General features: G+C 66.2%; 421 protein-coding genes and 2 tRNA genes (1 of these 423 only partly in view). 209 read left to right on the top strand and 214 right to left on the bottom strand.

The genetic code is table 11. From position 1 onward, the window contains the following. The 6 genes from EJE94_RS02095 to rpsU all read right to left on the bottom strand — a co-directional run. Positions 1-349, bottom strand: partial view of an Hpt domain-containing protein gene (locus tag EJE94_RS02095; protein WP_121239835.1) — the 5' portion only. It extends 29 nt beyond the left edge of the window; only the first 349 of its 378 coding nucleotides appear in the window; its start codon is at positions 347-349; its stop codon lies off the left edge, out of view. A 22-nt stretch (positions 350-371) separates the two neighbouring features. Beyond that, positions 372-448, bottom strand: a tRNA-Ile gene (locus EJE94_RS02090). Between the two features lie 138 nt (positions 449-586). Beyond that, positions 587-2461, bottom strand: a complete 1875-nt coding sequence (rpoD, locus tag EJE94_RS02085) for an RNA polymerase sigma factor RpoD (RefSeq protein ID WP_121240536.1) — start codon at positions 2459-2461, stop codon at positions 587-589. A gap of 428 nt (positions 2462-2889) precedes the next feature. Then, a complete protein-coding gene (gene dnaG / locus EJE94_RS02075) occupies positions 2890-4662 on the bottom strand; it encodes a DNA primase (RefSeq protein ID WP_121239834.1) in 1773 nt (590 codons plus the stop codon). Positions 4663-4669: 7 nt separating this feature from the next. Further along, positions 4670-5119 (bottom strand): GatB/YqeY domain-containing protein, encoded by a 450-nt coding sequence (locus EJE94_RS02070; RefSeq protein WP_121239833.1) that lies wholly within the window; start codon positions 5117-5119, stop codon positions 4670-4672. Positions 5120-5198: 79 nt separating this feature from the next. Next, positions 5199-5411 carry a 30S ribosomal protein S21 gene (gene rpsU / locus EJE94_RS02065; RefSeq protein ID WP_121239832.1) on the bottom strand — a complete coding sequence of 71 codons (213 nt, stop codon included), beginning with the start codon at positions 5409-5411 and terminating at the stop codon, positions 5199-5201. A gap of 84 nt (positions 5412-5495) precedes the next feature. Here rpsU and tsaD point away from each other — a divergent pair, with 84 nt between their 5' ends. Next, positions 5496-6512: a tRNA (adenosine(37)-N6)-threonylcarbamoyltransferase complex transferase subunit TsaD gene (gene tsaD, locus EJE94_RS02060; protein WP_121239831.1), complete on the top strand. Its 1017-nt coding sequence runs from the start codon at positions 5496-5498 to the stop codon at positions 6510-6512. Here the strand turns inward: tsaD and plsY are convergent. After that, entirely contained in the window at positions 6502-7101 is a 600-nt protein-coding gene (gene plsY / locus EJE94_RS02055; protein ID WP_121239830.1) for a glycerol-3-phosphate 1-O-acyltransferase PlsY, read from the bottom strand. The two genes, tsaD and plsY, sit on opposite strands and share 11 nt — an antisense overlap. Before the next feature lie 44 nt (positions 7102-7145). Here plsY and EJE94_RS02050 point away from each other — a divergent pair, with 44 nt between their 5' ends. Beyond that, a complete protein-coding gene (locus tag EJE94_RS02050; protein ID WP_121239829.1) occupies positions 7146-7496 on the top strand; it encodes a dihydroneopterin aldolase in 351 nt (116 codons plus the stop codon). An 18-nt stretch (positions 7497-7514) separates the two neighbouring features. Here the strand turns inward: EJE94_RS02050 and EJE94_RS02045 are convergent, their stop codons facing one another. The 12 genes from EJE94_RS02045 to EJE94_RS01990 form a co-directional block, all read right to left on the bottom strand. Continuing rightward, positions 7515-8156: a hypothetical protein gene (locus EJE94_RS02045; protein ID WP_121239828.1), complete on the bottom strand. Its 642-nt coding sequence runs from the start codon at positions 8154-8156 to the stop codon at positions 7515-7517. Positions 8157-8159: 3 nt separating this feature from the next. Beyond that, positions 8160-8657, bottom strand: a complete 498-nt coding sequence (gene ybaK, locus EJE94_RS02040) for a Cys-tRNA(Pro) deacylase (RefSeq protein ID WP_121239827.1) — start codon at positions 8655-8657, stop codon at positions 8160-8162. 9 nt (positions 8658-8666) lie between these two features. Beyond that, a complete protein-coding gene (gene xerD / locus EJE94_RS02035; RefSeq protein ID WP_121239826.1) occupies positions 8667-9572 on the bottom strand; it encodes a site-specific tyrosine recombinase XerD in 906 nt (301 codons plus the stop codon). After that, on the bottom strand, positions 9556-10026 hold the full coding sequence (locus EJE94_RS02030) for a methylated-DNA--[protein]-cysteine S-methyltransferase (protein ID WP_121239825.1): 471 nt from the start codon (positions 10024-10026) through the stop codon (positions 9556-9558). The genes xerD and EJE94_RS02030 overlap by 17 nt, the downstream gene beginning before the upstream one ends. After that, the gene (locus tag EJE94_RS02025; RefSeq protein WP_121239824.1) at positions 10023-10397 is read right to left on the bottom strand and encodes a DUF1850 domain-containing protein; all 375 of its coding nucleotides are present in this window, start codon (positions 10395-10397) and stop codon (positions 10023-10025) included. The genes EJE94_RS02030 and EJE94_RS02025 overlap by 4 nt, the downstream gene beginning before the upstream one ends. Before the next feature lie 6 nt (positions 10398-10403). After that, a complete protein-coding gene (locus tag EJE94_RS02020) occupies positions 10404-12488 on the bottom strand; it encodes a TRAP transporter permease (RefSeq protein ID WP_121239823.1) in 2085 nt (694 codons plus the stop codon). Between the two features lie 7 nt (positions 12489-12495). Beyond that, positions 12496-13440, bottom strand: a complete 945-nt coding sequence (locus tag EJE94_RS02015; RefSeq protein ID WP_121239822.1) for a TAXI family TRAP transporter solute-binding subunit — start codon at positions 13438-13440, stop codon at positions 12496-12498. Between the two features lie 47 nt (positions 13441-13487). After that, entirely contained in the window at positions 13488-14744 is a 1257-nt protein-coding gene (locus tag EJE94_RS02010; RefSeq protein ID WP_121239821.1) for a glutamate-5-semialdehyde dehydrogenase, read from the bottom strand. Continuing rightward, positions 14744-15658, bottom strand: a complete 915-nt coding sequence (holA, locus tag EJE94_RS02005) for a DNA polymerase III subunit delta (protein WP_121239820.1) — start codon at positions 15656-15658, stop codon at positions 14744-14746. The genes EJE94_RS02010 and holA overlap by 1 nt, the downstream gene beginning before the upstream one ends. A 5-nt stretch (positions 15659-15663) precedes the next feature. Continuing rightward, entirely contained in the window at positions 15664-16197 is a 534-nt protein-coding gene (locus tag EJE94_RS02000; RefSeq protein ID WP_121239819.1) for an LPS-assembly lipoprotein LptE, read from the bottom strand. Next, positions 16194-18791: a leucine--tRNA ligase gene (leuS, locus tag EJE94_RS01995; protein ID WP_121239818.1), complete on the bottom strand. Its 2598-nt coding sequence runs from the start codon at positions 18789-18791 to the stop codon at positions 16194-16196. Before leuS ends, EJE94_RS02000 begins: the two co-directional genes overlap by 4 nt. A gap of 100 nt (positions 18792-18891) precedes the next feature. Next, entirely contained in the window at positions 18892-19224 is a 333-nt protein-coding gene (locus tag EJE94_RS01990; protein WP_121239817.1) for a hypothetical protein, read from the bottom strand. 219 nt (positions 19225-19443) lie between these two features. Here EJE94_RS01990 and EJE94_RS01985 point away from each other — a divergent pair, with 219 nt between their 5' ends. After that, positions 19444-21762 carry a UvrD-helicase domain-containing protein gene (locus tag EJE94_RS01985; RefSeq protein ID WP_121239816.1) on the top strand — a complete coding sequence of 773 codons (2319 nt, stop codon included), beginning with the start codon at positions 19444-19446 and terminating at the stop codon, positions 21760-21762. Next, complete coding sequence (gene pcaD, locus EJE94_RS01980) at positions 21759-22535, top strand: 3-oxoadipate enol-lactonase (RefSeq protein WP_121239815.1); 777 nt, start codon at positions 21759-21761, stop codon at positions 22533-22535. Before EJE94_RS01985 ends, pcaD begins: the two co-directional genes overlap by 4 nt. Here pcaD and EJE94_RS01975 read toward each other — a convergent pair. Further along, positions 22532-23197, bottom strand: coding sequence for a glycine-rich domain-containing protein (locus EJE94_RS01975; protein ID WP_121239814.1), 666 nt, complete (start codon positions 23195-23197; stop codon positions 22532-22534). The genes pcaD and EJE94_RS01975 overlap by 4 nt on opposite strands. 41 nt (positions 23198-23238) lie before the next feature. Between EJE94_RS01975 and EJE94_RS01970 the strand changes: the two genes are divergently transcribed. The 5 genes from EJE94_RS01970 (at position 23239) to EJE94_RS01950 (ending at position 30486) form a co-directional block, all read left to right on the top strand. Next, on the top strand, positions 23239-24024 hold the full coding sequence (locus tag EJE94_RS01970) for an SDR family oxidoreductase (protein WP_121239813.1): 786 nt from the start codon (positions 23239-23241) through the stop codon (positions 24022-24024). Between the two features lie 14 nt (positions 24025-24038). After that, a complete protein-coding gene (locus tag EJE94_RS01965; protein ID WP_121239812.1) occupies positions 24039-26291 on the top strand; it encodes a putative bifunctional diguanylate cyclase/phosphodiesterase in 2253 nt (750 codons plus the stop codon). A 98-nt stretch (positions 26292-26389) separates the two neighbouring features. Beyond that, a complete protein-coding gene (locus EJE94_RS01960; protein ID WP_121239811.1) occupies positions 26390-28690 on the top strand; it encodes an NADP-dependent malic enzyme in 2301 nt (766 codons plus the stop codon). Positions 28691-28863: 173 nt separating this feature from the next. After that, entirely contained in the window at positions 28864-29448 is a 585-nt protein-coding gene (locus EJE94_RS01955; RefSeq protein ID WP_121239810.1) for a DUF3617 domain-containing protein, read from the top strand. Between the two features lie 63 nt (positions 29449-29511). After that, complete coding sequence (locus tag EJE94_RS01950; protein ID WP_121239809.1) at positions 29512-30486, top strand: quinone oxidoreductase family protein; 975 nt, start codon at positions 29512-29514, stop codon at positions 30484-30486. Between the two features lie 13 nt (positions 30487-30499). On the opposite strand, the gene EJE94_RS01945 is transcribed toward EJE94_RS01950, so the two are convergent. Continuing rightward, positions 30500-31042, bottom strand: coding sequence for a hemerythrin domain-containing protein (locus EJE94_RS01945; RefSeq protein ID WP_121239808.1), 543 nt, complete (start codon positions 31040-31042; stop codon positions 30500-30502). 263 nt (positions 31043-31305) lie between these two features. On the opposite strand from EJE94_RS01945, the gene EJE94_RS01940 reads away from it, so the two are divergent. Continuing rightward, positions 31306-31932 carry a ParA family protein gene (locus tag EJE94_RS01940; protein ID WP_121239807.1) on the top strand — a complete coding sequence of 209 codons (627 nt, stop codon included), beginning with the start codon at positions 31306-31308 and terminating at the stop codon, positions 31930-31932. Between the two features lie 18 nt (positions 31933-31950). On the opposite strand, the gene EJE94_RS01935 is transcribed toward EJE94_RS01940, so the two are convergent. Further along, positions 31951-32208: a hypothetical protein gene (locus EJE94_RS01935; RefSeq protein ID WP_121239806.1), complete on the bottom strand. Its 258-nt coding sequence runs from the start codon at positions 32206-32208 to the stop codon at positions 31951-31953. A 178-nt stretch (positions 32209-32386) separates the two neighbouring features. Here EJE94_RS01935 and dnaE point away from each other — a divergent pair, with 178 nt between their 5' ends. The 6 genes from dnaE to EJE94_RS01905 all read left to right on the top strand — a co-directional run bounded on the left by dnaE (position 32387) and on the right by EJE94_RS01905 (position 45243). Next, the gene (dnaE, locus tag EJE94_RS01930) at positions 32387-35827 is read left to right on the top strand and encodes a DNA polymerase III subunit alpha (protein WP_121239805.1); all 3441 of its coding nucleotides are present in this window, start codon (positions 32387-32389) and stop codon (positions 35825-35827) included. Further along, positions 35824-36321, top strand: a complete 498-nt coding sequence (locus EJE94_RS01925) for a WbuC family cupin fold metalloprotein (protein WP_243642495.1) — start codon at positions 35824-35826, stop codon at positions 36319-36321. Before dnaE ends, EJE94_RS01925 begins: the two co-directional genes overlap by 4 nt. Before the next feature lie 13 nt (positions 36322-36334). Continuing rightward, entirely contained in the window at positions 36335-38857 is a 2523-nt protein-coding gene (locus EJE94_RS01920; RefSeq protein WP_121239804.1) for a glycogen/starch/alpha-glucan phosphorylase, read from the top strand. A gap of 389 nt (positions 38858-39246) precedes the next feature. Beyond that, complete coding sequence (locus tag EJE94_RS01915; protein WP_121239803.1) at positions 39247-40854, top strand: arylsulfatase; 1608 nt, start codon at positions 39247-39249, stop codon at positions 40852-40854. Positions 40855-41010: 156 nt separating this feature from the next. Beyond that, positions 41011-42918: a bifunctional metallophosphatase/5'-nucleotidase gene (locus EJE94_RS01910; RefSeq protein WP_165904733.1), complete on the top strand. Its 1908-nt coding sequence runs from the start codon at positions 41011-41013 to the stop codon at positions 42916-42918. Beyond that, entirely contained in the window at positions 42919-45243 is a 2325-nt protein-coding gene (locus EJE94_RS01905; RefSeq protein ID WP_207855647.1) for a tetratricopeptide repeat protein, read from the top strand. Between the two features lie 256 nt (positions 45244-45499). Here EJE94_RS01905 and EJE94_RS01900 read toward each other — a convergent pair whose 3' ends face one another. The 4 genes from EJE94_RS01900 to metG all read right to left on the bottom strand — a co-directional run bounded on the left by EJE94_RS01900 (position 45500) and on the right by metG (position 48774). After that, complete coding sequence (locus EJE94_RS01900; RefSeq protein WP_121239801.1) at positions 45500-45898, bottom strand: type II toxin-antitoxin system MqsA family antitoxin; 399 nt, start codon at positions 45896-45898, stop codon at positions 45500-45502. Position 45899: 1 nt separating this feature from the next. Beyond that, on the bottom strand, positions 45900-46205 hold the full coding sequence (locus EJE94_RS01895) for a type II toxin-antitoxin system MqsR family toxin (RefSeq protein ID WP_121239800.1): 306 nt from the start codon (positions 46203-46205) through the stop codon (positions 45900-45902). 176 nt (positions 46206-46381) lie between these two features. Then, entirely contained in the window at positions 46382-46657 is a 276-nt protein-coding gene (locus EJE94_RS01890) for an acylphosphatase (RefSeq protein WP_121239799.1), read from the bottom strand. Continuing rightward, positions 46654-48774, bottom strand: coding sequence for a methionine--tRNA ligase (gene metG / locus EJE94_RS01885; protein WP_121239798.1), 2121 nt, complete (start codon positions 48772-48774; stop codon positions 46654-46656). The genes EJE94_RS01890 and metG overlap by 4 nt, the downstream gene beginning before the upstream one ends. A 108-nt stretch (positions 48775-48882) precedes the next feature. Here metG and apbC point away from each other — a divergent pair, with 108 nt between their 5' ends. The 4 genes from apbC (at position 48883) to EJE94_RS01865 (ending at position 53945) form a co-directional block, all read left to right on the top strand. Further along, positions 48883-49971, top strand: a complete 1089-nt coding sequence (apbC, locus tag EJE94_RS01880; RefSeq protein ID WP_121239797.1) for an iron-sulfur cluster carrier protein ApbC — start codon at positions 48883-48885, stop codon at positions 49969-49971. A gap of 138 nt (positions 49972-50109) precedes the next feature. Further along, complete coding sequence (gene dcd, locus EJE94_RS01875; protein WP_121239796.1) at positions 50110-50676, top strand: dCTP deaminase; 567 nt, start codon at positions 50110-50112, stop codon at positions 50674-50676. A gap of 176 nt (positions 50677-50852) precedes the next feature. Beyond that, entirely contained in the window at positions 50853-53093 is a 2241-nt protein-coding gene (locus EJE94_RS01870; RefSeq protein WP_121240530.1) for an arginine/lysine/ornithine decarboxylase, read from the top strand. A gap of 63 nt (positions 53094-53156) precedes the next feature. Next, the gene (locus EJE94_RS01865; protein ID WP_147435830.1) at positions 53157-53945 is read left to right on the top strand and encodes a hypothetical protein; all 789 of its coding nucleotides are present in this window, start codon (positions 53157-53159) and stop codon (positions 53943-53945) included. Positions 53946-53981: 36 nt separating this feature from the next. On the opposite strand, the gene EJE94_RS01860 is transcribed toward EJE94_RS01865, so the two are convergent. The 7 genes from EJE94_RS01860 to glgC are packed head-to-tail and all read right to left on the bottom strand — an operon-like array spanning position 53982 to position 65168. After that, the gene (locus EJE94_RS01860) at positions 53982-54470 is read right to left on the bottom strand and encodes a dihydrofolate reductase (RefSeq protein WP_121239794.1); all 489 of its coding nucleotides are present in this window, start codon (positions 54468-54470) and stop codon (positions 53982-53984) included. Then, positions 54467-55903 (bottom strand): glycogen synthase GlgA, encoded by a 1437-nt coding sequence (gene glgA, locus EJE94_RS01855; protein ID WP_243642494.1) that lies wholly within the window; start codon positions 55901-55903, stop codon positions 54467-54469. Before glgA ends, EJE94_RS01860 begins: the two co-directional genes overlap by 4 nt. Further along, a complete protein-coding gene (pgi, locus tag EJE94_RS01850; protein ID WP_121239792.1) occupies positions 55900-57516 on the bottom strand; it encodes a glucose-6-phosphate isomerase in 1617 nt (538 codons plus the stop codon). The genes glgA and pgi overlap by 4 nt, the downstream gene beginning before the upstream one ends. Before the next feature lie 13 nt (positions 57517-57529). Then, positions 57530-60085 (bottom strand): alpha-glucan family phosphorylase, encoded by a 2556-nt coding sequence (gene glgP, locus EJE94_RS01845; protein ID WP_306307949.1) that lies wholly within the window; start codon positions 60083-60085, stop codon positions 57530-57532. Positions 60086-60114: 29 nt separating this feature from the next. Continuing rightward, a complete protein-coding gene (locus tag EJE94_RS01840; RefSeq protein WP_121239791.1) occupies positions 60115-62136 on the bottom strand; it encodes an alpha-amylase/4-alpha-glucanotransferase domain-containing protein in 2022 nt (673 codons plus the stop codon). Between the two features lie 33 nt (positions 62137-62169). Then, positions 62170-63858: a glycoside hydrolase family 57 protein gene (locus EJE94_RS01835; RefSeq protein ID WP_121239790.1), complete on the bottom strand. Its 1689-nt coding sequence runs from the start codon at positions 63856-63858 to the stop codon at positions 62170-62172. 5 nt (positions 63859-63863) lie between these two features. Further along, positions 63864-65168, bottom strand: a complete 1305-nt coding sequence (gene glgC / locus EJE94_RS01830) for a glucose-1-phosphate adenylyltransferase (RefSeq protein WP_121239789.1) — start codon at positions 65166-65168, stop codon at positions 63864-63866. Between the two features lie 50 nt (positions 65169-65218). On the opposite strand from glgC, the gene glgB reads away from it, so the two are divergent. Beyond that, positions 65219-67390 (top strand): 1,4-alpha-glucan branching protein GlgB, encoded by a 2172-nt coding sequence (gene glgB / locus EJE94_RS01825; RefSeq protein WP_121239788.1) that lies wholly within the window; start codon positions 65219-65221, stop codon positions 67388-67390. Here glgB and EJE94_RS01820 read toward each other — a convergent pair. The 3 genes from EJE94_RS01820 to EJE94_RS01810 all read right to left on the bottom strand — a co-directional run bounded on the left by EJE94_RS01820 (position 67380) and on the right by EJE94_RS01810 (position 69591). Further along, on the bottom strand, positions 67380-67781 hold the full coding sequence (locus EJE94_RS01820) for a DUF2934 domain-containing protein (RefSeq protein WP_121239787.1): 402 nt from the start codon (positions 67779-67781) through the stop codon (positions 67380-67382). The genes glgB and EJE94_RS01820 overlap by 11 nt on opposite strands. Positions 67782-67873: 92 nt before the next feature. Next, positions 67874-68800, bottom strand: a complete 927-nt coding sequence (glk, locus tag EJE94_RS01815; RefSeq protein ID WP_121239786.1) for a glucokinase — start codon at positions 68798-68800, stop codon at positions 67874-67876. Beyond that, complete coding sequence (locus EJE94_RS01810) at positions 68797-69591, bottom strand: thymidylate synthase (protein WP_121239785.1); 795 nt, start codon at positions 69589-69591, stop codon at positions 68797-68799. The genes glk and EJE94_RS01810 overlap by 4 nt, the downstream gene beginning before the upstream one ends. 45 nt (positions 69592-69636) lie before the next feature. Between EJE94_RS01810 and EJE94_RS01805 the strand changes: the two genes are divergently transcribed. Together EJE94_RS01805 and EJE94_RS01800 are read left to right on the top strand one after the other, a co-directional pair. Continuing rightward, positions 69637-71100, top strand: a complete 1464-nt coding sequence (locus EJE94_RS01805) for a M17 family metallopeptidase (protein ID WP_121239784.1) — start codon at positions 69637-69639, stop codon at positions 71098-71100. 64 nt (positions 71101-71164) lie between these two features. Then, positions 71165-72661, top strand: coding sequence for a cyclic-di-GMP receptor FimW-related protein (locus tag EJE94_RS01800; protein WP_121239783.1), 1497 nt, complete (start codon positions 71165-71167; stop codon positions 72659-72661). A gap of 171 nt (positions 72662-72832) precedes the next feature. On the opposite strand, the gene mog is transcribed toward EJE94_RS01800, so the two are convergent. Continuing rightward, positions 72833-73414 carry a molybdopterin adenylyltransferase gene (mog, locus tag EJE94_RS01795; RefSeq protein ID WP_243642493.1) on the bottom strand — a complete coding sequence of 194 codons (582 nt, stop codon included), beginning with the start codon at positions 73412-73414 and terminating at the stop codon, positions 72833-72835. Further along, positions 73380-73967, bottom strand: coding sequence for a ribosome biogenesis factor YjgA (gene yjgA / locus EJE94_RS01790; protein WP_121239781.1), 588 nt, complete (start codon positions 73965-73967; stop codon positions 73380-73382). The genes mog and yjgA overlap by 35 nt, the downstream gene beginning before the upstream one ends. 41 nt (positions 73968-74008) lie before the next feature. Between yjgA and pmbA the strand changes: the two genes are divergently transcribed. Beyond that, positions 74009-75361 (top strand): metalloprotease PmbA, encoded by a 1353-nt coding sequence (gene pmbA, locus EJE94_RS01785; RefSeq protein ID WP_121239780.1) that lies wholly within the window; start codon positions 74009-74011, stop codon positions 75359-75361. A 99-nt stretch (positions 75362-75460) separates the two neighbouring features. Beyond that, positions 75461-76543 carry a TRAP transporter substrate-binding protein gene (locus tag EJE94_RS01780; protein ID WP_121239779.1) on the top strand — a complete coding sequence of 361 codons (1083 nt, stop codon included), beginning with the start codon at positions 75461-75463 and terminating at the stop codon, positions 76541-76543. A gap of 85 nt (positions 76544-76628) precedes the next feature. On the opposite strand, the gene EJE94_RS01775 is transcribed toward EJE94_RS01780, so the two are convergent. Both EJE94_RS01775 and EJE94_RS01770 read right to left on the bottom strand, forming a co-directional pair. After that, entirely contained in the window at positions 76629-78368 is a 1740-nt protein-coding gene (locus EJE94_RS01775) for a TRAP transporter large permease (protein WP_121239778.1), read from the bottom strand. Further along, the gene (locus tag EJE94_RS01770) at positions 78365-79048 is read right to left on the bottom strand and encodes a TRAP transporter small permease subunit (protein WP_243642492.1); all 684 of its coding nucleotides are present in this window, start codon (positions 79046-79048) and stop codon (positions 78365-78367) included. The genes EJE94_RS01775 and EJE94_RS01770 overlap by 4 nt, the downstream gene beginning before the upstream one ends. 116 nt (positions 79049-79164) lie before the next feature. Here EJE94_RS01770 and EJE94_RS01765 point away from each other — a divergent pair, with 116 nt between their 5' ends. From EJE94_RS01765 to EJE94_RS01740, 6 genes are all read left to right on the top strand, one after another. Then, on the top strand, positions 79165-79797 hold the full coding sequence (locus tag EJE94_RS01765; protein ID WP_121239777.1) for a histidine phosphatase family protein: 633 nt from the start codon (positions 79165-79167) through the stop codon (positions 79795-79797). 38 nt (positions 79798-79835) lie between these two features. Next, on the top strand, positions 79836-81083 hold the full coding sequence (gene glyA / locus EJE94_RS01760; protein ID WP_121239776.1) for a serine hydroxymethyltransferase: 1248 nt from the start codon (positions 79836-79838) through the stop codon (positions 81081-81083). Between the two features lie 132 nt (positions 81084-81215). Continuing rightward, positions 81216-81689, top strand: a complete 474-nt coding sequence (gene nrdR, locus EJE94_RS01755) for a transcriptional regulator NrdR (protein ID WP_121239775.1) — start codon at positions 81216-81218, stop codon at positions 81687-81689. 66 nt (positions 81690-81755) lie between these two features. Continuing rightward, entirely contained in the window at positions 81756-82901 is a 1146-nt protein-coding gene (gene ribD, locus EJE94_RS01750; RefSeq protein ID WP_121239774.1) for a bifunctional diaminohydroxyphosphoribosylaminopyrimidine deaminase/5-amino-6-(5-phosphoribosylamino)uracil reductase RibD, read from the top strand. A gap of 74 nt (positions 82902-82975) precedes the next feature. Continuing rightward, positions 82976-83452 (top strand): type IV pilin protein, encoded by a 477-nt coding sequence (locus EJE94_RS01745; protein WP_165904732.1) that lies wholly within the window; start codon positions 82976-82978, stop codon positions 83450-83452. 46 nt (positions 83453-83498) lie between these two features. Continuing rightward, positions 83499-86279, top strand: a complete 2781-nt coding sequence (locus EJE94_RS01740) for a putative bifunctional diguanylate cyclase/phosphodiesterase (RefSeq protein WP_121239772.1) — start codon at positions 83499-83501, stop codon at positions 86277-86279. 12 nt (positions 86280-86291) lie between these two features. Here the strand turns inward: EJE94_RS01740 and EJE94_RS01735 are convergent, their stop codons facing one another. The 5 genes from EJE94_RS01735 to gpmA all read right to left on the bottom strand — a co-directional run bounded on the left by EJE94_RS01735 (position 86292) and on the right by gpmA (position 91018). After that, positions 86292-87041, bottom strand: coding sequence for a HesA/MoeB/ThiF family protein (locus tag EJE94_RS01735; RefSeq protein ID WP_121239771.1), 750 nt, complete (start codon positions 87039-87041; stop codon positions 86292-86294). A gap of 7 nt (positions 87042-87048) precedes the next feature. Continuing rightward, positions 87049-87513 carry a hypothetical protein gene (locus EJE94_RS01730; protein WP_207855643.1) on the bottom strand — a complete coding sequence of 155 codons (465 nt, stop codon included), beginning with the start codon at positions 87511-87513 and terminating at the stop codon, positions 87049-87051. A gap of 33 nt (positions 87514-87546) precedes the next feature. Next, entirely contained in the window at positions 87547-88980 is a 1434-nt protein-coding gene (locus EJE94_RS01725; protein WP_121239770.1) for a S41 family peptidase, read from the bottom strand. A gap of 42 nt (positions 88981-89022) precedes the next feature. Further along, positions 89023-90081 carry a murein hydrolase activator EnvC family protein gene (locus tag EJE94_RS01720; protein ID WP_121239769.1) on the bottom strand — a complete coding sequence of 353 codons (1059 nt, stop codon included), beginning with the start codon at positions 90079-90081 and terminating at the stop codon, positions 89023-89025. Between the two features lie 190 nt (positions 90082-90271). Beyond that, a complete protein-coding gene (gene gpmA / locus EJE94_RS01715) occupies positions 90272-91018 on the bottom strand; it encodes a 2,3-diphosphoglycerate-dependent phosphoglycerate mutase (protein ID WP_121239768.1) in 747 nt (248 codons plus the stop codon). A gap of 112 nt (positions 91019-91130) precedes the next feature. Between gpmA and EJE94_RS01710 the strand changes: the two genes are divergently transcribed. Genes EJE94_RS01710 through EJE94_RS01685 form a run of 6 tightly spaced genes read left to right on the top strand, consistent with a single transcriptional unit; the run spans position 91131 to position 94062 of the window. After that, positions 91131-91460 (top strand): ArsR/SmtB family transcription factor, encoded by a 330-nt coding sequence (locus EJE94_RS01710; RefSeq protein ID WP_121239767.1) that lies wholly within the window; start codon positions 91131-91133, stop codon positions 91458-91460. A gap of 6 nt (positions 91461-91466) precedes the next feature. Continuing rightward, positions 91467-91874 (top strand): rhodanese-like domain-containing protein, encoded by a 408-nt coding sequence (locus EJE94_RS01705; RefSeq protein ID WP_121239766.1) that lies wholly within the window; start codon positions 91467-91469, stop codon positions 91872-91874. A gap of 13 nt (positions 91875-91887) precedes the next feature. Beyond that, positions 91888-92148 carry a glutaredoxin 3 gene (gene grxC / locus EJE94_RS01700; protein ID WP_121239765.1) on the top strand — a complete coding sequence of 87 codons (261 nt, stop codon included), beginning with the start codon at positions 91888-91890 and terminating at the stop codon, positions 92146-92148. Between the two features lie 46 nt (positions 92149-92194). Further along, entirely contained in the window at positions 92195-92653 is a 459-nt protein-coding gene (secB, locus tag EJE94_RS01695) for a protein-export chaperone SecB (protein ID WP_121239764.1), read from the top strand. A 4-nt stretch (positions 92654-92657) separates the two neighbouring features. Then, a complete protein-coding gene (locus tag EJE94_RS01690) occupies positions 92658-93092 on the top strand; it encodes an SH3 domain-containing protein (RefSeq protein ID WP_121239763.1) in 435 nt (144 codons plus the stop codon). Between the two features lies 1 nt (position 93093). After that, a complete protein-coding gene (locus EJE94_RS01685; RefSeq protein ID WP_121239762.1) occupies positions 93094-94062 on the top strand; it encodes an NAD(P)H-dependent glycerol-3-phosphate dehydrogenase in 969 nt (322 codons plus the stop codon). Here the strand turns inward: EJE94_RS01685 and EJE94_RS01680 are convergent, their stop codons facing one another. Both EJE94_RS01680 and EJE94_RS01675 read right to left on the bottom strand, forming a co-directional pair. Continuing rightward, positions 94063-94527 (bottom strand): tRNA (cytidine(34)-2'-O)-methyltransferase, encoded by a 465-nt coding sequence (locus EJE94_RS01680; RefSeq protein ID WP_121239761.1) that lies wholly within the window; start codon positions 94525-94527, stop codon positions 94063-94065. Between the two features lie 27 nt (positions 94528-94554). Further along, positions 94555-95271, bottom strand: coding sequence for a ComF family protein (locus EJE94_RS01675; protein ID WP_207855641.1), 717 nt, complete (start codon positions 95269-95271; stop codon positions 94555-94557). 131 nt (positions 95272-95402) lie between these two features. Between EJE94_RS01675 and bioB the strand changes: the two genes are divergently transcribed. Together bioB and EJE94_RS01665 are read left to right on the top strand one after the other, a co-directional pair. Further along, entirely contained in the window at positions 95403-96392 is a 990-nt protein-coding gene (gene bioB / locus EJE94_RS01670; protein ID WP_121239759.1) for a biotin synthase BioB, read from the top strand. Further along, the gene (locus tag EJE94_RS01665; protein WP_121239758.1) at positions 96392-97207 is read left to right on the top strand and encodes a methyltransferase domain-containing protein; all 816 of its coding nucleotides are present in this window, start codon (positions 96392-96394) and stop codon (positions 97205-97207) included. The genes bioB and EJE94_RS01665 overlap by 1 nt, the downstream gene beginning before the upstream one ends. Before the next feature lie 24 nt (positions 97208-97231). On the opposite strand, the gene EJE94_RS01660 is transcribed toward EJE94_RS01665, so the two are convergent. The 4 genes from EJE94_RS01660 to msrP are packed head-to-tail and all read right to left on the bottom strand — an operon-like array spanning position 97232 to position 100877. Next, positions 97232-98593, bottom strand: a complete 1362-nt coding sequence (locus EJE94_RS01660; RefSeq protein ID WP_121239757.1) for a sensor histidine kinase N-terminal domain-containing protein — start codon at positions 98591-98593, stop codon at positions 97232-97234. Next, positions 98593-99279 (bottom strand): response regulator, encoded by a 687-nt coding sequence (locus EJE94_RS01655; RefSeq protein WP_121239756.1) that lies wholly within the window; start codon positions 99277-99279, stop codon positions 98593-98595. Before EJE94_RS01655 ends, EJE94_RS01660 begins: the two co-directional genes overlap by 1 nt. A 3-nt stretch (positions 99280-99282) precedes the next feature. After that, the gene (msrQ, locus tag EJE94_RS01650) at positions 99283-99963 is read right to left on the bottom strand and encodes a protein-methionine-sulfoxide reductase heme-binding subunit MsrQ (protein WP_121239755.1); all 681 of its coding nucleotides are present in this window, start codon (positions 99961-99963) and stop codon (positions 99283-99285) included. Then, positions 99963-100877: a protein-methionine-sulfoxide reductase catalytic subunit MsrP gene (msrP, locus tag EJE94_RS01645; RefSeq protein ID WP_121239754.1), complete on the bottom strand. Its 915-nt coding sequence runs from the start codon at positions 100875-100877 to the stop codon at positions 99963-99965. The genes msrQ and msrP overlap by 1 nt, the downstream gene beginning before the upstream one ends. A gap of 165 nt (positions 100878-101042) precedes the next feature. Between msrP and EJE94_RS01640 the strand changes: the two genes are divergently transcribed. Then, positions 101043-101351 (top strand): hypothetical protein, encoded by a 309-nt coding sequence (locus EJE94_RS01640; RefSeq protein ID WP_121239753.1) that lies wholly within the window; start codon positions 101043-101045, stop codon positions 101349-101351. 78 nt (positions 101352-101429) lie between these two features. Here the strand turns inward: EJE94_RS01640 and EJE94_RS01635 are convergent, their stop codons facing one another. Then, positions 101430-102077 (bottom strand): c-type cytochrome, encoded by a 648-nt coding sequence (locus EJE94_RS01635; protein WP_121239752.1) that lies wholly within the window; start codon positions 102075-102077, stop codon positions 101430-101432. A gap of 121 nt (positions 102078-102198) precedes the next feature. On the opposite strand from EJE94_RS01635, the gene yihA reads away from it, so the two are divergent. Then, the gene (gene yihA / locus EJE94_RS01630) at positions 102199-102828 is read left to right on the top strand and encodes a ribosome biogenesis GTP-binding protein YihA/YsxC (RefSeq protein ID WP_121239751.1); all 630 of its coding nucleotides are present in this window, start codon (positions 102199-102201) and stop codon (positions 102826-102828) included. Positions 102829-103085: 257 nt separating this feature from the next. Further along, positions 103086-104099, top strand: coding sequence for a porphobilinogen synthase (gene hemB / locus EJE94_RS01625; protein WP_121239750.1), 1014 nt, complete (start codon positions 103086-103088; stop codon positions 104097-104099). Here hemB and slmA read toward each other — a convergent pair. The 3 genes from slmA to argB are packed head-to-tail and all read right to left on the bottom strand — an operon-like array spanning position 104085 to position 106197. After that, on the bottom strand, positions 104085-104672 hold the full coding sequence (gene slmA / locus EJE94_RS01620) for a nucleoid occlusion factor SlmA (protein ID WP_121239749.1): 588 nt from the start codon (positions 104670-104672) through the stop codon (positions 104085-104087). The two genes, hemB and slmA, sit on opposite strands and share 15 nt — an antisense overlap. Then, positions 104672-105316 carry a pyrimidine 5'-nucleotidase gene (locus EJE94_RS14700; RefSeq protein WP_207855639.1) on the bottom strand — a complete coding sequence of 215 codons (645 nt, stop codon included), beginning with the start codon at positions 105314-105316 and terminating at the stop codon, positions 104672-104674. The genes slmA and EJE94_RS14700 overlap by 1 nt, the downstream gene beginning before the upstream one ends. After that, the gene (argB, locus tag EJE94_RS14695; protein WP_243642491.1) at positions 105313-106197 is read right to left on the bottom strand and encodes an acetylglutamate kinase; all 885 of its coding nucleotides are present in this window, start codon (positions 106195-106197) and stop codon (positions 105313-105315) included. Before argB ends, EJE94_RS14700 begins: the two co-directional genes overlap by 4 nt. A gap of 65 nt (positions 106198-106262) precedes the next feature. Here argB and EJE94_RS01610 point away from each other — a divergent pair, with 65 nt between their 5' ends. Continuing rightward, on the top strand, positions 106263-107012 hold the full coding sequence (locus EJE94_RS01610) for a YdcF family protein (RefSeq protein WP_121239748.1): 750 nt from the start codon (positions 106263-106265) through the stop codon (positions 107010-107012). A gap of 48 nt (positions 107013-107060) precedes the next feature. Here the strand turns inward: EJE94_RS01610 and EJE94_RS01605 are convergent, their stop codons facing one another. The 11 genes from EJE94_RS01605 to EJE94_RS01555 all read right to left on the bottom strand — a co-directional run bounded on the left by EJE94_RS01605 (position 107061) and on the right by EJE94_RS01555 (position 116072). Beyond that, positions 107061-107483: an Hsp20/alpha crystallin family protein gene (locus tag EJE94_RS01605; protein ID WP_207855637.1), complete on the bottom strand. Its 423-nt coding sequence runs from the start codon at positions 107481-107483 to the stop codon at positions 107061-107063. 62 nt (positions 107484-107545) lie between these two features. Next, positions 107546-108025, bottom strand: coding sequence for a dihydroneopterin triphosphate diphosphatase (gene nudB / locus EJE94_RS01600; protein ID WP_121239747.1), 480 nt, complete (start codon positions 108023-108025; stop codon positions 107546-107548). A gap of 4 nt (positions 108026-108029) precedes the next feature. After that, on the bottom strand, positions 108030-108470 hold the full coding sequence (locus EJE94_RS01595) for a barstar family protein (protein WP_121239746.1): 441 nt from the start codon (positions 108468-108470) through the stop codon (positions 108030-108032). Further along, positions 108467-108808 (bottom strand): guanyl-specific ribonuclease, encoded by a 342-nt coding sequence (locus EJE94_RS01590; protein WP_121239745.1) that lies wholly within the window; start codon positions 108806-108808, stop codon positions 108467-108469. Before EJE94_RS01590 ends, EJE94_RS01595 begins: the two co-directional genes overlap by 4 nt. Before the next feature lies 1 nt (position 108809). Continuing rightward, the gene (gene aspS, locus EJE94_RS01585) at positions 108810-110609 is read right to left on the bottom strand and encodes an aspartate--tRNA ligase (protein ID WP_121239744.1); all 1800 of its coding nucleotides are present in this window, start codon (positions 110607-110609) and stop codon (positions 108810-108812) included. Between the two features lie 62 nt (positions 110610-110671). Beyond that, on the bottom strand, positions 110672-111307 hold the full coding sequence (locus EJE94_RS01580) for a DUF502 domain-containing protein (RefSeq protein ID WP_121240524.1): 636 nt from the start codon (positions 111305-111307) through the stop codon (positions 110672-110674). A 23-nt stretch (positions 111308-111330) separates the two neighbouring features. Continuing rightward, positions 111331-111591, bottom strand: coding sequence for an FmdB family zinc ribbon protein (locus tag EJE94_RS01575; protein ID WP_121239743.1), 261 nt, complete (start codon positions 111589-111591; stop codon positions 111331-111333). A 122-nt stretch (positions 111592-111713) separates the two neighbouring features. Then, positions 111714-112556 (bottom strand): prepilin peptidase, encoded by an 843-nt coding sequence (locus EJE94_RS01570; RefSeq protein ID WP_121239742.1) that lies wholly within the window; start codon positions 112554-112556, stop codon positions 111714-111716. 16 nt (positions 112557-112572) lie between these two features. Then, entirely contained in the window at positions 112573-113805 is a 1233-nt protein-coding gene (locus tag EJE94_RS01565; protein WP_121239741.1) for a type II secretion system F family protein, read from the bottom strand. A 158-nt stretch (positions 113806-113963) separates the two neighbouring features. Then, the gene (locus EJE94_RS01560) at positions 113964-115241 is read right to left on the bottom strand and encodes an HlyC/CorC family transporter (protein WP_121239740.1); all 1278 of its coding nucleotides are present in this window, start codon (positions 115239-115241) and stop codon (positions 113964-113966) included. Then, positions 115242-116072, bottom strand: a complete 831-nt coding sequence (locus EJE94_RS01555; protein ID WP_121239739.1) for a cytochrome C assembly family protein — start codon at positions 116070-116072, stop codon at positions 115242-115244. A 45-nt stretch (positions 116073-116117) separates the two neighbouring features. On the opposite strand from EJE94_RS01555, the gene ffh reads away from it, so the two are divergent. The 19 genes from ffh to EJE94_RS01460 all read left to right on the top strand — a co-directional run bounded on the left by ffh (position 116118) and on the right by EJE94_RS01460 (position 136634). Next, positions 116118-117476 (top strand): signal recognition particle protein, encoded by a 1359-nt coding sequence (gene ffh, locus EJE94_RS01550; RefSeq protein ID WP_121239738.1) that lies wholly within the window; start codon positions 116118-116120, stop codon positions 117474-117476. 307 nt (positions 117477-117783) lie between these two features. Continuing rightward, on the top strand, positions 117784-118230 hold the full coding sequence (gene mraZ / locus EJE94_RS01545; protein WP_121239737.1) for a division/cell wall cluster transcriptional repressor MraZ: 447 nt from the start codon (positions 117784-117786) through the stop codon (positions 118228-118230). Next, complete coding sequence (gene rsmH / locus EJE94_RS01540) at positions 118227-119147, top strand: 16S rRNA (cytosine(1402)-N(4))-methyltransferase RsmH (protein ID WP_121239736.1); 921 nt, start codon at positions 118227-118229, stop codon at positions 119145-119147. The genes mraZ and rsmH overlap by 4 nt, the downstream gene beginning before the upstream one ends. A gap of 3 nt (positions 119148-119150) precedes the next feature. Next, positions 119151-119414, top strand: a complete 264-nt coding sequence (gene ftsL / locus EJE94_RS01535) for a cell division protein FtsL (RefSeq protein WP_121239735.1) — start codon at positions 119151-119153, stop codon at positions 119412-119414. After that, complete coding sequence (locus EJE94_RS01530; RefSeq protein ID WP_121239734.1) at positions 119411-121123, top strand: peptidoglycan D,D-transpeptidase FtsI family protein; 1713 nt, start codon at positions 119411-119413, stop codon at positions 121121-121123. The genes ftsL and EJE94_RS01530 overlap by 4 nt, the downstream gene beginning before the upstream one ends. After that, a complete protein-coding gene (locus EJE94_RS01525; protein WP_121239733.1) occupies positions 121120-122646 on the top strand; it encodes a UDP-N-acetylmuramoyl-L-alanyl-D-glutamate--2,6-diaminopimelate ligase in 1527 nt (508 codons plus the stop codon). The genes EJE94_RS01530 and EJE94_RS01525 overlap by 4 nt, the downstream gene beginning before the upstream one ends. Then, on the top strand, positions 122643-124007 hold the full coding sequence (locus tag EJE94_RS01520; RefSeq protein ID WP_121239732.1) for a UDP-N-acetylmuramoyl-tripeptide--D-alanyl-D-alanine ligase: 1365 nt from the start codon (positions 122643-122645) through the stop codon (positions 124005-124007). The genes EJE94_RS01525 and EJE94_RS01520 overlap by 4 nt, the downstream gene beginning before the upstream one ends. Continuing rightward, on the top strand, positions 123997-125166 hold the full coding sequence (mraY, locus tag EJE94_RS01515) for a phospho-N-acetylmuramoyl-pentapeptide-transferase (RefSeq protein ID WP_121239731.1): 1170 nt from the start codon (positions 123997-123999) through the stop codon (positions 125164-125166). The genes EJE94_RS01520 and mraY overlap by 11 nt, the downstream gene beginning before the upstream one ends. After that, positions 125166-126554, top strand: coding sequence for a UDP-N-acetylmuramoyl-L-alanine--D-glutamate ligase (gene murD, locus EJE94_RS01510; RefSeq protein ID WP_121239730.1), 1389 nt, complete (start codon positions 125166-125168; stop codon positions 126552-126554). Before mraY ends, murD begins: the two co-directional genes overlap by 1 nt. Positions 126555-126583: 29 nt before the next feature. Further along, a complete protein-coding gene (gene ftsW / locus EJE94_RS01505; protein WP_243642516.1) occupies positions 126584-127729 on the top strand; it encodes a putative lipid II flippase FtsW in 1146 nt (381 codons plus the stop codon). Between the two features lie 99 nt (positions 127730-127828). Continuing rightward, positions 127829-128893: an undecaprenyldiphospho-muramoylpentapeptide beta-N-acetylglucosaminyltransferase gene (gene murG, locus EJE94_RS01500; protein WP_121239728.1), complete on the top strand. Its 1065-nt coding sequence runs from the start codon at positions 127829-127831 to the stop codon at positions 128891-128893. Next, positions 128890-130278: a UDP-N-acetylmuramate--L-alanine ligase gene (murC, locus tag EJE94_RS01495; protein WP_121239727.1), complete on the top strand. Its 1389-nt coding sequence runs from the start codon at positions 128890-128892 to the stop codon at positions 130276-130278. Before murG ends, murC begins: the two co-directional genes overlap by 4 nt. After that, on the top strand, positions 130271-131251 hold the full coding sequence (gene murB / locus EJE94_RS01490; RefSeq protein ID WP_121239726.1) for a UDP-N-acetylmuramate dehydrogenase: 981 nt from the start codon (positions 130271-130273) through the stop codon (positions 131249-131251). The genes murC and murB overlap by 8 nt, the downstream gene beginning before the upstream one ends. Beyond that, positions 131248-132171, top strand: coding sequence for a D-alanine--D-alanine ligase (locus EJE94_RS01485; protein ID WP_121239725.1), 924 nt, complete (start codon positions 131248-131250; stop codon positions 132169-132171). Before murB ends, EJE94_RS01485 begins: the two co-directional genes overlap by 4 nt. Continuing rightward, positions 132164-132949 (top strand): cell division protein FtsQ/DivIB, encoded by a 786-nt coding sequence (locus tag EJE94_RS01480; protein WP_121239724.1) that lies wholly within the window; start codon positions 132164-132166, stop codon positions 132947-132949. Before EJE94_RS01485 ends, EJE94_RS01480 begins: the two co-directional genes overlap by 8 nt. Before the next feature lie 10 nt (positions 132950-132959). Beyond that, positions 132960-134192, top strand: a complete 1233-nt coding sequence (gene ftsA, locus EJE94_RS01475; protein WP_121239723.1) for a cell division protein FtsA — start codon at positions 132960-132962, stop codon at positions 134190-134192. Positions 134193-134222: 30 nt separating this feature from the next. Continuing rightward, complete coding sequence (gene ftsZ, locus EJE94_RS01470; protein WP_121239722.1) at positions 134223-135386, top strand: cell division protein FtsZ; 1164 nt, start codon at positions 134223-134225, stop codon at positions 135384-135386. Positions 135387-135506: 120 nt separating this feature from the next. Beyond that, a complete protein-coding gene (gene lpxC / locus EJE94_RS01465) occupies positions 135507-136427 on the top strand; it encodes a UDP-3-O-acyl-N-acetylglucosamine deacetylase (protein WP_121239721.1) in 921 nt (306 codons plus the stop codon). 24 nt (positions 136428-136451) lie between these two features. Further along, the gene (locus EJE94_RS01460) at positions 136452-136634 is read left to right on the top strand and encodes a hypothetical protein (RefSeq protein WP_121239720.1); all 183 of its coding nucleotides are present in this window, start codon (positions 136452-136454) and stop codon (positions 136632-136634) included. 18 nt (positions 136635-136652) lie between these two features. Here the strand turns inward: EJE94_RS01460 and EJE94_RS01455 are convergent, their stop codons facing one another. Further along, a complete protein-coding gene (locus tag EJE94_RS01455; RefSeq protein WP_121239719.1) occupies positions 136653-137096 on the bottom strand; it encodes a DciA family protein in 444 nt (147 codons plus the stop codon). Between the two features lie 27 nt (positions 137097-137123). Here EJE94_RS01455 and EJE94_RS01450 point away from each other — a divergent pair, with 27 nt between their 5' ends. From EJE94_RS01450 to EJE94_RS01435, 6 genes are all read left to right on the top strand, one after another. Beyond that, the gene (locus EJE94_RS01450; protein ID WP_121239718.1) at positions 137124-138062 is read left to right on the top strand and encodes a M23 family metallopeptidase; all 939 of its coding nucleotides are present in this window, start codon (positions 137124-137126) and stop codon (positions 138060-138062) included. A gap of 104 nt (positions 138063-138166) precedes the next feature. Further along, positions 138167-140899 (top strand): preprotein translocase subunit SecA, encoded by a 2733-nt coding sequence (secA, locus tag EJE94_RS01445; RefSeq protein ID WP_121239717.1) that lies wholly within the window; start codon positions 138167-138169, stop codon positions 140897-140899. A 10-nt stretch (positions 140900-140909) separates the two neighbouring features. Next, entirely contained in the window at positions 140910-141914 is a 1005-nt protein-coding gene (gene mtnA / locus EJE94_RS01440) for an S-methyl-5-thioribose-1-phosphate isomerase (RefSeq protein ID WP_121239716.1), read from the top strand. Positions 141915-142001: 87 nt separating this feature from the next. Then, the gene (locus tag EJE94_RS14550) at positions 142002-142148 is read left to right on the top strand and encodes a hypothetical protein (RefSeq protein ID WP_165904731.1); all 147 of its coding nucleotides are present in this window, start codon (positions 142002-142004) and stop codon (positions 142146-142148) included. Between the two features lie 72 nt (positions 142149-142220). After that, positions 142221-142388, top strand: coding sequence for a hypothetical protein (locus EJE94_RS14545; protein WP_165904730.1), 168 nt, complete (start codon positions 142221-142223; stop codon positions 142386-142388). Then, a complete protein-coding gene (locus EJE94_RS01435) occupies positions 142381-143028 on the top strand; it encodes a class II aldolase/adducin family protein (protein WP_121239714.1) in 648 nt (215 codons plus the stop codon). Before EJE94_RS14545 ends, EJE94_RS01435 begins: the two co-directional genes overlap by 8 nt. Positions 143029-143034: 6 nt before the next feature. On the opposite strand, the gene EJE94_RS01430 is transcribed toward EJE94_RS01435, so the two are convergent. From EJE94_RS01430 to rpe, 9 genes are all read right to left on the bottom strand, one after another. Next, positions 143035-143244 (bottom strand): nucleotidyltransferase substrate binding protein, encoded by a 210-nt coding sequence (locus EJE94_RS01430; RefSeq protein WP_207855636.1) that lies wholly within the window; start codon positions 143242-143244, stop codon positions 143035-143037. A 39-nt stretch (positions 143245-143283) separates the two neighbouring features. After that, a complete protein-coding gene (locus EJE94_RS01425) occupies positions 143284-143580 on the bottom strand; it encodes a nucleotidyltransferase family protein (RefSeq protein ID WP_165904729.1) in 297 nt (98 codons plus the stop codon). A 122-nt stretch (positions 143581-143702) separates the two neighbouring features. Continuing rightward, on the bottom strand, positions 143703-145082 hold the full coding sequence (locus tag EJE94_RS01420; RefSeq protein ID WP_121239711.1) for a porin: 1380 nt from the start codon (positions 145080-145082) through the stop codon (positions 143703-143705). Positions 145083-145294: 212 nt separating this feature from the next. Beyond that, a complete protein-coding gene (trpC, locus tag EJE94_RS01415) occupies positions 145295-146083 on the bottom strand; it encodes an indole-3-glycerol phosphate synthase TrpC (RefSeq protein ID WP_121239710.1) in 789 nt (262 codons plus the stop codon). Further along, on the bottom strand, positions 146080-147105 hold the full coding sequence (gene trpD, locus EJE94_RS01410; protein WP_121239709.1) for an anthranilate phosphoribosyltransferase: 1026 nt from the start codon (positions 147103-147105) through the stop codon (positions 146080-146082). Before trpD ends, trpC begins: the two co-directional genes overlap by 4 nt. 1 nt (position 147106) lies before the next feature. After that, a complete protein-coding gene (locus tag EJE94_RS01405; RefSeq protein ID WP_121239708.1) occupies positions 147107-147673 on the bottom strand; it encodes an aminodeoxychorismate/anthranilate synthase component II in 567 nt (188 codons plus the stop codon). A 10-nt stretch (positions 147674-147683) separates the two neighbouring features. Further along, positions 147684-149171 (bottom strand): anthranilate synthase component I, encoded by a 1488-nt coding sequence (gene trpE, locus EJE94_RS01400; RefSeq protein ID WP_121239707.1) that lies wholly within the window; start codon positions 149169-149171, stop codon positions 147684-147686. Between the two features lie 142 nt (positions 149172-149313). Further along, positions 149314-149988 (bottom strand): phosphoglycolate phosphatase, encoded by a 675-nt coding sequence (gph, locus tag EJE94_RS01395; RefSeq protein WP_121239706.1) that lies wholly within the window; start codon positions 149986-149988, stop codon positions 149314-149316. Beyond that, positions 149988-150680 carry a ribulose-phosphate 3-epimerase gene (rpe, locus tag EJE94_RS01390; RefSeq protein ID WP_121239705.1) on the bottom strand — a complete coding sequence of 231 codons (693 nt, stop codon included), beginning with the start codon at positions 150678-150680 and terminating at the stop codon, positions 149988-149990. Before rpe ends, gph begins: the two co-directional genes overlap by 1 nt. Before the next feature lie 136 nt (positions 150681-150816). Between rpe and apaG the strand changes: the two genes are divergently transcribed. Further along, positions 150817-151197: a Co2+/Mg2+ efflux facilitator ApaG/CorD gene (apaG, locus tag EJE94_RS01385; RefSeq protein WP_121239704.1), complete on the top strand. Its 381-nt coding sequence runs from the start codon at positions 150817-150819 to the stop codon at positions 151195-151197. On the opposite strand, the gene EJE94_RS01380 is transcribed toward apaG, so the two are convergent. From EJE94_RS01380 to glnE, 3 genes are all read right to left on the bottom strand, one after another. Next, complete coding sequence (locus EJE94_RS01380) at positions 151194-151817, bottom strand: methyltransferase family protein (protein WP_121239703.1); 624 nt, start codon at positions 151815-151817, stop codon at positions 151194-151196. The genes apaG and EJE94_RS01380 overlap by 4 nt on opposite strands. Positions 151818-152167: 350 nt before the next feature. Beyond that, a complete protein-coding gene (gene argJ / locus EJE94_RS01375; RefSeq protein ID WP_121239702.1) occupies positions 152168-153409 on the bottom strand; it encodes a bifunctional glutamate N-acetyltransferase/amino-acid acetyltransferase ArgJ in 1242 nt (413 codons plus the stop codon). Positions 153410-153415: 6 nt separating this feature from the next. Continuing rightward, positions 153416-156070, bottom strand: coding sequence for a bifunctional [glutamate--ammonia ligase]-adenylyl-L-tyrosine phosphorylase/[glutamate--ammonia-ligase] adenylyltransferase (gene glnE, locus EJE94_RS01370; protein ID WP_121239701.1), 2655 nt, complete (start codon positions 156068-156070; stop codon positions 153416-153418). Between the two features lie 109 nt (positions 156071-156179). Between glnE and EJE94_RS01365 the strand changes: the two genes are divergently transcribed. From EJE94_RS01365 to tldD, 3 genes are read left to right on the top strand one after another with little or no spacing between them, the layout of a single operon-like run. Beyond that, positions 156180-160076, top strand: a complete 3897-nt coding sequence (locus tag EJE94_RS01365; RefSeq protein ID WP_165904728.1) for a YhdP family protein — start codon at positions 156180-156182, stop codon at positions 160074-160076. After that, positions 160073-160882 carry a carbon-nitrogen hydrolase family protein gene (locus EJE94_RS01360; RefSeq protein ID WP_275540511.1) on the top strand — a complete coding sequence of 270 codons (810 nt, stop codon included), beginning with the start codon at positions 160073-160075 and terminating at the stop codon, positions 160880-160882. The genes EJE94_RS01365 and EJE94_RS01360 overlap by 4 nt, the downstream gene beginning before the upstream one ends. Position 160883: 1 nt before the next feature. After that, positions 160884-162332 (top strand): metalloprotease TldD, encoded by a 1449-nt coding sequence (gene tldD, locus EJE94_RS01355; RefSeq protein ID WP_121239699.1) that lies wholly within the window; start codon positions 160884-160886, stop codon positions 162330-162332. Between the two features lie 32 nt (positions 162333-162364). On the opposite strand, the gene EJE94_RS01350 is transcribed toward tldD, so the two are convergent. Genes EJE94_RS01350 through EJE94_RS01335 form a run of 4 tightly spaced genes read right to left on the bottom strand, consistent with a single transcriptional unit; the run spans position 162365 to position 166474 of the window. Next, positions 162365-163471, bottom strand: a complete 1107-nt coding sequence (locus EJE94_RS01350; protein WP_121239698.1) for an FAD-dependent monooxygenase — start codon at positions 163469-163471, stop codon at positions 162365-162367. Further along, positions 163464-164789 carry an aminopeptidase P N-terminal domain-containing protein gene (locus EJE94_RS01345; RefSeq protein ID WP_121239697.1) on the bottom strand — a complete coding sequence of 442 codons (1326 nt, stop codon included), beginning with the start codon at positions 164787-164789 and terminating at the stop codon, positions 163464-163466. Before EJE94_RS01345 ends, EJE94_RS01350 begins: the two co-directional genes overlap by 8 nt. A 9-nt stretch (positions 164790-164798) precedes the next feature. Then, a complete protein-coding gene (gene murU / locus EJE94_RS01340) occupies positions 164799-165464 on the bottom strand; it encodes an N-acetylmuramate alpha-1-phosphate uridylyltransferase MurU (protein ID WP_207855635.1) in 666 nt (221 codons plus the stop codon). A 5-nt stretch (positions 165465-165469) separates the two neighbouring features. Continuing rightward, a complete protein-coding gene (locus EJE94_RS01335) occupies positions 165470-166474 on the bottom strand; it encodes an aminoglycoside phosphotransferase family protein (RefSeq protein WP_243642490.1) in 1005 nt (334 codons plus the stop codon). Between the two features lie 134 nt (positions 166475-166608). Between EJE94_RS01335 and EJE94_RS01330 the strand changes: the two genes are divergently transcribed. Genes EJE94_RS01330 through rsmA form a run of 4 tightly spaced genes read left to right on the top strand, consistent with a single transcriptional unit; the run spans position 166609 to position 172013 of the window. Next, positions 166609-168933 carry an LPS-assembly protein LptD gene (locus EJE94_RS01330; protein WP_165904727.1) on the top strand — a complete coding sequence of 775 codons (2325 nt, stop codon included), beginning with the start codon at positions 166609-166611 and terminating at the stop codon, positions 168931-168933. A gap of 46 nt (positions 168934-168979) precedes the next feature. Continuing rightward, positions 168980-170308, top strand: a complete 1329-nt coding sequence (locus EJE94_RS01325; RefSeq protein ID WP_121239694.1) for a peptidylprolyl isomerase — start codon at positions 168980-168982, stop codon at positions 170306-170308. Continuing rightward, positions 170305-171237 carry a 4-hydroxythreonine-4-phosphate dehydrogenase PdxA gene (gene pdxA / locus EJE94_RS01320; protein ID WP_121239693.1) on the top strand — a complete coding sequence of 311 codons (933 nt, stop codon included), beginning with the start codon at positions 170305-170307 and terminating at the stop codon, positions 171235-171237. Before EJE94_RS01325 ends, pdxA begins: the two co-directional genes overlap by 4 nt. Then, positions 171234-172013: a 16S rRNA (adenine(1518)-N(6)/adenine(1519)-N(6))-dimethyltransferase RsmA gene (gene rsmA, locus EJE94_RS01315; protein ID WP_121239692.1), complete on the top strand. Its 780-nt coding sequence runs from the start codon at positions 171234-171236 to the stop codon at positions 172011-172013. Before pdxA ends, rsmA begins: the two co-directional genes overlap by 4 nt. A gap of 50 nt (positions 172014-172063) precedes the next feature. On the opposite strand, the gene EJE94_RS01310 is transcribed toward rsmA, so the two are convergent. The 3 genes from EJE94_RS01310 to xth all read right to left on the bottom strand — a co-directional run bounded on the left by EJE94_RS01310 (position 172064) and on the right by xth (position 173750). Next, a complete protein-coding gene (locus EJE94_RS01310) occupies positions 172064-172261 on the bottom strand; it encodes a YgaP family membrane protein (RefSeq protein ID WP_121239691.1) in 198 nt (65 codons plus the stop codon). 77 nt (positions 172262-172338) lie between these two features. Next, complete coding sequence (locus EJE94_RS01305) at positions 172339-172989, bottom strand: Crp/Fnr family transcriptional regulator (RefSeq protein ID WP_121239690.1); 651 nt, start codon at positions 172987-172989, stop codon at positions 172339-172341. Next, positions 172986-173750: an exodeoxyribonuclease III gene (gene xth / locus EJE94_RS01300; protein ID WP_121239689.1), complete on the bottom strand. Its 765-nt coding sequence runs from the start codon at positions 173748-173750 to the stop codon at positions 172986-172988. Before xth ends, EJE94_RS01305 begins: the two co-directional genes overlap by 4 nt. 55 nt (positions 173751-173805) lie before the next feature. Between xth and EJE94_RS01295 the strand changes: the two genes are divergently transcribed. Further along, positions 173806-174027 (top strand): hypothetical protein, encoded by a 222-nt coding sequence (locus tag EJE94_RS01295; protein WP_121239688.1) that lies wholly within the window; start codon positions 173806-173808, stop codon positions 174025-174027. Between the two features lie 12 nt (positions 174028-174039). Here the strand turns inward: EJE94_RS01295 and EJE94_RS01290 are convergent, their stop codons facing one another. The 18 genes from EJE94_RS01290 to EJE94_RS01210 form a co-directional block, all read right to left on the bottom strand. Next, positions 174040-176070: a M3 family metallopeptidase gene (locus tag EJE94_RS01290; RefSeq protein WP_121239687.1), complete on the bottom strand. Its 2031-nt coding sequence runs from the start codon at positions 176068-176070 to the stop codon at positions 174040-174042. 78 nt (positions 176071-176148) lie between these two features. Then, positions 176149-176898: a DUF2189 domain-containing protein gene (locus EJE94_RS01285; RefSeq protein WP_121239686.1), complete on the bottom strand. Its 750-nt coding sequence runs from the start codon at positions 176896-176898 to the stop codon at positions 176149-176151. A gap of 4 nt (positions 176899-176902) precedes the next feature. Further along, complete coding sequence (locus tag EJE94_RS01280) at positions 176903-177784, bottom strand: phosphoribosylaminoimidazolesuccinocarboxamide synthase (RefSeq protein WP_121239685.1); 882 nt, start codon at positions 177782-177784, stop codon at positions 176903-176905. Positions 177785-177790: 6 nt separating this feature from the next. Then, complete coding sequence (locus tag EJE94_RS01275) at positions 177791-178240, bottom strand: phosphate-starvation-inducible protein PsiE (RefSeq protein ID WP_121239684.1); 450 nt, start codon at positions 178238-178240, stop codon at positions 177791-177793. A 64-nt stretch (positions 178241-178304) separates the two neighbouring features. After that, complete coding sequence (fba, locus tag EJE94_RS01270; protein ID WP_121239683.1) at positions 178305-179369, bottom strand: class II fructose-bisphosphate aldolase; 1065 nt, start codon at positions 179367-179369, stop codon at positions 178305-178307. A 24-nt stretch (positions 179370-179393) separates the two neighbouring features. Further along, a complete protein-coding gene (gene pyk / locus EJE94_RS01265) occupies positions 179394-180839 on the bottom strand; it encodes a pyruvate kinase (RefSeq protein ID WP_121239682.1) in 1446 nt (481 codons plus the stop codon). 50 nt (positions 180840-180889) lie between these two features. Then, entirely contained in the window at positions 180890-182074 is a 1185-nt protein-coding gene (locus EJE94_RS01260; protein ID WP_121239681.1) for a phosphoglycerate kinase, read from the bottom strand. Positions 182075-182161: 87 nt separating this feature from the next. Continuing rightward, positions 182162-183160, bottom strand: coding sequence for a type I glyceraldehyde-3-phosphate dehydrogenase (gene gap, locus EJE94_RS01255; RefSeq protein WP_121239680.1), 999 nt, complete (start codon positions 183158-183160; stop codon positions 182162-182164). A 22-nt stretch (positions 183161-183182) separates the two neighbouring features. Further along, entirely contained in the window at positions 183183-185195 is a 2013-nt protein-coding gene (gene tkt / locus EJE94_RS01250) for a transketolase (RefSeq protein ID WP_121239679.1), read from the bottom strand. 120 nt (positions 185196-185315) lie between these two features. Then, complete coding sequence (locus EJE94_RS01245; protein WP_121239678.1) at positions 185316-186203, bottom strand: phosphoribulokinase; 888 nt, start codon at positions 186201-186203, stop codon at positions 185316-185318. 37 nt (positions 186204-186240) lie between these two features. After that, positions 186241-187263 (bottom strand): class 1 fructose-bisphosphatase, encoded by a 1023-nt coding sequence (locus EJE94_RS01240; protein ID WP_121239677.1) that lies wholly within the window; start codon positions 187261-187263, stop codon positions 186241-186243. 663 nt (positions 187264-187926) lie between these two features. Further along, a complete protein-coding gene (locus tag EJE94_RS01235; RefSeq protein ID WP_124962381.1) occupies positions 187927-188916 on the bottom strand; it encodes a hypothetical protein in 990 nt (329 codons plus the stop codon). Positions 188917-189027: 111 nt separating this feature from the next. After that, positions 189028-189240 (bottom strand): hypothetical protein, encoded by a 213-nt coding sequence (locus EJE94_RS01230; protein WP_124962380.1) that lies wholly within the window; start codon positions 189238-189240, stop codon positions 189028-189030. Positions 189241-189392: 152 nt separating this feature from the next. Further along, the gene (locus tag EJE94_RS14540; protein WP_147435829.1) at positions 189393-189869 is read right to left on the bottom strand and encodes a hypothetical protein; all 477 of its coding nucleotides are present in this window, start codon (positions 189867-189869) and stop codon (positions 189393-189395) included. 527 nt (positions 189870-190396) lie between these two features. Continuing rightward, positions 190397-192667 (bottom strand): nitric oxide reductase activation protein NorD, encoded by a 2271-nt coding sequence (locus EJE94_RS01225; protein ID WP_306307947.1) that lies wholly within the window; start codon positions 192665-192667, stop codon positions 190397-190399. A gap of 70 nt (positions 192668-192737) precedes the next feature. Next, positions 192738-193544, bottom strand: coding sequence for a CbbQ/NirQ/NorQ/GpvN family protein (locus EJE94_RS01220; protein WP_121239674.1), 807 nt, complete (start codon positions 193542-193544; stop codon positions 192738-192740). A 78-nt stretch (positions 193545-193622) separates the two neighbouring features. Beyond that, on the bottom strand, positions 193623-195002 hold the full coding sequence (locus EJE94_RS01215) for a ribulose-bisphosphate carboxylase (protein ID WP_121239673.1): 1380 nt from the start codon (positions 195000-195002) through the stop codon (positions 193623-193625). A 134-nt stretch (positions 195003-195136) separates the two neighbouring features. Beyond that, positions 195137-195922 (bottom strand): HAD family hydrolase, encoded by a 786-nt coding sequence (locus EJE94_RS01210; RefSeq protein WP_207855631.1) that lies wholly within the window; start codon positions 195920-195922, stop codon positions 195137-195139. A gap of 150 nt (positions 195923-196072) precedes the next feature. On the opposite strand from EJE94_RS01210, the gene EJE94_RS01205 reads away from it, so the two are divergent. Beyond that, on the top strand, positions 196073-197035 hold the full coding sequence (locus EJE94_RS01205) for a LysR family transcriptional regulator (protein WP_121239671.1): 963 nt from the start codon (positions 196073-196075) through the stop codon (positions 197033-197035). Positions 197036-197105: 70 nt separating this feature from the next. On the opposite strand, the gene EJE94_RS01200 is transcribed toward EJE94_RS01205, so the two are convergent. From EJE94_RS01200 to EJE94_RS01175, 6 genes are all read right to left on the bottom strand, one after another. Continuing rightward, on the bottom strand, positions 197106-197477 hold the full coding sequence (locus tag EJE94_RS01200) for a hypothetical protein (RefSeq protein ID WP_121239670.1): 372 nt from the start codon (positions 197475-197477) through the stop codon (positions 197106-197108). 34 nt (positions 197478-197511) lie between these two features. Further along, on the bottom strand, positions 197512-197808 hold the full coding sequence (locus EJE94_RS01195; RefSeq protein ID WP_121239669.1) for a hypothetical protein: 297 nt from the start codon (positions 197806-197808) through the stop codon (positions 197512-197514). 9 nt (positions 197809-197817) lie between these two features. Continuing rightward, positions 197818-200181 carry a nitric oxide reductase activation protein NorD gene (locus EJE94_RS01190; RefSeq protein ID WP_121239668.1) on the bottom strand — a complete coding sequence of 788 codons (2364 nt, stop codon included), beginning with the start codon at positions 200179-200181 and terminating at the stop codon, positions 197818-197820. Between the two features lie 47 nt (positions 200182-200228). Continuing rightward, positions 200229-201032 carry a CbbQ/NirQ/NorQ/GpvN family protein gene (locus tag EJE94_RS01185; protein WP_121239667.1) on the bottom strand — a complete coding sequence of 268 codons (804 nt, stop codon included), beginning with the start codon at positions 201030-201032 and terminating at the stop codon, positions 200229-200231. Positions 201033-201182: 150 nt separating this feature from the next. Next, positions 201183-201539 carry a ribulose bisphosphate carboxylase small subunit gene (locus tag EJE94_RS01180; RefSeq protein ID WP_121239666.1) on the bottom strand — a complete coding sequence of 119 codons (357 nt, stop codon included), beginning with the start codon at positions 201537-201539 and terminating at the stop codon, positions 201183-201185. A gap of 37 nt (positions 201540-201576) precedes the next feature. Beyond that, entirely contained in the window at positions 201577-202998 is a 1422-nt protein-coding gene (locus EJE94_RS01175; RefSeq protein ID WP_121239665.1) for a form I ribulose bisphosphate carboxylase large subunit, read from the bottom strand. Between the two features lie 155 nt (positions 202999-203153). Here EJE94_RS01175 and EJE94_RS01170 point away from each other — a divergent pair, with 155 nt between their 5' ends. The 10 genes from EJE94_RS01170 (at position 203154) to EJE94_RS01125 (ending at position 216149) form a co-directional block, all read left to right on the top strand. After that, on the top strand, positions 203154-204089 hold the full coding sequence (locus tag EJE94_RS01170; protein WP_121239664.1) for a LysR family transcriptional regulator: 936 nt from the start codon (positions 203154-203156) through the stop codon (positions 204087-204089). A 202-nt stretch (positions 204090-204291) separates the two neighbouring features. Then, positions 204292-204966, top strand: coding sequence for a hypothetical protein (locus EJE94_RS01165; RefSeq protein WP_121239663.1), 675 nt, complete (start codon positions 204292-204294; stop codon positions 204964-204966). 111 nt (positions 204967-205077) lie between these two features. After that, positions 205078-206166 (top strand): NYN domain-containing protein, encoded by a 1089-nt coding sequence (locus EJE94_RS01160; protein ID WP_207855630.1) that lies wholly within the window; start codon positions 205078-205080, stop codon positions 206164-206166. Between the two features lie 51 nt (positions 206167-206217). Then, complete coding sequence (gene aroG, locus EJE94_RS01155) at positions 206218-207285, top strand: 3-deoxy-7-phosphoheptulonate synthase AroG (protein ID WP_121239662.1); 1068 nt, start codon at positions 206218-206220, stop codon at positions 207283-207285. Between the two features lie 94 nt (positions 207286-207379). After that, entirely contained in the window at positions 207380-208879 is a 1500-nt protein-coding gene (locus EJE94_RS01150; RefSeq protein ID WP_165904726.1) for an ArnT family glycosyltransferase, read from the top strand. Then, complete coding sequence (locus EJE94_RS01145) at positions 208867-209733, top strand: decaprenyl-phosphate phosphoribosyltransferase (protein WP_121239660.1); 867 nt, start codon at positions 208867-208869, stop codon at positions 209731-209733. The genes EJE94_RS01150 and EJE94_RS01145 overlap by 13 nt, the downstream gene beginning before the upstream one ends. A gap of 47 nt (positions 209734-209780) precedes the next feature. After that, positions 209781-210317: a cyclic nucleotide-binding domain-containing protein gene (locus tag EJE94_RS01140; protein ID WP_165904725.1), complete on the top strand. Its 537-nt coding sequence runs from the start codon at positions 209781-209783 to the stop codon at positions 210315-210317. Between the two features lie 199 nt (positions 210318-210516). Next, a complete protein-coding gene (locus EJE94_RS01135) occupies positions 210517-212658 on the top strand; it encodes a molybdopterin-containing oxidoreductase family protein (RefSeq protein WP_121239658.1) in 2142 nt (713 codons plus the stop codon). Further along, the gene (locus EJE94_RS01130; protein WP_121239657.1) at positions 212655-213161 is read left to right on the top strand and encodes a 4Fe-4S dicluster domain-containing protein; all 507 of its coding nucleotides are present in this window, start codon (positions 212655-212657) and stop codon (positions 213159-213161) included. Before EJE94_RS01135 ends, EJE94_RS01130 begins: the two co-directional genes overlap by 4 nt. A 9-nt stretch (positions 213162-213170) precedes the next feature. Beyond that, entirely contained in the window at positions 213171-216149 is a 2979-nt protein-coding gene (locus EJE94_RS01125) for an FAD-dependent oxidoreductase (RefSeq protein WP_121239656.1), read from the top strand. Positions 216150-216155: 6 nt separating this feature from the next. On the opposite strand, the gene EJE94_RS01120 is transcribed toward EJE94_RS01125, so the two are convergent. Beyond that, positions 216156-216707, bottom strand: a complete 552-nt coding sequence (locus tag EJE94_RS01120; protein WP_121239655.1) for a cob(I)yrinic acid a,c-diamide adenosyltransferase — start codon at positions 216705-216707, stop codon at positions 216156-216158. A 100-nt stretch (positions 216708-216807) separates the two neighbouring features. Continuing rightward, a complete protein-coding gene (gene sulP / locus EJE94_RS01115) occupies positions 216808-219372 on the bottom strand; it encodes a sulfate permease (protein ID WP_121239654.1) in 2565 nt (854 codons plus the stop codon). A 229-nt stretch (positions 219373-219601) separates the two neighbouring features. Here sulP and EJE94_RS01110 point away from each other — a divergent pair, with 229 nt between their 5' ends. The 10 genes from EJE94_RS01110 (at position 219602) to EJE94_RS01065 (ending at position 230898) form a co-directional block, all read left to right on the top strand. Then, entirely contained in the window at positions 219602-221722 is a 2121-nt protein-coding gene (locus EJE94_RS01110; protein WP_121239653.1) for a SulP family inorganic anion transporter, read from the top strand. Positions 221723-221826: 104 nt separating this feature from the next. Next, positions 221827-223836 (top strand): hydrogenase 4 subunit B, encoded by a 2010-nt coding sequence (hyfB, locus tag EJE94_RS01105; RefSeq protein ID WP_121239652.1) that lies wholly within the window; start codon positions 221827-221829, stop codon positions 223834-223836. Continuing rightward, entirely contained in the window at positions 223833-224789 is a 957-nt protein-coding gene (locus EJE94_RS01100) for a respiratory chain complex I subunit 1 family protein (protein ID WP_121239651.1), read from the top strand. The genes hyfB and EJE94_RS01100 overlap by 4 nt, the downstream gene beginning before the upstream one ends. Next, the gene (locus EJE94_RS01095; protein WP_121239650.1) at positions 224786-225454 is read left to right on the top strand and encodes a formate hydrogenlyase; all 669 of its coding nucleotides are present in this window, start codon (positions 224786-224788) and stop codon (positions 225452-225454) included. The genes EJE94_RS01100 and EJE94_RS01095 overlap by 4 nt, the downstream gene beginning before the upstream one ends. 173 nt (positions 225455-225627) lie before the next feature. Further along, positions 225628-227079, top strand: a complete 1452-nt coding sequence (locus EJE94_RS01090) for a hydrogenase 4 subunit F (protein WP_121239649.1) — start codon at positions 225628-225630, stop codon at positions 227077-227079. A gap of 2 nt (positions 227080-227081) precedes the next feature. Continuing rightward, positions 227082-228656: a hydrogenase large subunit gene (locus EJE94_RS01085; protein WP_121239648.1), complete on the top strand. Its 1575-nt coding sequence runs from the start codon at positions 227082-227084 to the stop codon at positions 228654-228656. Next, positions 228653-229168: an NADH-quinone oxidoreductase subunit B family protein gene (locus tag EJE94_RS01080; protein ID WP_121239647.1), complete on the top strand. Its 516-nt coding sequence runs from the start codon at positions 228653-228655 to the stop codon at positions 229166-229168. The genes EJE94_RS01085 and EJE94_RS01080 overlap by 4 nt, the downstream gene beginning before the upstream one ends. 76 nt (positions 229169-229244) lie before the next feature. Next, positions 229245-229856: an OmpA family protein gene (locus EJE94_RS01075; RefSeq protein ID WP_121239646.1), complete on the top strand. Its 612-nt coding sequence runs from the start codon at positions 229245-229247 to the stop codon at positions 229854-229856. 134 nt (positions 229857-229990) lie between these two features. Further along, positions 229991-230500 (top strand): peptidoglycan-associated lipoprotein Pal, encoded by a 510-nt coding sequence (gene pal / locus EJE94_RS01070; RefSeq protein WP_243642488.1) that lies wholly within the window; start codon positions 229991-229993, stop codon positions 230498-230500. After that, complete coding sequence (locus EJE94_RS01065) at positions 230497-230898, top strand: OmpA family protein (protein WP_124962379.1); 402 nt, start codon at positions 230497-230499, stop codon at positions 230896-230898. The genes pal and EJE94_RS01065 overlap by 4 nt, the downstream gene beginning before the upstream one ends. Here EJE94_RS01065 and EJE94_RS01060 read toward each other — a convergent pair. From EJE94_RS01060 to EJE94_RS01015, 10 genes are all read right to left on the bottom strand, one after another. Next, positions 230892-231566: a DUF599 domain-containing protein gene (locus tag EJE94_RS01060; RefSeq protein WP_121240520.1), complete on the bottom strand. Its 675-nt coding sequence runs from the start codon at positions 231564-231566 to the stop codon at positions 230892-230894. The two genes, EJE94_RS01065 and EJE94_RS01060, sit on opposite strands and share 7 nt — an antisense overlap. Before the next feature lie 31 nt (positions 231567-231597). Continuing rightward, positions 231598-232431: a tetratricopeptide repeat protein gene (locus EJE94_RS01055; protein WP_121239643.1), complete on the bottom strand. Its 834-nt coding sequence runs from the start codon at positions 232429-232431 to the stop codon at positions 231598-231600. 11 nt (positions 232432-232442) lie between these two features. Beyond that, a complete protein-coding gene (locus EJE94_RS01050; RefSeq protein WP_121239642.1) occupies positions 232443-232778 on the bottom strand; it encodes a hypothetical protein in 336 nt (111 codons plus the stop codon). An 11-nt stretch (positions 232779-232789) separates the two neighbouring features. Next, positions 232790-234223, bottom strand: a complete 1434-nt coding sequence (locus EJE94_RS01045) for a DegQ family serine endoprotease (RefSeq protein WP_121239641.1) — start codon at positions 234221-234223, stop codon at positions 232790-232792. An 85-nt stretch (positions 234224-234308) separates the two neighbouring features. Next, a complete protein-coding gene (locus EJE94_RS01040) occupies positions 234309-235640 on the bottom strand; it encodes an ATP-binding protein (protein WP_121239640.1) in 1332 nt (443 codons plus the stop codon). Beyond that, a complete protein-coding gene (locus EJE94_RS01035; protein WP_121239639.1) occupies positions 235637-236299 on the bottom strand; it encodes a response regulator in 663 nt (220 codons plus the stop codon). The genes EJE94_RS01040 and EJE94_RS01035 overlap by 4 nt, the downstream gene beginning before the upstream one ends. Before the next feature lie 39 nt (positions 236300-236338). Beyond that, positions 236339-237415, bottom strand: a complete 1077-nt coding sequence (locus EJE94_RS01030) for a carboxysome shell carbonic anhydrase domain-containg protein (protein ID WP_207855628.1) — start codon at positions 237413-237415, stop codon at positions 236339-236341. Between the two features lie 2 nt (positions 237416-237417). Next, the gene (locus EJE94_RS01025; protein ID WP_121239638.1) at positions 237418-238623 is read right to left on the bottom strand and encodes an iron-containing alcohol dehydrogenase; all 1206 of its coding nucleotides are present in this window, start codon (positions 238621-238623) and stop codon (positions 237418-237420) included. 9 nt (positions 238624-238632) lie between these two features. Continuing rightward, a complete protein-coding gene (locus EJE94_RS01020) occupies positions 238633-240666 on the bottom strand; it encodes a ferrous iron transporter B (protein WP_243642486.1) in 2034 nt (677 codons plus the stop codon). A gap of 8 nt (positions 240667-240674) precedes the next feature. Further along, the gene (locus tag EJE94_RS01015; protein WP_121239637.1) at positions 240675-240968 is read right to left on the bottom strand and encodes an antibiotic biosynthesis monooxygenase; all 294 of its coding nucleotides are present in this window, start codon (positions 240966-240968) and stop codon (positions 240675-240677) included. An 86-nt stretch (positions 240969-241054) separates the two neighbouring features. Between EJE94_RS01015 and egtD the strand changes: the two genes are divergently transcribed. Beyond that, positions 241055-242002: an L-histidine N(alpha)-methyltransferase gene (gene egtD, locus EJE94_RS01010; RefSeq protein WP_121239636.1), complete on the top strand. Its 948-nt coding sequence runs from the start codon at positions 241055-241057 to the stop codon at positions 242000-242002. Here egtD and senA read toward each other — a convergent pair. After that, on the bottom strand, positions 241999-243171 hold the full coding sequence (senA, locus tag EJE94_RS01005) for a selenoneine synthase SenA (protein ID WP_121239635.1): 1173 nt from the start codon (positions 243169-243171) through the stop codon (positions 241999-242001). The two genes, egtD and senA, sit on opposite strands and share 4 nt — an antisense overlap. 70 nt (positions 243172-243241) lie before the next feature. On the opposite strand from senA, the gene EJE94_RS01000 reads away from it, so the two are divergent. The 4 genes from EJE94_RS01000 (at position 243242) to EJE94_RS00985 (ending at position 247178) form a co-directional block, all read left to right on the top strand. Continuing rightward, a complete protein-coding gene (locus EJE94_RS01000) occupies positions 243242-246112 on the top strand; it encodes a class I SAM-dependent DNA methyltransferase (RefSeq protein WP_121239634.1) in 2871 nt (956 codons plus the stop codon). Between the two features lie 135 nt (positions 246113-246247). After that, complete coding sequence (locus EJE94_RS00995) at positions 246248-246508, top strand: type II toxin-antitoxin system HigB family toxin (RefSeq protein WP_207855626.1); 261 nt, start codon at positions 246248-246250, stop codon at positions 246506-246508. Beyond that, entirely contained in the window at positions 246505-246915 is a 411-nt protein-coding gene (locus EJE94_RS00990; RefSeq protein WP_121239632.1) for a helix-turn-helix domain-containing protein, read from the top strand. Before EJE94_RS00995 ends, EJE94_RS00990 begins: the two co-directional genes overlap by 4 nt. Before the next feature lie 47 nt (positions 246916-246962). Then, positions 246963-247178 carry a GDCCVxC domain-containing (seleno)protein gene (locus EJE94_RS00985; protein WP_121239631.1) on the top strand — a complete coding sequence of 72 codons (216 nt, stop codon included), beginning with the start codon at positions 246963-246965 and terminating at the stop codon, positions 247176-247178. Between the two features lie 39 nt (positions 247179-247217). Here the strand turns inward: EJE94_RS00985 and EJE94_RS00980 are convergent, their stop codons facing one another. The 5 genes from EJE94_RS00980 to EJE94_RS00960 all read right to left on the bottom strand — a co-directional run bounded on the left by EJE94_RS00980 (position 247218) and on the right by EJE94_RS00960 (position 251774). Continuing rightward, complete coding sequence (locus tag EJE94_RS00980; protein ID WP_121239630.1) at positions 247218-248504, bottom strand: hypothetical protein; 1287 nt, start codon at positions 248502-248504, stop codon at positions 247218-247220. 7 nt (positions 248505-248511) lie between these two features. Further along, positions 248512-249240, bottom strand: coding sequence for an outer membrane lipoprotein-sorting protein (locus tag EJE94_RS00975; protein WP_121240517.1), 729 nt, complete (start codon positions 249238-249240; stop codon positions 248512-248514). Between the two features lie 16 nt (positions 249241-249256). Continuing rightward, positions 249257-250504 carry an ABC transporter permease gene (locus EJE94_RS00970; RefSeq protein WP_121240516.1) on the bottom strand — a complete coding sequence of 416 codons (1248 nt, stop codon included), beginning with the start codon at positions 250502-250504 and terminating at the stop codon, positions 249257-249259. Further along, the gene (locus tag EJE94_RS00965; protein ID WP_121240515.1) at positions 250497-251186 is read right to left on the bottom strand and encodes an ABC transporter ATP-binding protein; all 690 of its coding nucleotides are present in this window, start codon (positions 251184-251186) and stop codon (positions 250497-250499) included. The genes EJE94_RS00970 and EJE94_RS00965 overlap by 8 nt, the downstream gene beginning before the upstream one ends. Before the next feature lie 78 nt (positions 251187-251264). After that, positions 251265-251774: a Spy/CpxP family protein refolding chaperone gene (locus EJE94_RS00960; RefSeq protein ID WP_121239629.1), complete on the bottom strand. Its 510-nt coding sequence runs from the start codon at positions 251772-251774 to the stop codon at positions 251265-251267. Positions 251775-252013: 239 nt separating this feature from the next. On the opposite strand from EJE94_RS00960, the gene EJE94_RS00955 reads away from it, so the two are divergent. Genes EJE94_RS00955 through EJE94_RS00945 form a run of 3 tightly spaced genes read left to right on the top strand, consistent with a single transcriptional unit; the run spans position 252014 to position 254551 of the window. Further along, positions 252014-252745 carry a response regulator gene (locus EJE94_RS00955; RefSeq protein WP_121239628.1) on the top strand — a complete coding sequence of 244 codons (732 nt, stop codon included), beginning with the start codon at positions 252014-252016 and terminating at the stop codon, positions 252743-252745. Beyond that, the gene (locus EJE94_RS00950) at positions 252745-253743 is read left to right on the top strand and encodes an ATP-binding protein (RefSeq protein ID WP_121239627.1); all 999 of its coding nucleotides are present in this window, start codon (positions 252745-252747) and stop codon (positions 253741-253743) included. Before EJE94_RS00955 ends, EJE94_RS00950 begins: the two co-directional genes overlap by 1 nt. Further along, positions 253733-254551 (top strand): sulfite exporter TauE/SafE family protein, encoded by an 819-nt coding sequence (locus tag EJE94_RS00945; RefSeq protein ID WP_121239626.1) that lies wholly within the window; start codon positions 253733-253735, stop codon positions 254549-254551. Before EJE94_RS00950 ends, EJE94_RS00945 begins: the two co-directional genes overlap by 11 nt. Here the strand turns inward: EJE94_RS00945 and EJE94_RS00940 are convergent, their stop codons facing one another. The 11 genes from EJE94_RS00940 to EJE94_RS00895 all read right to left on the bottom strand — a co-directional run bounded on the left by EJE94_RS00940 (position 254552) and on the right by EJE94_RS00895 (position 265850). Then, positions 254552-255232, bottom strand: a complete 681-nt coding sequence (locus tag EJE94_RS00940) for a single stranded DNA-binding domain-containing protein (protein ID WP_121239625.1) — start codon at positions 255230-255232, stop codon at positions 254552-254554. An 85-nt stretch (positions 255233-255317) separates the two neighbouring features. Next, positions 255318-255473 carry a hypothetical protein gene (locus tag EJE94_RS14535; RefSeq protein WP_165904724.1) on the bottom strand — a complete coding sequence of 52 codons (156 nt, stop codon included), beginning with the start codon at positions 255471-255473 and terminating at the stop codon, positions 255318-255320. Positions 255474-255576: 103 nt separating this feature from the next. Further along, a complete protein-coding gene (locus EJE94_RS00935) occupies positions 255577-257535 on the bottom strand; it encodes a cytochrome b/b6 domain-containing protein (RefSeq protein WP_121239624.1) in 1959 nt (652 codons plus the stop codon). Positions 257536-257614: 79 nt separating this feature from the next. Next, positions 257615-257962 carry a c-type cytochrome gene (locus EJE94_RS00930; protein ID WP_121239623.1) on the bottom strand — a complete coding sequence of 116 codons (348 nt, stop codon included), beginning with the start codon at positions 257960-257962 and terminating at the stop codon, positions 257615-257617. 117 nt (positions 257963-258079) lie between these two features. Next, positions 258080-259396, bottom strand: a complete 1317-nt coding sequence (locus EJE94_RS00925; protein WP_121239622.1) for an ethylbenzene dehydrogenase-related protein — start codon at positions 259394-259396, stop codon at positions 258080-258082. Between the two features lie 129 nt (positions 259397-259525). Next, entirely contained in the window at positions 259526-260905 is a 1380-nt protein-coding gene (locus EJE94_RS00920; protein WP_121240514.1) for a sigma-54-dependent transcriptional regulator, read from the bottom strand. 8 nt (positions 260906-260913) lie between these two features. After that, positions 260914-262680, bottom strand: coding sequence for an ATP-binding protein (locus EJE94_RS00915; RefSeq protein ID WP_121239621.1), 1767 nt, complete (start codon positions 262678-262680; stop codon positions 260914-260916). Positions 262681-262721: 41 nt separating this feature from the next. Then, positions 262722-263177, bottom strand: coding sequence for a chromate resistance protein ChrB domain-containing protein (locus EJE94_RS00910; RefSeq protein WP_121240513.1), 456 nt, complete (start codon positions 263175-263177; stop codon positions 262722-262724). An 85-nt stretch (positions 263178-263262) separates the two neighbouring features. After that, positions 263263-263577 carry a rhodanese-like domain-containing protein gene (locus tag EJE94_RS00905; protein WP_121239620.1) on the bottom strand — a complete coding sequence of 105 codons (315 nt, stop codon included), beginning with the start codon at positions 263575-263577 and terminating at the stop codon, positions 263263-263265. A 10-nt stretch (positions 263578-263587) separates the two neighbouring features. After that, positions 263588-264931 (bottom strand): chromate efflux transporter, encoded by a 1344-nt coding sequence (gene chrA, locus EJE94_RS00900; RefSeq protein WP_121239619.1) that lies wholly within the window; start codon positions 264929-264931, stop codon positions 263588-263590. Next, a complete protein-coding gene (locus tag EJE94_RS00895; RefSeq protein WP_121239618.1) occupies positions 264924-265850 on the bottom strand; it encodes a chromate resistance protein ChrB domain-containing protein in 927 nt (308 codons plus the stop codon). The genes chrA and EJE94_RS00895 overlap by 8 nt, the downstream gene beginning before the upstream one ends. 23 nt (positions 265851-265873) lie before the next feature. Between EJE94_RS00895 and EJE94_RS00890 the strand changes: the two genes are divergently transcribed. Next, the gene (locus EJE94_RS00890; RefSeq protein WP_121239617.1) at positions 265874-267091 is read left to right on the top strand and encodes an MFS transporter; all 1218 of its coding nucleotides are present in this window, start codon (positions 265874-265876) and stop codon (positions 267089-267091) included. A gap of 10 nt (positions 267092-267101) precedes the next feature. Here the strand turns inward: EJE94_RS00890 and EJE94_RS00885 are convergent, their stop codons facing one another. Continuing rightward, the gene (locus EJE94_RS00885) at positions 267102-267776 is read right to left on the bottom strand and encodes a hypothetical protein (protein WP_124962377.1); all 675 of its coding nucleotides are present in this window, start codon (positions 267774-267776) and stop codon (positions 267102-267104) included. A 42-nt stretch (positions 267777-267818) separates the two neighbouring features. Here EJE94_RS00885 and EJE94_RS00880 point away from each other — a divergent pair, with 42 nt between their 5' ends. The 12 genes from EJE94_RS00880 to glcF all read left to right on the top strand — a co-directional run bounded on the left by EJE94_RS00880 (position 267819) and on the right by glcF (position 279008). Continuing rightward, positions 267819-269285 (top strand): 2Fe-2S iron-sulfur cluster-binding protein, encoded by a 1467-nt coding sequence (locus EJE94_RS00880; protein ID WP_121239615.1) that lies wholly within the window; start codon positions 267819-267821, stop codon positions 269283-269285. Continuing rightward, a complete protein-coding gene (locus EJE94_RS00875) occupies positions 269285-270337 on the top strand; it encodes an AAA family ATPase (RefSeq protein ID WP_121239614.1) in 1053 nt (350 codons plus the stop codon). Before EJE94_RS00880 ends, EJE94_RS00875 begins: the two co-directional genes overlap by 1 nt. Before the next feature lie 22 nt (positions 270338-270359). Then, positions 270360-271616, top strand: coding sequence for a vWA domain-containing protein (locus EJE94_RS00870; protein WP_243642484.1), 1257 nt, complete (start codon positions 270360-270362; stop codon positions 271614-271616). Next, positions 271616-272638 (top strand): sulfur reduction protein DsrS, encoded by a 1023-nt coding sequence (locus tag EJE94_RS00865; protein ID WP_121239612.1) that lies wholly within the window; start codon positions 271616-271618, stop codon positions 272636-272638. Before EJE94_RS00870 ends, EJE94_RS00865 begins: the two co-directional genes overlap by 1 nt. Positions 272639-272741: 103 nt before the next feature. After that, positions 272742-272990 carry a hypothetical protein gene (locus tag EJE94_RS00860; RefSeq protein ID WP_121239611.1) on the top strand — a complete coding sequence of 83 codons (249 nt, stop codon included), beginning with the start codon at positions 272742-272744 and terminating at the stop codon, positions 272988-272990. 1 nt (position 272991) lies between these two features. Further along, the gene (locus EJE94_RS00855; RefSeq protein ID WP_121239610.1) at positions 272992-273360 is read left to right on the top strand and encodes a S24 family peptidase; all 369 of its coding nucleotides are present in this window, start codon (positions 272992-272994) and stop codon (positions 273358-273360) included. Positions 273361-273385: 25 nt separating this feature from the next. After that, the gene (locus tag EJE94_RS00850; protein ID WP_121239609.1) at positions 273386-273613 is read left to right on the top strand and encodes a hypothetical protein; all 228 of its coding nucleotides are present in this window, start codon (positions 273386-273388) and stop codon (positions 273611-273613) included. A gap of 15 nt (positions 273614-273628) precedes the next feature. Beyond that, on the top strand, positions 273629-274081 hold the full coding sequence (locus EJE94_RS00845) for a hypothetical protein (RefSeq protein WP_121239608.1): 453 nt from the start codon (positions 273629-273631) through the stop codon (positions 274079-274081). Beyond that, the gene (locus tag EJE94_RS00840) at positions 274081-275163 is read left to right on the top strand and encodes an Sfum_1244 family protein (protein WP_121239607.1); all 1083 of its coding nucleotides are present in this window, start codon (positions 274081-274083) and stop codon (positions 275161-275163) included. The genes EJE94_RS00845 and EJE94_RS00840 overlap by 1 nt, the downstream gene beginning before the upstream one ends. Positions 275164-275272: 109 nt before the next feature. Next, complete coding sequence (locus EJE94_RS00835; RefSeq protein ID WP_207855688.1) at positions 275273-276724, top strand: FAD-linked oxidase C-terminal domain-containing protein; 1452 nt, start codon at positions 275273-275275, stop codon at positions 276722-276724. Further along, a complete protein-coding gene (gene glcE / locus EJE94_RS00830; RefSeq protein ID WP_121239605.1) occupies positions 276724-277764 on the top strand; it encodes a glycolate oxidase subunit GlcE in 1041 nt (346 codons plus the stop codon). Before EJE94_RS00835 ends, glcE begins: the two co-directional genes overlap by 1 nt. Beyond that, positions 277764-279008 (top strand): glycolate oxidase subunit GlcF, encoded by a 1245-nt coding sequence (glcF, locus tag EJE94_RS00825; protein ID WP_121239604.1) that lies wholly within the window; start codon positions 277764-277766, stop codon positions 279006-279008. Before glcE ends, glcF begins: the two co-directional genes overlap by 1 nt. 9 nt (positions 279009-279017) lie before the next feature. Here the strand turns inward: glcF and EJE94_RS00820 are convergent, their stop codons facing one another. Continuing rightward, positions 279018-279455 carry a MaoC family dehydratase gene (locus EJE94_RS00820; RefSeq protein WP_121239603.1) on the bottom strand — a complete coding sequence of 146 codons (438 nt, stop codon included), beginning with the start codon at positions 279453-279455 and terminating at the stop codon, positions 279018-279020. A 49-nt stretch (positions 279456-279504) separates the two neighbouring features. On the opposite strand from EJE94_RS00820, the gene EJE94_RS00815 reads away from it, so the two are divergent. Continuing rightward, positions 279505-280317 (top strand): PP2C family protein-serine/threonine phosphatase, encoded by an 813-nt coding sequence (locus EJE94_RS00815; RefSeq protein ID WP_121239602.1) that lies wholly within the window; start codon positions 279505-279507, stop codon positions 280315-280317. A gap of 31 nt (positions 280318-280348) precedes the next feature. On the opposite strand, the gene EJE94_RS00810 is transcribed toward EJE94_RS00815, so the two are convergent. Next, on the bottom strand, positions 280349-281110 hold the full coding sequence (locus EJE94_RS00810) for a sulfotransferase family protein (RefSeq protein WP_121239601.1): 762 nt from the start codon (positions 281108-281110) through the stop codon (positions 280349-280351). 23 nt (positions 281111-281133) lie between these two features. Then, positions 281134-282303, bottom strand: coding sequence for a glycosyltransferase (locus EJE94_RS00805; RefSeq protein WP_147435828.1), 1170 nt, complete (start codon positions 282301-282303; stop codon positions 281134-281136). On the opposite strand from EJE94_RS00805, the gene EJE94_RS14530 reads away from it, so the two are divergent. Together EJE94_RS14530 and EJE94_RS00800 are read left to right on the top strand one after the other, a co-directional pair. Continuing rightward, on the top strand, positions 282283-282447 hold the full coding sequence (locus EJE94_RS14530; RefSeq protein WP_165904722.1) for a hypothetical protein: 165 nt from the start codon (positions 282283-282285) through the stop codon (positions 282445-282447). The two genes, EJE94_RS00805 and EJE94_RS14530, sit on opposite strands and share 21 nt — an antisense overlap. Before the next feature lie 225 nt (positions 282448-282672). After that, positions 282673-289425 carry a beta strand repeat-containing protein gene (locus tag EJE94_RS00800; RefSeq protein WP_124962375.1) on the top strand — a complete coding sequence of 2251 codons (6753 nt, stop codon included), beginning with the start codon at positions 282673-282675 and terminating at the stop codon, positions 289423-289425. 95 nt (positions 289426-289520) lie between these two features. Here EJE94_RS00800 and EJE94_RS00795 read toward each other — a convergent pair whose 3' ends face one another. Continuing rightward, positions 289521-290846, bottom strand: a complete 1326-nt coding sequence (locus tag EJE94_RS00795) for an HlyD family type I secretion periplasmic adaptor subunit (protein ID WP_165904721.1) — start codon at positions 290844-290846, stop codon at positions 289521-289523. A gap of 26 nt (positions 290847-290872) precedes the next feature. Further along, positions 290873-292552: a type I secretion system permease/ATPase gene (locus tag EJE94_RS00790; protein ID WP_121239598.1), complete on the bottom strand. Its 1680-nt coding sequence runs from the start codon at positions 292550-292552 to the stop codon at positions 290873-290875. Between the two features lie 288 nt (positions 292553-292840). Here EJE94_RS00790 and EJE94_RS00785 point away from each other — a divergent pair, with 288 nt between their 5' ends. From EJE94_RS00785 to EJE94_RS00770, 4 genes are all read left to right on the top strand, one after another. After that, on the top strand, positions 292841-293437 hold the full coding sequence (locus EJE94_RS00785) for a calcium-binding protein (RefSeq protein ID WP_121239597.1): 597 nt from the start codon (positions 292841-292843) through the stop codon (positions 293435-293437). Positions 293438-293774: 337 nt separating this feature from the next. After that, on the top strand, positions 293775-297101 hold the full coding sequence (locus EJE94_RS00780; RefSeq protein ID WP_121239596.1) for a glycosyltransferase: 3327 nt from the start codon (positions 293775-293777) through the stop codon (positions 297099-297101). Continuing rightward, positions 297101-299134 carry a type I secretion system permease/ATPase gene (locus tag EJE94_RS00775; RefSeq protein WP_121239595.1) on the top strand — a complete coding sequence of 678 codons (2034 nt, stop codon included), beginning with the start codon at positions 297101-297103 and terminating at the stop codon, positions 299132-299134. Before EJE94_RS00780 ends, EJE94_RS00775 begins: the two co-directional genes overlap by 1 nt. A 32-nt stretch (positions 299135-299166) precedes the next feature. Continuing rightward, entirely contained in the window at positions 299167-300564 is a 1398-nt protein-coding gene (locus EJE94_RS00770; RefSeq protein WP_121239594.1) for an HlyD family type I secretion periplasmic adaptor subunit, read from the top strand. Between the two features lie 31 nt (positions 300565-300595). Here the strand turns inward: EJE94_RS00770 and cysQ are convergent, their stop codons facing one another. Both cysQ and cysC read right to left on the bottom strand, forming a co-directional pair. Further along, a complete protein-coding gene (gene cysQ, locus EJE94_RS00765; RefSeq protein ID WP_243642483.1) occupies positions 300596-301393 on the bottom strand; it encodes a 3'(2'),5'-bisphosphate nucleotidase CysQ in 798 nt (265 codons plus the stop codon). Next, positions 301390-302007: an adenylyl-sulfate kinase gene (gene cysC, locus EJE94_RS00760; protein WP_121239592.1), complete on the bottom strand. Its 618-nt coding sequence runs from the start codon at positions 302005-302007 to the stop codon at positions 301390-301392. Before cysC ends, cysQ begins: the two co-directional genes overlap by 4 nt. Before the next feature lie 223 nt (positions 302008-302230). On the opposite strand from cysC, the gene EJE94_RS00755 reads away from it, so the two are divergent. The 16 genes from EJE94_RS00755 (at position 302231) to rfbC (ending at position 323076) form a co-directional block, all read left to right on the top strand. After that, the gene (locus EJE94_RS00755) at positions 302231-306358 is read left to right on the top strand and encodes a glycosyltransferase family protein (RefSeq protein WP_170155450.1); all 4128 of its coding nucleotides are present in this window, start codon (positions 302231-302233) and stop codon (positions 306356-306358) included. Beyond that, positions 306358-307011 carry a class I SAM-dependent methyltransferase gene (locus tag EJE94_RS00750; RefSeq protein ID WP_121239590.1) on the top strand — a complete coding sequence of 218 codons (654 nt, stop codon included), beginning with the start codon at positions 306358-306360 and terminating at the stop codon, positions 307009-307011. Before EJE94_RS00755 ends, EJE94_RS00750 begins: the two co-directional genes overlap by 1 nt. A gap of 6 nt (positions 307012-307017) precedes the next feature. After that, positions 307018-308169, top strand: coding sequence for a sulfotransferase family 2 domain-containing protein (locus EJE94_RS00745; protein ID WP_121239589.1), 1152 nt, complete (start codon positions 307018-307020; stop codon positions 308167-308169). 20 nt (positions 308170-308189) lie between these two features. Continuing rightward, the gene (locus EJE94_RS00740) at positions 308190-309269 is read left to right on the top strand and encodes a sulfotransferase (protein ID WP_165904719.1); all 1080 of its coding nucleotides are present in this window, start codon (positions 308190-308192) and stop codon (positions 309267-309269) included. Between the two features lie 106 nt (positions 309270-309375). After that, a complete protein-coding gene (locus EJE94_RS00735; RefSeq protein ID WP_121239587.1) occupies positions 309376-310215 on the top strand; it encodes a glycosyl hydrolase in 840 nt (279 codons plus the stop codon). A gap of 6 nt (positions 310216-310221) precedes the next feature. Next, positions 310222-311232: a UDP-glucose 4-epimerase GalE gene (gene galE / locus EJE94_RS00730; RefSeq protein WP_121239586.1), complete on the top strand. Its 1011-nt coding sequence runs from the start codon at positions 310222-310224 to the stop codon at positions 311230-311232. 77 nt (positions 311233-311309) lie between these two features. Continuing rightward, positions 311310-313292, top strand: a complete 1983-nt coding sequence (locus EJE94_RS00725) for a tetratricopeptide repeat protein (protein WP_121239585.1) — start codon at positions 311310-311312, stop codon at positions 313290-313292. Positions 313293-313295: 3 nt separating this feature from the next. Beyond that, entirely contained in the window at positions 313296-314324 is a 1029-nt protein-coding gene (locus EJE94_RS00720) for a glycosyltransferase (RefSeq protein WP_121239584.1), read from the top strand. A 12-nt stretch (positions 314325-314336) separates the two neighbouring features. Continuing rightward, positions 314337-316274, top strand: a complete 1938-nt coding sequence (locus tag EJE94_RS00715) for a glycosyltransferase family protein (RefSeq protein ID WP_121239583.1) — start codon at positions 314337-314339, stop codon at positions 316272-316274. Positions 316275-316478: 204 nt separating this feature from the next. Then, positions 316479-317063, top strand: a complete 585-nt coding sequence (locus EJE94_RS00710; protein ID WP_124962374.1) for a class I SAM-dependent methyltransferase — start codon at positions 316479-316481, stop codon at positions 317061-317063. Positions 317064-317340: 277 nt separating this feature from the next. Then, positions 317341-318264: a hypothetical protein gene (locus EJE94_RS00705; protein ID WP_124962373.1), complete on the top strand. Its 924-nt coding sequence runs from the start codon at positions 317341-317343 to the stop codon at positions 318262-318264. Positions 318265-318343: 79 nt separating this feature from the next. Then, positions 318344-318793, top strand: a complete 450-nt coding sequence (locus tag EJE94_RS00700) for a class I SAM-dependent methyltransferase (RefSeq protein ID WP_124962372.1) — start codon at positions 318344-318346, stop codon at positions 318791-318793. An 897-nt stretch (positions 318794-319690) separates the two neighbouring features. Next, on the top strand, positions 319691-320752 hold the full coding sequence (gene rfbB, locus EJE94_RS00695; RefSeq protein WP_121239580.1) for a dTDP-glucose 4,6-dehydratase: 1062 nt from the start codon (positions 319691-319693) through the stop codon (positions 320750-320752). Further along, entirely contained in the window at positions 320749-321642 is an 894-nt protein-coding gene (rfbD, locus tag EJE94_RS00690; protein ID WP_121239579.1) for a dTDP-4-dehydrorhamnose reductase, read from the top strand. The genes rfbB and rfbD overlap by 4 nt, the downstream gene beginning before the upstream one ends. Beyond that, positions 321639-322523: a glucose-1-phosphate thymidylyltransferase RfbA gene (gene rfbA / locus EJE94_RS00685; RefSeq protein ID WP_121239578.1), complete on the top strand. Its 885-nt coding sequence runs from the start codon at positions 321639-321641 to the stop codon at positions 322521-322523. Before rfbD ends, rfbA begins: the two co-directional genes overlap by 4 nt. A 7-nt stretch (positions 322524-322530) precedes the next feature. Next, the gene (gene rfbC / locus EJE94_RS00680; RefSeq protein WP_121239577.1) at positions 322531-323076 is read left to right on the top strand and encodes a dTDP-4-dehydrorhamnose 3,5-epimerase; all 546 of its coding nucleotides are present in this window, start codon (positions 322531-322533) and stop codon (positions 323074-323076) included. Positions 323077-323085: 9 nt separating this feature from the next. Here the strand turns inward: rfbC and EJE94_RS00675 are convergent, their stop codons facing one another. Next, on the bottom strand, positions 323086-323499 hold the full coding sequence (locus EJE94_RS00675; RefSeq protein ID WP_121239576.1) for a Rap1a/Tai family immunity protein: 414 nt from the start codon (positions 323497-323499) through the stop codon (positions 323086-323088). 5 nt (positions 323500-323504) lie between these two features. Next, a complete protein-coding gene (gene corA / locus EJE94_RS00670) occupies positions 323505-324605 on the bottom strand; it encodes a magnesium/cobalt transporter CorA (protein WP_121239575.1) in 1101 nt (366 codons plus the stop codon). Between the two features lie 104 nt (positions 324606-324709). Between corA and EJE94_RS00665 the strand changes: the two genes are divergently transcribed. The 3 genes from EJE94_RS00665 (at position 324710) to EJE94_RS00655 (ending at position 328562) form a co-directional block, all read left to right on the top strand. Next, the gene (locus EJE94_RS00665; protein ID WP_121239574.1) at positions 324710-326296 is read left to right on the top strand and encodes a Re/Si-specific NAD(P)(+) transhydrogenase subunit alpha; all 1587 of its coding nucleotides are present in this window, start codon (positions 324710-324712) and stop codon (positions 326294-326296) included. Positions 326297-326300: 4 nt separating this feature from the next. Then, complete coding sequence (pntB, locus tag EJE94_RS00660; protein WP_121239573.1) at positions 326301-327710, top strand: Re/Si-specific NAD(P)(+) transhydrogenase subunit beta; 1410 nt, start codon at positions 326301-326303, stop codon at positions 327708-327710. A gap of 111 nt (positions 327711-327821) precedes the next feature. Further along, on the top strand, positions 327822-328562 hold the full coding sequence (locus EJE94_RS00655; protein WP_121239572.1) for a class I SAM-dependent methyltransferase: 741 nt from the start codon (positions 327822-327824) through the stop codon (positions 328560-328562). Positions 328563-328655: 93 nt separating this feature from the next. Here the strand turns inward: EJE94_RS00655 and EJE94_RS00650 are convergent, their stop codons facing one another. The 8 genes from EJE94_RS00650 to EJE94_RS00615 all read right to left on the bottom strand — a co-directional run bounded on the left by EJE94_RS00650 (position 328656) and on the right by EJE94_RS00615 (position 336660). Beyond that, entirely contained in the window at positions 328656-329135 is a 480-nt protein-coding gene (locus tag EJE94_RS00650; protein ID WP_121239571.1) for a bacteriohemerythrin, read from the bottom strand. 382 nt (positions 329136-329517) lie between these two features. Continuing rightward, entirely contained in the window at positions 329518-330726 is a 1209-nt protein-coding gene (locus EJE94_RS00645; protein WP_121239570.1) for an exo-beta-N-acetylmuramidase NamZ family protein, read from the bottom strand. Beyond that, positions 330723-331259, bottom strand: coding sequence for a DOMON-like domain-containing protein (locus EJE94_RS00640; protein WP_124962371.1), 537 nt, complete (start codon positions 331257-331259; stop codon positions 330723-330725). The genes EJE94_RS00645 and EJE94_RS00640 overlap by 4 nt, the downstream gene beginning before the upstream one ends. Positions 331260-331262: 3 nt before the next feature. Next, on the bottom strand, positions 331263-332105 hold the full coding sequence (locus EJE94_RS00635; RefSeq protein WP_121239568.1) for a fumarylacetoacetate hydrolase family protein: 843 nt from the start codon (positions 332103-332105) through the stop codon (positions 331263-331265). 11 nt (positions 332106-332116) lie between these two features. Then, positions 332117-333109, bottom strand: a complete 993-nt coding sequence (locus EJE94_RS00630; RefSeq protein WP_121239567.1) for an MlaD family protein — start codon at positions 333107-333109, stop codon at positions 332117-332119. Beyond that, positions 333106-333864, bottom strand: coding sequence for an ABC transporter ATP-binding protein (locus EJE94_RS00625; protein WP_121239566.1), 759 nt, complete (start codon positions 333862-333864; stop codon positions 333106-333108). Before EJE94_RS00625 ends, EJE94_RS00630 begins: the two co-directional genes overlap by 4 nt. A gap of 186 nt (positions 333865-334050) precedes the next feature. Continuing rightward, positions 334051-335178: an MlaE family ABC transporter permease gene (locus EJE94_RS00620; RefSeq protein ID WP_121239565.1), complete on the bottom strand. Its 1128-nt coding sequence runs from the start codon at positions 335176-335178 to the stop codon at positions 334051-334053. Positions 335179-335196: 18 nt separating this feature from the next. Then, positions 335197-336660 (bottom strand): DEAD/DEAH box helicase, encoded by a 1464-nt coding sequence (locus EJE94_RS00615; protein ID WP_121239564.1) that lies wholly within the window; start codon positions 336658-336660, stop codon positions 335197-335199. Positions 336661-336919: 259 nt separating this feature from the next. Between EJE94_RS00615 and EJE94_RS00610 the strand changes: the two genes are divergently transcribed. Beyond that, complete coding sequence (locus tag EJE94_RS00610; protein WP_165904718.1) at positions 336920-337582, top strand: bacteriohemerythrin; 663 nt, start codon at positions 336920-336922, stop codon at positions 337580-337582. A gap of 18 nt (positions 337583-337600) precedes the next feature. Here the strand turns inward: EJE94_RS00610 and EJE94_RS00605 are convergent, their stop codons facing one another. Continuing rightward, a complete protein-coding gene (locus EJE94_RS00605; protein WP_124962370.1) occupies positions 337601-337801 on the bottom strand; it encodes a hypothetical protein in 201 nt (66 codons plus the stop codon). Here EJE94_RS00605 and EJE94_RS00600 point away from each other — a divergent pair. The 4 genes from EJE94_RS00600 (at position 337791) to EJE94_RS00585 (ending at position 345527) form a co-directional block, all read left to right on the top strand. Continuing rightward, the gene (locus EJE94_RS00600) at positions 337791-342401 is read left to right on the top strand and encodes a beta strand repeat-containing protein (protein ID WP_165904717.1); all 4611 of its coding nucleotides are present in this window, start codon (positions 337791-337793) and stop codon (positions 342399-342401) included. The two genes, EJE94_RS00605 and EJE94_RS00600, sit on opposite strands and share 11 nt — an antisense overlap. 153 nt (positions 342402-342554) lie before the next feature. Beyond that, positions 342555-344201, top strand: a complete 1647-nt coding sequence (gene ade, locus EJE94_RS00595; RefSeq protein ID WP_207855620.1) for an adenine deaminase — start codon at positions 342555-342557, stop codon at positions 344199-344201. Positions 344202-344230: 29 nt separating this feature from the next. Then, a complete protein-coding gene (locus tag EJE94_RS00590; protein WP_121239561.1) occupies positions 344231-344980 on the top strand; it encodes an SAM hydrolase/SAM-dependent halogenase family protein in 750 nt (249 codons plus the stop codon). Positions 344981-345062: 82 nt separating this feature from the next. Beyond that, a complete protein-coding gene (locus EJE94_RS00585; RefSeq protein ID WP_121239560.1) occupies positions 345063-345527 on the top strand; it encodes a hypothetical protein in 465 nt (154 codons plus the stop codon). 81 nt (positions 345528-345608) lie between these two features. Here the strand turns inward: EJE94_RS00585 and EJE94_RS00580 are convergent, their stop codons facing one another. The 14 genes from EJE94_RS00580 to EJE94_RS00515 form a co-directional block, all read right to left on the bottom strand. Further along, complete coding sequence (locus tag EJE94_RS00580; protein WP_121239559.1) at positions 345609-346169, bottom strand: hypothetical protein; 561 nt, start codon at positions 346167-346169, stop codon at positions 345609-345611. After that, positions 346166-346783, bottom strand: a complete 618-nt coding sequence (locus EJE94_RS00575; protein WP_121239558.1) for an adenylate/guanylate cyclase domain-containing protein — start codon at positions 346781-346783, stop codon at positions 346166-346168. The genes EJE94_RS00580 and EJE94_RS00575 overlap by 4 nt, the downstream gene beginning before the upstream one ends. Next, positions 346780-347406, bottom strand: coding sequence for a TorD/DmsD family molecular chaperone (locus EJE94_RS00570; protein ID WP_121239557.1), 627 nt, complete (start codon positions 347404-347406; stop codon positions 346780-346782). Before EJE94_RS00570 ends, EJE94_RS00575 begins: the two co-directional genes overlap by 4 nt. Beyond that, positions 347403-348065 (bottom strand): 4Fe-4S dicluster domain-containing protein, encoded by a 663-nt coding sequence (locus tag EJE94_RS00565; protein ID WP_121239556.1) that lies wholly within the window; start codon positions 348063-348065, stop codon positions 347403-347405. Before EJE94_RS00565 ends, EJE94_RS00570 begins: the two co-directional genes overlap by 4 nt. A 355-nt stretch (positions 348066-348420) precedes the next feature. After that, a complete protein-coding gene (locus tag EJE94_RS00560) occupies positions 348421-350994 on the bottom strand; it encodes a molybdopterin-dependent oxidoreductase (RefSeq protein WP_121239555.1) in 2574 nt (857 codons plus the stop codon). 3 nt (positions 350995-350997) lie between these two features. Continuing rightward, the gene (locus EJE94_RS00555; RefSeq protein ID WP_121239554.1) at positions 350998-351846 is read right to left on the bottom strand and encodes a cytochrome c3 family protein; all 849 of its coding nucleotides are present in this window, start codon (positions 351844-351846) and stop codon (positions 350998-351000) included. Between the two features lie 39 nt (positions 351847-351885). Next, positions 351886-352215 (bottom strand): hypothetical protein, encoded by a 330-nt coding sequence (locus tag EJE94_RS00550; protein ID WP_207855617.1) that lies wholly within the window; start codon positions 352213-352215, stop codon positions 351886-351888. A gap of 103 nt (positions 352216-352318) precedes the next feature. Next, positions 352319-352750 (bottom strand): hypothetical protein, encoded by a 432-nt coding sequence (locus EJE94_RS00545; protein ID WP_124962369.1) that lies wholly within the window; start codon positions 352748-352750, stop codon positions 352319-352321. Positions 352751-352995: 245 nt separating this feature from the next. Then, positions 352996-354324 (bottom strand): sigma-54-dependent transcriptional regulator, encoded by a 1329-nt coding sequence (locus EJE94_RS00540; protein ID WP_121239552.1) that lies wholly within the window; start codon positions 354322-354324, stop codon positions 352996-352998. Continuing rightward, the gene (locus EJE94_RS00535) at positions 354321-356174 is read right to left on the bottom strand and encodes a sensor histidine kinase (protein WP_121239551.1); all 1854 of its coding nucleotides are present in this window, start codon (positions 356172-356174) and stop codon (positions 354321-354323) included. The genes EJE94_RS00540 and EJE94_RS00535 overlap by 4 nt, the downstream gene beginning before the upstream one ends. Positions 356175-356228: 54 nt before the next feature. After that, the gene (locus EJE94_RS00530) at positions 356229-357857 is read right to left on the bottom strand and encodes a benzoate-CoA ligase family protein (RefSeq protein WP_121239550.1); all 1629 of its coding nucleotides are present in this window, start codon (positions 357855-357857) and stop codon (positions 356229-356231) included. After that, a complete protein-coding gene (locus EJE94_RS00525; protein ID WP_121239549.1) occupies positions 357854-358345 on the bottom strand; it encodes a MarR family winged helix-turn-helix transcriptional regulator in 492 nt (163 codons plus the stop codon). Before EJE94_RS00525 ends, EJE94_RS00530 begins: the two co-directional genes overlap by 4 nt. 36 nt (positions 358346-358381) lie before the next feature. Beyond that, entirely contained in the window at positions 358382-359527 is a 1146-nt protein-coding gene (locus EJE94_RS00520) for an FAD-dependent monooxygenase (protein WP_121239548.1), read from the bottom strand. Position 359528: 1 nt separating this feature from the next. Continuing rightward, complete coding sequence (locus tag EJE94_RS00515) at positions 359529-360101, bottom strand: hypothetical protein (protein ID WP_121239547.1); 573 nt, start codon at positions 360099-360101, stop codon at positions 359529-359531. A gap of 92 nt (positions 360102-360193) precedes the next feature. Here EJE94_RS00515 and EJE94_RS00510 point away from each other — a divergent pair, with 92 nt between their 5' ends. From EJE94_RS00510 to EJE94_RS00485, 6 genes are all read left to right on the top strand, one after another. After that, positions 360194-361471, top strand: a complete 1278-nt coding sequence (locus EJE94_RS00510; protein WP_121239546.1) for an extracellular solute-binding protein — start codon at positions 360194-360196, stop codon at positions 361469-361471. Between the two features lie 117 nt (positions 361472-361588). Then, positions 361589-361954: a hypothetical protein gene (locus EJE94_RS00505; RefSeq protein ID WP_121239545.1), complete on the top strand. Its 366-nt coding sequence runs from the start codon at positions 361589-361591 to the stop codon at positions 361952-361954. Between the two features lie 106 nt (positions 361955-362060). Next, on the top strand, positions 362061-364682 hold the full coding sequence (gene alaS / locus EJE94_RS00500; protein WP_121239544.1) for an alanine--tRNA ligase: 2622 nt from the start codon (positions 362061-362063) through the stop codon (positions 364680-364682). A 528-nt stretch (positions 364683-365210) separates the two neighbouring features. Continuing rightward, complete coding sequence (locus EJE94_RS00495) at positions 365211-365705, top strand: hypothetical protein (RefSeq protein WP_124962368.1); 495 nt, start codon at positions 365211-365213, stop codon at positions 365703-365705. 428 nt (positions 365706-366133) lie between these two features. Then, a complete protein-coding gene (locus EJE94_RS00490; protein WP_121239543.1) occupies positions 366134-366415 on the top strand; it encodes a type II toxin-antitoxin system RelE/ParE family toxin in 282 nt (93 codons plus the stop codon). Between the two features lie 12 nt (positions 366416-366427). After that, positions 366428-366724: a HigA family addiction module antitoxin gene (locus EJE94_RS00485; protein WP_121239542.1), complete on the top strand. Its 297-nt coding sequence runs from the start codon at positions 366428-366430 to the stop codon at positions 366722-366724. 39 nt (positions 366725-366763) lie between these two features. On the opposite strand, the gene EJE94_RS00480 is transcribed toward EJE94_RS00485, so the two are convergent. From EJE94_RS00480 to EJE94_RS00460, 5 genes are all read right to left on the bottom strand, one after another. Then, a complete protein-coding gene (locus EJE94_RS00480; RefSeq protein WP_121239541.1) occupies positions 366764-368155 on the bottom strand; it encodes a phosphomannomutase/phosphoglucomutase in 1392 nt (463 codons plus the stop codon). A 78-nt stretch (positions 368156-368233) separates the two neighbouring features. Next, entirely contained in the window at positions 368234-368662 is a 429-nt protein-coding gene (locus EJE94_RS00475) for a YybH family protein (protein WP_121239540.1), read from the bottom strand. Position 368663: 1 nt separating this feature from the next. Further along, complete coding sequence (gene waaF, locus EJE94_RS00470) at positions 368664-369665, bottom strand: lipopolysaccharide heptosyltransferase II (RefSeq protein WP_207855613.1); 1002 nt, start codon at positions 369663-369665, stop codon at positions 368664-368666. Between the two features lie 13 nt (positions 369666-369678). After that, positions 369679-369885, bottom strand: a complete 207-nt coding sequence (locus tag EJE94_RS00465) for a zinc-finger domain-containing protein (protein WP_121239538.1) — start codon at positions 369883-369885, stop codon at positions 369679-369681. Positions 369886-369895: 10 nt separating this feature from the next. After that, the gene (locus EJE94_RS00460; protein ID WP_121239537.1) at positions 369896-370816 is read right to left on the bottom strand and encodes a branched-chain amino acid transaminase; all 921 of its coding nucleotides are present in this window, start codon (positions 370814-370816) and stop codon (positions 369896-369898) included. Positions 370817-370894: 78 nt separating this feature from the next. On the opposite strand from EJE94_RS00460, the gene EJE94_RS00455 reads away from it, so the two are divergent. The 16 genes from EJE94_RS00455 (at position 370895) to EJE94_RS00380 (ending at position 385412) form a co-directional block, all read left to right on the top strand. Next, positions 370895-371350, top strand: coding sequence for an NUDIX hydrolase (locus EJE94_RS00455; protein WP_121239536.1), 456 nt, complete (start codon positions 370895-370897; stop codon positions 371348-371350). 3 nt (positions 371351-371353) lie between these two features. Continuing rightward, a complete protein-coding gene (locus EJE94_RS00450; protein ID WP_121239535.1) occupies positions 371354-371923 on the top strand; it encodes a hypothetical protein in 570 nt (189 codons plus the stop codon). Further along, positions 371907-372989 carry a tRNA 2-thiouridine(34) synthase MnmA gene (gene mnmA, locus EJE94_RS00445; RefSeq protein WP_121239534.1) on the top strand — a complete coding sequence of 361 codons (1083 nt, stop codon included), beginning with the start codon at positions 371907-371909 and terminating at the stop codon, positions 372987-372989. The genes EJE94_RS00450 and mnmA overlap by 17 nt, the downstream gene beginning before the upstream one ends. Continuing rightward, entirely contained in the window at positions 372982-373998 is a 1017-nt protein-coding gene (locus EJE94_RS00440) for a lysylphosphatidylglycerol synthase transmembrane domain-containing protein (protein ID WP_243642481.1), read from the top strand. The genes mnmA and EJE94_RS00440 overlap by 8 nt, the downstream gene beginning before the upstream one ends. Before the next feature lie 2 nt (positions 373999-374000). Continuing rightward, positions 374001-375272: an FAD-binding oxidoreductase gene (locus EJE94_RS00435; protein ID WP_121239533.1), complete on the top strand. Its 1272-nt coding sequence runs from the start codon at positions 374001-374003 to the stop codon at positions 375270-375272. A 305-nt stretch (positions 375273-375577) separates the two neighbouring features. Further along, entirely contained in the window at positions 375578-376078 is a 501-nt protein-coding gene (locus EJE94_RS00430) for a hypothetical protein (RefSeq protein WP_121239532.1), read from the top strand. Positions 376079-376834: 756 nt separating this feature from the next. Further along, entirely contained in the window at positions 376835-377575 is a 741-nt protein-coding gene (locus tag EJE94_RS00425; protein ID WP_121239531.1) for an SDR family oxidoreductase, read from the top strand. 40 nt (positions 377576-377615) lie between these two features. Beyond that, on the top strand, positions 377616-378983 hold the full coding sequence (gene purB, locus EJE94_RS00420) for an adenylosuccinate lyase (protein WP_121239530.1): 1368 nt from the start codon (positions 377616-377618) through the stop codon (positions 378981-378983). A gap of 14 nt (positions 378984-378997) precedes the next feature. After that, positions 378998-379324, top strand: coding sequence for a DUF2322 family protein (locus tag EJE94_RS00415; protein ID WP_121239529.1), 327 nt, complete (start codon positions 378998-379000; stop codon positions 379322-379324). Between the two features lie 64 nt (positions 379325-379388). Continuing rightward, positions 379389-379859, top strand: a complete 471-nt coding sequence (locus EJE94_RS00410; RefSeq protein WP_121239528.1) for a c-type cytochrome — start codon at positions 379389-379391, stop codon at positions 379857-379859. Positions 379860-379982: 123 nt separating this feature from the next. Continuing rightward, complete coding sequence (locus tag EJE94_RS00405; protein WP_121239527.1) at positions 379983-380363, top strand: rhodanese-like domain-containing protein; 381 nt, start codon at positions 379983-379985, stop codon at positions 380361-380363. 3 nt (positions 380364-380366) lie between these two features. Beyond that, positions 380367-382562: a heavy metal translocating P-type ATPase gene (locus EJE94_RS00400; protein ID WP_121239526.1), complete on the top strand. Its 2196-nt coding sequence runs from the start codon at positions 380367-380369 to the stop codon at positions 382560-382562. Between the two features lie 2 nt (positions 382563-382564). Further along, on the top strand, positions 382565-382771 hold the full coding sequence (locus EJE94_RS00395; protein WP_121240509.1) for a heavy-metal-associated domain-containing protein: 207 nt from the start codon (positions 382565-382567) through the stop codon (positions 382769-382771). A gap of 65 nt (positions 382772-382836) precedes the next feature. Next, complete coding sequence (ppa, locus tag EJE94_RS00390) at positions 382837-383385, top strand: inorganic diphosphatase (RefSeq protein ID WP_121239525.1); 549 nt, start codon at positions 382837-382839, stop codon at positions 383383-383385. A 45-nt stretch (positions 383386-383430) separates the two neighbouring features. Further along, a complete protein-coding gene (locus EJE94_RS00385) occupies positions 383431-385056 on the top strand; it encodes an NAD+ synthase (protein WP_207855612.1) in 1626 nt (541 codons plus the stop codon). A 17-nt stretch (positions 385057-385073) separates the two neighbouring features. Next, on the top strand, positions 385074-385412 hold the full coding sequence (locus EJE94_RS00380) for a P-II family nitrogen regulator (protein ID WP_121239523.1): 339 nt from the start codon (positions 385074-385076) through the stop codon (positions 385410-385412). Here the strand turns inward: EJE94_RS00380 and EJE94_RS00375 are convergent. Next, positions 385405-385962: a Smr/MutS family protein gene (locus EJE94_RS00375; protein WP_243642479.1), complete on the bottom strand. Its 558-nt coding sequence runs from the start codon at positions 385960-385962 to the stop codon at positions 385405-385407. The genes EJE94_RS00380 and EJE94_RS00375 overlap by 8 nt on opposite strands. 4 nt (positions 385963-385966) lie before the next feature. Continuing rightward, complete coding sequence (trxB, locus tag EJE94_RS00370) at positions 385967-386929, bottom strand: thioredoxin-disulfide reductase (RefSeq protein ID WP_121239521.1); 963 nt, start codon at positions 386927-386929, stop codon at positions 385967-385969. A 93-nt stretch (positions 386930-387022) separates the two neighbouring features. Between trxB and EJE94_RS00365 the strand changes: the two genes are divergently transcribed. The 5 genes from EJE94_RS00365 to serS all read left to right on the top strand — a co-directional run bounded on the left by EJE94_RS00365 (position 387023) and on the right by serS (position 393488). Further along, complete coding sequence (locus tag EJE94_RS00365) at positions 387023-387730, top strand: Crp/Fnr family transcriptional regulator (RefSeq protein WP_243642477.1); 708 nt, start codon at positions 387023-387025, stop codon at positions 387728-387730. Between the two features lie 114 nt (positions 387731-387844). Next, the gene (locus EJE94_RS00360; protein WP_121239520.1) at positions 387845-390160 is read left to right on the top strand and encodes a DNA translocase FtsK; all 2316 of its coding nucleotides are present in this window, start codon (positions 387845-387847) and stop codon (positions 390158-390160) included. A gap of 40 nt (positions 390161-390200) precedes the next feature. Further along, entirely contained in the window at positions 390201-390833 is a 633-nt protein-coding gene (gene lolA, locus EJE94_RS00355; RefSeq protein ID WP_121239519.1) for an outer membrane lipoprotein periplasmic chaperone LolA, read from the top strand. 41 nt (positions 390834-390874) lie between these two features. After that, entirely contained in the window at positions 390875-392185 is a 1311-nt protein-coding gene (locus EJE94_RS00350; protein ID WP_121239518.1) for a replication-associated recombination protein A, read from the top strand. 22 nt (positions 392186-392207) lie between these two features. Then, positions 392208-393488 (top strand): serine--tRNA ligase, encoded by a 1281-nt coding sequence (gene serS / locus EJE94_RS00345; RefSeq protein ID WP_121239517.1) that lies wholly within the window; start codon positions 392208-392210, stop codon positions 393486-393488. On the opposite strand, the gene mltF is transcribed toward serS, so the two are convergent. Continuing rightward, complete coding sequence (gene mltF, locus EJE94_RS00340) at positions 393475-394875, bottom strand: membrane-bound lytic murein transglycosylase MltF (protein ID WP_165904716.1); 1401 nt, start codon at positions 394873-394875, stop codon at positions 393475-393477. The genes serS and mltF overlap by 14 nt on opposite strands. A 132-nt stretch (positions 394876-395007) precedes the next feature. Between mltF and EJE94_RS00335 the strand changes: the two genes are divergently transcribed. The 4 genes from EJE94_RS00335 (at position 395008) to EJE94_RS00320 (ending at position 396978) form a co-directional block, all read left to right on the top strand. Further along, positions 395008-395095 (top strand) — tRNA-Ser (locus tag EJE94_RS00335). Between the two features lie 174 nt (positions 395096-395269). Then, positions 395270-395728, top strand: coding sequence for a hypothetical protein (locus tag EJE94_RS00330; protein WP_207855610.1), 459 nt, complete (start codon positions 395270-395272; stop codon positions 395726-395728). Between the two features lie 198 nt (positions 395729-395926). After that, positions 395927-396535: a hypothetical protein gene (locus tag EJE94_RS00325; protein WP_124962367.1), complete on the top strand. Its 609-nt coding sequence runs from the start codon at positions 395927-395929 to the stop codon at positions 396533-396535. 113 nt (positions 396536-396648) lie between these two features. Continuing rightward, positions 396649-396978 (top strand): TusE/DsrC/DsvC family sulfur relay protein, encoded by a 330-nt coding sequence (locus tag EJE94_RS00320; RefSeq protein ID WP_121239513.1) that lies wholly within the window; start codon positions 396649-396651, stop codon positions 396976-396978. A gap of 51 nt (positions 396979-397029) precedes the next feature. Here EJE94_RS00320 and EJE94_RS00315 read toward each other — a convergent pair whose 3' ends face one another. Genes EJE94_RS00315 through EJE94_RS00285 form a run of 7 tightly spaced genes read right to left on the bottom strand, consistent with a single transcriptional unit; the run spans position 397030 to position 403277 of the window. After that, the gene (locus EJE94_RS00315) at positions 397030-399075 is read right to left on the bottom strand and encodes a YgiQ family radical SAM protein (RefSeq protein WP_121239512.1); all 2046 of its coding nucleotides are present in this window, start codon (positions 399073-399075) and stop codon (positions 397030-397032) included. Between the two features lie 9 nt (positions 399076-399084). Further along, positions 399085-400416: an ATP-binding protein gene (locus EJE94_RS00310; protein WP_121239511.1), complete on the bottom strand. Its 1332-nt coding sequence runs from the start codon at positions 400414-400416 to the stop codon at positions 399085-399087. After that, positions 400413-401081: a response regulator gene (locus tag EJE94_RS00305; protein ID WP_121239510.1), complete on the bottom strand. Its 669-nt coding sequence runs from the start codon at positions 401079-401081 to the stop codon at positions 400413-400415. Before EJE94_RS00305 ends, EJE94_RS00310 begins: the two co-directional genes overlap by 4 nt. 9 nt (positions 401082-401090) lie before the next feature. Beyond that, positions 401091-401771, bottom strand: coding sequence for a cytochrome b/b6 domain-containing protein (locus tag EJE94_RS00300; protein WP_121239509.1), 681 nt, complete (start codon positions 401769-401771; stop codon positions 401091-401093). A gap of 1 nt (position 401772) precedes the next feature. Further along, on the bottom strand, positions 401773-402237 hold the full coding sequence (locus tag EJE94_RS00295; RefSeq protein WP_121239508.1) for a cytochrome C: 465 nt from the start codon (positions 402235-402237) through the stop codon (positions 401773-401775). Positions 402238-402247: 10 nt separating this feature from the next. Beyond that, positions 402248-402646, bottom strand: a complete 399-nt coding sequence (locus tag EJE94_RS00290; RefSeq protein WP_243642475.1) for a DUF1924 domain-containing protein — start codon at positions 402644-402646, stop codon at positions 402248-402250. A gap of 58 nt (positions 402647-402704) precedes the next feature. Then, entirely contained in the window at positions 402705-403277 is a 573-nt protein-coding gene (locus tag EJE94_RS00285) for an HNH endonuclease (protein ID WP_121239506.1), read from the bottom strand. Between the two features lie 82 nt (positions 403278-403359). Between EJE94_RS00285 and EJE94_RS00280 the strand changes: the two genes are divergently transcribed. Then, positions 403360-404043 carry a TonB family protein gene (locus EJE94_RS00280; protein ID WP_121239505.1) on the top strand — a complete coding sequence of 228 codons (684 nt, stop codon included), beginning with the start codon at positions 403360-403362 and terminating at the stop codon, positions 404041-404043. Here EJE94_RS00280 and EJE94_RS00275 read toward each other — a convergent pair. Further along, positions 404030-404593, bottom strand: coding sequence for an NUDIX hydrolase (locus EJE94_RS00275; protein ID WP_121239504.1), 564 nt, complete (start codon positions 404591-404593; stop codon positions 404030-404032). The genes EJE94_RS00280 and EJE94_RS00275 overlap by 14 nt on opposite strands. Before the next feature lie 319 nt (positions 404594-404912). Here EJE94_RS00275 and flhD point away from each other — a divergent pair, with 319 nt between their 5' ends. From flhD to EJE94_RS00240, 7 genes are all read left to right on the top strand, one after another. Next, positions 404913-405230, top strand: coding sequence for a flagellar transcriptional regulator FlhD (gene flhD / locus EJE94_RS00270; RefSeq protein WP_121240507.1), 318 nt, complete (start codon positions 404913-404915; stop codon positions 405228-405230). Between the two features lie 14 nt (positions 405231-405244). Continuing rightward, positions 405245-405784, top strand: a complete 540-nt coding sequence (gene flhC, locus EJE94_RS00265; protein WP_121240506.1) for a flagellar transcriptional regulator FlhC — start codon at positions 405245-405247, stop codon at positions 405782-405784. Positions 405785-405969: 185 nt separating this feature from the next. Beyond that, a complete protein-coding gene (locus EJE94_RS00260) occupies positions 405970-406275 on the top strand; it encodes an STAS domain-containing protein (protein WP_121239503.1) in 306 nt (101 codons plus the stop codon). A gap of 43 nt (positions 406276-406318) precedes the next feature. Next, complete coding sequence (locus tag EJE94_RS00255) at positions 406319-408013, top strand: ATP-binding SpoIIE family protein phosphatase (protein ID WP_121239502.1); 1695 nt, start codon at positions 406319-406321, stop codon at positions 408011-408013. Between the two features lie 58 nt (positions 408014-408071). Then, positions 408072-408455, top strand: coding sequence for a chemotaxis response regulator CheY (cheY, locus tag EJE94_RS00250; protein ID WP_207855684.1), 384 nt, complete (start codon positions 408072-408074; stop codon positions 408453-408455). Between the two features lie 2 nt (positions 408456-408457). Beyond that, positions 408458-408916, top strand: a complete 459-nt coding sequence (locus EJE94_RS00245; protein ID WP_121239501.1) for a hypothetical protein — start codon at positions 408458-408460, stop codon at positions 408914-408916. Positions 408917-408982: 66 nt separating this feature from the next. Then, on the top strand, positions 408983-409831 hold the full coding sequence (locus EJE94_RS00240) for a M48 family metallopeptidase (protein ID WP_121240504.1): 849 nt from the start codon (positions 408983-408985) through the stop codon (positions 409829-409831). Between the two features lie 6 nt (positions 409832-409837). Here EJE94_RS00240 and EJE94_RS00235 read toward each other — a convergent pair whose 3' ends face one another. The 9 genes from EJE94_RS00235 to hda form a co-directional block, all read right to left on the bottom strand. Beyond that, the gene (locus EJE94_RS00235; protein WP_243642473.1) at positions 409838-410167 is read right to left on the bottom strand and encodes a flagellar protein FliT; all 330 of its coding nucleotides are present in this window, start codon (positions 410165-410167) and stop codon (positions 409838-409840) included. Positions 410168-410306: 139 nt separating this feature from the next. Beyond that, positions 410307-410690, bottom strand: coding sequence for an aspartate 1-decarboxylase (gene panD / locus EJE94_RS00230; RefSeq protein WP_121239500.1), 384 nt, complete (start codon positions 410688-410690; stop codon positions 410307-410309). 109 nt (positions 410691-410799) lie between these two features. After that, a complete protein-coding gene (gene panC / locus EJE94_RS00225) occupies positions 410800-411627 on the bottom strand; it encodes a pantoate--beta-alanine ligase (protein WP_121239499.1) in 828 nt (275 codons plus the stop codon). 4 nt (positions 411628-411631) lie between these two features. Continuing rightward, positions 411632-412447 carry a 3-methyl-2-oxobutanoate hydroxymethyltransferase gene (panB, locus tag EJE94_RS00220; RefSeq protein ID WP_121239498.1) on the bottom strand — a complete coding sequence of 272 codons (816 nt, stop codon included), beginning with the start codon at positions 412445-412447 and terminating at the stop codon, positions 411632-411634. A 112-nt stretch (positions 412448-412559) separates the two neighbouring features. Next, on the bottom strand, positions 412560-412925 hold the full coding sequence (locus EJE94_RS00215) for a DMT family protein (RefSeq protein ID WP_207855609.1): 366 nt from the start codon (positions 412923-412925) through the stop codon (positions 412560-412562). Beyond that, positions 412922-413428, bottom strand: a complete 507-nt coding sequence (gene folK, locus EJE94_RS00210) for a 2-amino-4-hydroxy-6-hydroxymethyldihydropteridine diphosphokinase (RefSeq protein ID WP_121239497.1) — start codon at positions 413426-413428, stop codon at positions 412922-412924. Before folK ends, EJE94_RS00215 begins: the two co-directional genes overlap by 4 nt. A 36-nt stretch (positions 413429-413464) precedes the next feature. After that, positions 413465-414802 (bottom strand): polynucleotide adenylyltransferase PcnB, encoded by a 1338-nt coding sequence (gene pcnB / locus EJE94_RS00205; protein ID WP_121239496.1) that lies wholly within the window; start codon positions 414800-414802, stop codon positions 413465-413467. Positions 414803-414860: 58 nt separating this feature from the next. Continuing rightward, a complete protein-coding gene (locus EJE94_RS00200; RefSeq protein ID WP_121239495.1) occupies positions 414861-415526 on the bottom strand; it encodes a histidinol-phosphatase in 666 nt (221 codons plus the stop codon). Continuing rightward, a complete protein-coding gene (gene hda, locus EJE94_RS00195) occupies positions 415507-416205 on the bottom strand; it encodes a DnaA regulatory inactivator Hda (protein ID WP_121239494.1) in 699 nt (232 codons plus the stop codon). Before hda ends, EJE94_RS00200 begins: the two co-directional genes overlap by 20 nt. 186 nt (positions 416206-416391) lie before the next feature. Between hda and purM the strand changes: the two genes are divergently transcribed. Then, a complete protein-coding gene (purM, locus tag EJE94_RS00190; protein WP_243642472.1) occupies positions 416392-417435 on the top strand; it encodes a phosphoribosylformylglycinamidine cyclo-ligase in 1044 nt (347 codons plus the stop codon). Between the two features lie 17 nt (positions 417436-417452). Here the strand turns inward: purM and miaA are convergent, their stop codons facing one another. After that, a complete protein-coding gene (gene miaA / locus EJE94_RS00185; RefSeq protein WP_121239492.1) occupies positions 417453-418391 on the bottom strand; it encodes a tRNA (adenosine(37)-N6)-dimethylallyltransferase MiaA in 939 nt (312 codons plus the stop codon). Beyond that, entirely contained in the window at positions 418388-420142 is a 1755-nt protein-coding gene (gene mutL / locus EJE94_RS00180; protein WP_121239491.1) for a DNA mismatch repair endonuclease MutL, read from the bottom strand. The genes miaA and mutL overlap by 4 nt, the downstream gene beginning before the upstream one ends. 116 nt (positions 420143-420258) lie before the next feature. On the opposite strand from mutL, the gene EJE94_RS00175 reads away from it, so the two are divergent. The 8 genes from EJE94_RS00175 to EJE94_RS00140 all read left to right on the top strand — a co-directional run bounded on the left by EJE94_RS00175 (position 420259) and on the right by EJE94_RS00140 (position 427432). Continuing rightward, the gene (locus EJE94_RS00175; RefSeq protein ID WP_121239490.1) at positions 420259-420912 is read left to right on the top strand and encodes a DedA family protein; all 654 of its coding nucleotides are present in this window, start codon (positions 420259-420261) and stop codon (positions 420910-420912) included. 48 nt (positions 420913-420960) lie between these two features. Next, a complete protein-coding gene (locus tag EJE94_RS00170) occupies positions 420961-421656 on the top strand; it encodes a hypothetical protein (protein WP_243642470.1) in 696 nt (231 codons plus the stop codon). Beyond that, positions 421653-422300: a phosphoribosylglycinamide formyltransferase gene (purN, locus tag EJE94_RS00165; protein WP_121239489.1), complete on the top strand. Its 648-nt coding sequence runs from the start codon at positions 421653-421655 to the stop codon at positions 422298-422300. Before EJE94_RS00170 ends, purN begins: the two co-directional genes overlap by 4 nt. Further along, entirely contained in the window at positions 422285-423331 is a 1047-nt protein-coding gene (locus EJE94_RS00160) for a DUF3108 domain-containing protein (protein ID WP_121239488.1), read from the top strand. Before purN ends, EJE94_RS00160 begins: the two co-directional genes overlap by 16 nt. Continuing rightward, the gene (locus EJE94_RS00155; protein WP_121239487.1) at positions 423328-424602 is read left to right on the top strand and encodes an RsmB/NOP family class I SAM-dependent RNA methyltransferase; all 1275 of its coding nucleotides are present in this window, start codon (positions 423328-423330) and stop codon (positions 424600-424602) included. The genes EJE94_RS00160 and EJE94_RS00155 overlap by 4 nt, the downstream gene beginning before the upstream one ends. Then, positions 424599-425147, top strand: coding sequence for a phospholipase D family nuclease (locus EJE94_RS00150; protein WP_207855608.1), 549 nt, complete (start codon positions 424599-424601; stop codon positions 425145-425147). The genes EJE94_RS00155 and EJE94_RS00150 overlap by 4 nt, the downstream gene beginning before the upstream one ends. Continuing rightward, positions 425147-426409 carry a mechanosensitive ion channel family protein gene (locus EJE94_RS00145; protein ID WP_121239485.1) on the top strand — a complete coding sequence of 421 codons (1263 nt, stop codon included), beginning with the start codon at positions 425147-425149 and terminating at the stop codon, positions 426407-426409. Before EJE94_RS00150 ends, EJE94_RS00145 begins: the two co-directional genes overlap by 1 nt. Positions 426410-426532: 123 nt before the next feature. Continuing rightward, the gene (locus EJE94_RS00140) at positions 426533-427432 is read left to right on the top strand and encodes a hypothetical protein (protein ID WP_124962366.1); all 900 of its coding nucleotides are present in this window, start codon (positions 426533-426535) and stop codon (positions 427430-427432) included. Between the two features lie 66 nt (positions 427433-427498). Here the strand turns inward: EJE94_RS00140 and rpmG are convergent, their stop codons facing one another. The 3 genes from rpmG to radC form a co-directional block, all read right to left on the bottom strand. Further along, a complete protein-coding gene (rpmG, locus tag EJE94_RS00135) occupies positions 427499-427666 on the bottom strand; it encodes a 50S ribosomal protein L33 (RefSeq protein WP_121239483.1) in 168 nt (55 codons plus the stop codon). A 15-nt stretch (positions 427667-427681) separates the two neighbouring features. Next, positions 427682-427915, bottom strand: coding sequence for a 50S ribosomal protein L28 (gene rpmB / locus EJE94_RS00130; protein WP_121239482.1), 234 nt, complete (start codon positions 427913-427915; stop codon positions 427682-427684). A 70-nt stretch (positions 427916-427985) separates the two neighbouring features. Further along, positions 427986-428663, bottom strand: a complete 678-nt coding sequence (gene radC / locus EJE94_RS00125) for a RadC family protein (protein ID WP_121239481.1) — start codon at positions 428661-428663, stop codon at positions 427986-427988. Between the two features lie 45 nt (positions 428664-428708). Between radC and coaBC the strand changes: the two genes are divergently transcribed. The 4 genes from coaBC to EJE94_RS00105 all read left to right on the top strand — a co-directional run bounded on the left by coaBC (position 428709) and on the right by EJE94_RS00105 (position 431658). Further along, positions 428709-429902, top strand: coding sequence for a bifunctional phosphopantothenoylcysteine decarboxylase/phosphopantothenate--cysteine ligase CoaBC (gene coaBC, locus EJE94_RS00120; RefSeq protein WP_121239480.1), 1194 nt, complete (start codon positions 428709-428711; stop codon positions 429900-429902). After that, the gene (gene dut / locus EJE94_RS00115; RefSeq protein ID WP_121239479.1) at positions 429889-430338 is read left to right on the top strand and encodes a dUTP diphosphatase; all 450 of its coding nucleotides are present in this window, start codon (positions 429889-429891) and stop codon (positions 430336-430338) included. The genes coaBC and dut overlap by 14 nt, the downstream gene beginning before the upstream one ends. A gap of 4 nt (positions 430339-430342) precedes the next feature. Further along, positions 430343-430945: a c-type cytochrome gene (locus EJE94_RS00110; protein ID WP_121239478.1), complete on the top strand. Its 603-nt coding sequence runs from the start codon at positions 430343-430345 to the stop codon at positions 430943-430945. A gap of 95 nt (positions 430946-431040) precedes the next feature. Beyond that, positions 431041-431658, top strand: a complete 618-nt coding sequence (locus tag EJE94_RS00105; protein WP_207855607.1) for a c-type cytochrome — start codon at positions 431041-431043, stop codon at positions 431656-431658. A 65-nt stretch (positions 431659-431723) separates the two neighbouring features. On the opposite strand, the gene EJE94_RS00100 is transcribed toward EJE94_RS00105, so the two are convergent. The 7 genes from EJE94_RS00100 to gcl all read right to left on the bottom strand — a co-directional run bounded on the left by EJE94_RS00100 (position 431724) and on the right by gcl (position 440156). Beyond that, positions 431724-433010, bottom strand: coding sequence for an NAD(P)/FAD-dependent oxidoreductase (locus EJE94_RS00100; RefSeq protein ID WP_121239476.1), 1287 nt, complete (start codon positions 433008-433010; stop codon positions 431724-431726). A 13-nt stretch (positions 433011-433023) separates the two neighbouring features. Continuing rightward, positions 433024-433323: a c-type cytochrome gene (locus tag EJE94_RS00095; protein ID WP_121239475.1), complete on the bottom strand. Its 300-nt coding sequence runs from the start codon at positions 433321-433323 to the stop codon at positions 433024-433026. A gap of 244 nt (positions 433324-433567) precedes the next feature. Further along, entirely contained in the window at positions 433568-435163 is a 1596-nt protein-coding gene (gene aceB / locus EJE94_RS00090) for a malate synthase A (protein WP_121239474.1), read from the bottom strand. Between the two features lie 125 nt (positions 435164-435288). Further along, a complete protein-coding gene (locus tag EJE94_RS00085; RefSeq protein WP_121239473.1) occupies positions 435289-436563 on the bottom strand; it encodes a glycerate kinase type-2 family protein in 1275 nt (424 codons plus the stop codon). A gap of 15 nt (positions 436564-436578) precedes the next feature. Then, complete coding sequence (locus EJE94_RS00080) at positions 436579-437466, bottom strand: 2-hydroxy-3-oxopropionate reductase (protein WP_121239472.1); 888 nt, start codon at positions 437464-437466, stop codon at positions 436579-436581. 28 nt (positions 437467-437494) lie between these two features. Further along, positions 437495-438277, bottom strand: a complete 783-nt coding sequence (hyi, locus tag EJE94_RS00075; RefSeq protein WP_121240500.1) for a hydroxypyruvate isomerase — start codon at positions 438275-438277, stop codon at positions 437495-437497. Between the two features lie 82 nt (positions 438278-438359). Further along, the gene (gene gcl, locus EJE94_RS00070) at positions 438360-440156 is read right to left on the bottom strand and encodes a glyoxylate carboligase (protein WP_121239471.1); all 1797 of its coding nucleotides are present in this window, start codon (positions 440154-440156) and stop codon (positions 438360-438362) included. A gap of 131 nt (positions 440157-440287) precedes the next feature. Here gcl and EJE94_RS00065 point away from each other — a divergent pair, with 131 nt between their 5' ends. Next, positions 440288-441193, top strand: coding sequence for a LysR family transcriptional regulator (locus EJE94_RS00065; protein ID WP_121239470.1), 906 nt, complete (start codon positions 440288-440290; stop codon positions 441191-441193). Between the two features lie 87 nt (positions 441194-441280). Here EJE94_RS00065 and aceA read toward each other — a convergent pair whose 3' ends face one another. Continuing rightward, positions 441281-442591, bottom strand: a complete 1311-nt coding sequence (gene aceA / locus EJE94_RS00060) for an isocitrate lyase (protein WP_121239469.1) — start codon at positions 442589-442591, stop codon at positions 441281-441283. A 299-nt stretch (positions 442592-442890) separates the two neighbouring features. On the opposite strand from aceA, the gene EJE94_RS00055 reads away from it, so the two are divergent. Beyond that, positions 442891-444198: a DEAD/DEAH box helicase gene (locus tag EJE94_RS00055; protein WP_121239468.1), complete on the top strand. Its 1308-nt coding sequence runs from the start codon at positions 442891-442893 to the stop codon at positions 444196-444198. Here the strand turns inward: EJE94_RS00055 and rraA are convergent. The 3 genes from rraA to clpS form a co-directional block, all read right to left on the bottom strand. Then, a complete protein-coding gene (rraA, locus tag EJE94_RS00050) occupies positions 444192-444689 on the bottom strand; it encodes a ribonuclease E activity regulator RraA (protein ID WP_121239467.1) in 498 nt (165 codons plus the stop codon). The genes EJE94_RS00055 and rraA overlap by 7 nt on opposite strands. A 79-nt stretch (positions 444690-444768) precedes the next feature. Further along, positions 444769-447036 (bottom strand): ATP-dependent Clp protease ATP-binding subunit ClpA, encoded by a 2268-nt coding sequence (clpA, locus tag EJE94_RS00045; protein WP_121239466.1) that lies wholly within the window; start codon positions 447034-447036, stop codon positions 444769-444771. After that, the gene (gene clpS, locus EJE94_RS00040; protein WP_121239465.1) at positions 447036-447377 is read right to left on the bottom strand and encodes an ATP-dependent Clp protease adapter ClpS; all 342 of its coding nucleotides are present in this window, start codon (positions 447375-447377) and stop codon (positions 447036-447038) included. Before clpS ends, clpA begins: the two co-directional genes overlap by 1 nt. Positions 447378-447721: 344 nt before the next feature. Here clpS and EJE94_RS00030 point away from each other — a divergent pair, with 344 nt between their 5' ends. Further along, the gene (locus tag EJE94_RS00030) at positions 447722-447925 is read left to right on the top strand and encodes a cold-shock protein (protein WP_121239464.1); all 204 of its coding nucleotides are present in this window, start codon (positions 447722-447724) and stop codon (positions 447923-447925) included. Between the two features lie 99 nt (positions 447926-448024). Here the strand turns inward: EJE94_RS00030 and icd are convergent, their stop codons facing one another. Further along, on the bottom strand, positions 448025-449269 hold the full coding sequence (gene icd / locus EJE94_RS00025) for an NADP-dependent isocitrate dehydrogenase (protein ID WP_121239463.1): 1245 nt from the start codon (positions 449267-449269) through the stop codon (positions 448025-448027). Between the two features lie 217 nt (positions 449270-449486). On the opposite strand from icd, the gene aceK reads away from it, so the two are divergent. From aceK to EJE94_RS00005, 4 genes are all read left to right on the top strand, one after another. Next, positions 449487-451253, top strand: a complete 1767-nt coding sequence (aceK, locus tag EJE94_RS00020) for a bifunctional isocitrate dehydrogenase kinase/phosphatase (protein WP_121239462.1) — start codon at positions 449487-449489, stop codon at positions 451251-451253. A gap of 10 nt (positions 451254-451263) precedes the next feature. Further along, the gene (locus EJE94_RS00015; protein WP_121239461.1) at positions 451264-451854 is read left to right on the top strand and encodes a pseudouridine synthase; all 591 of its coding nucleotides are present in this window, start codon (positions 451264-451266) and stop codon (positions 451852-451854) included. 54 nt (positions 451855-451908) lie between these two features. Then, a complete protein-coding gene (locus tag EJE94_RS00010; protein ID WP_121239460.1) occupies positions 451909-452187 on the top strand; it encodes a hypothetical protein in 279 nt (92 codons plus the stop codon). A gap of 157 nt (positions 452188-452344) precedes the next feature. Continuing rightward, positions 452345-452719 (top strand): hypothetical protein, encoded by a 375-nt coding sequence (locus tag EJE94_RS00005; RefSeq protein ID WP_121239459.1) that lies wholly within the window; start codon positions 452345-452347, stop codon positions 452717-452719. The last annotated feature ends 257 nt before the right edge of the window (positions 452720-452976 follow it).

The following is a 452976-nucleotide window of genomic DNA, read 5'->3' as shown; positions in this document are numbered from 1 at the left end:
CCGTCAGCCGCGCGGTTTCGGTCTGCACGGCGGCGGCGAGGGCCGGCACCCGGCCGGCGTCGGCGTCCTTGCACGCCTGCTCCAGCGCCTTGGCCGCGGTCAGGGCTGCCCTGGCGGCGAAGGTGGCGACCGAGCCCTTGAGCTTGTGCGCGGCGGCACGCAGCGTCTCGAGGTTGCCCGAGTCCTGCGCCGCCTGCATTGCGGCGAGCTGCAGTGGCACGTCGTCGATGAAGATCTCCGCGATCTGCACGAACAGCTCGGCGTCTCCGGCGAAGTTTTCCATCATTTCCGCGCGGTCGAAAACGCCCCGCAGGAAGTCCCCTTGGGGGACGGCCGTCTGATCATTCATGCAGCAGGTCTTCCGTTGAAAATGGTGGGCCCGGTGGGACTCGAACCCACGACCAAAGGATTATGAGTCCTCTGCTCTAACCGACTGAGCTACAGGCCCTCAAATCCGCTGTGGCTTTGTCGACTTCGCCTTGCCGTGCTGTTCGCACTGTCTGCGGCTCGTCTTCGCGCCACAGCGGATTTGGAACTCCTGAACATGGCCGGTAGTGATCGCCGCCATGTCCGAATTACTCCTGGCTTATTCCGCGCCGTCGAGGAAGTGGCGCAGTTTCTCCGAGCGCGAGGGGTGGCGCAGCTTGCGTAGGGCCTTGGCCTCGATCTGGCGGATGCGCTCGCGCGTCACGTCGAACTGCTTGCCGACTTCCTCCAGCGTGTGGTCGGTGTTCATCTCGATGCCGAAGCGCATGCGCAGCACCTTGGCTTCGCGCGGGGTCAGCGAGTCGAGGATCTCCTTGACCACGTCGCGGCGGCTGGCGTCGATCGCGGCCTCGACCGGGGCGAGCGTGCTCTGATCCTCGATGAAATCGCCGAGGTGCGAGTCGTCGTCGTCGCCGATCGGCGTCTCCATCGAAATCGGTTCCTTGGAGATCTTGAGGATCTTGCGGATCTTGTCCTCGGGGATCTCCATGCGCAGCGCCAGCGTCGCCGGATCGGGTTCGGCCCCGGTCTCCTGCAGGATCTGGCGGCTGATGCGGTTCATCTTGTTGATGGTCTCGATCATGTGCACCGGGATGCGGATGGTGCGCGCCTGGTCGGCGATCGAGCGGGTGATGGCCTGGCGGATCCACCACGTCGCGTAGGTCGAGAACTTGTAGCCGCGGCGATATTCGAACTTGTCCACCGCCTTCATCAGGCCGATGTTGCCTTCCTGAATCAGGTCGAGGAACTGCAGGCCGCGGTTGGTGTATTTCTTGGCGATGGAGATCACCAGGCGCAGGTTGGCCTCGGTCATCTCGCGCTTGGCGCGGCGCGCCTTGGCCTCGCCCGTCGACATCTGCTTGTTGATGTCCTTGAGTTCCTTCAGCGGAATGCCCATGCGGTCCTGCAGGCCGATGAGCTTCTGCTGTTCCTCGATGATGGCCGGCGCGGCGCGCATCAGCTGCGCGGCATAGGGCTTGCCCGACTGGACCTCGTGCTTGAGCCACTCGAGGTCGATTTCGTTGCCGGGGAAGACCTTGATGAAATGCTGACGCGGCATGTGCGCCTTGTCCACGCAGAGATGCAGGATCTTGCGTTCGTGGCTGCGCACCTGCTCGACCGAGTGGCGCACCGAGTCGCACAGGCGCTCGATGGTGCGGGCGGTGAAGCGGATGCACATCAACTCGTCGGAGATCTGCTTCTGCACGCGCAGGTAGCCCTTGTCCTGCGAGCCCTTGCGGGTCAGTGCCGTCAGCAGCTTGGCGTAGAGGTGATGGATGTTGGAGAAGCGCCCGAGCGCGTCCTGCTTGAGCTGCAGCAGCGAGGCCGAGACGGCGCCACCGCCTTCGTCGTCCTCGTCCTCCTCGCCCTCGTCGACCTCGAGTTCCTCGGCCTCGGCCATGGCCTCGATGTCCTCCTCGCTGGCATTGGGGTCGATGACGCCGTCGACGAGTTCGTCGATGCGCATTTCTTCGCGGGCGACCTTGCCGGCCAGATCGAGCATCTCGGCGATGGTGGTGGGGCAGGCGGAAATCGCCATCACCATGTGCTTGAGGCCGTCTTCGATGCGCTTGGCGATCTCGATTTCGCCCTCGCGCGTCAGCAGCTCGACCGAGCCCATCTCGCGCATGTACATGCGCACCGGGTCGGTGGTGCGGCCGAACTCGGATTCGACCGTCGACAGTGCCTGTTCGGCCTCCTCCTCGACTTCCTGTGCGTCGACCGCAGCCGGCGCGGCCTCGGTCAGCAGCATCTCCTCGGCGGCCGGCGCCTCGTCGAAGACCTGGATGCCCATGTCGTTGAAGGTGGTGATGATCGACTCGATCTGCTCGGCGTCGACGAGGTCGTCCGGCAGGTGGTCGTTGATTTCGGCGTAGGTGAGGTAGCCACGCTCCTTGCCCAGCGCGATGAGGTTCTTCAGTCGCGTGCGCTTGGTTTCGAGGTCGAGGGGCTGAGCCGCTGCGGGCAGGATCATCGGCGCGGACTTGCCCTTGCCCTTGCGCGGCTTGACCTCGGCCGCCGGTTTGGCCGGGACGACCGGCGCGGCGGGAGCGACCGGCGCCGGTGCCGGGGCCGCTTTTGCGGCCACCTTGGCCGGCGCGGACTGCTTGGCCGCGGGCTTGACGGGCACCGCCTTTGCCGCTGCCGCGACCTTTGCCACCGCTTTGGGCGCGGTTTTCGGCGCGGCCTTGGCCGTCGCCTTCGGAGCGGACTTCTTCACGGGCTCCTTGGTGCGGGGGGCTGCCTTCGGGGTGGCCTTGGCCGGCTTTTTGGTGTTGGGCATGTCGTTCCTCAGCGTAGAGCGGCTTTCGCGTGTCTCCGGGGCGGCCTCCTGCCGACCGCCACCGATCCCCATCAGTTCCATGAGGAATCTGGGGGAAAACATTAAATTATACAGCAAAATCAGTCCCCTTTCCCTGGCCCTGCGCGTTCGCCCGCCTGGGACTTGCGCGTAAGCAGTTCCCTCAATCGATCGCGCTCGGCGCCGTTCAGTTCGCTGCTGCGGGCCTTGGCGCTCAGCGCGGCAATCTCCTGCGCCAGGCCGCTTTGCCGCAGCCGGTCGAGCGTGTCGCGAAAGACCTCCTCGAGCGCACCTTCGTCGACATCCTCCGCCAGCGTTGCCGCCAGCGTTCCGATGATGGCTTCATGGGGGCTGCCGCGGAAATGTTCAAGCAGCGCTCCGACGCCGCCGGCCGCGATCTCGCCGTGTTCGAAGGCCGTCGCGATGGCGTGCAGCGCATGGCCTTCCGCCGTGTCGGCGGCAATCTGCCCCAGGGGCAGGTGGGCCGAGCGTTCAGGCCGGCGAATGACCAGTTCGAGCAGCTGATGCTCGAGCTGGCGGGCCGGGGCGCGTCCGCGCGGCTTGGGCGGGGCTTGGCGGCCGCCGAAGCCCCGCGCCAGCGGTTTGATGCCGCATTGGGCCTCGACCTCGGCCTGGGTCAGTGCCGCGGCTTCGGCCAGTGCCTTGGTCAATTGCACGCGCAGGATGGGCGCCGCCAGCCGCTGCAGCAGCGGCTTGGCCTCATGTACGAGGTGGGCACGTCCCTCGGCGGTCGCGAGGTCGGCATGCGAGGCCAGTTCGCGCAGCAGGAATTCGGTCAGCGTGGTCGGGTGGGCCGCCAGGCGGCGGAATTCCTCGGCGCCACGTTCCCGCACGAAGCTGTCGGGATCGTGTTCCGGCGGCAGGAAGAGGAAGCCGACCATCTTGTCGTCGGCGAGCTGTTCGAGGCTGGCCTCGAGCGCGCGCCAGGCCGCCTTGCGCCCCGCGCGATCGCCATCGAAGCAGAACACCACCTTCGAGGCCTGGCGCAGCAGCTTGTGCACATGGTTCGGCGTGGTCGCGGTGCCGAGCGTGGCCACCGCATTGCCGATGCCATGCTGCGCCAGCGCGACGACGTCCATGTAGCCCTCGACCACGATCACGGTGTCGCTGTCGCGGATCGCCTGGCGCGCCTGCGGCAGGCCATAGAGCTCGCGGCCCTTCTCGAACAGCGGCGTTTCGGGCGAGTTGAGGTATTTCGGTTCGCCGTCGCCGATGACACGGCCGCCGAAGCCGATGACGTTGCCGCGCTGGTCGAGGATGGGGAACATCACGCGGTCGCGGAAGCGGTCGTAGCGCCGGCCCTGGTCATTCTCGATCAGCAGGCCGCACTCGATCAGCGCCGGGTCCTTGTAGTCGGGAAACACCTGCTCTAGACCCTGCCACTCGTCGGGGGCGTAGCCGAGGCCGAAGCGGGCGGCGATCTCGCCGGTGAGGCCGCGCTTCTTGAGGTAGTCGATGGCCTTCGGGGATGCCTTGAGCTGCTCGCGGTAGAACTTCATCGCGCGCGCCATGAGCTCGGTCAGCGGCGCCTTCTTCTTCTGCACCTGCTGGTTCTGGGCGACGACCTGCGGCACCTGCATGCCGGTCGAATGGGCGAGTTCCTCGACGGCGTCGATGAAGCCGACCCCTGCGTACTGCATGACGAAGCCGATGGCGCTGCCGTGGGCGCCGCAGCCGAAGCAATGGTAGAACTGCTTGCTCGGGCTGACGCTGAAGGAGGGCGTCTTCTCCGAGTGGAAGGGGCAGCAGGCCTGGTAGTTGGCGCCGGCCTTCTTCAGCGGCAGGTAGCGCTCGATGACGTCGACGATGTCGACGCGGGACAGCAGCTCCTGGATGAAGGACTCGGGGATCACCCCGGGATTATGCCGAAGCCAGCCTGGCCTTGACGAGTTTCGACACTTCGCCCATGTCGGCGCGGCCGGCGATCTGCGGCTTGACCAGGGCCATCACCTTGCCCATGTCGGCCGGTCCCTTGGCGCCGGAGTCGGCGAGTGCCCTGGCGACGATGGCCTCCACCTCGGCAGCGCCCAGCGCCTGCGGCATGTAGGCCGTCAGCACCTCGACCTCGAACTTCTCGACATCGGCCAGGTCCTGGCGCTTGGCGGCCTCGTACTGGGTGATCGAATCCTTGCGCTGCTTGAGCATCTTCTCGATGATGCCGATCACGCCGGCGTCGTCGAGTTCGATGCGCTCATCCACTTCCTTCTGTTTCATCGCAGCCATCAGCAGGCGGATCGCCGCCAGGCGCGTCGTCTCCCTGGCCTTCATGGCGACCTTCATGTCCTCGTTGATGCGGATTTTCAGCGACATGGTTCAATCCTCGTGTGTGGCAGAAACGACAAAACCGCCCGAAGGCGGTCGCGTCAATATTCGGTGGCGAAACGGAAGCTTAGTAGAGCTTCTGCGGCAGCTGCTGGCTGCGGATGCGCTTGTGATGGCGCTTCACGGCGGCGGCCAGCTTGCGCTTGCGCTCGGAGGTGGGCTTTTCGTAGAACTCGCGCGAGCGCAGTTCGGGCAACGTGCCAGCTTTCTCGATGGTGCGCTTGAAGCGGCGGATGGCAACTTCGAAGGGCTCGTTTTCCTTGAGGCGAATACCGGGCATTGCGTGCTTCCCTAGGTGGTTGAGGCGAGAAAGGGGCGCATTTTAGCGGTTTTCGCAGGTTTGTCAAAGTAGAATTGCTGCCCCATGCTTACCCTCGGCATCGAGTCCTCCTGCGACGAGACCGGCATCGCGCTCTACGATTCCGAGCGAGGCCTGCTCGCCCATGCCGTCCATTCCCAGGTGGCGATGCACGAGGCGTACGGTGGTGTGGTGCCCGAACTCGCGTCGCGCGACCACATCCGGCGGCTGATCCCCCTGTTGCGCACGGTTCTCGCCGAGTCCGGCGCCAGCAAGGATGACATCGACGCCATCGCCTACACGGCCGGACCGGGCTTGGCCGGCGCGCTGCTGGTCGGCGCGAGCTTCGCCGAGTCGCTGGCGCTGGCGCTGGGAATTCCCGCCCTGCCGGTACACCACCTCGAGGGCCACCTGCTCTCGCCGCTGCTGGCGAAAGCCCCGCCGGCATTCCCCTTCGTCGCCCTGCTGGTTTCAGGCGGCCATACCCAGCTGATGCACGTCACCCGCGTCGGCGCCTACGAACTGCTCGGCGAGTCGCTCGACGACGCCGCCGGCGAGGCCTTCGACAAGACCGCCAAGCTGCTCGGTCTCGGCTACCCCGGCGGGCCGGCGCTGGCGCAGCTGGCCGAGTCCGGCATGCCGGCTCGCTTCAAGCTGCCGCGGCCGATGCTCCACAGCGGCGATCTGACGTTCAGCTTCTCGGGGCTCAAGACCGCCGTGCTGACCGCGGCGCGCGAGCGCGAGCTGTCGGAACAGGACCGTGCCGACCTCGCTGCCGAATTCCAGGAGGCGGTGACCGAGGTGCTGGCGGCGAAGGCCGTCGCGGCGTGCCGCCAGAGCCGACTTTCCACGCTGGTGGTCGCCGGCGGCGTTGGCGCCAACCGCCGGCTGCGGACGCGTCTCGATGAGGCGGCGGCACGTCACGGCATTGCCGTTTTCTACCCCGAGCTCGAACTGTGCACCGACAACGGCGCGATGATCGCGTTTTGCGGCGCGCAGCGCCTGCTCACCGGCGAACGGCCACAAGGTGGCGGCGCCTTCGCCGTGCGGCCGCGCTGGCCCTTGAACGAAGTTACCGGCTAGTTTTCTTGCGACCGATGCCGCCCTCGGTTCCGGCGGCCAGGTTGGCGATGTTGGAGCGGTGGCGCCAGAGCAGCAGCAGGCACATGAACAAGACCGCGGAGCTGATCGCGCCGATGCCGAACTTCTGCAGTGCCAGCGTCGGCGCGACGCAGGCGGCGGCGATGGCGGCGAGTGAGGAATAGCGGCCGACGAAGGCGACGGTCAGCCAGGTGGCGGCGACCAGCGCCGCCATGGTGCCGTCGATGCCGATCAGCACGCCGAGCGCCGTGGCCACGCCCTTGCCGCCCTTGAACCTGAGGAATATCGGAAAGACGTGGCCGAGGAAGGCGGCGACGCCGGCGATGGCCGCGCCGATGGCGTCGGCGCCCAGCGCGCCGGCCAGCAGCATGGCGAGCCAGCCCTTGGCGGCGTCGCCGAGCAATGTCAGCAGGGCGGCAAGCTTGTTGCCGGTGCGCAGCACATTGGTGGCGCCGGGGTTGCCCGAGCCGAAGGTGCGCGGGTCGGCCAGACCGAAGGCCCTGGACACGATCACGGCGAAGGGCAGCGAGCCGAGGAGGTAGCCGAGGGCAGCGAAAACGAGCGGGTTCATGCGGTATTCCCTAGAATGCGCGGGATTCTAATCGAGTGGTCACCATGGACTTCATCTTCATCGACGACATGCGCGTCGAGGCGCACGTCGGCATCTACCCGCGCGAGCGCGCCGCGCCGCAGACGCTGGAAATCTCGCTGACCTTCGGCGTGCCGGACGAGGCCGCGCGCGATGACGACATCGCCAAGACCATCGACTACGCCGTGGTCATTACCCGCGTTCGCACGGAACTGGCGGCGCGCCATTTCAATCTGCTCGAGACGCTGGGCGAATACGTGATCGGGCTGATGCTCGACGAGTTTCGTGCACCCTGGATCAAGATCTCCATCGCCAAGGTGGGCATCGCCAAGGGCGTGCGTCGCGTCGGCGTGCAGATCGAGCGCTCGCGCGCCTGACCGGGAAGGCGAATCGGCTCAGGGCGCGGGCTTGCTCCGCACCTCGCGGCAGACCGCGATTTCCTCGTCGCTCATCGCCGGCTTGATGACGCAGCGCGCCTCCCAGGCCGCCTGCTTCTGCCTGCGCTGTTCCGCCTTCTTCTTCGCGGCTTCGCGCTGCGCCTCCTTCTGCTCCTCGAGCTTGCGCTTCTGCTCCTCGGCGTCGGCGATGTCGAGCAACTTCTGTTTCTCGGCCTCGGCCTTCGCGGCGGCCTCCTTGCGTTCGGCGTCGGCCTGCGCGGCCGCCTTCTCATCGGCTTCCTGCTTCTTGCGCCTCCTTTCCTCTTCGGCGGTCGCAGGCTTGGCGGTCGCCGGCTGCTGTTTCATGGCGGCTGCCGCCGCGCTGCCCGCGACCGCGCCCGCGGCGCCGGCTGCCGCCGCCGTCGCCGCGGTACTTGCACCCGAGCCACCACCACCGCTGGTGACGTTGACCTCGACCGCCGGCTTCTTGTCTTGCGTGGTGTCCTTGGTCGTCTTGGCGGGCGTGCTGGATGATTTCGACGAGGACGACGATCCGCCCGATTTGCTGGCGGCCTTGGCCCAGGCAACGTCGGCCACTGCCATCGAACCGGCGATCGCGGCGATCGCGACGATCGACGCCAGGGATGTGATCTTCTTCATGCTTCAGTCCTCCAGTCCGACGGTGACGAGTTTCGGGTTGAGCACGCGCAGCAGGTCGTGCGGATGCACGCCGACCAGGAAGCCGCGCCTGCCCCCGTTAATATAGACGAGGGGCAGGTCGAGGATGGTCTTTTCCATGTAGATCGGCAGCGGCTTCTTCGTGCCGAAGGGCGAGGTGCCGCCGACCATGTAGCCGGTATGGCGCTGCGCCACTTCGGGCTTGCAGGGGGCGATCCTCTTGGCGCCGGCCTGTCGCGCCAGTTCCTTGGTGCTGACCTTGCGGTCGCCGTGCATGAGCACGATCAGCGGTTTCGCCGCCTCGTCCTCCATCACCAGCGTCTTCACGACATGATGCTCTGGTACGTTGAGTTCGCGCGACGACACCTTGGTGCCGCCGTGCTCCTCGTAGCCGTAAAGGTGGGTGGAGTGGGCGACGCGGTGCTGCTGCAGGAACCTGGTCGCGGGCGTCTCGGGCGCCGCGTGTCTGGCGTCATGTGTCATGCCGGCATTTTAGCCACGCGGGTGATGCTTCTGGTGCAACTGCTTGAGACGTTCGCGGGCGACGTGGGTATAGACCTGCGTCGTCGAGATGTCGGCGTGGCCGAGCAGCATCTGCACCGCGCGCAGGTCGGCGCCGTGGTTGAGCAGATGGGTGGCGAAGGCGTGGCGCAGCACATGGGGCGAGATGCGCTCGCGGGCGATGCCGGCGGCCAGCGCGTGCTTCTTGATCAGCGTCCATGCCATCTGCCGCGTCATGCCGGCGCCGCGGCCGGTGACGAAGACGGCGTCGCAGCCGCGGCCCTTGAGGATGTCGCCGCGCGCTTCCGTCAGGTAGCGCTGCAGCCATTCCGCGGCGATCTCGCCCAGCGGCACCAGACGCTCCTTGGCACCCTTGCCGAGCGTGCGCACCACGTTGTCCTGCAGGCTGAGCTCGAACAGTTTGAGGCCGACCAGTTCCGACACGCGCAGCCCCGTCGCATAGATGAGTTCCAGCAGGGCGCGGTCGCGCAGTCCGAGCGACCGGGTCAGGTCGGGCGCCGCCAGCAGCGCCTCGACCTGCGCTTCGCTCAATGTCTTGGGGAAGCGCTCTGCCCGCAGTGGCCGCTCGATGTTGAGCAGCGGGTCGGCCTGGATGCGGCCGAGCTCGATCAGCCAGCGGTAAAGCCGTTTCAGCGCCGAATGCAGCCGGCGCTGGCTGGCGGGCTTGATGCGCTCGGGGCGGGTGTGCAGATGGGCGAGGTAGTCGTTGATGTCGATCTCGCCGGCTTCGGCCAGCGTCTTGCCGCGCGGCGCGAGCCAGGCGGCGAACAGGGCGAGATCGGAACGGTAGGCGGCCAGCGTGTTCTTCGCCAGCCCGTCGGCGAGCCACAGCGCGTCGACGAATTCGTCGAGCAGGGCGTTAGCCGCCGCGTTCATGGTCGAGCAGCCAGCGCTTGACCTCGAGCAGGAAGCCGCCGCGCGCGCGGGCGAAACCACCTAGGCCGCCCCCCGCGGCGACCACGCGGTGGCAGGGGATGACCACGGGGTAGGGGTTGGCGCCGCAGGCCCCGCCGACGGGACGCGGCGCACTGTGCAGGGTGGCCGCCAGTTCGCCGTAGCTGCGGGTTTCGCCGCGCGGGATGGCGGCGATCTGCTGCCAGACGCGGCGCTGGAAGGCCGTGCCGGCAGGCTGGAGCGGCAGGCTGAACTCGAAGGAGGCATCCTGCAGCCAGGCCCGCAACTGGCGTGCGGCTTCCATCGCCAGCGGCGTATCGGGCTTCACCTCGGTGCGCGGCTCGAGATAGACGATCTCGGTGATTTCGTCATTGCTGCAGCGGATACCGAGGGAAAAAGTCGGCCCCGGCAACACGGCGTCGTAGGGTGCGTTCATGGCGAGCAGTTCCTGATCTCGATCACCGCCGTATTGTCGATTCCCGGCAAGCGCTCGGCAAGCGGTCCGCAGCGGCCGGCCACGCAGAGCTCGTAGCCGGCAGTGTGCGGCGAGTGGGTCAGGCGGATCGTTTCCTGCGGTGGCAGGCGGGGCCGGTAGCGCCAGGCGCCGTTTTCGAATACGGCATCCGGCGGCGGTTCCATGCCCGCCCCGGTGCCGCGCACGCGGGCTTGTTGGAGGACCAGTGCGCGACCTGCGACGCGCCAGTCTTCCTCCCAGCGGATTTTCTCGATGGAGTGGGTCCACGCCAGGGTGAAGGCATCGACAGCCAGCGTCGCTGCGATGGCGCCGGCGACGAGGCACAGAGCCATCGCCGATCAGGAAAAGTCGGCGCTGGCGGCACGCCGCGAGCGCCACCAATGCTGCGCCGCGAGCACGGTGGCGAGCAGCAGACCGGCCTCGTTGGTGCCCGGCAGATAGGCGACCAGCAGCCCGGCGGCCAGCACCGTGGCGATACGCTCCCAGATTGCAAGCTTGAGTCGCCAGTAGCCGACCATGGCCACCGCCCACAACATGATGGCGAGCACCGCCTTCGACACGGCTGCGACGACGCCCAGCAGCGTGAAGTCGCCCTGCAGCATCAGCGCCGGTTCGTAGACCGCCATGTAGGGCACGACGAAGCCGACGATGGCGATCTGCGTTGCCTTCCAGCCGATGGCGTCGTGATTGGCCTTGGCGATGCTTGATGCGGCCAGCGCGGCCAGCGCCACCGGCGGCGTCAGGTCGGCCATGATGCCGAAGTAGAAGGCGAACATGTGGCTGATGATCAGCGGCACGCCGAGCTTGGCCAGCGCAGGCGCGGCGATGGCGGCGGTGATGATGTAATTGGGTATGGTGGGGATGCCGGTGCCGAGCACGATGCAGATCACCATGGTGAGCAGCAGCGAAAGGAACAGGTTCTTCTCGCCGGCGGCCATGATCCAGGTGGCCAGGGTCGAGGCGGCGCCGGTCAGCGACAGCACGCCGACGATGATGCCGACGATGGCGCAGGCCAGTCCTACCGGCAACGCCTGCTTGGCGCCGTCGACCAGGCTCATTTTCAAGGTGTGCAGCACGTGGCGGCTGCCCCTGACCGAGAAGCTGATCGCGACCAGCGCAACGATGACGGCGAGCACCGGCACGATGCCCCACTGCGCGAAGGTCGATGCGCCAAGGCCCACGGCGAGCCAGAAGACGTAGCGGAATGCGGTCGAGGAGATGTGCGCGGCGATCGCCGCGCCGAGGATCAGGATGGTCGTCAGCGCGAGGCCGATCATGCCGGCGAACATCGGCGTGAAGCCGTGGAACAGCATTCCGACCAGCGCCGCCAGCGGCAGCGCCAGATGCCAGTCGGCCTTGAGCGCGCGCCAGGGGTTGGGCAGTTCGCTCTTCGGAATGCTGAACAGCCCCTTGGACCCCGCTTCCAGGTGCACCATCCAGAAGGCGGTGAAGTAGTAGAGCACGGCCGGGATGATGGCGGCCTTGACGATGTCCGAGTAGGGAACGTTGAGCGTCTCGGCCATGATGAAGGCGACCGCACCCATCACCGGCGGCATGATCTGACCGCCCATGCTGGCGGTGGCCTCGACCGCGCCGGCGAATACCGGCGTGTAGCCGTAGCGCGTCATCAGCGGTATGGTGAACTGGCCGACGGTGAGCACGTTGGCCACGCCGGAGCCGGAGATGGTGCCCATCAGTCCGGAGGAAATCACCGCCACCTTGGCGGGCCCGCCTTGGGTGTGGCCGACCAGGCCCAGCGCCAGTGCGTTGAACAGCCGGATCATGCCGGCGTGCTCGAGGAAGGCGCCGAACAGGATGAAGAGAAAGATGTAGGTGGCCGAGACCCAGGTCGGCACCCCGAAGATGCCCTCGGTGGACAGGAACAGCGTGCCGATGATCTGATCGAAACCGTAGCCGCGATGGGCGATGAATTCCGGCAGGTACTGGCCCCACAGGCCGTAGGCGAGGAATACCGCGCACATGATGGGCAGGGCCAGGCCCATCAGCCGCCGCGTGGCCTCGAAGACGAGTACCACAAAGATCGCGCCGACCACCAGATCGGCATTCGATGGGTCACCCGAGCGCTGGATCAACTCGGCCTCGAATACCCAGTGATAGAGCGAGAGCACGAATGCCAGGATGGCGAGAAGCCAGTCATGCCATGGCACGCGCGAGAGTTTCGCGCCGTGACGGAAACTCGGGTAGAGCACGAAAGCGATCAGCAGCAGGAAGCCTACATGCAGGCTGCGCGTCACCTGGCTGGAGAGCGGCGAGAAAGCTGCGACGACCAGTTGGAAAGTCGAGAAGGCCAGCGCCAGCGCGGTCAGGATGTGCAGCGACCAGCCGCCGAGGCGACGCGGGATGCCATGCTCCGAGATTTCCTCCGCGCCCTGGTCGGGCGCCGTGACGTGATCGTACTGCACGCCGGGACTATTTCAGCAGCCCGGCTTCCTTGTAGTACTTCTCCGCGCCAGGGTGCAGCGGCACCGGCGAACCCTTGGCGGCCGTCTCCTTCTTGATCGCCTTGGCGGCGGCATGGGACGCGGCCATGACGTCGAGATTCTCGAACATCGACTTGGTCATCAGATAGACGGTATCGGTCGGCACGCCCTCGTGGGTGACGAGGAAGTTCTGCACGGCCACGGTGGGCACGTCGGCGGTCTGGCCGTTGTAGGTATTGGCCGGGATGGTGCCGGTCTGGTAGGCGGCTTCGCCGATCTTGGTCACGATGTCGGCGGGAATCGGCAGCACGACGATCTTCACTGACGTCGCCAGGTCGCGTACCGCGGCGACGCCGAGGCCGGAGGACAGCAGCGTCGCGTCCAGCTGGCGGTTCTTGATCAGTTCCACCGATTCGGCGTAACCCAGGTACTCGACCTTGCCCAGGTCCTTGTAGCTCAGGCCGGCGCCCTTGAGGATGTCGCGGCTGTTCAGTTCGGTGCCGCTCTTCGGTGCGCCCACCGATATCCGCTTGCCCTTGAGGTCGGCCAGCGTCTTGATGCCCGAGTCGGCGCTGGCGATGAAATGGATGTAGTTCGGATAGATCGCGGCGATGGTGCGCAGCTTCTTCAATGGCGTCTTGAAGCCGGCCTCCTCGTTGCCCTTCCAGGCCTCGTTGAGGGTGTCGCCGAGGGTGAAGGCGACTTCGCCGCGCCCGGCCTGCAGCAGGTTGAGGTTTTCGGCGCTGGCCTTGGTCGCCTGCACCGAGGTCTTGGCGGCGGGCATGGCCTTGCCGTAGATCTGGGTCAGCGCCACGCCGAGCGGGTAGTAGACGCCGCTGGTGCCGCCGGTGAGCACGCCGATGAAGTCGGCGGCATGGGCCGAGAACGAGACGAGTGTGCTGGCGCACAGGCCGAGCAGAATGCGTTTGTTCATGGGGAAGGCCTCCTTGTCGTGATGCCGGGGTGCGGCGATTATGTCAGTTAAGACCGCACCTCGCCATTTCCGAGCACGATCCATTTCTGCGAGGTCAGGCCTTCGAGGCCGACGGGGCCGCGGGCGTGGAACTTGTCGGTGGAGATGCCGATCTCGGCGCCGAGGCCGTACTCGAAGCCGTCGGCGAAGCGCGTCGAGGCATTGACCATCACCGAGCTCGAATCGACCTCGCGCAGGAAGCGTATGGCGTTCGTGTAGTCCTCGGTGACGATGGCTTCGGTGTGGGCCGACGAGTACCTGTTGATGTGTTCGATCGCCTCGCCTACGTCGGCGACGACCTTGACCGAGATGATCGCCGCGAGGTACTCGGTGTAGTAGTCCTCTTCGCTCGCCGGCTTGGCGCCGGGAACGAGCTGCTGCGTCTCGGCACAGCCGCGGATCTCGATGCCCTTGCCGGCGAGCATGGCGGCGAGCTTCGGCAGCAGCGCCGCCGCGACCGGGCGGGCGATCAGCAGCGATTCCGCGGTGTTGCAGGTGCCCAGCCGCTGGGTTTTGGCGTTCTCGACGATGCGCATGGCCTTGTCGGCGTCGGCGGCGGCGTCGACATAGACGTGGCAGTTGCCGTCCAGGTGCTTGATCACCGGCACCCGCGCCTCCTTCGAGATGCGCTCGATCAGGCCCTTGCCGCCGCGCGGCACGATGACGTCGACGTACTGCGGCATCGCCACCAGCTCGCCGACCGCCGCGCGGTCGGTGGTCGCTATCACCTGCACCGCGGCCTCGGGCAGGCCGGCGGCCTTGAGCCCGGACCGGACGCAGGCGGCGATTGCCTGGTTGGAACGGATCGCCTCCTTGCCGCCGCGCAGGATCGCGGCGTTGCCCGACTTGAGGCAGAGCGCCGCGGCGTCGGCGGTGACGTTGGGCCGCGCCTCGTAGATGATGCCGACGACGCCGAGCGGCACGCGCATCTTGCCGACCTGGATTCCGCTCGGGCGGCGCTTCATGTCGCTGATCTCGCCGACCGGGTCGGGCAGGGCGGCGACCTGCTCGAGGCCCTGCGCCATGCTCTCGACGCCCTGGGCGGTCAGCATCAGGCGGTCGATCATCGCGGCGTCGAGCCCGTTGGCCTTCGCTTCCGCGACGTCCTCGGCGTTGGCGGCGAGCAGGGCCCCGCGGCCGTCGCGGATGGCCCGGGCCATCGCCAGCAGCGCGGCGTTCTTGGCGGCGGTCGAGGCCCGGGCTGTCTCGCGCGAAGCGGCGCGCGCGGCCTGGCCGACGTTTTCCATGGTTTGTTTGATATCCATCATGCTGTCCTCGTCATGCGCAGCGACAATTGAAGGAACTCGTCCCACAGGTCCCCTCGCGCCACGCCCTTGATCATACGATCGATGCGCGCCGCGTGCAGCAGGGCGGCGCGGGCGGCGCGGCGGCGGCCCGGCACCTTCTGGAACAGGTTGCGCGCTTCGGTGGCGATGGCCCACAGCACCAGCGGCGGTGCCGCGCCCTCTGCCTTGAGACCCTCGATGACTCGGGCGCAGCGTGCCGCGTCGGTGCCGGTCAGCGCCTGGCGCAGCTTGCCGATGTCGTAGCGGGCGACGTTGAGCACCGCGTTCTCGATCTGTTCGCGCGAAATTTCGCCCTCGGGATGGAGCAGGCCGAGCTTCTGGATTTCCTGGTGGGCTGCCAGCAGATTGCCTTCGACATGGGCGGCGATGAATTCGAGCGCCTCGCGCGGTGCGCTCTGCTTCTGCCGCTGCAGGCGGCCTGCGATCCATTCCGGCAGACGCGTCAGCGCCGGCGCATTGAGTTCGAGCGTCACGCCGGTGCCGACGAGGGCGTTGAACCACGCCGCCTTTTTCGCCTGCCAGTCCATCTGCGGCAGCGTCACCAGCGTCACCACGCCCTGCGGCAGCCGATCGCAGTAGCGTTGCAGGGCCTCGCCGCCGTCGCGCCCGGGCTTGCCCGTCGGAATGCGCAGATCGATCAGCTTGTCGCCGCCGAACAGGGAGAGATTGCCGGCGGCAAGGAAGAGGTCATCCCAGCGGAAACCGGCGCCCGCGACCAGTACCTCGCGCTCGGCGAAGCCCTGGGCGCGTGCCGTGGCGCGGATGGCGTCCGCGGCTTCGAGAATCAGCAGCGGCTCGTCGCCGTGCACTACATAGAGTGCACCGAGCGGCTTGGCGAGGTGGGCGGAGAGTTGTTCCGGCCGGAGTTGCATCGCGATCAATCGACAGGAACTGCGGCCTCGGCCGGCGGCCGCGAGGCGGCGAGGCGGCGCATCATCTGGTAGGCGAGGTCGCCTTGCATGTCGCGCCAGAGCTGCGCTTCCTCGGCCTCCTTCGCCAGTATCTGCTGGTCGCTGAAGTACATGTCGCGGCGTACCACGATCTGCGCCGGCGGCAACCAGTCGCGGCCGGCCGCGTCATGCACGCGGAAGGCGAGGGTCCTCACCAGCTGGAACTCGCGCACCTTGCCCGAGGTGTCGAGCGAGAGCACGTTCTTGGCCTGGCTGTCGCCGATGATGGTCAGCGTCACCTGAGCCGACTTGGCGTCCCCGACCACGCGCGTCTTGTCGGTGGCCTCGATGCTGCGCTTGAGCTGGGCGTGCAGTGCGCTGGTCGTAGGCAGGGCGATGAAAATCGTGCCGAAGGGCAGGTCGACCGGTGCCCGGACGCCGCGCAACTGGAAACCGCAGCCTGTTCCGACGAGCGCGGTGATCAGGGCGAGGGCGGCGAGAAGGGGGCGCATGGCGCTCATGCGACGATATTCACAAGGCGCCCGGGCACGACGACGACCTTCTTCGCCGGACGCCCCTCCATGAACTTTTGCGCCATCTCTGAAGCCAGCGCGGCGGCCTCGATCGCCGTCCTGTCGGTGCCGACTTTCACGCGCAGGTTGCCGCGGTGCTTGCCATTGACCTGCAGCACCAGCTCGATCTCGTCCTGCGCCAGCGCGGCCTCGAGCGGCTCGGGCCACGGTGCCGCGAGGATGTCCGCACCGAAGCCGAGTTCGACCCACAGCGCATGGGTGACGTGCGGGGCGATCGGCGAGAGCAGTCGCAGCAGGATGGAGATGCATTCGGCGGCGACGGCATTGCTGCCATCGGCATCGCGCGGCATCTTCTCCAGCGCGTTGAGCATTTTCATCGTCGCCGAGGCGACGGTGTTGAACTGCAGCTTGGCCAGGTCGTAGTTGGCCTGCTTGAGCACGGTGTGGATCTCGCGCCGCGTCGCGGCCGGCGCCTCGTGCAGCTTTTCCGGCATGGCGGGCTTGCCGGCCACGGCGTCGCGCACCGCGTGGCCGTAGGCCCAGACGCGCTTCATGAAGCGGTAGGCACCCTCGACGCCGCTGTCCGACCATTCCAGCGTCTGTTCCGGGGGTGAGGCGAACATCATGAAGAAGCGCGCGGTGTCGGCGCCGTACTGCTCGATCAGCGATTGCGGATCGACGCCGTTGCGCTTGGACTTCGACATCGTGCCGACGCCGCCGTAATCCACGGGCCGGCCGTCGGCCTTGCTGGTGGCGCCGGTGACATGGCCGGACTCGTTGCGGATCAGTTCGACTTCCTCGGGGGAGAAATATTCGAGGCCGCCTTTGTCGGTACGGCGGCTGAAGATGTGGTTCAGCACCATGCCCTGGGTCAGCAGGTTGGCGAAGGGTTCGTCGTAATCGACCAGCCCCACGTCGCGCATCGCCTTGGTCCAGAAGCGCGAATAGAGCAGGTGCAGGATGGCGTGCTCGATGCCGCCGATGTACTGGTCGGCGGGCATCCAGTATTTGGCCCGCTCGTCCACCATCGCCTTGTCGTTGCCGGCCGAGCAGTAGCGCGCGTAGTACCAGGACGAGTCCACGAAGGTGTCCATGGTGTCGGTTTCGCGCTTGGCCGGCTTGCCGCATCTCGGGCAGGCGCAATTCAGGAAGTCGGCGCGCTTGTGCAGCGGATTGCCGGAACCGTCGGGCACGCAGTCCTCGGGCAGCACCACGGGCAGCTGGTCGTCGGGCACCGGCACGGTGCCGCAGGACTCGCAGTGGATCAGCGGGATCGGGCAGCCCCAGTAGCGCTGGCGCGAGATGCCCCAGTCGCGCAGCCGGTACTGCACCTGCTTGTCGCCGAGGTCCTTCGCCTTGAGGTCGGCGGCGATGGCGTCGATCGCCGCGTCGTAGCCGAGCCCGTCGTACTTGCCGGAGTTGATGCAGATGCCACCCTGCTTGTCCGCGTACCACTCCTGCCATGCATCGAGCGAGTAGGACTTGCCGGGAACGTCGATCACCTGTTTGATCGGCAGGCCGTACTTCCTGGCGAAGGCGAAGTCGCGCTCGTCGTGCGCCGGCACGGCCATTACCGCGCCCTCGCCGTAGCCCATCAGCACGTAGTTGCCGACCCAGACCTCGACCTTCTCGCCGGTGAGCGGATGCGCGACGAAAATGCCCGTCGGCATGCCCTTCTTCTCCATGGTGGCGATGTCGGCTTCCATGACCGAGCCGTGCTTGCATTCGGTTATGAAGGCGGCGAGCGCCGCATTGCCTTGGGCGGCAAGGGTCGCCAGCGGATGTTCGGCGGCGACGGCGCAGAAGGTGACGCCCATCAGGGTATCGGCCCGGGTGGTATAGACCCAGAGCTTCTCGGCCTTGCCGTCGAGCTCGTAAGGGAAGGCGAAGCGCACGCCGAAGCTCTTGCCGATCCAGTTGGCCTGCATCGTTTTCACGCGCTCGGGCCAGCCGGGCAGCGTGTCGAGCGCGTCCAGCAGTTCGTCGGCGTACCGGGTGATGGCGAGGTAGTAGCCGGGGATCTCGCGCTTCTCCACCGGCGCGCCGGTGCGCCAGCCGCGGCCCTCGATCACCTGCTCGTTGGCCAGCACGGTCTGGTCCACCGGGTCCCAGTTCACCACTTGGGTCTTCTTGTAGGCGATGCCCTTCTCCAGCATGCGCAGGAACAGCCACTGGTTCCACCGGTAGTAGTCGGGCTTGCAGGTCGCCAGCTCGCGCTCCCAGTCGAGGCCGAAGCCCAGCGACTTGAGCTGCTGCTTCATGTAGGCGATGTTGTCCCAGGTCCACTTCGCCGGCGGCACCCTGTTCTGGATCGCGGCGTTCTCGGCCGGCAGGCCGAAGGCGTCCCAGCCCATCGGCTGCAGCACGTTGTAGCCGCGCATCTTGTGCCAGCGCGCGAGCATGTCGCCGATGGTGTAGTTGCGCACGTGGCCCATGTGGAGTTTCCCCGACGGATAGGGAAACATCGACAGGCAGTAGTACTTGGGCTTGGCGGAGTCTTCGGCGGCGCGGAAGGCGCCGGTCGAATCCCAGTGCGCCTGCGCGGATCGCTCGATCTCGCCGGGGTGGTATTTTTCCTGCATGGCCGGGGGCGGTGGGGATGTCGCGCAATGCCGCGACGTCGCGTTTAGGGAACGCGGATTATAGCCGCCCCCGCCGGCCGGCCCGGCGGGCCGGCGCCGGTCAGGCGACGCGCTGGCGGCTGTGCGAGGCGACGGTCAGGGCCAGCGTGGTGCGCTCGCAGGCCTCCGCCGTCAGCAGCCAGACACGGGCGGGCAGCAGCCAGAGCGAACCCATGCCGGCGGCGCGCGCCCGCTGCGCCGATTCCGCCTTCAGGCTGGTGAGCAGGTGGTCGATGGCGAGTTTCGACCAGACAGGCGTGCGGCGGCGGGCGATGCCGTCGGCGAAACGCTCGGCGCGGCGCCACAGCGCTTCGGCGCGGGGCAGCGTCACGCCGGCCTTGCGGGCCAGCCAGGGGAGGATTTTGGGGTAATCGGCGGTCGGGGTGCATTTCATGGTGTTCTCCTTCGTGCCGCGCCGGGGATGGGCCCGCGCGGAATGGCCGGGAGCCCGGGTAGGGCCCCCTTGCTGCATGGCAGCCGGGTAATGCTGCAATGCAGCAACGCAATAATAGACCAAATCACACAGGTTTGGTTCATTTGAGCCGGGGATGATTGATGCGGTGCGGCAATGTGGTCTCGGCGCCACAGTCCCCGCCGTTATAATCGGCCCACCATGTCCGACCTCCTGCGCGGCCTCAATCCGGAACAGCTGGCCGCCGTCACGCTACCCCCGCAGCACGCCCTGATCCTCGCCGGCGCCGGTTCGGGCAAGACGCGCGTGCTGACCACCCGCATCGCCTGGCTGATTTCCACCGGCCAGGCCAGCCCGCAGAGCGTGCTCGCCGTGACCTTCACGAACAAGGCGGCCAAGGAAATGCTGACGCGGCTGTCGTCGATGCTGCCGATCAACACGCGCGGCATGTGGATCGGCACCTTCCACGGCCTCTGCAACCGCCTGCTGCGTGCGCACCACCGCGACGCGGCGCTGCCGCAGCTGTTCCAGATCCTCGACTCGGCCGACCAGCTGTCGGCCGTCAAGCGCCTGCTCAAATCGCTCAACGTCGACGACGAGAAGTTTCCGCCGCGCGAGCTCTGCCACTTCATCAACGCCCAGAAGGAAGCCGGCCTGCGCCCGTCCGCCGTCGAGGCCTGGGACGATTACACGCGGAAGCGTGTCGAGCTCTACGAAGCCTACGAGGCCCAGTGCCAGAAGGAAGGCGTGGTCGATTTCGCCGAGCTGCTGCTGCGCTCCTACGAGCTGCTCTCGCGCAACGAGCCGCTGCGCCGCCACTACCAGGAGCGCTTCCGCCACATCCTCGTCGACGAGTTCCAGGACACCAACCGCCTGCAATACAGTTGGCTTCGCCAACTTGCAGGCGGTCAGGCCAATGGCCCCCATCCCCCCAACCCCCGTCCCACGACCGGCTTTGCACAGCCGGTCGGTTCCGGTGGCGCGGAGCAGTGCTCCGCGAATTCCCACCTTCACCCCGGGGAAGGGGGCGGCTATTCGGAGGCGCCCAGGGGCGCCTGCATATTTGCGGTAGGCGACGACGACCAGAGCATTTATGCTTTCCGCGGGGCCGACGTCGGCAACATGCGCGATTTCGAGCGCGAGTTCAAGGTGGCCAACGTGATCCGCCTCGAGCAGAACTACCGCTCCCACGGCAACATCCTCGATGCCGCCAACGCCATCATCAAGCACAACGCCAGGCGCCTCGGCAAGAACCTGTGGACCGAGGCCGGCAGCGGCGAGCCGATCCGCGTCTTCGAGGCCTGGTCCGACCTCGACGAGGCCCGCTGGATCGTCGAGGAGGTCAAGGCGCTGTCGCGCGACGGCCACGCCCGCGCCGAGATGGCGCTGCTCTACCGCAGCAACGCCCAGTCGCGGGTGCTCGAACACGCGCTGTTCGCTGCCGGCCTGCCCTACCGCGTCTATGGCGGCCTGCGCTTCTTCGAGCGGCAGGAGATCAAGCACGCGCTGGCCTATCTGCGGCTGATCGCCAATGCCGGCGACGACACCGCCTTCGCCCGCGTGGTGAATTTCCCGACGCGCGGCATCGGCGCGCGCAGCCTCGAGCTGCTGCAGGATGCGGCCAGGGCCGGCGGCGGCAGCCTGATGGCGGCGATCCCGCAGGTCGCCGGCAAGGGCGGCGCCTCGCTGGCGAAGTTCGCCGAGCTCGTCGGCAAGTTGCGCGAGGCGGCTCACCTGCCGCTGCCGGAACTGATCGAGCACGTCGTCGAACTGTCCGGCCTGCGCGCCCACTACCAGACCGAGAAGGAAGGGCAGGACCGCCTCGCCAACCTCGACGAACTCGTTAACGCCGGCGCCAACTTCATCGCCGAGGAGGGGGCGGTCGGGGAAGAGGGCGAACTGTCGGCGGATCTCGCGGCCTTCCTCGCCCATGCCTCGCTCGAGGCCGGCGAACACCAGGCCGGCGAGGGCGATGACGCGCTGCAGTTGATGACCGTCCATTCGGCCAAGGGCCTCGAGTTCAATGTCGTCTTCATCAGCGGCCTCGAGGAGGGCCTGTTTCCGCACGAGAACGCCATCCTCGAGGCCGATGGCCTCGAGGAGGAGCGGCGGCTGATGTACGTGGCGGTGACGCGGGCACGGCAGCGGCTCTACCTCTCCCACGCCCAGACGCGCATGCTGCACGGCCAGACCCGCTACAACCTGCCTTCGCGCTTCCTCGAGGAAGTTCCCGCGGGATTGCTCAAGTGGCTGACGCCCAGGGTGGCGAAAGGCGGCTTCGCCGTCTCGCCGGTGCCAGCGCTCTGCGTCCCTTCGGGAACTTTTTCCGGCATGCCGCGCCGCAGCGAAACGACGGGCAGCGGCTGGCGCATCGGCCAGAGCGTGCGCCACGCCAAGTTCGGCGAGGGCGTGGTGATCAACCTCGAAGGCTCGGGGCAGGACGCCCGCGCCCAGATCAACTTCGGCGCGGCCGGCATGAAGTGGCTGGCGCTCTCCGTCGCAAAACTGGAGGCAGCATGAAAATCAAGGCCAACGGCATCGACATCCACTACGAGATCTCCGGCAAGGGGCCGCTGGTCACGCTGTCGCATTCGCTCGCCAGCGACCTGACGATGTGGGACGGCCTCGCGGCAGCCCTGGCCGGCCGCTACACCGTGCTGCGCTACGACACGCGCGGCCATGGCGCCACCGACGCCCCCGACGGGCCGTATTCCTTCGCGCAGCTCGTCGGCGACGTCGCCGGGCTGCTCGATCAGCTTTCCATCGAGCGCACCCATTTCGTCGGCCTGTCGATGGGCGGCATGATCGCCCAGCACTTCGCCCTGGCCCACCCCGGACGCATGGACAAGCTGGTGGTCGCCAGCTCGTCGAGCCGTACGCCGCCCGAGGCGCGCGCGATCTGGGACGAGCGCATCGCGGTTGCGCGGGCGCAGGGCATGCAGGCGCATGTCGAGGCGACGCTGGGCCGCTGGTTCACCGCGTCCTGGCGGGCGTCGCACCCGGAGGTGATGGCGCGCATCGGTGCATTGATCACGGCGACGCCGGTCGCCGGCTACGCCGGCTGCGGGGCGGCGATCTGCGATCTCGACCTGACGGACAAGCTTGCCGCCGTGCGCGCGCCGACGCTGGTACTGGTCGGGGCCGACGACCCCGGCACGCCGCCTGCGTCGAGCGAGGCAATCGCCCGGGCCATTCCCGGTGCGCGGCTGGAGATCGTGCCCGCGGCTTCGCATCTGCTCAACATCGAGCAGGCCGCCACCTTCAACCGCCTCGTCGGCGACTTCCTCGGCTAGTCCCCACCGCCGCAGCCGCCACCGCAGCCGCTGCCGCCATCGCCGCTGGAATCGCTGCTGTCGCCTGAGCCGCCATCCGAGCCGTCGCCGCCGCCGAGGTCGGCGCCGCAATGCACGGTGCCGCCCTGTGCCGAGGTCAATGTCTTGCAATCGGGCGCATAGATGAAGCCGTCGGCGATGGCGAGTTTGGCGTCGAGCGCAAACAGCAAGGGCAGGCGCGAAGGATTCTTCGGGTCGATGTTCTCCTCGCGGCAGCACCAGTACCAGCAGCGGCGCAGCCCCGCGTTGTTTTGCTGTTCCTCGCCAAGGACGACGGCCGGCGTATGGTGGAGGAAGCGCCCGAAGGCCTGGCGGCAGAACGCGTCGTAGCCCCGGGTGTAGAGAATGAACTCGTGCCAGAGATCGTCCGCGACCTGCGAGGGCATCGAGACGAAGCGGCGGCCCGAGCGCAGGTGAGCGAGGAAGAACTGCTTGAGGCCGCGCGTCACCAGCACGCGGTCCTTGAGGGAGAGCTCGGGTCGGCGCTTGGCCAGGCGATCGAGCAGGCCCTTCGGCCAGGCGTAGTTGCGGATGAAGTGCTCGCGCTCGAGGCGGCGATTTCTGCGCCAGAGCATGAAAGCGATCACGGCCAGAACGGCAAGCGCGAGCAGGAGCACGAGCATGAGAGTAGACTAATGTTGCTAGAGGAGATAACCATAATACGATGGACCTTGGAATATCCGGACGGCGGGCACTCGTTTGCGCGGCCAGCAAGGGTCTGGGGCGTGCTTGTGCCGCTGCTCTGGCACGCGAGGGCGTGGCGGTGACGATCGTCGCGCGCGGCGCCGAGGCGCTGGAGGCGACGGCGGCCGAGTTGCGAAAACTCGGCGCTGGCGACACGGCGGTCGCCACGGTCGTTGCCGACATCACGACACCGGCGGGCCGCGCGGCTGCGCTGGCCGCCTGTCCCGCGCCGGACATCCTGGTCAACAACGCCGGTGGTCCGCCCCCCGGCGACTTCCGCGACTGGTCGCGCGACGACTGGCTCAAGGCGATTGACGCCAACATGCTGACGCCGATCGAACTCATCAAGGCGACCGTGGACGGCATGATCGGGCGCCGCTTCGGTCGCATCGTCAACATCACCTCGGGCGCGGTGAAGGCGCCGATCGACGTGCTCGGCCTCTCCAACGGCGCCCGCTCCGGCCTGACCGGCTTCGTCGCCGGACTCGCCCGCAAGACGGTCGGTCACAACGTCACCATCAACAACCTGTTGCCCGGCTTCTTCGCCACCGACCGCATGCAGGCGGTGATCGGCGGCCAGGCCAAGAGCAAGGGCATCAGCTACGAGGCCGCGCTGGCCGAGCGCGTCGCGACCATTCCCGCCGGCCGTGTCGGCGATCCGGCCGAGTTCGGTGCCGCCTGCGCCTGGCTCTGTTCGGCGCAGGCCGGCTACATCACGGGGCAGAACTGGCTGCTCGACGGTGGTGCCTACCCCGGGACCTTCTGACCCTTTACGTCCCCATGTCCGATCCGGCCACCTACTCCCGTCGTGTCATCACCACCCTGGCGCTGGTGATCGCTGTCGTGGTGACGGTGCTGTTGCCGACGATGGTGACGGTGCACGGCTATCGCAAGGACGTGGCCGAGCTCGAAATGCTCAGCGCCATCCTGGCGCGGGTCACGGAAGAGGTGGCCGCGCGCAGTGCCGAGACACGGACCGGCCAGGACGAGTTGCTCAAGCAACTGCTGGGCACCCGGGTCGATGCGAAAGGCGGCAGCGAGTATCGCTACATCGAGGACGGTGCCGGCAAGCGCATCGTCGCGGTGGGTACCCCGCCGAATTCTCTGCTGGTGGTGAAACGGTCGGCCAGCTTCGGCGCCGGCGCCAAGTTTTCCGGGCGGGTGGTGGTCGAGCGTTCGCAGCGCCACCTGATCGAGCTGGCGGTGATCGCGCTGCTGCTCGGCGGCACGCTGGGCATGGGCATCTATCTCGCGCTCGCCCATCTGCCGATGCGCGACATGGAACGCGCCATCGACTCCCTGACCGAGGAGCGGGCGCGGTCGCGCCAGATGTTCGCCTACGCCCGCGATGGCATGCTCAGCTTCGACGACTACCTGCGGATCAAAGACGTCAACAAGGCCGGCGAGCAGTTGTTCGGCCGCGACCGCGAGGCCCTGCTCGGCCAGCCGCTGCAGACACTGTTCGATATTGCGGGCAGCAATGCCCTGCGTGACGGCCATATCTGGCTCGAGACCGGCAGCGCCTTCGAGGTATCGGCGCGAAACGCGGACGGCAGTCTGGTGCCGGTCGAGGTCTCGATCGGCCGCGTCGGCGAGCGCAAGGACGTCTGCCGCGTCGCCGTGATTCGCAACATCACCGAGCGGCGCGATGCGGAATCGGATCTCAACCTCTTCGTCAATTACGACAGCCTTACCCGTCTGCCGAACCGCGATTACTTCCGCGAACTGCTGAGCGAGGCCTTGTTCCGTGCCCAGCGCCGCGGCGGACATGTCGGCCTGCTGTTTCTCGATCTGGCGCGTTTCAAGCTGGTTAACGATTCGCTCGGCTATGCCGTCGGCGACAAGCTGCTGTGCGCCGTGGCGCGACGACTGCAGCAGACGCTCGGCCACGCCGAATGGCCGGGGCGCGGTGTCTCGGGCCTGGCCAACAAGGAGGCGCTGGTGTCCCGTCTCGGCGGCGACGAGTTCGCGCTCATCCTCGAGGATCTCGCCGACCCCGCCGGCGCGGAGAAGGTGGCCCGCCAGGTGATCGAGGCAATCGGCGCGCCATTCGAGATCGAGGGTCACGAGATCACCGTCGGCGGCAGCATCGGCATCGCCTGCTTCCCGGATCATGCCGACTTCGTCGGCAGGCTGATCCGTGCCGCCGACCTCGCGATGTATCAGGCGCGCAATCTCGGCCAGGGCATGTTCCATGTCTATTCGCCGGCGCTGGAGATCGGGCACCAGGATCGTCTCGACCTCGAAGCCAGGCTGCGGCGCGGTCTCGCCAACGAGGCCTTCGAACTGCATTACCAGCCCGTCATCAGCATGGCGGCCGATGTGGTGGAGGGGGTCGAGGTGTTGCTGCGCTGGCAGGATGGCGAGGACAACCTGCTGCTGCCGCCCGATTTCATGGACGTGCTCGAGGATACCGGCATGATCCGCGAGGTCGGCGACTGGGTCATCCGCACGGCCTGCCGGCAGCTGCGCGGCTGGCATGACGCCGGATATGCCGGCCTGCGGCTGTCGGTGAATGTCACGCAGCACCAGTTCAACCATCCCGACCTGGTGCAGACCGTCACGGCGGCCATCGCCGAGAGCGGCATCGCCCCGGACTGCGTCGAACTCGCCCTGAGCGAAAACACCCTGAGCCAGTCGGGCGAACGCATCATGACGACGATGCAGGAACTGCGGAATCTCGGCGTGCGGCTCGCCCTCGATCGCTTCGGCACCGGCCTGTCCTGCCTCGCTTCGCTGCAGAAGTTGCCCCTGTCGGCCCTCAAGGTCGATCTTTTCTTCGTCCATGATCTGGTCGAGAGCGTCAGCAGCCGTGCCATCGCCCAGACGGTCATCAGCCTCGCCCATTCGCTCGGCCTGCAGACCGTGGCGGTTGGCGTCGAGAACGACAACCAGCGGCAGATCCTGCAGGCGATGGGCTGCGACTTCTACCAGGGCTTCCTGGCGACGCCGGCGATGTCGGCCCGTTCCTGCCTGGCCTGGATCGAGCAGCGCGGCAGCCACGGCCAGCCCAAGCTGCATCTCGTCTCCTGACGGCAGACCGTCGCCCGCGGCGCGGCGTAATGCAGGTGTCAGTACGCCGGGCCTAGAATCAGCGGCCCCCATTCTTCCAGCGGCCTACCGCAAATGCCATGACTGCCGACAGCGAACGCGACCTTTCCGCCGCCGCCCTCGAATACCACGCCCTGCCGCGCCCCGGCAAGATTTCGGTGGTGCCGACCAAGGGCCTCACCAACCAGCGCGACCTCGCCCTCGCCTACTCGCCCGGCGTCGCCGCCGCCTGCGAAGCCATCGTCGCCGATCCGCGCGAGGCCTCGCGCCTGACGGTGCGCGCCAACCTCGTCGGCGTCGTTACCAACGGCACCGCCGTGCTCGGGCTGGGCAACATCGGCCCGCTCGCCGCCAAGCCGGTGATGGAGGGCAAGGGCGTGCTGTTCAAGAAGTTCGCCGGCATCGACGTCTTCGACATCGAGCTCGACGAACCCGATCCGCAAAAGCTGATCGAGCACATCGCCGCGATGGAGCCGACCTTCGGCGGCATCAACCTCGAGGACATCAAGGCCCCCGAGTGCTTCATGATCGAGCGCGAACTGCGCAAGCGCATGAAGATTCCGGTGTTCCACGACGACCAGCACGGCACCGCCATCGTCGTCGGCGCGGCCGTATTGAACGGCCTGCACCTGATCGGCAAGAAGCTCGACGAGGTCAAACTCGTCACCTCCGGCGCCGGCGCGGCCGCGCTGGCCTGCCTCGACCTGCTGGTCAATCTCGGCGTCAAGGTCGAGAACATCTGGGTCACCGACATCAAGGGCGTGGCCTACGAGGGCCGCGTCGAGGACATGGACCCGATCAAGGCGCGCTACGCCAAGAAGACCGATGCGCGCACCCTGGCCGAAGTGATCGAGGGCGCCGACGTCTTCCTCGGCCTCTCGGCCGGCGGCGTGCTGAAGAAGGAAATGGTGGCGAAGATGGCCGCCAACCCGCTGATCCTGGCGCTGGCCAACCCGACGCCGGAGATCCTGCCCGAGGAAGTGCGCGCTGTGCGCAGTGATGCCATCATGGCCACGGGCCGCTCGGACTACCCGAACCAGGTCAACAACGTGCTGTGCTTCCCCTTCATCTTCCGCGGCGCGCTCGATGCCGGCGCTACGACGATCACCGAGGAGATGAAGCTCGCCGCCGTGCGCGCGCTGGCCGCGCTGGCGCGCGTCGAGGCCTCGGACGTGGTGGCCATGGCCTACGGCGGCGAGAGCCTGCGCTTCGGCCCCGAGTACCTGATCCCCAAGCCTTTCGATCCGCGCCTGATCCTCAAGATCGCGCCGGCCGTGGCGCAGGCCGCGGCCGACTCGGGGGTGGCCACAAGGCCGGTGGCCGACCTCGCCGCCTACACCGACCAGCTCAACGCCTTCGTCTACCACTCGGGCTTCGTTATGAAGCCGGTGTTCGCCGCCGCCAAGGAGGCCCCGCGCCGCGTGATCTACTGCGACGGCGAGGACGAGCGCACGCTGCGCGCGGTGCAGGCGGTGCTCGCCGACGGCCTCGCCCGGCCCATCGTCATCGGCCGCCCCGAGGTGATCGAGACGCGGCTGGCGCGCGCCGGCCTCGCGCTCGAGCCGGGCACCGACTTCGAACTGGTGAATCCCGAGTCCGACAGCCGCTACAAGGAACTGGCGCAGGACTATCAGCGCCTGATGGGGCGGCAGGGCGTGACGCCCGAGGTGGCCAGGCAGCGCATGCGTTCCGACACCACGCTGATCGGCGCCATGCTGCTGCGCCGCGGCGACGCCGACGCCATGCTCTGCGGTTTGGTCGGCCAGCACGACCAGCACCTCGCGCATGTGCGCGACATCATCGGACTGAAAGCCCGCGCGCACTGCTTCGCCGCCATGAACCTGCTGCTGCTGCCGCGCCACACCCTGTTCATCTGCGATACCTATGTGAACGACGACCCCGATCCGGGCCTGCTCGCCGACATCGCACTGATGGCGGCGGAGGAGGTGCGCCGCTTCGGCCTCGTGCCCAAGGTGGCGCTGCTGTCGCATTCCAACTTCGGCAGCAAGCGCTCGGAATCGGCGCAGAAGATGGCTCGCGCGCTGGAGATTATCAACGCCCGCAACCCGCAGCTCGAGGTCGATGGCGAGATGCACGGCGACGCCGCGCTCAACGAAGCCATCCGCTCCCGTCTCTATCCCGACTGCCGCTTCAAGGGCGAGGCCAACCTGTTGATCATGCCCAACGTCGATGCCGCCAACATCGCCTTCAACCTGTTGAAGGAGACGAACGGCGACGGGGTGACGGTCGGGCCGATTCTTTTGGGCGCGGCCAAGCCCGTGCATATCCTGACGCCGACGGCGACCGTGCGGCGGCTGGTGAATATGACGGCGCTGGGGGTGGTGGATGCGAATTACTTGAGGGGTGCAGCGGCCGCTTGATGTGCCGTCTTGGGAGGCAGTGCGCGCGTATCTCCGGCCGGGGTGCATGGCATGAAGCGGCCCTGAATTCGATTCTACGTTGTCATATCAAAATTCAATCATCCATCGGCGTCATGTGCTAGTCTCGCGCTCACCCTGAAGCTCACCTCAACCATCGCCACGTGGAGGTAAACATGAGGAAATCGACGCTTGTAGTTCTCGTCACCCTGAGCGGTACCGCCTTCGCGCAGAGTAGCGGCTTGAAACCCGGGCTGTGGGAAGTGAATCAGATCAGGCAGGTCATGGACGGTCGTGACATGACCGCCCAAATGGCGGCTGCGCAGGAAAAAATGCAGCAATCAATGGCCAAAATGACCCCTGAACGCCGCAAGCAAATGGAGGCCATGATGGGCGGGCAGGCCATGCCGGCGAAGGGTGCGGGTGGCGGCACGCGCATCTGCATCAGTCCGGCCATGGCAGCCAGGGACAAGCCGATGGTGGACCCCGAGGGCCGCTGCGAGCCTGCCAAGGTGAGCCGTAGCGGCAACAAGACCAGTTTCGAATTCAATTGCACCGCCAATGGGCGCACCATGGTGGGCAAGGGCGAAAGCACCGTCAGCAGCGACATGGTTACCAGCCGCATGGATATGACCACGACCGATGCCAATGGCCGCCACACCATGCAGAGCGAGTCGCAAATGAAGTACCTGGGCTCCGACTGCCAGGGCGTCAAGCCCATGGACCAGTTGGCCAAGGGAGCTCAGGGGCCCGCCCGCTAGAAATCGTATCGACTATCAGTGCAGTTTGCGTCCCTTGCCATCCGGGAAACCCGCGGAGACTCCATGACTCACGCCATCCGATTCCACCAGGCCGGCGGGCCGGAAGTGCTGCGCTGGGAAGAGGTCGAGGTGCCGGCGCCTGCACCCAACGAGGCGCGGGTCGCTCACTCCGCGGTCGGCCTCAACTTCATCGACGTCTATTACCGCACCGGCCGCTACCCGATCGGCCTGCCCTCCGGCATCGGCCTTGAGGGTGCCGGCGTGGTCGAGGCAGTGGGCAGCGCGGTGACCGAGGTCAAGGCCGGCGATCGAGTCGCCTATGCCGGCGGGCCGGTGGGCGCCTACGCCGAGGCGCGCAACATCCCGGCCGACCGGCTGGTGAAGCTGCCGGACGCCATCGACATGAAGACGGCCGCGGCGATGATGCTGCAGGGCATGACCGCGCAGTACCTGTTGCGCCGCACCTACCGCGTGCAGCCCGGCGACACCATCCTGATCCAGGCCGCCGCCGGCGGGGTCGGGCTGATCGTCTGCCAGTGGGCCAAGGCGCTGGGCGCGACCGTCATCGGCACGGTCGGTTCGGACGAAAAGGCTGCGCTGGCGAAGGCCCATGGCTGCGACCACCCGATCGTCTATAACCGCGAGAACTTCGTCGAGCGCGTCAGGGAAATCACCGCCGGCTCCGGCGTGCCGGTGGTCTACGATTCGGTCGGCGCCGACACCTTCGCCAAGTCGCTCGACTGCCTGCGCCCGCTGGGCATGATGGTCACCTTCGGCCAGTCGTCGGGGCCGGTGGCGCCGGTCGACACCCAGGATCTGTCCAAGCGCGGTTCGCTGTTCCTGACGCGGCCGACGCTATTCACCTACACGGCCAAGCGCACCGACCTGGTGCAGATGGCCGGCGAGCTGTTCGACGTCGTGACTTCGGGCAAGGTGAAGATCGAGGTCAACCAGACCTACGCCCTCAAGGATGCGGCCCGGGCGCACATCGACCTCGAGGCGCGCCGCACCACGGGATCGACCGTGTTGCTGCCCTGACCGCCGCGCCGCCTCAGGCCAGCGGCGCGTACATCGGGTAGAGGGTGTCTTCCTCGCGGCGGATGCGCGCGACCAGCGCCTGGCCGATCGCGGCGAAGTCCGTGGCGAATTCGGCCGCGAGTTCGGGATGGATGCCGATCTCCCGGTACTTGCTGAGGAAACCGACCACCACGCGGCCGATGCCATCCATCTCGTGGCGGAACTCGTGCATCAGCTCGTGGCTGACGGAATCGCCCCTCAGCACGTGCTCGAGATAGACATAGAGCCGCACGTTCTCCTTGAGCAGGTGATCCTGCAGCACCATGCGGAACTGGCCGAGCCGAGTCTGCACGCTGAGCAGGTCTTCGGTGCGCCGGGCGGCGTCGATGGCCGTGTAGATGTCGAGCAGCAGGCGGTGGTCTTCCTTGAGCGCTTCGATCAGTCGTGGATCGTGACGAATGCCGGTGCCGGGTGCGCTTGCCTGCGGCCTGGCCGAAGCGGCGCCCGGTGTCGTGGCGGGCAGGCCGGTCGTGGGAGCCGCTTCTTTCTTGCCGAACAGCTTGTCAAAGAGGAACATGGCGCTTCTCCAATGGAATGAAAATTCCGATCAAATATTACATTAGCAAATTCCGGCAGCATAGGTAAGTGATCACGATCAAGAAAATGAATTTTTGGCCGGCGGCGTCGCCATTGCCCCTGATCGGCTGGAAGCCGGCGGCAGCATGAATCTCGAAAAGGGCACTTTGGCTGCTTCATCGTGCTGTGGCGCATGCGCGCGCCGCTGATCAGGCGGATCGTCCTCGATGCCGTCTCCGCCCGCGGCCCGGTATCATAGGCCCCATGCACTCCTTCCTCATCGCGAATCCCAAGGGCGGCTGCGGCAAGAGCACGCTCGCCACGAACCTCGCCGGCTGGTTCGCGCGGCAGGGCCGCGCGGTGATGCTCGGCGACATCGACCGCCAGCAGTCTGCGCGCGAGTGGCTGAAGATCCGGCCACCCGGCCTGCCGCGCATCGCCACTTGGGAGATCGAGGCGGACCGTCCGGCGCGGCCGCCGAAGGAGACGACCCACGTCGTGCTCGACACGCCGGCGGGACTGCACGGCAAGAAGCTGGCTCAGGTACTCAAGCTGGTGAACCGCGTGATCGTGCCGCTGCAGCCCTCGATCTTCGACATCCTCGCCACCCAGCATTTCCTCGACCTGCTGCTGGAGGAAAAGGAAATCCGCAAGCAGCACGCCTTCGTCGCCGTGGTCGGCATGCGCGTCGATGCGCGCACCCGCGCGGCCGGCGAGCTCGAGCGCTTCCTCGCCGGGCGCGGCTTGCCGGTGCTGGCTTATCTGCGCGATACCCAGAACTACGTCCAGGCGGCCGCCCACGGCCTCACCATCTTCGAGATGCCGGCCTCGCGCGCCGCACAGGACTGGGAACAGTGGCAGCCGCTTACGGCCTGGGCTGAATCGGCCTGAGGCGGCGCTGCGACAGCGTCAGCGGAATTTTTCGGCGCAGCGGCGAACGCCCTTATTGTCGGGCTGCTTGAGGCACTTGCGCGCGTCGCTGCCGGTGTGGACGCGTTTCCTCGCCTGCTGCGCCGGCGCGGCTTCCGGCGCAGTGGCGAGCTTGGCTTCCGGCGCCGGCGCCGCGGCGACTGGCGCCTTGGCGTCGGTCGGAGCCGCCGCGACGGCGATCGACGACAAGAGGCAGATGGCGATGCCCACGAGCAGGCGGTTTTGCTGGTGCGTCATGAAGTCTCTCCCTTGGCGTAATGCACGTTACTCGGCGCGAGTCTAAACGCAAATGAGGAATTGGGCTCGTCTGCAGCGGGCGGGTGTTCACCGCGGAAGAACCGGGGCGCGCCGCCGCTAATCGCGTATAAGTGTTGCTGATGGCCGGCGCAAATGCCGGGGGTAAAATTCCGGCTCCATGCCTGCTCCGCGCTTCGTCCACCTCCGCCTCCACAGTGAGTACTCGATCACCGACGGCCTGACCCGCATCGATGACGCGATCCGGACGGCGGTGGCGGACGGCATGCCGGCGCTGGCGCTGACCGACCTCGGCAATCTCTTCGGCATGGTCAAGTTCTACACCGCGGCGCGCGGCGCCGGGGTCAAGCCTGTCATCGGCGCCGACGTCTGGGTTGCCGCGGGCGACGGCGCGGAGCGTGATCCGCCCTCGCGCCTGCTGCTGCTGGCGAAGAACCGCGCCGGCTATCTGCGGCTGTGCGAGCTGCTGTCGGCGGCGCAACTCACCCCGCGTCGCCATGGTCGCGCCGAGATCACGCCGGCGATGTTCGCCGGCGGCGACAACGGCGGCCTGATCGCGCTGTCGGGCGCGGCCCTCGGCGACATCGGCCAGGCCCTGCTGGCCGGCAAGAACGACCGCGCCGAGGCGCGGGCGCAGGAATGGGCCCGACTCTTCCCCGACAGCTTCTATCTCGAGGTGCAGCGCTGCGGCGGCGGCAACACGGAACCGCTGGTGCAGCAGAGCGTTCAGCTCGCCGGCCGTCTCGGCCTGCCGCTGGTGGCGACCCATCCGGTGCAGTTCCTCGCGCGCGACGACTTCACCGCCCACGAGGCGCGCGTCTGCATCGCCGAGGGTTACGTCCTGGCCGACACGCGCCGGCCCAAGGTGTTTTCCGCGGAGCAGTACTTCAAGACCCAGGCCGAGATGGCCGAAATGTTCGCCGACCTGCCCGAGGCACTGGAGAACTCGGTGGAGATCGCGCGGCGCTGCAACCTGACGGTGCAGCTCGGCAAGAACTTCCTGCCGCCGTTCCCGACGCCTGACGGCGTCACGCTCGACGAGCATCTCGCCAACGAGTCGCGCGCCGGGCTCGAAGTGCGCTTGGCGCGGCTGTTCCCCGATGCGGCGGAGCGGGAAAGTCGGCGCCCGCAGTACGCCGAGCGCCTCGAGTTCGAGATCAAGACCATCCAGCAGATGGGCTTTCCCGGCTACTTCCTGATCGTCGCCGACTTCATCAACTGGGCCAAGAACAACGGCGTGCCGGTGGGGCCCGGCCGCGGCTCCGGCGCCGGTTCGCTGGTGGCCTACAGCCTCAATATCACCGACCTCGACCCGATCCGCTACGAGCTGCTGTTCGAGCGTTTCCTCAATCCCGAGCGGGTGTCGATGCCGGACTTCGACATCGACTTCTGCCAGGAAGGGCGCGATCGCGTCATCCAGTACGTCAAGGACAAGTACGGTGGCCACGCCGTGTCGCAGATCGCCACCTTCGGCACCATGGCGGCCAAGGCGGTGATCCGCGACGTCGGCCGCGTGCTCGACCTGCCGTTCAACTTCGTCGACCAGTTCGCCAAGCTGATCCCCAACGAACTCGGCATCACGCTGGAGAAGGCGCGCGAAGCCGAGCCGCTGCTCGTCGATCGCGTCGAGCGCGAAGAGGAGTTGAAGCAGCTGTGGACCCTGGCCGTCAAGCTCGAGGGGCTGACGCGCAACGTCGGCATGCACGCCGGCGGCGTGCTGATCGCGCCGGGCAAGCTCACCGACTTCTGCCCGCTCTACTCGGCCACCGGCGGCGCCGAATCGGTGGTGTCGCAATTCGACAAGGACGATGTCGAGAAGGCGGGCCTGGTCAAGTTCGACTTCCTCGGCCTGCGCACGCTGACCATTCTCGACGAGGCGGTGAAGTCGGTGAAACGCGTGCATGGCGTGGACATCGACCTCGACGCGCTGCCGCTCGACGACAAGGAAACCTACGACAAGGTCTTCAAGACCGCCAACACCACGGCGGTGTTCCAGTTCGAATCCGGCGGCATGAAGGACACGCTGGTGCAGGCGCGGCCCGACCGCCTCGAGGACCTGATCGCCCTTAACGCCCTCTACCGGCCGGGGCCGATGGACTTCATCCCGACCTTCATCGCCCGCAAGCACGGCCGCGAGCGCGTGGTCTATCCGCATCCCAGCCTTGAGCCCGTGCTCGCCACCACCTACGGCATCATGGTGTATCAGGAGCAGGTGATGCAGACGGCGCAGGTCGCGGCGAACTATTCGCTCGGCGGTGCCGACCTGCTGCGCCGCGCCATGGGCAAGAAGAAGCCCGAGGAGATGGCGCAGCAGCGGGAGATCTTCGTCAAGGGCGCGGCCGGGAACGCCATCCTCCCGGACAAGGCCAACGAGATCTTCGACACCATGGAGAAGTTCGCCGGCTACGGCTTCAACAAGTCGCACGCCGCCGCCTACTCGCTGGTCGCCTACCAGACGGCATGGCTCAAGTGCCACTACCCGGCGGCCTTCGTCGCGGCGACGCTGTCGTCGGAAATGGCCAACACCGACAAGGTGCAGTTCTTCTTCAACGACGCCAGGGACAACGGGCTGGCCTTCCTGCCGCCCGACATCAACCACGGCGGCATCCGCTTCGAGCCGGTCGATGCGACGACCATCCGCTACGGCCTCGGCGCGATCAAGGGCACCGGCGAGTCGGCGCTTGGCGCGATCCTCAAGGCGCGCGAAGCCGGGCCGTTCGCCGACCTCTTCGACTTCTGCCGCCGCATCGACAAGCGCGTGGTCAATCGCCGCGTCGTCGAGGCGCTCGTCCGTGCCGGCGCTTTCGATGCCCTCGATGCCCACCGCGCGAAGATGCTGGCATCGGTCGGCATCGCGCTGGAGGCGGCCGAGCAGGCCGAGCGCAACGTCCTGCAGGGCGGCCTGTTCGACATGGCCGACGGCGGCGGCGCCGCCCCGGTCAGCTATGTCGAGGCCGCGCCGTGGGGCGAGCGCGAGCGCCTGTTGCAGGAAAAGACCGCGCTCGGATTCTTCCTCTCCGGCCATCCGTTCAACGCCTACCGTGCCGAGCTGGCGAGCTTCGTCAAGCGCGGCCTCGGACAGATCGAGGCGCAACGGGACCCGCAACTGCTCGCCGGCGTGGTGCTGGCCACGCGCACCCAAATGACCCGCCGCGGCAAGATGGCCATCATCACCCTCGACGACGGCGCGGCGCAGGTCGAGCTGACGGTGTTCAACGAGCTGTGGGAAGCCGAGCGCAACAAGATCAGGGAAGACGAGCTGCTGCTGGTCGAAGGCAAGGTCGGCCGCGACGACTACAGCGGCGGCTTGCGCGTCACCGCCGACCGCCTGCTCACCATGGGTGAGGCGCGCGGCCGCTACGCGCGCCTGTTGCAGCTCTCGCTCAACGGCGGCTCCCGTGCCGAAACCGCCGGCAAGCTGCAGGCGCTCCTCGCCCCCTATCGCAGCGGCGGCTGTCCGGTGCGGCTGTGCTATCGCAATACCGATGCCGCGGCCGAACTGCTGCTGCCCGAGTCCTGGCGGGTGCGCCTCGACGATGGGCTGCTCGACGGATTGGTCGAATGGCTGTCGTCCGAGAACGTGAAAGTGATCTATCCATGATCCGCTTGATCGATACCGCGCTGCTCGACGAGGTCAGTGCCGAAGCCCGCACCGCCCCGCGGGGGCGCAAGAACCGCAACTTCCATCCGCGCGACGACTATCCTGCCCACCGCCTGCTCAACGCCATCGAGCCCGGCTCCTACATCGCGCCGCATCGCCACCTCGATCCGGCCAAGGACGAGACCATGGTGGTGTTGCGCGGCACGCTGGCGCTGGTCGTTTTCGACGATGCCGGCCAGGTGACGCTGACGCAAATAGTCGGCACCCCAGGGGTACTTCCTTCGGGGCGCGCTGCCGATACGGTGCTTGGCATCGACATTCCCCATGGCACCTGGCACACGGTCTTCGCCTTCGAGCCGGGCACCGTCTTCCTCGAGGCCAAGTCCGGTCCCTACCTGCCGCTGACCGAGGCCGAGCGCGCGCCCTGGGCGCCGGCGGAGAACGCGGCCGAAGCCCCTGCCTACCTTGCCGGCCTGCGCCGGCTTTTCTCCTGACCTGCGAGCGCCCATGAAATCCGTCACCAGTCCCAGCCCCCTGAAGCCGCTGCGCGCGAGCAAACCCACGGCCGAACTTTCCGAGCTGCCGCCGCTCGGCATGGATGCCGATGCGCTCGCACTCGACATCCGCCGCTACTTCGGCACCTTCCTCGGGCGCGACAAGTATTGCCGTTCCTCGCACTACCCGTATCAGGCGCTGGTGCTGGCGCTGCGCGACCGCCTGATGGAGCGCTGGCGGCAGACGCGCTACGCCTACGAGGAAGCCGGCGCCCGCCACGCCTATTACATGTCGCTCGAGTTCCTGATGGGGCGCACGCTCGGCAATGCCCTGCTCAACCTCGGCCTCGACGCTGCCGCCGAAGCGGCGCTGCATCGCCTCGGCCTCGACCTCGAGGAGCTGATCGACGTCGAGCACGACGCCGGCCTCGGCAACGGCGGCCTCGGCCGCCTCGCCGCCTGCTTCCTCGACAGCTGCGCGACGCTGCAGCTGCCGGTGATGGGCTACGGCATCCGCTACGAATACGGCATGTTCCGCCAGTACATCGAAAGCGGCCGCCAGGTCGAGGAGCCCGACCACTGGCTGCGCGACGGCAATCCGTGGGAACTGGAGCGGCCGGAGCACACGCGGCGCATCCACTACTACGGCCGCACCGAGTTCTACAAGGACGCCAGGGGGCGCCAGCATGCGCGCTGGGTCGACAGCCACGACGTGCTGGCCGTGCCCTTCGACACGCCAATCCCGGGCTACCGCAACGGCACGGTCAACGTGCTGCGGCTGTGGTCTGCGGCGGCCACCGACGAGTTCGACCTCGGCGAGTTCAATGCCGGCTCCTACACGGAGTCGGTGGCGGCGAAGAACGCGGCCGAGAACATCACCATGGTGCTCTACCCCAACGATGCCTCGGAGAACGGCAAGGAACTGCGCCTCAAGCAGCAATACTTCCTCGCCTCGGCCAGCCTGCAGGACGTGCTCGAGCGCTGGGAACTGCGCCACGGCAACGACTTCTCCGCCTTCGCCGACAAGAACTGCTTCCAGCTCAACGACACCCACCCGACCTGCGCCGTGCCCGAGCTGATGCGGCTGCTGATCGACGAGCACAGCCTCGAATGGGACGCCGCCTGGGCCATCGTCAGCCGCACCATGGCCTACACCAACCACACGCTGCTGCCCGAGGCGCTCGAGAAATGGCCGGTGCGCCTGTTCGGGCTGCTGTTGCCGCGCCTGCTGGAGATCATCTACGAGATCAATGCGCGCTTCCTCATCGCGGTGGCGCGGCGCTGGCCCGGCGACAGCGAACGCCTGGCGCGGATGTCGCTGATCGAGGAAGGGCCGGAGCCGCAGGTGCGCATGGCCTACCTCGCGATCGTCGGCAGCTTCTCGGTCAATGGCGTGGCCGAGCTGCACTCGGACCTGCTGCAGCAGGGCCTGTTCCGCGACTTCTTCGAGCTGTGGCCGGAGAAGTTCAACAACAAGACCAACGGCGTGACGCAGCGGCGCTGGATCGCCGCCGCCAACCCGGGCATGGCCCGACTGGTCAACGCGACCATCGGCGAGCGCTGGATCACCCGCCTCGACGATCTGCGCGGCCTGGCGCGCCATGCCGACGATGCCGCCTTCCGTAGCCGCTGGCACGAGGTCAAGCGCGCCAACAAGGTGCGCCTGGCCGAGATGGTGAGGCGCGACTGCGGCGTGGACTTCGATCCCGACGCGCTGTTCGACGTGCAGGTCAAGCGCATCCACGAGTACAAGCGCCAGCTGCTCAACGTGTTGCATGTCATCCACCTCTACGCCCGGCTCAAGGACGGCGAAGAGTCCGAGTGGACGCGGCGCTGCGTGCTGATCGGCGGCAAGGCCGCGCCCGGCTACTTCATGGCCAAGCGCATCATCTCGCTGATCTGTCGGGTGGCCGAGGCGGTGAACGAAGACGAGGAAGTGCGCGACTGGCTCAAGCTCGCCTTCCTGCCCAACTATCGCGTCTCGGCGATGGAAGTGATCGCGCCGGGCACCGATCTCTCGGAGCAGATCTCCACCGCCGGCAAGGAGGCCTCGGGCACGGGCAACATGAAGTTCATGATGAACGGCGCGGCCACCATCGGCACCCTCGACGGCGCCAACATTGAGATCCGCGAGGAGGTAGGCGACGAGAATTTCTTCCTCTTCGGCCTGACCGCCGAGGAGGTCGAAGCGGCGCGTCGAGGCTACGACCCGAATGCGCTCATCGCCGCCGATCCCGACCTGGCGCGGGTGATGGCACTGCTCGAATCCGGCCACTTCAACCAGTTCGAGCCGGGCCTGTTCGACCCCATCGTCCAGGCCATCCGCAGCCCGCACGACCCCTGGCTGGTCGCGGCCGACTTCCGCTCCTATGTCGATGCGCAGGAACGCGCGGCCGTCGCCTATCGCGATCGCGAGCGGTGGACGCGCATGAGCATCCTCAACACTGCGGCGAGCGGCAAGTTCTCGACCGACCGCACCATGGCGGAATACAACGCGGAGATCTGGCAGCTGGCGCCGGTGGCACCGAAGGCATAGGGCCAAGGACTGGCAGCGGCGCGATCGTGCCCATGGGCGCCGTGTCGCCAGCGCCGACTTTATTCAATGACCGCTGAAGACGAGCTTGGCTGGCGGTTCACGCCCTAAGCCGCCGCTGGCGGTAATAGAAAGCTGACTTTCGCTGCGCTGGCCGACAATTCTGAAGCCGCCATTCAGAATTCGGAATGGGGTTTTGAGATTGTAGGTCGGCAATGCAGCGGACAACGGCCATTGATTGCGTCGGGCCGTACTCCGGCAGCCGGCCGCAACCGGGCATAGCAGCACCGAAAAATAGCGCAATACGAACTGTGCTACCTTATAAACACTCGGCACTTCCAAACAGGAAGTGCGTTTTTGCGTTCATAACTACTCAAGGAAAGACACCGAAGATGAATTTCTTCAAGCACAAGCTGGGCCGAAGCTTAGCCGTCATGGTAGTGGCTTTGGCCAGCTCGATCAGTGTGGCGCAAGCAACAGAGAAAAAACCCAATATCCTTATCCTTTGGGGTGATGACATTGGTCAATTCAACGTCAGCGCCTACAACAGGGGCATGATGGGCTACAAGACACCCAACATCGACAGCATCGCCAACCAAGGCGCCTTGTTCACGGACTGGTACGGCCAGCAAAGCTGTACCGCAGGCCGTGCAGCATTCATCACCGGGCAATCGCCCATCCGAACCGGCCTAACCAAGGTCGGCCTGCCCGGTGCCCCCGAGGGCCTGAAGAAGGACGACCCGACGCTCGCCGAATTGCTCAAGCCGATGGGTTACGCCACCGGCCAGTTCGGCAAGAACCACCTCGGCGATCGCAACGACATGCTGCCGACGGTCCACGGGTTCGACGAGTGGTTTGGCAACCTCTACCACCTGAATGCCGAGGAAGAGCCCGAGCACGTCGACTATCCGAAGGACCCTCAGTTCAAGGCGAAATTCGGCCCGCGCGGCGTGTTCCACTGCTTCGCGACGGACAAGGACGATCCGACCAACGACCCGAGGTTCGGCAAGGTCGGCAAGCAGAAGTGCAAGGACACCGGTCCGCTCACAAAGAAGCGCATGGAGACCATCGACGAGGAAGTCACCGCCGGTGCGATCAAGTTCATGAGCAAATCGGTGAAGGACGGAAAGCCATTCTTCCTCTGGTGGAATTCCTCGCGGATGCATGTTTTCACACACCTCAAGAAGGAATCGGAGGGAAAGACGGGCTACGGCATCTATGCTGACGGGATGGTTGAACACGATGGTCATGTCGGCCAGTTGTTGGCCAAGCTCAAGGAGTTGGGCGTCGACGACAACACCATCGTCATGTATTCCAGCGACAACGGTGCCGAGATGCTCTCCTGGCCCGACGGCGGGTCGACGATGTTCCGCGGCGAGAAGAACACGCCCTGGGAAGGTGGTTTCCGCGTCCCCACCGTCATCCGCTGGCCCGGTGTCATCAAGCCCGGCACGGTCATCAACGACATCGGCGCCCATGAGGACATGATGCCGACGCTGCTCGCAGCAGTGGGCGACACGACCGTCAAGGAAGACCTGATGAAGGGGCGGAAGGTGGGCGATATGACCTACAAGGTCCATCTCGACGGCTACAACCTGCTTCCTTTCTTCAAGGGCGACGTGAAGGCATCGCCGCGCGAGTCGTTCATCTACTGGACCGATGACGGCAGCGTCGCCGCACTGCGCTACCGCGACTACAAAATTCAGTTCCTGAAGCAGACCGCCGTCGGGCTTCGCGCGTGGCAGCATCCCTTCGAAGCGCAGCGCGCGCCGTTGCTGACCAACCTGCGGATGGACCCGTTCGAGCGCGCGGAAGCCGAGAACACGGAGGGCTATCAGAAATGGTACATCGAGCACATGTTTGCGTTTGCCCCTGCAGCAGCGTACGTGGGCGCCTTTCTACAGTCTTTTCGCGAGTTCCCACCCCGTATGAAACCCGGCAGCTTCAGTCTCGACCGCGTGATGGACTCAGTAACCGCACCTGCTAAAGGCAGCAACTGATCCAGCACGTTTGAAGCGCTGACCCCAATAGCGGGCCGCACTCATGAAATGGTGGGTGCGGCCCTTTTTTCTGATTGATACAACAGAATCATAGTGATGAAGACTACACGCCAAGCTCATGCTAGATCGCAGGTTGGGGATGGGACCCTGACGGCCATGCCGTGTGACGCGCTTTCGCGCCGTACTTTTATCGCTGACGTGGCAGCGGTCGGCATCACCACACTCCTGCCTGGCTTCGCCTCGGCAACACCCGTTGGCGCGAAGACCTTCACCATCCTGCACACCAACGATATGCACGCGAGTTTTATCGGCATGGGCCCGTCGGCGGATTACACGCCGTTTACGCTCAACGATGACAAGACCCGCGGCGGCTTCGCCCGGTTGGCTAGCCTGATCACGCAGCGCAAAATGGCGCGCAAGAATCAGGGCCCGGTGCTGGTGCTGGATGCCGGCGACTACAGCATGGGCACTGCGTTCAGCGCCGCGACGCGCGAGACTGGTGGCGAACTGCATCTGATGGGCAAGATGGGCTATGACGCCACCACCTTCGGCAATCATGAATTCGATCTCGGTCCGGCGGGCCTGGGCAAATCCATCGGCGCCGCCGTCAAGGCCGGCCGCATCCCGGCAGTGGTCGCCGCGAACACCAGTTTTACTGGCAGCGACGCCAGCCTGGCCGACCTGCAGGCGCTGACCCGCAAGGGCGTGATTCGCCGCTACACGGTGATCGAGCGCGGAGGCCTGCGCTTCGGCATCTTTGGCAGCCTTGGCAAGGAGGCCATGATCTACACCAATGGCGGAGCCACAAGCTTTGCCGACGCCCCCACAGCGGCCAGGGATGTAGTGAAGATCCTGCGCGAGACCGAGAAGGTCGATGTCGTCATCGCGCTGAGCCATGGCGGCGTCGAGAATGGGCCGGATGGCAGCTACCAGTCCGGCGAGGACGTGCAACTGGCCAGGGACGTGCCCGGCATCGACGTGGTGATCAGCGGCCACAGCCACACCGAGTTGAACGAGGCGATTGTCGTCAACGGCCGCACCCCGGTGGTCCAGACCGGAAAAGAGAGCAACAACCTTGGCGAACTGGTACTCGCGCTGGACGGGAACAAACTGACCGTCACGTCGTACCGGCTCCTGCCGATCGACGACAGCATTATCGGTGACCGGGCCATCGCCAATGATATTGAACACCTCAAAAAATCGGTCAGCGCAGCCGCATTCGCGTCGCGTGGCTACAGCGTTGACCAACCCCTCGCCATCGCCCCGCGCGATCTGCCCAACACATTCACCGACATCGCCGCAGGCACCCTACTGGCCAACCTGGTCACCGACTCCTTCCGCGCCGCCACCCAGGCCGATATCGGCTTCACCGCCAACGGCATGATGCGTGCCGGGCTATTGCGCGGAAAGACCGGCGTGGTCACGGTTTACGACGTGTTCGCCGTGGCTCCGCTCGGCTCCGGCGTGGTCGATCCGACCCCCGGTAGCACGCTGGTGACGGGTTACTTCACCGGCCAGGATCTCAAGAATCTGCTGGAATTCCTGCTTATCGACAACGCAGCCCATCCGGGCGAGTATTTCCCGCGTGCCTCCGGCATGCGCTTCCGTTACGACCTCACGCGGCCCAGGTTTGACGTGGTGACGGCCATCGAACTGGGCGACCTCGACCGTGGCTACAGGGTGATCGACATCAGCGGCAAGGATGCGCGTCTCTACAGCCTGACCTGCCCGCTGATGCTCGGCCCGATCATCGTCGCCATTCCCAAATACACGAAGGGCAAGCTGGTGCTGGTGCCCAAGAAGAAAGACGGCACACCGCTCACCTCGAAGGTCGATGCGCTCGATATGCCGCGCGAAAACTCGGGTTACCTTCTGCCGCCGCCCGGTACGACCGATGCAAGCAGTGCCGCCACTGGTACGGGGAAAAACGCGGGCCTTGAGATCAAGGAATGGCAGGCGATCATGGATCACCTGCGCAGGCTGCCGGTCAAGAACAAGGGCGAACTTCCCGTCATCCCGGTCGATGAGCGCGCCGCAGAGGCGCGGGCGATCAAGCTGGGCTGAATGACCAATATGCAAGGGATACGCCGTTCATATTTACCAGTGATCGCAGCAGCGCTTGTATTGCTGCTGACTTGCGGAAAGGCAGCAGCGCAATCTGCCGTAACTGAAAAACCGGCCGCGCCGGGTTACATTGGCCGGCAGGCCTGCACCGCGTGTCATGCCAAGGAAGCCGAGGCATGGCGTGGTTCCCACCACGACCTTGCCATGCAGGAACCCACCTCTGTAACTGTGTTGGGGGATTTCAGTGGGACAAGCTTCAAGTCCCATGGCATCGTTTCACGTTTCTTCAAGCGCGGCGACACCTTCTACGTCAATACCGATGGCCCCGACGGCAAGCTGGCCGACTTTCCGATCAAGTATGTTTTTGGCGTGACGCCGCTGCAGCAGTACCTGGTCGAGTTTTCCGGCGGACGTTTGCAGGCGCTGTCGATCGCTTGGGACAGCCGACCAAAGTCGGCCGGCGGACAGCGCTGGTTCCATCTGTTCGCCAAGGAAAAGATCGACCACAAGGACTCGCTGCACTGGACCGGGATTTACCAGAACTGGAACCTGCAATGCGCCGAATGCCACTCGACCGGCCTGCGCAAGGGTTATGACGCGGCGACCAACAGCTACCATACGAACTGGCGGGAACTGAATGTGTCCTGCGAGGCCTGCCATGGTCCCGGCTCCCGCCATGCCGACTGGGCGAAGACTGCGACCAAACCCTACAAGGTTGACGACAACAATGGCTTTGCCTATTCGACCGCCAGCCGCTGGAAAGACGCCTGGCGTTTTCCCGAGGCCGGCGCACGCACGGCGCGGCGTGATCGCTTGGCCGCTCCCGCCGTAAGCAACACCTGCGCCGCCTGCCATGCGCGCCGCAGCACGATCGCTGCGCGCGACCAACCCGGCGCTCCGCTCGCCGATACGCACCGTCTGGCCTTGCTGACTGCGCCGAACTACCATGCCGATGGCCAGCAGCGCGAAGAGGTTTACACCTGGGGCTCATTTCTGCAGAGCAAGATGTTCCAGCAAGGGGTGACCTGCATGGATTGCCATGAACCGCATGGCGCAAAGACTCGTGCGCCAGGTAATGCGCTGTGCTTACGCTGCCATGATGCAGCTATCTTCGACAGCCCGCAGCACCACTTCCACAAGACCGGGGAGGCCGGTGCACAGTGCGTCGCCTGCCATATGCCGACACAGAACTACATGGTGATCGATGCGCGGCATGACCACAGCTTGCGTGTGCCGCGCCCCGACCTGGCGCAAAAGTTGGGCAGTCCCGATGCATGTACGCAGTGCCATGCCGACAAGAAACCGGCTTGGGCCGCTGCGGCGCTGGATGGGTGGTTGGGCAGGCAGTGGCGCCAGCGGCCGAACAGCGGCCCGGTGCTGCATGCCGGAACAACACAAGGCGTGAAGGCCGCCCCGAGCCTGCTTGCGCTCGCGCAAAGCAGCGCGCAACCCCCGTTGGTACGCGCGACGGCCGCGCAGCTACTAGTGCCGCACATGCGTCCGTCGCTGCTGCAATCTGCCCGTGAATTGTTGAAGGACCCCGACCCCGAGGTGCGCATTGCGGTGTTGGGGATGATTGAGCCCGTAGATCCGATCAACCGCGTTCTCGCTGCAAGCCCCTTGCTCACTGATTCGGTACGTGGGGTGCGCATCGAGGCTGCACGGGTGCTGGCCGGTGTGCCGGAGACACGGCTGCCGGATAGTCGTCGTGAAGCCTATCGCCGCGCGCTGGATGAGTACATCGTGGTACAGCAGGAGGATGCCGATTGGCCGACGGCCAATTTGAACATGGGCAACCTTTATCTTCGCCTCGGGCGCTTCGATGAAGCGGTGGCCGCCTATCGGCGGGCGCTGAAGCTCGATCCGCAGTTTGCCTCCGCCTGGGTCAATCTCGCCGATGCGTGGCGCGTTCAAGGCCGCGAAATAGAAGCAGAGACGACCTTGCGTGCCGGACTGGTCAAGTTGCCGCGTTCGGCCGATCTCCTGCATGCGCTGGGGCTGACGCAGGTACGCAAAGGGGACAAGACGGCTGCGCTGGAGTCGCTTGCGCAAGCGGCGCGCCTGGCCCCGGAGCGCTCGCGCTACGCCTATGTCTGGGCGGTCGCGCTGCACTCGGCCGGGCGGTCGGATGAAGCACTCAAGGCCTTGCGTGAGGCCGACAAACGCCATCCTTATGATGTCTCACTGCTCGGCACGCTGGTTTCAATCGAGCGGGAGACGGGAGATGCGCATGCGGCCCTAGCCCATGCACGCAAGCTGGCCGAGGCCCTGCCAGACGATCCACAGGTGAAGGCGCTGGTCGCCGAACTTTCACGCGGAAAATGACGACAACTGGATGCTTGGCGGTAGCGCCTGTTTCAGTCACAGCATCAGTGACCGGCACAAAGTCAGCAATGTGGTGACAGCAGGACAGATGGCACGATTTTCCGACTCTCAACCACTTACGCTGTACAACTGACCGCCAAGCTGAAGATCTCGGCATCCACGGATCAATAACTGCTTCCGAGCGAGCGGGAAAATGAATGGCAGCAATGGAGCATAAAATTCAGCGGCGGATTATGGCTGGGAGGAGTCAACGCGATCAGTTTTGCAATTCGTTCAATAGCTCCGGGTGCCGATCAAGCAGCCGAAACAGATTTGTCACGGCAGGTAGTGGACGGGCCTTGCCTCTCTCGTATCGCGAAAAAGCATTTGGACCTCCGCCGGTGATTCGCGCGGCTTCGAGTTGGGTCAGTTTCAACTTCTTGCGGATTCTCGCCAGTTCGGCAGCCTCCTGGGCATCGATCTCAGTGGCGATGCGTTTGATGGCCTCTGCGAAGCGCTTGCCTTCTCCCGGGTCGAATTCGACCTCGTGGCAATGAGAGCAATGCCAGCCGGCAACCTTGGGAACCACTGTCGCGTGGCCTTTGTATTCATACGGCACGTCCTTGACGGCATGCCGGAGCTTTTCCTGTCCGCAGTTCAAACATTCACGGGGCATCTCATTTCTCCTTGAACTGAATCACGATCGAACCATCCGCGCGCAATGTCACCTTGACATAAGCCACCTTGCCGTTCGGCACGGTACGGTGATAAACGTCCTGCCACAACTGGCTTGCTGCGTGTGTCGTCATGCTCTTGTAAAAATCGGCTCGCGTCATTGTGCAGACTACGCCGATGGCGCTAGCGGAATCCAGGCCCATGGCCTGGGCGCCGACCAAGGCCGTAGCAGTGAAAGCGTCCGCGCCGCGCTGTCGCACGGCGAGTTTCACGGCAGCCAGATCGTAGTGTGGCTTGCGCTTTTCCATTGGGGCCACATTAACCCATAAGGTTAGTTATGGCAAGCGTGAAATTTCCGGCCCGGTGACCACGGTGGAATCTGGCGATGCCAATCAACGGTAATGAGTCGGTGCTGGCGACGCCCCGAAGGAAGTCCGACCGAAGGAAGTGCAGAGCCCCTTGGGGGACGTGGCGACAGGTCGTTTCAGGCCGTCGGCAGTTGCGTGAAGTCCGCGTAGCTGCCGTCGCCGAGCTCGACGGCGACATGCTCGACCGCCGCGCCGGCGGGGCCGACGCGGCTCCAGGCGATCATCGCCGCCACCTGTTCGCCGGTCCCGGCCACCATCGCCTCGACGCTGCCGTCGCGGCGGTTGCGCACCCAGCCGCCGACGCCGAGCGCGCGTGCCTGCGCGGCCATCGAGTAGCGGAAGCCGATGCCCTGGACGAGGCCGGTGATGACGAGGTGGCGGACTTCCGTCACTTCACTCTCATGCCCGGCTGGGCGCCGGAGTCCGGCGAGAGCAGGTACAGGCCGGCCGTCTTGCCCTCGGGGTCGGAGGCGGCCAGCACCATGCCTTCGGACATGCCGAACTTCATCTTGCGCGGCGCGAGGTTGGCGACCATGACCGTGAGTCGGCCGACCAGCGTGGCCGGGTCGTAGGCCGACTTGATGCCGGCGAAGACCTGGCGGGTTTCGGTGCCGAGGTCGAGGGTGAGCTTGATGAGCTTGTCGGCGCCCTCGACATGGGATGCCTCGGCGATGCGCGCGATGCGCAGGTCGATCTTCGAAAAATCGTCGATCGAGACATAGGGCTCCCACGGACTGGCGGCGGTCGCCTCCTTCTGGGCGGCGTGCTGCTGGTGCTCGGCGTGACGCTGCTGCGAATGCGGCTCGGGCTGGATGGCCGGAGCGGCGACCAGCGACTCGCGGTTGGCTGCGAGCAGCGCCTCGACCTGCTTGCCCTCTATGCGCGTCATCAGGTGCTCGTAGGGGTTGATCGGGTGGGCCGGTGGCAGCAGGTGGCCGGCATCGCCCCACTTGAGCGGCGCGACGCTGAGGAATTCCTCGGCGCGCCGGGCGAGCTTGGGCAGGATGGGCTTGAGGTAGAGCGTGAGCAGGCGGAAGGCGTTGATCAGCACCGTGCAGACGTAGTGCAGCAACTCCTCGTGCTCGCTGCTCTTGGCCAGCACCCAGGGCTGGTTCTTGTCGACGTACTGGTTCACCTGGTCGGCCAGTGCCATTACCTGGCGAATGGCGCGGGCGAAATCGCGCGCCTCGTAATGCGCGGCGATCTCGTCGGCCGCCTCGATCAGCCCCGGCATGTCGCGGCGGAACTGGTCTGTGGTGTGCGAGTGCAGCAGCTTGCCGCCGAAGCGCTTGGCGATGAAGCCCGCCGCGCGGCTGGCGATGTTGATGTACTTGCCGACGAGGTCGGAATTGACGCGGCTGACGAAATCCTCGAGGTTGAGGTCGATGTCCTCCATGCTGCCGTTGAGCTTGGCGGCGAAGTAGTAGCGCAGCCACTCGGGGTTGAGTCCCTCCTTGAGGTAGCTCTCGGCGGTGATGAAGGTGCCGCGTGACTTGGACATCTTGGCGCCGTCGACGGTGAGGAAGCCGTGGGCGAAGACGCTGGTCGGCACGCGGTAGCCGGCATGCTCGAGCTCGGCCGGCCAGAACAGGGCGTGGAAGTAAAGGATGTCCTTGCCGACGAAGTGATAGAGCTCGGCCTGGGAATCCTTCGCCCAGTAGTCGTCGAAGTTCAGGTTCTGGCGCTTGCAGAAATTCCGGAACGAGCCCATGTAGCCGATCGGCGCGTCGAGCCAGACGTAGAAATACTTGCCCGGTGCGTCTGGAATCTCGAAGCCGAAGTAGGGCGCGTCGCGCGAGATGTCCCAGTCGGTGAGCTTGTTGTCGCCGGGCTCGCCCAGCCATTCCTGCAGCTTGTTGACCGCCTCGGGCTGGGCCTTGCACACCTCGCGCGTGGCGCGGCGCAGGAACTCCTGGCAGCGCGGGTCGGACAGTTTGAAGAAGTAATGGTCGGAGGATTTCAGTTCCGGCCGGGCGCCGGAGACGGCCGACAGCGGGTTCTTCAGCTCGGTCGGGGCATAGGCGGCGCCGCAGGCCTCGCAGCTGTCGCCGTACTGGTCCTTCGCCCCGCATTTCGGGCACTCGCCCTTGATGTAGCGGTCGGGCAGGAACATCTGCTTGACCGGATCGTAGAACTGCTCGATGGCGCGCACCTCGATCAGGCCGGCGGCCTTGAGCTTGCCGTAGATGTCGTTGGCGTAGTGGCGCGTCTCGTCCGAATGGGTCGAGTAGTAGTTGTCGAAGGCGACGTGGAAGCCGGCGAAATCTCGCGTGTGCTCGCCATGGACGCGGCGGATCAGCGCCTCGGGCGTGATGCCCTCCTTCTCGGCGCGTAGCATGATCGGGGTGCCGTGGGTGTCGTCGGCGCAGACGTACCAGCAGTCGTGGCCGCGCATCTTCTGGAAGCGGACCCAGATGTCGGTCTGGATGTATTCGACCAGGTGACCGAGGTGGATCGCGCCATTGGCGTAGGGCAGGGCGGAGGTGACGAGGATCTTGCGCGCGGTCATGGCGGGAGTGTCTGGCTGCCGGAGAACTTGAAATTCTAGCAAAGCACCCCCATCAACACTGGACTGGGTTATACTTTACAAAATTACTCGACTATTCGGAGTTTCCTCATGAGCCTCACCGACGCGCAAGTCCAGGCCGCCCTCGCGGGTGTGACTGATCCCCATACCGGCAAGGACTACGTCAGCAACAAGGCGGTCAAGAATCTCAAGATCGACGGCGCCAATGTCGCGCTCGACATCGAACTCGGCTATCCGGCCAAGAGCCAGCATGCTGCGATCAGGCAGACGGTGACGGACAAGCTGAAGGCCGCCGGCGCGGCCAGCGTGACGGTCAATGTGACCCAGAAGATCGTCACCCACTCGGTGCAGAAGGGCGTCAAGCTGGTCGGCGGGGTCAAGAACATCATCGCCGTCGCCTCCGGCAAGGGCGGCGTCGGCAAGTCCACCACGGCGGTCAACCTGGCGCTGGCGCTGTCGGCCGAGGGCGCCAGCGTCGGCATCCTCGACGCCGACATCTACGGTCCCTCGCAGCCGCAGATGCTGGGCATCAGCGGCCAGACGCCCGAGTCGGAGGACGGCAACAAGCTCACACCGCTGCGCGCCCACGGCCTGCAGGCGATGTCCATCGGCTTCCTCGTCGATGTCGAGCAGCCCATGGTCTGGCGCGGCCCCATGGTCACCCAGGCGCTGACCCAGCTGCTCGGCGAGACCAACTGGAAGGATCTCGACTATCTGGTGATCGACATGCCGCCGGGCACCGGCGACATCCAGCTGACGCTGGCGCAGCAGGTGCCGGTGACCGGCGCGGTGATCGTCACCACGCCGCAGGACATCGCCCTGCTCGATGCGCGCAAGGGCCTCAAGATGTTCGAGAAGGTCGGCATCCCCATCCTCGGCATCGTCGAGAACATGAGCATCCACATCTGCTCGAAGTGCGGCGCGGAAGAGCATATCTTCGGCACCGGCGGTGCCGAGCGCATGAGCAAGGACTACAACATCGAGGTGCTGGGCGACCTGCCGCTCGACATCAAGATTCGCGAGCAGGTCGACGGCGGCTCGCCCACCGTGGTGGCCGATCCCGACGGGCGCGTCGCCGAGATCTACAAGGGCATCGCCCGCAAGGTGGCGGCCAAGATCGCCGAGCAGGCCAAGGACCACTCCAGCAAGTTCCCGAGCATCGTGATCCAGAACACCTGATCGCCGGATTTGTGGTGTAATTCGCACGCCCCCGCAGGACGGGGGGAGGCTGGTGCCTCCCCGCGGGGACAGGCAAGGCCCCCCACCCCCAAGCCCCCGCCCCAAGGCGGGGGTTTTGCATTCCGCGAGGCAGTCAGCATGAGCATCAAGTCCGATAAATGGATCCGCCGCATGGCGGAGCAGCACAAGATGATCGAGCCGTTCGAGCCGGGTCAGGTGCGCGATATCGATGGCCGGCGGATCGTTTCCTACGGCACGTCGAGCTACGGCTACGATATCCGCTGCTCGCGCGAATTCAAGCTGTTTACCAACATCAACAGCACCATCGTCGATCCCAAGAATTTCGATCCCAATTCCTTCGTCGAGGTGGAAGCGGATTACTGCGTCATCCCGCCCAATTCCTTCGCCCTGGCGCGCACCGTCGAGTATTTCCGCATCCCCCGCAACGTGCTGACCGTGTGCTTGGGCAAGAGCACCTACGCTCGCTGCGGCATCATCGTGAACGTGACGCCCTTCGAGCCGGAATGGGAAGGCTACGTCACGCTCGAGTTTTCCAACACCACGCCGTTGCCGGCCAAGATCTACGCCAACGAGGGCTGCGCCCAGGTGCTGTTCTTCGAGTCCGACGAGGTCTGCGAGATGTCCTACAAGGATCGCGGCGGCAAGTACCAGGGGCAGGTGGGCGTCACGCTGCCCAAGATGTAACGCCTAGCGCCGACTGTTTTTCCTACAATGTTGACCCGCTCCCGATCCCCGGGGGCGGGTCTTTGCTTTTGAGGACCACATATGGCCCCCCACGCTCACATTCGTTCGCTGCCCCCCACCCCCAGAGGGGGCAAGCCGCGCATGCCCCCTTGGGGCGGCCCTGCGGAGGCATGACCATGCGCTTCCACTTTCCGGTCATCATCATCGACGAGGACTTCCGCTCCGAGAACGCCTCCGGCCTCGGCATCCGCGCCCTGGCGGAGGCCATCGAGAAGGAAAGCATGGATGTGCTCGGCGTCACCAGCTACGGCGACCTCTCCTCCTTCGCCCAGCAGCAGAGCCGCGCCTCGGCCTTCATCCTCTCGGTGGATGACGAGGAACTGGCCAACGAGGAGGAGGAAACCATCGCCGAGCTGCGCGGCTTCGTCGAGGAGATCCGCTACAAGAACGCCGAGATCCCGATCTTCCTGCACGGCGAGACGCGCACCAGCCGCCACATCCCCAACGACATCCTGCGCGAGCTGCACGGCTTCATCCACATGTTCGAGGACACGCCGGAATTCATCGCGCGCCACGTCGTGCGCGAGGCCAGGTCCTATCTCGATTCGCTGCCGCCGCCCTTCTTCCGCGCGCTGGTGCACTACGCCGCCGACGGCTCCTACTCCTGGCACTGCCCCGGCCACTCGGGCGGCGTCGCCTTCCTGAAGTCGCCGGTCGGCCAGATGTTCCACCAGTTCTTCGGCGAGAACATGCTGCGCGCCGACGTCTGCAACGCCGTCGAGGAACTCGGCCAGCTGCTCGACCATACCGGCCCGGTGGCCGCCTCCGAGCGCAATGCCGCGCGCATCTTCAACAGCGACCACCTGTTCTTCGTCACCAACGGCACCTCGACGTCGAACAAGATCGTCTGGCATTCCACGGTGGCGCCCGGCGACATCGTGGTGGTGGACCGCAACTGCCACAAGTCCATCCTCCACGCCATCATGATGACCGGGGCGATCCCCGTCTTCCTGATGCCGACGCGCAACAACTACGGCATCATCGGCCCGATCCCGCGCGAGGAATTCCTCTGGGAGAACATCCAGAAGAAGATCGCCGCCCATCCCTTCGCCACCGACAAGAACGCCAAGCCGCGCGTGCTCACCATCACCCAGAGCACCTACGACGGCATCCTCTACAACGTCGAGGACATCAAGCAGATGCTCGACGGGCACATCGACACCCTGCATTTCGACGAGGCCTGGCTGCCGCACGCCGCCTTCCACGATTTCTACGGCGACTACCACGCCATCGGCGCCGACCGCCCGCGCTGCAAGGAGTCGATGATTTTTTCCACCCAGTCCACCCACAAGCTGCTGGCCGGCCTGAGCCAGGCCTCGCAGATCCTGGTGCAGGACGCCGAGAACAACAAGCTCGATCGCGACGTCTTCAACGAGGCCTACCTGATGCACACCTCGACCTCGCCGCAGTACGCGATCATCGCCTCGTGCGACGTGGCGGCGGCGATGATGGAGGAGCCGGGCGGCACGGCGCTGGTCGAGGAATCGATCGCCGAGGCGCTCGACTTCCGCCGCGCCATGCGCAAGGTGGACGAGGAATGGGGCGCCGACTGGTGGTTCAAGGTGTGGGGGCCGGACGACCTCTCGGAAGAGGGCATCGAGGAGCGGGACGCCTGGATGCTCAAGGCCGGCGAGCGCTGGCACGGCTTCGGCGAGCTGGCCGAGGGCTTCAACCTGCTCGACCCGATCAAGGCCACGGTGATCACCCCGGGCCTCGACGTCGATGGCGACTTCGCCGACGACATCGGCATTCCCGCCGCCATCGTCACCAAGTACCTCGCCGAGCATGGCGTGATCGTCGAGAAGTGCGGCCTCTATTCCTTCTTCATCATGTTCACCATCGGCATCACCAAGGGCCGCTGGAACACGCTGGTGACGGCGCTGCAGCAGTTCAAGGACGACTACGACAAGAACCAGCCGCTGTGGAAGGTGCTGCCCGAGTTCGTCGCCAAGAACCCGCGCTACGAGCGCATCGGGCTGCGCGATCTCTGCATCCAGATCCACGAGGTATACAAGGCCAACGACGTCGCGCGCCTGACCACCGAGATGTACCTGTCCGCCATGGTGCCGGCGATGCGCCCGGCCGACGCCTTCGCCAAGATGGCGCATCGCGAGATCGACCGCGTGCCCATCGACGAGCTCGAAGGCCGCATCACCAGCGTGCTGCTGACGCCCTATCCGCCGGGCATCCCGCTGCTGATCCCGGGCGAGCGCTTCAACGCCACCATCGTCCGCTACCTCAAATTCGCCCGCGACTTCAACGAGCGCTTCCCCGGCTTCGAGACCGACATCCATGGCTTGGTCAAGGACGCCAGCAACGGCAGCGTCCGCTATTACATCGACTGCGTGCGCCAGTAGGACGTGCGGCATTCGGCGTTCCCTGACCCACGCCGCGCGGCGGTGCATCGCGGCGTAGGCGCCATGCCGTCACCGGCATGGTGGCGCGCTGCAGTCATTGCGGTGTGCATGGTGCTCAGCCACCTGGCCGATGCCCAGCCGCCCGGGGCGGAAGCGACCGTGCGCAGCGGCGAGACGACGCGGGCCATGCGGGAGAGGGCGCAGGCCATGAAGAGCCAGGCCGAGGCGCAATACGCGAAGGATACGGCCGAGTGCTACCGCCAGAACGTCTTTCCCTACGGCTGCCTCGATGCGGCAAAGAGCCGCCGCAAGGACGCTCTGAGCCGGGCAAGCGCGCTGGAGAAGGAGAGCCGGAGCCAGGAACGGGCGGAGAACCGGGCAAGGCAGGCGGAGAAGGAAGAAAGGCGCTCCGCCGAAAACCGGCGCATCGAAGCCGAGGCGGCAGTGCAGGGGGCGCGCGAACGCCAGAAGCCGGCGACCCAAGGCCAACGCGATGAGCGATTCGCCAAGGAGGCCGGCGACGCCGAGAAGCGCCGCGCCAAGCTCCAAGCCGAGCAGGCCGCCCACAGCAAGAAGCAGCAGGAACAGATGCTGCGCGATGCCGAGGCCGAGCGGCTGCGACCTGCGCGCATCAAGGCGGAGGCGGAGCGCCGGCGCGAACTCGAGAAGCACGGCGCCGACGTCGCCGAGCGCGCCAAGCGCAATGAAGAAGCCCGGCGCAAGCGGGAGGCTGAGGAAGCGGCGGCCAAGCAGCGACAAGCCGAGGCCGACGCGAAGCGTGTCGACGACGGCAGTTTTCTTTGCTGGCTTTGGCCGGCGCGCTTCTGCCAGCCCAGGAGCGCCGGGAAATGACCGCGCCGGTTTTCCGTTTTCTCTGCAGAAGTCGCTTCAGCGACGCTCGTAGCTGACGAAGGCGTAGTCGAAGCCGGCGGCAGCCTTGCCGGCCGTGCGCGCGACCTCGCGCCAGGCGCCGCGATCGAACTGCGGGAAATGCGCGTCGCCGGCGAAGTCGGCGTCGACCTCGGTGAGCTCGAGACGGTCGCATGAAGGCAGCGCCTGGCGATAGAGTTCGGCGCCGCCGATGACGAAGGCGGCAGTGTCGCCGGCCGCGGTGACCGCTTCCTCCAGCGAATGCACGACCGTCGCGCCGGCGGCGATGTAGGCCGCATCGCGCGTCACCACGATGTTGTGTCGCCCCGGCAGCGGGCGGAACCTCGCCGGCAGCGATTCCCAGGTCTTGCGCCCCATGATCACCGCCTGGCCCATGGTGAGCGCCCTGAAGTGCTGCAGGTCCTCGGGCAGGTGCCAGGGCAGCCTGTTGTCGATGCCGATGATGCCGTTCTTCGCCAGCGCGGCGATCAGGGTCAGCGGCTTCACTCGAGCAGGTGCCGATAGACCTCGGCGTACTGCCGCGCCGGACCTTCCCAGCCGAAGTCGCACGCCATGCCGCTCTTTTGGATGCGCAGCCAGCGCGGCGGGTCGCGCCAGGCGGCGACGGCGCGCTCGATTGCCGCACGCAGTTCGGCGGCGGTGGCCTCGGCGAAGACGAAGCCGTTGCCGCGCTTGTCGGCGTCGGCATCGAGAACCGTGTCGGCGAGGCCGCCGGTGGCGCGGACGACGGGTGGGGTACCGTAGCGCAGGCTGTACATCTGGTTGAGGCCGCAGGGTTCGAAACGCGAGGGCATGAGGAAGATGTCGCTGCCGGCCTCGATGCGGTGCGCCAGCGCTTCGTTGAAAGCGAGCGTCACGGCGAAGCGTCCGCGGTGGCGCTCGGCGAGCTTGTGGAAGGCCTGCTGCAGGCTCTTCTCGCCGCTGCCCAGGACCGCGAACTGCGCCGGCAGCGCCAGCAGCGCCTCGGCGATGGGCGGGATCAGGTCCAGCCCCTTCTGGTGGGTGAGGCGGCTGACGATGCCGAGCAGCGGCAGGTCGGCGCGCTGCTCCAGGCCGAGCTCGCGCTGCAGCGCGCTCTTGTTCGCGGGCTTGCGATCGAGGTGGGCGGCGTCGTAGTCGCGCTCGAGATGCGGGTCGCGCGACGGGTCCCAGGCGGCGGTGTCGATGCCGTTGATGATGCCGGTGATGGCATCGGCGCGCGAGCGCAGCAGACCGGCCAAGCCCATGCCCTCGGCATCGGTCTGGATCTCGCGGGCGTAGCTCGGGCTGACGGTGGTGATCCAGTCGGCGTGGCGCAGGCCGCCCTTGAGGAAGGACAGGTAGTTGTGGTACTCGACGCCGTCGATGTGCCAGGCGTGATCGGGCAGGCCGAGCTCTTGCAGCGTCGAATGGCCGAACAGGCCCTGGAAGGCGAGGTTATGCACGGTGAGCACGCTCTTGGCGCGACCGCCGGGGAGATAGCGCAGATAGACCGGGGCGAAGCCCGTCTGCCAGTCGTTGCAATGGACGATGTCCGGGTGCCAGGGCAGGGTGCTCGCGTGGGAGCCGATCCAGGCGGCGATGCGCGAGAGCAGGCCGAAACGCAGATGGTTGTCGAGCCAGTCGTGACCCTCGGGGCCGAGATAGGGATTGCCCTGGCGACTGTAATAAGGCGGGTAGTCGATCAGCCACAGGGTCGTGCCGTCCGCCGCAAGCGCCTCGCGCAACACGGCGTGCGGCAGCAGCCCGCCGAGCCAATGCGGCCGGGCGATCTCCTTTGCCTGCGGGAAGGCCTGGGCCAGGGCCGGATAGCACGGCACCAGCACACGCACGTCGACGCCCTGCGCACGCAAGGCCGCGGGCAGCGCGCCGGCGACATCGCCGAGACCGCCCGTCTTGACCCAGGGGGCGATCTCGGACGTTGCGAATAGAACCTTCACGGCTTGCAGGCGGCTATCAAACCCGCCGTCGAACTATCGAGCCCTGTGGTGGGCGCTTTGCCCTCGATGATAGGCAGCAGGCGGCTGGCGAGCTGCTTGCCGTATTCGACGCCCCACTGGTCGAAGGAATTCAGGTTCCACAGCGCGCCGAGCGCGAAGGTCTTGTGCTCGTAGAGTGCGACGAGCTGGCCCAGGGTATAGGGCTCGATCGCCGGCAGCAGCAGCGTGGTCGAAGGTTGGTTGCCGGGAAAGACCTTGTAGGGCGCGAGCGCGGGCTGGGCGGCGCCGACCTCGGCCTGGGCCTCGACCGGTGTCTTGCCGCGCATCAGCGCTTCCGACTGGGCGAAGCAGTTGGCGAGCAGCTTTTCGTGGTGGCCGGGCAGGGCGAAGTCGGCGCGTCGCGCGGCGATGAAGTCGCAGGGGATGAGGCGCCCGCCCTGGTGGATCAGCTGGTAGAAGGCGTGCTGGCCGTTGGTGCCCGGCTCGCCCCAGACCACGGGGCAGGTGGCATGGCCGACGGGCGTGCCGTCGCGGCCGACCTGCTTGCCGTTCGATTCCATCTCGAGCTGCTGCAGGTAGCGCGAGAGCAGGCCCAGCGACTGACTGTAGGGCAGCACGGCGCGGCTCTCGGCGCCGAGGAAATTCGTGTTCCAGAGTTCGAGCAGTGCCAGCGTCGCCGGCAGGTTCTCGTCAACCGGCGCCTCGCGGAAATGGCGGTCCATCGCCGCCGCGCCTTCGAGCAGGCGGGTGAAATTGGCGAAGCCGACGGCCAGCGCCAGCGGCAGGCCGATGGCCGACCACAGCGAGAAGCGGCCACCGACCCAGTCCCAGAATTCGAAGGCGTTGACGGGGTCGATGCCGAAGGCCGCCACCGCCTCGAGGTTGGTCGATACGGCGACGAAGTGGCGCTCGACCGCGGCTTCGCCCAGGGAGGCCGTGAGCCAGGCGCGTGCCGAGTGCGCGTTCTGCATCGTCTCCTGCGTGGTGAAGGTCTTGCTGGCGACGACGAACAGCGTGGTGCGCGGCTGCAATCCGTCCAACGTCGTGGCGAGGTCGGCGCCGTCGAGGTTGGCGACGTAATGCACCCTGACGTCGCGATGGCGGTGCGCGGCCAGCGCCTGCGTCGCCATGCGCGGGCCGAGGTCGGAGCCGCCGATGCCGATGTTGACGATGTCGCTGATCGGTTCGCCGGTGGCGCCGCGCCAGTGGCGGCCGTGGATGGCGTCGCAGAACGACTTCATGTGCGCGAGCACGCGGTGCACGTCGGGCATGACGTCGCGGCCCTCGAACAGGACCGGCGTGCAGTGCTGGTGGCGCAGCGCGTGGTGCAGCACGGCGCGCTGCTCGGTGTGGTTGATCGCCTCGCCGGCCGCCAGCCGCGCCTGCCAGCCGGCGACATCGGCCGCGCGCCACAACTCGCGCAGCAGGCGCAGGGTTTCGGTGGTGACGCGCTGTTTGGAGTAGTCGAGCAGCAGCCCCTCGGCCTCGAGCGAAAGGGAAGCGAAGCGCCGCGGGTCGCTTGCGAACAGGTCGCGCAGATGGCTGCCGCGCATCGCCGCGGCATGTTCGGTCAGCGCCGCCCAGGCGGCGGTTTGTGTGAGCGGATTGGTCATGGTGAAAGCGGGATCAGAGCCAGGCCATCATCCCCATCTCGAGCGGGTGGGTGAATAGCGGATGCGTCGGATGAGCGCGGACGCGGTACTCGAGCTTGCCGCATTGCTCGGGCGTGAGGTCGCGCACGTACAGGTGCTCGCCGTTGGCCAGCGCCTGGTGCTGCTGCAGGCGGAAGCGGTTGGCGCGGATCGGGTTGCGTTCGTTGGGGCGGTTGAAGACGAGCTCGACGGTGAGGTCGTCCGGGCGCAGGCCGTTGAGCTGCACGGCGATTTCGATGCGCACGGTTTCGCCGTAGCGTACGCGGGCCACTGGCGAGTCCACGCGACGCAACTTGATGCCGGACCAAGCGGCCCGCACCTTGCCCTTCCAGTCGGCGAGCTGGCGCATGCCGGCGAAGTCGTCGGCCGCGACCTTGCGCCAGTGGGTCGAGGCCGGTGCGTAGAACTTCTCCACGTATTCCTTCAGCATGCGCTCCATGTTGAAGCGCGGCATGATGGTGGCGATCGAGCGCTTGGCCATCGCCACCCAGTCGGGCGAGTAGCCGAGGGAGGTGTTGCGGTAGTAGAGCGGCACCACGCTGTCCTGCAGCAGTTCATAGAGCGTGCGCGACTCCTCGGCATCGCGCTGGCCGGGGTCGAGCGCGTCGGCCACCGGCTTGATGCCCCAGCCGTTGGCGCCGTCGTAGGCCTCGCCCCACCAGCCGTCGAGCACGGATAGATTGAGGGCGCCGTTGATCGCCGCCTTCATGCCCGAGGTGCCCGAGGCCTCGAGCGGGTAGATCGGGTTGTTGAGCCAGACGTCGACGCCCGAAACGAGCCGGCGCGACAGGTGCAGGTCGTAGCCCTCGAGCAGCAGGATGCGGCCCTCGAACTCGGGGCGGCTGGCGACGGCCTGGATCTCGCGCATCATCGCCTGGCCCGGCTCGTCGGCCGGGTGGGCCTTGCCGGCGAAGATGAACAGCACCGGCCGCTCGTTGTCGCCGAGGATCTGGCGCAGCCATTCGAGATTCTTGAACAGCAGCGTGGCGCGCTTGTAGGTGGCGAAGCGGCGGGCGAAGCCGATGGTCAGTACGGTCGGGCTGGCCGGATCGGCGAAACGCAGCAGGCGGTCGAGGTGGGCCTCGGAGCCGTGGTTGCGCGTGTGCTGCTCGCGCACCCGCGCGCGCACCAGATGCAGCATCTGCGCCTTGAGCGACTGGCGGATGCTCCAGAACACCTGGTCGGGGATGCGGTGGATGCCCTGCCAGCAGCCGTGGTCGGTGAGGCGGTGCATCCAGCCCAGGCCGAGATGGCGATCGAAGGTCTCGTACCAGTCGGTGGCGAGGAAGCTCGGCACATGGACGCCGTTGGTGACGTAATCCATGGGATTTTCCGCCGGCTCCACCTGCGGCCACAGTTCGGCGCAGATGCGCGCCGACACGTCGCCGTGGATGCGCGAGACGCCGTTGTGGTAGCGCGAGCCGCGCAGCGCCAGCGCGGTCATGTTGAAGTCGCGCTGGTTGTCGATGCGGCCAAGGGCGAGCAGGCCGTCGACGTCGCAGCCCATCTCGGCGCAACACTCCTCGAAGTAGCGCCGCACCGTGCCTTCGTCGAAGTGGTCGTGGCCCGCCGGCACCGGCGTGTGCGTGGTGAACACCGTGTTGCAGGCGACGATTTCGAGCGCCGCGGTGAAGGGCATGCCGGACGTGACGAAGCCGCGGATGCGCTCGAGGATGAGGAAGGCGGCATGGCCCTCGTTGATGTGCCAGACGCTGGGCTGGATGCCCATTTCCGCCAGCGCCTTGACGCCGCCCATGCCGAGCACGATCTCCTGCTCGATGCGCGTGGTGCGGTCGCCGCCGTAGAGGCGGTGGGCGATGTTGCGGTCGTGTTCCGTGTTCTCGGGCAGGTCGGTGTCGAGCAGGTAGAGTGTGGCGTGGCCGACCTGCGCCTGCCAGACCTTGATCCACACCGGGCGTCCCGGCAGGTGGGTGCTGACCCTTAGGTCGCTGCCGTCGGCGCGCAGCACCGGCGCGATCGGCATGTCGTCGAAGTCGTTGTCGGCGTAATGCGCGTCCTGGCGGCCGTCGCGGTCGATGGTCTGGGTGAAGTAGCCCTGGCGATAGAGCAGGCCGACGGCGATGAAGGGCAGGCGCAGGTCGGAGGCGGCCTTGCAGTGGTCGCCGGCGAGGATGCCGAGGCCGCCCGAGTAGATCGGCAGGCTTTCGTGGAAGCCGAACTCGGCGCAGAAGTAGGCGATCTGGTCGGTATGCACCAGCGGCTGCTTGCCGGGCAGCGTGATCTGCGTGTGCATCTGGGCGTAGGTGTCGTACGCCGATAGCACCTTGTTCATGGTGCCGAGGAAGATCGGGTCCTCGGCCGCCTCCTTCAGGCGTTTCTGGTCGATGCGCTTGAGGAAGGCCTTGGGGCTGTGATTGACGGCGCGCCACAGCGCCGGGTGCAGGCGCGAGAACAGCGCGCGGGTGGGACGGTCCCAGCTGTACCAGAGGTTGTTGGCGAGTTCCTCGAGGCGGGCCAGCCGCGGCGGAATTTCCGGATTGACTTCGAGCAGGTAACGGGTGCCGGCCATGATGCGAGTTCCCTTGTTTGAATCCGATTCTACGCGAGGGTGGCGAACTCCAGCGTCAGCACTTGCTCGGTGCCGGCGACCAGCGGCCACGACAGCGTGAGCTCGACGGCTTGCATCACCTTCTCGAAGCCGGCCTCGGACTGCGACACCGTGCGGTGCGCCCGCGCGGCGATGTGCGCCGGCAACGATGCGGTCAGGCGCAGGCGGCCGCCGAGCACGCCGTCCTCCAGCGTCAGCTGCGTCGCGTGCTCGAGGTCGAGCGCATCGCCGAAGCCGCCGGGGATCTCGCCGGAGGCGAGGATGTAGCGGCCGAGGAAGCCGTCGCAGCTCGGCATGGCGAGGTTGATCTGGGTGCTCAGGGTGCCGGCGATGTTCTCCGCCTTCAGGCGCACCGAGAGGTGCGGCCCGGAAACCTCGACGTGCTTGCTGAGGTAGCCGCGGTCGACTTCGGCGACGAAACGCGCCGTGCCATCGCCCGGCGAGATCTCGGCGACTTCATAGCGGGCGACGGGCACGGCGGCGGCGCCGTCGGGGGCGATCCACTGCTCGGTGAACAGGTTGCGCGGCCGGGTATCGGGGTCGGCGTCGCCGGGCAGGATCTCGTGGAGGAAGGCGATGCGGTCATGCGCCGAAGCGATGCCGCCATGCTCGGCGGCCGCCTGTTGCACCTGGTCGAGCTTGTCGTGGTAGGCCTCGTCGTAGCGGCGCAGGGTGTCGCCGAAATTGTGGGCGCGCTCGAAGGCGTCGAACTCGACGATGCCGGCATTGCCGTCGGCGCGGATCACCGCCTGCAGCAGGTGGCCGTGGAGCACGATCTCGTCGCAGCCGTCGTGGTCGATGTCGCGCTGCTCGAGCGCCGGCCGCGGCGCCAGGGTGTCGAGTTCGGCCTCGAGCGCCAGCAGGTTGTTCCAGATCGCGCGGCGCAGGTGCGGCAGGTAGAGGCCGCCGAAGAGGCCGTGCCAGTAGGCGTCGTTGGCCTGGCAGCGGTGCAGCAACTCGCGGCGCTCGGCGGTCTGCTGCTTCTGCGGCAGCGCGTTGTAGCGGTTCGAGACCTCCAGCATGCGCTTGTGCATCCAGTTCGACTCGGGATAGCGCGAGAAGAAGTTGCGCCAGATGCCGCCGCGCAGGTAGGGCTTGCGCCGTTCGAAGCGGCCGGCCGCTTTCTCGTCCTCGAGCAGGGCGTGGTACTCGCGCGCCGCCGGGCCGGGCAGCGTCCATTCGTTCATCTCGATGTAGGAAGCCGTCGGCAGATAGACGACGCCGCGCGTGCGGTTGGCGGCGTGGAACTCGTCGAAGGTGGCGGTGCGGATCAGCTTCGAGGCGAGCACGCCCTCGATGAACTGGACCAGCCACCCCTTCTCGTACACCCACGCGTAGGTCTCGGGCCAGATGCCGAACTTCTCGATGTCGTCGAAATAGATCGCGGCTCGCTGGCCGGCCCGCGCCTGATCCTCGAGCCAGCCCACCACCTCGTTGGCCGGCGAGAACGGAAAGCGGTAGCGCGCGGCCTCGGAGATGGGGAAGAGGTCGAGGGCGAGGCCGGATTCCTCGGTGGTATGGAAGCTGTCGAGCGTGGCCGGATCGGCGCCGGCGCAGAGGAAGTGGTAGTCGTCCACCGCGACGTATTCGATGCCCGATTCGACGAGCGAGGCGACCACCGCCGACTCCCAGACGCGCTCGGTCAGCCAGGCGCCCTTGGGCCGCGCGCCGAAGCGCTTCTCGAGCTTGTCGGACAGCGTCGTGATCTGCGTCACGCGGTCGCGGTGCGGGATGCTCGCGAGAACCGGCTCGCAGTCGCCCGAGCCGAACCACTCGACCTGGCCGCGGCGGGTCATCTTGGCCATGCGCTTCATGTCCTTCGGGTAGCGTTCGGCCAGCACGTCGAGCAGCCAGCCGGAGAAGTGGGAGGCGAAGCGAAACTCGGGGTAGTTCTCCAGGACCTCGAAGAACTTGCGGTAGCAACGCAGGTGGGCCTCGTCGATCACCTCGGTGAAGTTGCCGACGGGTTGATGGGCGTGCACGCCGAACAGCAGGGTAATGGGGGCGATCATCGTGGGGGAGGGGGAAGTGGATGCGGTACGTCTTCAGTGCTCGGCCGCGCGGCGCATGGTGCCGCCGGAGGCATCGGCCGATCCGGCGGAGATCGGCTGCTCGAGATGCGCCGGCGGTGGCAGCTTGAGGCAACGATAGAGGTTGGCGAGGTTGCGGCGGTAGAGGCGGTCGAAGCTCGCGACCGCCTGCGACGGGTTGTAGTCGCCGAACCACCAGAACCAGTCGGAGCTTTCGCAGATCGCCAGCTGCCGTTCCGCCGCCGCCGACTCTTCGGGTCCGAGGCGCCCGCTCGCCACTGTCAGGTCATAGCTCTGCTTGGCGGCGCAGAGCATGTCCCAGGCGCGGTTCTTGTCCTTGTCGCCGATCCAGGTCGACAGCGTGCCATAGACCCAGCTGCCGGCGACGAGATGCGGCAGCACCTCGGCGCGCGGGGGCGCCTTGCGTGCCAGCAACTCGGCGAAGGTCGTGCTGCGGATGGCCGGATGCGCCTCGAGCAGGGCGTAGAGATCGTCGAAGAAGTAGTAGCCGTTGTAGGGGTAGTGTTCCCAGGCGTTCTCGCCGTCCATGACGACGCAGACCACGGGGTTTTCACCCGCGGGGCTCGCTTTGATGATGTCCTCGAGCTGGCCGACGAAATGGCGCGCGGCGTCGCGGCCGTGCCACTTCGCGTATTCGAAGCCGATGAGATCGGAGAGCCGTTCGTCGCGGAAGAACAGCGACAGGCCGGGCGCGTCGGCCAGCCGCCACGGATGGTAGGCGGCGCGCGGCTGCACGATGCCGGAACGGTGCAGGCTGTTCTTCAGCACGCCTTCGCCGCTGGCGATCCAGCCGCAGCCGGCGGCGGCGAGCTGGCGCACGAAGGCCGTCGAGATCGCGCCCTCGGCCGGCCACAAGCCTGCCGGCCTGGCGCCGAAGCGCTCGCGGTGGGACTCGTAGGCCGAGGCGATCTGCGCCTCGACGCGCGAACGGCCGCCCGGATAGGCCGTCGCCTGCGGCAGCGGTGCCGCCGGCTGGGTGTCGCGGGCGGCGGCGAATTCGAGCAGCAGCGGCGACAGCGGATGGGTATGCGGCGTCGCCGAGATTTCGACCTGGCCCGACTCCGCCAGCGCGCGGTAGCGCGGGATCAGGCCGGCGATCATGCCGCCGATGAGGTCGAGCAGCGCCCGGCGCTCGGCGAGGGTGTAGCCCTCGCCCTTGCTCATCAGCTCGGCCAGCAGCGGGTGGCGACGGCGTTCGGTTTCACCGGTCCACGCCAGGTGGTACCAGGTGACGAGGTCGCCGAAATAGGCGCCGGAGAGGTAGGACAGCGCAGCCTCGCCGTCGCCTTCGAGCGACTTGTAGATGTCGTGCAGCCCCTGGTAGCGCGGGAACGGCGCCAGCATGGTGTGATGGTTGCTGCGGAAACAGGCCTCGAGCAGCAACTCGCGGTCGGCCGCGGCGATGTGGTCGAGGTCGGGCTCGGCCAGCAGGCGCAGCAGCGGGTCGCGGAATTCGCCGCTGGCGAACTGTTCGGCGTAATCCTCGATCTGGTCGAGCAGCACCGGCACGAAGTTCACCACCGAGCGCATCTGCGGATGGCGTTCGAGGTGCGCCGCCATGTCGGTGTAGTCCTTGATCGCATGCAGATAGACCCACGGCAGCACGAACTCCCCGCCGGTGTGGTCGCGGTAGTCCGGCTGGTGCATGTGCCAGAGGAAGACGAGGTCGAGTTGCTTGGCCATCTGGATCAGCGATGACGGTGGACGTGCTGGTTGAGCATGTCGGGCGTGACCAGGGTGACCCCGCCCTCGGAGACATAAAAGCGCTTGCCGTCCTCCGCGGGGTCGTAGCCGATTATCATGCCGGCCGGGATCTTGCAGTTCTTGTCGATCACCGCCTTGCGGATGCGGGCGCCCTGGCCAATGTCGACCTTGGGCAGGATCACCGAGTCCTCGACCGTGGCGTAGCTATGCACATGGACGTTGGAGAACAGCAGCGAACGGTGCACCGTGGCGCCGCTGATGATGTCGCCGCCCGACACCAGCGAGTCGATGGCCATGCCGCGGCGGCCTTCGCTGTCGAATACGAACTTGGCCGGCGGCTGCTGTTCCTGGTAGGTCCAGATCGGCCAGTCCTGGTCGTAGAGGTCGAGCTCGGGCGTCACCTTGGTCAGTTCCATGTTGGCTTCCCAGTAGGCATCGATGGTACCGACGTCGCGCCAGTAGGGTCGCTCGCCCGGGTTGCAGGCGACGCAGCTGCCGACGAAATTGTGGGCGAAGATCTGGTAGCGCTTGACGCAGTGGGGAATGATGTCCTTGCCGAAATCGTGGCTCGAGCCCGGCGTGTCGGCGTCGCGGATCAGTTGCTCGTAGAGGAACTCGGCATTGAAGACGTAGATGCCCATGCTGGCCAGGGCGCGGTCCGGCTGGCCGGGAATGCAGGGCGGATTGGCGGGCTTCTCAACGAAGTCGACGACGCGGCTGTGGTCGTCGACGTGCATGACGCCGAAGCCCGTCGCCTCCTTCAGCGGCACGTCGATGCAGGCGATCGACATGTCGGCGCCGCGCTGCACGTGCTGCGCCAGCATCTTGCCGTAGTCCATCTTGTAGATGTGGTCGCCGGAAAGGATGATGACGTACTTCGGTGCGTTGCGCCGCATCAGGTCCATGTTCTGGAACACCGCGTTGGCGGTGCCGAGGTACCAGTCCTCGTTGATCTGCTGCTGCGCCGGCAGCAGGTCGATGGCTTCGCGGAAGCGGCCGTCGAGGAAGCTCCAGCCGCGCTGCAGGTGGCGGATCAGGCTCTGCGCCTTGTACTGCGTCGCCACGCCGATGCGGCGAATGCCGGAGTTGACGCAATTCGACAGCGTGAAGTCGAGAATGCGGAACTTGCCGCCGAAGGGCACGGCCGGCTTGCTGCGCCAGTCGGTAAGCTGCATCAGCCGGCTGCCGCGGCCTCCGGCGAGGACGAAGGCTATCGTGTCACGCGTAATCTGGCTGACGAAACGGCCTTGGCCGGCGCTGGCTTCGTTGAGGATTTGTTCGTGTGGCATGGCCTGTCTCCTCAGGGGTATAGAATAACTGCAGTGTTTATATGGATTCTATGATGATTGACGCTGCCCTGCGACCGCTAATCGAAGCGCGCGAACACGATCCCTTCCACATCCTGGGCTGGCACCGCGACGGCAAGGCGTGGCGCTTGCGGGTGTTTCGTCCCCATGCGACGGCGGTAGCGGCGCAGATCGACGGCGAATGGCGGCCGCTGAGCCGTATCGCCAAAACCGACTTTTTCGAGTGGTCGGGCGATGTCGCCAATGCCGTGCCGGCGCGGCTGAAGATCGACGAAGGCGGCCACGCCTTTGAAATCATCGACCCCTACGGCTTCCCGCCGCGCCCGCTCGAGCAGGCGCTTTACTTCTTCGCCGAGGGCACCAACTACCAGAGTTACCGCCTGCTCGGCGCCCAGCCCGAGACGCGCGACGGCGTCGCCGGCGTCACCTTCCGCATCTGGGCACCAAACGCCGGGCGCGTCTCCCTGGTCGGCGAATTCAACCGCTGGGACGGCCGCACCCATCCGATGTGCTCGCTGGGCGCATCGGGCGCCTGGGAACTGTTCATGCCGGGCCTGGTGGACGGCGCGCTCTACAAGTTCGAGATCCGCAATCGCAACAGCGGCGCCGTGCTGACCAAGACCGACCCCTACGCCCGCTGCTACGAGCGGCGGCCGGCGACGGCGGCCCGCGTCATGGCCGACTCGGCCTACGCCTGGAACGACGCCGAGTGGCTGGCGCGCCGCGCGCAATGGGACTGGCAGCATGCGCCGATGTCCATCTACGAAATGCATCCCGGTTCGTGGATGCGCCACCCCGACGGCGGCTTCTACGGCTACCGCGAGATGGCCGAGCGCCTGGTGCCTTATCTCAAGGATCTCGCCTACACCCATGTCGAGTTCATGCCGGTCATGGAGCATCCGCTCGACGAATCCTGGGGCTACCAATGCACCGGCTACTTCGCGCCGAGTTCGCGCTTCGGCACGCCCGACGACCTGCGCTACCTGATCGACCAATGTCACCAGGCCGGCATCGGGGTGCTGCTCGACTGGGTGCCGGGCCACTTCCCGATGGACGACTGGGCGCTGGCCCACTTCGACGGCACCGCGCTCTACGAGCACGAGGACCCGCGCCTCGGTGTGCACCAGGACTGGGGCACCCACATTTTCAACTACGGCCGCAACGAGGTGAAGAGCTTCCTGCTCTCCTCCGCCGACTACTGGCTGCGCGAGTTCCATGCCGACGGCCTGCGCGTCGATGCCGTGGCCTCGATGCTCTACCTCGACTACTCGCGCAAGGCGGACGAGTGGCTGCCCAACAAGTACGGCGGCCGCGAGAACCTCGAAGCCATCGCCTTCCTGCGCGAGATGAACGAGATGGTGCATCGCGAGTTTCCCGGCGCGCTGACCATCGCCGAGGAATCGACGGCCTGGCCGATGGTGTCGAGTCCCGTCTATCTGGGCGGGCTCGGCTTCTCGATGAAGTGGAACATGGGCTGGATGAACGACACGCTCGACTACATGAGCCAGGATCCCGTCCACCGCCGCTATCACCATGAGCGCCTGACCTTCGGCCAGCTCTACGCCTACTCGGAGAACTTCGTGCTGCCCTTCTCCCACGACGAGGTGGTGCACGGCAAGGGCTCGCTGCTGGGCAAGATGCCCGGCGACGAGTGGCAGCGCTTCGCCAACCAGCGCCTGCTGCTGACCTACCAGGCGGCGGCCTCCGGCAAGAAGCTGACCTTCATGGGCGTCGAACTCGGCCAGCCCTGGGAGTGGAGCGAGAAGGCCGAACTGCCGTGGAATCTGCTGGCGTACGAACCGCACGCCGGCATGCTGCGCCTGGTCGGCGACCTCAACCGTCTCTACGCCGCGACGCCGGCGCTGCATGACCTGGACTTCGAGCACTCGGGTTTTTCCTGGATCGATTGCCACGATGTCGAGCAGTCGGTGGTGAGCTGGTTGCGCCAGGCGCGCGACGGCAGCTATGTCGTGGTCGTGCTCAACTTCACGCCGGTGCCGCGCAAGGGTTACCGCCTCGGCGTGCCGGAAGCCTGTGCCTACCGCGAAGTCTTCAACAGCGATTCACACCATTACGGCGGCGGTGATGTCGGCAACGCCGGCCAGATCAAAGCGCAGCCGCAGAGCTGGATGGGCCGCCCGGCGTCGATCGAACTCACGCTGCCCCCGCTCGGAGGCATCGTGTTGGCTCCGGTCAGAGGTTGATGCGTCCCGCAGCCAGCAACTGCTCGATTTCCTTCTCGGCCTGAGCCCAGTCGGCGAGTTGGCTGCCGCCGTGGAAGCCGCGGCGTTCGGCAATGTAGTAGGCCGCGATCTCGACGTAGTAGCGACGCTGTTCCGGCGTGACCGTCGCCCCGTTGCCCTTGTTCGCCGTGGCGGCTTTTTTCGCGGCGGGCTTGGCGGCCTTGGGCGCGGCGGCCTTGCTTGCCACCTTGGCCGGGGCCTTGGTGGGAGCGGCCTTGGTCGTTTTGGCCGGAGCCGTGGCGGCGGCGGCCTTGGTCGGCTTCGCCGCGACCTTGGTGGTGGCGGGCTTGCTTGCGGTGGTGGATTTGGCCGGCGCTTTCGCGGTCTTGGCCTTGGTCGTGCTGGTTGCCATGCTGTTCTCTCCTGTTTTTCGGGTAATCGACTTGATTTTTCTTGTAATTATTTCAGGGCGGGATTCTACGCTAGCAGCAGGGGTTTTCCGCGTTATTGCAGAGCCAATTGCGCCGCGCCGCGCAGGCCCAGCCGTGGGTCGGTCACGACATGCACGGCCATGCGCTCTACCAGCGCCGCATGCTCGGCCTTGGCGTTGAAGGCGGCGAGGAAGTTTCCCGACTGCAGCAGGGGCAGGATCCTGGCGGCGATGCCGCCGGCGAGATAGACGCCGCCGCGTGCCATCACCGCCATCGCCATGTCGCCGGCGAAGGCGCCATAGGCGGCGAGGAATACGTCGACAGATTGCCGCGCCGCCGCGTCGCCGGCCAGCGCGCGTTCGCTGATGCCCGCCGGCTCGAGCTGCTCGCCGGCGAGCACCTGGTGGATCGCGGCCAGGCCCGGCCCGGAGATGACCCGCTCGCAGGTGACGCGGCCATGTTGTTCCGTCAATGCCGACCAGATCCTGGCCTGTGTCGCGTCGGCCGGCGCGAAGCCGACATGGCCACCTTCGCTCGGCAGCACGCGCCAGCCGTTGTTCGATCGGAGCAGCACCGCCATGCCCAGGCCGGTGCCGGCGCCGACGACCAGCTTGACGCCGGCGGGGTCCGGCTCCCCGGCCTGAATTGTCACGAGGTCATCCGGCCCGACGACCGCGACGCCCATCGCGGCGCCGGCGAAGTCGTTGACCAGGCGCAGGCTTCCCGCCGCGATGGCGAACTCGCGCTCGAGCGCGGCGGCGTCGATGATCCAGGGCAGGTTGGTGATCGTGGCCGAGCGTCCGTCGTCGGCGACCGGCCCGGCCACGGCGAGGCAGCCGCCGTCGAGCGCGGCCGCGTTACCGCGCCGGAACTCGCCGAGCAGCGCATCGAAGGTGGAAAAGTCGGCGCTGGCGAGACGGCGCTCGGCGACGATGGTGCCGCTGTCATCGACCAGCGCGAGCAGCACCTTGGTGCCGCCGATGTCCCCGGCCAGCTTCATACGGCGACGGGCGCCGCGATATGCGGATGCGGGTCGTAGCCTTCGAGGCTGAAGTCCTCGAACTTGAAGGCGAACAGGTCCGTTACCTCCGCATTGAGGCGCAACGTCGGCAGCGCGCGCGGCTCGCGCGACAGCTGCAGCTGCGCCTGCTCGAGGTGGTTCGAGTAGAGATGGGCATCGCCCAGGGTATGGACGAAATCGCCGGGTTTGAGGCCGAGTACCTGCGCGACCATCATCGTCAGCAGCGCATAGGAGGCGATGTTGAAGGGCACGCCGAGGAAGATGTCGGCGCTGCGCTGATAGAGCTGGCAACTCAACTTGCCGTCGGCGACGTAGAACTGGAACAGCGCGTGGCAGGGCGGCAGCGCCATGCGGTCGACGTCGGCCGGGTTCCAGGCGGTGACGAGATGGCGGCGCGAATCCGGATTCTTCTTCAGGCCCGCGACCAGATGCGCGATCTGGTCGATCTCGCCCCCGTCGCGTGCCGGCCAGTGCCGCCACTGGTAGCCATAGACCGGGCCCAGATCGCCGTTTTCATCGGCCCACTCGTCCCAGATGCGGACGCCGTTGTCCTTGAGGTAGCCGATGTTGGTGTCGCCCTTGAGGAACCAAAGCAGCTCGTGGATGATCGAGCGCAGGTGCAGTTTCTTGGTGGTCAGCATCGGAAAGCCGGCGGCGAGATCGAAGCGCATCTGCCAGCCGAAGACCGAGCGGGTGCCGGTGCCGGTGCGATCGGCTTTGACGTGGCCGTGCTCGAGCACGTGGCGCATCAGGTCGAGGTACTGTCGCATGGGGTCGGGTGTCTATAATCGACCGGCCATTTTAGAGGAATAACGATGACGCTCCCCCAACTGATCGTCGGTTCCGCCGGCGATGCCACGCATACCCTGTTCCTGCTGTCCGCGGCCAAGGCGCTGCCCGCCGCGCTGCCGCAGCGCGCGCTGTGGGATGCCGTGCTCAAGCGCCGCGACGCGAAGGTCGCCGACCTCGCCAAGAGCCCGCAGGCCGCCGACCTTGCCGACGGCCGCCGCGCCGCCTGCGTGATGGTCGACGACAAGCTGCCGCGCTTCGAGCGCCTCACCGCGCTGAGGAAGGCCGTGATGCTGCTGCTCGACGAGTCGCCCGCCGAACTGACCATCGTGCCGGTCGACGTGAGCGAAGACGCCGTACGCGATGCCGCCTATGTGGCGCTGCTGAATGCCGCGCCGTTGCCGGCGCGCAAGAAGAAGCCGGCCAAGCCCACCAAGAGCGTGCGCATCGCCGACGGCAGTCTTGGCAGGAACGTCCCAGGGGATACCGCTGCGCATAACTTTTCGGCGGTACGCGCACTCGCAGCCGCCAACACCCTGGCGCGCGAACTGACCGCGCTGCCGCCCAACGAACTGCCGCCCGCGGCTTATCGCAAGCGCGTGCGCGCCCTGGCGAAGGCGCGTGGCTGGAAGATCGAGGAATACGACTTCAAGCGCCTGAAGAAAATGGGTGCCGGCGCGTTCTGCGCCGTCGCGCAGGGTTCGGGCCACGAGGATGCCGCGATCGTTCACCTGTCGCACCGGCCCAAGGGGGCGAAGCGGCGCATCGCGCTCGTCGGCAAGGGCATCTGCTTCGACACCGGCGGCCACAACCTCAAGCCGGCGAAGTACATGGCCGGCATGCACGAGGACATGAACGGTTCCGCCGTCGCCCTCGGCCTGCTGCAGGCGGCCTGCGACCTCGAGTTGCCCGTCGCCGTCGACTGCTGGCTGGCCATCGCCGAGAACCACCTCTCGCCCGAGGCCTACATTCAGGGCGACATCGTGACCGCGCTCGACGGCACCACCATCGAGATCGTGCACACCGATGCCGAGGGCCGGCTGGTGCTGGCCGACACCCTGGCGCTGGCGGCAAAGCAGAAGCCCGAACTCATCGTCGACTTCGCCACCCTCACCGGCAGCATGCACTACGCGCTGGGCAGCCGCTATTCGGGCATCTTCGCGGGCAGCGACGAGCTTGCGGCGACGGCCGTGGCCGCGGGGCGTGCCGCGGGCGAGCGCGTCTGCGCCTTCCCGCTCGACGCGGACTACGAGCCCGCGCTCGATTCCAAGGTGGCCGACATCAAGCAATGCACGCTCGAGGGCGAGGCCGACCACATCCTGGCCGCCCGCTTCCTCAAGCGCTTCACCCAGGACCTGCCGTGGCTGCACATGGATCTCTCGGCTTCGAGTTGCAGCGGCGGCCTCGGCGCGACCGCCTCGGATCTCACCGGCTTCGGCGTGGCCTGGGGCGCAAGCTTCCTCGCCGACTGGCTGCGCCAGAAACCCTGACATGGGACGGGCTTTCGTTTAAGCTGCGGCGTTTCTTTCGACTTGCTGACGCGAGCGCGCCCCGATGCTTGGATCCTTCTTTTCCGCCAAACCCGATCACCCGCTCGCCGATCCCAAGGAAGCGAAGCGCGTCTGCGACGCCCTCACCGGACGTGATCCGGCCGCGGCGATCGATGAAGCCACCGCCCTGCTCGAGTCGCTGGCCGGCGTCGAAGGCTTCAAGCCGGAGCATCGCCTCGCGCTGGTCTTCCAGCTCGACGAGGCGGCGATCGTGCCGGCGCGCCGCCTCGGCCGCGAGTACGTCTCGGCGCGGCTGACCAAGACGCAGGAACAGCGACTGTGGCTGGCCAACCGCGACTACTGGTCGGGCCTGATCGCCGCGCTGGCCGACAACCTGCGCCGCTTCGACGCCAACGAGAAGGGCGCCGAGGCGATGAAGCCCGCGCTCGGACTGCTCTATGCCCGCCTGCTGCACGCCTGCCGCCAGCGGCTCAAGTGGGACCAGTTTCACTACGGCCCGATGGATCCCGTCTTGTGGCAGTTGTTCGGCCGCGTCTATCTGGCGGCGGCGGGGAAGCGGCTGGCGGGAGGAGGTGTCGTGCTCTATCCCGGCAGCGGCAATACCACGGCCGAGGCCGAATACCTCAAGGCGCTGGTGTTTCATGCCTCGTCCATGGACAACCTGCTGCCGGTCGAGATCGAGGTCGCCGAGTATCTGATCACGCATTTCCTGCCGCGCTTCGTGTTCACCCCCGAGGTCAGGCCCGACAACGTCTATTGGGTCGATGCCGCCAAGCCCCTGCCGCCGGCACGCCTGGCCCGGCCACCCGAGATGTCGCCGACGCTGCGCTTCTTCAACTCGAGCCCGGCCGTCGATGCCATCGATGAGCTGCGCTTGCGCATCGGCCGCGATGGCCGCGTACCGGGCGACGTCAATCTCGGCGGCCAGTATCCGGTCGAGACGGTACTGCCGGTGCTCGACCATCTCGCGATGTGCTGGTCGCCCAAGCCGCCGATGCGCAGCCACACCCGCCATCGCGTCAAGTCGCGGCTGACCGTCGTCCATGGCGTGGCCGAACTGCACCACCAACTGCAGGGCCACAGCGAATTCGGCGACAGCGAATCCTGGGTGGTGGACGACGTCAGCATCGGCGGTATGGGCGCCAAGGTTCCTCTCGGCGGCGGACAGGGTGGCGACTGGGTGCGCATCGGCAGCGTCGTCGGCATGAAGCCGGAGGGCGCGGACAACTGGCTGGTCGGCATCGTGCGCCGCTTCGGCCGCGACAGCGAATCGGTCGGTTCGGTCGGCATCGAGACCGTGTCGAAGACGCCGCGCGCCATCTTTGCCGACGCCGGCGGCCTGCAGACCGAGGGCGTGCTGCTCGACGCGCCGCAGCAGGGGGAGTCGGTGCGGGTCGTCCTGCCGGCGGAAAAGTGGGAAGACGGCGTCAGCCTGCTGTTCTCGCTCGACGGCGCGCGCGTGCGGCTCTTTCCCGAAGCGGAACTCGAAACCAGTCCCGACGCGGTGGTCGCACGCTACTTCGTGCAGGTGGTGGATTGAGGTTTTGCCCGATCAACCTGGAAAACTCGGCGCTGATGAAGCAACTGCGCTACAAGGCGGTCGAGCAAGAAACGCTCTGATGAAGCCCCTGCGCAGCAGGGCGGTCGATCAAAGTACGCTCTCCGCGCCGCTGCGGATCCTCGCCGTAGCGGATGGCGTGACGCCGATGGCTCAGCCCTTGGCGGGCTTGATCGCCGACTTCGGCCGGAAGGCCTTGACGACCTCCTCGCGCGTCTCGATGTAGACCCCGCCGATGAGGTCGAGACAGTAGGGCACGGCGGCGAAGATGCCGTCGAGCGTCTCCTTGATGGCCTTGGGCTGGCCGGGGAGGTTGAGGATCAGCGCCTTGCCGCGGATGACGCCGACCTGGCGCGAGAGGATCGCGGTGGGCACGTACTTGAGGCTCACCGCGCGCATCTGCTCGCCGAAGCCGGGCATCACCTTGTGCGCGACGGCGAGCGTGGCCTCGGGCGTGACGTCGCGCGGCGCGGGGCCGGTGCCGCCGGTGGTGAGCACGAGATGGCAGCCGATGCTGTCGCAGAGATCGATCAGGGTCTGCTCGATCAGCGGCTGCTCGTCGGGGATCAGCCGCGTTTCCATGCGCCAGGGCGAGGCCAGCGCGGCGCCAAACCATTCCTGCAGCGCCGGGATGCCCTTGTCTTCGTAGGCGCCGCTGGAGGCGCGGTCCGAGATCGACACCAGGCCGATCAGCAGCGGGTCATTCGCCGGCAGCGCCAGCGTCATCTGCGTCATGGGCTTCCTTTGTGTTTTCGGTCAAGTCGCGCAGGACGCGAAAGATCTCGCGGAAGGCGCGCGGCGGCTTGTTGTGTTCCTGCTCCTTCAGCGCGTTGCGGCGCAGCTGGCGCAGCTGGGTGATGTCGGTGCCCGGGTAGTCGCGGGCGATCTCGCCGAGAACGGCCTCGTCTTCGAGCAGGCGCGTGCGCAGGCGCTCGAGCGCGTGCTGGCGCGCGTTGGCGGCGGCGGAAACGCCCTTGATTTCGTCGAGCGCGGCCTGGATCGGCGCCGGGTCGATGCTGCGCATGAGTTTGCCGATGTACTGCATCTGGCGGCTGATCGCGCCGTGGCTGGTGAAGCGCTGGCAGTCGCGCACGGCGGTGCGCAGGTTGTCCGGCAGGTCGATTTTCTTCAGCTGGTCGCGCGACAGGGCGACGAGTTCCGCCCCCATGTCCTGCAGGGCCGTTGACTCGCGCTTCCGCTGCGACTTGCTCGGGGGCAGGTCTTCGCTGCCGTCGCTGTCGCTCTGGTCGGGGTCTTGGCTGGTGTTGGGGAAGTGGTGATGGCGCATCGCGGTTATGATTATAGCTTTCGCACCCCGGTCGATCCGCCATGCCCTCCAGGTCTTCCAACGATTTCAGCCACACCCCCGAACAACTGCGCCAGCTCGCCGCCGATATTCTCGCTCACGCCGCGAAGCTCGGCGCCAGCGGTTGCGAGACCGACGTCTCGGAGGGCCAGGGCCAGTCGGTGACGGTACGCAAGGGCGAGGTCGAGACCATCGAGTACAACCGCGACAAGGGCATCGGCGTCACCGTCTATCTCGGCACCCGCCGCGGCCACGCCAGCACCTCGGACTTCTCGCCGGCGGCCTTGCGCGCCACGGTGGAGAAGGCCGCGACCATCGCCCGCTTCACCGCCGAGGATCCCTGCGCCGGACTGCCCGACGCCGTGCTGCTGGCCGGGGATGGCGGCCCCGAACTGGATCTCTTCCACCCATGGACATTGCCGATCGAGGAGTCGATCGCGCTGGCGCGCCGCTGCGAGGAGGCCGCCTTCGCCGTCAGCCCGCTGATCGACAATACCGAAGGGGCGAGCGTTTCGGCGCAGCAGTCGCACTTCGTCTCGGCCAACAGCCTCGGCTTCATGGGTGGCTACGCGTCGACGCGCCATTACATTTCCTGCGCGCCCATCGCCGGAAAGGGCGACGCCATGCAGCGCGACGACTGGTATTCGAGCAAGCGCGATCCGGCCGACTTTCCCGCGGCAGAGGCCATCGGCGATTACGCCGCGCGGCGTGCCCTGTCGCGGCTGAAGGCACGCAAGGTCAAGACCTGCCAGGTGCCGGTACTGTTGGAGGCGCCGCTGGCGGCAGGGCTGATCGGCAGTTTCGTCCATGCGGTCAGCGGCGGTTCGCTCTACCGCAAGTCGTCGTTCCTGCTCGACTCGCTCGGCAGCCAGGTCTTTCCCAGGTTCGTGCAGATCGCCGAGGATCCCTTCGTGCCCAAGGGCCTGGCCTCGGGCTGGTTCGACGACGACGGCGTCGCCGTGAAGGCGCGCGACGTGGTGAAGAACGGCGTGCTGCAGGGCTACTTCCTGTCGACCTATTCGGCGCGCAAGCTCGGCATGCAGACCACCGGCAACGCCGGCGGCAGCCACAACCTGATCGTCAAGCCCGGATGCCACGACTTCAAGGGCCTGCTGAAGGAAATGGGCCGTGGCCTGCTGGTGACCGAGCTTCTCGGCCACGGCATCAACTACGTCACCGGCGACTATTCGCGCGGCGCCGCCGGCTACTGGGTCGAGGACGGCGAGATCCGGTATCCGGTGGAGGAGATCACCATCGCCGGCAACCTGCGTGAAATGCTTAAGGGCATCGCGGCGATCGGCAACGATGTCGTGGTACGCGGCTCGAAGCAGGTCGGCTCGATCCTGATCGACCGCATGACGGTCGCCGGCAACTGATTGCGGTTAACCGCAAGTCCGCGGTTTTGGCTTTGGGAGTAGTATCCGCGCACGATCCCGCAGTGCGGGATCTCCAAAAAATCGAATAGGAGACGTGGCATGGAACGACGCAAGTTTCTGCAGCACGCCGGTCTGACCGGCATTCTGGCCGCGGGCGCTGCCCCGGCGATCGCCCAGAGCGCGCCCACCATCAAGTGGCGCCTGACCTCCAGCTTCCCCAAGAGCCTCGACACCATCTACGGGGGTGCCGAGGTGCTGTCGAAGCGCCTGGCCGCAATGACCGGCGGCAAGTTCACTGTGCAGGTCTTCGCCGCCGGTGAAATCGCCCCCGGACTGCAGGCGCTGGACGTCACCCAGAACGGTACCGTCGAGTGCTGCCATACCTGTTCCTACTACTACGTCGGCAAGGACAAGACCTTCGGCTTCGGCACCTCGGTGCCCTTCGGCATGAACGCGCGCCAGCTCAACGCCTGGGTCTACTTCGGCGGCGGCGACAAGCTGCTCAACGAGTTCTACTCGAACTACAACGTCGTGCATTTCCTCGGCGGCAACACCGGCGTGCAGATGGGCGGCTGGTTCCGCAAGGAGATCAACACGCTGGCCGACGTCAAGGGCGTCAAGATGCGCATCGCCGGCCTCGGCGGCACGGTGTTCTCGGCCCTGGGCATGGTGACGCAGCAGATCGCCGGCTCCGATATCTACCCGGCGCTGGAGAAGGGCACCATCGACGCCGCCGAGTGGGTCGGCCCCTACGACGACGAAAAGCTCGGTTTCCACAAGGTCGCCAAGAACTACTACTTCCCGGGCTGGTGGGAACCGGGTCCCGGCATCAACTTCTTCATCAACAAGGACGCCTGGGCCAAGCTGCCCAAGGAGTACCAGGAGGCGTTCCAGGCCGCCGCCTACGAGGCCAACGTCACCATGATGGCCGAATACGATTACAAGAACCCGCTCGCGCTGCGCCGCCTGATCGGGCAGGGCGTCAAGCTCAAGAAGTACTCGAACGAGATCGTCGAGGCCGCCTACAAGGCTGCCGTCCAACTCTATAGCGACGAATCGGCCAAGAACCCGGCCTTCAAGAAGATCTACACGGATTACTTGAAGAACCAGAAGGACATGAACCAGTGGTTCGGCGTCGCCGAACTCGGCATGGATCAGTTCCTGCAGCAGCACGTCAAGTAAGCGGCTGTCACGCCAAGCAAAAAGCCCTGCGGATTTCCGCAGGGCTTTTTTTTGTCCGGGCTCCGAGCCCCGGCGTGCGGCGATGCTACTTGCCTGATTTGTCGGCGTCGCGGATGGCCTTGGTCAGCGCATCGCCGTCGTTGGCGCTGCCGCCCCCATCGGCTTTCTTGGCCTCCCGTGCCGCATCCTTGGCCGCATCGTCCTGCAGCATCTTCTGGATGTCGATGGCCTGCCCCTGCTGTTCCATCTGGGCATCGGTCAGTTGCGCGTCGCGGCCGACGAGTTGCGGGAAGGCGATGACCAGGCCGACCATGATGATCTGGATGACGACGAAGGGAATGGCGCCCCAGTAGATCTGGCCGGTGGTCACCGGCTCGGTGAGTTTGCCGGTCTGGTGGTCCTTGTAGCGCGAGGTGGGTGCCACCGAGCGCAGGTAGAACAGTGCGAAGCCGAAGGGCGGATGCATGAACGAGGTCTGCATGTTGATGGCGAGCAACACGCCGAACCAGATCAGGTCGATGCCCAGCTTGTCGGCGACCGGGCCGAGTAGCGGCACCACGATGAAGCAGAGTTCGAAGAAGTCGAGGAAGAAGGCGAGGAAGAAGACCAGCGCATTCACCACGATCAGGAAGCCGATCTGCCCCCCCGGCAGGTCGGAGAGCAGGTGCTCGACCCACTTGTGGCCGTCGACGCCGTAGAAGGTCAGCGAGAAGACGCGGGCGCCGACGAGGATGAAGACGACGAAGGTGGTGAGCTTGGCCGTCGAGTCCATCGCCTGCTTGAGTAGCGACCAGTTGAGCCGCTTCCGCGCCAGCGCCATGATCAGGGCGCCGGTGGCGCCCATGGCGCCGCCCTCGGTCGGGGTGGCGATGCCGATGAAAATGGTGCCGAGCACGAGGAAGATCAGCGCCAGCGGCGGGATCAGCACGAAGGTGACCTTCTCGGCCATCTTCGACAGCAGCCCGAGCTTGGACAGGCGGTTGGCGATCGCGAGGGTGAAGGCGACGGCCATGCCCAGGCACATCGCGACCACGATCAGTTCGTCGGTCGGCTTGTCGGCCGGCTGCCGCATCGCCCAGAAAATGGCCGCTCCGACCGAAACGATGGTCAGCAGAATCAGCGAAATGCCTCCCGTCTTGCCGCTGGGCTCGCGGAAGACGCGCGCCTCGGGCGGCAGCGCCGGCGCTGCCTTGGGGAAGAAGATCGTCACGCCGAGCACATAGGCGAGATAGAGACCGGTCAGCACGAAGCCGGGAACGAAGGCGCCCTTGTACATGTCGCCAACGGACTTGCCGAGCTGGTCGGCGATGATGATCAGCACCAGCGAGGGCGGAATGATCTGCGCCAGCGTGCCCGAGGCGGCGATGACGCCTGAAGCCAGCCGCCGGTCGTAGCCGTAGCGCAGCATGATGGGCAGCGAGATCAGGCCCATCGAGATCACCGAGGCCGCGACCACGCCGGTGGTGGCGGCGAGCATGGCACCGACCAGGACAACGGCATAGGCGAGGCCGCCGCGGATCGGGCCGAAGAGCTGGCCGATGGTTTCGAGCAGGTCCTCGGCCATGCCCGAACGCTCGAGGATCAGCCCCATGAAGGTGAAGAAGGGGATGGCCATCAGCGTGTCGTTGTTCATGATGCCGCCGAAGATGCGTTCGGGCAGCGCCTGGAAGAAGGTCGGCTGGAACAGGCCAAGCTCCATGCCGATGAAGCCGAAGACGATGCCGTTGGCGGCCAGTGCGAAGGCGACCGGGAAGCCGAGCAGCAGGAAGAAGATCAGCGAGGCGAAGATGATCGGCGCCATGTTGGCGATGAGGAACGCGCTCATTTCGGCTCCCCTTCCTTGCCGTTCACCATTTCCCTGTTCATGCCGACGATATCGGCGACCTCGGGCGCGACCTGGTGCTTCTTGATGGCTTCGGCGAGTTCCTCCTCGGCGCTGGGGCCGGCCTCCTTGGCCAGCGGATTGGGGCCGGCACCGGTGAGGAAGGCCACGCGCTTGATCAGTTCGGACAAGGCCTGGAGGATCAGCAGCACGAAGCCGGCCGGCAGCATCAGGCGCACCGGCCAACGGATCAGGCCGCCGGGGTTGGATGACATCTCGCCGGAGTTCCAGGCGTTCATGAAGACCGACCACGAAGTCCAGGTGATCAGGGCAGCCATCGGCAGCAGGAAGACGATGATGCCGAAGACGTCGATCCAGTTCTGCCCGCGTTCGGAGAGGCGGCCGGCGATGACGTCGATGCGGATGTGCTCGTTCTTCTTGAGGACATAGGCGGCGCAGAACAGGAAGACCGCCGAGAACAGGTACCACTGGACCTCGAGCATCGCGTTAGAGCTGAGGTTGAGGGAGAAGCGCGAGACGGCGTTGCCGGCGCTGATGATCACGACGATCAGGATCAGCCAGATTGCGGCGCGGCCGACGCGTTCGCTCAGTCCGTCGATCAGGCCGGAAAATTTCAGCAGGGCATTCATGCCGGGGTACTCCTCCATAGTAGTGGTTGCCATGGTTACAATGGCTGCCACGCCCGGGTCCGGGGCGGCGCTGTTATGGGCGCGTAGCTTAATCCGTTCTCCCCGCTTTGTGGCACCGCCTGTGGAAACCCGCAGGTCGCCTTTTGACCATGACCACCCGTCTTTGCATCGTTCGTCACGGCGAAACCGACTGGAACGTCGAAAAGCGCATCCAGGGCCATATCGATGTGCCGCTCAACGAGACCGGCCGCGCCCAGGCGCTGGCCACGGCCTTCGGCGTCGCCCACCACCAGTTCGCTGCGATCTACAGCAGCGACCTGGCCCGCGCCTGGAGCACGGCCAGCGCGGCGGCCGTGCGCCTCGGCCTCGATGTGCGCCCGGCGCCGGGCCTGCGCGAGCGCCACTACGGCATATTCCAGGGACTGACCGCGGCGGAGGGGGCGCGCCTTCACCCGGCGCACCACGCCTGCTATGCGGTACGCGATCTCGATCACCCCTTCGGCGACGGCGAGAGCCTGCGTGTTTTCGCCGCGCGGGTGGTGACGGCCGTGGACGGTCTGGTGCGCCACCATGCCGGCCAGACCATCCTTGCGGTGTCTCATGGCGGCGTGCTCGACATCATCTACCGCAAGGCCACCGGCCGTCCCCTGGAAGCGCCGCGCGACTTCAAGATCCCCAACTGCGCCTTGAACTGGTTCGAGTTCGACGCCCACGGCTGGCATTTGCGTACCTGGGCCGACCGCCACCACCTCGAGCGGGTCTTGGAGCAGGTAGTCGAGTGATAAAATGCGGGCCTCCCCGATTTGAACGGAAGCCCGCCATGTTCTCGAAGAAAAACACCCTCGCCAAGACCGATCCCGAGCTGTGGGCCGCAATCGAGGCAGAAACCAGGCGCCAGCAAGACCATATCGAGCTGATCGCCTCGGAGAACTATGTCTCCTGGGCGGTGATGGAGGCGCAGGGCTCCCAGCTCACCAACAAATACGCCGAGGGCTACCCCGGCAAGCGCTACTACGGCGGCTGCGAGCACGTGGACGTGGCCGAGCAGCTGGCCATCGATCGCGCCAAGAAGCTCTACGGTGCCGATTGCGCCAATGTCCAGCCCAATTCCGGCTCGCAGGCCAACCAGGCCGTGTTCCTCGCCTTCCTCAAGCCGGGCGATACCATCCTCGGCATGAGCTTGGCCGAAGGCGGCCACCTCACCCACGGCATGGCACTCAACATGAGCGGCAAGTGGTTCAAGGTCGTGCCCTATGGCCTGACGGCAAAAGAGGAGATCGACTACGATGCGATGGAGAAGCTGGCGCACGAGCACAAGCCCAAGCTCATCATCGCCGGTGCTTCGGCCTACGCGTTGAAGATCGACTTCGAGCGTTTCGCCAAGGTGGCCAAGGACGTCGGCGCCATCTTCATGGTGGACATGGCCCACTACGCCGGCCTCGTCGCCGCCGGCTTCTACCCCAACCCGGTGCCGCACGCCGACGTCGTGACTTCGACTACCCACAAGACCCTGCGCGGCCCGCGCGGCGGCCTGATCCTGATGAAGGCCGAGCACGAGAAGGCCATCAACTCGGCCATCTTCCCCGGCCTGCAGGGCGGCCCGCTGGAGCACGTCATCGCCGCCAAGGCCGTGGCCTTCAAGGAGGCCATGACGCCCGAGTTCCGCAACTATCAGGAGCAGGTGATCGACAACGCCCAGGTGATGTGCAAGGTGCTGAAGTCGCGCGGCCTGCGCATCGTCTCCGGCCGAACCGAGAGCCATGTCTTCCTCGTCGACCTCCAGGCCAAGAACATCACCGGCAAGGATGCCGAAGCGGCTCTGGGCAAGGCTCATCTCACGGTCAACAAGAACGCCATCCCCAACGACCCGCAGAAGCCCTTCGTCACTTCGGGCATCCGCATCGGGACGCCGGCAATGACCACGCGCGGCTTCACCGAGATCGAGGCCGAGCAGGTCGCCAACCTGATCGCCGACGTGCTCGATGCACCGAGCGACGAGGCCGTGCTGGCACGCGTGCGCGGCGAGGTCGCGGCGCTGTGCAAGAAGTTCCCGGTTTATGGCGATTGATCGCCTGCCGATCGAATTTGTTGCTCGCCCGCAGGGCGAGGTGACCAGTCGCCCCCTTCCTGGCGAAGGGGGCCGGGGGGATGGGGGCCATCAGAAAAGGGCTTTTCATTTTGAGGCCCGGAGGGCTGCGGCATGAAATGCCCGTATTGCGCCGAGCCTAACACCCAGGTCGTCGATACACGGGAGAACGAGGACGGCGACACCGTTCGCCGCCGCCGCCGCTGTCTCGCCTGCGACAAGCGCTTCACCACCTACGAGCGGGTCGAGCTGCAACTGCCGCTGGTGGTGAAGAAGAACGGCAGCCGCATCGAGTACGACCGCGACAAGCTCAAGGCCAGCATGATGCTGGCGCTGCGCAAGCGCCCGGTGACGACCGATGCCGTCGACGCCGCGCTGGACCGCATCGAGGAGCGGCTGGTGCAACTGGCCGAGCGCGAGGTGGTGTCGCAGCGCATCGGCGAGCTGGTGATGCGCGAGCTGAAGAAGCTCGACAAGATCGCCTACATCCGCTTCGCCTCCGTCTATCGCAACTTCGAGGACCTCGACGAGTTCTCCGACGCGATACGCGAGGTGAAGCCTCGCGTATCGCGTTCGCGCAAAGCATGAACGCCCCCCACCCCCGACCCCCGCCCCGGGGCGGGGGAGCCCGCAAGCTCGCTGCGCTCGAGCGTCATGAGCTTCTCGGCGGCCGACCGCGAGTTCATGGCGCGCGCGCTGGAACTGGCGCGGCGCGGCCTCTATACCGCCACGCCGAATCCCCGTGTCGGCTGCGTCATCGTCAGGGATGGCACGGTGATCGGCGAGGGCTGGCACGAGATGGCCGGGCGGCCGCACGCCGAGATCAATGCGCTGGCCGACGTCGTGCGAAAGGTCGGCACCCCAAGGGCACTTCCTTCTGGGCGCGTTGGCGGTACGGTGCGCGGGGCGACCGTGTATGTCACCCTAGAGCCCTGCTCGCATCACGGCCGCACACCACCCTGCGCCGACGCACTGATCGACGCTGGCGTCACGCGCGTGGTCGCGGCGATGCGCGACCCCAATCCGCTGGTCGCGGGCGAGGGGCTGGCGCGTCTCGAGCTCGCCGGCATCCGCGTCGACAGCGGCCTGATGGAGGACGAGGCGCGCGAACTCAACATCGGCTTCGTCTCGCGCATGACCCGCGGCCGCCCCTGGCTGCGGCTCAAGGTCGCCGCCAGCCTCGACGGCAAGACGGCCCTCAACAACGGCAGATCGCAATGGATCACCGGCCCCGAGGCGCGCCGCGATGCCCATGCCTGGCGGGCGCGAAGCTGCGCGATGTTCACCGGCATCGGTACCGTGCGCGACGACGATCCGCGCCTCACCGTGCGAGACGTGGATGGAATCGACACGCCGCGCCAGCCGCTGCGTGTCGTTGTGGACAGCCGGCTCGAGATTTCGCTCGATGCGGCGATCCTGGCGGATGGTCATGCGCTGGTGGCCTGCGCCGTCGAGCAGCCCGAAAAGGCCGCGCAGTTGCGAGCCCGCGGCGTCGACGTTCTGGCGCTGCCCAACGCCGTCGGCAAGGTCGATCTGCCGGCCCTGCTGACCGAACTCGGCCGCCGTGGCATCAACGAAGTCATGGCCGAGGCCGGCTTCAGGCTCAACGGTTCGCTGCTGCGCGAGGGCCTCGTCGATGAACTGCTGATCTACCAGGCGCCGCTGCTGCTCGGCGACAAGGCGCGCGGCATGTTCGACCTGCCCGAACTCGAGGATCTCGCTGGCGCGCGGCGGCTCGAAGTGCTCGAGCGCCATGCCTTCGGCGCAGACCTCTTTCTCCGGGCGAGGTTGCCAGAATAGAGGGATGTTGGCACGGCCGCGGTGCTATATTTGTTCGCACTATTCCCACTATTGGCGTAATGGGCAGGCTCTCCATGTTCGAAAGGCAAACGAGGCGATGCCGCCAGGCGGCGATGACGCTGATCGAGGTGCTGATCGGCATGGTGATCGTCGGGACGCTCGCCAGCATCGCCCTCAACAGCTATCGTGGCTATACGGAGAAGATGCGCGTCACCCAGGCCACCGCCGACATCGCCGGCATCGCCCTCGCGCTGAACCGGTACCATGCGGACAACAGGACCTTTCCTCCTAGCCTCGGTGTGCTGGGCATCCCGATACCGACCGACCCATGGGGCAGGGCCTACCAGTATCTGCCGATCGACATCGACCCGCCGCCGAACCAAGGGCAGATCCGCAAGGACAAGAACCTCAATCCGCTCAACAGCGATTTCGACCTCTACAGCATGGGGCCGGACGGCCAGACGGCGAAGCAACTCACGGCTTCCAAGGCTCGCGACGACATCGTCCGCGCCAACAACGGCGCCTTCATCGGCGTGGCGGCGAATCATTGACGCTACATGACCGACATGGCGAATCCAATGAGCCGATCCTGATGCCATGAAGAAGATACCGGTATCCGGACTGCAAAGCCGCGTCGCGCGACGGCTGTTCGTGCTCTTCCTCCTCGCCGCGATGATTCCGCTGGGCGGGCTGGCGTTCTTTGCCTACCTGCATGTAAGTGACATGCTGGTCGAGCTCAACTACCGCCGCCTGCAGCAGGATTCGAAAGCTGTCGGCATGAGCCTGGTGCAGCGGCTGAGGTGGCGGGAGCAGGCGCTGGTGCATCTTGCCGCGGAGTATTCCGCGAAGAATAGTCCGGGTGCCGGAGGGCAGCTACCTGCCCGGGTCGAAGGCTTCCGTTCCCTGGAGATCGTCGAACGGGCCGCGGTCGAACCGCTGGCAGCTTTTGAGGAATCGCATTTGCGGCGGTTTCGCGGCGTTCTACAGCTCTCGGACAAGGACGGGCCGTCGATGCTGGTGCTACTGGAGGGCTCGTCGCGCCTGATCAGGGGCCGGCTGGAAACGGACTCCCTTTGGTGGGACGAGGAGGCCGCCGAGCCCTATTGCATCCTCACGGCGTCCGGCAGCCTGTTGTACTGCACGCCGGGCCTCGCCGTGTCACCGGGTTTCCAGTGGCCGCAGCAGCTGACGAACCTGAACACGGGCGTATTCGCCTGGCAGGTCGGCGCCGAGGATCACCTCGCGGCTTATTGGAATGCGCAGATGCAGGCCAGCCTGGGCAGCCAGGGCTTCATCATGATCGTCACCGAATCCAAGAAGGAGGTCCTGGCCATCCTGACGCGTTTCCGCCAGATATTTCCGCCCATCATGCTCCTCGCCCTCGCCTTGGCGGCCTGGCTCGCGATCAGCCAGATTCGCCGCCAGATGCAGCCGCTGGAGTTGCTCGAGAAGCACACCCGGCAGTTGGCGCGTGGCGATTTCTCCAGCCGCGTCGAGATCACCGGAAACGACGAGTTCACCAGCCTGGCGGAATCGTTCAACCGGATGTCGGCAAGCCTGAACTGCAAGTTCCATCTGCTGCAGATCCTGGGCGAACTCGATCGCGCCATCCTCGCGAATGCCGAGATGGAAGTGGTGATCGAGATGCTGCTTCAACATGTGCGGCTGGCCGTCCCGTGCGACGGCGCGGCCGTCGTGCGCTTCGATCAGGAGGATGGCGTGCGCCTCTGGCAAGTGGAAGCCGGAGCTGACAATCGGTTGGCGGTGACGAAGCGCTATCTCGGCGGGGTGCCCAAGCCGGCGTGGAGCAAGGACCAGCCTTGGTTCCAGGTGGAGCTGGCGGCGGCGGGCACCGAGTACCTGCGACCGTTCGCCGACGAGGGCGCGAAACTGGTGCTGGTCTTCCCCGCCCGCATCGGCGAGCGCTTCGACGCAGCGCTGCTGCTCGCCTACCGGCAGCTGCCGCAGGAAACCGGCGAGATCGTGCAGGGCGGGCGCAGCCTCGCCGACCGGCTGATCGCCGCCGCCTCCAACATCGCCTGGGAAGAGAAACTCTACCGGCAGGCGCATTACGATCCGCTCACCGACCTTCCCAACCGCGTCCTGCTGCGCGATCGCCTCGAGCAGGCGCTGCTGCGGGCGCAGCGGGAGGGTCAGGTCGTGGCGGTGATGCTCGTCGATCTGGACGACTTCAAGCAGATTAACGACAGCCTCGGCCATTCGGCCGGGGACATGCTGCTGGTCTCGCTGGCGGCGCGACTCAAGCGGCTGGCGCGTGGTTCCGACACCGTAGCGCGCCTCGGCGGGGACGAGTTCATCGTGCTGATTCCCGATCTGCCGCCGGAAGAGGCCATCGATATCGTCGACCGCATCGCGCGCAAGCTCAGCTCGGAATTTTCCCGCGCCATCGACATCGGCGGGCGCCGCGTCAGCTCCTCGGCGAGCATCGGCATTTCACTGTTCCCGGAAAACGGTGCGGATATCGAGAACCTGCTGAAGAATGCGGACGCCGCGATGTACGAATCCAAGCGTGCCAGGCGCGGCGGCTATCACTTCTATTCGAGTCGGATGAATGCCGCGATCGGCGCGCGCTTCGAGCTGGCGCAGGAATTGCGCGAAGCAATGGATCGCCAGGAGTTCCACCTCCTCTACCAGCCCAAGGTCGCGGTTAGCAGCGGCCGCATCATCGGCGCTGAAGCGCTGATCCGCTGGGCGTCGCCCGGCCGCGGCGTCGTCTCGCCGGGGAGATTCATCCCGATCATCGACGAGATCGGCCTCGGCGTGAGGCTGGGGGCTTGGGTCATCGACGCCGCGTGCGCGCAGATGGCGGCCTGGGACGCGCAGGGTCAGGCGCCAATCCCCGTCTCGGTCAACGTTTCCGCGGCACAGTTCCACTCGGGTGAGATCGTGACTCAGGTACGCCAGGCCCTCGCCAAGTATTCGCTGGACGCGCATCGGCTCGAACTGGAAATCCTCGAGTCGATGGCGGTCGGCGATTCGGCCAACGCCAACGCGACCCTGAGTGCGCTGCGGGCCATCGGCGTTGGCATCGCCCTCGACGACTTCGGCACCGGCTATTCTTCGTTGGTCTATCTGACCCAGGTTCCCGCCAACGTGCTGAAGATCGATCGCGGCTTCATCGTCAATCTGCTGCCCGACGCGCGGCAGCAGGCGATCGTCGAGCGCATCATCTCTCTGGCGAAGGTCCTGCATTACACCGTGGTGGCGGAGGGCGTCGAGGAGCGCGGCCAAAGTACCCTGCTGGCGGCGATGGGCTGTGACGTGTTTCAGGGCAACCTTTTCAGCAAGCCCGTCCGCGCCGAGGAGTTCGTCGCCTTGCTACAGGCGCCACCGTTCGTGACGAGCATCGACGGTTGAGCTGCGCCGGCGTCACTGCCCGCCGCAGACGCGGCAGGCCGGATCGCGCGGCACCGCGATCTGTCGCCATTCCATCGCCAGGCCGTCGAGCAGCAGCAGGCGCCCGGCCAGCGAGGTGCCGCAGCCGATCAGCAGCTTGAGCGCCTCCGCCGCCTGCACCGTGCCGACGATGCCGGTGAGCGGCGCGAATACACCCATCACCGCGCAGCGAACTTCCTCGACGTCCTCCGCCTCGGGGAAGAGGCAGTGATAGCAGGGTGCGTCATGCCGGCGCGAATCGAAGACGGCGATCTGGCCGTCGAAGCGGATCGCCGCGCCGGAGACCAGCGGCTTGCCGAATTTGACGCAGGCGCGATTGATGGCATGACGGGTGGCGAAATTGTCCGAGCAGTCGAGCACGACGTCGGCATGGGCGATCTCTTCGTCGAGGCGCTCGCCGGCGAGGCGCTCGGTGATGGCGTCGACGCGGCATTCGGGATTGATGCCGGCCAGCGTGTCGCGGCCCGACTCGGCCTTGAGCCGGCCGACCGAATCGACGCGGTGCAGGATCTGCCGTTGCAGGTTGGTGAGATCGACGCTGTCGCCGTCGGCCAACGCCAGGGTGCCGACGCCGGCCGAGGCGAGGTAGTAGGCGGCAGGGGAACCGAGGCCGCCGGCGCCAACGACCAGTGCGCGCGCGGCCAGCAGCCTTTCCTGCCCTTCGACGCCGATCTGCGGCAGCAGGATGTGGCGGCTGTAGCGGAGCAGTTGACCGTCGTCCACGCCCGGCTTACTTTTGTTCGCGCAGATCTGCCGGCGTGTCGTCGTGATCGCCGTGCGGATGATGATCCCAGGCCTTGGAATAGACCTCGTGCGACTTCTTGAGCAGTCGCTCGGGCTGGCGCATGTTGCGCAACTGTGTTTCCTCGACGAAATACACCAGGGCCCGCACCAGCTTGCTGTAGAGCGTGTTCTCGAGGTGGAAGCCCTGGTCGATCAGCGCGGCCTCGAGCCCTTCCATGGTGTAGTCGGTGATTTCATACCAGACCGAGATGCCGTGGGGCACGATGCCCGGCGACACCGTCAGGCCATCGAGGCCCGAGAGCAGCACGAAGGCCTGCTCGACCTGATCCAGCTTCAGCCTGGAGAAGCGGATCTCGCGGTGCTTGCGCGTGCCCGGCTGCCGCGCAAAGGCATGCGGCCGGTGCAGTCCGCGCTCCTTGTCGCGCAGGTGGCGTGCGCGTTCGACATCCATGCTCATGGCCGATCGCTTGTCCTGGTCTGACCGCTATTTCTTCATGATCTGCCAGGCTTTCAGCAGATTCATGGCTTGGCTCAGCTGGTAGTCGTTCTTCGATGCGATCTCGAAGACGGGGGCCTTGGCTTCGTCCTCCTCGGCCTTGCTGCCCTTGTCCTTGCCGTCCTTGCCGTTCTTGCCCTGCTGCGGCTTGGCTGGTTTGGCGGGATCCTTCTCCGTACCCTTATCGGCCTCGGTGCCGGCGAGATGGCGCTCGAGATCGGCTTCGCGCAGGCGGTCGCGCGAGCCGCCGTTGGGCGTCTCTTCAACGGCGACGTCGGGCGTGATGCCCTTGGCCTGGATCGAGCGGCCGCTCGGCGTGTAATAGCGCGCCGTGGTCAGCTTGATCGCCGCGTTGTTGGAGAGCGGCAGCACGGTTTGCACCGAGCCCTTGCCGAAGGTCTGGGTACCGAGCACGACGGCGCGCTTGTGATCCTGCAGGGCACCGGCGACGATCTCGGAGGCCGAGGCCGAGCCGCCATTCACCAGCACCACCATCGGGATGGACTTGGCCGAACCGTGCAGGTTCTTGAGCACGTCCTCGCGGGGGCTGCGCGCGTAGTCCTCGGCGGCCGCGATGTACTTGCGCTTGGCATCTTCGGTGCGACCATCGGTCGACACGACCAGGCTTTTCGGCGGCAGGAACGCTGCGGAAACGCCGATGGCCGAGTGCAGCAGGCCGCCCGGGTCGTTACGCAGGTCGAGTACGAGGCCGCGCAGTTCCTTGGTGTCGCCCTTGTTCTCGGCCGCCTGCTTGACCAGCTTGTCGAACTGCCTGACCACGTCGGCGGTGGTCTCCTCCTGGAACTGGGTGATGCGCAGGTAGCCGTAGCCGTCCTCGATCATTTTCGACTTGACGCTCTGCACCTTGATCTTGTCGCGGACGATGGTGATCTCGAGTGGCTTGGTTTCGCCCTTGCGGATGATGGTGAGCTTGATCGAGGTCTTGGGCTTGCCGCGCATCTTCTTCACGGCATCGTTGAGCGTCATGCCCTTGACCGGGGCTTCGTCGAGCTTGATGACGATGTCGCCGGCCTTGACGCCGGCTTTCCAGGCGGGGGTGTCTTCGATCGGCGCGACGACCTTGACGAAGCCGTCCTCCATGCCGACTTCGATGCCCAGCCCGCCGAACTCGCCCTGGGTCGAGACCTGCAGGTCCTTGTAGGCGTCGGCGTCGAGATAGGCCGAGTGCGGATCGAGGTTGGAGAGCATGCCGGAGATGGCATGGGTGATCAGCTTCTTGTCCTCGATGGGTTCGACGTAGCCCTGCTTCACTGCGTTGAAGACGTCGGCGAAGGAGCGCAACTCTTCGATCGGCAGCGCTTCGCCACCTTTCTGGGCGATGGCCGAGATATTGACGCTGACGAGAATTCCGGCGATGGCTCCGAGGAGGACCAGGCCGGCTTGCTGCAATCGGCTGCGCATGCGTGACTCCGGGTAGGCGGGAATGGCTAGCGGGGCATCGCCTTAGCGGGCTACCCACTTCATGGGGTCGAAGACCTGCCCGCGGTGGCGAAGTTCAAAGTATAAGCCCGATTCCGGGTTGCCACCGCTGTTGCCGACCGTGGCCACGACCTCCCCTCTGCGGGTCTCGTCGCCGGGCTGGCGCAGCAATGACTGGTTGTTGCCATAGACGGAGAGAAAGCCGTCGTCATGGTCGATGATGAGCAGATTGCCGAAGCCGCGCAACCAGTCGGCGAAGACCACGCGGCCGGCGGCCACCGCCCGCACCTCGTCGCCCTCGCCGGCGCGGATGAACAGGCCCTTCCAGGTACCGCCCTCGGGCCGCGGGGCGCCAAAGCGGCCGGCCAGCGTGCCCTTGAGCGGCAGGCTCAGCCTGCCGCGCAGGCTGGCGAAGGTGCCGGTCGTGCCGCTGGTGTCGGCTTCGCGCACTGGCTGCGCCGGAGGCACCGTCGGCGTGCGTGGCTGGGGCGCGGCGGCGGCCGGCTTACGTTTTGGCATCCGGGCCGCGAGCTTGGCCAGCGCGTCGATCAGTTTGCCGAGGCGCTGTTCGTCGCGCTGCAGGGTGTCGATCTGCCGGCGCTGGGTGCGGATCTGGCCGGAGATCCTGGCGAGGACGACCTGACGCTCGCGGCTCTTCGCCACCAGCGTCGCGCGTTCCTCCTGTTGGCCGGCTTCGATGCGGGCGATCTCGGCCGCCTTCTCGCGGGTCGCGTCGGCGAGCTTCTGCTTCTCCGCCGCCGCCGCAGCGAGGTCACGAATCAGGGTGGCCCGGGCCTGCGACAGCAGGGCGAGGAAATGCCAGTCGCGTGCCGCCTGATTGGGGTCGCGTCCGGCAAGCAGGGTCTGCAGCGCATCGCCGCCGCCGGCGCCACCGCCGAGATCGGCACGGTGCTGCCGGCGCAGCAGGCGCGCGAGCTGGGCCTGTTGTGCGGCGGTCTGCTGCGTGAGGCGCTGCTGCTGGGACTCGAGTTCGGCCAGTTCCGCCTGTATTCCGGCGCGGCTCTCCCCGAGTTCCTTGAGGCGGCGGTTGGCGGTGGATATCGCCGACTCGGTCTCGCGCAACTGGTCGGCGACGGAACTGCGCGAGCCCTCGCTCTTCGCCAGTTCCTGGCGCAGGGCATCGATGCGGCCGCGGACTTCCTTCAGCTCGGCCTGCTTCGCCTCGCGCTGTTCCTTGGTGGCTGCCGGCGTCGTCGCCGCGGCCAGTGGCGGGGAAAACCAAGCCGCTGCCAGGATGGCGGCGATCGCGGCCTTACTTGGCTTTGCCCTGATTGGCGACGGCCTCCATGGCCGCCTTGATCGCTTCCTGGTCGCCGAGGTAGTAGCTCTTGATCGGTCTCAGGTCCGCATCGAGTTCATAGACCAGCGGCTGGCCGGTCGGCACATTGAGGTTCACGATGTCGGCGTCGGAGATGTTGTCGAGATACTTGATCAGCGCGCGCAGGCTGTTGCCGTGGGCGGCGACGATAACGCTCTTGCCGGTCCTGACCATCGGCGCGATGGTGCCGTGCCAGTAAGGGAGGAAGCGGGCGACGGTGTCCTTGAGGCATTCGGTGTGCGGGAAATCGGTGGCGGAGAGCCCGGCATAGCGGGGGTTGCCGACCTCGAGGCGCGGGTCGCCGTTCTCGAGCGCGGGCGGCGGCGTGTCGTAGGCGCGGCGCCATATCTTGACCTGATCCTCGCCGAACTTGGCGGCTGTTTCGGACTTGTTGAGGCCTTGCAGCGCGCCGTAGTGACGCTCGTTGAGGCGCCAGGAATGCTCGATTGGCAGCCACATGCGGTCCATTTCGTCGAGAACGATCCACAGGGTGCGGATCGCGCGCTTGAGCATCGAGGTGTAGGCGACGTCGAAGGCGTAACCTTCCTTCTTCAGCAACTGGCCTGCGGCGTGGGCTTCGGACACGCCCTTTTCGGTGAGGTCGACGTCGGTCCAGCCGGTGAAGCGATTTTCCTTGTTCCAGGTGGATTCGCCGTGGCGCAGCAATACGAGCTTGTACATGGGGAAACTTTCGATAAAGCCTTATCCAGCAATAATAAGGCGAATGGATGATCGTCTTTGAAAAACAGTATTCTATAATATTCGAATTCGAAGCCAAGACCATGGAGAGGGAATGGATACCGCCATCCTGGAAATGAGGGACCAGCAGGCCGACGTCGAGACGGCGGCGCGGGCGCTGAAAGCCATTTCGCATCCCTTGCGCCTGAAGATCCTTTGCGTCGTCGGCGACCAGGAAGTCTGCGTCCAGGACATCGTCGAGGCCGTCGGCACCTCGCAGAGCAATATTTCACAGCATCTCGCCATCCTGCGCGACAAGGGCGTGCTGCAGACGCGCAAGGATGCCAACCGGGTCTTCTATCGCGTGGCCGACCAGCGCACGCTGCAGCTGATCGGTCTGATGCGCGAAGTTTTTTGCGGGATTTCCCCGCCCAAGAAAGGCTGAAGCACGATGGATTTTGTCCAACAGAACATGATGTGGGTCATGCTTGCGGCGATCAGCGGCGGCATGCTGTTGTTGCAGACGCTGCGCGGCGGCGGCGACAACATCAGCGTCGCCGATGCCACGCTCAAGCTCAACCGCGAGGATGCCCTGATCATCGACGTGCGCGAGACTCACGAGTGGGATCGCGGCCACATCCCCAATGCCCGCCACATCGCACTCGGCCAGATCGGCAAGCGCATCCAGGAGATCGAGAAGTTCAAGAGCCGGCCGGTCATCGTCGTCTGTGCCAGCGGCAATCGCTCCTCCTCGGCCTGCGGCACGCTGAAGCGCGCCGGCTTCGAACAGGTCTTCAACCTCGCCGGCGGCATCGGCGCCTGGTCCGAGGCCAACCTGCCGGTCACGACCAAGCACTGAAAGCGCAGCCGCCATGCCCAAGATCGTCATGTACGCGACCGCCGTCTGCCCCTACTGCGTGCGCGCCGAGCAGCTGCTGCGCAGGAAGGGCGTCACCGACATCGAGAAGGTCCGCGTCGACCTCGAGCCCGAGCGCCGCGACGAGATGATGGCGAAGACCAACGGCCGCCGCACGGTGCCGCAGATATTCATCGGCGATTTCCATGTCGGCGGCTGCGACGATCTGCACGACTTGGACCGCCAGGGCAAACTCGATCCGCTCCTCGCGGCGTAGCGCCGCGGTAGAATCCCGGCTTTATCGATCCGGCCGGAATTCCACCATGAGCGAACAGCAGCAACCCGTCTTCAGCATCGAGAAGATCTACGTCAAGGACCTCTCCGTCGAGAGTCCGAATTCCCCGCATTGCTTCCTCGAGCGCGACCCGGCGCAGATCGAGATCCAGCTCGGCACGTCCGGCACCGCCATCGGCGAAGGCACCTTCGAGGTCGTGCTCAAGGTCACCGTGACCGCCAAGATCGGCGACAAGACCCAGTTTCTCGCCGAGGTCGACCAGGCCGGCATCTTCGTCATCCAGGGTGTGCCCGACGAAGAGGTCGAGCCCATCGTCGCGGTGGCCTGCCCCAACATCCTCTTCCCCTTCGCCCGCGAGACGATCTCCGACGCGGTCAGCCGCGCCGGCTTCCCGCCCGTATTGCTCGCCCCGGTGAATTTCGAGAACCTCTATCGCCAGCGGCTCGAGGCCGAGCAAAAAGGGCCGCACGAAGTTCCGATCCAGTGAACGCATGATGCGTTTCCTCGCTCCTCTGCTCGCCCTGCTGCTCGCCGGCCCCGCGCTGGCGCTCGACTTTCATTCGGTCGCCGAAGCGACCGTGCTCTACGACGCGCCGTCGCAGAAGGCCAAGCCGCTCTTCGCCATCGCCCGCGGCACCCCGCTCGAGCTCGTCGTCACCGTCGAAGGCTGGGTCAAGGTGCGCGACCAGAAGGGCGACCTCGCCTGGATCGAGAAGCGCCTTCTGGCCGAGAAGCGCACGGTGATCGTGCGTGCCGACCGCGCCCAGGTGCGCGCCCAGGCCGACGACAAGGCGCCTCTCGTGTTCGACGCCGAGAAGGATGTCGTGCTCGATCTCGTCGATTCCGCCGCCGCCGGCTGGGCCAAGGTCAGGCACCGCGACGGCCAGCTGGGCTTCGTCAAGGCCGCACAGGTCTGGGGCCTCTGATTTGAAAATAGCCATCCTCGGGGCCGGTGCCTGGGGAACCGCCTTGGCGCTGGCTTTCGCGCCGCGCCACGCGCTCGCGCTGTGGACCTTCGAGGCCGAGCATGCGGCCGCGCTGCGCAAGGATGGCGAGAACGTGCGCTTCCTGCCCGGCTATGCCCTGCCCGCGGGCCTGGCCATCGGATCCGACATCGCCGTCGCGCTGAAAGGTGCGGACCTTGCCGTCATCGCCACACCGGTCGCCGGCCTGCGTGCCACGCTCGGGGCCTGCATCGGCTTGCCCGTGCTCTGGGTATGCAAGGGACTCGAAGCGGGCACCGGTTTGTTGCCGCATCAGGTCGCTGCAGATGTCGTGCCCGCAGTACGCTGCGGAGCGCTGACCGGCCCGAGCTTCGCCGAGGAAGTCGCCAAGGGATTGCCGACCGCGATCACGCTGGCCTCGCGCGACGCGGCCTTCGCCCGCGACATGGCGCAGCAACTGCACGGGCCGCGGCTGCGGCTTTACGCCAACGACGACATCGTCGGCGCCGAGGTCGGCGGCGCGGTCAAGAACGTCTTGGCCATCGCCACCGGCATCTGCGACGGTCTCGGCCTTGGCCTCAACGCGCGCGCCGCGCTGATGACGCGGGGCCTGGCCGAGATCACCCGCTTCGGCGTCGCGCTGGGAGCGAAGCAGGAGACCTTCATGGGGCTGGCCGGCATGGGCGACCTCATCCTCACCTGCACCGGCGACCTCTCGCGCAACCGCCGCGTCGGCCTGTCGCTGGCGGCGGGACGGCCGCTCGAGGCGATCACCCGCGAACTCGGCCACGTCGCCGAGGGTGTGATGACGGCGCGCGAAGTCGCCCTTCGCGCCGGCAAGCTCGGCATCGACATGCCGATCACCCAGGCCGTCTGCGCCGTGCTCGATGGCCGCCTGAATGCACGCGAAGCCGTCGACGCGCTGATGAACCGTGACCCGAAAGCCGAGTGATCAGACACCGCCAGCGTAATCGAGCTGGCGCCAGGCTTCGTAGACCACCACCGCGACCGCGTTCGAGAGATTGACGCTGCGGCTGCCCGGCACCATCGGCAGTCGCAGGCGGCGCTCGTCGGGGAACTCCGCGAGGACCGCGGCCGGCAGGCCGCGCGATTCGGGGCCGAAGACGAGAACGTCGCCGGGGTGAAACTCGGTGCCGGCGGGACGGCGGTTGCCCTTGGTCGTCAACGCGAACCAGCGCGTGCCCGGCAGCGCCGCGCGACAGGCAGCCCAGTTGGCGTGGATCCTGACGTCGGCGAACTCCGCATAGTCCATGCCGGCGCGGCGCAGGTGTTTCTCGGACAGGTCGAAGCCGAGCGGCCCGATCAGGTGCAGGCGGCAGCCGGTGTTGGCCGAGAGCCGCACGACATTGCCCGTGTTCGGCGGGATCTCGGGCTGGTAGAGGACGATATCGAACACGATTCGCGGGCTTTCGGCTTGCGCCGCTCAATGACTGCCCTTCACGGCACGGGCGGCGACGCAGGCGATCACCTGCGCGGCGCCGTGGTCCTTGAGCACCCGCGCGAACTCGCCCAGGGTGGCACCGGTGGTCATCACGTCGTCGACCACGAGAATGACCTTGCCGGAGAGCACGTCACCACATTCGAACGCCCCGCGGACGTTCTTCTGTCGTTCCTTCCATGGCAGCGTGCTTTGCGGTGGCGCATCGAGTGTCCGACGGCCGACCTCGAGTCCGAGCGCAATGCCCCTTTCCCGCGCCAACACCTTGGCGATTTCCGCCGCCTGGTTGAACCCGCGTTTACCCAGGCGCCTGGCCGACAGCGGCACCGGCACGATCAGGTCGACGTCCGGCAGGCCGCGTTCGAGCAGCGCCCGGGCGAAAAAGTCGGCGATGGCGAGACGGTGGGCGAACTTGAGCTGCTGTACCAGGTGGTCGACGGGAAAGGCGTAGACGAAGCAGGCCAGCGCCGCGTCGAAATGCGGCGCTCGCTTGAGGCAGGCGCCGCAGACCTCGCCGCCGTGAGTTGGCAGGGCGCAGACCGGGCAGAGCGAATCCGGCAGCCTGGGCAACGATGCGGTGCATTCGGCGCAGAGGAGGGCATCGCCGGAGCTCGCGCCGCACAGCAGGCAATCCTGCGGCAGCAGCGCCGACATGGCGCGCCGCCAGCCCTGCCGCGCCAGCACCGAAATTGACAAGCCCATGCGCATCCCCGATCATTCGCCCCTCGATTCTACCCAGTCCGCAGGAACGCCATGGCCCCCACGCTCACAATGTTCGCTGCCCCCACGGGGGGCGCTGCCTCCCTCGGGGCGGCCCTTCGGAAGGCATTCCCATGACCGTCGCCGCCGTCCGCCAGGACGCCCCGTCTTCGTCCGTCCCGTCCTCAATTCCGGCGCCCCGTGTGACCGCCGCCGAGATCGACGCGCTTTTCGCACTGCCATTCGCCGACCTGATGTTCCGTGCCCAGCAGGTGCATCGTCAGCATTTCGACGCCAACGCCATCCAGCGCTCGACGCTGCTCTCGGTCAAGACCGGCGGCTGCTCGGAGGACTGCGGCTACTGTTCGCAGTCGGCGCACCACGGCGAAGCCGAGCGCGAAAAGCTGCTCGACGTGGCCGAGGTGGTCGTGGCCGCGCAGGCCGCCAAGGACAAGGGGGCGACCCGCTTCTGCATGGGCGCGGCGTGGAAAGGCCCGAAGGACAAGGACCTCGACCAGGTCACCGAGATGGTCAAGGCGGTGAAGAGTCTGGGCCTGGAGACCTGCGTGACGCTGGGCATGCTCAAGGAAGGCCAGGCCGAGAAGCTGCGCGATGCTGGCCTCGACTACTACAACCACAACCTCGACACCGCGCCCGAGTTCTATGGCCAGGTGATCTCCACCCACAGCCAGGCCGACCGCTTCGACACCCTCGACAAGGTTCGCCACGCCGGCCTCAAGGTCTGCTGCGGCGGCATCGTCGGCATGGGCGAGACGCGCCGCGCGCGGGCCTCGCTGCTTGCCGAGCTGGCCAGCATGCAGCCGCCGCCCGATTCGGTGCCGATCAACGAGCTCGTGCCCATGCCCGGCACGCCGCTGGAGAACGCGCCGCCGCTCGACCCCTTCGAGTTCGTGCGCACCATCGCCGCCGCCCGCATCGCCATGCCGTCCTCCTTCGTCCGCCTCTCGGCCGGTCGCCAGGAAATGTCCGATGAACTGCAGGCGCTCTGCTTCCTCGCCGGCGCCAACTCGATCTTCTACGGCGAGAAGCTGCTCACTTCCGGCAACCCCGAAGCGGCTGGCGACGACGCGCTGTTCGAGCGGCTGGGGCTGACGGCCATCTGATGCGCGCAGACTTCGCCGGGGCCGCCGCTCTATACGACGATGCGGCGGTGCTGGCGCGCGAGACCGGCCGGCGCATGGCCGAGCGGCTCGACCTGGTGAAGATCGCGCCGCGATGCGTCGCCGACGTCGGCTGCGCGACCGGTGACGGCATCCGCGAGCTGCGGCGACGTTACCCGCAGGCGCTGCCGCTCGCCATCGATTCCGCCCTGCCCATGCTCGCAGCCGTGCGCGGCCGCAGCGGCTGGCTCGAGCACCTGCGCGGCCGCGCGCCACGCACCATCAACGCCGACGTCCGCGCCCTGCCGCTGGCCGGAGGAAGTCTCGGTCTCGCCTGGTCCAACCTGATGCTGCACTGGCTCGACGACCCGCGCCCCGCCCTTGCGGAGCTGTATCGTGCGCTGGAGGTCGGCGGCCTGCTGATGTTCGCCATGCTCGGTCCGGACACGCTGAAGGAGTTGCGCGCCGCCGCGCAGGAAGTTCCCTTGGGGCACGCGGTGAGAACCTTTCTCGACATGCACGACATCGGCGACATGCTCGTCGCCGCCGGCTTCGCCGATCCGGTGATGGACATGGAGATGGTGACGCTGACCTACGCCACCCCGAGGGGCCTGCTCTCCGATCAGCGCCGCCTTGGCGTGCGCGATGTTCTGTTCGAACGCATGGGCTGGCGCGATTGGCGCAAGGTCTTCGCTGCCTGGGAGCGAGTCGACCAACGCCTGCCGGCCAGCTTCGAAATCGTCTATGGCCATGCCTGGAAGGCGGCCCCGCGCGCAAGTCCGGATGGCCGCGCCATCGTCCGCCTGCATCGGCGATGAAGAAGGCCAGGCAGCGTCCGCGCTTCAAGCCGCGGTGGCGGCGGGAACAGGGAAGCTGACCGTGAAGCGCACCCCCTGACCGTCGCCGCCTTCACGGACTTCTACCGTGGCGCCATGGCCGGCGGCGATGTCGCGAACGATGGCCAGCCCCAGTCCGCAACCGCCGGTGGCGCTCTCGGGCATGCGGTAGAAGCGCTCGAAGACCCGATTGCGCTCTGTGGAGGGTATGCCCGGGCCGTCATCCTCGACTTCGAGGAAGGGGCGTTGGCCGCGGCGACCGCAGCGCACGGTGACATGGCTGCCCGTGGGAACGTAGGCGAGCGCGTTGTCGACGAGGTTGGCGAGCAACTCGTTCAGCAGCCAAGGCACACCTTCGACCGTCGCCTCCTCGAGTTCGAAACCGAGGTCGATGCCGCGGTCGATGGCGCGGTCGAGATGGGACTGGGCCATGCGCTCGGCGACAGCGGGCAGGTGCACTGCCTGACGTTGCGCCTGCAGGCCGGCCGAGGGTTCGGCGCGCGCCAGCGCCAGCAATTGGTGGGCGAGGTGGGTGACGCGGTGCAGCGCTTCCTGCATTTCAAAAAGTCGGTGCTGGCGGGACGCCGGGTCGGCGTCGCCGATAGCGAGTTCGAGCTGCGACTGCAGTGCCGCCAGCGGTGTCTTGAGTTGATGGGCGGCATCGGCGAGGAAGCGCTCCTGGCTCGACAGCGCTTCGGCCAGTAAAGCGAACTGACGGTTGAGCGCTTCGATTAGCGGCTGCAGTTCTTCCGGCACCGACTCGTGGGGCAGGGGGGTGAGGTCCTTCGCCGAACGCGCGGCGACATGCTGGCGCAGGCGCTCCAATGGCTTGAGGCCGACCTCGATGCCCCAGCCGACCAGTACCAGGGTGATGAGGATCAATGCCAGGTTGGGCCCCGCCAGCGCAGCGGTGACGCGGCGGCTGAGTTCGTCGCGCTTGTGGGTGGTCTCGGCGACCTCGATCAGCAGGGCTTCGTCGCCAAGACGATGGGGCAGGACGGCGACGCGCATCGGCTGGCCGGCCAGGGTGATGTCGTCGAAACGGTTGCGGTCCGCCGGGCCGAAATAGGGCAGGTCGCTGTCGCCGCCGATACGCCGGCCGGCGGCATCGAAAACCGCGAATGCGATGCGGTCGAGACGATCGGCACGCAGCATGGCGTCGGCACGCTCGGTCAGCTTCAGTACGGCCTGGCCGTTTTCGCGCTGGAGGTAAAAGCTCAAGGCAAGTGCCGTATTGGAGAGGGCCTCGTCGTAGGCGTCGTTTGCCGGCCGCATGGCGACGTCGTAATCGACGACCAGGCTGCCCGCGGTCAGGGCAACCAAGGGCAGCAGCAGCCAGCGCAGCAGGCGGTGGCGCAGGCCCTCCATCAGCCGGCTGGCGTCGTGCCGCGGGCTTCCTCGAGGCGGTAGCCGATGCCGCGCACGGTGCGGATGCCGAGGCCGAGCGGATCGAGCTTCTGCCGCAGGCGCGAGATGTAGACCTCGATGGCGTTCGGCGTGAGGTCGGCCTGCCAGCCGACCAGTGCCTGGATCAGGCGGTCCTTCCTCACCACGTCGGGCACGGCCATCATCAGGCATTCGAGCACCACGCGCTCGCGCGGCGGCAGGTCGAACTGGTCGTCGTCGAGGCGCAGTTCGTGGGTGGCGAGATTGACCTGCAGCCGGCCGATCTTGAGCAGCGAGGTGGCGTGGGCGTGGTTGCGGCGGATCAGGGCGCCGATCCGCGCGACCAGCTCGGGCAGGCGGAAGGGCTTGGTCAGGTAGTCGTCGGCGCCGAGCTCGAGCCCGGTGACGCAGTCGTCGAGCGTGTCGCGGGCGGTGAGGATGAGCATCGGCACCTTGACCCCCTGCGCGCGCATGCGACGGATGAAGGAAAGGCCGTCTTCCTGCGGCAGGCCGAGGTCGATGATGGCGGCGTCGAAGGCCTCGCGCGTCAGGGCCTGGTCGGCGGCCGAGGGCAGGACGACATGGTCGACCATGAAACCGGCCCGCGTCAGCCCTTCCTGGAGGCCGCGCGCGACCTGCGGGTCATCCTCGAGCACGAGCAAGCGCATGGCCTATTTCCGTTGCGACACGATGGGGATGATTCTGCCACGGACGCGCGGTGGCTGTTGCGGCGCATATTTGCCCGCGAGCTGCTCCCGGCGTTCCCTGTCGCGCCAGAGGGCGCGCAGGCCGAGCAGCGCGAGCACGGCGATGGCATAGAGCGCCGGCGTGGCGACGTCGCGCTTCACCAGCCACCAGTAGTGGATCACGGCGAGAATGGCGATGGGGTAGATCGAGCGGTGCAGCGCCTGCCAGCGTCTTCCGCCGAGCCGGCGCAAGGCGTGGCGGTTGGAGGTGGCGGCAAGCGGGAGCAGCAGCACGAAGGCGGCGAAGCCGACGGTGATGAAGGGACGCTTGAGGATGTCGCGGCCGATTTCGTTCCAGTCGAAGAACTGGTCGAGCCAGAGATAGTTGGCGAAGTGCAGGGCGGCGTAGAAGAAGGCGTAGAGGCCGAGCATGCGCCGCAGCCGCACGAGCCATGCCCAGCCGGAGAGCCGGCGCAGCGGCGTGACGCAGAGGGTGATGACGAGGAGGTTCAGCGTCCACAGGCCGAGGCCGCGCTGGATCGCCTCGATCGGATTGGGACCGAGCGCGTTGCGCCACGCATCCCAGCCGAGCCGCGCCAGCGGCACGAGGCAGAGCAGGAAGAGCGCGGCCTTGACGGCGGCGAGCTGGCGGTCCGAGATCGGCATCAGAAGGATTTTCGCAGATCCATGCCGGCGTAAAGCTGCGCGACCTGGTCGGCGTAGCCGTTGAAGGGCAGGGTGTCGCGCTTGAAGAATTCACCGATGCGACGTTCGCGCTTCTGGCTCCAGCGCGGGTGATCGACCGCGGGATTGACGTTGGCGTAGAAGCCGTATTCCTCCGGAACGCCTTTCATCCAGATGGTGCGCGGCTCGCGCTCGACCAGGCGTATCGCCACCACCGACTTCGCGCTCTTGTAGCCGTATTTCCACGGCACGACGAGGCGCAGCGGCGCGCCGTTGGACTTGGGCAGCACTTCGCCGTAGAGGCCGACGGCGAGCAGCGTCAGCGGGTGCAGCGCCTCGTCCAGCCGCAGGCCCTCGAGGTAGGGCCAGTCGAGCAGCTGGCGCCGGACGTTGGGCATGATGGCCGGGTCGGCATGGGAGACGAATTCGACGTATTTCGCGCTGCCCAGCGGCTCGACCTGCTTGAGAAGGCTGGCTAGCGGAAAGCCGACCCAGGGCACGACCATCGACCAGCCCTCGACGCAGCGGTGGCGGTAGATGCGTTCCTCCAGCGGCAGCCTGAGCAGATCCTCGATGGCGAAGCGGCGCGGCTTCGCCACCAGGCCATCCACCGTGACGGTCCAGGGCCGCACCGCCATTGCCTGGGAGCGCTCGACGTGGCCGAACTTGTCGGAGGCGAATTCGAGGAAGTTGCCGTAGTTGACGATGTCGTCGCGCGGCGTCGGCGGCTCCAGGGTCGACAGCGCACTCTTGCGCCCGGGCAGTCCCTGGGCGGAAGCCGCCGCGGGCAGCAGGCCGGACAGGGCGAGTGCGCCTGCGGCGCCGATGAAGCGGCGGCGTTCGCGATAGATCTGCAGCGGGGTGATCTCGGAGGGAGGAATTCGCTTGTCGGCCATCTCGAACTTAAGGCATGCGTTTCGCGCTTTGGTTCCCATGATAGCCTGCGCACCATGCTGGAGACCGTGTTTGAACGCCGTGGCCGCGCTGGCCAAGGGACGTGGTGCGGAGTAATATCCCGGCCACATTGTCAGCCATTCTTCTTTAGGCGATCAGGGGATAGCATGAAGTGGACGCTTGCAGACGTTTGGGGGCTTCTCGCCTTCTTCCTGATGATGGCCGGCATCGCCGGCCTGTCGTGGGAAGTCTTCCGCGAAGGCGGTTGGGGTGGGCAACTGATGGGCGCCACCTGGCAAGCGACCATCTCGAAACCGATGGTGATGCTGCCGCTGCTGATCGGGGGCTACGGCATGTACCTGATGTCGACCCGCGGCCGGCTGACGGTGGGGAAGGGGCATCCCTTCTCCGACGCCATTGTCTATGTGCTGATGGCGCTCGGCGTCTATTTCATCTATCGCTGGCTGTCGCACTGAAAAGCGTCGGCAGGGGCAGGTAAACGCAAAAGGGCGGCAGGGTTTCCCTGCCGCCCTTTTGCCTGAGCGAAGCGAGGATCAGCGCAGGCCGGCGATGTAGTCGGCTACCGCCTTGATCTCGGGGTCGGTCATCTTGATCGCGATCATGCGCATCATCTTGGCCGGGTCGTTGGCGCGGGTGCCGTCGCGGAAGGCCTTGAGCTGCGCCTCGATGTACTCGGCGTACTGCCCCTGGATGCGCGGATACTGCGCCGGGATGCCGGCGCCGGCCGGGCCGTGGCAGGCGGCGCAGGCGGCCATGCCCTTGCTCTTGTCGCCGGCACGGTAGAGCTTCTGGCCCTTTTCGATGGTCTCGCGATTCTTGGCCTGCTCGCCCTTCTGCTGCTGCATCGAGAAGTAGGCGGCGAGGTCGCGCATCTGTGCCTCGTCGTAGGGGGCGATCATGCCGTTCATCACGGCGTTCACGCGCTCGGGCTGCTTGCCGTCGGCGCCCTTGAAGTTCTTCATCTGCTTGAGCAGATACTCGGCATGTTGGCCTGCGAGCTTGGGATTGGCGGGGCCGGTGCTGTTGCCGTCGGCGGCATGACAGGCGACGCAGACGGTGGTGGCGATGGCCTGGCCCTTGGCGGGGTCGCCCTTGGGCGCGGCGGCTTTGGCGGCTTCATTGGCGTTGGCGGCATTGGCGACGGCAGCGGCCACGATCAGCGGCAGCAGAAAGCGGGTCATTTCAGGGCTCCTAACATCGTTCCAGACTGCGGACGGGATTCACAAACATGCTATTCTAACCTAGCCCCAGCGGTTTCCGCATCCCCCACCCCGATTCCCCGGTTTGCACCCCTACGCCGCCATGGCGCCGCCCGTTTCGCTCTTCCGCCACGCCGCTTTCGAGATTTCGGTCGCCCAGCCGGACGGATTGCTGCCGTCCCACGCCCCGGAAATTGCTTTCGCCGGCCGCTCCAACGCGGGCAAGTCCTCGGCCATCAACACCCTGGTGGGCCATACGCGGCTCGCCTACGTTTCCAAGACGCCGGGGCGCACCCAGCTCATCAACGTCTTCCGCATGAAGAACGGCGCGGCGCTGATCGACCTGCCGGGCTACGGCTACGCCCAGGTGCCCGAAGCCGTGCGGCGGCAGTGGCGTGGCCTGCTCGAGCGCTATCTGACGGAGCGGGAAAACCTGGTCGGCCTGGTGCTGATCATGGATTCGCGCCGTCCCTTCACCGAACTCGACCGGCAGATGGTGGCCTGGTTCGCCGTCAGCGGCCGGCCGATCCATTGCCTGCTGACCAAATCGGACAAGCTGACGCGGCAGGAACAGGCCAAGGTCCTGCGCGACACGAAGAAGATCGCCGCCGAATACGCCTGTCCCATCACCGTGCAACTCTTCTCCAGCCTTAAAAAGACCGGCATGGACGAAGCCGAAGCCGTGATCGCCCCGTGGCTAAAAATCGAGCCAGGCGAAGCCGAGGCGAGCTGACTAGTCGCCCCCTCCGCGAGGAGGGGGATGGGGGGAGGCGGGCCCAAGTTTCCCCGCGGGGGTTTCTTATTTTGGCGGAGCCAAAATAAGAAACCCCCGGCCAAAAGGGGGAGGCCGGGGGCGAAGACGCCTTAAGGGGATTAAGGCACCCGCTCAGGGAGGTTAAGCGGGGGACGGCTCAACACCATCCGCTAACTATGATAGAAAATGGCGGGCAAAGTTCCAGTAAATTTCCAACGATTTTTCGGGGTAAGACCATGAATCCAAAGGGTGTATTTCCTTCGACGCGGATGCGCCGCATGCGTCGCGACGACTTTTCCCGCCGCCTGATGCGCGAGAACGTGCTGACCCCGGCCGATTTCATCTATCCGGTCTTCGTCCTCGAGGGCAAGAAGAAGGTCGAAAAGGTGGCCTCGATGCCGGGCGTCGAGCGCATGACCCTCGATCGCTTGCTGCCCGTGGCGGAGAAGGCGCTGAAGCTCGGCATCCCGGCATTGGCGCTGTTTCCCGTGATCGATGCGGCGAAGAAAAGCGAGGGTGCCGAGGAGGCGTGGAACCCCAAGGGGCTGGTGCCGACGGTGGTGGCGAAGCTGAAGAGGGAATTCCCGGAACTCGGCCTGATCACCGACGTCGCGCTCGACCCCTACACCTGCCACGGCCAGGACGGGCTGATCGACCCGCGTGACCCGACCGGCTACGTCCTCAACGACGAGACGCTGGCCGCGCTGGAAAAGCAGGCGCTCTGCCATGCCCGTGCCGGTGCCGATGTCGTCGCGCCCTCGGACATGATGGACGGCCGCATCGGTCGCATCCGCACCGCGCTCGATGGCGAGAAGCTGATCCACACCCGCATCCTCGCCTACTCGGCCAAGTATGCCTCGAGCTTCTACGGCCCGTTCCGCGATGCGGTCGGCTCGGCCGGCAACCTCGGCAAGGGCAACAAGTACACCTACCAGATGGACCCGGCGAACACGGACGAGGCCTTGCGCGAAGTGGCGCTCGACATCGACGAGGGGGCCGACATGATCATGGTCAAGCCCGGCATGCCCTATCTCGACATCGTGCGCCGGGTGAAGGACGAGTTCGGCGTGCCGACCTATGCCTACCAGGTCAGCGGCGAGTACGCGATGCTCAAGGCCGCGGCCGCCAACGGCTGGCTTTCCCACGACGCCTGCATGCTCGAGGCGCTGCTCTGCTTCAAGCGCGCCGGCGCCGACGGCATCCTCACCTACTTCGCCATCGAAGCGGCCGAGGCGCTACGCGACGAGTAGCGGCCACTGGCTGGGCCAGGCGGCGAGCGGATCCTCGCGGAAGCCGCCCTTGACGAAGCGGTGCCAGCGGCCCACCGTGTAGCAGACCAGGGTGTCGGCATGCGCACCGGCATCGTGCGCCGCCGGCAGCGTGCCCTGGCTCATCGCCACCTTGAGGCTCTGTCGCAGGGTGGCGTCGACGCGCTCGAGCAGCTGGTTGATGCGCGCTTGCAGCCGGGGGTTCTCGTGGACCAGCGCATCGCCGATGAGCACGCGGGTCAGGCCCTTGTTCTTCTGGGCGAAGCGCAGCAGTGTCAGCACGATCATCTCCGCCTGCTTGAGGCCGGACTCCTCGTCGGCGGCGATCTGGTTGATCACCGAGAACAGGCTGGATTCGATGAACTCGATCAGGCCCTCGTACATTTGCGCCTTGCTGGCGAAGTGCCGGTAGAGCGCGGCCTCGGAGACCTCGAGGCGCGCGGCCAGCGCGGCCGTCGTCACCTTCTCGCCCGCCGGGTCTTCGAGCATGGTCGCGATGGTCTGCAGGATCTGCAGCTTTCTTTCGCTCAGCTTGGGATCGGTATTTGCGCGCATCAGAGTTTTCCGAGGTGGCGGGGCAGGTCGAGCACGGATTGTAGCCTCAGGTCGACCCAGGCCGGAACGCGCGGCTCGCGTGCGATCAGAACGGTCTTCATACCGAGTCGTCGTGCCGACTTGAGGTTGGCCGCGCTGTCCTCGACCATCACACACTGCGCCGGCCGCAATCTCTCGCGCGACAGCAGACGGCGGAAGCCGGCGAGGCTCGGCTTCTGCTCGAAGCGCAGCCGCTCGATGGTCCAGACGCCGTCGAAGCGATGCCGCATGCCCATGATGTCGAGCACGGCCGTGGCGTAGCGGGTCGGCGCGTTGGAAAAGACGAACTTGCGGCCGGGCAGTCGCGCCAGCATGGTGCCGAGCGCGCGGTCGAAGACCACCATGCGCGGCAAGTCCTCGAAACGGTGGGTTTCGGCGAGGAAATGGTGCGGGTCGACGCCGTGGTGCCTCATCAGCCCGGCCAGCGTGGTGCCGTAGCGGGTCCAGTATCGTTCCCGGATGCGCGCCGCCTCGGCTGCATCGACGCCGAGCAGCCGCTCGATGTACTCGCGCATCGAGCGGTGGATGTGGGGAAAGATGTGCGGGCTGGCGTCGTGGAGCGTGTTGTCCAGATCGAACAGCCAGACGCGCGCGGCCGCAGTCACTTGGACTTGATCAGCGTGCCGACGCCCTCGTCGGTCAGGATCTCCAGCAGCAACGCATGCTCCACCCGGCCGTCGATGATGTGCACGCTCTTCACGCCGCTGCGTGCCGCGTCGAGCGCCGAACCGATCTTCGGCAGCATGCCGCCCGAGAGCGTGCCGTCCTCGACCATGGCGTCGATGTCTCTGGGCGTGATGCCGGTCAGCAGATCGCCGGCCTTGTTGAGGACACCCGGGGTGTTGGTCAGCAGCACCAGCTTCTCGGCGTTGAGCACCTCGGCGATCTTGCCGGCGACGACGTCGGCGTTGATGTTGTAGGTCTCGCCCCTGGGGCCGACGCCGATCGGCGCGATCACCGGGATGAAGTCGCCGGTGTCGAGGAAGGAAATCAGGGACGGGTCGATGGAGGTGATCTCGCCGACCTGGCCGATGTCGATCATTTCCTCGGGCTTGTCCTTGTTCGGCAGCAGCAGCTTCTTGGCACGGATGAAGTTGCCGTCCTGGCCGGTGAGGCCCACGGCCTTGCCGCCATGCTGGTTGATGAGGTTGACGATGTCCTTGTTGACCTGGCCGCCGAGCACCATTTCGACGATGTCCATGGTCTCCTCGTCGGTGACGCGCATGCCCTGGATGAAGGTGCCCTGCTTGCCTACGCGCTTGAGCAGATCCTCGATCTGCGGCCCGCCGCCATGCACCACCACGGGGTTCATGCCGACGAGCTTGAGCAGCACCACGTCGCGGGCGAAGCCGTCCTGCAGCTTCGGGTCGGTCATGGCGTTGCCGCCGTACTTTATGACGATGGTCTTGTCGTAGAAGCGCTTTATGTAGGGCAGCGCTTCGCCGAGGATCTTGGCCTTGGTGGTGGGGGAGAGATTCTCGCTCATGGGGTTCGCCGCGGACATGTGAAAATGGCCATTCTAGCGGCCTCGCCTTCATCCGGAAACCGAGCATGTCGAGCACCTGGCTCATCACCAATCTCGTTGCGGCCTTTCTGCTGCCGCCGCTCGACGCGCTGTTGCTGGTCGGGCTGGGCTGGGCGCTATGGCGGCGCCGGCCGCGGCTGGCGCGGGGCCTCGTCGGCGCCGGTGCGCTGCTGCTGTTCGTGTTGTCGCTGCCGGTGGTGGGCGATGCGCTGCTGCGCACGCTCGAAGGCGAACCGGTGAACGCGGAGGCAATGCGGCAGGCCCAGGCCATCGTCGTGCTCGGCGGCGGCCGCTATCGCGAGGCCCCGGAGTATGGCGGCGACACTGCCGGCAAGGAAACGCTGCTGCGCCTGCGCTATGCCGCAAGGCTGCAGCGGGAAACGGGCCTGCCGCTGCTGGTGAGCGGCGGCAAGCCGGACGGCGGCGACCTGAGCGAGGCCGAAACCATGCGCGCGGCTCTGATCCACGACTTCGGCGTTCCCGTGCGCTGGGTCGAGGGAGCATCGGACGACACGCGGCAGAACGCGCGCTTCTCGGCCGAGCTGCTCAGGCGCGACGGGGTGTCCCGCGTGCTGCTGGTGACCCACGCCTGGCACATGCCCCGCGCCATGCGCAGCTTCGCCGCGGCCGGCATCGCCGTGACGCCGGCGCCGACTTTCTTCCACCGCGCGCCGCTGACGCCGCTCGACTTCCTGCCGCGGCCCGAAGGCTTGCTGGCCTCGCGCCACGCCATGCACGAATGGATCGGTTTGGTCTGGACCGCATGGCGCGGCTGAAATGGAAAGCGGGGCCGCAGCCCCGTTTCGAATCGCCCGTTCCAGGCCTCAGTCGATGACCAGCCGCTTGGTGCGTGCCGCGGCCTTCTTCGGCAGCGTCAACTCGAGCACGCCGTCGGTGAACTTCGCCGCGGCCTTGGCGTCGTCGATGTCCTGGCCAAGCTGGAAGGTGCGCGAAACCTTGCCGAAATAGCGCTCGGTGCGCAACACCCGGGTCGGGTCCTTCTCGTCCTTGACTTCCTTTTCCTGCTTGCGCTCGGCGGAAATCGATATCGTCGCGCCGTCGATGTTGATGTGAATGTCTTCCTTTTTGATGCCGGGGAGCTCGGCGTGGACGACAAACGCCTTCTCCTGTTCCTTGACGTCGATCTTGACCGTGGGCGCCTCGGGAGCCTGCCCGAAATCTACGGGGCGGACGAAGAAGCCACGGAAGAGGTCGTCAAGCGGATCGTAACGGGTGAGATTGCTCATGATGCCCTCCTTGGCTGGTTTGCGGGAACGACAGATCACAATCCAGAATATGTACGAAGGTCTTAAATTTCAAGGGACAATCGGCCGCCACGGGCAATTTGCGGTGCGCCGGCGCCGAGCATGAGGATGGCATCGCGGTTGGTCCAGGAAAAGCAGGCGGCGGCGGCCTCGCGCCAGGGCAGCCAGCGGCTGGCCGCGTGCTCGTCGGGGGCGAGCGTCGCCGCGGTGTTCGCAGGAACGCAGAGGCTGAAGACATGCTCCATGTTGTGGGTGACGCCCGTCGGGTAGCGGTCGCGCCATTGCGCGAATATCTCGAAGCGGTTGGAAAGATGCCAGTCGTCGAGGTCGGCGGGACGGCAGGCGATCCCCGTTTCTTCGGCCACCTCGCGGACTGCTGTAATGCGGAGGGGCTCGTCGCCCTCCTGGCTGCCGGTGACCGACTGCCAGTAGCCGGGGAAGCGGGCGCGCTCGAGCAGCAACACCCCCAGTTGCGGGGTGTGAATGACGACGAGGACGGAGACCGGTTTCTTGCTGCCGGCCATCGGCTCAGGAAATGTCGGTGAGCCAGTTGATGCCGTCGGCCTGCATGTCGACGAAGCACCAGAAGGCGATGCCCTGCTCGCGCCACTCGTTGGCGGCGGCTTCGAACACCTGCAGGGTCTGGACGAAGTCGGCCTCGGCGCGGCCGTGGATGCCGTCGCAATGCTCGAGCATCACCATGTAGCCCTCGGCCGGGCGCCAGCCGAGGTCGGCGAGGCAGTCGAGCAGGGCATCCCAGTTGTGACCGAACCATTCGGGAAAGGCCATGCTGCGACCGATGATCTCAAGCAGTCCATCCTTGTCGCGGGCCTTGCCGAGGTCGACGCGGAAGACGAAGTAGCCGCTGTGCTCGGCGGCGGCGATCAGTGCGTCCTCTGCGCCGGCCGGCATGTGATAGACGCCGGCATCTTCGACCCGGGCGAGAATGGATTGGAAACGCTCATTCATGGGCGGATCGTCCTGAAGCTGCGGTAGTGGTCGGCAGTGTAGTAGCAGGTCGCCGCCGGCCACGGCTGCGCGCCGCCGCAGACGATGCGGCGGGCGCCGCGGTTGCGGGCGCCGGGCGTTGCCACGGTGTATTCGCGATAGTGGCCGCGCGGCATGATCGGCAGCCGCTTTTCGTAGTTGCCGAAGACGACGCCGTCGCGCTTGTGGGGAAATGGGCCGTTCTGGGCGATCAGCCGCAGGGTGTCCTGCGCCTCGCGCGGCAGCTCGGCGAGCGTGACGTCGCCTGCGTGGGCGGTCCCGAGCAGGACCGCCAGCAGCAGCGCGAGAACGGCGCGCATGCTAGCCCTTGCCGACTTCGACCTGGGTCTCGACCTTTTGCCGCAGGCGGATGTGCAGTTCGCGCAGCTGCTTCTCGTCGACGCCCGACGGCGCGTCGGTCAGCAGGCACTGGGCGCGCTGGGTCTTGGGGAAGGCGATGACGTCGCGGATCGACTCGGCGCCGGTCATCATGGTGACGATGCGGTCGAGGCCGAAGGCCAGGCCGCCGTGCGGCGGCGCGCCGTAGCGCAGCGCGTCGAGCAGGAAGCCGAACTTGAGCCGCTGCTCCTCCTCGCCGATGCCCAGCGCCTCGAACACCTTGGCCTGGACGTCGGCCTTGTGGATACGCACCGAACCGCCGCCGATTTCCCAGCCGTTGAGCGCCAGGTCGTAGGCCTTGGCCAGGCATTCCCCCGGATTGGTCGCCATCAGTTCCTCGTGACCGTCCTTGGGCGAGGTGAACGGATGGTGGCAGGCGGTCCAGCGCTTGTCTTCCTCGCTGTATTCGAACATGGGGAAATCGACCACCCACAGCGGCTCCCAGGCCTTGCCGTTGAGGTAGCCCTTCTCGTGGCCGATCTTGCTGCGCAGTGCGCCGAGGGCGTCGTTGACCACTTTGGTCTTGTCGGCGCCGAAGAAGATCAGGTCGCCCGACTGGGCGCCGGTGCGCTCGACGATGGTCTTGAGCGCGGCCTCGTGGATGTTCTTGACGATGGGCGACTGCAGGCCTTCTTCGTTCAGTTTCGAGGCGTCGTTGACCTTGATGTAGGCCAGACCCTTGGCGCCGTAGATCTTGACGAACTCGGTGTAGCCGTCGATCTCGCCGCGCGTAAGCGTGGCGCCGCCGGGGATGCGCAGCGCCGCGACGCGGCCGCCGCTGGTGGCGGGGCCGGAGAAGACCTTGAAGGCGACGTCCTGCACCGCGTCGGTGACCTCGGTGAGTTCCAGCGTCACGCGCAGATCCGGCTTGTCGGAGCCGAAGCGGCGCATGGCCTCGGCATAGCTCATGCGCGGGAAGGGATCGGGCAGATCGACGGCTATGGCGTCCTTGAAGACGTAGCGGATGAGTTTTTCGATGATGGCGGTGATCTGGGCCTCGTCCATGAACGAGGTCTCGATATCGACCTGGGTGAATTCGGGCTGGCGGTCGGCACGCAGGTCCTCGTCGCGGAAGCATTTGACGATCTGGTAGTAGCGGTCGAAGCCGGCGACCATCAGCAGCTGCTTGAACAGCTGGGGCGATTGCGGCAGGGCGAAGAACTGGCCCGGGTGGACGCGCGAGGGCACGAGGTAGTCGCGGGCGCCTTCCGGCGTGCTCTTGGTCAGCATCGGCGTTTCGATGTCGATGAAGCCGTTGTCGTCGAGGAAGCGGCGGAAGGCCCGGGCCGTCTTGTAGCGCAGCATCATGTTCTTCTGCATCTGCGGCCGGCGCAGGTCGATGACGCGGTTGACCAGGCGCACGTTCTCGGAGAGGTTGTCGTCGTCGAGCTGGAACGGCGGCGTCACCGCGGCGTTGAGGACTTCGAGCTCATGGCAGAGGATCTCGACTTCGCCCGAAGGCATGTTGGGATTCTCGGTGCCGGCGGGACGGCGGCGCACCTTGCCGGTGATCTTGAGCACGTACTCGCCGCGCACGGACTCGGCCAGCGCGAACATCTCGGGACGGTCGGGATCGCAGACGACCTGGGCGAGACCTTCGCGGTCGCGCAGGTCGATGAAGATCACGCCGCCGTGATCGCGCCGCCGGTGGTTCCAGCCGCAGAGGGTGACGATCTGGTCGATGTGGCTGGCGTTGAGCTGGCCGCAGTAGTGGGTACGCATGGAGTTCTCGATTCAAAAAGTCGGCGCCGGCAACACGGTGCTTCGGCGGCGCCGCGGTTGATTCATTCGTTCTGGGCGCGGCCGATCAGGTTCGGATTGCCGTTGCCACGCAGGGGGGGCGCGACGACGCCCATCGAGACGATGTATTTGAGGGCATCGTCGACGCTCATGTCGAGCTCGACGGTGTCGCGGCGGCGCACGAAGAAGAAGAAGCCGTTGACCGGGCTGGGCGCGGTCGGGATGAAGACGCTGACCACCTCGTCGTCGCAGTGCTGGGAAACGTCGGTCGTCGGCGTGCCGGTCTGGAAGGCGACTGCCCACGCCTCGGGGTGCGGGTAGCGCACCAGCAACACCTTGCGGAATGCTTCGCCGCTGCCCGAGAACAGGGTGTCGCTGACCTGCTTGACGCTGTAATAGATCGACTTCACCACCGGGATGCGTGCCAGCACGCCCTCCCAGAAGCGCACCATCTTCTGACCGATGATGTTGGCGGTGACGACCCCGGTCAGCAGCACGACGGCGAGCGTCAGCACTGCGCCGATGCCCGGGATGTAGACGCCGAGCAGTTGCTCGGGCTGGATCGCATGCGGCAACAGCAGCAGCGACTGGTCCATGGTGCGGACGATCAGCGAAAGCACCCAGGCGGTAATCGCCAGGGGAACCCAGATCAGCAGGCCGGTGACGAAGTACTTGCGCAAGGGCTTCTTCACGAAGGGTGTTGTCAGTTGCAACCGCAGGAACCGCTTCCACCCTGGCAGGGCGGCGGGTTGTCGCTCTTCGGCTTGGCCGAGGCCGAGGATCCGCCCTTGAAGTCGGTGGCGTACCAGCCACTTCCCTTGAGCTGGAAACCGGGCGCGGTCAATTGCTTGGTGAAGGCCTCGGCCTTGCACTCGGGACAGGTGGTGAGCGGTGCGTCGGCCATTTTCTGCATGACGTCCTGCTCGAAATTGCAGCTGCTGCAACGATAGGCGTAGATGGGCATGGTCGCCTCCGTAAAAAGGGGTCGATTATAGCGTAAGGGCTTCAGGCAAAAGGACTTCGTGTTCGCCCGTCGTCACCTGGAAAGACCACTGGACAAATGGGGCTTGCGCCCGGCCTTTCAAGCTAGAGCAGCAGCTGCAGGTAGGTCTGGGTCAGCGGCTTGCCCCAGAACAGCGCAATGACGCCGGCGGCGGCTAGGTAGGGGCCGAAAGGGATGGGGACGTCGCGGCCGTGCCTGGCCACCACCATCAGCGCGATGCCGACGACGGCGCCGACGAATGACGAGAGCAGGATGGTCAGCGGCAGCATGGCCCAGCCGGTCCAGGCGCCGATGGCGGCGAGCAGCTTGAAGTCGCCGAAACCCATGCCTTCCTTGCCGGTGGCGAGCTTGAACAGCCAGTAGACCGACCACAGCAGCAGGTAACCGGCGGCTGCGCCGAGTACCGCGCTTCTCAGGTCGGTGAACACGCCGAAGGCATTGAAAAGCAGCCCGGCCCAGAGCAGCGGCAGGGTGATGTCGTCGGGCAGCAGCTGCTTGTCGACGTCGATGAAGGTCAGGGCGATCATCGCCGCGACGAACAGCATGGCGCCGGTGGCGGCGGCGCTCGGCCCGAATTTCCAGGCGGCGAGGGCGAAGGCGATGCCGGTAAACGCCTCGACCAGCGGATAGCGCGGACTGATGCGGACGCGGCAACCGCGGCAGCGCCCGCCGAGCGCGAGGTAACTGAGGATCGGGATGTTCTCGAGGGCGGTGATCGCATGGCCGCAGGCGGGACAGCGCGAACGGGGCATGGCCAGCGACAGCGGCTCCTGCGCGGGCGCCTCCTCGCCGCGCAGTTCGGCGCATTGAGCCAGCCAGTCCCGTTCCATCATGATCGGCAGGCGGTGAATGACGACGTTCAGGAAGCTGCCGACGACCAGCCCAAAGAAAAGCGCCAACGCCAGCAAGCCGGGATCCACCGCCATGAAGACCGGCGGCTACTTAGCCGACGACGGCGCCAAGCTTGAAGATCGGCAGGTACATGGCGACGACGAGGCCGCCGATGAGGCCGCCGAGGAAGACCATGATGATCGGTTCCATCAGGCTCGACAGCGAGGCGACGGCGTCATCGACTTCCTGTTCATAGAAATCCGCCACCTTGGACAGCATGCTGTCGAGCTGGCCGGATTCCTCGCCGATCGACACCATCTGGATCGTCATGTTCGGGAAGACGTTGGCGTTCTGCATCGCCACCGTCAGGCTCGTGCCGCTGCTGACCTCGGCCTGGATCTGGCGGGTCGCGCTTTCGTAGACGTAGTTGCCCGAGGCGCCGCCGACCGAGTCCAGGGCCTCGACCAGCGGCACGCCGGCGGCGAACATCGTCGAACAGGTTCTCGTCCAGCGCGCGACCGTGCCCTTGAGGATCACGTCGCCGAAGACCGGCAGTTTGAGCGCCAGGCGATCCATGAAGATCTGCATGGCCTTGGAGCGCTTCCAGGTGTAGAAGAAGGTGTAGATGGCGCCGCCGACCGCGCCGAAGATGACGTACCAGTTGGCGACGAAGTAATCCGATATGGCGATGACGACGAGGGTCGGGCCCGGCAGGTCGCCGCCGAAGCTCTTGAACACTTCCTTGAAGGCCGGGACCACGAAAATCATGATGACCGCCGTGACGAGGAAGGCGACGACCATGATGGCCACCGGGTAGAACAGTGCGCCCTTGATCTTGGCCTTGATGGCCTGGGTTTTCTCTTTGTAGGTGGCGAGGCGGTCGAGCAGTTGTTCCAGAATGCCGGCCTGTTCACCGGCGGCGACCAGGTTGCAGAACAGCTTGTCGAAATAGAGCGGATACTTGCGGAAGGCGGCGGCCAGAGAGGAGCCTGTCTCGACGTCCGTCTTGACGCTCAGCAGCAGCTTCCCCACCGCAGGATTGCTGTGACCCTTGCCGACGATGTCGAAAGATTGCAGCAGGGGCACGCCGGCCTTCATCATCGTCGCCAGCTGGCGGGTGAACAGCGTGATGTCCTTGTCGGTAACCTTGCCGCCGCCCTTGATTCGCTGCTTCCTGACCTTGACCGGCAGGAGGCCCTGGCGCCGCAACATGCTGTTGACGACCGTTTCCGTCGTGGCGTGCATTTCGCCGCGTACGATCTTTCCGCCCTTGTCCTTGGCTTCCCAAGCGAAGGTGAATTCCTTGACTGCGGTTAGCGCCGGTTTCTTTGCTGCGGTTGCCATGGGCTCGCCTCGTTCTTGAATCGCGCGGTCGGATCGCTGTTGCGGCAGATTCTAGCGGAAGTTTCCTCGCCAACGCCATGAAATGTCAGCGGTATTGGTCGATGATGCCCCGCTTGTTGGGGTTTGTAAAGCCAATCCTCTGCCGGAGTGTGACGTGGTCAACCGTCTGCAGCGTAAGGGCGCTTGATGCGGACTATCTTTACCCGGCGGTCCTGGGTCTGCACGATTTCCATGCCGACGTCGCCGATGCGCAGGCCGACCCCGACCTCGGGGATGTCCTGCAGGTGTTCCACGATCAGTCCGTTGAGCGTCTTGGGGCCGTCGGTCGGCAGCGTGAGGCCGAGCGCGCGATTGACTTCGCGCAGGTTCTGGCTGCCGTCGACAAGGGCGGATCCGTCGTCGAGCCATGCGATGGAACTCGGTCCGCCGGGCATGCCGGTGGTGAATTTGCCGACGATTTCCTCGATGATGTCCTCGAGCGTCACCAGCCCGAGCAGTTCGCCGTATTCGTCGACCACCAGGCCGGTGCGCTGGCGGTTGTCTCGAAAGAACTGCAACTGGGCGTAGATGGGGGTCGAGGCGGGGATGAAATAGGGTTCGCTCAACTGCTCGCGCAGCGCCGCGAGGTCGATTTCGCCCTCCAGCGCACCGCCGATCAGCCTCCGCACCTGCAGCATGCCGACGATGTTGCCGGGTTCACCTTCGTAAACCGGCAGCCGGCTATGGAAACTGGTGGCGAGGCGCGAGCGTATGTCCTCGGCCGCATCTTCCAGGTCGATGCCCTCGATTTCCCCACGCGGAGTCATGATGTCCGCGACGGTGACATGCTCGAGATCGAACAGGTTGACCAGGATGTGCCGGTGCGGCGCCGGGATGAAATGGCCCGATTCGAGCACCATGGCGCGTAATTCCTCGGGCGACATTCGATTCGTGTCGTGCCCGGATTTGGGCTGCAGGCGAAAAAGTTTCAGCAGTGCGACGACAAAGAGGTTGACGAACCAGGTAACCGGGTGCGCGACCCGCAACATGAACGCCAGAACATGGCCGATGCGCGGCGCGAGCCAGTCCGGATAGGTGGCGCCGACGACCTTGGGGGTGATTTCGGAGAAAACCAGCAGGCAGAAGGTGACGAACAGGGTGCCCGCCTCCAGTGCCCATTTTTCGTGGCCGAAGACGGCCAGGGCGATATGGCCCGTCAACATCGCCGCCGCCGCGTTGATCAGGGTATTGCACAGCAAGATCATGCTGATGAGCTTGTCGATCCTGCCCAGCAGCGCTACGGCAACCTGCGCCCCCTTGCCTCCCTGGCTGGCCGCGTGCCGCAGCCGGTGGCGATTGACCGCCATCATCGCGGTTTCGGCCATGGCGAAAAAGCCGGAAACCACCAGCAGTACGGCGAGCAGGCCGAACTGCGTGGAAATCGGGATTTCGTCCATTCAGCCGGCGCGTCCGAGGACGACTTCCAGCACGAAGCGGCTGCCGACGTAGGCCAGCAGCAGGGCGCCGAAGCCGGCCAGCGTCCAGCGCAGGGCCACGCGGCCGCGCCAGCCGCGCAGGTGGCGGCCGGCGAGCAGCGCGGCGAAGATCACCCAGGAGAGGATGGCGAAGACAGTCTTGTGATTGAATGGCAGGGCCTTGCCGAACAGGGTCTCGGAGAACAGGATGCCCGAGGCCAGCGTCAGCGTCAGCAGCACGAAGGCGACGTGGATCAGGCGGAACAGCAGCGCCTCCATCGTCAGCAGCGGCGGCAGCCCGGCGAACAGGGGTGTCAGTCGGCCGCGGTGCAGGCGCTTTTCGGCGACGGCCATCAGCACGGCGTGCAGCGCCGCCAGGGTAAACAGGCTGTAGGCCAGCATGGCCATGAGGAAGTGGGCGCGGAAGGCCGGCGAGTCGGCATTGGCGAGCAGGTGCTGGCCAGGCAGGGCCGCCGGCAGCAGCACGCACACGGCCGCCAGCGGCAGGCCGAGCATCTGCAGGCCTTCCATGCGGGCGTAGAAGCTTTCGATCCAGTACAAGGCGAGTGCCAGCCAGAGGATCAGCGACAGCGCAACGGCGAAGCCGAAGCGCATCGCATTGCCCGGGAAGATTTCCTGCGCCAGAGTCACCCCGTGCATGGCCAGTGCCGCCAGCAGCCAGGCGCGCTCCCAGCCTGCCAGACCGGCCACCGGCTGGTCGAGCGCGGGGCCACGCCAGCGGCTGCGCCAGAAGTGCAGGGCGAGCCCGGCGTAAAGGGCCGCGGCGAGGACATGCAGTAAAATCGCAGGCATATCCGAAGTCTATCGCATCTCCCTCCTCACCCACTTCCGCCCATCATGCTCGACAACCTGACCCAGCGGCTCGGCCGCGTCGTCAAGACTCTGCGCGGCCAGGCGCGCCTGACCGAGGACAACATCGCCGACATGTTGCGCGAGGTGCGCATGGCGCTGCTCGAAGCCGATGTCGCGTTGCCGGTGGTCAAGGACTTCATCGCCCGCGTCAAGGAAAAGGCGCTCGGCCAGGATGTGATCGGCTCGCTGACGCCCGGCCAGGCCCTGGTCGGCGTGGTGCACCGGGAACTCACCGAGCTCATGGGCGGGCAGGCGACAGGGCTCAATCTCGCCACCCAGCCGCCGGCCATCATCCTCATGTCGGGCCTGCAGGGCGCCGGCAAGACCACGACGACCGCCAAGCTCGGCAAGTGGCTCAAGGAGCGGCAGAAGAAGAAGGTGCTGGCGGTGAGCTGCGACGTCTACCGCCCGGCGGCCATCGAGCAGCTCAAAGCCGTGTCGGCGCAGGCCGGCATCGAGTTCTTCCCCTCGCACGCCGGCGAGAAGCCGGCCGCGATCGCCGCCGCCGCGCTGGACTACGCGAAGAAGCATTACTTCGACGTGCTGTTCGTCGATACCGCCGGCCGCCTGGCGATCGACTCCGCCATGATGGCCGAGATCAAGGAGCTGCACGCGCTGCTGAACCCGGTCGAAAGCCTGTTCGTGGTCGATGCCATGCTCGGCCAGGATGCGGTCAATACGGCGCGCGCCTTCAATGAGGCGCTGCCGCTGACCGGCGTGGTGCTGACCAAGCTCGACGGCGATGCCCGCGGCGGCGCGGCGCTGTCGGTACGCCACGTCACCGGCAAGCCGCTCAAATTCGCCGGCGTCGGCGAGAAGCTGAACGGCATCGAGGAATTCCACCCCGAGCGCATGGCCAGCCGCATCCTCGGCATGGGCGACATCCTCGGCTTGGTCGAGGAAGCGCAGCGCGGCGTCGATCAGGACAAGGCGCAGGAATTCGTCAAGAAGATGAAGTCCGGCAAGGGCTTCGACCTCAACGACTTCAAGGACCAGATCGGACAGATGCGCAAGATGGGCGGCATGTCGTCGCTGCTCGACAAGATGCCGGCGCAGTTCGCGCAGATGGCGCAGCAGGCCGGCGGTGCGGTCGAGGACAAGGCGGTCGGCCGCATCGAGGGCATCATCAACTCGATGACCCCGGGCGAGCGCTCCAAGCCGGAACTCATCAAGGCCAGCCGCAAGCGCCGCATCGCTGCCGGCGCCGGCGTTCAGGTGCAGGAAGTTAATCGGCTGCTCAACCAGTTCGAGCAGACGCAGAAAGTGATGAAGCAGTTCTCCAAGGGCGGCATGGCCAAGATGATGCGCGGCATGAAGGGCATGCTGCCGGGCATGCCGCGCTGATCCGGCTTCCGCCCCCTAATCCATTCCGGACATTCGGCAGTTCTTTGCTTGGCGCCTTGCTGGCGGCCAAGCTGTAGTCGCACGTCCGCAAGTCGGCAATCAGCCCCCGGCGGAGCCGGACTCAAGTTAATGCTTCACTTTCAGATTCGTTCCCATCCATACTGTTTTTAAAAGATTTTATTTTAACAATCTTTCACAGGAAGTCAGTGTAAGTCTTTGTTGCGGCAGAAAAATTCCGCAATTCCCCCTTGACCCCTCAAAAAAACCTCCGTAGAGTGGGAAGAAGTGGGGAAAAGTGGGGAATTTGATGTTCCAGGGCGCGGCTGCACTCAATCTCGATGTGAAAGGGCGGATGGCAATTCCGGCCCGGCATCGCGACGCGCTGGCCAAGGCAGGCGAGGGCCGCCTGGTCCTGACCGCCCATCCCCATCGCTGCCTGCTGCTCTATCCGGAACCGGCCTGGCAGCCGATCCGCGCCAAGATCCTGGCGGCGCCCAGCCTCGAAGTCCAGAGCGCGATGCTGCGTCGCCTGCTGGTCGGTTTCGCCATCGATACGGAAATGGATGCCGCCGGCCGCCTGCTGCTGCCGCCTGAACTGCGGCAGTACGCCGGGCTGGAGAAGGGCGTCTGGCTGGTGGGCCAGGGCAACGGCTTCGAGATCTGGTCCGAGGCCGGCTGGAAGACCCAGCAGGAAGCGATCTTCGCCCAGGGCGACAAGCTCCTGCCGCCAGGTCTGGCGGACCTGGCGCTGTGACGGCATGTCACGTCAGCGTCCTCCTCAAGGAAGCGGTGGAGGCGCTGGCGGTGAAACCCGGCGGCAGTTACGTCGATGCGACCTTCGGCCGCGGCGGGCACAGCCGCGAGATTCTGCGTTGCCTGGGACCGCAGGGGAGGCTGCTGGCGCTGGATCGCGATCCGGCCGCGGTCGCCGCGGCCGGGGAAATAGCGGATTCGCGCTTCGCCATCGCCCATGCGTCCTTCAGCGAACTTGCCGGCGCACTCGATGGCTGCGGCATGACGCGACTGGATGGCGTGCTGCTGGACCTCGGCGTGTCGTCGCCGCAGCTGGACGACGCTGCCCGGGGCATGAGTTTTCGTTTCGATGCGCCGCTGGACATGCGCATGGATACGACGAGGGGGGAGACCGCGGCGGACTTTCTGGCGCGGGCCGATGAGCGGGAAATCGAGGAGGTAATAAGGGACTATGGCGAAGAACGGTTTGCTCATGCGATTGCAAAGGCGCTTGTTGCTGCTCGGCGCGAACACCGTATTTCAGGGACACGACAGCTTGCCGCGCTCGTGGAGAAAGCCGTCCGGACGCGCGAGCCGGGCCAGCACCCGGCGACGCGCAGCTTTCAGGCTCTACGGATTTTCGTCAATCGGGAGCTTGAGGAGCTGTCGCTAGTCCTGCCGCAGGCGGTCGCCCGCCTGGCGCCCGGAGGCCGATTGGTCGTGATCAGCTTTCATTCGCTCGAAGACCGCATCGTCAAGCGCTTCATGCGCGACGAGGCGACGCCGCGCCAGCCGCCCAAGGGCGTGCCGGTGCGTGCCGCCGACCTGCCGCCGGTGCGCATGCGCCTCGTCGGCAGGGCGCAGCGGCCGTCGCCGGCCGAGGTGGCGGCCAATCCGCGCGCGCGCAGCGCGGTGATGCGCGTGGCCGAGCGAGTCTAGGTCATGGCGAGAGTCAACCTCGTACTGCTTGTCGTCGCGGTGATCTGCGCCCTCGCCGCCGTGACGTCGAGCCATCGCGCACGCAAACTCTTCATCGGCCTCGAGAACGAGCAGAAGCGCATGCGCGAACTCGACGTCGAGTGGAGCCAGCTCCAGCTAGAGCAGAGTACCTGGGCCAACCATGCGCGGGTCGAGAAGATCGCGCGCGACAGGCTGGCCATGCATCGGCCGGCCGCCGGCCGGGTGCTGTCGGTGGAAGCGCGATGAGGCTCAAGTTCGTCCACAGCCCGCTGTTGTCGCAGCCGCTGCCGGCGTGGCGCGCACGCGTCGTACTGGCCCTGCTGCTCTCCGCCTTCGCCGCCCTCGTGGTTCGTTCCCTCTTTCTGCAGGGGATCCAAAACGACTTTCTGCAGAAGAAGGGCGAGTCGCGCTACGAGCGCGTCATCGAGATTTCCGCGACGCGCGGCCGCATCCTCGATCGCCACGGCGACGTGCTGGCCGTATCCGTCCCGGTGAAATCGATCTGGGCCATCCCCGAGGACGCCAGCCTGTCCCCGGCTCAGTCGCGGCAGCTGGCCGCACTGCTCGAGATGGACGTGCGCGAGCTCAATCGCAAGCTGGGTGCGGAGAAGGACTTCGTCTTTCTCAAGCGGCAGATTCCCCCGGACCAGGCCGATCGCATCGCCGCGCTGCAACTTCCCGGCATTCATGCCCAGCGCGAATATCGCCGCTACTATCCGGTCGGCGACGTCACGGCGCACGTCGTCGGCTTCACTGGCGTCGAGGATGCCGGGCAGGAAGGCGTGGAGCTTGCGCTGAACGCACAGCTCAGCGGCCAGCCGGGCTCACGCCGGGTCATCAAGGACCGCCGCGGGCAGATCGTCGAAGACGTCGAGAGCATCAAGGCACCGGTCGAGGGGCGCGATGTCACTCTCGCGCTCGATGGCAAGATCCAGTACCTGGCCTTCTCGTACCTCAAGCAGGCCATCGAAGACAACAGGGCCAAGGCGGGCGGCATCGTCGTGCTCGACGCCAAGAGCGGCGAGGTGCTGGCGCTGGCCAATCTGCCCACCTACAACCCCAACAACCGGGTCAAGCTCGCCGGGGCGCAGCTCAGGAACCGCGCCTTCACCGACACCTTCGAGCCCGGCTCGACCATGAAGCCCTTCACCGCCGCGCTGGCGCTGGAGAAGGGCAAGTTTCGCTCCGACACGCCCGTGCAGACCGCGCCGGGCCGACTCACCATCGGCACGGCGACGATCTCCGACGCCCACCCGCACGGAGTGCTCACCGTCGCCGAGGTGATCCAGAAGTCCTCCAACGTCGGCATCTCCAAAATAGCGCTGACGTTTCCTCCCGGCGAGATGTGGTCGATGTTCGATGCGGTCGGATTCGGCCACCCCCTCAAGCTCGGCTTCCCCGGAGAGGTCGGCGGCAGGTTGCGGCCGGCGAAGTCGTGGCGTCCGATCGAGCAGGCGACGATGTCCTACGGCCACGGCATTGCGGTGACCTTGATCCAGCTGGCGCGTGCCTACCTCGCCTTCGCCCGCGACGGCGATCTGCTGCCGCTGTCACTGACTCGCACCGCGGGCGCGGCCGGCAGCGGGCAGAACGTCTTTTCCGCGAAGACCGCCCGCGAGGTGCGCGCCATGCTCGAACTCGCCGTGCAAGCGGGCGGCACGGCGCCGAAGGCGCAGATCGCCGGCTACCGCGTCGCCGGCAAGACCGGCACGGCGCACAAGGTCGATGGCGGCGTCTATGCGAACAAGTATGTTTCGTCCTTCGTCGGCTTCGCCCCGGCATCGGATCCGCGCCTGATCGTCGCGGTGATGATCGACGAGCCGGGCGGCAAGGCGTATTACGGCGGCGACGTCGCGGCACCGGTGTTCGCCCAGGTGATGGCCGGCGGCCTGCGCACCCTGGGCGTCGCGCCGGATGCGCCGCTGAAGCCGCTGCAGGTGGCGGCGGCGAGATGAGCGGCGAGGCCATGGGCGTGATCGCCGAACTCGAGCGTCGCGGCATCAGGGTGAAGAATCTCTGCGCCGACTCGCGCGCGGTGGGCCGCGGCGACGTCTTCGTCGCCATGCCCGGCCATCGCGTCGACGGACGCGACTACATCGACGCCGCGATCGCCAACGGCGCGGCGGCGGTGCTGTACGAGCCCGGCGGAAAAGTCGGTACCCCAAGGGCGCTTTCCCGCAAGGGGATTTGCTTCGCGGCACCTTCGGGGCGCGCCAGCGGCACGGTGATGCTGGAGGTCGCCGAACTCGCGCGGTTCTCGGGCGACATCGCCCATATCGTCTATGGCCGCCCGTCCGAGCGGCTGTGGCTGGCCGGCGTCACCGGCACGAACGGGAAGACGTCGGTGTCGCAGTGGATCGCCCAGGCCATGAACGCATGGGACTGCAAGTGCGCGGTGATCGGCACCCTCGGCAACGGCTTTCCCCCGGCACTGGCCGAGAGCGCCAACACCACGCCCGACGCGATTTCCCTGCACCGCGCGCTGGCCGGCTATCTCGAGCAGGGCGCCGTCGCCTGCGCCATGGAGGTGTCCTCGATCGGACTCGACCAGGGTCGGGTCAATGGCGTGAATTTCGACGTCGCGGTGTTCACCAACCTTACCCGCGACCATCTCGAATACCACGGCAGCATGGAGGCCTATGGCGCGGCCAAGGCGAAGCTGTTCGAAACGGCAGGCCTCGGCGCGGCAGTGATCAATCTCGACGACTCCTTCGGCCGCGAGCTGGCAGCGCGGCTGCGCGGTCGCGTGCGCACCATCGGCTACACCCTCGAAGACCGCAGCGGCGCCGACGAGGTGCTGGCGGCCCGCAATTTCGCGATGACCGCGACGGGCATCGCCTTCGACCTCGACGGTGCGCACTGCGCCGCGCCGCTGGTCGGGCGCTTCAATGCCGCCAACCTGCTGGCCGTGATCGGCGCGCTGCTCGCGGGCGACGAGAAGCTCGCCGATATCGCCGCGGTCCTGCCCCGGCTGCGGCCGCCGCCAGGGCGCATGCAGGCCGTCGGCGGGGTACATGAACCTCTGGTGGTGGTCGATTACGCCCACTCGCCCGACGCCCTGGAAAAGGCGCTGGCGACGCTGCGCGAGACGGCCCAGGCCCGCGGCGGTCGCCTCGCCTGCGTCTTCGGCTGCGGCGGCGACCGCGATGCCGGCAAGCGTCCGCAGATGGGGGCCATCGCGGAGCGGCTGGCCGACCGCGCCATCGTCACCAGCGACAACCCGCGCAGCGAGGAGCCGCAGGCGATCATCGCCGCGATCATCGCCGGCATGAAGGTATTGCCGGAGATCGAAGCCGACCGCGCCGCAGCCATCGCGAGTGTGGTGCGGGAAGCCGACCCGCGCGACGTGATCCTCCTTGCCGGCAAGGGGCACGAACCGTACCAGGAGATCGCCGGCGTGCGCCATCCTTTCTCCGATCTCGCCACGGCGCAGTCGGCGCTGGCGGCACGGCATGCCGGCGCGGGAGAGCGGCCATGATGCGACTGTCCGCAGCGGCAGCCTCGATCGGCGTGCCCCATCAGGGGGACGACGCGGAAATCCTCGCGGTCGGCACCGATTCGCGCGAGGTGACGCCCGGCATGCTCTTCGTCGCACTCAAAGGCGAGCGATTCGACGGCCACGATCATGTGGTCGAAGCCATCGCCAAGGGTGCGGCCGGCGCGCTGGTGAGCCGCGAGTTCGCCAAAGCGAATGCCGACCTGCCGCTGATTCCGGTCCTCGACACCCGCGAGGCGCTGGGCCAGCTCGCGGCGGGATGGCGCGCGCGGTTCCCGATTCCGCTGCTCGGCATCACCGGCAGCAACGGCAAGACCACGGTCAAGGAAATGTGCGCGGCGATCCTGCGCCGCAAGTTTGGCGATGGCGCCGTTCTGGCGACCCGGGGCAACCTCAACAACGACATCGGCCTGCCGCTGACCCTGCTGCGGCTGCGTCCCGAGCACCGCGCGGCGGTGATCGAAATGGGCATGAATCACCCGGGCGAGATCCGTTACCTGGCGCACCTGGCGCGGCCCACGGTGGCGCTGGTCAACAATGCCCAGCGCGCCCATCTCGAGGGGCTCGGCACCTTGACCGCGGTCGCTCGCGCCAAGGGCGAGATCTTCGAAGGGCTCGGGGCGGACGGCGTCGCCGTGATCAACGCCGACGACCCGCATGCGCCGCTGTGGCGGGAGCTCTGCAGCGGGCGGACCGTCAGCACCTTCGGCCTGACGGCGGCGGCCGACGTCCGCGGCATCTGGCGGCAACGCGGCTTCGGTGGGGGGCTCGAACTGACGACGGCGGCAGGCACGGTGCAGGTCGAGCTTGCGGTTCCGGGCGAACACAATGCGCGCAATGCCGTCGCCGCCGCCGCGGCCTGTCTCGCCGCCGGCGTGCCGCTCGATGTCGTCGCCGCGGGGGTGGCCGGCTACGCCGGCGTCAAGGGGCGCCTGCAGCGCCGCGCCGGGCTCAATGGCGCGACGGTGATCGACGACAGCTACAACGCCAATCCAGACTCGATGCGCGCCGCGATCGACGTGCTGGCGGGCGTGCCGGGCAGGCGCATCCTGGTGATGGGCGACATGGGCGAGGTCGGCGAGGCGGCGGCGCAGTTCCACGACGAGATCGGCGGCCATGCCAAGAGCCGCGGCATCGAGCGGTTGTTCGCCCTCGGCACGCTCGCGGCCGACGCCGCGCACAACTTCGGCGACGGCGCGCGCCATTTCGGCGGCGTCGAGGCGTTGGTCGATGCCCTCAAGCCCGAGCTGGCCGCCGACGTGACCGTACTGGTGAAGGGTTCGCGCTTCATGCGCATGGAGCGCGTGGTCGAGGCCATCGAGGAGAAACAGCATGCTGCTTGAGTTGTTCCAGTGGCTCGCCCAGGACATCCGCGCCTTCAACGTCTTCAGCTACATCACGCTGCGCGCCGTGCTGGCGACGATGACGGCGCTGACCATCTCCTTCGTCGCCGGCCCGGCGGTGATCCGCTGGCTCACGGCGAAGAAAATTGGACAATCGGTGCGCGACGACGGTCCGCAGACCCACCTGGTCAAGGCCGGCACGCCAACCATGGGCGGCGCGCTGATCCTGATCTCGCTCGGCGTCGCCACGCTGCTGTGGGCCGACCTTTCCAACCGCTTCGTCTGGATCGTGCTGATCGTCACCCTGGGTTATGGCGCGGTCGGCTGGGTCGATGACTGGCGCAAGGTGGTCTATCGGAATCCGAAGGGGCTGTCGGCGAGGGCGAAGTTCTTCTGGCAGTCGCTGATCGGCGTCGTCGCCGCCATCTACATCGCCTTCTCGATCTCGGCGCCGAACAACGAGAAGGTGGTCGAACTGTTCATCCAGTGGGTGGCCAGCGGCTTCACCCTCGAGCTGCCGGCGAAGGCGGACCTCATCCTGCCCTTCTTCAAGAGCGTCACCTATCCGCTCGGCGTCTTCGGTTTCATCGTGCTGACCTACCTCGTCATCGTCGGCAGCAGCAACGCGGTCAACCTCACCGACGGTCTCGACGGCCTGGCCATCATGCCGACGGTGATGGTGGGCGCGGCGCTGGGCATCTTCGCCTACGTCGCCGGCCACGCCGGATTTTCCAAGTACCTGCTGCTGCCCTACATCCCGGGCGCCGGCGAGCTCACGGTGTTCTGCGGTGCGCTGGCCGGCGCCGGACTGGGCTTTCTCTGGTTCAACGCCTATCCGGCCGAGGTCTTCATGGGCGACGTCGGCGCGCTGGCGCTGGGCGCGGCGCTCGGCACCGTGGCGGTGATCGCGCGCCAGGAAATCGTCTTCTTCATCATGGGCGGCGTCTTCGTCGCCGAAACGGTGTCGGTGATGCTGCAGGTCGGCTGGTTCAAATACACCAAGAGGCGCTACGGCGTCGGCCAGCGCATCCTGCTGATGGCGCCGCTGCACCATCACTTCGAGCAGACCGGCTGGAAGGAAACGCAGGTCGTGGTGCGTTTCTGGATCATCACCATCCTGCTGGTGCTGTTCGGTTTGTCCACCCTGAAGATCCGCTGATGCTGACCGGCAAGCACGTTCTCGTTCTGGGCCTCGGCGAATCGGGGCTGGCGATGGCGCAGTGGTGCGCCAGGAACGGCGCGAGCGTGCGCGTAGCCGATACCCGCGCTGCGCCGCCCTACCTCGACGAACTAAAACGCCGTCTCGCCAACGCCGACTTTTGCCCGGGCGAGTTCGACAGGAGGCTGCTCGACGGCATCGATCTCGTCGCGCTGTCGCCCGGACTCTCGCCCGGCCTGCCGCTGCTGACCCACGCGCGGGCGCAGGGTGTGCCGGTGATCGGAGAAATCGGGCTGTTCGCCCAGGGTCTGCGCCTCCTCGGCGTGCGCGAAAGGACAAGGGTGATCGCCATCACCGGCACCAATGGCAAGACCACCACCACCGCGCTTACTGGTCATCTCTGCCGTGGCGCCGGCAAGGTCACGGGCGTGGCCGGCAACATCTCGCCCGCGGCGCTGACCGCGCTGATGGCCTGTCAGGACGCGGGCACGCTGCCGGAGGTCTGGGTGCTCGAACTGTCGAGCTTCCAGCTCGAGACGCTGGAGACGCTCGATGCCGAAGCTGCGACGGTGCTCAACATTTCCGACGACCATCTGGACCGCTACGTCGATCTCGACGACTACGCCGCGGCCAAGGCACGCATCTTCGAGGGTCGCGGCGTGCAGGTGCTCAACCGGCAGGACGAGCGAGTCAAGCGCATGGCGATTCCGGGCCGGCGGTTGATCACCTTCGGCCTCGACGCGCCCGGCGATGCCGCCGACTTCGGCCTGCGCGACAACAGGGGCGAGCCGTGGATAGTGCAGGGCGACACGTTCCTGCTGCCGGTGTCGCAGCTGCCGCTCAGCGGCCTGCACAATGCCGCCAATGCCATGGCCGCGCTGGCGCTGTGCGCGGCCATCGATGCCCATGACAGTCTCGACGCGGAGGCGCTGTTGCCGGGGCTGCGCGAGTTTCGCGGCCTGCCGCACCGCGTCGAGCGCGTTGCCGAACTCTGCGGCGTGACCTGGTTCGACGATTCCAAAGGCACCAACGTCGGCGCCACCGTCGCCGCGCTCGAAGGACTGCAGCGCAAGGTCGTGGTGATACTCGGCGGCGACGGCAAGGGCCAGGATTTTTCGCCGCTCAAGCCGGCCATCGCCCGCCACGGCCGCGCCGTCGTGCTGATCGGCCGCGACGGACCGGCGATCGCCGCGGCGATCGCCGGCTGCGGCGTGCCGGTGCAGACCGCGGCGGACATGGCGGACGCCGTGCGCGTCGCCGCGCGAGCCGCGTGGGCCGGCGACGCCGTGCTGCTGTCGCCGGCCTGCGCCAGCTTCGACATGTTCCGCAACTACGAGCACCGCGCCCAGGTGTTCGTCGCGGCGGTTCAGGGACTCGCGCAGCAATGAGTGCCGTCTTCACCTCCAACCGCCGACCGATGCTTGCGCAGGGCGCGCCGGCCGAGCTCGATCCGCTGCTGCTGTGGCCGGCGCTGGGCCTGCTGCTGCTCGGCCTGGTGATGGTCTATTCGGCCTCGATCGCCACCGCCGAAGGCAGCCGCTTCACCGGCAACCAGGCGACCTACTTCCTGACCCGCCACGCCGTCTTCCTGGCCGTCGGTCTTTTCGCCGGCGCGGTCGCCTTCCAGGTTCCGTTGCGTACCTGGCAGCGGGCCGCCCCCTGGCTGTTCGCGGTCTGGGTGGTACTGCTGGTCATCGTGCTGATTCCCCACGTCGGACGCTCGGTCAACGGTGCGCAGCGCTGGTTGCCGCTGGGCCCGATCAATCTGCAGCCGTCCGAAGGGATGAAACTCTGCGCCGTCCTCTATGCCGCCGACTACACGACGCGCAAGCTGGCCGAAATGGGCTCTTTCCGCCGCGGCTTCGTGCCGATGTTCCTGGTCATGGTGCTGGTCGGCGCGCTGCTGTTGCGCGAACCGGATTTCGGCGCGTTCGTCGTCATCGTCTCCATCGCCTTCGGCATACTCTTTCTGGGCGGCATCAACGCGCGGCTGTTCGCGGTTCTGATCGTCGGCATGGCCGTCGCCTTCGTCGTGCTGATCCTGACCTCGCCCTACCGGCTGGAGCGCATCACCAGCTACATGGATCCGTGGAAGGACGCCTACGGCAAGGGCTACCAGCTCTCCCATGCCTTGATTGCTTTCGGTCGCGGCGAGTGGTTCGGCGTCGGCCTTGGCGCCAGCGTCGAGAAGCTGTTCTATCTGCCGGAGGCGCACACCGACTTCCTGCTTGCGGTGATCGCCGAGGAACTCGGCTTCGTCGGCGTGCTGGCCGTCATCGCCATGTTCTCGCTGCTGGTGCAGCGCGCCTTCGTCATCGGTCGCCAGTCGCTGATGCTCGATCGTGTCTTCGCCGGTCTCGCCGCGCAGGGCGTCGGCATCTGGTTCGGGGTGCAGTCCTTCATCAACATGGGTGTGAACACGGGCCTGCTGCCGACCAAGGGCCTGACGCTGCCGCTGATGAGTTTTGGCGGCTCGGGCATCGTCGCCAACTGCGTGGCGCTGGCGGTGTTGCTCCGCGTCGATTATGAAAACAGGCAACTCATGCGGGGGGGCTCCGCATGAGTTGCCTGTTTCGGCGGAGGCTAACGTGAGCGAAGCGAACGTTAAGGCGCTTAGCGCCGGCCGTAGCCAAAATCGCCGGCTCATGCGGGGTGGCGCGGTATGAAGACGCTCCTCGTCATGGCTGGCGGTACCGGCGGGCACATATTTCCGGGATTGGCGGTCGCCGATGCGCTGCGTGGCGAAGGCTGGCGCGTGGTCTGGATGGGCAACCCCGACGGCATGGAGGCGCGGCTGGTGCCGGGACGCGGCTACGAGATGGCCTGGGTGCGCTTCGCCGCGCTGCGCGGCAAGGGCATCCTGCGCAAGCTGCTGCTGCCGTTCAACCTGCTGCGCGGCTTCGCCCGGGCGCTGGCGGAGCTCAAGCGCATCCGTCCCGACGTCGTGCTCGGCATGGGCGGCTTCGTCACCTTTCCCGGCGGCATGATGGCGGCGCTGAAAGGCACACCGCTGGTGCTGCACGAGCAGAACTCGGTGGCGGGGCTCGCCAACCGGGTGCTGGCGGGCGTGGCCGACCGCATCCTCAGTGGATTCCCCGCCGTGCTGCGGAAGGGTGAGTGGGTAGGCAATCCCGTGCGGCTGGAAATCGCCGTGCTGCCGGCGCCGACTTTGCGTTATCGCGAGCGCGCGGCGCGCGGCGAGCCGCTGCACCTGCTGGTGGTCGGCGGCAGCCTCGGTGCGGCGGCGCTCAATGAAACCGTGCCGCTGGCGCTGGCCCTGCTGCCGGAAAACGAGCGGCCCGAGGTGATGCATCAGGCGGGTGAAAGGCATGTCGAAGCGCTGCGCGAAATCTATGCGCGGGCGGGCGTCACGGCGAGCCTGGTGCCTTTCATCGAGGACATGGCCGCGGCCTACGCCTGGGCCGACCTCGTGATCTGCCGCGCCGGCGCGCTGACCGTCGCCGAGCTGGCGGCCGCGGGCGTGGCCAGCATCCTTGTGCCCTTTCCGCACGCGGTAGACGATCACCAGACCGGCAATGCGCGCTTTCTCGCCAATGCCGGCGCGGCGATCCTGCTGCCGCAGGCGGAGCTGACGCCGGAGACCCTGGCGCTGATCCGCAACATGAACCGCGACCAGCTGCAGCAGATGGCCGAGAAGGCGCGGGAACTGGCCAAGCCGGATGCGACCACTGCCGTAGCGAATGCCTGCAAGGAGGTAGCGAAATGAAACACAAGGTCAGGCGGATTCACTTCATCGGCGTCGGCGGTTCCGGCATGAGCGGCATCGCCGAGGTGCTGGCCAACCAGGGCTTCGAGGTCTCGGGATCGGACTTGGCCGAGAGTGCCACGACCCGGCGTCTCGCGGCGCAGGGGGTGCGCGTGGTGATCGGCCATGCGGCCGCGAACGTGGCGGGTGCGGATGCGGTGGTGACGTCGACCGCGGTCAAGGACGACAACCCGGAAGTCATGGCCGCGCGCTCCCGCCGCCTGCCCATCGTGCCGCGGGCGCAGATGCTGGCCGAGCTGATGCGCTTCAAGCAGGGCATCGCCATCGCCGGCACCCACGGCAAGACCACGACCACCAGCCTCGCCGCCAGTTGTCTGGCGGAAGGCGGGCTCGATCCGACCTTCGTCATCGGCGGGCGGCTGAATTCGGCGGGAGCGAACGCCAAGCTCGGCGCCGGCGAATTCCTCGTCGCCGAGGCCGACGAGTCCGATGCCTCCTTCCTCTTCCTGTCGCCGGTCGTGTCGGTCGTCACCAACATCGACGCCGACCACATGGAGACCTATGGCCACGACTTCGGCCGTCTCAAGCAGGCCTTCGTCGACTTCCTCCATCGCCTGCCCTTCTACGGTGTCGCCGTGCTCTGCGCCGACGACGCCAACGTGCGCGAGATCCTGCCGCGCGTGGCCAAGCAGGTCGTGACCTACGGCATCGACGAACCGGCCAACTTCCGTGCCGAGAACGTCGTGGCCGACGGTGGCACCATGAAGTTCGACTGCGTGCGCACCAACGGCGCGGTATCGCGCCTGGCCATCACGCTCAACCTGCCGGGTCGCCACAACGTGCTGAACGCGCTGGCGGCGATCGCCGTGGCGACGGAAGTCGGCGTCGGCGACACGGCGATCGTCAAGGCGCTGGCGGATTTCAAGGGTGTCGGCCGCCGCTTCCAGCGCTACGGCGAGATCCGTTGCCCCGCCGGCGGCAGCTTCACGCTGATCGACGACTACGGCCACCACCCGGCCGAAATGGCGGCCACCATCGCCGCCGCCCGCGGCGCCTTTCCGGGCCGGCGACTGGTGCTGGCCTTCCAGCCGCACCGCTACACGCGCACGCGCGACTGCTTCGAGGACTTCGTCAAGGTCCTGGCCGGCGTCGATGCGCTGTTGCTGGCCGAGGTCTACTCCGCCGGCGAGGCGCCGATCGTCGCCGCCGACGGCCGCACCCTGGCGCGCGCGATTCGCGTCGCCGGAAAGACCGAGCCGGTGTTCGTCGAGGACATCGCCGCGATGCCGCAGGCCATACTCGCTGCGACGCGCGACGGCGACGTCGTCATCACCATGGGTGCCGGTTCCATCGGCGGCGTCCCGGGAAAGCTGGCCAATGGCTGAGTGGCATGGCGACCTGCGTGAGAACGTGCCGATGGCCGGCCACGTCTCCTGGCGCGCAGGCGGGGCCGCCGCGCGGGCCTATGCGCCGACGGATCTCGCCGACCTCGCGGCCTTCCTCACGGCGCTGCGCCATGACGAGCCGCTGATGATCGTCGGCCTCGGCTCCAACCTGCTGGTACGCGACGGCGGCTTCGACGGCACGGTGATCTTCACCCACGGCGCATTGAAAGCGTTGCGTCGCGAAGCCGACGGCACCGTCTACGCCGAGGCCGGCGTGGCGAGCCCCAAGGTCGCGCGCTTCGCCGCCAATCACGGCCTGGTCGGTGCCGAGTTCCTCGCGGGCATCCCGGGCACCATGGGCGGGGCGCTGGCGATGAATGCCGGCTGCTACGGCGGGGAGACATGGGCTTTCGTCGAGCGCGTGCTGATGCTCGATCGCCGCGGCGAGCTAATCGAGCGCACCCGTGACGATTTCGCCATCGGCTACCGCCATGTCGGCCTGAAGAGCGCCACGGACGAGGTCTTTGCGGCGGTCTGGATGCGCTTCCCCGCAGGCGACGGCAAGGCCTCCCGCAACCGCATCACCGAGCTGCTCGAAAAGCGCATCGCCACCCAGCCGCTGCAACTGCCCAACGCCGGCTCGGTGTTCCGCAATCCGCCCGGCGATCACGCCGCGCGGCTGATCGAAGCGGCCGGCCTCAAGGGATGCGCGATCGGCGGCGCGCGGGTGTCCGAAAAGCATGCGAATTTCGTCGTTAATCCGGACGGCGCGGCCAGTGCCGGCGCGATAGAAACGCTTATTGGCCAGGTTCAAGCGCGCGTGAAGGAAATGTTCGGGATCGAATTGGTTCGCGAGGTTCGCATCGTGGGGGAGGCCGCGCCTCCCTCGGGGGGGAATTGTTGCCCGCTCCCCTCGTTCCCCCCTCGCGGGGGGAAGCGCGATTGCTCGCTTCGCTCGGGTGATGCGTCATGAGTGGCGGGGGGGCCAACTTTGGCAAGGTGGCGGTGATGCTCGGCGGCGAGTCCGCCGAGCGCCCCGTCTCGCTCAAGAGCGGCGCCGCGGTGCTGGCGGCGCTCAAGCGCGCCGGCGTCGACGCCCATGCCTTCGATCCGGCGACGATGCCGCTGGCCGCGCTCAAGGACGAGAAATTCGACCGCGTCTTCATCGCCCTGCATGGTCGCGGCGGCGAGGACGGCTGCCTGCAGGGTGCGCTGGAATTGATGAAAATTCCCTACACGGGCAGCGGCGTCCTCGCCTCGGCGCTGGCGATGGACAAGTGGCGCAGCAAGCTGGCCTGGCGCGCGGCCGGCATCCCGGTGCCCGAATTCGTGGTCGTCGATGCCGCGTCGGATTTCGCCGCTATCGAGCGGCAGCTCGGCCTGCCGCTGTTCGTCAAGCCGGCCTGCGAGGGTTCGAGCATCGGCATCAGCAAGGTCAAGGAGGCCGGCGGCCTGCGCGCGGCCTCGGAACTGGCGGCGAAGTACGACAAGTTGGTGCTGGCCGAACGTTTCGTCGATGCCGGCGAATACACCGTGGGCATTCTGGCCGGCCAGGCCCTGCCCGTGATCCGCATCGTGCCGGCGACCGAGTTCTACGACTACGAGGCCAAGTACGATCGCGACGACACGCAGTACCAGATTCCCAGCGGACTGACGGCGGAGCGGGAAAGCGCGATGCAGGCGCTGGCGCTTCGCGCCTTCGACGTCCTCGGCGGCCGCGGCTGGGGTCGCGTGGACATCATGCTCGATCATGAAGGCAAGCCGTGGTGCCTCGAGGTCAACAGCGCGCCCGGCATGACCGACCATTCGCTGGTACCGATGGCAGCGCGCGCGGCCGGCATCGGCTTCGAGGATCTGGTGGTGCGCATCCTGGCGGAGGCGCGCTGTGGCTAGGGTCGAGCGCAATCGCCGGACGCAGGGCGGTGAGGGCTTCTGGAATCAGCCGCAGTGGCTGGATCTTGCCGCCGACCTGCTGATCGCCGTCGCCGTCGCCGGGCTGGCCTGGGCGGCGATGTCCGCCGTCAAGCGCCTGCCGATTTATCCGCTGCGCGAACTGGTGGTGGTCGGTACCGTGGAACGGGTCAGCCGTGCCCAGATCGAGCATGCCGCACGGACCGCGTTGTCGGGAAATCTTTTCGCCGTCAATCTCGACGACGCACGGCTGACCTTCGAGAAGTTGCCCTGGGTCCGCTCCGCCTCCCTGCGGCGGCAGTGGCCGGATGCGCTGGAGCTGGCACTGGAGGAGCACGTCGCCGTCGCCCGCTGGTCGCCTGCCGACGGCGAGCAGCGACTTGTCAATACGCATGGCGAGGTCTTCGCTGCCAGTGCCGGCGACGAGCTGCCGGCATTCAGCGGGCCCGAAGGCTCGTCCGCGGCGATGCTCGCGCGCTACCACGAGTTCGACTCGCACCTGGCGAAGATCCAGCGCAAGACCGTGGCACTGACGCTGACCGCGCGCGAAGCCTGGCAGGTCCGGCTCGACGACGGTGTGCTGGTCGACCTTGGCCGCGACCAGCCGAAGCAACCGCTGGTGGAACGCCTGACCCGACTCACCGATCACTATGTCGCCGCCCGCGAGAAGGTCCACGCCCCGATCGCCGCCGTCGACGTGCGCTACCCCAACGGCTTCGCCCTGCGCCTGGGTCAGCCGGACAGAAAGAGCGCCTCATGAGAAAGCAACAATGAGCAAGGAAGCCAAGCGCGACCTCATCGTCGGCCTCGACATCGGCACGTCGAAGATCGTCGCCATCGTCGCCGAAGTCAATGCCGAGGGCCAACTGGTCATCCTCGGTCTCGGCAGCCAGCAGTCGCGCGGCCTGCGCCGAGGCGTGGTGGTGAACATCGAGGAGACGGTCAACGCCATCTCGCGTGCCGTCGAAGAAGTCGAACTGATGGCCGGCTGCAAGGTCAGGGAGGTCTATACCGGAATCGCCGGCAGCCACATAAAGAGCAAGGACTCGAGCGGCATGGCCGTGGTGCGCGACAAGGAGGTTACGCAGTTCGACGTCGAGCGCGCCATCGAGGCCGCCAACGCCACGCCGATTTCGGCCGACGACCAGATCCTCCACACCCTGGTGCAGGAGTTCATCGTCGATGGCCAGGACGGCGTGCGGGAGCCGATCGGCATGGACGCCAAGCGCCTCGATGTCAAGGTGCACATCGTCACCGGTGCCGTCACCGCCGTGCAGAACATCGTCAAGTGCGTGCATCGCTGCGGCCTCGAAGTCGTCGACCTGGTGCTGCAGCCGCTGGCCTCCGGCCACGCCGTGCTGACCGAGGACGAGCGCGATGTCGGCGTCTGCCTGGTCGACATCGGCGGCGGCACCACCGACATCGCCATCTTCTCCCAGGGGGCCATTCGCCACACGGCGGTGATTCCGATCGCCGGCGATCAGATCACGGCCGACATCGGCATCGCCCTGCGCACCTCGACGCCGGACGCCGAGGAGATCAAGGAAAAGTGGGGCGTGGCGCTGCAGCAGATCGCCGACCCGGACCAGATGATCGAGGTGCCCGGCGTCGGCGACCGTCCGGCAACCCACCTCTCGCGCCAGGCACTGGCCGGCTTCATCCAGCCGCGCATCGAGGAAATCTTTGTCAAGGTGCAGGAGGAACTGGCGCGCAGCGGCCTCGAGCGGTTGTTGCGCGCGGGCGTCGTCCTCACCGGCGGCTCGGCGCAGATGCCCGGGATGATCGAGCTTGGCGAGGAGATGTTCCACAACACGGTGAAGCTCGGCGTACCGCACTACGACGGCAACCTGCGCGACTTCGTCAAGGGGCCGCGCTACGCCACGGCGATGGGGCTGTTGCTGGAGGGTCTGACGCAGAAGCAGCGGGGCCTCAAGGTGCAGAGCCCGAAGAATTTCAAGCAGGTGCTGGAACGCATGCGTTCCTGGTTTGTGAAGAATTTTTGATCTTGCAGCAGCAACAACAAGGAGGCGAGCATGTTTGAATTTGTTGAACCGGAACCTACGACCATCATCAAGGTCATCGGAGTCGGCGGCGCGGGTGGCAATGCCGTCGAGCACATGATCCGCGAAGGCGTGCAGGGCGTGGAGTTCATCTGCGCCAATACCGACGCCCAGGCGCTCAAGCACATGAGCGCCGGGGTCAAGCTCCAGCTCGGACCGGGCCTCGGCGCCGGCGGCAAGCCGGAGGTCGGCCGCGAGCACGCACTGGGGGTGCGCGAGCAGATCGCCGAGGCGCTCGCCGGCGCGCACATGGCCTTCATCACCGCCGGCATGGGCGGTGGTACTGGCACCGGCGCCGCGCCGATCGTTGCCGAGGTCGCGCGTGAGCTCGGCATCCTCACCGTCGCCGTGGTGACCAAGCCCTTCGAATACGAGGGCAGGCGCATGAGCCTCGCCGATGCCGGCCTCAAGGAGCTCGAGGCCTCGGTCGACTCGCTGATCGTGGTGCTCAACGAGAAGCTGATGGAGGTGCTGGGCGAGGACGTCTCGATGTCCGACGCCTTCAGGGCAGCCGACAACGTGCTGAAGAACGCGGTCGGCGGCATCGCCGAGATCATCAACGTCAATGGCCACATCAACGTCGATTTCCAGGACGTGCGCACGGTGATGGGCGAGATGGGCAAGGCGATGATGGGCTCGGGCGAGGCCGTCGGCGTCGATCGCGCCCGCATCGCCGCCGAGAACGCGGCCGCCAGCCCGCTGCTCGAGGGCATCGAGCTGTCCGGCGCCCGCGGCGTGCTGGTCAACGTCACCGCCAGCCGCCAGGTGACCATGAAGGAGTACAAGGAGGTGATGAGCACCATCCGCCAATACACCTCGCCCGAGGCGACCGTGATCTGCGGTCTGGCCTACGACGACGGGATGGAGGACCGGGTACGCGTCACCGTCGTCGCCACCGGCCTCGGCACCGCCAGGGCCAAGGCGGCGCGCCCGACCCTGGTCCCGGCCGAAATCCTGCGCACGGGCACGGACAACATGCCGCTGCTCACCGAAACGGCGGTCGCGCCCGGTGCGCTCGATTTCAGCGGTGTCTTCAGTTCCGGTCGCGCCGGCCGCAGCGCCATGGTCGATTCGATGACGGCCAGCGGTGTGGACAAGTACGACATCCCGGCCTTCCTGCGCAAACAGGCCGATTAGGTCTGTTTGGCCGCGCGCAGGAGGAAGGCTCCGGCACCTCGCCTCGCCGGAGCCTTCCTGCCGCCGTGATAAACTTGCGGCCCTGCAACATTCGCTTGCCATAAACCTAGCCCCAGAGACATGCTGCGCCAGCGCACCCTCAAATCCGTCATCAACGCCACCGGCGTCGGGCTGCATTCCGGCATCAAGGTGCGCCTGACGCTGCGCCCGGCCCAGCCGAACACCGGCATCGTCTTTCGCCGCGTCGATCTCGATCCGCCCGTCGACCTGCGCGCCGACCCCTACGGCGTCGGCGATACGCGCATGGCCTCCGTGCTCGAGAAGGACGGCGTCCGGCTCGGCACCGTCGAGCACCTGATGTCGGCGCTGGCCGGCTTGGGCGTCGACAATGTCTACATTGATGTCGATGCGCCGGAACTGCCGATAATGGACGGCTCGGCGGGACCTTTCGTTTTCCTGCTGCAGTCCGCCGGGATCGAGGAACAGAACGCGCCCAAGCGCTTCCTCCGCGTCAAGAAGGCCGTCGAGGTGAAGGATGGCGACAAATGGGCGCGGCTCGAACCCTACGACGGTTTCAAACTCGCCTTCTCGATCGTCTTCAACCACCCGGCGGTCGACCAGACCGGTACTCGCGTCGAGGTCGATTTCGCCGACGATTCCTACGTCCGCGACATCGCCCGCGCCCGTACCTTCGGCTTCACCCAGGACGTCGAGGCGCTGCGCGCCCAGGGCCTCGCGCTCGGCGGCAGCCTCGACAACGCCATCGTGATGGACGAGTACCGCGTCCTCAACGCCGAGGGCCTGCGGCTGCCCGACGAGTTCGTGCGCCACAAGGTACTCGACGCGATCGGCGACCTCTATCTGGCGGGCCACCCCCTGCTGGCCGCGTTCTCCGCCCACAAATCCGGCCACGCGCTCAACAACCAGTTGCTGCGCGCCCTGCTGGCCGATGCCGCCGCCTGGGAACTGGTGAGCTTCGAGGATGCCGACAGGGCACCTCCTGGCATCGCCCATCTCTACCCTGTGCTGCAGGCCGCCTGAGGCTCGAGGCCCGGCGAGTCCCTGATGCTTCTACTGCGCATTGTCGGCGTGCTGGTGGCTATCGCCATCGGCGCCGGCATCGTCAGCTACCTGATCAGCGGGGACAAGCGCTATCTGCGTCTAGCCGGGCGGCTGGCCAAGTACGCCCTGATCTTCGCCCTGATCGTCTTGGCCCTGATGTTCCTCGAGCGGGTGATCGTTCTCTAGAAAGGAAAGGGGTTGCGCCTAGCCGCGCTCGACCAGCTTGGTCAGGGCGAGCCTCAGGCGAGACCCTTCAGGCAAGCGCTTCTCCAGAGATGTAAGTCCACGCTTCGCTGTATCTCCAATTCCAGCGGGGCTTTGCCGGCGGGGCAGGGCCGGATTTCCGCCGCGGCCTTGCACGCGGATTTCTATTCCATTAACCTCCGCCGCTTCGAAACGAACAAGGTCGGCGAGCCGGGGCGCCATCTGCCTCAGCTTAGCCGCCACCGCGCCGTTATCGGCGTGGATAACGAGCTTCCCCGATTTGAGATTCGCCACGCGGGCACTGCGGGCGAGATTGGCTGGCAGATTGGCCGCAAGGATCGCCTGCAGCCGCGCCAGTCGGGAAGCATGCGAGGACAGTCGCGCCATGCCGGCATCGGCAAGCAGGCAGTCTTCAAGAGAACGGACGTTGCGGCGCGGCCGCATGAATCAGGACCTCTAAGGGAGCAGAGCGTGCATATTATTCTCGTCTCCAATCGAATGGCAACGGCCAAGACGCTGACCCTGACCTGGCGTCACGTCGTCTTCGGCGGTGGACTGCTCGCCGCGTCGGTGATCGCCTTGTCGTCGATCTTCTCCTATCTAACCGTGCGTCACGCCGCCGAGTTGCGGCTGCCCTTCCTGCAGGACGCGTTCCGCGTCGTCTCGGCCGAGGAAACGCAGAAGAGCCGCGACTACGTGCGCGAAAACCTCAACGCCATGGCCGTCAAGCTCGGCCAGATGCAGGCCCAGATGTTGCGGCTGGATTCCCTCGGCGAGCGCCTGGCCAACGTTTCAGGGGTCAAGCTGCAGGACGCGCGCAATGCACCGGCCGACCGCGACGCCCGCGGCGGCCCGCTGGTCGAGGCCTCGAACCTTTCCGCCAACGAGTTGCAGCAGGCGCTGGAAAACCTGTCCCGCCAACTCGAGGCCAGGACCGACACACTGACCCTGCTCGAAGCCCGGCTGTTCGAGGAGCGCGTGCGCAAGGCGCGCCTGCCGACGACCCTGCCCGTCGACGGCACCTGGAACGCCTCGGCCTATGGTTGGCGCCTCGACCCCTTCACCGGCCAGCGCGCCCTGCATGAAGGCGTCGATTTTCCGGCGGAGGTCGGCACGCCCATCGCTGCTGCCGCCGCCGGGGTGGTGATTGCCGCCGAGCGCCACCCGGAATATGGCCTCGTCGTCGATATCGACCATGGCGGCGACCTGATCACCCGCTACGCCCATGCCTCCAAGCTGCATGTCCAGGCTGGCGCCTTCGTCAAGCGCGGTCAGCATATCGCCGACGTCGGCAATACCGGCCGCTCGACCGGCCCGCACCTGCATTTCGAGGTGCGCATCAAGGGTGCGGCGCAGAACCCCAACCGCTTCCTGCAGATGGCGGCGGATAGTCACGGCCACCGTCACTGACCGCCGGGCCCCGCTCCCGGCTTGGCCGGGATCAAGGCCGGCCGGGGCCTGCATGCTAGAATCAGCCCTTTCGCCGACCTCGGCGCTGGACGACTTTCAAGCACATGATTTCGGGCCTCCTCAAGAAGATTTTCGGCAGCCGCAATGAGCGGCTGGTCAAGCAGTATTCCCAGACCGTAGGCAAGATCAACGCCCTCGAGGGTGCCATGCAGGCGCTTTCCGACGAGGCTTTGCGCGCCAAGACCGACGAGTTCAAGGGGCGAGTCGCGAACGGCGAACCTCTTGACGCCCTGTTGCCCGAGGCCTTCGCCGTCGTGCGCGAGGCCGGCAAGCGCGTACTCGGCATGCGCCATTTCGACGTGCAGATGATCGGCGGCATGGTGCTGCACCACGGCAAGATCGCCGAAATGCGCACGGGCGAGGGCAAGACCCTGGTCGCCACGCTGCCGTCCTACCTCAATGCACTGACGGGGAATGGCGTGCACGTCATCACGGTGAACGACTACCTCGCCAGCCGCGACGCCGAATGGATGGGGCGGCTGCACCGCTTCCTCGGCCTGACCGTCGGTGTCAATCTGTCGCAGATGCCGCACGACGAGAAGCAGGTCGCCTACGCCGCCGACATCACCTACGGCACCAACAACGAGTTCGGCTTCGACTACCTGCGCGACAACATGGTCTATGCGGCCAACGAGCGGGTACAGCGTGGCCTCAATTACGCGATCGTCGACGAAGTCGATTCCATCCTCATCGACGAGGCGCGCACGCCGCTGATCATCTCCGGCCAGGCCGAGGACCACACCGAGCTCTACATCAAGATGAACGCCGTGCCGCCGCTGCTCACCGAAGGTGTGGCGGCGCAAACGCAGCACGATCAGGACACCGGCGACTACACGGTGGATCTGAAGGCCCACTCCGTGCTGCTGACCGAGGAAGGTCACGAGAAGGCCGAGGAGATCCTGACGCGGCTGGGCATGTTGCCCGAAGGCTCCAGCCTCTACGAGCCGGCCAACATCCTCCTGATGCACCACCTCTACGCCGCGCTGCGTGCCCACAAGCTGTTCCACAAGGACCAGCAATACGTGGTGCAGAACGGCGAGGTCGTGATCGTCGACGAGTTCACCGGCCGCCTGATGGCCGGCCGCCGCTGGTCCGATGGCCTGCATCAGGCGGTGGAGGCCAAGGAAGGCGTCGCCATCCAGAACGAGAACCAGACGCTGGCCTCGATCACCTTCCAGAACTACTTCCGCATGTACGGCAAGCTTGCCGGCATGACCGGTACGGCCGACACCGAGGCCTACGAGTTTCACCAGATCTACGCTCTGGAAACCGTGGTCATCCCGACCAACCGGCCGATGGTGCGGAAAGACGCCAACGACCAGATCTTCCGCACCGCGCCGGAGAAATACGCGGCGATCGTCGCCGATATCCGTGACTGCCACCAGCGCGGCCAGCCGGTGCTGGTCGGCACGACCTCGATCGAGAACTCCGAGCTGCTGTCCGACATCCTGAGCAAGGAGAAGATCGACCACCAGGTGCTCAACGCCAAGCAGCACGCGCGCGAAGCCGAGATCGTCGTGCAGGCCGGCCGCCCGGGGATGGTCACCATCGCCACCAACATGGCCGGTCGCGGCACCGACATCGTGCTCGGCGGCAACATCGAGAAGCAGATCGGCGCCATCCGCGACGACGAGAGCCTCGCGCCCGCCGACAAGGAGGCGAAAACGGCCGTCCTGCGTGCCGACTGGCAAAAGGTTCACGACCAGGTCCTCGCCGCCGGCGGCCTGCACATCATCGGCTCCGAGCGCCACGAGTCGCGCCGCATCGACAACCAGCTGCGAGGCCGCGCCGGCCGCCAGGGCGATGCCGGCTCCTCCCGCTTCTACCTCGCACTCGACGATCAGTTGCTCAAGATTTTCGCCGGCGAGCGCCTCAACACCATCATGGTCCGGCTCAAGATGCCCGAGGGCGAGGCCATCGAGCACCCCCTGGTGACGCGCTCGCTCGAATCGGCGCAGCGCAAGGTCGAGCAGCGCAACTTCGATATCCGCAAGCAGCTGCTGGAATACGACGACGTCGCCAACGACCAGCGCAAGGTGATTTATCAGCAGCGCAACGAGCTGCTCGAGACCGAGGACATCACCGACACCATCACCGCGATGCGCCAGGGCGTCATCCACGACACCTTCCGCATCCACGTGCCGGCGGAGAGCGTCGAGGAGCAGTGGGACATCGCCGGCCTCGAGGCCGCGCTGGCCGCGGAGTTGCAGCTGAGGCTGCCGGTCGCCGAATGGATCAAGGCCGAGCCCAACCTCACCGATGACGACGTCCTGCGCCGCATTCTCGATGCCGCCGATCAGGGCTACGCAGACAAGAAGGCCACCGTCGACGCGGCGGCCTGGGCCGGTTTCGAGCGCAATGTCATGCTGCAGAGCCTCGACACCCACTGGCGCGAGCACCTCGCCGCGCTCGACCACCTGCGCCAGGGCATCCACCTGCGTGGCTACGCGCAGAAGAACCCGAAGCAGGAATACAAGCGCGAGGCCTTCGAACTGTTCGAGAGCCTGCTCGGCACGGTGCGCACCGAAGTGACCAAGCTGCTGATGACCGTCGAGATCCGCTCGCCCGAGCAGATCGAGGAAGCCGAGGTCAGCCAGCCGCAGGTCGAAAACGTGCAGTATCACCACGCCGATTACGATGAAGCCCTGGGTTCCGTGGGCGACGACGAGAAGAAGGCGCAACCGGTCGAGCGTGCCCTGCCCAAGGTCGGCCGCAACGATTCCTGCCCCTGCGGCAGCGGCAAGAAGTACAAGCACTGCCACGGCAAGCTGAACTGAACCGGGCGATATGACCTACCCGCTGCGCACCATTCAGGAGGATGGCGATGCGGTGGTCATTCTCGACCAGACCCGGCTGCCGCGCGAGACGGCCTTCGTCGTCCTGCGCGGCCTCGCCGACGCCGCCCACGCCATCCGTTCCATGCAGGTCCGCGGCGCGCCGTTGATCGGCGCCACGGCCGCCTACGGCGTCGCCCTCGCAATCGGGGGCAGGCCAGGTTTTTCCGACGCCGATCTGGACCAGGCCCTGTCCGTGCTCGCCGCCACGCGCCCCACCGCCATCAACCTGCACTGGGCGCTCTCGCGCATGCGGCGCGTTCTGCAAAAGTCGGCGCCAGCGACACGGCGCGATGCCGCCTGGAACGAAGCCCGCACCATAGCCCGCGAGGACGAGGCGGCCAATGCCGCCATCGGTCGCCACGGCCTGCCGCTGCTGCAGGCGATTGCCGCGCGCAAGGGACAAGTCAATGTGATGACCCACTGCAACGCCGGCTGGCTCGCGACCGTGGCCCATGGCACGGCGCTGGCGCCGATCTATGCCGCGCAGGATGCCGGCCTCGACGTGCATGTCTGGGTCTCCGAGACCCGCCCGCGCAACCAGGGCCTGCTCACCGCCTGGGAACTGTTCCAGGCCGGCGTGCCCCACACGCTCGTCGCCGACAACGCCGCCGGCCTGCTGCTGATGCAGGGCAAGGTCGATTGCGTCATCGTCGGCGCCGACCGCATCGCCGCCGACGGCGACGTGGCCAACAAGGTCGGCACCTACCTCAAGGCGCTGGCGGCAAGGGCGCATGGCGTCCCCTTCTACGTCGCCGCGCCAGTCTCGACCATCGATTTCGCCTGCCTCGATGGCGCGCATATCCCGATCGAGGAGCGCGCTGCCGCGGAACTCGGCGCCGGCGACACCGTGGTGGCCAATCCTGCCTTCGACATCACGCCGGCAAGCCTCGTTTCCGGAATAATCACCGAGCACGGTATCATTGCCCCGTCGAATCTTGGATCGATCAAGCCATGAGAACCGTCGGCAGTCGTGTGCAGGATGACATCAGCTTCGATGCATCGGCCGAGAAGCTGATAAGCGGCGCACGCTGGAACGATGCCCATGCAGCAAGCCTTTGGCGCGGGCCGGCCCGGCATATTCCCGAAGGGCGTCTTCTTCTACCGTTTCCACGAGGAAGCCGATGAGGCTCTGCTCGATGCCCTGGCCAAGCGCATGGCGAAGATCGCCCTGGCGCGGCGACATGCCTGAAGCCATAACCTCCCGCGCCGGTTCGTCGTCGATGTGATGTTCAATGCCTGCGGCGAACGCTACGAAAGTTTGTTGCGACATGCACAGACCGTCGTTCCGGACGATGGCACGCCGGTGAAGACCGTCGATCTCGAGGGCTTGCTCAAGACCAAACGCACGGTGCCCGGCAAAGACGTCGGCGACAGGTTTGCGCTCGAACGCGCCCTGGCCGAAATGAAGCGCCAAAACTCGCATGGCTGACCCCGATCCGCGCGCGGCAGTCCTCGCCACGGCCCGCGCCATGAACGGGGCGGGCCTCAACCGCGGCACGGCCGGCAATGTCAGCGTGCGCCACGGTCAGGGGTTCCTCGTCACGCCCACCGGCATGGACTACGATGAATCCGTGCCCGAGGACATCGCCTTCGTCGGCCCGGATTACGATGGCGGCCGCGCCGAGGGCCGGCGCAAGCCCTCCAGCGAATGGCGCTTCCACCGCGACATCTACGCCGCGCGACCCGAGGCCGGCGCGATCATCCACACCCATGCGCCGTTTGCCACCGCGCTGGCCTGCAGGGGCGAGGCGATTCCACCCTTCCACTACATGATCGCGCGCTTCGGCGGCGCGGACATCCGCTGCGCCGATTACGCCACATTCGGTACGCAGGAGCTGTCCGATGCGGTGGTGAAGGCGCTCGAAGGCCGCTCGGCCTGCCTGATGGCGCATCACGGCATGGTGGTGTTCGGCAGGGACTTGAAGCAGTCTCTGGCGCTGGCCGTCGAGTTCGAAGCGCTGTGCGAGCAGTACTGGCGCGTGCTGGCGCTCGGCCAGGCGAGAACGCTTCTGGACGACGAAATGCAGCGGGTGATCGGGAAATTCGGGGACTACGGCAGGCAGGACTGACCTGGTTCAGCTGCGCGCCAGCGCGTCGAGCCAGGCATGCATCAATTGGCGGTAGCCCGGCAAGTCCGCGAAGATTTCGTCCGCCAGCGCTTCGTTGTAGGTATGCGAGGTCAGATTGCGATGATCGACCATGGCCAAGGCAAAACGCGTTTCGGCCTCGGTCAGCAGGCCATTTTCAAAGCACGCCCGGATTGCCGGCTTGGGCGAGTTCGTCACGGGTCGAAAGCGCACGGCTTGCGATTTCGATTCTCTGCGTTAAACGGGCCATGCGATGCCTTCGCGGTCAATTGCCTGTTTCAACTCGTCGGAAAGCGTTGCGTAGTCGAGAAGATCGACATTGAACGGCACATTGGAATCTTCCAGAGACTGGCGGGCAGCTGCCAGCAGATCTGGCGGGAGCGGTTGTGCCGCACGTACGGCGATGTCGACATCCGAGGCAAGGCGGGCATCGCCGCCGGCCCCGGAGCCGAAGAGGATGAGTTCGGCCGACGCCTGCCGCAAAAGCGGTCTGAGTAGCGAAGCAATCGACCTTTGGTCCGTGACCGGCAGCATGGGGGCGGCGGGGCGCGCTTGCATCGCAGAAGCATCTCACATTGACAAAATGATTTTCGTCGCACCAAAGAAAAACGGCCACCCGAAGGTGGCCGTTTCAACTTCAGATCGAGGTGAGTCGATTAGAAGGAGTGCTTGATACCGATCTGAACGGTCGTCGGATCCGAGCCACGGGTGTTGGCCAGGGTCGTCGGCGCCGTGTTGGCAACGTTCATCTGGCCGTTGGTCCAGAAGTCGTAGTTGGCGCGGCTGTCGTTGTCCATACGGGCGTAGGTGGCGGAGACGTTGGTACGCTTGGAGAAGGCGTACTGGTAACCGAGCATCCAGTAGGTCGCGCCGGTCTGGCTGACGTCGGCCAGGCCGGCGTTCATCGCAGCGGTCGACAGCGTGCCACCCGCATCGAGGTTGCCGGCACGGGCGTAGGTGCCGCCGACGGTGTGGGGACCGCTCACGAAGCTGACGGGAACGGCCCAGACGGTGCGCTTCAGGTTCAGGTCGTCGTCTTGCGAGTTGGCGTTGCCCGAATCATCGCGCCACAGGGTCTTGGTGTTGTCATAGATCAGGCCGACCTTGAAGCCGTTGCCGAAGGTGTAGGCAGCACCGGTGCGGAAGCCGCGGACTTCGCGCGAGTAGGCGGTCGAGCCGCCGGCGCCGACGATGGCGGCAGCGGTCATGCTGGTCAGCGCGGTGTTGGCGGTGTTCTGCCAAACGACGTTCGCGGCGGCCGTCACGTCGCTGTGGGCCAGGTAGGAAGCGAAGGCGGTGATCGGGCCGTTGTCGAAGTTGGCCTTGACGGTCCAGCCGGATTCCTTGCGAGCGGTGGTGCTGCCGGCGGCGGTGGGCTGCTCGGTGACGCCGTCGGGAGTAGCGCCGGAGACGTTCGGGCGGGCGTAGCCGACGGTGGCGTTGAAGCCGCTGAAGGTCGGGGTCACGTAGGCAACGGTGCTGCCCAAGCGGCCGCCGGCGCCGATGCCGTAACCCTGGGTGTTGGTGCCGGTAGCGCCACCGACACCACCGAGGATGCCCATGGTGGAAGCGGCAACGCCAGTGCCTTCGTGGAAGTTGTCAACCTTGCCAGCGGAGTTGTAATGCACCGACAGGCGGCCGGCGACGACGGTACCGAAGTTGCCGGAGAGGCCGAGGTAGGTGTCACGACCGCCGAGGCCGCCGCGCGAACCCGTGCCACCACCGACGGCGGTGCCGGCGGTGCTGATGGTCTCGGTCGGCTGAACGCCGGAGGCGATCACGGCCATGGCCTTGAGGCCGTTGCCCAGATCTTCGGTCACGGAGAACTTGAGCTCGGAAGCGTTCTCATTGACGCGGTTGCGGCCTTCGCGGGCAGCCTGGTTGGCGAAGCCGGCCAGGTTGGCCATCGTGGGGTTCGAACCGGAGATGTTCTCCCACTGATAGTTCAGGTTGCCGGAAATGGTGACGTTGGACTGGGCGAAAGCGGCGCCAGAGGCGACAGCGGCCACAGCCAGGGCGATGATCTTCTTCTGCATATGTGTATCTCCAAAAGTGTTGAGACTACTCGAGACTTGCGGCAATCAATGACTCCACGTGGTTGGTCACTGGCTGCCACATCCCTCCCAATCGGGAAGTTGGTGCAATTTTGCCGGCGGGGCCGGGGTCGGGCAAGGGGAAAAGGGGTTTGGGGCGAGGGGCGGGGCGGTGTTGTGGGATTTTTGCAACAGCCCCCCGCCCAGCGGCGGCATCAGGCGAAAAGCCTTGCCAGCTCAGCGCCCGGGGAGGGGGCGCGCATGAAGGCCTCGCCGACGAGAAAGGCGCTAACGTTGTTTTGGCGCATCAGGGCGACGTCGATCGGCCCGAGGATGCCGGACTCGGTCACCACGGTCCGGTCGGCCGGGATGCGGGCGAGCTGGTCGAGGGTGGTTCGCAGGGAAACCTCGAAAGTCCGGAGGTTGCGGTTGTTGATGCCGAGCAGCGGGGTCTCGAGCTGCAGGGCGGCGTCGACCTCGGCGCCGTCGTGGGCCTCGACCAGCACGGCCATGCCCAAGCTCTTGGCGACGGCCTCGAGTTCCTGCATCTGAGCCACCGACAGCGCGGCGACGATGAGCAGGATGGCATCGGCTCCCATGGCGCGTGCTTCGTATACCTGGTAGGGGTCGATCATGAAATCCTTGCGCAGCACCGGCAGGGCGCAGGCGGCGCGGGCGGCCTGCAGGTATTCGGGCGCGCCCTGGAAGAACTGGCGGTCGGTGAGCACCGAAAGGCAGGCGGCACCGTGCCTTTCGTAGTCGGCGGCGATCTCCGCCGGGCGGAAATTCTCGCGCAGCACACCCTTGGACGGGCTGGCCTTCTTGATTTCGGCGATGACGGCGGAACGGCCTGCAGCGATCCTGGCGCGGATGGCACCGACGAAGTCGCGGGCGGGGGGCAGGGCTTCGGCTTCGGCGCGGACCGCGGCGAGCGGCCGCGCGGCCCGTGCCGCCGCGACTTCCTCGCGTTTGACGGCAATGATTTTCTGCAGGATGTCGCTCACGAAAATTTCCTGGTGAACTGGACGAACGCGTCGACCTTGCGGCGCGCGGCGCCGCTGGCGATGGTCTCGCGCGCCAGCGCGATGCCGTCGCCGATCGATGCGGCCTTGTTGGCGGCGTATAGCGCGGCGCCGGCATTGAAGGCGACGATCTCCAGCGCGGGGCCGGGCTTGTTTTCGAGGGCCCCGAGCAGCATGGCCTTCGATTCGGCCGCGTCGGCCACCTTGAGGCCGCGGTTGGAGACCATCTGCATCCCGAAGTCCTCGGGATGGATCTCGTATTCGCGGATCTCGCCGTCCTTGAGCTCGCCGACCATGGTGGCGGCGCCGAGCGAGATTTCATCCAGGCCGTCCTTGCCATAGACCACCAGCACGTGGTCGGCGCCGAGGCGCTGCATCACGCGCACCTGGATGCCGACGAGGTCGGGGTGGAACACGCCCATCAGCGTGTTGGGCGCGCCGGCCGGGTTGGTCAGGGGCCCCAGGATGTTGAAGATGGTGCGCACGCCCATTTCCTTCCTCACCGGCGCGACGTTCTTCATCGCCGGGTGGTGGTTGGGCGCGAACATGAAGCCCATGCCGACCGCCTCGATGCACTCCGCCACCTGCGCCGCGCCGAGGTCGATCTTCGCGCCGAGCGCCTCGAACACGTCGGCGCTGCCGGACTTCGACGAGACGCTGCGGCCGCCGTGCTTGGCCACGGTGGCGCCGGCCGCCGCGGCGACGAAGGCGGCGGCGGTGGAGATGTTGAAGGTGTGGGCGGCATCGCCGCCGGTGCCGACGATGTCGACGAAGTTCCTGTTGTTCGGCACCACGACCTTGGTGCACAGCTCGCGCATCACCGTCGCGGCGGCGGCGATCTCGCCTATGGTTTCCTTCTTGGTGCGCAGGCCGGCGAGTATGGCCGCGGTCATCACCGGCGAGACCTCGCCCTTCATGATCAGCCGCATCAGGTGCAGCATCTCGTCGTGGAAGATCTCGCGGTGCTCGATGGTGCGCTGGAGCGCTTCCTGCGGAGTAATCATCTCAGGCGCCTTTCAGGAAATTGGCCAGCAGGTCGTGGCCGTGCTCGGTCATGATCGATTCGGGATGGAACTGCACGCCTTCCACCGCCAGCGTCTTGTGGCGCACGCCCATGATTTCGCCGTCGTCGGTCCAGGCGGTGATCTCGAGACAGTCGGGCAGCCTGTCGCGGCGGATCGCCAGCGAGTGGTAGCGCGTGGCGGTAAGCGGGTTGGGCAGGCCGCGGAACACGCCCTTGTCGGCGTGGTGGATCGGCGAGGTCTTGCCGTGCATCATCTGCCTGGCATGGACGATTTCGCCGCCGAAGGCATAGCCGATGCTCTGGTGGCCGAGGCAGACGCCGAGGATGGGGATCTTGCCGGCGAATTCCTGGATCGCCGCGACCGAGATACCGGCCTCCTTCGGCGAGCAGGGGCCGGGCGAGATCACCAGCCGCGCCGGATTCATCGCGGCGATTTCCTTGAGGCTGATGGCGTCGTTGCGAAACACGCGCACGTCCTCGCCAAGCTCGCCGAAATACTGCACCAGGTTGTAGGTGAAGGAGTCGTAGTTGTCGATCATCAGCAACATGGCGGCCTCCTTAGTCCAGGCGAGTGTCGAGGCCGGATTCGGCCATCTCGGCGGCACGCAGCTGGGCGCGGGCCTTGTTGCGCGTCTCTTCCCACTCGGCGTCCGGGTTGGAATCGGCGACGATGCCGGCGCCGGCCTGGACGTAGATGCGGCCGTCCTTGATGACGGCGGTGCGGATGGCGATCGCCAGGTCCATGTCGCCGTTGAAGCCGAGATAGCCAACGGCGCCGGCGTAGATGCCGCGCTTGGTGGGCTCGAGTTCGTCGATGATCTCCATCGCCCGCACCTTGGGCGCGCCGGAAACTGTGCCGGCGGGGAAGGTGGCCTTGAGCACCGACAGCGGGCCCTCGTCGTCCTTCAGCGTGCCCTCGACATTGGAGACGATGTGCATGACGTGGGAATAGCGCTCGATGGCGTACTGCTCGGTGACTTTCACGCTGCCGGTCTTGGCGACGCGGCCGACGTCGTTGCGGCCGAGGTCGAGCAGCTGCAGGTGCTCGGCGCGCTCCTTTTCGTCGGCGAGCAGCTCGGCGGCGAGCGCGGCGTCTTCCTCGGGCGTGGCGCCGCGCTTCCTCGTTCCCGCGATCGGGCGCAGGGTGATGCGGCGTTCCTTCCCCTCGTCGTCGAGGCGCACCAGGATCTCCGGCGAGGCGCCGACGACGTGGAAGTCCTCGAAGTCGAAATAGAACATGTAGGGTGAGGGGTTGAGCGTGCGCAATGCCCGGTAGAGCGCCAGCGGGCTGGCCTTGTAGGGCTTGCTCATGCGCTGCGAGAGCACCACCTGCATCACGTCGCCGTCGGTGATGTACTGCTTGGCCTTGAGCACGGCGGCCTTGAAGGCTTCTTCGCCGAACTCGGACTCGGCCGGCTCGCTCGGGACCACCGTGTCCTGTGGAATCGTCACCGGCTCGCGCAGCTTGGCCAGCAGTTCCTTCAGCCGCACCTGCGCCTGCTTCCAGGCGCCGGGGAAACCGGGCTCGGCGAAGACTACCAGCGAAAGTTTGCCCGAGAGATTGTCGACGATGGCGATCTCTTCGGAGAGCATCAGCAGGATGTCCGGCACGCCCAGCGGATCGGGCTTGCTCACGCCGTCGAGTTTCGGCTCGATGAAGCGCACCGTGTCGTAGCCGAAGGCGCCGACCAGGCCGCCGCAGAAGCGCGGCAGGCCCTTCAGGTCCGGCACCTTGAAGCGCGCCATGAACTCCGAGATGTAGGACATCGGGTTGGTGTGCTCGCGGCGTTCGGCGACGCGGTTGCCGGTGAGCAGCAGGATGGTCGAGCCGCTGACGGAGATGCGGGTGCCGCTGGCGAGGCCGATGAAGGAATAGCGGCCGAAGCGTTCGCCGCCCTGCACCGATTCGAGCAGGTAGGAATAGGGTCCGCCGGCCAGCTTGAGATAGATCGACAGCGGCGTGTCGAGGTCGGCGAAGGTATCGAGGGTGACGGGGATGCGGTTGTAGCCTTCGGCGGCCAACCGGTTGAATTCGGACTCGGTCATGATGACTCCACTACAGGAACACTAACGAAAAGTCGGCGCTGGCGGTACGGCGATGTCAGCGCGGGAGCGGCAAAAAATCAGCGCCAGGGGCGCCAGGGCCAAGCCTCCGCCCAATGGGCTTTTTTCGTCGTGTGGAGTACGTTCATGCGCGGGTGACAAGCTGTGCGGCGTCGAAGAGAGTTTCGACTATAGCATCGGCGTCGAGGCCGCGCACGTCCTGGCCCTCGTTGTAGCCGTAGGGCACGAGGAACACCTTGCAACCGCCGCTGCGCCCGGCCTTGAAGTCATGCACCGAGTCGCCGATCAGCAGCGTGTCGGCGGGCGAGACGCCGAGGCGGCCGCAGGCCCAGATCACCGGCATCGGATCGGGCTTCGGTTTGGGCAGGATGTCGCCGCTGACGACGACGTCCATGAACGGTGCGAGCCCGGTGCGCTCCAGCAGCGGCAGCGTGAAGGCCTGCGCCTTGTTGGTGATGACGCCGAGCGGCAGGCCCATCGCCTTGAGCGCCCTGACGCCCTCCATCACGCCGGGGAAGGGTTTGGCTGCGCGGCCGTTGAAATGCTCGTAGTGCTTCTTGAAGCTCGCGAGTGCGTCGGCCGGCGGCGGCGTCGGATCGTCGGCGGCCTCGAGCACGCCGGCGAGCACGCGCTTGACCAGGTTGGGAATGCCGCGGCCAACATAGGCGCGGATATCCTCGATGGCGACCTCGGCATTGCCGAGGTCGCGCTGCATGCCGTTGGCCGCCGCGTGGAGGTCGAGGACGGTGTCGAGCAGCGTGCCGTCTAGGTCGAGAAGGACGGCTTTGACGGCAACCATTACGCCTTCGCCAGTTCGGCGCGCATGGCGGCGATGATGCTGTTGTAGCGCTGCGGGTCGCTGTCCTTGCCGGCGCCGAAGACGGCAGAACCGGCGACGAAGGTGTCGACGCCGGCCCTGGCCACTTCGAGGATGTTGGCCGGGCCGACGCCGCCGTCGATCTCGAGGCTGACGTTGAGGCCGCGCTCGTCGATCATCTTGCGCACCTTCCTGGCCTTGTCGAGCACGTAGGGAATGAATTTCTGCCCGCCGAAGCCGGGGTTCACCGACATCAGCAGCACCATGTCGAGCTTGTCGAGGGTGTACTCGAGGACGTCGAGCGGCGTGGCGGGATTGAACACCAGGCCGGCCTTGCAGCCGTTTTCCTTGATCAGGCCGATGGTGCGGTCGACGTGCTCGGAGGCTTCCGGGTGGAAGGTGATGTAGCTGGCGCCAGCCTTGGCGAAATCGGGGATGATGCGATCGACCGGCTTGACCATCAGGTGCACGTCGATGGGCGCGGTGACGCCGTGCTTCTTCAGCGCCTCGCACACCAGCGGGCCGATGGTGAGGTTGGGCACGTAGTGGTTGTCCATGACGTCGAAGTGGACGATGTCGGCGCCGGAGGCGAGGACGTTGTCGACTTCCTCGCCGAGTTTGGCGAAGTTGGCCGAGAGGATGCTCGGGGCGATGCGGAAGGCGGGTTTGGCCATGGCTGTCTCCTGGGTATTCTTGGTGGGATGCTTGGATGGATTGCGGAAATTTTGAGCAGACGATTTTAGCCTATCGGCGCGGTTGCGGCTGCCGGGCTTTTCGTGTGAAATGACAGCCCCAGCGAGAGCCGATGCCATGGCAGAGAAACTACACGAAATTCATGTCGAGGTCGCGACCGAGTACCTCCCCGACCAGTCCGAGCCGGCGGCCGCGCGTTACGTCTTCGCCTACACCATCACCATCACCAATACCGGCGGCGTTCCGGCGCAGCTGATTTCGCGCCACTGGATCATCACCGATGCCGACGGCAAGGTGCAGGAAGTGCGCGGCCTCGGCGTCGTCGGCCACCAGCCGCTACTGAAGCCGGGCGAGCACTTCGAGTACACCAGCGGCAGCGCGCTGGCGACGCCGGTGGGGACGATGAAGGGCAGCTACCAGATGGTGGCCGAGGACGGCACCCAGTTCGAGGCGCCGATTCCCGAATTCGTGCTGTCCATGCCCCGCACGCTGCACTAGCGCCAGTTTCTCGCTGCCTCGGCCGTCAGGAATTTCCACGGCAGCGGCAGCAGCGCCGGCACTTTTTCGCGATAGCGACGATAGGCATCGCCGTGGATCGCGATCAGCTTGCGTTCCTCGAACCAGGAGCCGATCGCGAAATAGAGCGTGACGGCGACGGCCGAGACGAGCCAGGCGGCGTTCATGTCGCGCGTCCATACGATCACCAGACCGAAGCAGTACCAGGGGTGGCGGACGAAGCGGTGGAAGAAGGACAGGGTGAAGCCCTCGCGGTCGGCGGTCGCGCGATCGTGCTCGCGGATCTGCCGCAGGCCGAGGAACTCGTCCATGTCGTAGGCACGGGTCGAGACGAGGAAGCCGGCGATCGCCGCGAGGGCGAGGCCGTTGGCGAGCCACCACCAGCCGCCGCTCCAGCGCCATAGCCATTCGCCGGGCGTCGCGTAGATCAGCCAGGCCAGCGGCAGCGCGGTGACCGTCGCGACGACGTTGAAGCCGAGTCGATACCAGGGCGCGGCCGCAGGCCAGCGACGCGCGAACCAGGCCTTGACGGAGAAACTCGCCAAGATCGAATGGAGCAAAGCGTAGGCCAGCCAGCCCAGCGCGAGCCACACCGGTTCCATTTCAGTTGCCCCATGGCGCTTCGCGCCACCGGCGATGCATGAAACGCCCTGTCCGTCGCGGGGTGGGGCGCGCCAAGGGTGGGGGATGGTCGACGCTGCTCATGTCCCCCGGGCCAGGCTGCGCCTGACCCTCCTCCTTGACTTCGCTGCGTCGACCATCCCCCACCCTTGGCGGGACGCGCCGGTGTATAGCGGCGGCCAAACACCCACGATGTTTCTGGATCGGGCCGGTGGGGTGCCCTGCGCAGCGAAGTAAAGAAGGAGGCGACGGCCGCAGGCCGGCGCCGGGTGACATGAGCAGCGCAGGGCACCCCACCGGCCCGATGACGCACCAACGGTCGAGTTCCATCCTAGGAGCGATAGTCCGCGTTGATCTTCACGTAGTCGTAGGAGAAGTCGCAGGTCCACACCTTGCCTTGTGCCGGGCCGCGGCCGAGGTCGACGCGGATCGTGATCTCCGCCGGCTCCATCACGCGCGCGCCGTCCTCCTCCTTGTAGCTCGCGGCACGGCCGCCGTTTTCCGAGACGAGGACATCGCCGAGCCAGAGTTTCACCGCGGTCACGTCGAGGTCGCGCAGCGCCGGGTCGTTGCCCCAGGCGTTGCCGATGGCGCCGAGGATGCGGCCGAGGTTGGGGTCGGAGGCGAAGAAGGCGGTCTTGACCAACGGCGAGTGGGCGATGGCATAGCCGACCGCCTTGCACTCCGCCTTCGTCGCGCCGCCGGCGACGGCGATCTCGATGAATTTGGTGGCGCCTTCGCCGTCACGGACGATGGCCTGGGCGAGCCGCTGCGCCACGGCGGTGACCGCCGCGCGCAACTCGGCATAGGCGGGCGAGCCCGCGTCGGCGATCTCGACGTTGCCGGCCCGGCCGGTGGCGATCAGCACGAAGGAATCGTTGGTCGAGGTGTCGCCGTCGACGGTGATGCAGTTGAACGATTCGTCGGCGACTTCCTCGACGAGGCGCTCGAGCAGGGCCTGGGAGATCGCGGCGTCGGTGGCGACGAAGCCGAGCATGGTCGCCATGTTGGGCTTGATCATGCCGGCGCCCTTGCTGATGCCGGTGACGGTGATCGCCGTGCCTCCGCCGCCGATTTTTCGCGAGGCGCCCTTGGCCAGCGTGTCGGTGGTCATGATGGCGTGGGCGGCCTCGAACCAGCCGTCGGCCTTGAGCGCGGCCTGGCAGGCGGGTAGGCCGGCCTCGATGCGCTCGACCGGCAGCGGTTCCATGATGACGCCAGTGGAGAAGGGCAGCACCTGCGCCGCATCGCAGCCGAGCAGCTTGGCGACGGCCGCGCAGCTGGTATTGGATGCGGCCAGGCCCGGCTCGCCGGTGCCGGCATTGGCGACGCCGGTGTTGATCACGAGCGCGCGGATGCTGCCCGAGGCGAGATGCTTCTTGCACACCTGCACCGGCGCTGCACAGAAGCGGTTCTGGGTGAATACGCCGGCGACGCGGCTGCCCGGCGCGAGCTCGATGAGGGTGAGGTCGCGGCGGTTGGCCTTGCGGATGCCGGCCTCCGTACAGCCCAAGCGCACGCCGGGAACGGGATGAAGCGAATCGGGAGTGGGGGCGGAAAGATTCACGGGCATGGCGGGTCAGTCTCCAAAGACATGGTTCCACAGCGCGCGCACGGCCTCGATGCGATCGGCGATCGGGCCGGCTTCGACGCGGGCGGGCAGGTTGTTGAGGCGCAGCCCATGCTGCAGGCGGCGGTAGTCGCGGTAGGCGTCGCGCACCTGGTCGGCGAGGCCGCCCGGAATCAACCCGGCCTCGGCGGCAAGCTTCAGCAGCGCGATGTTGCCCTTGTTGGCGGTCAGTTCGTAATGGCCGGCCGAGTGGCCGAGGACCAGATATTGCACCATGAATTCGACGTCGATCAGGCCGCCGGGGTCGTGCTTGAGGTCGAACAGCTCGGACTTGCCGGCATGGGCCTCATACATCTTCTGCCGCATCCCCCGCACTTCCTCGCGCAGGCTGGCGAGGTCACGTCCCTTGCACAGGATCTCGCAGCGGATCTTCTCGAAATGGGCGCCGATGGCCGCGTCGCCGGCCGAGAAACGGGCGCGGGTCAGCGCCTGGTGCTCCCACACCCAGGCCGACTCGAGCTGGTACTGGCGGAAGGACTCGAGCGAGACCACCATCAGGCCGGAGTCGCCGTTGGGCCGCAGCCGCAGGTCGGTTTCGAACAGCTGGCCGGCCGCGGTCTGCGACGATAGCCAGGTGTTGAGCCGGGTGGCCAGCTTGGCGTAGGTGGCGGCGGCATCGGGGTGGTCGTCGTCGAAGAGGAAGATCAGGTCCAGGTCGGAGGCGTAGCCGAGTTCCTTGCCGCCGAGCTTGCCATAACTGACGACGGCGAAGCGCGGCTCGTCGCGGTGCCTCTTCAGCAGCTTCTTCCAGGCGTAGCGGATCGCCAGGTCGAGCATGATGTCGGCCAGCTCCGACAGATGGTCGGCAAGCCGTTCGACGGTCAGCAGCCCGGCGATGTCCTGCGCCAGCAGGCGGAAGACCTGGGCGTGGTGGGCTTCGCGCATCAGGTCCATCTGCCGCTCGGTGTCGGGTTCGGCGGCGTCGAGCTGTGCATCGAGCTGGGTGCGGAACACCGGCCAGTCGGGTGCGACCTCGAGCAGGCGGGCGTCGAGCAATTCGTCGAGCAGCACCGGGTGCAGCCGCAGGTACTCGGCCGCCCAGCTCGAGCTGCCGGCGATGCTGGCGACCTGCCGCAGTGCCTGCGGGTATTGCAGCAACAGCGCGAGGTAGGCGGCGCGGCGGCTGACCGCCTCGAGCAGGTCGAGGATGCGCGACAGCGCCGCGTCCGGCGCCGGCGTGGCGGCGGCGGCCTCGATCACGCGCGGCACCAGCGCGTCGAACTTCGAGCGCGTCGCCTCGGACATCTGCTGGTAGCGGACGCCACCGCGGATGGCGTCGAGGCGCGTGATGGCGGCGCCGGGATCACGATAGCCGAGCCGGGAGAACTCGCCGGCACGGTGGTCGTCTTCGCCGCCGTGCCAGACGACGTCGAGGGCGTGGTTGTCCTCGTTGGGGTCGGCGAACACGGCCTCGAAATGGCGCGAAACGTTCTGGCGATGGTCGTCGAGCTCGGTCGCCAGCGCTTCGAAATTGGCGAAGCCCATGGCGCGGGCGATGGTCTGCTGGTCTTCCGCCGAGTCCGGCAGGTTCTGCGTCTGGGCGTCGTCAAGGTACTGCAGGCGGTGTTCGAGCCGGCGCAAAAAGTCGTAGGCGGCGGTGAGTTCGAGCACGGTGTCGATATCGAGCTGGCCGCGTTCGGCCAGCAGGCTCAGCACCTGCAGCGTCGGCTTGATCTGCAAGGCGGGGTCACGGCCGCCGCGGATCAGCTGGAACACCTGGGCGATGAACTCGATCTCGCGGATGCCGCCGGGACCGAGCTTGATGTTGGTGGCCATGTCCTTGCGCGCGACCTCGCGGCGGATCTGCGCGTGCAGGTCGCGCATGGCGTTGATGGTGCCGAAGTCGAGATACTTGCGGAAGACGAAGGGCCGGCGGATCTTCTCCAGTTCGTCGAGGCGCCCGCCGCTCAGCGGCCGTGCCTTGATCCAGGCGTAGCGCTCCCACTCGCGGCCCTGGGTGATGAAGTAGTTCTCGAGCATGTCGAAGCTGCACACCAGCGGCCCGGAGTCGCCGTTGGGCCGCAGCCGCATGTCGACGCGAAAGACCTGGCCGTCGCCGGTGATTTCGCCGATGGCGGCGATCAGCTGCTTGCCCAGCCGCGTGAAGAACTCGAAATTGGAAATCGATTTCGCCCCATCCGTATCGCCGTCCTCGGGGTAGACGAAGATCAGGTCGATGTCGGAGGAGACGTTGAGTTCGCGCCCGCCGAGCTTGCCCATGCCGACAACGATCAGTTTCTGTTCCTCTCCCTGGCCGTTGCGCGGCACCCCGTAGCGGGCGGTCAGGGCATCGCGCAGCACCGCCAGCGCGGTTTCGATGGCGATTTCGGCGATCGAGCTCATGCACTCGGTGACTTCGGCCAGATGGGCGCGGCCGCCGAGGTCGCGGGCGGCGACGCGGGCGTAGGCGCGCTGCTTGAGGCGGCGCAAGGCCGGCTTGATGCTGTCGTCGGTCAGGGCTTCGGTCGCGAGCCAGCCGCGCATCTCCGTCGCGGTGACCGGCGCGTCGATTTTCGCCGCGATTTCGGCGGCGATTTCGGGGCGCGCGGCAAACAGTCGGCCAAGATAGCGCGAACAGGCGGCGACGTCTGTGGAACAGGGCATTGGATTAGAATTCACTCGATGCGGTTGCCATTGTATCGCCCCTTCCGTCGCCGTCTCGCGACGATGGCTGCGGGCGGCAGCCGGAGCGCCTCCTCCGACCGATCTGCCCGTGCCCGCCAACCCCTCGATCAACCGCCGCGCCTTCACCCATGCCATCGCCGCCCTGCGCGCCCGGCTCGCGCGTCCGCGCGTGCGGGCGGGCTTGCGCGTGCTCGGCTGGACCCTTGGCGTTCTCTATTTCGCCTTTGCCCTGCTGGTGCTGGCGTTGCGCTACGCCATCCTGCCGGAAATCGAGAATTACCGCCCGGACATCGAGCGCGTGCTCACGGCAAAGCTGGGCCAGCAGGTGGCGATTCGTCACATCGAGGCGGGCTGGCAGGGCCTGCGGCCGAGCCTGACGCTTTCGGGGCTGGAACTGCGCGACGCGGCCAAGCGGCCGGTGCTGGTGCTGGAGCATGTCGAGGCCGACCTCGGCTGGTCGTCGCTGCTCTACCTCGCGCCGCGCCTGCATCGGCTGGAGATCGTCGCGCCCGCGGTCGCCGTCCGCCGCGATGCTGCGGGCAAGCTGTTCGTGGCCGGGCTCGCGGTCGAAGCGTCGAGCGCCGAGGATGGCATCGGCGACTGGCTGCTGGCCCAGCGGCGCGTCATCATTCGCGACGCCACCGTCACCTGGCACGATGAGCTGCGCGGGGCGCCGTTGCTGCAGCTGTCCCGGCTCAACTTCGACCTGCGCAGCAGCGGCAACCGGCACCGCTTCGGCCTCACCATCGATCCGCCGCGCCCGCTGGCGAAACGCATCGACCTGCGCGGCGATTTCAAGGGCAAGGGCATCGACCTGCTCGATTCCTGGACGGGCGAAGCCTACGTCGCCCTCGATCAGGCGGATCTCGCCGCCCTGCGCACCTGGGTGGACTATCCGGTCGATCTGCCGCGCGGCAGCGGCAGCGTGCGGCTGTGGCTGGACATTGCCGCCAAGCGCCTGACCAGCGTGACCGCCGACGTCAAGCTCGCGGATTTGCAGCTGCGCGCGGCCAAGGATGCTCCGCTGCTCGATCTGCAGCGCTTCGAAGGTCGCCTTGTCGGCAAGCGTTTCGCCGAGGGCTACGAGGCCGAGGCGAAGCGGCTGACGCTGCAAACGCGCGACGGGGTGCGCCTCGACCCCACCGATTTCCGCCTGCGCTGGGAGGCGCCGGCGGCCAACCGCCTTGCCCGCGGCGAGTTTTCCGCCACCGGCCTCGACCTGGCGGCGCTCAGAGACCTGGCGGCGCATCTGCCGCTCGATCCCAAGGTGCGGCAGAAGCTCGCGACCTGGGCTCCGCGCGGCCGCGTGCTGGATCTCGCCGCCAGTTGGACTGGCGAGGCGGGTGCCCTGCAATCGTGGAAGGTCAAGGGCCGCTTCGAGCGACTGGGGCTCGTCGCGGTGGGCCAATCCCCGGGCTTTTCCGGCGTCAGCGGCACGGTGTCCGGCGACGAGAAGGGCGGCTCGCTCGAACTGGCCAGCCGCGAAGTGACCGTCGACATGCCATCGGTATTCGCCGAGCCCCGCGTGAAATTCGACACCTTGGGCGCCAGGACGTCGTGGCGGGTGAACGCCGGGCAGATCGTCGTCGACTTGACGAAGGTCGAGTTCCAGAATTCCGACGCTGCCGGCGAGATCTCGGGCAGCTATCGCACCCGGCCGGACGGTCCCGGCGAGATCGATGTCTCGGCCGAACTCAAGCGCGCCGCCGGTTCCGCGGTCAGCCGCTACATTCCGCTGGCCGTCGGCCAGAACGTAAGGGATTGGCTGAACGAGGCGCTGGTCGGCGGCCTCGCCTCGGAATCGACGCTGAGGCTCAAGGGCGACCTCGCCAAGTTCCCCTTCCGTGACGGCAAGGATGGCATCTTCCAGGTCAAAGGCCGCTTCCGCGGTGCCGTCCTGCGCTTCGCCGCCGGCTGGCCGGAGATCCGCGGCGTCGACGGCGAACTGCTGTTCGACGGCGTGCGCATGCTGATCAAGGCGTCGAAGGGTACGCTGCTGGGTGGCACCATCGCGTCGGTCACAGCCGAGATTCCCGACCTCGAGTCCACGGCGGAAGTGCTGAACATCGCCGGCAAGGTGAGCGGGCCGACGGCCGAGTTTCTCAAGTTCATCGAGGCCAGCCCGCTGGGCGAGCGCATCGACCACTACACGGCGCCGCTGGTGGCGGTCGGCAAGGGTGAACTCGATCTGAAGCTGGGCATGCCGCTGCGCCAGCTCGACAGGACACAGGTCGAGGGCCGTTACCGCTTCAGCGGCAATCGCCTCATGGCCGACCCCAGCCTGCCGCCGCTGACGGAGGTCAATGGCGAGTTGCGTTTCACCGCCGACCGCCTCGAGGCGAACAAGGTGCGCGCCATCCTGCTGGGCGCACCGCTGACCGTGGATGTGGCGACGGGTGGCGACGGCCTGGTGACCATCAAGGCGGCGGGCAGCGCGGGCGTGCGCGAACTGCGACAGCATTTCGGCCATCCCGTCTTCGAGTACCTCTCGGGCAGCACGCCATGGACCGGGACGGCGCTGATCCGCAAGCGCCATGTCGAGGTGCGCCTCGAGTCCTCGCTCAAGGGCATCGCCTCCAGCCTGCCCGTACCGTTCAACAAGAGCGCGACCGAAGCGCGGAATCTGGTGGTCGAACGCAAGCCGGTGCTTGCCGCAGCTGCCGCGTCGCCCGCCGCCGTCCCGCCTGCGCGTGAGCAGTGGCTGCTGAGCCTCGGCGACAACGTCAGGGCGCAGGTCCAGCGGCGTCTCGATGCCCAGGATACGGCGATCGAGCGCGGAGTCGTGGCCATCGGCCTGCCGCCGCACCTGCCGGAACGCGGCCTGCTGGTGGCGGCCGAGGTGGAGACCCTGGATGTCGATTTCTGGCGGCGCGTTTTCGGCGAGGGCGCGCGTGCTGCCGTGCCCGTAAGCCAGGTGGCTCTGCATGCCGACAAGTTCCTGATTCTCGGCCGCAGCTTCAGCAACTTCAACGTCCAGGCCTCGCACGATCGCGACACCTGGCGCGCCGATGTCAATGGCGACCTGCTCGCCGGCCACGTCGAATGGAGCGGGGAGGGTGCGGGCCGCCTCGCCGGCCGCCTGTCGCGCGTCGTCATTCCCGACGGCACGAGCCAGATCATGCCGGGCGAGGGCGAGGAGCCGACGGAACTGCCGGCGATCAATCTCGTCATCGACCGCTTCAACGCGCGTGGCCGGGATTTCGGCGAGATCAAGCTGCAGGCAGAGAACCACGAGGGACAGTGGCATGCCCGGATGGACGTGAAGAACGAGGACGGCACGCTGTCCGGCCAGGGCCGCTGGCGCCCGCACTTCAGCTCGCCGCTGACCCAGCTCGAGTTCAAGTTGAACGCGAAGAGCGTCGAGAAGCTGCTGACGCGCTTCGGTTATCCGCAGGCGATCAAGCGCGGCACGGCGACGCTCGAAGGCCTGTTGGGCTGGGCCGGTTCGCCTCTGGCGATCGACTATCCGTCGCTTTCGGGCAAGCTCAAGCTCGATGCCGCCAATGGCCAGTTCAGCAAGCTCGAGCCCGGCGTCGGTCGCCTGCTCGGGGTGCTGTCTCTGCAATCGCTGCCGCGGCGCATCACCCTCGACTTCCGCGACGTCTTCAGCGAGGGCTTCGCCTTCGACAGCATCGCCGGCGAATCCACGGTGACGCGCGGCATCCTCGAGACCAAGGACCTGCAGATCGTCGGTCCTGCGGCACGCGTCATGCTCAACGGCAGCGTCAACCTGCCCAACGAGACGCAGAATCTCAGGGTGCGCGTCAATCCGGCGCTGGGCGATACCGTCGCCCTCGGCACGGTGGCGCTGGTCAATCCGACGGTCGGTGCCGTGGCCTGGCTGGCGCAGAAGATATTCAAGGATCCGCTGGGCCAGGCCTTCTCCTTCGAATATGCGGTGACCGGCAGCTGGGCCGATCCCAAGGTGGAGAAGATCGGCGCCGAGAAGATTGCCGCACCGCCGAAGGAGGGCGGCAAGCCGTGAAGGACCTGCGCGTCGCTGCCGTGCAGATGATCTCCGGCCCCGACGTGGCGGCCAACCTGGCGACGGCCGGGCGGCTCATCGCTGATGCCGCGGCACAGGGGGCGCAATTGGCGGCGCTGCCGGAATATTTCCCGCTGATCGGGGCAGCCGATGCCGATCGCCTGGCGGCGCGCGAGCGCGTGGGCGCGGGACCGATCCAGGATTTCCTCGCCGACGCCGCGCGCAAGTACGGCATCTGGCTCGTCGGCGGCTCGATCCCGACGCATGCCGACGATGCGCACAAGCTGCGCAACACCTGCCTCGTCTTCGACGACGCGGGTCGGCAGGTGGCGCGCTACGACAAGATCCACCTCTTCGGCTTCGCCACGGGCACGGAACGCTACGACGAGGCCGCCACCATCGAGGCCGGCGCCGAGCCGGTGGCATTCGACTCGCCGTGGGGGCGCATCGGCCTCGGCATCTGCTACGACCTGCGTTTCCCGGAGCTGTTTCGCGCGCTGGGCCAGCTCGATCTGCTGGTGCTGCCGGCCGCCTTTACCGAGACCACCGGCCGTGCCCACTGGGAATTGCTGCTGCGTGCCCGTGCGGTCGAGAATCAGTGCTATGTTGTGACCTCGGCCCAGGGCGGACGGCACCCGAACGGCCGCGTCACCCACGGCAACAGCATGGTCATCGACCCGTGGGGCGACATCCTGGCGCGACTGGACAAGGGCGAGGGCGTGGCCGTCGCCGAACTTTCCGCGGCGCGGCTGGCCGAAGTACGCAGCAGCCTGCCCGCACTGCAACACCGCAAACTGAAGACCTGACATGAACACCGATCCCAGCAATCTCTATCGCACCGCCGAGCAGTGCCTGCTCGCACCCTACGACCTCAACCCGCGCCGGCTAGAGAGCGTCTTCGGCCAGGTCTTCGGCCACCGCGTCGACTACGCCGACCTCTACTTCCAGTACGGCCGCTCCGAGGCCTGGAGCCTGGAGGAGGGCATCGTCAAGTCCGGCAGCTTCAGCATCGACCAGGGCGTCGGCGTGCGCGCCATCTCCGGCGAAAAGACCGCCTTCGCCTACTCCGACGAGATCAGCCTGCCGGCGCTGGAGTCGGCCGCCAAGGCCGTGCGCGCCATCGCCGCCAGCGGCTCGCACCGGCTCACGCCCATGCTCGGCAAGCGCACGGTGCCGGCGCTCTACGTGCCGCACGATCCGATCGCTTCGCTCGACGACACCGAGAAGGTCAGGCTGCTCGAGCGGCTCGAGGGCTTTGCGCGCGCGCTCGACCCGCGCGTGGCCGAGGTCATGGCGCACATCGCCGGCTCGTGGGAGGTCGTTCTCGTCGCCCGTTCCGACGGCCACCTCGCTGCCGACGTGCGTCCGCTGGTGCGCGTGTCGATCACCGTGATCATGAAGGATGGAGCCAAGCGCGAGCAGGGTTCGAGTGGTGGCGGCGGCCGCTTCGACTACGCCTACTTCAGCGACGAGGTGCTCAAGGACTACGCCGCCAAGGCCGTGCACCAGGCCAGCGTCAATCTCGCCGCGAAGCCCGCGCCGGCCGGCACCATGACCGTGGTGCTCGGCTCCGGCTGGCCCGGCATCCTGCTGCACGAGGCCATCGGCCACGGGCTGGAGGGCGACTTCAACCGCAAGGGCAGCTCGACCTTCGCCGGCCGCATCGGCGAGCGCGTCGCGGCACCCGGCGTGACCGTGGTCGACGACGGCACCATGCCGAATCGCCGCGGTTCGCTGTCGGTCGACGACGAGGGCAATCCGACCCAGCGCACGGTGCTGATCGAGGACGGCATCCTCGTCGGCTATCTGCAGGACAGCCTCAATGCCCGGCTCATGGGCGTCGAGCCCACCGGCAACGGCCGCCGCGAATCCTTCGCCCACCTGCCGCTGCCGCGCATGACCAATACCGTGATGCTGGCCGGGGACAAGGATCCGGCCGAGATCATCGCCTCGGTGAAGAAGGGCCTCTATGCCGTGAACTTCGGCGGTGGCCAGGTCGACATCACCAGCGGCAAGTTCGTGTTCTCGACCGCCGAGGCCTACATGATCGAGAACGGCAAAATCACCTACCCGGTCAAGGGTGCGACCCTGATCGGCAACGGTCCCGACGTGCTCACGCGCGTCTCGATGATAGGCAACGACCTTGCGCTCGACCCCGGCGTCGGCACCTGCGGCAAGGAAGGGCAGAGCGTGCCCGTGGGGGTGGGCCAGCCGACGCTGCGCATCGACGGGCTGACCGTCGGCGGCACCGGGTAGTTTTGCCGGGACTCGCCCCGGCGGGCGCATCGCTACCAGCTCCGCGCGCCGAACATCATGCGCCGCGCGACAAAGGAGCGCGCCGGCGGCAGCAGGTCCAGCGCGAGCAGACCGGCGCCGCGGACGTGGGCGAGCGGCGCGAAATCGTTGGAGAAGGTGCGTACCAGCGTATCGGTGAAGCCGATGGCGCCGCGTCGGTCGAGGCGGCGGGCGGCGGCGTAGCGGGCGAGCAGGGCGGCATCGCCCGGATCGGGGCTGTCGGCGAGCGTGCGCCCCAGCTCCCAGATGTCGCGCAGCGCGAGGTTGAAGCCCTGGCCGGCCACCGGGTGCAGGGTTTGCGCGGCGTTGCCGACCCAGACCTGGCGCTCGCCGACGATGTCCCGACGATAGCGCAGGCCGAGGGCGTAGCCGACGCGCGGACCGACCGCGGTGAAGGTCAGACGCGTGCCGAACTGGGCCTGCAGGCGCGCGCGGAAGGCGTCGTCGTCGAGCGCGGCGAGCTGCGGCGCCCCGTCTGCCGCGCAGGTGAAGACGACGGCGTATTCGTTGCCGAAGGGCAGAAGCGCCAGCGGACCGTCAGGCGTGAAGCGCTCCCAGGCGACGTGGCGGTGCGGCTCACGGGTGGCGACGGTGCAGAGCACCGCGTGCTGGCCGTAGTCGCGCACCGTGGCCTCGCTTTCGGCGACTGCGCCCTCGGCCCAGGCTGTCAGCGCGAAGTTCGCCGTGTCGGCAGCGCCGTCCCCGGGGATACCGCTACGCATAACTTTCTCGTTCTCGCGATAGGCGATGCCGGCGGCGGTTATGGCGGCGTCGAGCGACGCGGCGAGGTCGGACGCGGCGAGCACGTAGCCGAGCGCCGGCACGCCCTCGTCTTCGGCGCGGATGTGGGTGCGGCCGAGCCGCCCGCGCTGCGAGACGTGGATGGTGGCGATGGCGGTGGCGGGAATGCCGTGCCAGGCGCCGAGGCGCTCGAGGATCTGCCGTGCACCGTAGGACAGGGCGAGGATGCGCTTGTCCTTCCTGGCGGCGCCGCGCTCGCGGGCGTCGAAGATTTCGGCGGCGATGCCGTGGTGGTGGAGCGCCAAGGCAAGGGCCATTCCCGCCGGCCCACCGCCGACGATGGCGACCTTGTCAGCCATGCGTGCGCTTCATCAGCTGCTCGATGCCGGCGATGGTCTTGGGCGCCTTCGAGGTCAGCACCTCGCAGCCGCCGGCGGTGACGAGCGCGTCGTCCTCGATGCGCACGCCGATGTTCCAGAAGGCCTGCGGCACGTCGTCGCCGGGGCGGATGTAGCAGCCGGGCTCGATGGTCAGCACCATGCCCGGCTTCAGGGCGACCCACTCGTCGCCGGTCTTGTACTCCCCGGCGTCATGCACGTCGAGGCCGAGCCAGTGACTCGTGCGGTGCATGTAGTAGCGCTTGTAGCTCTCGGACTCGATCACGCCGTCGACGCTGCCTTCGAGCAGCTTCATGTCGATCATGCCCTGCGCCAGCACGCGCACGGCGGCGTCGTGCGGGTCGTGGAAGGTGGCACCGGGCTTGAGAGCGGCGATGGCGGCGCTCTGGGCGTCGAGCACGAGGTCGTAGACGTCGGCCTGCGGCCCGGAGAAGCGGCCATTGACGGGGAAGGTGCGGGTGATGTCGCTGGCGTAGCCGTCGAGCTCGCAGCCGGCGTCGATCAGCAGCAGGTCGCCGTCGCGCATCTGGCGGTTGTTGTCGACGTAATGCAGCACGCAGGCGTTGGCGCCGGAGGCGACGATCGGCGGATAGGCCGGAAACTGACTGCCGCGGCGACGGAACTCATGCAGGAATTCCGCCTCGACTTCGTATTCGTACTTGCCCGGCGCGGCAAAGGCGAGGGCGCGGCGGTGCGCGGCACAGGCGATGGCGGCGGCCTGCTTCATCAGCGCGATTTCGCTGTCATCCTTGAGCAGGCGCATGCGGTCGAGCACCGCGCGCACGTCGTGGATGGCGGCCGGCGGGCGCTTGCCGTTGCGGGTCTGGACGCGCACGGCGTTGAGCGCGGCGGTGATGCGCGCGTCCCAGGCGGCGTCGTGGCCGAGCGAGTACCACAGCGCCGGCTGGTCGGTGAGCAGATCCGGCAGTTGGGCCTCGAAGTCCTTGAAGGAATGCGCCGCGTCGAAGCCGAAGGTCTCGCGTGCGCCATCGGGGCCGAAGCGGAAGCCGTCCCAGATCTCCTTGTCGAGGTCCTTGTCGCGGCAGAAGACGATGCTGCGCGGCGCATCGTCACCCCGGCCGGCAATCAGCACCAGCACCGCATCGGGTTCGGGGAAACCGCTCAGGTAATGGAAATAGCTGTCGGCGCGATAGGGGAAGGCGGTGTCGCGATTGCGCACGCGCTCGGGCGCGGTCGGGATGATGGCGATGCCACCCCCGGCCTTGGCGATGTGCTCAAGCAGGGAAAGTCGGCGCTGGCGGAACGGCGTGTAATCCATGGTTTGATGCTAGCACGCGTGCCGCAGGTCGGCGTCGAGCGCGGCCAGGCGTTCCGGGGTGCCGACATCGACCCAGCGGCCGTCGTGCAGTTCGCCGGAAACGCGCCCGGCGGCGATGGCCGCGTCGAGCAGCGGCGCCAGCTTCGCCACCTGGCCGCGCTCGATCGCCGCGAACAGTTCCGGGCGATAGACGCCGATGCCGGCGAAGGTATGCCTTTCCTTGCCGGCGTCGAGCATGTCGTCAGTCAAGGCGAAGTCGCCGCTCGGATGGTGGCCGGGGTTGGGCACCAGCACCAGATGCGCCAGCAGGCCGGCGGCGAGGACCGTCCGCGCACGGGAAACATCCCAGTCGCAGAAGATGTCGCCGTTGATGACGAGAAAGGGTGCGTCGCCGAGCAGCGGCAGCGCGTTGGCGATGCCGCCGGCGGTCTCGAGCGCTCCGGCGGGCTCTTCCGAGTAACGGATGCGGACTCCCCAGGCGTCGCCGTCGCCGAGCAGCGCCTCGATCTGGTCGCCGAGATGGGCGTGGTTGATGACGACGTCGCGAAAGCCCGCGGCGGCGAGGCGCTCGATGTGCCAGACGATCAGCGGCCGTCCCGCCACGGGCAGCAGCGGTTTCGGCGTGCGGTCGGTCAGCGGCCGCATGCGCTCGCCGCGGCCAGCAGCCAGGATCATTGCCTTCAAAATGTATACCCCACTTGTGCTTGGCGGTTCTCGAGCTGGTCGAGCAGCCGCAGCAGCGGCGTCAGTTCGCGGTAGCGGCCGCAGGCGTTGCGCAGATACTTGGCGACCAGCGGCATGTCCCTGAGATAGCCGTCCTTGCCATCGCGGTGCCAGAGGCGGGCGAAGATGCCGAGCACTTTGACGTGGCGCTGCACGCCCATCCATTCGTAGTCGCGGAAGAAGTCGCCGAAGTCGTGGCGCACCGGCAGGCCGGCCTTCTTCGCCTTCTCCCAGTAGCGCGCCAGCCAGTCGAGCAGGCGCTCCTCTTCCCATTCGACGTAGGCATCCTTGAACAGCGACACCAGGTCGTAGCTGATCGGGCCGTAGACCGCGTCCTGGAAGTCGATGACGCCCGGATTGGGGGACGCCAGCATGAGGTTGCGCGAATGGTAGTCGCGGTGGACATAGACCCTGGGCTCGCCGAGGTTCACGGCGAGGATCTGCGCGAAGACCTTGTCCAGGGCGTCGCGCTGCGCGTCGCCGAAGGGGATCGTCACATGTTTGCCGATGTACCAGTCGGGGAAGAGATCGAGCTCGCGCTTGAGCAGCGCGCGGTCGTAGTCGGGCAGCTCGGCCGCGCGGCTGGCGAGCTGGATGCGGATCAGGGTGTCGATGGCATCGCGGTAGAGGCTATCGGCATCGCGCTCGTCCAGCGCGGCGAGGTAGGTGGTCGAGCCGAGGTCGGACAGCAGCAGGAAGCCCTGTTGCGCGTCTTGCGCCGGCACCTCGGGCACGTGGGCGCCGGCGGCGTGGAACAGGCGCTGCACATGCAGCCACGGCCGCACGTCCTCGTGGCCGGGCGGCGCGTCCATGACGACCTGCGTCGCGCCATCGTTCCAGACGACGCGAAGGTAGCGGCGGAAACTGGCATCGGCGGAGGCGGGCGCCAGCGCGAAGGCCCGGTCGGGCCACAAGCCTTCGAGCCACGCGGCGATGGCGTCCTGTCGCGGGTCGTTTTGCACGGTGGAGCGGGGCGGGTAGGGGGTAGGGCGGATGCTAGAATTGCGAATTCTATCACCGGCAATATTGGCCCCCGGCAGCCGTTGGACGCGGGGCGCCCATCTCCGACCATCGCCATTCGTCAATGCGGCGTTCATTGCGTGCAATCCTCATCTGCCTGGCCGGTACCACCCTGGCGGGACCGCTGTGCGCTGCCGGGGAGGCTCCGTCGCCGGCGGACGCGATGGAGCCGCTAGTGGTCGATCCGGCACTGCTGGAGCCCCTGCCCGAGCCTTCGTTGCGGGGAACCGGCCGCATGCTGCCACGCAGCCGCGATCCGCGCGAGAACTACCCCAACTTCATCACGGCCGAGCGGCTGCACGGTACCCAGGGTGTCGAGACCATCGCCGAGGGCGCGGTCGAGTTGCGAGGCACGGGTCGTTCGGTCGACGCCGATCACCTGATCTACCGGCCGAACGAGGACGAGGTCGAGGGTACCGGCAACGTGGTCCTGCGCCGCGACGAGGACACGATGCGCGGACCGAAGATGCGCCTGCGCCTGGACGACAACGTCGGCTATTTCGAACAGCCGCAGTATTCGATCTCGCGCCTGGGAATCGGCCAGGTGCCGATTCCGGGGAAGACGCCGGTGCCGGGCTCCGGCGAGGCGGAGCGCCTCAACTTCGAGGGCGAGGGGCTCTATCGCATGCGCAAGGCGACCTACAGCACCTGCAGCGCGGAGAGCCGCGACTGGTTCGCCGAGGTGGACGAGCTCTCGCTCGACTTCAACCGCGAAGTCGGCGAAGCGAAGAACGCGCTGGTGAGGCTGGGCGGCGTGCCGATCTTCTACGCCCCGTGGATGTCCTTCTCGCTCAACAACGAACGCAAGTCGGGCATTCTGGCGCCGTCGATCGGCTCCACCAGCCAGGGCGGCCTCGACTTCACGCAGCCGGTTTACTGGAACATCGCCCCCAACATGGACGCGACATTCGCGCCGCGCTGGATCGAGCGCCGCGGCGTTCAGCTCGGTGCCGAGTTCCGCTACCTCCAGCCGAACTACAACGGCCAGATCGTCAACCAGTACCTGCCCAACGACAAGATCTATCGCGACGACCGTTACGCCTACACGGTGCAGCACAACCACAACCTCGGCGGCGGCTTCTCCGGTTTCGTGAACTACAGCGGCGTGTCGGACTCGCGCTACTTCGGCGATCTGTCGACACGGCTGGCCCTGGTGACGCAGACCTACATGCTGCAGCAGGGCGGGCTCAACTATTCCGCCGGCTGGTGGAGCGCCAATGTGACGGCGACGCGCTACGACGCGCCGCAGGATCATGGCCAGACGGTGCTGCCGGGGATATACAGCCGCTACCCCCAGGCGACGCTGATGGCGAGCCGGCCCGACCTGCCGCTCGGCACGACGTTCGCGTTCGGCGGCGAATACGTCGACTTCACGCATCCCACCGCGGTGATCGGCCAGCGCTGGATGGCCTATCCGCAGATCTCGCTGCCGTTGCAGACGACGGCCTTCAGCTTCACGCCCAAGGTCGGTGTCCATGTGTCGCGCTACCTGCTCGACCGGCAGCCGAGCGGGACGCCCGATTACATCTCGCGCAACGTGCCAATCGCCAGCCTGGACTCGATGGTGACGCTGGAGCGGGACATTGAATGGCTGGGCAGGAAGGATACGGTGCAGACGCTCGAGCCGCGGCTCTATTACGTCTATATCCCGCGGCGCGACCAGTCGCAGATCCCGGTGTTCGATACCGCGGCTACCGGCTACGGCGTCACCCAGATATTCAGCGAGAACCGCTATGCCGGCAACGACCGCATCGGCGATGCCAACCAGCTCACCGCCATGGTGAGTTCGCGCCTGATCGATTCCGCCAGCGGCCACCAGATGCTGACGGCCGGGATCGGCCAGCGTTACTACTTTACCGACCAGTACGTCACGCTGCCGGGGGAAGTGCCCCGCACCGGCCGCTCCGCCGACCTGCTGGCGCTGCTCGGCGGACAGGTCGCCGACCGCGCCGGCGTCGACGCCCTGCTCCAGTACAACCCGCGCGACCGGCGCATGGAGGCGTTCAACGTCGCCGGACGCTACCGGCCCGAGGCGGGCAAGGTGATCAATGCCGCCTACCGCTATACCCGCGACCAGGTCGACCAGTTCGACGTCTCCGCGCAATGGCCCGTCTGGGGCGGCTGGCACGGCGTCGGGCGCTACAATTACTCCATGCGCGACGGCCGCGTCGTCGAGGCCGTCGCCGGTGTCGAGTACGACGGCGGCTGCTGGGTGGCGCGCGCCGTCACGCATCGCATCGCGACCACGGACAACAATTCCAACACGGCGTTCTTCTTCCAGCTCGAACTCAACGGTTTCTCGCGCATCGGCTCGAATCCGCTCGATCTGCTGAAGCGGAACATTCCAGGCTACGGCCGGGTCAACCAGCCGGTTGCCGACCCGATTTTCGGCACTTACTGACTTTAGGAGGATGCACGCGATGCGTGTCCCAGCGTGGCTTGTCGGAATGTTTTTTGCAGTCGCCCTGCCCGCCGCGGTGGCGCAGCCGGGGTCGCCCCAGCTGCCCCAGGCGGGGCAGCAGGCCCAGCAGGCCCGGCCTGCGCAACCCATCGAAGCCGACCGCGTCGCCGCCGTCGTCAACGACGAGGTGATCACCCTGCACGAACTGCGCGCGCGCCTGGCGACGGTGGAGCGGCAACTGCGCAAGCAGGGCACGCCGTTGCCGCCGCAGGCGGTGCTGGAGCAGCAACTGCTCGAACGCATGATCATCGATCGCGTGCAGATCCAGTTCGCCAAGGAAACCGGCATGCGCATCGGCGACGGCGAGGTCGACGCGGCGCTGCGGCGCATCGCCGACGGCAACCGCATGCCGCTGCCCGACTTCAAGTCCGCCATCGAGCGCGACGGCATCGCCTGGGCCAAGTTCCGCGAGGACATTCGCGACGAAATGACCGTTGCGCGGCTGCGCGAGCGCGAGGTCGACACGCGCGTGGTGATTTCCGAGGGCGAGATAGACAACTATCTGGCCAGCGCCGAGGCGCAGGGCGGCGGCGGTGCGCAAATGCTGCACCTCGCCCACATCATCGTGCGCGTGCCGGAACAGGCGACGCAGCAGCAGCTGGCCAAGAGCGGCGCCCGCGCCGAGCAGGCCCTGCAGCAGCTGCGCGCCGGCGAGGATTTCGCCAAGGTCGCCGCCGCTTATTCCGACGCGCCGGACGCGCTGTCGGGCGGCGCGATGGGCGCCCGGCCGGCTGATCGCCTGCCCGGCCTCTACGCCGATGCGGCGAAGAATCTCAATCCGGGCGAAGTCAGCGGCGTGCTGCGCAGCCCGGCCGGCTTCCACATCATCAAGCTGCTCGCCCGCCAGGGCAGCGTCGCCGCGATGCCGGCGCTGAAGCAGACCCGCGCCCGCCATATCCTCGTCAAGGTCAATGAACTGGTCTCGGAGGCGGAGGCCCGGCGCAAGCTGGTCGGGCTCAAGGAGCGCCTCGACAACGGCGCCGACTTCGCCGAGCTGGCGCGGCTGAACTCCAACGATCTGTCGGCGGCCAAGGGCGGCGACCTCGGCTGGCTCTACCAGGGCGACACCGTGCCCGACTTCGAGAGGGCCATGGATGCGCTCAAGATCGGGGAAATCAGCCAGCCGGTGCAGTCACCCTTCGGCTTTCACCTGATCCAGGTGCTGGAACGCCGCACCGAGGAGGCCTCGCCGGAGCGCCGCCGCATGGTCGCCCGCGCCGCCCTGCGCGAACGCAAGTCCGACGAGGCCTATCAGGACTGGATCCGCCAGATGCGCGACCGCGCCTACGTCGAGTATCGCCTGGAAGACAAATGACGGTCATCGCGGTCACGTCCGGCGAGCCTGCCGGCATTGGCCCCGACATCTGTCTGGCGCTCGCCGCCAAGGCGTTTCCTGCGCGGCTCGTCGTGCTCGGCGACCGCGGCCTGCTGGCCGAGCGCGCCGCCGCGCTCGGCGTGACTCTCGACGGCCTCGACATCCGCCACGTGCCGCTGCGCGGGCCCTGCGTCGCCGGGCGGCTGGACGTCGCCAACGCGCGCTACGTGCTCGAACTGCTTGACGTCGCGCTGGCCGGCTGCCAGTCGGGCGAGTTCGCCGCGATGGTCACTGCGCCGCTGCACAAGGGCGTGATCAACGACGCCGGCATCGCCTTCACCGGCCACACCGAATACCTCGCCGGGAAGACCGACACGAGGCGCGTAGTGATGATGCTGGCGGGGGCCGGGCTGCGCGTCGCACTGGCCACCACCCACCTGCCGCTCAAGGACGTCGCCGCGGCCATCACGCCGGCGGAACTGGAGACGACCCTCCGCATCCTCCACGCCGACCTGCGCGCGAAGTTCGGCTTCGCCCGGCCGCGCATCCTCGTCGCCGGGCTCAACCCGCATGCCGGCGAGGGCGGCCACATGGGCCGCGAGGAGATCGACGTGATCGTGCCGGTGCTGGAGAAACTGCGGCGCGAAGACATGGAGCTCGTCGGACCGCTGCCGGCCGATACCCTGTTCACCAAGAACGTGCTGGCCGGCTCCCACGCGCAGCTGGCGATGTACCACGACCAAGGGCTGGCCGTGCTCAAGTACGCCGCCTTCGACGAGGGCATCAACGTCACCCTCGGGCTGCCGATCATTCGCACCTCGGTCGACCACGGTACCGCGCTCGACCTCGCCGGGAGCGGCCGAGCCTCGCCGAGCAGCCTGTTCGCCGCGGTCGAGGCGGCGATAGATATGGCGCGTCGTTCGGCATGACCCAGCATCAGGGACACCAGGCCAGAAAGAGGTTCGGGCAGAACTTCCTGGTTTCCCCCGGCATCGTGCGGCGCATCGTCGAGGCGATCGCCCCGCGTCCCGGCGACCTCGTCGTCGAGATCGGCCCCGGTCTCGGCGCGCTGACCGTGCCGCTGCTCGAGCGCGTCGAGCGCCTGCATGTGGTCGAGATCGACCGCGACCTGATCGCGCGGCTCAAGGAGGCTTGGCCGCCGGAGCGTCTGGCCATCCATGAGGGCGACGCGCTGGAATTCGACTTCGCCGCGCTCGGCGAGCGGCTGAGGATCGTCGGCAACCTGCCCTACAACATCTCGACGCCGCTGCTGTTCCACCTGGCCGGCTACGTCACGCGGGTGCGCGACATGCATTTCATGCTGCAGAAGGAGGTCGTCGACCGCATGGCCGCCGCGCCGGGCAGCGGCGACTACGGCCGCCTGTCGGTGATGCTGCAATACCGCTTCGACATCGAGCGGCTTTTCGTCGTGCCGCCCGGTGCCTTCAATCCGCCACCCAAGGTCGATTCCGCGATCGTGCGCCTCGTGCCGAAGAAAGCCGGCGAGGGCGAGAAGGCGAAGGACGAAGCCTTGTTCGCCCGCGTGGTGACGGCGGCCTTTTCGCAACGGCGCAAGATGTTGCGCAACACCCTGCGGGAAATGATTCCCGAGGAAAGGCTGGCCGCGCTCGGCATCGTGCCGACGGCACGTGCCGAGGAGCTTGGCGTCGCCGACTACGTGCGCATCGCCGATGCGCTGACGTAAACGAAGAACGGCGCGCCGAAGCGCGCCGTTCCTCGCCGGGCAGTGCCGGCTCAGCCTTCCTTCTTCATCGGGCAGGTGTTCATGCCGAGCATCGGGTAGAGCGGGCAGAAGCCGATGGCGCCCGTGGCGAGGGGGACGATGCCGATCCAGGCCCAGACCGGGCCGCCGAGCAAGGCGGCCCAGGCCACCAGGCCCAGGCCGACCAGAATGCGCAAGACGCGGTCGATGCCGCCGACGTTCAGTTTCATGGATGTTCTCCTGTGAGGATTGAGGGGACGACGAGGCAGATTACATCATGCGGGGCCGCCGCGGTCTGTAACCAAAGTCACGCAGCGATCCGGCGCAGCCCCGCGGCGTCGAGGATTTCGACCTGCTCGCGCGACAGCGCCACCAGACCCTGCTCGGCGAAGCCCTTGAGCAGGCGGCTGATCATCTCGCGCACGCTGCCGAGCTCGTCGGCGAGCTGCTGGTGGGTGGCGCGCACGACGCGGCCGCGACCGAGCAGCAGGCCGGCCAGCCGCTGGTCGAGCTTGCGGAAGGCGACCTCCTCGACCAGCTGCATCAGTTCGGCCATGCGCTCGGCGAAGAGGTGGAAGAGGAAGCCGCGGAAGCCGGCGTCGGCCAGCAGCGTGTCGAACAGCGGGCGGGGCAGCAGCGCCAGCGTGGTGTCCGCGATGGCGACGCCGCGCGCGTTGTAGTCGGCGTGGCCGAGGAGGCAGCTCGAGCTGATGATGCAGGTTTCGCCGGGCAGCACGCGGTAGAGCGGCAGCTCGCGGCCGTTGGCGGCGGGCTTGGAAACGCGGATGGCGCCGTCGAGCACGAAGGGAAAACCGAGGCAGGGCTGGTGCTCGTCGAACAGCACGGTGCCTGCCGGCACGGCGGTCGTGCGCAGTTGCGCGCGCACCTGGTCGCGCAGCGCGAGCGGCAGGGCGGCGACCGCCGGATAGAGCTGCTCGACGGTCGCGGCGGCGGTCATGCGAGCTCTGCGAGCACCGGGGCGTGGTCGGAGGGCCGTTCCAGCTTGCGCGGCGCCTTGTCGATGGCGCTGGCCGTGCAGCGCGCGGCCAGCGGCGGTGAGAGCAGGATGTGGTCGATGCGCAGGCCCATGTTGCGGCGGAAGGCCATCATGCGGTAGTCCCACCAGGAGAAGCTCTTGTCGGCCTGTTCGAACAGGCGGAAGGCGTCGGTCAGGCCCAGCGCCGTCAGTGCGCGGAAGGCGGCGCGTTCCGGCTCCGAACAGAGCACCTGGCCGGCCCAGGCGGCAGGATCGTAGACGTCGCGGTCCTCGGGGGCGATGTTGTAGTCGCCGAGCAGGGCGAGCCGCGGATGGACGGTGAGTTCGCCGCGCAGCCATTCGGTCAGCGCCGCGAGCCAGCGCAACTTGTACTCGTACTTGTCGCTGCCGACTTCCTGGCCGTTCGGAACGTAGCCGCAGACCACGCGCACGTCGTCCACGGTGGCGCAGATCACGCGCTTCTGCGGATCGTCGAAGCCGGGAATGTCGCGGCCGACATCCCTGATCTCGCCGCGGGCGAGGATGGCGACACCGTTGTAGGTCTTCTGCCCGCTGAATGCGACGCGATAGCCCGCGGCCTCGATCTCGGCGACGGGGAAGGCCTTGTCCTCGAGCTTGAGTTCCTGCAGGCAGAGCACGTCGGGCTGCACCGTCGCCAGCCAGTCGAGGACCTGCGGCAGGCGCACCTTCAGCGAATTGACGTTCCAGGTGGCAATTTTCATGTCGGGGATGATACGCGAGCCGCCTTCGCCTATATTTGGCTTATGGAGGCGCGCGATGTTCGATTCGCCCTTTGCCTATTGCCCGAAATGCGGGGAGATGGTGCTGCTGGACCAGACCCGGCGCGAGTGTGCGGCCGAACATGCTTGCGGGGAGGTTGTCTGTCCCCTCGGCGATTGTTTCATCGGCACCGATTTCGGTGCGGCGCGGGAGATTGGCGGCCGTGGCGCGGCGCTGGCGTCGCGGCCGAAGGTGTCGCGGCGGGCGCCGTCCCGCTAGCGCCGACTTTTCTCAGTTCATGCCGTTGTGGCGCAGCAAGGCGTCGACGCGCGGCTCGCGGCCGCGGAAGGCCTTGAACGATTCGAGCGCGGGGCGCGAGCCGCCGACCGCGAGCACCTCGTCGAGGAAGCGCGATCCGGTCGCGGCATCGAGTACCGCGCCGCTGCGCCGCCCGGCTTCCTCGAAGGCCTCGAAGGCGTCGGCCGACAGCACTTCCGCCCATTTGTAGCTGTAGTAGCCGGCCGCGTAGCCGCCGGCGAAGATGTGCGAGAAGCTCTGCGGGAAGCGCTGCCACGCCGGCGGGATGACCACGGCCACTTCGCGGCGCACGGTGGCGAGCAGCTGCATGAAGTCCTGGCCCGGCGGCAATTCGCCGTGCAGCAGCAGGTCGAACAGGCTGAACTCGATCTGCCGCTGCGTCTGCATGCCGCTCTGGAAGTTCTTGGCCGCGATCATCTTGTCGTAGAGGTCGCGCGGCAGCGGCCTGGCGGAATCGACGTGCGCCGTCATCTTCTGCAGCACCGCCCAGTCCCAGCAGAAGTTCTCCATGAACTGGCTGGGCAGTTCCACCGCGTCCCACTCGACGCCATGGATGCCGGAGACCGACAGCTCATCCACCCGGGTCAGCAGATGGTGCAGGCCGTGGCCGCATTCGTGGAACAGGGTGATGACGTCGTCGTGGCTGAACGTCGCCACCTTGCCGTCGACCGGGCCGGGGAAGTTGCAGTTGAGGTAGGCGACCGGCGTCTGCACGCCGGACGCGGTATGGCGCCGGCTGATCGCGTCGTCCATCCAGGCGCCGCCGCGCTTGGTCTCGCGGGCGTAGAGATCGAGGTAGAACTGGCCGACCAGCTTGCCGTCGCGCAGGATGCGGAAGAAGCGCACATCGGGATGCCAGGTCGGCGCGCTGTCGGATTCGAGGCTGACGCCGAACAGCGTCTGGATGACGTGGAACAGGCCGTCGAGCACGCGCGGCTCGGGGAAGTACTGCTTCACCTCGTCATCGGAGAAGGCGTAGCGCGCCTGCTTGAGCTTTTCCGAAACCCAGGACAGGTCCCAGCTTTCGAGCGCGGCGAGGTTCAGTTCCTTCGCCGCGAATTCGCGCAGCTCGGCCATGTCGCGTTCGGCATGGGGCCGCGCCTTGGCGGCGAGTTCGCGCAGGAAGGCGGCGACCTCGGCCGGGGTGCTGGCCATCTTCGGCACCAGCGAGACCTCGGCGTAATTGGCGTAGCCGAGAAGCCCGGCTTCCTCGGCGCGCAGCGCGAGGATTTTCCCGATCAGCGGGCCGTTGTCCCACTCGGGCCTGCCCTGCTCGGAAGCGCGCGTGGCGTAGGCGCGGTACATGCGCGCACGCAGGTCGCGATCGTCGGCGTATTGCATCACCGGGATATAGGAGGGTGCGTGCAGGGTGAATTTCCAGCCCGGCTTGCCGTCCTTCTCGGCGGCGGCGCGGGCGGCGGCGACCACGTCGGCCGGCAGGCCGGCGACGCCCTTCTCATCTTCGACCCACTCGGCGTGGGCGTTGGTGGCGTCGAGCAGGTTCTCCGAGAACTTCGCGGCCAGCGCGGCGAGTTCCTCCTGGATTGCCTGGAAGCGCGGCTTGTCGGCTTCCGGCAGCTCGGCACCGGAGAGGCGGAAGTCGCGCAGGTCGTTGTCGAGGATGCGGCGGCGCGCCGGCGACAGGATGGCGTATTCGGGGCTGGCGGCAAGGGCCTTGAATTTGGCGAACAGCGCGAGGTTCTGGCCGAGCTCGGCGTAGAAGCGGCTGACTTCGGGCAGCATGGCGTTGTAGGCCTCGCGCCACGCGGGGACGTCATTGACCGAGTGCAGGTGGCCGACGATGCCCCAGGCGCGCGACAGCCGTTCGCCGGCGTCGGTCAGCGGCTGCACGAAGCCAGTCCAGGTCGCGGGCGTTTCTTCCCGCGTCAGGGTCTGGATCAGCGCGCGGTTCTGTTCGAGCAGCTCGCGGATGGCAGGGGCGACGTGGTCGGGCGTGACGGCGTCGAAGCGGGGCAGGCCGCTGAAGTCGAGAAGTGGGTTCATGACGGGACCAGCTGAAGGAGACAGCAGTTACTTGGGGGCGATGCGGGCGCCGTCAAGCGCCGGAACCGGTGGCGTTGTTCAGGGCGCGAGCAGGTCGCGGTAGGCATGCCAGCTGGCATGTCCGAGCAGCGGCATCACGACGATGAATCCGAGCAAGCCGGTGGCGAAGCCCGCGGCAGTCAGAATCATGATCAGCGTCGCCCACAGCGCCAGCGGCAGGGGATTCTCGGCGACGGCAGCGATGCTCGCTTGCATCGCCTGCAGCAGGTCGCACTTGCGGTCGAGCAGCATCGGTACCGAGACCACGCTGAGGGCGAAGACGAAGGCGGCGAGGACGCCGCCGATGCCGAGGTAGGCGAGGAACAATCCGGTGTATTGGGGGTCGCGCAGGATCTCCACCACCAGAGCGAGCGGCTGCATGGCGCTGCCCTTGTAGAGCATGGCGACGATCACCAGCGAAAGGACTTGCCAGGCCGTGCCGGCCAGCAGCGAGAACAGGCCGAAGCCGACCAGTCCCGACGGGTTCTCGCGCCAGGCCAGCATCGAGTCGACGAGACGCGCCGGCTCCCCCTTTTCACGGCGGCGCGACAGATCGTAGAGGCCGGTGGCAAGCATCGGCCCGACAAGCAGGAAGCCGCTGATCGCCGCCGTGAACAGGTAGGGCATTTGCGCCACCGCGAGCAGGATCACGGCGCCGGCTGCAGCCATCGCGGCGCCGTAGAACAGGCTGGCGCCGGGATTGTGGGCGATGTCGCGCAGGCCGCGGGCGAGCCAGGCGAATGGCTGCAGCAGCCCGATGGAGCGGATGCCCGGTGTCGCCTCGCCCATCGCCTCAACCGGCCAGGCGCGCCAGCGCCTCGCGGTATTTTGCCGCCGTCTTCTCAAGGATATCCTGAGGGAGCTTCGGCCCGGGCGCCTGCTTGTTCCAGTCCAGCGTCTCGAGGTAGTCGCGCACGAACTGCTTGTCGAAGCTCGGCGGGCTGGTGCCGACCGCGTAGGTGTCGGCCGGCCAGAAGCGCGAGGAATCGGGCGTCAGCACCTCGTCGATCAGGTGCAGCGTGCCGGCCGCATCGAGGCCGAATTCGAACTTGGTGTCGGCGATGATGATGCCGCGCGTCAGGGCGTAGGCGGCGGCTTCGCTGTAGAGGCGCAGCGCCGCGTCGCGCACCTGGGCCGCCAGCGCGGCGCCGACGGTCTTCTCGACGGTGGCGTAGTCGATGTTCTCGTCGTGGTCGCCGAGTTCGGCCTTGGTCGAGGGCGTGAACAGCGGCTGCGGCAGCTGCTGCGCCATTTGCAGACCGGCGGGCAGCGGGATGCCGCAGACCTTGCCCGTGGCCTTGTAGTCCTTCCAGCCGGATCCGATCAGGTAGCCGCGTACAACCGCCTCGATCGGCAGCGGCTTGAGCTTCTTGACGACGATGGCGCGGCCGCGCACCTGCTCGCGCTCGTTCGCGGCGACAACCGTCTCGGGATCGACGCCGGTGAGCTGGTTGGGGATGATGTGGCTGAGCTTGCCGAACCAGAAGTTCGCCATCGCCGTCAGCACCTCGCCCTTGCCGGGAATCGGATCGGGCAGGATCACGTCGAAGGCCGACAGGCGGTCGCTGGTGATGATCAGCATCTTGTCATTGTCGATGCCGTAGATGTCGCGCACCTTGCCGCGGTTGAGTAGCGGCAGGCTGGTGATGCTGGATTCGAAGAGCGGTGAGGTCATTGGGGGCTACTCGCGGACAAAGGGTTTTTCGGTGGGGCTTGCGTCGGTGTCTTCGCGATAGGGGAAGCGCACATGACCGTATCGGATGACGAGCACGCCCAGCGTCAGCAGGAAGATGGCGGCGGCCACGGCGAGCATGCGCCATTCGTTCATGTCCTTGATGTCGAGGATCAGGTAGCGGGCCAGCGCCACCATGGCGATGTACATGGGGAAGCGCACCGGCAGCTGACCCGATTTGAAGTACTGGCCGATCATCGCCAGCACCTCGAGGTAGAGGAACATCAACAGCAGGTCGGCGAGTTGCACGCGCTGTGCCGCGAGCATGACGACGACTTCGTGGTACATCGCGATGGTTGTGGCGATGCCGATGACCAGCAGGCCGAGGTATTCGACAATGTCGAGGCCGCCGCTGAAGAAGCGGCGCAGGCGGTCGAAGGTATGGGATTGAACGTCCATGGCGCACAGGAAAAGGGGCTGCCGGGTAATCCCGGCAGCCCCTCAATTTACCGCAAAACGGCGCTTACTTGACGATCGCGTTGAGCTCGCCCTTCTTGTAGCGGATGGACATGGCCTCGAGGCTGATCGGCTTGATCTTGCTGGCCTGGCCGGCGCAGCCGAAGGCTTCGTAGCGGGCCTTGCAGATTTCCTTCATCGCCTTCCGGGCTTCGATCAGGTACTTGCGCGGATCGAAGTTCTTGCGATCCTTGTTGAGGAACTGACGGATGGCGCCGGTGGAGGCCATGCGCAGGTCGGTGTCGATGTTGACCTTGCGCACGCCGTTCTTGATGCCCTCGACGATTTCCTCGACCGGCACGCCGTAGGTCGAGCCCATCTCGCCGCCGTTCTCGTTGATGATCTTCAGCCACTCCTGCGGCACGCTGGAGGAGCCGTGCATCACCAGGTGGGTGTTGGGGATGCGGGCGTGGATTTCCTTGATGCGGTCGATGCGCAGCACCGCGCCCGTGGGCGGGCGTGTGAACTTGTAGGCGCCGTGGCTGGTGCCGATGGCGATGGCCAGCGCGTCTACCTGCGTCGCCTTGACGAACTCGGCGGCCTCGTTGGCGTCGGTCAGCAGCTGGTCGTGCGACAGCACGCCTTCGGCGCCGTGGCCGTCTTCTTTCTCGCCCATGCCGGACTCGAGCGAGCCGAGGCAGCCCAGTTCACCCTCGACGGAGACGCCGATGGCGTGGGCGATATCGACGACATGCTTGGTGGTATCGACGTTGTACTTGAAGGACGACGGCGTCTTGGCGTCTTCCATCAGCGAGCCGTCCATCATCACGCTGGAGAAGCCGGAACGCATCGACTGGATGCAGATGGCCGGGCTGGCGCCGTGGTCCTGGTGCATGACGATCGGCACGTCGGGATGGGTCTCGATGGCGGCCTCGATGAGGTGGCGCAGGTAGGCCTCGCCGGCATACTTGCGGGCGCCGGCGGAGCCCTGCATGATCACCGGGCTGTTGGTTTCCTCGGCGGCTTCCATGATGGCCTGGATCTGCTCCAGGTTGTTCACGTTGAAGGCGGGCAGGCCATAGCCGTGTTCAGCGGCGTGGTCCAGCAGTTGGCGCATGGATACGAGTGCCATTGAGTTCTCCTTGGGTAGTGTGGTTTAGTGAGCCGGTCGGTGCTCGCCGACCTTGATGATCTTGAGGGTGTTGGTGCCGCCGGGCTTGCCGATGGGCTCGCCGATGGTGAGGACGATCAGGTCGCCGGGTTCGACGGCGCCCGAGGCGATCATGGCGTCTTCCGCGTCGCGCAGCACTTGGTCGCGGTCGTGTCCGCTCTGGGTCATCATCACCGGGAACACGCCCTTGAAGACGCTGACCTTGTAGCGCGTGGCGACATCCTGCGTCAGGGCATAGATCGGCACGCCGGCGTTGAGGCGCGACATCCACAGGGCCGTGGAGCCGGACTCGGTCAGCGCGGCAATGGCCTTGACCTTGAGATGGTGGGCGGCGAACAGCGCGGCCATGGCGATCGACTGGTCGATGCGGGTGAACACGCGGTTGAGAAACTGCGTATCCAGCGCCGTGTCGGCCGACTTCTCCGCCTCGCGGCAGATGCGCGCCATGGCCGTGACGGTCTCGACCGGGTATTCGCCGGCGGCGGTCTCCGCCGAGAGCATCACCGCATCGGTGCCGTCGAGCACGGCGTTGGCGACGTCGGACACCTCGGCGCGCGTGGGCACCGGGCTGTGGATCATCGATTCCATCATCTGGGTGGCGGTGATGACGAACTTGTTGTGTTCGCGCGCCATGCGGATGATCTTCTTCTGCAGCGCCGGCACGGCGGCGTCGCCGACTTCGACGGCGAGGTCGCCGCGCGCCACCATGACGCCGTCGGTGGCGTCGAGGATGTGCTCGAGATTGTCGACGGCTTCGACGCGCTCGATCTTCGCCACCAGCAGGGCGCTGGAGCCGGCCGCCAGCAGCAGCGCGCGCGCCAGGCGCATGTCGTCGCCGGACTTGGGAAACGACACCGCGACGTAGTCGATGCCGAGGCTGGCCGCGGTATGGATGTCCTCCATGTCCTTTGGCGTCAGCGCGGGCGCGGAGAGGCCACCACCCTGGCGGTTGATGCCCTTGTTGTTGGAGAGTTCTCCTCCCTGGCGCACGATGCAGCGGATCTGCGTGCCGTCGATTTGATCGACGTCCATGACGATGCGGCCGTCGTCGAGCAGCAGCACGTCGCCGGGGTGTACGTCATCGACCAGTTCCGGATAGTCGAGGCCGACGCAGTCGGTCGTGCCCAGCTCGCATTCGGCGTCGAGGACGAAGGGCTGGCCGTTCTTCAGCAGCACCTTGCTGCCGGCGAACTTGCCGATGCGGATTTTCGGGCCCTGCAGGTCGGCCATGATGCCGACGGTGCGGCCGCTGTGCTCGATGAGGTTGCGCAGCGTGTCGACGCGGCCCTTGTGGTCGGCGGCCGTGCCGTGGGAAAAATTCAACCTGACGACGTCGATGCCGGCTTCGACGAGACGCGTCAGCACTTCGGGGCTGCTCGATGCGGGCCCCAGCGTTGCGACAATCTTGGTGGTGCGTTTTCGAGTGGACATTTTCACGAGTGAATCGGGCCGCCCTTTGCAGAGCGGCCCGAAGAGAGAGTTCAGCCCTTGGCGCGCTGTTCGAGCATGGCGACAGCGGGCAGCACCTTGCCTTCGAGATACTCGAGGAAGGCGCCGCCGGCGGTGGAGATGTAGGACACCTTGTCGAAGATGTCGTACTTCTGGATGGCGGCGATGGTGTCGCCACCGCCGGCCAGGGTAAAGGCCTTGGTGTTGGCGATGGCCATGGCGATGGCCTTGGTGCCCTCGCCGAACTGGTCGAACTCGAACACGCCGACCGGCCCGTTCCACACCACGGTGCCGGCTTTCATGATGATGTCGACGAGTTCCTGGGCCGATTTCGGGCCGATGTCGAAGATCATGTCGTCATCACTGACGGCGCCGGCATCCTTGCTCACGGCCGGCTCGGCGGCGTCGAATTTCTTGCCGCAGACCACGTCGACGGCGATGGGGATGGTGGCGCCGCGCGCCGTCATCTTCTTCATCAGCGCCTGGGCGGTCGGGATAAGGTCGGCCTCGCACAGCGACTTGCCGATGGGCTTGCCGGATGCCGCGAGGAAGGTGTTGGCGATGCCGCCGCCGACCACCAGCTGTTCGCATTTCTCGGACAGCGCTTCCAGCACGGTCAGCTTGGTGGAGACCTTGGAGCCGCCGACGATGGCGACCATCGGCCGTGCCGGGTTGGCCAGTGCCTTGTCCAGCGCTTCCAGTTCCTCCGACACCAGCTTGCCGGCGCAGGCGGCCGGTGCGTACTGGGCGATGCCGTAGGTGGAGGCTTCGGCACGGTGCGCGGTACCGAAGGCATCCATGACGAAGACGTCGCAGAGGGCGGCGTATTTGCGCGCGGTTTCCTCGACGTTCTTCTTCTCGCCCTTGTTGACGCGGCAGTTTTCCAGCAGCACGACTTCGCCCTCGGCGACATCGAAACCGCCATCGACCCAGTCCTTGATCAGGCGCACCGGCTTGCCCAGTTTGGCGGCCATGACGTCGGCGACAGGTTTGAGCGAAACCTCCGCACTCCATTCGCCCTCGGTCGGACGGCCGAGGTGGGATGTCACCATGACCTTGGCGCCGGCCTTCATGGCGTGCTCGATGGTGGGCATCGAGGCGGTGATGCGGGCGTCGGAGGTGACCTTGCCGTCCTTGACCGGCACGTTGAGGTCGGCGCGGATGAACACGCGCTTGCCCTTGAGGTCGAGGTCGGTCATGCGGATGAACTTGGGCATGTGTTGTCTCCTGAATTTGTTGAAATCGGCCACTGAAGCGCTGCCCGCTCCATGTTGCGGAGGGGCAGCGCTTGGATTGCCGATTGCTTACTTGGCGACGTGCTTGACGAAGCGCAGCATGTTGCAGGTGTAGCCGTACTCGTTGTCGTACCAGGCCACGACCTTGACGAAGGTGCCGTCGAGGGCGATGCCGGCTTCGGCGTCGAAGGTCGAAGGCGCGGTGTGGCCGACGAAGTCGGTGGAGACCACTTTCTCTTCGGTGTAGCCCAGAACGCCCTTCATGGCGCCTTCGGAAGCGGCCTTCATGGCGGCGCAGATGTCCTTGTAGGAGGCTTCCTTGTTCAGTTCGACGGTGAGGTCGACCACGGAAACGTCGGAGGTCGGGACGCGGAAGGCCATGCCGGTGAGCTTGCCCTTCAGTTCGGGCAGCACCACGCCGACGGCCTTGGCGGCGCCGGTCGAGGACGGGATGATGTTCTCGAGGATGCCGCGGCCGCCGCGCCAGTCCTTGTTGGACGGGCCATCGACGGTCTTCTGGGTGGCGGTGGCGGCATGCACGGTGGTCATCAGGCCGCGCTTGATGCCCCAGTTGTCGTTCAGCACCTTGGCCACGGGGGCCAGGCAGTTGGTGGTGCAGGAGGCGGCGGAGACGATGGTCTCGCCGGCATACTTTTCATGGTTCACGCCGTAGACGAACATCGGGGTGTCGTCCTTGGAGGGAGCCGACTGGACCACTTTCTTGGCGCCGGCGGCGATGTGCTTTTGGCAGGTCTCCTTGGTCAGGAAGAAGCCGGTGCATTCGATGACGATGTCGGCGCCGATCTCGTTCCACTTCAGGTTGGCCGGGTCCTTCTCGGCCGTCAGGCGGATCTTCTTGCCCTTGACGATCAGGTTGCTGCCCTCGACCGCGATGTCGCCATTGAAGCGGCCATGCACGGAGTCGTATTTCAGCATGTAGGCCAGGTAGTCCGGCTCGAGCAGGTCGTTGATGCCGACGACTTCGAGTTCGGGGAAGTCCTTGGCGATGGCGCGGAAAGCCATGCGGCCGATGCGGCCGAAGCCGTTGATGCCAACTTTGATAGCCATGTGAATTAGCTCCTGAGTGTGATTAGATGAATGACTCGACGGCGCTCACGACGTTCGCCACCGTGAAGCCGAATTCCTTGAACAACTGGCCGGCCGGGGCCGACTCGCCGAAGCGGTCGAGGCCGATGACCTTGCCTTCGCCGCCGACATACTTCCACCAGCCGTCGGTGACGCCGGCCTCGACGACGATGCGCGGCAGGCCCTTGGGCAGCACGCTGTCCTTGTAGGCCTGGTCCTGGCGATCGAAGACGTTGGTCGAGGGCATCGACACGACGCTGACCTGGATGTTCTTCTGGGCCAGCTCTGCCTGGGCCTTGAGCGCGAGCTCGACTTCCGAGCCGGTGGCGATGATGATCGCCTTGGCGGCGCCCTTGGCGGCGGAGAGCACGTAGCCACCCTTCTTGATGTTCTGGATGGTGGCGGCGTCGCGGGCGACGAAGGGCAGGTTCTGGCGGGACAGGGCGAGCGAGGTCGGGCCGTTGCTGCGCTCGACCGCCTGGGTCCAGGCGACCATGGTCTCGACGGTGTCGCAGGGACGCCAGAGGTCCATGTTGGGGATAAGGCGCAGCGTGGCGATCTGCTCGACCGGCTGGTGCGTCGGGCCGTCTTCGCCGAGGCCGATGGAGTCGTGCGTGAACACGTAGATCACGCGCTGCTTCATCAGCGCCGACATGCGCAGGGCGTTGCGGGCGTATTCCGAGAACATCAGGAAGGTGCCGCCGAAGGGCAGCAGGCCGCCGTGCAGCGCCATGCCGTTCATGATGTGCGACATGCCGAATTCGCGCACGCCGTAGGAGATGTAGTTGCCGCACGACTTGCCGGAGACATGCGTGCAGCCCGTCCAGTTGGTCAGGTTGGAGCCGGTCAGGTCGGCGGAGCCGCCGAGGAACTCGGGCAGGGCCGGGGCCAGGGCGTTGATGGCGATCTGCGAGGCCTTGCGGGTGGCGACGGTCTCGGCCTTGGCGTTGGAGGCCTCGATGGCCTTCCTGGCGTGCTCGGCCCACTGGGCGGGCAAATCGCCGGCCATGCGGCGCTTGAACTCGGCCGCTTCGGCCGGGAAGGCCTTGGCGTAGTGCTCGAACTTCTGGTTCCACGAACCTTCCCATTCGGCGCCCTTCTTCTTCGCGTCCCAGACCTCATAGACTTCCTTGGGAATCTCGAAGGGGCCGAAGTTCCAGCCGATGTGCGGGCGGGTCAGTGCAATCTCGATGTCGCCGAGCGGCGCGCCGTGCACGTCATGCGTGCCCTGCTTGGTCGGCGAACCGGCGCCGATCACGGTCTTGCAGCAGATCAGCGTAGGCTTGTCGGTGACGGCCTTGGCGGCCTCGATGGCGGCGTGCAGCGCTTCCGGGTCGTGGCCGTTGACGTTCGGCACGACGTGCCAGCCATAGGCCTCGAAACGCATGGGGGTGTTGTCGGTGAACCAGCCCTCGACGTGGCCGTCGATGGAGATGCCGTTGTCGTCCCAGAAGGCGGTCAGCTTGCCCAGGCCCCAAGTGCCGGCCAGCGCGCAGGCTTCGTGCGAGATGCCTTCCATCAGGCAGCCGTCGCCGAGGAACACCCAGGTGCGGTGGTCGACGATCTCGTGGCCTGGCTTGTTGAATTCGTTGGCCAGCAGCTTCTCGGCCATGGCCATGCCGACGGCGTTGGTGATGCCCTGGCCGAGCGGGCCGGTGGTGGTCTCGACGCCCGGCGTGTAACCGAGTTCGGGGTGGCCCGGGGTCTTGGAGTGCAGCTGGCGGAACTGTTTCAGGTCGTCGATGGACAGATCGTAGCCCGTCAGGTGCAGCAGGGCGTAGATCAGCATCGAGCCATGGCCGTTGGACAGCACGAAGCGGTCGCGGTTGGCCCACTTGGGGTTGCCGGGGTTGTGGCGCATGTGGTGGTTCCACAGCACCTCGGCGATCTCGGCCATGCCCATGGGGGCGCCGGGGTGGCCGGAATTGGCCTTCTGCACTGCATCCATGGCCAGGGCGCGGATGGCGCTGGTCAGGTTGTTGAAAACGGGTGGGTCGAAATCGCTGAACGTGCTCATTGCTTCCCTCGTTAATTGGGGTCGGGTGGAACCCGACATTATCTTCGAAATTTCGGTGGTATGAAAATAACCGCCCGCGCCCGGCGCGAGCCGGGCGCGGTCGTCAAGCGCAGCCCCTGGTTACTTGCTAGAGCTGCGCTTCCACTTTTTTTCCATCATGTCCAGGATGATGGGCGACAGCACCAGCTCCATGGAGAGACCCATCTTGCCGCCCGGGACGACGATGCAGTTCGGGCGCGACATGAAGGAGTCGTGGATCATGTTGAGGAGGTAGGGGAAATCGATGCCGTGGTAGTCGCGGAAGCGGATCACCACCAGCGATTCGTCCAGCGTCGGGATGTCGCGCGAGATGAACGGGTTCGAGGTGTCGACGATGGGCACGCGCTGGAAGTTGATGTGGGTGCGCGAAAACTGCGGGCAGATGTGATTCACGTAGTCGTGCATGCGGCGCAGGATGGTGTGGGTCACGGCCTCGACCGAGTAGCCGCGACCCTCGGTGTCGCGATGGATCTTCTGGATCCATTCGAGGTTGACCACCGGCACCACGCCGATGGCCAGGTCGGCATGCTGGACCACGTCGGCCTCGTCGCCAACATAGGCGCCGTGCAGGCCCTCGTAGAACAGGAGGTCGGTGTGCTCGGGGAACTCTTCCCAGGGCGTGAAGGTGCCGGGCTGCTGGCCGTAGGGCGCGGCTTCCTGCTCGTTGTGCAGGTAGAAGCGGCGCTTGCCGCGACCGGTCTCGCCATAGGCGCGGAAGATCTCGGCCAGTTCCGGCAGCAGGTTGTTCTCGGGGCCGAAGTGGGTCGGCAGATGCTCGGCGTTCTTCGCTTCCGCGTCGGTGATGACCTTCTTCATCTCGGTGCGGTCGTACTTGTGCATCGAGTCGCCCTCGATCACGGCCGGCGTGATCTTCTCACGGCGGAAGATGTGGTCGAAGGAGTTCTTGACCGTGCTGGTGCCGGCGCCCGAGGAACCGGTGACGGCGATGATGGGATGCTTGATCGACATGGGTTGTCTCCCCTCTATTTAAGAATTCTGGCGGCGGTCAGGCGGCCGAGCGCAACTCGGTATGATAGCGCTCGATGCGTTCCACTTCGTTTTTCGAGCCGAAGATCAGCGGCACGCGTTGGTGCAGCGAGGTCGGCTGGACATCGAGCATGCGCTGCAGGCCCGTGGTGCACTTGCCGCCGGCCTGCTCGATGATGAAGCCGACCGGGTTGGCTTCGTAGAGCAGGCGCAGACGGCCCGGCTTGCTCGGATCCTTGGTGTCCTTCGGATACATGAAGACGCCGCCGCGGGTAAGGATGCGGTAGGCCTCGGCGACCATCGAGGCGATCCAGCGCATGTTGAAATCCTTGCCGCGGGGGCCGATCTTGCCGGCCATGCACTCGTCGACGTAGCGCTTGACCGGCCATTCCCAGAAGCGCTCGTTCGAGGCGTTGATGGCGAACTCCTGCGTGTCCTCGGGGATGCGCATGTCCGGGTGGGTGAGGATGAACTCGCCCACTTCGCGGTCCAGCGTGAAGCCGTTCACGCCGTGGCCGGTGGTGATGATCAACAGCGTCGACGGGCCGTAGAGGGCGAAGCCGGCGCAGACCTGCTGGCTGCCGGGCTGGAGGAAATCCTCGAGCGTGGCATCGACGCCCGGATTGGGCGAGCGCAGGATGGAGAAGATGGTGCCGACGGTGATGTTGACGTCGATGTTCGACGAGCCGTCGAGCGGATCGAACACCAGCAGGTACTTGCCGCGGACATTGGTGCCGGCGATCGGGTAGATGTCCTCCATCTCCTCCGAGGCCATGCCGGCGAGATGGCCGGCCCACTCGTTGGACTTGATCATCACGTCGTTGGAGATGATGTCGAGCTTCTTCTGCACTTCGCCCTGCACGTTCTCTTCGCCGGCGCTGCCGAGCACGCCGATCAGCGCGCCCTTGGAAACGGCATTGCTGATGACCTTGCAGGCGGTCGCGACGTCGTTGAGCAGACCGGTGAAATCGCCGGTCGCCCCCGCGACATGGCGCTGCTCCTCGATGATGAACTGGGTGAGTGTGGTGCGGCCGTCCTGCATGAATGCTGTCCTTCCTTTTCGTGTTCTGTTTTTTTGCCGGTAGACCACGCCGTCGCACTCGCCCAGAAGAAAATCCCCGCCCCCGGGGTTGCACGGGGGGCGGGGTCAAACTGGCTGTTACGCCAGAGGGAGTGGAGAAGCGTGGATCGGGAAACCCCGATCCGACGGAGGGAATTTAGCGGGGCTTGACCATAAGCGCCATTCACTTTTTCTTATCGTGAGAATAAGCCTTCTATTATTGCTGTGCACCATGCCGGGCGGGTATCCGGCGTGCCGCCGGCGCCGACTTTTCATGGGCGTTGGCGGTTGCCGGGTCTCGCCCCGGCGGGCGAGGTACTTTCTTGCCGCGCGGCAAGAAAGTACCCAAAGAAACGCGCCCCGCTGCCCCGGCCCTGCGGGCTACCCTCGCTCCGGGCCGTCAGTCCGGCCGGCCGCTAAACTCGCCTTCGGCTCAGACAACGCGGCCGGACATCCCCGGCCCGACAGCCCTCCGCTCGGCGGGGCAGAGGGGACCAAGCATCGGTCATCGACCCACAGCGGAACTAGCTTGGGTGTGAAAGTAGACGTTCAACGTTTGAGTTGAGCCGCAGACCACGATACGCCGGGAACTGTCGGCTCGAACCTGGGGGGTTAGGTTGCACTGCCCTTCCACAAAAAGCCGCTCTACGGTGCTGGCAAACGGAGAGGCCCGTCGTTGGGACACTTCGAGTCAGGAAAGCCCAATCGATCATGGATTCGGTTCATACACGCAACGAAGTTTCGTTTGTCTTCTAGGCCCTGCTTTCCGGACATCGAGCAACTCTTGATAGCCTGGCCGTACTCGTCCCACCTTTGTACGAAGTCATCGCCGCAACGTCTGGCCACATCCAGACGAGCGAGGTCGGCCTTCACTGAGTTCTTGCCATTAAGGCCGAAATGATCGAGTTCGGCTTGGCTCAGCACGCGAATTTCTCTCGAGGGTATCGTCATCATCAGGTCAGCGAGCGCTGGATTCGCGCCGTACCTAGTCAGATAGTTCTTCACGGCGTTGAGGCGCGACTCAAGTTCGACTTGTAACTCTGCCGGTGTTCTCGCCCGGGACTTTGGATTCAACATCCGGTGGATTCCAACTTGCCCGCTAATGGAGCGATGAGTGCCTGCTGCGAGGAGCAAGACGCAGGCGCTGTAGCAGCGCGCTTCGCGATTGACCCACACGGCCCAGTTGCCGTTGGAGAGTTCTTCGCCAGTAGCCATGGTTGCATCTACGTCGCCTCCCGATGAGTCAATCTCGAAGATCCGAGTGCGTATTCCTTCGTCGGACAACACTTGGTGAAGTGCAAGCAAAAGTGGCTTAAGGTCACTTCCAATCGCGCCCTTATAGTAGAGATGCACCATGTTCCTACCCGCGTTGACGCAATCACGAACGAGTTTTCGAATCTCGTCACTGTTGATCGAGTTCAGAATGCGATCAGTCCGACCCTGATAGTCGTAGTCGCAACTCAGCGATGCAGCCCCCGAGACCAAGGGCTGCGACTGCGCTATTACATCTGACTCGCGGTGGTCTGAAATATTTGCTTTTGTCGATGCCGGTGGGTCGGCTGCACTTTGATGGCATGCTCCAAGCAGCATCGCACCTGCAATCGCGTAGCAAAACAGCTGGTGGGACGAGGGCATTTTGTGCAACCTAACGTAGAGCCAGCCGGCTCACGGGCGGGTTCATCGCCCGTGAGTCCAGAGAGCGAAGCGAACGGGGTCGAGCGCCGGGTTGGGGGTGTGGAGCCATGACTAATGCTGTGCGCCGGAAGTCTTCTCGACCAGATGTAGCGCCAGGACGAGTTGTGTTTGTAGCTCCTGAATACCGGGAACCGAAAACACAACATCAACAAAAGAGCCGTCATCTTTTTTCAGACGAACCCCTGGCATTCCGTTGTCGTGAGCGAAAGCTCGAAAGGAAGTGATGAAATGGGCGCCTTCAGTGGAACCAAATTCATTGGCCATGATTATCTACCGGTAGGAGTTGAGCAATGAGAAAAACCAAGACGGCCGCTGGTGTGGAAATGGAAACCCCCAACGTAGAACTACCCGGCGCTGCGCAGCTTTACCGCGCAGCGTCCAGCGACCGAAGGGAGCGAGGTTGAGCGAACTAACTGTTAGGCTCCAACCTTTGCCTTGTAAAATTCAAAGTACTCTGTCAGGGTCGCAAGCGTGTCGCGTGCGAACTCATGAACATCGCTAACAGCTGCGGCTTGAAATCTGCTTTGATCCTCGGGTTTCCGCGGGAACAGAACATAGGAACTCTCGGTACGAGTGGGCTTGAGTATCTCTGTTGATTCATACGGTACGCCCGGGCCTCCAAGTCCGACCTCTAGACCCTCCGGTTGCCGGTCAAGAGTTTGGTCAGTCATCTGCCAGTGGCCATCCACCACGAATTGCCTGCCCGGAATCCCGCCAATTTCAACGTCATCCGGAACGTCGTAGAAGTGTCGATCGTGAACTGTGATGAAGACCTGCTCACCATGCTGATCTTGATTCCGCAAGTACTTGAGTAGCTCCGTTCTAGGGTTCCAGCCAACGAACGAGGAGGCCTCCCATTTGCCCTTGCATCGCTTACTGTAGTCCTTTCTCATCGTGGCAGTGAGCCGCTGACTCAGTTCGATGTAACGCGAAAGCGCTCGGCGAATCTCCTTTGGCGATGCACGAGACTCAGACAGAGATTTCACTGCGTCCTGGAGGTCAAGGAAGACAAGATCGACGTCGGAATGCGGGGCAACGGACATAGTGCCTAACTAGAAGCGGACCGCCTAAATGACGGAAGAAATTGCGTCATGACGCAAAACATTGCGTCAATACGGAACGATTTTCTCGGGTATTGCAGCATGCGGACACGGCCCTCGAGTATGTTCGATGCATTAGAAGATGTATCCGGCATTTTCACAAGAGCGGGCATGGGCGGACGGTGGCGGGTGCTTGTGCGCTTCGCCTTCCCCTCTGCCGCGCCGAGTGGAGGGGTGGCGGGCCGGAGGGGTCCGGACGCGTTGTCTGAGCGAAGCAAGTTTAGCGGCCGGCCGGACTGCTGGCCCGGAGCGAGGGAAGCCCGCAGGGCTGGGGCGGCGGGGAAGGGGCGGCGTGCAAGCGCCCGCCGGCACCCCGCCGATTATTTCGTCAGCGCCATGTACAGCATCGGCAGCTTCTCGGGCAGCCGCTCGATGCGGTCGAGCACTTCGTAGCGGTTGCCGAAAATGTCCCGCACGTATTCGTCGGCCTTGGGGTCGAGGCTGAGGCAGAAGGTGGTGACGCCCTTGGTCGCCAGTTCCTCGACCGCCTTCTTGGCATCGGCGCGCAGGTGCTGCGGGTCGGCGACGTCGATGTCGGCCGGTTCGCCGTCGGTCAGCAGCAGCAGGATCTTCTTGTCGGCCTTGCGGGCCGACAGGTAGTGGCCGGCGTGGCGCAGGGCCGCGCCCATGCGGGTTGACCAGCCGGCCTCCATCGCCGCCAGCCGCCCCTTCACGGCGTCGTCCCAGCCTTCGGAAAAGCCCTTGATGTGGTGGTAGCGCACCTCGTGGCGGGTATCGGAATGGAAGCCGGCGATAGCGAAGGGGTCGCCCAGCGCCTCGATCGACCAGGCCAGCAGCGAGACGGCCTCCTGGCTGAGCTCGAGGATCGTCTGGCTGCCGTCGGCAATCTTCTCGTTGAGGGATTCCGACAGGTCGAGCAGCAGCATCACCGTGATGTCGCGGCCGTCGGTGCGGTGGCTCATGTTGATGCGCGGATCGGGCGTGGCGCCGCCCTTGAAGTCGATCAGCGAGCGGATGGCCACATCGAGGTCGAGCTCGGTGCCGTCTTCCTGGTAGCGGATGCGCACCTTGTCCTGTGGCTTCAGCAGGTCGAGCAGTCGCTTGAGGCGCTTGGCCAGCGCGGCGTGCTTGGCCAGCAGCCGGTCGATGACCGCGGGGTTGCCGCTCGGGTGCAGCGCCTCGTAGAGGCTGACCCAGTCCGGCCGGTAGGTCTGGCTCTGGTAGTCCCACTCGTGGTAGTGGCGCGGCGGCAGGCCCTGCGGCTCCTTGTTCTGCTCGAGCCTGCGCTCCTCGTCGAAGGCCTCCTCCTCGTCGCCCTCCTCGATGAAGCGCCACAGCTGGCGATTGTCGTCGCGGTAGTCGACCACCGTGTCGTCGAAATGCACCTTGGCCAGCTGGTCGCTCTGGCGGCGGGTCTTGGCGACGTAGGAGAGCGCGAGGGTGGCAATCTCGTCCGTGCTGGATTCGCCAGCGGCAATCAATTCATGGAAGCGGCCGGCGAACGTCAGCAGATCCGTGTCGGCATAGCCGTGGTCGGGATCGATCAGCGCGCGCGACAGCATGGCGAGGCGGTGGCGCAGGCAGGAGGTGGTCTCGGGATCGCAGGCATCCTCGACCGGCTTGGGGTGCAGCGCGAGGAAAATGCGGCGCAGGCCCGGGTATTCGCGCATCAGCAGGTTCTCGATGCGGCAGTCCTCGAAGAACTCCACCGCCATGCGCTGGAAGGGGCTCCAGTTGTCGGCGATCTGCGGCTTGCTCCAGCGGCGGTGGCCGATCATATGGGCGAGGACGGCGCGGTAGCGGTCCAGCCCCGCCACGCCCTGCGCATCGTCGAAGACGTCGGGCACGCGCAGGCCGAGCTTGTCGTAATAGGGAATCGGCTTGCGGATCTCGTCGAAGGCCGTCGAGTAGGGCACCAGCGTGTCGCTGTCGCACCACAGCGCGCGCAGGTAGAGGTCGAGCTGGCGCTCGACGTCGGCGAACAGCGTGCCGTGGCGTTCGCGCTGCAGCACGGCGCGGCTGTCGGCCGACTTGAGCTGGAAATACTCGACCTGCCGTTCCGGGTGGTTGCCGTAGTTGCGGATGCCGTATTCGACCCAGTTTTTCACGCCCGCCATGGACAGCAGCTTGGCGAGGAACGGGGCCTGGGCGAAGAACTCCGGCAGCCCCGGGCTCGGGAAGGTGGTGTGGTGGCCGTGGATGGAGCCGGTGGTGCGCACCATCAGGTCGCGCGCGATGTCGATGTAGAACTGCAACTGCTCGGCCGACTGCAGGCGGCGGGCCACGGCGGCCAGCGTCTGCAGGAAGGGGGCGATGGCCTTGCCGTTGGGCGACTTCTGCATCGCCCGCACGAAGTCCATCACCGGCGTCAGCACGTCGGCGCCGACGGCGGTGACGACGCTCGGCCATTCCTCGAGGAAGGCCAGCATCGGCTCGGGTCCGCGGCCGAGCTTGCCCAGCACGCGCGCCGCCTCGAGGTAGGCCTTCATCTGCTCGCGCGAGAAGACGGCCAGCGCCTCGTAGACGCATTCCTCGAAGACGTCGGCCACCGGCGGGAAGCCGCAATCGACTTCGTGCCAGTAGGTCTGCACCTGCGGGTGCATCATGGGACGCTTGCGGGCGTCCGTCACGGGGCGGATTCCGGTGGTCATCGCCGTGTCGCCAGAGCCGTCCTGTGGATACCGCTTCGCATAACTTTTCTTAGGCGAAGGTCGCGTCGATGGCGTGGTCGAGCGTCGCGCGGATGTCGCTGTCGTCGGTGATCGGTCGCGCCATGGCCATGCGGCAGGCGTCCTTCGGATCGACGCCGTTCTTGATCAGCGTCGCGGCATAGACGATCAGGCGCGTCGAGATGCCCTCGTCGAGGCCGTGGCCCTTGAGGTTGCGCGCGGTCTGGCCGATCTTCACCAGCTTGGCCGAGGTCGCCTCGTCCAGCCCGGTTTCCCTGGCGATGATCTGCGTTTCCAGCGTCGCTTCGGGATAGTCGAAATCGAAGGCGGTGAAGCGCTGTTTCGTGGATTGCTTCAGGTCCTTCATCAGGCTCTGGTAGCCCGGGTTGTAGGAGATCACCAGCTGGAAGTCCGGGTGCGCCTCGATCAGCTCGCCCTTCTTGTCCAGCGGCAGGGTGCGGCGGTGGTCGGTCAGCGGGTGAATCACCACCGTGGTGTCCTGGCGCGCCTCGACGATCTCGTCGAGATAGCAGATGGCGCCGATGCGCGCGGCGGTGGTCAGCGGGCCGTCGAGCCAGCGCGTGCCGTTGGCTTCGAGCAGGTAGCGGCCGACGAGGTCGCTGGCGGTCATGTCCTCGTTGCAGGCCACGGTGATGAGCGGCTTGCCCAGCTTCCACGCCATGTATTCGACGAAGCGCGACTTGCCGCAGCCGGTCGGGCCTTTCACCATCACCGGCAGGCGTGCGGCGTAGGCGGCCTCGTAAAGCACGACTTCCTTGCCCTGGGCCTGATAGAAGGGTTCCTTGTGGACCTTGTACTGCTCTTTGTCCGTCGTCATGGCGATTTCCGATCGAAAATTCAGGGTTGGCGAAGAAAAAACCCCGCCGCAGCGGGGTCTTTTCTATCAGAGTCCGGATTACTTGTGGACGCCGAGTTTCTCGCGCCAGCCCGGGTAGAGCTTGTCGGCATCCTTCGGGAACGACTCGAAGGCGCGGGCGAATTCCTTGTGGCTCTTGGCGAACTCGATCGGGTCGGCGCCCTGCTTCCAGCACTCGTAGGACTGGCGCAGGGAGATCGCGCCGGCCGCCGGGCTGTCGATGTGGCCGTAGGAACCGCCGCCGGAGGTGTTGATCACGTTGCCGTGGCCGAGGTTCTCGAAGAAGCCGGGCAGGCGCAGCGCGTTCATGCCGCCGGAGATGATCGGGGTGGTCGGCTTCATGCCATACCATTTCTGGTAGTAGACCGGGCCCTGGCACTCGTCGCGCTCGATCATGTAGGCGATGATCTTGTCGTCGGCCTCGCCTTCCATCTTGCCATAGCCCATGGTGCCGACGTGGATGCCGGAGGCACCCTGCAGGCGGGACATCTTGGCCAGGACGAAGGCGGTGTAGCCGCGCTTGGCGGACGGCGAGGTCACGGCGCCGTGGCCGGCGCGGTGGTAGTGCAGGTACTGACCGGGATACTGGCGACGGGCGGTGGTGACCATGCCGGGACCGCCGACGTAGCCGTCGACCAGGAAGGCCAGCTTGTCGGCGTCGGGGCCGAACACTTCCAGCGCGTAGTCGGCGCGGGCGATCATCTCGTAGTGGTCGTCGGCGGTGATGTTCATGGAGAACAGCTTGGCCTGGCCGGTTTCGTCCTGGGCGCGCTTGAGCGAGTCATAGACCAGCGGCAGCACTTTCTTCAGCGGGCAGAAGACCTGGTTGCCCTGGGGTTCGTCGTTCTTGATGAAGTCGCCGCCGAGCCAGAACTGGTAGGCCGCCTTGGCGAAGGGCTCGGGACGCAGGCCGAGCTTGGGCTTGATGATGGTGCCGGCGATGTAGCCGCCGTCCTTGACCGGGCGGCCGAGGATGCGCCACAGGTTGGAGATGTCGGTGGCCGGGCCGTCGAACATCTGGATGCAGCGCTGCGGCATGTAGAAGTCGATCATCTTGGCGTGCTCGATGTCGCCCATGCCCTGGTTGTTGCCGATGGCCAGCGTCAGGAAGGAGACCAGCATGAAGCGGCCGTCGATGACGTTGCGGTCGAAGAGTTCGATCGGATAGGCGATGCGCATATCCTCGGTGGCTTCGTCGATGTAATACACCAGCGCATCCACGCCCTTGGTGAATTCGTCGGTGGTCGACACTTCGACGTTGGTGCCGGTCGAGGACTCGGCGGCGAAGTGGGCGGCGGCCTCGAGGTAGCCGTAGCCGGCCTTGGGCTTCATCTTGTAGGCGACGAGAATGTGCTTCTCGCCCTTGATCAGGTCTTCTTCCTTGAGGCTCAGGTCGGCGTAACGTGCGGATTGATCCATGCGTTTTCTCCTCGATTATTGACGGCTAATGGCGTAATGCCGGGTTGTGTTTGTTGCGGTATTCGGTATTGCGTGGGGAGGCATCTTAGTGAGCATGGTCTATAAAGACTAGTCACTATTTTTTATCATGATCATCAAGTATTGCTGATAAGTTCCCGGTGCCAGATCTGCAGCAGTTCGATATCGACGAAGTGCCTGCCATGCATGTCGCCGCGGCGCACCGCGCAGGGGCGATCCGGCTCGCCGAGATCCGACAGCACGGCGAAGGCGCCGGTGAAATCGTGGTCCAGGGTGTATTCGCTCTCGGTCACCAGCGTCGGCAGGTCCGCGGCGAGGCTGGCCCTGAGGCCGTTGGCCGAATCCTCGAAGGCAAGGCAGGCCCCGGCCGGCAAATTCATCTTTTCCAGCACCCAGGTGTAGATGTCGGGCGCGGGCTTCTTCTTCGGCACCACGTCGCCGGCACCGATCACCTCGAACCACGACTCGGCATCGGGCGCGAGGCTGGCTTTGAGCAGGCTGGTGACGTTCTCCGGCGTGGTCGTCGTCGCGATCGCGAGGCGCAGGCCGGCCGCGCGCGCCTCGCGCATCAAGCGGGCCACGCCCGGCTGCAAGGGGATGCCGCCGCGGCCGACCAGCGCGAGGTAGTGTCGGGTCTTGGACGCGTGCAGTGCCTTGATCCTGTCGTCGGCATCCGCCTGTTGCAGGAAGGCGGGATCGTGTTTCTCGGCGTAGAAGCGCATGCGCTCCTTGCCGCCGGTGACGGCGAGCAGCTCGCCGTAGAGCGCCGCGTCCCAGTGCCAGGCCATGCCGGCTTCCTCGAAGGCGGCGTTGAAGGCGATGCGGTGACCGTCGCGTTCGGTGTCGGCGAGCGTGCCATCGACGTCGAAGATCAGCGCTTGAAGCGGCAATTGAGTTTTCATGGCCGCGCAGCATAGTGGGTGAAAACCATAAGATGAAGTCAGATATTCTTATCGGAATGATAAGATTGCCACCTCCCGGCGCCAGAACCGGCCCCAAAAAGGCTGATGGATGTCCCACACTCTGCACGACGTTCGTTCCGTTGCCATGCCATGAAAAATGTCACCCTGCGCCAATTGAAGGTTTTTGAGGCCGTTGCCAATAACCTCTCCTTTTCCCGGGCGGCGGAAGCGCTGCACCTGACGCAACCGGCGGTGTCGATGCAGGTACAGGCCCTTGTCGAGCAGGTTGGCGTTCCGCTGTTCGAGCAGATGGGCAAGAAGATCTTTCTCACGACCGCCGGGGACGAGTTGCTGCGCCACGCCCGACGGATCGCCCAGCAGTTGCGCGAAGCCGAGGAGGCGATGGCGGCGATTCGCGGCGTCAAGGGCGGCCGCCTCAACATCGGCGTGGTGTCGACCGCCAAGTACATCGCGCCCCGCCTGCTGGTGGCCTTTCGCGTCAACCATCCCGAGGTCGAGCTGCGCCTTGGCGTCGAGAACCGTGAGTCGGTCGTGCGCCACCTGTCCGACAACGAGATCGACCTCGCGATCATGGGCTCGCCGCCCAAGGACTTCGAGACCGTAGCCGAAGTGTTCGCCGAGCATCCCCATGTCCTCGTGGCCTCCCCGGCGCATCCGCTGGCGGCACACCGCCGCCTTGCCCCCGAGGCCCTGGCGGAAGAGTTGTTCCTGATCCGCGAACCGGGTTCGGGCACGCGTGCGGCGATGGAACGCTTCTTCGGCGAGCGCGGCGTGCAGTTGCGTCAGACAGTCGAACTGGCGAGCAACGAGGCGGTCAAGCAGGCCGTGATGGCCGGCATGGGACTGTCCTTCATCTCCGAGCACTCCATCGGCCTGGAACTGTCGGTTGGTCGCATCGCCAAGCTCGACGTCGTCGGCACGCCGGTGATCCGTCACTGGCACATCGTGCATCGGCCGGAAAAGCAGCTGCTGCCGATGGCGCTGGCGTTCCTCGAATTCATGCGGGCCGAAGCGCCGCGCCTGATCGCCGAGCAACCGCCGGGCTGGTGTCCGGTGCCCCTGACATCACAGGCGAAGGCAAAGCGCAGGTAGTCGGGCCCGACGCACGCGTCGCGGCGGGCGGCGTCGCCTCAGATTCAACGCTGCCGCGGCGTCCGATCGTTCATCGGGCTCCGGATTTCTTGCGCAGCCGTGCCTCGAGTTCCTCGGCCATGAGGACCAGCGCCTTGTCGCGGATCTTGGCGGCGCCTTGGTGATATTGGCGCACGGTGCAGGGCACGGGTTCATGCAGGGCAGCCCGGCCTTCGTCCCGGAAGTCCGACCAGCACAGGATCGGCAGGTCGTACAGGCTCGAATCCACCAGCACCCATTCGCGCTCGTCGAGCAACAGCGACATGGGCGGCAGCTCTTCCAGGCCGAAGCAGGTCTGCCGATGCCCCGTCCTCCAATAGCGCCGCCAGGCATTCCACACCGGCGCCGGTATGCGCGAGGGATACTCGGCGAGGGCCGGGACGTCGCGCAGGCGTTCGTACATGGTCAGCCGGTCAAAGACGCGAACAATCGGGATGCTATTCGTCCTCGCCCAGTTCCGGGTCCCAGCCCTTGGCGCGGGCGGCCTGGATGGCGCGATCATAGAATTCGCCATGGCGCTTGAGCAGGTCCGGCGGCAGTCGGCTGGGCAGGTTGGCGTACTTGTCCCATTCGTTCTGGACTCGCTCCATCAGATCCTGCATGCGGCCGACGCTCCAGCCGGCGCAATCCTCGGCTTCCGGGATCAGGCCGAACAGCCAGCCGTCGAGCACGATGCGGCCGAGCTGGGTGAGGCCGTGCTTGTCGTTGTTCAAACCGGGGTAGGTGTTTTCCATGGTCCGTTTCTATCGGGTGAGGCCGGCGTACAGCAGCGGCAACTTTTCAGGCAAGCGCTGCACATGGTCGACGACCATGTAGTTCTTCTGGCCGAAGATGCGCGAGACGTAATTGTCGGCGCGCGGGTCCAGGCTCATGCAGTAGGTGGTGACGCCGAGCTTCGCGACTTCCTCCACCGCCTTTTTCGTATCGTAGCGCAGGTATTGCGGGTCGCGCACGTCGACGTCGGCCGGCTCGCCGTCGGTGATGACAATCAGCAGCTTCTTCGCCGAGCGCTGCAGCTGCAGGTGGTGGCCGGCGTGGCGGATGGCCGCGCCCATGCGGGTGGACAGCTGGCCGGTCATGCCGGCGAGTTTGGCCTTGGGCACTTCGTCCCAGTGCTGGTCGAAGTCCTTGAAGCGGTAGTACTCGACGTCGTGGCGGCCGTCCGAGCAGAAGCCGTGAATCGCGAAGGGGTCGCCGACCTTGTCGATGGCGTCGGCCAGCAGCACGCAGGCCTGCTGGGTGAGTTCGCGCACCGAATATTCCTGGTCCTGCACTTTTTCGTTGGTCGATTCCGACAGGTCGAGCAGCACCAGGATCGAAAAGTCGCGGGTCTTGCGCACGCTGCGCATCATGATGCGCGGATCGGGCTGGTTGCCGAGGCGGATGTCGGTGAAGCTGGCGATCGCGGCGTTGATGTCGATCTCGTCGCCGTCCTCGAGCCGGCGGATGCGCTGCACGCCCTGCGGCTGCATGGCGTCGAGGAGGAACTTCATGCGATGGATCTCGCGCTTGTACTGCGCGGTGATGCCTTCGATGATCGTCAGGTCGCCGGCCCTGGCACGCTTTTCCAGCACCGTGGCCCAGGCCGGGCGCTCGAGCTGGATCTGGTAGTCCCATTCGGCATAGTGGAAGGGGTCGGACAGCGGCTCCTTGCCTTCGAGCGCGTTGAAGCTCTTGCCGCCGCCAGGGTATTGGTCGCCGATGTTCTCGTAGGGGAAGAGCTCGGTGCCCAGCACCCAGATTTCCCCGGCGTCGTCGCCGGCCGTCTCGACGTCGATCTCGTTGGCCATTTCCATCACGCTGACGTACTTGCGCACCTGCTTGACGGACTCGTAGCCGGCACTGGCGGCCTTGTCGAAATCGAATTCCTCGAACTCCCAGAAATAGCGGTTGTCGTCGCGGTAGACCGCGGTGAGGACGTCGGCGCGCGGGTGGAAGGGAATGCGCCGCTCGGTAAATGAATGCGCCAGCTGCACGCCGATTTCCCACGACACCCGGTTGTCCTCCAGCCGCCCGGCGGCCTGGGCGAAGAGGGCGCGCGCCTGCGCGATCCAGGGATCGTCGTCCGCATAGCCGTCGTCCAGCAGGGCGCGGGCGAGGCGGTTTATGGCATCGCCGCAGTTGTTGGCCTGGTTGGCGCCGATGACGTGAAACTTCGCCCACAGCTGCCTGAGGCCGGGGAACTTGCGGATCGCCAGCGCTTCGATGCGGGCATCCTCGATGACCGAGATGACGGCCATCTGCCAGGCGTTGAGCGCCTCGGCCGAGATCGGCTCGCGCGTGTAGGCGATGTGCGCCGCGGCGTGGGCGGCGGTGGCGCGGTAGACCTCGAGCCCGCCGATGACTTCGCCGGCCGGTGTCTTGAAGTCGTCGAAGGCGTCGGGCAGATGGATGAGGTAGTTCTCGATGTAGGGCTTGTAACCCTCGCGCGATTCGAAGTCGCCCGAGGTGGGACGCATGAAGAAATCGCGCGCCCATAGCGCACGCAGATACATGTTGATGCGCCGCTGCACGTCCACCAGCAGCGTCCCCTTGCGCTCCTTCTGCAGCATCGCCAGCGACTCTTTCGACTCGAGGCTGAAATAGCGGATCTGCTCCTCGTAGTTGGTGCGGTGGGCATGCGCGCCCCACAGCGCCCAGCGGCGCAGGCCGCCCAGCGTCAGCTGCTGGAACAGGACTTCCAGCTTGTCCAGCATCGGCCGTACGCCGCGCGGCGCCTGCGCGATCAGGGTGTTGATGAATTGCAGGTAGTTGAGGAAGAGCTGGGCGTCGCCGAGACGATTGGCGGCGGTGGCCGACGTGGCCAGCAGCAGTTCGATCACCGCGCCCGAGGTGCGCGAGGCCAGCATCAGCGAGGCGGCGGCGAGGTCGCCGATGACGTCCTCGCCCACCTCCTTGGCGACCATCGGCGCTTCCTCGATCCATGTCTCCACCAGCGAGTCGCCCTTGCCCAGGCCGTGGATGGCGGCCGTGCCCTTGAGGTAGTTGTCGAGGCCGCGCGGCGAGAACACCTTGGTCGCCTCGTGCCAGGCGGCGTGCAGCGCTTCCTGGCTGTGCGGCGACAGGTTCTCGAGCAGTTCGGCGTAGTCGGCGAGAGTGATCGACATGTTTTACCTCGATGTGCAGTCGGCGGCGGCGGAGTCCTGCCGAGGCTTCAGAAGAAGGTGGTTACCGCGGCATCCAGCGCGTCGCGCATGTCGGGATCGTCGGTGATCGGCCGCACCAGCGCGACGCGGCAGGCCGCCTGCGGATTGACGCCCTTGGCGATCAGGCTGCCGGCGTAGATCAGCATGCGGGTGGACAGGCCTTCGTCGAGGCCGTGGCCCTTGAGGTTGCGCGAGCGCTCGGCGATCGATACCAGCTTGCCGGCAGCCTCGGCGCTGGCCCCGGATTCGTGCGCCACGATCTCGGTTTCGATGGCGTGTTCGGGATAGGTGAAGTCGAGGCCGCCGAAGCGCTGCTTGGTCGACTGCTTGAGGTCCTTCATCAGCGACTGGTAGCCGGGGTTGTAGGAAATCACGATCTGGAAATCGGGATGGGCATGCACCAGCTCGCCCTTCTTCTCCAGCGGCAGCACGCGGCGGTTGTCGGTCAGCGGGTGGATCACCACGGTGGTGTCCTGGCGCGCCTCCACCACTTCGTCGAGGTAGCAGATGGCGCCGTGCCGCGCGGCGATGGCGAGCGGCCCGTCCTGCCATTCGGTGCCCTGGGCGGAGAGCAGGAAGCGGCCGACGAGGTCGGAGGCGGTCATGTCCTCGTTGCAGGCCACGGTGATCAGCGGCTTGTCCAGCCTGTGCGCCATGTATTCGACGAAGCGCGTCTTGCCGCAGCCGGTCGGCCCCTTGAGCATCATCGGCATGCGCACGGAGTAGGCGGCCTCGAACAGTTCCACCTCGTCGGCGACGGCGCGATAGTAGGGTTGCTGGGTGATGCGGTATTGATCGACGATGTTGCTCATGCGAGGCTCCTTGAAGAGAACGCGGATTTGTCCATGAATGGGGCGCGGGGCACGACGCGCCGGCGCGCCATTCGTCGAAAGACCCGGAAAAAGAGCCCCCGCGGCGCTTGCCGCGCGGCGGGGGCCGATTACCGCCAAGCGCTTCGCGATTCAGACCGTCTTGCCGCGGAAGATCACCATGGCCGCGCCTTGCGATTGCTTGAAGTTGTCGTAGCCGACCAGGCGCACGTGGTTGTTGGGGTTGGCCTTGTGGCAGGCCTCGGCTTCGGCCAGCACGCGATCCACGTCGGTCTCGCCGAACATCGGCAGCTTCCACATGTACCAGTACGAATCCATCATGTACTCGGGCTCGATGTGTTCGATGGCCGGGTTCCAGCCCTTCTTCACCAGGTACTCGACCTGCTTCTTGATGCTGGCCGCGTCCATCGCGGGCAGGTAGGAGAAGGTCTCGAATTTCCGGCTGGAGGGGTCGGAAAGGCGCGAGTTGTAATCCATCACTTCAGACATTTGATTTCCTTTCGAATTGGGTTGAGCGTGGGTCGGCTTACTTGTGGGCGACGTCCAGCTTGTCGACGGTGTCGAACTCGAACTTGATCTCCTTCCAGGTCTCCATGGCGATCTTCAGCTCGGGCGAGTGCTTGGCGGCCTCGGTCAGGATGGTCTTGCCTTCCTTCTCGACGGCGACGCCCTTGTTGCGCGCCTCGACGCAGGCTTCCAGCGCGACGCGGTTGGCGGCGGCGCCGGCGGCGTTGCCCCAGGGGTGGCCGAGGGTGCCGCCGCCGAACTGCAGCACCGAGTCGTCACCGAAGATGGTGACCAGCGCCGGCATGTGCCAGACGTGGATGCCGCCGGAGGCGACGGGCAGCACGCCGGGCATGGAGCCGAAGTCCTGGTCGAACATGATGCCGCGGCTGCGGTCTTCCTTGATGAAGTCGTCGCGCATGATGTCGATCCAGCCCAGCGTCGCTTCGCGGTCGCCTTCCAGCTTGCCGACGACGGTGCCGGAGTGCAGGTGGTCGCCGCCGGACAGGCGCAGGCACTTGGTCAGCACGCGGAAGTGGATGCCGTGGTGCGGGTTGCGGTCGAGCACGGCGTGCATGGCGCGGTGGATGTGCAGCAGCATGCCGTTGTCGCGGCACCAGTTGGCCAGGCCGGTGTTGGCGGTGAAGCCGCCGGTCAGGTAGTCGTGCATGATGATCGGGGCGCCGATGGACTTGGCGTATTCGGCGCGCTTGTACATCTCTTCCGGGGTCGGCGCGGTGACGTTGAGGTAGTGGCCCTTGCGCTCGCCGGTTTCGCGCTGCGCCTTCTCGGTCGCTTCCTGCACGAAGTCGAAGCGCTGCTTCCAGCGCATGAAGGGCTGGCTGTTGACGTTCTCGTCGTCCTTGGTGAAGTCGAGGCCGCCGCGCAGGCACTCGTAGACGGCGCGGCCGTAGTTCTTGGCGGAGAGGCCGAGCTTGGGCTTGATGGTGCAGCCCAGCAGCGGACGGCCATACTTGTTCATGATGTCGCGCTCGACCTGGATGCCGTGGGGCGGGCCGCCGCAGGTCTTGACGTAGGCGATGGGGAAGCGCACGTCCTCGAGGCGCAGGGCGCGCAGGGCCTTGAAGCCGAAGACGTTGCCGACCAGCGAGGTCAGCACGTTGACGACGGAGCCTTCCTCGAACAGGTCGATCGGGTAGGCGACGAAGGCGTAGAAGCAGGTGTCGTCGCCGGGCACGTCCTCGATCCGGTAGGCGCGGCCCTTGTAGTAGTCGAGGTCGGTCAGCAAGTCGGTCCACACCGTGGTCCAGGTGCCGGTGGACGACTCGGCGGCCACGGCGGCGGCGACTTCCTCGCGGGCGACGCCCGGCTGCGGGGTGACCTTGAAGCAGGCGAGGATATCGGTGTCCTTGGGGGTGTATTCCGGGGTCCAGTAGGTCTGGCGATATTCCTTCACGCCAGCGTTGTAGGTCTTAACAGCCATGTCTCGCTCCTTGCTAGGATGTTGGTTGGCGGGCAGGTCGGACCCTGTCCGCATGCAGATGCAGCGCATCGGTGCAGTGCATGGGGCGTGACTTTAAGGACTTGAAGTAATAAACAGAACGTAATGTTTCTAACTTCCATGATTTACTCTGGTAAATGATTCGCCACTGGACATTGCAGCAGTTCCGCCTCTTCGAGGCCGTGGCACGGCATCGCAGCTACACGCGCGCGGCGGAAGAGCTGCACCTGACCCAGCCGGCGGTCCACATCCAGGTCAAGCGGCTGGAAGAGAGCATGGGCCTGCCCTTGATCGAACTGGTCGGGAAGAAACTGCTGCTCACTCGCGCCGGCGACGAGGTCTACGCGGCGGCCCTCGAAGTGACGGCGCGCCTTCAGACGCTCGCCGGCAGACTCACGGACATGAAGGGCAAGGTGGCCGGGCCGCTGAAGGTGGCGGTGGTCACCTCGGCCAAGTTCTTCATGCCCCATTACCTGGGGCGCTTCGTGCACGAATACCCCGAGGTGCAGCCCCAGCTGACGGTGACCAATCGGGCACGGGTGCTGGAAAGGCTTTCCAACAACCTCGACGATTTCGTCGTCCTCGGCCAGATTCCCGGGAATCTGGATCTGGTCGCGCTGCCTTTCCTGGAAAACCCGCTGGTCCTGGCGGCGCACCCGGACCATCCGCTGGCCAGGGAGAAGAACATTCCGATCACGCGCCTCGCCGACGAGCGCTTCCTGCTGCGCGAACCCGGCTCGGGCACGCGCAGCAGCACCGAGCGGCTGTTCGCGGAACATGGGTTGCAACTCAAACCCTATATGGAACTGGGTTCCGGCGAAGCCATCAAGCAGGCCATCATGGCGGATCTGGGAATCTCCATCGTGCCGATGGGAAGCCTCGAGCTCGAACTCGACGCCGGGCGCATTGCGATTCTGGACGTGGAAGGCTTTCCCATGCGCAGGATGTGGCATGCGGCGCACCTTGGCGGCAAGCGCCTTGGACTCACCGCAGCGACTTTCCTCGAGTTTCTCGTACGCGAGGGGGCGAAGACGGTTCCTGCGGCACGGCGGGGGAAGGTCAAGCGGAAGTAGCGCGGACCGATGGTCGGCCATTGCCGCCGCTCTTTCGCCAGACGTGATAAATGGTTCGGAGCGCCACCTTGCCCTTGAAACCGAAGACCTTCGGTGCCGGCGACGCCCCGCAGGCAGTCTCCTTGGGGGACGCGGCGGAGTGGACGCACGTCGGCGGACATGGCTTTACAATGGAAACCATGGCTCTGACCGTTACCCCGTCATGAACGCTCCCGACCCCGTCCGGCTTCCCAGCAGCTACATGCAGCGCCTGCGCTCGGCCGGCATCGAGCCGGGCGACGGCGCCGAGGTGCAGCTCAGCAAGTCGCTGCTGATGCTCGCCACCGGCCTGGTCACGGTGGCGACCATGCTCTGGGTCGCCATCTACCAGCTGCTGGGCCTGAAGTTCTCCGCGACCCTGCCGTTCGCCTTCCAGCTGCTGCTGGTGGGCAACATGCTGCTCTATTTCCAGACGCGCCACTTCGGGTTCTTCCGCGTCACCCAGCTCGGCCTGTTCCTGTTCCTGCCCTTCGTCGCGCATTGGGCCGCAGGCAATGTCATCTCCTCGAGCGGCGTCATCCTCTGGAGCGTGCTGGCGCCCGTCGGGGCGATGCTGAGCAGCGGGGCGCGCCAGTCGCTCGCCTGGTTCGTCGCCTGGATCCTGCTGACCTCGGTCTCGGGCGCCGCTGACTACCATTACGCCGATCCACATCTGGTGCAGACCTCGCTTGTGCCGCTGCGCGTCAGCCTGGTGTTCTTCGCCCTGAATTTCATCGCGATCGTCAGCATCATCTACGCGCTGCTCTGCTTCGCGGTCGAACAGAAGCGCAGGATCCAGATCAGGCTCGAGCAGTCGCGCGAGGCCACCGACAAGCTGTTCGGCAGCCTGCTGCTCTGATCGCGCCGGACGAGGTGAAACCCGCCTCCTGGACAGGACGACAAGGGGATCGCTTGTTCTTGTCGTCGCGCGGTTCAGCGCCAACCATCCCCGAATCTGCAAGGAATCACGATGCTCCAGAATGACGATGTCAGCATGGCCCTGTTCTGCGATTTCGAGAACGTCGCGCTCGGCGTGCGCGACGCCCAGTACGAAAAGTTCGACATCAAGCCCATCCTCGAACGGCTGCTGCTCAAGGGCAGCATCGTTGTCAAGAAGGCCTATTGCGACTGGGAGCGCTACAAGAGCTTCAAGGCCGGCATGCACGAGGCCAACTTCGAGCTGATCGAGATTCCCCACGTGCGCCAGTCCGGCAAGAACTCGGCCGACATCCGCCTGGTGGTCGACGCCCTCGACCTCTGCTACACGAAATCTCACGTCAACACCTTCGTCATCATCAGCGGCGATTCCGATTTCTCGCCGCTGGTGTCCAAGCTGCGCGAGAACGCCAAGCGGGTCATCGGTGTCGGCGTCAAGCAGTCGACCTCGGACCTGCTGATCGCCAACTGCGACGAGTTCATCTATTACGACGACATCGTGCGCGAGCGCGAGTCCAAGCGCGGCGGCGTCCGTCGCGACACCCGCGAGGCGCACGCCAAACGCTCGCCCGAGGACGAAAAGGCGAAGCGCGAGGAAATGGACGCGCGCCGGGCCAAGGGCCTCGACATGGCGGCGGAGACGCTGGAAGCCCTGCTCGAGGACCGCGCCGACGACGAGCGCGTCTGGGCCTCGGTGCTGAAGGAGGCGCTGAAGCGGCGCAACCCCGGCTTCAACGAGTCTTATTTCGGCTTCAAGACCTTCGGCGCCATGCTCGAGGAGGCGCAGAAGTGCGGCCTCCTCGAGTTCGGCCGCGACGAGAAGTCCGGCGCCTACGTGAAGCGCCGCGCGGCGGGTGCGGCGATGCCCGTCGCCGTAACGCCGGAGCCGACTTTCGTGGCCGAATCCGCGGCCGCGCCGGCGACTGCAGTCGCGCCGGCAGCCGAGTCCGTGGCCGAGGCGGCGCCGGCCCCGGCACCGCGCCGCCGTGCGCGCAGCAAGAAGAGCGAAGCTGCGCCGGTGCCCGCGCCCGTCGCCGTCGCCACGGAGAAGCCTGCCCGAAAGCGCCCCGCCAAGCCGCGTACCAGTCGCGCGAAGAAACCCGTCGTCAAGGGCGAGGACTAGCCGATCCGGTAAAATTGCCGGCTCTCACACCCATCCAGGCCGCAGCGCACCATGAAGCACATCGTCGACGACGTCCGCATCAAGGAGATCAAGGAACTTTCTCCTCCCGCCCATATCCTGCGCGAGTTTCCCGCCAGCGAGCCGGCTGCGGCGGCGACCTTCGATGCGCGCGCCGCCATCCACCGCATCCTCCATGGCTCCGACGACCGCCTGCTGGTGGTGATCGGGCCCTGTTCGATCCACGACTACGATGCGGCGATGGAATACGCGCGCCGCCTCAAGGGCGAGCGCGACCGCCTCGGCGCCGACCTGCAGATCGTCATGCGGGTCTATTTCGAGAAGCCGCGCACCACCGTCGGCTGGAAGGGCCTGATCAACGACCCGCGCCTCGACGGCAGCTACAAGATCAACGAGGGCCTGCGCCTCGCCCGCAAGCTGCTGTGGGAGATCAACGAGCTCGGCCTGCCCTGCGCCACGGAGTTCCTCGACACCATCACTCCGCAATACACGGCCGACCTCATCAGCTGGGGCGCCATCGGCGCGCGCACTACCGAGTCGCAGGTGCACCGCGAACTGGCCTCGGGCCTGTCGTGCCCGGTCGGTTTCAAGAACGGCACAGACGGCAACATCAAGATCGCGGTCGATGCCATCAAGGCCGCCGCCGCCACCCACCATTTCCTCTCGGTGACCAAGGCCGGCCACTCGGCCATTGTCTCCACCAACGGCAACGAGGACTGCCACGTCATCCTGCGCGGCGGCAAGAAGCCGAACTTCGACGCGGCCAGCGTCGATGCCGCCTGCACCGACCTGGGCAAGTCCGGCCTCGCCGCGCGGGTGATGGTCGACTTTTCCCACGCCAACTGCAGCAAGCAGTTCAAGAAGCAGCTCGAGGTGGCGCGCGACGTCGCCGCGCAGCTCGCCGGCGGCGAGGACCGCATTTTCGGCGTGATGATCGAGTCCCACCTCAAGGAAGGCCGTCAGGACCTGCGTCCCGGCATCGCGCTCGACCATGGCGTCTCAATCACCGACGCCTGCCTCGGCTGGGAAGACAGCGTCATGGCGCTGGAGATCCTCGCCGAGGCCGTGCGCCAGCGGCGCCTCGCCTTGGCCGAGAAGTAACAGTATTGGCCCCCCACGCTCGCAGAACCGGCTCGCTGCCCCCCACGGGGGGGCGTATGTCCCCTTGGGGCGGCCCGGCGGGGACATAGCCGCGATGAGTTCAAGCGCGAAACGGCTCTTCCTCGCGCTTCTTCCGCTCACACTCGCCTTCCGCCTCTGGCTCGGCTGGGCGCTGCCGGTCACCGGAGACGAGGCCTATTTCGTCGACTGGGGCAGACATCCCGACTGGGGTTTCTACGACCACCCGCCGATGGTTGGCTGGTGGCTGGCGGCGCAACTCCTGCTCGGCGACGCGCCGGTCTGGCTGCGCCTGTCGTCCATCCTGCAGCCGGCGCTGCTTGCCGGGGCGGTGGCCTGGATGCTGCCCCGTCTCGCGCCGACAGCCGACCCGGCGCGCGCCTGGTGGGCGGCGCTGCTGGTGCTGCTGGCGCCGGTCAACGTCTGGAACGTCGCCGTCACCACCGACACGCCGCTGATCTACTTCTCGGTGCTGGCCGCGCTGGCCTGGCTGCGCGCGACGCGCGACGATCACCGCGGCTGGTATCTCGCCGCCGGCCTGATGCTGGCCGGCGCGGTGCTGTCGAAGTATTTCGCCGCGCTGCTCGGCTTCGCCTTCCTCGTTCACGCGTTGTCCCTGCGCCGCCGACAGGTGTTCCTCGGTCTCGCCATCGCCTATGCCTGCACCCTGCCGGCGCTGGCACTGATGGCCTGGTGGAATGCCGGCCACTGCTGGGTCAACGTGATGTTCAATTTCATCAACCGCCACGAGGGGGCCGGGCTCAATGCGGTGACGCTGCCGCTCTACCTCGTCTCGCTGCTCTACGTCGTGACCCCGCCGGCGCTGTGGCTGTGGTGGAAGACGCGCGCCGTCAAGGGTCAGATGAGCGGCCTCTGGCTGATCGCCGCGGTGCCCTTCGCCCTGTTCGCCGTCATGGCGCTGGCCAAGACCATCGGCCTGCACTGGCTGCTCGGCTTCGTGCCGCTGGTGCTGCTCTGGCTCGCGCTGCGCCTGCCCGAGACGACGCTGGCGAAGCTCGGCAGTTTCTTCATCGGCTTCGCCGCGCTGCATGTCGCCATCGTCGCCGCCATCGCCGCGCTGCCGATGGAGACCTGGAAGAGCAACAAGCTCTACGACGGCATCGTGCTGACCTTCGAAGCCGAGGCCCTGGTCGAGCGCCTGCGCCCCTTCGCCGACTACGCCTGGGCGAGCGATGGCTATTCGAACGCGGCGACGTTATCGTTCCGCTCGCCGCAGCGCTTCATGGTCTTCGGCGAGGGCAGCTACCATGCGCGACAGGACGATTTCGCCACCGACTGGCGCATGCATGACGGTGGCAACATCCTGATCCTGACCAAGCGCCGTGACGCCGCGAGCGAGTACGCGCGCTTCTTCCACGAGGTGGAACTCAAGACCATCGAGCTGCGTGGCGTGAGCTTCACCGTCGTGCTCGGCCGCGGCTTCGACTACGCCCGCTATCGCGACGAGGTGCTCGCGCGCGTCAGGAGCCGGTACTATGCGTTACCCGCATGGTTGCCGCAGCGGGCTTGCGGCTTCTGCGAGCGATATTTCCCGGACAGCGCATGCACCCGTTGATCAGGCTCCTGCGGCCGCACCAGTGGATCAAGAACGGCTTCGTCTTCGTCGGCCTGCTGTTCGGTCACGCCTGGCACGACCCGGGCAAGGCGACGATGGCACTGGCCGCGTTCGCCGCCTTCTGCCTGCTCGCCTCGGCCGTGTACGTCATGAACGACCTTGCCGACCGCGAGCAGGACCGGTTGCATCCGGACAAGCGCCACCGTCCGCTGGCCAGCGGCGCGATCGGCACGGGTACGGCCATCGCGCTCGGCCTGGCCTGCCTGGTCGGCGGCCTGGCGCTCGCCTTCACCGTCGCCGGCAATGCGCCCTGGATCTTCGTCGCCTACCTGCTGCTCAACGCGGCCTACAGCGCCGGTCTCAAGCACGTCGTCATCCTCGACGTCTTCATCATCGCCGCCGGCTTCATGCTGCGCCTGCTGGCCGGCACCGTCGGCATCGGCATCGCCCCGTCGCACTGGCTGCTGCTGTGCGGCCTCATGCTCACGCTGTTCCTCGGCTTCGCCAAGCGCCGCGCCGAACTCGGCGCGTTGATGGAAAACAGCGGAGGCCACCGCCGCGTGCTCGAGCATTACTCGGAGGCCATGCTCGACCAGTTCCTGACCATGACGGCGGTCGGCACCGTCGTCACCTACAGTCTCTACACCGTCAGTACCGAGACGGTGGTGCAGCACGGCACGACCCGCCTGATGGTGACCGTGCCCTTCGTCCTCTATGGCGTGCTGCGCTACCTCTACCTGCTGCATCGCCGCGGCGGCGGCGGCGATCCGGCGCGCGAACTGTTCCGCGACGGCCACCTGCTGGCGGCGCTGGCCGGCTGGCTGGCGACGGTGCTGGCCGTGCTCGCCCGCTGAATGCGGCGATCGCTATAATGGCCGCGAGGCGAGACAAGGCAAACGTCATGACGCAGGGCGACTCCGATCACTTTTCCAAGTTCGAGCATCTCGGCGATGCCGTCCCTTTCGTCGGGCGCATCCGCGAGATCATCCAGCACATCGCCCTCTTCGAGGATTTCGAGGAGGAGGAGCTTTCGCACCTCGCCACCTACATGGACTGCTACCGCGCGCCCGCCGGCAGCGAGATCATCCGCGAAAGCGAGCCCGGCGATTTCATGCTGCTGGTGATCGAGGGCAGCGTCGAAATCATGAAGAAGGACGCCACCGGGGTGCCGGCGCGCATCGGTTACGCCGGGCCGGGCAAGACGCTGGGCGAGATGTCGCTGATCGACGGCGAGCCGCGCTTCGCCAGCTGCATCGCCACCTCGGATCTGGTCTTCGCCGTGCTCGACCGCGCGCACCTGACCCGCCTGATCGCCGCCGAGCCCGACATCGGCGTCAAGATCCTCATGGAACTGCTGATGCTGCTCAACCAGCGCCTGCGCGTGGTGGGCAGGCAGCTCATGGCCTGCCTGGAAAAACGACTTCCCAGGATCAGCTGACCCGCCGGGCCAACCGATTCCGGGCATTTCAGGCCCCCCGGCCCCTTCTTCGCGGAGGGGGCGCTTTCCGGCTCGCTGCGACCGGAGGAAGTGCAAAGCCGCTCGAATGTCACGGCGTGCGATGTGCGAACCCTTGATCTTGCGCAACGTCGTGCCGGCCTGGTTCATTAGAATCCGCTGATCCTTTGCGAGGTTGGCGATGAGTATAAGCGGCGCTCCCAATGTGCGCGGCGTCGGCGGTCCCGGGCGTCGCACGGTTTACAGCATGTGCGGCATGTGCGCGACGCGCTGCCCGATCGAGGTCACGGTCGAGGACGGCCGCGTGTCGTGGCTGCAGGGCAACCCCAACGACAGCGTGATGGGCGCGAGCCTGTGCGCGCGCGGTGCCGCCGGCATTCCCTTCGAATACGACGACGAGCGGCCGCAGACGCCGCTGGTCCGCACCGGCCCGCGCGGTGCCGGGCAATGGCGGCGCGCCTCTTGGGACGAGGCGCTCGACTTCGTCGCCGATCGCCTGCGCGAGGTCATCGACGAGTTCGGCGGCCGCGGCATCGCGCTGTCGGATCGCGGCGGTCCCTTCACCGATCTGACGCGGACCTTCCTGCGTGCGTTCGGCTCGCCCAACTACTTCGACCACGACGCCACCTGCGGCGCCAACGCCCATCACGCCGCGCTGTCGCTCGTCGGCGCGGGGCGCTCGTCGATCGGCTTCGACTACCGCCGCGCCCGCCACATCGTGCTCTACGGCCGCAACATCGTCGAGTCGCTCAAGGTCAAGGAAGCCAAGGAATTCATGGCGGCGCTGGCCAATGGCGCACGCTGCACCTACATCGACCCGCGCGCCAGTTTCACCGCGGCCAAGGCCACGCGCTACTGGCAGGTGCGACCCAACAGCGACTATGCGCTGAACCTCGCCATCATCCACGAGGTCCTGAAGCAGGAGGCCTACGACAAGGACTTCGTCGCCCGTTTCGTCTCCGGCATGGACGTGCTGCGCGAGGCGGTGTGCGAGACCACGCCCGAGTGGCAGCAGCAGCACACCGGCATCGCGGCCGCAGAAATCCGCGACTTCGTGCGCGAGATCGCCGAAGATGCCCCGCACGTGATCTTCCATCCGGGCTGGATGGTGGCGCGCCACAAGCAGTCCTTTTACGTCAGCCGCACGACGCTGATCCTCAACGCCCTGATGGGCTCGGTCGAAACGGAAGGCGGCATCGTGCTGGCGAAGACGCCCGAGGATATCGGTCGCAAGGGCCTGCGCCGGCTCGCCGACCGTCTGCCGGGACCGGGCGAGCCGCGCGTCGACGGTGCCGGCACCGAGCATCCGCAGTGGGATCCCGCCAAGGGTCTGCTGCATGGCCTCTTCGCCGCGCTGGAGAGCGGACAGCCCTACGGCATCGGCGCCTACTTCGCCTACCGCCACGACCCGCTGACCAGCATGCCCGACCCCGAAGCGCTCAAGCGGGCGTTCGACAAGCTCAAGCTGCTGGTGGCCATCGACGTGCGCTATTCGGAGACGGCCTGGCTCGCCGACGTCATCCTGCCCGAATCGACCTATCTCGAGCGCGCCAACATCCTCGCCCAGCACAACGGCGCGCGGCCCGCTTTCGGCCTGCGCGACCAGGCCGTCGCGCCGCGCTTCGACAGCCGGCCGGCGTGGTGGATATTCCGCGAGATCCTGCGCCGGCTCGGACTCGGGGATGCGCTCGACTTCGAAAGCATCGAGGAGCTGTGGGATTACCAGCTCGAGGGGACCGGCGTTACCGTGGCGCAGCTGCGCGAGAACGGCGTCGTCGGTCTTGCCGACGCCCCGTTCATCACGCCCCGCGACCAACTCAAGTTCAGGACGCCGTCGGGCAGGATCGAGATCGACAGCGCGATCCTGCAGGCGGCCGGTTTGCCCTGCTTCGCGCCCTTCGCGTCGCACGAGGCGCCGAGCGGCGATCGCTTCCACCTGCTGTTCGGCCGGCCCCCGGTGCTGACCCATGGCCAGTCGCTCAACAACCCGCTGCTCAACGAAATCGCGCCGGAACAGACGTTGTGGATCCATCCCGCCCGCGCCGCGCCGCTGGGCATCGTCGACGGCGACGAGGTCGAGATCTCCGGCGGCCGCTATTCGGCCTTCATGAAGGCGAAGGTCACGCCGTGGATCCATCCGGACGCGGTGTTCATGCTGCACGGCTACGGCGCGACGGTGCCGCTGGCGACGCGCGCCTGCGGCCTCGGCGTGGCAGACCAGCGGCTGCAGGAAGGCAGGCTCCACGATTTCGACCCTGCGGGTGGGGGAAATGCGCTGACCGAGACCATCGTCCAGGTCCGCCGCAAGGAAACGAAGAAATGAGCAAATACATCCTGCGCCACGACGAGGCCAACTGCATCGGCTGCCAGGCCTGCGAGGTGCACTGCAAGACCAACAAGGGGCTGGAAGCCGGCCCGGCGCCGTGCAAGATCGTCACCGTCGGTCCCGTCGCGGTGGAAGGGCGCCCGCGCATCCGCTTCGTCTTCATGCCCTGCTTCCAGTGCGAGGAAGCCTGGTGCGCCAAGGCCTGCCCCACCGGCGCCATGCAGCGGCGCGAGAAGGACGGCATCGTCTTCGTCAATGCCAGCGCCTGCGTCGGCTGCAAGAGCTGCATCGCCGCCTGCCCGTGGGGCACGCCGCAGTGGGACCCGGTCACGCGCAAGGTGGTGAAGTGCGACTTCTGCATGGACCGCCTCGATGCCGGGCTGGAGCCCGCGTGCGTCACCAAGTGCGTCACCGGCTGCCTCAGCTTCGGCGTCGCCAACGAAGCGCCGGACCCGCGTCGCGAGCGCTATGCGCGGCAGATCGTCGGCGGGTCGTTCTAAGAGGCGACGATGAACGCGCCCGACAAGTTGCCGGATTGGCTGGATGCCGCCGCCGTGGCGGGCGTGCCCAACTTGCCGGGACTCGACCGTGCCCGGTCGATGAATCCGCTGCAGCGCCTGGCGCTGCTGCAGGCGTCGGGCCTGGTCGAATGCGGCTACGGCGGCGAGCCGATCTACCACGCCTGGCGCCGGTTCCTGCGCGGTCATGGCGCATCGGTGCTGGTGGTCGATGCCGCGGGGCTCGACGCCCGCGCGCGCGGCAACGCCGCCGTGCTCCAAGGTGCGCCCGCTTTGCTGGCCGAGGGGTTGATGATCGCCGCCGGCCTGCGCGATACCGGCAGGATCGAATTGCGCCTGCCGCCGGAATTGACCGGCCGCGAAGTCGGCTTGCTCAACGTCCTCGACACGATACGTTCGCGCGGCCTCGCCGCCGGCCGCCGTTTGCAGGTAGAGGTGCGCCGCGACAGTCAGCCTTCCCCTTGGGTCGAGGCCGGTGACAGTGCGCGCCTGGCCCACACGCCCGAAACCTGGTGCCGCGTGGCGCTGCTTCTCGCCGGGCAGGAAAATGCCGCGACGGCCGGTGCGCTGCTGACGCTGCGGCGTGGCTTGAAGCGGCGCGGCCTGATCGAACTCGCCCGCGCCGAAATGCTGCGCCGCCTGATCTACGACTGGGGCGGTGGCGTCGAGGTGGAGGGACGCGACGCCGTGCTGGTGTTCGACAACGGCATGGGCGGCTTCCTGCCGCTCTCGGCAGCTGACATCTCCTGCCAGCCGCTGGCGCTGGCGGCGGCCGGCATCGCGCCGGCGCCTTCCAGCGTCATGGTGATGGCCGAAGGCGTGTGCCTGGTCGAGCAGACCCGTCGGGCACTCTATCGCTACTGGCAACTGGCGGAAAGCGAAGCAGTGCCGGTCCGCGCGCTGCTGGCGCGCGCCGCTCGGCTGGTGGCCGAGATCACGGTCGGCCATGGCCGCATGGCGCATCTGGCCGAGCTCGACCAGGTCGCGCTCGAACTCGCCACCCAGGGCCTGGCCGCCGCCTGGCCGCTGGGCAGCGCGCTGCGCTATTTCCGCGGCCAATGGGAAGCCCATGCCCGCCGCGAATCCTGTCCCGAGCAACTGTGCCAATTGTCGGGGGGGCGCCGCGCCGCGCCCTGCCATGGCGCCTGTCCGGCCAACATCGACATTCCCAGCTTCATGGCGCACATCGGTCACGGCGATTACCGATCGGCCATCGCGGCCATCGCCCGCGACAATCCGCTGCCGCTCACCTGCGGTCTGGTCTGCCCGGCGCCCTGCGAGTCGGCCTGCGTCCGCGCAAGCAGCGACGGCGCCGTGTTCATCCGGCCGATGAAGGCCAAGGCCGCCGAGCATTGCCTGGCGCAGGGCGGCTACCCGAAACCCGAACTGGCGCCGCCGACGGGCAAGCGCATCGGCATCGTCGGCTCCGGCCCCGCGGGACTTTCCGTTGCCTACTACCTGCGCATCCTCGGCCATGCCGTCGAAGTCTTCGAGACGCAGCAAGAGGCCGGCGGCATGCTGCGCTACGGCATTCCCGCCTATCGCCTGCCGCCGGAACTGCTCGACACGGAACTTGCGCAGATCACCGCGCTCGGCATCCCCATCCGCACCGGCGCGCAGGTGGCCAGCCTCGATGCCTTCCGCCGGGATTACGATGCGGTGTTCCTCGGCCTCGGCACGCAGATGTCGCGCTTCATCCCGGTCGAGGGCGTGCACCAGCCCTGTGTCCTTGGCGGCATCGACTTCCTGCGCGACGTGCGGAGCGGGGTGGCCGTCGAGGTCGGCCCGCGCGTGGTGGTGATCGGCGGCGGCAACGTCGCCATCGACGTGGCGCTGACCGCCTTGCGCCAGGGGGCGAAGCAGGTCGACATGGTCTGCCTCGAGAAGCGCCGCGAGATGCCGGCCAGTCCGCACGAGATCGAGACCGCCGTCGCCGAGGGCGTGGCCCTGCACCCGGGCTGGGGGCCGGTGCGCATCGAGGAGGACGGCGAAGTCGTGTTCCAGCACTGCGACCGCGTCTTCGACGAGGGCGGCCGCTTCAACCCGAAGTTCGACGCCGAGCGCCGGCTGAGCCTCGAAGGCGACCAGGTGATCCTCGCCGTGGGTCAGGGCGCCGACCTCACCAGCATCGACGGCAGCGGGCTCGAAGTCACGCGCGGCTTCATCGTCACCGACAGCCGCACGCTGATGACGCGCGTGCCCGGCGTCTTCGCCGGCGGCGACGTGGCCCACGGCCCGCGCACGGCGGTCGAGGCCATCCGCTCGGGCAAGATCGCCGCGCATGCCATCGACGCCTGGCTGCGCGGGGTTGCCGTGGATGCGAGCGTCGGCAAGCCTCGGCGTCGCGCCGAGGTGATTCCGCTACGCGTCGCGGCGCGCGATCGCAGCTACATGCGCCGCGCCGAGATGCCCGAGAAGGAAGTCGAGGAGCGCCTCGGCAGCTACGTCAAGATCGAGCAGGGCCTGACCGACGCCATGGCGCACGACGAGGCCAGCCGCTGCCTGCGCTGCGACGTCTGCATCGGCTGCGGCCTGTGCCAGCTCGCCTGTAGCGAGATGGGCGTCGAGGCGCTGCGCATGGCCGATACCGCGGCCGGGCGCCTCGCCTACTTCGATTTCACGCGGCCGGCCGACCTGTGCATCGGCTGCGGCGCCTGCGCACAGGTTTGCCCGACCGGCGCCATCCGCGTCGAGGATGTGGATGGCGTGAGGCGCACGGTCATCACCGGCACGGTGGTGAAGGAGCAGCCACTGCTGACCTGCAGCCAGTGCGGCGCGCCGACGCAGACCGCCGCGCAGCGCAAGTTCGTGCGCCACCGTCTGCCCGATCACATGGCCGCCCACCTCGGGCGGGAACTCTGCCCCGAGTGCGCGCGGCAGCAGGGCGACCGGCCGTGGCAAGCAGGCAGCGCCGTATCGCCAGCGCGCCCCGAAGGAAGTACCCCCGGGGTGCCGACTTTTCCGGGGTAACGCCGCTTAGGCGTTCTTCGCCTTCTGCCACAGCACGTCGCCGCGGCCGGCACGCTTGTTGAGCCAGCGGCCGAGCACGAACAGCAGGTCGGAGAGACGGTTGAGGTACTGCCGGCCTGCGTCGGAAACGGCCTCGTTGTGGGCCAGCGCCACCACGCTGCGTTCGGCGCGGCGGCAGACCGTGCGCGCGAGGTGCGTCAGCGCCGCGGCGCGCGTGCCGCCGGGCAGGATGAACTCCTTGAGCGGGCCGAGCTGATCGTTCCAGCCGTCGAGCAGCTTCTCCAGCCGTGCCGGCTGGGTGTCCGCCAGCAGTTTGGCGCCGGGGATGGACATCTCGCCGCCGAGGTCGAACAGGTCGTGCTGGATGCCGGTCAGCGCGGCGCGCACGTCATCGGGCAGTTCCTCGCACAGCAGCAGGCCGATGACCGAGTTGAGCTCGTCGACGTCGCCGAGCGCGGCGACGCGCGGTGCGTCCTTGCCCACGCGCGAGCCGTCGCCCAGGCCGGTGGTGCCGGCATCGCCGGTGCGGGTGTAGATCTTGGAGAGGCGGTGTCCCATGGCTGTTCCCGGAATGAAAAGGCCGATCCGGATTATCCCAGATCGGCCTCGCTTGTCGGACGGGGGCCGGAGGCCGGCCCGCGGAGTTTCGAGGGCGATTTCAGGCCTGGTTGATCACCGCCGACGCGATCCCCGGCGCCGGGCCGCCGAAGTTCGCTACCAGAACCGGGCAACTGAGTTGAGCAATGATGTGGCCCGGAACGCTGCCGCCCAGCATGTGGTGGTTGCCGATGATGACGAGGTCGGCCTCGGTCTCGCGCAACGCGGTGATGACGGCGTGCTCCGGACCTCCCTCGACATAAAGCGCGTCGCAGTCGACGCCATCAACCTTCATGCGGCCGACCTGCAGGTCCAGGTCCTCCCGGATCTTTCCGGCATCGCGGCCCCAGGCGACCAGCGTTACCGGCGTGCCCGTAACCTTGGCGAGTTGGGTCGCCACCTCGGCCACATGCTCGCCTTCCGGCGAGCAGTCGCTGGCGACGAGAATGCGCTTCTTCCACATCTGCGACTGCCAGCCGGCGATGAGTACGTGGCACTGGGCGCGGCCGACGATGCGGGCGGCGATATCGCCGAGCAATTTTTCCTTGATGTCGCCTTTCGTCGGGCGCCGGCCGATGATCAGGATGTTGGTGTCCGCCGTGGCTGCAGCCGCGACCACCTCGGCCTCGGGATGCTTGCCGACGCGGACGATCTCCTCGGTGTCGACGCCGGCGACCAGCGCCGCACGCGTGGTGACCGAGAGGCGGGCGCGGGCGATTTCGCTTTCCTCGGCGGATGGCACCGAGGTCATGATGTCGAGGGTGACACCGAAGCGGCGTGCCAGCTCGATGGCTATTTCCTGCGGCGCGTGGCTGAATTCGCTGCCGTCGGTGGCGAACAGCAGACGCTGGCGGCGGAAGCCGTCGGGCAGCAGTCCGCTGTTGCACTCCTTGAAGATGCGCACCTTGCAATTGCGGCAGACGTCGGGATCGAGCGTCCAGTAGAGCGCGCGGGTCACGTCGGTCATCACCGGGAAGAAGGCGCCCTCGCCGATGTCGTGCGTGTAGCCGCCCTGGCGCAGGAAGTCGTAGTTGGGCCGGCTGAGGCGGTAGAAGTAGAGGCCGCCGCCCATGCGCCGGCGGCGGCGCGCCTCCTGGGCCAGGATTTCCCCGCCCGCGATGTCGATGCGGACGAGGCTCGCCGCTGCGATCAACACCGACTTCTGCTGCGGATTCTCCTCGTCGATCTGCTGCAGGACGGCCTGCACGTAGCTGGCGGAGCCGAAGTAGACGGAGCCGTTGATGCGCACGATCCTGAGTTGCGGACACTCGGGCAGGCCTTGCGCGCGGACGAAGTGGTAGGCCCCCTCCTCGACGGCGGGCACCACCGGGACGATCTCCGGCTTGGAGCTCTTGTAGAGGAAGGTCACCAGCGACAGGAAGACGCCGAGGAAGATGCCGGCCTCGAGGTTGAACAGCGTGCCGATCAGGGTCGATGCGAGGATGGCCGACTCGGTCTTGCTGGTATGCCAGATGTGGGAGATGTGGTGGAAGTCGATCAGGCCCCAGGCGACGAGGAAAAGGATGCCGGCCATGGCGGCGTTGGGCAGGTAGGCGGCGAGCGGGGCCACTGCCAGCAGCACCAGCAGCAGGAAGATCGAGGCGAAAACCGAGGCCAGCGGCGTGCGCGCGCCGGCCTCGTAGTTCACGCCGCTGCGGTTGAAGGAGCCGGAGGAGGCGTAGGCCGAGAAGAAGGCGCCGACGATGTTCGACAGGCCTTGGCCGATGAATTCCTGGTTGCCGTCGATGCGCTGCTCGGAACGCACGGCGATGGCGCGGGAGATCGAGACGGCCTCGGTCAGCGCCAGCATGGTGATGACCAGCGCCGGGCCGATGGTGTGGCGCAGCGTGTCGAGCGAGAAGTCGGGGGCGGACAGCGGCGGCAACTGTGCGGGAAGGGCACCGACGGTCTTGATGCCGGTGGCATCCTGGCCTATCCAGAGGTTGAGGATCTCGGCGACGATGCTGCCGACGATCATCGCCGCGATCATGTAGGGAATCTTCTTGATGTAGCGGCGGGCGAGGATGCCCGTGACCAGCGTGACGCCGCCGACGCCGGCGACCCAGGGATTGATGTCGCCGGCCTGTACGACCAGCTGATGCACGATCTCGTAGAACGGCGTGCCGCGCGGGATGTTGATGCCGAAGAAGTTGCGTACCTGGCTCGCGGCGATGAGGATGGCCGCGCCGGCGGTGAAGCCGATGACCACCGTGTGCGAGATGAAATTGACCAGGGCGCCCATGCGTGCCAGTCCCAGCACCAGCTGGAAGACGCCGACGAGGAAGGTCAGCGTCAGCACCAGCTGGATGTAGTGCGCCGAGCCGGGATCGGCCTGGTGGGATAGGGCGGCGAAGACCGCGATCGAGATGGCCGTGGTCGGGCCGGAGACGAGGTGCCAGCTGGAACCGAACAGCGCGCCGATCACCGCCGGCATCATCGCGGCGTAGAGGCCGTATTGCGGCGGCAGGCCGGCGATGGTGGCGAAGGCCACGCCTTGGGGCAGTACGATCAGCGCACCGGTAATGCCCGCCAGCAGGTCGTCCTTGGCTGTCCGTCGATTGACGAGCGGCCACCAGAGGAGGAAAGGAAACAACTTTCGCAACCAGGGGGCGGTGTGTGCGGTCATGGCAGGATGTGGGAAGGGCGCTAGGCAGCGATGAAAGCCGCGAATATTAGCAGATTGCCATATCCGGCCCCCTGCTCCGGGCGATGCCGCTTGTTGCGTTGCGAGATTCGTCCCCCTGATTCCGCAATAAAAAACCTGTTAGTGACGTGGGCTATCGGACTGCTAATATCGGAAGCCTCGCAAGTGACTCATCAAGCCGGGGCGCTGGGCGCAACCGGATCGACCGATCATGACCCTCTCGCCCCGACTGCAACGGTTTCTCCCCTTCCTGCGCTGGTGGCCTTACGGTGGCGCGACGCTGCGCGCCGACTTCCTCGCCGGCCTTACGGTGGCGCTGGTACTGGTGCCGCAGTCGATGGCCTATGCCCAGCTGGCCGGCCTGCCGCCCTACTACGGCCTCTACGCGGCCTTCCTGCCGGTGGCGGTGGCGGCGCTGTGGGGATCGTCAAATCAGCTCGGTACCGGGCCGGTGGCGGTCGCGTCGCTGCTGACGGCGTCCTCGCTGGCGCCGCTCGCCGCGCCGGGTTCGGAACAGTTCGTCGCCCTGGCCATCATGCTGGCGCTGCTGGTCGGCATCTTCCAGCTCACGCTGGGCGTCTTCAAGCTCGGCGTCGTAGTGAACTTCCTCTCGCACCCGGTCATCGTCGGCTTCACCAACGCCGCGGCGATGATCATCGGCCTGTCGCAGTTCAACAAGCTGATGGGCGTGCCGATGGGCCGCTCCGAGTCCTTCATCGTCGATATCTGGGGCGTGCTCAAGCTTGCCGGCGACACCCACCTGCCGACGCTGGCCATGGGCGTGGCGGCCATCGCCATCATGTGGGCGATCCGCAAGAAGGCGCCCAGGCTGCCGGGCGTGCTGATCGCCGTTGCCCTGACCACGGTGGTTTCCTGGCAGATTGGTTTCGAGCGCAACGCCACGGCGTCGCTGGAACAGATCGCCGAGCCGGAGGCGCAGACGCTGCTCGGCGAATTCGCGCGTACCGAGGCGCGCATCAAGGAGATCACCGAGCAGGTCGTAGCCAAGAGTATCGAGCTCAAGAAATTGCACAAATCGGGCGGCGAGATGGCGCACGACGCGGCGACGCTCAACTACGAGATCGAACTGCTCAAGCTGCAGCTCAAGGATCGCGAGGAAGAAAACCGCAAGCGCAACCGTGCGGTGCGCAGCTTCGTCTTCGAGCAGGTGGCCGCCGCCGATGGCCAGGCGGCCATGTTCTATGCCCAGGGCAAGGTGCCGGCGGGCAGCCAGTCGGACGGGCGGCACTGGCGCATCGCCAAGGCCGGCAGCGGCAATCTCAAGCTGACCGGCGGTGGCGAGGTGGTCGGCAAGATTCCCGAGGGCCTGCCTTCCGTCGGCCTACCCAAGTTGTCATTGGACGCTTTTGTCAGCCTGCTGTCAGCCGCCATCGTGATTTCGCTGGTCGGCTTCATGGAGGCGATCTCCATCGCCAAGGCCATCGCCGCCAGGACCAAGGACAAGATCGACCCCAACCAGGAGCTGATCGGCCAGGGACTCGCCAACCTCATCGGCAGCCTGACCCAGGCCTTCCCGGTGTCCGGCTCGTTCTCTCGCTCGGCCGTGAACGCCAATGCCGGGGCCCGGACCGGCATGTCCTCGGTCATCACCGCCGTATTCGTGCTGCTGACGCTGCTGTTCCTGACGCCGCTGCTCTACCACCTGCCCCAGGCAGTACTGGCCGCGGTCATCATCATGGCGGTGATCGGCCTCATCAATTTCGGCGCGATCAAGCATGCCTGGCACGCCAACAAGCACGACGGCATCGCCTCGGTGGTCACCTTCTTCGCGACGCTGGCGTTTGCACCCCATCTCGACAAGGGCATCATGGTCGGCGCCGGACTCGCCATCGGTCTCTATCTTTACCGCACCATGACGCCACGCGTCGCCATCCTCGGCCGTCACCCGGACGGCACCCTGCGCGACGTCAAGCACAACCAGCTGCCCGAGTCGCACGTGGTCGTCGCCGTGCGCTTCGACGGACGGCTCTACTTCGCCAACGTCTCCTACTTCGAGGATGCCATCCTCGAGGCCGTGGCCAACAATCCGGACGTCGCCTACCTGCTGGTCGTCGGCGACGGCATCAACGAACTCGACGCCTCGGGCGAGGAGGTGGTGCACCACCTGGTCGAGCGCCTGCGCGCCGGCGGCATCACGGTGATGTTCGCGGGCCTCAAGAAGCAGGTGATCGACGTCATGCGCGCTACCGGACTTTTCGACTACGTCGGACAGCCCAATATCTTTCCCAGCGCGGACCTCGCCATCGAAGCTGCCTACGCTGCAGCATCGGCCGCCGGCAAGGAGCACGCATCAACACTGCTCCGGAAATGACCCCATGATGTTGGGCATCGATCACCGCGGGCAGCCGGGTCACGTGCCGCTGTCGCCGGCACGGCGGTCGCTGCTAGAATCGCCCGTCCGCTAACGTGCCGCCCATGTCGACGCTCCTGCCCATCGATATCTTGCTGATTGCCGCCTGTGCCTGGCTGGCGATCGGCTTGGCGGGGCTGGTGGCGCCGGGCAACACGCGCTTCATCGCCAAGACCCTGTTTCCCCTCGGTGCCCTCGTCGGCATGCTGGTCGGTCTGGTGGCGCTGGGTTTCCTCGGCGAGTCGCCGGAAACCGCCGTGCTCGTCGTCGGCTTGCCCGATCTCCCCTTCCACCTGCGCCTCGATAATCTCACCGCCGTCTTTGCGATGCTGCTGGGCTTTACGTCCGTCGGCATCTCGATCTATGCCGCCGGCTACTTCCGTCAAGGCCAGGGTTCGGCGCCGGGAGTGCTCGGCCTCGAATACCACGTCTTCCTCGCCAGCATGCTGCTGGTGCTGCTGGCCGACGATGCCTACGCCTTCATGGTGGCGTGGGAAAGCATGGCGCTGTCGTCCTTCCTGCTCGTCACCACCGACCATCGCCATGAGGAAATCCGCCGCGCCGGTTTCCTCTATCTGCTGATCGCCCACGTCGGTGCCATCGCGATTCTGTTGTCCTTCGGCGTGATGACCTCGGGCAGCGGCGACTACACCTTCGCCGGCATGCGCGCCCAGCATCTGTCGCCGTTCTGGGCCTCGGCCGCCTACCTGCTCGCGTTGGTCGGCTTCGGCGCCAAGGCCGGCCTGGTGCCGATCCACGTCTGGCTGCCGGAGGCGCACCCGGCCGCGCCCTCGCCGGTGTCGGCGATGATGAGCGGCGTGATGCTGAAGACCGCGATCTACGGCTTGCTGCGCGTGAGCTTCGACCTGCTGGGCTCGGACCTGTGGTGGTGGGGCGTGGTGGCGCTGGCCGTCGGCCTTGTTACGGCCCTGTTCGGCGTGCTCTACAGCACGGTGCAGAACGACATGAAGCGGCTGTTGGCCTATTCATCGATCGAGAACATCGGCCTCATCGTCGTCGGCATCGGGTTGACGCTCATCTTCCACGCTTATCGCATGGAGGCACTGGCGGCTCTGGCCATGACGGCCGTGCTCTATCATTGCCTTGCCCACGCCGGCTTCAAGAGCCTGCTGTTCCTGTGCACCGGCTCGGTGCTGCACGCCACCAAGGAACGCAGCCTCGGCAAGCTCGGCGGGCTGATCCATCGCATGCCCTGGGTGGCGTGGCTTGCCCTGGCCGGGGTGATCGCCAGCGCCGGGCTGCCGCCGCTGTCGGGCTTCGTTTCGGAATGGCTGCTGCTGCAAAGCTTCCTGTTCTCTCCCGGCCTGCCGCATCCCTGGCTCAATATGGTGGTGCCGGTGGCGGCGGCGCTGGTCGCTCTCGTCGCCGCTCTGGCCGGCTTCGCCATGGTCAAGTTCTTCGGCATCATCTTCCTTGGTCAGATGCGCGAACCGGCCCTCAAGGATGCACACGATGCCGGCACCTGGGAGAAAGTCGGCTTGAGCTGGCTGGCGCTCCTTACCCTGCTGCTGGGCATTCTGCCGTCGACGGTGATTTCGCGCATCGACGCCGCCACGCACCAGCTTCTGGGCGTGGGCCTCGCCGACAAGCTGAACGAACAGGGCTGGTGGATGCTGGCGCCGATTTCGCCCGAGCGGGCCAGCTACGAGCCGCTGATCTTCCTCGTCACCATCGCCGCCACGCTGCTGCTGGGTCGCTGGCTGGTACGCCGCCTCTACCACGGCCGCGTGCGCCGCACCGCGGCCTGGGACTGCGGTTACTGGTTCCAGGGGCCGCGCGCGCAGGACACGGCCGAGGGCTTCAGCCAGCCGATCCGCCGCATCTTCGATGTCATGTTCCGCCTGGAGATGCATTTGCCGACCGCCCGCGACAGCAAGCCCTATTACAGCGTCAAGGTCGAGGACCATTTCTGGTACTGGCTCTACCTGCCGCTGGCGCGGCTGGTCAGTGCCGTCTCCGGCCTGGTCACCGCCGTACAAGGCGGCCGCATTGCCGTCTACCTGCTCTACAGCTTCCTGACGCTATTGGGACTGCTGTTGGTGGCGCGTCCATGATCAGCATTTCCGGCCTGATCGGTCAGATTTTCGCGATCGCGCTGGCACTGCTGCTGGCGCCGGTGCTCAGCGGCTGGGTGGGGCAGTGTCGCGCCTGGTTCCAGAACCGTACGGCGCCGCCCTTGCTGCAGCCCTACTACATGCTGCACAAGCTGTTCCACAAGGACGTGGTGCTGGCGCATGGCGCCTCTTCGCTGTTCCGCAGCGCACCCTTCGTCGTCTTCGGCTGCATGGTGCTGGCCTGCGCCATCATTCCCGCCCTGTCGACCGACCTGCCGCTCGCCCCGGCCGCCGATGCCCTGGCGCTGGTCGGCGTCTTCGGCCTGGCGCGCGTATTCATTTCGCTGGCCGCGATGGACGTCGGCACTTCGTTCGGCACGCTCGGCGGACGGCGCGAAATGCTGGTCGGTTTCCTCGCCGAGCCGGCGCTGCTGATGGTGATCTTCACTCTCGCAATGATCGCCCAGTCCACCTCCGTGACGACCATCGTCGAGACGCTGGCGCACCGCGAATTCCTGGTCTTCCCCAGCCTCGCCTTCGCCGGCATCGCCTTCACCATGGTATCGCTGGCCGAGAACGCCCGCGTGCCGGTGGACAACCCGGCCACCCATCTCGAGCTGACCATGATCCACGAGGCGATGATCCTCGAATACTCGGGGCGCCACCTGGCGCTGATCGAGTGGGCCGCCAGCCTCAAGCTCTACGCCTATTCCTGCCTCGGCCTGGCGCTGTTCTTCCCCTGGGGCATCGCCGAGGGTGAGCGCTTTTCCGGCCTGTTGCTGGCGATCCCGATGCTGGTGCTCAAACTCGCCATCGGCGGCTTCCTGCTCGCGGGCATCGAAACCATCAACGCCAAGCTGCGCATCTTCCGCGCCCCTGAATTCCTCGGTACTGCCTTCATGCTGGCGGTGCTCGGGCTGCTGGTGCGCCTGATGCTGGAAGGCAGCGCATGAGTGCCACGATTTCCTTCTCGGCCCAGCTCATCAATCTTTTCGCGGCGCTGATCCTGCTGCTGGCTTTCGCCATGCTGGCGCAGCGGCGCGTCATGCAGCTCATCAATCTGTTCGCATACCAGGGTCTGGCGCTGTGCCTGTCGACGCTGGTGGTGGCCGTCAGCACGGGACAGACCCACCTCTACTGGTCTGCCGGGCTCACGCTGCTGCTGAAGGCGCTGCTACTGCCCTGGATCCTGCATCGGCTGGTGCGTCGCCTGCAGGTCAAGTGGGACGTCGAATCGCTGATCAACATTCCGACCACCATGCTGGTGGGCATCGGCCTCGTCATCGTCGCCTTCAATGTCGCGCACCCGATCTCCGAACTTTCGAGCACCATCACCCGGGGTACCCTGGCCATTGCGCTCGCCGTCGTTATGCTGGCCTTCCTGATGATGATCACGCGCACCAAGGCGATTCCGCAGGTGGTCGGCTTCCTCGCCATGGAGAACGGACTCTTCCTCGCCGCTACCAGCGCCACCTACGGCATGCCCATGGTGGTCGAACTGGGCATCGCGCTCGACGTGCTGGTCGGCGCCATCATCCTCGGCGTGTTCTTCTTCCAGATCCGCGAACAGTTCGACAGCCTCGACATCCGTCACATGGAACGGCTGAAGGACAACTAACGCTCATGGCTTCGATAAACCAGCCTAAATCATGAAATATCGTAACTTCGATAGGCTCCAAGCTGGCAAATCGGCCCGCCCCTCCCATCCTCCCCTCACGGGGCGGCTATTGACTGGCTCGCTGCGCTCGAAAATTGCAAAGCGCGCTGAAAAGCGGATTTCACGTTAAATCCATGGATTTCTTCGTCTTGATGCTCGCCATTCCCCTCGTCAGCGGTGCGCTGCTGACGGTGTTCGGCGAGCGCGCCTGGGCGCCCAACCTCAACATCATCGCCAGCCTCGGCACCTTCCTCGCCGCCGCCGGCCTGACGGCGGAGATCGTCGCCAACGGCCCGCGCTTCGCCTTCGGCGAGCAGTTCTTCATCGATTCGCTCAACGTCTTCTTCGTCGCCCTGACCGCCTTCGTCGGGTTGACGACCAGCATCTTCTCCGGCCCCTACATGAAGAACGAGGCCGCCCACGGCCGCCTCACCATTCCGCGCCTGCGCCTCTACAAGAGCATGTACCAGCTCTTCATGTTCACCATGCTGATGGCGCTGACCACCAACAACCTCGGCATCCTCTGGGTGGCGATGGAGGCGGCGACGCTGACCACCGTGCTGCTGGTGTCGCTCTACCGCACTTCGGCCAGCCTCGAGGCGGCGTGGAAATACTTCATCCTCTGCGGCGTCGGCATCGCCCAGGCCCTGTTCGGCACCATCCTGCTCTACTTCGCCGCCGAGCGCGTGCTGGGCGAGACCGGCAACGCCCTGCTGTGGACCCACCTGGTCGAGGTCAAGGGCGAACTCGAGCCGACCGTCATGGCGCTGTCCTTCATCTTCCTGCTGGTCGGCTACGGCACCAAGGTCGGCCTGGCGCCGCTGCACAACTGGCTGCCCGACGCCCACGCCGAAGGCCCGACGCCGGTCTCGGCGGTGCTCTCCGGCCTGCTGCTCAACGTCGCCCTCTACGCCATCCTGCGCTGCAAGGTGCTCGCCGATGGCGCCATCCACGGCGATTACGCCGGCAACCTGATGATGGGCTTCGGCCTTGCCACGCTGCTGATGGCCGCCTTCTTCCTGTCGCGGCAGAAGGACGTCAAGCGCATGTTCGCCTACTCGTCCATCGAGCACATGGGCCTCATCACCTTCGCCTTCGGCATGGGCGGCGCCGTGGCCAACTTCGCCGGCCTGCTGCACATGACCATGCACTCGCTGACCAAGTCGGCCATCTTCTTCGCCGTCGGCCACGCCACGCAGAAGACCGGCACGCAACTGATGGAGAACATCCGCGGCCTCATCCGCATCAACCCGCTGATCGGCTGGGGGCTGATGCTCGGCACGCTGGCCATCCTCGGCATGCCGCCCTTCGGCGTCTTCGCCAGCGAGTTCATGATACTCACCCACGCCATGAAGCATCACCCGTGGGCGACGCCCGTGCTGCTGACGGCGCTGGGCGTGGCCTTCGCCGCCATCTTCGGCAAGGTGCAGCCCATGGTGTTCGGCGAGACCGAAGCCAAGCGCCTGCCCCACGCGCCCGCCATCACGCCGGTGTTCCTGCATCTGGGCATCGTGCTGATGCTCGGCGTCTACATTCCGCCTTACCTTACGCGCTGGTTCCATGAGGCCGCGCGGATGCTGGGCTAGCCATGTTCCTCGCCGACGACTTCCCCATCGACTTCACGCTGCAGCCCGGCGTCGGCGCGCCGGTCTGGCGCGGCAACGCGCCGAGCGGCGAGGATCTCAAGGACTTCGCCGCCGCCACGCACCTGGCCGCCGGGCGCCTGTGCGCGATGTGGGGCAGCGACGAACGACAGCGCGGCGGTGGCTATCGCCTGCACTGCGTCTTCGGCCTGAACCGGGGCCATGCCTGGCTGAGCCTCGATCTTTCGGCGGACGATCCGGTCTACCCCGACCTTGCCGGCATCTTTCCGGCGGCCAACCGCATGCAACGCGCCACCCGCGACATGGTCGGCATCGCCTCCGATGGCGGCGACCAGCGCCCCTGGCTGCGCCACGGCGCCTGGCCGGCCGACTGGTATCCGCTGCGCCACGATGCCGTGCATGAGGTCGGGATGGGCGTCGGCTTCCCGAATCTTCCCAGCGACTACGACTTCGTCCAGGTCGGCGGCGAGGGTGCCCACGAGATCCCGGTCGGCCCCATTCATGCCGGCATCATCGAGCCCGGCCATTTTCGCTTCTCGGTCGTCGGCGAGCGCGTGCTGCGACTCGAGCAGCGGCTCGGCTATCAGCACAAGGGTGTCGAAAAGCTGTTCATCGGCGCAGACATCGAACGCGGCGCGCGACTGGTCGGCCGCATTTCCGGCGATTCCACCTGCGCCTACGCTTGGGCCTATGCCGACGCGGTCGAGGCGGCCTGCGGCATCGAAGCGTCTTCCCGCGCCCTGCTGCTGCGCGCGCTGATGCTGGAACGCGAGCGCGTCGCCAACCACCTCGGCGACCTCGGTGCGCTCGGCAACGACGCGGCCTTCGCCTTCGGCCTCACCCAGTTCCTGCGCCTCAAGGAAGACTGGCTGCGCCTGAACGCCGAGGTGTTCGGCCACCGCTTCATGATGGATCGCATCGTGCCCGGCGGCGTCGCCGTCAATGTCGAGCCGGCCGCGCTCGCCGCGATCGTCGAGCAGTGCGCCGTCATCGGCAGCGAGGTGAAGAAGCTGCGTACGCTCTACGACGAGCACGCCGGCCTGCAGGATCGCTTCGTCACCACCGGCACCATCGATGCCGCGCTGGCGCGTGAGCTCTCGCTGACCGGCATAGGCGCCCGCGCCACCGGCATGATCCTCGACGGCCGCGCCCATCGCCACGACTACACGCCGCCGCCGCCCTGGGCCGCGCTCGGCGTGCGCCCGGTCACCGACGAGCGCGGCGACGTCGCCGCCCGCGTGGCCGTGCGCTTCGGCGAAATCTCCGAGTCGTTGCGCCTGCTGCGCGAAATCGCCGTCGGCATGCCGTCGGGCGAGCTGCGCGTCGCCATCGCGCCCCGCGCCGGGGGCAGCGGGCTCGGCGTGGTCGAAGGCTGGCGCGGCGAGGTACTGGTCGCCGTCCGGTTCGGCGACGACGGCAAGCTGGCCCGCGTGCATCCGCACGATCCCTCGTGGCAGGCCTGGCCGGCGCTGGAGCATGCGGTGATGAAGGACATCGTTCCCGATTTCCCGCTGATCAACAAGTCCTTCAACCTGTCCTACAGTGGGGCCGATCTGTGATTCCGCTGCTCAAGCACATCTTCCGCACCGGCATCCTCACCGAGACGGTAGCGCTCGCCGAGGGCGGCCCGCAGCGCGAGATCGACCGGCTGCACGACGAGATCCTGCGCATCCTCGGCCGCGCACTGACCATCCGCGAGGTCGATGCCGGCTCGTGCAACGGCTGCGAGCTGGAAATCCACGCCCTCAACAATCCCTACTACAACCTCGAGGGCCGCGGCATCAAGTTCGTCGCCAGCCCGCGCCACGCCGACATGCTGCTGGTCACCGGTCCGGTGACCAAGAACATGGAGAACGCGCTGCGCATCGCCTACGATTGCACGCCCGATCCCAAGCTGGTGGTCGCGGTCGGCGACTGCGGCTGCGACGGCGGCGTCTTCGGGGAAAACTACGCCAGCTGCGGCGCGATCGCGAACGTCGTCGGCGTCGATCTGCGCATTCCCGGCTGCCCGCCGACGCCGCTGGCGTTGATGCAGGGCATCCTCGCCGCCGTCAGCAAGCGCTCGCCGTGACCCCGCGTGGCGCGGCATGTGCAATAATCCTTGACGCAAATCAAGCTTTTTTCACGTTCTCAGGGAGCCCAGAAGAATGCAAAAGAAACCCGTCACCACTTCGTTGATCGTTCTCGCCCTCGCCGGCGCCGCGATCGGAACCGCCGTTGCGCAACAGAACACCGGCTATGTCATCGACACCCGCGGCGCCGTGGTCAAGAGCGGCTTCGGCGAGTGCTGGCGCACCGGCTACTGGACACCGGCCATGGCCATCGCCGAGTGCGATCCGGGCCTGGTCAAGAGCGCGCCCGCCGCCGCCGCGGCGCCGGCCGTCGAGACGATGGTCGTGCACGGCGACGGCCTGTTCGACTTCGACAAGGCCACCATCAAGCCCGAAGGCAAGGCCCGTCTCGACGAGGCCGTCGCCCGCCTCAAGGACAAGAAGCTCGACAAGATCGTCATCACCGGTCACACCGATCGCCTCGGCTCGGCCAAGTACAACGAGAAGCTGTCGCAGAAGCGTGCCGACGCGGTGAAGGACTACCTTGTCGCCAAGGGCGTCGACAAGGCCAAGATCAGCGCTGTCGGCAAGGGCAGCACCATGCCGCGGACCAAGGCCGACGAGTGCAAGGGCAAGAAGACCAAGAAGGTCGTCGCCTGCCTGGCGCCGGACCGTCGCGTCGAGATCGAGGCCACGTTCTCGAAGTAAGCTTGTTTCTCCCGCAGCGAAAAGGGCGCCACGGCGCCCTTTTCGCTGCGCGCTTGCCGGGCCCTTAAGCGCGGCTTAAGAATTCTCCGTCGATGATGGCAGGGCGTTGTCGCACCCCGTCGAGAGGAGAACCCGTGACCCCCAAGCCGTATCACCTCGGCCCGCTGCTGGCCATCACCCTCCTTGCGGCCTGCAGTTCCGTGCCGCCCGCAGCCACGTCGGCGAGCGCCGATTCCGCCGTCAAGCCCGCGCCGGCCGCGGCGGCAGGGGAAGCCGCCACGGCGCGGAGCGCGAATCCGCCGGCACGACTGAGCATCTACTTCCCCTTCGACGGACAGGTTGTCGCCGAGCGGTACCAGCAGGAGCTGGCGGCCCATGCCGACTACCTGATGCATGCGCCTCGGCAACGGGCGACCATCGAAGGCAATGCGGACGAGCGCGGCAGCCGCGAATACAACCTGGCGCTGGGGCAGAAGCGCGCCGAGGCGGTCCGCCGGGCGCTGAGCCTGCGCGGCGTTGCCGATCGCCAGATCGAGGCGATCAGCTATGGCGAGGAACGGCCGCAGGCGGCCTGCCACGAAGAGCGATGCTGGGAACTCAATCGCCGCGCCGACCTCCAGGTCGACGCTGCGGCGAGGCCGTGATGCGCCGGCTGGTCATCGCGGCCTGCCTTTGCTGCCTGGCCGGGAGCGGCCTCGCCGCGCCGGCGGCGCGGCCGGCCCCGGCCGCGGTGTTGACGTTCGAGCGCGATAGCGAAGTTCCGCGCGAGGATCCGCAGCCGCTCATCGAGCCGCTTGTCGCCAGGACGCTGGCGGCATCGGGCAACTGGGTCAGCCTCGAGGCCCATACCGACGATCACGGCAGCCGCGAGCTCAATCTCGCGCTCGGGCAGCGCCGCCTCGACGCGCTCGAGCGCGAGCTGGCCCTGAAGGGCGTGCCCATCCAGCACATCCGCTGCATCAACCACGGCGAGGAAGCGGCCGAACGCGGCATCCGGCCCGACCCGCGCATCGAAATCCGGATCGAGAAGATCGGCTACTGAGCCTGCTCCGCCGGCAGGCTGCGGTCGAGGTGGTAGAGCGTCACGACCAGTCCGGCCGTGGCCACGATGAGGAAGGCCGGCCCGAACAGCCAGAACACCAGCGGTACGGCGAAGAAGAAGGCGCGCATGCCGATGGCGAACAGGTTGCCGGCGCGATTCAGGCGCCGCGCGACGTTGTGCGGCGACAGGCTGTGGTGCGCATCGTGCTGCGGCACGTTGAGCATGAAGACGACGTGGTTCACCAGCCGCACCGCCATGGCGAAGGCGAAGAAGGCGATGATGAAATCCAGCAGCAGCGCCAGCACCTTGATGATCCACAGCTCGGCGGCATGGGAGCCGACGACGTTGAGCGCGTGCCAGCTGCGCGCGATGTTCTCGGCCTGGCCGGAGAGCGTCAGCGTGCCGATGATGAGCAGCGTCGCCGTCGACGCCATCAGGCTCGCGCCCATGATGAAGTTGCGCAGCGTCTGCACCGCCATGACGTCCTTGGCCGGATTGTTCATGACATTGGCGACCCAGAGGCTGCGGGCGATCTCGTTGACGCCGTGGATGGTGTAGGTCGGATTGCGGCGCACCCGCAGCCAGAGAAAGGCGTAGTAGAGGCCGATCATGGCCGCGCTGGCGGCGAAGGCGGCGAGGTCCGGGGCGAATTCGCGGAACCAGGTCATGGCTTCCTCCATAGCTGCAATTCCCTTCGATTCAACGGTTGATGTTGGCGGCTTCGCTGCCGGACTTGAGGTTGATCAGCGCGTGGCGGGCCTGCTCGTTGCCCTGGTTCGCCGCGCGCTGGAACCAGGCGGCCGCCTGCGCGGCGTCCCTGCGTTCGCCGCCCGAGCCGGCCTCGTAGTGTAGTCCGAGCTGGTACTGCGCATCCGCATCGCCGTCGGCCGCGAGGTGCTTCAGGGCGTCGCCCGAAAGCGTCCTGTCGTAATGCCGGCCGAAGCTCTTGATCGCGTGCAGCAGCTTGATCGATTCCAGGTAGCCCTGTTCCGCAGAGCGCGCCAGCCAGTTGCTGGCCACCGTGCGGTCCTGCGGCCCGCCGAGGCCGTGCTTGTAGAGATGCGACAGCAGGTAGGCCGCCTCGCTGTCGCCGCCCTCGGCGGCCTGCTGCAGCCAGTTGCGCGCCCGGGCGAGATCTTGCGCGACGCCGACGCCCTGCAGGTACATGCGGCCGAGCTTCAGCTGCGCGTCGATGTTGCCGCGGCGCGCGGCGCGCTCGCGCCAGTCGGCGGCGAGCGGAAGGTTGAGCTCGACGCCCAGGCCTTCCTCGTAGAGATCGGCGAGGCGCGCCTCGGCGTAGCCGTTGCCCTGCAGCGCAGCCTGCTCGAACCAGTGGCTTGCCAGCCGCGCGTCCCGGGCCAGACCGCCGTCGCCGTTGAGGTAGGCGATCGCCAGCAGCAGCTGGGCCGAGGCGTTGCCGCGCTCGGCGACGTTGCGCGTCATGGCGAGCTCGTCGGGGCTCATGGCGTATGCCGTCGCCATGCCGAGCAGGGCGGCGGTCGCGAGCAGCAGGCGGAACGGGCGATGTTTCATGGCGTGGAATCCTAGAAGTCGATGGTGAAGGCGATGAGGATGGCGCTGAGTGTGCTGAGCACCAGGCCGAGCAGGAACAGTTCCTCGGCCCAGTCCTCGGCGCGCCGGGCCTCGTGGCGGATGCGGATGGAGAGGAAAGACAGCACCGCGCTGATCAGGAAGACGACGGCGTCGGCGGCCAGCACCTTGTCGATGAACATGCCGAGACGCCCGTCGTGGCTGAGGCGGCCCAGCGACAGCACCGTCATGCAGACGCCGACCATGGTCGCCGATGTCGGCAGAATGTGGGAGGACAGGCTGGCTGCCGTCGCGCGCGGGCGCCATCCGTCGTCTTCGGGCGTGCTCATGGTGCGGTCGCTCAGGACAGGTCGATCGGCAGGAACAGGCGGTTGTCGCCGCGCTGGACCAGCAGCGCGATGCGCTTGCCGCCGCGCTCGAGCTGCGCGCGCAGCTGGTCGACGGCCGCGACCGGCGTGCCATTGACGGCGATGATGACGTCGCCGGGCTCGATGCCGGCGCGGGCGCTGGCACCGCTGCCGGCGACGTCCTCGACCACCAGGCCGCCGGGCAGGCCGGCCTGCCGGCGTTCGTCGCGCGTCAGCGGCCGCACGGCGAGACCGAGCTTGTCGCCCCTGTCGCCGCCGGTGTCTGCCGGCGCCGCCTCGGCGACGGCGCCGACGGCGACGTCGATGCGGTGAACGCGGCCCCTGCGCCAAACCTCGACCGCGGCGGTGGTGCCGGGCTTGAGGCCGGCGATGTGCGGCGGCAGGTCGGCGGCGGCGGCGATGTCGTGGCCATCGAACTTCTGGATCACGTCGCCGGCCGCGATGCCGGCACGCTCGGCGGCGCTGCCCTTTTCGACCGAGCTGACCAGCGCGCCGGCGGGGCGGGCCAGGCCGAAGCTGTCGGCGAGGGCGGGGCTCAGTTCCTGGATGGTGACGCCGAGGCGGCCGCGGCTGACGTGGCCGTGGGCGACGATCTGGTCCTTGACCTTGAGGGCGACGTCGATCGGAATGGCGAAGGACAGGCCCTGGTAGCCGCCCGAGCGGCTGTAGATCTGCGAGTTGATGCCGATCACCTCGCCGTTGGCGTTGAACAGCGGGCCGCCGGAGTTGCCGGGGTTAACCGCGACGTCGGACTGGATGAAAGGCACGTAAGCATCGTCGGGCAGCGAACGCGACTTCGCCGAAACGATGCCGGCCGTCGCGGTGCTGTCGAAGCCGAAGGGCGAGCCGATGGCCAGCACCCATTCGCCGACGCGCGTCGCCGCGGCGTTGCCGGTGCGCACCGTCGGCAGGTCGCGGGCATCGATCTTCAGCACGGCGACGTCGGTCGCCTTGTCCAAACCGAGCAGCCGCGCGGCGAATTCGCGCTTGTCGGTGAGTCGTACCACGATCTCGCCGGCGTCGGCGACGACATGGGCGTTGGTCAGCACCAGCCCGTCGGCGCCGACGATGAAGCCGGAGCCGAGGCCGCGGCTGCGGTATTCGCCGGCGGGCGGCGCCATGCCGAAGCGGCGCAGCAACTCGGCGAAGGGATCGTCGGCTCCTTCGGCCAGGCGGGCTTTCACCGTACCGCTGGTGCTGACGTTCACCACGGCCGGGCCGTAGCGTGCGACGATGTCGCTGAAGTCGGGCAGGCCTGCGTGCGGCGCCGGCGGGGGCGAGATGCTCGCCGGCGCCGCCGTGGCGTGTGCGGACGCCAGCGGGATGTCGCCGCGGTTGAAGTAGGCGACGCCGATGGCCGCGACGGCGATCGCCGCGATCGCGATGCGCCTGAACGAGCTCGTCATGGTGGGGTCCTCCTGTCGGGAAGCGACGTCGCGAGGCCGCGATCGCCATGCCGGAGACGATAGGCGGAGGAGACTTAAACGTGACTTAAGCGGATGGCGCGGCGGGTGCGGCCGGGAAGACGACGCGCGCCGCCAGCCCGCCCAGCGCGGCCTCGCCGAGCACGATGCGGGCGCCGTGGCGCGCCGCGATGGTCTGGACGATGGCCAGGCCGAGACCGCTGCCGGGCTCGCTCGTGTCCTGGCGGCGGAAGAAGCGGTCGAAGACGCGCTCCCTGTCCTCGGCGGGAATGCCCGGGCCGCTGTCGGCGACTTCGAGCCACGGCGCACCGCCGTCGCTGCCGACGGCGAGATCGACGCGGCCGCCGCTCGGCGTGTAGCGCACGGCGTTGTCGACGAGGTTGGCGACCAGGGTGCGCAGCGCCGAGAAATCGCCGCTGACGGCGATCATGGCATCAGCTTCGCCGACGCCGAGATCGATGCCGCGATGTTCGGCCAGCGTCGCGTGGTCGGCGGCGACCTGGGCGGCGAGTTCGGCCAGCCGCACCGGACCCGGGGGGCGATCGGGCGCGGCGTCGGGATCCTGCCGCGCCAGCGTGAGCAGTTGCTGCACGACATGGGTGGCACGCTGCAGGCCGTGGCGCAGTTCCGTCAGTGCCGCCTCGCGTTCCGCCGGCGTGGCCGCGCGCTCGGCGAGCTGGGCCTGCAGCTGCAGTGCGGTGAGCGGCGTGCGCAGCTCGTGCGCGGCATCCGCGACGAACGCGCGCTGTGCCTCGAGCGCTGACTTGAGGCGGACCAGCAGGTCATTGAGTGCATCGACCAAAGGCCGTGTTTCCTCCGGCACCCTGGCCGTCGACAGCGGATCGAGCGCGGCGGGGGAGCGGCGGCGCACCGAGAGCGCGATGCGGTCAAGCGGCGCCAGACTGCGCCCGACCAGCCACCAGAGGATGGCGGCGAGCAGCGGCAGCAGCACGAGGGAAGGCAGCAGCGTGCGCGCCGCGGCGGCGGCGGCGAGCCGCTCGCGCGCGGCCAGCGGCTGGGACACCTGGACGATCTGGTCGCGCAGGGCGACGGCGAAGATGCGCCAACGGCCTTCGGCCGTGGCTATCGTGGCGAAGCCCAGCTGCGCGCGGTCGGGCAGGCTGGCATGGGGGTGCGAGAAGTAGAGGCGGGTGCCGTCCCGCGTCCACACCTGGATGACGAAGTCGAAGTCGTTGTCGAGGTCGCTCGAATCGAGCGGGTTGTGCGCGCTGGAGAAGGCCTGGTCGCGCAGCGACAGCGCCAGCTGCCGCAGGTGGTAGTCGAACAGCGCGTCCACTTCCTGGCGGGCGACGCGATAGGTGCCGATGGTGGCGAGCAGCAGCGTCAGGGCGACGGCCGCCAGCAGCGCGACGATCAGCTGGCGGCGGATCGAGCTCATAGCTGGCGCGGCACCAGGTAGCCGACGCCGCGCAGGTTGCGGATCCACTGCGGCCCGAGCTTGCGCCGCAGCGCGTGGATGTAGACCTCGACGGCGTTGCTCTCGATTTCCTCGCCCCAGCCGTAGAGCCGCTCCTCGAGTTCGGCGCGGGAGAAGGGCTTGCCCGGCTGCTCCAGCAGCGTCAGCAGCAGCGAATATTCGCGCGCCGAGAGGGCGATCGCGGCATCGTCGAGCCAGACCTCGTGCGTCACCGGGTCGAGGCGCAGGCCGCCGACGCGCAGCTCCGGCTCGGCACGGCCGGCCTGCCGCCGCAGCAGGGCGCGGACGCGGGCGAGCAGTTCGTCGAGGTCGAAGGGCTTGACCAGGTAGTCGTCGGCGCCGGCATCGAGGCCGCGCACGCGGTCGGCCACGGCGTCGCGCGCGGTGATCACCAGCACCGGCGCCGCATTGCCGCGCCGCCGCAGTTCGGCCAGGAACGTCAGCCCGTCCTTGCGCGGCAGGCCGAGGTCGAGCAGCAGCAGGGCGTAGGCCTGGGTGGCCAGCGCCAGCGTCGCCGCCTCGCCGTCGCGCGCCCAGTCGACGGCGTAGCCGGCCTGGCGGAGTCCGGTCTGGACACCCGCCCCGATCATGGGGTCGTCTTCGATGAGCAGCAGTCGCATGGCCGTCCGTACTCTGCCGCGGCGGAACTTAAGCCCGGCTTAATCGTGGCCGCCGATGTCCTCGAGCGTGCGCGAGCGCCAGTCGAGAACGGCGGTGTGCACCGCCATCTTGCCGGCGAGTTCGGGAAAGTCGGCGCTGATCACCTCGGCGGCGAACTTCGACAGGAAGCGGCTCTTGAGTTCCGCCCGGGCGCGGTCGACGCCGATCTCGTCGTAGGGCACCGATGCCAGCAGCAGGAAGCCGTCGTCGGGCACCCGGCCGGCCGCCATGTTGGCGCGGATGATGCCGGCGGCGGTGCGGATCGGTTCGTCCAGGTTCGGACTGTAGGGGCCGATGATCAGGGCGATGTTCGGCGTGTGCAGGAAGTCGAAGCCGCGGCCGAGGCAGATCATCCATTCGCGGTGTTCGATGTCGAGTGCGCGCTCGGCGCGGCGCATCTGGGCGCGGATGGTCTCGATGTGATCGAGGTTGCCCTGCAGCAGCGGCAGCAGGTCGGCGCGCATCTGTGCCGGCATGTCGGGCAGCAGGGCGGCGAGCCTGAGCTCCATCGTCGCGCGGTCGGCCGAGGTCAATGTCGCCAGATCGAGTTTCTCGCCGTTGGTGCCGTGGATGATCAGCGCATCCTCGTCGGTCTCGAAGCCGCAGACCAGCGGATAGACGGTGCCGTGGGCCGCGCCGAAGATGTGTTCGACCTGGCTGCGGATCTCGTAGGTATGGGCGATGGCGGCATCGGTGTTGTAGTTGAAGCCGGCGCAACCGCGTTGCGGGTCGCCCTTCGAGTAGTGGTAGGTGATGAAGAACAGCACGCGGCGGCCGCTGCTGACCATGCGCTGCACGTGGTGCGCCAGCACCTCGCCGAGGTGGGGCCAGCCGAGGTCGAACATGCCGCCGAGGTTGCGGAAGGGCATCAGGATGCCGGTCGGCGTGTTGGTGGCGATGGGGATGTTGATGCGGCCGTCCATGCACTTGAGCACCGCGATGGCGGTCGGGTGCTCGGCGAGGTAGCGCTCGCGCGCCAGCCAAGCCTCGGGACTGCGGAAATTGGCGCCGTGGCGGTCCGCCAGGTCGAATAGCCAGTCGATGCGCTGCTGTATCGGTTTGCCGTGGATGTCCATGATCAGAGACGAGCCTCCAGGATTTGCGTGATTTCGGTGTCCGTAAGGACGATCGGATTGGTCTTCATGCTGCTGCCGCGGGAGTTGGCGACGATGCGCGGAAAGTCGGCGGCTCCGATGCGGTAAGCCGACAGTCGCGGCAGCTTCAGCTGCTCGTCCCATTGCCGCAGCGTCGTGACGAGGTAGTCGCGCGCGTCGCGGCCGTTGAGCCCCTTCTGCATGGCGAAGCGGCGGCCGATCTCGGCGTACTTGGGCAGCGCGGGGTTGTCGGGCTCGCGCGCGTCCATCGCGGCGATGTTCACGGCCGTGGCGGTCGCCGCCAGCGTGCCGCAGACCACGCCGTGCGGAATCGGGAAGAAGGCGCCAAGCGGCGCGGCCAGGCCATGCACCGAACCGAGGCCGGCCTGGGCCAGGCAGATGCCGGACAGCAGCGAGGCATAGGCCATCCTGTCGCGCGCCGCCGCCGACTGCTCGTGGTACAGCGACAGCAGCGCATCCTTGACGGCCATGATGCCCGAGCGCGCCAGCGCGTCGGTCATCGGGTTGGCGCGGGTCGAGACGAAGGATTCGAGCAGCTGGGTGAAGGCGTCCATGCCGTCGGCGGCGATCAGTTCCGGTGGGCAGCTGGCGAGCAGGTCGGGATCGACCACCGCCCACTCGGCCACCAGCGCATCGTCGCGGAAGGACTTCTTGAAGCCGTCCACACCCTGCACCGAGAGCACGGAGTTCTTGGTCGCCTCGGAGCCGGTGCCGGCGGTGGTGGGCACGGCGATGAAGGGCGTGGCCGGGCCGCCGTAGGGCAGCTCGGGACCGACGCCCTCGAGGTGGTCCATCACCGAGTTCCCCGGGCGCAGCAGGCCGGCGATGGCCTTGGCCGCGTCGAGCGCGCTGCCGCCGCCGATGCCGACGACCACGTCGATGTTCGCACCGCGGTGGGCGGCGACGGCCGCATCGACGAATTGCGGCGAGGGCTCGCCGCCGACGCGCAGGTGCTGCCAGGTCAGGCCGCGCGCCTTGAGCGCAGCGAACAGCCGCTCGCCGGCGGGCGACTCGACGAAGGCGTGCCGGCCGGTGACCAGCAGCAGCGACTTGCCGTAGTGCGCCGCGATTTCCGGCACCCGGGCGACGGCGCCCCTGCCGAACTCGATGCGCGGCACACGCGTGATGGCAAAAGGCGCGATGGAAAACGCGGGAATCGGGGATGTCATGTGATGGCGTCAGCCGGCCAGCGTCGCCAAGGATAGCAGCAGCCGCGACGCCCCCGCCAGCAGCAGGGCGACGCCGATCGACAACGCCACCGAGAAGAAGGCCTCGCGCCGGCCGAGGACCTTCAGCATCACGGCGAAGGTCGACACGCAGGGCACGTAGAAGGTGAGGAAGACGAGGAAAGTGAAGATCTGCGTCGCGTCGAGGACGGTGCCGATCTCGGCCGTACCCAGCGCCTGCGCCACCATCAGCAGCGACAGCTCCTTGCGCAGCACGCCGAAGAGGATGGGCACGCCGAGCACGACGGGCAGGCCGAGCCACCAGCCGGTGACCGGCGTCAGCAGCATGTTGATGACGGCATCGAAGCCGAAGTGCGACAGCAGCGCCAGCACCACGCTGCCGATCACCAGCAGCGGCGTGACGATGGTGACGATGTCCGAGGTGCGCTCCCACGAGTCGCGCAGCAGTCCGTGCCAGGTCGGCCAGGCATAGGGCGGGATGTCGAGGATCATGCCGGGCGCGGCGTCCGAGTAGCGCTTGGCCAGCACGCGGCCGAGCAGCGCGATCACCAGCGGCACCAGCAGGAACAGCGCGAGCACGGCCGGCGCGCCGAGGTATTTGCCGCCGAGCGCGAGGATGATGGCCGAACGCGCCGAGCAGGGCACGAAGGCGATCAGCAGCGAGGCCAGTACGCGATCGCGACCGGAGGCGGCGGCGTTGGCGGCCGAGATCGCCGGCACGTTGCAGCCCATGCCGATGAGGAAGGGCAGGGCGGCCGCGCCATGCAGGCCGATGCGGTGGAAGCCGCGGTCCACGACGAAGGCGACGCGGTGCATGATGCCCGAGTGCTCGAGCGCCACCAGCAGCAACACCAGCGGCAGCATGTAGGGCACGACGATGCCGACCAGTCCGACCAGCCCGTCGGCGACGGCGCGGCCGACGACGCCGGTCGTGGTCTGCGGCTGCCAGGCCTGCACCCAGGCGGCGAGCCGCGCCGAGGTATGGGCGTCGAGCACGGCGGCGAGTTCGAAGACGACGAACAGCACCGCGCCGAAGATCGCCAGGCCGCCGACGAGGCCCCAGCGCGGATGCAGGAACAGCGCGTCGAGCCAGCCCTTCCAGCCTTCCTCGCCCGGCCCGGCCAGCGTGGTCACGGCCTCGAACAGCAGCGCCGCGCGGTGGTGGCGGTCGGCGTGGAGTTCGTCGGAGAGCGTGCGCGGCAAAAGCCGCGCGGCGGCTTCGCGCGCCGCCAGCACCTGCGGCGCCAGATCGGGGAAGTGCGCCTCCATTTCGCGCAGGAACCAGTCGTCGTTCTCGGCGAGCTGGGTCACCAGCAGCTCGCGCGGCACGCGGAAGGCTTCGCACACCCGGTGCTCGGCGGCGACCGCCTCGAGCCGCTCCAGCGCCGCCGCGATGTGCGGGCTCTCGGGCTGCGGCAGCGGGCAGACTTCGTCGCGCGCCGCCTCCAGCGCGGCGGCGAAGAGCTGGGCCACGCCCTTGCCCATGTGCGCCACCGTCGGCACCACCGGCACGCCGAGACGCTCGGCAAGCGCGCGGACGTTGATGAACAGGCCCTTGTCGCGCGCCTCGTCCATGCGGTTCAGCGCCACCACCAGCGGCCGGCCGAGCAGCGTGAGCGCCAGCGTCAGTTCGAGATCCTGCTCCAGCGCGGTGGCGTCGATGACCTGGATCAGCACGTCGGGCGCGTCGAACGAGGTCGTCGGCTGCTCCGGCTCGTGGCGCGCGACGGTCGGCCAGCGATCGCCCCACAGCAGGTACTTGAGCACCGCGCGGTCGCCTTCGGAGAGCCGGTGCAGCGAGTCGAGCGGCGGCAGGGCCACCAGCGAGATCTGCTCGAGGCCGAGTTCGACCACGCACTCCTCGTAGGTCGACACATCGCCGGCGAGGCGCTCCTGGCGCACGGCGACGGCGGAAGCGGCCCGGAATATGGTGCTCTTGCCGGTGCGGGCGCGGCCGACCAGCGCCACGCGCGGGCGGCGCGCGCCGCGCAGCAGCGGCTGCTTGAGGGTGACGGTCGCGTCCACGCGCGCGCTCAGGCCGGGAACAGCCCCGCCAGCGGTTCGCCGCGGCGCGGCTCGGCCATCATGGCGGCGACGGCGTCGCGCCAGGCCGCGTAGTGGGGCGTCTGCTTGTGGAGGGCGGCATCGGTGGCCGTGGCGTAGGCCTCGTAGAAGACGAAGCGGGTCGGGTCGTCGGGTGCCTGCAAAATGTCGAAGCGGCGGTTGCCCGGCTCCGTGATCGATGCCTCGTGATTCAGCCGCGTCGCGGCGACGAAGGCGGCGACGGCGTCGGGCTTGACGCGGATGTGGACCAGGGTGACGTGCATGGCGGAAATCCTCTCCCTGCGATTCTAGCGCCGCGCGCGAAGCCGATAGAATCGGACGGATCAATTTCCGGATGAATCATGCAGCCATGAAGCCGCGACTGATCCAGCTCGACCGCGCCGATCCCGGAGCGATCCGCGACGAGCTGCTGCGCGGCCTGCGGGACGATCCGGCGGCGATCCCGCCCAAGTACTTCTACGATGCGCTCGGCGCGCGGCTGTTCGCCGCGATCACCGAGCTGCCCGAGTACTATCCGACGCGCACCGAGGCCGCCATCTTCGCGCGCCATGCCGACGCGATGGCGCGGCTGCTGCCGGCTTTCGAGGCGCTGGTCGATCTCGGCGCCGGCAACTGCGAGAAGGCGGCGCGGCTGTTCGCGCCCTTCGGCGTGCGCCGCTACGTCGCCGTCGACATCGCCGTCGACTACCTGGGCGAGTCGCTCGACATCCTGCGCCGCCAGCACCCGCAGCTGGACATGCTTGGCGTCGGCCTCGATTTTTCGGCGCATTTGGCGCTGCCCGCCGAAGCCGGCGCGGGGCCGCGGCTGCTGTTCTATCCCGGCTCCAGCATCGGCAACTTCACCCCCGCGGCGGCGCTCGCCTTCCTGCGCCGGGCGCGGGCGGCGGCGCAGGGCGGCGGCCTGCTGATCGGCGTCGACCTGGTCAAGCCCGTCGCCGTGCTCGAAGCCGCTTACGCCGATCCGCTCGGCGTCACCGCGGCCTTCAACCGCAACGTACTGGCGCATGTCCGCCGTGTCGCCGGCGCCGACTTTTCCCTGGCCGACTGGGGGCACGTCGCCTTCTACAACGCCGGGGAATCGCGCATCGAGATGCACCTCGAGGCCGTGCGCGACGTCGCCGTGCGCTGGCCCGGCGGCGAGCGCCGCTTCGCCGCCGGCGAGCGCATCCACACCGAGAACTCGTACAAGTGGCGCGTCGCCGATTTCGCCGCGCTGCTGGTCGAAGCCGGCTTCCGCGACCTGCATCACTGGACCGACGACAAGGGCTGGTTCGGGGTCTTCCTGGCCCGGGCCTAGAGCGCGCAGCTGCGGAAGCCGGCGTGGATGTCGTCCCGCTCCGGCGCGAAGAAGTTGCGGTACCGCGGATGGGCCATGCGCGGCGCGGTGGCGCAGCTGGCGCCCTTGAGCACCTGGGTGTGGCTCTCGAAGCCGAAGCGCGAATAGTCGCGGTAGGGGTGGGCGACGAAGCCGGCGAAGGGCGCGAAGCGGCTGGAAGTCCACTCCCAGACATCGCCCCATGAAAAATCCGCCGCCGTGAGGGCCGCGCATTCCCACTCCGCCTCGGTCGGCAGCCGGCGCCTGGCCCAGTCGCACCAGGCCGTGGCCTCGTGCCACGTCAGATGCACGGCGGCGGCATCGGGGTCGAGCGTCTGCCACGCGCCGAAGCGCAGCGCCTGCCATGCGCCGCCGCTCTGCCGCAGATAGCGCGGCAGCGCCACCGCGCCCGCCTCGATGGCCGGCAGGACGCGGCGCCAGCTGACCGCCGCGCCGTCGATGGCGAACGGCGCCAGGTCGACGTCGTGGGCGACGAGCTCGTTGTCGAAGGCGAAGCCGGGGCCGTCGTGGCCGAGGCGCCAGCGCGTGGCGGGAATCTGGATCTCGCGCGGCGGTGGCAGCGGGCGCTCGTCGGGACGTAGGTCGGCGGGCAGCGCGATGCCGAGCGCCTGCGCCATGTAGGTCGCGGCCTCGGCATGCATGTCCTCGTGGAACAGCGACAGGCGGAAGAAGTAGAGCCCTTGCTGCGTCGCGGGCGCGCGCGCCAGCAGCTCCAGCGTCTCGGCGAGGCTCGCGTCGAGGTAGGCGCGCGTCGCGGCAAGATCGGGCAGCGCCAGGTCCCAGCGCGTCGCGTGGGCGACCTTGCTCGAATCGTAGAGCGCGTCGGCGCCGGGCAGCCGCCCGGCCGGCCGTTCGTGATCGGGGTCGCAGGCCAGGCCGAGATCGCGCTGCCGGTTGCGCGCGATCCAGAAATCCTGGAACCACGCGACATGGCCGACTTCCCACAGCGGCGGGTTGAGCTGCGTCGAATAAGGCACGCGCAGAGCAGCGCCGAGCGCGGCGACATAAGCGTCGAGCAGCCCGAGCGTACGGCGGCGTGCGTCCTGCAGCGCGGCGGCGAGAACTTCGGCGCCGCCGGTGCGGGCGAGGGTGGCGGTGGAATGATCGGTGGCCATGGCAGGGGAATTCATCAGGCGCCATTGTCACGCCGCAGCCGGCTGCTGCCAACAACGGCAAGCGACTTTGTCGGACAATGCCGCCATGACGCCGGAAAAATTCATCGCCCTGTGGCGCGACAACCCGCTCACCGAGCGCGCCGGCGCCCAGGGCCACTTCGACGACCTGTGCGACCTGCTCGGCGTCGACAAGCCGCGCGATCCGGACGACTACTGCTTCGAGCGCGGCGCCGGCAAGGCCGGCGGCGGCGATGGGTGGGCCGACGTCTGGAAGCGCGGCCATTTCGGCTGGGAGAACAAGCGGCCGGGCCGCGACCTGCGCGCCGCGCTCAAGCAGCTCACCGACTACGCGCTGGAGCTTGAGAATCCTCCCCTGCTCGTCGTCTGCGACCGCGAGCGCATCGAGATCCACACCGCCTTCACCGGCTATCCCGACGAACCGCGCACCGTTCGCATCGACGAGATCGGCACGCCGGAAAACCTGCAGCTGCTGCGCTGGGTGTTCACCGAGCCCGAGAAGCTGCGCCCGGTCAAGTCGCTCGCCGCCATCACCGAGGAGGCCGCCGGCAAGTTCGGCGCGCTGGCCGAAACGCTGCGCAGGCGCGGGCTCGATGCGCAGCCGGTCGCCCACTTCCTCATCCAGTGCCTGTTCTGCATGTTCGCCGAGGACGAGGGCCTGCTGCCGCGCGGCCTCTTCACCGGGCTGCTGACCAAGGCGGCAAGCGATCCGGCGCGCGCCGCCAATCGCCTGACCGCGCTGTTCGCCGCCATGCGCGACGGCGGCGACTACGGCGACGAGACCATCGCCTGGTTCAACGGCGGCCTCTTCGCCACCGTCGCCGTGCCGGAGCTTGCGCGCGACGACGTGGCCGCCCTGCAGCACGCCGCCGACATGGACTGGCGCAACATCGACCCTTCAATCTTCGGCACCCTGTTCGAGCGCGGGCTCAACCCCGCCAAGCGCTCCCAGCTCGGCGCGCACTACACCGACCCGGCCACGATCATGCGCCTCGTCGAGCCCGTCGTCGTGCGCCCGCTGGCCGCCGAGTGGCAGGCGGCGAAGGACCGGATCGCCGCGCTCATGGCGAAGTCGAAGAAGCAGGGCGACAAGGCGTACAAGGATGCCGCCGCGCTGTTCCAGCACCACCTCGAACGCCTGCGCAACTTCCGCGTGCTCGACCCGGCCTGCGGCAGCGGCAACTTCCTCTACCTCGCGCTCAAGGCGCTCAAGGACCTCGAGCGCCGCGCCAACGTCGAAGCCGAGGCGCTCGGCCTGCAGCGGCAGGTGGGCATCGAAGTCTCGCCCGCCAACGTGCTCGGGCTGGAACTCGACCCCTACGCCGCCGAACTCGCCCGCGTCACCGTCTGGATCGGCGAAATCCAGTGGATGCTGAGGAACGGCTACCCCTATGCGACGCGGCCCATCCTCAGGCCGCTCGACACCATCGAGAACCGCGATGCGCTGATAAATCTCGGGGGTAGCGGCACGGCGACGGAAGCCGAATGGCCCATCTGTGATGTCGTGGTCGGGAATCCTCCATTTTTAGGTGGCAGTCTCATGCGCGGTGAGCTTGGGAGCGACTACGTGCAGGTACTGCGCCGCGTTTACGATAGCCGCGTACCAGCTGGTGCGAATCTTGTTACTTACTGGTTCGAGAAATCCCGGGCCCAGATCGCAGCAAAGAAGCTGGAGGCTGCTGGCCTTGTTTCGACTAACGCCATCCGTCAAACAACTAATCGAAAAGTGCTTGAGGGAATCGTTGCTGATGGAGAAATTTTCGAGGCTTGGAGTGACGAACCTTGGGTGAATGAAGGTGCGGCAGTGCGTGTTTCGCTTATTTGCTTTGGACCATCTTCCGACGCTAATCGACCGATTCACCTAGATGGCGATGAGGTGAACGAAATCCATGCAGACCTAACAGCCGGTGCCGGCCTTGACCTAACCACCGCAGCATCTCTAACGGAAAACGCCAACGTAGCGTTCAATGGATATAAACGGAATGGTCCTTTCGACATTCCAGGTTCGCTAGCTCGACAATGGCTCTCGCAACCAAATCCGAACGGGAAGGGCAACGCTGATGTGCTCCACCCCATGATGAACGGGAATGACCTGACCAAACGAAGCCGTGATGTTTGGCTTATCGATTTCGGCGTTAGATCTACCTTCGAAGATGCATCGCTCTACGAAGCCCCCTTCGAGTACGCGTTGCGAGATATTCGTTCAGCCCGACAGAAAGCCCCAACCGAGAAACTTCGTGACGTGTGGTGGATTCATGAGGGGGTGCGAATTGGGTTCCGAGAGGCCTTAAAGAACTTACATCGCTTCGCAGCAATTTCAGAGAAATCCAAGCACTTCTATTGGGTATGGGTTGATTCGCGAATCGCGCCGGACAATCGACTAGTTGTTGTGGCGAGAGACGATGACGTGACATTCGGAATAATTCAATCGCGAATTCACGAACTTTGGGCGCTTCGAAAGGGAGCAACACTAGAAGATCGCCCCTGCTACACCCCGACCACCACTTTCGAAACCTTCCCCTTTCCCGCCGGCCTGACGCCGCGCGACACCGCGCCCGTTCCCGGCCAGCCGACGCCGCCCTGCATGGCGGCGCAGATTCCTGCAGCGAACATCGCCGCCGCTGCGCGGCGCCTCAACGAGCTGCGCGAGCACTGGCTCAACCCGCCGGAATGGACCGAGCGCATTGCCGAAGTCGTGCCCGGCTACCCCGACCGCATCGTGGCGAAGCCGGGCTTCGAGGCCGAGCTGAAGAAGCGCACGCTGACCAACCTCTACAACGCCCGCCCGGCGTGGCTGGCCAACGCCCACCAGGCGCTCGACGCGGCCGTGGCCGCCGCCTACGGCTGGACCGACTATGCGCCGGACATGCCGGACGAGGAAATCCTGCGCCGGCTGCTTGCGCTCAACCTGGAGCGCAAGGCGGCGGAAGGTGCCTGAGCGCCTTCCTCCGGACTTCCTGCGGTCGTCGCCGGCGCCGACTTTTCGACGCAGTGGGACAGGCGAATAGCGCAACTTGCCACATATAGCAGGCTGCTATAAAGTAGCCGGGTGAAGCTGATATCGAATCGGGCGTTGCGCGAATTCGCGGCGCGCCATCCCGCCGCCGAGGGGCCGTTGCAGGATTTCCGCAGGCTGGTCGAGCGGGGCGAATATCGGAACTTCGCGGCTTTGCGCGCGACCTTCGCGAGCGTCGACAAAGTGGGCAGTCGATATGTGTTCAACATCGGCGGCAACAAGTATCGGCTCGTCACGGCCATCGCCTATTCGGTGCAGGCGCTGTGGGTCAAGGCCGTTCTGACGCACGCCGAGTACGACAAGGAGGATTGGAAATGAACATGAACGATATTTCCGCCCATTGGGTCGCGTTGCACGAGCAGCTCGGGCTGGGCGCGCCTGTAGCAAACAAGGCGCAGTACCGGCGCCTGCTGGCCTGCGTCGAGGCGCTGATGGAAGACTACGATGACCGCGCCGGGAATCCGCTGGGCGGCCTGCTGCTGCTGCTGGCCGAGCGCATTCGCGAATACGAGGATCGCGTGCATCCCTGGCCTGACACCACTACGCCGGCCTCGCTGCTGGCATTCCTGATGGAGCAGCACGGTCTGCGGCAGTCCGATCTGCCGGAAGTCGGCTCGCAAAGCGTGGTGTCCGCCGTGCTCTCCGGCAAGCGCGATCTCAACCTGCGACAGATCAAGGCGCTCGCCGCGCGCTTCCATGTGCCGATGGAGGCGCTGGCGGGCTGAGGAGACACTGCGCCGTCCCGCCAGAGCCGACTTTTTGAAGTGACCCGATGACGCCCATCCTGCAATCGACCCTGACCTGCCCGCTTTGCGGCCACGTCAAGACCGAGACCATGCCGACCGATGCCTGCCAGTGGTTCTACGAGTGCGAGGGCTGCCACGCGCTGCTCAAGCCCCTGCCGGGCGACTGTTGCGTGTTCTGTTCCTACGGCGACGTGCCGTGCCCGCCGATCCAGGTTTCCGGCAAGGGCGGCTGCTGCGCGTGAAGGGGGCCGCCGTTCCCGGCGGTGTCGCGGGATTCGCGGTCAGAAGTAGTAGCGCGCCATCATCTCGAGCTTGCGCGAGTTCTGCTTCTCGCCGAACTCGCTGCCCTCCTTGCCAGCCAGCCAGGCGGCGCGCAGGCGCAGGTCCAGGTTGGTTACGCCGGTGTAGAGCAGTTCCGGCGTCAGCGACCAGCTGCGGTCGTCGAGGTTGGCGATCAACGTCAGCGACGGCGTGAAATAGACGATGTCGAACGGCTCCTTCTGGCTGGCGCGCAGGTAGAGGTAGCGCTGCATCGCGTTGGCCCTGGCGTAGCCGCTCTGGCTGGCGGCAAGCGCCTTCTTGAGCAGGGCGTCGATGTTCGTCGTCTGGAACTGCTTGAGGCCGCTCTCGACCAGTCGGTAGAAGTCCTGCGCCTGCGCCTCCGTGTAGCCCGCGCCGTTGCGGTAGTACTCGGCGATCCACGTCGTGTCGCGCTCGGTGAGATAGCGCAGGCCGAGCAGATAGCTTGTCGCATCGCCGACCTGCGTGGTGGTGATGCCGGTCGGGCCGACGCTGCGCTGCTCGACGTCGCGGATGCGCGCCCACTCGCCATGGATCTCCAGTGCGCTGCTCAGGTTGCGGGAGAAATCGACGCCGAAGCGCGGCGTGCGGCTGCCGCGTGAGAGCCAGGTGAAGTCGATGTCGGTGTCGAGATAGAGCAGGTAGAGCTTCGCGGCGAAATTGAGGTGGTCCGGCTTGCCGAAGTCGTTGTTGGTCTGTTCGGCGACCGGCAGCAGCAGCGGGGTGAAGGCCACGGTCTTGAGGTCGCCGTCGAAATTGCGGATCAGGTCGGCGGAGAGCATCGTATAGCCTTCGCGTCCCAGTTCGACATCGGTCGGGTCCTTCAGGCGCTGGACGAAGCCGACGGGATTCCAGGCGTAGCCCGTGCCCCATTTGAGCGCCATCTTGCCGGCATCCACCGTGACGCCCGGATTGGGCTTCAATGAGGCGTAGGCCTCGTCAAAGCGATTGATGGACGTGCTTCCCAGATCGTCCGTGCGGACCTCGATGCTGGCGCGTGCCTTGAAGGTGGCGATGCCCTGCGTGTACTTTCCGTCGAGCTTGAGCGTCGTGTCGGTGCGGTCGATGGTATCGGCCGGATTGCCGCGGTAGTAGTTGAGCTTGTAGAAGGCGCCGTCGCGATTCAGCCAGGAGCGATCGGGCTTGAACTCGATGTAGCCACCGAACTCGAACGGCTTCTTTTCGAATTCCGTCGCGTCGAAGCTGAATTCTTCCGCCCAGGCCGAGCCTGCCAGGAGGCAGGCGATCAGCGCCAGCGCACGTTTCACTTACGCCTCATTTGCGCAGGTCCTCGACGCGCGGCAGGTAGTTGAGCGAAAACACCTCGTCGGGGAATTCCCGCTTCCTGATCGACGAGTAAAGCATCACCGACTTGTAGTCCTTGTACAGCGGGCTGTCCGTCTCCAAGGTCGCGGGGCGCTTGATGCCGCCGCCGAAGTCCTTGGTGTCCTTGAAGCGCAGCGTCTTGATCAGCATGCCGCTGGCGGCGTAGCACTCGATGGTGACGGGCAGCAGCGCCTTCCTGTCGACCCACATCTTCAGCTTGTCGTAGGCGACCTCGGCGGTCTTGGCCTTGAGGCTCAGCAGGTATTGATCCTTCTCTTCGACCGTGGCTTCGACGTTGTATTCGGCGGCATAGTCGATGCGCAGGATGTCGGCATTGTTGAAGACGCCGCCGGTCACCGATTGCAGGCTGGTGATGCGCATCGGCTTGCCCACCTCGGGAATGAAAAGCCACATGTTGTCGCCCAGGCGCAACGTGGCGCGGCCCTTGTCGCTTTGCGGCGCGAGGAACAGGGCGACGATCTTGTCGCGGCCCTTCTTCACCGAATACAGCACGAACTCCTTCCTCTTGCCGTCCGGCTCGACGTTGACGAGCTTGCGCAGCATTTCGTAGGCCTCGGGTTCGAGGTTGCGGTCCACCTTCTTCAGGATGTCCGTGCCGTCGAGGGCAAATGCGGGAAGGGCGGCGAGCAGGAGCAGCAGGACGGACAGTTTCTTCATGATGAGCTTCCGGTAATCAGACATGGCGCAGGGCGGTGATCGGGTCCATGCGCGAGGCCTTCCAGGCCGGTTGCAGGCTGGCGATGACGGCCACCAGCACGACCAGCGCGGCGATGGTCAGCACGTCGCCCGCGGCGATGGTCGGCGCCATCACCAGGTTTTGCTGCATGCCGAAGTTGAACGTCGGCTGCCACAGGTTGATGCCGAAAATCGCGGCCAGACTCAGCACGATTCCTGCGACGGTGCCGACGATCCCCAGCATCAGGCCCTCGGAGAGGAAGAGCAGGAGGATGCGCGACGGCGACGTGCCGATGGCGGCGATGGTGCCGATCTCGCGGATGCGCTCGAAGACCGCCATGATCATCACGTTCATCACGCTCACCAGCACGATGGAGACCAGCACGATCTTGATGAACAGGGTCATCAGGTCGATCATCCGCGCCAGATTGGCGAAGGGCGAGAGGTCGGCCCAGGTGTGCACTTCGATCACCGGCTTGCCTTCCTTGTTGGCGAGGCTGCCCAGCGACTGCTTGAGCTGCGCATCCACCTGGTCGAGGCGGGAAAAGTCCTTCAGCCGCACCGCGATCTCGCTGACTTCCGCCTCGGTCATGCGCAACAACTCGCGGGCATCGTCGATATGGATGTAGCCGTCGCGCCCGCCGGGGCCGGTGACGCTTTCCAGGATGCCGCGCACGACGAAGGTCTTGCCGTTGACGGAACCATCGCGGTTGGTCGCCACGACGACGACGGTGTCGCCCACCCGGGTCTTCATGCCGCGTGCCAGCAGCATGGGGATGACGATCTGGCCCTTGCCGACCAGCGGGCCGGCCTTGTCCCCATCGAGCATGCGGCCGGGCAGCAATGGCGTCGTCGCCGCTTCGCGCGCCGGGTCGATGCCGTTCACGCGGATGCTGGTGGTCTCGGCGAAATTGCTGAACATGCCGCCGAACTTGACGCGCGGCGACCAGTTTTCGACCGCCGGACTTTGCTTGAGGCCTTCCTCCACCCTGGCGACCATGCCCGGCTTCATGTTGAGGTTGAGGGGCAGGTTGTCGATGGAGGCGACGTAGCCCTTGCGATGCACCTGCAGGTGGCCGAGCACCGAATCGGTAATCTGCCCGACCATCATCGACTTGAAGGAACCGGCCACCGCGACGAACAGCAGCACCGCGACCATGCCGATGACGATCAGCAACAGGGTCAGCAGGCTGCGGCGGCGATAACGCAGGAGGTTGCGGCTGGCGATGTCGAGGACGTCAAACATGGTGGCCCCCATCCTGCAAGCGGCCGTCTTCGAGAGTGAACGTCACCTCGGCCGCGCCCATGATCTTCGGGTCGTGGGTGGAAAAGACGAAGGTGGTCTCGAAATCGTCGCGCATCTTCTTCATCAGTTCGAGGATGCGATAGGCCGTGTCGTGGTCGAGGTTGGCGGTCGGTTCGTCGGCCAGCACCAGCTTGGGCTGGCTCACCAGGGCGCGGGCGACGGCGACGCGCTGCTTCTGGCCGCCGGAAATCTGGTCGGGGCGCTTGTTCGCCTGGTCGGCCATGCCGACCGCGTCGAGCAGACGCAGCACCTGGGCGCGACGCTTTTCCGTCGGCCATTTCTGCACCATGCGCAGGGGGTATTCGATGTTCTCGAATACCGTCAGCACGGGGATCAGGTTGAAGTCCTGGAAGACGAAGCCGATGTGCTCGCCGCGAAAGCGCGCGGCGGCGCGCCGATCCAGCGTCGCGATGTCGACATCCAGCACCCGAAGCGTGCCGCTCGTCGGATGATCGAGGCAGCCGATCATGTTGAGCAAGGTGCTCTTGCCGCTGCCCGAGGGGCCGACGAAGGCGACGAAGGAGGCGGGCTCGATGGCGAAATCGACGCCCTTGATCGCCGGCACGTCGATGTCGCCGACACGATAGGTCTTGGTGAGGTTCTCGGCGCGCAACAGGCTCATGGTCATGTCCATCCTTTGGGGCTGCGATCGGGTTGCGGCAGCCGCGCCGTCGGCGCGGCTGCCCGTCACGTCGTGCCGTCAGTCGAACTCGTGCTCGGCGGCGCTGCGGGCCGCATCGATCACCTCGCACTGCTTCGGCGTCAGCGCCTTCTTGAGCGTGACATACGGCTCGTTCATCGCTGCCAGCGACTTCTGGCGACGCTGCTGCATTTGCTCGCGCGTCGCGCCGGTGGCCTTGGTCGGGGCGCCCTCGGCCTCCAGCCTCTTCGCCTGCGCGGCGGCCTTGGCCGCGAACTCGTCCCACGCCGGCTGCTGCTCCGGCGTGATGGCGAGATCGGCCTTGAGCCGGGCCAGCTTCATCTGCTGCATCTGGGCGATGCTCCCGCCATTGCCGCCGCCCATCTTGCCGCCCATGGAGCCGCCGCCCATGGGGCCGCCACCCATGGAGCCGCCACCCATCATGCCGCCGCCGCCCATGGTGCCGGGGCCGGTAGCGGGTTGGGCCACCGCGACCAGTGCGGTCGTCAGGCCGGCGGTGACGGCAAATGCCATCGCGCCCCGGCGAAGCTTGCTGTGCAACGAGTTCATCCCGATTTCTCCTCTATGACTGGGTGTTTGCGGCCGGAGACTTCCGGCCCGTTCGCTGGAGCGTTCGCCATGCCGTTCATGCCGCGCGTCCATGGCTCGTCATTTGACCCTAAGGAGCCCGGGCGGAGTGTGTCCGGCGGCAGCATTTTTGCATCGCCGCGTTGCGAACCCGGAAACCGATACAGTGCGTTACATTCGCGCCGGTACTGCCCGGTTGAACGCGCTATACATTCATCGACATGGACACCAGGGACCGCATCCTCATCGTCGACGACGATCCGGAAATTCGCCGACTCCTCGCCGACTACCTGGCGAAGAACGGTTTCGATACCGTGGCCGCCCGCGACGGCCGCGAGATGTGGCAAGGCCTGGAGCGGCACGCCATCGACCTGGTGGTGCTCGACCTGACCTTGCCCGACGCGGACGGGCTGACGCTGTGCCGCGACCTGCGCGCGCGTTCGAACCTGCCGGTGCTGATGCTCACTGCGCGCGGCGAAGAGGCCGACCGCATCGTCGGCATCGAGATGGGCGCCGACGACTATCTGGTCAAGCCTTTCAGCCCGCGCGAGCTGCTCGCCCGCATCAAGACCATCCTGCGCCGCACCCGCGCCCTGCCGCCCAACCTGCGAGCCGAGTCGCAGCGCTGCCTGGCCTTCGCCGGCTGGCGGCTGGACACGGCGACGCGCGCGCTGACCGCGCCCGACGGCGTCGTGGTGCCGCTGTCCGGCGGCGAATATCGGCTGCTGCGCCTGCTGCTCGAACACCCGAACCGCGTGCTCAACCGCGACCAGTTGATGGAGTTGCTCCATGGCCGCGAGTCCGAGCCGTTCGACCGCGCCATCGACGTCCAGGTCAGCCGGCTGCGCCAGCGGCTGCGCGACGACAGCCGCGAGCCGCAACTGATCAAGACGGTGCGCGGCGAGGGCTACGTGCTGGCGGCGGTCGTCGAAGGACGCGCATCGTGCGACTGATGCCCGCCTCGCTCTTCGGCCGGCTGATGCTGATCCTCGTCGTCGGCCTGCTGGCGACGCAATTCGCCAGCCTGTGGCTGCACATGGACGCGCGCGCCACCCTGCTGCAAAGCGGCCATGCCCAGGCCGCCGGCCTGCCCCGTCCTTTCTGGGTGCATCTGGCGTTGACGCTGGTCGCGGTCATCGCCATCGCGCTCGTCGCCGTGCGCCTGGTCACGCGCCCGATCCAGCATCTGGCCGAGGCGGCGGACGCCTTCGGCCGCGACCTCGAATCGCCGCCGCTGGCGGAGGACGGGCCCAACGAAACCCGCCGTGCGGCCGAGGCCTTCAACCGCATGCAGGAGCGTCTCAGGCGCCTGATCGCCGAGCGCAGCCGCGCGTTGGCCGCCGTCTCCCACGACCTGCGCACCCCGCTGACCCGCATGCGGCTGCGCGCCGAACTCGTGGAGGACGAAGCGCTGCGCGGCCAACTCAATGCCGACATCGATGACATGCAGGCGATGATCGAGGCGACCCTCGATTACCTGCGCGGCCTGCGCGACAACGAGCCCCTGCAGAACATCGACATCGTGGCGCTGCTGTCCAGCCTGGTCGCGGACGCACAGGCGCTGGGGCAGCCGGTGACGCTGGTCGAGGCCGTGGCGGCGCCCTATGTCGGGCGCCTCTCGGCCCTGAAGCGCGCCATTGCCAACCTGACCGACAACGCGGTGAAATACGGCCGCGCGGCGCGCATCGCGGTCGCAGACGGCAGCGGATTATTGCGGCTCGTCGTCGAGGACGATGGCCCCGGCATTCCCGAGGCCGACCTGGCGCGCGTCGTCGAACCTTATGTGCGGCTCGAGTCCTCGCGCAGCCGCGAGACCGGCGGCGTCGGCCTGGGTCTGGCCGTCGCCCGCGACGCGGCACGACTGCATGGCGGCGAATTGCAGCTGGAGAATCGCAGTGGAGGTGGTCTGCGCGCTACGCTGGTGCTGCCAAGGGGTTCCCATGTTGTTTGAAGTTTCCGGCGTCACCGTTCCGTTCTGGCTGCCGCCGCTGGTGGCCTTCGTCATTTCCTTTTTCACCTCGATGGTCGGCATCTCCGGCGCCTTCCTGCTGCTGCCGTTCCAGATGAGCGTGCTCGGTTACGTCGCGCCCTCGGTGTCGGCGACCAACCTCGTCTTCAACCTCGTCGCGATACCGGCCGGCGTCTGGCGCTATGCGCGCGAGGGACGGATGGACTGGCGGCTGGCCTGGACCATCGCCGCCGGCACGCTGCCGGGACTGCTGGCCGGCTGGTGGCTGCGCGTGCATTGGCTGGCCGATCCGCGCGCCTTCAAGTTCTTCGCCGGGCTGGTGCTCGCGGTGCTTGCGCTCAAGCTGCTGCGCGATGCGCGCGGGCAAAGCCGCGACCCGGCCGGGACGGCGGCGGCCGCCGATTTCCGCGCCCGGCCGGTGTTCCTGCTGGCGCTGGCCATCGGCGTCATCGGCGGTGCCTATGGTGTCGGCGGCGGCGCCTTCATGGCGCCCTTCCTCGTCGCCTCGCTCGGCATGTCGCTGCACGGCATCGCCGGCGCGACGCTGTTCGGCACGCTGGTGACCTCGGTGGCCGGTGTGGCGCTCTACCAGTTCCTGCCGGCGCCGCCGGGGATCGAAACGCGGCCGGACTGGGCGCTGGGCATCCTCTTCGGCTTTGGGGGCGCTGCCGGCATGTACGTCGGGGCAATGACGCAGAAACGCGTATCGCAGCGCGCGCTCAAGCTCGGCCTGGCCTGCATCCTCGCGCTGCTGGCGCTGCTCTATGTCACACAGTTCTTCGCCCGCTGATCACGGCTGCAGCGTCGCGTCTTCGACGAGCACCTTGTAGGAATAGCCCGAGCCGAAGTCCTTGTCGGCACGGACGATGCCTTTCACCGTCACGACATCCCCGACCTTCGCCTGGCTTGCGGTCGTCACGGTAAGGTCGTTGGTATCGTTCGCGGCGGAGCCCGAGCCATCGCGAAGATGGATCCAGTTCTTCCCCATGATCGCCGCGTTGTACTTGACTATCCTGCCGCGCACCAGGACCGGCTTGTCCTTCAATTCGGCACGCTTCGTCACGATTTCCTCAACGGTGCGCGCGTTTGGGCCGCCGGCCTTGGGAACCTTGATGTCGGCGGTGTCCGCGACCCTGGCAGTGGCGGCACCCGGCTGGCCGGCTGCCGCGCCGGCCAGGCTGCCGAAGAGGATCGTCGGGAACGTCTGTTTCAGCGACCTGCTCTCGAAGTCCTTCATGACCGTCACGTTTTCAAGCGTGACCCTGGCGCCGATTTTGACCGGCGCCCTGGAGACCGCTGCCCAGGTCTCGCCGTCCTTGGTCTTGAGGCGGAGGTAGGTATAACTCTCGACGTCCTTGGCCTCGAGAACCTCACCGCTGACACCGGTGGAAACCGGCGGAGCGGCGGCCGGGGCACTTGCGGAAACGAACGGGGCGAGGGAGAAAATGCAGATCGCCAAAAGGGTTTTCATGGCCGGGATACTCCGTGGTGGGGCAAATGTTTGCCCCACCAATTGTACGGCTTGCCGACTTTCCGTCGGTCGCCTCGAGCCGGAACTAGAAGTACCCGAAAACCTTCGCCAGCGTCACGCCGATGACCGCCACGCCCAGCGCGGTCCACCCGAAGATGCAGGTACCGCAAACAAATACGCCGATCTTTTTCAGAGCCGATTCGCTCGATTTCGGAAAACCGGACATCGTGCCTTCGTTCATGATCGTCTCCTCTGGTTGGACAACTTTGCGGCCAGCCCAAGATGTTTCGTCATGGCCGCAGCTGACGAGTACGCAATATGGATGCCCGGTGGAGGAGCCGTCGTCAGCCTCCGCCGAAGAAGCCGATCGCCACCAGCACCAGCAGCGTCAGGCCGAATGCGATCAGGACCAGGCCGAGGATCTTCGAGCCCAGCGTCAGCGGTGCCGACGGCGCATCGACCAGGTAGCTGTCCAGCTCGCCCGCATCCACCAGCCGCTGATACTGGGCCGGATGCTCGCGGCGGAACTCGTCGAGCGACTGCGTGCCGGTGAACATCACGATGTCCGGCGGCGGCAGCTTCTCGGGGCGGAAGTGGTTGTTGAAGAAATGCACCGTGAACAGGAACACCGCCGCCAGGAAGGCTTCCTCGCCATGGACGACCGTGGCGACATTGAACACCCAGCCCGGCAGGTATTGCGCGGTGATGTGGGGGATGGCCAGCATCAGGCCGCTGCCGCCGATGATGGTGACACCCCAGAACACCGCCCAGTAGTCGAACTTCTCGAAATAGGTCCAGCGGTCGAAACGCGGTTTCGGCCCCTTGCCGAAGAACCACTTGAACATGCCCACGATGTCGGCGAGGTCCTTCCAGTTGGGCACCAGCGAATCGGGGCCGAACCAGCGGAAGGTCCTGTCGCGCAGCAGCTTCTGCATCACGTAGACGAAGTGGATGGCGAAGACGGCAACGAAGATGGCCGCGGCCACGCGGTGGATCAGGGCGAGGCCGCTGGCGCCGCCGAGTGCCTTGGCCGCGACCGGCGCCCAGCTCGTATGCGAGAACAGCGCGGCGGTGCCGGTCAGCACCAGCGTCATCGTGACCAGGGCGAATACCAGGTGGGCGATGCGCCAGCCGGCGGGGAAGCGCTGGAAGAACTTGCGTTCGGCCGGCGGCAGGCTGTCGGTGCGGACGTGCGGCACGGACTTGCCTTGCTTGCGATCCTGCCATTCGCGGTAGTACCAGAGGCCGGAATGCAGCCAGAAGAAGGCGAAGACGCCGATCAGCAGGGCGATCATGGATTTCGTGGCGATCCACATCTGCGGATACCTGGCGAAATCGTGGCTGTTGGCGTGGGGGCCGAAGGAAGCGAAGCCCGCGGTGGCCAGCGGCTTCTTCTTGCCGTCGTGGCATTGCCGGCAGGTCTTCAGGCGGTTGTCCGGGTGCACCTTGGACTTCGGGTCCTTCGGTCCCAGCACCTTGTGGCTGCCGTGGCAGTCGAAGCACTTGGCCGTCTCGGCATAGCCGAGCCTGGTGACCTGGCCGTGATAGGTATCGCGGTAGGACTTGAGGTTGTCCTTGTGGCAGTTGCCGCATTCCTCGTTGTTGAGCAGCTTGAACGTGACCAGCGAGGTATTGGTGATCTCGTGATTGGTATGGCAACTGGTGCAGACGGGCGCCTTGGCGTTGGCCTTGTCGATGACTTCCTTGCCATGCACCGACGAGGCGAAGGCTTCGAGCTGGTCGTCATGGCATGACTCGCCGCACAGCTTGGGAATGTCCTTGCGCCAGGCGGCGTATTGAGGGCTCTGCTTGTCGGCCGGCACGGCAAAAGCGTGGGTGTCGTGGCACTGGGTGCAGGTGGCCTTGGGCTGGCTGGGCTTGTCCTTGTCCGGGCGGGCGTGGAAGGACTGCTTGTAGGCAGCGATGTTCCTGGCCACGACTTCCATGCGCGGCTGATTCGCCGTGCTGCCGGCCTGCTTGGCCTTGTCCCACAGGGCCTGATGGCATGTTGCGCAGTCGGCTGTCTTTGCACCGGTCTTTTGGTGCGGGCTGACGTTGTCGGTGATGTCGGTGTGGCAGGCGACGCATTCCATCCTGGCGTGGACGCTCTTGCCGTATTTGTCGGTGTGGACGTCGCGCAGCTTGCGCTTCTCGCCGTCGGCGTCCGCCACTTCGAGCTTGCCCTTCTGGCCGTCGTGGCAGGTGAGGCAGGCGGCGTTGTCGAGCTTGGCGGCGGGTGCGGCCGCCACGGTGGCGGCATGCGCCAGCAGGAAGGCGAGGCAAACAAGCAGTTTGTTCAGCACGACCGGCCTTTCATTGAACGATCGGGATTTCAGGACGATCGGGGAGGCGCGGGAGCGCCCCCCTCGGTCGGCAGACAAGTCAGTGGGAAAGCATCCACTTGGCGACGCTGGTCTGCACGTTCACATCCTTGGTGTCGATGATCTTGTGGTCTTCCTCGGTGCCGTCATCGAGCTTGACCTTCTTGCCGGAGGTCATGTGCTTGATGGCCTCCTTCTCGTCCAGCTTCTTCTCCTTGTACTTGGCGGAGATCTTCTTGAGCGAAGGCCCCTTCTTGGCCTTCGTCTCGTGGTGGCACTTGTGGCAATCGTTTTCCTTGAAAATTTTCTCGGCGGCTGCGGCGTCCACCTGGGCAGTAGCGGTCAGCGGCATGGATACGGCGGCGGCGAGGATGATGACCAGGCCGGGGCTGTAGAGACGTCGAATCATGAGAACTCTCCGGGTTTTCGGTTAAGGCGGGAATGGAATTGATCGAAACCTGTCGCTGGCTTGCCCGACGCCTCCGGCGCTGTATGCGCCGGAGGCGTGGCCAAGCGAGTCGGAGGATCAGGGTAGTTTGACGGCCTTGATGTCGGCCTTGGTCCTGGCGCCGATACCCAGCGTCTTGACGTAGGACACGAAGTGGCCGCGCGTCGTGATGTTGTCGTCGTGAGTGGCGAAGCCGACGTTATAGACGCCGCCCTCTTTCAGCATCTTGTCGTCGGCATTGGTCAGGCCGAGGGGACGCACGATCACCACCGTCCACATGCCGGCATTCCAGTTGGCGATCGCGTTGTTGTCGGCGGCAGAGCCTTTCGCATCCTCGCGGCTGACGATGTAGTCGGGGATCATGTCGCCCTCTTTCCAGTCGGCGTTGGGATCGAACGGCACGGCGTTCTGCTCGCGGACCAGGAAGAGGTCGCCCTTGCGCGCCTGGCTGTCGGCGCGGATGGACTTGAACCCGACTTTCTTCTCGTCCCACATGAACTTGGGCTGATGGGTCTTGCTATCGGCATTACCGCCGAACATGTCCTTGCCGGCATCGGCCAGGCGGAATTCCAGCACATAGCCGTCGTCCGCCATGCCTACCGGATAACTGCGATGCGCGCGCCACTGGATCAGGTCGACGAATTTGCCTTCGGCCTTGAGCTTGGCGATTTCCTCGACGGACTTGCCGGTCTTCCAGTCCGACGGATCGGTGCGGCTGTCGGGCAGGTACTTGCGCACGTCGCCCTTCTTGATCGCGGTCAGCAGCGGGTTCGCGGCGACTTCTTCCTTGGTGAATTGCTTCGGCATGTCGCGCTGGCCGTCATGGCAGGTCAGCCAGCAGCCCTGCTTGGCGAAGCCCGCCACCTTGCCGTCGTCGATCATGATCGACATGCGGTCTTCGTAGATGCCAGGCTGCTTGCCTTCCTGCACTACCTTGTCGAGCTTGGGATAGCCCCAGACCTTCCATTCCTTGCCGTCGAAGCGCAGGTACTGGTGCTCGGTGCCGGCATAGGGGTTCTGCGTCTTCCACTGGAAGCGCAGGTAAGCATTCTTCTTGTCGTAGGCGGCCTGCACATGGAGATCGACATTGCCGTTCTTCTTGCCGGCGATGGCTGTCGGCTCGAGCGGATGGCCGCCCTTGAGGATCTTGCGGCCCTGCAACACTTCCTCGTCCGACGCATCGTGGCACGAGGTGCAGGAGTCGCCCCGCGCGGTTTCCTTGGCGGCACCCTTGTGGGCATCGCTTCGCAGCCATTCGTAGGAAGACTGGCCGGGATAGAACAGCTGGATCTTTTTGGCCGGAATCTTGGCCCAATTGATGGTTGCCGGATCGGCAGCCATGGCGGAACCGAATGCCAGCATGGACATGGCGAGAATCATTGTGCGCTTGGTCATTTTTTCACCTCGTTTAGGGTCATTGCCTGTGAGGCAGTCCGCAATTCCCGTGCCAAAGCGGGAACCCTGCATTTCGAAGAGAAAGGGCGCGAACGCCCGAGTCGAACCGTCGCTTATTCGCGACAGGTGTCACTGATCAGTGACAACGCCCCAGCGTTTCATGCGCACGTAGAGGTTCTGCCGCGGGATGCCGCTGAGGCGGGCCGCCTCGGAGACATTGCCGCCGGCCGCATCGAGGATGCACTTCAGGTAGTCGCGCTCGAAGAGGGCGCGCGCTTCCTCGTACGCGGCCGGCCCGGACGTGGTTTCTGACTGGGCTGCGCCGACTGCCGGCGGGACGTCGCCTGGGCACAGATGCATCGTGTCGATGGGACCGCCGGGATGCAGTGCCACCGCGCGCTCGATGCAATGTTGCAACTCGCGCACGTTGCCCGGCCATTGCGCGGCTTCGAGCATGCGCACCGCTGCGGGCGTCAGCGGCCCGCAGGACTTGCCGAACTTGGCGTTGAAATGCTCGAGAAAATGCGTGGCGAGGAGGATGACGTCGCCCGCGCGCTCGCGCAGCGGCGGCAGCCGCACCGCAACGACGTTGATGCGGTAGAACAGGTCTTCGCGGAAGCGGCCGGCCTTGACCTCGCCCGCCAGCGCGCGGTTGGTGGCGCAGATCAGGCGGAAGTCGGCCTGGCGCGGCTGGGTGCTGCCGATGCGCATGCACTGGTGGTCCTGCAGCACGCGCAAGAGGTTGCTCTGCAGCTTGGGGCTCATGTCCGCGATTTCGTCGAGGAACAGGTTGCCGCCGTTGGCCTTCTCGAAATAGCCGGCGCTGGCCACGCTGGCGCCGGTGAAGGCGCCCTTCTCGTAGCCGAACAGCAGGCTTTCCAGCAGCGATTCCGGCAGCGCGCCGCAATTGACCTCCATGAAGGGTTTCGCCGCGCGCGGGCTCCAGGCGTGGATCAGTTTCGCCACGACGTCCTTGCCGGTGCCGCTCTCGCCCTCCAGCAGCACGGTGGTGTCGAGGCCGGCCACCTGGCGTACCTGGCCGAGCATCTGTTCCATGGCCGGCGAACGACCGATGACCGCCGGCGTGCCGTCGCCGAGGCGCGCGCGCAGGTCGTCGATCTCGCGATAGGCGCGGTCGAGCTCGAGCGCCTTGCCGATCACCGCCTCGAGCGTCTCGAGGTCTTCGAAGGGCTTGTTGAGATAGTCGAACACGCCTTCGCGCACCGCGGCGACGGCCTCGCGCACGTCGGCGTAGCCGGTCATCAGGATGCTGACCAGCCGCGGCCGCCGCGCGCGGAACTCGCGCAGCAGCTCGATGCCGTTGTCCGCGGGCAAGCGCTGGTCCATCAGCACCAGGTTGAAGTCCTCCGCCGTGAAAAGCTTGCGCGCTTCGGCGCCGTCGGCGGCGAGGCGCACGTCGGCCGACTTGCCGATCAGTCGGTCGAGCAGCGTGCGCGTGTAGTGGTCGTCGTCGACGATCAGGACCTTGGACTTGGTCGAGGGGGGCATGGCGGAAGTCATTGTGGCAACCAGATCGCAAATTGCGTGCCACCGTCGGGGCGGTTGCTTGCCGTGACGTGGCCGTCGTGCAGCAAAACGACGTGGAGCACAACGGGCAGGCCGAGGCCGGTGCCATCGGCGCGGGTGGTGAAGAAGGGCACGAAGATCTTCTCCATCACCTCGGGCGCGATGCCGCGTCCGCGATCCGCGACCGCCAGCGACCAGCCGGGCGACCCGCTGACGGGATCGGGCTGTGGCTCGAGGCGGATATCGATGCCGGCGTTGCCTTCGGTCGCCTGGGCGGCATTGAGCAGCAGGTTGAACAGGGCGTGGCGGATCAGGATGGGATCGACGTTCAGCACCGGCGGCTCGGCCGGCAGCTGCACATCGACCGGCAGGTGTCGCGGCTCGGCCTGGCGGAACATCAGCACCGTGTCCTCGATTAGCGCCGCCATCGGCGTCGGCTTGCTCTCGAAGCACGATACCTTGGAAAACTCCAGCATGCGTCGCACGAAGCCGCGACAGTCCTCGCCGGCGCGGCGGATTTCGGCAAGGAGTTCGCGGGTTCGCGCCGGGCCGTCACCGGCTTCTCCGATTTCGCGCTCGGCCAGCTGCGCCATGTTGACCACGCCGACCAGCGGGTTGTTGAGCTGGTGGGCGATGCTGCCGACCATGGTGCCGAGCGCCGACAGCTTCTCCATCTGCAGTATGCGCTGGTGCTCGGTGTCGACGCGCAGCAGCCGGTGCTCGAGTTCGTGCTGGCGGCGGTAGTCCTTTTCCACGCGTTGCAGCGCGACGTAGAAGACGCCGAACACGCCGGCGGCCACGGCGAGGCTCAGCAGGACCACGGCGGCCATGTAGCCGTTGAAGGTCGACTCGAGCAAGGTAATGTCGCGGAGGATGACCAGCTTGCCGATCTGCTGGCCGCCGGCGTCGGCCAGCGGCACCGCGGCCATGTGCAGCGAGCGCCCGCCGTCCTCGATCTTGGCGCTGTCTCCGCCCAGCAGGCGGGCAAGCACACGCTCGTCCAGCGCTGCCGGCAGCCGGGTCATGGTCTGCGCCTGTACGACATGGCCGGAAAAGCGCTCCCAGTCGCCCTGGCCCTGCCGCTGCATCAGCGTCTGGCCGCGCTGCCACTGTTCCTGCGCCACGAAGCGCTTGTCGACCAGCACCAGCAGATCCACAGCGAGGTTGTCGCGCACCTCGTCGATCACGTGCTTGATCTCCTCGCCGACCTCGACGTAGCCGAGGTCGCTCTCGCCCTGTCGCCAGGGCATGACGAGGCGCAGCGTCAGGGTGCCGAGCGGGCCGAGTTCGAGGCCATGCACCGGCTGCTTGCGGCTGCTCGCCTGCACCATGGTGGCACGATCGATGCGGTCGTCGTGCTCGGTCGGAGTGTGAAGGCGATAGAGGTTGACGCGGTCGGGCCCGGTGAAATACAGGTGGGTGATGCGGTGGTCCGAGCGCAGGGCTTCGAACAGGTCGCGGGCGTTGCGTTCCAGTTCGCCGCGGTCGCCGTTGCGGAACGCATGCTCGATCGCCGCGTTGCTCATCATGGTGCGCACCACGGCGCGCATCAGGTTGGCGTCTTTCTCCAATTTGACTTCGAACAGCTTGGCCACCGCCGCCGAGCGCTCGGCCAGGTCGCGGTCGCGCACGCTGGCCTCGACCAGGTAGATGGCCGTCGCGAAGACGCTCATGATGACCACCAGGGCCACGGCGAAGGAGCCCATGAAGGCGGCCCTGACGCGACGCGGCTGCATGGCGGGGGAGACGGAGTTCATCGGGCCGAAGTGTGCACTCCTCGCCCCGGGGTGGCAACCGGCTAGCGCAATCCGAGCAGCCGCCCGAGCTTTTTCAGCGGCGTGTCGGCACACCAGGCATAGAGCGCGTCGTAGATGACCATGCCGTGCTTGAGCATCTCGTGGTCGTCTTCGAAGTTGAGCGACAGGCCCTTCGAGATCGCCAGCAGTCCTGCTGCTTCCTTGGCCAGCTGCGGTGCGCCGCAGTCTGCAGCGCGCACGATCAGGGCGAGCTTGTCGAGCGCCGCGTCGCGCAATGCGTACTTGGCGATGAAGGCGTCGAAGCTGCAGTGGTCGCCGTGGTGGCCGAGTTCGACGCCCGGCACGTCGTAAGGAATCGCGCCGGTCTCCTGCGCCACGCGCATGACGTCGCCGCCCGGCACGTAGAGGAATTCCGGGCTTTCATCGACGAAGCGCGCCACCAGCCACGGGCAGGCGATGCGGTCGATCTTCGGTCGCTCGCGCGTGATCCACTTCATGACCATGCCTCCGCCGGGTCGCCCCAAGGAGGCATGCGCCCCCCTGTGGGGGGCAGCGAGCCGCTTTTGCGAGCGTGGGGGGCTCTCATTTCTTCTTCACCTCGCCGCCGGCCGCCTTCCAGCCCTCGATGCCGCCCTCGATGAAGCAGGCGTCGAGGCCTTCGGCATGCAGCGCATCGACGACGCCGTTGGAGACCGAACCGCCGCGCACGCAGTAGAGGACGATGTGCCTGTCGCGCGGCAGATGGGCGGCCCATTCGGCGAGTTTCTCGGGGTCGTGCCAGGTCGCGCCGGGCAGGGCTTCGCTTGATGAGTCGAGATCGGCCTTGCGCCGCACGTCGATCAGGTGCTTGTCGGCCAGCGTGGCTTTCAGTGCTTCGGGCTTGATGGTGCGTTCCATGATCTTGTCCTCAGGCGATGAAGGAATAGGCGAGGCCGAACAGCGCGCAAGCGCCGATGACCTTCATGATGTCGGCCTTGTACTTCCACAAGGCGACGAAGCAGGCGATGGCGATGACGACCGGGATGGCGTCGAAGGGGCCCGAGAACGGCGCGGCCTGGGTGGCCTTGGGCCAGAAGGTGTGCCAGGCGAAGAACACGGCGAGATTGAGGATCACGCCGACCACGGCGGCCGTGATGGCGGTCAGCGGTGCGGTGAATTTGAGTTCGCCGCGCGTGGATTCGATCATGGGTCCGCCCGCGATGATGAAGAAGAAACTGGGCAGGAAGGTGAAGAAGGTCGCCACCGTCGCGCCGGCCAGTCCCGCGGCGACGGGGTTGCCGAGCACCGACTTGGTGAAGCCGCCGAGATAGCCGACCCAGGTCACCACCATGATCAGCGGCCCCGGCGTGGTCTCGCCCAGCGCCAGGCCGTCCATCATCTGCGGGCCGGTGAGCCAGCCGAAGTGCTCGACCGCGCCCTGATAGACGTAGGGCAGCACGGCATAGGCACCGCCGATGGTGAGGAAAGCGGCCTTGGTGAAGAATTCGCCCATGTTGTAAAGATCGGCGCTGCCCCGCAGCGCCAGCAGCGACGCCGCGCCGATGACGACGAAGATGGCCGTGGTGGCGACGAGCTTGCCCCAGGAGAATTTCGCATGCGCGGGCGGCGGGGTGTCGTCGTCGATGATCGCCGGGCCGTAGGCTTTGTTCGACGCGCCGTGGCCGCCGCCGGCCTTGAACTTGGAAGGCATCAGCTTGCCGCCGATGGCGCCGAGGATGGCGGCCGCCAGCACGATCCACGGGAAGTCGATGTCGAAGAAGAGGATGCCGACGAAGGCCAGGACGGCGATGGCGAACAGGGTCTCGTTCTTGATCGCGCGCGAGCCGATGCGCCAGGCCGCGAACAGCACCACGGCGACCACTGCCGGCTTGATGCCGTAGAAGATGCCCTTCACCGCCGGCACCTCGCCGAAGTTCAGGTAGATGCCGGCCAGCAGCGACAGCAGCACGAAGGCCGGCAGGAAGAACAGCACGCCAGCCGTGATCGCGCCCCTGACGCCATGCATCAGCCAGCTGATGTAGATGGCGAGCTGGATGGCCTCGGGCCCGGGCAGCAGCATGCAGTAGTTGAGCGCGTGGAGATACCTGTGCTCGGAGATCCAGCGCCTGCGCTCGACCAGTTCCTGGTGCATCATCGCGATCTGCCCGGCCGGGCCGCCGAAGCTGATGAAGCCGAGCTTGAGCCAGTACTTGAAGGCCTCGCCCAGCGTGGGCGTGGGCGGCGCTGTGGTGGGGATGGCGGCGTCAGTCATTGGGGTTCTCCTGTCGGTAGTTGTTGTAGAGGCCGTCGAAGACGCGGCCTGCTTCCTTGAGCAGCTTGTCGTCGTCGCTGGCATCGGCGCGCAGGCCGGCCAGCACGGCTTCGATGCCGGCCGCTTCGGCCACCGGTACGCCGCCGACGTCGAGGCAATGGACGATGGGGGCGATCCTTGCCAGCGCCGGGTCCGTGTCGAGACCGAAGCTCGCCATCAGCACCTCGAAGGTGACGCGCTCGGGTTTCCCGGCGACGTGGGTGAACGTCGCGCCGTCGAAGTCGAAGCCCAGCGCGTCGGCCGGGCAGTCGGCGGGCGTTGCCAGCCAGATGAACTTCGCCTTGCGGTCGATGAAGCGGCGGATCAGCCAGGCCGAGGCCATGCGATCGACCCAGAGCTTTTTGCGCGTTGCCCAGGTTCGTCCCGAAAAGTCGGCGCTGGCGAGACGGCTGATTTCTCCCGGCGCGGTGCGCGGCTCGCCCGGGGCGAGGCGCGTCGCGAGTTCGGCCAGCGCCTGCCGCGCCTGCTCCTGCGCCGGGCCGGGGAAATAGTCGATGGCGGCAAGCTGGGAGAGCTCGCGCATCAGCCGCCGCAGCGTCTTTTCGTCCGCCGCCTCGTGCGTCGCCGCGATCAGCGCTGCGTACTCCGTACCGCGCCCGAACAACTGGCGGAAGGCTTCGTCCTGCGCCGCGTCGGCCGCGATGTGCAGCACTTCGGCGCTGCCGCCGGCCGCGCGGACATCCTCGGCCAGCGCGCGCAGCGCTTCGCCCGGCGTTTCCCGCGCCGGCAGCAGATAGACTCCGTCGCGCAGCGTGGCGGCGCCCAGCGCCTTGACGGCGCGCCACAGCCGCATGCGCGCGGCGGTGTTGGCCGTGGGCAGGGTGGTGACGAGGGTGAGCCATTCGACAAGTTGCAGCATGTAGCGTATTCTACATAACTGTTATGAGCTCTACAACAGTCTTTGCAAGCCATGACCGTCGCCGCCTCTACGCCGCGGCTTTCCTGCGCGCGCTGGCCACCGGCATGGCCGGCGTGCTGCTGGGGCTCTATGTCGCCCGGCTGGGCCTGTCGGCGAGCTGGCTGGGCGTGGTGCTCAGTACCGGTTTGGCCGGTGCGACGCTGTCGGTGGCGGTGGCCACCTGGTGGGGCGACCGGCTCGGCCGCAAGCGTTCCCTCCTGTGGCTGTCGGCGCTCTCGGCCGGCGGCGGGGTGCTGCTGGCACTGGGTGCCGGCGGCGGGGTGATCGTCGCGGCGGCGCTGCTGGGCATGGTCAACGGCATGGGCCGCGACCGCGGCGCCGCGCTGGTTCTGGAGCAGGCCATCCTGCCGGCGACCACCGACGACGCAGGTCGGACGCAGGCCTACGCCCGCTACAACCTGCTGATGGACATCGGCCACGCACTGGGCGCGCTGGCCGGCGCGTTGCCCGAGCTGCTGGCGCTGGCCACCGGCATGGACGAGCTGGCGGCCTATCGCGCGGCCTTCCTCGTCTATGCGGCGCTGCTCGCCGCGGGGCTGCCGCTCTATGCCGGGTTGTCGGCGGCGGCCGAGGCGCCGGCGCGAACGCAGCGGCTGGTGGTGACGGCGGAGAGCCGCCGCGTGCTGGCGAAGATCTCGGCGCTGTTCGCCATCGACAGCATCGCCGGCGGCTTCATCGGCGCGGCGCTGGTGTCGTGGTTCTTCTTCGAGCGCTTCGGCGTCTCGGCCACGGTGATCGGCCTGCTGTTCTTCGGCGCGCGGCTGATGAACGCGGTCTCGCACCTCGGTGCGGCGTGGCTGGCGGCCCGCATCGGACTGGTCAACACCATGGTGTTCACCCACATCCCGTCGAGCCTGCTGCTGCTCACCGTGCCGCTGGCGCCGACTTTTCCCATCGCGGCGATCCTCTTCCTGCTGCGCGAGGGGCTGGTGGAAATGGACGTGCCGACACGCCAGTCCTACGTGATGGCGATGGTGAAACCGGAAGAGCGCACCTTCGCCTCGGGCGTGACGCACCTGGTGCGGCTCGGCGGCTGGGCCGTGGCGCCGGCCTTCGCCGGCTGGCTGATGCAGGCGGTGGCGCTGGGCGCGCCGCTGGCCGTCGGCGCGGTGATGAAGATCGGCTACGACCTGGCGCTGTGGGCGTCGTTTCGGAAGCTCAAGCCGCCGGAGGAACGCTGAAGGCGCAGCCTCAGTTGCGCTTCTTCAGCGGTGTCCAGAATATGGCCTTGACGCCAAGCTTGGTGGCGAAGGCCTTGGCCATGCGCTCGCCGACCATGAGGTTCCGGCCGCCGTCAGGGGTGGCACTGAGGTAGATGTCGGCAAGCTGATCGTCGGTCAGCCCGGTCGCGCCGGCGCCATGCCATGCCTTGATGGCACTGCAGGCATCGTGATCGAGGAGCAGCACCTTGTCGCGCGACGCCTGCGGAAGTTCGACGACGATGCCACCCTGGGTTTCGAACGCGCGTGCGGGGCCGAAGCGCGTGCGCAGTGGCGGGCCTCCCGCCGGCGTCGCGGTTCCTTCAAGGATCAGCAGCTCGTTTTCGCTGAGTTCGCTGTCGCCCGCTGCTTCCCATGTCCTGAACGTGCCATCGCCTGCAGGCTGTATCAGCAGGGTGCCAAGTCCGGTGCTGCCGTCGGCCGCATGCGCCGTCGCCGGCGGGATGGCGAACGCCGCGACGATCGCGGCGACGAGGAGGGCGTGCCGACGGAGTCGTGCCGTCATGGCGACAGGATCGGCGCCGTCAGTGCCGGTGCGGGATTGCGGCGGGCGCGCATGGGCATAAGCGGGAGAGAAAGTCGTGTATATTAGAAAACGATTATCGATTCGCCAGAAATTGAAATCCCGAGCGATCGTGGGGACCATAATATGCCCTCGCGATCACCCCTAGGAGACATCGTGGCCCAAATGCTGACGGTTTCGCGCGCCGCGCACCTGATCGGCGTGACCCGCGCATCGCTGCAAAAAATGATCAGTGCCGGTGAGTTGTCGTCCTTCGACGGCATGGTTTCGAGCGAGGACCTGACGCGGCTGTTCCCCGACATCCGCCTCGAGGAGTCCGGCGCCTTCGAGCGAATCACCAAGATTCGCGAGGAGGCCTTCGGCCGCCGCGTGCGCGAGCGCATCCTCCCCAACCAGGAGATCCTCGCCGAGCGCCTCGCCGCGCAGAGCGAGGAGCTCGAAGATGTCCGCCGCCACCTTGCCCACTACCATGACCTCATCGAAGCCTTGCGCGAGCGGATGGCGCTCGCCGCCAACGACTCGCCGCAGGATGCCCTCGCCGACCTCGCCAGTTTTCTCGACCAGGGGCTCGCCAGCGTGCTCGGCAGCGAAGAGCCGGCCGACGCGGTGGCGGTGATGGACGAGGTGCTGCGCGTGGTGTCCGCCCATGTCACCGTCAAGCCCTCGGGCCGCGAGTTCTTCGTCGAGGGCAACGAGAGCGTGCTCAAGGCAGCGCTGCGCGCCGGCCTCGCCCCGTCCTACGGCTGCGGCAACGGCAACTGCGGGCTGTGCAAGGCGCGCGTCGTTTCCGGCAAGCTGCACCAGGTGCAGCAGAGCGACTACCTGCTTTCCGCCAACGAGCGGGCGCAGGGTTATGCGCTGCTGTGCTCGCATACGGCAGTGTCCGACCTCGTCGTCGAGATGCTGGAGGCGCACAGCGCGGCCGACATCCCGCAACAGGAGATCGTCGCCAGGGTCAAGAGCGCGACGCCGCTCGACGGCGAGGTGATGATGCTCCACCTGCAGACGCCGCGCAGCAACCGCCTGCGCTTCCTCGCCGGGCAGAGCCTGACGCTCTCGGTCACCGGCAGCACCGCGACCTTCCGTGGCGACTACGCGATCGCATCCTGCCCTTGCGACGACCGCAATCTGCTTTTTCACATCCGCCGGGACGACGGCGACGAATTCGCCCGCCGCCTGTTCGCCGGCGCGCTGAAGGCGCAGGACGCGGTGAGCATCTTCGGCCCTTGGGGTGACTTCATTCTCGACCAGGATTCGCGGCGGCCGCTGCTGTTCATCGCCTGCGACACCGGTTTCGCGCCGATGCCGAGCCTGATCGACAACGCGCTGGCCGCCGACGAGATCGGCACCATGACCATGGTGTGGGCGGCGACGCGCCCGGGCGGCCACTACCTCGCCAATCAGTGCCGCGCCTGGGCCGACGCCCTCGATGACTTCCGCTACGTGCCGCTGACGGCGGCCGACGCCGCAGCCGCGGCCACGGCGGCGCTGCAAGCCGTGCGGCAGCAGCCCGAAGATCCCGCCGCCTGCGATGTCTATGTCGCAGGCGGGCCTTCCTTCACCCCCGCCGTCGTGGACGGCCTGCGTGCCGCCGGCGTACCGGAAGCGCAGATTCATTCCGTAATCTACTGATGCGTCCCGCCCAGCTCTCTTTCGTTCTCGAACGCGAATTCCTCAGCACCGCCGAAGGCCACCACACCCCCGTCATGCTGTGGGGCCCCCCCGGCGTCGGCAAGTCGCAGATCGTCGCCCAGATCGCCGCCCGCCACGCGGTGCCGGTCATCGACATCCGCCTGTCGCAGATGGAGCCGTCCGACCTGCGCGGCATTCCCTTCCGCGTCGGCGACCTGGTGCAGTGGGCGGTGCCGGCGCTGCTTCCCGATGCGGCGCGCCACGGCCAGCGCGGCGTGCTCTTCCTCGACGAGATCACCTCGGCGCCGCCGGCCGTCTCCGCCGCCGCCTACCAGCTGATCCTCGACCGCCGCCTCGGCGACTATCGCATCCCCGACGGCTGGGCCATCTTCGCCGCCGGCAACCGCCAGGGCGACCGCGGCGTCACCTACGCCATGCCGGCGCCGCTGGCCAACCGCTTCTCGCACTTCGAGGTCGACGTGAACCTCGACGACTGGGCCTTCTGGGCCTACGCCAACGGCATCGACGAGCGGCTGATCGGCTTCCTGCGCTTCAAGCCCGAGCTGATCTTCGACTTCGATCCGGCGAAGACGCTGGCCGGCGAGATGGCCTTTCCCAGCCCGCGCTCGTGGGAATTCGCCCACCGCGCGCTGCAGAAGTTCGGCGATCATCCCGAGATGCTGGTCGGCGCGCTGGCCGCCTGCGTCGGCCACGCCGCCGGCGTCGAGTGCGCCGCCTACATCGACAGCCTCGACCGCCTGCCCGACCTGGATGCCATCACCGAAGGTCGCGAGGCCGCGGTGCCGGCCGAGATCGACCTGCAGTACGCCGTGGCCGCCGCGCTGGCCGGCCGCGCCCTGCGCGCCAAGGGCAAGCCCGAGGCGCAGCAGGTCTGGGGCAACATCCTCGACTACGCGCAGCGCCTGCCGCTCAAGGAAATGGGCGTGATGCTGGTCTCCGACATGCACCGCGGCATCGGCGCGAACCTCTTCGCCGTTCCGCAATTCGCCGGGTGGGCCAATGCCGTCGCCGACGTTATGCTCTACGAGTGAGGCGGCGGCTGTGCCGCCCGAGGTGGCGGCGCCGTCCAGCCCGGCTGCGGACAAGCTTGCCGCGGCGCGCACCAAGCTCATCCTTGACAAGCCTTTTCTGGGGGCGTTGGTGCTGCGGTTGCCGCTGGTCGAGGCCGGCGCCTGGTGCCGCACCACCGGCACCGACGCGCGCAAGCTGTACTACAACCCGCAGTGGATCGATAGCCTGACCACGGCCGAGGTGCAGTTCGCGCTGGCGCACGAGGCACTGCATTGCGCGCTCGGCCACTTCGCCCGCCGCGGCCACCGCGTGCAGCGCAAGTGGGACCTGGCCTGCGACTTCGCCATCAACCCGCTGCTCATGGACGAGGGCCTCAAGCCGCCGCTGGGTTCCCAGGTGCTCGACCTCTATCGCGGCATGGCCGCCGAGGAAATCTATCCCTGCATCGACGACGAGCTCGACAACGAGACGCTCGACGACCACGTCTGGGACGGCGACGACGGCGGCCAGGGCGGCGGCGGGGGCGAGCAGGACGATGTGCAGGGCAAGGGCGGCAGCGATCCGCAGGAGATCGATCCGGACGCCGGCGGTGCCACGCCGCAAAAGGCCGGCGCCGGCGGCACGGCGGGCGACGGCCCCGACGGTCCGCCGCCGCCGCTGTCCGCCAAGGAAAAGGAGCAGCTGCAGAACCAGTGGCAGCGCCATCTCGCCGCCGCCGCCCAGCGCGCTCGCGAAGCCGGCAAGCTCTCCGGCAACCTGGCGCGCCTGACCGATACGGCGCTGGCGCCGCAGGTGTCGTGGCGCGCCGCGCTGGCGCAGTACCTGTCGCAGGCCGCGCGCGACGACTACACCTGGTTGCGGCCGTCGCGGCGCGAGGGCGACGTGATCTGGCCCAGCCTGCGCAGCCACTCCGGCGAAATCTTCATCGCGCTCGACACCTCGGGCTCGATCGCCGACGCCGACCTCGCCCAGTTCGTCGGCGAGCTCAATGCCATCAAGGGCACGCTGCCGGTGCGCATCACCCTGTTCGCCTGCGACTCCGACCTGCACGCCGACACGCCGTGGATCTGCGAGCCGTGGGAGGAATTCCGCCTGCCGCGCAAGTTCGAGGGCGGCGGCGGCACGGCCTTCGCGCCGGTGTTCGACTGGGTCGAGAAGAGCGGCGGTCATCCGGACGCGCTGGTGTATTTCACCGACGCCGAGGGTGAATTTCCCAAGGTCGCCCCCAATTACCCGGTCTTGTGGCTCATCAAGGGCAAGGCGCCCGTACCGTGGGGCCGCCGCATCCAACTCAACTAATGAAAGCCGAACTTTCCCCCGAGGACTCGCTGCGCCTCAATGTCCTTCTGGCCGGCGAGGTGCACGCCATCCGCATCGACGAGGGCGCGCTGACGCTCTACGCCCTGACGCCCAAGGGCGAGGCCAAGGTCAGCCTGCACCGCAACTGCCGTCCCGACCTCTACGTGACGCGGGTGCGCGAGCTGCTCGGCGGCCATGCGCTCGGCTCCCCCGGCGGCTATCCGGTGCATTTGCGCCGCTGGTCGCGCCTGGGTCGCGCCAGCCCGCAGAACCTCGAACCGCTGCTGAAGCTGGGCGAGCCCGAAGCGGTGATCGCCGTGGCGCTGGCGCCGACCCTGACCGACGAGATCGCGCGCCGCGCCTGGTGGGCGCTGCCGACCATGGAGGTGGCGCGCTACATGCTGATGCATGCGGCGGTGCGCGAGGGCGCCATGGGCAAGGTGCTGGCCGATTTCCTGATCGAGCACCTGCCGTTCGAGGAAGATCCGATCCAGGCCATGAACTCGATCCGCGCCGTGATCGGCGCCGACCTGCTCGATGCCGCCGAGGGCGAGCTGCTATGGGCCAAGGCCAAGCGCCGTCCGCACTACTTCATCGGCTTTCTCGAACACCGCCCGGACGACCTGCCGGCGGAAGGGGAGCGTTCCCTGCCCGGCGAAGTCGCGGCGCAGGCCGCCGCCGGCGATGCCTGGGCGCTGCAGCTCGCGCGCTGCTATGCGCCCAGCGGCCAGAGCTTCCTGCTCGCGGCCGAGATGGCGCTGGAAAAGCCGCCGGCGCACGAGGCCGTCTACCTGTTGCTGGACATCCTCGGCGCCTACTTCGCTGCGGTGCGCGATGCCGAGGCCATGACCGGATACGAATCCGAGGCCGCGGCCATGCGCGCGCTGTCGCGCCTCTCCAACGCCGACGCCGAACCGATCCTGACGCGAACAACCGCGGTCGGGCCGTTGATGCGGCGGCATCTGCAACCGCTGTTCGAGCCGCTGCTGCAGCACATTCGTGTCTTGAGGGGACAACCATGAGCCCCCCACGCTCACCCTCCAACTCGGCGAGGGCCCCGCATTCGTTCGCTGCCCCCCACAGGGGGGCGCAGCCTCCCTTGGGGCGGCCCGACAGGAGGCTGACATGAAAGGTGGCGTGTATCTCGACGCCGAGTCGCCGCAGCTGGTGCAGGCCCGCTACGCCGTGGTCAACGTCAAGCGCAGTTCGCGCAAGCGCTTCGCCGAGAACGTCGTGACGCCGGTGGCCGATGCCGCTGCGGCGCTGGCCGCCGCCGATCCGGCGCACGACCTGCATGCCGCCGAGGTGATGGGGCCGTCGCGCTCCTCGGAGGGTTTCAATTTGTACTATCTGGTTCGCTGGCTGGAGGACTGAAATGGTCGCAGAGAAGAAAATCATTCCCATCGTCGCCGCGGAGGACGCGGAGGAAATGTCGGCCTGTGCCGCCGCCGAGCCTTTCGCGCTGATGGTGCTCGGCGACAGCATGGAGCCGGAGTTCGTCGAGCGCGACATCATCATCATCGAACCCGAGGGCCTGGCCACCGATGGCTCCTACGTCCTGGCCTGGCTCAACGACGAGCACATCTTCCGCCAGTTGGTGAAGCACGGCGAGAAGTGGCTGTTGCACCCCCTCAATCCGTCCTATCCCGACGCCGAGATTTCCGGCCTCGAAGCTGTCCGCGGCGTCATCATCCAGAAGAGCAAGCCCGGCCGCCGCAAGGAAGCCAAGCGCTACGTCGAATAACCCCATCCCATAAAAAGAGAGAACCATGCCGTACTACATCTACCGCGTTTCCACCGGACCGGTGAAGATCCTCGAAAAGATCACCGAGTTCGACGCCTTCAAGGACGCCTCCGCCGAGGCCAAGCGCATGCGCAAGGAAGTCGATCTCGCCAAGATGAAGATCAAGGTGGTGTTCGGCGAGAACGAGATCCAGGCCGAAGAGGCGCTGATGTCGGTGCGCGAGGCCGAGCCGCTGACCGGCGACGACTGGTAACCCTGACTCGCGGCGATGGACGAAACGGCCTACAAGTCGGCGCGCGGCGAGATCAACCGGCTGCCCTGCGTCTTCGAGAAGGCGCTGCTGTCGCGCTGCGTGGTGTGCGAATTGTCGGTGCGGCACCTGCTGGCCGAGCGCGAGACCGTCGCCTGCACCGATCCGCCGGCGCATGCCGCCTGCGGCGAGCTCTCCGGCCTGTTGCGCGAGAAATCGTCCTTCGCCCTCAAGCTGACCGAGGCCGTGCGCATCCTGCCGCACGCCATGATCATGAAGATCCAGTGCGGTGGGCTCGGCGGCCTCAGGGACGTGCTCGATCCCGAGGCGCCGGCACCCGACGTGCACCGCCTGGTGCGGCGGGCGCAGGCCGAATACGGCGCGCTCGAGGCGCTGCCGTTCTCGCGGATCGTCCAGGGCGTATCGCACTGGCAGGGGCGAAAGCGTAACGCACCGAGGGATCCCGACTGATGGCGCTGGCCCGCCTCGACCGCCTGATCGACGCCGTGCAGCGCAACTGCCACGTTACCGATGCCCGCCATGCGCGCGGCATGACCTTGTGCAATTACCTGCTCGAAATGCGCGAGTTCTTCCGCTGGGAGCACGGTATTCCGCTGGGCGAGTCGCCGCCGCGCAGCGAGGTCGGGCCGTGGCTGTCGGCGCGCGAGGCGCTGTGGGAGCAACTCGAGCATGCGGATTTCGCCGCCATCCCGCTCGACGAGCGCAGCGCCGAGCCATTCGATGTCGCCGCCATCAACGCGCGGCTGCTGCCCGAGGGCCTGATCTACGGCGCCGGTATCGGCCGCTTCCACAAGCCGCACTTCTTCCTCGGTCAGCTGCGTCGCCACGTCACCGAACACGGTGCCCGCGTGCTGGTCTGCGGCTGCGAGTACGCGCGCGACCTCACGGCGATTCCCGCGGCGCTGCAGGGCGACACCATCGTCGTGCGGCAGGAGGCGCTGCGGCAGTGGCTGTGGGAAAAGGCCGAGGCCTGGGGCCTGAAACAGCAGCGCGGCGCGATGCGATCGGCGCTCGAGGCCTACGGCTATTTCGACGATGCATCCGCCAAGGGGACTTCCTCCGGGGCGCCGGCCGCGCTCGAACGCATGACCGAGGGCGAGACCGAGACCCTGATCCTGCACGAACAGGGCGAGTTCCTGGCCGGCCGCCGCCTCGGCCCGGAATGGGAGGTCATGCTGTCCGGCCTGAAGCGGCGGCGCGCCGAACTGCTGCTGCGCGCGGTGCGCGACAACTGGGCCGACTGCCTCAGCACCCTGCCGCGGCTGCTCGAGCGCGATGCGGACGCCTCGCTGCATTTCTGGTTCTCCAATTTCGACGGCATGCGTCGCGAGCTGTTTCCGCAGCTCGTCGCGGCCTACGCCGAATGGGTCGAGGGCAGGGGGCGCCAGCCGCTGGAACGCGCGGTGGCGCAGGGCGCGGCGCATTGGGGCGAGGTGGCGGCGGCGATGCTGGGGCGGTTCAACGAGCTGGGCAGCGGCGTCGATGCCGAATTCGAGCGGCGCACTCACGATCTCGCCCCCATCGTGCGCTGACGCGGCATAATTCACTGCGCCGCCCGTTTATTTTCGCCGCCTCCCCGCGATGAACCCAAGACAGCACACCGCCGAACGCGACCAGGATTTCTCCGACATCGACGCCGCGATGCGCCAGCGCCTGCTGGCCGAACTGGCGAACATCGTGCCGGCGTCGGCGCTGCTGTCCACGGCCGAGGATCTGAAGCCCTACGAATGCGATGGCCTTTCCGCCTATCGTCGCCTGCCGCTGGCCGTGGTGCTGGCCGCAAGCGAGACGCAGGTGGTGGCGGTGCTGAAGACCTGCCACGAGCTTGGCATTCCGGTCGTGGCGCGCGGCGCCGGCACCGGCCTCTCCGGCGGCGCTTTGCCGCACGAGAACGGCGTGGTGCTGAGCCTCGCCAAGATGAAGCAGATCCTGCACCTCGATCCGGTCGCGCGCCTCGCCGTGGTCCAGCCGGGCGTGCGCAACCTGGCCATCTCCGAGGCGGCCGCGCCCCACGGTCTCTACTACGCGCCCGATCCCAGCTCGCAGATCGCCTGCACCATCGGCGGCAACGTCGCCGAGAACTCGGGCGGCGTGCATTGCCTCAAGTATGGCCTGACGGTGCACAATGTGCTGCGCGTGCGCGGCGTCACCATGGACGGCGAGGTCGTCGAGTTCGGCAACCATGCGCTGGATGCCCCCGGCTACGACCTGCTCGCGCTGATGATCGGCTCCGAGGGCCTGCTCGCCGTCGTCACCGAGGTGACCGTCAAGCTCACGCCCAAACCCGAGGTGGCGCAGGTGATCATGGCCAGCTTCGACGACGTCGAGAAGGCCGGCAACGCCGTGGCGGCCATCATCGCCGCCGGCATCATCCCCGCCGGCCTCGAGATGATGGACAAGCCCGCCACGGCGGCGGTCGAGCCCTTCGTCAAGGCCGGCTACGACCTGAATGCGGAGGCCATCCTGCTCTGCGAGTCCGACGGTACCGTCGACGAGGTGGCGGAGGAGGTCGCCGCCATGCGCGCGGTACTCGAGGGCAGCGGCGCCACGGATCTGCGCGTGTCGACATCCGAGGCCGAGCGCCTGCGCTTCTGGGCCGGGCGCAAGGCCGCGTTCCCCGCGGTCGGCCGCGTCTCGCCCGACTATTACTGCATGGACGGCACCATCCCGAGGAAGCGCCTGGCCGAGATGCTCAAGGCGATCGCCGGCATGGAGAAGAAATACGGCCTGCGCTGCGCCAACGTCTTCCACGCCGGCGACGGCAACCTGCATCCGCTGATCATGTACGACTCCAATGTGCCGGGCGAGCTCGAGCGCACCGAGGCCTTCGGCGCCGAGATCCTCGAACTCTCGGTTGCCCTCGGCGGCACCATCACCGGCGAGCACGGCGTCGGCTACGAGAAGATCAACGCCATGTGCGTGCAGTTCCAGCCCGAGGAGCTCAAGGCCTTCCACCGCGTCAAGGTCGCCTTCGATCCCATGGGCCTGCTGAACCCGGGCAAGGCGGTGCCGACGCTGCACCGCTGCGCCGAGTTCGGCCGCATGCATGTCCATGGCGGCGAACTCAAGTTTCCGGAACTCGAAAGATTCTGATGATCGAACAGTTCCGCGAGCGCATCCTCGACAAGAAGCCGCTGCGCCTGCGCGGCGGCGGCAGCAAGGATTTCTACGGGCAGGAACGGCGCGGCGACATCCTCGACACCCGCGGCCATGCGGGCATCCTCGACTACGAGCCGACCGAGCTCGTGATCACCGCGAAGTGCGGCACGCCGCTCGCCGAAATAAAGTCGGCGCTGGCGGAACGGCGGCAGATGCTGGCCTTCGAGCCGCCCGCCTTCGGCGATGCCACCATCGGCGGTGTCGTTGCGGCGGGCCTCTCGGGTCCGCGCCGCGCTGCCGTCGGCGCCGTGCGCGACTTCGTCCTCGGTGTGAAGATTCTCGACGGCGAGGGCCGGCTGCTCACCTTCGGCGGACAGGTGATGAAGAACGTCGCCGGCTACGACGTCTCGCGGCTGATGTGCGGCAGCCTCGGTACGCTCGGCCTGATCACGGAGGTTTCGCTCAAGGTGCTGCCGCTGCCGGTGGCGGAGGCAACGCTGCGCTTCGATTGTCCGCAAGGTCGGGCGCTGGAACTGATGAACGGCTGGGCCGGCAAGCCGCTGCCGGTGTCGGCGACCTGCTGGCACGACGACGCGCTGACTGTGCGCCTGTCGGGCGCGCGGGCGGCGGTCGATGCAGCCGCCTCGAACCTCGGCGGCGAGAAAGTCGGCGCGGCCGAGGCGGCGAGTTTCTGGGACGATCTGCGCGAGCAGCGGCACGCCTTCTTCTCCGGCGACGCGGCGTTGTGGCGCCTATCCGTACCCTCGGTCGCGCCGGCGCTCGACCTGCCCGGCGCCACGCTGATCGAGTGGGGCGGCGCCCAGCGCTGGGTGCGCTGCGTCGAGGGGAGTTGCGATGCACGCGCGGCGGCGGCGAGCGCCGGCGGCCACGCCACGCAGTTCCGCGGCGGCGACCGATCCGTCGGCATTTTCCAGCCGCTCGACCCGGTGCTCGGCCGCATCCATCGCGACCTCAAGCGCGCCTTCGATCCGCACGGCGTGTTCAATCCCGGCCGGCTTTACCCCGACGTCTGATGGAAACCCATCTCGCCGAATTCATCCGCGATACCAGCGTCGGCCGCGAGGCCGAGGCGATCCTGCGCACCTGCGTGCACTGCGGCTTCTGCACCGCGACCTGCCCGACCTACCAGCTGTTCGGCGACGAGCTCGATGGGCCGCGCGGCCGCATCTACCTGATCAAGCAGATGCTCGAGACCGGTGAGGCGAGCGAGAAGACGCGGCTGCACCTCGACCGCTGCCTCACCTGCCGTTCCTGCGAATCGACCTGCCCGTCGGGCGTGCATTACTCGCGCCTGCTCGACATCGGCCGCGAGGTGGTGGCCAGCCGCGTGCCGCGTTCCGGCGTCGACGGCCTGACGCGCTCGGTGCTCAAGCATTTCCTGCCGCGCCCGGCGCTGTTCAACCCGGCGATGCGCCTGGGCCAGATGATGCGCCCCTTGCTGCCCGCCGCCCTCAAGGCCAAAGTGCCCGAGCGGCGCGATCCGGGCGCCGTGCCGGCGCCGCGGCGGCAGCGCAAGATGATCGTGCTGGCCGGCTGCGTGCAACCGGCGATGGAGCCGGGGATCAACGCCGCGGCGATGCGCGTACTCGACAGGTTGGGTATCTCCCTGGTCGAAGCCGGGCGCGCCGGCTGCTGCGGCGCGCTGCGCCTGCATCTCGACGACGCCGAGGGAGCGCGCGACGATGCGCGGCGCAACATCGACGCCTGGCTGCCGCTGCTCGACGCCGGCCATGAGGCCATCGTCATGACGGCGTCCGGCTGCGGCGTGCAGGTGCGCGAGTATGCCCACCTGCTGCAGGACGATACGCGCTACGCCGCCAAGGCCGCGCGCATCGCGCTGGCGACGCGCGACATCAGCGAGGTGGTGATCGCCGAGAAGGCGGCGCTGGTCGATTTGCTGGAAAAGTCGGCGCCGGCTCCACGGCGACGCGTGGCCTTCCACGCCTCCTGCAGCTTGCAGCATGGCCAGAAGATCCGCGGCGTGGCCGAGGAGCTGCTGGCCGCAGCGGGCTACGCCTTGACGCCGGTGAGCGACGCCCACCTCTGCTGCGGATCGGCCGGCACCTACTCGGTGCTGCAGCCGCAGATCTCGACGCAACTGCGCGACAACAAGCTCGGCGGGCTCGGCGTCGGTGGCGCGCAGCCACCCGAGGTCATCGCCAGCGCCAACATCGGCTGCATTACCCACCTGCAGAGTGGCACCAGGCTGCCGGTGCGGCACTGGATCGAGCTGCTCGACGAGCGTATGGGCGCCTGAACGCGCCGGCTACTTGTTGTTCTCGACCAGCAGCTTGGCGGTGGCCTCGGCAACCGTCGTGCCTTCCTGGTTCTTGCAGGCGCCCGTGAAGCTGACGAGGCCGCCGTCGAGCCTGGGTTTGTCTTCCTTCGCGCTGACGGTCCAGGTCACGGTCAGGGTGTCGCCGGCGCGCACTGGCGCCGTGAAGGTGACGTTGTGCTCGACGTAGGCGATCGCGGTGCCGTGGAGGATCATGCCCATCGGCGCAGCCATGACGTTGCTGGTCAGGTAGCCGTGGGCGATGCGGCCGCCGAAGCGGGTCTCCTTGCCGTAGGCTTCGTTGACGTGCAGCGGGTTGAAGTCGCCGAAGAGGCCGGCACCGAGCACGATATGGGTTTCGGTCAGCGTCATGGTCGATTCGAAGACGTCGCCGACCTTGAGTTCGTTGTAGCCGCGTCCGGGGTGCATAAGGCCTCCAGCGTGTTCCACGAAGTGGGGCGATCAGTATAATCAAGCGATGCCATTGACCATCGAAACCGTCGCGGCCCAGCACATCGGCGACCGCAGCGAGCAGCAGGATCGCGTCGCGATCTTCCCGCATCCGACGCACAAGGGAGCGCTGCTGGCCGTGCTCGCCGACGGCATGGGCGGCCACTCGGGCGGCTCGCTCGCTGCCGAGCAGGTGCTGTTCAAGGCCAAGCACGCCTTCGAGGCCTCGCCGCCGAACGCCGAGAACGTGCGCGCCACGCTGGCCGCCGGCATCAACGACGCCCACGACGGCATCAAGCTCGCCGCCATGACCAGCGAGCAGGACCCGCACAGCACCGCCTGCGTGCTGATCCTGCAGCCGGGCCGTGTCGACTGGGCGTACTGCGGCGATTCGCGCATCTACCATTTCCGCAAGGGCGAAAAGCGTTCGCGCACCTTCGATCACTCCTACGTGATGGACCTGGTACGCCAGGGCCTCATCAGCGAGGACGATGCCGAGAAGCATCCGAACAAGAACATCCTGCTTTCCTGCCTCGGCGACGATCCGGCGCCGCGCATCGACTACGGCGAGGCCGCACCGCTGGTGGACGGCGACTGCTTCCTGCTCTGTTCGGACGGACTCTGGGCCTACTTCGCCGACGACGTGCTGGGCAAGGTGCTCAACGAGTTCCCCGTGCGCCAGGCCGCCGAAGTCCTGATCAACACCGCGCGGAGCCGCGCCAACGGCCGCGGCGACAACTGTTCGCTGGCCATCATCCGCATCAGGGAAGTCGAACAACCCAAGGAAGAGCCGGCCTGGAAGCAGGCCATCGCCGCGCGCAAGGCGGCGGCGGGAGGCTGATTCTCAGCCCCCCCAACCCTTGCCGCCGCTATCACGGCTGTGCTAGCGGGGTTGAATAGGCATATCGGGACATGCCATTCCGGCATAGTTGGCCGATGCGTTGCCGTTGCTGCTCGGTGAGGATTCCCTCTTCGCCGTAGCGTTTTGCCTTGACCTTCGAAGTGTCGACTACGACGGCGGCTTCCCCCAGAAAAGCGAGAATGCGCGCGATCTCTTCCTGCGGCGCGGCGCAGAAGTCCTCGTAGCGAATTTCGAGCAAGCGGCCTTTCAACGCGGGCTTCATGGCCGCAACGATACTTGTCGCTTCGTTCCAGTAGCCGCATCCGGCGACGATGGACATGGCCTTCATCACCTTGCCGGCCTTCAGGCTCGAGACGACGTCGACCGGGTCGCGAACCATGTGCAGGAACCTGGCGCGAGGAAAGTTCGCGGCAAGCAGGGCCATTCCGTAAACGTTCTGCGGCGTCTTGTCGAACCACCGCGTCGCGCCGGGTTCACGCCGCGACAAGTAGAGTCGCATGTACCCGGCCAGGAGTTCCGCGCGCGAACTGCATTGTCCGTAAAGTTTCACGAACTCGTCCTCCCCTATGCCGTCAATCTCTCGATGGTGAACCAGGGTCGCGTTTTTCTTGACGAACTGCCCATACTCGTCGCTGCCGAAAGGCCAGGGATGTCGGTAGAAGTGGGTCTCCTCCGGGCACGCCAGATTCGGGTGGAGTCGCAGGAGGTTGCGCAGCATCGTCGTTCCGGAACGTGGGCATCCGACGATGAAAAACGGCGGGCTGTTTGTCATTGCAGCGATGTCTTCGCGATGTTTTAGGTTGTAAGCCGACCCAAGAGGTTCAGTAGTTCGGGCAAGGCCCGGCTCCGGGTATCCAGTTGCTCGACCACGGTGGCGCGTGCGGCATCACGCAGGGAGTCGAGTCCGCTCTCGGCATCGAGTACCGAGGCGATCCGGTTCGCGATGGCTTCGGTGTCGAAGAAGTCGACGAGGAAGCCGTTCCGCCCGTCCTCGATGAACTCCGTGACCGGGCCCGTGGCCGACCCCACGACCACGCAACCTGCTGCCATGGCTTCCAGCATCGACCACGACAAGACGAAGGGATACGTCAAGTAAACGTGGGCAGGCGATACCTGCAATAGCTTCAGGTAGTCCGGGTAAGCCAACTTGCCGAGAAAGTGTACCCGCGTCGGATCGATTTTATCGCCAAGTTCGGCCAGCAGGGCGTCCTTGTAGGAGGCGAATTGCGACGGCGGCGGGCTGTAGCGGTTGCATTCCGCGCCGGCGATCAGAACCTGGGCGTCCGGCTGCAATTCGAGCAAGCGGGGCAGGGACCGCATGAAGACATGGAAGCCGCGGTAAGGCTCGAGGCACCGTGATACGTAAGTGACTACGCGGTCAGCGCGTGTCAGGATACGGCCCCCGGGCAGGCGAAATCTCGCCGCCGGATCGGGCCGGACGGTCTCGGTATCGATGCCCTCATGGATAACCTGTAATTTCGCGTGGAACTCGGCGGGGTAATGCGACTTCTGCCATTGCGTCGGGGCGATGCCGGCATCGCAGGCGGTCAGGCTGGTCAGATTGATGGCATTTGCGGTGCGCACCAGAAAGTTGTCGACCAGGCGCGAGGGCGTTTCGGGATCGAAGCCGATGTCCGTCGCCCTGGGCTGGAAGTAGTACTCGAAATACCCGACGAGGTGGGCATCCGGGAAGACCTCCTTGATGAACATCGCCTCGCCCCACCCGGTATGTGCGAGCACGACGTCGGGCGTGAAGCCTGCCACCTTTATCCGGTTGGCCGTCCGCGCGACGACCAGTCCGCGTCGCACCGCTTCATCGAAGCGTGCCGTTAGTGCGAAGGGCCTGCTCTCCGGCAGGCTCGTTGCCCGATAGGCGTGCAGCCGGACCTTCGATGGGAGGATGAATTTCTCCAGGCTCTCGCGCTCGCCGATGCCGACGACTTCATGACCCAGTTCGGCCAGCAATGGCAGGAGATGGCGGAACTGGCCCGGAAAGTGGCGGTGAATGACGAGAAGGCGCAATGGATTGATTTGATACGCGATTACGTTTGGACAGCAGAAGTCGTGCCCCGCGGGAATGCGTCACGGGATGATGTGTCAGGCACTTGAAAGTCGTCGTGCATGATGTATCATCGCTCAGCGTCGGATTGTATGCCGCATCTCTTTCCGTGGCCGAGTACTTTGCACACGGCGCGACGTGCGGAGGAGTGAGGCGTGTTGATTGGGACGCGGCTTTTCGAAGCGACAAGCTGCATCTGAAAAAAGAATGCCGAATCGTCTCGGGTGGCAGTTTCCCGTCGGTTCCCCGCTTTGTATTTCTGAGAGGACTCCATTATGGCCAACGTCACCAAAGTGCCTGGGCAAGCCCTGAACGGCACGACTTCGCCCGCTACCACCACCTCGGACGACATCATCACCGTAAATGCTCCGGGCGATGTCCTTGTCGGTGCGATCGACGGCCTTGCCGGCAGCGATGAGTTGCGCTTTGCCGCAGCCGGGCCAGCGCAGACGCTGACGGTCGGCGCTCTTCTCAAGAACGTCGAAAAGATCACGATCTCGGATCCTTCGGCCGACCACAACATCAACGCCGCGGCAGTGACGAGCGCACTTACGCTCGTTGGCAATGGTGGCGCAAACACCTTGATCGGTACCGCCTTTGCCGACACTATCGATGGCGGGCTGGGCGCGGACCTCCTGGCGGGCGGCTCCGGCAACGATTACTACATCGTCGACAACGTGGGTGACATCGTCATCGAGAGCGGCGGTGGCGGCACGGATACCGTTGAGGCCAAATTCGGCGGGTATACCCTTGCCTTCAACGTCGAGAACCTGGTGCTTGGAGCCGGCGTGCTCACCGGAAACGGCAACCTGCACGACAACACCATCACCGGCAATGCATCTGCCAACACCATCGACGGCGACATCGGCAACGACACCATCAATGGTGGCGCCGGCAACGACAACCTGATCGGCGGCGGCGGCGACGACAAACTGAATGGCGAAGCTGATGACGATACCCTGAACGGTGGCGATGGCAACGACACCCTGCAGGGTGGCGACGGCACCGATACCCTGTACGGCGGGGCGGGCAACGATACCCTGACCGGCGACCTCGCGTCGCCGGGGGTCGTCGGCAACGACGTGCTCTACGGCGATGCCGGCAATGACACGCTGGACGGCGGCGCGGGCAACGACACGCTGGACGGCGGCACGGGCGACGACAAGATGACCGGCGGCGCCGGCAACGACATCTTCTTTGTCGATAGCGCGAAGGACACCGTCATCGAGCTGACCGGTGGCGGCACGGACGAAATTCGGACGAGCGTGACGCTGACGGGTGCCTTGGCGGCCAACGTCGAGAACCTGACGCTGACGGGGCTGGGCAACATCAACGGCACGGGCAACACCCTGGCCAACGTCATTACGGGCAATGGCGGTAACAACGTCCTTAAGGGGGGCGTGGAAGCCACGGGCTTGTTCGACCAACTCGATGGTGGTGCCGGCCTTGATACCGCCGACTTCGGTGACCATACCCTCGGGGTGACGATCGCCCTGAACGGCACGAACCAGGTCACGGCCTCGGGTGGTTCCATCGACAAGCTGGTGAACATCGAGAACCTGATCGGCGGCGCCGGTGTAGACAATTTCACGGGTGACGGCAACGACAACGTCCTGCAGGGCGGCGGCGGCAACGATGTCCTGACCGGCGGTAACGGTAACGACACCCTCAAGGGCGGTGCGGGCACCGACACGATCAACGGCGGTTCGGGAATCGATACGGCCGACTTCAGCGACATGGTCGGGGTCACGGTCACGCTCAGCGGCGGCGCGGGGACGGCCACCGGCGGTGCGACGGATACTCTGGTCGGCATCGAGAACCTGCTCGGCGGCAGCGGCAACGACTTCTTCACCGGCGACGCCAACGTCAACGTCCTGACCGGCGGCGGCGGCAACGACACCCTGACGGGCGTCGGCGGCAATGACACGCTGGACGGCGGCGCGGGCAACGACACCTACGTGGTCAGCGGCCTCGATATGATCGTCCCCGAGTTGGCGACGGGTGGTGTCGATCTGGTCAAGGCGAATGCGACCTGGACGCTGGGCGCCAACCTCGAGAACCTCACGCTGGTGGCTGGTGCGGGCAATATCGACGGCACCGGCAACACCTTGGCCAACGTCATTACTGGCAACGAAGGCAACAACGTGCTCATGGGCGATGCCGGCAACGACACGCTGGATGGCGGCGCCGGCAACGACACGCTGGACGGCGGTACCGGCGACGACAAGATGACCGGCGGCGCCAACGACGACACCTATATTGTCGACAGCGCGAAGGACACGGTTACCGAGCTGGCCAGTGCCGGCACCGACACTGTCCAGTCGGGCGTCACCTGGACGCTGGGCGCCAACGTCGAGAATCTGACCCTGACGGGGTCGGGCAACATCAACGGCACGGGCAACACTCTGGCCAACGTCATCACGGGCAATGGCGGCAACAATGTCCTCAAGGGCGGCGTGGATGCGACCGGCCAGTTCGATACCCTCGATGGTGCCGGTGCGTCGGATCCCTTCGATAACGGCATCGATACGGCCGATTTCAGCGACCATACGCTTGGGGTCACCATCAACCTTGCCGGTGTGGCCGACGTGAATGGTTTCATCACGGCGTCGGGAGGCTCCGCGGACAAACTCAAGAACATCGAGAACCTGACCGGCGGTTCGGGTGCCGACACCTTTACGGGCGATGCCAAGGACAACATACTGCAGGGTGGCGGCGGCAATGACACCCTGGACGGCGGCGCGGGCAACGACACCCTCAAGGGCGGTGCGGGCACCGACACGATCAACGGCGGTTCGGGCATCGATACGGCCGACTTCAGCGACATGGTCGGGGTCACGGTCACGCTCAGCGGCGGCGCGGGGACGGCCACCGGCGGTGCGACGGATACTCTGGTCGGCATCGAGAACCTGCTCGGCGGCAGCGGCAACGACGTCTTCACCGGCGACGCCAACGTCAACGCCCTGACCGGTGGTGGTGGCAACGACACGCTGACGGGCGTCGGCGGCAATGACACGCTCGACGGCGGCGCGGGCAATGACACTTATGTGGTGAGCGCCGGGGACACCATCATCGGCGAGGTGGCGACGGGCGGTGTCGATCTGGTCAAGGCGAATGCGACCTGGACGCTGGGCGCCAACCTCGAGAACCTCACGCTGGTGGCGGGTGCGGGCAACATCGACGGCACCGGCAACGCCCTGGCAAACACCATCACCGGCAACGAGGGCAACAACACGCTGGATGGCGGCGCGGGCGATGACAAGCTGATCGGCGGTCTTGGCGACGACATCTATGTGGTGGATAGCACCAAGGACACGGTCACGGAATCGGCTGGCCAGGGCACGGATACCGTCCAGACGAGCATTACGCTGACGGGAGCCCTGGCGACCAACGTCGAGAACCTGACGCTGACGGGGCTGGGCAACATCAACGGCACGGGCAACACCCTGGCCAACGTCATTACGGGCAATGGCGGCAACAACGTCCTCAAGGGCGGCGTGGACGCGGCAGTCGGTGGTGTTGCGCAGTTCGACACGCTCGATGGTGGTGCCGGTGTGGATACCGCCGACTTCAGCGACCATACGCTGGGGATCACGATCGCCCTGAACGGCGCGACCCAGGTCACGGCCTCGGGTGGTTCCACCGACAAGTTGGCGAACATCGAGAACCTGATCGGCGGCTCCGGCGCCGATTACTTCATCGGTGACGGTAACGACAACTTCCTGGCGGGCGGCGGCGGTGACGATACCCTGCTCGGCGGTGCCGGCAACGACACCCTCAAGGGTGGCGCTGGTGTCGACATCATGGATGGCGGCGCTGGCACGGATACCGTGGACTACAGCGACATCGCCAGCGGTGTGACCGTGCAGCTGGTGGGTGGCTCGGCCATTTCGTCCGGCGGCGCCGTCGATCGCATGATCAACGTCGAGAATCTTCTCGGCGGTGCCGGCAACGACGTCTTCACGGGTGATGGCAGCATCAACACCCTGACCGGCGGCGGCGGCAACGACACACTGACGGGCACTGGCAACGACTTCCTCGACGGTGGTGCGGGCAACGACACCTACGTGGTGAGCGCTGGCGATACGATCGTCACCGAGGCGGCCGGCACTGCGGGTGGCGTCGATCTGGTCAAGGCGAACGCAAGCTGGGATCTCTCTGCAGCTGGCCTCAACGCCAACGCCAACATCGAAAACCTGACGCTGATGGCGGGCGCCGGCAACATCAATGGCACCGGCAACGCGCTGGCCAACGTCATTACCGGCAACGAAGGCAACAACGTGCTCATGGGCGATGCCGGCAACGACACGCTGGATGGCGGCGCCGGCAACGACTCGCTGGACGGCGGTACCGGCGACGACAAGATGACCGGCGGCGCCGGCAACGATACCTACGTTGTCGACAGCGCGAAGGACGTCGTGACCGAGACGATCGCGACGACCTCGACGACTCCGGTGGGTACCGAGGTCGATACGGTCCAGTCCAGCGTCACCTGGACGCTGGCCAACAACTTCGAAAACCTGACGCTGACGGGCGTGGCCAACATCAACGGCACCGGTAACACCGTGGCCAACGTCATCACGGGCAACGCCGGCGACAACGTGCTGACCGGCGGCGCGGGGGCCGATACGCTCGACGGAGCGGGCGGTAGCGACACCTACATAATCGCCAGCACCGCGGATTACGCGGCCGGCGAAATCATTGCGGATACGGGTGCGACCGGAACCGACAGGATCCTCTTTACCAGCACCGTCGCCAAGCAGGTCCTGATGCTCGGCAGCGTGTCCGGCGTCGAGGCCGTGGTTATCGGCACTTCCGCAGGTGTGACGACGGGAACCACCGAGTTGGGTGTCGATGCGTCGATGGTGGCTTCGGGCCTGGCCATCACGGGCAACAGCGGTGTCAACTCCATCGTCGGCACGGGCTGGGACGACACGATCGTCGCCGGGGCCGGCAACGACACGGTCATGGCCGGCGCGGGCAACGACATGATCAATGGCGGCGCGGGCGTCGATTTCCTGGACGGCGGCACGGGTGATGATGTCTTCATTGTCGCCAGCAACGAGGAACTCGCCGGCGACTTCGTCTTCGGCGGCGCCGGCACCAACACCATCCGCTTCACCAGCACGACCGCGGGCGACGGCCTGAACATCGGCTCGAGCATTTTCGATATCCAACACGTCGTCCTCTCCGACGCAAGTGGCGTGACCACGGGTACGACGGCACTCAATGTCGTCGCCTCGTCGGCCGCCCAGAGCATGATGATCACCGGCAACGACGGGGCCAACATCCTCATCGGTTCCGGCTTCGCCGATGTGCTTGTCGGCGGTGGCGGCGATGACCGCCTTGTCGGCGGGCTGGGTAACGACCTGCTGACGGGCGGCACCGGAGCGGATACCTTCGAGGTCGAGTCTGGCACGGATACCATCACCGATTATGTCGGAGCGGTGGATACGTTGAGCGTCGCCGGCGGCGCCAATGCGCAACTCGATGGCACGGCTGCTGGCGATACCCTGGACGCCAGCCTCGCCACTAACGCAGGCAGGATACTTATCGACGGCTATGCGGGGAACGATGTCCTGGTCGGCAGTGCCGGGGCGGACGTCCTGACGGGTGGTGCCGGCTCCGATACCATGACCGGCGGCCTCGGGGCCGACATTTTCATGGTGGATTCAGGCACCGACACCGTCACCGACTTCAACGCCGCCCTAGGTGATCTGCTGGACGTGGATGCCGGCGCGACCGCAAACGTCGTCGGCACGGCGGGCAACGACACGCTCGACGTCAGCAGTGCAACGAACAGCGGCCTGATCCTGCTTGACGGTGGCGACGGGAACGACACTCTGGTGGGCAGCACAAGCGGCGACACCCTGAACGGCGGCGCCAACAACGATACGCTGACGGGTGGCGGCGGGAACGACATCATGACGGGCGGCGCCGGGGCCGACATCTTTAATGTCGATGCTGGCCTCGACACGATCACCGATTATGTCGGCGGCACCGATACCCTGACCGTCGCAGCGTCGGCGATGGCTACCGTCGAAGGCACGACCGGCAACGACACGCTCGACGTCGGCGCGGCCACCAACAATGGCTCGATCGAGCTCGACGGCGGATCCGGCAACGATACCCTGGTCGGCAGTGCTGGTACGGACATCTTTTATGGCGGTGCGGGGAACGACATCCTGACGGGCGGCGCCGGCATGGATATCTTCCTGGTCGAGTCCGGCACCGACACCATTACGGACTTCAATGCCGCGCAGTTCGATCAGTTGAGCGTCGATGCTGGTGCCACGGCGCTGCTCGACGGCACGACCGGGGCCGACGTCATCGATGCCAGCGGCTCCTCCAACGCCGGACAAATCCTGATCGATGGCGGTGCCGGAGATGACGTCCTGGTCGGCGGCAACGATGTTGACGCGCTGAATCCCGCCCATGTCATGGATGTCCTGACCGGCGGCGCCGGCAACGACACAATGACCGGGGGCGCCGGCAAGGATTTGTTCAACGTCGATGCCGGCACCGACACCATCACCGACTTCAACGCAGCCGAAGGGGATCTGCTCAACGTGGATGCCGGCGCTTGGGCGCAGCTCAAGGGCACGGCCGGCGCGGACACCCTGGATGCCAGTGGCGCTTCGAACTCCGGCCGCGTCTTCCTCAATGGCGGTGCGGGGACGGATACCTTGACCGGTAGCACCGGTGTCGACTACTTCGTGTTCGACCAGGTGGCCGGTGCTGCCAATGCGGATACGATCGTGGGTTTCGACGGGGCGTCCGACTACATCACGCTGTTCAACGGCGTCTTCACCGCACTGGGAGGCGTCGGGCCGCTCGCTCCGACCGACTTCCTGGCAGGCGTTGCGCCTGTCTCGGGCGGCGAGCATGTGCTCTACGATACCGGCACCGGCGGTCTTTACTACGACGCCGATGGTGGTGGCGCCGGCGGGGCGCAGCTGATCGCGACCCTGACGGGTGCGCCGACGCTGACCGCGGCGGACATCGAGATCACCGCCACGACGTTCTAAGCAGCAGCGGGTCAGCGACTGACAGGCCTCCGTGGTTCGCCACGGAGGCTTTTTTCATGGGAGGACGCCTTAGCCCGACTGCTCGCGGCCGCGTCTCACGGCTCGCGGAATGCGCGGCTGACGTAGGCCGTGATCGGCTCGAGCAGGTATTGCAGCGGCGTGCGTTCGACCGTCCGGATGAAGACTTCGGCCGGCATGCCCGCCTGCAAGCTGAGATTACCCGCCGCCCGCAGCGATTCCCCGGTGACGTCCAGATAAACGGCGTAGTATGGTGCGCCGGCGGGCCCGGCGATGCCGCCCTTTTCCGTCAGGCGATCCGCCGAAACGTAGGTCACCTTGCCCTGGACGACGGGCGTCAGGCGCGCCTTGAAGGACGTGAGCCGGACGTCGGCGTCGCTGCCGATACGAACGCTGTTGATGTCCTCGGGACGGATTCTTGCCTCGACGATGAGCTTCGATTCCTTCGGCACGATGTCGAGGACAAGGTCCCGGGGCGCCAGCACGGTCCCCGCCGACGTCACTCGCAGATCGACCACCTCGCCGTCGACCGGTGCCACCACATTCTGTCGCTTCATGGCGTCTTCGGCGGGCCGCAGCCTCTCTTCGAGTTCCGCCAGTCGCGAGGTGTTGTCCTTGAGTTCGTCGGCCGCGTTTTGGGAGAACTGGTGCTTCGCCTGGATGATGCGAAGTTCGTATTCGGTGCCCTTCTGCCGGGCTTCCGCGAGCTTGGCGGCGTGCTCGCCGATCTGGGCCTCATAGGCGGAGACGGCGCGCTGCAGGGTGGTGACGCGAGTCTTCTGTACGTATCCCTTGGCCAGCAGATCCTCGTTGGCCGCCAACTCGTCCTTCTGGAACGCGAGCGCCTCGCGCTCGGCCCGCAGTTGCTCGGCGAAGCCCTGCGCCTCGTCCCGCGCCTGCCGCACCTGCGCGCCGAGGAGCCGGATTTGCCCTTCGAGATTCTCGAGGCGCGCCTCGAACAAGCCCGCTTCGCGCGCCAGGATCTCCTTGATGCGCGCGTCGGAAACGCGCGCGACCAGGTCCGGCGGAAAATCGACTTTCCGTGCCAGGGCCCGTTCCGCCAGCAGGCGCGCCTGGCGCGCCCTTTCGGCAGCATGCTGGCTGCGCATCAAATCGAAGCTGGCGTCGACGCGGACATCCTCGACGACGATCAGCGTCTGCCCCTGGCGCACCCGCTCGCCGTCCCGCACGAGCACCTGCTTGACGATGCCGCCCTCCTGGTGCTGAACCGACCGCCGGTTCATGTCGATCTTGATCAGCCCGTTCGCGACCACGGCCCCGGATATGGGAGCGAAGACCATCCAGATGCCGCCGATGCCGAAGGTCAATCCCAGCACGATCAGTCCCGCGATGATCAGCCGGCGCGGATCGTCGGCGGTCTCGACCTTGACCGCCGGCAGCACCTTTTCCAGAAATCCTCGCAGCCGGCTCACGCGGCGGCTCCCGCCGGGCCGGGGAGCGAACGCGCCAGCTTCGCGACGATCTCCTGCCTCGGCCCGAGCGCCTCGGCCACGCCGTCCCGGAGAACCAGAATCTTGTCGACGCTGCCCAGGATCAGGGGACGGTGGGAGATCACGACCACGGTGACGCCGTCGCCCTTGAGTCGGGCGAGGGCCTGGATCAAGGCGAGTTCGCCCTCTGAATCCAGGTTGGCGTTGGGCTCGTCGAGAACTACCAGTCGCGGCGAGCCATACAGTGCCCGCGCCAGGGCGATGCGCTGCCGCTGGCCCCCGGAAATGGCTGCGCCATCGTCGCCGATCTGCGTGTCATACCCCTGGGGAAGCCGCAAGATCATTTCGTGCGCCCCGGCGCGCTGCGCCGCCGCGACGACGGCATCGTCGTCGATGTCGCCCAGCCGCGCGATGTTTGCGGCCACGGTGCCGGCGAAGAGTTCGACATCCTGCGGCAGGTAGCCGATGAAAGGCCCGACGCGTTCCCGCGGCCATGCCGAAATGTCGGCGCCGTCGAGCCTCACCGCACCCGACTGGGGCTTCATCAAACCGATGATCAATCGCGCCAGAGTCGACTTGCCCGAAGCGCTGGGGCCGATGATGCCGAGAGCCTCCCCGGCCGCCAGTGAGAGGCTGACACCCTTGATGATGGCGCGTGGCGGCTCGCCAAGGCCGAATGCGACGCGCTCCAGCGCAAGCTGGCCCAGAGGCTCCGGCAGCTCGGTCGGAACGAGCGAACCCTGTTGGTTCTTGAGCTGCGTGTCCAGGCGTCGATAGGCCCCGTGCGCATCGACGAGGCCTTTCCAGCCCACCACGATCGCCTCGACCGGGGCCATCGCCCTTCCGAAGATCAGCGTCGTCGCGATCATCACGCCGGCCGTACTGTCCTGGTGGATCACCAGGTACGCGCCGGCTGCCATCATGGCGGTCTGCAGGAACTGGCGTCCGAACTTAGTCAATTCGCGCAGCGAGCCGCCGGTACGGTTGTTCTCGACTTGCTGGCGTTGCACTTCGCCATTCAGGCGTTGCCAGTGAGCCGTGATTCCCTGAGCCATCCCCAGCGCGCGTATCACCTCGGAGTTGCGCAGGCTGGCGTCGATGTAGCGCCCGGCGCGCCGCGAAGCGGTCTGCAGCGCCTGGAGTGACTTGCGGGTCATTCGCTCGTTGACGACGGCGATCGTTACGAGCGCGGCCGCGCCCAGGGCGGCGATGAGGCCGAGCAGCGGATGGAAAAGAAAGATCAGCAGTACGTAGAGCGGCATCCACGGCGCGTCGAACAGAGAAAGTATCCCCGGACCGGTGAGGAAACTCCTAAGCAATCCAGCATCCCGCAGGCCGTAGCCAGCCTCGCCCCGCGAACTGTCGGGCGTAGCGGCCAGAATGCGTTCGAGCACTTTGGGCCCAAGGACACTATCGAGAGCGATGCCGGCCGAAGTGAGCAGGCGCGCCCTGATCCCCTCGAGCAAGGTCATCGTCGCCAGGCCGAGCACCGACGCCAGTGTCAGGAGAGCGAGCGTCTCGACACTGCGGCTGGTGATCACCCGGTCGAACACCTGCAGCATGTATATGGTGGGCACCAGCAGCAGCAGGTTGATGAACAGGCTGAACAGTGCCGCATAGGCGAAGAACGGACGGAAGCGTAGGAAAAACTCGAACATGGGCGGCGTCAGAAGCTTCCGGCGATTTCTATTCGCGTTGCTGTGGGAGGTGGCATTATAGTTGCGTTCAAAACCATGCTCCCGTGCATGCTCTGTTCATAGGAGAGATTTATCCTGCTATCCCCCGTCTTATTGACAGGTGGGCGCAAGGTTGATCTAATGGGTACGAAGCGCGAAGGGGTCGGCGAATGAAGTTGATGTGTGAAATTTTCGCTACTTGGCCGCCAAATATGTGGCTATAATCCCCTCCAATTCCGACCCTGACAGATCACTCTGGGAGTTCAGTATATGGCAACCATTCTTCCTTCTGGTTCTTCCGACGTCCTCCTTGGCGGCTCTGGTGGCGATGGCCTCTACGGTGGTGGTGGCAACGACGTCCTCATGGGTGGTGACGGCGACGACATCCTGTCCGGTGGTAGTGCCGGCGGCACGGATTCGAACATCCTCATTGCGAGCGCAGGCAATGACACCTTGCACGGCGGCGATGGATCTGATCTGCTGTTCGGTGGCTCGGGCAACGATACGCTCAACGGCAATGCCGGCTCCGACATCCTCGACGGCGGTACGGGTGATGACATGCTGAAGGGCGGCTTGGGTGACGACATCCTCAAGGGCGGCGATGGCAACGATACGTTGGTCGGCGGTGCCGGAAACGACACTCTCACCGGTGGGGCCGGGAACGATAACTTCCTGTTCAATGGCATGCCGGGCGGCGATAATGGTAACGACATCATCCGCGATTACACGGCTGGCGACAGCATCAGCTTCAATAATTTGGCCATCGCCAATTCGGTCTTCAGTGGCGGCAATACCGTGCTGACACTGAGCGACGGAAGTACCGTCACCGTTGCCGGTGTCGACGTCACGAGCATCTACCATCCCTGAGTCGATTGATTGATTGTCCGGTAGTCGGGTGCGTTCCCATATGAAGTAGGGCGGCATTCGAAATCGCCCAGCATTGATGCGCCGGGCAGTAACAAATGTACGGCACCCTCATCGGGTGCCGTACTCGTTTTATACTTTGCCTTAGGCGCCGCGGAGTCTAGGGCGATTTGCCCCCAGCCGCAAACCTCCGCCTATCGGTCGAATGTCTCATGATCTGCTCCGTCTTTGGAAGATGCCGTGTCGGGAACGTCCTCCAGCCAGCGGGCATGATCGTAGAGTCGCCTAGGCCGGCTGCGGCGGCCATCCTCCATACCGTGCTCTTGCCGTACTCCAGCACATGATTTCCGATAGTGCGCTTGTTCAGCTTGTCGGGCACCATATCGCTTCAGTCAAGGGGCTCGCCGCGCACAAGCGTCTCCTTAAATCAGGTGACCCGGTACTGGTCGAGCGAACCTTCAGGCCCTACCTCACCGATCCCGAACGGCACAGGCAAGGACTCATGGCGCTAGTGCAGGTGGCGGTAAGCCGGAGGAGTTTCGCCCATGCGGCAATATTGGCCGATCGACTGCGTCGTCTCGTTCCACAGCAGGCCGAGGCTTGGGCACTCGTCGGCGCATGCGGCTTGCGCGTAGCCCACGGCATCGATCCCATCACTGCCTACAAGTCCGCATTGGTGCGGGCACCTGACCGCAAGGACTTCATCGTCGGCTACGGCTATGCCTTGCTTGCAGCGGATCGCTGTGGTGATTTTCAGGAAGAATTGAATCTGCTGATCCAACGGCATCTGTTCGATCCAATGGTTGCCGAGTTCGTGCTCGACTTCCAGTTGGCATCGGGTGCTGGATTGGTCGCGGCCGCGCATGTCGGCCCGGCCGGTTGGCTCACCGGATGGGCCTGGAACCGGGCCCGGCCTGACGAGCCTCAGCGTGTCAATGTGACGTCTGACGGCGAACCCTTGTTCGAACTGGCGGCGACAGAACACAAGGCCTTGCTCAAGACCAAGGGCGTCGGCGATGGCTGCTTCGGCTTTCGCCACCGGTTGCCAGCTGATGCGAAGCCGCCCATCGTGCTGGAATGCGGAGGTGAAGCCATTCCGGGTTCCCCGCTAGGCCTTCCGCCTCGTCAGGAGGGGTTCCTGGAATTCGCCGAAAGCGGCCGGGTGTATGGATGGGCGCGTGATCGCCGTCATCCGAACCGTCCCGTCTCGGTGGTGATTCGCAACAATCTGGGCGACAGCAAGGTTGTCGAACCGAGCGAAGTGCGGCCGGATCTCAGCCCCGATGGCCATGCGGTGCGCACGGGATTCATTGCGGATTTCGGCGAACCGCCGGCCGACGTGCGTTTGATCCGGTATGAGGCGCATTTCGCCGACACCAAACATCCCTTGCACAACAGTCCGCTCTGGGTCACGTTGAGGCCGCACACTGATGCCGCCCTGCGGCAACTCGCTGCATGGCTCAGGCACCATCAACCACAACTCGAGGAAATGGGGCTGTCTGTGGCGTTGCAAACCCTGCTGCGGCGCGATGTCCTCCCGGCGGCGTGTCATAACCTCTGGCGCCCCCGGCGCCCCCAGCGCCCTCTGCCCGATCCTGTTTCCCAAACGGCCGACAGGGCAGGGCGGGACATTGTTGTCGACGTCATCGTGCCGGTCTATCGCGGATTGCAGGAAACCATCGAATGCATCGAGTCGGTGCTTGCCGCGCCGGTCAGTACGCCGTTCGAACTGATTCTTGTCGACGATGCGAGCCCGGAACCGGAACTGTCCGCTGCACTCGTCGCCTATGCCAAGCGGCGCGGCGTCGTCCTCCTCCGCAACGAGGAGAACAAGGGCTTCGTGGGAAGCGTCAATCGTGCGCTCATGCTGCATCCGGCGCGAGACGTCGTACTCCTGAATTCGGATACCCGCGTCCATGGCGACTGGCTCGATCGCATCGTCGCGACAGCGAACCTTGATCGTGACATCGGCACGATCACCCCGCTGTCCAACGATGCGACAATCTGCAGCTATCCGGTCTTCAACGACCACAACGCTTTTCCCAACGCACAGAACCTTATGCTGCTCGATGGCGACTGCGCGCGTGTGAACCCGCCGCACGGCATCGACATTCCGACTGCCGTCGGCTCCTGCATGTACATACGGCGAGATTGCATCGACGATGTGGGACTCTTCGACGAGGCGACATGGGGCAAGGGTTACGGAGAAGAGAATGACTTCTCCCTGCGCGCGAGCTACCTCGGCTGGCGCAACGTTGCCGCAACACACGTCTTCGTGGCGCATCGCGGCGGCGTTTCGTTCGGCAGCGGCGGGCACCGCCTGGCGGTTCGCAATCTCGTGCGCCTGAACGAGATTCATCCCGGCTACGATCGCATGGTCCAGCAATTCCTCGCGGCTGATCCGTTGTTGACCGCCCGGCGCAACATCGATCGCGCGCGACTGAGTCGGCAACCCGGGACCCCCGGGATGCTGCTCGTTACTCACGGCCTCGGCGGTGGCACCGAGCGCAATGTTCGCGACCTATCGGACCGTCTGCAGCACGAGCGTATCACTCCCTACATACTGCGGCCTCTGGACGCGCGAAGGATTGCCTTACAGGTGCCGGACGAATGGCAATTGCCCAACCTGGTCTTCGACAGCGAGCAGGAAGTCGAACATCTGATGGTGACGCTGAAGGGCCTGGACATCAGGCACGTTCACGTTCATCACTTCATCGGATTCCGCCCCAACTTTTTCCATGGCTTGCTGACTGCGCTCAAGGTCGGCTACGACGTCACGATTCACGACTATTCCTGGATTTGCCCACAGATAAACCTGATCGATGCTGGTGGCCGCTATTGTGGCGAACCCGAGCTTTCGAAATGCGAGGCCTGCCTCGCACAACTCGGCAGTCAAGTCGGCGAGGTCGAGAGCGTCGAGGCGCTGCGTGTGCGGTCGGCAGGGTTTCTGCATGACGCACGTTCCGTTTTCGTTCCGTCGCGTGACGTCGAGATCCGGATGCGCCGTTACGCCCCCAAGTGCGCGTATCACGCCAAGCCCCACCCTGAGCCGCGGGCAAAGGTGAGCGTGCAAGTCCCGTCACCGCGTCAGGACGGCATGTTGAAGGTCGCTGTTATCGGCGGAATTTCGGATCACAAGGGTTATCGCGAACTCATGGCCTGTGCGGAGGATGCTGCCAGCCGCAAGCTTCCTCTCCGCTTCATCGTCATCGGCCATACCCGCGACGACGAGCCGCTGTTCGCCTTCGGCAATGTCTTCATTACCGGCGTTTACGACGAGAACGAACTTCCTGACCTGCTGGCGTTTCACGCCTGCGACGTGGCGTTGTTCCTTTCGGTCTGGCCGGAGACGTGGTCCTACACGCTTTCAGCGGCTCTGAGCGCGGGTCTGCTGCCGTATGCCTACGATATCGGAGCCCATGCAGAACGGATACGGACTTTGGGGGTCGGCATGCTCTTTCCGGTTGGCCTCTCAGCCCCAGGCATCAACGATACGCTGCTCAGCGGCGTCACCCTCAACCGCAAGTTGCCGCCACGGCAGGTGGTACTCGGCGAGCCGCATTACGAAGAAATGCTCTCTGACTACTATGCACTCGACCTGCATGGCCCGACGCCGGCATCCGAAATGAGCGCGGGAACACGCGCCATTATTCGCGAGGTCCTCTGATGCGCGAATACCTTAAGCGTTGCCGTTTCTTCTTCGTTCATACGGGCATCCTCAGCGTCTTCATCAATTTGTTCTACCTCGGCTTCCCGCTGTATTTTCTGCAGATCTTCGATCGGGTCGTGGCCAGCCACAGCGTCGAAACGCTCGTGATGTTGGTCATTTTTGTTGTCTGGGTCCTCCTGTTTACTTCGATTTTCGAGTTTCATCGCGGCACGCTGCTCACGCGTGCTGGCACGACTCTCGAGGACCTGCTCGCCGGCCCGGTATTGAAGCGCCAACTCGAGCAAAGGATTCGGCCCGCCGGAGGCAAGGATGAGGACTATTTGGGTGACCTGGCGAAGTTGCGAAGCTTCCTTTCGGGTTCAGCGGTGATCGCCTTCTTCGATCTGCCCTGGGGCATCCTTTTCCTGGTCATTCTTTTCGTCATGCATCCCGCCCTCGGCGGAGTGACCTTGCTCGCGGCCGTAATCCTCGGCGTGCTGGCTTTCTACGAAGAGCGCATGACGCGCCAGCCGTTGCTGGAAGCCAGCATGGCGCAGAGACGGACCAACCGGTTCGCGAGCGATGCGCAACGCAATGCCGAGGCGGCTGGCGCGATGGGCATGACGGGAGCCCTCAGTCGGCGCTGGCAGGAACTGAACGGCCGGCTGCGGATGCTCCACCTGCAGACCGGACACACCGTCCGCGTGCTATCCGCAACCAGCGCTTTCGTAAACCACGCTATGCGTGCCTTGGTCATCGCCACGGTCGCCTACCTGATGATCAATGGTGCGGCATCTCTGGGCCTGATTGTTGCCGGCTCAATCATCTATTCACGCGTTCTCGGGCCGATCGTCGGCATCATTCATGGCTGGCGCAACCTAGCCGTGGCCCGCATCGCCTATGAGCGTCTGAACAGGCTGTTTGGCGACAAAGCGAACGAATCCGAAAAGCTGGTTCTCCCGGAGCCGGTCGGTTGCGTCGAGGTGGAGCGGGTCTATTTCCGCTTCGGCCAGGCCGAACCGCTGCTGCGCAATCTTTCCTTCACCTTGCAGCCGGGCGAGAGCTTGGGCATCATCGGTCCAAGCGGAACCGGCAAGACGACGCTGGTGCGCCTGCTCACCGGCCTGTGGCCAACGTCCTCCGGGGCAGTGCGCCTCGATGCCGCCGAAATGCATAGCTGGGACAAGGACACGCTTGGCCGCCATCTCGGCTACCTGCCCCAGGACGTGGAACTGTTCGATGGCACCGTGGCGGAGAACATCTGCCGAATGCAGGATGTCGCCTTGCATACGGACGCCATTGTTGCCGCCGCCCGCTTCGCCCATGCCCATGAACTGATCCTTCACCTGCCCCATGGCTACGACACGCACATCGGCGACGGCGGCCTGCGCCTTTCCGGCGGGCAGAAGCAACGCATCGCCATGGCGCGCGCACTTTTCGGCTCTCCCCGACTCATCGTGCTCGACGAGCCGACCTCGAACCTCGACGCAGCCGGCGAGACGGCCTACCTCGAAGTCGTGCGGGACATTCGCAAGGCTGGAATAACCGTCATCACCGTCACCCACAAGGTCAGTCTGTTGGCCGGCTTCGACAAGATCCTGATGTTGCGCGATGATGCCAGCTACCGCTTTGGCCACACGCGGGAGATGTTGCCGCAAATGGAGGTGCAAGAGTGGAAGGCGCTGCCAGCGCCAGGCGAGGTGGCCGGTCCCCGGCCTCCGACGAAGTCGCAGCAAAAACCGGCCAGGAAGATCGAGCCCCGGGGCCTTGTCGGCAAGCTGGATGACCGCGAGGTGAAGGGTTGGGTGTTTTTTCCGGCCCAACCTGAACTGGTGCCCACTCTCGAAATCTATCTCGACGACGACTTGCTCGGCACCACCGAGGCCAATCTCTTTCGTGGCGACCTCGTGAAGCACAATATCGGCACGGGGTACCACGGCTTCGAATTCCGCTACCCGCCGAGCCTCGAACTGGCTGCGGCCGATCTCGACCGCATCAATATCATGGTCATCCTGCCCGGCGGCGACAAAACCCCCTTGCCCCGGGGCTAGGGACGAACCGCTCGAACATATTCATCGCACCCATGCCTGCATTTCCGTTAGCCTTAATCAATATCCGGGACCGACTCATTCCCCACGTCAATGCACTGGTGGCGTTCCTCGGTGGAAAGGACTTGCCGGCCGAATCGATGATCGCCGGGCGCAAGACAGCGCGGTCGGCGATGATCGCGCTGGCGATGGCCCTCGGCGGCTTGACACTCTGGGCAACGCTGGCGCCGCTCAGCGGTGCCGCCATTGTCACGGGCAATGTCATCGTCGCCACCCAGCGCAAGACCGTCAATCATCTCGAAGGGGGGATCGTCAAGAATATTCTGGTCACGCCGGGACAGCGCGTGGCCAAGGACGAGCCATTGGTCGTGCTCGAGGATGTCGTCCAGAGCGCTGCGACAACACAGTTCCGGGATGCCCTCGATGCGGCGCTGGCCCAGGCCAGTCGCCTGACCGCCGAGAAGCTCAACCAGTCGAAGACAGAGTTTCCGCAAGAACTGCTTTCCCGCGCTGCCGACCCGAAAGTGGCGCAGATATTGCGCAACGAGGAAGTCTTCTTCAAGGCCAGGCTGGCTTCGTTAAACGAATCTGTCAGACTGCTCAAGCAGCAGATCAACGAGACCGGCGCACAGGCGGCACAGCTTGTCGAGCAGGCGGCGGCGGCCGAGCGTACCTTGGTTATCGCTCGCAACGAACTGGAAAAGGCGAAAAAGCTGTTCGAGCAGAAATACGTATCCGACACCGCGCTGATGACGGCGCGGCGCACGGTGGCAGAGCGGGAAGGGCAACGGGCCGTGAGCACCGCCGACCTGGAGGAAGTTCGCGCCAAGGTCTCGGCCCTGCGTCTCCAACTGGCAACAGTCTACGACACCCGCTCCAAGGAGGCCGCGCAGGAACTACGAGACACGGAGAAGAAAATCTTCGAACTGCGTGAGCAATTGCGCCCGACGGAGGATGCGTTGCGCCGGAGGATCGTTACGGCGCCGATTGCGGGCGAGGTGATCGATCTCAAGATTCATACGGCCGGCGGCGTGATCCAGCCGGGGGAGGCCCTGATGGATATCATTCCCGCCGACGAAGTTCTGATTGTCGAGGGTTTGTTGATCAGCCGCCAAATCGAGGAGGTCCGAATCGGACAGGTCGTGGAAGTCGAGCTGTCCGCATACAGGCGGCGCATTACGCCGCTGGTGGAGGGCAGGCTGAGCTATATTGCTGGCGACGCGCTGCCGGATCCGAAAAATCCGATGAGCCACGATCTCTACTATACGGTGAGAGTCGAAATCGATCCGGAGTCCGTCAAACGCGTCGGCGACGTCAAGGTCATGCTTGGCATGCCGATCACGGCCTTCATCAAGACGCGGGAGCGTTCTGCCTTCGACTATCTTTTCGAGCCGGTGACGGATCTGCTGCGGCGCTCGATGCGCGAACGCTGACAACGTTTTGTAGCTCCCAGCGGGAGCGGACTCAGAAAGCGGCCCAGCCGCGCCAGTCCGTCTTGCCTCTGCCGTGCACAAGGAAATGCGGATTCAGCCGCTCGCTTGGGTTCGCGTAAGACAACGGCCTTCCGTCGGGCGCCAGAACTTCTCCCCCGGCCTGCTCCACTACGCACTGGGCCGCCGCGGTGTCCCATAGGGAGGTGGGTCCCAGCCGCGGGTAGAGGTCGGCAGCACCTTCGGCGACCAGGCACAGTTTCAGCGAGCTGCCCATCGACACGAGTTCGTGATCACCCAGCACTTGCAGGAACGCGCCAAGCGAGTCGCCCGCATGCGAACGGCTGCCAACGACGCGCCAGGGGTCGCCATCGCCATGCGTCGCTGCGCCAATGCCCTGCTGCGGGCCATCGGCGGCCTGCTTAAAGGCGCCGAGCCCCCATGCAGCCAGATAAGTCGTTCCTAGTGCCGGTGCGTAGACCACGCCGAGAACAGGCTTGCCGTTCTCGATCAGGGCAATGTTGACAGTGAATTCCCCGTTGCGCTTGATGAACTCCTTGGTTCCATCCAGCGGGTCGACCAGCCAGTAACGCCCGCCGGCATCGGAACCTGGAAAATCGGCGACGGCTTCTTCGGAAAGAATCGGCAGATCGGGCGTGATCTCTCGCAGCCGGCCGACGATGACCGCATTGGCGCGTTCGTCGGCCTCCGTAAGCGGCGAGCGATCATCTTTCTCCGCGACCGCGATGTCGCCCGAATATACGACCATGATGGCTGCACCGGCATCGTGGGCGATCGTCACGACGTCGTCGAGCAGCTTGCGGGAAATCACGTCTGGGCGTCCACTTCGGCAAGGATGCCGCGCTCGCGCAGCATCGCGATCACCGCATCGACGCATCGGTCGAGGTCGAACTGATCGGTGTCGACGGTCAGTTCCGGCGCTTCGGGTTCCTCGTAGGGCGAGGAAATACCGGTGAAATCCTTGATCTCCCCGGCGCGGGCGCGCTTGTACAGTCCCTTGACGTCGCGCGTTTCGCACACCGTGATCGGGCAGCGGCAATAGATCTCGAGAAAATCGCCGTGGGGCACCAGGGAACGAACCCGCTCACGATCGCTGCGGAACGGCGAAATGAACGCGGTGAGGGAGATCACGCCGGCCTCGAGAAACAGCTTGGCCGCTTCGCCGATGCGGCGGATGTTCTCCTTTCGCGCTGCGTCGGAGAAGCCGAGATCGGCGCAAAGCCCATGGCGGACGTTGTCGCCATCCAGTACGAAGGTGTGGCAGCCCAACTGGTACAGACGCTCCTCGACGGCATGTGCCAAGGTGGATTTCCCTGCGCCGGAAAGCCCGGTGAACCAGAGAATGACTCCACGGTGACCGTTCTGCGCCTCGCGCCGGGCGCGGGTTACCGTTGCGTGGTGCCAGACGACATTGGCAGACTTCATTCCTGATCCTTCGACGATCCGAAAAACATATAATGATACATGCTAATAGATGGCCGTCTGGCGTACTTGTTGCCCGCCTAAAGCCAGCCGAAAGCGCCTCCTTTCCGTTTCCGCGGATCATCAATACATCCGGTCGATGATGAATATCCCAGCCTCTGCATCCGAGCCATCATCCGAAAAAGACATCGACGCAAAGGTTGAGCCGAAAGCGGCCTTGGCCACCGTGAAGGGATTCGTAGAGCGCATCGAGCCCGACACAGTGTCGGGTTGGGCGGTCGGCAAGGACGGCGCTCCCATCGAGATCGTTCTGGTCGTGCGCGGGCAACGTTTCCTTCCCGCGATCGAGTGGCATGAACGGCCCGACGTCGAAGAGCAGATGGGCCCGAAGGCCAATCGCGCAGGCTTCCTCATCGTCCCCGACGCTCGCCTGCGCGCGGCGCTGAGCCATCCGGGAATCACCCAGGCGGAGATCGTCGTCGGCGCCAATCGACGGGCGCTGCCGGTGCTCGATGGCGCGTTCAAGCGTCAGGATGCCACCGCGCAGGTGCTGGGAATCAAGGTCGCGGACCAGAACCTGAACGCCAAGGTCGAGTCATGGAAGCCTTTCACCTTGCAGGGCTGGGTCGTGGCCAATGACGGCCGGCCGCTTGTCCTCCAGGCGACGATCAACGGCAAGCCGCTGGAATGCGTCGTCGTTCGCGTGGAGCGGAAGGACGTCGCCGCCTCCCTCGGCATCGCGACGCTCGACAGCGGCTTCGAAGTGGTTCTGCCGGGCTTCCTATGGGAATTGGCCGGGAACGCCGATACCTGCGAAATGGGCATCCTCGCCAGCGGGCGACCGATGTTCGGCGGCAAGACCTCATTGCCTCTGAGCAAGCGGCAGGCAGTTGCGTGGCTCGATGAACTGGCGGGACTGGCCGAAGGTCCGCAGAAGCAATACCTGATGCTGATCGCCCTTGAGCATGTCCGTTACGGAAAGCTCCTGCCCCTGCTCGGGGAGAACACCGCCGGTTTCGTGCGGCAGTACGCGCAGCATTTTGGGCTCGAGGGATTCATCGATGGGTCCGCTGACGAGTCGGCTGCCGCGAGCGCGCCCTTGCCAGCCGCCAGCAAGGCGATCGCCGACCTCGATACCTTGCTGCTCTGGCGGGCGCAACGGGAACTCAACGATCTGATTGCTGCCGACGGCCGCGTCACCCTGGACACCCTGCGTCGCGTGTTGACCGCCACAGGCTTGCGCGGCCACTCGCGGCAACAGTTCCTGTTGGCCGCGGTGCCTTCGCTGTGCGAAAGCGGCGAACTGCCCTTCCTGCGCGAGTTGCTGGATTTCTCGTCCCACTACGGCATGGAGCATGCCGACAATGCATGGAAGCTCTCCATCGCCTTGGCCCTGCTGGCCGCCGACGGACATGTCGAGCGGGCGAGCGGCGTGCTTTACAAGCTGGCCGAGCAGCGTTCCGGCTGGTTGTGCACCGAGTGTGTCGTCTTCGCCGCGCGCCAGGTGATCGGTGGGGCGGCAGGCGGCGAGGCGAAGGCGCAGGACGTCGACAATTTCATCTACGGCCTGATCGCATTGATCGATGGCTTCCGCGGCGAATGGTTCTCGCGTCTGCACGACCGGTCGCTCATCGATGCAATGCTTGCCGTGCTGGCCGATTCCCATTTCCGGCCCGATTACCTGCAGCGCGATGCCACGAGCGCCGCGATTCGCAACTACGGGCTCTCCCCGATGTTCTGGGGCCGCTGGAGTGCCCTGGACGAGGACGTCAAGCGCAAATGCCACCCGGAGCTGCATGCCGCGAATGCCCAGTTCCGGCGCCTGGCCGGTCTGCTGGAAGAAGGTCGGCATGCCCTTGCCGCGCGCCTGTCCGAATTGGACGAGCCCCTGCGCTTTTTCCGCGAACGCCGCAATCCGGAAGCGGCGATGCTGCTGCGCGAGCTGTGCTGCAACCTCTTGCCGGGCCTCGATCCGAAGGAGTCGTCGCTGGCGTCCGATTGGGTCCGGGATCTCCTCGAAATCGCCCCGGCCGAGGCCTTGCGGCTCGCGGCCCATCCGCTGCTGGATGGCCAGGCCTTCATCGACGCCCACCCCGGCGTCGGCCGCCGGATCTACGAGTCCCTGGTCGCACAGTCCGGCAAGGGCCACAGCACGATGCTCGAGGTCCAGTTCGCCGCCAGTCGAGCGCTCGATGCGTTTCGTCAGGCGGTCGCCGAGGCCGACGGGGATGCAAGCGAAAGTCAACTGCGCGATGTCGTCCGTTACGCGACGGCACTGGGCGACTGGCGCGACCAGTTTCTCGGCTTCGACCTGCTCGCCGCCGCATGCCTCGTCGATCCGGCGTGGATCTCGGTCCTCGGTTCGCAAATGCGCCAGATGCTGCTACGCGCCATCGAGGAGACGGACCGAAACGGCGTCCTGCCGGCGCCGATTTTTTCCGGCTTGCGCAGACTCGGGGAAAGCGAAGGCGCCAATGCCAGTCTGGCGGGCGCGCTGCTGAACGAGGCGGCGGACAAGATCAAGTCCCGGTTCGGCGCCCGTTACGACCGCGTGCTCGCCGGGCCGGCCGTGCCGGCCGCAATCCAGCGTGGTGAAGGCCAAGCGAGCGACACCCTGGTGATCATCTACTCCTGCAGGAAATATCTCGACAGCCGGGTCAAGGCGATCCGCGGCACCTGGGTCCAGGACCTGAAGGCGCGGGGGATTCCCTATCTCGTGCTCGTCGGCGACGGCGACGACACCGTCCAGGGGGACGTCCTCTCGCTAGCCGTTTCCGACCTCTACGAGGACCTGCCGAAGAAGACGCTGCGCATGCTGCAATGGGTGTTCGAACACACTGACGCGCAATTCGTCGTCAAGGTCGACGACGACTGCTTCCTGGACGTCGATCGCTATTTCGACAGCCTGAGCTACCGCCGGCACCACTACTACGGCCGCGTCATCAAGCGCGGCATCGGTTCCACCGACCGCGTCTGGCACCACCCGAAGTCGAAGACGGACTTCGCCACCCACTCCATCGACAAGTCACCCGAGCCGTCGGTGTATGCGGACGGCGGCGGCGGCTATTGCGTCTCGCGCCTCGCCATCGCCAGCCTGCTCGGCAACCTTCGCAGTGGCGCCGGCAGGCGGCTGCTCGGCTGCTCCTTCATGGAAGACAAGCTGGTCGGCGATCTCCTGGCGCTCGGCGGCATTTCGCCTTCCGACGAGGATTACGTGACGTTGCAGCGGCGCCGCACGTTCGGCGACGCCATCCCCGTTTCGGTATGGGAGCACTCCTCCTACCCGTCGCCGATCTCGCCGACCAAGCTCGTGCACCTCGACACCGAAACCCAGATGGAAGACGTGCGGCGCCGGCGGCGGCAGACCGACCTCGCGCCGAAGCGGATCTGGCCCGGGTGCTGGGTACCCGAGGTGTCCGGCGTCAAACCGAACCAGCTCGAGCTGATCACGCCGGCGGATCGTCTCTCCGCGCTGCTGGAAGAGAACTTCGTCGTCGTCGCGGTATGCCGCAACGAGATGGTCATGCTGCCGCACTTCATGGCGCATTACCGGCGTCTCGGCGTCAAGGCCTTCATATTCGCCGACAACCTTTCCGACGACGGCAGCCGCGAATACCTCTGCCGGCAGCCCGACGTCGCCGTCTATTCCGTCGATACCGAATACTGCTATTCGCATTTCGGCGTCGCCTGGCAGCAGGCGATTCTGGCCAACCATTGCCTCGACAAGTGGGTGCTCCTCGCCGACATCGACGAGCTGCTGGTGTTCGACGGAAGCGAAGATCGGTCGTTGGCGAATTTGGTCGAGGGCATCGAGGCCCAGGGCGCCAACGCGGTATGCACCTACATGATCGACATGTATCCGTTCGGCGACCTGGGCGACGCCGATTTCGAGAAATCGTCCCCGTTCGCGGCGGCGCCCTGGTTCGACGGCGAGCCCCTGCTGGAATGGCGCCTCGGCAGCGGCTGGTTCAGCAACAGCCGCAGCTACACGAGTGCGGCGCGCCATCGCATGATTCCGGAAAGCGATCCGAGCAACTACGTGTCGCAGAAGTACGCGCTAATCCGCTACCAGCCCTGGATGCGGTTCTCGCAAGGACTTCACTATGCCGCGAACCTGCGGGTCGTTGACGTGCCGACATGGTTCGCGCATTTCAAGTACCACGCAGGGTTCAAGAAGAAGGTCGCCACCGAGATCCGCCGCGGTCAACACTTCAACAATGCCGAGGAGTACCGGCGCTATGCTTCAGTACTGGCAGAAGGGCGAGGGGGCTTGGGCAGGCCCGAGGTGTCCGTCAGGTATTCTGATAGCCGGTCCTTTAGCGATGTCAGCCTTTCAGTTACGGAGAACATGTGATGGACGAAAAAGCCGTGGAACTCGCCACAGCAAGAGTAACTGAAGCCTTGAACGGCTTCCGTCAGGCCATGCGTGATTACCGCAAACTGACGGGAAGTCCCGCCAAGTTCCTGCTGGAAAAGCAGGCGCCGGTGCTTCCGGAGCAGGCATTGCAAGACGTCGAGGTGTTCCCCAACCGGTTGTTCTTGTTGAAGAGCTTGTCCAAGGGGGGGCGGGTTGCCGAAGTGGGAACCCAGCGCGGCGACTGGGCTTTCGAAATTCTCCAGCACGTTCAGCCGTCAGAACTGCATGTGTTTGACGTCAGCTTCAAGCAACTGCGTGTGGACGTTGCAGAAAATTCCGTCGTTACCAAACACCTCGGCGACTCCTCCCACCAATTGTCGGTCATGCCGGACCAGAGCTTCGACTGGATCTATATCGACGGTGACCACTCATACGAGGGGGTGAAGCGGGACGTCAGGATGGCAGTGAAGAAGGTGAAGCAGGAGGGCTTTCTCGTCTTCAACGACTATATATCCTGGTCGCCAATGGAGGCTATCCCTTATGGCGTAATCCCGGCAGTCAACGAGTTGGTCAAGACCGGTTGGAAAGTCGATGCCATCGCACTGTCTCCGCATGGATATTGGGATATCGCCGTTTCGAGGCAGGGTTGATGGCAGATGATTCTGTTTTCCACCTTGAAGGTTGCGTATCTCGAAGTTCCGAAGGTTGCCTCCACGAGCCTCTCCAAATGGCTCTACCGCGTAATGTTCGGCCACGACTTCGAGCCAGTCGTCGACCATCGGGGAAATCTGGTCTACATCCACGACCACCTGCGTAGCGGCCGGTGCCCAGGGGTGGAGGAAAGACCTGCCGCCGAAGTACGGAAACTGCCTCCGGACTGGTTCGTATTCTGTGTAGTGCGGGAACCCGTCCGCCGTTTTCTCAGCGCCTATAGTAACCGGGTCTTGTTCTACAAGGAACTCGATGAAGGCCACCGGGAAGGCAAGCTGGCCAAGGCCGCCGGCTTGAAGCCTAGACCCGATATCGGTTATCTGGTCGATCATATCGAGTCCTACGTTGCAACAGCGCCGAGCGTTGGCCACCACATACGGCCGATGGTCAGCTTCATCGGCGACGAGCCGACGGCCGTTGCTCGGGTCGTGGATGTCAGCCATCTGAATGCCTTGTTCGAGGAATTGCGCCGCCACCTCCAGGCATCAGGCGTTGCCAGGGATCTGATCGAACGTCCCCTCGGACGGGAGCAGACGGGTGGGGCCAAGCTCGGCCTGGAAGTCCTGGAGCCCGAATCCCTTGGGCGCCTGCTCCGCTATTACGATCGGGACTATGCCGTCCTGCCCAACTATTACACGCCTGAGGCAATCATCGAGGCTTGGCGCCAGGCGCGCGCCACAGCAGGCAAAAAGAATGAAGCAATCGACACTGCCATGTCATCCCAAAAGGCAATGCGGCGGCGTCAGGAAATCACCGCGCGGGAATTCCCGGTCCTGCGGATTTACCTTGACCAGGCTAATGTTGCATCGGCCGGACCAGGCCTCGCCGACCTTGGAGGCGTCATCGTCCTGGATGCCGGGGTGCAGCCGCGCGACTATCGACTTGTCGTTCAAGACAAGACAGGTGAGCACGTCGTGGAATGGCATCTGCCTTCGCCAAAGATTGGCGAGGCGCTGTCCGACCATCCCCACGCGGCGCATGCACGTTTCCGCGCTCGCGGCATAGACTTCGCCAACAGCCCCGGGAAGTTGTTGCTGCGTGGCGAGAATGGCCAAACCCCTTTAGCCCGCTGGGATCTTGTTATCGAGACCACCTGATCCGGTTTCTGCTCGCAACTATGAACTTTGAAAATGCCCTTGTCGTCACTTTTGGGCGGAGCGGTTCGACACTACTCCAGGGACTGCTCAACTCCATCGACGGCTGCCTTGTCCGTGGAGAAAACCACAATCTTTGCTATGGCCTGTTCTGGGCTTATGAGGCCTTGTGCCGTGCCAAGACCGAGCACGTCGGGACCGACAAGGTGACCTCCCCATGGTTCGGTGCTGGACTTCTCGACCCTGATCAGTTCGTGATCGATGCACGCGAGGTTTTGCGCAGGCAACTGTTGGCCGGCACGAAGCCAGGTCAGGTCCAATGTTGGGGTTTCAAGGAAATTCGTTATTTGCCGAGCGACCTGGCCGACAAGCGGCTGAAGGGAACGTCCAACAAGATCTGGTTGCGGTACCTCGAATTCCTCGGCAAGCTCTTCCCCGCCTGTGCATTCATCGTGCTGACGCGCAATGTCGAACAGGTGGCCGAAAGCGGATGGTGGAAGGACCATCCTGCCAACAAGGTTGCCGCTGCTCTCGCAGAATTCGACCAGCTTCGTGAAGACTGGGGCGGCGGCAAGAGCAACGTGTTCCACATCGATTACGACGACATCGTGAACACCACGCCCCGGCTCCAAGCCATGTTCGACTTCCTCGGCGCTCCCTATGATAAACAACGCATCGACGGAGTGCTAGGCACATCCCACAGCTATGGCAACCGCAGTACCCCCGATGCGCGAGCGCCCGAGCCCGCCCCGGCCTGGAAGCCGAAAATCATGGCCCATGACACACCGACCGAATTGGTGACCCTCGACCCGGCCCCGACCAAGGCAGGCCCGGCAACCCTCGGCGGCGTGGTGGTTCTGACGACGACGATCAACGATGAATGCGCACTGTTCGCCACAGTGGGCAAATCCCGATATCGGGTGGAATGGCAACTGCCATCGCCCAAGGCCGCCGTTCGCTATCCCGGCAACCCGCGGGCTGCCAACGGGCGCTTCAAGATTGTCGGCGTACAACTCGAACCCGGCGTTCCCGTTGACCTATGGCTGGTACAGGGGGGCGCCAAGCGCCAGCTACTTGGCAAGTGGTCGCCATCATCGTCCTAGCGTACGGCGCACTGCGACAGTGCAAGGGGAATCCGGGTTACGATCACCATTTGGCCTCAGGAATGCTAGTGTTGCTGGTGAATGAAGTTCCCGAGAAGGAGATGGCATGACCCCCGTTGCTGCTGTACGTCCCGGATTCCTCCGTCGCCTTGCCTGCCTGCTGGCGGTTGGCATGGCCTTGGTTGCCACGGCTTTCGCCAGCGACAAGAAGGGTATCGGCATATGGGAAATCGACGCTGCGGAAAAGGTCGACGCGCTCAAGGTGGCGTGGTACTACACATGGCGGCCGATGCCGATGAGCCGAGACGTCCAGGCCACCTTCGTGCCGATGATGTCGGGCAAGTTTGACTATCAGCGCCAGATCGCGACGCTGCGCAGTCGCGGCCCCGTGCCGACGCTCTTGGTCATCAACGAACCCGATCAAACGGCTCAGGCCAACATGTCGGTGGATGAAGTCGCCCGCTTGTGGCCGGAACTGGAACCTTTGGCGGCCAAGCTGAGCAGCCCCGCAACTGCCGGCCAGCCCAGCGCCTGGTTCGAACGCTTCCATCGCGTCGCCAAATCCCGCGGCCTCAAAGTGGACTTCATGGCCATCCATCTCTATGGCCCGCCGAATCCCAAGCGCTTCCTTGACCGCATCGACGAGGCCTACCGCAAATACGACCTGCCGATCTGGATCACGGAGTTCGCTGTGGCCGACTGGGACGCCAAGGGCAAGCCGACCGGGACCAACCGCTATTCCGAGGAGAAGGTGCTTGAGTTCATGAAGGTCGTGCTGCCCGAGCTCGAGAAGCGGCCGTATGTCCTTCGCTACGCCTGGTTCGGCGCCAGAAAAAGTTATCAGGACTTTGAACAAACGCGCACGTCGCGGCTCTTCGAGAGCAATGGCAGCTTGACTCCCTTGGGTCGTTACTATGCCGACTTTTCCGCTGAGCATAAGCGCTGACGCGCGATGTTCGTACCTCAACCAACCTCCAAGACCATCGCTGTGAAGCATCTACTTGTTATTGGTGGCTGTGGTTACATCGGCTCGCACATGGTCAAGTGCCTGCTGAATGCCGGCTACGAGGTGACCGTGCTGGACGACCTCTCCGCCGGCCACGCCGATGCGCTTCTCGGCGGCGAACTGATCGTCGGTGATTTTGGTGACCGGGCCGTGCTGGACAAGGCCTTCGCCGCCCGGCGTTTCGATGGCGTGCTGCATTTCGCCTCTCTGATCCAGGTCGGCGAATCGGTGGCTGATCCGGCCCGCTACTACGCGAGCAACGTCGCCAAGTCGCTGACCCTGCTCTCGGCCATGAAGGACCATAAACCGGGCCCGCTGATCTTCTCGTCCAGCGCGGCCATATACGGCGAGCCGATCCGCAGCCCCATCGACGAGGCGCATCCGCGCCAGCCGATCAATCCCTACGGCCAGACGAAGCACATCGTCGAGGCGATGCTTGCCGATTTCGACCGTGCCTATGGCCTGCGCTCCGTTTCGCTGCGGTATTTCAACGCCGCCGGCGCGGACCCGGAAGCGCGCATCGGCGAGCGCCACGACCCCGAAACCCACCTGATCCCGCTTGCTCTTCAGGCCATCTTGGGTCGTCGTGCCGCCTTGAAGGTTTTTGGCCGCGACTACGACACGCCGGACGGCACCTGCATCCGCGACTACATTCATGTCGACGACCTCGCGGATGCCCACCTTCTCGCGCTCGACTACCTGTGGCGCGGCGGCGCCACGACCGCCTTCAACCTCGGCAACGGCGAGGGCTTCAGCGTCCAGCAGGTGCTGGACGTCGCGTCCGCGACGGCAGGCAAGGCCGTTCCATACGTCGACGCCCCGCGGCGTCCCGGAGATCCGGCACGTCTCGTCGCCGATGCCGCGCGGGCCAAGTCCGTGCTCGGCTGGCGGCCGAGATATGCCGACCTGGACAGTATCATCCGGCATGCATGGCAGTGGGAGACGAGGCGGCCATGAGCTTTGCCGGACCCCGGGGCCGGAAATGACGGCATAATCCGGTCGGCCGCAACAGCACGCACAGTCAATCAGAAATCATGGTGCAAAAAGCAAATCTTCCCCCGCTCGAGGACGTCTATCGCCACGACGACGACGTCGCTCCGCTCGACGCCTTGTTCTCCCGGGCGAAATACCACTTCGACACCAAGCATTACGACCTCGCCGAACGCCTGTACAGCAGGTGCCTGGAAGAGGATCCGGCGCATTACTGGGCGGCGATGGGCCTGGCGAAGCTCTACGAGACGACCAAGCGCCCGAACGATGCAGCATCGACCTACAGCCGCGCCTTCGAGATCGCGGATACCCCGGCCAGCCAGACCTACGCGGCCTGCGGCTGGGCAGATGCGCTGAGCGAGCTCGGCAAGGTGGATACCGCCGAAGCCCTCTATGCGCAGGCGATCGCCATTACTCCTGACTATGTGTTCGCGCATACGGGGATGGCTCGTTTGCTCGAGGCGCTGATTCCGCCGCCCTGGGACAAGATCGCCGCCGCCTATCGCACGGCCATCGAACTCGCGCCGGACCATGCAGTCTGGGCCAGGCCCAAGCTTCTCGAGGCCGAAGCGGCGCTGGCGCGCGAGGCTGCGGGCATCGAGCAAATGGACGACGCCGGCAAGGCCAGCGCGATGCAACTCCTCTGCCTCTTCGGCCAGCACCGGCTGATCGACCTGCTGGAAATCCACCTGCGTGACCAGACACCTCCCTACTGCCCCGTGCTGCAGCAGGTGTTCGTCGATCTCGACAAGCTCCCGCCCGCGAATTTCGCTGCGATCGAGGATTTCTACCTCTACATCGCCGACCGCCTGGCGGGCTATCCCGAAGCCGAAAGCATTCCCGCGCCCGAGGACATGGCCCTGGCCAAGCGCTTCTACGAGCTGGCGCTGGCCGAGCGCAATCCCCTGCCGGCCACCGGCCACGTCCGGTTCCTCAAGAATTTCCTGCGGCTGAAGGACTTCACGCGTGCGCGCGAAGCGGTCATCCAGGCCGTCATCGACGCTGGCGAAGATCCGGGCGTACTGCTTGCCGCGGCGGACGTGATGAAGGCCATCGACCACCCGGGCATCGCGCGCCTGCTCATGGGTCGTGCGATGGAGATCGCGCCGGAAGTGGTCGCCGCCATGAGCGAAGATGGGGACGAAGAGGGGGCATGGCTCGAGCTTTCCGCGGTGCTGGATCGCGCCAACCAGAACAACGCGGAGAAGTTCGGCACCATCGAGAAATGGCTGACCAAAGAGGGCGCGTTGCCGCTGCCCGCATCGAGGCGCCGCAAGGACACACGAGAGAGCAAGGACGCCAGGGAAAGCAAGGACGCCAAGGCGCTCGACAAGGTCGATGCCTGGCTCGAGGAGTTCTTCAGCCTCCTCGGCGGCTATTCCGCCGATCTTCTGCTGGACCTGCCCCACTACCGCGGACAGGGCAACACATGGTTCGACGGCCTCGACCGGGCGCTGGTGCACTATTTCGAAATGGGCTGGCGCGAGGACCGCAGCGTCCACGCCGCCTTCGACGACGACCACGTTCGCCACCAGTTGCGGCTGCACGGCCTGGACAGTACCTCCGAGCCGCTGCTGCTGCTCTTCCTGCGCCACGAGATGGAACTTGGGCTGTCGCCCAACGTGTTGTTCGACGCTGCGCTCTATCGTGCCGGCGCGGACATGGACGCGGCCGCGAGCCCGTGGCTGCACTACCTGTCGGGCGGTTGGCGCAGCAACGAACGCGTCTCGCCCTATTTCGACACCGGTTACTTCACCCAGCGCACGCATCGCAATTCCGTCGAGGCGTCGCTGCCGCCGCTGTTGCGCTATTTCTGCAAGGATCCGATGGGCGATGCCAACCGCCTGTTCCATGCCGCCTATTACACCGAGCGGTACAAGGACTCGCTCCACGGGAAGGCGCCGCTGGCACACTATCTGAGCGAGGGAGCCCATTTCGGCTATGCTCCCAATCCTTTTTTCCAGCCCGCGGGACGGACGGCGCGGGAGCGCATCGACTACCTGAAACTCCCCCTGGCGGGATCCTGAACCATGCTGGTCAGCGAACACGGATTACTTTTCAACGTCAGTTCCGATACGGAACGGGCGCATGCCCACCCCGAACTCGACGGGGTGATGCACGTCTTCGACGCCTACTGGCACGGCATTCGCAGCGCCACCGCGTGCCTCCCCGGCCACAAGATCGCCATATCCCACAAGAAGCTGCCCAGCGGCGACGCCCTGCACCACCTGTTCGCCTATATCGACCATCACCGCATCCGCCACATCTGCTTCCAGGCGATGTCCGAAAACGGCCTCAAGCTCGCCGAACTGACGAAGCGCGAGTTCGGCGACGCCGTCGACCTCTACGTCGTCACCCACGTCAGCTCGGCGCAGTTCGAAAACCATTTCGAGATGCACATGCTGAAGGCCATGGTTGACGGGCAGGAGGCCGGCCTCTTCCGTCGGCTCGGCGCGGTCAAGCCGCGCTTTCACGGCGTGGTTCCGGAATTCTGGCCCAAGACCATTATCAACATGGCGCCGCGCATCGACGGCCCGCTGCCCGTGCTGCGCGAAGTGGATGCCGTCCTGCTGCCGGTGGAAAACAACTGGCGCAAGAACCTCTACACCAATGCCCTGGCTGGCCTGCATTGCGACGCCGTCAAGACCATCTACGTCGTCAACTGGCCGAGCGCCCTTGAGAACCTGCAGGAACTCAAGAAAATCAAGTGGATCGGCTTCATGCGGCCCGGCCAGATCATGGCGCGGGCGGCATCATGCGGGGCCATCCTGCACTCGTCGCTGATCGAGTGCCAGCCGATGACCATGCTCGAGGGCCTGGCGGTGGGCACGCCCTGCCTTAGCGGCCGCCTCGGCGTGCATCCCGAAATCGACGCCCATCCGCTGTCGCGCCTGTGCGAGGTGGAGTACGTGGACGACGTCGGCGCGCTGCAGACGGCCCTGGGCGACGTTCTGTCGCTGTGGCGCCACGATGCGAGCGCCCTGCGGGAAATGATCGCCGACCATGTCGCCCTGCGCAAGCGGCTCTGCGTCGCGAGCTACCTCGAATTCCTGAGCTGAGGCGAACCGGCCATGAACGTCTGCTTCATCACCAACGAGCTGCATCCTTTCAAGCCGGGCGGGCTGGGCCGGCTGATGTACAACTTCGCCGTCCAGAACCGAGACCACGGGGCGGATCGCCGCAACTTCTATTTCCTCGTGTCCTCGCACGAGGTGTCCAATCATGCGGCGTTGGCCGAGTTCTTCGAGCAGAACGGCCTCGGCACCGTCGTCGCGACGCCGCAGAGCTTTTCCTACTTCGACGAGACCGAAGCCAAGCTCTTCGGCTGGCTCGATCCGAAGGAATACAGCGAGAAGGGCTTCGTCAGGAAATCGCTCGAGTACTACAACGGCCTGCTCTACCTGCAGAACCGTTACGACGTCGAGCTCGACGTCATCGAGTTTCCCGATTACGGCGCCTGGGGCTTTTCAACCATCGCCGCCAAGCAGGCGGGTTTGCATTTCCAGAAGGCACAGATCGCCGTCCGCCTGCATTCCACCGGCGGCATCATCCACGACGCCGAGCCCTTCTACCATCGCCAGGGCAAGTCCGAGCGCGCTTTCTTCGAGCTCGAGCGACAATGCATCGAGCAGGCGGACATCGTTCCCGCGCACCTCGAAACCATCACCCGGGCCAACCAGGACTTCTACGGCTTCGGCGCCGACTGGCGCCGCAAGGTGGTCCATGAATTCCCGCCCATATTCCTCGACGAGGATGAAATGTTCGAGGGCGACGGCGCCGCGCGGGCCCGCAACTTCATCTTCTCCAGCCGCCTCCAGCCCTTCAAGCGGCCCGACCTGTTCGTCAAGGCGGGCGTCATTTTCCTCGACGCCCATCCGGACTACGACGGGCGCTTCATCGTCGCTTCCTACGGCTGGGACCATGCCTACATCGGCTGGCTGCGCGAGCTCGTGCCCGAGCGCCACAAGGGTCGGATGGTGTTCATGCTCAATGCCGAGGCCAGCCTGCGCAACAAGCTGCTCGAGAACGCCATCGCGGTGGTGCCCTCGAACTACGAAAGCCTCTGCGTCTTCGCCTACGAAAGCGCACTGCGCGACGCCAAGCTCATCCTCAACCGCAAGTGCCTGGCCTTCGGCGAGGGTCCCTACTGGAGCGAGCACGAGAACTGCCTCATGTTCGACGGCACGGCCGAAGACCTGGCGCGCGCGTGCGAGGACGCGCTGGCATGGGACAAGCCGCCCGCGCCACCGCTGCCCGAGTCCCTGTGCTACTGGCACCTGCCCGAATTGCCGGGCTCGGTCGCAACGGCGACCGGGCGGAAGGGCCGGCTGGCCCTGATCGGCTACGGCTTCTCGTCGCTGGCCGAGATCAACGAGCGCCTGTTCGAGCTGTCGCCCCAGCTCAAGGCCGGCGAACTGGAGTTCCACGTCGTGGTCGGCAACGCCCACCGCGATCTCCAGGCCTACGATCTGCCGGAGGCGGTTCGGCTCCATTTCTCCCCGTGGGACACCCCGAGTCCGGACTTCTTCAATCGCCTGCTGCGTGAGATCGACTCGGACTACGTCGCCTTCGTCACCCACGGCGGTTGGGCGACGGCCGGGTTCTACCGCACCGCGCTCGACGTCATGGACCGCGATGCGAGCGTCGACATCGTGACCTCGCATGTCCATGCCCTGAGCGAGGACGACGTCAAGGACGGCCGCTGGCAGGAAGGCGACCGCAACAAGTACGGCGGCGAAGGCTGGGCCATGATCGGCATCGGCGGCGCGCCGAGCGTGGTGCCGTGGAGCATCCACCTCGTGAGCACCCTAAGCTGCGTCCGCCGCGAACTTGCGCTGAAGCACCCCTTCCACGAGGAAGCCGGCGCCTACTTCCTCGCCGGCGCTCTGAGCAAGGCGATCAAGGCGGGCGCCCGGGTGCTGGTGGTGCCGAGACTGGCGATCACCGAAATCCAGTTGCCTGTCGCCACGCGCTTCCTGTCGGAGCAAAGCGTGCTAGCTAGCCTTTGAAGAACATCGCCAACCCCACAGCTCTCCAGCGTTTGCACGTCTTGAGGCCGGGCGCCAATATATCCAGGTCACCAACTTCGTGCCTTTGTGCGCCAGAGAATATGGCAAGCACGATTGGCCACCTCGGTCATCCGATAACAGCGCGAAACCTCAATCGCAATTGAGAGCTAAGGCCTTCAATACTGAACGTTTAGTGGGGCAGAAATGATCAAGTCACGCATTAAAGAAATTTGGAATGAGATCGATCGGTTAGCTGAGGATGAAGAGCCAAAGGCGCTTCGAGATTCTATAGGCGAGATACTCAACGGCGTGGAGCTATCGACGTCCGTTCGCACGCCCGCCGATCTCGCAACACGGATGGCCAAACTTGCGAGTGGCACGAACTTGTTAGATTTCGGCTGCGGCCGCGGTCCGCACAGAGAGCTCTTGGAGAGGTCAGGCTTCACGTGGACGGGGCTCGAATATGGATCTTCAAACGCGCCAGGGATGATAGGTGTTTCGCAAAGCAAGCAAATCTCTTTTTACGATGGCAAGCGAATTCCATTCGAGGAATGTTCCTTCGACGCAATATGGTCATGGCAAGCATTGGAGCATGTCCCGGAGCCAGATATGGCTCTCTCAGAAATCTCCCGCGTCCTAAAACATACAACGGGAGTATTTGCCGGTAGTGTGAGTTTCTTGGAACCGTATCATCCGTGGTCAACGTTTGGATACTCACCTTATGGCTTATATGTGATTCTAAAAAACACGGATTCCGATTACTCGCTTTATATCCAGGGCCAGATGTAATCACAATGGCATTGCGATATCTTCACCTCTATACAGGACATCAACTAAGTGACGAGGACGCAGGTATTCTGGCTCTTCCGTCAGATATGGAAGCACATTTAAGAATTCACCAGCGCGATACTCGTCATATGGCGGGCGTACTACTGCAATTAAGTGCATGCATACGATTCCTTGCAGTTAAGGAATGAACTTGGAAGGGGAAAGCTTGACACAACCGGACTATTGAACCGATAGTTTTACCTAACGGAGAACCTGTCGCAGGACCCGAATCCGATATTTGATCGAATTCAAGTTGCGTCTTGAAATGGGCGCTTTCGAAAAGTCTCAGGGGCACATTATGACAAGTAACGTTAAGATAATCGGCCTACATATTCCAAAATGCGCAGGAACCACGTTACTTGATCGCGTCGCGCAAAAGCTTCCACCAGATCAGATCTATCAAACTACGAGCCTTATTAGGAATTACCATGAGGGCCGGGATGAAATAACTCAGATTCGCAAGCCAGGTCGGCTTAGGTTTGTGTTCGGTCATACGATACATGAGGAAATGCTAAAACTTCTTGGTCCAAACATTCGGGCAATTACAGGGTTACGAGAACCGACCGAGCGATTTATTAGCGATATTAAGTATCAAATTCGCCTAAGAGCCAAGCAAGGCAATAGCCCTTTGGATATCGAGCAATTTATTAGCTCGACCCGCAACCCGATGTGCTGGTATTTGATAAATCGATTTCCTTCGTTGTCCGGTAGCGGCACGCCCGCTGATAGGGCGTTACGCATCCTCAAAGCATTTAATTATTGCTATTTCACATCAAATTTTGAAGAAACATCTCAAGCCATTTTCAATGTGCTTGAAATCTGCCCAGATCCAATCAATTCCAATGTCGCGCCAAAGGACGACCTAGAAATTGATTTGTCAAAGGCAACCCTCCAGTGGGATATTGAATTATATGAAAAGGCCAGGGCGCACTTCTTATCTATGGATGCCCATCAAGCATTGATGGCACCTAAGCCTGAAATTGTCGAATTAGCTTCGTCACCGTTAGATTTGCAAAAGCTTCGCTCTTTTTTATACGCCGGAACCTTCGGAGAATATACGTCATGGAGAAAACTTGATGAAATAATTCTCGAGAAGATTGAGTTAATAAATGAGATTTCGTCGGAAATTCAATTTTATATGAACAAAATGAAGGTTAAATGAAGCCCTTGGTCAGAAACTTAAGTAGGTTTAATGATCCAGTCTTTCTGATGGATTTTAAGGAACAAAGAAAGGTCGCGCGATGAAAGTTGCTACTGTGAGCGAGGCGCGAATATCTGATCGTGAGAAACAGTTGCAACGACTCCTTAGGCAGGGACTTCTCTCTAGGGATGCAATTGAGGGAAAGGTTGTATTAGATTGGGAATGTGGCGATGCAGCATTTGCAGTCGCGTTTTCGCGGCTGGGCGCTTCGAAGGTCTATGCTATCGACAGTTGGGTTAAATTTGATGATGAGTATGTCGATCAACTCACACAATTGAATGTAGTTGCGCAAAATATAAGTATTCGTGAATTTTCTTCCGTGGCGACAGCTAAGGCCGATCTGATATTCGCAAATACCGTTACGGAACACCTGCAGGACCTGCCGTCAGCGTTCCAAAATGTATTCGGGTTGCTGAAACCAAATGGCTATTTTTTTGTAGCCATGATAATTATTACCATCCAAGCGGTTCTCATGATCACGGATTTGTAAAAACTCATCAAGATAGGATTGAGATCTTATCTTCGGCGTGTTGGACCCTTCCTACGAAGTGCGAAGCTTCAAAACAACACAGAGATGAGCTACGGCGCGCTAGGCCTTTTCAATGGACTTCGGACAATGACAGCCAATGCGATCCCTCAAACTGTGCTGCCTGCCCTTATTATTTGCGTTCGCAGCCGTGGGCGCATATTCGATTCCAAAAGGACTTTCGCCGAATTTTTCCCAAGAGCATGAATATCGGCGGATCTTTGAACAAAATAACGCCATTTCAACTGCGGCAATTGTTCGTCGAGGCAGGATTCGTTATCAGAACAGAAAATCGGTCTAGGACTGATGTCATTCCGCCTCCCGAAGTGCTCCAAGCGGATCCAACTCTCACTCCAGAGTTGCTTCAAACGTGGATGGTTAAAATCACCGCCCAAAGGAGCCGCTGACCGTCACTTGAAATAAACAATTGTAAGTCGCTGCTGTCTTTAAGGACCAATTACACATCAAGGACTCGTTAATTCCCTGTGGGGCCATGTGCTAGGGAGTCTAAATTACGTTGAGAAGCGAAGAGAGGTCCTCAGATGCAGATGCAGCACAAGGGGCATGTGTTTCAGCAGGGAATGTTCTGCAATCTGCTACCGGCTATCTGCCAACCATCGCCCAACACCACAGCCAGCCACAGTCGGAAGACAGGGTGAAGCTCTTGCTGGCCGATGCTCAGGCATCCGGCCAGCCGCTGGCGCCGACGCGGCTGGACCACGGTCGTAGTCCGGCGAGCGTCGACTAGGTCCGCGTCGAGACGTTGGCTCCCCGAAGGGTTAATCCCGCCCATTCACGTTGCCACACCAGCGTGGCGCTATTCTTTTTGTACAACTTCATTTCTCGCAGGATGGTGCGCCTATGATCCTGGTGACCGGCGGCGCCGGCTTCATCGGCGCGAATTTTGTCCTTGACTGGCTGCACGACATCGGCGAGCCCGTCGTAAATCTCGACAAGCTGACCTACGCCGGGAATCTGGAAAGCCTCGCATCGATCGCCTCTGACTCGCGCCATGTCTTCGTGCGCGGGGATATCGGGGATTCTGCCTTGCTGGCGGAACTGCTGGCGCGGCACAAGCCGCGCGCGATCATCAATTTCGCAGCCGAGTCGCATGTCGACCGCTCGATCCATGGCCCCGGCGAGTTCATGCAGACCAATGTCGTCGGCACCTTTCAGTTGCTCGAGGCGGTTCGATCGTACTGGAGCGATCTCCCCGACGCGGAGCGGTCTGCCTTCCGTTTCCTCCATGTGTCGACGGACGAGGTGTATGGATCGCTGGGGCCTGCCGATCTGGCCTTCACCGAGAACAGCCGCTACGAGCCCAACAGCCCCTATTCGGCCAGCAAGGCCGCCTCGGATCATTTGGTGCGCGCCTGGCACCACACGTATGGATTGCCGGTGCTGACCTGCAACTGCTCGAACAACTACGGGCCCTATCAGTTTCCGGAGAAGCTGATACCGCTGGTGATCCAGAATGCCCTGCAGGGAAAGTCGTTGCCCGTCTACGGCGACGGCCGACAGGTCCGCGACTGGCTCTACGTCGGCGATCATTGCGGTGCGATCCGCCGCGTGCTCGAAGCCGGGCGCCCGGGCGACACCTACAATGTCGGTGGCAGCTGCGAGAAGCCCAATATCGAGATCGTGCAGACGGTGTGCGGCCTGCTCGACGAGCTTCGCCCCGATGCCGCCGGCCCGCACGCGCGGCTGGTCACCCATGTCGCCGATCGTCCCGGCCACGACAGGCGCTACGCGATCGACGCACGCAAGATCGAAAGGGAACTCGGCTGGCGGCCCGCCGAGACTTTCGAAACCGGCATCCGCAAGACGGTGCAGTGGTACCTCGACAACCAGGCCTGGGCCGCCAACGTGACCAGCGGCGCTTATCGCGACTGGATCGAGAGCAATTACGGGGGGCGTGCATGAGCGACAGGTCCATCCTGCTGTTCGGCGCCGAGGGACAGGTCGGCTGGGAGCTGAAGCGCAGCCTGTCGGTGCTCGGCAGCGTGCTGCCACTGACGCGCCGCGATGTCGATCTCGCCGATTCGGCCGCAGTGCGCGCGGCGATTTGCTTCGCCCGGCCCGACGCCATCGTCAATGCCGCTGCCTATACTGCCGTCGACCGGGCGGAAAGTGAACGCGCCCTGGCGCAATCGATCAACGCGGTCGCGCCGGCCGCCATGGCGCTGGAAGCGAAGGCCGCGGGCATCCCTTTGGTCCTTTTCTCTTCCGACTACTGCTACGACGGAACGAAGGAGGCCCCTTACGTCGAGGGCGACGCGCCGAACCCCCAATCCGCCTACGGCCGCAGCAAGCTGGCGGGGGACAAGGCCGTCGCCGCCTCGGGCGCCGAGCACCTGATACTGCGCACTTCGTGGGTGTTCGCGGCGCGCGGCGACAACTTCCTCAAGTCCATCCTGCGCCTGGCGCGCGAGCGCGACAGCCTGCGCATCGTCGACGACCAGGTCGGCGCGCCGACCTCGGCCGAACTGCTTGCCGACGTGACGGCGCACGCGCTGCGCGACCTGCTCGCCGGGCGGATCGCCAGCGGGGTCTACCATTGCACCGCCGGCGGTGCGACGTCGTGGCACGGTTATGCCCGGTTCATCGTCAAGCAGGCTGCGCAGGCCGGCCTTGCGCTGGCGACCACGCCGGAACGGGTCGAGCCGATCGCCACCGAGGACTATCCCCTGCCGGCCGTGCGCCCGAAGAATTCCCGCCTCGACTGCGGCAAGCTGGAAGCGGCCCTCGGCCTGTCGCTGCCGCCCTGGCAATGGCACGTCCGCCGCACCCTCCTGGAGCTGACCACGCCATGACCACACGCAAGGGCATCATCCTCGCCGGCGGCTCCGGCACCCGCCTCTATCCGGCTACGCTGTCGGTGTCGAAGCAACTGCTGCCGATCTACGACAAGCCGATGATCTACTATCCGCTCAGCACGCTGATGCTGGCGGGCATTCGCGACATCCTGGTGATTTCCACGCCGCAGGACACGCCGCGCTTCGAACAACTGCTGGGGGACGGCTCCGCCTGGGGCATGAACCTCTCCTATGCCGTGCAGCCATCGCCGGAGGGACTGGCGCAGGCGTTCATCATCGGCGCCGGCTTCGTCGGCAATGATCCGTCGGCGCTGATCCTGGGCGACAACATCTTCTACGGCCACAACCTGGTAGAGCAACTGCAGCGGGCGGACGGTCGTGGCCGGGGCGCGACGGTGTTCGCCTATCCGGTGCACGACCCGGAGCGCTATGGCGTGGTCGAATTCGACGCCGGCAGGCGGGCCATTTCCATCGAGGAGAAGCCGGCCGAGCCGAAGTCGCGCTATGCTGTGACCGGTCTCTACTTTTACGATAACGACGTCGTCGACATCGCTCGTTCCATTCGGCCGTCCGCGCGCGGCGAACTCGAGATCACCGACGTCAATCGGGCCTACCTGGCGCGCGGCGACCTCGCGGTGGAGATCCTGGGCCGCGGCTACGCCTGGCTGGATACCGGCACCCATGAATCGATGATGGATGCCAGCCAGTACATCGCCACGATCGAGAAGCGCCAGGGATTGAAGATCGCCTGTCCCGAGGAGATTGCCTGGCGCGCAGGCTGGATCGATGCGGAGGCGGTGCAGGCGCTCGCCCGGCCCTTGGTCAAGACCGGCTATGGCCAGTATCTGCTGGGGCTGCTGAAGGACGCTGTGTGGTGAGACTTCGATGAAGGCCACCCCTACCACCATCGCCGATGTCCTGCTCATCGAGCCCACGGTTTTCGGCGACGAACGCGGTTTCTTCTTCGAGAGTTTCAACCAGCGGCGTTTCGATGAGGCCGTCGGTCATGCGGTCAGCTTCGTCCAGGACAACCATTCGAAGTCGGCGCGGGGCGTGCTGCGCGGCCTGCATTACCAGGACCCCAGGCCGCAGGGCAAGCTGGTCCGCGTGACGGCCGGCGCGGTGTTCGACGTCATTGTCGACATCCGTCGCGGCTCGCCGACCTTCGGCCAGTGGGTCGGCGAGCAACTGTCGGCGGAGAACAAGCGGCAACTCTGGATTCCGCCGGGCCTGGCGCACGGCTTCCTGGTGCTCAGCGAGTCGGCGGAGTTCCTCTACAAGACCACGGACTACTGGTATCCGGAACACGAGCGATGCATCCGATGGGACGATGCCGACCTTGCCATCGCCTGGCCTCTGCACGGGATGATGCCCAAACTTTCTGCGAAGGATGCGTCCGGTGCGAGCTTCGCCGCGGCGACGGCCGGCTAGGGCTGCTCTTCAGGTCGCCTGTTCATCCTTGCGCCGGGTAGTCGGCGGGCAGGGGAAGGCGTCGCGCAGCGCCGTCGGAATCAGGCGCTCGGCGGCAAGGTGCAGTTGCTCCGGATGCTCGGTCAGCCATTTCTCGATGACGCGGACGACCTGCTCCTGCGTGGCATTGCCGGGGGCGCAGAAGAGGCGCTGCCCGGTCTTGGTCACGGCGCCGCGCTGCGCCAGGTAGACGCCCCAGGAGAAATAACTGCATTGCGTGGCGGCGACGGCTTCATCGGCCTTGCTGGTGGTCTTGCCCTGGTCGAGAATCCGCACCGCGGCCTTGCAGTCGTTGAGCAGGCGGACGCCGTCGTAGGGCGTCGCCGCAGCGAAGCCGAGGCTCGGCACTACGGCCGCGGCGATTGCGAGGATCAGGTTCTTCATGGCATTTACCCAATCCAGCGCCGGCGCCAGAAGATCAGCCCGAGGGTACTCGCCACGCCGATCATCAGGCCGATCGCGATGAGGAAGCCGTTGCCGGCGTCGAGCAGTGGCATGGCCTTGAAGTTCATGCCGAAGATGCCGGAGATCAGCGTCGCCGGCATGAAGATGATGGCAAACACGGTCAGCGTGCGCACTTCCTGATTGACGCGGTTGCTGATGCTCGAGAGGTAGATGTCGAGCATGCCGGCGATGAGGTCGCGGATCGCCTCGAGCGATTCGATCAGGTGCACCGTGTGGTCGTAGATGTCGCGCAGGTAGAGCTGGGTCTCCGGCGCGAAGAAGCGCCCCTCGTTGCGCACCAGGGTGTTGATGACCTCGCGCAGCGGCCAGATGGCGCGGCGCAGGGTCAGCGTCTCGCGCTTCAACTGGTGCAGGGTCTGCAGCAGCGCCGCATCGGGCTTCGCCATCAGGGCGTCTTCCAGATCCTCGCTGCGCTCGCCGACCTGTTCGAGCACCGTGAAGTAGCGGTCGACCACCAGGTCGAGCAGGGCATAGGCGAGGTAGTCGCAGCCGAGGCTGCGGATGCGACCCTTGTCGGCACGCAGCCACTCGCGCACGGGATCGAAGCGGCCGGTCGGCCGCTCCTGGAAAGTCAGCACGAAATCATGGCCGATGACGAAGCTGACCTGCTCGGAAGTGACGGTCAGGTTCGCCTCGTCGTGGTCGAAGAAGCGGGCGACCAGGAACAGGTAGTCGCCGTAATCGTCGACCTTGGGGCGCTGGTCGGTGTTGAGGATGTCCTCGAGCACCAGCGGGTGGAGCTTGAAGCGGCGGCCGATCTCGGCCATCACCTCGGGTTCATGCAGGCCATGGACGTTGAGCCAGACCTTGGGCAGCAGCGGTGCGCAGCTGTGGCAGTCGGCCAGGGATTCGAAACGGGTTTCCTTCAGCTCGTCCGGGCTGTACTCGATCAGCGTGATCGCTGCATGCTCGGTCTTGCGTTCGCCCAGATAGACGAGGCTGCCGGCCGGCAGCCCGGTCTTGCCGGAGCGCCGCGGCCGCGGGGGCTTGGCACGCTTGCTTTTGGAGGCGTTCTTGCTGGCCATGGTCGGGCGATTTCAGTATGATTCCCGTCTTTCCCGCACCTTGCGGGGCGGGCCCATGATACAGCGCGGACCCGCGCCAAACAAAGCGTACAGAGAGAGCGAACATGCCACTGACGATCGGAGTGCCACGGGAGACCTTCGCCGGCGAGAAGCGCGTCGCGACCGTTCCCGAGGTCGTCGAGAAACTGATCAAGCTCGGCTTCGCCGTCAGCGTCGAGAGCGGTGCCGGCGATGCCGCCAATTTTGCCGACGACACCTACCGTGCCGCCGGCGCCGAGATCGTCGCCGATGCCGCCGGCCTTTGGGCCAATTCGGACATCGTCTTCAAGGTGCGCGCCCCGAGCGCGACCGAAGTCGGGCTGATGAAGGAGGGCGCCACGCTGATCGGCTTCATCTGGCCGGCGCAGAACCCCGAACTCATGCAGCAGATGGCCGCCCGCAAGGTGACGGTGCTGGCCATCGACGCGCTGCCGCGCATGCTGAGCCGCGCCCAGAAGATGGACGCATTGACCTCCCAGGCCGGCGTCGCCGGCTACCGCGCCGTGATCGAGGCCGCCAACGCCTTCGGCCGCTTCTTCAACGGCCAGATCACGGCCGCCGGCAAGGTGCCCCCGGCCAAGGTCTTCATTGCCGGTGCCGGCGTGGCCGGTCTGGCCGCGATCGGCACCGCCGCCGGCCTGGGCGCCATCGTGCGCGCCAACGACACCCGTGCCGAAGTGGCCGATCAGGTCGTGTCGCTCGGCGGCGAGTTCGTCAAGGTCGACTACGAGGAAGAAGGCTCCGGCGGCGGCGGCTACGCCAAGGTGATGTCCGAGGGCTTCCAGCAGGCCCAGCGCGAGATGTATGCCAAGCAGGCCAGGGAAGTGGACATCATCATCACCACGGCGCTGATCCCCGGCAAGCCCGCGCCCGAGCTGATCACCGCCGAGATGGTGAAGAGCATGCGCCCCGGCAGCGTCATCGTTGACATGGCGGCCGAGCAGGGCGGCAACTGCGAACTGACCGAGCCCGGCCAGGCGGTGGTGAAGCACGGCGTCACCATCATCGGCTACACCGACCTGGTCAGCCGTCTGGCCAAGCAGTCTTCTACGCTGTACGCCACCAACCTGTTCCGCCTGACCGAAGAACTGTGCAAGACCAAGGACGGCATCATCGACGTCAACATGGAAGACGACGCCATCCGCGGCCTGACCGTCATCAAGCAGGGCGAAGTCACATGGCCGCCCCCGCCGCTCAAGCCGGCCGCCGCGCCCGCGCAGGTCAAGCCCGCTCCCGTCGCCGCGAAGAAGTCTGGTCACGGCCACGGCGCCGGCGAACCGATGGCCGGCAGCTCGCTGGCGATGATCTTCGGCATCGGCGCCGCACTGTTCTGGGTGGTCGGCGCCTTCGCCCCCGCTTCCTTCCTCTCGCACTTCACGGTCTTCGTGCTGGCCTGCTTCGTCGGCTACATGGTGATCTGGAACGTCACGCCGTCGCTGCACACGCCGCTGATGAGCGTGACCAACGCCATCTCCAGCATCATCGCCATCGGCGCGCTGGTGCAGATCGCGCCGCCGCTGTCCGGACTGACCGAAGGCCGCCCCTCGGGGCTGATCCTCGGCCTGGCCGTACTCGCGCTGGCGCTGACCGCGATCAACATGTTCGGCGGTTTCGCCGTCACGCGCCGCATGCTGGCGATGTTCAGAAAGTAAGCAAATGAGCACGGGTCTTTCGGCCGTCGCCTACATCGGCGCCACCATCCTCTTCATCCTCAGCCTCGGCGGCCTCTCCAACCCCGAGACCGCGCGGCGCGGCAACCTCTACGGCATCGTCGGCATGACCATCGCGGTGCTCGCCACGGTGTTCGGCCCGCGCGTGACCCTGGCCGGCATCCCCTGGATCGTCGGAGCCATGGTCGTCGGCGGCAGCATCGGCCTCGTCGCCGCGAAGAAGGTGCAGATGACGCAGATGCCCGAACTGGTCGCGCTGATGCACAGCCTCGTCGGCCTCGCCGCCTGCCTCGTCGGCTATGCCAGCTACGTCGATACCTCGATCGTGTTCAGCGGCGCCGAGAAGGCCATCCACGAACTCGAGATCTACGTCGGCATCTACATCGGCGCCGTCACCTTCTCCGGCTCGATCATCGCCTTCGGCAAGCTCTCGGGCAAGATCTCCGGCAAGCCCATGCTGCTGCCGGCACGCCATGCGCTCAACGGCATCGGCGCGCTGGTCGTCATCTACTACGGCTATGCCTTCCTCCAGGCGCACACCCCGGCCGACGGCGCCACCGCGCTGATCGTGATGACCGCCATCGGCCTGCTCTTCGGCATCCACATGGTGATGGCCATCGGCGGCGCCGACATGCCGGTGGTGGTGTCGATGCTCAACAGCTACTCGGGCTGGGCGGCGGCGGCGACCGGCTTCATGCTCTCCAACGACCTCCTGATCGTCGTCGGCGCGCTGGTCGGATCGAGCGGCGCCATCCTTTCCTACATCATGTGTCGCGCGATGAACCGCAACTTCATCAGCGTCATCGCCGGCGGCTTCGGCACCGGCGGCGGCACGGTGGTGGCCAAGGCCGATGGTCAGCCGGCCGGCGAGGTCACCGCGATCTCCGCCGTCGACACCGCCGAACTGCTCAGGGACGCGAAGAACGTCATCATCGTGCCCGGCTACGGCATGGCGGTGGCGCAGGCGCAGCACACGGTCTACGAAATCACCAAACATTTGCGCGAGAAGGGCGTGAACGTCCGCTTCGGCATCCACCCGGTGGCCGGCCGCATGCCGGGCCACATGAACGTGCTGCTGGCCGAGGCCAAGGTGCCCTACGACATCGTGATGGAGATGGACGAGATCAACGCCGACTTCCCCGATACCGACGTCTCCATGGTCATCGGCGCCAACGACATCGTGAACCCCTCGGCCGAGGAAGATCCGACCAGCCCCATAGCCGGCATGCCGGTGCTGGAAGTGTGGAAGGCGAAGACGTCGATCGTGATGAAGCGCTCCATGGCTTCGGGCTACGCCGGCGTCGACAACCCGCTCTTCTACAAGGACAACAACCGCATGCTGTTCGGCGACGCCAAGAAAATGCTCGACGAGGTGCTCGCCGCGCTCAAGGGTTGAGCGCATCCAACCGGGAACGGACAACGCCACGGCTTTCGTGGCGTTGTCATTTGGAAAAGTCGGCTCCGGCGATACGGCGGCGGGGCGATGCGAGGCGAGCGGGAATGACGAATGGACAACTACGAATTCTGCGTTCGCTGGATAGCTGAACGGAAGGGCGGCCGCAAGCTGACCGTCCTCGATTACGGCTGCGGTGCCGGGCAGATCGTCAAGGGCCTGCGCCAGCAGGGCATCGACGCCTTCGGCTGCGACGTCTTCTACGACGGTGGAAGCTACGAGTCGGCCGTCGACCGCGAACTGCTGGGCCAGGTCATATTCCCGATGGATGCGAACACCAATGTCATCCCGTTTCCCGATGGAACGTTCGATCTCGTCGTCAGCAACCAGGTCATGGAGCACGTGCCGGACCTGGACAGGGTGCTTGCCGAAATCCATCGCGTCATGAAGCCCGGCGCCCAGGTGCTGAGCCTGTTTCCGGACCGGTCCGTCTGGCGGGAGGGGCACGTCGGCATTCCGTTTCTGCACTGGTTTCCCAAGCGCAGCGCTTTCCGCGTCCATTACGCCGCGACGCTCGCGGCCCTCGGCCTCGGCTATTTCAGGCAGGGGCGATCACCCATGAACTGGAGCAGGGAAATGTGCTCATGGCTCGACCAATGGACCCATTACCGGACGCTCGACGACATCCACGGCGCATTCGCCCGCCGTTTCGTCGCGATCGGGCATATCGAGGAGGAGTGGCTGGGGAAGCGGCTCGAACACCGGAAATCCCTGGTGGCGATCGTCCCCGTGGCCTTCCGGCGCTTCGTCGTCCGCAAGCTCGCCGGACTGGTGTTCACCGCCAGCAAGCCTTAGGGCCTCGGGGCGCGGCCGAAAATGCAAACGCCACGGCATGCCGTGGCGTTTTTTCGTCCGGGGAAGCCGGCGAACGCGATGTGGAAGCTGGAATCAGCCCCGGCCGAGCAGGCGATCGAACCAGCCGACCTTCTTTGCGGGCTTGGCGACGACCTCGGGCGCGTCGGTGCCGTGGTGGTCGCGGTACCATTTACCGAAGCGCAGGTCGTGGGTCATGATGTGGCCGATGAGCCATTTGTTGAGGAAGCGCCGCAATGTCTGCACGCGGTCATCATTCCACTCGTCGCCGCTGGAGAGGAAATCCGCGACCGCCGATGCGAATTCCTCATGCAGCCTCAGGTGCTCGTTGAACGCCGGATAGCCGCTGTCCTCCATGAGCTTCTGCTCGTTGGTGAAGTGTGTCACGACGTAGTCGAGAAGCTCGTCGATCGTCGCCTGAACCGTGCCGAGTTCCAGGCGCTTGACGAGCGTGAAGAGGTGCTTGTGCTCGCGGTCGACCTGGGCGATGTCGATGAGGAACCCGTCGCGCCATTCGACGACGTAGGGCGCCTTGCTTGCGGTGGGTTCAGCCATTTGTATTTCTCCTTCCTTTAGTGGGGGCCGGGGGCCTTGGTTGCAACCCAGGTCCTGCACAAGGTTTGGTCCAAGTCGTATCTGGTCGGGTATGTTCCCGTGCAGCCGTCGTGGATATTATAGGCAATCGGGTCGCCTATTTTGCGCCAGATCAAACATTGCATTTATACGAATGACATTGCGGTCCGGCCGCGGGAGGTCGTCCGCGGTCGACTGTTTTTGTCGGGTTTTCGGCCAAAGCGATCGCAACCTTAGATTTTCGGCAGGAAGCGCATGGCGCGCCGCCAGACGAAAAGTCGGCTCTGATGAGGCAACTGCGCTACAAGGCGGTCGAGCAAAAAATGCTCTCCTCGCCGTAGCGGATGGCGGGATGGCGACGCGGTCAGCGATAGAGCAGCGACGGAAAGATTTCCTCGCGCCAGCTGCCCTCGTCGGGCCGCGTCAGGGCATCGAGATCGGCCGGCGTCGCGGCCGGGTCATCGACCCACAAGCGCAACAGTTCGCTGCCGTTGATGAGGTCGATGGCGAGGCGGTCGCGCTCGTATTCGTAGGGGAAGTCGCGCCACAGCGGGTAGTCGGGGTGCAGGCGGCGCAGGGCCTTGAAGGCCAGCGCCATCAGCCGCCAGGGGCGGAAGGCGGCGTGGTCGTAGTGGGCCGGGTCCTCGACGTGGATCTGCAGGCCCTGGCAGAGCTGGCCCGCGTGCTTGTGGAAGGTCGGCTCGAACCAGCAGGGGCGCAGCCGGCAGCCGGCGAGCCAGTCCGGGGCGAGCGACGTCATTTCCTTGAGTAGCGCGGCGGCATCGATGTCGGGCGCGCCGAAGAGTTCCAGCGGCCGCGTCGTGCCGCGTCCCTCGGACAGCGTCGTGCCCTCGAGCATCACCGTGCCGGCGTAGCAGCGCGCCATCGACAGGTTGGGCGCATTGGGGCTCGGATTGATCCAGGTTCTTTCGAGCAGCGGCCAGCCGTGGCCGGGCGCGGCGTCCGGCTGCCAGCCCTCCATGGTGACGACTTCGAACTCGACGTCGAGCTTGAGCGTCGCGACGAACCAGCGCGCCATTTCGCCCAGCGTCATGCCGTGGCGCATGGGCATGGCCCCGGCGCCGACGAAGCTCTCCCAGCCGTCGCGCAGCCGCAGGCCTTCGACGGGGCGGCCCGCCGGGTTGGGGCGGTCGAGGACCCACACCGACTTGCCGTGGTGCGCGGCGGCTTCGAGCACGTAGCGCAGCGTGGTGACGAAGGTGTAGATGCGGCAGCCGAGGTCCTGCAGGTCGACCAGCAGCACGTCGAACGTGTCCATCATGGCGTCGTTCGGCCGCCGCACCTCGCCGTAGAGGCTGAAGACCGGGATGCCGTGGACCGGATCGAAGGTGTCGGGCGATTCCATCATGTTGTCCTGCTTGTCGCCGCGCAAACCGTGCTGCGGCCCGAAGGCCGCGGTCAGCTTGATGTCGGCCAGGGCTGCGATCGCGTCGAGGGCATGGACCAGATCGCGCGTCGTCGAGGCCGGGTGAGCGAGCAGGGCGACGCGGCGGCCTGCGAGCGGGCGGCGCAGGACGGGGTCTTCGAGGAATCGGTCGAGACCGAATTTCATGCAGGATCCTTTTCGAATGCGAGCGCGAAGGCGGTGGCGTAATGGAAATCGGGCCGGCCCGGCGCATGGGCGAGCGCCCAGTAGCCGATCTCGCCGTCACGCGTTTCGAGTATGGCGGAAATGCCGAGGCGCAGCTCGCCGGCGGGCAGGGCGGCGGCGGGCAATTCGACGTCGACTCTCAGTGCGGTCTCGTCAATGCGTCGCGTGATCGTCGGTGCCGGGCAATCGGGGGGCACTGGCGCGCGCTCGCGGTAGTCCGCGAAATCGTAGACCGCCCACTGGCCGGAGGGCGAGAAGTTGAATTCGCGGTAGCCTTTCTCGCCGGCGGCGACGAACAGCTCGCAGCAGGTCGTGCGCCACAGCGCGTCGGCGGATGCGGGCGCCATCGGCGTCGGCACGTGGAGCGCCGACATGTCGCCGCGAATCGAATAGGCGACGGCGAGAACGCCGTCGGGCCGCCGCGTCAGCGTCGCATCGACTTCGTGCTGCAAGCCCGCCGGATTGTCCGGATGCGGAGCGAGCGTGACCCCCACGGTTCAGGCAGCCCGCACCGTCTGGCGCTGCTCGCCGAGGCCCTCGACGCCGAGGCGCAGCGTGTCGCCGGCGCCGAGAAATCGCTGCGGCTTGCGACCCATGCCGACGCCGGGCGGCGTGCCGGTGGCGATGACGTCGCCGGGATGGAGCGTCATGAAGCGCGAGAGGTAGCTGACGATCTCGCGGACGCCGAAGATCATCGTCGCCGTGCTGCCGTCCTGCACGCGCTCGCCGTTCAGCTCCAGCCAGAGGCGGAGGTTCTGCGGGTCGGGCACTTCGTCCTTCGTGACGAGCCAGGGGCCGATGGGGCCGAAGCTGTCGCAGCCCTTGCCCTTGTCCCACTGGCTGCCGCGCTCGAGCTGGTATTCGCGCTCCGAGACGTCGTTGATCACGCAGTAGCCGGCGACGTGGTCGAGCGCCTTCGCTTCGGCGACGCGCCGCGCCTCGCGGCCGATGACGATGCCGAGTTCGACCTCCCAGTCGGTCTTGACCGAACCGGGCGGCAGCAGGATGGGGTCGCAGGGGCCGTTGATGCAGCTCGTCGCCTTCATGAAGACGATGGGTTCGCTCGGGATCGCCATGCCGGCCTCGATCGCGTGGTCGCGGTAGTTGAGGCCGATGCCGATGAACTTGGAGATGCCGGTGAAGGGCACGCCGAGGCGCGGCTCGCCGCGGACGGCGGGCAAGGTGCGCGGATCGAGCGCGGCCAGCCGCTTGAGGCCGGCCGGCGACAGCTCGTCCCAGCCGAGGGTGGCGCAATGCGCGGAAAGGTCGCGCAGCCGGCCCTGCGCGTCGATGAGGCCGGGTTTCTCGCGGCCGCGCGGGCCGTAACGGACGAGTTTCACGGATTGCTCTCCTAGTCGGTTTTCTTGCGTTTGCCGCGCCAGACCGCGTCGGGCTGCTGCTCCAGCGTTTCCGCCAGCAGCCGCAGCGCGTCGGCGGCTCGGGCGATTTCCTTCAGCGCCGCGTTGGCGCCCTGCACCGTCGGCGATTCCTGTGCGGTCAGGCTGCGCACGGCGGCCGCGGCCCTGGCCAGCTCGTCGGCCGCCTGCGTCAAGTTCTTCACCATGTCGGAGTCGGTGGCGGTGAGGGTGGCGACGTGATCGGATGCGGCCTCGAGCCTGGCCAGCGCGCGCTGCGCCGCGACCAGCGCCTTCTTCGCATCGTCGAGCACCGGCCCGCCCTGGGCGTCGAGTCGCGCGGCGAGGGACTCGAGATGCTTCAGCGTCGCCTGCAGCCGCTGCGGCAATTCCTGCGTGCCCTGCGCCGACATCAGGGCATTGACGGCGCCGCTGATCGCCGTGACGTCGGCGAGGAACTTCTCCATCGGGAAGGACTCGAGGCGCGTCTGCAGTTCCTGCACGGCGGTGCGCACGGTCGGGATCTCGCTGACGTCGGGATCGAGCGCGACGAAGCGCGCCGGCTTGTCCGGCAGGAAGTCGAGGTCGATGTAAAGCTGGCCGGTGAGCAGGCTCTGCATGCGCAGCCGCGCGCGCAGGCCGCGCTCGACGAGTCCGCGCACGACGGCGCGATCGCGCAGGTCCACCGCTTCGCCGCCGCGCGCTCGCACCACGTTCGGCAGCACCTCGATGGTGACGGGCACGACGAAGCGGTTGTCATGGGCGTCGAGGCCGAGCTGGATCTGCTGGACGGTGCCGACCTTGACGCCGAGGAACATCACCGGCGCGCCGACTTGCAGGCCCTGCGCCGCGCCCTCGAAGTAGAGCGTGTGCTGGCGCTTCTCGCCGAACCAGCCGCCGCCGGCGAGCAGCAGCGTGGTGGCGACGGACAGCACGATGGCGCCGAGCACGAAGGCGCCGATCAGCGTCGGGCTGGCTTTCCGGCTCACGTCGAATTGCCCCGGGTAAGGAAATGGCGAACCTTCGGATCGCCGTTCTTCAGCGCGTCCTGCGGATGTCCGGTGGGAATCATGGTGTGGGTGTCGGCGTCGAGATAGACCGAATTGTCGCCGATCGCCAGGATGCTGGCCAGATCGTGCGTCACCACCACCACCGTGGTGCCGAGGCTGTCGCGCAGCTCGACGATCAGCTCGTCGAGGCGTCGCGCCGTCAGCGGGTCGAGGCCCGAGGAGGGCTCGTCGATCACCAGGATGTCGGGGTCGAGCGCCATGGCCCGCGCCAGCCCGGCGCGCTTCTTCATGCCGCCGGAAAGCTCGGAGGGGTAGAAGTCGTCGAAACCGGCCAGCCCGACCAGCGCCAGCTTGAAAGCGACGATCTCCTCGACCTGCGCCGCCGAGAGCGCGGTGTACTCGTGCAAGGGCAGGGCGACATTCTCGGCCAGCGTCAGCGAACTCCACAGCGCGCCACCCTGGAACAGGATGCCCATCCGCCGCTTGAGCTGCTGCCGCTCCTCTTCGGCCGCGCCCCAGAAGTCCTCGCCGCCGAAGCGCACCTCGCCCGCGAGCGGCGCCTGCAGGCCCACCAGCGCGCGCATCAGCGTGGTCTTGCCGCAGCCGTTGCCGCCCATGACGACGAAGATGTCGCTCTTGTTCACGGCGAAGTCGACACCGCGCTGCACCACGTACTCGCCGTAGCCCAGCGTGACTTCGCGGACCTCGATGTGGGGGGCGCCGTTGTCCGTCATCCTGGTTGTCCCAAGGCGCTGTACGCCTTGCTCGTTGCAGGAAACGCTTTGTTGGTTGGGTGGCGGGATGCGCCAAGGGCGAGGGGTAGTCGACGCTGCTCATGTCCCCCGGGCCGGGCTGCGCTCGGCCCTCCTCCTTGACTTCGCTGCGCCGGCCAGATCGCGCACCCAACGTCGTGTTTCATTTCAGATGCCCAGCTGGTAATAGATGATGGTCATCACCGAAGCGACGATGGTGATGAGCAGGATCGCCGTCACCACCGCCGAGGTCGCGGCATGGCCGACGGCCTCGGCGCTGCGGCCGCACTGCATGCCGCGCAGGCAGCCGGCGAAGGCGATCATCGCGCCGTAGGCACTGCCCTTGGAGAGGCCGACGAGGATGTGCGTCATGGTCAGCGCCCGCAAGGTCTCGGTGTAGTACTCGAAGACGCCGATGTCGAAGATGGTCACCGCGACCAGCAGGCCGGCGAGCATGCCGATGAAGCCGGAGTAGAGCGTCAGCAGCGGCACCATCAGCATCAGCGCGAGGATGCGCGGCAGCACGAGGAAGTCGACGGCATGGATGCCCAGCGTCTTGAAGGCGTCGATCTCCTCGTTGACCTGCATGGTGCCGAGCTGGGCGGCGAAGGCCGCGCCGGTACGGCCGGCGATGATGACGCCGGTCATCAGGGCACCGACCTCGCGCACCATGCCGATCGCCACCAGGTCGGCGATGAAGATCTGCGCCCCGACCATCTTCAGCTGGTCGGCGCCGAGGTAGGCGAGGATGAGGCCGACGAGGAAGCTGATCACCGAGACGATGGGCAGGGCGCGGGGGCCGACCTCCTCGATCTCTAGCCAGAGATCGCGGCTCCTGAAGCGCGCGCGGCCGGTGGCGAGCCGCCCCAGCGACTGCGTGATCTCGCCGAGGAAGGCGAGCATCGCCGGCATGCCGCGGAAGAACTCGAGGGTGGCCGTGCCGACCTGGGCGAAGAGGCCGACCGGGCCGTTGTTGCGGCCGGGCACGGTCTGCTCCGGCACGGCCAGCGCCATCGCCAGCAGGCGCTGCGCGCCCCGCGGCAGGCCGGTGGTGTCGGCGGCGATGCCGCGCTCATCGCAGGTCTTGAGGATGCTGCCGAGGAAGCTCAGCAGCCCGGTGTCCCAGTCCTTGAGTTGCGTCGCGTCGAAGCGGATGCGGTGCACGCCGGCGTCGAGCCGCGCGACGAGCAGTTCGGGGGCGGGCAGGTTTTCCTCGATGCACCAGCGGCCGCCGAGAACGATGGCCAGTTCACCGGTGCCGGCCGGCTGCGTCTCGAGTTGCCATGCGTGGTCCATGGCCGTGGCAAGCCGACGCTATTTTTTGCCCAGTCCGCCGAGCAGCGCGGCAACGGGACGCAGCGGCTTGCGCGGCGGCGCTTCCGCCCGGTCGTTGGATTGGGCCGCCTTGGCGGCGGCCTCGGCGGACAGCGGGGCCGGCTCGTAGGGCTGGCTGGCGTCGAAACCGCCGCTGGCCACGGGTTTGGGCGGCCGTGGCACGCTCGGAATGTGGGCCGAGGTCTCGGGCAGGCGCACCGGCGCCTTGGGGCCGTGGCGTTCGCGCTCGCGGTGCGAGTGGCCGTGGCCCCTGCCTCTTTCACCGCGGTCGCCGCGCTCTTCGCGCTCGGCCGGGAAGGCGTGGACATCGAAGTCCGCCACCTCCTCCTGCTCGATCTTGAACTTGATCAGCTTCTCGATGTCGGCCAGGCGGAACTTCTCCTCGGGCGCCACCAGCGAAGTAGCGTCGCCCTTCTTGCCGGCGCGGCCGGTGCGGCCGATGCGGTGGATGTAGTCCTCGGCGACGTGCGGCAGCTCGTAGTTGATGACGTGAGGCAGGTCGTCGATGTCGAGGCCGCGCGCGGCAACGTCGGTGGCCACCAGCACGCGCGCCTTGCCCGACTTGAAGGCCTCGAGCGCCTCGGTGCGCTGCTGCTGGCTCTTGTCGCCGTGGATGGCGTCGGCATTGACGCCCTGACGCGACAGCCACGCCGCCAGCCGGCTGGTGCCGAACTTGGTGCCGACGAAGACCAGCACCTGCATGTCCGGCGAGCGGTTGAGCAGGTGCAGCAGCAGGTGGCGCTTGTGGTCGGACGCCACCATGTGCAGGCGGTGGGTGATGGTTTCGGAGACGGTGTTGCGCCGCGCCACCTCGATCAGTTGCGGCGACTTCAGCATCACGTCCGCCAGCTTCTTGATCTCCTCGGAGAAGGTCGCCGAGAACAGCAGGCTCTGGCGTGCCGAAGGCAGCATGGCGAGGATGCGCTTGATGTCGGGGATGAAGCCCATGTCGAGCATGCGGTCGGCCTCGTCGAGGATCACCACCTCGACCTGGCTGAAGTGCACGCTCTTCTGCTGCACGTGGTCGAGCAGGCGGCCCGGCGTGGCGACCACGATCTCGCGGCCTTCCTTGAGCTCGGCCGTCTGCGGCTTGATGTCCACGCCGCCGAAGACGCAGACCGAGCGCAGCGGCACATGCTTGCTGTAGGTCTTGACCGACTCGTGTACCTGCATCGCCAGCTCGCGCGTCGGCGTCAGGATCAGCGCGCGCACCGGGTGGCGCGCCGGCGAGGATGAGGCGTTGGCGTGGCGCAGCAGGCGCTGCAGCATCGGCAGCACGAAGCCCGCCGTCTTGCCGGTGCCCGTCTGGGCGCCGCCCATGAGGTCGAGGCCCTGCAGCACGACGGGAATCGCCTGCTGCTGGATCGGCGTGGGCTCGGTATAGCCGGCGTCATGCACGGCCCTGAGGATTTCGGGCGCGAGCCCGAGTTCGTCGAATTTCAATGGACTCTCCTGAATCGGCCCGCCCCATCGCTGGGGTACCGGTTCAGGCGGATATTTCTGGGGGGTGAGCACCGCGGACGCGGCGGTCGAAAGGATGGCGCCAACCGGCGAGGCGCTGGGCGGCATTCTAACCCATTTGGTTCGCCTCCCCGCCTCGCGGCGGTGCAACATTGACTGACCCTTGTCTCGTCATGGATACTTGCGGCCGCGGCGCCGATCCGGCGGCGCACCGGCCCGGCATGGCGAGGAGAAGGAAGCAGTGCATATCATCCAGTGGACCCGTGACTTCGCGCTCGGCAATGACGATATCGACAAGCAGCACCAAGCCCTGGTCGGCATGATCAATGCACTGGATTCCAGCACGCACGCCGAGTACAGCCCGGAAAACATGCGCCGTTTGCTCGACGAACTGAACGACTACGTGCGCGAGCATTTCGGCCTGGAGGAACGCCTCATGGCCGGCGGCGGCTGCGCGCCCGAATTCGTCAAGCGCCATCTGGGCGAGCATGCCTATTTCCGCGGCGTGCTGCGGGACCTGACGGCCGACTTCGAGAAGGGCCGCGGCCGCATCACCGTCCCCCTGATCGAATACCTCGTGCATTGGTTCCTGCATCACATCGCCGTGGTCGACCGGGCGATGGTGAATCAGCTGAATGCCGTCGAGCCGGAACTGGCAGGCCGCGTCGCGGCCGCCGCGTTGACGCAGGAGGTCATCGAAGACCTGACCGAATCCGAGCGCCATCTGCTTACGGAACTGCGTCGCGCCAACGACGAACTCGAGCGCCTGGTGGAAGAGCGTACCCGTGCGCTTACCCAGGAGAACCGCGCGCTGGAAGCGCAACTGGGCGAACTGCGGGGCCGGGTCAGGGTACTGGAAGCGCAGCAGGCGACGAGCATCCTGCCGGGCGGCATGTGCGCGTAGCGCGGCGCTCGCGCACCCTCATGCCGCGCTGACACCGTCGCTGGCGGCCGGCTTTTCGAGCATCGCCATCCGGACATGGCGGGTGGCAACCGGGGAGGCGGCCGCAATATTGGCAAAAAGCGGGCCGGCGCCGTGAAATTTGCCATAGCCGACCCGCAACACGGCTGGTGTATTCTCTTGCGATCGTTCACCGCGAGGAGCAATGACCATGGCAAGCATCAACAACAATCTGACTACGGGCGTGCTGACCGGGACGCCGAGCGACGACTACTTCGCCGACAATGGCACCGGCGCAGTAACTATGGTCGGCGGCATGGGCAACGACTTCTACGTCGTCGACAGCAGTACTGACGTCGTCCTCGAATACAACGCCAAGGTCGAGGGCGTCGACACCGTTGCGATCTACACGACCGGATTGGCCGGCTACACGCTCGCCGAAAACGTCGAGAACCTGATCGTCGGCGTCAGCGCCACCGCCGGCACCTATAACGGCAACACCGGCGACAACACCATCGACGCCTCGGCGCATACCGGGACGAATACCCTGAACGGCGGCGCGGGCATCGACAACCTGATCGGCGGCAGCGGCAACAATACCCTCGACGGCGGCACCGGGGCCGACACCATGACCGGCGGCGGCGGTAACGACACCTACTGGGTCGACAACGCCGCGGACAAGATCGTCGAACTTGCCGCCGGCGGAACGGACACGGTCAACGCCACCATGTCCTACGTGCTCTCGGCCGAACTCGAGAACCTCACCCTGCAGGCCGGCTACAGCCAGGCGATCTCGGGCACCGGCAACGCTTCGAACAACACCATCACCGGCAACGAATTCAACAACACCCTGATCGGCGGCGGCGGCAACGACAACCTGAATGGCGGTGTCGGCAACGACACCCTCGACGGCGGCGACGGCACCGACACCCTGACCGCGAGCAGCGGCGACGACCGCCTGCTCGGCGGCGCAGGCAACGACACGCTGAACGCCTCGGCGAGCAGCGGCAACAATTTCCTCGACGGCGGCGCCGACGTTGACATCATGACCGGCGGCAGCGGCAACGACACCCTGCTCGGCGGCACCGGCAACGACACCCTGACCGGCGGCGCCGGCAACGACACCCTCGACGGCGGCGACGGCAACGACTACCTCAAGGACACCAACAGCACCGGCAACGGCATCCTCAAGGGCGGCCTCGGCAACGACCTGCTGGTCGCCTACGGCACCAAGGGCACGACCATGGACGGCGGCGCCGGCAACGACATCCTGGTGCTGCTCGGCGCCAACGGCTCCGACGCCGGCTTCACCAAGTCCAACGTGCTGCAGGGCGGGCTGGGCAACGACACCTTCTACCTCCAAGCCGCCCCCTCGGCAACCAATGTGGTGGTGCTCGATGCGGGGGGCAACGACACCATCCGGCTGCAGGGCAACACGAACGGCGGCCGCATCGTCATGGGGCCGGACTGGTTTGCCGCGCCCGCCGACAACCAGCAGGGCACCAGCGTCGGCCTGGTCAGCCCCGGCGCGACCGAACTCACCCACTACACCCTCGCGACGGGTATCGAAAACCTGTTCGCCGATCTCGCGGCCACGGCCAAGTACCTGGTCGGCAACGACCTCGACAACGTGATCCGCGGCACCGATGCGGCCACCGGCGACGTGCTGCTCGGCGGCAAGGGCAACGACACCCTCGACGGCGGCACCGGCGCCGACAACCTGCTCGGCGGGGTCGGCAACGACCGCTATCTCGTCGACAACGTCAACGACACGGTGTTCGAGGACCTCGCGGCCACCGGCGGCGTGGACACCGTCTGGGCCTGGGTCAACTACCGCCTCGAGGCCGGCGTCGAAAACCTGACTTTCTTCGGCAGCAGCGCCATCAATGGCGGTGGCAACGAACTCAACAACATCATCATCGGCAACGACGGCGCCAACACCCTAGACGGCGGCAAGGGCGACGACAACATCCAGGGCGGCCTCGGCAACGACATCCTCTACGGTGGCGCCGGCAACGACACGCTGGATGGCGGCACGGGCAACGACCGGCTCTACGGTGGCGACGGCAACGACACCTACTGGGTCGATGCGGCCGGCGATACCCTGCGCGACATCGACGATACCGCCACCGGCACCAGCGGCAGCGACCTCGTCCGCGCGACAGCGTCCTACGCGCTGGCCAACGGCTCCTTCGTCGAGAACCTGACCCTCGAGCAGCTCGCGGGCACGGCCGACGGCCAGGGCAACGACCTGGCCAACGTCATCACCGGCAACACCTTCGACAACGTCCTGTCCGACGGCTCCTTCGATTGGTTCAACACCTCCACCTGGAGCGACGACGGCAAGAAGGACACCCTCGTCGGCGGTGCCGGCAACGACACCTACTTCACTGCGATCGGCACCGGCAGCGTCGATACCATCACCGACGCGACCGGCACCAATGACACGGTCGTGCTTTGGGTGGCGAACGCCGCCAATGCCGGCCTCAAGCTCGTCAGCAACCAGGTCGCGCTGACCCTGGGCGTTGCGAATGCCGGCACCGTCCCCGGCCTCAACCTGACCGGCATCGAGAACCTCGACCTGAGCAGCTATGGCCAGATGCATTCGGCGACCATGAGCTTCACCGGATTCAACATCCTGGGCTCGACCGTCGCCAACGTGATCTACGACTCGAATCTCGACGACACCATCGACGGCGGCGCCGGCAACGACACCATCTACGGCACCGCAGGAACGAACACCCTCAAGGGCGGTGCCGGCAACGACATCCTCGACGGCAGCATCGGCTTGGGAAACAGCCTCACGCCCACGCTCGGTACGGCCACCAACACCATGGCCGGCGGCCTCGGCGACGACAAGTATGTCTTTGGCCTCAACACCAACAACTCGATCTCCGCGGCCGGCGAGACCGGCGGCATCGACACCATCACCGCCACCGACCAGGCCATCGACCTCACTAGCGCGACCTACGGCGGCACGCCTGCCGTGGCGGGCACCGGGGTGATCGAGAAAGTGGTGGTCGACGCGACCGTCGCCGCGACGGCCTTCACCGTCACCGGCAACACCCTGAACAACGAATTGCAGCTCAGTTCCCATGCCGGTGGCGTGGCCGCGGTGGTCACGCTGGCCGGCGGCAAGGGCGACGATCTCTACGTCATCGGCAACGCGACGCAGGCCAACACGACGCCCTTCAACCTGAACCGGATGGACATCACCGAGGCCGCCGCTTCCGGCACCGACAAGGTCATTTCCTACGTCAACAACTACGTGCTGCAGGCCAATGTCGAAAACCTCGACCTCGGCACCCTGGACAACGGCGCCTTCGTCGCCAACGGCACCGGCAACAGCCTGGCCAACGTCATCAAGGGCAACGCCGGCAACAACACCATCGACGGCGGCAGCGGCAGCACCGGCACCGACACCCTGATCGGCGGCAAGGGCGACGACGTCTATGTCGTCCACACGGCAACCGACATCGTGACCGAACTCGTCAACGAGGGCACCGACATCATGGTCTTCAACCCCGCCGGGGCTGGCAAGATGACCCTGGCGGCCAATGTCGAGAACGGCTACCTGTGGGATTACGTCTCCGGCACCGGTACCTTCGCCGGCACCGAGCTGACAGGCAACGTGCTCGACAACGTGCTCTACGGCAACCAGCTGGCCAATACGCTCGACGGCGGTGCCGGCAATGATGTCCTTTACGGCAGCATCTCGAACATCAACGGCACCCAGGGCGAGGACGGCAACAACATCGACACGCTGAAGGGCGGTCTCGGCGATGACGCCTTCTACGTCTATAACTTCGACACCGTGACCGAGGTGGCAGCGGGCGGCACCGACATCGTCTACCTCAAGGGCAACAACGCCAGCTACGCGCTCGAGAACGAAGTCGAGAACCTCACCGTCCAGAACACCGCGGTGACGACGGTGAATGGCAACGCTCTCGGCAACATCATCGACTCCTCCGGTGGTTCGACTGCGGCGCAGACGATCGACGGCATGGCCGGCAACGACACAATCACCGGTTCCTCCGGCGGCGACATCATCTATGGCGGCACCGGCGCCGACACGATGTACGGTGGCAATGGCGGTGACAACTATTGGGTCGGCAATGCCGGTGACGTGGTCATCGACACGGGCACCGTCGGTACCGACGTTGTTCACATTTACAGCAATTCGGGTGCCAGCCACGATACGGAGTCCACGGCGTTGCGTGCCTTCAGTCTGGCGAGCAACGGCATGGGTGTTGACACTCTCGATGTCGTCAGCACTGTGGCAGGGGCGCAGTACTGGTTCGAAGGCAACGAACTGCTCAACACGATCAGCTTCGACAATAGCGTCGGTTCGTCGGTGTTCATGCAAGGCGGGGGCGGAAACGATACGCTGCTCATCGTTAATAGTCTCACCGGCAGCAGCAAACTGGATGGCGGCGCCGGCGACGATGCGCTGACCGGTGGCGGTAGCGCCGACATCCTCATCGGCGGCATGGGCAACGACACGCTGACGGGCAACGGCGGCGCCGACGTCTTTGTCTTCGATTCACCAGCCACCATCTCGGGCTCGGATACCATCAACGACTTCGTGAGTGGCACCGACGTCTTACAGCTTACCTCGTGGGCTCCGGTGGACGTAGGCAATTTGCGCATCGGCGGCGGTTTTACCACGGCGGCCGATGGCAACGACTTCCTCATTTACGATTCGACCACCGGCAACCTCTACTACGATGCCGACGGAAGCGGAGGCGCGTTTACGGCTGTCCAGTTCGCGACGCTGACTGGTGCGCCGACCTTGGCGTACACCGATTTCGCGATTGCTTAGGTCGTACGGCACGGAGTCCGCGAGATGCCTCGGCGTTTCGTGGATAGTGTAGGAGAGGAACCGCCCCGCTCGCACGCAATGGAGCGGGGCGCATTTTTTCAGCGCCTTGCGCGCTGAGTCTTGTGTTGGCCCGCGAGTGAAGCGGAGAAGATAGTGGAAGCAAACAACGGACGCATCGAGGCCAATCTCGTCGATATCGAGACGCGCTGTGTCAGCCATGTCACGCTGGCCTGGCGCGACGGGCTCATCGTCGAAATCGCGCGCCATGGTTCGCCCGATCCCGCGCTGCCCTGCCTGCTGCCGGGTTTCGTCGACGCCCACGTGCATATCGAAAGCTCCATGCTGGTGCCGAGCGAGTTCGCCCGCCTGGCGGTACGCCACGGCACGGTGGCGGCGGTCAGCGACCCGCACGAGATCGCCAATGTCCTCGGCGAAGAGGGCGTGCGCTTCATGCTCGACAACGCCGCATCCACCCCTTTCCGCATCCTCTTCGGTGCGCCCGCCTGCGTGCCGGCCACGCCCTTCGAAACGGCCGGCGCGACGCTCGACGCCGCGGCCGTGGCACGCCTGCTCGACGATCCGCGCATCGGCTACCTCTCAGAGATGATGAACTTCCCCGGCGTGCTCGCCGGCGACCCCGAGGTGCAGGCCAAGCTCGCCGCCGCGCGGGCGCGCGGCCTGCCGGTCGACGGCCATGCGCCCGGCCTGCGCGGCGGGGAGGCGCGGCGCTATGCCGCCGCCGGCATCCTCACCGACCACGAGTGCCGCGGCATCGAAGAGGCCGAGGACAAGCTCGCCGCCGGCATGAAGATCCTGATCCGCGAGGGCTCGGCCGCTCGCGACTTCGACGCCTTGCACCCGCTGATCGACCGTCATGCCGGGCGGCTGATGTTCTGCAGCGACGACAAGCATCCCGACGACCTCGCCGCCGGGCACATCGACCGCCTCGTCGCGCGCGCCGTCGCCGCGGGCCACGACCTGTTCGACGTGCTGCGCATCGCCTGCCTCAATCCGATCGAGCACTACCGCCTGCCGCTCGGCCGCCTGCGCCTCGGCGATCCCTTCGATGCGGCGCTGGTCGCCGACCTCGTCGACTTCCGCCCCCGTGCCACCTGGCTGCGCGGCGTCCTCGCAGCCCAGGACGGGCGCTGCCTGCTCGCGCCGGTGCCGGTCGTGGCGGCCAACCGCTGGCAGGCGCGGCCCATCGTTCCGGACGACCTGCGCGTGGAGGTCGAGGGCGCGGCCCTGCGCGTCATCGTGGCGACCGACGGCGAGCTGGTCACCCGGGAGATCCACGCCAGCCCGCGCCGTGGCGACGGCCGCTGGCTGCCCGATCCGGCGCAGGACCTGCTGCTGTTGCTGGTGATGAACCGCTATCGCCCCGCGCCGCCGGCGCTGGCCTTCGTCCGCGGCTTCGGCCTCGGGCGTGGCGCGCTCGCCTCTAGCGTCGCCCATGACTCGCACAACCTGGTCGCGGTCGGCGCCGATCTCGACGACCTGCTGCTCGCGGTCAATGCACTGGTCGCGGCCGGCGGCGGCATCGCGGTCGCCGGCGGCGGCAGGGTCGAGCGCCTGCCGCTGCCCGTGGCCGGGCTGATGAGCGACGCCGACGGCGACACCGTGGCCGCGCGCTACGCCGAACTCGACGCGCTGGCGCGCGGCCTCGGCGGCAAGCTGCGCGCGCCCTTCATGACGCTTTCGTTCATGGCGCTGCTGGTGATTCCCGAGCTCAAGCTCAGCGACCGGGGCCTGTTCGACGGCCGCAGCTTCGGCTTCGTCCCCAACGCCGTCGCGGCCTGAGCGCCGGCCGCCACACGGAAGGAAGCCCCATGATCGTCCTCTTCACCGACTACGGCTGGCGCGACCCTTACGTCGGCCAGCTCAAGGCCGTGCTCGCGCGCGAGGCGCCGGGCGTGGCGGTGATCGACCTGCTGCACGACGCGCCGGATTTCAACGCCCACGCCGGTGCCCACCTGCTCGTCGCGCTGGTTCCCGAGTTCCCGGTCGGCAGCGTCTTCGTCTGCGTCGTCGATCCGGGCGTCGGCGACCCGCGCGGCGCCGTCGCCATCGAGGCCGACGGCCGCTGGTTCGTCGGCCCCGACAACGGCCTGCTCTCCGTCGTCGCCGCCAGGGCCCGACAGGTGCGCCGCTTCGGCATTGCCTGGCGACCCGAGCGCCTGTCCGCCAGCTTCCACGGCCGCGATCTCTTCGCTCCCGTCGCCGCCTGGATCGCCGCCGGTCGCCCGCCAGCGGAGCGCCTGCGGCCCATCGCGGCGCTCGAAGGCAGCTTCGACGCATCCGACCTGCCGCGCGTGATCTACATCGACCACTACGGCAACTGCTGGACGGGGCTGCGCGGCGGCCTCATGTCAGGCGAGGAAACGCTCGACGTTAAGGGCCGGCGCCTGCCCCACCGCCGCGTCTTCAGCGAAGCGGAGAAGGGTGAGGCTTTCTGGTACGTCAACAGCGTGGGATTGGTGGAGATCGCCGCCAACCGCACGAGTGCGGCAGAGCTGTTGAAAGTCGGCGTAGGCGACACGGTGAGGATCGCGGGTGGAACGGCCGGGGCGCTGCATTAGACGGCCTTGTTCCACGTTCGCCGGCGCTGAACTGCCATGCAGTAACATCAACTATTCGAGTCTGTGAACGAAGTAAACGGAAATGACAAATCTTCAAGAAGCGATCTTCCTGCTGCAATACACCGCCCAGAACATCGCCATGTTCTCGGGTGGACTGTTTGCGGGAGCCGCGATATATATCAGTCTCACCGAATGCCCTCCGCGCACGTCGCTGACCCCGGACGGTCTGCTGGCGCTCTACCGCTCGATCGCCAGACGCACCAACGGACTACTCACGGCGTTTGCCGCGGTGACGGCGCTGACTGCGATTCCTGCGGCCATTGCGGGTGCCGGGATCCTGTGGCTGATTGGTGGGGTGACGCATGCGGGGATCGTGGCATTCCTGCTCACAAATGCCAAGCGCATTGAAACTGAGCTGGATCATCTCGATGCGCGCGCCGATTCTGCAGGCAAGAGCAAGCGCCTGATACATCAGCGGTCGTTGCAGTTCGGCATCCTCAGTCTGGCCGGACTGTTTGCCCAATATCTGTTTGTCGTGGGCAGGTAGCAGCGGCGGCGACGATCAGGCAGTCGGCGAGCCTGAAGCCGGCGAAGGTAGCGTATACATCGGGATCGAGGCGATCGCCGTTCATGGCGTCGCTGCCGGGCGCGGCTCGAGCACGATCCAGACCTGCGCGTCGTAGGGGAGCCTGCCCTTGCCGCCATCGGGAAGGATGTCCCTGGCCTTGGTCACGAGCACCTTCTCGACCGAGACGGTGCGCACGGCCCGGGGCGTGGCGGCGAAGGGGGCATCGAGGCGGCGCAGGAATTCGGGCCGGGAGAGCAGGGCGGTGACGAAGCCGTTGATGTCGCCGTTGCGATCGCGGCCGCGCGCGGCGTCCCAGCGCGGATCCCGCAGCGCGGTGCGGGCGATGTACTCCGAGATCCACGGCAGGTTCACGGCGCGGCCGAGGCTCATGCCGCGCAGTGGCGGCGCCGCGTCGCCGCGGCTCGCGAGCCAGGCGGAGATAAGTGCGGCGTAGGTCGCTTCGTCGATGATGCAGCTGCGGAAGGCGTCGCGGTGCGGACGCAGCGCGGCGGTCTCGAGGTCGCGGTGATTCTCGACGTAGGGCTCGCAGCCCTCCTGCGCGATCGCCGCGCCGACGCAGGCGCAGAGCGCCGCGGCGAGCAGCGCGTGGCGAGGTTTCACCCGAGCAGGCGGAAGGCGGCCCCGGCCCCCGGCGGCACCTTGTCGATGGGTTCGAAGGCGTAGCCTTCGCCGGCGGCCTCGCGCACGGCGCCGGTGACCAGGATCTCGCCGGCCCTGGCGATGTCCTCGCCGAGCTTGGCCGCGGCATTGACCTGGTTGCCGTAGACGTCGCGATCGCCGATGCGCAGCACGCGGCCGAAGCCGAGGCCGACGCAGAGGCGGACCTGCTCGGCCGCGTCGCGCGTGGTGCTGTAGTCGCGGCAGGCCTGCTGCATGGCGCGGGCGCAGTCGATGGCCTTGGTGACGTTGCGGAAGATCACCAGCATGCTGTCGCCCTCGACCTTGAGCAGGATGCCGTCGTCGGCATCGATGCGGGGAATCAGCAGGCGCTGCGATTCGTAGATGACCTGGAGGAAATGGATGATGCCGAAGGAGGCGACGCCGCTGGAAAAGCCGGCGAGGTCGGTGAACATCACCGCCCATTCCTCGCCAAAGAGGTCCCAGATGCGCGCGTCGATCTCGGCCTTGTCGGCGCCGGGACGCAGGCGTTCGGCGATGAGCTTCTCGAGGCGGTCTTCGGAGGCGCTGAGGCCGACGTTGCGGGCGTAGGTCATGGTCGCTGTTGCTTCAGCAGGCGATGCAGCGCATTGCACCACGCCAGCGTCAGATGCGCCAGTGCCGCGTAGAAGGGCAGCTCGGCGCGCTGCCCCAGCCGCGCGGCGAAGTCGGGCAGCCAGCGCAGCAGGTGTTCGTCCATCATGCGGACGAGGTTGGCCGCGGCGGGCTTGGGACGACGCAGCGCGTGGGCGATGTACTGCAGCTGCAGCACGAGGTGATCGTCGGGGCGCTTGCGCCAGTCGGGCGCGGCCAGGCCGGCGGCGGCATAGACCTCGCGCAGGGCGAACATCGGCTCCTGGCAGTGCAGGTGGTCTTCGTCGAGCCAGAAGGACTCGCAGGGCGAGACGTTGTAGGCGCCGGTCAGGTAGACGGCGGCGTATTCGACGGCCAGCGCGTCGATGTCGGCTGCGGCGGGCGGGTTCGGGACGTAATGGTTGAGCGCGGCCGCCATCGATTGCCATGCGCGCTGGTCCTCGGGCGTCGGCGGCAGCAGCGCGAGGTTGGCGGGGAAATCGACCTCGCGCAGCGCGGCGAGCGTTGCCGCGTCGAGCTCGCGGTCGTGCAGGCGGGCGAGCGTCTCCGCGTCTCCCGCCAGCTCCGCCCAGATGTCGGCGCTCAAACCTTACCCTTGGAGTGAGGCACGAAGGCGATCGAGGGTTTGGTCAGCTCGGGATTCGCCATGTTCTTCACCTGGCGCACCGGCTTGTCGTTGGGTCCGATGGCCTTGGTGGCATGGGTGCCGTCCCACAGCTTGTCGATGGGGCCGATGTCGAGCACGCGCATCATGCAGGCCATCACGCAGTAGGGCTTGCGGCCGGCCTCGATTTCGTCGACGCACATGTTGCACTTCTTGACGATCTGCTCGGCCGGGTCCCACTGCGGGGCGCCGTAGGGGCAGGCGGCTTCGCACTTGCGGCAGCCGATGCACAGCGTGCTGTCGATGTCGACGATGCCGTCGCTCTCGCGCTTCCAGATCGCGCCGGTGGGGCAGGTCGGCAGGCAGGCCGGCTCGGCGCAGTGGTTGCAGCTCATGTTCACCTTGTAGGCGAACACGTCGGGGTAATGGCCGCCCTCGACGTACATGACGCGGCGGAAGCGCGGCCCCGGGCCGAGGCCGTTCTTGTCCTTGCAGGCGATCTCGCAGGCGCGGCAGCCGATGCAGTCGACGTTGTTGTGCACGAAGCCGAGCTGCACCGCGGGCTTCACCGGTTCGTAGGTCTGCGCCACCTTGCGCTGCAGGGCGGTCTTGACCTCTTTCATGTCGAGTTTTTTGGCCATTTCAGTTCTCGCCTGCATCTTGCGCTGTCTGCAACGCATGAAATGCGTTTATTCGAGCTTCGCGCGCGCCAAGGGTGGCGGGTGGCCGACGCTGCTCATGTCCCCCGGCACGGGCACAGCCCGTCCCTCCTCCTTTACTTCGCTGCGTCGGCCACCCGCCACCCTTGGCGGAATACGAAGGAACTTCGCTGCTGCAAAACACCCACGGTTTTCCCCGATGGGGATGGTGGGGTGTTCTGCTCGGCGAAGTAAAGGAGGAGGCGGCGGCCGCAGGCCGACGCCGGGGGACATGAGCGGAGCGGAATGCCCCACCATCCCCATCGCGCACCTGCCGAAATATCGGGATGAATGTCATCTAGGTATCCCTGCGGAAGACGATGGAGCGCGCGGTGACCAGCGAATCCCAGCCGGGGCGATGCTCGAGTTGCGTCTTCTTCACGTTGACGAGGATGGTGTTGTAGGCGAAGGCGCCGGCCGGGCTCGGCTCGTCGAGTGTGAGGAAGTCGGGGTTGCCGGCGCGGTCGACGCCGTTCTTGTCGAGGTCCATCCACACGCCCTCGTGCAGCACCGCCACGCCCGGCATGCAGCGCTCGGTGACGTAGGCCGGCACCACGCATCGGCCGCGGTCGTTCCAGACCTCGACGATGTCGCCGGTGACGATGCCGAGCCGGGCGGCATCGGAGGCGGCGAGCGTGATCTCCTGCTGGTAGGTCTCGCGCAGCCAGGGGATGTTGTTGAAGATCGAGTGGGTGCGCCAGCGCGGGTGCGGCGTGATGAGGTGGAAGGGGAACTGCTTGACCTTCGGATGGTTGAGCGACTCGAAGGGTTCGATCCATTTCGGGATCGCCGGGATGGGGTAGCCGTACTGCGTCTTGGTCCAGTCCTTCACCTGCGCCAGCGTGGTCGAAAATATCTCGATCTTGCCCGAGGGCGTCGGGAACGGCTCGCCCTCCTCGATCTGCTCGCGGAAGGCGACCAGCGGCTTGTCGAACTTGAACTTGTAGACGCCGCGGCGCTTGAACTCCTCCCACGACATCGTCACGCCCTGGTGGTCCTGTACCTTCTTCCACCATGCGACGAGGTAGGCCTCGTCCACGGCGTCATCGTTGTCGAAATAGCTGCGGTCGGCGCGCGGGTTGTAGCGCCTGCCGAAGTCCTTGAGGCTGGGGTCGAGGGCCTCGAGGCGATAGGCCAGCTCGGTGAATATCTGGAAGTCGGTCTTCGATTCGCCCATCGGCGCGATGGTCTTGGGCCGGTGGATGTAGTAGTGGCCCTTGTACCAGGGCAGGGCGACGTCGTGGCGTTCGAAGTGGGTCGCCACCGGCAGCAGCACGTCGGCCCAGAGGCCGGAGGGGGTGATGGTCGAATCGGCGCAGACGACGAGCTCGAGCTTCTCGATCGCCTTGATTTCCTTGTTGATGTTGGTGAGCTGGTTGAACCAGTCGGAACCATGCCACCAGATGCCCTTGATGTTGGGGATCTTGCCGTCGAGTTCGTCGTCGCGCGGCCAGCAGCCGATCTCCTCGCGCTTGACGTTGGGGTAGTTGAGCACGCAGTGCGCCCAGCGGTCGGACTTGATCGAGGCCCACCAGAGGTTGGCGTTCTCGTCGTAGGGGTAGGCCACGCTCTCGGCGTGCCAGCCCTTGCCGACGCCCTCGGCGCAGCCGCCGAGGATGCCGATGTTGCCGGTCATCGCCTGCACCGCCGCGGCCATGCGGTTGTACTGCTCGCCGTAGGCGTTGCGACCCGGACCCCACGAGGCCTTGAGCGCGGCGGGCTTGGTGGTGGCGTACATGCGCGCCAGCTTGACGATGTCGGCGGCCTTGACGCCGCAGATCTGCTCGGCCCACTCGGGCGTCTTCGGCGTGTCGTCGGACTTGCCGAAGATGTAGTCCTTGAAGTTCTCGTGGCCTTTCGCCCATTCGGGCATGGTGCCGGCATCCATGCCCTGGCAGAACTTGTCGATGAACTTCTGGTCGTGCAGGTTCTCGCTGAAGATGACGTGGGCCATCGCGGCGAGCATGGCGGCGTCGGTGTTGGGCTTGATCGGGATCCACCAGGCGTCGTAGGTGGCGGCCGAGTCGGTGTATTGCGGGTCGATCAGTACGAACTTGCAGCCGTTCTGCTTGGCCAGGCGCATGTAGTAGAAGGTATTGCCGCCGTGGAAGGTGTAGGCCGGGTTCCAGCCCCACATGATGATGAGCTTGCTGTGGGCGAAGGCATCGTCTTCGTTGCCGTCCTCGATGGTGCCGAAGGTCATGCGGCTGCTGAAGGTGGTGCCCTGGTAGCTCGGCACCGACCACGAATTGGTGCGGCAGCCGAACATGCCGAGGAAACGCGCCAGCAGGCCCTCGATCTGGTCGGACTTGTGCAGCGCGCCGTAGGAAGTGCCCGCGTAGGCCTGGTCGAGCATCGCGGTGGGGCCGTAGTTCTTCTTCAGCTCGATCATCTTCTTGGCGATGAAATCGAGGGCCTCGTTCCACGATACGCGCTTGAACTTGCCCTCGCCGCGCTTGCCGACGCGCATCATCGGATAAAGGAGGCGTTCCGGCGAGTAGAGCCGCGCGCGATAGGAGCGGCCGCGCAGGCAGGCGCGCAGCTGCGGTTCTTCGGCGGTGTCCTTGCCGAAGGATCCGTTCTCCTGGTAGCGGCCGTCGTCGGTGGACAGGCGCACGATGACGTCGCCCTTCTTGTGCGCGACCAGCATGTGGCGCGAGCCGCAGTTGTGGTCGCAGCTGGTGACCACGGTGGTGAGCTGGTCGTCGGTGTAGTGCGGCGCGTAGGCGAAGGCCTGGGCCTCCTTCTTCTGCGTCGCCAGCTCGACCAAGCCGCCGGCAGCGGACAGTGCCGCGCCGGCGGCGGCCGTCTTCATGAAGCTGCGGCGGCCGGGATTCAGGATGTTCTTGATCCAGTCAGGGGTCGGTTTCATGGTTCAGTGTTCTGCCGGTTTGGAAGTTGCGGACTGGATCAGGAAGCGCATCTCGGAGTGGCGCGGGCGCAGGCGTGCCCATTCGGGCGTGCCCTCGGGCATGCCGGGCCAGGGGTTGCGCGCATACGGGTAGCTGATGCGGTACCACGGGCGGCCGCCGTGGCAGCCGTAGCAGACGTCGCCGCCGGTCTTCTCGACGCCGGCGGCCTTCTCGATGGCCTCGGCGTTGAGGTAATCGACCTGGTGGCGGTTGGTGCGGATCGCCGAGTGACAGGAGAGGCAATTGTTCTGGAAAGTGTCCCTGACCTGCGTCCAGGGGCCGGTGAGGCCGATCATCACCGGCCAGTTCATCTGGCCGTGGCACTTGAGGCAGCTGGTCTCGGGATTGACCTGCTTCCTCAGCGTGAAGCCGTTGTCGCTCTGCGGCGCCGAGGTGGCCGAGGAGCCCTGCGCCTCGTCGCGCGGGTCGTGGCCCTCGTGGCAGGTGTTGCACTTGAGGTTCATCAGCTGCCTGGCCATCGGCGTGACGAGGTGGCGGCGATGGAAGGTGTCCTGCTCGCCCTGGTAGGTGGAGATCTGCTGGTACCAGGCCTTGCTTTCGGCCGCCTTGACGCCGGCGGGGGAGATGGCACGCACCTTGTCCTCCAGCACTTCCCTATGGCAGACGAGGCACTGCGCGTCGGTTGCGCTCGCGATCGCGGGCTTGAAGTGCAGCGGGCTGTAGATCGCGCGCAGGTGCTGGCCGGCGTGGTCGCCGGCATTGGCCTGGGGCAGGGTCTGCACGCCCGTGCCGCTCATCGCGGCCCAGACGGAGGCGGCGATCACTGCCGCTACCAGTATCCATCTCAACATGATGTCGTTCTCTCGCAGCTTGAATTCATGGCGACCCGCTCAGGGCGCGGCCTTCTGTGGGGCATGCAGGCCACGCAGGTCGTAGGGGGCGGGCATGCCGGGGTGCGTGAATGGGTTGTACCAGGCGCCCTGGTGGTCGAGGAACTTGAGGATGCTCTCGGGAGGGGGTGCCGTGACGCCGCGCAATGCCGCCGCGCGCCAGGCATCGCTGCGCGCGAATTCCTTGATCGTGGGGGCATCGGCCGGACGCTGGTAGGGCGCAAGACCGGCGACGGGGTAGGGCGAGGCATTGGCCGCTGCCGCCGGCAATGCGGCAAGCCAGGATAGTCCTAACAGCATGTTGCCGAATGTGCGCACGATGGGTTTCATTCTCTTGCCACTCTTTCGCCAAGGAAAGAACGCCTAAAAGGGGCCGACGGGGCGCCCACCCCATCGGCCAAGTCATGAGCAAACTGCAAACTGCCTTGCTGCCTTACTTCTTGCCTTCCATGCCGGACATGCCCTTCTGGCCTTCCATGCCGGACATGCCGGACATTCCCTTCTGACCCGACATGCCGCTCATGCCCTTCTGGCCCTCCATGCCGGACATGCCCTTTTGGCCTTCCATGCCGGACATTCCTGACATGCCTTCCTGACTCTTCTTCTTGGCCTTCTTCTTGCCTTCCATGCCGGACATGCCTTCCATGCCCTTCTGGCCTTCCATCCCGGACATGCCCTTCTGACCCGACATGCCGCTCATGCCCTTCTGGCCTTCCATCCCGGACATGCCCTTCTGGCCTTCCATGCCAGCCATGCCGGACATGCCTTTCTGGCCCTCCATCCCGCTCATGCCTTTCTGGTCGGCGGCATTGGCGGAAACGGCGAAGCCGAGGGACATTGCAACGACGAGTAGCGATTTGACCATCCTGTTTTCTCCTGGGTTTTGACATTGATCACGTCAGCTGCGGATTCCGCCGAGCTGCCGGGCACGGCGAAGCCGGTCGGCTTGCGCGTTGCCCATGGACTTAACAGCACGTCCCGTGCCACCCCATCAGGGCTATCCTAACCATCTGTTCTAATGGAATAAACCGATTCCGCCCGGGGCTCGCCTCGGACGGTTACCTGACGAAATGACATGCCCAAATCTGCCAAATTGGCAGACGGATGGGCTCAGCGCACGCCGTATTTTTCGATCAGGCGGTAGATGTTGCGTTCGCTGATGCCCAGCACGGCGGCGGCCTTCTGCCGATTGCCGCCATGCCTGGCCAGGACCTGCGCCAAATAGGTGCGCTCGATTTCCTCGAGGTCGGGCTCGCCGGCGAAGCGCAAGGTCACGTCGCTGCCACTGCCGCGCGGGATGAAGCCGAGGTGCTCGGCGCGGATCTCGAGGCCCGGGCGGGCGACGATCACGGCGCGTTCGATCGCGTTGCGCAGTTCGCGGACATTGCCGGGCCACGCGTGGTCGCGCAGCAGCGACATCGCCTCGGCGGTGATCGTCAGGGGCGCGACGCGGCTGAACTCGGCGGCGAAGTGGCGCGCCAGTGGTTCGATGTCCTCGCGTCGCTCGCGCAGCGGCGGCACGGTGATGACGAAGCGCGACAGGCGGAAGTAGAGGTCGCTGCGGAAGCTGCCTTCCTCGCTCATCCGCGCGATGTCGCGGTTGGTGGCGACGACGAAGCGCGCGTCGGTGGACAGCGTCTTGGTGCCGCCCAGACGGCGGAAGGTGCCGCTCTCCATCACGCGCAGCAGCTTGGCCTGGATCGCCGCGCCGACGTCGCCGATCTCGTCGAGGAACAGCGTGCCGTCGACGGCTTCCTCGATCAGGCCCTTCTTCTGGCGGTCGGCGCCGGTGAAGGCGCCGCGCTCGTGGCCGAACAGTTCCGACTCGAACAGGCTTTCCTGCAGGCCGCAGCTGTCGACCGTCACCATCTCGCGGCCGGCGCGCGCGCTGTGCTGATGGATGGCCTGGGCCACCATCTCCTTGCCACTGCCGGATTCGCCGAGGATCAGCACGGTCGCATCGGTCGGTGCCACGGCGTCGATCATGGCACGGACCTCGCGCATGGCGCGACTGTCGCCGATCAGCGATGCGGGGCGACGCGAGGCGAGGCGGTTGCGGTAGAACTGGTTGAAGCGCTTCAGCTCGGCGTTCTCGAGCACGCGACGCACGGTCAGCTCGAGCTCGTCGAGGTCCACGGGCTTGGTCAGGTAGTCGGTGGCGCCCTGACGGATGGCGCTGACGGCATTGCGGATGGAGCCGAAGCCGGTGAGCACGATCACCGGGTACTGGCCGCGCAGTTCCTCGATGATGCGGTCGCCGTCGGAGTCCGGCAGCTTGAAGTCGAGGATGATCGCATCCGGCTCCATCTCGGCCAGCCGCGCCTGTCCCTCGCGCCAGCTGGCGGCGCCCACGGCGGTGAAGCCCATGCCCTCGAGCTGGCGCAGCAGCAGTTTGTTGAAGGTGGCGTCGTCATCGACGACGAGCAGGGTCTTTTTCATGGCGGGGAATTGCCGGGCGTGCCGGCGAGCGCGAGGTGGATGGTGAAGCGCGTGCCTTGCCCGGGCAGGCTGTCGACGGCGACGCGGCCGCCGAAGCGCTCGACGATGTTCTTGACGATGGTCAGGCCGAGGCCAGTGCCGGGCTCGCCGTCGCCGCGGCGGCTGAAGAAGGGGTCGAAGATCTGGGACAGGATTTCCTGCGGGATGCCCATGCCGTCGTCGGCGATCTCGATAGCCGCCTCGCCCGCTTCGACACCGACGCGCGCGGTGAGCCGCCCGCCGTGCGGCATCGCGTGGTGGGCGTTCTGCAGCAGGTTGAGCAGCACCATGCGCAGCTCGCCGTCGTCGGCGAGCACATGGACCGGGGTGTCGGGACGAAACAGCTGCTGTTCGATGCCGCGCGTCCGGGCGTCGAAATCGAGCAGGCGCAGGGTGTCGTCCATGGCGGCGCCGACGTCGATCAGCTGGCGGCGGGACGACGGGGCACGGGACAGCAGCAGCAGGCGCCGCGTCACGGCGATGCAGTTGTCGATCTCGTCGTCGATCAGCCCGAGGTAGTCGCTCACCCGCATGAGGTCGTGGCGCCCCTCGCGGATCTCGCGGCTCAAGCCCTGGACGCCGAGCCGGATCGAGGCCAGCGGGTTGTGGATCTCGTGGGCGACGCCCGCCGCCAGCAGGCCGAGCTCGGACAGGCGCTGCTCGTGCGAGACGCGGGCCGCTTCGGCGAGGTCGCGGATCGACTCGACCAGGTAGGCCGCGCCGTCGATGTCGACGCGGGCGGCGTGGATCTCGACCGGGAACAGGCTGCCGTCGGCGCGCAGGTGGCGATGGGTGGCCTTGAGGCGATCGCCGTGCGCAGGGCATTCCTGCAGCGGGCAGCTGACCAGGGTGGCGACGCAGGGCTGCTCGCGGCCGTGGCTGCTGTCGTGGCAGGCACGGCCGATCACCTCCGCGCGATCGCGGCCGAGTTGCGCGCAGTAGGCCCGGTTGGCGAGCACGATGGCCTTGTCGGCGACACGGATGACGCGGACGCCGTCGGGGAGTCCGTCGAGGACTTCCTGCAGGTAGGTCTCGTGCGCGCGGATGCGGGCCATCTGTTCGGCCAGCCGTTCGGCCATGCGGTTGAAGCGCTCGCCGAGGCGCGCCAGCTCGTCGTCGCCGCCGATGTCGACGCGGCGGTCGAGCTGGCCGCCTTCGATGGCGGCGCTGGCCTCGGCCAGGCGGGCCACCGGCTCGAGGACCCGGCGGCTGAGCAGGCGCCAGAGCAGGGCCAGCAGCAACAGCATCACGGCCACGCCGGCCCCGGCGAAGGCGAGGGCGCCGACCCAGGCCTGGCGGCGAATCTCCGCGGCGTCGTAGTCGACCACGAGGATGCCGTTGACCGGATTGACGGCGACCGGACCGTGGCAGGCGGTGCACTGGGCCTTGTTGGACACCGGGTTGACCGAGCGCAGCACCTCCGCGCCGTGCTCGTCCCGATCGAAGGCCGCCTGGGGGCCGACGCGCGGGTCGGCCGGCACCAGGTCCGGACGCCGGCTGTTGAGGGCGCCAGGCGCCGAGGCGAAGCGGACTTCGCCTTGCGGATTGAGGATCATGACGCCGCGTATGCCCGGCTGTTCGCCAAGGCGGCTGACGATGTCGGCCAGGCCGGGCACGTCGCGCTTGAGCATCGCGTTCTCGAGGGCGGCCTGCAGCAGCAGGTTGAAGCCGAGCGAGGCGTGACTGCGCTCCTTCTCCAGCTGGCCGCGGTAGGCGGCGAGGAACAGCGCCAGCATCAGCAGCGATACGCCGGCCGCGACCAAGGCGAGCCGGACCAGAACGTCTCGCTTGAGGGAACCGCCATTGGCCATGTTGCCATTATGGGCGAAAGCAACGCGGCGCGGCCACCCGCGGGGCGATGTGACTCAGCCGGCGGCTTCCTCGCGCAGGCGGAAGCGCTGCAGCTTGCCGGTTTCGGTGCGCGGCAGCGCGTCGCGGAACTCGACGATGCGCGGCGCCTTGAACGGCGCCAGCTGCTTCCTGACGTGCTCCTGCAGCTCCGCGGCGAGGGCGTCGCCGGCTTCGAGGCCGGGGCGGAGCACGATGCAGGCCTTGAGCGCCTGGCCGCGTTCGGCGTCGGGCACGCCGACCACGGCGCATTCGGCGACGGCCGGGTGGGAGAGCAGGACGTCCTCGATCTCGGGGGCGCCGATGTTGCAGCCGGCGGCGATGATGAGGTCGTCGGTTCGGGCGGCGAAATGGAAGTAGCCGTCGGCGTCGATCCAGTAGGCGTCGCCGGTGATGTTCCAGCCGCCCTGCACGTAGGCTTGCTGGCGCGGGTCGTCGAGATAGCGGCAGCCCGTCGGCCCCTTGACGGCGAGCCGCCCGACGACGCCGGGCGCCACGGGCCGGCCGGCGGCATCGAGCACGGCCGCCGCGTAGCCGGGCACGGGTTTGCCGGTGGCGCCGGGGCGCATCTCGCCGGCCCGCGCCGAGATGAAGATGTGCAGCAGTTCGGTCGAGCCGATGCCGTCGATCAGGCGGATGCCCGTGGCCTCCTGCCACTGCCGCCAGGTCGCCGCCGGCAGCGGCTCGCCGGCCGCGACGCAGCGGCGCAGGCTGGAGACGTCGCGGCCGGCGAGCAGCGGCAGCATCTGGCGGTAGAAGGTGGGGGTGGCGAACAGCGTGGTCGTGCGATGGCGCGCGATGGCCTCGAGCAGCAATGCGGGGGAAGGCTGCGGCAGCAGCAGGGCGCTGGCGCCGAGCGCGAGGGGAAAGAGCAGCAGGGCGCCGAGGCCGAAGGTGAAGGCCAGCGGCGCCGGGCCGCAGAACACGTCATCGGAGCCGGCTTCGAGGATGCTGCGCGGGAAGCAGGCGCAAACGGACATCACGTCGCGGTGGCTGTGCATGGCGCCCTTGGGCACGCCGGTGGTGCCCGAGGTGAAGGCGATCAGGGCGATGTCGTCGGCAGCGGTATCGACGGCATCGAAGCCGGCGGGCTTCGCGGCGCACCGTGCCGCCAGCGCCGAGTTTTCGCCGGCATCGTCGGCGAAGGTCAGCAGCGCGCGCAGCGACGGGCAGCGCGCGCGCGCCGCCTCGAGTTCGCCGAGCAGCGCCGTCTCGCAGAAGGCGTGGCTGACCTGCGCCTTGTCGATGATCTCGGCCAGTTCCCTGGCGCGCAGCAGCGGCATGCTGGTGACGGCGATGCAGCCGGCCTTCTGCACCGCGAGCCAGATCGCGGCCAGCGTCGGCGTGTTGCAGCCGCGCAGCAGGACGCGGTTGCCGGGCACGGCGCCCATGTCCTCGACGAGCACGCGGGCGATGCGGTCGACCCGCTCGCGCAACTCGACGTAGCTCAGGCTGGCCGTCGGCGACGACAGCGCGGGTCGTTCGCCCCAGCCGCGCTCATCGACGGCGCGGTCGAGCAGCTCGACGGCGCAGTTCAGGCGCTCCGGAAACCGCAGCTGCGGCAGCGCGTAGACGAAGTCGGGCCATGCCTCGCGTCGCGGCGCGCGATCGCGGGCGAAGCCGTCGACGTGCGCCGATGCGCTCACTGCTGGCGCGTGAGTTGCTGCTTGAGCGCGGCGAGCAGCTCGTGGAGCTCGCCGCGCTGCTCCTCGCTGATGCCGCCGAACAACTCGGCGATCCACTGCCGGTGGGCGTCGGCCATCTTCTTGAAGGCGCGGCGGCCGTCGGGGGTGAGCTTGACGATGTAGGCGCGGCGGTCGGCCGGATTGTCCTCGCGCATTACCAGGCCCTCGGCCACCAGCTGGTCGGTGATGCCGGTGACGTTGCCGCCGGTGACCATCATGCGCTTGGACAGCTCGCCCATCTTGAGTCCGTCCGGCACGCGCTCGAGCTGGGCCATGAGATCGAAGCGCGGCAGGGTGATGTCGAACTGCCGGCGCAGGCGCGAGCGCACCTCGCCCTCGACCAGATTGGTGCAGGCCATCATGCGCAGCCAGAGGCGCAGCGCCAGGGTGTCGCTGGCGCTGGCGCGGGTCTCGGTGTCGCTGGCGCTGGCGTTGGGGGTTCGGGTCATGTGATTCTCCGGGCGGCTCAATATTCGAGGATGCAATTATCGCGCCGTCGCGGAAAAACTTCCCATCAGCTGCGGGTCGCGGCGACGCAGTTCCTCGAGGTCGAGGCGGCCGCTGCTGGTGAGCAGGGCGACGGCGAATGCGTCGGGCGCGAGATGGGCGTGGGCGGCGATGTCCTCGAACCACTCCATGCGGCGGAAGCCGGTTTCGAGTGCGCGCAGGGCCAGCGGTTCGCGTACCGCCTGGAAGCGCGCGAGCGCGCTGGCGAGGTCGCCGTTGTCCCGGCTGAGACAGCGCGCCAGTTCGATGGCGTCTTCCATGGCCAGGCGCGTGCCGGAGCCGATGGAGAAATGGGCGGTGTGGGCGGCATCGCCGATGAGCACGGTGTGGCCGTCCCACCAGCGGCGGCAGCGGATGCCGGCGAAGCGCTGCCAGCCGGAGGGATGGTCGAAGCGCTGGCTGTTGCCGATCAGCGGCTCGCCTTCGAGAACGTCGGCGAACAGCTGCTCGGCGTAAGCGAGCGATTCCTCGTAGCCCATGTCGGCGAGACCGGCCGCCTGCCACACCGTTTCCGGCGTCTCGACGATGCAGGACGAAGTGCGCTCGTCGTAGCGGTAGCCGTGCAGGTTGAACCAGCCGTGCGCGGTCTCGCGAAAGGCGAAGGTGAAGGCATCGAAGCGGCGCGTCGAACCGAGCCAAAGGTAGCGGTTGCGCGATTCGCGCACCACGGGCTCGAAACGCGCCTCGCGCGACCGGCGCACCGCGCTGCGGATGCCATCCGCGCCGACGACGAGATCGCGATCGTCCCAGGGCGAGGGGTCGGTGAATTCGCTGCCGTTGCTGACCTTGACGCCCAGCGCCTCGGCACGGGCCTGCAGGATGCGGATCAGGCTGGCGCGGGCGATGCCGGAGAAGCCGTGGCCGTGCGCGGTGATGCGCTCTCCCTTGAAGTGGATGTCGATGTCGCTCCAGTGGCGGAAGTTGCGGGTGATCTCGGCGTGGGACGGCGGGTCGGCCTGGCGCAGGGTTTCCAGCGCCCGGTCGGAAAAGACGATGCCCCGGCCGAAGCTGTCCTCGGGACGATGGCGCTCGACGACCTCGATCTCGCGCGTCGGGTCGGCGCGCTTGGCGAGGATGGCGAAGTAGAGGCCGGCGGGGCCGCCGCCGAGGCAGGCGATGCGCAAGTCAGGGGCTGTCGTGCTCGTGCCGGAACTTCGCCGCCGTGCGCACCTCCTCGGGTGCGCCGGGGTCGTCGCCGCGGCGGCGGAACAGCAGCCAGGCCAGCGCGCCGTTGATCAGCAAGAGCGTGACTTCGATATAGAGGACGGAGGTGATGATCTTCTGCGTGGAATGGTCGCCGAAGACGAAGTAAAAACCCTCGAAGGTCGGTATCACGGCCCTGGTGATGGCACGGTAGTTCTCGAACGGGGGAAACAGCAGGGCCAGCACGAGGTTGATCCCGACCAGCAAGAGCACGCCACGCTGCAGGCGGTTCATGCCGGCGTCGCTGCGCGCGGGATCGGGGTCGCGTAGCAGCAGCCAGGCGATGGCGGCGTTGATGAGCACGACGAGGATCTCGAGCGTGAGGAAGTCGCGGTTGACGACCCGGTTCGGCAGGCTGGCGAACGCCCAGTAGAAGCCGTCGAAGGTGCCGACGCCGCCGTGCTGCAGCGAGAGGTAGTCGTGTGGCGGGAACAGCAGCATCAATGCCACGTTGAGCGCGGCGATGGCCAGCGCGACGGCTTGGGACCGGTTCATGTGGAGGTAGCGTAGCCGACTGTCGGGACGAGAGCAAGCGTGGGCGATTGACTGCTAAACTCGCCCGATATTGCCATGACCATGGGACGATCATGAACAAGAAGCTGCTGCTTGCGGTGCTGGGCCTCTGGTTGCCGGCCGCTCAGGCCCAGGAAATAACGCTGCGTCACGAACTCGCCGGACAGCAGCTCGCTGCCCTGGCCAACCTGGTGGTGCGCTTCAACGGCGAGCAGAAGGGCAAGTCGAAGGTCGTGCTGCAGGACCTGAAAGGCCTGCAGGGCAGTGCCGAGCTGAATCAGCCGCCGCATCTCGCGCTGCTCGATCCCATCGACAACAAGCGCTTCTTCGGCACCAGCCCGCGCTTCCTGCCGCTGCATCAGGTCATGGCGGCCTCGAAGCTGCCGTTCGAGGCCAAGCTGTTCTTCCCCCAGATGGCCGGTGCCGTCGACGATCTCAAGGGCAAGATACAGGCCCTGCCGCTGGCGCACGCGCTGCCGGTGCTTTACTACAATCGCGACGCCTTCGTCCGCGCCGGCCTCGACCCGGACAATCCGCCCAAGACCTGGTGGGAAGTGCAGACCGCCGCCGGCAAGCTGTTCGACGCCGGCTTCAAGTGCCCCCTGACTTCATCGCAGTTCGCCTGGGTGCATGTGGATAACATGTCCTCGCAGCACGGTGAGCCGGTGCTCGCGCGCGACGGCAAGACCGACAAGGTCGCGCTCAACACCATGGTCCATGTCAAGCACATCGCCCTGCTCGCCAGTTGGCAGAAGAGTTTCTACTTCCATTACTTCGGCCCGGGCCGGGAGGGCGACGCCAAGTTCATGTCGGGCGAGTGCTCGATGCTGACCGGCGAGTCGCCGCTTTATGCCGAACTGAAGAAGTCGAGTGGCTTTCGTTTCGGCGTCGCCGAACTGCCGCATTACGATGACGTGCGCGGGGCGCGCCCGGCCGATGTGCTGCCCGATGGCGCGGCGCTGTGGGCGCTGCCGGGCAAGCACAAGGACGAGTATGCCGTCGTCGCGCATTTCGTCGAATTCCTGCTGAAGCCCGAAACCCAGCGCGAGTGGGTCCAGGCGACGGGCTTCCTGCCGATGACGCCGGCGGCCGTGGACGCCCTCAAGGCCTCCGGGGCGCCGCCGGCACTGCTCGAACGCGTCGCCAAGCGTCTGTCGGTGGTGCCGTCGGCGAGCGAGCGCACCAAGTACGGCAGCGGCCGCAGCCGCATCCGCGGCATCCTCAACGAGGAGATCGAGTTCGTCTGGGGCAACAAGAAGCCCGCCAAGGAGGCGCTCGACACGGCGATGCAGCGTGCCAATGCCGAGGTGGAATTGCCGGCGGCGCCCCCGGCGGTGGCCAAGAAGAAGTAGCGGCCGCGCATTTCCCGGCCGAAACGAACGCTTACATTTCGCGGGTGACTTTTTGCCGTGCTGGCGCGTTACGTCTGCCATGGGAACCTCCCATGCCACTCACCAGGAGAAGCCACGATGAAAATCCGGATCACTCTCGCCACCCTGCTCGCCGCGCTCGCGGTGCCGGTACTCGCCCAGACCGCCACGCCCGGCGTCGACCAGCGCCAGGCGAACCAGCAGCAGCGCATCGACCAGGGCGTGACCTCGGGCCAGTTGACGACGAAAGAGGCCGCCAGGCTCGACAAGGGCCAGCAGAAGGTCCAGCGGCAGGAAGACAAGGCCAAGGCCGACGGCAAGGTCACCGCGAAGGAACGCGAGCATCTGCAGAAGGCGCAGGACAAGCAGAGCGAGAAGATCTACAAGGAGAAGCATGATCGCCAGCGCGACATGGACCATGACGGCAAGAAAGACAAGCAGGGCAAGGGCAACAACAAGCACTAAGCCTGGAAAGGCTGTTCGGAAAGGGCCCGCCATGGCGGGCCTTTTTGCTTCTTGCGCCGCGACAATCGCGTAAAATCAGCGCCTTGCCGAATATTGACTCGCCGCCATGAAAAGCTCCGAAATCCGCCAGAAATTCCTCGACTTCTTCGCCTCGAAGGGGCACCAGATCGTCGCCTCCAGTTCGCTGGTGCCGCACGAGGACCCGACGCTGCTGTTCACCAACGCCGGCATGAACCAGTTCAAGGATGTCTTCCTCGGCTTCGACAAGCGGCCCTACAACCGCGCGACGACCTCGCAGAAATGCGTGCGCGCCGGCGGCAAGCACAACGACCTCGAGAACGTCGGCTACACGGCGCGGCACCACACCTTCTTCGAGATGCTGGGCAACTTCAGCTTCGGCGACTACTTCAAGCGCGACGCCATCAAGTACGCCTGGGAGCTACTGACGGATGTCTACAAGCTGCCCAAGGACAAGCTCTGGGTCACGGTCTATGCCGAGGACGACGAGGCCTACGACATCTGGACGAAGGAGATCGGCGTGCCCGCCGAGCGCGTGATCCGCATCGGCGACAACAAGGGTGCGCGCTACGCTTCCGACAACTTCTGGATGATGGGCGACACCGGCCCCTGCGGCCCCTGCACCGAGATCTTCTACGACCACGGCGAGCACATCTGGGGCGGCCCCCCGGGCAGCGAGGACGAGGACGGCGACCGCTACATCGAGATCTGGAACAACGTCTTCATGCAGTTCAACCGCGACGAGGCGGGCGTGATGCATCCGCTGCCCAAGCCCTCGGTCGATACCGGCATGGGCTTGGAGCGTGTCTCCGCGGTATTGCAGGGCGTGCACGCGAACTACGAGATCGACCTGTTCCAGGCGCTGATCAAGGCCGCCGCGCGCGAGACTTCCGACAAGGACATGGACAGCCCCTCGCTCAAGGTGCTCGCCGACCACATCCGCGCCTGCGCCTTCCTGCTCGCCGACGGCGTGATCCCGGGCAACGTCGGCCGCGGCTTCGTCCTGCGCCGCATCATCCGCCGCGCCATCCGCCACGGCTGGAAGCTCGGCGCGCGCGAGGCCTTCTTCCACAAGTTGGTGCCCGACCTCGTCGCCGAGATGGGCGCGGCCTATCCGGAACTGGCCAGCGGCGAGAAGCGCGTGATGGACATCCTCAGGCAGGAGGAGGACCGCTTCTTCGCCACCATCGAGAACGGCATGGCCATCGTCGAGGCCGAGCTCACCGCGATGGACCGGGTCGGCAAGACGGTGTTCGACGGCGCCACGGCCTTCAAGCTGCATGACACCTACGGCTTCCCGCTCGACCTCACCGCCGACATCTGCCGCGAGCGAAACGTGACCGTCGACGCGGCCGCTTTCGACGCCGCGATGGCGCAGCAGAAGGAGCAGGCGCGTGCGGCGGGCAAGTTCAAGATGGCCGCCAACCTCGACTACGCCGGCGCGGCGACCACCTTCCACGGCTACGACGCGCTGGAATCCAAGGCGACGGTCCTCGCGCTGTACAAGGACGGCGCGCCGGTCAATGAACTCAGGGAAGGCGAGATGGGCGTGGCGGTGCTCGACCACACGCCGTTCTACGCCGAGTCCGGCGGCCAGGTCGGCGATCGCGGCGAGTTGCGCGGCGCATCCGGCATCCTCGCCGTCGAGGACACGCAGAAGATCCAGGCCAGCGTCTTCGGCCACCACGGCGTGCTGACCACCGGCTCGCTGAAAGTCGGCGACGGCGTGACGGCGAAGGTCGACGCGCAGGCGCGCGCGCGCACCGTGCGCAACCACTCCGCCACCCACCTGATGCACAAGGCGCTGCGCGAGGTGCTCGGCCCCCACGTGCAGCAGAAGGGTTCGCAGGTCGACCCCGACAAGACGCGCTTCGACTTCTCCCACACCCAGCCGATGACGAACGACGAGATCCGCCGCGTCGAGCGCCTGGTCAATGCCGAGATCCTCGCCAACGCGGCCACCCAGGCCCGCGTCATGAAGCTCGACGACGCGCAGAAGACCGGCGCGATGATGCTGTTCGGCGAGAAGTACGGCGAGGAGGTGCGCGTGCTCGACATCGGCTCGTCATGCGAACTCTGCGGCGGCACCCATGTGAACCGCACCGGCGACATCGGCTTCTTCACCATCGTCGCCGAGGGCGGCGTCGCCGCCGGCGTGCGCCGCGTCGAGGCGCTGACCGGCGACAACGCGCTGGCCTACGTGCAGAACATGGAGACGACGCTGGGCGGCGTGGCCGGCACGCTCAAGGTCGTGCGTGGCGAGGTGCATGGCCGCGTCACCGCGCTGCTCGACCAGGTGCGCCGCCTCGAGCGCGACATGGCCGCGCTCAAGGGCAAGCTGGCCTCGGCCCAGGGCGACGACCTCGTCAACAGCGCCGTCGACATCAAGGGCATCAAGGTGCTTGCGGCACAGCTCGAAGGCGCCGACGTCACGGCGCTGCGCGAGACCATGGACAAGCTCAGGGACAAGCTCAAGAGCGCCGCGATCGTATTGTCGTCGGTTGCCGACGGCAAGGTCACGCTGATCGCCGGCGTCACCGCCGACCTGACCTCGAAGGTCAAGGCCGGCGAGCTCGTCAATGTCGTCGCCCAGCAGGTCGGCGGCAAGGGCGGCGGCCGGCCCGACATGGCGCAGGCCGGCGGCACCCAGCCGGAGAATCTGGCCGCGGCGCTGGCGTCGGTGCAGGGCTGGGTCGAAGCCAAGCTTTAAGAAACGTCGGCGCTGGCGACACGGCGATGGGGCGTTGCGCGCCTCGCGCCGCTAGCGTCTGCCGGGGGCGAGTCCCCGCCTCATGAGCTCGCGCCCTGCGCCTGCGCCGCAGGGTTCCCTTGCGTCGCGCGCCGAAAAGGCCGGCCGCGAAACTCGCGGCTGCGCCGCTCAGACATCGCGACCGGAAACCTCCTGTTCGCCTCGCGCCGCTGCGGCGCTCCCTGAATCGGCGGAAGCGCGCCGCCGCCGGGCGCTACAGACACCCTGCCGCTTGCCCCGATGCCGAATAAGTACTCTAATGCCGGGCAGATTGCCACGCCGCGGGCATTCCGCCGCCCGCTTCGACGGAGCTAGCCGATGCACATTCCGCAAAAGTCTTTAGGTTCTACGAATTCCGGCCATGTCCGTTTTTTCAAAGCCCTTGCGCCGGATTTCTGCAAATTTGTACAGCCTTTCGTCGGAACGCTTTCCGACGTTTTAGGCTTACTACATCAGGTTATGCGGCATTCCACCCGAGCGCTGTAATGAATGGCTGAGCTAAATACTATGCTTTCAACCTGGCAGCTTGTTCGCTGGCAATTTGTGGTAGCAACGTTTGTCGCACTTTCAATCTGTGCCCCTAATGGTTGCTACGCTGACTATTGGAACAACGTTACCCCCGACGATGCGGATTACCCACTCGAAAACAAGCGGCCAAACCATAACATGACGTTAACAATACTCGGCACGATTTCTCCGACACTGGACGTTCAGCTTGAGATGGTTTGGCGTGCTGAAGGAATTGACGGGTGCCGCTACACACTCAACAAGTTTGAGGGTGTTTATCCAGCTTTATCCATGAGAGAGTTACTACCATTCGTCAAAACCGGAGACAACTATGAAGCGACCGTGCAATTGGATAAATATGAACCTGGTAGGTGCCATTGGCATTTGTCAGAAATTTTGACTACTAGCAAGAATCAGCGAGGCGTTGATAACAAGCGAAATTCAACTTCTTTCTTTAATATCATCGATACAGGATGACGTTGGCAATGCGAAATACACTAATCAAGGCCGAATGGACTTATGGTGTGAGGAGCAGGCTGGGCATGGACTTTCCGGACAGCCCTACCTCGAATGCTGGGATCCAAACAAGGAACGGTTGAAATCTGTTCCTGTTGAGCAAAGGTGTACCGACTTTGCCTGCAAGTATCGGCGAACACTGTTTCCGGAAACAAGAAGAATTGAAGTTAACTTTCACGACTTGGACGCATGGATTAGAAACGGAACTCGCTACTAGTACTACAGGACTTATGTTCAGCCCTAATGGGCGCTTTTCTAGAAATCTCACCGACCGAGTCGAATCGTAAGCGAATAAATGCAATAAGGGGTCGAGTTCGAATTGAAATTGGCGCTGCAGGCGATTGGTAGCCAATCTTGCAAACAATAAACAGATTGTTTATATTACCGCTATGATTCGCGGCTTCGCCGACGCTGAGACTGAACGCCTGTTTACGACCGGAAAGTCCCGTCGTCTTCCGCCGGCAATCCTACGGCGGGCCATGATGCGGCTGACGCAACTGGATGCGGCGACAGCGGTCGAGGATTTGCGGATGCCTCCATCCAACCGGCTCGAGATGCTGTCGCGCGATCGGGCTGGGCAGTGGAGCATCCGGATCAACGAACAGTGGCGTTTGTGCTTCCGTTTCTCCGGCGGCGACGCCTACGACGTAGAAGTGGTCGATTATCACTGAGGAGTCGATGTCATGGCCAAGAACGGATTGCCTCCCATTCATCCCGGAGAGTTCCTGCGCGAAACGCTGGACGAACTCGGCCTGACTCAGGCGGCGTTTGCCGCAGTCATCGGAGTTTCGCCGATGCGGATTTCCCATGTGCTGAAGGGCGCTCGGCCGGTGACGGCCGAGTTGGCGCTGCTGTTCGGCCGCGCACTCGGGCAGTCGCCGCAATACTGGCTGAACCTGCAGACGACCTACGACTTAAAGAAAGCGGAGGCCAGCATGAAGCGGGCGCTGCGGGCGGTGCGGGAGGTCGTTCCCATCTGAGAGCGGCCTAGGCGGGCTGACAGGCGCCCGCCCGGTGCGTCAGTGCCCGCCGCTCTCGAAAGTCACCTTGAGGCCGGGCCAGACGCTTTCGAGCGCGGTCTTGAATTCACCCTGGATGCGCTTCAGCGCCTTGGCGTTGTCGGCCTCGAAGCGCAGCACGACGACGGGCGTGGTGTTGGAGGCGCGGGCGAGGCCGAAGCCGTCGGCATACTCGGCGCGCACGCCGTCGATGGTAATGAGCCGCTTCGCACCGGGGAACTTGCCCTGCTTCTGCAGTTTGGCGATCAGCGCGTGCGGCTCGCCCTCCTGCATCTTGAGGTTGAGTTCCGGCGTCGAAATGGCATTGGGCAGGTGCTTGAGCGGCCAGTTGGCGTCGGTCCAGCGCGAGACGATCTCGAGCAGGCGTGCGCCGGCGTAGGTGCCGTCGTCGAAGCCGAACCAGCGCTCCTTGAAGAACATGTGGCCGCTCATCTCGCCGGCGAGCGGCGCGCCGGTCTCCTTGAGCTTGGCCTTGATGAGGGCGTGGCCGGTGTTCCACATCAACGGCTTGCCGCCCTGGTATCTGATCGACTCGGCGACCCAGCGCGAGCACTTGACGTCGTAGATGATCGAAGCATTGGGATTGCGGCTCAGCACGTCGGCGGCGAAGAGCATCAATTGGCGGTCGGGATAGATGATCTCGCCGTCCTTGGTCACGACGCCGAGGCGGTCGCCGTCGCCGTCGAAGGCCAGGCCCAGTTCGGCGTCGGTTTTGCGCAGGACGCGCTGCACGTCGGCCAGGTTCTCCGGCTTCGAGGGATCGGGATGGTGGTTGGGAAAGGTGCCGTCGACCTTGCAGAACAGCTCGATCACTTCGCAGCCCATGCGGCGGAACAGCTCGGGCGCGATGTCGCCGGCGACGCCGTTGCCGCAGTCGACGACGATTTTCATCGGCCGCGAGAGCTTGACGTCCGCGACGATGCGGTCGAGGTAGGCCTGCCTGACGTCGACCTGGCGTACCGTGCCCAGGCCCTCGACGAAGTGGCGGTTGTCGATCATCTTGCGCAGCGCCTGGATCATCGAGCCGTAGAGCGTCTCGCCGCCGAGCACCATCTTGAAGCCGTTGTAGTCGGGCGGGTTGTGGCTGCCGGTGACCGAGACGCAGCTGCCGGTGCCGAGGTGATGGGCGGCGAAATAGGTGACCGGGGTCGACACGCGGCCGATGTCGATGACGTCGATGCCGGTCGAGGTGATGCCCGCGGCCAGCGCGGCGGAGAGTTCCGGGCCGGAGAGGCGGCCGTCGCGGCCGATGACGATGGAAACGAGGCCGCGCTCCTGCGCCTCGGTGCCGAGCGCCTGGCCGATGAGGCGGGCGGCCTCGGGCGTCAGCGTCCTGCCGACGATGCCGCGGATGTCGTAGGCCTTGAATATCTCGGGGGCGAGGCTGCTCATGTCTGTCTCCGGAGGAATTTTTTGGTTTGCGGAATTATCACACCAGGGTGATTGCCGCATCCGTGCAAACCGCACGGCTCAATGCAATGTCTTGCGCGGCGTCTCGGCACCGGTGTCGGGCGGCGTGAGCGAGGCATGGTGCAGCACCATGCGCCAACCCAGGGCGCCGCGCACATAGACGTTGGTGGCGACGAGCGGCGCGCGCACCGACTCGTCGTTACGCACCGAGATGTGTTCGATGACGGTGGTGGCCGCCGCCAGCGGTCCCTGCACGGTCGTCGGCTGCGACAGCCGCACCTGCAGGCGGGCGCCGCCGTCGAACATCCGGCGCCAGGCTTCGCGGATCGAGGCATAACCGACCAGGCGCGGTCCGCCCGGGTGGATGCAGACGATTTCCTCGTCCTCGGCCCAGACCGCCATCATCCCCTCGAGGTCGGCGCGCTCGAGGGCCTCGTAGAACGCGGCCTCGGCGTCCTGCGGCGTCGGGAAGATCGGCTTGTTCGGCATCTCAGTCGGCGCTTTCGGCCATCGTGGCGAATACCTTGTCCGGTGTCAGGTCCTCGAGGCAGCGCAGGTGGCCCAGGGGGCACTCGCGCTTGAAGCAGGGGCTGCATTCGAGATTCAGCGACAGGATTTTTGCGCGCGGCGACAGCGGCGGCGTGTAGCCGGGGCTGGACGAGCCGTAGAGCGCGACCAGCGGGCGGTCGAGCGCGGCGGCGACGTGCATCAGGCCGGAGTCGTTGCTGACCACCTGGCGCGCGCCGGCGATGAGGTCGATGGCCTGCTCGAGGTCGGTGCGGCCGCAGAGGTTGGTGGCGGCGCCGTCGGCCAGCCGTGCGATCTCCTCGCCGACCCCGCGGTCCCTGGCCGATCCGACGATCCAGACCGGTCCTTCGAGCATTCGGGAGAGCGCCGCGTAGTGCCGCACCGGCCAGCGCTTGGCCGGGCCGTACTCGGCGCCGGGACAGAAGACGACGGGGGCGACATCCTGCGGCAGGCCGAGTGCCGTGCGTGCCGCCCGCTGCTGCTCCGGGGTCGACGTCAGGTGCGGCAGCGGCGTTGCGCCGTCGAGCGGCCCGGCCAGCAGGCAATAGCGATCGACCAGTCGCGACACCGCAGCCTTGTCCAGGGGCGGGCACTCGTTGAGGAGGCCGTAGCGCGCTTCGCCGCGGAAGCCGATGCGTTGCGGAATGCCGGCGAAGTACGGCGCCAGCGCAGACTTCCAGGAATTCGGGAGGACGTAGGCCCGCGCAAAGCCGGCGCCGGCCTCGTTTCCCCTCAGTCGGCGGCCGAGGGCACGCCGACCCGCCCAGTCGAACGCACCGTGGGCGAAGGGGTTTTCGATGATGCCCGCGACCTCGGGCATGCGCACGAGCAGCGGCGCGCTCCAGGCGGGAGCGAGGACGTGGATCTCGGTGTCGGGGCGTTGCGCGCGCAGCCGCATCAGCAGCGGCTGCATCATGAGGCTGTCGCCGATCCAGGAAGGAGCGACGACGAGCACCCGGGCCACGCGGGGCACCCGGTTAATGATGCCCTTTGGGCTTCTCGCCGGTGAAGCGGTATTTCGTGCCGCAGTAGGGGCAAATGGCTTCATCGTGCTTGAGCACGTCGAGGAAGACGCGCGGGTGGCGCGACCACAGCGGCGCGTCGGGACGCGGGCAGTGCAGCGGCAGGTCGTGCGCGGTGACCGCGACTTCGCGGGCGGTGTCGTTGGCGGCGGCTGTCGTCATGAGACTCTCCTCAGACCGGCGTGAGCCAATTGGCGCGGGCCGGCACCTTGCCGTTGACCACGTCGAAGAACAGGCTCTGGATTTTGGTGGTGATCGGGCCGCGATGGCCTTCGCCGACGGTGCGGCCGTCGAGCTCGCGGATCGGCGTGACCTCGGCGGCGGTGCCGGTGAAGAAGGCCTCGTCGGCGATATAGACGTCGTCGCGGGTGAGGCGCTTGGACACGACCTTGTAGCCGAGCTCCTCGGCCAGCGCGATGATGGTGGCGCGGGTGATGCCGATCAGCGCCGAGGCGATCTCGGGCTCGTAGATCACGCCGTCCTTGACGATGAACAGGTTTTCGCCGGCGCCCTCGGCGACGAAGCCGTCGACGTCGAGCAGCAGCGCCTCGTCGTAGCCGTGCTCGGTGGCTTCCATGTTGGCCAGTATCGAGTTGGCGTAGGTGGCGGCGAACTTGGCGCGAGCCATGGTCACGTTCACGTGGTGGCGGGCGAAGGAGGAGGTCTTGACGCGGATGCCCTTCTCCATGCCTTCCTCGCCGAGGTAGGCGCCCCAGGGCCAGGCCGCGATGGCCACATGCGTCTTGGCGCCCTTGGGCGAGACGCCCATCTTCTCCGAGCCGTAGAAGGCGATCGGGCGGATATAGGCCGATTCCAGCTTGTTGGCGCGCACGACTTCCTTCTGCGCCTCCATCAGCGTCTGCTTGTCCCAGGGCATGGGCATGCGGTAGATGTGGGCCGAATTGAACAGGCGGTCGGTGTGTTCCTTGAGCTTGAAGATGGCGGTGCCGTTGACGGTCTTGTAGGCGCGCACGCCCTCGAACACGGCGAGGCCGTAGTGCAGCGAGTGCGTCAGCACGTGGGTGGTGGCTTCGCGCCAGGGCACGAGCTGGCCGTCCTGCCAGATGAAGCCGTCGCGATCGGACATCGACATGGTGAATCTCCGAGCAATGAATGGTGCAAAGCGCAAATTCTAGCCGAAGCGGCCTTTGGGCGAGGCTAAAATCGCCCCATGAGCCCCGCTATCTGGAAACCCAACGTCACCGTGGCTGCGCTGATCGAGCGCGACGGCCGCTTCCTGCTGGTCGAGGAGGAGACCGACGAAGGCCTGCGCTTCAACCAGCCGGCGGGCCACCTCGACGAAGGCGAGTCGCTGGTCGCCGCCTGCATGCGCGAGGCGCTGGAGGAGACGTCCTGGCACGTCAGGCCGACGGCGCTGGTCGGCGTCTACCAGTGGCCGCGGCCACAGCGCGACATCACCTACCTGCGCTTCGCCTTCGCCTGCGAGCCGGTGGCCGAGCAGGACGGCCTCGCCCTCGACGCCGGCATCGTCCGCGCCGTCTGGCTCGCCCCGGAGGAGATCAAGGCCGGTCGCGACCGCCACCGCAGCCCGCTGGTATGGCAGTGCGTGCAGGACTATCTGTCGGGTCGGCGCTTTCCGCTCGACCTGATCCGCCACCACGACTAGGCGATGCGATGGCTGCCGTTCGCATTGCTGCTGCTGGCGGCCGCCGCCCGGGCCGACCAGACGGTCGATGTCTGCTTCAACTACGGCTGCGCCGCGGAGGAGGCCGTACATTTCAGCGAGGCGCGCCTGGCCTGGGTGAAGGCGATGTTGCTGTCGGCCAATTCCTCGGAGCGGGAGCGCACCCTGCTGGCGCTGGTCGTCGGCCAGCTCTACGGTTGGGCGGCGGAGCAGACGCCGGTCGGCAACGATCGGGCCGGCAACTTCGCCGACGGCGGCATGCCGGGGCAGATGGACTGCATCGACCACTCGACCACCACGACGCGCTTCCTGCGCATGATCGAGGGGCGCGGCTGGTTGCGCTTCCATCGCGTGCTCGATCCGGTGCGCCGCTCCCTGCTGGTATCGCAGCATTTCAGCGCGGCGATCGAGGATCTGGGCGACGGCATCAGCGTGATCCGCACCGACGCGCGTTCGCGCACCTGGGCGGTCGACAGCTGGTACGCCGACAACGGCAAGCCGGCGTGGATCGCGCCGTTCGACAAATGGAAAAGAGACGATGGACCGGACATCTAAAGTGATCGTGGGCATGTCGGGCGGCGTTGACTCCTCCGTCGCCGCGCTGCTGCTGAAGCGCGCCGGCTACGAGGTGGTCGGCCTGTTCATGAAGAACTGGGAGGACGACGACACCGAGGAATACTGCTCCTCGCGCCAGGACCTGATCGACGCCGCCGCCGCCGCCGACGTGATCGGCATCGACCTCGAGGTGGTGAATTTCTCGGCCGAGTACAAGGACCGCGTCTTCGCCGATTTCCTCTCCGAGTACCAGGCCGGGCGCACGCCCAACCCCGACGTGCTGTGCAATTCCGAGATCAAGTTCAAGGCCTTCCTCGACCACGCGCTGCGCCTCGGGGCCGACAAGATCGCCACCGGCCACTACGCCCAGGTGCGCGAATTCCTCGGCGAGTTCCAACTGATGAAGGCCGAGGACGGCACCAAGGACCAGAGCTATTTCCTCTACCGCCTCAACCAGGCGCAGTTGTCGAAGACGCTGTTCCCCGTCGGCCACCTCTACAAACGCGACGTGAGGAAGATCGCCGCGGAGGCCGGCCTGTCCAACCACGCCAAGAAGGATTCGACCGGCATCTGCTTCATCGGCGAGCGGCCCTTCCGCGAATTCCTCGCGCGCTACCTGCCCAGGCAGCCGGGCGAGATCCGCCGCCTCGACGACGAGCGCGTCATTGGCAAACACGAGGGCCTGATGTACTACACCCTGGGGCAGCGCGAGGGCCTCGGCATCGGCGGCGTGAAAGGCGCGCCCGAGGAACCGTGGTTCGTGTGCGCCAAGGACATGGCGAAAAACGTGCTCTACGTCGTGCAGGGCCACGACCACCCCGCGCTGCTGCGCGACCGGCTCACCGCCGCGAATCTCTCCTGGGTCTCGGGCAAGCAGCCGCATACCCACTGGGTCTATGCGGCCAAGACGCGCTACCGCCAGCCCGACGCGGCCTGCGAGGTCGAGCGCATCGATGCGAACGAATGCGAAGTCGCCTTCGCCGCGCCGCAATGGGCGGTGACGCCGGGGCAGTCGGTGGTCTTGTACGAATCGCTCGTCTGCCTTGGCGGCGGGATCATTGTCTGACAATATTGGCCCCCCACGCTCGCAGAAGCGGCTCGCTGCCCCCCACGGGGGGGGGCGCCGCCCTTGGGACGGCCCGGCGGGCGGCGGCGTTTCGCCGCGCGCGATCCGACTCACCGCCTGGACCGTTGCGCTCGCGGCCGCCGGTTATCTCGGCCTGTCGCTGTGGGCCGGGTGGCGCGAAGTCGCGGCCGCCTTCGCCCGCGTCGGCATTCCCGTCATGGCCGGCATCCTCGCGCTGTCCCTGCTCAACTACCTGTTGCGCTTCGCGCGCTGGCAGCACTACCTGACCCTGCTCGGACATCCCGTGCCGTGGCTGCCGTCGGGGCGCATCTACTTCGCCGGCTTCGCGCTGACCACGACGCCCGGCAAGCTGGGCGAGCTGCTGCGCGGCGTGATGCTCAAGCCCTTCGGCGTGCCGCTGATCGAGAGCACCGCTGCCTTCCTGTCCGAGCGCACGGCCGACCTGCTGACCATCCTGCTGCTGACGAGTTCGGTGTTCTGGCTCTACCCGATGGGCGCGCCGCTGGTCGCGGGCGTCATGATCTTCGCGCTCGCGGCCATCGTCGCGCTGCAGTTTCCGGCGTGGATCCATGCGCTCGACGCCTGGGCTGCCGGCAGGGAGGCGCGCTGGAGCAATGCGCTGGCCCACCTCTGCGACATCGTGCTCGGCGTGCGGACCTGCTTTCGTTGGACCACGCTCACCTGGGCGCTGCTGGTGGGCATCGTCGCCTGGGGCGCGGAGGCCGTGGCCTTCCACTGGCTGCTCGCCGCGCTTGGCCACCCGCTGCCCCTGCCGATGTCGGTGTTCATCTACGCCTTCGCCATGCTGGTCGGCAGCGTCGCCTTCCTGCCCGGCGGCCTCGGCGGCAGCGAGGCGACGATGGTGGCGCTGCTCATCCTGAACGGCCTGCCCGAACCGGTCGCGGTCTCGGCGACCCTGATCTGCCGGCTGGCGACGCTGTGGTTCGCGGTGGCCCTCGGCGCCATGGCGCTGGCGAGGAGCCGTTAGCGATGGACTGCTGGGGCAACCTGCCGTTCCCGCCGCCGTCCCGCCGGCGCCGACTTTTCGACCGCGCGGCGCCGCTGCCGTCGAGCGATCTGCCATTGCTCGCCTGGGGCAACGGCCGCAGCTACGGCGACGTCTGCATCAACTCCGGCGGCGAGCTGCTGCAGACGCGCGGCCTCGACCGCTACCTCGCCTTCGACGCGGCGAGCGGCGTGCTGCGCGCCGAGGCCGGCGTGCTGCTCGACGACATCATCCGCGTCTTCCTGCCGCGCGGCTGGTTCCTGCCGGTGACGCCGGGCACGCGCTTCGTCACGCTCGGCGGCGCGCTTGCCAACGACGTGCACGGCAAGAACCACCATGTCGCCGGCACCTTCGGCCGTCATGTCACCCGCTTCGAACTGCTGCGCTCCGACGGCTCGCGCCGCGAATGCAGCCCGGACGAGAACGCCGAACTCTACGCCGCGACCATCGGCGGCCTCGGCCTCACCGGGCTGGTCACCTGGATCGAACTGCAATTGCGCCGCGTGCCCGGCCCGGCCATCGCCGTCGAGAACCGGCGCTTCCACGGCATCGACGAGTTCTTCGCCCTCAACGCCGAGGCCGAACTGACGCACGAGCATGTCGTTGCCTGGATCGACTGCGTAGCGAGCACGCCGCGCGGCATCCTCATGGCGGGCGACCATGTCGATGCCGCCGTAGCGCCTGGGCCGACTTTCGCGCCGACGGTACCCTTCACGCCGCCGGTCTCGCTGATCAACGCCGCCAGCTTTGCCGCCTTCAACGCCGCCTACTTCAATCGCCCCCTGCCGCAATGCCAGACGACGCACTGCCTGTCCTACTTCTATCCGCTCGACAACCTGCTGCACTGGAATCGCGTCTATGGCCGGCGCGGCTTCTACCAGTACCAGTGCGCGGTGCCGAAGGGTGTCGAGCGGGAAGCGACCGCCGCGCTGCTCGACGCGATCCGCAAGAGCGGCCAGGGCTCCTTCCTCGCCGTGCTCAAGACCTTCGGCGATGCCGCCTCGCCCGGCCTGCTGTCCTACCCGCTGCCCGGCGCCAACCTCGCGCTCGACTTTCCCAATGGCGGCGCGGCGACGCTCGCGCTGTTCGAGCGTCTCGACGCCATCGTGCGCGATGCCGGTGGCCGGCTCTATCCCGCCAAGGACGCGCGCATGCCCGGTGCGCTGTTCCGTGCCGGCTTCCCGCGCTGGCAGGAGTTTTCGCAACACGTCGATCCGAAGTTCTCGTCGAACTTCTGGCGGCGCATCAGTGGCTGAAGGCTGCTAGGCCCGACCCGGCCCGTGGGTTGCGCCCGTGGTCGCGTACCCGCCGCCCGAAGACTTGGCGCCGGCGCCACGGTGGCGCCTATGCCCTTCGTCGGATTGACCTCTTTCGCGCTAGCCGGTAGCTTGCGCGGATGCAAATGGAATCTATCTGCCAAGCCATCGCGCACCGGACCCGAAAACGTGGGCTATCGCCGTGCTTTGCACGGAGCCTTGTTATTCCATTTGGTTCACAGCAGAATGCAGCTATGAAAAGACTTTTTCTACACCTTCGTTAGCCAGCACGCGCACACCCACCCATGCGGCAGCTCTTTACCTTTGGCGGAAACATTGCCCTGCTGGCCGAGCTCTATCGCTGTGATGTGCGTTTTCTTGTCGTCGGCGGCCTGGCCGTTCACTTCTATGTTCCTGAGCGCCAAGCCGACGATCTTGATCTGCTGCTCGAGCAATCGAGCGACAACGCCGCTCGATTCTTCAAAGCAATGTCAGCCGTTCATGTGATCCCCGAATTTCCGCAATCGCTCATCTCCTCTCCAAGCGAACGGCCGCAACAGCTCCAGTTCAAGCGGGACCACTATGCGGATATCGTGACTACTGGAGCCGACATTGACTTTCCCGCTGAGTGGGTGCTGTCGCAAGCGGCCCTGATCGGGCAGCATCCCGCTCGTATTGCCTCACGCAACCTGCTCATCCGCATGAAACGCAAAGCCGGTCGGGAGAAAGATCTCGCCGATGTTGAGCTACTTGAACGCGCCGGCCAAAGCGTCTGCGGTTCGTCACGCACCGCGAAAGATAGTTAGTCTTGGTGGCGCGCCAAGAGGGACGCAAAGCGAGCGTAAATGTGGGCAAACGCGAAGGGACACTCTCCCTGCGTCAATTGCGACCAAAGGTATTGATGCTTTCTCAGACAAAGCATTGACAGACAAAACATCAAAGAAATCGAGTTAACCGGGGGTGCGAATGAAAACAGCATTTATAGCGCTTTGTCTCATTGTCACTGGTTGCGATCAGCCATCGAAGAATGCCTCTCCAAAAGACGCATCCGCTCACTACCATGTGGCGGTAGATAGCAACGGTAACGCATGGCGATTGGATACCACCACTGGCGAAATGAAACGCTGTTGGCAAGGCACCCCTGGAGCGAACGCGTTTCCTCCAACTTGCTACCTTGCGGAACAGAGGTAGTTTATTTTTCTGCATGAATAAAAGGGGACGGACCACGTTTTCAGGTCCGGCGCTCGGAGTCTTCTGAACGAAATTTCGGCCGCTACCCCGCACACTACCGGCGGCGGGAATTCGGTCAATCCGGCGGCAGGCACAGGTTCGCCGCCGTCCCGCCACCGCCGACTTTTCAAGACTTGCAGCCCTCGACCACGCTTGCCGCCCTCGTATGCGACCGGGAGAATAATCTTCTCCGGTCTTTGCGTATCCTGCAAAACAAACGGCAGACGATTGAAACCCGGTGATAATTCGGCGCGACCTCCAACGCGCCACGGCGCCCGGGCTGTCGGGGTGGGCGAACGGCCGCAATTCTTTCCCGATAATCAGGATTCGACATGAAACGCATCGTCATCATCGGCGCCACCTCGGCCATCGCCCACGCCGCCGCGCGGCTCTGGGCGGAGCGCGGCGCGGCCCTGTTCCTCGTCGGCCGCAACGCCGCTCGGCTGGAGGCGAATGCCGCCGACCTGCGGGTGCGCGGCGCGGCGAGCGTCATGGTGCATGCGATGGACGCGACCGTCGATGCGGCCCACGCGACTATGCTGGCGGCGGCGCTGGCCGCACTCGGCGGCATCGATGTCGCGCTGATCGCCCACGGCACGCTGCCCGAGCAGCGCGAATGCGAGGCCGACCTCGCGCGGCTGCGCGCCGAGATCGAGACCAACGGCGTCTCGGTCTGCCTGCTGTCCCAATTGTTCGCCAATCATTTCGCCGGGCAGGGCGGCGGCACGCTGGCGGTGATCGGCTCGGTCGCCGGCGATCGCGGCCGGCAGAGCAACTATGCCTACGGCGCGGCCAAGGGCCTGGTGGCGCGCTTCACCGAGGGGCTGCGCAACCGCGTCGCCAAGTCCGGCGTGCAGGTGCTGCTGGTCAAGCCGGGCTTCGTCGATACGCCGATGACGGCGGAGTTCGAGAAGAAGGGCCTGCTCTGGGCGCAGCCGGAGGCGGTGGCCGCCGGCATCCTGCGTGCGATCGAGGCGAAGCGGGAGGTGGTCTATCTGCCCTGGTTCTGGCGCTGGATCATGCTGGTGATCCGCCACATCCCCGAGCGCATTTTCAAGCGGCTATCCCTCTGAAGTAAAATTTGCCGCTTTGCCGTTCACCGGATTCCCCGCCATGAGTCTCCAAGCCCTCACCGCCCTTTCGCCGCTCGACGGCCGCTACGCCGCCAAGGTCGAGCCGCTGCGCGCGCACTTCTCCGAATTCGGCTTGATCAGGAACCGCATCAAGGTCGAGATCGAGTGGCTCAAGGCGCTCGCCGCCAACCCCGGGATCAAAGAGGTTCCGGCGTTCTCGCAGGACACCCTCGCCGAGCTCGACCTGGTGATCTCGGGCTTCGCCGTGTCCGATGCCGCCGCGGTGAAAAAGATCGAGTCCGTCACCAACCACGACGTCAAGGCGGTCGAGTACTGGCTCAAGGAGCGCTTCAAGAACAACGCCGAGGTGATGCGCGTCACCGAGTTCATCCACTTCGGCTGCACCTCCGAGGACATCAACAACACCTCCCACGCGCTCATGCTCAACGACGCGCGTGCGCAGATCCTGCTGCCGGGGCTGGACAAGGTCATCGAGCGTTTCCGCGCGCTGGCCCACGACTTGGCCGACCTGCCGCTGCTTGCCCGCACCCACGGCCAGCCAGCCACGCCGACCACGCTGGGCAAGGAGATGGCCAACATCGCCGCGCGCCTGATGCGGGCGCGCGAGCGCATCGCCAATGTTGCCATGCTGGCCAAGTTCAACGGCGCGGTCGGCAACTACAACGCCCACCTCTCCGCCTATCCCGACCTGGACTGGGCAGGCATCGCGAAGAATTTCATCGAGTCGCTGGGCCTGGAGTTCAACCCCTACACCATCCAGATCGAGCCGCACGACGCCATGGCCGAGCTGTTCGACGCCATCGCCCGCTGCAACACCATCCTGATCGACGCCGACCGCGACATCTGGCAGTACATTTCGATGGGCTACTTCAAGCAGAAGACCAAGGCCGGCGAGATCGGCTCCTCGACCATGCCGCACAAGGTCAACCCCATCGACTTCGAGAATTCGGAAGGCAACCTCGGTATCGCCAATTCGGTGCTGCGCCACCTGTCGGAGAAGCTGCCGATCTCGCGGCTGCAGCGCGACCTCACCGACTCGACGGTGCTGCGCAACATGGGCGTGGCTTTCGGCTACGTCGTGCTGGCGCACGATTCGACCATGCGCGGCCTCAACAAGCTCGAAGCCAATCCGCAGCGCCTGGCCGAGGATCTCGACAACTGCTGGGAAGTGCTGGCCGAGCCGGTGCAGACGGTGATGCGCCGCTACGGCGTGCCCAACCCCTACGAGCAGTTGAAGGAACTGACGCGTGGCAAGGGCATCGAGCCTGAAGCATTGCGTGCATTCATCCAGGGGCTGGCGATTCCGGAAGCCGACAAGGCGCGCCTGCTCGAGATGACGCCGGCGAGCTACATCGGCAAGGCGGTGGCGCTGGCCAGGAACATCTGAGGGGGCATCCGAGCATGGGCTTCGCCGAGAATCTGAAACACCTGCCGAAGATTTCGCACCTGCTGGCGATCGAGCTGATCGACGCGGAGGGCAAGGTCGCCGCCACCATCGAGAACAAGCCCGGCCAGGCCGGCTCGCTTTCCGTCTACAACCACCTCGGCCAGATCTACGGCGCCATCACCGCCGAGGCGGCGAAGAAGGGCCTGGAACTCTATGCCGAGCACACGGCCGATGCCCAGGCCCATCCCGGCAAGCATCCGAACATCGATCGCCTGCTGGCGCTGGTTGCCGGGGGCGGGAAATTTCGGATAAAACACATTTTCGCGACCGGAACGGAATAATCCGGAGCCACCCCGCGTATATCCATCGGGAACCCCTGCAAGCCAACCTCAAGGAGATCGAACAATGAAGAAAATCGCGCAACTGCTGGCCGCCGGCCTGTCCCTCGCCGTCCTCGCCGGCACCGCCTCGGCCCAGGTCGTCGGCAAGACCGAAGACCAGATCCGCTGGCGCCAGTCGGCCTATACGACGATGGGCTGGAGCATGGCTCGCATCAAGGCCAACGTCGAGGGCACCTACAACAAGGACCAGGTGATCGAGGCTTCCAACGTGATCCAGGCCATCGCCAACTCGAAACTGGGCGCGCTCTTCCAGCCCGGTTCAGACAAGGGCAAGGGCTGGGAGGACACCCGCCTCAAGTCGGAGTTCTTCACCGACAAGGAAACGCTGGGCAAGGTTGCGGGCACCTTCGGCAAGGAAGCCAACGAGATGGCCAAGGTGGCCGCCACCGGCGATGCCGCCGCCGTCAAGGCCCAGTTCGGCAAGCTCGGCGAAGCCTGCAAGGGCTGCCACGATAACTTCAAGAAGAAACTGTAATTCCCCTCGCGGGCATGGACGGCCACCCGCGGGTGGCCGTTTTCATTTGCAACGCCGGCTTGATATCGGGCCTAATGCCCTGACATAATTAGCGTTTTCTAATAATCCAACGGAGAGTCCGCCATGGCCATCACCCCCCACGACCTCGTCGTCGAAGCCAAGTCCCAGATCAAGGAAGTCGCCACCGCCGAAGCACAATCCATGCTCGGCAAGCGCGTCGTCATCGACGTGCGCGAGTACGACGAATACGCCGCCGGCCACCTGCCGGGCGCGATCAACATCCCGCGCGGCGTGCTCGAGTTCAAGATCGGCATGGTGCCCGAATGCGCCAACAAGGCCGGCGCCTTCCTCATCTACTGCCGCACCAGCGGCCGCGCCGCGCTCTCCGCCGTGCAGCTGCAGAGGCTCGGTTACGGCAACATCATCTCCATGGCCGGCGGCTTCGAGGCCTGGAACACCGAGAACCGGCCGACCGAGAAGCCCGAGCCGATCAACTTCGAATAAGCCATGACGGCCTCGAAGCATGCCGAGCAGGACGTCGTCGAGTTTTCGATCTCGGGGATGACCTGCGCGGCCTGTTCGGGGCGCATCGAGCGCCAGCTCAACAAGCTGGCCGGTGTCGAGGCCGTGGTGAACCTCGCCGCCGAGAAGGCGCATATCCGCTATGCGCCGAACATGATCGACGCGGCCGGCTTGATCGCCACCATCGAGAAGACCGGTTTCGGCGCGACGTTGTCGACCGCCGACACCCACGAGGAAGAAAAGGCGAGGAAGGCCGCCGCGTACCGCGAGGAGCTGCGGCGTTTCTGGATTTCGCTGGCGCTGACGCTGCCGCTGATCGGCCAGATGGCCTTCATGTTCTCCGGCGCGTGGGATGTGCACAACGACGTTCTTCCGCGCTGGCTGCAGTTCCTCCTCGCCACCCCGGTGCAGTTCTGGATCGGCAAGCGCTTCTACGTCGGCGGCTGGAACGCGCTGAGGAGCGGCGGCGGCAACATGGACGTGCTCGTGGCCCTGGGCACCTCGGCCGCCTATTTCTACAGTGTCGCGGTGATGCTGCTCGACCTGCACCAGCACGTCTATTTCGAGGCCTCGGCCACGGTCATCACCCTGGTGCTGATGGGCAAGATCCTCGAGGCGCGTGCCAAGGCGCGGACGTCGGCCGCGATCGAGGCGCTGATCAAGCTGCAGCCCCAGACGGCCCACGTCGAGCGCGATGGACAACTGGTCGAGGTCAACGTCAAGGCGATGATTCCCGGCGACATCTTCATCGTCCGTCCCGGCGAGGCCGTGCCCGTCGATGGCGAGGTGATCGAGGGGGCCTCGAGCGTCAACGAGGCGATGCTGACCGGCGAGAGCCTGCCCGTCGGCAAGCACGGCGGCGACAAGGTCTATGCGGCGACGGTCAACGGTGAGGCGCTGCTCAAGTGCCGCGCCACCGGCGTCGGCACGCACACGCTGCTGGCCGGCATCATCCGCCTGGTCGAGCAGGCGCAGGGCTCGAAGGCGCCGGTGCAGCGCCTGGCCGACCGCATCGCGGCGATCTTCGTGCCGGTGGTGACGGCAATCGCGCTGGCGACCTTCGTGCTCTGGTGGTGGCTCGGCGGCGACTTCACGGTGGCGCTGGTCAATTCGGTTGCCGTGCTGGTGATCGCCTGCCCCTGCGCGCTGGGTTTGGCGACGCCGACGGCGATCATGGTCGGCACCGGGCTGGGTGCGCGTGCCGGCGTGCTGATCAGGAATGCCCAGGCGCTGGAACTGGCCGAGAAGATCGAGGTGCTCGCGGTCGACAAGACCGGCACGTTGACCCAGGGCAAGCCTGCGGTGATTTCTGTTCGGAAAATCGGTGATGGCGGGACGGCGAGCGAGGCGCTGCAACTCGCTGCCAGCCTCGAACAGGCCGCGACCCATCCCTTGGGGCAATGCATCGTGGCGCGGGGGAAGGCCGATGGCCTCGCATTGGCCACCCCGACGGATGTCGTGGCGACGCCGGGTCGCGGGATCGCGGGCGTGGTCGAGGGCGTCCGCGTTGCCGCCGGTTCGCCGGCTTTCATGGCGGAGCAGGGCATAGCGCTGCCCGAGGCCGACGTTGCCGCGCTGGCCGGGCAAAGCATCGTCGCCGTGGCGCGGGAGGGCGTCGCCATCGGGCTGATTGGCGTCGCCGATCCGCTGCGCGAGAGTTCGAAGGCGGCCGTGGCGCGGCTCAAGGCGCTCGGTGTCGAGGTGGTCATGCTGACCGGCGACAACGCCGCGACGGCGGCCGCGATCGCGCGCGAAGCCGGCGTGGAGCGATTCGAAGCCGAGGTACTGCCGGGCGACAAGGCGGGCGCGATCGCGAAACTCAAGGTCGGGGGAAGGCTCGTCGCCATGGCCGGCGACGGCATCAACGACGCGCCGGCGCTTGCGGCGGCCGACGTCTCCTTCGCCATGGGCGCCGGTTCCGACGTGGCGATGGAGGCCGCCGACATCACGCTGATGCGCGACGATCTCAACGGTGTCGCCGACGCGATCTCGCTGTCACGGGCGACGCTGGCCAAGATCCGCCAGAACCTGTTCTGGGCCTTCATCTACAATGTGTTGGGAATTCCGGCGGCCGCACTGGGTTTTCTCAACCCGGTCGTGGCCGGTGCGGCGATGGCGATGAGTTCGGTGTCGGTGGTCAGCAATTCCCTGTTGCTGCGGCGCTGGCGAGCGGAGAAATGAACATGGAAACGACGATTCTGAAAGTCAGTGGCATGTCGTGCGGCGGCTGCGTCAAGAGCGTGACCAACGTGCTGGCGGCGCTGCCCGGCGTGGCGAAGGCGGAAGTGATCTTGCAGCCGGGCGAAGCGAAGGTCGAGTTCGATCCTGCCCAGGTGACGCGCGATGCCATGAAACAGGCGATCGACGACGCCGGTTTCGAGGCAAGCTGAAGGACAATTGCTGCGCCGCAGCAATTGCTTTACAATTCGCGCTTTTCCCAGACAAGGAGCAGACCGTGGGCCTCGATCGCGTTCCCTCCGGCAAGGACTTGCCGAACGATTTCAACGTCGTCATCGAAATTCCGATGCACTCGGAGCCGATCAAGTACGAGGTCGACAAGGACTCGGGCGCGATCTTCGTCGATCGCTTCATGTCCACGGCCATGCACTATCCCTGCAACTACGGCTACATCCCGCACACCATCGCCGGCGACGGCGACCCGGTGGATGTGCTGGTCGTTTCCCAGTTCGCCCTGCCGCCGGGCGTGGTGGTGCGCTGCCGTCCGATCGGCATGCTCAAGATGGTTGACGAGGCCGGCGACGACGCCAAACTGCTCGCAGTGCCGGTCGACAAGCTGACGCCGCTCTACCGCAACATCGAAAGCCCGCGCGACCTGCCGCAGCTCACGCTCGACCAGATCGCCCACTTCTTCGAGCACTACAAGGATCTCGAGCCCGGCAAGTTCGTCAAGGTGCAGGGCTGGGTCGGCATCGAGGAAGCCAAGAAGGAAATCATGGGCGGCGTCGCCGCCTTCAACGCGGCCAAGGACAAGCCCGCGTTCTGAGCGAGTCCGCAGGCGACCGCGCCGCCAGGTCGTAGAATGCCGGGCATGGCCAAGCTCAAGATCGCCATCGCCCAGGTCAATTGCACGGTCGGCGACATAAAAGCCAATGCCGCGCGCATCACCGCCGCCGTACGCGACGCGCGTGCGCTCGGCGCCGAACTGCTGCTGACGCCGGAACTCGCGCTCAGCGGCTACCCGCCCGAAGACCTGCTGCTGCGCCCCGACTTCTACCGCGCATGCGAGCGCGAACTGGCGCAACTGGCACGGGATGTCGCCGGTATCGATGTCCTCGTCGGCCATCCCGAGGAGCACGGGAGTTGCCGCTACAACGCCGCCTCGCTGCTGCGTGACGGTCGCGTCGTGGCGACCTACCGCAAGCATCGCCTGCCCAACTACGAGGTGTTCGACGAGGAGCGTTACTTCGCCGCCGGCGATGCGCCCTGTGTCGTCGACGTCCGCGGCGTCAAGGTCGGCGTCAACATCTGCGCCGACGTCTGGGAGCCTGGTGCGGCCGACGCCGCGCGCGCGGCCGGTGCCGAACTCCTGCTCACGCTCAATGCCTCGCCCTTCCACATGAACAAGCAGGCGCGGCGCTACGAGGTGCTGCGCGAGCGCATCGCGGCCATGAGCATCCCGGTCGTCTACGCCAACATGGTCGGTGGCCAGGACGAGCTGGTATTCGACGGTGCCTCCTTCGCGCTCGATGCCGGCGGCCGCCTCACCCATCAGCTGCCGGCCTTCGCCGAGGCGGTCACCCTGATCGAGTATGTCGACGGCCACCTGCTGCCGGGCACGATCGCCGCACCGCAGCCGATCGAGGCCGAGGTCTATGCGGCGCTGAAAATGGGCGTCACCGACTACCTCGGCAAGAACGGCTTCCCCGGCGCCATCATCGGGCTGTCGGGTGGCATCGACTCGGCGCTGACGCTGGCGATTGCGGTCGATGCGCTGGGTGCCGACAAGGTGCGTGCGGTGATGATGCCCTCGCCCTACACGGCGCAGATGAGCCTCGACGATTCGCGCGAAATGATCCGCCGCCTCGGCGTCGAGTACGACGAGATCCCGATCGCCGCGGCGATGGAGCAGTTCGCCGTATCGCTGGCGCCGACTTTTTCCCGCCTGGGAGAGAAGCCGAGCTGGGACACCACCGACGAAAACCTGCAGGCGCGCATCCGCGGCATGATCCTGATGGCGATCTCCAACCGCACCGGCCGCATCGTTCTCACCACCGGCAACAAGAGCGAGATGGCGGTCGGCTACGCCACGCTCTACGGCGACATGGCCGGCGGCTTCGCGGTCATCAAGGACGTGTTCAAGACCTTCGTCTATCGCCTCGCCCGCTACCGCAACGTGCTCTCCGACGTCATACCGGAAAACATCATCACCCGTGCGCCTTCGGCCGAGCTCAAGCCGGGGCAGACCGACCAGGACAGCTTGCCGCCCTACGCGGTGCTCGACGCCATCATCGAGGCTTACATGGAGCGCGACGAGAGCCCGCGCCAGATCATCGCCGCCGGCCTGGCCGAGGCGGACGTGCGTCGCGTGGTCGGCCTGCTCAAGAAGAACGAGTACAAGCGGCGCCAGGCGCCGGTCGGCATCCGCGTCACGCGGCGCGGTTTCGGCAAGGACTGGCGTTATCCGATAACATTCCGCTACAACGATGAATACTGAATCCGGGAGAGGGTATCGTGAAAAAAATTGAAGCCATCATCAAGCCCTTCAAGCTCGACGAGGTGCGCGAGGCGCTGTCCGAAGTCGGCGTCACCGGCCTGACCGTGACCGAGGTCAAGGGCTTCGGCCGGCAGAAGGGGCACACCGAACTCTATCGCGGCGCCGAATACGTCGTGGACTTCCTGCCCAAGATCAAGATCGAACTGGTGGTCGCCGAGGCCACCGTCGAAACCGCCATCGAGGCCATCATCAAGGCCGCCCGCACCGGCAAGATCGGCGACGGCAAGATCTTCGTGATGCCGGTGGAGCAGATCGTTCGCATCCGCACGGGTGAGACGAACGAATCGGCTATCTAGCCGCCAGCAGCACGATCACGGCGCCGGCGCCGCCTTCGACGGTGCGCGCCTGGCAGAAGGCCAGCACTTCCCGTTTCTGGGCGAGCCAGCCCAGCACCAGTCTTTTCAGGACGGGTTCGCGCCCGGGCGAGCGCAGCCCCTTGCCGTGAACGATGCGCAGGCAGCGTTGCTCGCGCGCGACGCAGCCGGCGACGAACAGCGCGACCTGATGGCGCGCTTCGTCCCGGTTCAGGCCGTGGAGGTCGAGGTGCGCGTCGACGACCCAGCGTCCCCGCCGCAGGTCGCGCAGCACGCTGCGCGGCACGCCCTCGCGCGCCCAGGCCGCCTGGTCGCCGCCTTCGAGCTGGAGGTCGAGCAGTTCGACCGCATGAATCGAATCGTTCAGGGCCGCCGCCTCGTCCAGTTCGCGGCTGCGCGGAATCGCGGGAGGCGGCGGCGGTTCGTGGTGGGTGCGGTCGCTGGCGAGCGGGATGGCGTCGGCCACCGCCGCGCGGAACAATTCGCGGGCGACCTCGGGGCGGGCGTCTTCGGCAGGCTCCCGCCGCTTCACGTGGCTATCCCAGGTTGTCGAGATACTTCTCGGCGTCGAGCGCGGCCTGGCAGCCGGTGGCCGCCGAGGTGATGGCCTGCTTGTAGACGTGGTCCTGCACATCGCCGGCGGCGAACACGCCGGGAATGCTGGTGCCCGTGGCGTTGCCCTCACGACCGCCCTGGGTCACGATGTAGCCGTTCTCCATCTCGAGCTGGCCGGCGAAGAGGTCGGTGTTCGGCTTGTGGCCGATGGCGATGAACACGCCCATGAGGTCGATGTCCTCGGTCGCGCCGCTCTTCACGTTCTTGATGCGCATGCCGGTCACACCCGATTTGTCGCCGAGCACCTCGTCGAGCACCGAGTCCCACTTGATGGTGACCTTGCCGGCACGCTCCTTCTCGAACAGCTTGTCCTGCATGATCTTCTCGGCGCGGAACTTGTCGCGGCGATGGACCACCGTGACGTGGCTGGCGATGTTGGCCAGATAGAGGGCTTCCTCGACCGCAGTGTTGCCGCCGCCGATCACCGCGACCTTCTGGTTCTTGTAGAAGAAGCCGTCGCAGGTCGCACAGGCCGAGACGCCCCTGCCGGAGAAGGCCTGTTCCGAGGCCAGGCCGAGATACTGCGCCGAAGCGCCGGTGGCGATGATCAGGGCGTCGCAGGTGTACTCGCCGGAGTCGCCGATCAGCTTCATCGGCTTCTCGGTGAGCTTGGCGGTGTGGATGTGGTCGAAGATGATCTCGGTGTTGAAGCGGGTCGCGTGCTTTTCGAAGCGCGCCATCAGGTCCGGGCCCTGCACGCCGTCGGCGTCGGCCGGCCAGTTGTCGACCTCGGTGGTGGTCATCAGCTGGCCACCCTGGGCCAGGCCTGTAATGAGAACGGGCTTGAGGTTGGCGCGGGCGGCATAGACGGCGGCGGTATAACCGGCGGGGCCGGAGCCGAGGATCAGCAGCTTTGAATGGCGGGGAAGCGTGTTGGCGGTCATGGCGCGGAAACTTCTTGTGGAATGGGTTCGGGCAATTATACTTGGGGCCGCTTGCGCGGCTTCAATCGTCCATCCCAGTCACGGGAGTTGTTCTTGAGCGCCGAACCAACCGGATTTGGAATTTCACTCGTCACCTTGCGCGCCCTGCCGATCTTCCATGGACTGAGCGACGACAAGTTGCTGCCGATCGCCCGTATCTCGTCTCTGCGCAGCGTGCCGCGCCACACCGTCGTGCTGCGCGAGGGCGACCATACCGACAACGTCTATTTCGTGCTCACCGGCAGCTTCAAGGTGCTGGTCAGCGACGAAGAGGGCAGGGAGGTCATCCTGTCGATGATGGGTCCCGGCGATTTCTTCGGCGAAATGGGCGTGATCGACGATCACCCGCGCTCGGCGACCGTGCAGGCGGCCCAGCCCAGCCAGCTGGTGGTGATCGCCAAGTCCGATTTTCACCGCTGCCTGGCCGATTCCTTCGATGTTTCCCTCTATTTCATGCGCAGCCTGGTGCACCGCCTGCGCGCCGCCGACCGCCAGATCGAAAGCCTGGCCCTGCTCGATGTCTATGGTCGCGTCGCCCGTCTGCTGCTCGACATGGCCGAAAAGGGGGCGGACGGCAGCATGGTGGTGCCGAAGAAGGTGTCGCGCCAGGACATCGCCAAGATGATCGGCGCGTCGCGCGAGATGGTCAGCCGGGTGATGAAGGATCTGCAGCAACGCGGCCTCATCGAGGAGACCGACAGCCAGCTGATACTTCACGAAGTCGCCGGCGAAAACGGGGCTCAGCACCCCCTGGCAGACTAGCGCCGACGGCTCCCCGGCGGCGAAATTAGCCGCAAGAACCCGCCTCTGATCGAGGCATTCCCGCTGCGCCGGCGTCGGGACAATGACAGCATCCCAACAGTGTCGGTTATTGCCATGGCCATCGCCTTGTCCGAACGGGCCTTCAATGCTGCGAGTGCGGCGCTGCCCGAAAAGATCGCCTCCCTGCTCCGCGAAGCCCGCTGGCTCGTGGCTGCGGTCGTGGCCGCCTATATCGCCCTGATCCTATGGGGTTTCGACAAGGCCGACCCGGGCTGGTCGCATTCCGCGCTGGTCGAGCGCATCGCCAATCCCGGTGGTCGTGCCGGCGCCTGGATCGCCGATCTGCTGCTCTATATCTTCGGCGTGTCGGCTTGGTGGTGGGTCGCGATGCTGGCCTTCCTCGTCGCCTCGGGCTATCACCGCCTCAATGCGGTGCTCGGCGGCGACCGGCGTCCCCTGGCCATTGCTCTCGTCGGCTTCGGCCTGATGCTGGCATCGAGCTGCGGCATCGAGGCCATGCGTTTCTGGAGCCTCAAGGTCGCGCTGCCCTATGCGCCCGGCGGCGCGCTCGGCTTCGAGATCGGCCGGCTGATCACGCTCTATCTCGGTTTCACCGGTGGCACGCTGATCCTGCTCGCCTCGTGGATGACCGGCGTCAGCCTGTTCTTCGGCCTGTCCTGGCTCGAGGTGGCGGAGCGCACCGGCGTCGCGCTGGAACGCGCCTGGGCCTTCGGACTCGGACTGTGGCAGACCTGGCAGGACCGCCGCTACGGCCGCGCCATCGCCGAGAAGCGCGAGGCGGCCATCGAGGTCGAGCGCAAGAAGATCGAGGACAGCCCGCTGCCGCCGATCAGGATCGAGCCGGTCGAGATCGAGGTGCCCAAGGCGCCCAAGGCCGAGGCCCGGGCCGAAAAGGAGCGGCAGCAGCCGCTGTTCATCGTCGGCATGGGCGACGCCCTGCCGCCGTTGCACCTGCTTGACGAACCCACGCACGATCCGGGCGCCATGCCGGCCGCGGAGACGCTCGAGTTCACCTCGCGCCTGATCGAGCGCAAGCTCGGCGACTTCGGCGTCGAGGTCAAGGTCGTCTCGGCCCATCCCGGACCGGTGGTGACGCGCTACGAAATCGAACCGGCCACCGGCGTCAAGGGCGCCACGATCGTCGGTCTGGCCAAGGACCTCGCCCGGGCGCTGAGCCTCGTCAGCATCCGCGTCGTCGAGACCGTCCCCGGCCGGTCGTGCATGGCGCTCGAGCTGCCCAACGCCCGGCGGCAATCGGTGCGGCTGTCCGAGATCATCGGTTCCAGGCCCTACCACGACCTCCATTCGCATCTCGCCGTCGCGCTCGGCAAGGACATCTCCGGCGGCCCGGTGGTGGTCGACCTCGCCAAGATGCCGCATCTGCTGGTCGCCGGAACCACCGGCTCGGGCAAGTCGGTCGGCATCAACGCCATGATCCTTTCGCTGCTCTACAAGTCCGAGCCGCGCCACGTGCGCCTGATCATGGTCGATCCGAAGATGCTCGAACTCTCGGTCTATGCCGGCATTCCGCATCTGCTCGCACCCGTCGTCACCGACATGAACAAGGCCGCCAACGCGCTGCACTGGTGCGTCGGCGAGATGGACCGCCGCTACCAGCTGATGAGCGCGCTCGGCGTGCGCGGCCTCGCCGGCTACAACGCCAAGATCCACGAGGCGGAAAAGACCGGCGAGAAGATTCCCAACCCGCTGTCGCTGACGCCCGACTCCCCGGAACCGCTCGAGCCGCTGCCCTTCATCGTGGTGGTGATCGACGAACTCGCCGACCTGATGATGGTGGTCGGCAAGAAGGTCGAGGAACTGATCGCGCGCCTGGCGCAGAAAGCGCGCGCCTCCGGCATCCACCTGATCCTCGCCACCCAGCGGCCCAGCGTCGATGTCATCACCGGCCTGATCAAGGCCAACATCCCGACGCGCATCGCCTTCCAGGTGTCGAGCAAGATCGATTCGCGCACCATCCTCGACCAGATGGGCGCCGAGGCGCTGCTCGGCCAGGGCGACATGCTCTACCTCGCGCCCGGCACCGGGCTGCCGACGCGCGTCCATGGCGCCTTCGTCGCCGACGAGGAAGTGCATCGGGTCGTCGAGCACCTGAAGAAGGTCGGCCAGCCCGCGTATGTCGATGGCATTCTCGCGATGCCGGCGGCCGAAGCGGGCGACGCCTCCGGCAGCGGCGAGGGCGGGGAAGACGCCGAGGCCGACCCGATGTACGACCAGGCCGTCGAGGTCGTGCTGAAGAACCGTCGCCCCTCGATCTCGCTGGTGCAGCGTCATCTGCGCATCGGCTACAACCGCGCCGCGCGGTTGATCGAGGGCATGGAGAAGGCCGGCCTGGTGTCGCCGATGAACGCCGCCGGCAATCGCGAGGTGCTGGCGCCGGCCCCCGAGTAGTCGCCGGGCCGCAGCTGTCCCGACTGGTAGACTGGCGGGGATGAAACTTTCCGCCATCCGCTTTCCGACCCTCTTTGCCGCCGTCGTGCTGACGGCGGTTTCCTGCAGCGCCCGAGCCGGCGCGATCGACCAGCTCCGGAGCTTCGTCGAGAGCACGAAGAACGCCCGCGCCGATTTCAGCCAGACCGTGACCGGCAAGAGCGGCCGCAAGCCGCAGCAGTCCTCCGGCCAGATGATGTTCGCCCGCCCCGGCAAGTTCCGCTGGGTCTACGACAAGCCCTATCCGCAGCTGCTGATAGGCGACGGCAGAAAGCTCTGGGTCTACGACCCCGACCTCAAGCAGGTCTCGGTGCGGCCGCTCGGCCAGGCACTCGGCAGCAGCCCGGCCGCGTTGCTGGCCGGGGAGCATGAAATCGAGAAGAACTTTCACCTCGCCGAGGGCGGCAGCCGCGACGGCCTCGACTGGGTCGAGGCGAAGCCGAAGAACCCCGACGCCGGCTTCGAGCGCATGCGCATCGGCTTCGGTGGGTCCGAGCTGCGCGCGATGGAAATTTTCGACAATTTCGGCCAGACCACGCTGATCCGCTTCTCCGCCTTCGAGCGCAACCCGGCGCTGCCGGCGAGCCTGTTCCGGTTCGTCCCGCCCAAGGGCGCGGACGTGGTGGGCGAGTAAGCACTCATCACCGTGCCGCCGGCGCCGACTTTTCCCCTGCCATGAGCGATCTGTTCGCCACCGCTCCCCATGCGCCGCTGGCCGAACTGCTGCGGCCGCAGACGCTCGACGAGGTCATCGGACAAAAGCACCTGATCGGGCCGGGCAAGCCGTTGCGGCTCGCCTTCGAGTCGGGCACGCCGCATTCGATGATCCTCTGGGGACCGCCGGGGGTGGGGAAGACCACGCTGGCGCGGCTGATGGCCGACGCCTTCGACGCCGAGTTCATCGCGCTCTCGGCCGTGTTCTCCGGCGTCAAGGATATCCGCGCCGCGGTCGAGCAGGCGCAGCTGACGCTGGCGCAATCGGGACGGCGCACCATCCTGTTCGTCGACGAGGTGCACCGCTTCAACAAGGCGCAGCAGGATGCCTTCCTGCCCTACGTCGAGGGCGGGCTGCTGACCTTCATCGGCGCCACGACCGAGAATCCCTCGTTCGAGGTCAACTCGGCGCTGTTGTCGCGGGCCTCGGTCTATGTGCTGAAAAGCCTGACGGAGGCGGAGCTGGCCGAGCTGTTCGAGCGCGCCCGCGGCATGGCTTTCCCCGAGCTCGAATTCGAGGCCGACGCGAAGAGCCGCCTGATCGGCTACGCCGACGGCGATGCGCGGCGGCTGCTCAACGTGCTGGAGACCATCCGCACGGCGGCGCAGACCGCGGAGCGGCGTGTCGTCAGCGCCGACTTTCTGGCCGAGGCGCTGGCCTCCGACCTGCGCCGCTTCGACAAGGGCGGCGACGCCTTCTACGACCAGATTTCGGCGCTGCACAAGTCGGTGCGCGGCTCCGACCCCGACGCCGCGCTCTACTGGCTGGTACGCATGCTCGACGGCGGCGCCGACCCGCTCTACATGGGCCGGCGCATCGTGCGCATGGCGAGCGAGGACATCGGCCTGGCCGACCCGCGCGCGCTGGAGGTGGCGCTGAGCGCCTGTGCCACCTACGAACGCCTCGGCTCGCCCGAGGGCGAGCTGGCATTGGCCGAGGCGGTGATCTACATGGCCGTCGCGCCGAAATCGAACGCCGCCTACGTCGCCTATAATGCCGCCCGCGCCTTCGTCCGCCAGGACCAGAGCCGGCCCGTGCCCGAGCACCTGCGCAACGCGCCGACCAAGCTGATGAAGGAACTCGGCTTCGGCCGCGAATATCGCTACGCCCACGACGAACCCGAGGCCTATGCCGCCGGAGAGAATTATTTTCCGGACGACATGCCGAAAGTCGATTGGTACCGCCCGACGCCGCGCGGCCTCGAACTGAAAATTCGCGAAAAGCTCTCCCACCTGCGCGAACTGGACCGCGCCGCGCCGAAGAAGAAATAGATCGACCACAGGAATCGCCAACATGCTCGACATCCAGCTCCTCCGCACCAACCTCGCCCACGTCGCCGAGCGCCTCGCCACCCGCGGCGTGACGCTCGACAGCGCCGCCTTCGAGGCGATCGAGGCCGAGCGCAAGTCCCTGCAGACGCGCACCCAGGACCTGCAGGCGAAGCGCAACACGCTGTCCAAGCAGATCGGCATGCTCAAGGGCAAGGGCGAGGACGCCTCCGCCGTGATGGCCGAGGTGGCGTCGCTCAAGGCCGAACTCGAAGAGGCGGAAGCGCGGCTGCCGCTGCTGCTGGCCGAGGTCGAGGAAATCGTCGCCGGCATTCCCAACCTGCCGCACGAGAGCGTTCCCGTCGGCCGCGACGAAACCGGCAACGTCGAGATCCTGCGCTGGGGCGAGCCGCGCGCCTTCGATTTCCAGGTGAAGGATCACGTCGACTTAGGCGCCGCGCTCGGCCTCGATTTCGAGACCGCGGTGAAGATCACCGGCAGCCGCTTCGCCCTGCTCAAGGGCGGCATGGCGCGGCTGCACCGTGCGCTCGCCCAGTTCATGCTCGACGTGCATACCGCCGAGCACGGCTACACCGAGGTCTACACGCCCTATCTGGTCAATTCCGACAGCATGTACGGCACCGGCCAGCTGCCGAAGTTCGAGGAAGACCTGTTCCAGGTCGTGCGCTCGGACGGCAGCAAGCTCTACCTGATCCCCACCGCCGAAGTGCCGGTGACCAACATCGTGCGCGGCGAGATCGTCGATCCGGCGACGCTGCCGCTGAAGTTCGTCTGCCACACGCCGTGCTTCAGGTCGGAAGCCGGCAGCTACGGCAAGGACACGCGCGGCATGATCCGCCAGCACCAGTTCGACAAGGTCGAACTGGTACAGCTGGTGACGCCGGACAACTCCTGGCAGGCGCACGAGGAACTCACCGCCCACGCCGAGGCCATTTTGCGCAAGCTCGAGCTGCCCTACCGCAAGGTCGCGCTATGCACCGGCGACATGGGCTTCTCGGCGGCCAAGACCTACGACCTCGAAGTCTGGCTGCCGGCGCAGGACACCTACCGCGAGATTTCTTCCTGCTCGAACTTCGAGGCTTTCCAGGCGCGGCGCATGCAGGCGCGCTTCCGCAACGAGAAGAACAAGCCCGAGCTGCTGCATACGCTCAACGGCTCCGGCCTCGCCGTGGGCCGCACGCTGGTGGCGATCCTCGAGAACGGGCAGAACGCCGACGGCAGCGTGACCCTGCCCGCCGCGCTGCGCCCCTACATGGGCGGGCTGGAAAGGCTCACTGCCGCTTGAACGGCGGCGTCAGGGTGAATTTGAGCGCGGGCTCGAAGCGCGAGAGCACGTCGAAGTAGGTCCGCACGTTCTCGACCAGGATCACGGCCTCGCCGCCGCGGGCGCGCCCGCTCTTGAGTCGCGCGTAGTACTCGGGCCGCGCCAGCAGAGGCAGCACCTGCTTCATCTCGTACCAGGAATTCGGGTCGCGCTTCAAGCCGGTGGCAAAGTGGCGTGCGCCGTTGAGGTGGCCCATGCCGAGGTTGTAGGCGGCCAGCGCGAGCCAGGTGCGGTCCGGCTCGGGCACGGCCGGCGGCAGTTGTTCGATGAGGTCGGAGAGATAGCGCGCGCCGGCATGGATGCTCTCGTTGGGGTCGAGCCGGTTGCCGACCCTGAGCCGGTCGGCCGTGTCCTCGGTAAGCATCATCATGCCGCGCACGCCGGTGGGAGAGGTCGCCAGCGGATCCCATTTCGACTCCTGCCACGCCAGCGCCGCCAGCAGGCGCCAGTCGATGCCGGTCACTTCCTGCGCAGCGACGAAGGTGCGGCGGAAGCGCGGCAGCAGGCTCACGCGCTTTTCGAGCAGTTCGGCGATGATCGCGGAGTCGACCCGCTGAATGTGGCCGAAGTGGCGGTCGGTGATGCGCGCCAGCGTGCCGTCGCGCGAGACGTGGTCGATGAAACTGCGCGCCCGCTCGAAGAATCCTTGATCCACCTTGGCCGCGAAAGCCCAGGCGAACTTGACCTCGCCGGGCAGCTCGTCGGCCAGGGTGAGATCGGGGAAGAAATTGGCCGCGACGCGGAAGCTCGCGCTGTCGGTGGCGGCCAGCGGTGCGTTGCGCGTGGCGACGCGCTCAAGCAGGACGATTTCGTCGATGTCGCTGCGCTCGAGCAGCGTCGGGCGCCGCTGTTCGGGGAGTGCCGCCAGGCTGGCGGCCTGCGGTGTGCCCGCGATGACCTCGACGGTGCGTCCCGACAACTCGGCGACGCTGTCGGGGCCGAGGGCGTCGGCATGCCGCACCAGTACGGGCTTGGCCGTGCGCACGGGCGGCGACAGCCGCAGGCCCTCGGTCGAACCATCGGTCGCGGCGCCGTCGGTTACAGGCAGGGAGGCGGCGAAATGGATCTTGCCTTCGCGCAGCATCTGCAGCAAGGCCTGCGGATGGGCCGCCTTGACGTAGCGGACCTTGAGTCCGAGGGTCGCGGCGAAGGCCTCGACCAGGTCGTAGTCGAATCCGGTCGTGGTCGGCTCGTCGCTGCCGGCCGCGCTGCCGGGCGGCTCCTGCTGGAACAGGGCAGGTGCCTCGCGCACGCCGACGACGAGTTCGCCCAGCTTTTCCGGCGGATCGATGCGGGTGCAGCCGAACAGGCTCAGCAGGGCCGCGAGCAGGCAGACGAACCATCGCATGCGATTGGGGCTTGCGTAGGACGGAACCGGCATTGTGCCACGGAAGGGTGTGGTCCCCGGGAGGGCGTGGCAGGCCGCGGGCGGCATCGCCGGCTGCGGGACGCGGCGATCTGGGTTAGAATGCGCGCCCACGGAGAGGTGGCAGAGTGGTCGATTGTACCTGACTCGAAATCAGGCGTACTGAAAGGTACCGTGGGTTCGAATCCCACCCTCTCCGCCACGAGTTCAAGTCCCATTGCAGGCAGTCCTGCAATGGGACTTTTCATTTGGGAAGCCGGCAGAACGTTCGCGGCGCGGGCTGGTCCATGGCCGAATACTTGTGCTAGGCTGCATCCGTTGGTAGTTTCTTCATTCATCGACCCAGGAGGTTGCAACAATGAGAAAGCACAGGAACATGATCGGGATCCTTGCCGCGGCGATGCTGCTCGGATCGAATTTCGCGTTTGCCGCGGATGCGGCGCCGGCCGATGCGGCCAAGGCCGAGGCCGCGAAGCCGAGTGGGACGGTCACCATTGACGAAACCCAGTTCGCCTTCATCATTGGCGGCAGCACCGGCGGCGGCAAGCTGACCTTCCAGGGCAAGACCTACGAGTTCAAGATCGGTGGCCTGACCGCGGGCGTGAACGTCGGCGTAACGACCATGAGCGCCGCGGGCGAGGTTTACGATCTCAAGGACGTGTCCAAGTTTCCCGGCACCTACACCAAGATCGAGTCCGGCGTGGCGTTGGCCGGCGGCGTCAGCGGCCTGCATCTGAAGAACGAACACGGCGTGGTCATGAAACTGACGTCCCGCAGCCAGGGCCTGCAACTGAACGTTGTTTCGGCCAGTGGCGTCAAGGTGACGATGAAGTAGGCAAGGCCTTTGCCGGTTCATTGACGCCCCCGCAAGGGGGCGTTTTCGTTTAGGGCCTCGGCCGGATGCTCCCCTCGATCGCCTGATTACGACGGGGATTGTGCTTCACGTCCGCTTGACGGGCACGGGTCGGGCGGGAGATAATTGTTGCATTGCAACAAATCCATTGCTCGGCGATGGGTGAACCGGTCCAAGGCCATGACGAATCGAAAGTTTTCCGTGCTCGGTGGTCATTACGAGCGCGACCCCGCAGGGAATCCGCGGCTGCTGGTGCATGAAACGCGCGCCGACGACGAGCCGGCACAGGTATGGGCCGTCATGGCCTCGGCCAGCCCTTATCCGCTGCTGGTATTCGATCGTGACCACCGCGGGCTGGCGCGGCTGGTGGCGGAAAAACTCAACGAAGGGCGCGTCCTCGATGTGATCGAGGCCTGCCTTTCGCTGGGGGCCCAGTATGCGCCGGACGTGATCGAGCGCAACGGCGTGGTGGTGACCGAGGCGCGCGCCGAGACGCTGGCGTCGGCACTGCCGGATCATTGGCACAGCCTGGACTCCACCTTGCCCTGTTTCGTCCCGCAGGACGGCGGGGCGCCGTGGGCGCGTTGCGACTTCGAAGCCTATGTGCGCGAACGTTTCGGCGACTGCATGAGCCAGGCAGGTGCTCCCAGCGCAGGCTTCGCCCGTGCGGTCTTCGACCACTGTCTCGCCACCGGAGCGTCTCCACAGGAGGTTGCGACGGAACTCGCGCGGATCATGCTCGGCTGCGACCTGCCTACCGCCACGTCGTCGCCCCGCCTGCCGATCTAAAGACCACCTCGCCTTATTTTTATTAGTTGACCTGTTGACTTGGGTAAATACCTGAGTAGAATGATCGGAAATATTGAATCGCCCCGATACCCCAAACCCCACAGGAGAACAAAATGATCGAAGTGAATGGCAAGCAGATCGAAACCGATGCCGAAGGCTTTCTGGCCAACCTCGAGGACTGGTCCGAAGAGGTCGCCGTTGCCCTCTCCCAGCAGGATCAGCTCGAGCTGGGCGACAAGCACTGGTTGGTGATCAACTGGATCCGCAACTATTACGCCGAATACGGCACCTCGCCGAATCTGCGCGCGATGACCAAGACTATCGGCAACGACCTCGGCGATGAGTACGCGGACAAGAAGTATCTGTTCGACCTCTTCCCCTATGGTCCGGCCAAGCAGGCGGGCCGTTATGCCGGCATGCCCAAGCCGACCGGTTGCGTCTGACACAACAAGAACATCCCCGACCCCGATGACAACGCCCCGCAAGGGGCGTTGTCATTTCCGGCGCGGCTGCTGCCTGGTGGCGGCTCCGGTGCCCGGGCGCCGTCCCGCCGGCGCCGCCTTTTGGCGGCGGCTGTCGTCGCTCGGCTGCCACGCCGGCACCAGGTGCTTCTTGCCGCTGCCGATCAGGTCGTTGCGGCCCATGGCCTTCAGCGCCTCGCGCAGCAACGGCCAGTTCTTCGGATCGTGATAGCGGAGGAAGGCCTTGTGCAGCCGCCGCTGCTTCTCGCCGCGAACCACGGCGACGTCCTCTGCGCTCTTCGAGATACGCTTTAGCGGATTCTTTCCCGTGTGCCACATGGCGGTGGCCAGCGCGAGCGGCGTCGGCAGGAAGGTCTGCACCTGGTCGAGGCGGAAGTCGTTGCGCTTGAGCCACAGCGCCAGTTCCAGCATGTCCTCGTCGGTGGTGCCCGGGTGGGCGGCAATGAAATAGGGGATGAGGTACTGTTCCTTGCCGGCCTCTTTCGAGGCCTTCTCGAACATGGCCTTGAAGCGGTCGTAGCTGCCCATGCCCGGCTTCATCATTTTCGACAGCGGCCCTTCCTCGGTGTGTTCGGGCGCGATTTTCAGATAGCCGCCGACGTGGTGCGTCACCAGTTCCTTGACATATTCGGGCGAGCGCACCGCGAGGTCGTAGCGCAGGCCCGAGCCGACGAGGATCTTCTTCACGCCGGGCAGTTGCCGCGCCGAGCGGTAGAGATGGATCAGCGGCCCGTGGTCGGTGCCGAGGTTCGGGCAGATTTCGGGATAGACGCAGGACAGCCGGCGGCACGAGGCCTCGATCTTCGGGTCCTTGCAGGCCATGCGGTACATGTTGGCGGTGGGCCCGCCGAGGTCGGAGATGATGCCGGTGAAGCCCGGCGTCTTGTCGCGGATCTCCTCGATCTCGCGCAGGACCGATTCCTCGGAACGGCTCTGGATGATACGGCCCTCGTGCTCGGTGATGGAGCAGAAGGTGCAGCCGCCGAAGCAGCCTCGCATGATGTTGACCGAGTAGCGAATCATCTCCCAGGCCGGGATCTTCGCCTCGCCGTAAGAAGGATGCGGCGCGCGGGCGTAGGGCAGGCCGTAGATGTGGTCCATCTCGGCGGTGGTCAGCGGGATCGGCGGCGGATTGAGCCAGAGGTCGCGCTCGCCATGCGTCTGCACCAGGGCGCGGGCGTTGCCGGGGTTCGATTCGAGATGGAAGACGCGCGAGGCCTGGGCGTACATCACCTCGTTCTTCTGCACGGACTCGAAGGCCGGCAGGCGCACCACCGTCTTCGTCCGCTCGACGTCCCTGTCGCGCGTCACCGTGTCGCCAGCGCCGACTTCCGTCCAGTCCGGCCCGGGCGTCCAGCCCGACGGCGCCATGAAGGCGGTGCCGCGCAGATTGCGGATATCGGCGATCTTCTCGCCCTTGGCCAGGCGGTGGGTCAGTTCGACGAGGGCGCGCTCGGCGTTGCCGAACAGCAGCAGGTCGGCCTTGCTGTCGGGCAGGATGGAGCGGCGCACTTTGTCCGACCAGTAGTCGTAGTGGGCGATGCGTCGCAGGGACGCCTCGATGCCGCCGATCACGACCGGCACCTCGGCGTAGGCCTCGCGCGCCCGCTGGGTGTAGACCAGCACCGCGCGATCGGGCCGCTTGCCGGGCTCGGCACCGGGCGTGTACGCGTCGTCGGAACGGATCTTGCGATCCGAAGTGTAGCGGTTGACCAGCGAATCCATGTTGCCGGCGGTGATGCCGAAGTACAGATTCGGTTTGCCCAGGCGACGGAAATCGGCAGCCGACTGCCATTCGGGCTGCGCGATGATGCCGACGCGGAAGCCCTGCGCCTCGAGCAGCCGCCCGACCAGCGCCATGCCGAAGCTCGGGTGGTCGATGTAGGCGTCGCCGGTGACGAGAATCACGTCGCAGGAATCCCAGCCCAGCGCCTCCATCTCGGCGCGCGACATCGGCAGGAACGGCGCGGTCCCGAAGCGCTTGGCCCAGTGGGGCTTGTAGGCCGTCAGGGTGCGAACGGGCGGGCGAACTACGACGATGGACTGCGGGGAGGTCATCCCGCAATGCTAGCCGTTTACCGACCCCGAAAACACCACGCGCGCGCAAAGGCCTTTCCCCGCCGGGCCGTCGGCAAGTTCGAGGCGCGCGCCGTGCAGTTCGGCGATGCGGGTGGCTATGGACAGGCCCAGGCCCGAGCCGGATTCGTTGCTGCCGGCGATGCGGTAGAAACGGTCGAGCACGCGGGCGCGCTCCTCGGGTGCGATGCCGGGCCCTTGGTCGCAGATCTCGAAGAACGGTCGGCCATCGGGCTGCTTCGCCACCGTCACGCCCACGCAGACCGTTGGCGGGCTGTAGCGCACGGCATTGTCGATGAGGTTGCGCAGAAGCACGCCGAGCAGCGCGGCCTGGCCGCGGGTCGGCACGGCGGGGCCGTCTTCCAGCGCGAGCTCTATCTCTTTCGACAGGGCGGCTGGCGCGGCGAGGGCGACGGCCCCGGTGGCGATCTGGCGCAGGTCGCAGGCCGCGAAGGCGGTGCCGGCGGCGTTGGCATCGAGGCGGGCGAGTGTCAGGAGCTGCTCGAGCAGGTGAGTGGCACGATCGGTAGCCTCGATCACATGGGAGAGCGCCGCCTCGCGCTCGGTGGCGTTGGTGGCGCCCATGGCCACCTGCGCATGGGTGCGCATCGCTGCCAGAGGTGTGCGCAGCTCGTGGGCGGCGTCGGCGGGGAAGCGGCGCTCCTGGTCGAGCGAATCGCCGAGGCGGGCGAAGAGCTGGTTGAGGCGGTCGAGCACCGGCTTGAGTTCGCGCGGTGCGTCGGTGGTCTCGATCGGGTCGAGCCGGCCGGCGTCGCGGCGGCCGATGTCCTCGGCGAGCCGGGAGAGCGGTCGCAGGCCGCGACCGATCAGCAGCGCCAGCGCCAGCGCCAGCAGCGGCAGGGCGATCGCCAGCGGCGCCAGCAGATGGCGCGCCAGCTCGCCGGAAATGGCGTCGCGCGCCTCGCGCGTCTCGCCGACCTGGACCAGGTAGTCGCCATTCCATACGCTATAGACGCGCCAGCGGCGGCCGTCGAACTCGCTGTCGGCGAAACCGTGGTCGGCCGGTGCCAGGCGGCGATCAGGCGCGTTGGCGGAATGGACGCGCAGCTTGTCGCCTTTCTCCCAGACCTGGAACGTCACCTTGCGCAGGTAGCGGTGGGCGGGCAGGTGCTCGTCGAGGTCGTCGGCCTCGTGGCCGACGAAGGCGGCGAGCAGCGCCGCGGCCTGGGCGAGGTGGGCATCGAGGATTTCCTCGGTCTCGTGGCGGGTTTCGAACCACGCGGCCAGCGCCACCGCCAGCCAGATGGCCGTGACCAGCGCCAGCGTGGTGACGATGAGGCGCAGGCGCAGCGATGCGCTCATGGTTTGCGCACCATGTAGCCGACGCCGCGCACGGTGTGGATGAGCTCGGCCGCGAGCTTCCGGCGCAGATGGTGGATATGCACTTCCAGTGCGTTCGACTCGACTTCCTCGCCCCAGGGATAGAGCTTGGACTCGAGCTGGGCGCGTGTCATGACGCGGCCGGCGTTGAGCAACAACTCGTGCAGCAGGGCGAACTCGCGCGGGGCGAGTTCGACCGGTTGGCCCTTGAAACGCACCGTCCGCGCTGTCGCGTCGAGCACCAGCTCGCCGTGTTCGATCATCGGTGCGGCGCTGCCGGCGGCGCGGCGGATCAGGGCGCGCAGGCGGGCGGCGAGTTCGCCGAGATCGAAGGGCTTGACCAGGTAGTCGTCGCCGCCGGCATCGAGCCCGGCGATCACGTCCTGCGAGGTGTCGCGTGCGGTGAGGATCAACACCGGCGTGGTGTCGTGGCCGGCACGCAGACGGCGCAGGACATCGAGGCCGGAGAGCTTGGGCAGGCCGAGGTCAAGGACCACGGCCGAGAAGGGTTCGGTTTCCGGTGTCGACAGGGCCGCCAGGCCGGCGACGCCGTCCTGCACCCAGTCGGGCTGGAAGCCCGCCTGGCGCAACCCGGCGAGGATACCCTCGCCGAGGAGGCGGTCGTCTTCGACGATCAGGATTCGCATGCGGCGATTCTAGTCGTGGTCATGCCCGCGCTCGTGCTTGCCGTGCTTCTTCTCGATGCTCCCGGCGACCGGGCCGGTACTCTGCGTCGAACTCCAGCCCAGGGCGGCGACGGCGGCGGCGAGCAGCAGGGCGAAGAAGCCGTGGCTGCGCTCGATGCCTTCGTCGGCCGAGCCTTCCTTGCGGCCGGTGACCATGGCGCGCGCCAGGTTCTCCTTGTGCAGCACGCTGCTGGCGATGACGCCGAGCACGTGGAGGATCACGACCGCGAGCATGGCGTTGGCGCAGGCTTCATGCACGTCTTCCAGCCACTCGCCGCCGAGCTCGTTGTACATGGCGAAGCCCGACGCCCCGGTGGCGAGCCCCAGCACCAGCAGCAGCATGATCGCGACCGCGCCGGCGGGGTTGTGGCCGACGAAGCGTTGCGGGTTGCCGGACAGCAGCGACCTCAGATAGTCGATCACCGCGCCGGGGCCGCGCACGAACTCGCTGAAGCGGGCGTAGCGGCTGCCGATAAGACCGTAGATCAGGCGGAAGCCGATCAGGCCGAGCAGGGCATAGCCGCAACCGACGTGGATCGCGGCCAGCCGCTCCGATTCCGAGGTGAGGTAGGCGCCGGCGAAGCTTCCCGCCAGCAGCCAGTGGAAAAGGCGGGTGGGGATGTCCCAGACGAGTATGCGTTGCGTGGTCATTTCAGCGTTCCTTGTGACGGAATCCGGCCGGCAGCTTGAGGCCGGATTCGTTGTAGTCGCCGCGCTCGGCGGCGGTGTGGCAGCTCTCGCACTGGGCGGCGGCCGGCAGTGTCCTGGTCGCCTTCGCGGGAAGGTTGCCATGCTCCTTGCGGAACCAGGCGGTTTGCGTCAGCCGCGGTGTTTGCACCGTGGAAGCGTGCTTGTCGCGGCGCGAGGCATTCCTCTGCAAAAAGTCGGCGAGGGCGGCACGGGGCTTGGCCTCGATGCTGGCGTCGACACCGTAGTGTTTGTCGAGGACGTTCATCATCGCCTGCCAGTCGGGGGCGGTGAGCAATTGCGGCGGGAAGGCGACATGGCAACTGCCGCATTCGCTGACATAGTTGGCGGGGAAGGGGCCGTAGGCATGGTCGCCGGCAAGCGCGGGAGCGCTGGCGGCGATGAGCAGGGCGGGCAGCAACGTCTTCATGATCTCCTCTTCACTTGACCGTCAGCAGGTAGGCGATGAAGTCGCCCTGCTCACGTGGCGTGCAGGCGCGCTTGAGCACGTCGTTGCAGTTGCGCTTGAACCACTTCTCGATCTTGTCGACGTCGGTGAAGCGCGCCGGGTTGGCCGAAGGAGCCAGCGGCTTGACTGTCTTTTTGGTGACGGTGTGGGTGCCGCTGGCCAGCGGGTTGTCGGTGTGGCAGGTGGCGCAGCTCCAGTCGCCGCCGTGGGTGGAGCGGTAGAAGGTTTCGCCGCGCTGGGCGGAGAAACCGGCGAAGCCCGGCTCGGCGGCCTTGGCCGCGGCGGCGAGGCCGACCTGGTAGTCGGCGGCATTGAGCGCATGGGCGCTGCCGGCGGCGAGCACGAACAGTGCGGTGATCAGGGCTTTCATGGCGACCTCCATTCGTTGATGACGGTCGCCATGGTGCGCGGCAAAGATTAAGGCAGTCTTATCCCGGTCGCACTCTGCTCGCGCTGGGCACATGGCGCGCGAGGAAATCCATCTGGTCGGCGAGGATCTGCCGATTGCAGAGGATCAGATACTCGGCCTTGTTCGGCACGTAGGGGGCGTAGAGCAGCTCCATGCCGGCCTGCTCGGGCGTGCGGCCGCTCTTGGCCTGGTTGCAGCCGCGGCAGGCGGTGACGACGTTCATCCAGGCGTCGCGGCCGTGCTGCGACAGGGGCACGACATGGTCGCGGGTCAAACGGTTGCCGGGCAGCTGCTCGCCGCAATAGGCGCAGACGTGGCGGTCGCGGTGGAACAGTTCACGGTTGTCGAGCGGCGGTACCTGGTGCAGCGACCTGCCGGACAGGGCGCGGCCCTTGATGGCGATGATGCTGTTGGCCTCGATGCACGAGCGCTCGCCGGTCAGGCGGCTGGTGCCACCGAGGAAGGTGAAGCAGTGCTCTCCCGCCACCCAGGCCACGAGGTCCTTGGCGTAATAGAAGCAGGCATGCTGCCAGGTGATCCAACGGTGCGGCAGCCCCTGCTGGTCGAGAGTCAGGATCAGCGGGTGGGACATCTCATAGAATCCGGCAATCCGGTCAACATAACAAAGCTCCGTGACAATTCCTAGCGCGGCAACCCGCGGTCAAGGCAGACAAATGTGGCGTGCTCTGGCGATTTCGCTGGTGCTGCACGCCTGGATGCTGGCCAACGGCTGGCCGCAGTTCGTTCCACAACATGCGGCGGGCGTGCTGCAGGCCACCTTGCGGCCGCTATCCGCCGCGTCGCCGCTTGCCGTTTCCGACATGGTGCCGGCGGAGGTGCCCGCGCCGCTGCGCCCGGCCAAGGCTCCGCTGACCGGGCGCGACCGGGCGGATGTTTCCGCAGTCCTGCCCGCGCCTGGTCCGGTGGTTGTCGCCGCATCGGTAGCCGCTGCCGCCACTGCTTCTTCGACTGCCGCGCCGGCCGATCGTTCGCCGGCCGTGGCCGGGCGTCCGGCGGGCGCAGCTGGCAATGGGGCGGGGCAGGGCGGGGAGGGTGCGGACGCCGACGGCCTGCGCCAGTACCGCCTGGCGCTGGCGCGCGAGGCGCGGCGGTTCAAGCGCTACCCTGAACGGGCGCTGCTTGCCGGCATCGGCGGCACCGCAGAGGTTCGCGTCGAGCAGGCAGCGGGCGCATTCCCCGTGGCACGGCTGGCGCGGTCGAGCGGCGACGAGGCGCTCGATGCGGCGGCGCTGGACATGATGCGCGAGGCGGCGCCGCGCACCACGATCCCCGAACCGCTGCGTGGCCGCAGCTTCGCGGTGAGCCTGCCGGTAATCTTCGACGCTAGCGCGGAATGAAACCGGAGGGGGGTTCGACGTCACCCGTATGGAAGCCGAAACCGCCGGCCCGGCGGTCGGCGAAATAGTGGCTCAGGGTGATGGCGATGGTGCGGAAGGCGATGTCGTCCCACGGGATATCCTCCTCGCGGAACAGCGCGACATCCAGCGTCTCCTCGCCCGGGGCGAACTCGAGGTCGAGCAGCCGCGCGCGGTAGATCACATGGACCTGGCTGATGTGCGGCACCGAGAGCAGGGTGAACATCGCGCCGAGCTCGACGCGGGCGTTGGCTTCCTCGCGCGTCTCGCGCAGCGCGGCGGCGGCTATGGTTTCGTGGTTTTCCATGAAGCCGGCGGGCAGCGTCCATTTGCCGTGGCGCGGCTCGATGGCGCGGCGGCAGAGCAGGATACGGTCCTCCCATTCGGGCAGGGCGCCGACGACCAGCTTGGGGTTGCGATAGTGGATCGCGCCGCAGGCATCGCAGATCGCGCGCGGCAGGGAATCACCGGGCGGAATCCGCTGGCGCACCGGAGCGCCGCAGACGGAACAGAAATTGAGCGGGATATCCATGCCGTGGCCATTGTATCCCTGACCCTGCGGCGTTTCGGGGCGCCCGGCCGACCAGGCAGCATGGCCGCCAATCAGGGTTGGCGCCGGGCGGTTGATGAGCCAAAGCGGGCCATCAATAATAAAACGTCTAACAATCAAGTAATTACAATATCTTTGTAACGTTTTTTCTTACAGCGATAGTTAATCCAATTCCTACAATAGAAAGGCTATCTCGTTGATTTTCTGATGGCTATTCTTGATGGAAAATGGCTACAGCTGTCGAAAGGTCGGGGTACCCAAGTGGGTGCAGACTGCGGCGGCGACATCCAAGGAGCGCATGATGAAATCGACCGACACCTACAACGACATAAAGGAAGTCAATCTTGCCTACCTGATGCTGGCCCAGAGCATGGTTCGCGCCGATCGCGCGGGCGCCGTGTTCAAACTCGGCATCAGCGAGGAGATCGCCGACATCCTCGACCGTCTGACCCCGGGACAGATCCTGAAGATGGCCAGTTCCGACATGTTGCTGTGCAACTTCCGCTTCGACGATACCCTGCTGCTCAACCTGCTCGCCAATCACGAGCGCGAGCGCGGCGTTGCTCATGTCCACGCTGCCATTCTCGCCGCCGGCAAAGCGGTCGAGGTGGTCGCTTGATCAGCGGGGGCCGCATGCGCAACAAATCCGTGATCTCCGAGGCGAGAGACATTCGCCTGGCCGTCGAGCTGGTGGAGCTCGGTGCCCGCCTGCAATTGCTCGAGCAGGAAACCAACCTGTCGCGCGAGCGACTGCTCAAGCTCTACAAGGAAGTGCGCGGGGTGTCCCCGCCGAAGGGCATGCTGCCGTTCTCCACCGATTGGTTCATGACCTGGCAGCCCAACATTCATGCCTCGCTGTTCATGGCCTATTACCGCTTCCTCGGCAAGCACACCAAGCTCACCGGACTCGAACAGATCATCAAGGCCTACCGGATGTATCTCGAGCAGGTCAAGCGCGGCAACATGGAAATCGTGCTGTCGCTGACCCGTGCCTGGACCATGGTGCGCTTCTTCGACGCCAACATGCTGCAGATGGCCACCTGCCACGAGTGCGGCGGCGAGTTCATCGCCCATGCCTACGATCCGACCAAGGGCTACGTCTGCGGTCTCTGCCACATGCCGGCGCGCGCCGGCAAGACACGTCGCGCCACGGGCGCTGCCGTCGCCGCCTGATTGCCTGATTCAGCACAAAGCGCCCTGCCGGAGAGACTCCGGCAGGGCGTTCTTTTTTCCTGACGACTCACGCAGCGGGGTCATCCCGGCAAGTGCAGTTTCGCTGATTTCCTCGCCTGCCGTCTATGCCTCGAATGCGGCTAGGCTATACTTTTTGGCAATTCACGAACGAGAGGCCAAACAGCATGGAAGTCAATGTCGCCACAGCCAATGGACGCGCGGTGCTTCACCTGCGTGGTCGCTTCGACTTCAACTCCAGCCGCGACTTTCGCGACGCCATCGACATTGCGCTGGGACAGCCCGACACCAGCGGCGTCCAGGTCGATCTCGGCGGCGTAGAGTATCTCGACAGTTCGGCTCTGGGCATGCTGCTGATGCTGCGCGACCGCTGCAAGGGCGCCAACAAGACGGTGTCGCTCTCCAACTGCCGTGGTGCCGTCAAGCAGGTTCTCGATATCGCCAATTTCAGCCGCCTGTTCCAGATCGAGTGACAGGGGCGCCTGGCCACCCTTTCCGTGCCGGGCGCGGAACGACATGAAGATTCTCCTCATCGAGGACAAAGCCGACGAGCAGTTCCGCACCGAGCGGGAACTGAGAGATCTCGGCCACACGGTGATCGCCGCCGGCAGCGGTACCGAGGGCCTCGAGCTCTATCGCTGCGAACGGCCGGACGTCGTGATCACCGGCATCTACACGACCGGTCTGGACGGCTTCGCCCTGACCCGCGCAATCCAGGCGCTGGCAGCGCCACGCTGGCAGCCGGTCCTTTTCCTCTCGGACCATGCTGACGACGAGCTCGAGGTGCGCGCGCTCCAGGTGGGCGCAGATACCTACGTCGTCAAGCCGGTTTCGCCGGAGGTGCTCGGGGCCAGGCTCGAAGTGCTGCAGCGGACGCTGCGCATGCAGCAACTGGCCGAAGGCAGGGCCCAGCAACTCGAGCGCTATTACCGTGCGGAAGAGGATGAGAAGCGCATCGCCGGCCACCTGATGCAGCGCGTCCTGCGCGGAACCCAACTCGAGGATCCTGCAGTGCGTCACTGGATCAGCGCGGCCACGGTCTTCAGTGGCGACATCGTCGCTGCCCAGCGTACCCCCAGCGGCGCGCTTCATGTCCTGCTCGCCGATGGCACCGGCCATGGCCTGGCCGCATCGATCAACGTGCTGCCGGTGCTGGCGCCCTTCTATCGCATGAGCGAGAAGGGCTACGGCGTCGACGCCATCGCCCGCGAACTGAACGCCAAGGTCAAGAACTTCCTCCCCGGCGACCGCTTCGTCGCCGCGACGCTGGCGGTGATCGACATGCGCGAGCGGGTGATCGGGGTCTGGAACGGCGGCAATCCCGAGCCGGTGCTGATCGGGCCCCACGGCAGCCGCGCCTTCACCCTGCGGCATGTCCCTCTCGGCGTGTTGCCCGACGAGGAATTCGACGACACGCTGGACGCGCACGGTTTCGTGGACGGCAGCCAGTTCTTCGTCTATTCCGACGGCCTCGTCGAAGCCGAGAATGCGGCAGGCGAGACATTCGGAGACGAGCGCCTCGCCGGCGTCCTGGTCAATGCGGAAGCGGCCGACCGCTTCGATGCGCTCAAGACTGCGGTCACCGGCCACGTCGGTGGCGCCGCCGCGCATGACGACATATCGATACTCATGGTGGAATGCCGCTGGCCGGGTGAGGCGCCCCCCGCCGCCGTCGGCCGGGTCCTCCCGGGCGGGCTGAGCCAACACGCGAATTGGCGCAGCTCGTTGCGCCTGACTGCGGCGGAGATCCGCCAGGTCGACGCCGTGCCGCTGCTGCTGAGCCTGGCAGGGCAGTTCGAGCCGGTTCGCCGCGGCAGCGACCGGCTGTTCGTCATTCTCTCCGAGCTGTACAACAACGCGCTGGACCATGGCCTGCTGCGGCTCGACTCGCGCCTGAAGCTGCACCCGGAGGGCATGGAAGCGTATTTGGGCGAACGCCAGGAGCGCCTCGCCGGGCTCGATCACGGCGAGATCGAGTTGGAGCTGGAGCAGTTGGGTGGCCGGGACGGTGCATGGCTGCGCGTGAGTTGCCGCGATAGCGGCCCCGGCTTCGACCATGCCGCGTTCGACCTCGGTGCGACGCGCGACAGCGAAATGCCCTTCGGGCGCGGCCTGCTGCTGCTGCGTGCGATCTGCGCCGACCTCCGCTTCAACGTCGAGGGCAATCACGTCACGGCTACCCTTGCACTCGGCCAGTCCGGTAGTCAATGAGCGCGAATCCGAGAACATTTTTCGGAAGGTAATCCCGGTGGCCGTGGATCCGAGCAAGATCAAGTTCCTCCTCGTCGACGACTTTCCGACGATGCGTCACATCGTCCGCAACCTTCTCAAGGAACTTGGCTTCACCGACGTCGAGGAGGCCGCGGACGGGGCGTCGGCCCTGCAGAAGCTGCTGGGCGGCGGGTTCGATTTCGTCATTGCGGATTGGAGCATGCCCCAGATGGATGGACCAACCCTTGTGCGGAGCATGCGTGCCGACGTCGCCTTGAAGGAGCTGCCGGTGCTGCTGATCACGCCGGAGGCGAAGAAGGAAAACATCGTCGCCGCGGCGCAGGCCGGAGCCTCGGGCTACATCGTCAAGCCTTTCAGCGCGGCGACCCTTAACGCGAAGCTGGCCAGAATCTTCGAAAGGATGGGCGCCTCACGGCGGTGATCATGGCGAAGCCGATCAATACCGACAAATCGGGCGACTCCGTGGAACTGCAGGCCCTGTTCGATGCCATCGCCGCCGGGGCACCGCCGGCGGGGGAGCCGGTGGCCGCCGCGGACGCCTCCGGCGATTCCGCTGAACTGCAAGCCCTGTTCGACAGTGTGGCGGCACAGGTGGCGGCATCGTCACCGGTGCCCGGCAGCGACGGCGCCGTCTTCGAACGTGTCGGGCGGGTGTTGCGGCAGCTTCATAACGAAACGCGCGATCTCGGCGACGGCAGCGGGTGCGATGCGAACGATCTGCTGCGCCGATTCGAGACCCGCCTGTTGCGGGCCCTGGCGGAGTCGATGTCGGCCGAACGGCAGGCCGCGGTGGCGCCCGCGCTGCTCGATGCGCTGCGGCGCGACGACCCGGCGATGCCGCGGCAAATGGCGGATGAACTTCTGCGGAACATGGGCTTCTAATCGGCGCGACACCGACCGGTGGCCGCAGGGCAAGACTTTCCGGAGAGATCAGGCGAAATGGCGCAAATGGCAAGAAGGCCGCGGTGGACCGCACATGCCGCGGGACTGCAGGCGGTTTGGCGAGGCACGCTGGCCGTTGCCGTTGCAGCCACGCTCCTGTTCGTGCCGCCGGCCGCGTTGGCGCAGGTCGATGTCGGCAAGCCCTCGTCCTTGCGCAACCTCGTTCCCGCAGATCAACTCGAAGGCAGCGCCGCCCAGCAGTATGGTGACCTCAAGCGCCAGGCCGCAGCGAAGGGCGCGTTGGCGCCCGACAACCACCCCCAGGTCCGGCGTCTGCGCGACATCGCGGCGAAGATCATCCCCTTCGCAGGCAAATGGAACCCGCGCGCCGGTCACTGGCGATGGGAAGTCAATCTCATCGGTTCCAGGCAGATCAATGCCTTCTGCATGCCCGGCGGCAAGATCGCCTTCTATACGGGCATCCTCGACACCCTCAGACTGAACGACGACGAAGTCGCCATGGTCATGGGCCACGAGATTGCCCATGCCCTGCGCGAGCATGCCCGTGAACGCATCGCCAAGAGCGAACTGACCAATCTCGGCGCCAGCCTGCTCGGCGAGTTCATCGGTGGCGGGAAATACACGGGGGCCTTCCAGCTTGGCGGCAGCCTTCTTTCACTGAAGTTCTCGCGAGACGACGAGAGCGAGGCCGATGTGGTGGGCATGGAACTGGCCGCCCGCGCCGGCTTCGACCCGCGCGCCGGCGTCAGCCTGTGGCAGAAGATGGCTACGGCCAGCCGCGGTGCCCCGCCGCAATGGCTGTCGACACACCCGTCAGGCAACAACCGGATTCAGGAGATCGAACGGCATCTGCCGCAGGTGATGCCGCTTTACCAGCAGGCGGCAAAGCGCTGAGCCCGGTCAGCGGACGGACGAGGTCCCGCTGGCGCGTTCGGCCTGCCGCAGGCGGGCACTGTCGCCAAGAAACTGCCGAATCCGCTCCATCCATGGTTCGGTGTGGCGGCGAACCTCGGCGTCGTCATCGAGGATGCGCCGGATCAGATCCGCCTTGAGGCCAAGCTCCGCCGCCGACAAGCCGGCGTTGTCGTCGATGCTCATCAGCCTGTCGCGCAAGTCGGCGACGGCGCGCTCAAGGCCGATCAGCCGGTCCCAGTCACGGGCACGCGCAGCCTCCACCATCTTGGCCGACAGCGCGCTCATGTCCTCGTACATCTCGATCTGGGAAGGCATCGACGGCATGTTAGCGACCTGACGGCCGCCGCGTTCGGGGAAACTACAAGGGGATCGGTTGCCAATTCTTCCCCCTCCGGCTTCAGCAAGAAAAAGGCCCGCAAAAGGCGGGCCTTTCTCAATCAGGCGACTGCTGGCTTTACGCCGCCGCCTGCGCCGGTATCTTGCGGCTCTGGTGGCTGATGCGGTTCTTCGCGTCGACGTAGACCAGGTCAGGCTCGAACTTGGCCAGTTCGATCTCGTTGTACATGGCGAAGGTGGCGATGATCAGCAGGTCGCCGGGCGAGGCCAGCCGTGCCGCCGCGCCGTTCACCGAGATGGTGCCGGTGCCGCGCTCGGCCTTGATGGCGTAGGTGGTGAAGCGCTCGCCGTTATTGACGTTCCAGATATCGATCTGCTGGTAGGGCTTGATGTCGGCAGCGTCGAGGAGGTCCTCGTCGATGGCGCAGGAGCCCTCGTAATGGAGTTCGGCTTGCGTCACGGTGACGCGGTGCAGCTTGGATTTGAGCATCATGCGTTGCATGGTCGACCCCTTCTCAGGCAAAGGTATCAACGATTAGGACCCGTCGAATGCCGACAAGATCCCGCCTTTCCGCTTCTGGAGAACGCCGGCCTGAGCGCATCGCGGCCTCCTAAACTTCCAGGTTGTCGATCAGTCGCGTGCTGCCGAGACGCGCAGCCGCCAGAACCACCAACCCGGAATCGTGAGCGGTTGGCAATTGTAGATCAATTCTTTTACGCACTGCAACATAGTCGGGAACCCAGCCGTGGCGGACCAGTTCGTCGCTCGCCTCCCGTTCCAGCTGGGCGAAATGGCGATTTCCGGCGCGGATCGCCTCTGCCGCCTGGGTAAGTAGCCGGAATAGCCGCGGCGCCTCGGCCCGTTCGGCCTCGGACAGGTAGCCGTTGCGCGAGGACAGGGCGAGGCCGTCGGTGGCGCGCACCGTCTCGCCGGCGCCGATTTCTATCGGCAGGTTGAGTTCGCGCACCATGTTGCGGATGATCATCAACTGCTGGTAGTCCTTCTTGCCGAACAGTGCGAGGTCGGGCTGGGCGATCTGGAGCAGCTTCATCACGACCGTGGCGACGCCGCGGAAGTGGCCGGGACGGAATTCGCCGTCGAGGATGCCGGCTTGCTCGATCGGCGGCTCGACGTGGTAGCCCTGCGGCTGCGGATACATCTCCTTCTCGTCGGGCGCGAAGAGGTGATCGACGCCTGCGGCTTCGAGTTTCTCGCAGTCGGCGGAGAAGGTGCGCGGATAGCTCTCGAAGTCCTCGCCGGGGCGGAACTGCAGGCGGTTGACGAAAATGGTGGCGACCACGGTGTCGGCGGCTTCGCGCGCTTGCCGCATCAGCGCGATGTGGCCCTCGTGCAGATTGCCCATGGTGGGAACGAGGGCAACGCGACCGCCGTCGTCGAGCGCCGCGCGCAGGCAGGCGATGGTGGAGTGGATGCGCATCTTCTCAGTAGCAGTGTTCGGGCGCGGGGAAGCTGCCGTCCTTGACCGCCTTGACATAGGCGGCAACGGCACCGTCGATGCTGTGCGCATCGAGCATGAAGTCCCTGACGAAGCGGCCCTTCTTGCCGGGATAGACGCCGAGCATGTCGTGCAGCACCAGCACTTGGCCGTCGCAGTCACGGCCGGCGCCGATGCCGATGGTGGCGCAGACGGCGAGTTGCCGGGTGACATCGGCGGCGAGCCCGGCCGGCACCATTTCCAGCACCATCAGCGCTGCGCCGGCATGCTCAAGTGCCAGAGCGTCGGCCTTCATGCGTGCCGCGCCGGCATCGGTGCGGCCCTGCACGCGGTAGCCGCCCAGCGCATGCACCGACTGCGGCGTGAGGCCGATATGCGCGCACACGGGAACACCCCGTTCGACGAGGAAATGCACCGTCTCGGCCATGACTTCGCCGCCTTCGAGCTTGACCATCTCGGCACCGGCGGCCAGCAGCCGAACGGCATTCCGCAGCGCCTGCTCCTTCGATTCCTGGTAGCTGCCGAACGACATGTCGGCCACCACCATGGCGCGCTGGACGATGTGGCCGACGCACTCGGTGTGATAGACCATCTGCTCGATGGTCACCGGCAGCGTCGAGCTTTTGCCCTGGATGACGTTGCCGAGCGAATCGCCGACGAGGATGACGTCGACGCCGCAGCGGTCCTCGAGCGCGGCGAAGCTCGCGTCATAGGCGGTGAGCATGGCGATCTTCTCGCCACCCTTCTTCATGCGCAGAAGTTCCGGCAGGGTGATCGGCTTGTTGGAGGCGAGGTAGGTCATGGCGCCTCCACCGGGCCGCCCCAAGGAGGCGCAGAGCCTTCAGCGTGGAAGCCGCGCAGCGGCTGAACCAGCGTCACCCCCTTCCTCGGGAAGGGGGGTGGGGGGATGGGGGTCATGGGCTGCGGAAAATGAAGTAAACGGCGCCAAGGATACACAAGCCGGCCCAGAGGTAGTCGAGCTTCAGCGGCTGCCGCATGTAATAGATGACGAAGGGCACGAACACGACCAGGGTGATCGCTTCCTGCATGATCTTGAGCTGGCCCAGGTCGAGTTCGCGGTGGCCGATGCGGTTGGCCGGCACTTGCAGCAGGTACTCGAACAGGGCGATGCCCCAGGAGGCGAGCGCGGCGATCCACCACGGCCGGTCGTTGAGGTTCTTGAGGTGGGCGTACCAGGCGAAGGTCATGAAGACGTTCGACGCCGTCAGCAGCAGCGCGGTCTGCAGGACGACCGGAATGCCGAAGGCCGACGCACTCATGCTTCGACGATGCGCGGCTCGAGGCGGTGGATGCGCTGGTCGGCGCAGCGCGCGAGCAGTTCCGCGACCGGGCCGTGACCGGGAATCGACAGCTCGGGCGCGATCTCGGCCAGCGGCGCGAGCACGAAGGCGCGCTCGTGCATGCGCGGGTGCGGCAGCGTGAGGCCGGGGTCGTTCAGCATGGCCTCGCCGTGCAGCAACAGGTCGAGGTCGAGGGTGCGCGGGGCGTCTTTCACGCTGCCCGGATCGCGAACGCGGCCGAAGCGGGCTTCCAGAGCGAAGAGTTCATCGAGCAGCTCGCGCGGTTCGAGACGGGTCTTGACGGCGACTACGGCGTTGATGAAATCGGGCTGGCGCTTGAGCCCCACCGGCGCCGTGCGGTAGAGCGAGGACACGGCGAGGAACACCGAGCCGCGCAATGCCACCAGCGCGTCGATGGCGTCGTTGATGGTCGCCACCGGATTGCCGAGATTGGCTCCGAGGGCGATGTAGGCGCGCTGCATCACGGCAAAAGTCGGCGCTGGCGGGACGGTGACCGGCTAGTCGGCGGCGGGCGCGCCGTCGTCGGCCGCCTTGCGGCCGCGGCTGCGGCTGCGCCGGCGCTTCTTCGGGCCGTTGTCCGGCAGCAGCATTTCGGCGCGTTCCTCATGGTTGACGTCCTGGAACTCCGTCCACCACTCGGCGAGTTCCTTCGGCGCCTCGCCGCTCTCGGCGCGCAGCAGCAGGAAGTCGTAGGCAGCGCGCAGCCGCGGCTGCTCGAGCATGCGGTACGGGGCCTTGCCGGCGCGCTTCTCGAAGCGGGGCTGCAGCGCCCAGATCTCCTTGATGTCGCCGACGATGCGCTTGGTGATGGCGAGCTTTTCGGCCTGGCGGTCGAGCACCTCGTCCATCGCGTCGTAGAGCGCCGGCTGGGACACCTGCCCTGCCTTCTTGCGCGCCTCCCAGTCGGCCAGCACCTCGTGCCAGAGCAGGGTGGCGAAGAGGAAGCTCGGCGATACCGGCTTGCCGGCGCGCACGCGTTCGTCGGTGTTGGCGAGCGCGGCCATGACGAATTTCTCGCCCAGCGGCTGCTCGAGAATCACGTCAAGCAGCGGCAGCAGACCGTGGTGCAGGCCGTCCTCGCGCAGGCGCTTGACGCACTCGATGGCATGGCCCGAAAAGAGCAGTTTGAGCATCTCGTCGAAGACGCGCGCCGAGGGCACGTTTTCGATGAGGTCGGCCATCTCGCGGATCGGCGCCTGCACCAGGGGATCCAGGCGCAGGCCGAGCTTGGCGGAGAGCCGCATGGCGCGCAGCATGCGCACGGGGTCCTCGCGGTAGCGGGCGCGCGGGTCGCCGATCATGCGCAGGGTCTTGCGCTGGATGTCCTGTACGCCGTGATGGAAGTCGAGCACGGTCTGCGCGGTCGGGTCGTAATACAGGGCATTGATCGTGAAGTCGCGGCGGTCGGCGTCCTCCTCGATGCTGCCCCAGACGTTGTCGCGCAGCACGCGGCCGTGGGCGTCCTTGACGGTGTCGGCATCATGGGCGGCGCGGAAGGTGGACACCTCGATGGTCTCGGGTCCGAACATGACGTGCACGATCTGGAAGCGGCGGCCGATGATGCGCGAGCGACGGAACAGGCGGTGCACCTGGTCGGGCGTGGCGCTGGTGGCGACGTCGTAGTCCTTCGGCACGATGCCGGCGATGTGGTCGCGCACCGCACCGCCGACGATGTAGGTCTTGTGGCCCGCGCCCTGCAGCGTCTCGCAGACACGGCGCGCCGCGGACGAGACGTCCTCGCGGCGGATGCCGTGCTTTTCGACGGGAATGAGCTCGGCCCGGTGGGGCGAGGGCTCGCCGCGACGGAAGACGCGGCGCAGCAGCTTGCGGATCATGCGATTGGAATGGTGTGGTGCGGTAGCTAGGCCGACATTCTATCCGATGGCCGCCCGCTCAGCCGCGCAGGCTGATCACGGGCCAGCCCGAGGCAAGCGCCTGGACGCGCAGCGTGTCGTCGGGATCGACGGCGACGGGATGCGATACCTTGGCCAGCAGCGGCAGGTCGTTGTGGGAGTCGCTGTAGAAGTGGCTGGTTTCGAAGGCGCCCCACCACAGGCCGAGCGATTCGAGCCATGCCTCGACGCGCTCGATCTTGCCGTCCTTGAAGGCCGGCGTGCCGCGCGGCTTGCCGGTGAAGCGGCCGTCCTGTTGCGCCGGGATGGTGGCCACCAGATGTTCGATGCCGAATTCGCGGCAGATCGGCCCGGTGACGAAGCTGTTGGTGGCGGTGACGATGGCGCAGAGGTCACCCGCTTCCAGATGACGGCGCACCAGTGCCTGCGCGGTTGCGGTCATCATCGGGCGGATGCGCGTCGCCATGAACTCGCGATGCCAGGCGTCGAGTTCCTCGCGCGCGTGGCGCGACAGCGGCGCGAGCTGGAAGTCGAGGAAGGCGTGGATGTCGAGCGTGCCGGCCTTGTAGTGGTCGTAGAACTTCTGGTTCTTCGCCTCGTGCACCTCGCGGTCGAGCACGCCCTTGGAAATCAGGAATTGCGCCCACTCGAAGTCGGAGTCGCCGGTGAGCAGCGTGTTGTCTAAATCAAATAGCGCGAGTTTCATCTTCGGATTTTTCCAGTTGCAGTTGCATCACCTCGCGCAGCAGCGGCAGGGTGGCGTGGCGTTTGCGCTCGAGGGTGGCGCGGTCGAGGCCATCGAGCACGGCCATCAGCGAGGGCAGGTCGCGGCGGCCGTGGCGCAGCAGGTAGTCGACGAGGCCGTCGTCCATGCGCATGCCGCGCAGCAGGGCGTGGCGGCGCAGCGCCGCCGACTTTTCCTCGTCGGTCAGCGGCTTGACCTCGAAGATCAGGCTCTGGCCGATGCGGGTCCTCAGATCCTCGCGCAACTGCAGTTGCGCCGGGGCGCTGCCGCCCGAAAGCAGGATCGCCAGTCCGACCACGCGTGCGGCGTTGAACAGCCGAAACAGCGCGATCTGCGCCGGCGCGGAGAGATGCTCGACATCCTCGATCACCACCAGGCCGCCGGGTGGCGCGGGAATCTCCTCGCCGACCTGGCTCGCCTGCAGATGGGTGACGGCACGGTGGCGGTCGGCCAGGCGCGCCGTGGCTGCCAGCAGGTGGCTCTTGCCGCTGCCCGCGGGCCCCCAGAGGATCACGGCGTCGAAACTGTCGGCCTCGGTGAGGCCGCGCAGCCGCGCCAGCAGTTCGGCGTTCGCGCCGGCGACGAAATTGTCCAGCGTCGGTATCTGCTTCGGACGCAGGTCGAGCAGCAGCTGCGTCATGCGAGCGGATCCTCGCGGCGATCGGAGCGGGCGGCGGCCGGCGGGATGGCTTGCAAACAGGCAGGGGTCGGGGTCGGCTGGGAGGGCATTTCCGGTAGAATTCGTGGCTTCTGCGCGGCTAGTGTCCGCGGGCCGAGCCCGTACTTTAGCCGTCCCCTCGCTGGACTTCAACCGAGTGACCACGCCGTGAGCGAATCCTCTTCCCAACTCACCTACCGCGCCGCGGGTGTCGACATCGACGCCGGCGACGAACTCGTCGAACGCATCAAGCCCGCAGCCAAGCGCACCATGCGTCCCGAGGTGCTGGCCGGCATCGGCGGTTTCGGCGCCCTGTTCGAGATCTCCCGCAAATACCGCCAGCCGGTGCTGGTGTCCGGCACCGACGGCGTCGGCACCAAGCTCAAGCTCGCCTTCGAATGGAACCGCCACGACACCATCGGCCAGGACCTGGTGGCGATGAGCGTCAACGACATCCTGGTGCAGGGCGCCGAGCCGCTGTTCTTCCTCGACTACTTCGCCTGCGGCAAGCTGCACGTCGATACCGCGGCACAGGTGGTCGAAGGCATCGCCCGGGGCTGCGAACTCGCCGGCTGTGCCCTGATCGGCGGCGAGACCGCCGAGATGCCGGGCATGTATCCGGTCGGCGAGTACGACCTCGCCGGCTTCGCCGTCGGCGCAGTCGAGAAGGATGCGATCATCGACGGCTCGCGCATCCAGCCGGGCGACGTGGTGCTGGGTCTGGCCTCGTCCGGCGCGCATTCCAACGGCTATTCGCTGATCCGCCGCATCCTCGAACGCAGCAACGCCGATGTCGCCAGGCCTTTCGGGGAGTCCGGGACGCTGGGTGATGCCATCATGGCGCCGACGCGCATCTATGTGAAACCGCTGCTGGCCCTGATGCAGGCGCTGCCGGTCAAGGGCCTGGCCCACATCACCGGCGGCGGCCTCACCGACAACATTCCGCGCATCCTCAAGGATGGACTGACCGCCGTCATCGACCGCAGCGCCTGGACGCTCCCGCCGCTGTTCCAGTGGCTGCAGCGCGAGGGCAACGTCGCCGACGCCGAAATGCACCGCGTCTTCAACTGCGGCATCGGCATGGTGGTGGTCGTGGCCGAGGAACACGCCGGCAGCGCCATGGCACTCCTCGGCGCGGCTGGCGAGAGCGTCATGGCCATCGGCCGCATCGAGGCCACTCAACCGGGACAAGCGCAGACGGTCGTCGTCTGAGCTAGTCCGACAGGCTGCTAGGCGGCGAGGAAACGCTCGATCCGGGCCAGCAGCGTGGCCTCGAGTCCCGCTGCGAGGCAGTCGTGGCTGTCGATGTCCGCCATGGACTTGAGCCAGGTGAGTTGTCGCTTGGCCAGTTGCCGCGTCGCGAAAATGCCGCGATCGCGCAACTCGACCGCAGGCATCGTTCCCTCGAGCATTTCCCAGACCTGGCGGTAACCGACGCAGCGCATCGACGGCAGCCCGGCGTGCAGCCGGTATTTGGCGCGCAATCCCTCGACCTCGCCCACCAGCCCCGCGGCCAGCATTTCGTCGAAGCGCTGCGCGATGCGTGCATGCAGCCAGGCGCGGTCCGACGGCATCAGCGCCAGCGGCAGCAGGCGATAGGGCAGCGCCTGCTCCTGCTGGCGGTCGAAAAAATCGCCGAGCGGCCGGCCGCTGAGGCGCACGACTTCGAGCGCGCGCTGGATGCGCTGGGCATCGGTGGACTTGAGTCGCGCCGCGGTCGCCGGGTCGTGCACCGCCAGCTCGGCATGCAGCGCTGGCCAGCCGCGGGTCGCCGCCTCGGCGTCTATTTGGGCGCGCAGCGCCGCATCGGCCTCGGGCAGCTCGGCCAGCCCCTCGCGCAGCGCCTTGACGTAGAGCATGGTGCCGCCGGTGAGCAGGGGGATCCTGCCGCGCGCGGTGATCCCGGCCATTAACCGCAACGCGTCGGCCCGGAACTGCGCGGCCGAATAGCGCTGCTCGGGCGTGATGAGGTCGATGAGGTGGTGGGGAAAGCGGGCGAGCGTCGCGGCGTCGGGCTTGGCGGTGCCGATGTCCATGTCGATGAAGACCTGGGCCGAATCGACGCTGACGATCTCGAGCGGGAAGCGTGCGGCGGCGGCAAGCGCCAGAGCCGTCTTGCCGCTCGCGGTCGGTCCGATCAAGAAGATGGCGGGGGGCAGCGTGCTCATTTGCCGCGCATGAAGAGCGTGTCCAGCTCCTTCATGGACAGCTGCACCCAGGTCGGCCGGCCGTGGTTGCACTGGTCGGCGCGCTCGGTTTCCTCCATCTGGCGCAGCAGCGCGTTCATCTCCGGCAGCGTGAGCTGGCGATTCGCCCGCACCGCGCCGTGGCAGGCCATGGTGGCGAGCAGCTCGTTGCGCCGGGCCTCGAGCACGCGGCTCGCCGGCTGCTCGCGCAACTCATTGAGCAGCGCGCGCAAGAGGGCGGCGACATCACCGCCGGCCACCAGCGCCGGCGCCGCGCGCACGGCCAGCTGCTGCGGCCCGGCGGCGGAGACGGCGAAGCCGAGCCGCTCGAGGGTGTCGTGGTGCTCGTCGGCGGTCGCAAGCTCGGTCGCGCTGACCGACATCAGCACCGGGATCAGCAGCGGCTGGCTCCCCGGCGGACCGGCGTCGATGGCGCGCTTGAGCTTCTCGTAGAGGATGCGTTCGTGCGCGGCGTGCATGTCGACCAGCACCAGGCCGGCTGCGTTCTGGGCCAGCACGTAGACGCCATGCAGTTGCGCGATGGCGTAGCCGAGCGGCGGGGCGGCGTCGGCAGCCGGCTCATGAAAGGTCGGCCTTGGCGACACGCCCCGCACGAAGTCGAGATAAGGCTGCGCGGCCGGCTCGCCCACGCCGAGTACGGCCTGGCGATAGCCGGCAAAAGTCGGCGCTGCCGACACGCCCCGGAGGAAGTCCCCTTGGGGGACGGCGGCGCCCGACGATGCGAAAGCCTCGGCGACGGGCGCCGCCAGCGCGCGCTGCAGCGCATGGAAAACGAACTGGTGCACGCCGCGGCCGTCCCTGAACCGCACCTCGATCTTGGCCGGATGGACATTGACGTCCACCCCGGCCGGATCGAGCTCGAGGAACAGGCAGTAGGCCGGGTGGCGCGCGCCATGGAGGATGTCGGCATACGCCTCGCGCGCGGCGTGGGCGAGCAGCTTGTCGCGGACGAAGCGGCCATTGACGAAGAAGTACTGGGCGTCGCGCGAGGCCTTGGAATAGGCGGGCAGGGCGGCGAAACCGGAGAGCCGCAGCGGCCCCGCGGCGACATCGACGCTGCGGCAGTGGGCGAAGAATTCCTCGCCGAGGATGTCGCGGGCGCGGCGGGCCCCGTCGGCGGGGGCAAGGCGCAGCTTCGCCGACCGGTTGTGGCCGAGGGCGAAGGCCACGTCGGGCCGGGCCAGCGCCATGCGCCGCAGCACCTCGTCGCAATGGCCGTATTCGGTCGCCTCGGACTTGAGGAACTTGCGCCGCGCCGGGGTGTTGAAATAGAGGTCGGCGACCTCGATCACCGTGCCTGCGGCCAGCGCCGCGGGAACGATGCGCGCGGTGGCAGCCTCGATCTTCCAGGCATGGCCGTCGTCGGTGCTGCGGCTGGCGATGTTCGTGCGCGCGACCGAGGCGATCGAGGCCAGCGCCTCGCCGCGGAAGCCGTAGCTGGCGACGCGCTCGAGATCGTCGAGCGTGCCGATCTTGCTGGTCGCGTGGCGGGCCAGGGCCAGCGGCAAGTCCTCCTTGGCGATGCCGGCGCCATCGTCGGCGACGCGGATCAGCCGCACGCCGCCCTCTTCGATCTGCACGTCGATACGGGTGGCCCCGGCATCGAGGCTGTTCTCGACCAGTTCCTTGAGCACGGAGGCCGGCCGCTCGACCACCTCGCCGGCGGCGATCTGGCTGATGAGGACGTCGGGAAGGGGGTGGATGCGCTGCATGAAGGAGGCCGATTATAGGTGCCCCCACGCTCGGCTTGCGCCTTCGTTGCCCCCACGGGGGGCTGCCGCCTTGGGGCGGCCCGGCGGCGGCAGGCGGTGGGGTAAACTGCGCCCCCATGGAACTCCTACCCCAATTCATCGCGCAGTTCTTCGATATCATCCTGCACCTCGACAAGCACCTTGCGGTGCTCGTGACGCAGTACGGCACCTGGATCTACGCCATCCTTTTCCTGATCATCTTCTGCGAGACCGGCCTGGTGGTGACGCCCTTCCTGCCCGGCGATTCGCTGCTGTTCGTCGCCGGCGCGCTGGCCGCGACCGGGGGGATGGACATCCAGGTGCTGATCGCCGTGCTGCTCTCGGCCGCGGTGATCGGCGACAACGTCAATTACTGGATCGGCCGCTGGGTCGGCGGCAAGGTGCTGCACTGGGGCGAACATTCGCGTTTCTTCAACCGCGCGGCCTACGACAAGACCCACGTCTTCTACGAGCGCTACGGCGGCATGACCATGACCATCGCCCGCTTCATCCCGCTCGTGCGCACCTTCGCGCCCTTCGTCGCCGGTGTGGCACGGATGACCTATCCGCGCTACTTCGCCTTCGACCTGCTCGGCGGCATCATCTGGGTGTTATCGCTGACACTGGCCGGCTATTGGTTCGGCAACCTGCCGGTGGTCAAGAGCAACCTCTCCCTGGTGATTCTGGGCATCATCGCGGTCTCCGTGATGCCCATGGCCGTGGGCTGGATTCGACACAAGTTATCCGCTTAGAATCAATGAGCTGGGAGCGCATGGCGGGCCTGGGTTAACATGCCTGCCATGCGTGTGCTCCTGGGTTCGCTGTCGGTATTGCTGGTGCTGACGGGCTGCGCGGCCTCCGGTGCGTTCGAGCCGGGGCAGCTGGCCAAGACCGACGTAGACCGTGTGGCCGATGCCCACCGGGGCGACGTCTTCGCCCATCTGCGCCTGATCGCCGAGAAACTCTACCGCCGCAATCCGCGCGAGTGGAAGAAGGGCGGCCAGCCCAGCATGGAGGCGGCGCTGGCGCGGCTGTTCGACGCCTCGCCGGCGTGGCACCTGCCGGAACTCGGCGAGCGGCGCGGCACCGAGGCGGTGTTGCTGGCACTGCGCGAGGACTACCGCGGCGACCGGGTCGCCGCCTTCGTCGCCGGGCTGGGCGGCATGCTGCACGACGCCTTCAACGGCAAGACCGAATTCTTCGTCATGGATGATCTCGACCCGCAACGACTCTACAACGCCGCGCGCAATCTCGAAATCGCGGCCTGGAAGCTCGCCCACGCGCGCGCCGGCGACGGCGAACTGTTGCTGCTGTCCAACGAGATCGCGCCCGTGCCGAACCTCAGCTTCGAGCGCGAATTCGGCAAGATGATCGGCAACCTCGACCTGCTCTCGCGCATCGTCGCCGACAAGCTCAACCGCGCCGTGGTCAAGGCCGTGCAGAGCATGGCGACCGCGGTGTTCCTGCCCGTGCTGCCGGTGCCGATGCTACGATGAAATCGTACGTCGTCCTCATCTCCGGTCGCGGCAGCAACATGCGTTCGCTGCTCGAGGCCGACCTGCCCGGGCGCTGCGCCGCCGTCATCAGCAACCGTCCCGATGCCGCCGGCCTCGACTACGCCCGCGAGCGGGGCGTGCCCGCCGCGGTGGTCGATCACAAGGCCTTCGCCGGCCGCGAGGCCTTCGACGTTGCGCTCGCCGCCGCGATCGACGCCTACCGCCCCGATCTCGTGCTGCTCGCCGGCTTCATGCGCGTGCTTGGCGATCCCTTCGTTGAGCGCTTCGCCGGGCGCATGCTCAACATCCATCCCTCGCTGCTGCCTGCCTTCCCCGGCCTCAATACGCATGCGTCGGCCCTGCAACTGGGCGTACGCATCCACGGCTGCACGGTCCATTTCGTCACGCCCTCGCTCGATGCCGGACCCATCGTGATCCAGGCCGCCGTCGCGGTGCTGCCTGGCGACGATCCGGCCCGTCTTGCAGGCCGCGTGCTGGAACAGGAGCACCTGATCTATCCGCAGGCAGCACGCTGGTTCCTCGAGGGGCGGCTGCGTCTTGCCGGTGGCCGCGTCGAACTCGACGACGACCCGGCGCGGCCGGCGGCGCTGCGCGTGCCCGACACGCCATGGCCGTCGCCCTGAACACGCCGACCCTGCCGGCGGCCGACTTCCGCACCCTCAGGGCGCTTGCCGCGCGGCGCTGGTGGCTGGCGCTGGCGGTGTCGCTGCTCGCGCATGCCGTCGCTTTGTCCAGCCCCGGCTGGCGCCTGCCGACTCTCGACGAATTGCTGTCTCCGGAGGAGCGCATCGATGCGCGGCTGCTGCCGCCCCCGCTTCCAGCAGCCGCGGTGACGCCCACGCTGCCGGCGTCGCCCGCCGCGGCCGAGCCGGTCCCGCCGCCCCGTTCCAGGCCGGCGCGCCCGCGCGAGGCGGCGGCGGCCCCGGGATCGGCTTCGTCGCCAGCCACCGTCGCTCAAGCCGAGGCGCCGGCCGGGGCCTCGGTGCCTGGGGCCGCGGCGAGTGGGGCCGCCGGGGCCGCATCGTCCGCCTTGCCGAAGCGCGCGCGCCTGCGCTTCGGCATCACCATGGGCCGCGGTTTCATCGTCGGCCGAGCCGAGCATCTGTGGACTCTGGACGGCGCAAGCTATACCCTGCGAGCCTCGGCGGAGACCACGGGACTGGCAGCCCTGTTCAAGCCGGCGGTCGTCACCCAGATCAGCGAAGGCGAGGTGCTGGCCGAAGGCCTGCGTCCGCGGGCGTTCCGCGTCGAACGCGGCGGCACGACGGGCGACAATGCTACCTTCGACTGGACGAACGGCCGCGTGGCGATGAGCCCGGGACCGCGTGATTCCTTGGCGGAGCCCGGGATGCAGGACATGCTCTCTCTGTTCTGGCAGCTCGGCATGCTGCCGGTCAGCGCAACCGGGATGGCCGTCACCGTGGCGACGGGCAAGAAGATCGAGCGCTACGTCTTCGCCCTGGCCGGCGAGGAGAAGATCAGCACGGCGCTGGGTGACCGTACGGCGATTCACCTGAAGACGCTGGGCACTTCCGGCGGCGACGCCACGGAAATCTGGATCGACGTCGCGAAGCGCCTGCCCTTGCGCATTCGTCATGTCGACCGCAAGGGCGAAACCTTCGACCAGACGGTCGAGGAAATGGAGATCGAATGAGACTGACTGACACGATGATCGGCCACGCCGCGCAAGTGGTGCGGGAAATGCTGAAGTTCGCCCAGCCCGCCGACGCGGTGCTGTCGAATTTCTTCCGCGCCAACCGCGTCGATAGCCGCAGCCGCGCCTTCATCGCCGAAACGGCGTACACAGTGCTGCGCCGGCGGCGGCTGCTGGAAAAGGTGGTGGGCGAACGGCCGACGCCCCTGCACCTGGTGCTGGCGGCGCTGGTCAAGGTCACCGGCCTCTCGCAGCGCCAGGTGGGCGAGGCGCTGGGCAACGACGGCGGGCGCGAGGCGTCCTGGCTCGGCGAACTCAAGGCCCGGGCGGAACCCGAATTGACCCTGGCCGAACAGGCCGACCTGCCGGACTGGCTGGCCGATCGTCTGCTGCAGCACATGGCGCCCGCCGCCGTGCTGGAACTTTCCCGCGCGCTCAACCAACCGGCGCCGCTCGACCTGCGCGTGAATGTCATGAAGCTCGGGCGCGACGAGGCGCTGGCGCGTGTTCTGGCCGACGGCATCAACGCGCAACCCTGCCGTTACGCGCCGCAGGGCATCCGCGTCGAGGGCCGGCCGGCGCTGTCGAAGTACCCGCTTTACCTCGACGGCACCCTCGAAGTGCAGGACGAGGGTAGCCAGCTGCTTGGCCATCTGCTGGCGCCCAAGCGCGGCGAGATGGTGGTCGATTTCTGCGCCGGTGCCGGCGGCAAGACGTTGGCGCTGGGGGCGATGATGCGTTCCACCGGACGGCTCTACGCCTTCGACGTGGCCGAGAAGCGCCTGGCCAGGCTCAAGCCGCGCGTGGCGCGCTCGGGCCTGTCCAACGTGCATCCGGTGCTGATCGCGGGCGAGAACGACACCAAGGTCAAGCGCCTCGCCGGCAAGATCGACCGCGTGCTGGTCGATGCGCCCTGCTCGGGGTTGGGCACGCTGCGGCGCAATCCCGACCTCAAGTGGCGGCAGACGCCCGAGAGCGTGGCGGAACTCACGCGCAAGCAGGCCGACATTCTCGGCGGCGCCTCGCGGCTGCTGAAGCCCGGCGGTCGCCTGGTCTATGCCACCTGCAGCATCCTGCCCGAGGAGAACGAGGGCATCATCGATGCCTTCCTCGCGACCCATCCCGACTTTGTCCGCATCTCGGCCAACGAAATTCTGGCGAAGCAGGGCATCGTGATCGATTGCGCGGCCGGCGAACTCGACATGAAGCTGGCGCCGAACCGCCACGGCACCGACGGCTTCTATGCCGCCGTGCTGGAGCGGCGCAAGTGAAGGTTTTCCTCGCGCTCCTCGGCCTGCTGACGGCCATTTCGGCGTGGGCGGAGCCGCTGCCGGCGAAAGGCAGCGTGGAAGTCCGCTTCACGCCGTGGGACGACGCCGAGGGCGCGCTGCTGCGGGTGCTCGGCGAGGCGCGGCAGACCATCTACGTCCAGGCCTTCCTGCTCACCAGCCGCACGCTGGGGCGGGCGTTGATCGATGCGCATCGCCGCGGCGTCGCCGTCGCCGTGCTGGCCGATCGCGAGATGGTGGCCAATGGCGACAATTCGCAGATTCCCAAACTGGTGGAGGCCGGCATTCCGGTGTGGCTGGAGGTGCGCTACCAGTCGGCCCACAATAAAATCGTGCTGATCGATCCGGAGGAGGCGCATCCCATCGTGGTGACCGGCAGCTACAACTTCACTTTTTCGGCGCAGGCGCGCAATGCCGAGAACCTGCTGATTCTGAGCGACAATCCCCCGTTGGCGCGGGCCTACCTCGCCAACTGGCGGCGCCATAGAGGCGAGGCGCTCGCCTATGCAGAGGGAGGGTTGCGCTGATGCAGGGTGAATTCGGTGCGCTGCTGCGCGAACTGTGGCAGGACCTGCATCAGCCGGACATCATCTGGCAGGTCGCGGTGCTGGCGGCTTGTGTCGGTTTGGCCTGGCTGGTCGATCGCGCCCTGGCGCGGCGGAGAAAAGTCGGCGGTGGCACTACGCCGCTACACCAGCGCGGCATCGGCCGCATCGCCCTCCCACTGACGGCGTTGGGACTGGTGCTGGTCGCGCGGCCGCTGCTGGCGCAATGGCATCACGTCAACCTGCTGTCGCTGGCGGTGCCGTTGCTGCTGTCGCTGGCGGTGATCCGCATGGTGTTCTTCGTGTTGCGGCTCGGCGTGCGCAACGTCGCCTGGCTGGCGAGCTTCGAGAAGGTGTTCTCGCTTGTGGCGTGGAGCATCGTCGCCCTCTACATCACCGGCCTGCTGCCCGGGATCATCGATCTGCTGGAAGGCGTGCAATTCACGGTCGGCAAGCAGAAGCTCAATCTGTGGCTGGTGTTGCAAGGGGTCGGGGTGCTGTTGACGACCCTGCTGGTTGCCTTGTGGATCGGCGGCACCATCGAGGCGCGGCTGATGGCGGCGAGCGGCCTCGATTCCAACCTGCGCGTGCTGTTCTCGCGCCTCTCCAAGGCACTGCTGATAGTGCTCGCGGTGATGATCGGCCTGCCGCTGGTGGGCATCGATCTCACGACGCTGTCGGTGTTCGGCGGGGCGCTCGGCGTCGGCCTCGGTCTCGGCCTGCAGAAGATCGCCGCCAACTACATCTCGGGTTTCATCATCCTGCTCGACCGCTCGATCCGTATCGGCAACCTGATCTCGGTCGGCAACGATCGCGGCCAGGTGACGCAGATCACCACGCGCTTCACCGTGCTGCGCGGCATGACCGGCGTCGAGGCCATCGTGCCCAACGAGATGCTCGTCGCTTCGGTGGTGCAGAACGAGTCGTATTCGGACCCGAAGGTGCGCGTCGCGCTGCCGGTGCAAGTGGCCTACGCCACCGATCTCGACCGTGCCATGGCCATCCTGGTCGAGGCGGCTCTGGCCCAGCCACGCGTGCTGCGCGATCCGCCACCCAAGGCGCTGGTCACGTTGTTCGCCGATTCCGGCATCAACCTCGAACTCGGCTTCTGGATCGAGGATCCCGAGGCCGGCACCGGCGAGGTGCGCTCGGCCATCTATCTCGATATATGGCGCGAGTTCAAGGCAGCCGGCATGGAAATTCCCTTCCCGCAGCGCGAAATCCGCATTCTCGGCGGCAGTTGACCTGCCGCCTTGCGCCGCGACCATGTCGCGTGTAGGGTTGCGCCGACGGTTCGTGTTGCAGAACATAACAAGGTTTGGAATAAGTCACTGCGTTGCGCCGTCTTCCGCCGGGGAGGAGGGGAGATGACGGATTTAGCCATTGCCACCGTGGGGCTTGAGGACAACGACGTCACGGTGCTGAAGTCCTTGTTGCCGCTGATATCGAGATTGAAGGGCCTGAACCTGCAGCTGGTCGATGATCCGTCGGTCGCGCAGGTTGCATGCCTCGGCCGCCTGCCGCTGGAGCGGGTCACTGAGTTGGTGGCCCGGTACGGCGGTCGCATGATATTGATCTATTGCTGCTCGCGCGGCGAGGCACCGCCGCCCGGGGTGCGCGTTCTCGGCCACTGTCCGCCGCGGGCCAACGAATTGGCCGATGTGCTGGTGGAAGCGGCGCAAATGGCGGCGGCCGCGAAAGCAGCCTGGGCTGTCGCGGTCCCGGCGGCGCCGGCCGCGCCGTTCGACCCCGCGCGCAGCCTGGCTGGCGCCATCCATGCCTTGCTGCCCAGGCTGCTGATCGATCAGCCCTTGGCGGTGAACGTGCCGGCTGCCCCGTGCCTTTTGCTCGACGTCCATGCCGGGGTGCGAACGGCGCATGCGGACCCGGCATGGTTCTCCCGCCCCGACTTCTGGCACGCCGACCCTTCGATTTGCCACCTCAAGACCACCAGCGACGCGCGGCTGCTCACCGAGTGCCGGCGCTTCCCCGCGCGGCCCTATCAAGCCATGCGCTTCTGGGGAATCATGTCTGCATCGCAGGGCAAGCCCCTGGCCGAAGTGGCGCGCGCCGCCGAAGTGGGGCTCAAGAAGATGCCGGACTTCAAGCTGCTGCCGCATCTGGCGTGGCAGCCGCGCTTCGCCGAAGCGCTTGTGGGCAGGACTGCGCCGCCGGCGCGCCTGGCGGCCGAGGCCGGCCGTTCGCTCGAGGAAGTCTATGACTTCCTCAACGCCGCCGCCTTGCTCGGCCTGCTCAAGACCACCTGACCGGCCGATTGCCCAACAAAAAACCCGCCGCGGCGGGTTTTTTGTTGACTACGAATCCGAATCCGCTTACTTCAGCTTGACCTCTTTGTAGGCGACGTGCTTGCGCGCCTTGGGGTCGTACTTCATGAACTCGAGCTTTTCCGGCGTGGTCTTCTTGTTCTTGGTCGCCGTGTAGAAGTGCCCGGTACCGGCAGTGGATTCCAGCTTGATCTTTTCGCGTCCGCCCTTGGCCATGATCGCTCTCCCTGATTAGATTTCGCCGCGCTCGCGCAGCTCGCCGAGGACGACGTCAATGCCCTTCTTGTCGATGGTGCGCAGGCCGGCGTTGGACACGCGCAGGCGGATCCAGCGGTTCTCGGATTCAACCCAGAACTTGCGGGACTGCAGATTCGGCAGGAAGCGGCGCTTCGTTTTGTTGTTGGCGTGGGAAACATTGTTACCCACCATCGGGGACTTGCCCGTTACTTGGCATACGCGGGACATCGTGTGCTCCAAATTCGCGGTTTCAGCAAAGCCGCGCACTATACCCGAAAAACCGGCTGGAAATCAATAGCTACAGAAGTCCGCGTTCGGCGAAGGAAAGCGGACAGGCTGCGCCGGCTACGATGAAGTGGTCGAGCACCCGGACATCGACCAGGGCCAGGGCCTCTCTCAGTGCTCGGGTGAGCAGCTCGTCGGCGGCGGAGGGCTCGGCCGCACCCGACGGATGGTTGTGCGCGAGGATCACGGCGGCGGCGTTGTGCGCCAGCGCCCGCTTCACCACCTCGCGCGGATAGACGCTGGTCTGGCTCAGGGTGCCGCGAAACAGCTCCTCATGGCCGAGCAAGCGGTTCTGGGCGTCCAGCCAGAGGGCGACGAAGACTTCATGCGGCAGGGCGGCCAGATGCAGGCGCAGCCAGTCGCGCACGGCACCGGGCGTGGCCAGCAGGTCGCGCTCGGCCAGTTCCTCACGTAGCGCACGGCGGGCCATTTCGAGGACAGCCTGCAACTGCGCGTACTTGGCGTTGCCCATGCCCGGGATGGCGGCGAATTCTTCGCGGCCGGCCGCGAACAGCCGGGTCAGCGAGCCGAAATGGCCCAGGAGCACCCGCGCCAGGTCGACCGCGCTCTGTCCCCTGACACCGACGCGCAGGAAGATGGCGAGCAGTTCGGCGTCGGACAGCGCGCCGGCCCCCTGTCGCAGCAGTCGCTCGCGCGGGCGCTCGTCCTCGGGCCAGTCGGTGATTGCCATAAAGCGCTAGAATTCCCTTTGATTTTTCGAAGGATTCTACCTGTCATGGCGGAACTGACGGATAAGCGCATCGTGCTGGGCGTCACCGGCGGCATCGCCGCCTACAAGGCGGCTGAGCTGGCACGCCTGCTGGTCAAGGCCGGTGCCACGGTGGACATCGTGCTGACCGCCGGCGGCGCGCATTTCGTCACCGCAGCCACCTTCCAGGCGTTGACCGGGCGACCGGTGTGGTCCGACCTGTGGGACACGCACGATCGCGGCATGGCGCACATCGACCTCACGCGCGGCGCGGCGGCGGTGCTGGTGGCGCCGGCCACCGCCGACTTCATGGCCAAGGTGGCCCATGGCGCGGCCGACGACCTGCTGACCACGCTGTGTCTTGCCCGCGATTGCCCGCTGCTGCTGGCGCCGGCGATGAACCGCGAGATGTGGGACAAGGCGGCGACGCAGCGCAACGTCGCGCAACTCGCCGCCGACGGCGTGACGTTGCTCGGCCCGGCCAGCGGGGAACAGGCCTGCGGCGAAACCGGCACCGGGCGCATGCTCGAGGCGCAGGAACTGTTCGATGCGCTGCGGGCCTTCCTGCAGCCCAAGCGGCTGGCAGGCCGCCGCGTGCTGCTCACCGCCGGGCCCACCTTCGAGGCGCTCGACCCGGTGCGCGGGCTGACCAACTCGAGTTCCGGGCGCATGGGCTTCGCGCTGGCGCAGGCCTGCGTCGAGGCCGGCGCCGAAGTCACGCTGGTGGCTGGTCCGGTGGCGTTGCCGACGCCGGTGGGCGTGACGCGCATCGACGTGACCAGCGCGCTCGAAATGCGCGACGCCGTAAAGTCGGCGCTGGCGGGACGCCACATTTTCATCGCCGTGGCGGCGGTGGCCGACTACCGGCCGGCGCAATCGGCTGCGCACAAGATCAAGAAAGGCGCCGCAACGCTGACGCTGGAACTCGTTGCCAACCCGGACATCCTCGCCGAGGTCGCCGCGCTGCCCGACGCGCCGTTCTGCGTCGGCTTCGCCGCGGAGAGCCGCAACCTTGACGAGTTCGCCGAGGGCAAGCGCCGCGCCAAGAAGCTGCCGCTGGTGGTCGGCAACCTGGTGCAGGACGGCCTTGGCGGCGAGACCAACGCCGTCACGCTTTTCGACGAGGCGGGGAGCCACGTGCTGCCGCCGGGCGACAAACTCACCGTCGCCCGCGGCATTGTCGAACACATCGCCGGAATGCTTTCTCATGCACAGGATTGATGTCCGCGTTCTTGACGCGCGGCTGCACGACACGCCGCCGCATTACGCGACGCCCGGCTCGGCCGGCCTCGATTTGCGCGCCTGCATCGAAGCGCCGGTGAAGCTGCATCCGGGCGAGACGGTGCTGGTGCCGACGGGCATCGCCATCCATCTCGCCGATCCCGGCCTCGCGGCGCTGATCCTGCCGCGCTCGGGCCTCGGCCACAAGCACGGCATCGTGCTCGGCAACCTCGTTGGCCTCATCGACTCCGACTACCAGGGCGAGATTTCGGTGTCGGCCTGGAACCGCGGCCACGAGACCTTTACCTTGAACCCGCTCGACCGCCTGGCGCAACTGGTGGTGGTGCCTGTGCTGCAGGTGGCCTTCAATATCGTCGAGGAATTCGCCGAGAGCGAACGCGGTGCCGGCGGCTTTGGCAGTACCGGCCACGGTTGACGCCATGAAAGCCCCGGCAATCCTCGCGATGGCGCTGCTGGCCGCGGTGATCGGGCCGGCGCGGGCCGACGTCGATCTCAAGCGCGCCGAGGAACTCGTCAATGGCCGCTGCTTTCTTTGCCATGGCGCGACAGGGGAGAGTTCGAGCCCGCTTTACCCCAAGCTCGCCGGCCAGCACGTCGAGTACATCGAGAAGCAGCTCAGGAACTTCAAGAGCGGCGAGCGAAAAAGCACCGACATGAAGAAAGTGGCGGCCGAGCTCGAACCGTCCGACATTAAGGCGCTGGCGGCCTTCTTCAGCCGGCAGAAGGTCGCGCCCGGCAAGTCGGCGAATCCGGAAATGCGCGAGGTCGGCAAGTACATCTACAACTACGGCAACCAGTGGGCCGGTCTCGCCGCCTGCGTCAGCTGTCACGGCGAGAAGGGCGTCGGCTCGCCCAAGCTGCCGCGCATCGCGAGCCAGCACGCGCTTTACATCGAGAACCAGCTCAAGCTGTTCGAGGAGCGTGAGCGCACCAACGACAACGCGGTGATGCAGGGCATCGCCGCGAAAATGAGCGAACTCGAAGTCAAGGCCGTCGCGGAGTACCTGTCCAGCCTAGACTAAGCCTCATGGCCGGATAAGGTGTTTCGTTCGACGGGAGACCATGCCTTTGTTAACATTATGGACTTTCAGACGCACTGCTATTCGAGGAGGTTGATGTGAGACTTATTGCCGCTCTAACCTGCGCCGCTACCGGCGCCATGCTTGCCGCTCCTGCTATCGCTGCCGATCCCAAACCCGCGCCCGCTTCGCCGCGCGTCCAGGAAATCGTCGCGGGTCGCTGCTCGCTTTGCCATGGCATGGAGGGCGAGAGTGCGAGTCCGGTGTTCCCGCGCCTGGCTGCACAGCATCCGGAGTACATGGTCAAGCAGTTGAAGGATTTCCGCGAGGGGCGGCGCAAGGGCACCATGAACGAGATGGCGGCGGATCTCAAGGACGACGAGATCGCCGGCCTGGCCAGCTATTTCGGCGGCAAGCCCTCGAAGGCGCGGCGCCCGAGCGATGTCGATCTCGCCGGCATCGGCAAGTACATCTACGAGAAGGGCAACAAGTACACCGGCGTCGCCGCCTGCGCCAGCTGCCATGGTCCCAAGGCCTATGGAACGGTGCAACTGCCGCGCCTGGCCGGACAGAACGTGCAGTATCTGGAGACCCAGCTCAAGGAGTTCAACCAGCGCGCCCGTACCAACGACAACGCGGTGATGCACTCGATCGCATCCAAGCTCACCGAGCTGGAGACGGTGGCGGTGTCGTCCTACATCGCCGGCCTCGAATAGCTGTACCGCGGCACCAAGAAAAAAGGCCGCCCCGAACGGGGCGGCCTTTTCGTTGGTGCGTCTGATTAGAGCAGGGCGTCGGCCCAGACGTTCTTGGCCCAAGCCCAGGCGTACTTGCCTTCGATCTCGTTGCGCGCTGCCGAGACGCCACCCGAACCGGCCACGGTCTTGAAGGTCTTCTCCTTGGCGTCGTAGGTGTGCACCGAGGCGACATGTACCGCCTGCTTGCCATCGACATAGCTGTAGCAGGTGTTGGCGATGGACATCGGGTCGGCCACTTGCTCGCCGCTCATCAGGCTGACGATGGCCGCGGCGGCGATCTTGGCGTGCTGCGTCGTCATGTGGCCCGACTTCGGCATCAGCGGAGCGGACAGCGTGGCGTCGCCGATGACGTGGATGCCCGGGCGCGCCGTCGATTCCATGGTGCGCCAGTCGATGCCACACCAGCGGTTGTTGGCGGTGATCAGTCCGGCCTGCTTGGCGATGTCGCCGGCGCGATGGCCCGGCACGACGTTGAGTACGTCGGCCTTGACGGCGTCGGCGAACTCGAACTTGAGCGTCATGCTGTTGGCGTCGAGGCTGCTGATCTCGTGCTTCGGCCGGTACTCGATCATGCCGGAGTAGAGATCCTTCCACGCCGCCATGAACAGGCCCTTCTTCGATACCACGTCGTCGTTGGCGTCGAGGATCAGCACCTTGGACTTGGGCTTCTTGGCCTTGAGGTAGTTGGCGACCAGACAGGCGCGCTCGTAGGGCCCGGGCGGGCAGCGGTAGGGCGCCTTCGGTATGGCGATGGCATAGACGCCGCCGTCCTTCATGTCCTCGAGCTGCTTGCGCAGCGCGACGGTCTGCGGGCCGGCCTTCCAGGCGTGGAGAATCTTGGTGTTGGCGAGTTCGGGGGTGAGGCCGGGCACGCTTTCCCACATGAAGTCGATGCCGGGGGAAACCACCAGGCGATCGTAGGCGATGGTGTCGCCATTGGCCAGCTTGACGCTGCGCTTGTCCGCGTCGACCGCTGTGACCTCACCCTGGATCACGCGCACGCCATGCTTCCTGAGGCCGTCGTAGCTGACGGTGATTTCCTCGAGCTTGCGCTCGCCGCCTACCACCAGATTGGACATGGGGCACGAAACGAAATTGGTGTTGCGCTCGATCAGCGTGACGTTGATGCCGCCATCCGACCACATGCGCACATACTTCGCCACCGTGGCGCCGCCATAGCCGCCGCCGATGACGACCACATTGCCGGAGCCGCCGGAGCCGCCGCCGGCGCAGCCGGCGAGGCTGCCGATGCCGGCTGCTGCCGCACCCGCGGCGGAGACCTTGAGAAAGTCGCGTCGATTGATGGTCATGTCGTGGTCTCCCTTATTTCTGCGCGGCGTAGTAGGTGGCGATCGCCTCGATCTGGGCGTCGGTGTAGCCCTTGGCGAGCTGGTGCATCACCGTCGCCGGCTTGGCGCCGGAGCGGAAGTCCTGCACCGCCTTGACCAGCTTGTCCTTCGGATAACCGGCCAGCGCTTCCATGCCGCCGACGCTCTTGCCGTTGGTGCCATGGCAGCTGCCGCAGGCGGCGGCCATGTTGCGGCCGTAGTTGGCCTCGTTGGCGAACGCGCCACCGGCAAGGCCGAGCAGGGCGAGTGCAACCACAACTGACGTACGTTTCATCAAGGGATCTCCTCCTAGGTAGTTCGGAAAAAGCCGTTCGACTGTGCCGCCGTTGTTGTCACTGCGTGGAGGCATCACGACCGCGCGAATCTAATGGATATTCCCAAGGCGGGCAACGTGTTTCACTATTTCACGATGCTCTAATACATTTAGGTATTCAGGAAAAATGACGACGGCACCGACGCTTCGCAGCGAGGGTGCCGTTGGGGGGGGCTGGTGGCGCCGTTCCGCCGGCGCCGACTTTTCAGTCGAGTTGCTCGTATAGCGGCAGGGTGAGGAACTCGGTGAACGTTTCCGAAGTGGACATCTCCTCGAATATCTCGGCGGCACGAACGTAGGTCGCGTTGTAGGCCGCCTCGCCGACAAGGCCCTTGATCTTCTCCATCTCCTGCGGGATGAATTCCTTCACCATCTCCTTCGTCACCTTGCGGCCGTCGTCGAGCTTGCCCTTGGGCGAGCGGATCCACTGCCACACCTGCGAGCGGGAGATTTCGGCGGTGGCGGCGTCTTCCATCAGGTTGAAGATCGGCACGCAGCCGTTGCCGGCGAGCCAGGAACCGAGATACTGGATGCCGACCGAGATGTTGTTGCGGACGCCGGCCTCGGTGATCGGCTGCTCGGGCTGGAAGTCCATCAGGTCCGCCGCCGTGACATTGACGTCGGGGCGCTGCTTGTCGATCTGGTTGGGGCGGTCGCCGAGGACCTTGACGAATTCCTCCATCGCCGTGGCGACCAGTCCCGGGTGGGCGACCCAGCCGCCGTCGTAGCCGTCGGTGGCGTCGCGCGTCTTGTCGCTGCGGATGCCGGCCATGGCCTTGTCGTTGGCCTCGGCATCGTTCTTGATCGGAATCAGCGCGCTCATGCCGCCGATGGCCGGGGCGTTGCGCTTGTGGCAGGTCTTCAGCAGCAGCAGGGCGTAGTTGCGCATGAAGGGCACGGTCATGGTGATGGCGCCGCGGTTGGCCAGGCAGAAGTCGGTATTGACGCGGAACTTCTTGATGCAGGAAAAGATGTAATCCCAGCGCCCGGCATTGAGGCCGGCGGAGTGGTCGCGCAGTTCGTAGAGGATCTCGTCCATCTCGAAGGCGGCGAGGATGGTCTCGACCAGCACCGTCGCCTTGATGGTGCCCTGCGGCAGGCCCACCTCGTTCTGCGCCAGGATGAAGACGTCGTTCCACAACCGCGCCTCGAGGTGCGACTCCATCTTCGGCAGGTAGAAGTAGGGGCCGGCGCCGCGCGCGAGCTGTTCCCTGGCGTTGTGGAACAGGAACAGGGCGAAGTCGAAGATGCCGCCGGAGACACGCTGGCCGTCGACCGTCACGTGCTTCTCGTCGAGGTGCCAGCCGCGCGGGCGGACCTGCAGCACGGCCACCTTGTCGTTGAGCTTGTAGCTCTTGCCGCCGGACTCGAGGGTGAGGGTGCGGCGAATCGCCTGCTTGAGGTTGATGTGGCCCTGGATCTGGTTCATCCAGTTCGGCGTGTTCGAATCCTCGAAATCCGTCATGTAGGAATCGGCGCCGGAGTTCAGGGCGTTGATGATCATCTTGCACTCGACCGGACCGGTGATTTCGACGCGGCGGCACTTCAATGCCTCGGGGATCGGTGCGATCTTCCAGTCGCCGTCACGGACGTGGGCGGTCTCCGGCAGGAAATCCGGCAGCTTGCCGGCGTCGAGTTCCTGCTGGCGCTTGACGCGGGCCCGCAGCAGTACCTGGCGGCGCGCTTCGAAGGTGCGGTGCAGCTTGGCGACCAGGGCCAGCGCGTCGTGGGTGAGGATGTCCTCGAAGCCGGGATGGATGGGGGCATTGATCTGCATGCCGGCGGGCAGGTTGAGTGCCATGACTTCTCCTTGAGCGATTGTTGCGGTGCAAACAGCATCTTATATAAGACACCAGCAAACGCAAGGGGTGATTACCGACTATTTAGTCAAAAATCCCTTGACCGAACCGGGGTAAGTGATGCGCTTCAGCCGGGAAGATAAATGGCGCGGAAGTCGTTGACGTTGGTGCGCGTCGGCCCGGTGACGATCAGGCGATCGAGGGCGGCGAAGAAACTGTAGCCATCGTTGCGGGCGAGGAAGTCACCGGGACTCATGCCCCGCTCGGCGATTCGCCTCGCGAGGTCAGGGCCGAACCAGGCGCCGGCGTTGTCCTCGGTGCCGTCGATGCCGTCGGTATCGCAGGCCAAGGCCCAGGCCTGGATATCGAGCACGCTGGCCAGTGCCAGCAGGAACTCGGCGGCGCGGCCGCCGCGCCCCTGGCCGCGCACGGTGACCGTGGTTTCACCTCCGGACAGCATCACGCAGGGTCGGCGCGCGGGTTCGCCGTGGCGCGCGATCTGGCGCACGATGGCGGCGTGCATGTAGGCGATGTCGCGCGATTCGCCCTCGATGCTGTCGCCCAACACCAGCGGCGTCACGCCGCGCTCGCGCGCATAGGCCGCCGCTGCCTGCAGTGCCTGCTGTGCGGTGGCGATGACGTGCGCCTCGCAATGGGCGAGGCGGGGATCGCCGGGCTTGGGCGTCTCGCATTCGGGCGCTTCGAGGCGGGCGCGGACGTGGGCTGGCACTTCGATGCGGTACTTGTCGAGGATCGCCAGCGCCTGCTCGCGCATGGTCGGATCGGCCACGGTGGGGCCGGAGGCGATGACCGAGGCATCGTCGCCGGGGATGTCGGAGATGCCCAGCGTGATCACGCGCGCGGGTGCTGCGGCGAGCGCCAGGCGCCCGCCCTTGATCGCCGACAGATGCTTGCGCACGCAGTTCATCTCGTGGATGTTGGCGCCGCTTTTCAACAGCGTGCGATTGACCGCCTGCTTGTCGGCCAGCGTCAGGCCGGGCGCCGGCAACGCCAGCAGCGCCGAGCCGCCGCCGGAAATCAGGCAGAGCACGAGGTCGTCCGCACCGAGGCCGCGCACCTGCTCGAACATCTGCGCCGCCGCCTGCTCGCCGGCGGCGTCGGGCACCGGGTGGGCGGCCTCGACGACGCGGATGCGCGAAGTCGGCGCGCCGTGGCCGTAGCGGGTCACGACCATGCCGGCCAGAGGCTTGTCGGCCGGCCAGTGCGCCTCGACCGCCGCCGCCATCGCCGCGGCCGCCTTGCCGGCACCGATCACCACGGTCTTGCCGCGTGGCGGTTTTGGCAGGTGCGGCGGCACGCAGACCGCCGGGCTCACCGCCGCCACCGCGGTGTCGAAGAGGCCGCGGAGGAAGGCCTGTGGGTCGGTGATCGGAGCAGTCATCGAGGTCGCTGCGGCTTACTCGCCTTTGGCCACTTCGTGGTTGGCCATCATCTCCAGCGCGCGCACCATGGCCGAGTGGTCCCAGCCGGCACCGCCGTGGGCGACGCAGGAATTGAACAGCTCTTGCGCGGTCGCCGTGTTGGGCAGCGAGACGCCGAGCGCACGGGCGCCGGCCAACGCGAGGTTGAGGTCCTTCTGGTGCAGCTCGATGCGGAAGCCGGGATTGAAGGTGCGCTTGACCATGCGCTCGCCGTGCACCTCGAGGATGCGCGAGTTGGCGAAGCCGCCCATCAACGCCTGACGCACCTTGGCGGGATCGGTGCCGGCCTTGGAGGCGAACAGCAGCGCCTCGCCGACGGCCTCGATGGTCAGCGCGACGATGATCTGGTTGGCGACCTTGCAGGTCTGGCCGGAGCCTGTGTCGCCGACCAGGGTGATGTTCTTGCCCATCAGTTCGAACAGTGGCTTCACCTTGGCGAAGGCGGCCTCGGGCCCGCCGCACATGATGGTCAGCGCCGCGTTCTTCGCGCCGACTTCGCCGCCCGACACCGGCGCGTCGATGTAGTCGCACTTCTGCTCGTTGATGCGCGCGGCGAACTGCTTGGTTTCGATCGGCGAGATCGAGCTCATGTCGACGACGATTTTGCCCGGCGCGAGGCCCGCGGCGACGCCGTCCTTGCCGAACAGCACCTTCTCCACGTCCGGTGTGTCCGGCACCATGGTGATGATGACGTCGGCTTTTTGCGCCACTTCCCGCGGCGAGGCACAGGCGATCCCGCCGGCATCGATCAATTCCCTGGCGACACCCGAGCGGCTGAAGAGATAGGCGGTGTGGCCGCCGGCGATGAGGTGGCCGGCCATGGGCTTGCCCATGATGCCGAGGCCGATGAATCCGATGTTCATAGCAATTCTCCTTGATGTACGGGGGGGCTCAGCGCTTCAGGTAGGCAGCAGCCCAGCCGAGGCCGGCGGCAGTCGTGGCGGCCGGCTTGTATTCGCAGCCGATCCAGCCTTGATAGCCGATCTTGTCGAGGAAGGCGAAGAGGAAGTGGTAATTGATTTCGCCGCTGCCCGGCTCGTTGCGGCCGGGATTGTCGGCGAGTTGCATGTGCGCGATCCGCGGCAGGTTGTTCTCCATGGTCTTCGCCAGTTCGCCTTCCATGCGCTGCATGTGATAGATGTCGTACTGTACGAAGAGGTTGTCCGATCCGGTCTCGGCGATTATGTCCAGCGCCTGCTGCGTGCGGTTCAGGAAGAAGCCGGGGATGTCGAAGGTGTTGATCGCCTCGATCAGCAGCCTGATCCCAACGGCCGAGAGTTTCGGCGCGGCATACTTGAGGTTCTCGACCAGGGTGCGGCGGGCGTCGGCGTCCGCCACGTTCGCCGGCTTGATGCCGGCCAGGCAGTTTAGTTGCGGCACGCCCAGCGCCGTGGCGTAGGCGATGGCCTGATCGACGCCGTCGCGGAACTCCTGCACCCGCGCCGGATCGCAGGCGATGCCGCGATCGCCGCCGGCCCAGTTGCCGGCCGGCAGGTTGTGCAGCACCAGCTGCAGCTTGTTGCGCCCGAGCGCATCCCTGAGCTGCTCGACGGTGTAATCGTAGGGAAAGAGGAACTCGACGGCGGAAAAGCCCGCGGCGGCGGCCAAGTCGAAGCGCTCGAGGAAGGGCACTTCGTTGAACAGCATGGTCAGGTTGGCTGCGAGTCGCGGCATGGTCATGCCTCCTGAAGGGCCGTCCCGAAGGAGACAGCGCCCCCCGTGGGGGCAGCGAACGAAGTGAGCGTGGGGGCCATGACTACGCTTCCTCAAGGGCGGGCTGGGCTGCGGCCGGCTGCTTCTTCTCTGTCGCCGGCGGCAGGTCGAGAACGGGCTCCCATTCTCGCACGGCATTGATTTCGGTCCCCATGGCGATGTTGGTGACGCGCTCGAGGATGCATTCGACCACCACCGGCACCGAGTGCTCGGCCATCAGCGCGCGGGCGCGCTCGAAAGCCGGGGCGATGTCCGCGGGATGCTCGACGCGGATCGCCTTGCAGCCCAAGCCCTCGGCCACCTTGACGTGGTCGACGCCGTAGCCGGCGAGCTCGGGCGAGTTGATGTTGTCGAAGGATAGCTGCACGCAGTAGTCCATGTCGAAGTTCATCTGCGCCTGGCGGATCAGGCCGAGGTAGGAGTTGTTCACCACGACGTGGATGAAGGGCACCTTGAACTGCGCCGCCACCGCCAGCTCCTCGATCATGAACTGGAAGTCGTAGTCGCCCGAGATGGCCACGACGTCGGCCGTCGGATCGGCCACCTTGGCACCGATCGCCGCCGGCAGTGTCCAGCCCAGCGGGCCAGCCTGGCCGGCGTTGATCCAGTGGCGCGGCTTGTAGACGTTGAGGAACTGCGCGGCGGAGATCTGCGACAGGCCGATGGTGGTGATGTAACGGGCGTCGCGGCCGAAATAGGCATTCATCTCGTGCCAGACGCGGTGCGGCTTCATCGGGGCTTCATCGAAATCGCTCTTGCGCAGCATGGTCTTCTTGCGGCCCTGGCAGTCGGCGACCCAGGCCTTGCGCGACTTGAGCTGGCCGGCGGCCTTCATCTCGCGGGCTACGGTCAGGAGTTGTTCGAGCGCTGCCTTGGCGTCGGAGGCGATGCCGAGGTCGGGGCCGAAGACGCGGCCGATCTGGGTGGGCTCGATGTCGATATGCACGAACTTGCGCCCCTGGGTATAGACGTCGACCGAACCCGTGTGGCGGTTGGCCCAGCGGTTGCCGATGCCCATGACGAAGTCGGACGCGAGCAGGGTCGCATTGCCGTAGCGGTGCGAGGTCTGCAGGCCGACCATGCCGGCCATCAGCGGATGGTCGTCGGGAATCGCGCCCCAGCCCATCAGCGTCGGGATCACCGGCACCTCGAGCAGTTCGGCGAATTCCACCAGCAGCTTGTCGGCGTCGGCGTTGAAGATGCCGCCGCCGGCCACGATCAGCGGACGCTCGGCGGCATTCAGCATGGCCATGGCCTTCTCGCACTGGGCGCGGGTGGCGGCGGGCTTGTAGGCCTGCAGCGGGGCGTAGGTGTCGGGATCGAACTCGATCTCGGCGACCTGCACGTCGAAGGGCAGGTCGATCAGCACCGGACCCGGGCGGCCCGAGCGCATCACATGGAAGGCCTGCTGGAACACGCTCGGCACCAGTGCCGGCTCGCGCACCGTCACCGCCCACTTGGTCACCGGCTTGGCGATGGACTCGATGTCCACGGCCTGGAAGTCCTCCTTGTAGAGCCGTGCGCGCGGCGCCTGGCCGGTGATGCACAGTATCGGAATGGAGTCGGCGGAAGCCGAGTAGAGACCGGTGATCATGTCGGTGCCGGCCGGGCCCGAGGTGCCGATGCAGACGCCGATGTTGCCGGCCTTCGTCCGCGTGTAGCCATCGGCCATGTGCGAGGCGCCCTCGACGTGGCGGGCGAGGTAGTGTTTGAAGCCGCCATTGGCGCGCAGCGCCGAGTACAGGGGGTTGATGGCGGCGCCGGGCACGCCGAAGGCGGTGTCTATGCCTTCCTTCTTCAGGATGTGGGCGGCGGCGTCTACTGCTCTCATGCGGGCCATGTCTTTCTCCTCATCGAATGATGGCTGTTGATGGGGTGAAGATTAGTGGCTTTATCCGGTTAAAGAAAGAAAGCAATAATCAATTGATTGTTGCAAAATACGCAAAGAGCTAGGGATTGGGAGAGCGTGTCGTGGATCGATTGAAAACCATGGAAACCTTCGTCGCCGTGGCGATGCGCGGCAGCCTGACGGCCGCGGCCGGGGCCGAGGGCGTGGCGCCGGCGGTGGTCAGCCGCCGCCTCGACGCGTTGGAGGAGCACCTCGGCGTCAAGCTGATGGTGCGCACCACGCGCAAGGTCACGCTGACTTTCGAAGGCAGCGCCTTTCTCGAAGACTGCCAGCGCATCCTGCGCGACGTCGGCGATGCCGAGGCCGCGGTCAGCCTCGGCGGCGTCAAGGCACGCGGCCACCTGCGCATTTCCGCGCCGGCGGGTTTCGGCCGCAGGCATGTGGCCCCGCTCCTGCTACAGTATCTCGGGGACAACCCGGAAGTGAATGCCAACCTCGACCTGTCCGACCGCATGGTCGACCTGGTCAACGAGAACGTCGATTGTGCCGTGCGCATCGGCGAGCTGGCGGATTCCAGCCTGGTCAGCGTGCGCCTCGGCGAAATGCGCCGCGTGGTGGTGGCCAGTCCCGACTATCTGGCCCGGCGCGGCGTCCCGCCAGCGCCGACTTTTCTCGCCGGGCACGATTGCCTGTCGCTGGGGCAGCAGCGCGGCTGGGTGTTTCGCGAGGCGGAGGGCAGCGCGAAGACCACGACCGTCAAGGTCAGCGGCATGCTCGAATGCAACGACGGTGCTGTGCTGCACGACTGGGCGCTGGCCGGTCGCGGCCTGGCCTGGCGCTCGATGTGGGAAGTCGGCGAGGACCTGCGCACGGGTCGGCTGGTGTCCGTGCTGGACGCATGGGCGGCGCCGCCGGTCGGTATCTACGCGGTGTTCCCGCAGCGCCGCCACCTGCCCCTGCGCGTGCGGCTGTTCGTCGATCTGCTCAAGGCATCGTACGGTGATCCGGAATACTGGCTCGCACCGTGAAAAAAGCCGCACGGGATGTGCCCGTGCGGCCGTTTTCCTTGCTGCGGTGCTACTCCACTCCCCCTGTCTCGGGGGTCTGGTTGGTGCTCAGTGGAACTGTTCCTCTTCGGTCGAGCCGGTCAGCGCCTTGACGCTGGAGGAACCGCCCTGGATCACGGTGGTGACGTCGTCGAAGTAGCCGGCGCCGACTTCCTGCTGGTGCGAGACGAAGGTGTAGCCCTGCTCGCGGGCAGCGAATTCCTTCTCCTGCACCATCTCCACGTAGTGCTTCATGCCTTCGCCGCGGGCGTAGGCGTGGGCGAACTGGAAGGTGTTGAACCAGTTGATATGGATGCCGGCCAGGGTGATGAACTGGTACTTGTAGCCCATGGCCGAGAGCTCTTCCTGGAACTTGGCGATGGTCTTGTCGTCGAGGTTCTTCTTCCAGTTGAAGGAGGGCGAGCAGTTGTAGGACAGCAGCTTGCCGGGGTTCTTGGCCAGCACGGCCTGGGCGAACTCGCGGGCGAAGCCGAGGTCGGGCGTGCCGGTCTCGCACCACACCAGGTCGGCGTAGGGCGCGTAGGCGACGCCTCGGCTGATGGCCTGCTCGAGGCCGTTCTTGACGCGGTAGAAGCCTTCCTGGGTGCGCTCGCCGGTGAGGAAGGGTTTGTCGTTGGCGTCGTGGTCGGAGGTGATCAGGTTGGCGGCCTCGGCGTCGGTGCGGGCCAGGATGATGGTGGGCACGCCCATGGTGTCGGCGGCGAAGCGCGCGGAGATCAGTTTCTCGCAGGCTTCCTGGGTAGGCACCAGCACCTTGCCGCCCATGTGGCCGCACTTCTTCACGGCGGCGAGCTGGTCCTCGAAGTGCACGCCGGCGGCGCCGGCGGCGATCATGTTCTTCATCAGCTCGAAGGCGTTGAGAACGCCGCCGAAGCCGGCTTCCGCATCGGCCACGATGGGCAGGAAGTAGTCGACGAACTCCGGGCTGCCGGGTTCGATGCCGCGACCCCACTGGATTTCGTCGGCACGCTTGAAGGTATTGTTGATGCGGCGAACCATGGTCGGCACCGAGTCGTAGGCGTAGAGCGACTGGTCCGGGTACATGGTCTCGGAAGTGTTGCCGTCGGCGGCGACCTGCCAGCCCGACAGATAGACGGCCTCGAGGCCGGCCTTGGCCTGCTGCATGGCCTGGCCGGCGGTGATGGCGCCGAAGGCATTGACGTAACCTTTCTTGGCGCCGCCGTTGACCTTTTCCCACAGCTTCTCGGCGCCGCGCTTGGCCAGGGTGTACTCGATGGGCATGGAACCGCGCAGGCGCACGACGTCGGCGGCGGAGTAGCCGCGCTTGACGCCCTTCCAGCGGGGGTTTTCTTTCCAGTCCTTCTCCAGGGCGGCGATTTGCTCTTGGCGGGTGCTCATGGCGGTGTCCTCTCGTGATTGGGTTCGGGGGCGATAACGGTGATGCAGTGCGGTGGAGTATAGTGACTTTTTTGCATAGCAACAAGTGTCTTATATAAGACATAAGTTACTACTTATGGCCCCATAAAGAAAGTCGGCGCTGGCGGTACGGCGGTGATAGACTTCGCCCCGCGCTGCCTGCATCAGTCTGTCTGCCGCGCATCGCGATTGGCTGTTCCTTCCGCGTTTTACCCCCAAGCGTCTCTGCCTAGACTGGTTCGTGCCCTGCACGTGAGGCCGATTCCATTCTAGGAGTTCCCATGAAGTTCACCGATCTCGGCCTCGATGCCGCGATTCTCCGTGCCGTTGCCGATCAGGGCTACGACACGCCTACCCCCATCCAGGCGCAGGCCATTCCCGTCGTGCTCGCCCGGCGCGACCTGATGGCCGCCGCCCAGACCGGCACCGGCAAGACCGCCGGCTTCGTCCTGCCGATGCTGCAACTGCTGTCGCAGGACGGCAACCTGTCGATCAAGCGCTTCAAGCCGCGCGCCCTGGTGCTTGCACCCACGCGCGAACTGGCGATCCAGGTGCAGGAAAGCGTCAAGACCTACGGCAAGCACCTGAAGCTGCGCTCGACGCCCATCTTCGGCGGCGTCGGCATCGGCCCGCAGACACGCATCCTCAAGGCCGGCGTCGACATCGTCGTCGCCACGCCGGGGCGCCTGCTCGACCACGTGAACCAGCGCGGCATCGACCTGTCCGGCATCGAGATCCTCGTCCTCGACGAGGCCGACCGCATGCTCGACATGGGCTTCATCCGCGACATTCGCAAGATCCTCTCGCTGCTGCCGAAGAAGAAGCAGAGCCTGCTGTTCTCGGCCACTTTCTCCGACGAGATTCGCGGCCTGGCCACCGGCCTGCTCGACAATCCCGCCAGCGTCGAGGTGGCGCGCCGCAACGCGCCGGCCGAGGCCGTGGCGCAGTGCGTCTATCACGTCGACCGCGAGCGCAAGCGCGACCTGCTGATCCGCCTGATCGAAGAAAACCAGTGGCACCAGGTTCTGGTTTTTACCCGCACCAAGCACGGCGCCGACGCGCTGGCCGAGCGTCTGGCCAAGGCTGGCATCAGCGCTGCGGCACTGCACGGCAACAAGAGCCAGGGCCAGCGCCAGCGGGCGCTCGAAGACTTCAAGCGACTGAAGACCAACGTGCTGGTGGCCACGGACATCGCCGCCCGCGGCATCGACATCGACGAACTGCCGCACGTGGTGAACTACGAGCTGCCCAACGTGCCCGAGGACTATGTGCACCGCATCGGCCGCACCGGCCGCGCCGGCAGCTCGGGCGAGGCGACCTCGCTGGTCTGCATCGACGAGCACAAGCTCTTGCGCGACATCGAGCGCGTGTTGAAGCGCGAGATCGAAAAGCGCGTGCTGCCGGGGTTCGAGCCCGACCCGCGCATCAAGGCCGAGCCGATCATGAAGCCGCGCGGCTCGGGCAGTGGCCGCACCGCCGCGACGCCGGGCAAGGCCCACGGGGGATTCCGTCCGCCGCAGCCGGCCAAGTCCAGCCGCAAGGCACCGGCCCGTGGCGGACTCCACCACTCCGGCTCACGCCATCAGTGATGCAATGACGTGGTGCTGACGAGGACGCCGTCCTCGTCAGCGTAAAGCCATTCACCCGGCCTGAAGGTGACGCCGCCGAAGCTCACCGCCACGTCGGCCTCGCCTTGGGCCTTTTTCACCGTTTTCAGCGGATGGGTGTCGAGCGCCAGCAGGCCGATTTCCATGCCGCCGATCGCGCGAGAGTCACGGATGCAGCCGTTGACGACGATGCCGGCCCAGCCATTCTTGAGCGCAAGCGCCGCCAGTTGGTCGCCGACCAGTGCGCAACGCAGGCTGCCGCCGCCATCGATGACCAGCACGCGGCCCTTGCCCGGGCCTTCCAGCGTCTTGCGCACGAGGCCGTTATCCTCGAACAGCTTGAGCGTGGCAATGGCGCCGTGAAATGCGGCGCGGCTGCCGAAGCTCGAGAACATCGGTTCGACTATGCGCAGGCTGCCGTCCGCCAGCATCGGCTCGTGGCTGTCGCACAAATCGGTCGTCAGTAGCTCCACATCGGTCTCCCCCGGAATAAGTCGGCCGTGGCGGGATGGCGGTTGTCGCCCGACGCGAGGCGGCCGCAGGCGGAATCGTTCAGGGCAGGGCCGGCTCGACCGCCTTTTCCTCCAGGGTCAGTCTGACCTTGTCGTCGTCGCCGAGGTCGATGGTCACCCGGCCGCCATGGGCCAGACGACCGAACAGCAGTTCGTCGGCCAACGCGGAACGGATGGTGTCCTGGATCAGCCGCGCCATCGGCCGCGCGCCCATCAGCGGGTCGAAGCCCTTTTCGGCCAGCCAGGCGCGCAAGTGATCGGTGAAGATCGCCTCGACCTTCTTCTCGTGCAACTGACCCTCGAGCTGCATCAGGAACTTGTCGACCACGCGCAGGATGATCTCGTTGTCGAGCGCCTTGAAGGAAATGATGGAGTCCAGGCGGTTGCGGAACTCGGGCGAAAACATGCGCTTGATGTCGGCCATTTCGTCGCCGGCCTGCTTGTTGGAGGTGAAGCCCATGGTGGTCTTCTGCAGCGCCTCGGCCCCGGCATTGGTGGTCATCACGATCACCACATTGCGGAAGTCGGCCTTGCGGCCGTTGTTGTCGGTCAGCGTACCGTGGTCCATGACCTGTAACAGGATGTTGAAGACGTCCGGATGCGCCTTCTCGATTTCGTCGAGCAACAGCACTGCATGCGGTTTCTTGGTCACGGCCTCGGTCAGCAGGCCGCCCTGGTCGAAACCGACGTAGCCCGGCGGCGCGCCGATCAGGCGGCTGACCGCGTGGCGTTCCATGTATTCCGACATGTCGAAGCGGATCAGCTCGATGCCCATGCAGTAGGCGAGCTGGCGCGCGACCTCGGTCTTGCCGACGCCCGTGGGGCCGGAGAACAGGAAGCTGCCGATGGGCTTGGTGGGGCTGCCGAGACCCGAGCGAGACATCTTGATCGCCCGGGCCAGCGCGTCGATGGCCGGGTCCTGGCCGAAAACCACGCTCTTCAGGTCGCGGTCGAGGTTCTTCAGCGCCGAGCGGTCGTCGGCGGAGACGTGTTGCGGCGGGATGCGGGCTATCTTGGCGACGATCTCCTCGATCTCCATCTTGCCGATGACCTTCTTCTGCTTCGACTTGGGCAGGATGCGCTGTGCCGCGCCGGCCTCGTCGATGACGTCGATGGCCTTGTCCGGCAGGTGGCGGTCGGTGATGTACTTCGCCGCCAACTCGGCGGCGTTGGTGATCGCCGCGGCCGAGTACTTGACGTTGTGGTGCTCCTCGAAGCGGCTCTTGAGGCCACGCAGGATCGACACGGTCTCTTCCACGCTAGGCTCGTTGACGTCGATCTTCTGGAAGCGCCGTGACAGCGCATGGTCTTTTTCGAAGACGCCGCGGAACTCGTTGTAGGTCGTGGCGCCGATGCACTTGAGCGCGCCGGACGACAAGGCTGGCTTGAGCAGGTTGGAAGCGTCAAGGGTGCCGCCCGAGGCGGCGCCGGCGCCGATCAGGGTGTGGATCTCGTCGATGAAGAGGATGGCGTCGGGGTCGTCGACCAGCTGCTTGAGCACGCCCTTGAGGCGCTGCTCGAAGTCACCGCGGTACTTGGTGCCGGCCAACAGGGCCCCCATGTCCAGAGCGAAAACCGTGGCGTTGGCCAGGATTTCCGGCACGCGCCCCTCGACGATGCGTCGCGCCAGACCCTCGGCGATCGCTGTCTTGCCGACGCCGGCTTCGCCGACCAGTAGCGGGTTGTTCTTGCGGCGGCGGCATAGCGTTTGCACCACGCGCTCGAGTTCCTTGTCGCGGCCGATCAGCGGGTCGATCTTGCCAGTGAGCGCGAGCTGATTGAGATTCTGGGTGAAACTCTCCAGCGGGCTTGACTTGGCGTCCGACGCCTCGGCTTCCTGCTCGCCGGCCTCGTCGCCCTTGGCCGCGGGCTGAGTCGTCTTGGTGATGCCGTGGGAAATGAAGTTGACTACGTCGAGGCGCGAGATGTTCTGCCGCTGCAGGAAATAGACGGCGTGGGAATCCTTTTCGCCGAAAATGGCGACCAGCACGTTGGCCCCAGTGACCTCCTTCTTGCCCGATGACTGGACGTGGAGGATCGCGCGTTGGATCACCCTCTGGAAGCCGAGTGTCGGCTGGGTATCGATCTCGTCATCGCCGGCGACGGTCGGTGTGTGCTGGTTGATGAACTGCAGCAGCTCGCGTCGCAGTTCGCCTATGTCGGCGGCGCATGCGCGCAGCACCTCGGCGGCGGACGGGTTGTCGAGCAGAGCCAGCAGCAGGTGCTCGACGGTGATGAACTCGTGGCGCTTCTGCCGTGCCTCGACAAAGGCCATGTGCAGGCTGACTTCCAGTTCTTGCGCAATCATCAACTTTCCTCCATCACGCACGCCAGCGGATGCTGATGCCGTCGCGCGAACGCCGACACCTGCTCGACCTTGGTGGCTGCGACGTCACGCGGATACGTGCCGCAGACTCCCTTGCCTTCCCGATGCACCTTGAGCATCACCACGGTGGCCTGCTCGCGGTTCATCGCAAAAAACGTTTGCAACACAACCACAACGAAATCCATCGGCGTGAAATCGTCGTTGAGCAACAGCACCTTGAAGAGCGGTGGTGGCTTGATGCGGCTCTTCTCGGGGACCAGGGCGACGCCGTCGTCGTGCAACTGGTCGCCGGTCTTCGGCTGGTGCGGCTTGCGTGTTGCCATGAAAAGATTCTAATGCGAATTGTGCGGGCCGCAACCTTGCGGCCAAGAGGGGAAAAGGCCCCTGAATGCACGATATTTCGGGGCGGGGCGGCGTTCGACAAGAGGGTGCGGCGCGAACGCTTCGGTCATGTTGTCATGCAGCAAAGAAAGTGCTTGACGCACGGGGGCAAAGTGCGTAAAAGGCGAGACGTGTTTGTGTCTGGCTCCCCCGCAGTGTCGAAAGCGCCGCAGTCTCTAATTCCCCTGAATTACCGCTTGGCCTCTTCCGCTGTATCGAGCTCGTCCTGCAAACATGCTCGGAGCATATTCGCTCCGTTTCGTTTCATATTTTAAGGAAGAGGTTTATGGCAACTGGTACTGTCAAGTGGTTCAACGACGCCAAGGGTTTCGGATTCATCACGCCGGATGACGGCAGCGAGGATCTGTTCGCTCACTTCTCGGCGATCAACATGGCGGGCTTCAAGTCCCTGAAGGAAGGCGAAAAGGTCACATTCGATGTCGTCCAGGGCCCCAAAGGCAAGCAGGCGTCGAACATCCAGAAGCCCTGAGCCACTGCATCCGCTGTAAATGAAAAGCCCGCCGACTGGCGGGCTTTTTTTCTGCTGCACTTCGTTGTTCTGGCAGCGCCGGTGCGCCGCCAGCCGGTGCTACATGCGCTCGATCATCGCCTGGCCGAAGGCCGAGCATTTGACTTCAGTGGCGCCTTCCATCAGGCGGGCAAAGTCGTAGGTGACGATCTTGTCGGCGATCGCCGCTTCCATGGAGGAGATGATCAGATCGGCGGCTTCCTTCCAGCCCATGTGGCGCAACATCATCTCGGCGGAGAGGATCAGCGACCCCGGATTCACGTAGTCCTTGCCGGCGTACTTCGGCGCGGTACCGTGGGTGGCCTCGAACACCGCGTAGACGTCTGAGATGTTGGCGCCAGGCGCGATGCCGATGCCGCCGACCTGGGCGGCCAGTGCGTCGGAGATGTAGTCGCCGTTGAGGTTGAGCGTGGCGATCACGTCGTACTCGGCCGGGCGCAGCAGGATCTGCTGCAGGAAGGCGTCGGCGATGGCGTCCTTGATGACGATGTCGCGACCGGTTTTCGGGTTCTTGAAGGAGCACCAGGGGCCGCCGTCGATGGGCTTGGCGCCGAACTCGCTCTGCGCCAGGGCGTAGCCCCAGTCGCGGAACCCGCCTTCGGTATACTTCATGATGTTGCCCTTGTGCACCAGCGTCACCGAACGGCGGTCGTTGTCGACCGCGTATTTGATGGCGGCGCGCACCAGGCGCTCGGTGCCTTCGCGCGATACGGGCTTGATGCCGATGCTCGACGTGGCCGGGAAGCGGATCTTCTTGACGCCCATTTCGTCCTGCAGGAACTTGATGATCTTCCTGGCGTTGTCGGATTCGGCCATCCATTCGATGCCGGCGTAGATGTCCTCGGTGTTCTCGCGAAAAATCACCATGTCGGTCTTGCTCGGATCCTTCAGCGGCGAGGGAATGCCCTTGAAGTAACGCACCGGGCGTACGCATTGGTAAAGGTCGAGTTCCTGGCGCAGCGCCACGTTGAGCGAGCGGATGCCGCCGCCGACCGGCGTGGTCAGTGGTCCCTTGATCGAGACCGGGAATTCCTTGCAGGCGGCGAGCGTTTCCTCGGGCAGCCACACGTCGGGACCGTACAGGCGCGTGGCTTTCTCGCCGGCATAGACCTCCATCCACGAAATCTTCTTCTTGCCCCCGTAGGCCTTGGCCACGGCGGCATCGACGACCGCCTTCATCACCGGCGTGATGTCCACGCCGATGCCGTCACCTTCGATGAAGGGGATGATCGGATTGTCGGGTATCGGCTGGCCTGCGACGATCTTCTGGCCTTCGCTGGGAACCTTGATCAGGGGTGCGCTCATGGATGCTCCGTGACGGTGAGATTGTGATTAGGCAGGTTTATTATTACATACGCGAGATTTATGGAAATGATCTTGCTCGGTAGTTTCGCGTGATGCAAAGGTGACCCTGATGATAGGCACAGCAACGACCGTTGTCGAGGCGGGTGGCTGTATAAGATGCGCGTCGCGGGGTACTTGCTAGAATCCACTCATTCCCCAACGATGTTCCGCTATTGCCATGGCTTCGCAGCAGCGCATTGCCCAGCGCATCGCCGAGACGATGATCGAGGGCTTCAATCGTCACTATCGGCTGTTCCGCGAATGTTCGGCCGCGGCCAAGGCGCGTTTCGACGCGGCGGATTGGGCTGGGGCGCAGCAGGCCGTCAAGGAGCGCATCGCCTTCTACGATGACCGGGTGAAGGAGACGCTGCAACGGTTGCGCGAGGAGTTCCACACCGAGTCTCTCGACGATGTGATTTGGCAGCAGGCAAAGCTCTATTACATCGGCGAGCTGCTCGAGCATCAGCAGCCGGAACTGGCGGAGACGTTCTTCAATTCCGTGTTCTGCCGAATCATGCACCGGACGTACTTCCACAACGATTTCATCTTCGTGCGTCCGGCCATTTCCACCGAATTCTTCGAGTCCGAGCCGCCCACCTATCGCAGCTACTATCCGAATGCCAGCGGGTTTCGCGCCTCCATTCGGCGCATGTTCCTGGACTTCGGCTGGCAACGGACCTTCGAAGACTTGGAGCGCGACGTCGAATACGTGATGCTGACCGTCGAACGACACCTCGGCGATTGGCCGCAGGCCGAGGCCAACCTGCAGATTCAGGTCCTCAATTCGGCCTTCTATCGCAACAAGGGCGCCTACGTTATCGGCAAGGCGGTCAACGGCGCCGACGAGTACCCGTTCGCCGTGCCGGTGCTGCACAACGCCGTCGGTCAGCTCTACCTCGACACCGTGATCCTCGATGTCTGGCGCATCGGCGCGCTGTTCTCGCTCTCGCGGGCCTACTTCATGGTCGACATGCCGGCGCCGGCGGACTACGTCCACTTTCTGCGGACCATCATGCCCAACAAGCCGCGCTCCGAGCTTTACACCATGCTTGGCCTCGGCAAGCAGGGCAAGACCATGTTCTTCCGTGATCTCATGTATCACCTCCACCACTCGGAAGACCAGTTCATCATTGCGCCGGGTATCCGTGGCCTGGTGATGCTGGTGTTTACGCTGCCGTCCTACCCATACGTCTTCAAGGTAATCAAGGATGTTTTCGGGGCGAGCAAGGAGGTTGATCACGAGACCGTCAAGCGCAAGTACCAATTGGTGAAGCAGGTCGATCGCGTGGGTCGCATGGCCGACACGCTCGAGTTTTCCAACGCAGCGTTTCCGCGTGAGCGCTTTGCGCCAGACCTGATAGAGGAACTGAAGAAGCAGGTTCCCTCCCAGCTCGAAGAGGATGGGGATGACCTCATCATCAAACACCTGTACATCGAGCGTCGCATGGAGCCGCTCAACCTGCATCTCGATCGAGCGCAGAGGGCCGGGCGGGACGATCTGATCGAGGAAGCGGCGGAGGAGTATGGCAACGCTATCCGGGAACTGGCCATCGCGAATATCTTTCCCGGCGACATGCTGTGGAAAAATTTCGGCGTGACGCGTTATGGGCGCGTGGTGTTCTACGACTACGACGAGATCGAGTACATGACGGATTGCAACTTCCGTCGCATCCCGGTGGCACCGGATCCCGAAATGGAACTGTTGGGAGATGTCTGGTACTCGGTGGCGCGCAACGATGTCTTTCCCGAGGAATTCGCCACTTTCCTGCTGACCTCGCCGAAGATTCGGCAAGCGTTCATGCGGCACCATGCGGACCTTCTCGATGCAGGGTTCTGGCAGCAGGCGCAGGAGCAGATCCGCCGCGGCGAAGTCATTGATTTCTTTCCCTATCCCGAGTGGCTGCGGTTCTGCAACGTCTTCGAACTCGGCTGCGATCAGCGTTGACCTGTCGACCGTGGCCCGGATCGTTCTCTTCAACAAGCCCTGCGGAGTGCTGACGCAATTCACCGACAGTGGTGGGCGTCCGACGCTTAAGGACTACATCGACGTGCCCGGGGTCTATGCTGCGGGGCGTCTCGATGCCGACAGCGAAGGGCTCGTCGTGCTTACGGACGACGGTCTACAGCAGGAGCGCATCAGCGACCCGCGCCACAAGCTGGACAAGGTGTATTGGGCGCAAGTCGAGGGGATCCCCGATGAAACGGCCCTGGCGGGGTTGCGAAGCGGTATCGATCTCGGGGACTTCGTTACCCGACCGTGTCGTGCGCGGCAGATCGCGGAGCCCCCCGGCCTTTGGCCGCGCGTGCCTCCCATCCGTGTCCGGGCTGCGATTCCGACGTCCTGGCTCGAAATCGGCATCGCCGAGGGGAAGAACCGACAAATCAGGCGGATGACGGCCAAGGTCGGCTTCCCGACCTTGCGGCTGGTGCGGTGGGCCGTGGGCGAATGGACGCTGGCCGGATTGGCACCCGGGCAGTGGCGGCTCCTAGCTGCGACGAACCGTGTCAACCCAATGGTCGGGGGCCGCGTTAATCGCCTCGGCTAACCCGGTTTTGCGGTAAGTCATTAACGTTAATTCACCTCTAGAGGAAATATACCCATGAACAAACTGATCGCTATCCTGATCGCCGGCGCCTTCGCCGCTTCCGCCGCCATCGCCGCCGACGCCCCCAAGGCCGACGCCAAGGCTGCTGCTCCCGCCGCTGCTGCCCCGGCCGCCGCCCCGGCTGCCGCTAAGGCCGACGCGCCGAAGGGCATGGAAGGCATGGAAGCCAAGAAAGACGAGAAGAAGCCCAAGAAAGAGAAGAAGGCCAAGAAAGAGAAGAAGGCCAAGCAAGAAGGCATGTCCGGCATGTCGGGCGCGGAAGCCAAGAAGTAATTCGGGCTTCAGTTTGAAAGAAAAGAGCGGGGCTTGCCCCGCTTTTTTTGTTTGTACGGTGCATTGATGGCCGTCAACCCGTTGATCTAATGATCGTTATAATCGGCAGACCAGGAAACTGGCCTGCATTAATCAACCTACTCTAAAGGAATTTCGCATGAGCAAACTGCTGTCCGCCCTGATCGTTGCCGCCTTCGCCACCACCGCCATCGCTGCCGACGCGCCCAAGGCCGAAGCCAAAGCCGAAGCCAAAGCCGCCGCCCCGGCCGCCGCGAAGGCCGATGCCCCGAAGGGCATGTCCGGCATGGAAGCCAAGAAGGACGAGAAGAAGGATGCCAAGGCCGAGAAGAAGGATGCCAAGGCCGCCGAGCAGAAGGGCATGTCCGGCATGGAAGCCAAGAAGGACGAGAAGAAGGCTGACCAGAAGGGTATGTCCGGCATGGAAGCCAAGAAGGACGAGAAGAAGGCTGACCAGAAGGGTATGTCCGGCATGGAAGCCAAGAAGGACGAGAAGAAGGCCGATAAGAAGTAATCGACCGCATTTTCTGGCGAGAGGGCAGGGGTGACCCTGCCCTTTTGCTTTTTGTGTTCAGAGAGTTCCGGATGACCAGGAAAAAAATGCACAAGGGGCTTTACAGGGCATTTTTCTGTCCCTATAATTCGGCCTCTCTGCTGATTGCGGAGCCGCGAAAGGGCTAGTCCCTGTAGCGAAGATCTTTAAAAACCAAACAGCCGATAGGTGTAGGTGCTTGTGGGGCTGGAGGCGGTGGTGGGGTTTGTTCCCGAGAT

Origin of the sequence: Sulfurisoma sediminicola (genome assembly GCF_003865015.1) — a bacterium.
Classification (GTDB): domain Bacteria; phylum Pseudomonadota; class Gammaproteobacteria; order Burkholderiales; family Rhodocyclaceae; genus Sulfurisoma; species Sulfurisoma sediminicola.
This window is presented reverse-complemented; position numbering and strand designations above follow the sequence as displayed.

Bases quoted from the DNA above. Each gene is read 5' to 3' on its own strand.
- EJE94_RS00435 (WP_121239533.1), top strand. From the start codon at position 374,001: ATGGACTGCTGGGGCAACCTGCCGTTCCCGCCGCCGTCCCGCCGGCGC.
- EJE94_RS01230 (WP_124962380.1), bottom strand. From the start codon at position 189,240: ATGGCCAATGAATTTGGTTCCACTGAAGGCGCCCATTTCATCACTTCC.
- EJE94_RS01745 (WP_165904732.1), top strand. From the start codon at position 82,976: ATGTTCGAAAGGCAAACGAGGCGATGCCGCCAGGCGGCGATGACGCTG.
- EJE94_RS01870 (WP_121240530.1), top strand. From the start codon at position 50,853: ATGCGCTTCCACTTTCCGGTCATCATCATCGACGAGGACTTCCGCTCC.
- EJE94_RS00575 (WP_121239558.1), bottom strand. From the start codon at position 346,783: ATGACCTACGCCCGCAACGTCGGCCTCAGCGCCTCCGAAGACCGCCTC.
- EJE94_RS01970 (WP_121239813.1), top strand. From the start codon at position 23,239: ATGGACCTTGGAATATCCGGACGGCGGGCACTCGTTTGCGCGGCCAGC.
- yjgA (WP_121239781.1), bottom strand. From the start codon at position 73,967: ATGCGCCATCACCACTTCCCCAACACCAGCCAAGACCCCGACCAGAGC.
- EJE94_RS01560 (WP_121239740.1), bottom strand. From the start codon at position 115,241: ATGGACGAAATCCCGATTTCCACGCAGTTCGGCCTGCTCGCCGTACTG.
- mltF (WP_165904716.1), bottom strand. From the start codon at position 394,875: ATGCGATGGTTCGTCTGCCTGCTCGCGGCCCTGCTGAGCCTGTTCGGC.
- rfbC (WP_121239577.1), top strand. From the start codon at position 322,531: ATGAAGGCCACCCCTACCACCATCGCCGATGTCCTGCTCATCGAGCCC.
- pdxA (WP_121239693.1), top strand. From the start codon at position 170,305: ATGACGGTCATCGCGGTCACGTCCGGCGAGCCTGCCGGCATTGGCCCC.
- murC (WP_121239727.1), top strand. From the start codon at position 128,890: ATGAAACACAAGGTCAGGCGGATTCACTTCATCGGCGTCGGCGGTTCC.
- EJE94_RS01605 (WP_207855637.1), bottom strand. From the start codon at position 107,483: ATGAGCAATCTCACCCGTTACGATCCGCTTGACGACCTCTTCCGTGGC.
- EJE94_RS00895 (WP_121239618.1), bottom strand. From the start codon at position 265,850: ATGCTGCAACTTGTCGAATGGCTCACCCTCGTCACCACCCTGCCCACG.
- EJE94_RS14535 (WP_165904724.1), bottom strand. From the start codon at position 255,473: ATGAACGAAGGCACGATGTCCGGTTTTCCGAAATCGAGCGAATCGGCT.
- tsaD (WP_121239831.1), top strand. From the start codon at position 5,496: ATGCTTACCCTCGGCATCGAGTCCTCCTGCGACGAGACCGGCATCGCG.
- xerD (WP_121239826.1), bottom strand. From the start codon at position 9,572: ATGAACGCGGCGGCTAACGCCCTGCTCGACGAATTCGTCGACGCGCTG.
- EJE94_RS00770 (WP_121239594.1), top strand. From the start codon at position 299,167: ATGCCTGCATTTCCGTTAGCCTTAATCAATATCCGGGACCGACTCATT.
- ftsW (WP_243642516.1), top strand. From the start codon at position 126,584: ATGCTTGCGCAGGGCGCGCCGGCCGAGCTCGATCCGCTGCTGCTGTGG.
- rsmA (WP_121239692.1), top strand. From the start codon at position 171,234: ATGACCCAGCATCAGGGACACCAGGCCAGAAAGAGGTTCGGGCAGAAC.
- EJE94_RS00735 (WP_121239587.1), top strand. From the start codon at position 309,376: ATGACCCCCGTTGCTGCTGTACGTCCCGGATTCCTCCGTCGCCTTGCC.
- tldD (WP_121239699.1), top strand. From the start codon at position 160,884: ATGAACACCGATCCCAGCAATCTCTATCGCACCGCCGAGCAGTGCCTG.
- holA (WP_121239820.1), bottom strand. From the start codon at position 15,658: ATGCAACTCCGGCCGGAACAACTCTCCGCCCACCTCGCCAAGCCGCTC.
- EJE94_RS00605 (WP_124962370.1), bottom strand. From the start codon at position 337,801: ATGCTTGCCATGGTCATTGCTCCTCGCGGTGAACGATCGCAAGAGAAT.
- EJE94_RS00840 (WP_121239607.1), top strand. From the start codon at position 274,081: ATGGCGCTGGCCCGCCTCGACCGCCTGATCGACGCCGTGCAGCGCAAC.
- EJE94_RS00850 (WP_121239609.1), top strand. From the start codon at position 273,386: ATGCCGTACTACATCTACCGCGTTTCCACCGGACCGGTGAAGATCCTC.
- EJE94_RS00745 (WP_121239589.1), top strand. From the start codon at position 307,018: ATGATTCTGTTTTCCACCTTGAAGGTTGCGTATCTCGAAGTTCCGAAG.
- EJE94_RS00885 (WP_124962377.1), bottom strand. From the start codon at position 267,776: ATGGTCCCCACGATCGCTCGGGATTTCAATTTCTGGCGAATCGATAAT.
- EJE94_RS01190 (WP_121239668.1), bottom strand. From the start codon at position 200,181: ATGTCGATCACTCTCGCCGACTACGCCGAACTGCTCGAGAACCTGTCG.
- EJE94_RS01350 (WP_121239698.1), bottom strand. From the start codon at position 163,471: ATGGCTGACAAGGTCGCCATCGTCGGCGGTGGGCCGGCGGGAATGGCC.
- EJE94_RS00515 (WP_121239547.1), bottom strand. From the start codon at position 360,101: ATGAACCGGTCCCAAGCCGTCGCGCTGGCCATCGCCGCGCTCAACGTG.
- EJE94_RS01130 (WP_121239657.1), top strand. From the start codon at position 212,655: ATGAGCAAATACATCCTGCGCCACGACGAGGCCAACTGCATCGGCTGC.
- ftsA (WP_121239723.1), top strand. From the start codon at position 132,960: ATGAGCAAGGAAGCCAAGCGCGACCTCATCGTCGGCCTCGACATCGGC.
- fba (WP_121239683.1), bottom strand. From the start codon at position 179,369: ATGGCACTCGTATCCATGCGCCAACTGCTGGACCACGCCGCTGAACAC.
- mnmA (WP_121239534.1), top strand. From the start codon at position 371,907: ATGGACCGGACATCTAAAGTGATCGTGGGCATGTCGGGCGGCGTTGAC.
- panD (WP_121239500.1), bottom strand. From the start codon at position 410,690: ATGCAACGCATGATGCTCAAATCCAAGCTGCACCGCGTCACCGTGACG.
- EJE94_RS00200 (WP_121239495.1), bottom strand. From the start codon at position 415,526: ATGAAACTCGCGCTATTTGATTTAGACAACACGCTGCTCACCGGCGAC.
- EJE94_RS01985 (WP_121239816.1), top strand. From the start codon at position 19,444: ATGTCCGACCTCCTGCGCGGCCTCAATCCGGAACAGCTGGCCGCCGTC.
- EJE94_RS00925 (WP_121239622.1), bottom strand. From the start codon at position 259,396: ATGACCAAGCGCACAATGATTCTCGCCATGTCCATGCTGGCATTCGGT.
- purN (WP_121239489.1), top strand. From the start codon at position 421,653: ATGAAATCGTACGTCGTCCTCATCTCCGGTCGCGGCAGCAACATGCGT.
- EJE94_RS00880 (WP_121239615.1), top strand. From the start codon at position 267,819: ATGCTGACGGTTTCGCGCGCCGCGCACCTGATCGGCGTGACCCGCGCA.
- glgB (WP_121239788.1), top strand. From the start codon at position 65,219: ATGATGATTGACGCTGCCCTGCGACCGCTAATCGAAGCGCGCGAACAC.
- EJE94_RS00590 (WP_121239561.1), top strand. From the start codon at position 344,231: ATGATCGTCCTCTTCACCGACTACGGCTGGCGCGACCCTTACGTCGGC.
- EJE94_RS00405 (WP_121239527.1), top strand. From the start codon at position 379,983: ATGGCCATCACCCCCCACGACCTCGTCGTCGAAGCCAAGTCCCAGATC.
- EJE94_RS00905 (WP_121239620.1), bottom strand. From the start codon at position 263,577: ATGGAACGCACCATCAAGCCCGAAGCACTGAAAGCCACGCTGGCCGAC.
- EJE94_RS01765 (WP_121239777.1), top strand. From the start codon at position 79,165: ATGACCACCCGTCTTTGCATCGTTCGTCACGGCGAAACCGACTGGAAC.
- EJE94_RS01325 (WP_121239694.1), top strand. From the start codon at position 168,980: ATGTTTTTTGCAGTCGCCCTGCCCGCCGCGGTGGCGCAGCCGGGGTCG.
- mraY (WP_121239731.1), top strand. From the start codon at position 123,997: ATGCTGCTTGAGTTGTTCCAGTGGCTCGCCCAGGACATCCGCGCCTTC.
- EJE94_RS01285 (WP_121239686.1), bottom strand. From the start codon at position 176,898: ATGGGCGAGGCGACACCGGGCATCCGCTCCATCGGGCTGCTGCAGCCA.
- EJE94_RS00910 (WP_121240513.1), bottom strand. From the start codon at position 263,177: ATGAAGTGGATCACGCGCGAGCGACCGAAGATCGACCGCATCGCCTGC.
- aceA (WP_121239469.1), bottom strand. From the start codon at position 442,591: ATGAGCACCCGCCAAGAGCAAATCGCCGCCCTGGAGAAGGACTGGAAA.
- icd (WP_121239463.1), bottom strand. From the start codon at position 449,269: ATGAGCGCACCCCTGATCAAGGTTCCCAGCGAAGGCCAGAAGATCGTC.
- EJE94_RS00475 (WP_121239540.1), bottom strand. From the start codon at position 368,662: ATGCCGAACAAGCCGATCTTCCCGACGCCGCAGGACGCCGAGGCCGCG.
- EJE94_RS00790 (WP_121239598.1), bottom strand. From the start codon at position 292,552: ATGTTCGAGTTTTTCCTACGCTTCCGTCCGTTCTTCGCCTATGCGGCA.
- EJE94_RS01035 (WP_121239639.1), bottom strand. From the start codon at position 236,299: ATGCGACTGCTGCTCATCGAAGACGACCCCATGATCGGGGCGGGTGTC.
- rfbD (WP_121239579.1), top strand. From the start codon at position 320,749: ATGAGCGACAGGTCCATCCTGCTGTTCGGCGCCGAGGGACAGGTCGGC.
- EJE94_RS00960 (WP_121239629.1), bottom strand. From the start codon at position 251,774: ATGAACTCGTTGCACAGCAAGCTTCGCCGGGGCGCGATGGCATTTGCC.
- EJE94_RS00950 (WP_121239627.1), top strand. From the start codon at position 252,745: ATGCCCGCCTCGCTCTTCGGCCGGCTGATGCTGATCCTCGTCGTCGGC.
- clpS (WP_121239465.1), bottom strand. From the start codon at position 447,377: ATGGCAACACGCAAGCCGCACCAGCCGAAGACCGGCGACCAGTTGCAC.
- EJE94_RS00260 (WP_121239503.1), top strand. From the start codon at position 405,970: ATGGAAGTCAATGTCGCCACAGCCAATGGACGCGCGGTGCTTCACCTG.
- EJE94_RS00940 (WP_121239625.1), bottom strand. From the start codon at position 255,232: ATGAAAACCCTTTTGGCGATCTGCATTTTCTCCCTCGCCCCGTTCGTT.
- EJE94_RS01725 (WP_121239770.1), bottom strand. From the start codon at position 88,980: ATGCGCAGCCGATTGCAGCAAGCCGGCCTGGTCCTCCTCGGAGCCATC.
- rpmG (WP_121239483.1), bottom strand. From the start codon at position 427,666: ATGGCCAAGGGCGGACGCGAAAAGATCAAGCTGGAATCCACTGCCGGT.
- EJE94_RS00310 (WP_121239511.1), bottom strand. From the start codon at position 400,416: ATGAGCGCATCGCTGCGCCTGCGCCTCATCGTCACCACGCTGGCGCTG.
- EJE94_RS00620 (WP_121239565.1), bottom strand. From the start codon at position 335,178: ATGGACCACGCATGGCAACTCGAGACGCAGCCGGCCGGCACCGGTGAA.
- coaBC (WP_121239480.1), top strand. From the start codon at position 428,709: ATGGCGGAACTGACGGATAAGCGCATCGTGCTGGGCGTCACCGGCGGC.
- EJE94_RS01460 (WP_121239720.1), top strand. From the start codon at position 136,452: ATGCTTCTACTGCGCATTGTCGGCGTGCTGGTGGCTATCGCCATCGGC.
- EJE94_RS00675 (WP_121239576.1), bottom strand. From the start codon at position 323,499: ATGAAGAACCTGATCCTCGCAATCGCCGCGGCCGTAGTGCCGAGCCTC.
- EJE94_RS00430 (WP_121239532.1), top strand. From the start codon at position 375,578: ATGCGGCAGCTCTTTACCTTTGGCGGAAACATTGCCCTGCTGGCCGAG.
- glcF (WP_121239604.1), top strand. From the start codon at position 277,764: ATGGAAACCCATCTCGCCGAATTCATCCGCGATACCAGCGTCGGCCGC.
- EJE94_RS00945 (WP_121239626.1), top strand. From the start codon at position 253,733: ATGTTGTTTGAAGTTTCCGGCGTCACCGTTCCGTTCTGGCTGCCGCCG.
- EJE94_RS00460 (WP_121239537.1), bottom strand. From the start codon at position 370,816: ATGTCGATGTCCGATCGCGACGGCTTCATCTGGCAGGACGGCCAGCTC.
- EJE94_RS01595 (WP_121239746.1), bottom strand. From the start codon at position 108,470: ATGAATGAGCGTTTCCAATCCATTCTCGCCCGGGTCGAAGATGCCGGC.
- EJE94_RS00970 (WP_121240516.1), bottom strand. From the start codon at position 250,504: ATGTTTGACGTCCTCGACATCGCCAGCCGCAACCTCCTGCGTTATCGC.
- plsY (WP_121239830.1), bottom strand. From the start codon at position 7,101: ATGAACCCGCTCGTTTTCGCTGCCCTCGGCTACCTCCTCGGCTCGCTG.
- EJE94_RS00240 (WP_121240504.1), top strand. From the start codon at position 408,983: ATGGCAAGAAGGCCGCGGTGGACCGCACATGCCGCGGGACTGCAGGCG.
- EJE94_RS00890 (WP_121239617.1), top strand. From the start codon at position 265,874: ATGAGCTCTACAACAGTCTTTGCAAGCCATGACCGTCGCCGCCTCTAC.
- EJE94_RS01235 (WP_124962381.1), bottom strand. From the start codon at position 188,916: ATGCCCTCGTCCCACCAGCTGTTTTGCTACGCGATTGCAGGTGCGATG.
- EJE94_RS01740 (WP_121239772.1), top strand. From the start codon at position 83,499: ATGAAGAAGATACCGGTATCCGGACTGCAAAGCCGCGTCGCGCGACGG.
- murD (WP_121239730.1), top strand. From the start codon at position 125,166: ATGCTGACCGGCAAGCACGTTCTCGTTCTGGGCCTCGGCGAATCGGGG.
- EJE94_RS00170 (WP_243642470.1), top strand. From the start codon at position 420,961: ATGCGTGTGCTCCTGGGTTCGCTGTCGGTATTGCTGGTGCTGACGGGC.
- EJE94_RS02000 (WP_121239819.1), bottom strand. From the start codon at position 16,197: ATGAGCGCCATGCGCCCCCTTCTCGCCGCCCTCGCCCTGATCACCGCG.
- EJE94_RS00740 (WP_165904719.1), top strand. From the start codon at position 308,190: ATGAACTTTGAAAATGCCCTTGTCGTCACTTTTGGGCGGAGCGGTTCG.
- metG (WP_121239798.1), bottom strand. From the start codon at position 48,774: ATGACCGCGCGCAAGATCCTCGTCACCTCCGCCCTGCCCTACGCCAAT.
- msrQ (WP_121239755.1), bottom strand. From the start codon at position 99,963: ATGCCGATCTCGGACCGCCAGCTCGCCGCCGTCAAGGCCGCGCTCTTC.
- EJE94_RS00820 (WP_121239603.1), bottom strand. From the start codon at position 279,455: ATGCACCCCGGACGCGGCTACAACGAACTCAAGGTCGGCGACGTCTTC.
- EJE94_RS01280 (WP_121239685.1), bottom strand. From the start codon at position 177,784: ATGACCTCACCGCTCTTCGAATCCAGCATCACCAGCCTGCCGCTACTC.
- EJE94_RS01455 (WP_121239719.1), bottom strand. From the start codon at position 137,096: ATGCGGCCGCGCCGCAACGTCCGTTCTCTTGAAGACTGCCTGCTTGCC.
- EJE94_RS01675 (WP_207855641.1), bottom strand. From the start codon at position 95,271: ATGGGCTTGTCAATTTCGGTGCTGGCGCGGCAGGGCTGGCGGCGCGCC.
- EJE94_RS01075 (WP_121239646.1), top strand. From the start codon at position 229,245: ATGCAAAAGAAACCCGTCACCACTTCGTTGATCGTTCTCGCCCTCGCC.
- EJE94_RS00835 (WP_207855688.1), top strand. From the start codon at position 275,273: ATGCGCCAGCGCCTGCTGGCCGAACTGGCGAACATCGTGCCGGCGTCG.
- radC (WP_121239481.1), bottom strand. From the start codon at position 428,663: ATGGCAATCACCGACTGGCCCGAGGACGAGCGCCCGCGCGAGCGACTG.
- EJE94_RS01175 (WP_121239665.1), bottom strand. From the start codon at position 202,998: ATGGCTGTTAAGACCTACAACGCTGGCGTGAAGGAATATCGCCAGACC.
- pcnB (WP_121239496.1), bottom strand. From the start codon at position 414,802: ATGATCCGCAAGCTGCTGCGCCGCGTCTTCCGTCGCGGCGAGCCCTCG.
- EJE94_RS00415 (WP_121239529.1), top strand. From the start codon at position 378,998: ATGGGCTTCGCCGAGAATCTGAAACACCTGCCGAAGATTTCGCACCTG.
- senA (WP_121239635.1), bottom strand. From the start codon at position 243,171: ATGAATTCCCCTGCCATGGCCACCGATCATTCCACCGCCACCCTCGCC.
- EJE94_RS00290 (WP_243642475.1), bottom strand. From the start codon at position 402,646: ATGAAAGCCCTGATCACCGCACTGTTCGTGCTCGCCGCCGGCAGCGCC.
- EJE94_RS01220 (WP_121239674.1), bottom strand. From the start codon at position 193,544: ATGACGACGGACAAAGAGCAGTACAAGGTCCACAAGGAACCCTTCTAT.
- EJE94_RS01060 (WP_121240520.1), bottom strand. From the start codon at position 231,566: ATGACCTGGTTCCGCGAATTCGCCCCGGACCTCGCCGCCTTCGCCGCC.
- clpA (WP_121239466.1), bottom strand. From the start codon at position 447,036: ATGATTGCGCAAGAACTGGAAGTCAGCCTGCACATGGCCTTTGTCGAG.
- aroG (WP_121239662.1), top strand. From the start codon at position 206,218: ATGAAGCACATCGTCGACGACGTCCGCATCAAGGAGATCAAGGAACTT.
- EJE94_RS00780 (WP_121239596.1), top strand. From the start codon at position 293,775: ATGATTTCCGATAGTGCGCTTGTTCAGCTTGTCGGGCACCATATCGCT.
- EJE94_RS01405 (WP_121239708.1), bottom strand. From the start codon at position 147,673: ATGTTGCTGATGATCGACAACTACGACTCCTTCACCTACAACCTGGTG.
- EJE94_RS14530 (WP_165904722.1), top strand. From the start codon at position 282,283: ATGACCCAGTTCGGCCAGCAATGGCAGGAGATGGCGGAACTGGCCCGG.
- EJE94_RS00860 (WP_121239611.1), top strand. From the start codon at position 272,742: ATGAAAGGTGGCGTGTATCTCGACGCCGAGTCGCCGCAGCTGGTGCAG.
- corA (WP_121239575.1), bottom strand. From the start codon at position 324,605: ATGGCCAGCAAGAACGCCTCCAAAAGCAAGCGTGCCAAGCCCCCGCGG.
- EJE94_RS01210 (WP_207855631.1), bottom strand. From the start codon at position 195,922: ATGAAAACTCAATTGCCGCTTCAAGCGCTGATCTTCGACGTCGATGGC.
- EJE94_RS00320 (WP_121239513.1), top strand. From the start codon at position 396,649: ATGATCGAAGTGAATGGCAAGCAGATCGAAACCGATGCCGAAGGCTTT.
- EJE94_RS01050 (WP_121239642.1), bottom strand. From the start codon at position 232,778: ATGAGCACGCCCGAAGACGACGGATGGCGCCCGCGCGCGACGGCAGCC.
- lolA (WP_121239519.1), top strand. From the start codon at position 390,201: ATGAAACTTTCCGCCATCCGCTTTCCGACCCTCTTTGCCGCCGTCGTG.
- EJE94_RS01290 (WP_121239687.1), bottom strand. From the start codon at position 176,070: ATGAACCCACTTCTCGACTTCAGCGGCCTGCCCCGCTTCGACGCCGTC.
- aspS (WP_121239744.1), bottom strand. From the start codon at position 110,609: ATGCGTACCCACTACTGCGGCCAGCTCAACGCCAGCCACATCGACCAG.
- EJE94_RS00700 (WP_124962372.1), top strand. From the start codon at position 318,344: ATGAAAGTTGCTACTGTGAGCGAGGCGCGAATATCTGATCGTGAGAAA.
- glyA (WP_121239776.1), top strand. From the start codon at position 79,836: ATGTTCTCGAAGAAAAACACCCTCGCCAAGACCGATCCCGAGCTGTGG.
- EJE94_RS01245 (WP_121239678.1), bottom strand. From the start codon at position 186,203: ATGTCGATCAAGCATCCCATCATCGCCGTCACCGGTTCCTCGGGCGCC.
- EJE94_RS00360 (WP_121239520.1), top strand. From the start codon at position 387,845: ATGGCCATCGCCTTGTCCGAACGGGCCTTCAATGCTGCGAGTGCGGCG.
- EJE94_RS00715 (WP_121239583.1), top strand. From the start codon at position 314,337: ATGAACGTCTGCTTCATCACCAACGAGCTGCATCCTTTCAAGCCGGGC.
- ffh (WP_121239738.1), top strand. From the start codon at position 116,118: ATGCTCGACAACCTGACCCAGCGGCTCGGCCGCGTCGTCAAGACTCTG.
- EJE94_RS01170 (WP_121239664.1), top strand. From the start codon at position 203,154: ATGATTCGCCACTGGACATTGCAGCAGTTCCGCCTCTTCGAGGCCGTG.
- EJE94_RS00285 (WP_121239506.1), bottom strand. From the start codon at position 403,277: ATGTCCCACCCGCTGATCCTGACTCTCGACCAGCAGGGGCTGCCGCAC.
- trpE (WP_121239707.1), bottom strand. From the start codon at position 149,171: ATGACCGAGTCCGAATTCAACCGGTTGGCCGCCGAAGGCTACAACCGC.
- EJE94_RS02015 (WP_121239822.1), bottom strand. From the start codon at position 13,440: ATGAACAAACGCATTCTGCTCGGCCTGTGCGCCAGCACACTCGTCTCG.
- EJE94_RS01195 (WP_121239669.1), bottom strand. From the start codon at position 197,808: ATGGAAAACACCTACCCCGGTTTGAACAACGACAAGCACGGCCTCACC.
- EJE94_RS01915 (WP_121239803.1), top strand. From the start codon at position 39,247: ATGAATTTCTTCAAGCACAAGCTGGGCCGAAGCTTAGCCGTCATGGTA.
- rfbA (WP_121239578.1), top strand. From the start codon at position 321,639: ATGACCACACGCAAGGGCATCATCCTCGCCGGCGGCTCCGGCACCCGC.
- EJE94_RS01840 (WP_121239791.1), bottom strand. From the start codon at position 62,136: ATGATCGCCCCCATTACCCTGCTGTTCGGCGTGCACGCCCATCAACCC.
- murG (WP_121239728.1), top strand. From the start codon at position 127,829: ATGAAGACGCTCCTCGTCATGGCTGGCGGTACCGGCGGGCACATATTT.
- EJE94_RS00480 (WP_121239541.1), bottom strand. From the start codon at position 368,155: ATGAGCAGCCTCGCCCCCGAGATATTCAAGGCCTACGACATCCGCGGC.
- EJE94_RS01910 (WP_165904733.1), top strand. From the start codon at position 41,011: ATGCCGTGTGACGCGCTTTCGCGCCGTACTTTTATCGCTGACGTGGCA.
- gph (WP_121239706.1), bottom strand. From the start codon at position 149,988: ATGGTTGCCGTCAAAGCCGTCCTTCTCGACCTAGACGGCACGCTGCTC.
- panB (WP_121239498.1), bottom strand. From the start codon at position 412,447: ATGACCTACCTCGCCTCCAACAAGCCGATCACCCTGCCGGAACTTCTG.
- hemB (WP_121239750.1), top strand. From the start codon at position 103,086: ATGAATCCAAAGGGTGTATTTCCTTCGACGCGGATGCGCCGCATGCGT.
- EJE94_RS01780 (WP_121239779.1), top strand. From the start codon at position 75,461: ATGGAACGACGCAAGTTTCTGCAGCACGCCGGTCTGACCGGCATTCTG.
- ftsZ (WP_121239722.1), top strand. From the start codon at position 134,223: ATGTTTGAATTTGTTGAACCGGAACCTACGACCATCATCAAGGTCATC.
- EJE94_RS00955 (WP_121239628.1), top strand. From the start codon at position 252,014: ATGGACACCAGGGACCGCATCCTCATCGTCGACGACGATCCGGAAATT.
- EJE94_RS00865 (WP_121239612.1), top strand. From the start codon at position 271,616: ATGAAAGCCGAACTTTCCCCCGAGGACTCGCTGCGCCTCAATGTCCTT.
- gpmA (WP_121239768.1), bottom strand. From the start codon at position 91,018: ATGTACAAGCTCGTATTGCTGCGCCACGGCGAATCCACCTGGAACAAG.
- EJE94_RS00785 (WP_121239597.1), top strand. From the start codon at position 292,841: ATGGCAACCATTCTTCCTTCTGGTTCTTCCGACGTCCTCCTTGGCGGC.
- EJE94_RS00875 (WP_121239614.1), top strand. From the start codon at position 269,285: ATGCGTCCCGCCCAGCTCTCTTTCGTTCTCGAACGCGAATTCCTCAGC.
- EJE94_RS01730 (WP_207855643.1), bottom strand. From the start codon at position 87,513: ATGGATGTCGAACGCGCACGCCACCTGCGCGACAAGGAGCGCGGACTG.
- EJE94_RS02070 (WP_121239833.1), bottom strand. From the start codon at position 5,119: ATGTCGCTGAAAATCCGCATCAACGAGGACATGAAGGTCGCCATGAAG.
- EJE94_RS01520 (WP_121239732.1), top strand. From the start codon at position 122,643: ATGATGCGACTGTCCGCAGCGGCAGCCTCGATCGGCGTGCCCCATCAG.
- EJE94_RS01835 (WP_121239790.1), bottom strand. From the start codon at position 63,858: ATGGCCAAGCAACTCGACCTCGTCTTCCTCTGGCACATGCACCAGCCG.
- glk (WP_121239786.1), bottom strand. From the start codon at position 68,800: ATGAAGCTGGCCGGGGACATCGGCGGCACCAAGGTGCTGCTCGCGCTG.
- EJE94_RS01040 (WP_121239640.1), bottom strand. From the start codon at position 235,640: ATGAGCTCGATCCGCCGCCAGCTGATCGTCGCGCTGCTGGCGGCCGTC.
- EJE94_RS00275 (WP_121239504.1), bottom strand. From the start codon at position 404,593: ATGGATATCCCGCTCAATTTCTGTTCCGTCTGCGGCGCTCCGGTGCGC.
- EJE94_RS01140 (WP_165904725.1), top strand. From the start codon at position 209,781: ATGACGCAGGGCGACTCCGATCACTTTTCCAAGTTCGAGCATCTCGGC.
- EJE94_RS01435 (WP_121239714.1), top strand. From the start codon at position 142,381: ATGGCTGACCCCGATCCGCGCGCGGCAGTCCTCGCCACGGCCCGCGCC.
- EJE94_RS00450 (WP_121239535.1), top strand. From the start codon at position 371,354: ATGCGATGGCTGCCGTTCGCATTGCTGCTGCTGGCGGCCGCCGCCCGG.
- EJE94_RS00990 (WP_121239632.1), top strand. From the start codon at position 246,505: ATGAACATGAACGATATTTCCGCCCATTGGGTCGCGTTGCACGAGCAG.
- EJE94_RS00005 (WP_121239459.1), top strand. From the start codon at position 452,345: ATGAGCAAACTGCTGTCCGCCCTGATCGTTGCCGCCTTCGCCACCACC.
- EJE94_RS00920 (WP_121240514.1), bottom strand. From the start codon at position 260,905: ATGCCCCCCTCGACCAAGTCCAAGGTCCTGATCGTCGACGACGACCAC.
- EJE94_RS00255 (WP_121239502.1), top strand. From the start codon at position 406,319: ATGAAGATTCTCCTCATCGAGGACAAAGCCGACGAGCAGTTCCGCACC.
- EJE94_RS01935 (WP_121239806.1), bottom strand. From the start codon at position 32,208: ATGACGCACCAGCAAAACCGCCTGCTCGTGGGCATCGCCATCTGCCTC.
- rpsU (WP_121239832.1), bottom strand. From the start codon at position 5,411: ATGCCCGGTATTCGCCTCAAGGAAAACGAGCCCTTCGAAGTTGCCATC.
- EJE94_RS01425 (WP_165904729.1), bottom strand. From the start codon at position 143,580: ATGCTGCCGGTCACGGACCAAAGGTCGATTGCTTCGCTACTCAGACCG.
- dnaE (WP_121239805.1), top strand. From the start codon at position 32,387: ATGCCTGCTCCGCGCTTCGTCCACCTCCGCCTCCACAGTGAGTACTCG.
- EJE94_RS02050 (WP_121239829.1), top strand. From the start codon at position 7,146: ATGGACTTCATCTTCATCGACGACATGCGCGTCGAGGCGCACGTCGGC.
- EJE94_RS02010 (WP_121239821.1), bottom strand. From the start codon at position 14,744: ATGGATATCAAACAAACCATGGAAAACGTCGGCCAGGCCGCGCGCGCC.
- EJE94_RS00330 (WP_207855610.1), top strand. From the start codon at position 395,270: ATGATCGGGATCCTTGCCGCGGCGATGCTGCTCGGATCGAATTTCGCG.
- EJE94_RS01570 (WP_121239742.1), bottom strand. From the start codon at position 112,556: ATGGCGGTGGATCCCGGCTTGCTGGCGTTGGCGCTTTTCTTTGGGCTG.
- flhD (WP_121240507.1), top strand. From the start codon at position 404,913: ATGAAATCGACCGACACCTACAACGACATAAAGGAAGTCAATCTTGCC.
- EJE94_RS00055 (WP_121239468.1), top strand. From the start codon at position 442,891: ATGAAGTTCACCGATCTCGGCCTCGATGCCGCGATTCTCCGTGCCGTT.
- xth (WP_121239689.1), bottom strand. From the start codon at position 173,750: ATGAAAATTGCCACCTGGAACGTCAATTCGCTGAAGGTGCGCCTGCCG.
- EJE94_RS01120 (WP_121239655.1), bottom strand. From the start codon at position 216,707: ATGGGACACCGCCTCTCCAAGATCTACACCCGCACCGGCGATGCCGGC.
- nrdR (WP_121239775.1), top strand. From the start codon at position 81,216: ATGAAATGCCCGTATTGCGCCGAGCCTAACACCCAGGTCGTCGATACA.
- EJE94_RS00930 (WP_121239623.1), bottom strand. From the start codon at position 257,962: ATGATTCGACGTCTCTACAGCCCCGGCCTGGTCATCATCCTCGCCGCC.
- EJE94_RS01485 (WP_121239725.1), top strand. From the start codon at position 131,248: ATGAGTGGCGGGGGGGCCAACTTTGGCAAGGTGGCGGTGATGCTCGGC.
- argJ (WP_121239702.1), bottom strand. From the start codon at position 153,409: ATGCCCGTGAATCTTTCCGCCCCCACTCCCGATTCGCTTCATCCCGTT.
- ribD (WP_121239774.1), top strand. From the start codon at position 81,756: ATGAGCTTCTCGGCGGCCGACCGCGAGTTCATGGCGCGCGCGCTGGAA.
- EJE94_RS00710 (WP_124962374.1), top strand. From the start codon at position 316,479: ATGATCAAGTCACGCATTAAAGAAATTTGGAATGAGATCGATCGGTTA.
- EJE94_RS01305 (WP_121239690.1), bottom strand. From the start codon at position 172,989: ATGACCGCCGCCGCGACCGTCGAGCAGCTCTATCCGGCGGTCGCCGCC.
- EJE94_RS01925 (WP_243642495.1), top strand. From the start codon at position 35,824: ATGATCCGCTTGATCGATACCGCGCTGCTCGACGAGGTCAGTGCCGAA.
- folK (WP_121239497.1), bottom strand. From the start codon at position 413,428: ATGCAGCGCGCCTACATCGCCCTCGGAGCCAATCTCGGCAATCCGGTG.
- EJE94_RS00300 (WP_121239509.1), bottom strand. From the start codon at position 401,771: ATGACCACGCAACGCATACTCGTCTGGGACATCCCCACCCGCCTTTTC.
- dut (WP_121239479.1), top strand. From the start codon at position 429,889: ATGCACAGGATTGATGTCCGCGTTCTTGACGCGCGGCTGCACGACACG.
- ybaK (WP_121239827.1), bottom strand. From the start codon at position 8,657: ATGACACATGACGCCAGACACGCGGCGCCCGAGACGCCCGCGACCAGG.
- EJE94_RS01640 (WP_121239753.1), top strand. From the start codon at position 101,043: ATGAAGTGGACGCTTGCAGACGTTTGGGGGCTTCTCGCCTTCTTCCTG.
- EJE94_RS01955 (WP_121239810.1), top strand. From the start codon at position 28,864: ATGAGGAAATCGACGCTTGTAGTTCTCGTCACCCTGAGCGGTACCGCC.
- EJE94_RS01110 (WP_121239653.1), top strand. From the start codon at position 219,602: ATGACCCTCTCGCCCCGACTGCAACGGTTTCTCCCCTTCCTGCGCTGG.
- EJE94_RS01770 (WP_243642492.1), bottom strand. From the start codon at position 79,048: ATGGCAACCACTACTATGGAGGAGTACCCCGGCATGAATGCCCTGCTG.
- EJE94_RS00985 (WP_121239631.1), top strand. From the start codon at position 246,963: ATGACGCCCATCCTGCAATCGACCCTGACCTGCCCGCTTTGCGGCCAC.
- EJE94_RS00855 (WP_121239610.1), top strand. From the start codon at position 272,992: ATGGTCGCAGAGAAGAAAATCATTCCCATCGTCGCCGCGGAGGACGCG.
- EJE94_RS00665 (WP_121239574.1), top strand. From the start codon at position 324,710: ATGCCACTGACGATCGGAGTGCCACGGGAGACCTTCGCCGGCGAGAAG.
- argB (WP_243642491.1), bottom strand. From the start codon at position 106,197: ATGAGCGAGAATCTCTCCCCCACCACCAAGGCCAAGATCCTCGGCGAA.
- cysC (WP_121239592.1), bottom strand. From the start codon at position 302,007: ATGAAGTCTGCCAATGTCGTCTGGCACCACGCAACGGTAACCCGCGCC.
- EJE94_RS01380 (WP_121239703.1), bottom strand. From the start codon at position 151,817: ATGGAACCGGTGTGGCTCGCGCTGGGCTGGCTGGCCTACGCTTTGCTC.
- EJE94_RS01905 (WP_207855647.1), top strand. From the start codon at position 42,919: ATGACCAATATGCAAGGGATACGCCGTTCATATTTACCAGTGATCGCA.
- EJE94_RS01135 (WP_121239658.1), top strand. From the start codon at position 210,517: ATGAGTATAAGCGGCGCTCCCAATGTGCGCGGCGTCGGCGGTCCCGGG.
- EJE94_RS01555 (WP_121239739.1), bottom strand. From the start codon at position 116,072: ATGCCTGCGATTTTACTGCATGTCCTCGCCGCGGCCCTTTACGCCGGG.
- EJE94_RS00565 (WP_121239556.1), bottom strand. From the start codon at position 348,065: ATGGCCAAAAAACTCGACATGAAAGAGGTCAAGACCGCCCTGCAGCGC.
- EJE94_RS00540 (WP_121239552.1), bottom strand. From the start codon at position 354,324: ATGAAAAAGACCCTGCTCGTCGTCGATGACGACGCCACCTTCAACAAA.
- mtnA (WP_121239716.1), top strand. From the start codon at position 140,910: ATGACCTACCCGCTGCGCACCATTCAGGAGGATGGCGATGCGGTGGTC.
- EJE94_RS01260 (WP_121239681.1), bottom strand. From the start codon at position 182,074: ATGCCCAAGTTCATCCGCATGACCGACCTCGACCTCAAGGGCAAGCGC.
- EJE94_RS01655 (WP_121239756.1), bottom strand. From the start codon at position 99,279: ATGCGCTTGCTCGTGCTCGAGGATGACCCGCAGGTCGCGCGCGGCCTC.
- EJE94_RS01090 (WP_121239649.1), top strand. From the start codon at position 225,628: ATGGATTTCTTCGTCTTGATGCTCGCCATTCCCCTCGTCAGCGGTGCG.
- EJE94_RS02025 (WP_121239824.1), bottom strand. From the start codon at position 10,397: ATGGCTCTGTGCCTCGTCGCCGGCGCCATCGCAGCGACGCTGGCTGTC.
- EJE94_RS01310 (WP_121239691.1), bottom strand. From the start codon at position 172,261: ATGAAACTGAACGTCGGCGGCATCGACCGCGTCTTGCGCATTCTGGTC.
- EJE94_RS00535 (WP_121239551.1), bottom strand. From the start codon at position 356,174: ATGGCCAATGGCGGTTCCCTCAAGCGAGACGTTCTGGTCCGGCTCGCC.
- EJE94_RS01125 (WP_121239656.1), top strand. From the start codon at position 213,171: ATGAACGCGCCCGACAAGTTGCCGGATTGGCTGGATGCCGCCGCCGTG.
- pcaD (WP_121239815.1), top strand. From the start codon at position 21,759: ATGAAAATCAAGGCCAACGGCATCGACATCCACTACGAGATCTCCGGC.
- hyfB (WP_121239652.1), top strand. From the start codon at position 221,827: ATGTCGACGCTCCTGCCCATCGATATCTTGCTGATTGCCGCCTGTGCC.
- EJE94_RS14540 (WP_147435829.1), bottom strand. From the start codon at position 189,869: ATGAGAAAGGACTACAGTAAGCGATGCAAGGGCAAATGGGAGGCCTCC.
- apbC (WP_121239797.1), top strand. From the start codon at position 48,883: ATGAGCCTCACCGACGCGCAAGTCCAGGCCGCCCTCGCGGGTGTGACT.
- EJE94_RS00495 (WP_124962368.1), top strand. From the start codon at position 365,211: ATGGCTGAGCTAAATACTATGCTTTCAACCTGGCAGCTTGTTCGCTGG.
- EJE94_RS00815 (WP_121239602.1), top strand. From the start codon at position 279,505: ATGCCATTGACCATCGAAACCGTCGCGGCCCAGCACATCGGCGACCGC.
- EJE94_RS00810 (WP_121239601.1), bottom strand. From the start codon at position 281,110: ATGACAAACAGCCCGCCGTTTTTCATCGTCGGATGCCCACGTTCCGGA.
- EJE94_RS01275 (WP_121239684.1), bottom strand. From the start codon at position 178,240: ATGGACGTTCAATCCCATACCTTCGACCGCCTGCGCCGCTTCTTCAGC.
- EJE94_RS00775 (WP_121239595.1), top strand. From the start codon at position 297,101: ATGCGCGAATACCTTAAGCGTTGCCGTTTCTTCTTCGTTCATACGGGC.
- EJE94_RS00080 (WP_121239472.1), bottom strand. From the start codon at position 437,466: ATGAACATCGGATTCATCGGCCTCGGCATCATGGGCAAGCCCATGGCC.
- mraZ (WP_121239737.1), top strand. From the start codon at position 117,784: ATGTTCCAGGGCGCGGCTGCACTCAATCTCGATGTGAAAGGGCGGATG.
- EJE94_RS01690 (WP_121239763.1), top strand. From the start codon at position 92,658: ATGATGCGTTTCCTCGCTCCTCTGCTCGCCCTGCTGCTCGCCGGCCCC.
- EJE94_RS01165 (WP_121239663.1), top strand. From the start codon at position 204,292: ATGAACGCTCCCGACCCCGTCCGGCTTCCCAGCAGCTACATGCAGCGC.
- rpe (WP_121239705.1), bottom strand. From the start codon at position 150,680: ATGGCCAAACCCGCCTTCCGCATCGCCCCGAGCATCCTCTCGGCCAAC.
- leuS (WP_121239818.1), bottom strand. From the start codon at position 18,791: ATGCAGGAAAAATACCACCCCGGCGAGATCGAGCGATCCGCGCAGGCG.
- EJE94_RS00625 (WP_121239566.1), bottom strand. From the start codon at position 333,864: ATGACGGACAACGGCGCCCCCCACATCGAGGTCCGCGAAGTCACGCTG.
- EJE94_RS02045 (WP_121239828.1), bottom strand. From the start codon at position 8,156: ATGAAGAAGATCACATCCCTGGCGTCGATCGTCGCGATCGCCGCGATC.
- EJE94_RS01185 (WP_121239667.1), bottom strand. From the start codon at position 201,032: ATGAGCAACATCGTCGATCAATACCGCATCACCCAGCAACCCTACTAT.
- EJE94_RS00560 (WP_121239555.1), bottom strand. From the start codon at position 350,994: ATGAAACCGACCCCTGACTGGATCAAGAACATCCTGAATCCCGGCCGC.
- EJE94_RS01045 (WP_121239641.1), bottom strand. From the start codon at position 234,223: ATGACGAGCTCGTTCAGGCGCATCGCGATCGCGGCGATCGCCGTCGCG.
- EJE94_RS01705 (WP_121239766.1), top strand. From the start codon at position 91,467: ATGGATTTTGTCCAACAGAACATGATGTGGGTCATGCTTGCGGCGATC.
- EJE94_RS00600 (WP_165904717.1), top strand. From the start codon at position 337,791: ATGGCAAGCATCAACAACAATCTGACTACGGGCGTGCTGACCGGGACG.
- EJE94_RS00400 (WP_121239526.1), top strand. From the start codon at position 380,367: ATGACGGCCTCGAAGCATGCCGAGCAGGACGTCGTCGAGTTTTCGATC.
- EJE94_RS01940 (WP_121239807.1), top strand. From the start codon at position 31,306: ATGCACTCCTTCCTCATCGCGAATCCCAAGGGCGGCTGCGGCAAGAGC.
- EJE94_RS00845 (WP_121239608.1), top strand. From the start codon at position 273,629: ATGGACGAAACGGCCTACAAGTCGGCGCGCGGCGAGATCAACCGGCTG.
- EJE94_RS00485 (WP_121239542.1), top strand. From the start codon at position 366,428: ATGGCCAAGAACGGATTGCCTCCCATTCATCCCGGAGAGTTCCTGCGC.
- aceK (WP_121239462.1), top strand. From the start codon at position 449,487: ATGGCTTCGCAGCAGCGCATTGCCCAGCGCATCGCCGAGACGATGATC.
- EJE94_RS01950 (WP_121239809.1), top strand. From the start codon at position 29,512: ATGACTCACGCCATCCGATTCCACCAGGCCGGCGGGCCGGAAGTGCTG.
- EJE94_RS01200 (WP_121239670.1), bottom strand. From the start codon at position 197,477: ATGTACGAACGCCTGCGCGACGTCCCGGCCCTCGCCGAGTATCCCTCG.
- EJE94_RS01345 (WP_121239697.1), bottom strand. From the start codon at position 164,789: ATGGATTACACGCCGTTCCGCCAGCGCCGACTTTCCCTGCTTGAGCAC.
- galE (WP_121239586.1), top strand. From the start codon at position 310,222: ATGTTCGTACCTCAACCAACCTCCAAGACCATCGCTGTGAAGCATCTA.
- yihA (WP_121239751.1), top strand. From the start codon at position 102,199: ATGGCGCCGCCCGTTTCGCTCTTCCGCCACGCCGCTTTCGAGATTTCG.
- EJE94_RS00350 (WP_121239518.1), top strand. From the start codon at position 390,875: ATGAGCGATCTGTTCGCCACCGCTCCCCATGCGCCGCTGGCCGAACTG.
- EJE94_RS01975 (WP_121239814.1), bottom strand. From the start codon at position 23,197: ATGCTCGTGCTCCTGCTCGCGCTTGCCGTTCTGGCCGTGATCGCTTTC.
- EJE94_RS01055 (WP_121239643.1), bottom strand. From the start codon at position 232,431: ATGAAACATCGCCCGTTCCGCCTGCTGCTCGCGACCGCCGCCCTGCTC.
- EJE94_RS01635 (WP_121239752.1), bottom strand. From the start codon at position 102,077: ATGACCCGCTTTCTGCTGCCGCTGATCGTGGCCGCTGCCGTCGCCAAT.
- rpoD (WP_121240536.1), bottom strand. From the start codon at position 2,461: ATGATCCTGCCCGCAGCGGCTCAGCCCCTCGACCTCGAAACCAAGCGC.
- EJE94_RS00325 (WP_124962367.1), top strand. From the start codon at position 395,927: ATGACGAATCGAAAGTTTTCCGTGCTCGGTGGTCATTACGAGCGCGAC.
- EJE94_RS00085 (WP_121239473.1), bottom strand. From the start codon at position 436,563: ATGACTGCTCCGATCACCGACCCACAGGCCTTCCTCCGCGGCCTCTTC.
- glcE (WP_121239605.1), top strand. From the start codon at position 276,724: ATGATCGAACAGTTCCGCGAGCGCATCCTCGACAAGAAGCCGCTGCGC.
- EJE94_RS00030 (WP_121239464.1), top strand. From the start codon at position 447,722: ATGGCAACTGGTACTGTCAAGTGGTTCAACGACGCCAAGGGTTTCGGA.
- panC (WP_121239499.1), bottom strand. From the start codon at position 411,627: ATGCGCATCCACTCCACCATCGCCTGCCTGCGCGCGGCGCTCGACGAC.
- EJE94_RS01775 (WP_121239778.1), bottom strand. From the start codon at position 78,368: ATGAGCGCGTTCCTCATCGCCAACATGGCGCCGATCATCTTCGCCTCG.
- mog (WP_243642493.1), bottom strand. From the start codon at position 73,414: ATGACGCAGATGACGCTGGCGCTGCCGGCGAATGACCCGCTGCTGATC.
- EJE94_RS00245 (WP_121239501.1), top strand. From the start codon at position 408,458: ATGGCGAAGCCGATCAATACCGACAAATCGGGCGACTCCGTGGAACTG.
- egtD (WP_121239636.1), top strand. From the start codon at position 241,055: ATGAAGCCGCGACTGATCCAGCTCGACCGCGCCGATCCCGGAGCGATC.
- EJE94_RS01665 (WP_121239758.1), top strand. From the start codon at position 96,392: ATGCGCGCAGACTTCGCCGGGGCCGCCGCTCTATACGACGATGCGGCG.
- EJE94_RS01575 (WP_121239743.1), bottom strand. From the start codon at position 111,591: ATGCCCATCTACGCCTATCGTTGCAGCAGCTGCAATTTCGAGCAGGAC.
- EJE94_RS01085 (WP_121239648.1), top strand. From the start codon at position 227,082: ATGTTCCTCGCCGACGACTTCCCCATCGACTTCACGCTGCAGCCCGGC.
- EJE94_RS00965 (WP_121240515.1), bottom strand. From the start codon at position 251,186: ATGAGCCTGTTGCGCGCCGAGAACCTCACCAAGACCTATCGTGTCGGC.
- sulP (WP_121239654.1), bottom strand. From the start codon at position 219,372: ATGACCGCACACACCGCCCCCTGGTTGCGAAAGTTGTTTCCTTTCCTC.
- EJE94_RS01660 (WP_121239757.1), bottom strand. From the start codon at position 98,593: ATGGAGGGCCTGCGCCACCGCCTGCTGCGCTGGCTGCTGCTGCCCTTG.
- EJE94_RS00725 (WP_121239585.1), top strand. From the start codon at position 311,310: ATGGTGCAAAAAGCAAATCTTCCCCCGCTCGAGGACGTCTATCGCCAC.
- aceB (WP_121239474.1), bottom strand. From the start codon at position 435,163: ATGGCACTCAACCTGCCCGCCGGCATGCAGATCAATGCCCCCATCCAT.
- trxB (WP_121239521.1), bottom strand. From the start codon at position 386,929: ATGACCGCCAACACGCTTCCCCGCCATTCAAAGCTGCTGATCCTCGGC.
- EJE94_RS01945 (WP_121239808.1), bottom strand. From the start codon at position 31,042: ATGTTCCTCTTTGACAAGCTGTTCGGCAAGAAAGAAGCGGCTCCCACG.
- purB (WP_121239530.1), top strand. From the start codon at position 377,616: ATGAGTCTCCAAGCCCTCACCGCCCTTTCGCCGCTCGACGGCCGCTAC.
- EJE94_RS00750 (WP_121239590.1), top strand. From the start codon at position 306,358: ATGGACGAAAAAGCCGTGGAACTCGCCACAGCAAGAGTAACTGAAGCC.
- EJE94_RS00490 (WP_121239543.1), top strand. From the start codon at position 366,134: ATGATTCGCGGCTTCGCCGACGCTGAGACTGAACGCCTGTTTACGACC.
- apaG (WP_121239704.1), top strand. From the start codon at position 150,817: ATGGCAGAGAAACTACACGAAATTCATGTCGAGGTCGCGACCGAGTAC.
- EJE94_RS00975 (WP_121240517.1), bottom strand. From the start codon at position 249,240: ATGAAGAAACTGTCCGTCCTGCTGCTCCTGCTCGCCGCCCTTCCCGCA.
- EJE94_RS01420 (WP_121239711.1), bottom strand. From the start codon at position 145,082: ATGCAGAAGAAGATCATCGCCCTGGCTGTGGCCGCTGTCGCCTCTGGC.
- nudB (WP_121239747.1), bottom strand. From the start codon at position 108,025: ATGGCCGGCAGCAAGAAACCGGTCTCCGTCCTCGTCGTCATTCACACC.
- alaS (WP_121239544.1), top strand. From the start codon at position 362,061: ATGAAAAGCTCCGAAATCCGCCAGAAATTCCTCGACTTCTTCGCCTCG.
- EJE94_RS01990 (WP_121239817.1), bottom strand. From the start codon at position 19,224: ATGAAATGCACCCCGACCGCCGATTACCCCAAAATCCTCCCCTGGCTG.
- slmA (WP_121239749.1), bottom strand. From the start codon at position 104,672: ATGCGCGCAAATACCGATCCCAAGCTGAGCGAAAGAAAGCTGCAGATC.
- EJE94_RS02030 (WP_121239825.1), bottom strand. From the start codon at position 10,026: ATGAACGCACCCTACGACGCCGTGTTGCCGGGGCCGACTTTTTCCCTC.
- dcd (WP_121239796.1), top strand. From the start codon at position 50,110: ATGAGCATCAAGTCCGATAAATGGATCCGCCGCATGGCGGAGCAGCAC.
- EJE94_RS00455 (WP_121239536.1), top strand. From the start codon at position 370,895: ATGAGCCCCGCTATCTGGAAACCCAACGTCACCGTGGCTGCGCTGATC.
- hyi (WP_121240500.1), bottom strand. From the start codon at position 438,277: ATGCCGCGACTCGCAGCCAACCTGACCATGCTGTTCAACGAAGTGCCC.
- EJE94_RS01180 (WP_121239666.1), bottom strand. From the start codon at position 201,539: ATGTCTGAAGTGATGGATTACAACTCGCGCCTTTCCGACCCCTCCAGC.
- mutL (WP_121239491.1), bottom strand. From the start codon at position 420,142: ATGCAGCGCATCCACCCCCTTCCCGACGTCCTCATCAGCCAGATCGCC.
- EJE94_RS00140 (WP_124962366.1), top strand. From the start codon at position 426,533: ATGACGGATTTAGCCATTGCCACCGTGGGGCTTGAGGACAACGACGTC.
- EJE94_RS01160 (WP_207855630.1), top strand. From the start codon at position 205,078: ATGCTCCAGAATGACGATGTCAGCATGGCCCTGTTCTGCGATTTCGAG.
- EJE94_RS00155 (WP_121239487.1), top strand. From the start codon at position 423,328: ATGAGACTGACTGACACGATGATCGGCCACGCCGCGCAAGTGGTGCGG.
- EJE94_RS01900 (WP_121239801.1), bottom strand. From the start codon at position 45,898: ATGCCCCGTGAATGTTTGAACTGCGGACAGGAAAAGCTCCGGCATGCC.
- EJE94_RS01030 (WP_207855628.1), bottom strand. From the start codon at position 237,415: ATGGACATCCACGGCAAACCGATACAGCAGCGCATCGACTGGCTATTC.
- EJE94_RS01710 (WP_121239767.1), top strand. From the start codon at position 91,131: ATGGATACCGCCATCCTGGAAATGAGGGACCAGCAGGCCGACGTCGAG.
- pmbA (WP_121239780.1), top strand. From the start codon at position 74,009: ATGCCCTCCAGGTCTTCCAACGATTTCAGCCACACCCCCGAACAACTG.
- EJE94_RS01810 (WP_121239785.1), bottom strand. From the start codon at position 69,591: ATGCGACAGTACCTCGACCTGATGCGCCACGTGCTCGAGCACGGCCAC.
- EJE94_RS01865 (WP_147435830.1), top strand. From the start codon at position 53,157: ATGCCGTCACCGGCATGGTGGCGCGCTGCAGTCATTGCGGTGTGCATG.
- EJE94_RS00410 (WP_121239528.1), top strand. From the start codon at position 379,389: ATGAAGAAAATCGCGCAACTGCTGGCCGCCGGCCTGTCCCTCGCCGTC.
- EJE94_RS00095 (WP_121239475.1), bottom strand. From the start codon at position 433,323: ATGAAACGTACGTCAGTTGTGGTTGCACTCGCCCTGCTCGGCCTTGCC.
- EJE94_RS00425 (WP_121239531.1), top strand. From the start codon at position 376,835: ATGAAACGCATCGTCATCATCGGCGCCACCTCGGCCATCGCCCACGCC.
- EJE94_RS01960 (WP_121239811.1), top strand. From the start codon at position 26,390: ATGACTGCCGACAGCGAACGCGACCTTTCCGCCGCCGCCCTCGAATAC.
- EJE94_RS00650 (WP_121239571.1), bottom strand. From the start codon at position 329,135: ATGGCTGAACCCACCGCAAGCAAGGCGCCCTACGTCGTCGAATGGCGC.
- EJE94_RS00235 (WP_243642473.1), bottom strand. From the start codon at position 410,167: ATGCCTTCCCAGATCGAGATGTACGAGGACATGAGCGCGCTGTCGGCC.
- EJE94_RS01015 (WP_121239637.1), bottom strand. From the start codon at position 240,968: ATGCACGTCACCCTGGTCCACATCCGCGTCAAGCCCGACGCCGTCGCC.
- gcl (WP_121239471.1), bottom strand. From the start codon at position 440,156: ATGGCCCGCATGAGAGCAGTAGACGCCGCCGCCCACATCCTGAAGAAG.
- EJE94_RS01205 (WP_121239671.1), top strand. From the start codon at position 196,073: ATGAAAAATGTCACCCTGCGCCAATTGAAGGTTTTTGAGGCCGTTGCC.
- EJE94_RS00655 (WP_121239572.1), top strand. From the start codon at position 327,822: ATGGACAACTACGAATTCTGCGTTCGCTGGATAGCTGAACGGAAGGGC.
- flhC (WP_121240506.1), top strand. From the start codon at position 405,245: ATGCGCAACAAATCCGTGATCTCCGAGGCGAGAGACATTCGCCTGGCC.
- glgP (WP_306307949.1), bottom strand. From the start codon at position 60,085: ATGGCCGGCACCCGTTACCTGCTCGAAGTCAATCCGGAAATTCCGCCG.
- EJE94_RS00550 (WP_207855617.1), bottom strand. From the start codon at position 352,215: ATGAAACCCATCGTGCGCACATTCGGCAACATGCTGTTAGGACTATCC.
- EJE94_RS01565 (WP_121239741.1), bottom strand. From the start codon at position 113,805: ATGGCAACCGCAGCAAAGAAACCGGCGCTAACCGCAGTCAAGGAATTC.
- chrA (WP_121239619.1), bottom strand. From the start codon at position 264,931: ATGACTGACGCCGCCATCCCCACCACAGCGCCGCCCACGCCCACGCTG.
- EJE94_RS01240 (WP_121239677.1), bottom strand. From the start codon at position 187,263: ATGCAGGACGGCCGCACCACACTCACCCAGTTCATCATCGAGGAGCAG.
- EJE94_RS01100 (WP_121239651.1), top strand. From the start codon at position 223,833: ATGATCAGCATTTCCGGCCTGATCGGTCAGATTTTCGCGATCGCGCTG.
- EJE94_RS00395 (WP_121240509.1), top strand. From the start codon at position 382,565: ATGGAAACGACGATTCTGAAAGTCAGTGGCATGTCGTGCGGCGGCTGC.
- EJE94_RS00110 (WP_121239478.1), top strand. From the start codon at position 430,343: ATGAAAGCCCCGGCAATCCTCGCGATGGCGCTGCTGGCCGCGGTGATC.
- EJE94_RS00145 (WP_121239485.1), top strand. From the start codon at position 425,147: ATGCAGGGTGAATTCGGTGCGCTGCTGCGCGAACTGTGGCAGGACCTG.
- ftsL (WP_121239735.1), top strand. From the start codon at position 119,151: ATGGCGAGAGTCAACCTCGTACTGCTTGTCGTCGCGGTGATCTGCGCC.
- EJE94_RS00385 (WP_207855612.1), top strand. From the start codon at position 383,431: ATGGCCAAGCTCAAGATCGCCATCGCCCAGGTCAATTGCACGGTCGGC.
- EJE94_RS00720 (WP_121239584.1), top strand. From the start codon at position 313,296: ATGCTGGTCAGCGAACACGGATTACTTTTCAACGTCAGTTCCGATACG.
- EJE94_RS00585 (WP_121239560.1), top strand. From the start codon at position 345,063: ATGACAAATCTTCAAGAAGCGATCTTCCTGCTGCAATACACCGCCCAG.
- EJE94_RS00465 (WP_121239538.1), bottom strand. From the start codon at position 369,885: ATGACGACAGCCGCCGCCAACGACACCGCCCGCGAAGTCGCGGTCACC.
- EJE94_RS01525 (WP_121239733.1), top strand. From the start codon at position 121,120: ATGAGCGGCGAGGCCATGGGCGTGATCGCCGAACTCGAGCGTCGCGGC.
- EJE94_RS01805 (WP_121239784.1), top strand. From the start codon at position 69,637: ATGACGCTCCCCCAACTGATCGTCGGTTCCGCCGGCGATGCCACGCAT.
- pntB (WP_121239573.1), top strand. From the start codon at position 326,301: ATGAGCACGGGTCTTTCGGCCGTCGCCTACATCGGCGCCACCATCCTC.
- EJE94_RS01150 (WP_165904726.1), top strand. From the start codon at position 207,380: ATGAGTTCAAGCGCGAAACGGCTCTTCCTCGCGCTTCTTCCGCTCACA.
- EJE94_RS00545 (WP_124962369.1), bottom strand. From the start codon at position 352,750: ATGGTCAAATCGCTACTCGTCGTTGCAATGTCCCTCGGCTTCGCCGTT.
- EJE94_RS00525 (WP_121239549.1), bottom strand. From the start codon at position 358,345: ATGACCCGAACCCCCAACGCCAGCGCCAGCGACACCGAGACCCGCGCC.
- EJE94_RS00645 (WP_121239570.1), bottom strand. From the start codon at position 330,726: ATGAAATTCGGTCTCGACCGATTCCTCGAAGACCCCGTCCTGCGCCGC.
- EJE94_RS00175 (WP_121239490.1), top strand. From the start codon at position 420,259: ATGGAACTCCTACCCCAATTCATCGCGCAGTTCTTCGATATCATCCTG.
- EJE94_RS01820 (WP_121239787.1), bottom strand. From the start codon at position 67,781: ATGGCAACCAGCACGACCAAGGCCAAGACCGCGAAAGCGCCGGCCAAA.
- pgi (WP_121239792.1), bottom strand. From the start codon at position 57,516: ATGACCAATCCGCTCACACAAACCGCCGCCTGGGCGGCGCTGACCGAA.
- secB (WP_121239764.1), top strand. From the start codon at position 92,195: ATGAGCGAACAGCAGCAACCCGTCTTCAGCATCGAGAAGATCTACGTC.
- EJE94_RS01025 (WP_121239638.1), bottom strand. From the start codon at position 238,623: ATGACATCCCCGATTCCCGCGTTTTCCATCGCGCCTTTTGCCATCACG.
- secA (WP_121239717.1), top strand. From the start codon at position 138,167: ATGATTTCGGGCCTCCTCAAGAAGATTTTCGGCAGCCGCAATGAGCGG.
- EJE94_RS00215 (WP_207855609.1), bottom strand. From the start codon at position 412,925: ATGAGTGCGTCGGCCTTCGGCATTCCGGTCGTCCTGCAGACCGCGCTG.
- EJE94_RS01295 (WP_121239688.1), top strand. From the start codon at position 173,806: ATGTTCGATTCGCCCTTTGCCTATTGCCCGAAATGCGGGGAGATGGTG.
- EJE94_RS14550 (WP_165904731.1), top strand. From the start codon at position 142,002: ATGCAGCAAGCCTTTGGCGCGGGCCGGCCCGGCATATTCCCGAAGGGC.
- rpmB (WP_121239482.1), bottom strand. From the start codon at position 427,915: ATGTCCCGCGTATGCCAAGTAACGGGCAAGTCCCCGATGGTGGGTAAC.
- EJE94_RS01895 (WP_121239800.1), bottom strand. From the start codon at position 46,205: ATGGAAAAGCGCAAGCCACACTACGATCTGGCTGCCGTGAAACTCGCC.
- EJE94_RS01590 (WP_121239745.1), bottom strand. From the start codon at position 108,808: ATGCGCGCCGTTCTCGCGCTGCTGCTGGCGGTCCTGCTCGGGACCGCC.
- EJE94_RS00295 (WP_121239508.1), bottom strand. From the start codon at position 402,237: ATGAAGACGTTGCTGCCCGCCCTGCTCATCGCCGCCAGCGCTCCCGCG.
- msrP (WP_121239754.1), bottom strand. From the start codon at position 100,877: ATGGCCGACAAGCGAATTCCTCCCTCCGAGATCACCCCGCTGCAGATC.
- EJE94_RS01530 (WP_121239734.1), top strand. From the start codon at position 119,411: ATGAGGCTCAAGTTCGTCCACAGCCCGCTGTTGTCGCAGCCGCTGCCG.
- pyk (WP_121239682.1), bottom strand. From the start codon at position 180,839: ATGTCCACTCGAAAACGCACCACCAAGATTGTCGCAACGCTGGGGCCC.
- EJE94_RS01095 (WP_121239650.1), top strand. From the start codon at position 224,786: ATGAGTGCCACGATTTCCTTCTCGGCCCAGCTCATCAATCTTTTCGCG.
- gap (WP_121239680.1), bottom strand. From the start codon at position 183,160: ATGGCTATCAAAGTTGGCATCAACGGCTTCGGCCGCATCGGCCGCATG.
- EJE94_RS00280 (WP_121239505.1), top strand. From the start codon at position 403,360: ATGTGGCGTGCTCTGGCGATTTCGCTGGTGCTGCACGCCTGGATGCTG.
- EJE94_RS00555 (WP_121239554.1), bottom strand. From the start codon at position 351,846: ATGTTGAGATGGATACTGGTAGCGGCAGTGATCGCCGCCTCCGTCTGG.
- glgC (WP_121239789.1), bottom strand. From the start codon at position 65,168: ATGCCACACGAACAAATCCTCAACGAAGCCAGCGCCGGCCAAGGCCGT.
- EJE94_RS01965 (WP_121239812.1), top strand. From the start codon at position 24,039: ATGTCCGATCCGGCCACCTACTCCCGTCGTGTCATCACCACCCTGGCG.
- EJE94_RS01145 (WP_121239660.1), top strand. From the start codon at position 208,867: ATGCACCCGTTGATCAGGCTCCTGCGGCCGCACCAGTGGATCAAGAAC.
- EJE94_RS00100 (WP_121239476.1), bottom strand. From the start codon at position 433,010: ATGACCATCAATCGACGCGACTTTCTCAAGGTCTCCGCCGCGGGTGCG.
- serS (WP_121239517.1), top strand. From the start codon at position 392,208: ATGCTCGACATCCAGCTCCTCCGCACCAACCTCGCCCACGTCGCCGAG.
- tkt (WP_121239679.1), bottom strand. From the start codon at position 185,195: ATGAGCACGTTCAGCGATTTCGACCCACCCGTTTTCAACAACCTGACC.
- EJE94_RS00010 (WP_121239460.1), top strand. From the start codon at position 451,909: ATGAACAAACTGATCGCTATCCTGATCGCCGGCGCCTTCGCCGCTTCC.
- murB (WP_121239726.1), top strand. From the start codon at position 130,271: ATGGCTGAGTGGCATGGCGACCTGCGTGAGAACGTGCCGATGGCCGGC.
- grxC (WP_121239765.1), top strand. From the start codon at position 91,888: ATGCCCAAGATCGTCATGTACGCGACCGCCGTCTGCCCCTACTGCGTG.
- EJE94_RS00800 (WP_124962375.1), top strand. From the start codon at position 282,673: ATGGCCAACGTCACCAAAGTGCCTGGGCAAGCCCTGAACGGCACGACT.
- EJE94_RS00510 (WP_121239546.1), top strand. From the start codon at position 360,194: ATGAACAAGAAGCTGCTGCTTGCGGTGCTGGGCCTCTGGTTGCCGGCC.
- EJE94_RS01000 (WP_121239634.1), top strand. From the start codon at position 243,242: ATGACGCCGGAAAAATTCATCGCCCTGTGGCGCGACAACCCGCTCACC.
- trpD (WP_121239709.1), bottom strand. From the start codon at position 147,105: ATGATTACTCCGCAGGAAGCGCTCCAGCGCACCATCGAGCACCGCGAG.
- hda (WP_121239494.1), bottom strand. From the start codon at position 416,205: ATGACGCAGCTGCTGCTCGACCTGCGTCCGAAGCAGATACCGACGCTG.
- EJE94_RS00315 (WP_121239512.1), bottom strand. From the start codon at position 399,075: ATGACCTCCCCGCAGTCCATCGTCGTAGTTCGCCCGCCCGTTCGCACC.
- murU (WP_207855635.1), bottom strand. From the start codon at position 165,464: ATGATCCTGGCTGCTGGCCGCGGCGAGCGCATGCGGCCGCTGACCGAC.
- miaA (WP_121239492.1), bottom strand. From the start codon at position 418,391: ATGAGCACGCTGCCCCCCGCCATCTTCTTGATCGGACCGACCGCGAGC.
- EJE94_RS01215 (WP_121239673.1), bottom strand. From the start codon at position 195,002: ATGGATCAATCCGCACGTTACGCCGACCTGAGCCTCAAGGAAGAAGAC.
- EJE94_RS01800 (WP_121239783.1), top strand. From the start codon at position 71,165: ATGCTTGGATCCTTCTTTTCCGCCAAACCCGATCACCCGCTCGCCGAT.
- EJE94_RS00915 (WP_121239621.1), bottom strand. From the start codon at position 262,680: ATGAACTCCGTCTCCCCCGCCATGCAGCCGCGTCGCGTCAGGGCCGCC.
- EJE94_RS01920 (WP_121239804.1), top strand. From the start codon at position 36,335: ATGAAATCCGTCACCAGTCCCAGCCCCCTGAAGCCGCTGCGCGCGAGC.
- glnE (WP_121239701.1), bottom strand. From the start codon at position 156,070: ATGCCCTGTTCCACAGACGTCGCCGCCTGTTCGCGCTATCTTGGCCGA.
- rfbB (WP_121239580.1), top strand. From the start codon at position 319,691: ATGATCCTGGTGACCGGCGGCGCCGGCTTCATCGGCGCGAATTTTGTC.
- EJE94_RS00505 (WP_121239545.1), top strand. From the start codon at position 361,589: ATGAAAATCCGGATCACTCTCGCCACCCTGCTCGCCGCGCTCGCGGTG.
- bioB (WP_121239759.1), top strand. From the start codon at position 95,403: ATGACCGTCGCCGCCGTCCGCCAGGACGCCCCGTCTTCGTCCGTCCCG.
- EJE94_RS00305 (WP_121239510.1), bottom strand. From the start codon at position 401,081: ATGCGAATCCTGATCGTCGAAGACGACCGCCTCCTCGGCGAGGGTATC.
- lpxC (WP_121239721.1), top strand. From the start codon at position 135,507: ATGCTGCGCCAGCGCACCCTCAAATCCGTCATCAACGCCACCGGCGTC.
- EJE94_RS01610 (WP_121239748.1), top strand. From the start codon at position 106,263: ATGTCGAGCACCTGGCTCATCACCAATCTCGTTGCGGCCTTTCTGCTG.
- EJE94_RS00160 (WP_121239488.1), top strand. From the start codon at position 422,285: ATGGCCGTCGCCCTGAACACGCCGACCCTGCCGGCGGCCGACTTCCGC.